434 protein-coding genes, 2 tRNA genes and 24 pseudogenes (2 of these 460 only partly in view) are annotated in these 445,186 nt (G+C 68.5%); 224 read left to right on the top strand and 236 right to left on the bottom strand.

Annotated elements, in window-relative coordinates; all coding sequences use genetic code 11:
* Positions 1–772: the 5' portion of a TlyA family RNA methyltransferase gene (locus M6G65_RS22965; RefSeq protein WP_238197632.1), read on the bottom strand. 11 nt of this gene lie to the left of the window's left edge; only the first 772 of its 783 coding nucleotides appear in the window; its start codon is at positions 770–772; its stop codon lies beyond the left edge, outside the window.
* 109 nt (positions 773–881) lie between these two features.
* Between M6G65_RS22965 and M6G65_RS22960 the strand changes: the two are divergent.
* Positions 882–1,420, top strand: a pseudogene (locus tag M6G65_RS22960) (superoxide dismutase family protein).
* Here M6G65_RS22960 and M6G65_RS22955 read toward each other — a convergent pair.
* The 6 genes from M6G65_RS22955 to M6G65_RS22930 form a co-directional block, all read right to left on the bottom strand.
* Positions 1,413–1,865, bottom strand: coding sequence for an acyl-CoA thioesterase (locus tag M6G65_RS22955; RefSeq protein WP_250102925.1), 453 nt, complete (start codon positions 1,863–1,865; stop codon positions 1,413–1,415). The pseudogene M6G65_RS22960 and the gene M6G65_RS22955 overlap by 8 nt on opposite strands.
* Positions 1,866–1,891: 26 nt before the next feature.
* Positions 1,892–2,029 carry a hypothetical protein gene (locus tag M6G65_RS22950; protein WP_175544118.1) on the bottom strand — a complete coding sequence of 46 codons (138 nt, stop codon included), beginning with the start codon at positions 2,027–2,029 and terminating at the stop codon, positions 1,892–1,894.
* Between the two features lie 148 nt (positions 2,030–2,177).
* Positions 2,178–2,444, bottom strand: coding sequence for a hypothetical protein (locus tag M6G65_RS22945; RefSeq protein ID WP_238197629.1), 267 nt, complete (start codon positions 2,442–2,444; stop codon positions 2,178–2,180).
* 192 nt (positions 2,445–2,636) lie between these two features.
* The gene (locus tag M6G65_RS22940) at positions 2,637–2,822 is read right to left on the bottom strand and encodes a YegP family protein (protein WP_012320748.1); all 186 of its coding nucleotides are present in this window, start codon (positions 2,820–2,822) and stop codon (positions 2,637–2,639) included.
* A 202-nt stretch (positions 2,823–3,024) separates the two neighbouring features.
* Positions 3,025–4,563: a DEAD/DEAH box helicase gene (locus tag M6G65_RS22935; RefSeq protein WP_238197628.1), complete on the bottom strand. Its 1,539-nt coding sequence runs from the start codon at positions 4,561–4,563 to the stop codon at positions 3,025–3,027.
* 268 nt (positions 4,564–4,831) lie between these two features.
* Positions 4,832–6,775: an OPT family oligopeptide transporter gene (locus M6G65_RS22930; protein WP_238197627.1), complete on the bottom strand. Its 1,944-nt coding sequence runs from the start codon at positions 6,773–6,775 to the stop codon at positions 4,832–4,834.
* A 740-nt stretch (positions 6,776–7,515) separates the two neighbouring features.
* On the opposite strand from M6G65_RS22930, the gene M6G65_RS22925 reads away from it, so the two are divergent.
* A complete protein-coding gene (locus M6G65_RS22925) occupies positions 7,516–9,504 on the top strand; it encodes an adenylate/guanylate cyclase domain-containing protein (RefSeq protein ID WP_250102924.1) in 1,989 nt (662 codons plus the stop codon).
* Positions 9,505–9,687: 183 nt separating this feature from the next.
* Here M6G65_RS22925 and M6G65_RS22920 read toward each other — a convergent pair.
* Together M6G65_RS22920 and M6G65_RS22915 are read right to left on the bottom strand one after the other, a co-directional pair.
* Positions 9,688–9,772, bottom strand: a tRNA-Leu gene (locus M6G65_RS22920).
* 121 nt (positions 9,773–9,893) lie between these two features.
* The gene (locus M6G65_RS22915; RefSeq protein ID WP_192710131.1) at positions 9,894–10,199 is read right to left on the bottom strand and encodes a FliM/FliN family flagellar motor switch protein; all 306 of its coding nucleotides are present in this window, start codon (positions 10,197–10,199) and stop codon (positions 9,894–9,896) included.
* Positions 10,200–10,287: 88 nt separating this feature from the next.
* Between M6G65_RS22915 and lipB the strand changes: the two genes are divergently transcribed.
* Positions 10,288–11,019, top strand: a complete 732-nt coding sequence (gene lipB / locus M6G65_RS22910) for a lipoyl(octanoyl) transferase LipB (protein ID WP_238197625.1) — start codon at positions 10,288–10,290, stop codon at positions 11,017–11,019.
* An 11-nt stretch (positions 11,020–11,030) separates the two neighbouring features.
* On the opposite strand, the gene M6G65_RS22905 is transcribed toward lipB, so the two are convergent.
* The gene (locus tag M6G65_RS22905) at positions 11,031–13,154 is read right to left on the bottom strand and encodes a carbohydrate porin (RefSeq protein WP_250102923.1); all 2,124 of its coding nucleotides are present in this window, start codon (positions 13,152–13,154) and stop codon (positions 11,031–11,033) included.
* Positions 13,155–13,503: 349 nt separating this feature from the next.
* On the opposite strand from M6G65_RS22905, the pseudogene M6G65_RS22900 reads away from it, so the two are divergent.
* From M6G65_RS22900 to M6G65_RS22885, 4 genes and pseudogenes are all read left to right on the top strand, one after another.
* Positions 13,504–14,066 (top strand): annotated as a pseudogene (locus tag M6G65_RS22900) (iron transporter).
* A gap of 16 nt (positions 14,067–14,082) precedes the next feature.
* Positions 14,083–14,427, top strand: coding sequence for a cupredoxin domain-containing protein (locus M6G65_RS22895; protein WP_238197622.1), 345 nt, complete (start codon positions 14,083–14,085; stop codon positions 14,425–14,427).
* A pseudogene (locus M6G65_RS22890) lies at positions 14,424–15,855 on the top strand (4Fe-4S binding protein). The gene M6G65_RS22895 and the pseudogene M6G65_RS22890 overlap by 4 nt, the downstream one beginning before the upstream one ends.
* Positions 15,856–15,899: 44 nt before the next feature.
* Positions 15,900–16,724, top strand: a complete 825-nt coding sequence (locus tag M6G65_RS22885; protein WP_238197620.1) for an FTR1 family iron permease — start codon at positions 15,900–15,902, stop codon at positions 16,722–16,724.
* A gap of 128 nt (positions 16,725–16,852) precedes the next feature.
* Here M6G65_RS22885 and M6G65_RS22880 read toward each other — a convergent pair whose 3' ends face one another.
* Together M6G65_RS22880 and sseA are read right to left on the bottom strand one after the other, a co-directional pair.
* On the bottom strand, positions 16,853–17,341 hold the full coding sequence (locus M6G65_RS22880) for a hypothetical protein (RefSeq protein ID WP_238197619.1): 489 nt from the start codon (positions 17,339–17,341) through the stop codon (positions 16,853–16,855).
* A 140-nt stretch (positions 17,342–17,481) separates the two neighbouring features.
* A complete protein-coding gene (gene sseA, locus M6G65_RS22875) occupies positions 17,482–18,327 on the bottom strand; it encodes a 3-mercaptopyruvate sulfurtransferase (protein WP_238197618.1) in 846 nt (281 codons plus the stop codon).
* Positions 18,328–18,724: 397 nt separating this feature from the next.
* On the opposite strand from sseA, the gene M6G65_RS22870 reads away from it, so the two are divergent.
* Positions 18,725–18,958 carry a GcrA family cell cycle regulator gene (locus M6G65_RS22870; protein WP_192710123.1) on the top strand — a complete coding sequence of 78 codons (234 nt, stop codon included), beginning with the start codon at positions 18,725–18,727 and terminating at the stop codon, positions 18,956–18,958.
* Positions 18,959–18,974: 16 nt separating this feature from the next.
* Here M6G65_RS22870 and M6G65_RS22865 read toward each other — a convergent pair whose 3' ends face one another.
* The 7 genes from M6G65_RS22865 to cpaB all read right to left on the bottom strand — a co-directional run bounded on the left by M6G65_RS22865 (position 18,975) and on the right by cpaB (position 27,020).
* The gene (locus M6G65_RS22865) at positions 18,975–19,952 is read right to left on the bottom strand and encodes a type II secretion system F family protein (RefSeq protein ID WP_238197617.1); all 978 of its coding nucleotides are present in this window, start codon (positions 19,950–19,952) and stop codon (positions 18,975–18,977) included.
* A gap of 33 nt (positions 19,953–19,985) precedes the next feature.
* On the bottom strand, positions 19,986–20,984 hold the full coding sequence (locus tag M6G65_RS22860; protein ID WP_238197616.1) for a type II secretion system F family protein: 999 nt from the start codon (positions 20,982–20,984) through the stop codon (positions 19,986–19,988).
* Positions 20,985–20,988: 4 nt separating this feature from the next.
* Positions 20,989–22,431, bottom strand: coding sequence for a TadA family conjugal transfer-associated ATPase (locus tag M6G65_RS22855; protein ID WP_250102922.1), 1,443 nt, complete (start codon positions 22,429–22,431; stop codon positions 20,989–20,991).
* Positions 22,432–22,482: 51 nt separating this feature from the next.
* Entirely contained in the window at positions 22,483–23,757 is a 1,275-nt protein-coding gene (locus M6G65_RS22850) for a CpaE/TadZ family protein (protein WP_238197614.1), read from the bottom strand.
* A 69-nt stretch (positions 23,758–23,826) separates the two neighbouring features.
* Positions 23,827–24,573, bottom strand: coding sequence for a CpaD family pilus assembly protein (locus M6G65_RS22845; RefSeq protein ID WP_238197613.1), 747 nt, complete (start codon positions 24,571–24,573; stop codon positions 23,827–23,829).
* A gap of 54 nt (positions 24,574–24,627) precedes the next feature.
* Entirely contained in the window at positions 24,628–26,190 is a 1,563-nt protein-coding gene (locus tag M6G65_RS22840) for a type II and III secretion system protein family protein (protein ID WP_238197716.1), read from the bottom strand.
* 14 nt (positions 26,191–26,204) lie between these two features.
* Entirely contained in the window at positions 26,205–27,020 is an 816-nt protein-coding gene (gene cpaB / locus M6G65_RS22835) for a Flp pilus assembly protein CpaB (protein ID WP_192710117.1), read from the bottom strand.
* A gap of 261 nt (positions 27,021–27,281) precedes the next feature.
* Here cpaB and M6G65_RS22830 point away from each other — a divergent pair, with 261 nt between their 5' ends.
* Positions 27,282–28,517 (top strand): ABC transporter substrate-binding protein, encoded by a 1,236-nt coding sequence (locus M6G65_RS22830; RefSeq protein ID WP_250102921.1) that lies wholly within the window; start codon positions 27,282–27,284, stop codon positions 28,515–28,517.
* 134 nt (positions 28,518–28,651) lie between these two features.
* Here M6G65_RS22830 and M6G65_RS22825 read toward each other — a convergent pair whose 3' ends face one another.
* Positions 28,652–29,815, bottom strand: coding sequence for an iron-containing alcohol dehydrogenase (locus tag M6G65_RS22825; protein WP_238197611.1), 1,164 nt, complete (start codon positions 29,813–29,815; stop codon positions 28,652–28,654).
* 303 nt (positions 29,816–30,118) lie between these two features.
* Positions 30,119–31,070: pseudogene (locus M6G65_RS22820) on the bottom strand (LysR family transcriptional regulator).
* Between the two features lie 95 nt (positions 31,071–31,165).
* Here M6G65_RS22820 and M6G65_RS22815 point away from each other — a divergent pair.
* The 7 genes from M6G65_RS22815 to M6G65_RS22785 all read left to right on the top strand — a co-directional run bounded on the left by M6G65_RS22815 (position 31,166) and on the right by M6G65_RS22785 (position 39,640).
* Positions 31,166–32,662 carry a CoA-acylating methylmalonate-semialdehyde dehydrogenase gene (locus M6G65_RS22815; protein ID WP_238197609.1) on the top strand — a complete coding sequence of 499 codons (1,497 nt, stop codon included), beginning with the start codon at positions 31,166–31,168 and terminating at the stop codon, positions 32,660–32,662.
* A 242-nt stretch (positions 32,663–32,904) separates the two neighbouring features.
* Positions 32,905–34,050, top strand: a complete 1,146-nt coding sequence (locus tag M6G65_RS22810; protein ID WP_250102920.1) for an isobutyryl-CoA dehydrogenase — start codon at positions 32,905–32,907, stop codon at positions 34,048–34,050.
* Complete coding sequence (locus tag M6G65_RS22805; protein WP_250102919.1) at positions 34,047–35,108, top strand: enoyl-CoA hydratase/isomerase family protein; 1,062 nt, start codon at positions 34,047–34,049, stop codon at positions 35,106–35,108. The genes M6G65_RS22810 and M6G65_RS22805 overlap by 4 nt, the downstream gene beginning before the upstream one ends.
* Positions 35,109–35,292: 184 nt before the next feature.
* Positions 35,293–36,186: a 3-hydroxyisobutyrate dehydrogenase gene (mmsB, locus tag M6G65_RS22800; protein ID WP_238197606.1), complete on the top strand. Its 894-nt coding sequence runs from the start codon at positions 35,293–35,295 to the stop codon at positions 36,184–36,186.
* Complete coding sequence (locus tag M6G65_RS22795) at positions 36,183–36,962, top strand: enoyl-CoA hydratase (protein ID WP_238197605.1); 780 nt, start codon at positions 36,183–36,185, stop codon at positions 36,960–36,962. The genes mmsB and M6G65_RS22795 overlap by 4 nt, the downstream gene beginning before the upstream one ends.
* Positions 36,963–37,017: 55 nt before the next feature.
* Positions 37,018–38,751 (top strand): AMP-binding protein, encoded by a 1,734-nt coding sequence (locus M6G65_RS22790; protein ID WP_238197604.1) that lies wholly within the window; start codon positions 37,018–37,020, stop codon positions 38,749–38,751.
* Between the two features lie 289 nt (positions 38,752–39,040).
* Positions 39,041–39,640 (top strand): transglutaminase-like cysteine peptidase, encoded by a 600-nt coding sequence (locus M6G65_RS22785; RefSeq protein WP_238197603.1) that lies wholly within the window; start codon positions 39,041–39,043, stop codon positions 39,638–39,640.
* 6 nt (positions 39,641–39,646) lie between these two features.
* Here the strand turns inward: M6G65_RS22785 and M6G65_RS22780 are convergent, their stop codons facing one another.
* Positions 39,647–39,904, bottom strand: a complete 258-nt coding sequence (locus M6G65_RS22780) for a hypothetical protein (protein ID WP_238197602.1) — start codon at positions 39,902–39,904, stop codon at positions 39,647–39,649.
* A 316-nt stretch (positions 39,905–40,220) separates the two neighbouring features.
* On the opposite strand from M6G65_RS22780, the gene M6G65_RS22775 reads away from it, so the two are divergent.
* On the top strand, positions 40,221–40,928 hold the full coding sequence (locus M6G65_RS22775; protein ID WP_250102918.1) for a transglutaminase-like cysteine peptidase: 708 nt from the start codon (positions 40,221–40,223) through the stop codon (positions 40,926–40,928).
* 12 nt (positions 40,929–40,940) lie between these two features.
* On the opposite strand, the gene M6G65_RS22770 is transcribed toward M6G65_RS22775, so the two are convergent.
* The 7 genes and pseudogenes from M6G65_RS22770 to M6G65_RS22740 all read right to left on the bottom strand — a co-directional run bounded on the left by M6G65_RS22770 (position 40,941) and on the right by M6G65_RS22740 (position 46,858).
* Positions 40,941–41,270, bottom strand: a complete 330-nt coding sequence (locus M6G65_RS22770; RefSeq protein ID WP_192711736.1) for a DUF6949 family protein — start codon at positions 41,268–41,270, stop codon at positions 40,941–40,943.
* A gap of 437 nt (positions 41,271–41,707) precedes the next feature.
* Complete coding sequence (locus tag M6G65_RS22765; RefSeq protein WP_091721446.1) at positions 41,708–41,923, bottom strand: DUF3126 family protein; 216 nt, start codon at positions 41,921–41,923, stop codon at positions 41,708–41,710.
* Between the two features lie 102 nt (positions 41,924–42,025).
* A pseudogene (gene cysE / locus M6G65_RS22760) lies at positions 42,026–42,891 on the bottom strand (serine O-acetyltransferase).
* Positions 42,892–43,095: 204 nt separating this feature from the next.
* Positions 43,096–43,979: pseudogene (locus M6G65_RS22755) on the bottom strand (helix-turn-helix transcriptional regulator).
* A gap of 338 nt (positions 43,980–44,317) precedes the next feature.
* Complete coding sequence (locus M6G65_RS22750) at positions 44,318–45,271, bottom strand: transglycosylase SLT domain-containing protein (protein ID WP_238197599.1); 954 nt, start codon at positions 45,269–45,271, stop codon at positions 44,318–44,320.
* Between the two features lie 221 nt (positions 45,272–45,492).
* On the bottom strand, positions 45,493–46,314 hold the full coding sequence (locus M6G65_RS22745; protein WP_238197598.1) for a Cof-type HAD-IIB family hydrolase: 822 nt from the start codon (positions 46,312–46,314) through the stop codon (positions 45,493–45,495).
* A 4-nt stretch (positions 46,315–46,318) separates the two neighbouring features.
* Positions 46,319–46,858: a gluconokinase gene (locus M6G65_RS22740; RefSeq protein ID WP_250102917.1), complete on the bottom strand. Its 540-nt coding sequence runs from the start codon at positions 46,856–46,858 to the stop codon at positions 46,319–46,321.
* Between the two features lie 210 nt (positions 46,859–47,068).
* Here M6G65_RS22740 and M6G65_RS22735 point away from each other — a divergent pair, with 210 nt between their 5' ends.
* The 4 genes from M6G65_RS22735 (at position 47,069) to M6G65_RS22720 (ending at position 50,486) form a co-directional block, all read left to right on the top strand.
* Positions 47,069–47,344: a DUF3072 domain-containing protein gene (locus M6G65_RS22735; RefSeq protein WP_238197596.1), complete on the top strand. Its 276-nt coding sequence runs from the start codon at positions 47,069–47,071 to the stop codon at positions 47,342–47,344.
* A 185-nt stretch (positions 47,345–47,529) separates the two neighbouring features.
* Entirely contained in the window at positions 47,530–47,778 is a 249-nt protein-coding gene (locus tag M6G65_RS22730; protein WP_238197595.1) for a Flp family type IVb pilin, read from the top strand.
* Between the two features lie 252 nt (positions 47,779–48,030).
* A complete protein-coding gene (locus M6G65_RS22725) occupies positions 48,031–49,200 on the top strand; it encodes a polysaccharide biosynthesis/export family protein (RefSeq protein WP_250102916.1) in 1,170 nt (389 codons plus the stop codon).
* A gap of 149 nt (positions 49,201–49,349) precedes the next feature.
* Positions 49,350–50,486 (top strand): branched-chain amino acid ABC transporter substrate-binding protein, encoded by a 1,137-nt coding sequence (locus M6G65_RS22720; RefSeq protein ID WP_238199847.1) that lies wholly within the window; start codon positions 49,350–49,352, stop codon positions 50,484–50,486.
* A 27-nt stretch (positions 50,487–50,513) separates the two neighbouring features.
* On the opposite strand, the gene M6G65_RS22715 is transcribed toward M6G65_RS22720, so the two are convergent.
* Positions 50,514–51,080, bottom strand: a complete 567-nt coding sequence (locus tag M6G65_RS22715; RefSeq protein ID WP_238199848.1) for a tyrosine phosphatase family protein — start codon at positions 51,078–51,080, stop codon at positions 50,514–50,516.
* A gap of 142 nt (positions 51,081–51,222) precedes the next feature.
* On the opposite strand from M6G65_RS22715, the gene M6G65_RS22710 reads away from it, so the two are divergent.
* Entirely contained in the window at positions 51,223–52,362 is a 1,140-nt protein-coding gene (locus M6G65_RS22710; RefSeq protein ID WP_238199849.1) for a TRAP transporter substrate-binding protein, read from the top strand.
* A 35-nt stretch (positions 52,363–52,397) separates the two neighbouring features.
* Positions 52,398–53,810, top strand: coding sequence for a phosphatase PAP2 family protein (locus M6G65_RS22705; RefSeq protein WP_250102915.1), 1,413 nt, complete (start codon positions 52,398–52,400; stop codon positions 53,808–53,810).
* Positions 53,811–53,838: 28 nt separating this feature from the next.
* Here M6G65_RS22705 and M6G65_RS22700 read toward each other — a convergent pair whose 3' ends face one another.
* Both M6G65_RS22700 and M6G65_RS22695 read right to left on the bottom strand, forming a co-directional pair.
* Positions 53,839–54,216, bottom strand: coding sequence for a PH domain-containing protein (locus M6G65_RS22700; RefSeq protein ID WP_238199853.1), 378 nt, complete (start codon positions 54,214–54,216; stop codon positions 53,839–53,841).
* Positions 54,217–54,350: 134 nt separating this feature from the next.
* A complete protein-coding gene (locus M6G65_RS22695; RefSeq protein ID WP_238199854.1) occupies positions 54,351–55,466 on the bottom strand; it encodes an NHL repeat-containing protein in 1,116 nt (371 codons plus the stop codon).
* A gap of 543 nt (positions 55,467–56,009) precedes the next feature.
* Here M6G65_RS22695 and M6G65_RS22690 point away from each other — a divergent pair.
* From M6G65_RS22690 to M6G65_RS22675, 4 genes are all read left to right on the top strand, one after another.
* Positions 56,010–57,401: a deoxyribodipyrimidine photo-lyase gene (locus M6G65_RS22690; protein WP_238199855.1), complete on the top strand. Its 1,392-nt coding sequence runs from the start codon at positions 56,010–56,012 to the stop codon at positions 57,399–57,401.
* 246 nt (positions 57,402–57,647) lie between these two features.
* A complete protein-coding gene (locus M6G65_RS22685) occupies positions 57,648–59,018 on the top strand; it encodes a chloride channel protein (protein ID WP_250102914.1) in 1,371 nt (456 codons plus the stop codon).
* Between the two features lie 112 nt (positions 59,019–59,130).
* A complete protein-coding gene (locus M6G65_RS22680; RefSeq protein ID WP_010685332.1) occupies positions 59,131–59,310 on the top strand; it encodes a DUF1328 domain-containing protein in 180 nt (59 codons plus the stop codon).
* A 10-nt stretch (positions 59,311–59,320) separates the two neighbouring features.
* Positions 59,321–60,175 carry an SDR family oxidoreductase gene (locus M6G65_RS22675; RefSeq protein WP_250102913.1) on the top strand — a complete coding sequence of 285 codons (855 nt, stop codon included), beginning with the start codon at positions 59,321–59,323 and terminating at the stop codon, positions 60,173–60,175.
* Between the two features lie 16 nt (positions 60,176–60,191).
* Here M6G65_RS22675 and M6G65_RS22670 read toward each other — a convergent pair whose 3' ends face one another.
* Positions 60,192–61,151 (bottom strand): cation diffusion facilitator family transporter, encoded by a 960-nt coding sequence (locus tag M6G65_RS22670; protein ID WP_192709798.1) that lies wholly within the window; start codon positions 61,149–61,151, stop codon positions 60,192–60,194.
* Between the two features lie 137 nt (positions 61,152–61,288).
* Between M6G65_RS22670 and M6G65_RS22665 the strand changes: the two genes are divergently transcribed.
* Positions 61,289–61,726, top strand: a complete 438-nt coding sequence (locus tag M6G65_RS22665; protein ID WP_238199857.1) for an HIT family protein — start codon at positions 61,289–61,291, stop codon at positions 61,724–61,726.
* Between the two features lie 3 nt (positions 61,727–61,729).
* Here M6G65_RS22665 and M6G65_RS22660 read toward each other — a convergent pair whose 3' ends face one another.
* Both M6G65_RS22660 and M6G65_RS22655 read right to left on the bottom strand, forming a co-directional pair.
* Complete coding sequence (locus tag M6G65_RS22660) at positions 61,730–62,140, bottom strand: PilZ domain-containing protein (protein WP_238199858.1); 411 nt, start codon at positions 62,138–62,140, stop codon at positions 61,730–61,732.
* 138 nt (positions 62,141–62,278) lie between these two features.
* Entirely contained in the window at positions 62,279–62,854 is a 576-nt protein-coding gene (locus M6G65_RS22655) for a YgjV family protein (protein WP_238199859.1), read from the bottom strand.
* 422 nt (positions 62,855–63,276) lie between these two features.
* Here M6G65_RS22655 and gntA (M6G65_RS22650) point away from each other — a divergent pair, with 422 nt between their 5' ends.
* Genes gntA (M6G65_RS22650) through egtD form a run of 3 tightly spaced genes read left to right on the top strand, consistent with a single transcriptional unit; the run spans position 63,277 to position 65,925 of the window.
* A complete protein-coding gene (gntA, locus tag M6G65_RS22650; protein WP_238199860.1) occupies positions 63,277–64,032 on the top strand; it encodes a guanitoxin biosynthesis heme-dependent pre-guanitoxin N-hydroxylase GntA in 756 nt (251 codons plus the stop codon).
* 11 nt (positions 64,033–64,043) lie between these two features.
* Positions 64,044–64,994, top strand: coding sequence for a methyltransferase (locus M6G65_RS22645; protein ID WP_238199862.1), 951 nt, complete (start codon positions 64,044–64,046; stop codon positions 64,992–64,994).
* Positions 64,995–65,001: 7 nt separating this feature from the next.
* On the top strand, positions 65,002–65,925 hold the full coding sequence (gene egtD / locus M6G65_RS22640; RefSeq protein WP_238199863.1) for an L-histidine N(alpha)-methyltransferase: 924 nt from the start codon (positions 65,002–65,004) through the stop codon (positions 65,923–65,925).
* Positions 65,926–66,074: 149 nt separating this feature from the next.
* On the opposite strand, the gene M6G65_RS22635 is transcribed toward egtD, so the two are convergent.
* Both M6G65_RS22635 and M6G65_RS22630 read right to left on the bottom strand, forming a co-directional pair.
* Positions 66,075–66,299: a hypothetical protein gene (locus M6G65_RS22635; RefSeq protein ID WP_238199864.1), complete on the bottom strand. Its 225-nt coding sequence runs from the start codon at positions 66,297–66,299 to the stop codon at positions 66,075–66,077.
* Positions 66,300–66,372: 73 nt separating this feature from the next.
* On the bottom strand, positions 66,373–67,545 hold the full coding sequence (locus M6G65_RS22630; protein WP_238199865.1) for a DUF305 domain-containing protein: 1,173 nt from the start codon (positions 67,543–67,545) through the stop codon (positions 66,373–66,375).
* A 173-nt stretch (positions 67,546–67,718) separates the two neighbouring features.
* Between M6G65_RS22630 and M6G65_RS22625 the strand changes: the two genes are divergently transcribed.
* Entirely contained in the window at positions 67,719–68,447 is a 729-nt protein-coding gene (locus tag M6G65_RS22625; protein ID WP_238199866.1) for an SDR family oxidoreductase, read from the top strand.
* A 30-nt stretch (positions 68,448–68,477) separates the two neighbouring features.
* On the opposite strand, the gene M6G65_RS22620 is transcribed toward M6G65_RS22625, so the two are convergent.
* Together M6G65_RS22620 and M6G65_RS22615 are read right to left on the bottom strand one after the other, a co-directional pair.
* Positions 68,478–68,921: a DMT family transporter gene (locus M6G65_RS22620; RefSeq protein ID WP_238199867.1), complete on the bottom strand. Its 444-nt coding sequence runs from the start codon at positions 68,919–68,921 to the stop codon at positions 68,478–68,480.
* A 46-nt stretch (positions 68,922–68,967) separates the two neighbouring features.
* Entirely contained in the window at positions 68,968–69,411 is a 444-nt protein-coding gene (locus tag M6G65_RS22615; RefSeq protein ID WP_238199868.1) for a DMT family transporter, read from the bottom strand.
* 231 nt (positions 69,412–69,642) lie between these two features.
* On the opposite strand from M6G65_RS22615, the gene M6G65_RS22610 reads away from it, so the two are divergent.
* From M6G65_RS22610 to M6G65_RS22600, 3 genes are all read left to right on the top strand, one after another.
* A complete protein-coding gene (locus M6G65_RS22610; RefSeq protein ID WP_250104277.1) occupies positions 69,643–71,661 on the top strand; it encodes an OPT family oligopeptide transporter in 2,019 nt (672 codons plus the stop codon).
* Positions 71,662–71,727: 66 nt separating this feature from the next.
* Entirely contained in the window at positions 71,728–72,237 is a 510-nt protein-coding gene (locus M6G65_RS22605) for a DUF2243 domain-containing protein (protein ID WP_250102912.1), read from the top strand.
* The gene (locus M6G65_RS22600) at positions 72,234–72,389 is read left to right on the top strand and encodes a hypothetical protein (protein WP_238199871.1); all 156 of its coding nucleotides are present in this window, start codon (positions 72,234–72,236) and stop codon (positions 72,387–72,389) included. Before M6G65_RS22605 ends, M6G65_RS22600 begins: the two co-directional genes overlap by 4 nt.
* Positions 72,390–72,407: 18 nt before the next feature.
* On the opposite strand, the gene M6G65_RS22595 is transcribed toward M6G65_RS22600, so the two are convergent.
* The 3 genes from M6G65_RS22595 to M6G65_RS22585 all read right to left on the bottom strand — a co-directional run bounded on the left by M6G65_RS22595 (position 72,408) and on the right by M6G65_RS22585 (position 75,012).
* Complete coding sequence (locus tag M6G65_RS22595; protein ID WP_238199873.1) at positions 72,408–73,169, bottom strand: amino acid ABC transporter ATP-binding protein; 762 nt, start codon at positions 73,167–73,169, stop codon at positions 72,408–72,410.
* Positions 73,166–73,846, bottom strand: coding sequence for an amino acid ABC transporter permease (locus M6G65_RS22590; protein WP_238199874.1), 681 nt, complete (start codon positions 73,844–73,846; stop codon positions 73,166–73,168). Before M6G65_RS22590 ends, M6G65_RS22595 begins: the two co-directional genes overlap by 4 nt.
* 389 nt (positions 73,847–74,235) lie before the next feature.
* Positions 74,236–75,012 carry an amino acid ABC transporter substrate-binding protein gene (locus M6G65_RS22585; RefSeq protein WP_238199875.1) on the bottom strand — a complete coding sequence of 259 codons (777 nt, stop codon included), beginning with the start codon at positions 75,010–75,012 and terminating at the stop codon, positions 74,236–74,238.
* A gap of 350 nt (positions 75,013–75,362) precedes the next feature.
* On the opposite strand from M6G65_RS22585, the gene M6G65_RS22580 reads away from it, so the two are divergent.
* Positions 75,363–76,289 carry a dihydrodipicolinate synthase family protein gene (locus M6G65_RS22580; protein WP_250102911.1) on the top strand — a complete coding sequence of 309 codons (927 nt, stop codon included), beginning with the start codon at positions 75,363–75,365 and terminating at the stop codon, positions 76,287–76,289.
* Positions 76,290–76,337: 48 nt separating this feature from the next.
* Here the strand turns inward: M6G65_RS22580 and M6G65_RS22575 are convergent, their stop codons facing one another.
* Positions 76,338–77,540, bottom strand: a complete 1,203-nt coding sequence (locus M6G65_RS22575; RefSeq protein ID WP_238199752.1) for a pyridoxal phosphate-dependent aminotransferase — start codon at positions 77,538–77,540, stop codon at positions 76,338–76,340.
* Here M6G65_RS22575 and M6G65_RS22570 point away from each other — a divergent pair.
* Positions 77,539–77,754 (top strand): hypothetical protein, encoded by a 216-nt coding sequence (locus M6G65_RS22570; protein WP_238199751.1) that lies wholly within the window; start codon positions 77,539–77,541, stop codon positions 77,752–77,754. The two genes, M6G65_RS22575 and M6G65_RS22570, sit on opposite strands and share 2 nt — an antisense overlap.
* Before the next feature lie 187 nt (positions 77,755–77,941).
* Here the strand turns inward: M6G65_RS22570 and M6G65_RS22565 are convergent, their stop codons facing one another.
* A complete protein-coding gene (locus M6G65_RS22565) occupies positions 77,942–78,637 on the bottom strand; it encodes a GntR family transcriptional regulator (protein ID WP_238199750.1) in 696 nt (231 codons plus the stop codon).
* A gap of 328 nt (positions 78,638–78,965) precedes the next feature.
* The gene (locus tag M6G65_RS22560) at positions 78,966–79,910 is read right to left on the bottom strand and encodes a LysR family transcriptional regulator (RefSeq protein WP_250102910.1); all 945 of its coding nucleotides are present in this window, start codon (positions 79,908–79,910) and stop codon (positions 78,966–78,968) included.
* A gap of 123 nt (positions 79,911–80,033) precedes the next feature.
* On the opposite strand from M6G65_RS22560, the gene M6G65_RS22555 reads away from it, so the two are divergent.
* The 5 genes from M6G65_RS22555 (at position 80,034) to M6G65_RS22535 (ending at position 85,093) form a co-directional block, all read left to right on the top strand.
* A complete protein-coding gene (locus tag M6G65_RS22555) occupies positions 80,034–80,957 on the top strand; it encodes a ring-cleaving dioxygenase (protein WP_238199748.1) in 924 nt (307 codons plus the stop codon).
* Positions 80,958–81,020: 63 nt separating this feature from the next.
* Positions 81,021–81,653, top strand: a complete 633-nt coding sequence (locus tag M6G65_RS22550; RefSeq protein ID WP_238199747.1) for an alpha/beta hydrolase — start codon at positions 81,021–81,023, stop codon at positions 81,651–81,653.
* 35 nt (positions 81,654–81,688) lie between these two features.
* On the top strand, positions 81,689–82,120 hold the full coding sequence (locus M6G65_RS22545) for a DoxX family protein (RefSeq protein WP_238199746.1): 432 nt from the start codon (positions 81,689–81,691) through the stop codon (positions 82,118–82,120).
* 134 nt (positions 82,121–82,254) lie between these two features.
* A complete protein-coding gene (locus M6G65_RS22540) occupies positions 82,255–83,232 on the top strand; it encodes a Gfo/Idh/MocA family protein (RefSeq protein ID WP_238199745.1) in 978 nt (325 codons plus the stop codon).
* 1,201 nt (positions 83,233–84,433) lie between these two features.
* Positions 84,434–85,093: a trypsin-like serine protease gene (locus M6G65_RS22535; RefSeq protein WP_250102909.1), complete on the top strand. Its 660-nt coding sequence runs from the start codon at positions 84,434–84,436 to the stop codon at positions 85,091–85,093.
* A 16-nt stretch (positions 85,094–85,109) separates the two neighbouring features.
* Here the strand turns inward: M6G65_RS22535 and M6G65_RS22530 are convergent.
* From M6G65_RS22530 to argJ, 4 genes and pseudogenes are all read right to left on the bottom strand, one after another.
* Positions 85,110–85,522, bottom strand: a pseudogene (locus M6G65_RS22530) (transposase family protein); the annotation flags it as partial.
* 118 nt (positions 85,523–85,640) lie between these two features.
* Positions 85,641–86,069 carry a (deoxy)nucleoside triphosphate pyrophosphohydrolase gene (locus M6G65_RS22525; protein WP_238199742.1) on the bottom strand — a complete coding sequence of 143 codons (429 nt, stop codon included), beginning with the start codon at positions 86,067–86,069 and terminating at the stop codon, positions 85,641–85,643.
* Positions 86,066–86,779, bottom strand: coding sequence for an SIMPL domain-containing protein (locus M6G65_RS22520; protein WP_238199741.1), 714 nt, complete (start codon positions 86,777–86,779; stop codon positions 86,066–86,068). The genes M6G65_RS22525 and M6G65_RS22520 overlap by 4 nt, the downstream gene beginning before the upstream one ends.
* Positions 86,776–88,026, bottom strand: a complete 1,251-nt coding sequence (gene argJ / locus M6G65_RS22515; protein WP_238199740.1) for a bifunctional glutamate N-acetyltransferase/amino-acid acetyltransferase ArgJ — start codon at positions 88,024–88,026, stop codon at positions 86,776–86,778. Before argJ ends, M6G65_RS22520 begins: the two co-directional genes overlap by 4 nt.
* A gap of 230 nt (positions 88,027–88,256) precedes the next feature.
* On the opposite strand from argJ, the gene M6G65_RS22510 reads away from it, so the two are divergent.
* Together M6G65_RS22510 and M6G65_RS22505 are read left to right on the top strand one after the other, a co-directional pair.
* Positions 88,257–88,691 carry a response regulator gene (locus tag M6G65_RS22510; protein ID WP_192709826.1) on the top strand — a complete coding sequence of 145 codons (435 nt, stop codon included), beginning with the start codon at positions 88,257–88,259 and terminating at the stop codon, positions 88,689–88,691.
* 672 nt (positions 88,692–89,363) lie between these two features.
* The gene (locus tag M6G65_RS22505; protein WP_238199739.1) at positions 89,364–91,259 is read left to right on the top strand and encodes a methyl-accepting chemotaxis protein; all 1,896 of its coding nucleotides are present in this window, start codon (positions 89,364–89,366) and stop codon (positions 91,257–91,259) included.
* A gap of 300 nt (positions 91,260–91,559) precedes the next feature.
* On the opposite strand, the gene M6G65_RS22500 is transcribed toward M6G65_RS22505, so the two are convergent.
* From M6G65_RS22500 to M6G65_RS22470, 7 genes are all read right to left on the bottom strand, one after another.
* A complete protein-coding gene (locus M6G65_RS22500) occupies positions 91,560–92,381 on the bottom strand; it encodes a TetR/AcrR family transcriptional regulator (RefSeq protein ID WP_250102908.1) in 822 nt (273 codons plus the stop codon).
* Between the two features lie 104 nt (positions 92,382–92,485).
* Complete coding sequence (gene proC, locus M6G65_RS22495; RefSeq protein WP_238199756.1) at positions 92,486–93,289, bottom strand: pyrroline-5-carboxylate reductase; 804 nt, start codon at positions 93,287–93,289, stop codon at positions 92,486–92,488.
* A gap of 26 nt (positions 93,290–93,315) precedes the next feature.
* Positions 93,316–93,825, bottom strand: a complete 510-nt coding sequence (locus M6G65_RS22490; RefSeq protein ID WP_192709829.1) for a type III secretion system chaperone family protein — start codon at positions 93,823–93,825, stop codon at positions 93,316–93,318.
* 291 nt (positions 93,826–94,116) lie between these two features.
* Positions 94,117–94,401: an accessory factor UbiK family protein gene (locus M6G65_RS22485; protein WP_238199737.1), complete on the bottom strand. Its 285-nt coding sequence runs from the start codon at positions 94,399–94,401 to the stop codon at positions 94,117–94,119.
* 157 nt (positions 94,402–94,558) lie between these two features.
* Positions 94,559–94,780, bottom strand: coding sequence for a hypothetical protein (locus M6G65_RS22480; RefSeq protein ID WP_238199736.1), 222 nt, complete (start codon positions 94,778–94,780; stop codon positions 94,559–94,561).
* Positions 94,781–94,913: 133 nt separating this feature from the next.
* The gene (locus tag M6G65_RS22475; RefSeq protein ID WP_250102907.1) at positions 94,914–95,630 is read right to left on the bottom strand and encodes a PhoH family protein; all 717 of its coding nucleotides are present in this window, start codon (positions 95,628–95,630) and stop codon (positions 94,914–94,916) included.
* A 563-nt stretch (positions 95,631–96,193) separates the two neighbouring features.
* A complete protein-coding gene (locus tag M6G65_RS22470) occupies positions 96,194–98,566 on the bottom strand; it encodes an ATP-dependent helicase (RefSeq protein WP_238199735.1) in 2,373 nt (790 codons plus the stop codon).
* Positions 98,567–98,845: 279 nt separating this feature from the next.
* Here M6G65_RS22470 and M6G65_RS22465 point away from each other — a divergent pair, with 279 nt between their 5' ends.
* Positions 98,846–102,292: an AsmA family protein gene (locus M6G65_RS22465; RefSeq protein ID WP_250102906.1), complete on the top strand. Its 3,447-nt coding sequence runs from the start codon at positions 98,846–98,848 to the stop codon at positions 102,290–102,292.
* Positions 102,293–102,582: 290 nt separating this feature from the next.
* Here M6G65_RS22465 and M6G65_RS22460 read toward each other — a convergent pair whose 3' ends face one another.
* Positions 102,583–102,813, bottom strand: a complete 231-nt coding sequence (locus M6G65_RS22460; protein ID WP_238199733.1) for a hypothetical protein — start codon at positions 102,811–102,813, stop codon at positions 102,583–102,585.
* 115 nt (positions 102,814–102,928) lie between these two features.
* Entirely contained in the window at positions 102,929–104,998 is a 2,070-nt protein-coding gene (locus M6G65_RS22455; RefSeq protein WP_238199732.1) for an NAD(+) synthase, read from the bottom strand.
* Between the two features lie 383 nt (positions 104,999–105,381).
* Here M6G65_RS22455 and M6G65_RS22450 point away from each other — a divergent pair, with 383 nt between their 5' ends.
* Positions 105,382–108,696, top strand: a complete 3,315-nt coding sequence (locus M6G65_RS22450; RefSeq protein ID WP_430929507.1) for a DNA translocase FtsK — start codon at positions 105,382–105,384, stop codon at positions 108,694–108,696.
* Between the two features lie 134 nt (positions 108,697–108,830).
* Positions 108,831–109,721 (top strand): LolA family protein, encoded by an 891-nt coding sequence (locus M6G65_RS22445; protein ID WP_238199331.1) that lies wholly within the window; start codon positions 108,831–108,833, stop codon positions 109,719–109,721.
* Positions 109,722–109,727: 6 nt separating this feature from the next.
* Here the strand turns inward: M6G65_RS22445 and M6G65_RS22440 are convergent, their stop codons facing one another.
* Complete coding sequence (locus M6G65_RS22440) at positions 109,728–110,459, bottom strand: lysophospholipid acyltransferase family protein (protein WP_238199329.1); 732 nt, start codon at positions 110,457–110,459, stop codon at positions 109,728–109,730.
* A gap of 161 nt (positions 110,460–110,620) precedes the next feature.
* On the opposite strand from M6G65_RS22440, the gene xth reads away from it, so the two are divergent.
* The gene (gene xth / locus M6G65_RS22435; RefSeq protein WP_238199328.1) at positions 110,621–111,430 is read left to right on the top strand and encodes an exodeoxyribonuclease III; all 810 of its coding nucleotides are present in this window, start codon (positions 110,621–110,623) and stop codon (positions 111,428–111,430) included.
* Between the two features lie 292 nt (positions 111,431–111,722).
* On the opposite strand, the gene glf is transcribed toward xth, so the two are convergent.
* Entirely contained in the window at positions 111,723–112,886 is a 1,164-nt protein-coding gene (glf, locus tag M6G65_RS22430; RefSeq protein ID WP_238199327.1) for a UDP-galactopyranose mutase, read from the bottom strand.
* Between the two features lie 28 nt (positions 112,887–112,914).
* A complete protein-coding gene (locus tag M6G65_RS22425) occupies positions 112,915–114,123 on the bottom strand; it encodes a glycosyltransferase (protein ID WP_238199326.1) in 1,209 nt (402 codons plus the stop codon).
* A 298-nt stretch (positions 114,124–114,421) separates the two neighbouring features.
* On the opposite strand from M6G65_RS22425, the gene M6G65_RS22420 reads away from it, so the two are divergent.
* The 3 genes from M6G65_RS22420 to M6G65_RS22410 are packed head-to-tail and all read left to right on the top strand — an operon-like array spanning position 114,422 to position 119,543.
* Positions 114,422–116,560 (top strand): sugar nucleotide-binding protein, encoded by a 2,139-nt coding sequence (locus M6G65_RS22420; RefSeq protein ID WP_238199325.1) that lies wholly within the window; start codon positions 114,422–114,424, stop codon positions 116,558–116,560.
* On the top strand, positions 116,557–117,702 hold the full coding sequence (locus M6G65_RS22415; RefSeq protein WP_238199324.1) for a beta-glucosidase: 1,146 nt from the start codon (positions 116,557–116,559) through the stop codon (positions 117,700–117,702). Before M6G65_RS22420 ends, M6G65_RS22415 begins: the two co-directional genes overlap by 4 nt.
* On the top strand, positions 117,699–119,543 hold the full coding sequence (locus tag M6G65_RS22410) for an ABC transporter ATP-binding protein (protein ID WP_250102905.1): 1,845 nt from the start codon (positions 117,699–117,701) through the stop codon (positions 119,541–119,543). Before M6G65_RS22415 ends, M6G65_RS22410 begins: the two co-directional genes overlap by 4 nt.
* Positions 119,544–119,657: 114 nt before the next feature.
* Here M6G65_RS22410 and M6G65_RS22405 read toward each other — a convergent pair whose 3' ends face one another.
* The 4 genes from M6G65_RS22405 to M6G65_RS22390 form a co-directional block, all read right to left on the bottom strand.
* Complete coding sequence (locus M6G65_RS22405; protein ID WP_238199322.1) at positions 119,658–119,966, bottom strand: hypothetical protein; 309 nt, start codon at positions 119,964–119,966, stop codon at positions 119,658–119,660.
* A gap of 91 nt (positions 119,967–120,057) precedes the next feature.
* A complete protein-coding gene (locus M6G65_RS22400; protein ID WP_238199321.1) occupies positions 120,058–120,564 on the bottom strand; it encodes a peptide deformylase in 507 nt (168 codons plus the stop codon).
* A gap of 200 nt (positions 120,565–120,764) precedes the next feature.
* Entirely contained in the window at positions 120,765–120,935 is a 171-nt protein-coding gene (locus M6G65_RS22395) for a hypothetical protein (protein WP_238199319.1), read from the bottom strand.
* A gap of 306 nt (positions 120,936–121,241) precedes the next feature.
* Entirely contained in the window at positions 121,242–121,574 is a 333-nt protein-coding gene (locus M6G65_RS22390; RefSeq protein WP_250102904.1) for a hypothetical protein, read from the bottom strand.
* Positions 121,575–121,637: 63 nt separating this feature from the next.
* Between M6G65_RS22390 and M6G65_RS22385 the strand changes: the two genes are divergently transcribed.
* Positions 121,638–122,018: a hypothetical protein gene (locus M6G65_RS22385; protein ID WP_238199316.1), complete on the top strand. Its 381-nt coding sequence runs from the start codon at positions 121,638–121,640 to the stop codon at positions 122,016–122,018.
* Here M6G65_RS22385 and M6G65_RS22380 read toward each other — a convergent pair.
* Positions 122,003–122,308, bottom strand: coding sequence for a GCG_CRPN prefix-to-repeats domain-containing protein (locus M6G65_RS22380; RefSeq protein ID WP_238199315.1), 306 nt, complete (start codon positions 122,306–122,308; stop codon positions 122,003–122,005). The genes M6G65_RS22385 and M6G65_RS22380 overlap by 16 nt on opposite strands.
* 254 nt (positions 122,309–122,562) lie before the next feature.
* Between M6G65_RS22380 and M6G65_RS22375 the strand changes: the two genes are divergently transcribed.
* Together M6G65_RS22375 and M6G65_RS22370 are read left to right on the top strand one after the other, a co-directional pair.
* Positions 122,563–122,838: a GNAT family N-acetyltransferase gene (locus tag M6G65_RS22375; RefSeq protein WP_238199314.1), complete on the top strand. Its 276-nt coding sequence runs from the start codon at positions 122,563–122,565 to the stop codon at positions 122,836–122,838.
* A 1,017-nt stretch (positions 122,839–123,855) separates the two neighbouring features.
* The gene (locus M6G65_RS22370) at positions 123,856–124,464 is read left to right on the top strand and encodes a hypothetical protein (RefSeq protein ID WP_250102903.1); all 609 of its coding nucleotides are present in this window, start codon (positions 123,856–123,858) and stop codon (positions 124,462–124,464) included.
* A gap of 245 nt (positions 124,465–124,709) precedes the next feature.
* Here M6G65_RS22370 and atzF read toward each other — a convergent pair whose 3' ends face one another.
* Genes atzF through M6G65_RS22345 form a run of 5 tightly spaced genes read right to left on the bottom strand, consistent with a single transcriptional unit; the run spans position 124,710 to position 130,030 of the window.
* Positions 124,710–126,521 (bottom strand): allophanate hydrolase, encoded by a 1,812-nt coding sequence (atzF, locus tag M6G65_RS22365; RefSeq protein WP_250102902.1) that lies wholly within the window; start codon positions 126,519–126,521, stop codon positions 124,710–124,712.
* Positions 126,522–126,536: 15 nt separating this feature from the next.
* Positions 126,537–127,451, bottom strand: a complete 915-nt coding sequence (locus tag M6G65_RS22360) for a polysaccharide deacetylase family protein (protein ID WP_250102901.1) — start codon at positions 127,449–127,451, stop codon at positions 126,537–126,539.
* Positions 127,451–128,233, bottom strand: coding sequence for an ABC transporter ATP-binding protein (locus M6G65_RS22355; protein ID WP_238199310.1), 783 nt, complete (start codon positions 128,231–128,233; stop codon positions 127,451–127,453). The genes M6G65_RS22360 and M6G65_RS22355 overlap by 1 nt, the downstream gene beginning before the upstream one ends.
* On the bottom strand, positions 128,226–129,083 hold the full coding sequence (locus tag M6G65_RS22350; protein ID WP_238199309.1) for an ABC transporter permease: 858 nt from the start codon (positions 129,081–129,083) through the stop codon (positions 128,226–128,228). Before M6G65_RS22350 ends, M6G65_RS22355 begins: the two co-directional genes overlap by 8 nt.
* A complete protein-coding gene (locus M6G65_RS22345; RefSeq protein ID WP_250102900.1) occupies positions 129,080–130,030 on the bottom strand; it encodes an ABC transporter substrate-binding protein in 951 nt (316 codons plus the stop codon). The genes M6G65_RS22350 and M6G65_RS22345 overlap by 4 nt, the downstream gene beginning before the upstream one ends.
* Positions 130,031–130,148: 118 nt before the next feature.
* On the opposite strand from M6G65_RS22345, the gene M6G65_RS22340 reads away from it, so the two are divergent.
* Positions 130,149–131,045, top strand: coding sequence for a LysR family transcriptional regulator (locus M6G65_RS22340; RefSeq protein WP_238199306.1), 897 nt, complete (start codon positions 130,149–130,151; stop codon positions 131,043–131,045).
* A 41-nt stretch (positions 131,046–131,086) separates the two neighbouring features.
* Here M6G65_RS22340 and M6G65_RS22335 read toward each other — a convergent pair whose 3' ends face one another.
* Both M6G65_RS22335 and M6G65_RS22330 read right to left on the bottom strand, forming a co-directional pair.
* On the bottom strand, positions 131,087–131,764 hold the full coding sequence (locus M6G65_RS22335) for a Fe2+-dependent dioxygenase (RefSeq protein WP_238199304.1): 678 nt from the start codon (positions 131,762–131,764) through the stop codon (positions 131,087–131,089).
* Between the two features lie 18 nt (positions 131,765–131,782).
* The gene (locus M6G65_RS22330) at positions 131,783–133,003 is read right to left on the bottom strand and encodes a PepSY-associated TM helix domain-containing protein (protein ID WP_238199303.1); all 1,221 of its coding nucleotides are present in this window, start codon (positions 133,001–133,003) and stop codon (positions 131,783–131,785) included.
* A gap of 206 nt (positions 133,004–133,209) precedes the next feature.
* Here M6G65_RS22330 and M6G65_RS22325 point away from each other — a divergent pair, with 206 nt between their 5' ends.
* The 4 genes from M6G65_RS22325 to M6G65_RS22310 all read left to right on the top strand — a co-directional run bounded on the left by M6G65_RS22325 (position 133,210) and on the right by M6G65_RS22310 (position 138,609).
* A complete protein-coding gene (locus M6G65_RS22325; RefSeq protein WP_238199302.1) occupies positions 133,210–135,573 on the top strand; it encodes a TonB-dependent receptor in 2,364 nt (787 codons plus the stop codon).
* A gap of 313 nt (positions 135,574–135,886) precedes the next feature.
* A complete protein-coding gene (locus M6G65_RS22320) occupies positions 135,887–136,636 on the top strand; it encodes a YfdX family protein (RefSeq protein WP_238199301.1) in 750 nt (249 codons plus the stop codon).
* Positions 136,637–136,778: 142 nt separating this feature from the next.
* A complete protein-coding gene (locus M6G65_RS22315) occupies positions 136,779–137,420 on the top strand; it encodes a helix-turn-helix domain-containing protein (RefSeq protein WP_238199300.1) in 642 nt (213 codons plus the stop codon).
* Positions 137,386–138,609 carry a DNA-packaging protein gene (locus tag M6G65_RS22310; RefSeq protein WP_250102899.1) on the top strand — a complete coding sequence of 408 codons (1,224 nt, stop codon included), beginning with the start codon at positions 137,386–137,388 and terminating at the stop codon, positions 138,607–138,609. The genes M6G65_RS22315 and M6G65_RS22310 overlap by 35 nt, the downstream gene beginning before the upstream one ends.
* On the opposite strand, the gene M6G65_RS22305 is transcribed toward M6G65_RS22310, so the two are convergent.
* Positions 138,606–139,664 carry a tyrosine-type recombinase/integrase gene (locus M6G65_RS22305; RefSeq protein ID WP_238199298.1) on the bottom strand — a complete coding sequence of 353 codons (1,059 nt, stop codon included), beginning with the start codon at positions 139,662–139,664 and terminating at the stop codon, positions 138,606–138,608. The genes M6G65_RS22310 and M6G65_RS22305 overlap by 4 nt on opposite strands.
* Positions 139,665–140,559: 895 nt before the next feature.
* Positions 140,560–140,778 (bottom strand): DNA-binding protein, encoded by a 219-nt coding sequence (locus M6G65_RS22300; RefSeq protein ID WP_238199297.1) that lies wholly within the window; start codon positions 140,776–140,778, stop codon positions 140,560–140,562.
* 187 nt (positions 140,779–140,965) lie between these two features.
* Between M6G65_RS22300 and M6G65_RS22295 the strand changes: the two genes are divergently transcribed.
* Together M6G65_RS22295 and M6G65_RS22290 are read left to right on the top strand one after the other, a co-directional pair.
* A complete protein-coding gene (locus tag M6G65_RS22295) occupies positions 140,966–141,520 on the top strand; it encodes a hypothetical protein (protein WP_238199296.1) in 555 nt (184 codons plus the stop codon).
* A gap of 114 nt (positions 141,521–141,634) precedes the next feature.
* On the top strand, positions 141,635–142,153 hold the full coding sequence (locus M6G65_RS22290; RefSeq protein WP_250102898.1) for a hypothetical protein: 519 nt from the start codon (positions 141,635–141,637) through the stop codon (positions 142,151–142,153).
* A 65-nt stretch (positions 142,154–142,218) separates the two neighbouring features.
* On the opposite strand, the gene M6G65_RS22285 is transcribed toward M6G65_RS22290, so the two are convergent.
* Complete coding sequence (locus M6G65_RS22285) at positions 142,219–142,746, bottom strand: hypothetical protein (RefSeq protein ID WP_238199292.1); 528 nt, start codon at positions 142,744–142,746, stop codon at positions 142,219–142,221.
* Between the two features lie 2,372 nt (positions 142,747–145,118).
* Between M6G65_RS22285 and M6G65_RS33790 the strand changes: the two genes are divergently transcribed.
* The gene (locus M6G65_RS33790) at positions 145,119–145,514 is read left to right on the top strand and encodes a DUF3761 domain-containing protein (RefSeq protein ID WP_347710460.1); all 396 of its coding nucleotides are present in this window, start codon (positions 145,119–145,121) and stop codon (positions 145,512–145,514) included.
* A 41-nt stretch (positions 145,515–145,555) separates the two neighbouring features.
* Here the strand turns inward: M6G65_RS33790 and M6G65_RS22280 are convergent, their stop codons facing one another.
* Positions 145,556–146,044 carry a hypothetical protein gene (locus M6G65_RS22280; protein WP_238199291.1) on the bottom strand — a complete coding sequence of 163 codons (489 nt, stop codon included), beginning with the start codon at positions 146,042–146,044 and terminating at the stop codon, positions 145,556–145,558.
* Between the two features lie 1,061 nt (positions 146,045–147,105).
* On the opposite strand from M6G65_RS22280, the gene M6G65_RS22275 reads away from it, so the two are divergent.
* Entirely contained in the window at positions 147,106–147,465 is a 360-nt protein-coding gene (locus M6G65_RS22275; RefSeq protein WP_238199290.1) for a cupredoxin domain-containing protein, read from the top strand.
* Positions 147,466–147,493: 28 nt separating this feature from the next.
* On the opposite strand, the gene M6G65_RS22270 is transcribed toward M6G65_RS22275, so the two are convergent.
* Positions 147,494–148,531, bottom strand: coding sequence for a hypothetical protein (locus tag M6G65_RS22270; RefSeq protein ID WP_238199332.1), 1,038 nt, complete (start codon positions 148,529–148,531; stop codon positions 147,494–147,496).
* A gap of 436 nt (positions 148,532–148,967) precedes the next feature.
* Between M6G65_RS22270 and M6G65_RS22265 the strand changes: the two genes are divergently transcribed.
* The gene (locus M6G65_RS22265; RefSeq protein ID WP_238199289.1) at positions 148,968–149,318 is read left to right on the top strand and encodes a hypothetical protein; all 351 of its coding nucleotides are present in this window, start codon (positions 148,968–148,970) and stop codon (positions 149,316–149,318) included.
* Positions 149,319–149,782: 464 nt separating this feature from the next.
* Here the strand turns inward: M6G65_RS22265 and M6G65_RS22260 are convergent, their stop codons facing one another.
* The 3 genes from M6G65_RS22260 to M6G65_RS22250 all read right to left on the bottom strand — a co-directional run bounded on the left by M6G65_RS22260 (position 149,783) and on the right by M6G65_RS22250 (position 151,567).
* Complete coding sequence (locus M6G65_RS22260) at positions 149,783–150,316, bottom strand: hypothetical protein (protein ID WP_238199288.1); 534 nt, start codon at positions 150,314–150,316, stop codon at positions 149,783–149,785.
* 61 nt (positions 150,317–150,377) lie between these two features.
* Positions 150,378–150,854, bottom strand: a complete 477-nt coding sequence (locus M6G65_RS22255; protein ID WP_238199287.1) for a hypothetical protein — start codon at positions 150,852–150,854, stop codon at positions 150,378–150,380.
* Positions 150,855–150,883: 29 nt separating this feature from the next.
* Entirely contained in the window at positions 150,884–151,567 is a 684-nt protein-coding gene (locus tag M6G65_RS22250) for a cell division protein DivIVA (protein ID WP_238199286.1), read from the bottom strand.
* Positions 151,568–151,860: 293 nt separating this feature from the next.
* Here M6G65_RS22250 and M6G65_RS22245 point away from each other — a divergent pair, with 293 nt between their 5' ends.
* From M6G65_RS22245 to M6G65_RS22210, 8 genes are all read left to right on the top strand, one after another.
* Entirely contained in the window at positions 151,861–152,286 is a 426-nt protein-coding gene (locus tag M6G65_RS22245) for a hypothetical protein (protein WP_238199285.1), read from the top strand.
* An 85-nt stretch (positions 152,287–152,371) separates the two neighbouring features.
* The gene (locus tag M6G65_RS22240; RefSeq protein WP_238199283.1) at positions 152,372–152,677 is read left to right on the top strand and encodes a hypothetical protein; all 306 of its coding nucleotides are present in this window, start codon (positions 152,372–152,374) and stop codon (positions 152,675–152,677) included.
* Between the two features lie 115 nt (positions 152,678–152,792).
* Positions 152,793–152,945, top strand: coding sequence for a hypothetical protein (locus M6G65_RS22235; RefSeq protein ID WP_238199282.1), 153 nt, complete (start codon positions 152,793–152,795; stop codon positions 152,943–152,945).
* Positions 152,946–152,967: 22 nt separating this feature from the next.
* Complete coding sequence (locus M6G65_RS22230; RefSeq protein WP_238199281.1) at positions 152,968–153,291, top strand: hypothetical protein; 324 nt, start codon at positions 152,968–152,970, stop codon at positions 153,289–153,291.
* A gap of 100 nt (positions 153,292–153,391) precedes the next feature.
* Complete coding sequence (locus M6G65_RS22225) at positions 153,392–154,720, top strand: Kelch repeat-containing protein (RefSeq protein WP_238199280.1); 1,329 nt, start codon at positions 153,392–153,394, stop codon at positions 154,718–154,720.
* A gap of 12 nt (positions 154,721–154,732) precedes the next feature.
* Positions 154,733–154,915 (top strand): hypothetical protein, encoded by a 183-nt coding sequence (locus M6G65_RS22220; protein ID WP_238199279.1) that lies wholly within the window; start codon positions 154,733–154,735, stop codon positions 154,913–154,915.
* A gap of 81 nt (positions 154,916–154,996) precedes the next feature.
* A complete protein-coding gene (locus M6G65_RS22215) occupies positions 154,997–155,173 on the top strand; it encodes a hypothetical protein (RefSeq protein WP_238199278.1) in 177 nt (58 codons plus the stop codon).
* A gap of 90 nt (positions 155,174–155,263) precedes the next feature.
* Positions 155,264–156,205, top strand: coding sequence for an IS630 family transposase (locus M6G65_RS22210; RefSeq protein WP_250102897.1), 942 nt, complete (start codon positions 155,264–155,266; stop codon positions 156,203–156,205).
* A gap of 621 nt (positions 156,206–156,826) precedes the next feature.
* On the opposite strand, the gene M6G65_RS22205 is transcribed toward M6G65_RS22210, so the two are convergent.
* From M6G65_RS22205 to M6G65_RS22180, 6 genes are all read right to left on the bottom strand, one after another.
* Positions 156,827–156,994, bottom strand: a complete 168-nt coding sequence (locus M6G65_RS22205) for a hypothetical protein (RefSeq protein WP_238200186.1) — start codon at positions 156,992–156,994, stop codon at positions 156,827–156,829.
* An 87-nt stretch (positions 156,995–157,081) separates the two neighbouring features.
* On the bottom strand, positions 157,082–157,306 hold the full coding sequence (locus tag M6G65_RS22200) for a hypothetical protein (RefSeq protein WP_238200188.1): 225 nt from the start codon (positions 157,304–157,306) through the stop codon (positions 157,082–157,084).
* A 276-nt stretch (positions 157,307–157,582) separates the two neighbouring features.
* Entirely contained in the window at positions 157,583–157,765 is a 183-nt protein-coding gene (locus M6G65_RS22195) for a hypothetical protein (protein WP_238200190.1), read from the bottom strand.
* Positions 157,766–157,922: 157 nt separating this feature from the next.
* Positions 157,923–158,066: a hypothetical protein gene (locus M6G65_RS22190; protein ID WP_238200192.1), complete on the bottom strand. Its 144-nt coding sequence runs from the start codon at positions 158,064–158,066 to the stop codon at positions 157,923–157,925.
* Between the two features lie 153 nt (positions 158,067–158,219).
* Entirely contained in the window at positions 158,220–158,474 is a 255-nt protein-coding gene (locus M6G65_RS22185; RefSeq protein WP_250102896.1) for a hypothetical protein, read from the bottom strand.
* Between the two features lie 140 nt (positions 158,475–158,614).
* Positions 158,615–158,905 (bottom strand): hypothetical protein, encoded by a 291-nt coding sequence (locus tag M6G65_RS22180; protein ID WP_238200193.1) that lies wholly within the window; start codon positions 158,903–158,905, stop codon positions 158,615–158,617.
* A 162-nt stretch (positions 158,906–159,067) separates the two neighbouring features.
* Here M6G65_RS22180 and M6G65_RS22175 point away from each other — a divergent pair, with 162 nt between their 5' ends.
* The 4 genes from M6G65_RS22175 (at position 159,068) to M6G65_RS22160 (ending at position 160,502) form a co-directional block, all read left to right on the top strand.
* Positions 159,068–159,250 (top strand): transcriptional regulator, encoded by a 183-nt coding sequence (locus M6G65_RS22175; RefSeq protein ID WP_347710459.1) that lies wholly within the window; start codon positions 159,068–159,070, stop codon positions 159,248–159,250.
* Entirely contained in the window at positions 159,247–159,567 is a 321-nt protein-coding gene (locus tag M6G65_RS22170) for a hypothetical protein (protein WP_238200197.1), read from the top strand. Before M6G65_RS22175 ends, M6G65_RS22170 begins: the two co-directional genes overlap by 4 nt.
* 121 nt (positions 159,568–159,688) lie before the next feature.
* Positions 159,689–159,904 (top strand): hypothetical protein, encoded by a 216-nt coding sequence (locus M6G65_RS22165; protein WP_238200198.1) that lies wholly within the window; start codon positions 159,689–159,691, stop codon positions 159,902–159,904.
* A gap of 91 nt (positions 159,905–159,995) precedes the next feature.
* Positions 159,996–160,502, top strand: a complete 507-nt coding sequence (locus M6G65_RS22160; RefSeq protein ID WP_238200199.1) for a hypothetical protein — start codon at positions 159,996–159,998, stop codon at positions 160,500–160,502.
* A gap of 903 nt (positions 160,503–161,405) precedes the next feature.
* Here M6G65_RS22160 and M6G65_RS22155 read toward each other — a convergent pair.
* The 4 genes from M6G65_RS22155 to M6G65_RS22140 all read right to left on the bottom strand — a co-directional run bounded on the left by M6G65_RS22155 (position 161,406) and on the right by M6G65_RS22140 (position 163,275).
* A complete protein-coding gene (locus tag M6G65_RS22155) occupies positions 161,406–161,588 on the bottom strand; it encodes an Rmf/CrpP fold protein (RefSeq protein WP_238200200.1) in 183 nt (60 codons plus the stop codon).
* Positions 161,589–162,213: 625 nt separating this feature from the next.
* Positions 162,214–162,462, bottom strand: a complete 249-nt coding sequence (locus M6G65_RS22150) for a DUF6894 family protein (RefSeq protein ID WP_238200201.1) — start codon at positions 162,460–162,462, stop codon at positions 162,214–162,216.
* 208 nt (positions 162,463–162,670) lie between these two features.
* A complete protein-coding gene (locus M6G65_RS22145) occupies positions 162,671–162,898 on the bottom strand; it encodes a DUF6894 family protein (RefSeq protein WP_238200202.1) in 228 nt (75 codons plus the stop codon).
* A 218-nt stretch (positions 162,899–163,116) separates the two neighbouring features.
* Positions 163,117–163,275: a hypothetical protein gene (locus tag M6G65_RS22140; protein ID WP_238200203.1), complete on the bottom strand. Its 159-nt coding sequence runs from the start codon at positions 163,273–163,275 to the stop codon at positions 163,117–163,119.
* A 224-nt stretch (positions 163,276–163,499) separates the two neighbouring features.
* Between M6G65_RS22140 and M6G65_RS22135 the strand changes: the two genes are divergently transcribed.
* Entirely contained in the window at positions 163,500–164,207 is a 708-nt protein-coding gene (locus tag M6G65_RS22135; RefSeq protein ID WP_250102895.1) for a hypothetical protein, read from the top strand.
* Positions 164,208–164,343: 136 nt separating this feature from the next.
* On the opposite strand, the gene M6G65_RS22130 is transcribed toward M6G65_RS22135, so the two are convergent.
* From M6G65_RS22130 to M6G65_RS22110, 5 genes are all read right to left on the bottom strand, one after another.
* Positions 164,344–164,544 carry a hypothetical protein gene (locus M6G65_RS22130; protein WP_250102894.1) on the bottom strand — a complete coding sequence of 67 codons (201 nt, stop codon included), beginning with the start codon at positions 164,542–164,544 and terminating at the stop codon, positions 164,344–164,346.
* Between the two features lie 178 nt (positions 164,545–164,722).
* Entirely contained in the window at positions 164,723–164,926 is a 204-nt protein-coding gene (locus tag M6G65_RS22125) for a hypothetical protein (RefSeq protein ID WP_238200331.1), read from the bottom strand.
* A gap of 9 nt (positions 164,927–164,935) precedes the next feature.
* Positions 164,936–165,124, bottom strand: a complete 189-nt coding sequence (locus tag M6G65_RS22120) for a hypothetical protein (protein ID WP_238200403.1) — start codon at positions 165,122–165,124, stop codon at positions 164,936–164,938.
* A 4-nt stretch (positions 165,125–165,128) separates the two neighbouring features.
* Positions 165,129–165,329 carry a hypothetical protein gene (locus M6G65_RS22115; RefSeq protein WP_250102893.1) on the bottom strand — a complete coding sequence of 67 codons (201 nt, stop codon included), beginning with the start codon at positions 165,327–165,329 and terminating at the stop codon, positions 165,129–165,131.
* 4 nt (positions 165,330–165,333) lie between these two features.
* A complete protein-coding gene (locus tag M6G65_RS22110; RefSeq protein ID WP_250102892.1) occupies positions 165,334–165,537 on the bottom strand; it encodes a hypothetical protein in 204 nt (67 codons plus the stop codon).
* A gap of 1,471 nt (positions 165,538–167,008) precedes the next feature.
* Between M6G65_RS22110 and M6G65_RS22100 the strand changes: the two are divergent.
* Positions 167,009–167,683 (top strand): annotated as a pseudogene (locus M6G65_RS22100) (glycoside hydrolase family 16 protein); the annotation flags it as partial.
* A gap of 317 nt (positions 167,684–168,000) precedes the next feature.
* Here the strand turns inward: M6G65_RS22100 and M6G65_RS22095 are convergent.
* The 5 genes from M6G65_RS22095 to M6G65_RS22075 are packed head-to-tail and all read right to left on the bottom strand — an operon-like array spanning position 168,001 to position 169,398.
* Positions 168,001–168,237, bottom strand: a complete 237-nt coding sequence (locus M6G65_RS22095) for a hypothetical protein (protein WP_238199406.1) — start codon at positions 168,235–168,237, stop codon at positions 168,001–168,003.
* 3 nt (positions 168,238–168,240) lie between these two features.
* On the bottom strand, positions 168,241–168,624 hold the full coding sequence (locus M6G65_RS22090) for a hypothetical protein (protein ID WP_238199407.1): 384 nt from the start codon (positions 168,622–168,624) through the stop codon (positions 168,241–168,243).
* 3 nt (positions 168,625–168,627) lie between these two features.
* Positions 168,628–168,783 (bottom strand): hypothetical protein, encoded by a 156-nt coding sequence (locus M6G65_RS22085; protein WP_250104332.1) that lies wholly within the window; start codon positions 168,781–168,783, stop codon positions 168,628–168,630.
* A gap of 33 nt (positions 168,784–168,816) precedes the next feature.
* Positions 168,817–169,113, bottom strand: coding sequence for a hypothetical protein (locus tag M6G65_RS22080; protein ID WP_238199408.1), 297 nt, complete (start codon positions 169,111–169,113; stop codon positions 168,817–168,819).
* Positions 169,114–169,119: 6 nt separating this feature from the next.
* Positions 169,120–169,398 (bottom strand): hypothetical protein, encoded by a 279-nt coding sequence (locus tag M6G65_RS22075; protein WP_238199410.1) that lies wholly within the window; start codon positions 169,396–169,398, stop codon positions 169,120–169,122.
* A 94-nt stretch (positions 169,399–169,492) separates the two neighbouring features.
* Here M6G65_RS22075 and M6G65_RS22070 point away from each other — a divergent pair, with 94 nt between their 5' ends.
* The 3 genes from M6G65_RS22070 (at position 169,493) to M6G65_RS22060 (ending at position 170,518) form a co-directional block, all read left to right on the top strand.
* On the top strand, positions 169,493–169,696 hold the full coding sequence (locus M6G65_RS22070) for a hypothetical protein (protein ID WP_250104331.1): 204 nt from the start codon (positions 169,493–169,495) through the stop codon (positions 169,694–169,696).
* A gap of 469 nt (positions 169,697–170,165) precedes the next feature.
* The gene (locus tag M6G65_RS22065; RefSeq protein WP_238199366.1) at positions 170,166–170,405 is read left to right on the top strand and encodes a hypothetical protein; all 240 of its coding nucleotides are present in this window, start codon (positions 170,166–170,168) and stop codon (positions 170,403–170,405) included.
* Positions 170,406–170,442: 37 nt separating this feature from the next.
* Positions 170,443–170,518, top strand: a tRNA-Ile gene (locus M6G65_RS22060).
* Between the two features lie 48 nt (positions 170,519–170,566).
* On the opposite strand, the gene M6G65_RS22055 is transcribed toward M6G65_RS22060, so the two are convergent.
* A complete protein-coding gene (locus M6G65_RS22055; RefSeq protein ID WP_238199367.1) occupies positions 170,567–170,800 on the bottom strand; it encodes a hypothetical protein in 234 nt (77 codons plus the stop codon).
* Between the two features lie 3 nt (positions 170,801–170,803).
* Entirely contained in the window at positions 170,804–171,133 is a 330-nt protein-coding gene (locus tag M6G65_RS22050) for a hypothetical protein (protein WP_250102891.1), read from the bottom strand.
* A 528-nt stretch (positions 171,134–171,661) separates the two neighbouring features.
* Here M6G65_RS22050 and M6G65_RS22045 point away from each other — a divergent pair.
* A complete protein-coding gene (locus tag M6G65_RS22045; protein WP_238199370.1) occupies positions 171,662–172,030 on the top strand; it encodes a response regulator in 369 nt (122 codons plus the stop codon).
* A gap of 56 nt (positions 172,031–172,086) precedes the next feature.
* Here M6G65_RS22045 and M6G65_RS33550 read toward each other — a convergent pair whose 3' ends face one another.
* The gene (locus M6G65_RS33550; protein ID WP_283214905.1) at positions 172,087–172,221 is read right to left on the bottom strand and encodes a hypothetical protein; all 135 of its coding nucleotides are present in this window, start codon (positions 172,219–172,221) and stop codon (positions 172,087–172,089) included.
* A 351-nt stretch (positions 172,222–172,572) separates the two neighbouring features.
* Here M6G65_RS33550 and M6G65_RS22040 point away from each other — a divergent pair, with 351 nt between their 5' ends.
* From M6G65_RS22040 to M6G65_RS22030, 3 genes are read left to right on the top strand one after another with little or no spacing between them, the layout of a single operon-like run.
* The gene (locus tag M6G65_RS22040) at positions 172,573–172,812 is read left to right on the top strand and encodes a hypothetical protein (RefSeq protein ID WP_238199371.1); all 240 of its coding nucleotides are present in this window, start codon (positions 172,573–172,575) and stop codon (positions 172,810–172,812) included.
* Complete coding sequence (locus tag M6G65_RS22035) at positions 172,809–173,798, top strand: site-specific integrase (RefSeq protein ID WP_238199372.1); 990 nt, start codon at positions 172,809–172,811, stop codon at positions 173,796–173,798. Before M6G65_RS22040 ends, M6G65_RS22035 begins: the two co-directional genes overlap by 4 nt.
* Complete coding sequence (locus tag M6G65_RS22030) at positions 173,795–174,187, top strand: DUF2513 domain-containing protein (RefSeq protein WP_238199373.1); 393 nt, start codon at positions 173,795–173,797, stop codon at positions 174,185–174,187. Before M6G65_RS22035 ends, M6G65_RS22030 begins: the two co-directional genes overlap by 4 nt.
* Positions 174,188–174,201: 14 nt before the next feature.
* Here the strand turns inward: M6G65_RS22030 and M6G65_RS22025 are convergent, their stop codons facing one another.
* From M6G65_RS22025 to M6G65_RS22005, 5 genes are read right to left on the bottom strand one after another with little or no spacing between them, the layout of a single operon-like run.
* Complete coding sequence (locus M6G65_RS22025; RefSeq protein ID WP_238199374.1) at positions 174,202–174,579, bottom strand: hypothetical protein; 378 nt, start codon at positions 174,577–174,579, stop codon at positions 174,202–174,204.
* A gap of 45 nt (positions 174,580–174,624) precedes the next feature.
* Positions 174,625–175,017, bottom strand: a complete 393-nt coding sequence (locus M6G65_RS22020; RefSeq protein WP_238199375.1) for a hypothetical protein — start codon at positions 175,015–175,017, stop codon at positions 174,625–174,627.
* Positions 175,014–175,211, bottom strand: coding sequence for a hypothetical protein (locus M6G65_RS22015; protein WP_238199376.1), 198 nt, complete (start codon positions 175,209–175,211; stop codon positions 175,014–175,016). The genes M6G65_RS22020 and M6G65_RS22015 overlap by 4 nt, the downstream gene beginning before the upstream one ends.
* Positions 175,196–175,474, bottom strand: a complete 279-nt coding sequence (locus M6G65_RS22010) for a hypothetical protein (RefSeq protein ID WP_250102890.1) — start codon at positions 175,472–175,474, stop codon at positions 175,196–175,198. Before M6G65_RS22010 ends, M6G65_RS22015 begins: the two co-directional genes overlap by 16 nt.
* A complete protein-coding gene (locus M6G65_RS22005) occupies positions 175,471–175,896 on the bottom strand; it encodes a hypothetical protein (protein WP_250102889.1) in 426 nt (141 codons plus the stop codon). The genes M6G65_RS22010 and M6G65_RS22005 overlap by 4 nt, the downstream gene beginning before the upstream one ends.
* A 539-nt stretch (positions 175,897–176,435) precedes the next feature.
* Between M6G65_RS22005 and M6G65_RS22000 the strand changes: the two genes are divergently transcribed.
* Positions 176,436–176,645, top strand: a complete 210-nt coding sequence (locus M6G65_RS22000) for a hypothetical protein (RefSeq protein WP_238199380.1) — start codon at positions 176,436–176,438, stop codon at positions 176,643–176,645.
* 3 nt (positions 176,646–176,648) lie between these two features.
* Here M6G65_RS22000 and M6G65_RS21995 read toward each other — a convergent pair whose 3' ends face one another.
* Positions 176,649–176,813 carry a hypothetical protein gene (locus M6G65_RS21995; RefSeq protein ID WP_238199381.1) on the bottom strand — a complete coding sequence of 55 codons (165 nt, stop codon included), beginning with the start codon at positions 176,811–176,813 and terminating at the stop codon, positions 176,649–176,651.
* Between the two features lie 366 nt (positions 176,814–177,179).
* On the opposite strand from M6G65_RS21995, the gene M6G65_RS33545 reads away from it, so the two are divergent.
* Positions 177,180–177,311, top strand: a complete 132-nt coding sequence (locus M6G65_RS33545; protein ID WP_283214906.1) for a hypothetical protein — start codon at positions 177,180–177,182, stop codon at positions 177,309–177,311.
* A 43-nt stretch (positions 177,312–177,354) separates the two neighbouring features.
* Positions 177,355–177,753: a DoxX family protein gene (locus tag M6G65_RS21990; RefSeq protein WP_238199382.1), complete on the top strand. Its 399-nt coding sequence runs from the start codon at positions 177,355–177,357 to the stop codon at positions 177,751–177,753.
* Between the two features lie 110 nt (positions 177,754–177,863).
* On the opposite strand, the gene M6G65_RS21985 is transcribed toward M6G65_RS21990, so the two are convergent.
* Complete coding sequence (locus M6G65_RS21985; protein ID WP_250102888.1) at positions 177,864–181,181, bottom strand: bifunctional DNA primase/polymerase; 3,318 nt, start codon at positions 181,179–181,181, stop codon at positions 177,864–177,866.
* Between the two features lie 247 nt (positions 181,182–181,428).
* Between M6G65_RS21985 and M6G65_RS21980 the strand changes: the two are divergent.
* Positions 181,429–181,554 (top strand): annotated as a pseudogene (locus M6G65_RS21980) (hypothetical protein); the annotation flags it as partial.
* A 727-nt stretch (positions 181,555–182,281) separates the two neighbouring features.
* Here the strand turns inward: M6G65_RS21980 and M6G65_RS21975 are convergent.
* The gene (locus M6G65_RS21975) at positions 182,282–183,172 is read right to left on the bottom strand and encodes a hypothetical protein (RefSeq protein WP_238199384.1); all 891 of its coding nucleotides are present in this window, start codon (positions 183,170–183,172) and stop codon (positions 182,282–182,284) included.
* A gap of 30 nt (positions 183,173–183,202) precedes the next feature.
* On the opposite strand from M6G65_RS21975, the gene M6G65_RS21970 reads away from it, so the two are divergent.
* Positions 183,203–184,504 carry a phage portal protein gene (locus tag M6G65_RS21970; protein ID WP_250102886.1) on the top strand — a complete coding sequence of 434 codons (1,302 nt, stop codon included), beginning with the start codon at positions 183,203–183,205 and terminating at the stop codon, positions 184,502–184,504.
* Positions 184,505–184,590: 86 nt separating this feature from the next.
* Here M6G65_RS21970 and M6G65_RS21965 read toward each other — a convergent pair whose 3' ends face one another.
* Positions 184,591–184,890 carry a GIY-YIG nuclease family protein gene (locus M6G65_RS21965; protein WP_238199386.1) on the bottom strand — a complete coding sequence of 100 codons (300 nt, stop codon included), beginning with the start codon at positions 184,888–184,890 and terminating at the stop codon, positions 184,591–184,593.
* Between the two features lie 250 nt (positions 184,891–185,140).
* Here M6G65_RS21965 and M6G65_RS21960 point away from each other — a divergent pair, with 250 nt between their 5' ends.
* Entirely contained in the window at positions 185,141–185,647 is a 507-nt protein-coding gene (locus M6G65_RS21960; protein WP_238199388.1) for an HK97 family phage prohead protease, read from the top strand.
* A 15-nt stretch (positions 185,648–185,662) separates the two neighbouring features.
* Positions 185,663–186,955 (top strand): phage major capsid protein, encoded by a 1,293-nt coding sequence (locus tag M6G65_RS21955; protein ID WP_238199390.1) that lies wholly within the window; start codon positions 185,663–185,665, stop codon positions 186,953–186,955.
* Between the two features lie 67 nt (positions 186,956–187,022).
* Here M6G65_RS21955 and M6G65_RS21950 read toward each other — a convergent pair whose 3' ends face one another.
* Positions 187,023–187,772, bottom strand: coding sequence for a hypothetical protein (locus tag M6G65_RS21950; protein ID WP_238199392.1), 750 nt, complete (start codon positions 187,770–187,772; stop codon positions 187,023–187,025).
* Positions 187,773–188,464: 692 nt separating this feature from the next.
* On the opposite strand from M6G65_RS21950, the gene M6G65_RS21945 reads away from it, so the two are divergent.
* Entirely contained in the window at positions 188,465–190,099 is a 1,635-nt protein-coding gene (locus M6G65_RS21945; RefSeq protein ID WP_238199393.1) for a porin, read from the top strand.
* 142 nt (positions 190,100–190,241) lie between these two features.
* Here M6G65_RS21945 and dps read toward each other — a convergent pair whose 3' ends face one another.
* From dps to M6G65_RS21930, 3 genes are all read right to left on the bottom strand, one after another.
* Entirely contained in the window at positions 190,242–190,787 is a 546-nt protein-coding gene (gene dps / locus M6G65_RS21940; RefSeq protein ID WP_091775184.1) for a DNA starvation/stationary phase protection protein Dps, read from the bottom strand.
* Positions 190,788–191,058: 271 nt separating this feature from the next.
* Positions 191,059–191,982 carry a S1 family peptidase gene (locus tag M6G65_RS21935; protein WP_238199394.1) on the bottom strand — a complete coding sequence of 308 codons (924 nt, stop codon included), beginning with the start codon at positions 191,980–191,982 and terminating at the stop codon, positions 191,059–191,061.
* A gap of 117 nt (positions 191,983–192,099) precedes the next feature.
* A complete protein-coding gene (locus M6G65_RS21930; protein ID WP_238199395.1) occupies positions 192,100–192,846 on the bottom strand; it encodes a S1 family peptidase in 747 nt (248 codons plus the stop codon).
* A 26-nt stretch (positions 192,847–192,872) separates the two neighbouring features.
* Here M6G65_RS21930 and M6G65_RS21925 point away from each other — a divergent pair, with 26 nt between their 5' ends.
* The 4 genes and pseudogenes from M6G65_RS21925 (at position 192,873) to M6G65_RS21910 (ending at position 196,504) form a co-directional block, all read left to right on the top strand.
* Positions 192,873–193,433 (top strand): head-tail connector protein, encoded by a 561-nt coding sequence (locus M6G65_RS21925; protein ID WP_238199396.1) that lies wholly within the window; start codon positions 192,873–192,875, stop codon positions 193,431–193,433.
* A gap of 23 nt (positions 193,434–193,456) precedes the next feature.
* A complete protein-coding gene (locus M6G65_RS21920; protein WP_238199397.1) occupies positions 193,457–193,804 on the top strand; it encodes a head-tail adaptor protein in 348 nt (115 codons plus the stop codon).
* Positions 193,801–193,962 (top strand): annotated as a pseudogene (gp17, locus tag M6G65_RS21915) (tail completion protein gp17); the annotation flags it as partial. The gene M6G65_RS21920 and the pseudogene gp17 (M6G65_RS21915), both read left to right, overlap by 4 nt.
* 1,387 nt (positions 193,963–195,349) lie before the next feature.
* A complete protein-coding gene (locus tag M6G65_RS21910) occupies positions 195,350–196,504 on the top strand; it encodes a TniQ family protein (protein WP_238199398.1) in 1,155 nt (384 codons plus the stop codon).
* Between the two features lie 723 nt (positions 196,505–197,227).
* Here the strand turns inward: M6G65_RS21910 and M6G65_RS21905 are convergent.
* The 7 genes from M6G65_RS21905 to M6G65_RS21880 form a co-directional block, all read right to left on the bottom strand.
* Positions 197,228–198,778, bottom strand: a complete 1,551-nt coding sequence (locus M6G65_RS21905; protein ID WP_238199399.1) for a hypothetical protein — start codon at positions 198,776–198,778, stop codon at positions 197,228–197,230.
* A gap of 458 nt (positions 198,779–199,236) precedes the next feature.
* The gene (locus M6G65_RS21900; RefSeq protein WP_284042358.1) at positions 199,237–199,962 is read right to left on the bottom strand and encodes a hypothetical protein; all 726 of its coding nucleotides are present in this window, start codon (positions 199,960–199,962) and stop codon (positions 199,237–199,239) included.
* Positions 199,963–199,997: 35 nt separating this feature from the next.
* Entirely contained in the window at positions 199,998–200,261 is a 264-nt protein-coding gene (locus tag M6G65_RS34065) for a TniB family NTP-binding protein (RefSeq protein ID WP_430929506.1), read from the bottom strand.
* Positions 200,262–200,329: 68 nt separating this feature from the next.
* Positions 200,330–201,724: an integrase catalytic domain-containing protein gene (locus M6G65_RS21895; protein ID WP_250102885.1), complete on the bottom strand. Its 1,395-nt coding sequence runs from the start codon at positions 201,722–201,724 to the stop codon at positions 200,330–200,332.
* Between the two features lie 98 nt (positions 201,725–201,822).
* Positions 201,823–202,548 (bottom strand): hypothetical protein, encoded by a 726-nt coding sequence (locus tag M6G65_RS21890; RefSeq protein ID WP_250102884.1) that lies wholly within the window; start codon positions 202,546–202,548, stop codon positions 201,823–201,825.
* Positions 202,541–203,308 (bottom strand): TnsA endonuclease N-terminal domain-containing protein, encoded by a 768-nt coding sequence (locus M6G65_RS21885; RefSeq protein ID WP_238199402.1) that lies wholly within the window; start codon positions 203,306–203,308, stop codon positions 202,541–202,543. Before M6G65_RS21885 ends, M6G65_RS21890 begins: the two co-directional genes overlap by 8 nt.
* Before the next feature lie 1,846 nt (positions 203,309–205,154).
* Entirely contained in the window at positions 205,155–205,523 is a 369-nt protein-coding gene (locus M6G65_RS21880; RefSeq protein WP_238199403.1) for a helix-turn-helix domain-containing protein, read from the bottom strand.
* Between the two features lie 729 nt (positions 205,524–206,252).
* On the opposite strand from M6G65_RS21880, the gene M6G65_RS21875 reads away from it, so the two are divergent.
* A complete protein-coding gene (locus M6G65_RS21875; protein WP_250102883.1) occupies positions 206,253–208,562 on the top strand; it encodes an AAA family ATPase in 2,310 nt (769 codons plus the stop codon).
* Between the two features lie 593 nt (positions 208,563–209,155).
* Positions 209,156–209,913 (top strand): IS5 family transposase gene (locus M6G65_RS21870; RefSeq protein WP_091720812.1). Its coding sequence is split into 2 segments (ribosomal slippage): positions 209,156–209,480 and positions 209,480–209,913, totalling 759 coding nucleotides; the frame shifts between segments, so codons are not numbered across the junction.
* 220 nt (positions 209,914–210,133) lie between these two features.
* Here M6G65_RS21870 and M6G65_RS21865 read toward each other — a convergent pair.
* On the bottom strand, positions 210,134–211,672 hold the full coding sequence (locus M6G65_RS21865; RefSeq protein ID WP_250102882.1) for a CYTH and CHAD domain-containing protein: 1,539 nt from the start codon (positions 211,670–211,672) through the stop codon (positions 210,134–210,136).
* 197 nt (positions 211,673–211,869) lie between these two features.
* Between M6G65_RS21865 and M6G65_RS21860 the strand changes: the two genes are divergently transcribed.
* Positions 211,870–213,357, top strand: coding sequence for a carbohydrate porin (locus M6G65_RS21860; protein ID WP_347710458.1), 1,488 nt, complete (start codon positions 211,870–211,872; stop codon positions 213,355–213,357).
* A 46-nt stretch (positions 213,358–213,403) separates the two neighbouring features.
* On the opposite strand, the gene M6G65_RS21855 is transcribed toward M6G65_RS21860, so the two are convergent.
* Together M6G65_RS21855 and M6G65_RS21850 are read right to left on the bottom strand one after the other, a co-directional pair.
* The gene (locus tag M6G65_RS21855; RefSeq protein ID WP_250102880.1) at positions 213,404–214,447 is read right to left on the bottom strand and encodes a CorA family divalent cation transporter; all 1,044 of its coding nucleotides are present in this window, start codon (positions 214,445–214,447) and stop codon (positions 213,404–213,406) included.
* A gap of 5 nt (positions 214,448–214,452) precedes the next feature.
* A complete protein-coding gene (locus M6G65_RS21850) occupies positions 214,453–216,081 on the bottom strand; it encodes an inorganic phosphate transporter (protein ID WP_238199140.1) in 1,629 nt (542 codons plus the stop codon).
* A gap of 263 nt (positions 216,082–216,344) precedes the next feature.
* Between M6G65_RS21850 and ppk2 the strand changes: the two genes are divergently transcribed.
* The 5 genes from ppk2 to M6G65_RS21825 all read left to right on the top strand — a co-directional run bounded on the left by ppk2 (position 216,345) and on the right by M6G65_RS21825 (position 222,723).
* Positions 216,345–217,268, top strand: a complete 924-nt coding sequence (gene ppk2, locus M6G65_RS21845) for a polyphosphate kinase 2 (protein ID WP_238199141.1) — start codon at positions 216,345–216,347, stop codon at positions 217,266–217,268.
* Positions 217,269–218,077: 809 nt separating this feature from the next.
* A complete protein-coding gene (locus tag M6G65_RS21840; protein ID WP_250102879.1) occupies positions 218,078–219,883 on the top strand; it encodes a phospholipase D-like domain-containing protein in 1,806 nt (601 codons plus the stop codon).
* Positions 219,884–219,965: 82 nt separating this feature from the next.
* On the top strand, positions 219,966–220,892 hold the full coding sequence (locus M6G65_RS21835; RefSeq protein ID WP_238199144.1) for a DUF3616 domain-containing protein: 927 nt from the start codon (positions 219,966–219,968) through the stop codon (positions 220,890–220,892).
* A 37-nt stretch (positions 220,893–220,929) separates the two neighbouring features.
* Positions 220,930–221,985: a DUF2278 family protein gene (locus M6G65_RS21830; protein WP_250102878.1), complete on the top strand. Its 1,056-nt coding sequence runs from the start codon at positions 220,930–220,932 to the stop codon at positions 221,983–221,985.
* 537 nt (positions 221,986–222,522) lie between these two features.
* Positions 222,523–222,723, top strand: a complete 201-nt coding sequence (locus tag M6G65_RS21825; RefSeq protein ID WP_238199146.1) for a hypothetical protein — start codon at positions 222,523–222,525, stop codon at positions 222,721–222,723.
* A 172-nt stretch (positions 222,724–222,895) separates the two neighbouring features.
* On the opposite strand, the gene M6G65_RS21820 is transcribed toward M6G65_RS21825, so the two are convergent.
* From M6G65_RS21820 to M6G65_RS21810, 3 genes are all read right to left on the bottom strand, one after another.
* Positions 222,896–223,144 carry a hypothetical protein gene (locus M6G65_RS21820; protein ID WP_250102877.1) on the bottom strand — a complete coding sequence of 83 codons (249 nt, stop codon included), beginning with the start codon at positions 223,142–223,144 and terminating at the stop codon, positions 222,896–222,898.
* Between the two features lie 263 nt (positions 223,145–223,407).
* A complete protein-coding gene (locus tag M6G65_RS21815) occupies positions 223,408–223,881 on the bottom strand; it encodes a CYTH domain-containing protein (RefSeq protein WP_238199148.1) in 474 nt (157 codons plus the stop codon).
* Between the two features lie 233 nt (positions 223,882–224,114).
* On the bottom strand, positions 224,115–224,417 hold the full coding sequence (locus tag M6G65_RS21810; protein ID WP_238199149.1) for a hypothetical protein: 303 nt from the start codon (positions 224,415–224,417) through the stop codon (positions 224,115–224,117).
* Between the two features lie 716 nt (positions 224,418–225,133).
* On the opposite strand from M6G65_RS21810, the gene M6G65_RS21805 reads away from it, so the two are divergent.
* The 5 genes from M6G65_RS21805 (at position 225,134) to M6G65_RS21785 (ending at position 229,332) form a co-directional block, all read left to right on the top strand.
* A complete protein-coding gene (locus tag M6G65_RS21805; RefSeq protein ID WP_250102876.1) occupies positions 225,134–226,042 on the top strand; it encodes a S1/P1 nuclease in 909 nt (302 codons plus the stop codon).
* Between the two features lie 158 nt (positions 226,043–226,200).
* The gene (locus M6G65_RS21800; RefSeq protein ID WP_238199151.1) at positions 226,201–226,476 is read left to right on the top strand and encodes a hypothetical protein; all 276 of its coding nucleotides are present in this window, start codon (positions 226,201–226,203) and stop codon (positions 226,474–226,476) included.
* A 60-nt stretch (positions 226,477–226,536) separates the two neighbouring features.
* Positions 226,537–227,385, top strand: coding sequence for a metal-dependent phosphohydrolase (locus M6G65_RS21795; protein WP_250102875.1), 849 nt, complete (start codon positions 226,537–226,539; stop codon positions 227,383–227,385).
* Between the two features lie 129 nt (positions 227,386–227,514).
* Positions 227,515–228,309 (top strand): CDP-diacylglycerol diphosphatase, encoded by a 795-nt coding sequence (locus M6G65_RS21790; protein WP_250102874.1) that lies wholly within the window; start codon positions 227,515–227,517, stop codon positions 228,307–228,309.
* 408 nt (positions 228,310–228,717) lie between these two features.
* The gene (locus tag M6G65_RS21785) at positions 228,718–229,332 is read left to right on the top strand and encodes a carboxymuconolactone decarboxylase family protein (RefSeq protein WP_250102873.1); all 615 of its coding nucleotides are present in this window, start codon (positions 228,718–228,720) and stop codon (positions 229,330–229,332) included.
* Positions 229,333–229,617: 285 nt separating this feature from the next.
* Here the strand turns inward: M6G65_RS21785 and M6G65_RS21780 are convergent, their stop codons facing one another.
* The 5 genes from M6G65_RS21780 to M6G65_RS21760 form a co-directional block, all read right to left on the bottom strand.
* Complete coding sequence (locus M6G65_RS21780; protein ID WP_238199159.1) at positions 229,618–229,854, bottom strand: DUF4170 domain-containing protein; 237 nt, start codon at positions 229,852–229,854, stop codon at positions 229,618–229,620.
* Positions 229,855–229,929: 75 nt separating this feature from the next.
* Positions 229,930–230,817, bottom strand: a complete 888-nt coding sequence (locus M6G65_RS21775) for an amidohydrolase family protein (protein WP_238199160.1) — start codon at positions 230,815–230,817, stop codon at positions 229,930–229,932.
* Positions 230,818–230,937: 120 nt separating this feature from the next.
* The gene (locus tag M6G65_RS21770) at positions 230,938–232,269 is read right to left on the bottom strand and encodes an MFS transporter (protein ID WP_238199161.1); all 1,332 of its coding nucleotides are present in this window, start codon (positions 232,267–232,269) and stop codon (positions 230,938–230,940) included.
* A gap of 1,375 nt (positions 232,270–233,644) precedes the next feature.
* Positions 233,645–234,466 carry a cupin domain-containing protein gene (locus tag M6G65_RS33540; protein ID WP_284042357.1) on the bottom strand — a complete coding sequence of 274 codons (822 nt, stop codon included), beginning with the start codon at positions 234,464–234,466 and terminating at the stop codon, positions 233,645–233,647.
* Positions 234,463–234,828: a cupin domain-containing protein gene (locus tag M6G65_RS21760; RefSeq protein WP_284042356.1), complete on the bottom strand. Its 366-nt coding sequence runs from the start codon at positions 234,826–234,828 to the stop codon at positions 234,463–234,465. The genes M6G65_RS33540 and M6G65_RS21760 overlap by 4 nt, the downstream gene beginning before the upstream one ends.
* A gap of 660 nt (positions 234,829–235,488) precedes the next feature.
* Here M6G65_RS21760 and M6G65_RS21755 point away from each other — a divergent pair.
* From M6G65_RS21755 to M6G65_RS21735, 5 genes are all read left to right on the top strand, one after another.
* Positions 235,489–235,653 carry a hypothetical protein gene (locus M6G65_RS21755; protein WP_238199163.1) on the top strand — a complete coding sequence of 55 codons (165 nt, stop codon included), beginning with the start codon at positions 235,489–235,491 and terminating at the stop codon, positions 235,651–235,653.
* 136 nt (positions 235,654–235,789) lie between these two features.
* Positions 235,790–236,131 (top strand): hypothetical protein, encoded by a 342-nt coding sequence (locus M6G65_RS21750; protein ID WP_238199164.1) that lies wholly within the window; start codon positions 235,790–235,792, stop codon positions 236,129–236,131.
* A 211-nt stretch (positions 236,132–236,342) separates the two neighbouring features.
* Positions 236,343–237,461: a DUF3829 domain-containing protein gene (locus M6G65_RS21745; RefSeq protein ID WP_250102872.1), complete on the top strand. Its 1,119-nt coding sequence runs from the start codon at positions 236,343–236,345 to the stop codon at positions 237,459–237,461.
* Positions 237,462–237,517: 56 nt separating this feature from the next.
* Positions 237,518–239,671: a M48 family metallopeptidase gene (locus M6G65_RS21740; protein WP_238199166.1), complete on the top strand. Its 2,154-nt coding sequence runs from the start codon at positions 237,518–237,520 to the stop codon at positions 239,669–239,671.
* Positions 239,672–239,719: 48 nt separating this feature from the next.
* Complete coding sequence (locus M6G65_RS21735; RefSeq protein ID WP_238199167.1) at positions 239,720–239,965, top strand: hypothetical protein; 246 nt, start codon at positions 239,720–239,722, stop codon at positions 239,963–239,965.
* Positions 239,966–240,524: 559 nt separating this feature from the next.
* Here the strand turns inward: M6G65_RS21735 and M6G65_RS21730 are convergent.
* Positions 240,525–240,665, bottom strand: coding sequence for a hypothetical protein (locus M6G65_RS21730; protein WP_250102871.1), 141 nt, complete (start codon positions 240,663–240,665; stop codon positions 240,525–240,527).
* 953 nt (positions 240,666–241,618) lie between these two features.
* Here M6G65_RS21730 and M6G65_RS21725 point away from each other — a divergent pair.
* The 5 genes from M6G65_RS21725 to M6G65_RS21710 all read left to right on the top strand — a co-directional run bounded on the left by M6G65_RS21725 (position 241,619) and on the right by M6G65_RS21710 (position 245,646).
* Positions 241,619–243,037: a PAS domain S-box protein gene (locus M6G65_RS21725; protein ID WP_238199169.1), complete on the top strand. Its 1,419-nt coding sequence runs from the start codon at positions 241,619–241,621 to the stop codon at positions 243,035–243,037.
* 133 nt (positions 243,038–243,170) lie between these two features.
* The gene (locus M6G65_RS21720; RefSeq protein WP_238199170.1) at positions 243,171–243,638 is read left to right on the top strand and encodes a hypothetical protein; all 468 of its coding nucleotides are present in this window, start codon (positions 243,171–243,173) and stop codon (positions 243,636–243,638) included.
* A gap of 30 nt (positions 243,639–243,668) precedes the next feature.
* Positions 243,669–243,851 carry a Rap1a family protein gene (locus M6G65_RS34060; RefSeq protein ID WP_373323880.1) on the top strand — a complete coding sequence of 61 codons (183 nt, stop codon included), beginning with the start codon at positions 243,669–243,671 and terminating at the stop codon, positions 243,849–243,851.
* 147 nt (positions 243,852–243,998) lie between these two features.
* Positions 243,999–245,303: a TadE/TadG family type IV pilus assembly protein gene (locus M6G65_RS21715; RefSeq protein WP_250102870.1), complete on the top strand. Its 1,305-nt coding sequence runs from the start codon at positions 243,999–244,001 to the stop codon at positions 245,301–245,303.
* A gap of 76 nt (positions 245,304–245,379) precedes the next feature.
* The gene (locus M6G65_RS21710) at positions 245,380–245,646 is read left to right on the top strand and encodes a hypothetical protein (protein ID WP_238199172.1); all 267 of its coding nucleotides are present in this window, start codon (positions 245,380–245,382) and stop codon (positions 245,644–245,646) included.
* A gap of 239 nt (positions 245,647–245,885) precedes the next feature.
* Here the strand turns inward: M6G65_RS21710 and M6G65_RS21705 are convergent, their stop codons facing one another.
* The 6 genes from M6G65_RS21705 to M6G65_RS21680 all read right to left on the bottom strand — a co-directional run bounded on the left by M6G65_RS21705 (position 245,886) and on the right by M6G65_RS21680 (position 251,215).
* Complete coding sequence (locus tag M6G65_RS21705) at positions 245,886–246,140, bottom strand: YidB family protein (protein ID WP_379009791.1); 255 nt, start codon at positions 246,138–246,140, stop codon at positions 245,886–245,888.
* 412 nt (positions 246,141–246,552) lie between these two features.
* Entirely contained in the window at positions 246,553–247,263 is a 711-nt protein-coding gene (locus M6G65_RS21700) for a hypothetical protein (RefSeq protein ID WP_238199174.1), read from the bottom strand.
* Between the two features lie 53 nt (positions 247,264–247,316).
* On the bottom strand, positions 247,317–247,703 hold the full coding sequence (locus M6G65_RS21695) for a hypothetical protein (protein ID WP_238199176.1): 387 nt from the start codon (positions 247,701–247,703) through the stop codon (positions 247,317–247,319).
* A gap of 120 nt (positions 247,704–247,823) precedes the next feature.
* Entirely contained in the window at positions 247,824–248,741 is a 918-nt protein-coding gene (locus tag M6G65_RS21690) for a YsnF/AvaK domain-containing protein (protein WP_238199178.1), read from the bottom strand.
* The gene (locus tag M6G65_RS21685) at positions 248,738–249,244 is read right to left on the bottom strand and encodes a YsnF/AvaK domain-containing protein (protein WP_238199179.1); all 507 of its coding nucleotides are present in this window, start codon (positions 249,242–249,244) and stop codon (positions 248,738–248,740) included. Before M6G65_RS21685 ends, M6G65_RS21690 begins: the two co-directional genes overlap by 4 nt.
* 468 nt (positions 249,245–249,712) lie before the next feature.
* Positions 249,713–251,215: a helix-turn-helix transcriptional regulator gene (locus tag M6G65_RS21680; protein ID WP_250102868.1), complete on the bottom strand. Its 1,503-nt coding sequence runs from the start codon at positions 251,213–251,215 to the stop codon at positions 249,713–249,715.
* 116 nt (positions 251,216–251,331) lie between these two features.
* On the opposite strand from M6G65_RS21680, the gene M6G65_RS21675 reads away from it, so the two are divergent.
* From M6G65_RS21675 to M6G65_RS21650, 6 genes are all read left to right on the top strand, one after another.
* The gene (locus M6G65_RS21675) at positions 251,332–252,531 is read left to right on the top strand and encodes an SPFH domain-containing protein (protein ID WP_250102867.1); all 1,200 of its coding nucleotides are present in this window, start codon (positions 251,332–251,334) and stop codon (positions 252,529–252,531) included.
* Between the two features lie 252 nt (positions 252,532–252,783).
* On the top strand, positions 252,784–253,974 hold the full coding sequence (locus M6G65_RS21670; protein WP_238199206.1) for an ABC transporter substrate-binding protein: 1,191 nt from the start codon (positions 252,784–252,786) through the stop codon (positions 253,972–253,974).
* A 696-nt stretch (positions 253,975–254,670) separates the two neighbouring features.
* Complete coding sequence (locus M6G65_RS21665; RefSeq protein ID WP_250102866.1) at positions 254,671–255,876, top strand: DUF2252 family protein; 1,206 nt, start codon at positions 254,671–254,673, stop codon at positions 255,874–255,876.
* 169 nt (positions 255,877–256,045) lie between these two features.
* Complete coding sequence (locus M6G65_RS21660; protein WP_238199183.1) at positions 256,046–256,789, top strand: Crp/Fnr family transcriptional regulator; 744 nt, start codon at positions 256,046–256,048, stop codon at positions 256,787–256,789.
* Positions 256,790–256,918: 129 nt separating this feature from the next.
* On the top strand, positions 256,919–257,170 hold the full coding sequence (locus M6G65_RS21655; RefSeq protein ID WP_238199184.1) for a DUF6894 family protein: 252 nt from the start codon (positions 256,919–256,921) through the stop codon (positions 257,168–257,170).
* Between the two features lie 180 nt (positions 257,171–257,350).
* The gene (locus M6G65_RS21650) at positions 257,351–257,641 is read left to right on the top strand and encodes a GCG_CRPN prefix-to-repeats domain-containing protein (protein WP_238199185.1); all 291 of its coding nucleotides are present in this window, start codon (positions 257,351–257,353) and stop codon (positions 257,639–257,641) included.
* A 205-nt stretch (positions 257,642–257,846) separates the two neighbouring features.
* On the opposite strand, the gene M6G65_RS21645 is transcribed toward M6G65_RS21650, so the two are convergent.
* The 6 genes from M6G65_RS21645 to M6G65_RS21620 form a co-directional block, all read right to left on the bottom strand.
* The gene (locus tag M6G65_RS21645) at positions 257,847–258,239 is read right to left on the bottom strand and encodes a hypothetical protein (protein WP_238199187.1); all 393 of its coding nucleotides are present in this window, start codon (positions 258,237–258,239) and stop codon (positions 257,847–257,849) included.
* A gap of 328 nt (positions 258,240–258,567) precedes the next feature.
* Positions 258,568–259,278 carry a guanitoxin biosynthesis heme-dependent pre-guanitoxin N-hydroxylase GntA gene (gntA, locus tag M6G65_RS21640; protein WP_250102865.1) on the bottom strand — a complete coding sequence of 237 codons (711 nt, stop codon included), beginning with the start codon at positions 259,276–259,278 and terminating at the stop codon, positions 258,568–258,570.
* 107 nt (positions 259,279–259,385) lie between these two features.
* The gene (locus M6G65_RS21635; RefSeq protein ID WP_238199190.1) at positions 259,386–260,270 is read right to left on the bottom strand and encodes a type 1 glutamine amidotransferase; all 885 of its coding nucleotides are present in this window, start codon (positions 260,268–260,270) and stop codon (positions 259,386–259,388) included.
* A 15-nt stretch (positions 260,271–260,285) separates the two neighbouring features.
* Positions 260,286–260,531 carry a hypothetical protein gene (locus M6G65_RS21630; protein WP_238199192.1) on the bottom strand — a complete coding sequence of 82 codons (246 nt, stop codon included), beginning with the start codon at positions 260,529–260,531 and terminating at the stop codon, positions 260,286–260,288.
* 143 nt (positions 260,532–260,674) lie between these two features.
* Positions 260,675–260,821, bottom strand: coding sequence for a hypothetical protein (locus M6G65_RS21625; protein ID WP_238199193.1), 147 nt, complete (start codon positions 260,819–260,821; stop codon positions 260,675–260,677).
* Positions 260,822–260,890: 69 nt separating this feature from the next.
* On the bottom strand, positions 260,891–262,270 hold the full coding sequence (locus tag M6G65_RS21620; RefSeq protein WP_238199194.1) for a deoxyribodipyrimidine photo-lyase: 1,380 nt from the start codon (positions 262,268–262,270) through the stop codon (positions 260,891–260,893).
* 217 nt (positions 262,271–262,487) lie between these two features.
* Here M6G65_RS21620 and M6G65_RS21615 point away from each other — a divergent pair, with 217 nt between their 5' ends.
* Together M6G65_RS21615 and M6G65_RS21610 are read left to right on the top strand one after the other, a co-directional pair.
* On the top strand, positions 262,488–263,000 hold the full coding sequence (locus M6G65_RS21615) for a DUF892 family protein (protein ID WP_238199195.1): 513 nt from the start codon (positions 262,488–262,490) through the stop codon (positions 262,998–263,000).
* 12 nt (positions 263,001–263,012) lie between these two features.
* Positions 263,013–263,204: a hypothetical protein gene (locus M6G65_RS21610; RefSeq protein ID WP_238199196.1), complete on the top strand. Its 192-nt coding sequence runs from the start codon at positions 263,013–263,015 to the stop codon at positions 263,202–263,204.
* Between the two features lie 85 nt (positions 263,205–263,289).
* On the opposite strand, the gene M6G65_RS21605 is transcribed toward M6G65_RS21610, so the two are convergent.
* Positions 263,290–263,757, bottom strand: a complete 468-nt coding sequence (locus tag M6G65_RS21605) for a YidB family protein (RefSeq protein ID WP_238199197.1) — start codon at positions 263,755–263,757, stop codon at positions 263,290–263,292.
* Positions 263,758–263,829: 72 nt separating this feature from the next.
* Positions 263,830–264,303, bottom strand: coding sequence for a DUF3597 domain-containing protein (locus M6G65_RS21600; RefSeq protein ID WP_238199198.1), 474 nt, complete (start codon positions 264,301–264,303; stop codon positions 263,830–263,832).
* A 236-nt stretch (positions 264,304–264,539) separates the two neighbouring features.
* On the opposite strand from M6G65_RS21600, the gene M6G65_RS21595 reads away from it, so the two are divergent.
* On the top strand, positions 264,540–265,550 hold the full coding sequence (locus M6G65_RS21595) for an HWE histidine kinase domain-containing protein (protein WP_238199199.1): 1,011 nt from the start codon (positions 264,540–264,542) through the stop codon (positions 265,548–265,550).
* 155 nt (positions 265,551–265,705) lie between these two features.
* Here the strand turns inward: M6G65_RS21595 and M6G65_RS34055 are convergent.
* From M6G65_RS34055 to M6G65_RS21550, 10 genes and pseudogenes are all read right to left on the bottom strand, one after another.
* Positions 265,706–266,906, bottom strand: a pseudogene (locus tag M6G65_RS34055) (ATP-binding protein); the annotation flags it as partial.
* Positions 266,907–267,271: 365 nt separating this feature from the next.
* Positions 267,272–267,601 (bottom strand): annotated as a pseudogene (locus M6G65_RS34050) (ATP-binding protein); the annotation flags it as partial.
* Positions 267,598–268,086 carry a SpoIIE family protein phosphatase gene (locus tag M6G65_RS21585; RefSeq protein ID WP_465264113.1) on the bottom strand — a complete coding sequence of 163 codons (489 nt, stop codon included), beginning with the start codon at positions 268,084–268,086 and terminating at the stop codon, positions 267,598–267,600. The gene M6G65_RS21585 and the pseudogene M6G65_RS34050, both read right to left, overlap by 4 nt.
* A 185-nt stretch (positions 268,087–268,271) precedes the next feature.
* Positions 268,272–268,511: pseudogene (locus M6G65_RS21580) on the bottom strand (ATP-binding protein); the annotation flags it as partial.
* A 77-nt stretch (positions 268,512–268,588) separates the two neighbouring features.
* Positions 268,589–268,942 (bottom strand): anti-sigma regulatory factor, encoded by a 354-nt coding sequence (locus M6G65_RS21575; RefSeq protein ID WP_250102864.1) that lies wholly within the window; start codon positions 268,940–268,942, stop codon positions 268,589–268,591.
* 31 nt (positions 268,943–268,973) lie between these two features.
* Entirely contained in the window at positions 268,974–269,375 is a 402-nt protein-coding gene (locus M6G65_RS21570) for an STAS domain-containing protein (RefSeq protein WP_238199204.1), read from the bottom strand.
* A gap of 3 nt (positions 269,376–269,378) precedes the next feature.
* Positions 269,379–270,257 (bottom strand): STAS domain-containing protein, encoded by an 879-nt coding sequence (locus tag M6G65_RS21565; RefSeq protein WP_238199205.1) that lies wholly within the window; start codon positions 270,255–270,257, stop codon positions 269,379–269,381.
* A 290-nt stretch (positions 270,258–270,547) separates the two neighbouring features.
* Positions 270,548–271,305, bottom strand: a pseudogene (locus tag M6G65_RS21560) (IS5 family transposase).
* A gap of 70 nt (positions 271,306–271,375) precedes the next feature.
* Positions 271,376–271,582 (bottom strand): DUF6582 domain-containing protein, encoded by a 207-nt coding sequence (locus M6G65_RS21555; RefSeq protein ID WP_238196190.1) that lies wholly within the window; start codon positions 271,580–271,582, stop codon positions 271,376–271,378.
* Between the two features lie 164 nt (positions 271,583–271,746).
* Entirely contained in the window at positions 271,747–272,202 is a 456-nt protein-coding gene (locus M6G65_RS21550) for a low affinity iron permease family protein (RefSeq protein WP_238196191.1), read from the bottom strand.
* Positions 272,203–272,551: 349 nt separating this feature from the next.
* On the opposite strand from M6G65_RS21550, the gene M6G65_RS21545 reads away from it, so the two are divergent.
* Together M6G65_RS21545 and M6G65_RS21540 are read left to right on the top strand one after the other, a co-directional pair.
* Complete coding sequence (locus tag M6G65_RS21545; protein WP_238196192.1) at positions 272,552–273,376, top strand: Crp/Fnr family transcriptional regulator; 825 nt, start codon at positions 272,552–272,554, stop codon at positions 273,374–273,376.
* Positions 273,373–276,444, top strand: coding sequence for a PAS domain S-box protein (locus M6G65_RS21540; RefSeq protein WP_250102863.1), 3,072 nt, complete (start codon positions 273,373–273,375; stop codon positions 276,442–276,444). Before M6G65_RS21545 ends, M6G65_RS21540 begins: the two co-directional genes overlap by 4 nt.
* A 189-nt stretch (positions 276,445–276,633) precedes the next feature.
* On the opposite strand, the pseudogene M6G65_RS21535 reads toward M6G65_RS21540, so the two are convergent.
* Positions 276,634–278,155: pseudogene (locus M6G65_RS21535) on the bottom strand (sensor domain-containing diguanylate cyclase).
* Positions 278,156–278,385: 230 nt separating this feature from the next.
* Between M6G65_RS21535 and M6G65_RS21530 the strand changes: the two are divergent.
* Together M6G65_RS21530 and M6G65_RS21525 are read left to right on the top strand one after the other, a co-directional pair.
* The gene (locus M6G65_RS21530; RefSeq protein WP_238196195.1) at positions 278,386–278,631 is read left to right on the top strand and encodes a hypothetical protein; all 246 of its coding nucleotides are present in this window, start codon (positions 278,386–278,388) and stop codon (positions 278,629–278,631) included.
* A gap of 53 nt (positions 278,632–278,684) precedes the next feature.
* Positions 278,685–278,894: a hypothetical protein gene (locus tag M6G65_RS21525; RefSeq protein ID WP_238196196.1), complete on the top strand. Its 210-nt coding sequence runs from the start codon at positions 278,685–278,687 to the stop codon at positions 278,892–278,894.
* Between the two features lie 81 nt (positions 278,895–278,975).
* Here M6G65_RS21525 and M6G65_RS21520 read toward each other — a convergent pair whose 3' ends face one another.
* Positions 278,976–279,899 (bottom strand): DUF6328 family protein, encoded by a 924-nt coding sequence (locus M6G65_RS21520; protein ID WP_250102862.1) that lies wholly within the window; start codon positions 279,897–279,899, stop codon positions 278,976–278,978.
* Between the two features lie 215 nt (positions 279,900–280,114).
* Positions 280,115–282,538 (bottom strand): MASE4 domain-containing protein, encoded by a 2,424-nt coding sequence (locus M6G65_RS21515; protein ID WP_238196198.1) that lies wholly within the window; start codon positions 282,536–282,538, stop codon positions 280,115–280,117.
* Between the two features lie 456 nt (positions 282,539–282,994).
* Between M6G65_RS21515 and M6G65_RS21510 the strand changes: the two are divergent.
* Positions 282,995–283,132: pseudogene (locus M6G65_RS21510) on the top strand (DUF4113 domain-containing protein); the annotation flags it as partial.
* Between the two features lie 455 nt (positions 283,133–283,587).
* A complete protein-coding gene (locus M6G65_RS21505; RefSeq protein ID WP_250102861.1) occupies positions 283,588–284,838 on the top strand; it encodes a sensor histidine kinase in 1,251 nt (416 codons plus the stop codon).
* An 18-nt stretch (positions 284,839–284,856) separates the two neighbouring features.
* Here the strand turns inward: M6G65_RS21505 and M6G65_RS21500 are convergent, their stop codons facing one another.
* From M6G65_RS21500 to M6G65_RS21485, 5 genes are all read right to left on the bottom strand, one after another.
* A complete protein-coding gene (locus M6G65_RS21500) occupies positions 284,857–285,120 on the bottom strand; it encodes a hypothetical protein (protein WP_250102860.1) in 264 nt (87 codons plus the stop codon).
* A 221-nt stretch (positions 285,121–285,341) separates the two neighbouring features.
* Positions 285,342–285,554, bottom strand: a complete 213-nt coding sequence (locus tag M6G65_RS21495) for a hypothetical protein (protein ID WP_238196201.1) — start codon at positions 285,552–285,554, stop codon at positions 285,342–285,344.
* An 8-nt stretch (positions 285,555–285,562) separates the two neighbouring features.
* Positions 285,563–285,970, bottom strand: coding sequence for a recombinase family protein (locus M6G65_RS21490; RefSeq protein WP_284042355.1), 408 nt, complete (start codon positions 285,968–285,970; stop codon positions 285,563–285,565).
* Positions 285,949–286,185, bottom strand: a complete 237-nt coding sequence (locus M6G65_RS33535; protein WP_283214844.1) for a recombinase family protein — start codon at positions 286,183–286,185, stop codon at positions 285,949–285,951. Before M6G65_RS33535 ends, M6G65_RS21490 begins: the two co-directional genes overlap by 22 nt.
* 523 nt (positions 286,186–286,708) lie before the next feature.
* Complete coding sequence (locus tag M6G65_RS21485; protein WP_238196202.1) at positions 286,709–287,521, bottom strand: class I SAM-dependent methyltransferase; 813 nt, start codon at positions 287,519–287,521, stop codon at positions 286,709–286,711.
* A gap of 443 nt (positions 287,522–287,964) precedes the next feature.
* On the opposite strand from M6G65_RS21485, the gene M6G65_RS21480 reads away from it, so the two are divergent.
* From M6G65_RS21480 to M6G65_RS21470, 3 genes are all read left to right on the top strand, one after another.
* Entirely contained in the window at positions 287,965–289,506 is a 1,542-nt protein-coding gene (locus M6G65_RS21480) for a TadE/TadG family type IV pilus assembly protein (RefSeq protein ID WP_238196203.1), read from the top strand.
* Between the two features lie 68 nt (positions 289,507–289,574).
* Positions 289,575–290,093 carry a TadE family protein gene (locus M6G65_RS21475; RefSeq protein ID WP_238196204.1) on the top strand — a complete coding sequence of 173 codons (519 nt, stop codon included), beginning with the start codon at positions 289,575–289,577 and terminating at the stop codon, positions 290,091–290,093.
* Complete coding sequence (locus M6G65_RS21470) at positions 290,093–290,662, top strand: TadE/TadG family type IV pilus assembly protein (RefSeq protein ID WP_238196205.1); 570 nt, start codon at positions 290,093–290,095, stop codon at positions 290,660–290,662. The genes M6G65_RS21475 and M6G65_RS21470 overlap by 1 nt, the downstream gene beginning before the upstream one ends.
* A 229-nt stretch (positions 290,663–290,891) precedes the next feature.
* On the opposite strand, the gene M6G65_RS21465 is transcribed toward M6G65_RS21470, so the two are convergent.
* Positions 290,892–291,728, bottom strand: a complete 837-nt coding sequence (locus tag M6G65_RS21465; protein ID WP_238196206.1) for an SDR family oxidoreductase — start codon at positions 291,726–291,728, stop codon at positions 290,892–290,894.
* Positions 291,729–291,818: 90 nt separating this feature from the next.
* On the opposite strand from M6G65_RS21465, the gene M6G65_RS21460 reads away from it, so the two are divergent.
* The 4 genes from M6G65_RS21460 to M6G65_RS21445 all read left to right on the top strand — a co-directional run bounded on the left by M6G65_RS21460 (position 291,819) and on the right by M6G65_RS21445 (position 295,189).
* Positions 291,819–292,754 carry a LysR family transcriptional regulator gene (locus tag M6G65_RS21460; protein ID WP_238196207.1) on the top strand — a complete coding sequence of 312 codons (936 nt, stop codon included), beginning with the start codon at positions 291,819–291,821 and terminating at the stop codon, positions 292,752–292,754.
* Between the two features lie 294 nt (positions 292,755–293,048).
* Positions 293,049–293,855 (top strand): L,D-transpeptidase, encoded by an 807-nt coding sequence (locus M6G65_RS21455; protein WP_250102859.1) that lies wholly within the window; start codon positions 293,049–293,051, stop codon positions 293,853–293,855.
* 68 nt (positions 293,856–293,923) lie between these two features.
* Entirely contained in the window at positions 293,924–294,802 is an 879-nt protein-coding gene (locus M6G65_RS21450; protein ID WP_238196209.1) for a LysR substrate-binding domain-containing protein, read from the top strand.
* A complete protein-coding gene (locus M6G65_RS21445; protein WP_250102858.1) occupies positions 294,803–295,189 on the top strand; it encodes a putative quinol monooxygenase in 387 nt (128 codons plus the stop codon). It abuts the gene before it with no gap.
* Positions 295,190–295,373: 184 nt separating this feature from the next.
* On the opposite strand, the pseudogene M6G65_RS21440 reads toward M6G65_RS21445, so the two are convergent.
* The 11 genes and pseudogenes from M6G65_RS21440 to M6G65_RS21390 form a co-directional block, all read right to left on the bottom strand.
* Positions 295,374–296,389 (bottom strand): annotated as a pseudogene (locus tag M6G65_RS21440) (zinc-binding alcohol dehydrogenase family protein).
* A gap of 28 nt (positions 296,390–296,417) precedes the next feature.
* The gene (locus M6G65_RS21435) at positions 296,418–297,221 is read right to left on the bottom strand and encodes a DMT family transporter (protein WP_238196323.1); all 804 of its coding nucleotides are present in this window, start codon (positions 297,219–297,221) and stop codon (positions 296,418–296,420) included.
* A gap of 789 nt (positions 297,222–298,010) precedes the next feature.
* Entirely contained in the window at positions 298,011–298,343 is a 333-nt protein-coding gene (locus M6G65_RS21430) for a hydroxyisourate hydrolase (RefSeq protein WP_238196212.1), read from the bottom strand.
* Positions 298,340–299,515 (bottom strand): amidase, encoded by a 1,176-nt coding sequence (locus M6G65_RS21425; RefSeq protein WP_250102857.1) that lies wholly within the window; start codon positions 299,513–299,515, stop codon positions 298,340–298,342. Before M6G65_RS21425 ends, M6G65_RS21430 begins: the two co-directional genes overlap by 4 nt.
* Entirely contained in the window at positions 299,512–299,769 is a 258-nt protein-coding gene (locus tag M6G65_RS21420; protein ID WP_250102856.1) for a hypothetical protein, read from the bottom strand. Before M6G65_RS21420 ends, M6G65_RS21425 begins: the two co-directional genes overlap by 4 nt.
* Positions 299,766–300,517 (bottom strand): annotated as a pseudogene (locus tag M6G65_RS21415) (aspartate/glutamate racemase family protein). The gene M6G65_RS21420 and the pseudogene M6G65_RS21415 overlap by 4 nt, the downstream one beginning before the upstream one ends.
* Positions 300,518–300,544: 27 nt before the next feature.
* The gene (locus M6G65_RS21410) at positions 300,545–301,363 is read right to left on the bottom strand and encodes an ABC transporter permease (protein WP_238196215.1); all 819 of its coding nucleotides are present in this window, start codon (positions 301,361–301,363) and stop codon (positions 300,545–300,547) included.
* Between the two features lie 9 nt (positions 301,364–301,372).
* A complete protein-coding gene (locus M6G65_RS21405; protein ID WP_373323745.1) occupies positions 301,373–302,194 on the bottom strand; it encodes an ABC transporter permease in 822 nt (273 codons plus the stop codon).
* A gap of 80 nt (positions 302,195–302,274) precedes the next feature.
* Positions 302,275–303,318 carry an ABC transporter substrate-binding protein gene (locus M6G65_RS21400; RefSeq protein ID WP_250102855.1) on the bottom strand — a complete coding sequence of 348 codons (1,044 nt, stop codon included), beginning with the start codon at positions 303,316–303,318 and terminating at the stop codon, positions 302,275–302,277.
* Positions 303,319–303,344: 26 nt separating this feature from the next.
* Complete coding sequence (locus M6G65_RS21395; protein ID WP_250102854.1) at positions 303,345–304,433, bottom strand: ABC transporter ATP-binding protein; 1,089 nt, start codon at positions 304,431–304,433, stop codon at positions 303,345–303,347.
* Complete coding sequence (locus M6G65_RS21390) at positions 304,430–305,179, bottom strand: maleate cis-trans isomerase family protein (protein ID WP_250102853.1); 750 nt, start codon at positions 305,177–305,179, stop codon at positions 304,430–304,432. Before M6G65_RS21390 ends, M6G65_RS21395 begins: the two co-directional genes overlap by 4 nt.
* 176 nt (positions 305,180–305,355) lie before the next feature.
* Between M6G65_RS21390 and M6G65_RS21385 the strand changes: the two genes are divergently transcribed.
* Complete coding sequence (locus M6G65_RS21385; protein ID WP_238196219.1) at positions 305,356–306,090, top strand: GntR family transcriptional regulator; 735 nt, start codon at positions 305,356–305,358, stop codon at positions 306,088–306,090.
* A gap of 321 nt (positions 306,091–306,411) precedes the next feature.
* Here M6G65_RS21385 and M6G65_RS21380 read toward each other — a convergent pair whose 3' ends face one another.
* Together M6G65_RS21380 and M6G65_RS21375 are read right to left on the bottom strand one after the other, a co-directional pair.
* Positions 306,412–307,968 carry a PepSY-associated TM helix domain-containing protein gene (locus tag M6G65_RS21380; RefSeq protein WP_238196220.1) on the bottom strand — a complete coding sequence of 519 codons (1,557 nt, stop codon included), beginning with the start codon at positions 307,966–307,968 and terminating at the stop codon, positions 306,412–306,414.
* Positions 307,969–307,978: 10 nt separating this feature from the next.
* Positions 307,979–310,156, bottom strand: a complete 2,178-nt coding sequence (locus tag M6G65_RS21375) for a TonB-dependent siderophore receptor (protein ID WP_238196221.1) — start codon at positions 310,154–310,156, stop codon at positions 307,979–307,981.
* A 687-nt stretch (positions 310,157–310,843) separates the two neighbouring features.
* Here M6G65_RS21375 and M6G65_RS21370 point away from each other — a divergent pair.
* From M6G65_RS21370 to M6G65_RS21330, 9 genes are all read left to right on the top strand, one after another.
* A complete protein-coding gene (locus M6G65_RS21370) occupies positions 310,844–311,254 on the top strand; it encodes an SMEK domain-containing protein (RefSeq protein ID WP_250102852.1) in 411 nt (136 codons plus the stop codon).
* 61 nt (positions 311,255–311,315) lie between these two features.
* Complete coding sequence (locus M6G65_RS21365) at positions 311,316–312,287, top strand: hypothetical protein (protein WP_250102851.1); 972 nt, start codon at positions 311,316–311,318, stop codon at positions 312,285–312,287.
* Positions 312,284–313,189 carry an argonaute/piwi family protein gene (locus tag M6G65_RS21360; protein WP_250102850.1) on the top strand — a complete coding sequence of 302 codons (906 nt, stop codon included), beginning with the start codon at positions 312,284–312,286 and terminating at the stop codon, positions 313,187–313,189. Before M6G65_RS21365 ends, M6G65_RS21360 begins: the two co-directional genes overlap by 4 nt.
* Complete coding sequence (locus M6G65_RS21355) at positions 313,182–313,691, top strand: argonaute/piwi family protein (protein ID WP_250102849.1); 510 nt, start codon at positions 313,182–313,184, stop codon at positions 313,689–313,691. Before M6G65_RS21360 ends, M6G65_RS21355 begins: the two co-directional genes overlap by 8 nt.
* A gap of 319 nt (positions 313,692–314,010) precedes the next feature.
* Entirely contained in the window at positions 314,011–314,253 is a 243-nt protein-coding gene (gp17, locus tag M6G65_RS21350; RefSeq protein ID WP_238196225.1) for a tail completion protein gp17, read from the top strand.
* A 13-nt stretch (positions 314,254–314,266) separates the two neighbouring features.
* Positions 314,267–314,677 (top strand): phage major tail protein, TP901-1 family, encoded by a 411-nt coding sequence (locus tag M6G65_RS21345; protein ID WP_238196226.1) that lies wholly within the window; start codon positions 314,267–314,269, stop codon positions 314,675–314,677.
* A gap of 15 nt (positions 314,678–314,692) precedes the next feature.
* On the top strand, positions 314,693–315,037 hold the full coding sequence (locus tag M6G65_RS21340) for a gene transfer agent family protein (protein WP_192709872.1): 345 nt from the start codon (positions 314,693–314,695) through the stop codon (positions 315,035–315,037).
* On the top strand, positions 315,034–315,264 hold the full coding sequence (locus tag M6G65_RS21335) for a phage tail assembly chaperone (protein WP_238196227.1): 231 nt from the start codon (positions 315,034–315,036) through the stop codon (positions 315,262–315,264). Before M6G65_RS21340 ends, M6G65_RS21335 begins: the two co-directional genes overlap by 4 nt.
* A gap of 134 nt (positions 315,265–315,398) precedes the next feature.
* A complete protein-coding gene (locus M6G65_RS21330; RefSeq protein WP_238196228.1) occupies positions 315,399–315,971 on the top strand; it encodes a phage tail tape measure protein in 573 nt (190 codons plus the stop codon).
* 3 nt (positions 315,972–315,974) lie between these two features.
* Here M6G65_RS21330 and M6G65_RS21325 read toward each other — a convergent pair whose 3' ends face one another.
* Positions 315,975–316,892 carry a TauD/TfdA dioxygenase family protein gene (locus tag M6G65_RS21325; RefSeq protein WP_238196229.1) on the bottom strand — a complete coding sequence of 306 codons (918 nt, stop codon included), beginning with the start codon at positions 316,890–316,892 and terminating at the stop codon, positions 315,975–315,977.
* A 395-nt stretch (positions 316,893–317,287) separates the two neighbouring features.
* On the opposite strand from M6G65_RS21325, the gene M6G65_RS21320 reads away from it, so the two are divergent.
* The 3 genes from M6G65_RS21320 to M6G65_RS21310 all read left to right on the top strand — a co-directional run bounded on the left by M6G65_RS21320 (position 317,288) and on the right by M6G65_RS21310 (position 319,485).
* Complete coding sequence (locus M6G65_RS21320; RefSeq protein WP_250102848.1) at positions 317,288–317,929, top strand: DUF2460 domain-containing protein; 642 nt, start codon at positions 317,288–317,290, stop codon at positions 317,927–317,929.
* 186 nt (positions 317,930–318,115) lie between these two features.
* Positions 318,116–318,991: a DUF2163 domain-containing protein gene (locus M6G65_RS21315; protein WP_238196231.1), complete on the top strand. Its 876-nt coding sequence runs from the start codon at positions 318,116–318,118 to the stop codon at positions 318,989–318,991.
* Positions 318,988–319,485 carry an NlpC/P60 family protein gene (locus tag M6G65_RS21310; RefSeq protein ID WP_238196232.1) on the top strand — a complete coding sequence of 166 codons (498 nt, stop codon included), beginning with the start codon at positions 318,988–318,990 and terminating at the stop codon, positions 319,483–319,485. Before M6G65_RS21315 ends, M6G65_RS21310 begins: the two co-directional genes overlap by 4 nt.
* Here the strand turns inward: M6G65_RS21310 and M6G65_RS21305 are convergent.
* Positions 319,450–319,731 (bottom strand): helix-turn-helix domain-containing protein, encoded by a 282-nt coding sequence (locus tag M6G65_RS21305; RefSeq protein WP_238196233.1) that lies wholly within the window; start codon positions 319,729–319,731, stop codon positions 319,450–319,452. The genes M6G65_RS21310 and M6G65_RS21305 overlap by 36 nt on opposite strands.
* Positions 319,728–320,045 (bottom strand): type II toxin-antitoxin system RelE/ParE family toxin, encoded by a 318-nt coding sequence (locus M6G65_RS21300; RefSeq protein WP_373323747.1) that lies wholly within the window; start codon positions 320,043–320,045, stop codon positions 319,728–319,730. The genes M6G65_RS21305 and M6G65_RS21300 overlap by 4 nt, the downstream gene beginning before the upstream one ends.
* Before the next feature lie 117 nt (positions 320,046–320,162).
* Between M6G65_RS21300 and M6G65_RS21295 the strand changes: the two genes are divergently transcribed.
* Together M6G65_RS21295 and M6G65_RS21290 are read left to right on the top strand one after the other, a co-directional pair.
* Positions 320,163–324,056 (top strand): baseplate multidomain protein megatron, encoded by a 3,894-nt coding sequence (locus M6G65_RS21295; RefSeq protein ID WP_238196235.1) that lies wholly within the window; start codon positions 320,163–320,165, stop codon positions 324,054–324,056.
* A 17-nt stretch (positions 324,057–324,073) separates the two neighbouring features.
* Positions 324,074–325,054: a DUF2793 domain-containing protein gene (locus tag M6G65_RS21290; RefSeq protein ID WP_250102847.1), complete on the top strand. Its 981-nt coding sequence runs from the start codon at positions 324,074–324,076 to the stop codon at positions 325,052–325,054.
* A 250-nt stretch (positions 325,055–325,304) separates the two neighbouring features.
* Here the strand turns inward: M6G65_RS21290 and M6G65_RS21285 are convergent, their stop codons facing one another.
* Positions 325,305–325,859, bottom strand: a complete 555-nt coding sequence (locus tag M6G65_RS21285; RefSeq protein ID WP_238196237.1) for a GDSL-type esterase/lipase family protein — start codon at positions 325,857–325,859, stop codon at positions 325,305–325,307.
* Between the two features lie 78 nt (positions 325,860–325,937).
* Between M6G65_RS21285 and M6G65_RS21280 the strand changes: the two genes are divergently transcribed.
* The 21 genes and pseudogenes from M6G65_RS21280 (at position 325,938) to M6G65_RS21180 (ending at position 346,332) form a co-directional block, all read left to right on the top strand.
* Positions 325,938–326,453: a phage tail tip lysozyme gene (locus M6G65_RS21280; RefSeq protein ID WP_238196238.1), complete on the top strand. Its 516-nt coding sequence runs from the start codon at positions 325,938–325,940 to the stop codon at positions 326,451–326,453.
* A gap of 60 nt (positions 326,454–326,513) precedes the next feature.
* Positions 326,514–327,059, top strand: a complete 546-nt coding sequence (locus M6G65_RS21275; protein ID WP_238196239.1) for a hypothetical protein — start codon at positions 326,514–326,516, stop codon at positions 327,057–327,059.
* A 4-nt stretch (positions 327,060–327,063) separates the two neighbouring features.
* Positions 327,064–327,504 (top strand): hypothetical protein, encoded by a 441-nt coding sequence (locus tag M6G65_RS21270; protein ID WP_250102846.1) that lies wholly within the window; start codon positions 327,064–327,066, stop codon positions 327,502–327,504.
* A gap of 1 nt (position 327,505) precedes the next feature.
* A complete protein-coding gene (locus tag M6G65_RS21265; RefSeq protein WP_238196241.1) occupies positions 327,506–327,730 on the top strand; it encodes a hypothetical protein in 225 nt (74 codons plus the stop codon).
* A 198-nt stretch (positions 327,731–327,928) separates the two neighbouring features.
* The gene (locus tag M6G65_RS21260) at positions 327,929–328,300 is read left to right on the top strand and encodes a PepSY domain-containing protein (RefSeq protein WP_238196242.1); all 372 of its coding nucleotides are present in this window, start codon (positions 327,929–327,931) and stop codon (positions 328,298–328,300) included.
* Positions 328,301–328,335: 35 nt separating this feature from the next.
* A complete protein-coding gene (locus M6G65_RS21255; protein ID WP_192709888.1) occupies positions 328,336–329,013 on the top strand; it encodes a response regulator transcription factor in 678 nt (225 codons plus the stop codon).
* Positions 329,014–329,051: 38 nt separating this feature from the next.
* Positions 329,052–330,170, top strand: coding sequence for a 2-methylaconitate cis-trans isomerase PrpF family protein (locus M6G65_RS21250; protein ID WP_430929580.1), 1,119 nt, complete (start codon positions 329,052–329,054; stop codon positions 330,168–330,170).
* Between the two features lie 74 nt (positions 330,171–330,244).
* Positions 330,245–330,469 carry a hypothetical protein gene (locus tag M6G65_RS21245; protein ID WP_238196244.1) on the top strand — a complete coding sequence of 75 codons (225 nt, stop codon included), beginning with the start codon at positions 330,245–330,247 and terminating at the stop codon, positions 330,467–330,469.
* Positions 330,470–330,584: 115 nt separating this feature from the next.
* Positions 330,585–330,905, top strand: a complete 321-nt coding sequence (locus M6G65_RS21240; protein WP_238196245.1) for a DUF2335 domain-containing protein — start codon at positions 330,585–330,587, stop codon at positions 330,903–330,905.
* Positions 330,902–332,319, top strand: a pseudogene (locus tag M6G65_RS21235) (ATP-binding protein). The gene M6G65_RS21240 and the pseudogene M6G65_RS21235 overlap by 4 nt, the downstream one beginning before the upstream one ends.
* Positions 332,320–332,542: 223 nt before the next feature.
* Positions 332,543–334,024, top strand: coding sequence for a c-type cytochrome biogenesis protein CcmI (gene ccmI, locus M6G65_RS21230; protein ID WP_250102844.1), 1,482 nt, complete (start codon positions 332,543–332,545; stop codon positions 334,022–334,024).
* 181 nt (positions 334,025–334,205) lie between these two features.
* Positions 334,206–334,718 carry a cytochrome c maturation protein CcmE gene (gene ccmE, locus M6G65_RS21225; RefSeq protein ID WP_250102843.1) on the top strand — a complete coding sequence of 171 codons (513 nt, stop codon included), beginning with the start codon at positions 334,206–334,208 and terminating at the stop codon, positions 334,716–334,718.
* Positions 334,719–334,728: 10 nt separating this feature from the next.
* Entirely contained in the window at positions 334,729–336,729 is a 2,001-nt protein-coding gene (locus M6G65_RS21220) for a heme lyase CcmF/NrfE family subunit (protein WP_238196248.1), read from the top strand.
* Entirely contained in the window at positions 336,729–337,193 is a 465-nt protein-coding gene (locus M6G65_RS21215) for a cytochrome c-type biogenesis protein (protein WP_238196249.1), read from the top strand. Before M6G65_RS21220 ends, M6G65_RS21215 begins: the two co-directional genes overlap by 1 nt.
* Before the next feature lie 96 nt (positions 337,194–337,289).
* A pseudogene (locus tag M6G65_RS21210) lies at positions 337,290–337,945 on the top strand (glutathione S-transferase family protein).
* 323 nt (positions 337,946–338,268) lie between these two features.
* A complete protein-coding gene (locus tag M6G65_RS21205; protein WP_238196251.1) occupies positions 338,269–338,742 on the top strand; it encodes a formate dehydrogenase subunit gamma in 474 nt (157 codons plus the stop codon).
* Positions 338,739–340,298, top strand: a complete 1,560-nt coding sequence (locus tag M6G65_RS21200; RefSeq protein WP_238196252.1) for a formate dehydrogenase beta subunit — start codon at positions 338,739–338,741, stop codon at positions 340,296–340,298. The genes M6G65_RS21205 and M6G65_RS21200 overlap by 4 nt, the downstream gene beginning before the upstream one ends.
* A 10-nt stretch (positions 340,299–340,308) precedes the next feature.
* Entirely contained in the window at positions 340,309–343,170 is a 2,862-nt protein-coding gene (fdhF, locus tag M6G65_RS21195) for a formate dehydrogenase subunit alpha (protein ID WP_250102842.1), read from the top strand.
* 9 nt (positions 343,171–343,179) lie between these two features.
* Complete coding sequence (locus M6G65_RS21190; protein ID WP_210029909.1) at positions 343,180–343,473, top strand: formate dehydrogenase subunit delta; 294 nt, start codon at positions 343,180–343,182, stop codon at positions 343,471–343,473.
* A gap of 200 nt (positions 343,474–343,673) precedes the next feature.
* Complete coding sequence (locus M6G65_RS21185) at positions 343,674–345,335, top strand: OFA family MFS transporter (RefSeq protein ID WP_238196254.1); 1,662 nt, start codon at positions 343,674–343,676, stop codon at positions 345,333–345,335.
* Between the two features lie 79 nt (positions 345,336–345,414).
* Positions 345,415–346,332 (top strand): LysR family transcriptional regulator, encoded by a 918-nt coding sequence (locus M6G65_RS21180; RefSeq protein ID WP_238196255.1) that lies wholly within the window; start codon positions 345,415–345,417, stop codon positions 346,330–346,332.
* Positions 346,333–346,469: 137 nt separating this feature from the next.
* On the opposite strand, the gene rpmG is transcribed toward M6G65_RS21180, so the two are convergent.
* The 6 genes from rpmG to M6G65_RS21150 form a co-directional block, all read right to left on the bottom strand.
* Positions 346,470–346,637, bottom strand: a complete 168-nt coding sequence (gene rpmG / locus M6G65_RS21175) for a 50S ribosomal protein L33 (protein ID WP_010684598.1) — start codon at positions 346,635–346,637, stop codon at positions 346,470–346,472.
* Between the two features lie 321 nt (positions 346,638–346,958).
* The gene (locus tag M6G65_RS21170) at positions 346,959–348,092 is read right to left on the bottom strand and encodes an MFS transporter (RefSeq protein ID WP_238196256.1); all 1,134 of its coding nucleotides are present in this window, start codon (positions 348,090–348,092) and stop codon (positions 346,959–346,961) included.
* Positions 348,093–348,145: 53 nt separating this feature from the next.
* Positions 348,146–348,889: an NUDIX hydrolase gene (locus tag M6G65_RS21165; protein ID WP_238196257.1), complete on the bottom strand. Its 744-nt coding sequence runs from the start codon at positions 348,887–348,889 to the stop codon at positions 348,146–348,148.
* Positions 348,846–349,310: a DUF983 domain-containing protein gene (locus M6G65_RS21160; protein WP_238196325.1), complete on the bottom strand. Its 465-nt coding sequence runs from the start codon at positions 349,308–349,310 to the stop codon at positions 348,846–348,848. Before M6G65_RS21160 ends, M6G65_RS21165 begins: the two co-directional genes overlap by 44 nt.
* 23 nt (positions 349,311–349,333) lie before the next feature.
* Positions 349,334–351,655: a ribonuclease R gene (gene rnr, locus M6G65_RS21155; protein WP_250102841.1), complete on the bottom strand. Its 2,322-nt coding sequence runs from the start codon at positions 351,653–351,655 to the stop codon at positions 349,334–349,336.
* 133 nt (positions 351,656–351,788) lie between these two features.
* Positions 351,789–352,127, bottom strand: coding sequence for a hypothetical protein (locus tag M6G65_RS21150; RefSeq protein ID WP_238196259.1), 339 nt, complete (start codon positions 352,125–352,127; stop codon positions 351,789–351,791).
* A gap of 116 nt (positions 352,128–352,243) precedes the next feature.
* Between M6G65_RS21150 and ydiJ the strand changes: the two genes are divergently transcribed.
* Together ydiJ and M6G65_RS21140 are read left to right on the top strand one after the other, a co-directional pair.
* The gene (gene ydiJ / locus M6G65_RS21145; RefSeq protein WP_238196260.1) at positions 352,244–355,330 is read left to right on the top strand and encodes a D-2-hydroxyglutarate dehydrogenase YdiJ; all 3,087 of its coding nucleotides are present in this window, start codon (positions 352,244–352,246) and stop codon (positions 355,328–355,330) included.
* 22 nt (positions 355,331–355,352) lie between these two features.
* Positions 355,353–356,228, top strand: coding sequence for a ketopantoate reductase family protein (locus tag M6G65_RS21140; protein WP_238196261.1), 876 nt, complete (start codon positions 355,353–355,355; stop codon positions 356,226–356,228).
* A gap of 21 nt (positions 356,229–356,249) precedes the next feature.
* Here the strand turns inward: M6G65_RS21140 and M6G65_RS21135 are convergent, their stop codons facing one another.
* The 4 genes from M6G65_RS21135 to M6G65_RS21120 all read right to left on the bottom strand — a co-directional run bounded on the left by M6G65_RS21135 (position 356,250) and on the right by M6G65_RS21120 (position 360,788).
* Entirely contained in the window at positions 356,250–356,564 is a 315-nt protein-coding gene (locus tag M6G65_RS21135) for a plasmid stabilization protein (RefSeq protein ID WP_238196262.1), read from the bottom strand.
* A gap of 18 nt (positions 356,565–356,582) precedes the next feature.
* Positions 356,583–358,199, bottom strand: a complete 1,617-nt coding sequence (locus M6G65_RS21130; protein WP_192709907.1) for a hybrid sensor histidine kinase/response regulator — start codon at positions 358,197–358,199, stop codon at positions 356,583–356,585.
* 153 nt (positions 358,200–358,352) lie between these two features.
* A complete protein-coding gene (locus M6G65_RS21125) occupies positions 358,353–360,326 on the bottom strand; it encodes an AI-2E family transporter (protein ID WP_250102840.1) in 1,974 nt (657 codons plus the stop codon).
* An 81-nt stretch (positions 360,327–360,407) separates the two neighbouring features.
* Entirely contained in the window at positions 360,408–360,788 is a 381-nt protein-coding gene (locus tag M6G65_RS21120; protein ID WP_192709909.1) for a response regulator, read from the bottom strand.
* Between the two features lie 186 nt (positions 360,789–360,974).
* On the opposite strand from M6G65_RS21120, the gene M6G65_RS21115 reads away from it, so the two are divergent.
* The gene (locus M6G65_RS21115) at positions 360,975–361,622 is read left to right on the top strand and encodes a glutathione S-transferase family protein (RefSeq protein ID WP_250102839.1); all 648 of its coding nucleotides are present in this window, start codon (positions 360,975–360,977) and stop codon (positions 361,620–361,622) included.
* A gap of 7 nt (positions 361,623–361,629) precedes the next feature.
* Here M6G65_RS21115 and M6G65_RS21110 read toward each other — a convergent pair whose 3' ends face one another.
* Both M6G65_RS21110 and M6G65_RS21105 read right to left on the bottom strand, forming a co-directional pair.
* Complete coding sequence (locus M6G65_RS21110) at positions 361,630–362,547, bottom strand: pyridoxamine 5'-phosphate oxidase family protein (RefSeq protein WP_238196265.1); 918 nt, start codon at positions 362,545–362,547, stop codon at positions 361,630–361,632.
* An 8-nt stretch (positions 362,548–362,555) separates the two neighbouring features.
* Complete coding sequence (locus M6G65_RS21105; protein ID WP_238196266.1) at positions 362,556–363,176, bottom strand: glutathione S-transferase family protein; 621 nt, start codon at positions 363,174–363,176, stop codon at positions 362,556–362,558.
* A 98-nt stretch (positions 363,177–363,274) separates the two neighbouring features.
* Here M6G65_RS21105 and M6G65_RS21100 point away from each other — a divergent pair, with 98 nt between their 5' ends.
* The 3 genes from M6G65_RS21100 to M6G65_RS21090 all read left to right on the top strand — a co-directional run bounded on the left by M6G65_RS21100 (position 363,275) and on the right by M6G65_RS21090 (position 366,726).
* Complete coding sequence (locus M6G65_RS21100) at positions 363,275–364,186, top strand: LysR family transcriptional regulator (RefSeq protein ID WP_238196267.1); 912 nt, start codon at positions 363,275–363,277, stop codon at positions 364,184–364,186.
* A gap of 298 nt (positions 364,187–364,484) precedes the next feature.
* Complete coding sequence (locus M6G65_RS21095; protein WP_238196268.1) at positions 364,485–365,402, top strand: amino acid ABC transporter substrate-binding protein; 918 nt, start codon at positions 364,485–364,487, stop codon at positions 365,400–365,402.
* An 82-nt stretch (positions 365,403–365,484) separates the two neighbouring features.
* Positions 365,485–366,726: an MFS transporter gene (locus M6G65_RS21090; RefSeq protein ID WP_238196269.1), complete on the top strand. Its 1,242-nt coding sequence runs from the start codon at positions 365,485–365,487 to the stop codon at positions 366,724–366,726.
* Between the two features lie 2 nt (positions 366,727–366,728).
* Here the strand turns inward: M6G65_RS21090 and M6G65_RS21085 are convergent, their stop codons facing one another.
* Both M6G65_RS21085 and M6G65_RS21080 read right to left on the bottom strand, forming a co-directional pair.
* Positions 366,729–367,967, bottom strand: coding sequence for an NAD(P)/FAD-dependent oxidoreductase (locus M6G65_RS21085; RefSeq protein WP_238196270.1), 1,239 nt, complete (start codon positions 367,965–367,967; stop codon positions 366,729–366,731).
* Positions 367,964–368,911: a LysR family transcriptional regulator gene (locus M6G65_RS21080; protein WP_192709917.1), complete on the bottom strand. Its 948-nt coding sequence runs from the start codon at positions 368,909–368,911 to the stop codon at positions 367,964–367,966. The genes M6G65_RS21085 and M6G65_RS21080 overlap by 4 nt, the downstream gene beginning before the upstream one ends.
* Before the next feature lie 182 nt (positions 368,912–369,093).
* Between M6G65_RS21080 and M6G65_RS21075 the strand changes: the two are divergent.
* From M6G65_RS21075 to M6G65_RS21060, 4 genes and pseudogenes are all read left to right on the top strand, one after another.
* A pseudogene (locus M6G65_RS21075) lies at positions 369,094–370,151 on the top strand (class 1 fructose-bisphosphatase).
* Positions 370,152–370,174: 23 nt separating this feature from the next.
* Entirely contained in the window at positions 370,175–371,035 is an 861-nt protein-coding gene (locus tag M6G65_RS21070; protein WP_238196272.1) for a phosphoribulokinase, read from the top strand.
* Between the two features lie 163 nt (positions 371,036–371,198).
* Positions 371,199–371,885: a ribulose-phosphate 3-epimerase gene (rpe, locus tag M6G65_RS21065; protein WP_238196273.1), complete on the top strand. Its 687-nt coding sequence runs from the start codon at positions 371,199–371,201 to the stop codon at positions 371,883–371,885.
* A complete protein-coding gene (locus tag M6G65_RS21060) occupies positions 371,879–372,667 on the top strand; it encodes an HAD-IA family hydrolase (protein WP_238196274.1) in 789 nt (262 codons plus the stop codon). The genes rpe and M6G65_RS21060 overlap by 7 nt, the downstream gene beginning before the upstream one ends.
* On the opposite strand, the gene M6G65_RS21055 is transcribed toward M6G65_RS21060, so the two are convergent.
* Positions 372,628–373,602, bottom strand: coding sequence for an MBL fold metallo-hydrolase (locus tag M6G65_RS21055; RefSeq protein ID WP_238196275.1), 975 nt, complete (start codon positions 373,600–373,602; stop codon positions 372,628–372,630). The two genes, M6G65_RS21060 and M6G65_RS21055, sit on opposite strands and share 40 nt — an antisense overlap.
* Before the next feature lie 93 nt (positions 373,603–373,695).
* Positions 373,696–374,736: an SDR family oxidoreductase gene (locus M6G65_RS21050; RefSeq protein WP_238196276.1), complete on the bottom strand. Its 1,041-nt coding sequence runs from the start codon at positions 374,734–374,736 to the stop codon at positions 373,696–373,698.
* 195 nt (positions 374,737–374,931) lie between these two features.
* Between M6G65_RS21050 and M6G65_RS21045 the strand changes: the two genes are divergently transcribed.
* A complete protein-coding gene (locus M6G65_RS21045) occupies positions 374,932–375,678 on the top strand; it encodes a YebC/PmpR family DNA-binding transcriptional regulator (protein ID WP_250102838.1) in 747 nt (248 codons plus the stop codon).
* A 235-nt stretch (positions 375,679–375,913) separates the two neighbouring features.
* Here the strand turns inward: M6G65_RS21045 and M6G65_RS21040 are convergent, their stop codons facing one another.
* Positions 375,914–376,900: an alginate O-acetyltransferase AlgX-related protein gene (locus M6G65_RS21040; protein ID WP_238196277.1), complete on the bottom strand. Its 987-nt coding sequence runs from the start codon at positions 376,898–376,900 to the stop codon at positions 375,914–375,916.
* A gap of 184 nt (positions 376,901–377,084) precedes the next feature.
* Between M6G65_RS21040 and ada the strand changes: the two genes are divergently transcribed.
* The gene (ada, locus tag M6G65_RS21035) at positions 377,085–378,152 is read left to right on the top strand and encodes a bifunctional DNA-binding transcriptional regulator/O6-methylguanine-DNA methyltransferase Ada (protein ID WP_238196326.1); all 1,068 of its coding nucleotides are present in this window, start codon (positions 377,085–377,087) and stop codon (positions 378,150–378,152) included.
* On the opposite strand, the gene M6G65_RS21030 is transcribed toward ada, so the two are convergent.
* A complete protein-coding gene (locus M6G65_RS21030; RefSeq protein WP_347710456.1) occupies positions 378,092–379,384 on the bottom strand; it encodes a DUF5666 domain-containing protein in 1,293 nt (430 codons plus the stop codon). The genes ada and M6G65_RS21030 overlap by 61 nt on opposite strands.
* A gap of 205 nt (positions 379,385–379,589) precedes the next feature.
* Positions 379,590–380,429 (bottom strand): annotated as a pseudogene (locus tag M6G65_RS21025) (DUF6502 family protein); the annotation flags it as partial.
* Positions 380,430–380,671: 242 nt separating this feature from the next.
* Between M6G65_RS21025 and M6G65_RS21020 the strand changes: the two are divergent.
* From M6G65_RS21020 to M6G65_RS21010, 4 genes are all read left to right on the top strand, one after another.
* Entirely contained in the window at positions 380,672–380,914 is a 243-nt protein-coding gene (locus M6G65_RS21020; RefSeq protein ID WP_238196280.1) for a hypothetical protein, read from the top strand.
* The gene (locus M6G65_RS33530; RefSeq protein WP_283214846.1) at positions 380,911–381,045 is read left to right on the top strand and encodes a hypothetical protein; all 135 of its coding nucleotides are present in this window, start codon (positions 380,911–380,913) and stop codon (positions 381,043–381,045) included. Before M6G65_RS21020 ends, M6G65_RS33530 begins: the two co-directional genes overlap by 4 nt.
* A 35-nt stretch (positions 381,046–381,080) precedes the next feature.
* On the top strand, positions 381,081–381,818 hold the full coding sequence (locus tag M6G65_RS21015) for an outer membrane protein (RefSeq protein ID WP_238196281.1): 738 nt from the start codon (positions 381,081–381,083) through the stop codon (positions 381,816–381,818).
* 179 nt (positions 381,819–381,997) lie between these two features.
* Positions 381,998–382,402 (top strand): phospholipase A2 family protein, encoded by a 405-nt coding sequence (locus tag M6G65_RS21010; RefSeq protein WP_250102837.1) that lies wholly within the window; start codon positions 381,998–382,000, stop codon positions 382,400–382,402.
* 6 nt (positions 382,403–382,408) lie between these two features.
* Here M6G65_RS21010 and grpE read toward each other — a convergent pair whose 3' ends face one another.
* The 3 genes from grpE to M6G65_RS20995 form a co-directional block, all read right to left on the bottom strand.
* Positions 382,409–383,023: a nucleotide exchange factor GrpE gene (gene grpE, locus M6G65_RS21005; RefSeq protein ID WP_192709930.1), complete on the bottom strand. Its 615-nt coding sequence runs from the start codon at positions 383,021–383,023 to the stop codon at positions 382,409–382,411.
* A gap of 103 nt (positions 383,024–383,126) precedes the next feature.
* Entirely contained in the window at positions 383,127–385,919 is a 2,793-nt protein-coding gene (locus tag M6G65_RS21000) for a [protein-PII] uridylyltransferase (RefSeq protein WP_250102836.1), read from the bottom strand.
* A 76-nt stretch (positions 385,920–385,995) separates the two neighbouring features.
* Positions 385,996–387,414 carry a TAXI family TRAP transporter solute-binding subunit gene (locus M6G65_RS20995; protein ID WP_250102835.1) on the bottom strand — a complete coding sequence of 473 codons (1,419 nt, stop codon included), beginning with the start codon at positions 387,412–387,414 and terminating at the stop codon, positions 385,996–385,998.
* 223 nt (positions 387,415–387,637) lie between these two features.
* On the opposite strand from M6G65_RS20995, the gene M6G65_RS20990 reads away from it, so the two are divergent.
* The 7 genes from M6G65_RS20990 (at position 387,638) to M6G65_RS20960 (ending at position 399,590) form a co-directional block, all read left to right on the top strand.
* Positions 387,638–388,177, top strand: coding sequence for a regulatory protein RecX (locus M6G65_RS20990; protein ID WP_238196327.1), 540 nt, complete (start codon positions 387,638–387,640; stop codon positions 388,175–388,177).
* A gap of 76 nt (positions 388,178–388,253) precedes the next feature.
* Complete coding sequence (locus M6G65_RS20985) at positions 388,254–389,465, top strand: putative DNA modification/repair radical SAM protein (protein ID WP_250102834.1); 1,212 nt, start codon at positions 388,254–388,256, stop codon at positions 389,463–389,465.
* Positions 389,465–390,946, top strand: a complete 1,482-nt coding sequence (locus M6G65_RS20980; protein ID WP_238196286.1) for a UdgX family uracil-DNA binding protein — start codon at positions 389,465–389,467, stop codon at positions 390,944–390,946. The genes M6G65_RS20985 and M6G65_RS20980 overlap by 1 nt, the downstream gene beginning before the upstream one ends.
* Before the next feature lie 213 nt (positions 390,947–391,159).
* Positions 391,160–394,318: a DNA polymerase I gene (gene polA, locus M6G65_RS20975; RefSeq protein ID WP_250102833.1), complete on the top strand. Its 3,159-nt coding sequence runs from the start codon at positions 391,160–391,162 to the stop codon at positions 394,316–394,318.
* A gap of 364 nt (positions 394,319–394,682) precedes the next feature.
* Positions 394,683–396,770 carry a hybrid sensor histidine kinase/response regulator gene (locus tag M6G65_RS20970; RefSeq protein WP_250102832.1) on the top strand — a complete coding sequence of 696 codons (2,088 nt, stop codon included), beginning with the start codon at positions 394,683–394,685 and terminating at the stop codon, positions 396,768–396,770.
* 53 nt (positions 396,771–396,823) lie between these two features.
* Positions 396,824–397,795 (top strand): NADPH:quinone oxidoreductase family protein, encoded by a 972-nt coding sequence (locus tag M6G65_RS20965; RefSeq protein ID WP_238196289.1) that lies wholly within the window; start codon positions 396,824–396,826, stop codon positions 397,793–397,795.
* Positions 397,796–397,907: 112 nt separating this feature from the next.
* Positions 397,908–399,590, top strand: a complete 1,683-nt coding sequence (locus M6G65_RS20960; RefSeq protein ID WP_250104271.1) for a methyl-accepting chemotaxis protein — start codon at positions 397,908–397,910, stop codon at positions 399,588–399,590.
* 53 nt (positions 399,591–399,643) lie between these two features.
* Here the strand turns inward: M6G65_RS20960 and M6G65_RS20955 are convergent, their stop codons facing one another.
* The 7 genes from M6G65_RS20955 to M6G65_RS20925 all read right to left on the bottom strand — a co-directional run bounded on the left by M6G65_RS20955 (position 399,644) and on the right by M6G65_RS20925 (position 408,408).
* Positions 399,644–400,657, bottom strand: coding sequence for an adenosine kinase (locus M6G65_RS20955; protein WP_250102831.1), 1,014 nt, complete (start codon positions 400,655–400,657; stop codon positions 399,644–399,646).
* Positions 400,658–400,709: 52 nt separating this feature from the next.
* Complete coding sequence (locus M6G65_RS20950; protein ID WP_250102830.1) at positions 400,710–401,285, bottom strand: Uma2 family endonuclease; 576 nt, start codon at positions 401,283–401,285, stop codon at positions 400,710–400,712.
* A gap of 356 nt (positions 401,286–401,641) precedes the next feature.
* The gene (locus M6G65_RS20945) at positions 401,642–403,051 is read right to left on the bottom strand and encodes an MFS transporter (protein WP_238196292.1); all 1,410 of its coding nucleotides are present in this window, start codon (positions 403,049–403,051) and stop codon (positions 401,642–401,644) included.
* Between the two features lie 78 nt (positions 403,052–403,129).
* Positions 403,130–404,059 (bottom strand): glutaminase, encoded by a 930-nt coding sequence (locus tag M6G65_RS20940; RefSeq protein WP_238196293.1) that lies wholly within the window; start codon positions 404,057–404,059, stop codon positions 403,130–403,132.
* A 274-nt stretch (positions 404,060–404,333) separates the two neighbouring features.
* On the bottom strand, positions 404,334–406,103 hold the full coding sequence (locus tag M6G65_RS20935) for an ABC transporter ATP-binding protein (RefSeq protein WP_238196294.1): 1,770 nt from the start codon (positions 406,101–406,103) through the stop codon (positions 404,334–404,336).
* A gap of 204 nt (positions 406,104–406,307) precedes the next feature.
* The gene (locus tag M6G65_RS20930; RefSeq protein ID WP_430929505.1) at positions 406,308–407,624 is read right to left on the bottom strand and encodes an MFS transporter; all 1,317 of its coding nucleotides are present in this window, start codon (positions 407,622–407,624) and stop codon (positions 406,308–406,310) included.
* Positions 407,625–407,673: 49 nt separating this feature from the next.
* Positions 407,674–408,408: a PRC-barrel domain-containing protein gene (locus tag M6G65_RS20925; RefSeq protein ID WP_238196329.1), complete on the bottom strand. Its 735-nt coding sequence runs from the start codon at positions 408,406–408,408 to the stop codon at positions 407,674–407,676.
* A gap of 327 nt (positions 408,409–408,735) precedes the next feature.
* On the opposite strand from M6G65_RS20925, the gene M6G65_RS20920 reads away from it, so the two are divergent.
* A complete protein-coding gene (locus tag M6G65_RS20920; protein ID WP_192709945.1) occupies positions 408,736–409,143 on the top strand; it encodes a hypothetical protein in 408 nt (135 codons plus the stop codon).
* Between the two features lie 31 nt (positions 409,144–409,174).
* Here M6G65_RS20920 and M6G65_RS20915 read toward each other — a convergent pair whose 3' ends face one another.
* The 3 genes from M6G65_RS20915 to M6G65_RS33525 form a co-directional block, all read right to left on the bottom strand.
* Positions 409,175–409,609: a PRC-barrel domain-containing protein gene (locus tag M6G65_RS20915; RefSeq protein WP_238196330.1), complete on the bottom strand. Its 435-nt coding sequence runs from the start codon at positions 409,607–409,609 to the stop codon at positions 409,175–409,177.
* A 148-nt stretch (positions 409,610–409,757) separates the two neighbouring features.
* Positions 409,758–410,243 (bottom strand): DUF2721 domain-containing protein, encoded by a 486-nt coding sequence (locus tag M6G65_RS20910; protein WP_238196296.1) that lies wholly within the window; start codon positions 410,241–410,243, stop codon positions 409,758–409,760.
* 59 nt (positions 410,244–410,302) lie between these two features.
* A complete protein-coding gene (locus tag M6G65_RS33525; RefSeq protein WP_283214847.1) occupies positions 410,303–410,425 on the bottom strand; it encodes a hypothetical protein in 123 nt (40 codons plus the stop codon).
* 243 nt (positions 410,426–410,668) lie between these two features.
* Here M6G65_RS33525 and M6G65_RS20905 point away from each other — a divergent pair, with 243 nt between their 5' ends.
* The gene (locus M6G65_RS20905) at positions 410,669–411,028 is read left to right on the top strand and encodes an SWIB/MDM2 domain-containing protein (protein WP_192709947.1); all 360 of its coding nucleotides are present in this window, start codon (positions 410,669–410,671) and stop codon (positions 411,026–411,028) included.
* Positions 411,029–411,394: 366 nt separating this feature from the next.
* On the opposite strand, the pseudogene M6G65_RS20900 reads toward M6G65_RS20905, so the two are convergent.
* From M6G65_RS20900 to M6G65_RS20880, 5 genes and pseudogenes are all read right to left on the bottom strand, one after another.
* Positions 411,395–412,191: pseudogene (locus tag M6G65_RS20900) on the bottom strand (SDR family NAD(P)-dependent oxidoreductase).
* 83 nt (positions 412,192–412,274) lie between these two features.
* Positions 412,275–413,678 carry an MFS transporter gene (locus M6G65_RS20895; RefSeq protein ID WP_238196298.1) on the bottom strand — a complete coding sequence of 468 codons (1,404 nt, stop codon included), beginning with the start codon at positions 413,676–413,678 and terminating at the stop codon, positions 412,275–412,277.
* Between the two features lie 207 nt (positions 413,679–413,885).
* Complete coding sequence (locus tag M6G65_RS20890; protein ID WP_250102829.1) at positions 413,886–415,232, bottom strand: ATP-binding response regulator; 1,347 nt, start codon at positions 415,230–415,232, stop codon at positions 413,886–413,888.
* Positions 415,229–416,449 carry an FIST signal transduction protein gene (locus M6G65_RS20885; protein WP_238196300.1) on the bottom strand — a complete coding sequence of 407 codons (1,221 nt, stop codon included), beginning with the start codon at positions 416,447–416,449 and terminating at the stop codon, positions 415,229–415,231. Before M6G65_RS20885 ends, M6G65_RS20890 begins: the two co-directional genes overlap by 4 nt.
* 155 nt (positions 416,450–416,604) lie before the next feature.
* Complete coding sequence (locus M6G65_RS20880) at positions 416,605–417,189, bottom strand: c-type cytochrome, methanol metabolism-related (RefSeq protein ID WP_238196301.1); 585 nt, start codon at positions 417,187–417,189, stop codon at positions 416,605–416,607.
* A gap of 252 nt (positions 417,190–417,441) precedes the next feature.
* Here M6G65_RS20880 and M6G65_RS20875 point away from each other — a divergent pair, with 252 nt between their 5' ends.
* The 4 genes and pseudogenes from M6G65_RS20875 to M6G65_RS20860 form a co-directional block, all read left to right on the top strand.
* On the top strand, positions 417,442–418,128 hold the full coding sequence (locus M6G65_RS20875; protein WP_238196302.1) for a transglutaminase-like cysteine peptidase: 687 nt from the start codon (positions 417,442–417,444) through the stop codon (positions 418,126–418,128).
* Between the two features lie 91 nt (positions 418,129–418,219).
* Entirely contained in the window at positions 418,220–418,543 is a 324-nt protein-coding gene (locus M6G65_RS20870; protein WP_192711517.1) for a hypothetical protein, read from the top strand.
* A gap of 104 nt (positions 418,544–418,647) precedes the next feature.
* A complete protein-coding gene (locus M6G65_RS20865; protein WP_250102828.1) occupies positions 418,648–418,935 on the top strand; it encodes a hypothetical protein in 288 nt (95 codons plus the stop codon).
* A pseudogene (locus M6G65_RS20860) lies at positions 418,905–419,384 on the top strand (methyl-accepting chemotaxis protein); the annotation flags it as partial. The gene M6G65_RS20865 and the pseudogene M6G65_RS20860, both read left to right, overlap by 31 nt.
* A 66-nt stretch (positions 419,385–419,450) precedes the next feature.
* On the opposite strand, the gene M6G65_RS20855 reads toward M6G65_RS20860, so the two are convergent.
* From M6G65_RS20855 to M6G65_RS20835, 5 genes are all read right to left on the bottom strand, one after another.
* Positions 419,451–419,894, bottom strand: a complete 444-nt coding sequence (locus M6G65_RS20855; RefSeq protein WP_238196303.1) for a hypothetical protein — start codon at positions 419,892–419,894, stop codon at positions 419,451–419,453.
* Positions 419,895–420,100: 206 nt separating this feature from the next.
* The gene (locus M6G65_RS20850; RefSeq protein ID WP_250102827.1) at positions 420,101–420,571 is read right to left on the bottom strand and encodes an arsenate-mycothiol transferase ArsC; all 471 of its coding nucleotides are present in this window, start codon (positions 420,569–420,571) and stop codon (positions 420,101–420,103) included.
* Positions 420,572–420,594: 23 nt separating this feature from the next.
* On the bottom strand, positions 420,595–421,077 hold the full coding sequence (locus M6G65_RS20845) for a UPF0262 family protein (protein ID WP_007567961.1): 483 nt from the start codon (positions 421,075–421,077) through the stop codon (positions 420,595–420,597).
* A 10-nt stretch (positions 421,078–421,087) separates the two neighbouring features.
* The gene (gene hisD, locus M6G65_RS20840; protein ID WP_250102826.1) at positions 421,088–422,383 is read right to left on the bottom strand and encodes a histidinol dehydrogenase; all 1,296 of its coding nucleotides are present in this window, start codon (positions 422,381–422,383) and stop codon (positions 421,088–421,090) included.
* A 20-nt stretch (positions 422,384–422,403) separates the two neighbouring features.
* A complete protein-coding gene (locus tag M6G65_RS20835; RefSeq protein WP_238196331.1) occupies positions 422,404–422,853 on the bottom strand; it encodes a DUF2948 family protein in 450 nt (149 codons plus the stop codon).
* 187 nt (positions 422,854–423,040) lie between these two features.
* On the opposite strand from M6G65_RS20835, the gene M6G65_RS20830 reads away from it, so the two are divergent.
* Positions 423,041–423,433, top strand: a complete 393-nt coding sequence (locus tag M6G65_RS20830) for a hypothetical protein (RefSeq protein WP_238196305.1) — start codon at positions 423,041–423,043, stop codon at positions 423,431–423,433.
* Positions 423,434–423,581: 148 nt separating this feature from the next.
* Here M6G65_RS20830 and murA read toward each other — a convergent pair whose 3' ends face one another.
* Together murA and M6G65_RS20820 are read right to left on the bottom strand one after the other, a co-directional pair.
* Positions 423,582–424,871: a UDP-N-acetylglucosamine 1-carboxyvinyltransferase gene (gene murA / locus M6G65_RS20825; protein ID WP_238196306.1), complete on the bottom strand. Its 1,290-nt coding sequence runs from the start codon at positions 424,869–424,871 to the stop codon at positions 423,582–423,584.
* Between the two features lie 84 nt (positions 424,872–424,955).
* Positions 424,956–425,147, bottom strand: a complete 192-nt coding sequence (locus tag M6G65_RS20820) for a hypothetical protein (RefSeq protein WP_238196307.1) — start codon at positions 425,145–425,147, stop codon at positions 424,956–424,958.
* Positions 425,148–425,489: 342 nt separating this feature from the next.
* Here M6G65_RS20820 and hemA point away from each other — a divergent pair, with 342 nt between their 5' ends.
* From hemA to M6G65_RS20780, 8 genes are all read left to right on the top strand, one after another.
* Positions 425,490–426,761 carry a 5-aminolevulinate synthase gene (gene hemA, locus M6G65_RS20815; RefSeq protein WP_430929579.1) on the top strand — a complete coding sequence of 424 codons (1,272 nt, stop codon included), beginning with the start codon at positions 425,490–425,492 and terminating at the stop codon, positions 426,759–426,761.
* A gap of 307 nt (positions 426,762–427,068) precedes the next feature.
* Positions 427,069–427,866: an inositol monophosphatase family protein gene (locus tag M6G65_RS20810; protein WP_192711507.1), complete on the top strand. Its 798-nt coding sequence runs from the start codon at positions 427,069–427,071 to the stop codon at positions 427,864–427,866.
* Between the two features lie 304 nt (positions 427,867–428,170).
* Positions 428,171–428,716 (top strand): adenine phosphoribosyltransferase, encoded by a 546-nt coding sequence (locus M6G65_RS20805; RefSeq protein ID WP_238196309.1) that lies wholly within the window; start codon positions 428,171–428,173, stop codon positions 428,714–428,716.
* A gap of 169 nt (positions 428,717–428,885) precedes the next feature.
* A complete protein-coding gene (gene rpmH, locus M6G65_RS20800) occupies positions 428,886–429,020 on the top strand; it encodes a 50S ribosomal protein L34 (RefSeq protein ID WP_039893469.1) in 135 nt (44 codons plus the stop codon).
* 78 nt (positions 429,021–429,098) lie between these two features.
* On the top strand, positions 429,099–429,704 hold the full coding sequence (rnpA, locus tag M6G65_RS20795) for a ribonuclease P protein component (RefSeq protein WP_238196310.1): 606 nt from the start codon (positions 429,099–429,101) through the stop codon (positions 429,702–429,704).
* On the top strand, positions 429,694–431,553 hold the full coding sequence (gene yidC, locus M6G65_RS20790) for a membrane protein insertase YidC (protein WP_238196311.1): 1,860 nt from the start codon (positions 429,694–429,696) through the stop codon (positions 431,551–431,553). The genes rnpA and yidC overlap by 11 nt, the downstream gene beginning before the upstream one ends.
* Before the next feature lie 13 nt (positions 431,554–431,566).
* Entirely contained in the window at positions 431,567–432,220 is a 654-nt protein-coding gene (gene yihA / locus M6G65_RS20785; protein WP_238196312.1) for a ribosome biogenesis GTP-binding protein YihA/YsxC, read from the top strand.
* Entirely contained in the window at positions 432,217–432,600 is a 384-nt protein-coding gene (locus M6G65_RS20780) for a DUF423 domain-containing protein (protein ID WP_238196313.1), read from the top strand. Before yihA ends, M6G65_RS20780 begins: the two co-directional genes overlap by 4 nt.
* A 125-nt stretch (positions 432,601–432,725) precedes the next feature.
* Here M6G65_RS20780 and M6G65_RS20775 read toward each other — a convergent pair whose 3' ends face one another.
* Together M6G65_RS20775 and M6G65_RS20770 are read right to left on the bottom strand one after the other, a co-directional pair.
* The gene (locus M6G65_RS20775; RefSeq protein WP_250104269.1) at positions 432,726–433,400 is read right to left on the bottom strand and encodes a metallophosphoesterase family protein; all 675 of its coding nucleotides are present in this window, start codon (positions 433,398–433,400) and stop codon (positions 432,726–432,728) included.
* A 55-nt stretch (positions 433,401–433,455) separates the two neighbouring features.
* A complete protein-coding gene (locus M6G65_RS20770) occupies positions 433,456–434,619 on the bottom strand; it encodes a mandelate racemase/muconate lactonizing enzyme family protein (protein WP_250102824.1) in 1,164 nt (387 codons plus the stop codon).
* A 125-nt stretch (positions 434,620–434,744) separates the two neighbouring features.
* On the opposite strand from M6G65_RS20770, the gene M6G65_RS20765 reads away from it, so the two are divergent.
* Entirely contained in the window at positions 434,745–435,662 is a 918-nt protein-coding gene (locus M6G65_RS20765) for a LysR family transcriptional regulator (RefSeq protein ID WP_238196315.1), read from the top strand.
* On the opposite strand, the gene M6G65_RS20760 is transcribed toward M6G65_RS20765, so the two are convergent.
* Together M6G65_RS20760 and M6G65_RS20755 are read right to left on the bottom strand one after the other, a co-directional pair.
* Positions 435,638–436,285, bottom strand: a complete 648-nt coding sequence (locus tag M6G65_RS20760; protein WP_238196316.1) for an RraA family protein — start codon at positions 436,283–436,285, stop codon at positions 435,638–435,640. The two genes, M6G65_RS20765 and M6G65_RS20760, sit on opposite strands and share 25 nt — an antisense overlap.
* Before the next feature lie 112 nt (positions 436,286–436,397).
* Positions 436,398–436,892 carry a pilus assembly protein N-terminal domain-containing protein gene (locus M6G65_RS20755; protein ID WP_250102823.1) on the bottom strand — a complete coding sequence of 165 codons (495 nt, stop codon included), beginning with the start codon at positions 436,890–436,892 and terminating at the stop codon, positions 436,398–436,400.
* 300 nt (positions 436,893–437,192) lie between these two features.
* Between M6G65_RS20755 and M6G65_RS20750 the strand changes: the two genes are divergently transcribed.
* From M6G65_RS20750 to M6G65_RS20740, 3 genes are all read left to right on the top strand, one after another.
* Entirely contained in the window at positions 437,193–437,357 is a 165-nt protein-coding gene (locus M6G65_RS20750) for a Flp family type IVb pilin (RefSeq protein ID WP_192711496.1), read from the top strand.
* 197 nt (positions 437,358–437,554) lie between these two features.
* Positions 437,555–438,103 (top strand): A24 family peptidase, encoded by a 549-nt coding sequence (locus M6G65_RS20745; protein ID WP_373323743.1) that lies wholly within the window; start codon positions 437,555–437,557, stop codon positions 438,101–438,103.
* Positions 438,104–438,215: 112 nt separating this feature from the next.
* A complete protein-coding gene (locus M6G65_RS20740) occupies positions 438,216–438,950 on the top strand; it encodes a M48 family metallopeptidase (RefSeq protein ID WP_238196317.1) in 735 nt (244 codons plus the stop codon).
* Positions 438,951–438,991: 41 nt separating this feature from the next.
* Here M6G65_RS20740 and M6G65_RS20735 read toward each other — a convergent pair whose 3' ends face one another.
* Positions 438,992–439,366, bottom strand: coding sequence for a hypothetical protein (locus M6G65_RS20735; RefSeq protein ID WP_238196333.1), 375 nt, complete (start codon positions 439,364–439,366; stop codon positions 438,992–438,994).
* A 189-nt stretch (positions 439,367–439,555) separates the two neighbouring features.
* Here M6G65_RS20735 and M6G65_RS20730 point away from each other — a divergent pair, with 189 nt between their 5' ends.
* The 4 genes from M6G65_RS20730 to M6G65_RS20715 all read left to right on the top strand — a co-directional run bounded on the left by M6G65_RS20730 (position 439,556) and on the right by M6G65_RS20715 (position 444,447).
* Entirely contained in the window at positions 439,556–440,098 is a 543-nt protein-coding gene (locus M6G65_RS20730; RefSeq protein ID WP_238196318.1) for an invasion associated locus B family protein, read from the top strand.
* Between the two features lie 80 nt (positions 440,099–440,178).
* Entirely contained in the window at positions 440,179–440,811 is a 633-nt protein-coding gene (locus M6G65_RS20725; RefSeq protein ID WP_238196319.1) for a hypothetical protein, read from the top strand.
* On the top strand, positions 440,786–442,855 hold the full coding sequence (locus tag M6G65_RS20720) for a glycosyltransferase family 2 protein (RefSeq protein ID WP_250102822.1): 2,070 nt from the start codon (positions 440,786–440,788) through the stop codon (positions 442,853–442,855). The genes M6G65_RS20725 and M6G65_RS20720 overlap by 26 nt, the downstream gene beginning before the upstream one ends.
* Complete coding sequence (locus M6G65_RS20715) at positions 442,852–444,447, top strand: glycosyltransferase (RefSeq protein WP_250102821.1); 1,596 nt, start codon at positions 442,852–442,854, stop codon at positions 444,445–444,447. The genes M6G65_RS20720 and M6G65_RS20715 overlap by 4 nt, the downstream gene beginning before the upstream one ends.
* A 6-nt stretch (positions 444,448–444,453) precedes the next feature.
* Here M6G65_RS20715 and purC read toward each other — a convergent pair whose 3' ends face one another.
* Positions 444,454–445,186, bottom strand: partial view of a phosphoribosylaminoimidazolesuccinocarboxamide synthase gene (gene purC, locus M6G65_RS20710; RefSeq protein ID WP_250102820.1) — the 3' portion only. Its footprint extends 62 nt past the window's final position; 733 of the gene's 795 nt are visible here — the last part of the coding sequence; its start codon lies beyond the right edge, outside the window; its stop codon occupies positions 444,454–444,456.

Raw genomic sequence — 445,186 nt, 5'->3', positions numbered from 1 at the left:
GCGCGCCGATCAGGAATTCGGCATTGCCGTCGCCGCCCGGGACGGGCGAGTCAATCAGGCCGAGGATCGTGGCGCCGAGCGCCTGCAGCGCGTCCCGCACCGCCGCGCAGACCTCCGCGTGGACCGCCGGATCCCGCACGAGGCCGCCGCGCCCGACCCGCGCGCGGCCGGCCTCGAATTGCGGCTTGATCAGCGCGACGAGGCTCGAGCCCGGCGCGAGCCGCGCCGGCAGCGCCGGCAGCACCAGACGCAGGCCGATGAAGCTCACGTCGACGGTCGCGAGATCGGGGAGCGGCGTCAGCGCGGCCGGAGCGAGGGTGCGGATGTCGGTGCCTTCCAGGTTGGTCACCCGCGGATCCGCCGCGAGGCGCGCATGGAGCTGCCCGCGTCCCACATCCACCGCGTAGACATGGGACGCGCCGCCGGCGAGCAGCACGTCGGTGAAGCCGCCCGTGGAGGCTCCGACATCCAGGCAGGTGCAGCCGTCCGGATCAAGCCGGAACGCCTCCAGGGCCGCGGCGAGCTTGAGGCCGCCCCGGGACGCGTAGGGATGCTCCGGCGTCGCCTCGATCTGGGCGCCCGGAGCGATCGGGTCCGAGGCGCGCGTGAGCGGCCGCCCGTCGACCCGCACGAGCCCGGCCCGGATCGCCGCCTGCGCCCGCGCCCGGCTCTCGAAATGGCCGTGTTCCACGAGGAACAGGTCGGCGCGCCGCTTGGGCGGATCGGCCGCCGCGGTCGTGGCGGAATCCGGTATGGTCCGGTCGCGGTTCATCAGGGCTTCGTGCTGTCCCGGTCAGGCTGCGGTAGAGGTTCGGCGGCGCGGCCCTGTCGAAGGGCGGCGCGCTCCCTAACTAGACCGAGCCGTACAGGAGAGCCACCGCATGACCCGCACCCTGCCGCTGCTCGCATTGCTCGGGACCTTCGCCGCGAGCGGCGCCCTCGCGCAGGAGCCCCCGAAGGAAGCCGCCAAGGCGGCCGAGACCTACGAGGCCCCGATCAAGAATGCCAAGGGCGACACGATCGGACGGCTGGCGATCCGCGACGGCGCGAACGCGCTGGTCCTGCGCGTCGCGATCCAGCCCGGTGGCCTACCCCCGGCTGGCACGGCATGCACTTCCACGCCGTAGGCGACTGCTCGGATCCGAAGTTCATGAATTCCAAGGCGCATGTGAACCACGACCAGAGCAAGCACGGCCTGCTGAACGCGGAGGGTCCCGACGAGGGCGATCTGCCGAACCTCTATGTCGGCCAGGACGGCTCGGCCCAGGCCGAGGTGTCGAGCGAGACGCCCCTCAACGGCGAGGGCGGCCTCAAGGACGGCGACGGATCGGCGCTGATCATCCACGCCAACGAGGACGATCACACGACTCAGCCGATCGGCGGGGCCGGCGACCGGGTCGCCTGCGGGGTGATCAGGTAGCCGCGCGGGGCGAGGGCACCGCCGGCGGGATCGGCCGCGGGCGGCCGGAATCGCCGATCGCCACGAACGTGAAGGTGGCCTGGGTCACGCGCTCGCGGACCTGGGTGCAGAAGCGCCGCGCCCAGGCCTCGACCTCGATCTTCATCGAGGTGCGGCCCACATGGGACACCCGGGTGTAGACGCACAGGACGTCGCCCACGCGGACCGGCCGGATGAAGGTCATGGCGTTGAGCGACACGGTCACGACCCGGCCCTGGGCCCGGTCGACGCCGGCGATGCCGCCGGCCTGATCCATCTGCGAGAGAACCCAGCCGCCGAAGATGTCGCCGTTGGCGTTGGTATCGGCCGGCATGGCGATGGTGCGCACCGTCAGGTCGCCCTGAGGCGTACCGATATCCTGCGGCACCGGGATACCTCCGGCCGCTGAGGGTCCGACGTGCTCCATGCCGTCCATCCGCCCGCCTCGCGCCGTCAGGACAGCAGGCCGGCGAGCTTCAATCCCGCCGCCAGCAGAACCGCGACCGCGCTCAGAATGCATTCGAGCGGGATGGATTGCCAGAGGTCCGGCGTCGCCGCCGCCGGCTCGGCGCGTTGCGCGATATCATTCATCGGGCGTCCTCCCGGGCGGGCCGATCTGCCGTGGCCTATCCCATCCCCTGCACAATAAAGCAGGCGCGCCGTCCGCGCATCCCGAATCACGCTATGAAAAAGCCCGGCGGCTCAGGGGAGCCGCCGGGCCGGTCAAGCCAGCAGGCGCTTAGTAGTAGAACCGGCGGCCGTAGTACGGGCGGCGCCAGTAGGGACGCGGGCCATAGAACCGGCGGCCGTAATACGGACGGCGCCAGTAGGGGCGCGGGCCGTAGAAGCGGCGGCGGTAGTAGTACTGGGCCTTCTCGGTGACAGCGGGTGCGGCGCCGGCCGGCAGGGCAAGCCCAGGACCGATGGGGGCGGCGGACGCTCCCTGCGGTGCCGCGGCCCCGAAGCCCAGCACCAGCAGGGCCGCGAGCAGGAATTTCCTCAGCACGGTCTCGACTCCCTTCGTGTGACTGCGTCTCGGACGACGAACCGCACGGGACGCGAGGACCTCCGCCCGGTTCGAACCGCTGCAACGCATGGGCGAGCGGAAGCGTTGCAGCTTAACTGCTGCGACGTTTCGGACAGGGTTGATCGCGGGTTGAGGCTTGGCTCGTATCGAGACTCGGCCGCCCCCCGCGGATCAGGCGATCTTGGTCGTCATGTCCTCGATGCGGGCCTCGGCGCTCTGGCGCACGAGCGCGATGCCGTGCTCGCAATCCTCGCGGCGGACATAGCCCTCGCCCGATTCCGCGATCACCTCGCCGTTGCGGGCCCGCAGGCGCCAGCGCCATTCGCCCTTCGCGTCCCGGTAGAGTTCGAACCGCATGGTGCAGGCTCCCTGTGAAATCCGGGAGGAGATGGGTCGACCGGCCTCCCGTGAAAAGAGAGCGGGCAGCTTCCGGCCGGAGCACGGGATGCCCTTCGCGGCGGGCTGCCTCATGGAAGCTCTCGAGCGACCCACAAAGAGAAAGCCGCCCGGGACGGCCTCGTCCCGGGCGGCTTCGTGATCGCGTGCGGTGCCGTCAGGCTCAGGAGCGGGGCGCCCGCTCCAGCCAACCGATGCTGCGGCCCTCATTGCCGCCGCTGCGCGGGCGGGCATCCGCCCGCTGGGGCCGGGCGTCCCGGTTCGGGCGGCCCTGGTTCGGGCGCTCACCCTGCGGCCGGGCGGGCCGGTCCGCGCGGGTCTCACGACCCTGCGGGGCGTGCTGCGGAGCGTGGCCGCGGCCATCGGCCCGGCCCTCCTGGGGGCGGCCCTGACGGGGCGCGCCCTGGCCGCCAAACCCGCGGCCGCCTTCGGGCCGGCCCTGCTGGGGGCGGCCCTGCTGCTGACGGGGCCGCTGGCCCTGGCGACCGCCGCCGGGACGCTGCTGCTGACGCTCCGGCCGGCGCTCCTCCTCGCGAGCGATCTCGGCCGCCTCCTGACGCGACGGCGGGTTGAAGCCCTCGGGGAAGCCCGCGACCGGCACCTTCTGCCGGGTCACGCGCTCGATGTCGCGCAGGTAGGCCTTCTCCTCGTCGTTGCAGAACGAGATGGCGAGGCCGTCCGCGCCGGCGCGGGCGGTGCGGCCGATCCGGTGGACGTAGCTCTCGGGAATGTTCGGCAGGTCGAAATTGACCACGTGGCTCACGCCCTCGACGTCGATGCCGCGGGCGGCGATGTCGGTGGCGACCAGAACCCGGCAGGTGCCGTCCTTGAAGGCGGCGAGCGCCCGCTCGCGCTGGGGCTGGCTCTTGTTGCCGTGGATCGCCGCCGCCGCGATGCCGACCTTGTCGAGGCCGCGCACGACCCGGTCCGCCCCGTGCTTGGTACGGGTGAAGACGAGGACGCGCTCGATCGCCGGATCGCGCAGGATATGGCCCAGCAGCGCCTGCTTGGCGCCGGTATGGACGAAGATCACCTGCTGCTCGACCCGCTCGGCCGTGGTGGCGACGGGCGTCACCGCGACCTGGACCGGATCGGTGAGGTACTGGGATGCGAGCCCGGCGATGTTCTTCGGCATGGTGGCCGAGAAGAACAGGCTTTGGCGCTGCGTCGGCAGCATCTTCACGATGCGTTTGAGGGCGTGGATGAAGCCGAGGTCGAGCATCTGGTCGGCCTCGTCGAGGACCAGGATCTCGACGCCGTCGAGCGTCAGGGACCGGCGCTCGATCAGGTCGATCAGGCGGCCCGGCGTGGCGACCAGGATGTCGACGCCCGGTGCGAGCGCCCGCTCCTGGCGGCTGATGGTGACGCCGCCGAACACCACCGTGGTGGTGTAGGATAGGTGACGGCCGTAATCCGAGAAGGATTCGGCGATCTGGTTGGCGAGCTCGCGCGTCGGCGAGAGCACCAGCACCCGGCAGCCGCGGCGCGGGGCGCGGCGGTCCGAGAGCGACAGGCGGTGCAGGATCGGCAGCGCGAAGGCTGCAGTCTTGCCGGTGCCGGTCTGGGCGATGCCGCAGAGGTCGCGGCCCGTCATGGCCGGCGGGATCGCCTGGGCCTGGATCGGCGTCGGTGCGACGTAGCCGGCCTCGCTGAGCGCCCGCAGCACGGGCTGGGCGAGGCCGAAATCGGTGAATTGGGTCAAGGATGTATCCGATGCAGCAGGGCCGGCCGGGCGCGTCGCGAGACTGCGAGCGATACCGCTTGGAGAGCCGGTCCGTTGGCAGGGGGCAGCCCGCGTGATGGGGCGGCCCGGGTGCATGCACGTTATGAAGAGGGGGGCCGGATCACGCCGGAAGGCGCCCGATCCGTCACGCAGCCCCCTCAAGCGGGCCATGACGGCCGCTGACGCTGCACCGCCGATATGACCGTGTGCGCCTGCGAAGTCAATGCAGAGCCGGGTTGCGGCGCCGTCAGGCCGAACGCCGCGCGTAGTGATACAGGGCCGCGCCCGACCCCGCGAACAGCAGCAGGCCGGCCGCGACCGCCGGGGCCGGATCCGCGCCGGCGGCCACCGCCAGGGGCGCCTCGTCGCCCGACAGGTAGACGATCAGCGCGAATGCGACGCCCCAGAGGCTCTCGCCGACGATGAGGCCGGTCGCCGTGAGCGTGCCCATGCGCAGGGCCCGCCCGGGATCGGGGCGGCCCCGGGCCCAGAGGTCGTAAAGGGTGCCGATCACGGCGCCCGCCACCAGCGGCAGCACCAGCTTCATCGGCAGGTAGATCCCGAGTGCGACCGCGAGCGGCGGCAGGCGCAGCGCCTTCAGGCGGCCGAGCCCCGCATCCAGCGCGACGAGGCCCAGCCCCGCGGCCGCGCCCCAACCCAGCATGCGCCAGTTGGCGTCGCCGGTCAGTACGCCCCGCGCCAGGGCGGAGATCAGCCCGGCCTGCGGCGCCGCGAGCGCGTTCGGACCCGCCCCGGGCGCCCCCGCAAAGCCGAAGCTTGCCCCGAGGAGGTTCAGGACCGGCGAGATGATCACCGAGCCGAAGGCCACGCCGACGATCAGGGCAACCTGCTGCTTCCAGGGTGTCGCGCCGACGAGCTGGCCGGTCTTGAGATCCTGGAGGTTGTCGTTCGCGATGGTGGCGACGCCGAACACGATGCCGGTGACCGCCAGGGCGTAGGCGACCAGCGCCCGGGTGCTCTGGGGATCCGCCGCGCGGCCGAACAGACCCAGCAGCAGCGCGGCGCTCGCCAGGACGGCCAGGATCCCGACGCCCGACAGGGGTGAGTTCGACGCGCCGATCAGGCCGGCCATGTAGCCGGTCACCGCCGCCACGCCGAGCCCGACCACGAGGATGAACAGCAGCGCGCCGGCGATCAGTGGCAGCGCCTGCCCCTCCAGCGGCGTTCCGGCCAGCACGCTCCACAGCAGCCAGCCGATCGGCGCGAGCAGGGCGACGGCAACCGCGATGACCGCGGCGACCGGCAGGTCGCGCTCCTCAAGGGCGAGCACCGCACCCGCCCTTCGGGCACGCCCGGCGGCGAGCGCCGAGCGGATGCCGCCGAGGACCGGGCCGGCGATCCGGACCAGCGTCCAGATCGCCGCAACGCCCATCACGCCGGCGCCGAAGAAGCGCACGTCCTGGCGGAAGACCGTGCTGACCCACTCTTCCAGGCCCACGTCCGGAAGCGGCTGCTCGGCCGTGAGGAGCGGGATCAGCCCGCCCCAGGCGATCGCCAGCCCCAGAGCCATCGCGGCCCCGACCGAGGGCCCGACGAGGTGGCCGACGCCGATCAGCGCGAAGGACAGGTTGCCGGCGATCCCTGTGGCGCCGGCTCCGACCCGGAACCAGGTGCCGGCACTGTCGAGAACGAGCCGGGTCTGCGCGAGCGCCGCGAAGGCTGCCGAGACGAGGCCGTTCCAGGCGAGGATCCGCAGCCCGCGGGCGCTGTCGGCCTCGCCGGCCCGGCTGCGCGATCCGACGGCCAGAACCTCCGCGGCGGCGCGGCCCTCGGGAAAGGGCAGATCGGACTCGACCACGAGCGCCCGGCGCAGCGGCACGGAGAACATCACGCCGAGGATCCCGCCCGTCGCGGTGATGCCCGCCGTGGTGAGCCACGGAAAGCCCTGCCACCAGCCGATCATCACCAGTCCCGGCAGCACGAAAATGATGGCCGACAGGTTGCCGGCCGCCGAAGCGATGGTCTGGACAATGTTGTTCTCCAGAATCGTGGCACCGGGCAGGCGCTGCAGCGCCACCATGGAAATGACGGCGGCGGGGATCGACGTGGCGAAGGTGAGGCCGACCTTCAGGCCGAGATAGGCATTGGCGGCGGTGAACAGCAGCGTGATCGCGCCCCCGAGGGCGATGCCGCGCCACGTCAGTTCGGCGGGTTGAGGCGTGCGGGCCATGCTGATCGGACTCGCGAGTGGATGCGATCAGTCTAGAAGCCATTTTCGATGTGTCGCAACCGCTTCGGTGCAGAAAAGGATGATTTTCTACGAGGATTTTTCTCTAAAATGCGGAGTAGAACATCGGTCATGATGGCGTATCTAGTAGCAATAGGCCGATATTGGTAATAATGATCGAATGAAGACTGACTCAAAGCATGGCTTAGAACGTTGCGAGCGCCCTGAGCGACGATCGCCAATCCGCGTCCCTGTCCTGTCGCCGCGCGCCCGTTCGGCTCAGGCCGGCGAGGGCACGAATCGGTTGAACGAGGAAGGATGCGTGCGTTCAGATGGATCAAGATGATCCGATTCGAGGAACTTTGCGGCCTCGCGCTTCGGCATCCCAGGACGGGTGGTGCTTGACACCGGAGCACGACCATCCCGATCTGATGGCAAGGTCCATTGGTTCGAGCCCGATATCTTCGAGACATCTGCAATCGAACCGACAAAGATCGCGAACATTCCAATTCTTGTCGACAAGACGCCTGATGGACGTGGCTATGCGCTTCAGCATCGATCGTCTCCCACTCAGTTTGAGTTTGAGAGTGAGCCGATGCTGTTTTCGTATCAGTGACGATCCGCACTCCGGCGTCGAAGACGGATAATGGCTCTTCCAGAGTTGCGTTTGGGCATCGCCATCATGCTATGATTAGTAAAGCGAGGCGCCACGTTCCGGATCATAAGCGCAGGGCGGAAAGGTGATGGCTAGGCGTCTGGCGGCTATCCTCGTTGCCGATATCGTCGGTTACAGTCGGCTGATGGGAGCCGACGAAGCGGGTACGATACGACGCCTCAAAATACTCCGACGCGACGTCACCGATCCTGCCATCAAGGCCGCGCAGGGGCGCATCGTGAAGTCGATGGGCGACGGCCTGCTGGTCGAGTTCCCCAGCCCCTTGAGAGCCGTCTCGTGTGCGATCCGCATTCAGCGGGCGATGGCCGGGTTCGAGTCCGCGTTGCCGGATAACAGGCGGTTCAAGCTGCGCTTCGGGATCAACGTCGGCGACGTGATTGCCCAGCCGGACGGGGACCTGTTCGGGGACGGCGTCAACGTGGCGGCGCGTCTCGAACCTTTGTCCGAGCCTGGCGGGCTGTGCGTGTCGCGCTCGGTCCACGAGCAGGTGCGCGACAAGGTGCCCTACCGCTTCGAGGACAGGGGCAAGCTGGATCTCAAGAACATCGCGCGCCCGATCGGCGTCTTCGCCCTCTCCGCGCAGGCCGTCCAGACCTTGGCGCCGCCCGACGATGAGGAGGACGACGCGGACGAGCCGCCCGCCGCAACCGGCGGAGTTCCGCTCCCGGCTCCTGCCCCGGCGGCGCGGGCGCGCCGCGGTCTCGGCGTTGCCGCAGGAGCTTGCCTCGCGGGCGCCGCGATCCTCGTCGTCGCGGGCGGTACGGTCTGGTCTCTCTGGCCTCGCGCCGCCCCGAAGTCGGAGCAGACGCTCGCCGTCCAGAACGGTCTGCCGCCGAAGCCGCTGCCGCCGCTCTCGATCGTGGTGCTGCCGTTTGCCAACCTGAGCAACGATCCGGAGCAGGATTTCTTCGCCGATGGATTGACCGAGGACCTGACCACAGACCTGTCGCACCTCGCCGGCAGCTTCGTGATCGCGCGCAACACGGCCTTCACCTACAAGGGCAGGGCTGTCGACGTGAAACAGCTCGGTCGTGATCTGGGTGTCCGGTACGCGCTGGAAGGGAGTGTTCGGCGCACCGGAGATCATGTGGTTCTGAATGCGCAGCTTATCTCCACCGAGACGGGCGCGCACATCTGGGCCGACCGGTTCGATGGTGAGCGGAGCCGATTGGGAGAGCTTCAAGCCGAGTTCGTTGCGAGACTCGCGCGATCACTGGATATCCAGCTCAGCCAGGCCGAAGGATTGAGGATCCTGCGGGAAGGTTCGCTCAATCCGACAGCCGCCGACCTGAATATGCTCGGCTGGGCGGCCATGAACAGGCCGCGAACGCCCGCCAATACGCTGGAGGCGCGCGACAAGTTCGAGCAGAGCTTGAAGATCGACATCAACAATCCTCAAGCCAAGATCGGCCTCGCGCGAGCCATAGCGCAAGCCGTCAACACGCGGGTCAGCAAGAATGTCGCTGCCGATTCCCGGCTCGCCTTACAGCTCGCGGACGAAGGTCTCGCGGCCAATCCGCAAAGTTCGATGGCCCATTACGTGAAGGCGGAGGTCCTTCGTGCGACGAAGGATTTCGCGCTGGGGCTGCGGGAGATCGCGGTCGCCGTCGAGTACGATCCCAACATGGCGATTGCGCACGCGCTTGCCGGAATCATCAATCTCTGGGACGGAAACGCCGACAAGACGTTCGGGCATGTCGAGAAGGCAATCCGTCTGAGCCCGAAGGATCCGCTCCTGAACGCGTGGGAGTATTACATCTGCCATGCCCACACCCATTTGAAGCATTGGGAGGAGGCCATCAAGTGGTGCAACCGATCCGTCGGGCACACGCCGTACTTCTTTGCGTATATTGATCTGGCTGTGGCGCATGCGTGGCTGGGTCACAAGGAGCAGGCGAAGGACGCGATCGACAATGTCCTCAAGCTCATGCCCGGGTACACGGTGCATACGCTGGCCAATGCCGACTACTCACGAAATCCGACCTTCGTGAAGGAATATGCGCATATCGCCGAAGGGGCGCGGATGGCCGGGCTGCCGGAGGGCTCGACGGATTGAACGAGCGCCCGATCCCGACGCGTCGCGCGCGGGTTCGGAAGAACCGGCCCGCGCCTTCATCATCGCGGTTCGGCCGCTCAGGCGCAGCATTTCGAGAGATCATGGACGGGGCCGCTGCCCGGCAGCCGAGCGCATCCGTCACATCGTTTCGCCCCGACCTCTTCTGAACGTTCAAGAAAAGGTTGGTGCGGCCAAGAGGACTCGAACCTCCACCCCTCGCGGGACTAGCACCTCAAGCTAGCGCGTCTACCAATTCCGCCATGGCCGCATCGGACGCAAAGACCGGTCCGCTTGCCCGACCGTCGCGCCCCGCGGGAGAACCCGGGGCCGCTTTCGTGTCGCGCGGCGCAGCGGATAACAGATCGATCCGCCGCCGACAAGCGCTCCGCTCACGGGGAATCGTAGCCGCCGTCCAGGAAAGGGGTCGCGCCGTCGCCGATGCTGATGCCGGGCTCCACGATCGAGGCTGCCTTGCGGATCAGTTCCGTCACCTCGACGGAGATCCGGTCGCCGGTCACCACGATCTGGCCGCGGGCGATCGGGTGGTCGTTGGCCAGGATCTCGACCATGTCGCTGTCGCTGGCCTCCAACTCGATCACGGCGCCACGGCCCATGCGCAGGAGCATGTGCAGCGGCATGCGCGCGCGGCCCAGCACCACCGTCAGATCGACCTTGAGGGTCTCGAAGACCGCCACCGCCCGCCATCCCGTCTCGCGGCCGGTCCTTGCCAGCGCCGGCCGCGAATGTTGAAGGCTTCGACCATCGACGCAGGATGGTGAACCCTTGGTAAACGCGCCCCGCCTCACGGTCAGTCCGCACGCCTTCCCGAAGCGGCCCGGCTCCGATCCGGTCGCCGGGCCGGTCGGCTGGCGCGTGAGCGACGCGCCGGTGGACTACGCGCCCGCGCTCGCCTGGATGGAGGCGCGGGCGGAGGCGATCGCCCGCGGCGCGGCGGCGGAATGCGTCTGGCTGCTGGAGCACCCGCCGCTCTACACGGCCGGCACCTCGGCCCGGTCCGAGGACCTCGTGGCGCCGGACCGTTTCCCGGTTCACGCCACCGGGCGCGGCGGGCAGTACACCTATCACGGCCCGGGTCAGCGGGTCGCCTACGTGATGCTCGACCTCGACCGGCGTAGCCGCGACCTCCGCGCCTATGTGGCGAGCCTGGAGGCGTGGCTGATCGAGACGCTGGCCGCCTTCAATGTCCGCGCCGAGCGTCGGGAGGACCGGGTCGGCGTCTGGGTGCGCCGCCCCGAGAAGGGCCCCGGCGTCGAGGACAAGATCGCGGCGATCGGCATCCGGGTCCGCCGCTGGGTCAGCTTCCACGGCATCAGCCTGAACGTCGAGCCCGATCTCACGCATTTCGACGGGATCGTGCCCTGCGGCGTGCGGGAGCACGGGGTGACGAGCCTGGTAGACCTCGGACTGCCGGTGAGCATGGCCGAGGTCGATATGCAGCTCCGGGCCGCCTTCGAGGATATTTTCGGATCGACGGTGATCGAGGCGGCGGACTGACCGGACCGCGATCAGAAATCCGCGTGGAGCCGCGAGGCGAAGAAATGCGCCGGCCCGCGGTCGCGGTTGTAGCCGGGATTGTCGATGAACTGGTAGTCGAAGGTCAGGGTCACGAACTTGGTCAGGTTCAGGGCGTAGTAGGTCTCCAGCGCCCGCTCGGTGCCGTAGTTCAGCCGGCCGTCGCCGATCAGCAGCCCGTAATAGCCCGCCGCGAAGGCGGCCCGGTGCGAGGGCGAGAGCCCGTTCATCGCCGCGCCGATCCCGACCGTGTCGTCCGGCCGGTCCCAGGCCTTGCCCTTCAGCGACAGGCCGCCGGAAAAGCTCTGGTCGATGTCGGTGAAAGAGATGTTCTCCGTGCGCCCGTCGTTCAGGCTGGCCCGGGCGAACAGGCCGAGTTCCGGCGTGAGGGCCTGCTCCAGGTTGATGTAGCCGCCGGTCTTGCGGCGCGGGCGCCGTGTCGCCGCGACCGCGTCGTTGATGTCGCCGAACGCGCCGAGCTGCGTCAGGGTGACGACCTGCCGGTTGTTGGCCGAGACGCCGACATTCGAGAACAGCCCGAAGCGCAGCTTGCCCGGCTGCTCCAGCCAGGGGAGCACGTAGCGCTGCTCGAACTCGGCGTTCAGGCCGGCGCGCCGGAACACGCGCGGGTCGAGCACGTCGCTCGACGGCTCCTTGGGCACCTGCGTGTAGGCGGCGCGGATCGCGAATTCCGGCCGGTTGTACTCGGCGTAGACGCCTTGCGTGAAGCCCGGGAGGTTGGCCGGGAAGTCCCAGGCCGAGGAGCCCCAGAGCGACCAGTTGAAGAAGTCGACCCGCGGGTCGTGCGCGTAGATGTTGCCGTCGAAGAAGTCGCCCAGCGCGAACTTGCCGGCAATCAGCGTGATCCGCTCGGCATCGTAGCGCGTCGCAACCTGGTTCGGCCCGTCCGGCACCTCCACGGTCTCGCCGCCGAGCCCGAAGGTCTGCTTCACGTAGTAGCGGTTCGAGCGCAGCTTCGGGAACGGTGCGCCGGCCTTCTGCGCCTCACCGTTGACGAAGCCGGCGACGCCCAGCGTCCGGGACAGGCCGAAACCCTGGCTGAATTCGGGGTTGTAGTAGACCTCGGTGCTGTCGGTGAGCTTCAGCCCGAGGAAGATCGTGGCCGTGGTCGTCTGCCGGGCCTGATGCGGGACGAGGCTCTGCGCGCCCGCGTAGGGCGAGCGGAAGCCCGGCACGCCTTGCGCGATCAGGGTGGTCTGCCCGTGCAATGAGAAGCGGCCGGTATCGCCGTTGTCGGGATCGTGCGGCGCGGTCTCGTCGGGGTCCGGCGGCACCTTCAGCCCGTCCGGGAACCACATCAGCCGCGCGAACATCTGGTTCGAGGTGAAGCTCGCCCGGGTCGTCACCGGTCCGCCCGCGTCGCCGGGCACCGTGCCCAGCGGGAAGCGCCGGCTGCCGCCGAGGTCGATGTAGCGGTAGTCGATCCCAAGGGCGAGTGTGTCGGAGATGGCGTATTGCACGCCCGCGCCCAGGGTGAAGCCGATATAGCCGAGGTCTCGCCGGGCCGTGCTCTGGCCGCCCGTGTCGAGATCCGGGTAGTTCGCCAGGATGCGGGCGTTGGCGCCCGTGAGCCCGAAGCTTCCGTAGATCAGGTAGCGGTCGAAGCTGTAGCCGATCCGCGCCCGCAGGCTTCCGTACAGATCGGTCTTGGCGCGCACGATGTTGAAGGCCGGATCCACGTCCCCGTAGCCGAAGCCCGCGATGGTCGAGGGGACGGGACGCTTCAGGTTCGCCACATCGAGGCTGGCCTCGATGCCGTAGACCCACGGTCCGGTCTGCCAGTTCCAGCCGCCGAAGGCGCCACCAACCGCGGTCGTGGCATCCCGCCCCTGATCGCTGCGGCCGGTGGAGTCGCCACTCTTGAAGGGCGGGATCGAACGGCCGCCAATTGTGGTCGGGCCGAAGTTGTAGGCCCCGTAGGAGCCGCCCGCGCTGCCCTCAAGACCGAGATAACCGCCCGACCAATCGGCGTAGCTGGCCGCCTCCGCGGGCGGGCGCGGTGCGGCGAGGTCCGCCGCTGCCGCCTCACGTGCGAGGAGGGACAGGGTCAGCGCGAGCGCTGCGGCGCTGGCCAAGGGCACGGAAGGGATCGTCATGGGATTCGCAGCAGGAATATAGCACTTGCTAAATCGGTGTGCGGCCCCGTGCAAGCCGTGATCCGCGGTCGCACCCTGGCCGCTCGCGTTTTTCCTGCGCCGGGATGCATTCTCGGCTCCCCGCATGGCGGTGCGATGACGATCCCCGGTTTCGTCTCTTGGTCAAGATCCGGGCGGCTGTGGAACGTCGAATTTCTTCGTGAGGATCGCCGATAATTCCTATGATCCCGGCGAAAGACCAGGGAATACATCATAACGCGGTGGCAGTGTCTTCAGATTAGAATTGTTATTATTTGATGCGGCGCAATTCCTGTTTGAACTTCGCGCGCGAGGGCTTATGTGCGGGGGCATGCGCGCTTCGAACGTCGTCCTGGCCCTCCGCGGATTCGCCGCGGCCTCCCTTCTCGCGGTCACGGGCGCCGCCGTGGCCAAGGAGGTCCCGATCGGACCGCACGTGACCCGGAACGGCCTGGAGGTCGCCGCGGTCTATCTGCAGCCGATCGAGATGGATCCGCCGGCATGATGCGCGAGGCCGCGCAGTCGGACATCCACCTCGAGACGGATATCCGGGCCGCGAAGGACAATCGCAACGGCTTCGCCGAGGGCGACTGGGTGCCGGCGCTCGAGGTGCGCTTCGAGGCGGTGAAGCTCGACGGCGACAAGCCCACGGACCAGAAGGTCTCCGGCATGCTGATGCCGATGGTGGCCAATGACGGGCCGCATTACGGCGACAACGTCAAGCTGTTCGGCCCCGGCCGCTACCGTCTCAAGGTCACGGTGGCGCCGCCCGGCAAGGACAGCCATTTCGGGCGTCACGTCGACAAAGAGACCGGTGTCGGTCCCTGGTTCGAGTCCTTCGACGTGACTCAGGACTTCACGTTCGCCGGTGTCGGCAAGAAGGGCGCCTACTGAGAATCCGGAGTTGTCTGTGCCGTCCCGTCTGTTCCGTCACGTCCGATTCGCCGGCCTGCTGCTCGCCGCTGCCGCGGCGACGTCCGCGCGCGCGGACGACATGCCGGTGATCAAGGTCGAGATGCGCGACGGGGTGATCCTGCCGGCGGTCATCGAGGTGCCGGCCAACACGCGGTTCAAGCTGGAGATCTCGAACACCGGCCAGTCGCCGGTGGAGTTCGAGAGCACGGAGCTCAAGCGCGAGAAGGCGCTGGCCGCGGGATCGACCTCGGCGATCGTGTTCCGCACCCTCGACGCCGGGACCTACCAGGTGTTCGACGACTTCCACCCGGAGGCGAAGGCGACCCTGGTGGCCAAATGAGCGCGTCGACGACAGCGCCGGCTCGCTCACGCTGCCCCGCGTCTCGTCGCGCCGGGCGGTGCTCGACGCGCGGCTCGCCCGGTTCGGCGACGGGCTGCGCCGTCACGGCTGGATCATCCGGGCCATCCAGTGGCTGATCGTCGGCGTCTACGCGGTGCTGGTGATCGTCCCGGCGCTTCTGCCGCTGCCCGGCAACGCCGCCCATATCTGGACCAACCTGACGCTCGCCGCGCAGTTCGCCTTCTGGGGGATCTGGTGGCCCTTCGTGCTGGTGAGCATGGTGCTGGTCGGCCGGGCGTGGTGCGGCGTGCTCTGCCCCGAGGGGGCGCTGAGCGAGTTCGCGAGCCGCTGGAGCCGCGGCTACGCGGTGCCGCGCTGGATCACCTGGCAGGGCTGGCCGTTCCTGGCGTTCGCCGGCACCACGGTCTACGGGCAGATGACCAGCGTGTACGGCTATCCGAAGCCGGTCCTCGCGGTGCTCGGCGGCTCGACCCTCGCGGCGATCGCGGTCGGCCTGCTCTACGGGCGCAACAAGCGGGTCTGGTGCCGCTATCTCTGCCCGGTGAACGGCGTGTTCGCGGTGCTGTCGAAGCTCGCCCCGGTGAGCTTCCAGGTCGACCGCGCCGCCTGGGCGGCCTCGCCCAAGCCCGCCCGGGGCACGGAAGCCTTCAACTGTGCGCCGCTCGTGCCGGTCAAGGCGATGCGCGGGGCCGGTGCCTGCCACATGTGCGGCCGCTGCAGCAATCATCGCGGCGCGGTGCACCTCGCCCTGCGCTCGCCGAACCACGAGATCGTCCACGTGGCCGGCGAGGAGCCAAGCCTCGACCAGACGATACTGATCCTGTTCGGCATGCTGGCGCTGGCGGTGGGCGCGTTCCAGTGGTCATCGAGCCCCTGGTACGTCGATGCCAAGCAATGGGCGGCCACGTGGCTGATCGAGCACGGGACGACGTGGCCTCTGGAGCATTCCGCGCCCTGGTTCGTGCTCACGAACTATCCCGACCGCAACGACGTGATGACCCTGCTCGATGGCGCGCTGCTCCTGGCCTATATCGGCGCAGCGACGGTAATTCTCGGGCTCGCCCTGTCTGCGATCGTGGCGCTCGCCACGCGTCTCCTCGGCGGCTGGTCGCTCCGGCGCTTCCACCACCTGACCCAGACGCTGATCCCGGTCGCGGGCTGCGGCGTCTTCCTGGGGCTCTCGGCGCTCACCGTCACGTTCCTGCGCGGCGACGGCATCGTGATCCCGTACGTGGCGGAGATCCGTGCCGGCCTGCTCGCCGGTGCGAGCCTCTGGAGCGTCTGGCTCGCCGGCGGGTAGCCGGCCTCAGCGCCGGCGGGTTCCGCCGGATCGCGGCCTCGGCCTGCATCGCCGGTGCGGCCGCGCTGTCGGTGGCGAACTGGGTGCTGCTGTTCTGGGTCTGGTAGCGCGGCCGGCGCACCCCCTAATCCTCTAACCCCTGGAGACCGCCATGATCGGCGCCTTCGTCATCGCCTTCCGCGAAGTCATCGAGGCGGGCCTCATCATCTCGATCGTGCTGGCGGCCACCCGGGGCATTCCCGGACGGATGCGCTGGGTGCTGCTCGGGGTCGCCGGCGGGCTCGCGGGCGCCGGCCTCGTCGCCCTGTTCGCCGAGAAGATCTCCGACGCGTTCGAGGGCAACGGTCAGGACATCCTCAATGCCGCGGTGCTGATCGTCGCGGTGCTGCTGCTGATCTGGCACAACACCTGGATGAGCAAGAACGGCAAGGAACTGGCGGGCGAGCTGCGCGCGGCCGGCGAAGCGGTGCGCTCGGGCGAGCGCGAGGCCGCCGCCCTCTCCATCGTGATCGGCGCCGCGATCCTGCGCGAGGGCGCCGAGCTGGTCCTGTTCCTGTACGGCCTTGTGGCATCCGGCACCTCCGGGGCCGACATCCAGTTCGGCGCCGTCGCGGGCATCGGGGCGGGCGTGCTCCTCTCGGCGGTGACCTATCTCGGCCTCGCCTCGATCCCGAGCCGCTACGTGTTCTCGGTGACGAGCGTGCTGATCATCTTCCTGGCTGCCGGGCTCGCCGCGCAGGCCGCCCAGTTCCTGTCCAACGCGGGCGTGGTCGACGTCCTCGGCCACACCCTGTGGAACAGCTCCGGGCTGATCGCCGAAAATTCCTGGCCGGGCCGCGTCCTGCACGCCCTCGTGGGCTACACCGACCGGCCGACCGCCCTGCAGGGGCTCGTCTACGTCGCCACGATCGTGGTCATGGTCGGCCTGATGCAGTGGAGCGCCGCCGACAAGCGCCGCGCCGTGCGGACGGCCTAGGGCGCGGGGATCCCGGGCCGCCGACACGCGGCCCGGGTCCATGTCTCAAGGAATTCCCTGACCGGTCCCGCCGCACCGCTGACCCATACCGTGGAGCGCGGTGCCAAGGCAGTCTCCGGCAGCGGCCCTCAGGCCAGCGTGGCCCATTTCGCCGGTGCGGCCGGCTTCTCCTTGTAGATCGTCCCGCAGAAGTCGACGTGCAGCTCCGTTGCCGCCGCCTCGCCCCGGCGCGCCAGGAGCTCGAAGTGCCTCGGCTTGTGGCGCGGCGCCTCCACCACCGTCCAACCGGCCGCGGCGGCCGCCGCCAGGGCATGCGCGGGATCGGCTGGCCCGTCGGACCGCGTGTCCGCCCGCTTGGGTCCGGGCGCGTGATGGGGCTTCTTGTGTTGGATCTCCACCGGATCCCGGCCGGCCGCCGAAATCCGCGTGACCTTGATCTCCGAGGGGCGACGCTCGCCCTGGAGGGTCACGTGCAGACCGCTGGCGAGCGCGAACGCGTCCGCACCTTTGGGGCCGAGGTCGGCCAGATGCGTCTGGCCATCCGCCTCGATGGTGAAGCGATGGGCGAAGACGTGCCGGATGGTGCCCGAGAGGGCGGTGGTGTCGTGAAGCGGCATGATTTTCTCCGTAGAGCGCCCAACCGCAGACGCTTCCGATATATCGGAATTGATACGGAGCGTTCAAGACGCCGTCGGCATACCCGCAATCCTGTGGCTGCGGGATCCGAGCGTCCGGATTTCGGCGCCTGGGCCGAAGCTCAGGCGCCCGTCGCCACCGGCCGGGTCGGATCGGCGCCCCATTCCGACCAGGAGCCGTCATAGAGGCTCCGGGCCGGGCGGCCCATGGTTTCCATGGCCAGAGCGATGATCGCCGCGGTCACGCCAGAGCCGCAGGTGGTCACGATCGGCCGGCTCGGGTCGACGCCGTTCTCGGCGAAGACCGCCGCCAGTTCCTCCGGGCTCTTCATGCGGCCGTCGCGCTGGAGCGCCGCGTAGTGCAGGTTGCAGGCGCCGGGCATGTGTCCGGGCCGGACGCCGGGCCGCGGCTCCGGCTCCTCGCCACGGAAGCGTGTGCCTGAGCGGGCATCCACCACCTGGGCCGAGCCGGTCTCCAGGGCGCGGGCGACGTCGGTCGCGTCCGCCACCGCGCCGTGATCGAGGCGGGCGGTGAAGTGCCGGCGCTCGGCCTGGCGCGGCTCGCCGTCCTCGGTGGGGTAGCCCGCGGCGATCCAGGCGGGGAGGCCGCCATCCAGCACCAGGGCGTCGCGCACCCCGAAGGTCTTCAGCATCCACCAGACCCGCGGGGCCGAGAACAGGCCCTGGCCGTCATAGATGACGATCTGCTGGCCATCGCCGACGCCGAGCGCGCGCATCCGCGCGGCGAAGATCTCGGGGCGGGGCAGCATGTGCGGCAGGCTCGACTCGGTGTCGCTCATCGCGTCGAGGTCGAAGCGCCGGGCGCCGGGGATATGCGCTGCGCGGAACTCGGCCTCGGGGTCACGGCCGGCCGCCGGCAGGTACCAGGAGGCGTCGAGGACCACGATATCGGGAGCGGCGAGACGGTCGTGCAGCCAGTCGGGGGACACGAGGGGCGCATGGGCCATGGGGCGGGTCCGGCTCTGTTCGCGAGAGCGCGCACCAAATCACAGGTCGCACCGGGTTGCACGTCCGGGCCTTCGCCGAACCGCGGCGGTGAGGCGGTTTCGTCAGGTCCACGAATGGCAGTTCAGCGGCCCGCGATATGACGAGCTACGCATCCTGCACCGTGGTCCGATGCAGCCAATGCAGGCTGGTCTTGTTTTAAAAAGCCCAAACCCCAGTTACGACAGCACGATGACGCCGTTCGCGTCGGTCCTCGCGGCCGGCATCGAGCCGATCGCCCCGCAGGCCGGTCCGATGGACGCGAGCCGGGGCACGGCTGAGCGAACGGTGTTCCACCTTCCCTGACTGCCGGGGCGCCCGTACCCACCGCGCAGGATGCTTATTGAGCCGATCGATCCCATGAATCAACTCGTCCGCATGTCCCAGATCGGCGATGCCGAGACCGTCAAGGAGCCGTCCGCCGACCTGCGCGTGCCGTTCGCGCAGTCGGGCGCCTTCGTGTGCAAGTACATCATCGGCGAGCCGAACGACCGCGCGATCTGCTGCGGCGCGCCCGTCGCCGACGGCAAGAGCTGGTGTGCCTATCACCGCCGGATCGTATTCGAGCCGACCCGCCCCGGCCGTATCCGCTGAAGCGCGGCGCCGTCCGTCACTGGGTCCGCATGATCTGGATGACGGCCGGCGTGATGATGACCACGAACAGCACCGGCAGGAAGAACAGGATCATCGGCACCGTGAGCTTGGGCGGCAGCCCGGCCGCCTTCTTCTCCGCTTCGGTCATGCGCTGGTCGCGGCTCTCCTGGCTCAGCACCCGCAGCGCCTGGCCGACCGGCGTGCCGTAGCGCTCGGCCTGGATCAGGGCGGTCGCCACGGCCTTCACGGGGTCGAGCCCGGTGCGCATGACCAGGTTCTCGTAGGCCTGCCGGCGGTCCGGCAGGAACGACATCTCGGCCGTCATCAGGGCCAATTCCTCGGCCAACACCACCGAGGAGCCGGCGATCTCGGTGCTCACCTTCCGGAACGCGTGCTCGATCGCCATGCCGGACTCGACGCAGATCAGCGTCAGGTCGAGGGCGTCGGGCCAGGCCTTCCGGATCTCGGTCTGGCGCTTCTTGGCGGCGTTGACCAGGAACAGCTCCGGCGCCTTGATGCCGCCGTAGGCCGCCCCGATCACCAGCCCGAACCGGACGAGGTAGGAGGTGTCGATCGCCTCCAGGACGAACAGGTAGAACAGGGCGCCGACCACGCTGGCGCACGGGACCACCAGCCGGAAGAACAGGAACGCCGTCTCCGCCCCCTGGCCGCGGTAGCCGGCCTGCATCAGCTTCCGCTTGGCCGTGTCGGTGCCGAGCCAGCGGTGGAGCTGGTACCGCTCGACGATGGACTTCATGTAGGCTTTCGGCTCCACGCGCAGCGTGGCCCGGTTCTGCGTGCGGTCGCCCATCAGCCGCTCGCGCCGCCGGATCTGCTCGCGCTCGTCGCTGACGAGCTTCATCCGCTTGGCGAGCTTGTCGGTCTCTAAGAAGGGCTGCGCCACCGCGAAGGCGGTCGCGGCGGCCGCGACCGAGGTCAGCACCGTGCCCATGAAGCGAGGATCGAACAGCTTCTCCGCGATGGCGTCGATCATGGAGCGAAATCCGGGAGCGGGAGCACGAGCGCCTCAGAACTCGAAGGCAATCATCTTCTTGATCGTGAAGATGCCGATCGACATCCAGATGGCCGCGGCCACCAGGGCGATCTTGCCGGTATCGGTCGTCCAGAGCAGCGAGATGTAGTCCGGGCTCGTCAGGGACGTGATGCCCGCGACGCCGAAGGGCAGGCAGGCGATGATCGAGGCGGAGGCCTTGGCCTCCATGCTCATCGCCTGGATCTTGCCGCGCATCTTGGCGCGGTCGCGCAGCACCGTGGAGAGGTTGTTCAGCGCCTCCGACAGGTTGCCGCCGGATTGCTGCTGGATGTTGATCACGATCGCGAAGAAGTTCACCTCGGCCGTGGGCACGCGCTCGACCAGGCGGGTGACCGCGTCGCCGAGCGACAGACCGAGCGCCTGGGTCTCCACGACGGTCCTGAACTCGCTGCGGACCGGTTCCTCGGCCTCGCGCGAGACCATGCGGAAGCAGTCGCCGACCGGGATGCCGGTGCGGATGCCGCGCACGACCACGTCGACGGCGTTGGGCAATTCCTTGTTGAACCGCGCGATGCGCTTGAGCCGCATGTGGCGCAGCAGGAAGGCTGGCAATCCGAAGCCCCCCGCGAAGGCGGCCCCGGCCGCGGCGATCGGGCTGTCGGTGATGATGTAGAGCAGGAACCCGAGGAACCCCGCGCTGCCGGCCGAGATCATGTAGAAGGTCTGCTTGGTCCAGGCGAGGCCGGCGCGGGCGAGCTTCAGTTCCAAAGTGGCCTTCGAGGCGCCCTTGGCCTTCGCCTCGATCTCGCTCAGCGTCTTGGCCACCTGCTCGCGGCGGTTGACCGTGACCCCCCGGATCGCGGCTCCGGAGGCGGAGACGCCGATCGACTTCAGGCGCTTGCTCGCCCGGCGCTCGTCGCCGAACAGGGGCAGGATCGCCACGTAGGCCACCGCCGCCACGGCGATGCCGATCAGGCCGGCGGCGATCGGCAGGTTGGACCCGCCCGCAGCGGCGATGGACAGATCGGGCATGTGCTCAGTTCCGATCGACGACCTCGGCGGCGTCGAGCGCCTCGCCGAGCCGGCGTTCCAGGCCGTAGTAGCGGGCCCGCTCCCAGAATTTCGGCCGGCCGATGCCGGTGGACCGGTGACGCCCGACCAGCTTGCCGTTCGCGTCCTCACCGACGATGTCGTAGAGGAACACGTCCTGCGTGGTGATGACGTCGCCCTCCATGCCGAGAACCTCGGTGATGTGGGTGATGCGCCGGGAGCCGTCGCGCAGGCGCGTGGCCTGGATTACCACGTCGATCGAGCCGCAGATCATCTCGCGTAGGGTCCGGGACGGCAGGCTGAACCCGCCCATCGAGATCATCGACTCGATACGCGACAGGCACTCGCGCGGGCTGTTGGCGTGGAGCGTGCCCATCGAGCCGTCGTGGCCGGTGTTCATCGCCTGGAGCAGGTCGAAGGCCTCCGGTCCGCGCACCTCGCCGACGATGATCCGCTCGGGGCGCATGCGCAGGCAGTTCTTGACGAGGTCGCGCATGGTGACCTCGCCCTGGCCCTCCATGTTGGGCGGCCGCGTCTCCAGGCGCACGACATGGGGCTGCTGGAGCTGGAGCTCGGCCGCGTCCTCACAGGTGATCACCCGCTCGTCGTGCTCGATGAAGGCGGTCAGGCAATTGAGCAGCGTGGTCTTGCCCGAGCCGGTGCCGCCCGAGATCACCACGTTGCAGCGCGACTGGCCGATGATCTTCAGGACCTCGGCGCCCTCGGGCGAGATCGCCCCGAAGCGGACGAGCTGCTCCAGGGTGAGCTTGTCCTTCTTGAACTTACGGATGGTGAGCGCCGGGCCGTCGATGGCGAGCGGCGGCGCGATGACATTGACGCGGGACCCGTCCGGCAGGCGGGCGTCGCAGATCGGCGAGGCGTCGCCGACCCGGCGGCCGACCTCGCTGACGATCCGCTGGCAGATGTTCATCAGCTGCTGGTTGTCGCGGAACCGGACGCTGGTCAGCTGGATCTTGCCGTTGACTTCGATGAAGGTCCGGTTGGCGCCGTTGACCATGATGTCGGCGATGTCGTCGCGGGCGAGCAGCGGCTCCAGCGGGCCGTAGCCGAGCACGTCGTTGCAGATGTCGCCGAGCAGTTCCTCCTGCTCGGCGATCGACAGGACGATGTTCTTGAGCCCGATGATCTCCGTGACGATGTCGCGGATCTCCTCCCGCGCGGTCTCGGCGTCGAGGCGCGAGAGCTGCGTCAGGTCGATCGCCTCGATCAGGGCGCCGAAGATCAGGCTCTTGGTGCGGTAGTAATCCTCGGACCGAGCGTTCTCGGCGACCACCGGGTTCGTCGGCGCCGCCGGCTTGACCGGTGCCGCGGCCTCGCGCGGAACGGCCATGGCCGGCGCCGCGGTCCGCGCCTGCGGGATCGGCGGGGCCGCTGCCGGCGCGCCGCCCGTCTGTCGCCTACCGAACATGGGCCAGAGCCTCGGCGCTGTCCTGAGGGACCTGTCGGGGGAGCGGCCGCATCACGAAGCCTTGCGGCCGGGCAGCACGGCGCTGGCGAACTTGGCGCTGGCGAACTTGGCGAGCAGCGGCTCGAGAAGGCTCGAACGCCCGCGCCGGTTCTCCGGGCGGCCGAGGGTCATGGCCGCGAGGTCGTTGAACAGCTCGGCCACCTTCGAGCCGGCCTGAATCTCGGCGATCATCTGGCCGTTGTTGGCGGCGGTCCCGAACAGGGCCGGCTCGAACGGGATCGTCAGCGCGACGGGGGCCTCCAGGGCCTTGGCGAACTCGGCGGCCCCGATCTCCGGACGCTTCGGCACGCCAACGCCGTTGAGCACGATGCGCGGCGCCTGGTCGTTCGGGCGGCCGTGCTTCAGCGCGCCGAGCAGATTCTTGGTGTTGCGCAGGCAGGCGAGGTCGGGACCGGCCACGATCAGGATCTCGTCGGCCGCCGTGAGGACGCGCCGCGACCACGCGCTCCACTGGTGCGGCACGTCGAGGACCACGCAGGGCACGCTCGCCCGCATGTACTCGATCAGGGCATCGAACGCCGGCTCGGACAGGTCGATGGTCCGGTCGAGGCTCGCGGGGGCCGAGAGCAGGCTCAGGTTGTCGCTGCACTTGGACAGCAGCCGCTCGACCAGCGCCGAATCCAGGCGCTCCGGGGCGAACACCGCCTCGGCGATTCCCTGCGGCGGGTCCTGGTTGAAGTTGAGCGAGGCCGTCCCGAAGGCGATGTCGAGATCGGCGATCACCGTCTGGACACCCTGGCTGCGGGCCACCGACCACGCGAAATTATGTGCCACCGTCGAGGCGCCGATGCCGCCCTTCACGCCGACGACTGCCACTGTGCGGCCCACCGGCTTGACGCCCGGGGCCGTGAACAGGTCCGAGATCGCCGCGATCAGGGTCAGCGGCTCGACTGGGGCCATCAGGTAGTCGGACACCCCGCGCTGGATCAGCTGCCGGTAGAGCGTGACGTCGTTGAGGTGGCCGATCACGAGGACGCGGGTGCCCTCGTCGCAGACCTCGGCCAGGGCATCGAGGCACTCGACCGGCTTGGAGCGCACGCCCTGCGTCTCGATGACGATGACGTTGGGTGTCGGGGCGTGCCGATACGCCTCGATCGCGGCGGCGCCACCGCCCATCCGGACCTTGACCTGGGCCTTCTGCATCCGCCGGTCGAGGGCCGCGCCCTCGATCATGGCGGCCGTCTCGCTGGTCTCGCAGAACGCCTGGATGGTGATCCGGGGCACCGGGGCGATCGTGCGCTCGGTTGTCTCGGACAGGTCTGCCATGACGGCGCTCTCAGGTTCGCGTGCGGATCGCGGTGTCGGAAGGGGACGCGGTGGGTTTCGCGGTCGGCGTCAGTTGCCGCCGACCTGAGACTTGACGGCGGTCTGCCCATCCTGACGCCATGCGGTTGACGGATCCTTGCCGTCCCGCAACTGGCCGATGTCCCGCACCCGCTTCACTGAGTCGATCCGGCCCTCGGGGCGTCCGCGCACTAGGTCGACCGGATCCGCGACCTGCGCGGCTACGTTCGCCTGCATGGCGCAGCCCAGGTTCCAGGTTGGCCGGTTGCTGTAGTCGAACGCGAAGCTGCTGGTCCCGACATCCTGGGGCCACAGCCCGCACTGGTCCGCCACCTTGGCCTGCATGCGCTGGAAGCTCAGCCGGATCGGCGCGGCGAGGCTTGGCGCCGCCACCGCGTAGCCGCTCACCGTGATCGCGCGGGCGCCGACGCCGTTCTGGCCCCCGAACCGGCTCAGCGCCGCGGCCGTCCGCTCGATGGCGACCGCCTGGGCCGGCGGAACGCCCTGGGGCACCTCCATCAGCAGGACGCCGCGGCCGAAGCGGCGGTATTCCAGCATGAAGGCGTCGACATCGGCGGCTTGGCGCGGATCGAGATGGCCGATCCCTGTCGGGAAGACGTCGAGACTGCGGGTCCCGTCGGCCAGGACGATCGGGTGGCGTGCGCGGTAATCCGACAGGTCGATCCCGCCGGTGGTCGCGGGATCGCTCTTGCAGGCGGCCGCGAGGGCCCCGAGCGCGCAGGCGGCGAGCAGGCTCGCGGCGCGGCGGGACTGGGCGGTCGAAGGGCGTCCGGACATGGGTCGGGTGGCGGGTCCGGTTGTGGGTCGGGTCATGGCGTGCGGTCCCCAGCCTTACTCGACGATGAAGCCGACGCGGCCGCGATACGTGCGCCCGAGCGGCGCCGCGGCGGATGGGCCGACCGTGCCGTAGAGGCGGTTGATCTGGCCGAGCAGCACGGCCTGGCCGTCGGTGGCGTCGACGAAGTTGTCGTCGGGCCGGCTGACCTGCTTCGGCTCCATCGCCCGGGCGATGTAGGGGGTGCACATGATCATCAGCTCGGTCTCCTGGCGCTGGTAGTCGCGGGAGCGAAACAGCGCGCCGAGGACCGGCAGGTTGATCAGGCCGGGCAGGCCGGAGATCGCCTGCTTGCTCACCTGCTGAATCAGGCCGGCGGTCATCATCACGCCGCCCGAGGGCAGCTCGACCGTCGTCTCGGAGCGGCGCACCCTGGTGCCCGGCACCGCCACGGTCGAGTCACCGACCGTGAAGTTGAAGCTTTGTTGTGAATCGATCTCGGTGACGTCCGTGGCCACACGGATGGAGATGCGGTTGTCGGCGAGCACCACCGGGGTGAACGATAGGGAGACGCCGTAGGGCTTGAAGGTGATGCCGGGGGTGCAGAGGCCGCCGATCGCGCAGGAGGCCGAACTCGGCACCGGGAACTCTCCGCCGGCCAGGAACTTCGCGGCCTCGCCGGAGATCGCGGTCAGTGTCGGCTCGGCCAGGATCCGCGAGACGCCGGCCTGCTCGAAGGCCTTCAGGGTCGCCTGGAGCGAGAAGCCGCCGGCCTTGACGGAGGCCTGGATCTGGTTGGCCCCCGGCGTGCTGCCCCCGGTGATCGGGAACGGAAGGCTGTTGACCAGGGCCTGCGACGTGGCGAGCCCGGTCGTCGAGTCGATGGCCGTGCTGAGCGGGTTCAACGCCGCCCAGTTCCCGGTCATGTTGATGCCGAACTGCTTCAGGACGCTGCGCGACACCTCGACGACGGTGACGCGCAGCATCACCTGATCCTTGTTGCGGATGGTGAGGTTGTTGATCACCGCACCCCGTGCGCCCGCCGAGACGCCGCCGCTCGGCGCCCCCGAGCCGGCGCCCGCGCTGCCGAGCCCCACGAAGGCATTGGCGATGTCGATCGCCTGCTGGGCATCCGCGGAGGAATTGACGGAGCCCGACAGGAGCACCGAGGCGCCCGAGGAGCGCACGTCGAAGCGCCCGCCCGGGATGCTCTGGTTGAGCAGTTCGCGCAGGGTCCCGAGGTTGAGGTCCCGGGCCACCGTCACGTCGAGGGCGGCGATCTGGCGCCCCTCGGCATCCATCATGAAGATCGAGGTGGCGCCGTCGGCCATGCCGATCACGAACACCTTGCGGGTCGAGCGGACGACGGCGTTGGCCACCGCCGGGTTGGCAACGAAGACCTCCTTGGCGTCCCGCGGCAGGTCGATGATCACGGAGCGGCCGGCGGTCAGCTCGACCCGGCGGGTCGAGGCAGCCTCCGCGGAGCCGACCGTGAGCACCGGCGCGGGACCGAGGGCCGGGCGATCCAGCGCGGCGGCCGGCCCGTTCAGCGCGGCGATGAGGGCGAGGACGCAGGCCGCAGGGCGGGCCGGGCGGGGACGGGGCAGCGGGGGATACATGGCGCTCACGGCGGTCACGGCGTTTGCTGCCGCGCGACGCCGAAGCGCACCACGGTCAGGGCGGGTTCGGGCGTCTGCGACGGGGGCGCGTCGGCCAGCGAGGCGTCGGACACCCGGCCCGCATCGGCGAGGCTGCGCAGCGACAGCGACAGGGCGCCCACCTTCTGAGCGAGCGCCAGGGTTTCGGCCTGCGCGGGCGTGACCGCGAGGGTCGCGGTCTCGCCGGTCACGACGTTGGTGCCGTTCTTCTCTTGGATCAGCTGACCGATCGCCAGGACACGGATGTCGGTCAGGAGCGTCTGGGACAGCTGCGCGTCGCTGTTGTTGCCCCGGGCGTTCGTCTCGTCACGGAAGGTCCGGATCACGTCGACCCGGTCGTTGGGCAGGATGAAGCCGCCGGCCGAGTTGGTCCCGCGGCTGTCGGTGACGATGGCGACCGCCCGCATCCCGGACGGCAGGATGGCGGCCATGAAGCCGCTCTCCGGGCGCACCAGCTTCTGCGCACGAATCGGCTCGCCGGCGAGGAATCCCGAGCGGACGGAAGCCCCTACGGTTTCATCCAGGGCCTTCGGATTGTTCGTGCGCGTGAGATAGCCGACGGTCACGGCGCCGTCCGGCCAGGCCTGCCAGCGCAGGTCGGCGGCCCGCAGCACCTGACCCATAGGCATGTCGGCGGCGGCCACGAGGACGTCGGTCATCGGCGCCGGCGGCGCCTCGGCCTTCGGCGCCGGCGGGGGCGGCGGAGGCGGATCGCCGCCGCTCATCAGGAAGGCCGCACCACCGCCCGCCGCGAGGGCGATGCCGAGGACGGCCAAACGGGCTGGTTTCATCGCATGACCACGCGCCGGAGACGGCCGAATTGCCGCCCATGACCGGAACCTGCGCGGGGAATCGTGTAAACATGGTTAAGCTATTATAACTTCGCGACTTGCGGCCGGTCCGGAAAAGGGGCGCCTCCCGAGCCTGCATCACAATCCGCACGATCCTTCAGCATCCGGCCGAGCGTGGCCGTGGCGCGTCACGCGTTCGTGACCTATTCTTCCGCCGCAACCGCCTCAGAAGCGGACACTCGGACCAACCCGGGGGGAGACATGATCAGGACAATCGGCGGCGCGGTGCTGGCGGCCGCCCTCGCGGGGACGGCGCTCGGCTCGATCCCGGCCGCCGCGCAAGGCGGCGGCTTCTCGGGCAACGCCGTGCGCATCGGCATCCTCAACGACCAGTCGGGCCTCTACGCCGAATTCGGCGGCCAGGGCTCGGTCGAGGCCGCCCGGATGGCGGTCGAGGATATCGGCGGCACGATCGGCGGCGTCCCGATCGAGATTTTGACGGCCGACCACCAGAACAAGCCCGACATCGCTTCGGCCATCGCCCGGCAATGGTACGACCGTGACGGCGTCGACGCGATCATGGAGCTGACCACCTCCTCGGTGGCCCTGGCGGTCCAGGGCCTGTCCAAGGAGAAGAAGAAGATCACCATCACCACCGGGGCGGCGACCAGCGACCTCACCGGCAAGGCCTGCACGCCCTACGGCTACCATTGGGCCTACGACACGCGGGCGCTGGCGGTGGGCACGGGCGGCGCGCTGACCCGGGCGGGCGGCGACACGTGGTTCTTCCTCACCGCCGACTACGCGTTCGGCTCGGCGCTGGAGGCCGATACCAGCCGGGTGGTGACCGCCAACGGCGGCAAGGTGCTGGGGAGCGTGCGGCACCCGCTCTCCAACCAGGACTTCTCGTCGTTCCTGCTCCAGGCGCAGGGATCGAAGGCCAAGGTGATCGGGCTCGCCAATGCCGGGCTCGACACCTCGAACTCGATCAAGCAGGCGGCCGAGTACGGCATCGCCGAGGGCGGCCAGAAGCTCGCGGCCCTGCTGTTCACCCTCTCGGAGGTGCACGGGCTCGGCCTGAAGGTCGCGCAGGGCCTCACGCTGACCGAGGGCTGGTACTGGGACGCCAACGACGAGACCCGCGCCTTCGGCCAGCGCTATATGAAGCGCACCGGCCGGATGCCCAACATGATCCAGGCCGGCACCTACTCGGCGGTCCTGTCCTACCTGAAGGCCGTGAAGGCCGCCGGCACCGACGAGACCGACGCGGTCAACGCCAAGCTCAAGGCGCTGCCGGTCGACGACGTCTTCGCCCATGGCGGGGTCGTGCAGCCGAACGGCCGCATGGTCCACGACATGTACCTGTTTGAGGTGAAGAAGCCGGCCGAGTCGAAGGACCCGTGGGACCTCTACCGGCAGCTCGCCACCATCCCCGGCAAGGAGGCCTACGCCTCTCCGGCTGAGAGCGGCTGCCCGCTGACGGCGGCTGCGAAGTAGGGCTCACCCCATCATCGCGCGCGCAGCGAAGCGACCCAGGGCAGCGCCACCTCGGTGAGCGTGGCGCCGCTGGATTGCTTCGCTGACGCTCGCAAAGACGGCGGTGCGGCGGATCCTCGGACCGAAGACGCAGATCACCCCGCCCACACGCGCCGGTACAGCGCGACGATCTCGTCGGCACTGGGCTCCAGCGGGTTGTTGGCCGGGGAGCCGGAGGCGAGGGCCTGGGCCGCCATGGTGGGGAGCAGCGCCTCCCAGCGGGCCGGGTCGATCCCGTATTCCCGGGGGCCCGGCACGTCGAGGTCGTCGTTCAGCGCCTCGAGTTCCGCCACGAGCGCCGAGACCGCACTCCTGTCGTCGGTGTCGGGCTTGGCGATCCCCATGGCGCGGGCGCAGGCCGCGTAGCGATCGATGGCGGCCGGCGCCGAGAAGGCCGTGACCGCCGGCAGCAGCATCGCGTTCGAGAGCCCGTGGGCCACGTGGAAATGCGCGCCGATCGGCCGGCTCATACCATGCACCAGCGCGACGGAGGCGTTCGAGAAGGCGATGCCGGCCTGGGTGGCGCCGAGCATCATCGCCTCCCGGGCCGCCCGGTCGCCGGGATCGGTCCAGACCCGGCGCAGGTTCGGGGCGATCAGCTTCATCGCCTGCAGCGCCAGCCCGTCCGAGAACAGGTTCGACTTGCGCGACACGTAGGCCTCGATCGCGTGGGTGAGCGCGTCGATGCCGGTATCGGCGGTGAGCCGCTTGGGTTTCGAGAGCGTCAGCTCGTAATCGACCAGAGCCGCCACCGGCAGGTAGGCGAGACCGATGCACAGCATCTTCTCGTCCGAGGTCTCGTCGGTGACGATGGTGAAGCGGGTCGCCTCGGAGCCGGTGCCCGCGGTGGTCGGAATCGCCACGATCGGCAGGCCCGGCTCGTCCTGCTGGCGCGGCGCCTTGTAGTCGCGCATGTGGCCGCCGTGGCGGGCGAGCACCGCCACCGCCTTGGCGGTGTCCATCGGGCTGCCGCCGCCGAAGCCGACCACGCAGTCGAAATCACCGGCCTGGAGGGCGGCCAGCGCCGCCTCCACGGAGGCGACGGTCGGGTCCGGAACGGTCTCGGAGAAGATCGTCGCCTGCGCACCCGCAGCAGTCAGGCGCTCGAGCAGCGTGTCGGTGCGACCGCTGCCGGCGAGATAGGGGTCGGTGACCACGAAGGGGCGCGACAGGCCGAGTTGGCCGAGCACCTCCGGCAGGAGCCGCGAGGCGCCGGGGCCGACGCGCATCAGCCGGGGCAGGGCGATCGAGGCGACCATTGTCTTGCGTCTCCCACCCGGCGCCTGGGCTGGCCCGCCGGGACGACTGATCTTAGGCCCTGTGGCCGCGGGGCGAAACGGCTACCGCTGACAACCCGGGGCAAGGTAGCGGTTCGTTTCCGGCCATCAGCGGGCTGCACATCTCACTCCGTCGTTCCGGGACTGCGCAGCAGGGCCCGGAATCCAGAACCTCAGCGCATCCGGCATGGCGCCGACAGCGGTTCTGGTTTCCGGGCTCGCCTGCGGCGCCCTGGAAGGACGCCACGCGATGCTTGACCGGGGGCATCTTCGTCAGGGAGGCCATCACCTCCGGGTCAGCGATCCTTCGTAAGTGCCCGGCCCGGCGAACAGCGCGCCTGCCGCCTCGACCTCGCCGGCGATGAAGCCCGCCACCGCGCGGATATGGGCCGCCTTCCGGTGATCCTCGTGAATATGCATGTGGAACGAGCGGGTCAGGGACACCGCCTCGGGCAGCACCGGCACGAGCCCCGGATGGGCGGCCGCGATGAAGGCCGGCAGCACGCACAAGCCGGCGCCGCCGAGCGTCGCGTGGACCTGGGCCAGGAGGTTGGTGGAGCGCAGCCGCGCGGAGACCGGCGGGCCCAGGGCGCCGAGATAGTTCAGCTCGCGCGTGAACAGCATGTCCTCGATGTAGCCGACAAAGGGATGCCCCGAGAGGTCCGCGACCTCCGCGATTGGCGGCTCCCGCGAGGTAGGATTCGGCCGCGTAGACGAACAGCCGGTAATCGGTGAGCCGGCGCGCCACCACCCGCGCCTGCTGCGGGCCGGACAGGCTGATCACGATGTCGGCCTCGCGCTTCGATAGGCTGAAGATCCGGGCGGTTGCCATGATCTCCACCTCCAGGCCCGGGTGGCGGGCGGTCAGCCGGTGCATGCGGGGCGCGAGGAAGACGCTGCCGAACCCGTCCGGCGCGCCGATCCGCACCGTGCCGGAGACCGCCTGGGCCGCCTCCGTGGCGGCGCTCGCTGACAGGAACGCGCTCTCCATCGTCTCGGCAACGCCCAGCAGGTTCGCGCCGTCCTCGGTGAGCGCGTAGCCGAGGTTGCTGCGGTGGAACAGGCGGGCGCCGAGGCCCTCTTCCAGGGCCCGGATCCGACGGCCCACCGTGGTGTGCTCGGTGCCGGTGCGGGCGCCGGCGGCGCTCAGGGTCCCGGTCCGGGCCACTGCGAGGAAGAAGCGCAGGTCGTCCCAGTTGGGCCCCGCCCTGGCCATGACCGCACTCCGGCTGTGCATCGATGCACGACGGCTGTAAGCGCATCCGGCTTTATCGTTCAAGGGATCCTGTTAGGGTGCGCCAAAATCGAACGCCACATCACAGGGAGGCGCGCATGCGCACGATCGGGCATTACATCGGCGGCCGGAACGTCGGCGGCGAGAGCGGTCGGTTCGCCGACGTGTTTCACCCCTCGACCGGCGAGGTCCAGGCCAAGGTCGCGCTCGCCAGCAAGGCGGAACTCCGCGCCGCCGTGGAGAACGCCAGGGAGGCCCAGCCGGCTTGGGCGGCGACCAACCCGCAGAAGCGCGCCCGTGTGATGATGCGCTTCCTGGAGCTGATCCGCGCCGAGAACGATTCGCTGGCCGAACTCCTCGCCTCCGAGCACGGCAAGACCGTGCCGGATGCCAAGGGCGACATCCAGCGCGGCGTCGAGGTCGTGGAGTTCGCCTGCGGCATCCCGCACCTGCTCAAGGGCGAGTACACGGAAGGGGCGGGGCCGGGGATCGACGTCTACTCCCTGCGCCAGCCGCTCGGCGTCGTCGCCGGCATCACGCCGTTCAACTTCCCGGCTATGATCCCGCTGTGGAAATGCGCCCCGGCCATCGCCTGCGGCAACGCCTTCATCCTGAAGCCGTCCGAGCGCGACCCGAGCGTGCCGATCCGCATCGCCGAGATCTTCCTGGAGGCGGGGCTGCCGCCGGGGATCCTCAACGTCGTCAACGGCGACAAGGAAGCCGTGGATGCCATCCTCGACGACGAGGACATCAAGGCGGTGGGCTTCGTCGGCTCCTCGCACATCGCCGAGTACATCTACGTGCGCGCCGCCGAGACGGGCAAGCGCGCCCAGTGCTTCGGCGGCGCCAAGAACCACATGATCATCATGCCGGACGCCGATATGGGCCAGGCGGTCGACGCGCTGATCGGCGCCGGCTACGGCTCGGCCGGCGAGCGCTGCATGGCAATCTCGGTGGCCGTGCCGGTGGGCGAGAAGACCGCCGACCGGCTGATGGAGCGGCTGATCCCGCGGGTCGAGTCTTTGAAGATCGGCCCGTCGCATGACGGCTCGGCTGATTACGGGCCGCTCGTCACCGCCGAGGCGGTGGAGCGCGTGAAGAGCTACATCGACAAGGGCGTGGCCGAGGGCGCCGAGCTCGCCGTCGACGGCCGCGGCTTCAAGCTCCAGGGCTACGAGAACGGCTTCTACATGGGCGGCTCGCTGTTCGACCGCGTGACGCCCGACATGACGATCTACAAGGAGGAGATCTTCGGCCCCGTGCTCTCGGTGGTGCGGGCCAAGGATTACGAGGAGGCGCTGGCGCTGCCCTCGACCCACCAGTACGGCAACGGCGTCGCGATCTTCACCCAGGACGGCGACGCGGCCCGCGACTTCACCGCCCGGGTGAACGTCGGCATGGTCGGCGTGAACGTGCCGATCCCGGTCCCGATCGCCTATCACACCTTCGGCGGCTGGAAGCGCTCGGGCTTCGGCGATCTGAACCAGCACGGGCCGGACTCGATCCGCTTCTACACCAAGACCAAGACCGTGACGCAGCGCTGGCCGAGCGGCATCAAGAGCGGGGCGGAGTTCTCCATCCCGACGATGCGCTGACGCCGACGCTTCCTGAGCAGGCACCGCGTCATTCCGGGGCGCCGCAGGCGAGCCCGGAATCCAGAACCGCCATCGGAGCCTTGTCTTGAGGTCTCGACGGATCTGGATCCCGGGCTGCGCTTCGCGGCCCCGGGATGACGGACTTGATGCAAGAACGCCGGTGCCGCGTTCTTGCGCTCGCGGTTGATCCGCGTTCCGCGGGCGAAACCGAGCGACCCGTCTGACCTTCGGAGTACCGCCCAATGAGTTTCGGGCTCGACGAGGACCGGACCGCGATCCGCGAGATGGCCCTCGGCTTCGCGGCCGAGCACATCGCGCCGCACGCCCTCGACTGGGACCGGGACAAGACCCTCCCGGTCGAGACCCTGCGGGAAGCGGCCGCCCTCGGCATGGCGGGCATCTACGTCCGCGAGGATGTCGGCGGTTCGGGGCTCTCACGCCTCGACGCGACGCTGATCTTCGAGGCGCTCAGCACTGGCTGCCCGACCGTGGCGGCGTTCCTGTCGATCCACAACATGTGCGCCTGGATGATTGACGCCTACGGCGACGCCGATCAGCGCCAGCGCTGGCTGCCGTCGCTCATGGGCATGGAGCGGATCGCCAGCTACTGCCTGACCGAGCCGGGCTCCGGCTCCGACGCCGCGGCGCTCCGCACCCGCGCCGAGCGCGACGGCGACCATTACGTGCTCACCGGCGAGAAGCAGTTCATCTCCGGCGCCGGCGCCAGCGACCTCTACGTCTGCATGGTTCGCACCGGCGAGGCCGGGCCTTCGGGCATCTCGGCGATCGTCGCCGAGAAGGGCACGCCCGGCCTGTCCTTCGGCGCCGACGAGCGCAAGATGGGCTGGAACGCCCAGCCGACCCGCGCGGTGCGCTTCGACGGCTGCCGCGTGCCGGCGGCGAACCGCCTCGGTGCGGAGGGGCAGGGCTTCCGCATCGCCATGAGCGGCCTCGACGGCGGCCGGCTCAACATCGCGGCCTGCTCGCTGGGGGGCGCGCAGGCGGCCCTCGACAAGGCGCTGGCCTATATGGGAGACCGGCGAGCCTTCGGGGCGAAGCTCACCGACTTCCAGGCGCTGCAATTCCGGCTCGCCGACATGGCGACCAGCCTGGAGGTGTCGCGCACTTTTCTGCGCCACGCCGCCTCTGCCCTCGATGCCAAGGACCCGGCCGCGACGCAGCTCTGCGCCATGGCCAAGCGCCACGTCACCGATGCGGCCTTCGACGTGGCCAACCAGGCGCTCCAGCTGCACGGCGGCTACGGCTACCTCGCCGAGTACGGCGTGGAAAAAATCGTCCGGGACCTGCGCGTGCACCAGATCCTCGAAGGCACGAACGAGATCATGCGGGTGATCATCGCCCGCGGGCTGACCGGGGGTCGCCGATGACCGACGTGATCGCCGAGCGGGTCGGCGCCCTCGGGCGCCTGCGCCTCGACCGGCCGAAGGCCCTGAACGCCCTGACCCACGGCATGGTCCTGGCTATCGACCAGGCCCTCGACCATTTCTCCGCCGATCCCGGCATCGCCGCGGTGCTGCTCACCGGTGAGGGGGACCGTGGCCTGTGCGCGGGCGGCGATCTGCGCGGCCTGTACGACAGCCAGGGCACCGCCTTCGCCGAAGCCTTCTGGCGCGACGAGTACCGGCTCGATGCCCGGATCGCCGATTACGAGAAGCCGTTCGTGGCGGTGATGGACCGCATCACCATGGGCGGCGGCGTCGGGCTCGCCGGCCATGCCGCCCACCGCATCGTCACCGAGCGCTCCCGCGTCGCCATGCCGGAGACCGGCATCGGTTACCTGCCGGATGTCGGCGGCACGTGGCTGCTGCCCCGGGCTCCCGGCGAGATCGGCACCTATCTCGGCCTGACCGGCGAGCCGGTCGGCGCCGCCGACGCGATGTTCTGCCGGCTGGCCGACGCCCTGGTGCCGTCCGCGGGGCTGCCTGACCTGATCGACGCCCTCGTGGCGCTCGATCCGGATGCCGGGCACGAGGGCGTGCGGAACGTGATCGCCCGGTTCACTCAGGACCCCGGCCCGCCGCCGCTGGCGGCGCACCGCGCCCTGATCGACCGCTGCTTCGCCTTCGACATGGTCGACGAGATCCTGTCCGCCCTCGACGCGGACGGTTCGGACTTCGCGGCCGCGACCCGGAAGACCCTGCTGACCAAGGCGCCGTCGAGCCTCGTCCTGACGCTGTGCCTGCTGCGGCTCGGTCGCGGTGCCCCGAATCTGGAGGCCTGTCTGGAGCGCGAGTACCACGCGTCGCTGGCTCTGCTGGCGGAGGGCGATTTCCGCGAGGGGATCCGCGCCGCGGTGATCGACAAGGACAAGCACCCGCGCTGGAACCCGCCGACCCTCGACGCGGTCGATCCGGCCCGGATCGCCCGCTGGCTGGAGAAGCGGGCGGAGCCGGTTTTTTCGGACGCGCGGACGGGGGCGGTCTGAGGAGGTTTCGTTCTTCCCACCCACACCCTCATCCTGAGGTGCCGAAGCGGAACGTAGGCCTCGAAGGAGGGCTCCAGGAGCCATCGTGATCCCTGGAGCCCTCCTTCGAGGCCCGCTTCGCGGTCACCTCAGGATGAGGGCGCGGTTGGGCGACGCGAACGACAACAATCAAGGGAGAAGCAGGATGGCGCAGACCATCGGGTTCATCGGTCTCGGCAACATGGGCGGGCCCATGGCGGCCAACCTCGTGAAGGCGGGCCATACCGTACAGGGCTTCGATCTGGTGCCGGCCTCGCTGGAGGCGGCGCGCGCCGAGGGGATCGCGGTCGCGGGCTCGGCCCTCGAAGCGGCCGAAGGCGCGGAGGTCGTGATCACCATGCTGCCCGCCGGCCGGCACGTGGTCGAGGTCTGGACGCAGCTCGCCGAAGCGCTGCCCGCCGGCACGCTGCTGATCGATTCCTCCACGGTCGACGTGGAGAGCGCCCGCAGGGCCCACGCCCTCGCGGAGGCGCGGGGCTGCCTGTCGGTCGACGCGCCGGTCTCCGGCGGGACCGGCGGCGCCAGGGCCGGGACGCTGACCTTCATGGCCGGCGGCGCTGCGGCGGCGTTCTCGCGGGCCGAGCCGTTGCTCAAGGCAATGGGCAAGAACGTGTTCCATTGCGGCGATGTCGGTGCCGGGCAGGCGGCCAAGATCTGCAACAACATGATCCTCGGCATCTCGATGATCGGCGTCAGCGAGGCCTTCGCGCTCGGCGAGAAGCTCGGCCTGTCGCACCAGGCGCTCTACGACGTGGCCTCGGTCTCCTCGGGCCAGTGCTGGTCGCTGACCACCTACTGCCCGGTGCCCGGCCCGGTGCCGACCTCGCCGGCTAACAATAGCTACAAGCCGGGCTTCGCCGCCGCGCTGATGCTCAAGGACCTCCGGCTTGCGCAGGCCGCAGCGCTCGCCTCCGGCGCCGCGACACCGCTCGGCGCCGAGGCCGCGCAGATCTACGGTCTGTTCGAGAGCGCAGGCCACGGGGGAGAGGACTTTTCCGCGATCATCCGTATGCTCCGCGGGCAGGGAGGCGAGTCGTGAGCGAGGCGTACGAGACGATCCTGACGGAGACGCGCGGGCGCGTCCTGCTGATCACCCTCAACCGGCCGAAGGCGTTGAACGCCATCAACGCGCAGCTCACCCGGGAGGTGATCCGGGCGGCCACCGAGGCGGATGCCGATCCGGGCATCGGCTGCATCGTCGTCACCGGCTCGGCCAAGGCCTTCGCGGCCGGCGCCGACATCAAGGAGATGCAGCACGCCACCTACGCGGAGATGTACGCCGGCGACCGGTTCGCCGACTGGGATCGGTTCGTCGCCGTGCGCAAGCCGATCATCGCCGCCGTGGCGGGCTACGCGCTCGGCGGCGGCTGCGAGCTCGCCATGATGTGCGACATCATCCTGGCGGCCGACACGGCGCAGTTCGGCCAGCCCGAGATCAAGCTCGGGGTGATGCCGGGGATCGGCGGCAGCCAGCGGCTCACCCGCTTCGTCGGCAAGGCCAAGGCCATGGAGATGTGCCTTACCGGCCGGATGATGGACGCCGCCGAGGCGGAGCGGTCGGGCCTCGTCTCGCGGGTGATCGCCGCCGACCGACTTCTCGACGAGGCGTTGAAGGCGGCCGAGACGATCGCGTCGATGTCGCTGCCGATCGTCATGATGACCAAGGAGGCGGTCAACCGGTCCTACGAGACCACGCTGACCGAGGGCATCCGCTTCGAGCGGCGGGTGTTCCATGCCATGTTCGCCACCAAGGACCAGAAGGAGGGCATGGCCGCCTTCGTGGAGAAGCGGCCGCCGCGGTTCGAGAACACCTGAGCGGAACCCGTCTTTCTGGGGGAGGGACGTGGCCAAAGAACGAGGGGGAACGACCATGCCGAGCTTCCGGGAGGCCCGCGACTGTCTGCTGGCCCATCGCACCGATTACGCCGCCGCCGTCGCGGCCTTCGCGTGGCCGGATCCGGTGCCGTTCAACTGGGCGCTCGACTGGTTCGACGCGGTCCTCGCCGGTCCCGAGAGCCGCGACCGCGCCGCGCTCCGCATCGTCGAGGTAGGCAGCGGCGCCGAGCAGAGCTTCACCTTCGGCGAGCTCGCCGCACGCTCCAACCGCGTCGCTAACCATCTGCGGCAACTCGGCCTGAAGCGCGGCGACCACCTGCTCCTGTTGCTCGGCAACGTCCCGGCCCTCTGGGAGACCATGCTGGCGGCGATGAAGCTCGGCGCGGTGGTGATCCCGGCGACCACGCTGCTCACCGCCGACGAACTCGCCGACCGCCTCGCCCGCGGACGCCCGCGGGCGATCGTGGCCGGGCCGGAGCAGATCGCGCGGTTCGCGGGCCTCGACACCGGCGGCGCCATCCGCCTCGTCACCGGGTCCGCGACGGAGGGCTGGGCCGCCTACGACGACGCGGTCGAGGCGCCGGAGCGTTTCGCGCCGGACGCTCCGACCGGGGCCGACGACCCGCTGCTCCTCTACTTCACCTCGGGCACCACGGCGAAGCCGAAGCTCGTGCGCCACAGCCACCGCTCCTACCCGGTGGGGGCGCTCTCGACCATGTACTGGCTCGGGCTCCAGCCCGGGGACGTGCATTGCAACGTCTCCTCGCCGGGCTGGGCCAAGCACGCGTGGTCCTCGTTCTTCGCGCCCTGGAACGCCGGGGCGACGATCCTGGTGATCAACCAGGCGCCGTTCAACGCGGCCGCGCTGCTGGCGCAGCTGGAGCGCACCGGCGCCACCACGCTCTGCGCGCCGCCGACCGTCTGGCGGATGATCATCCAGGAAGACCTGACCGGGAAGCGCCTCGCCCTGCGCGAGGTCTGCGCCGCGGGCGAGCCCCTCAACCCGGAGGTGATCGAGCGGGTGAAGAACGCCTGGGGCCTCACGATCCGCGACGGCTACGGCCAGACCGAGACCACGGCGCTGATGGCCAACACGCCGGGCCAGCCGGTCGTGCCCGGTGCCCTCGGCCGGCCCCTGCCGGGCTACCGGGTCCGCGTCCTCGACATCGACGGCCAGCCGGCCTCCGAGGGGGAGGTCTGCCTCGAACTCGGGGCGCACCGGCCCGCCGGCCTGATGCAGGGCTACGACGACGGCCAGGGCAACCTGTCGGGTGCCGAGGGCGACCTCTATCGCACCGGCGACGTCGCCTTCGTGGACGACCAGGGCTGCTACACCTTCGTCGGCCGGGCCGACGACGTGTTCAAGTCCTCGGGCTACCGTATCAGCCCGTTCGAGCTGGAGAGCGTGCTGATCGAGCATCCGGCGGTGGCCGAGGCCGCTGTGGTCCCTGTCCCCGACCCGATGCGCCACACGATCCCGAAGGCCTACGTGTCCCTGGTGGTGGGCGCGACGGCCGGGCCGGAGACCGCGCTCGACATCTTCCGCTTCACCAATGCCCGGCTCGCGACCTTCAAGCGCCTGCGCGGGCTGGAATTCGTCACCGACCTGCCCAAGACCATCTCGGGCAAGATCCGTCGCGTGCAGCTGCGTCGCCTCGAGCACGACGGCGTCACCGACGATCCGCACCGGGGCAAGGCCTACACGCAGGCGGATTTTCCCGAGCTGAAGAGCGAGGCGGAGCGCAAGCTCGACCAGACCGCGGGGTGACCATTGCGGCGTGATCGCGCGGCTCGCGAAGACGGTTGCGACGTCCCCGATGCTTCAGGGACGCGGGTGACGAACGCTCAAGGTTTCCGTTTCCCGAAGCCGAAGCCACGGATTTGCCGGGCTGATCAAGCGACCCGTCGACGCTGTCCTGCGTCACCCAGCTCCGGCGGGCGAATCGATAAAATTGCGCGCATCGGCTTCAGCGCCGCGGAGGCTCTGCGGCGCAATTCTGTCCTCAACAACGGGGACGGGTTCGATGGGCGCGGGGCTTCTCAGGACGGTTCGAGGGATGCTGGTCGGTGCGGCGACGCTGCTCGGCCTTGCCGCCACCGCGCAGGCGCAGACGCTGGCAAGCCTTCCGTCCGAGGTGGGCGCCAAGATCCTCGGCGATGCCAAGCCGATCGCCGCGTGGGTGACGTTCTGCCAGTCTTACGCCGCTGAATGCGCGGTGGACCGGACGGAGCCGTCGCGGATCAGCCTGACGGCGGCGACCTGGGCGACGATCGTGTCGGTGAACCGTCGGGTGAACAAGGTGGTCGAGCCGATGACCGACCAGGACCACCTGCACGTGGCCGACCGCTGGGACCTGGCCGAGGACGGCATCGGCGATTGCGAGGACTTCCAGCTGCTCAAGCGCCACCTCCTGGCCGAGGCGGGCCTGCCGCGGCGGGCGATGCGCATGACTGTGGTGATCGACGAGAAGGGCGAGGGCCACGCGGTGCTGACGCTGGTCACCGACCGGGGCGACCTCGTCTTGGACAACAAGACCAACGCGATCCTGCCCTGGCACCGGACCGGCTACGTGTTCATCAAGCGCGAGAGCCAGGACGCCGTTTCCTGGGTGTCGCTCGGCGGCGTCACCTCCCCCGTCACAACCGCCAATCGCTGAGGAGTCTCAGGCCGCCCGGCTCAGCGACGGCTGCGTGAGGCTCGCCACGTAGGACTCGACTCGCCCGATGAAGGCCGCGAGGTGGGGGGCGACCCCCCGGAGGCTCGCAAGGTCCCGGACTAGGATGTCCCGCGACAGCACGCGATCGCCCTCGCTCGTCGCGCCGGCCAGATACGAATCGACCGCGTGCTTGGCGATATTGATCGCGCCGGCCCGACCATCCTCGGCGAGCGCTCTGATCACCTGCTGGATGGCGGGCTGCATCTCGAAATTCCTTTGTGGTTCGGCTCAGCCCAGCACCGGGCTGGCCACTTTCTTGCGATCCATTCGCGCGCAGGCCCAAACCTGCGCGTGCGGCTCTGAAAAGCCGGCAAAGCTGACGTGAATCAAGGCCTTCGGTGGTCGCGCAGACCGGCCATTCGCCCATTGCATGCGTGTGGCCTGAGTTCTGCGGATGCAACACCCGCCGAAAACGGAACCGCCCGTCGTTTGACGCGTTATCTACGCCGCTTCCGACCATTGTGCGCTGCGTGCGAGCATGTCACCTTTCCGTCATCATCGGGCGGCGGGGGCTTGGACCATGCGGCACGCGGATGGCGGGTTCTCGTGTCAGACGTTCGGCGGGCTGCGGTGGCGCGGCTGGACGGATCCGGTGCGCCGGGTGCGCCAGGTTCTGAGCTTCGCTCTGGTCGGCACAATCCTCACGATGGGCGGCGCCGCGACCCATGCCCATGCGCGCCTCGTCCTGCCCGATGAAGTCGCGGTCGCCGAGCCGACCGGACCGGTGCGTGCCATTGCGGGCTGGGCCGATTTCTGCGTGCGCACGCCCCAGGAATGCACGATCGACACCGCCGAGCCGGCCGCGATTCCCCTCACCGTCGCGGTGTGGCGGACGCTGCAGAGCGTCAACCGGCGGGTGAATGCGCGCATCCGGCCGATCACCGATCAGGCCCATTGGGGGGTCGCCGACCGCTGGGACTTCCCGGATGACGGGTTCGGGGATTGCGAGGATTACCAGCTTCTGAAGCGGCGCATGCTGGTGGAGCGCGGCCTGCCGCGGCGCGCCCTGTTGATGACCGTGGTGATCGACGAAACCAACGAGGGGCACGCGGTGCTCACCATCCGCACCGATCGCGGCGACTTCATCCTCGACAACAAGACCGACGCCATCCGCTCTTGGCGGCGCACCGGATACAGCTTCATCAAGCGGGCTGGCCAGGATGGACCGGCCTGGGTCTCCCTGGAAGGCAAGGACGGTACCGCACAGGTCGCGACCGCCGAGCCCTGACCGCGGCGACGCTCAGGCGCCGACCAGCATCGCCGCGAGATCGAGGGCGACGCGCCCCGAGAGCAGGCTCCAGCCGCAGGCGATCACCGTGGCCAGCATGACGAACGGCATCGGGCGTCTCTCGATCCGCCGGCCGCGCACGGTGTTGCGCAGGATGATGAACGGGGCCGAGAAAGCCAGCATCGGCAGGGCCGCCACAGCCGGCAGGCCGCCGCGTTCCAGCAGGCTGAAGCTCGCCCGCCGCGCCGCGAACAGCTCGAAGGCGCTGGCGATCAGGCCCGAGAGCGCGAGACCGATGCAGAGCGTCCGGATCGATTCGAGGGCGGCGGGCGTGAAGACCATTATTCGCGCTCCTGTACAGGTTGCGCGCAGTGTAGCCCCGCCATTTACCGGTTGTTAAGCACGGCCCCGCGTTAGCGTTAACCCGTGCACAGGCCACCAGGGGTGGAACCCGGAGCATTCGCTTCGAAGCGGGCGTTTCCGGTACGGAGCGCGCGATCGCCGATTGTGCTGCCGCCGGAGATCGTGCCGGCAGACCGATCGAACGCGCGGTGATTCCGGGGCGCCGGAGGCGAGCCCGGAATTCCAAGACGCTGGTGCGCCAAGATCTTGCCCTGACGGCGGTTCTGGATCCCGGGTTCCGCTGCGCGGCCCCGGGATGACGGCGCGGATGCTTCGGCGCCATGGCGACGCCCACGCCCCTAGGGGAGGCTGAGAGCCTCCGAAGCGATCCCCGGGGTAGAATCCGCGTGGGGATCGGACGGACCGGGCCTCGTGCCTCAGGCGTCTTCCTCGAGGTCGATGTCGAGGATCGCCATCCGGAACACGAAGGAATCGTCGCCATCCTCCTTGTCGTCGGCGATCACGCCGATCGACTCCTCGCCGATGAACACCTCGGCGGAATCGCCGGTCTTCATCGCGGTCAGGCGGATGTTGTTGTTCGCGAACTTGCGGCGCAGGTAGTCCTGGAGCTTCGCGGTTTCGGCTTTGGTCACGCTGTCTGATCTCCCTGGCGGCGCCGGCGCCGCTGATGGGCGGTGGGCTTGCCACGCCTGCGACGGAGCGGCAAGCGCGGCCATTCGCGCCGCGCGGCCGCCTCAGATGCCGTCGCCGAGATGGATGAACTGATCGAGGGCGACGAGCTGATCCATCGCCCGGGCCGGATCGTCGCAACCCGCGGTGCCGACCACCCGGGCCGGCACGCCGACCACCGTGGTGTTGGGCGGCACCGGGCGCAGCACCACGGAGCCGGCCGCCACCCGGGCGCAGGCCCCGACCTCGATGTTGCCGAGGATCTTGGCGCCGGCCCCGATCATCACGCCGCGGCGGATCTTCGGGTGACGGTCGCCGCGCTGCTTGCCGGTTCCACCCAGGGTCACGGCGTGGAGGATCGACACGTCATCCTCGATCACCGCGGTCGAGCCGACCACGAGCCCCGTGGCATGATCGAGGAACACGCCCCGTCCGATCCGCGCGGCCGGATGGATGTCGCACTGGAACACCTCCGAGACCCGGCTCTGGAGGTAGAGGGCGAGATCGCGCCGGCCCCGGTTCCAGACGTGATGGGCGAGCCGGTAGGCCTGGAGGGCGTGGAAGCCCTTGAAGTAGAGCACCGGTTCGAGGGCCCTGAGCGTCGCCGGATCGCGGTCGATCACCGCACCGATATCGGCGCGGAACGCCTGCCCGATGCTCGGATCGGCGGTGATCGCCTCGTGGAATGCGTGCGCGACGAGGTCGGCCGTCAGGGACGGATGGCCGAGCCGGGCGGCGACCCGGTGAGACACCGCCCCTCCAGGGTGGCGTGGTTCAGGATCGTCGCGACGATGAAGGATGCGAGCTGCGGCTCGCTGCGCAGCACGTCCTCGGCCTCGGCGCGAAGCCGCGACCAGACCGGGTCCAAGACCGCGAGATCATGGCCCGCGGGATCGTGGGATTCGCGGTTGAGGGCTGGGCTGGCGCTCATGGTCGGATGCTCATGTCCGAGACTCCGGGCTTGCTCGCCGCCGCTCTGCCGTGCAGCGCCGGGTCAGGGCAGGGTGATGGACCCCGCTCCGCAGGGTCGATGATCTGGCCCTAGCGTGGTGTGTTGCGCCGCAGTGATCAAGGGCCGCCGCGCCGGAAGGGCTGCGTCGGCGGCATGGCTGTCACCGGACCGGGCGGGAGCGGCTCAGTCCGCAGTCGGCACCGGGTGCTTGAACCGGGCCTCGATCGCCGCAGTCAGCCGGTCCAGCATCGTCTGGACCGGAATGTTGGAGGTGTCGACCGTGGCCGGCGCCCGCGCGTAGAGCGGCTCCCGGCTCGCCAGCACGGCACGCAGTTCCTGCATCGCCGAGGCATGGTCGCCCGTCGTCGCGAGATGGCCCTGCTCGCGGACGCGGCTCATGTGCTCCTCGGGCCGGGCGCGCAGCCAGATCGTGTAGAAGGCCTGGAGCAGCAGGTCGTAGGTCAGCGGCTCGGCGACGATGCCGCCGCTGGTCGCCAGGATCAGCGGCCCGGGGTGCTCGGTCAGCCGGCGCAGGGCCGCCTGCTCCAGGCGCCGGTAGCCCTCCTGGCCGTAGATCGCGAAGATCTCCTGCACCGAGAGGGCGTTCTCGCGCTCGATCTCGGCGTTCAGCTCCACGAAGGTCCAGCCGAGGCGCTCGGCCGCGAGCTTGCCGAGGGTCGACTTGCCTGCGCCGCGCAGGCCGATCAGCGCCACCCGCGGGCGATTGCTCGCCTCGGGCCGGTTGCCGCCGGACAGCGCCTCCTTGGCGGCGGCGATCTGGGCCGGGCTGGCCGGCTGAGAAGGTCGCGCACCAGAGGCCAGTCGGGCAGGGCGTCGTTGCCGGTGATCAGGTCGTCCAGGCGCACGCCCATGGCGTTCGCCACCCGCCGCAGCAGGATGATCGAGACGTTGCCCTGGCCGCCTTCCAGCTGCGCGATGTAGCGCTCGGACAGGCCCGAGGTCTGCGACAGGACCTTGCGCGACAGCCCGCGCACGGTGCGCGCGTGCCGAACGCGGCGCCCGAGGTCCGTGAGAAAGAGAGATTCCTGTTCCAACACGCCGCTCATGGCGCAGTCCGCTTTCCTGCCAGCTCGAAAGCAGAGTCCGTGCCCTGCATACCTGCCGCTTCGCGATCCACCGCTTTCCACGATCCCGCAGGGCAGCAAGCTGCCCGAGCATCTGCGCGGAGACTGACGTATCCTGCCCTGAGGTCTGTGTTGCGCCGCCTGTGTCCGGCCGCTGCAACCGGGCGCCGATGCATACCGGGCCGGTCCAACCACGCTGCTGGCGTGCCGCCTATGTGTTGCGGAACGCCCCGATGGTCAAGCCTTGGGCATGATCCTTGTGTGGGCAGACGTCCGGTCAGGGCTGTCTGCGGCCGGTCGAAGGCGGCTCCGCGCCTCTGTCACTCGACCGGCAGGGCCACGGCCTCGCGCACGGCCACGCTGGCGGGTGCGCGCCGCGGCGTGGCGGCGGCCAGCATCTGAAGCGACGGACGACGCGGCGGCAGCGGCACCTCGACCGCCTCGGTGGCCGGGGCGGTCGCAGCGGCCTCCGCCTGCGGCTGCGGAGACAGGCGCAGCTCCGCGATCTCGGCGGAACGCGCATCCGCCACGGCGACGGCACTGGCGAGGCCCGCGGGCCGGCGCGGCGGGAGCGGGACCTCCACGGCCTGGACCGCGCCGCTCTGGTCCGCCGTTGCCGGGGCCGCGGCGGCCGCCGACGGCTCGACGGACAGGCTCGCGAGCTGGACCGTCGCCCCGTCGAGACCGGCCGGGCGGCGCGGCGGCAGGGGCACCTCGACCCGCTCGCTCGGCACCTCCGCCACCATGGCGGCGCTCGGCGCGTAGGCCAGGGCGGACGCGGCCGGGCCGGCGGTGCGGTCGGCCGCGCCGCCGCCGAACAGGCTCGCCAGGGCGCTGGCCGAAGCCGCCACGGGGGCGACCACCGAGGCGACCTCGGTGGAGATGCCCTGGCGCTTGGCGGCGTAGTAATAGCCGCGGTTGTAGTACTGGTAGGCTTGGCTGACGTTCCCCTGGGCGGTGCGGTAGGCACCCGCCAGATAGGCCACGCCGTAGCGCAGGTTGGTCTCCGGATCGAAGAGCCCCGCGGCGTCGCCCGTGTAGCCGAGGCTGCGCGCGGTCGCGTGCTTGATCTGCATGAGCCCGAGCGCGCTGCCGCCCTTGGCTTTCGGGTTGTAGTTGCTCTCGCGCTTCACCACCGCGTGGACGAAGCTCGCCGGAACCCCGTTCGCCTTGGCCTGCTGCTCGATCAGCGCGTCGATGTTGTCGCGCGCGCCCTGCCCGAAGGCGACGGCGGGCACGACCGCGATGGCGGCGGCCAAGAGAAGGCGATGCATGCCGAGACCCGGAGCTGCTTGTTCTGTGGCTAAGCTAGGTCGCGGGCAAATGAGGCCGGAAAGCGGCCTCGGTTCGACAGCCTGTGGGCGACGGCTGCGTCGGGCGCGGTCGCGCCCGGATCTGTGCTTCGCCGGCAACAGCCGCACGGCCTTCCGGCTGCCGGCGGCGTTATCCACAGATTGGTGCGGACGGGTTCGGGCGCCGACGAAGCCGGCGCGCGTCAGGGCAGGATGAAACGCGCGACGCCGTGGGCGAAGCCGTCCGCGTCGTTGCTGTCCGTGACGGCCTGCGCGGCCGCCTGCACGGCCGCCTCGGCATTGCCCATCGCCACCGAGAAGCCGCTGCGGGCGAACATCGGCCGATCGTTGCCGGCGTCCCCGAAGGTGGCGATCCGTTCGGGCGGAATGCCGAGATGCGCGCTCATCCAGGTCACGAACCGGCCCTTGTCGAGGTGGGGCGGCGTGACGTCGAGATAATAAGCCTGCGAGCGATGCACCGTGGCCCGGTCGGCCAGGGCCGCCCCGATCTGCGCCTCGCAGGCGGCGAGGTGGGCGTGGTCGCGGCTCACGCCGACGATCTTGGAGGCGGCGCCCATGAGCGTGCCGAGGTCGGCCACGACGCGCGGCTCCGCGCCGATCGTGCGGCGTTCCAGATCCGTGTAGGGGCCGTCCGGATCGCGCAGGCACCAGGCGCCTTCGGCGAAGACCCAGATATCGAGCCCGGCGGCCAGGAGCTGATCGAGCGCGGCCCGGGCAGCGGGTTCCGGAATGAGGCGCTCCTCGATCGGCGACAGGTCGGGCCGCACCACGCTGGCGCCGTTGAACGCCCCCATCGGCAGATCGAGGCCGAGCTGGGCGACCAGATTCCGGAGCCCGATCGGTGGCCGCGCCGAGGCGATGCTGAAGCCGATCCCGGCCGCGCGCAGCCGGCTCACGGCCGCGACCGTGGCGGCGGTCAGGCGCTTGTCGCCGGTCACCAGCGTGCCGTCGACGTCCGAGATCACCAGGGCGATCCCGGCGGCTTTGGCGTGCTCCGATTCCATCGATTCACTCTGCTCCGGTCTCCGCGCACGCTTCGGCCGCGAGCTGTGCCACGACGCGGTCCGCGATCCGCTCGGGCGGCTCGGTGATCCCGACCGTGATCGGGTGCTCGTCCGGACCCGGAGGCTCGAGCGTGGCGAACTGGCTGTCCAGAAGGCGGGGCGACATGAAGTGCCCCTGGCGCGCGACCAGGCGTTCGGCGATCAGGGCCTGGTTGCCGTCGAGGAAGACGACGCGCACCCGGGGATTCCCACCGGTGAGGACGTCCCGGTAGGCCCGCCGCAGGGCGGAGCAGACCACCACACCCGATTCCCCTGCCTCCAGCCGATGCCGGATCCAGACCGCGATCCGGGCGAGCCAGGGCGCGCGATCCTCGTCGTCCAGCGCGTGCCCCGCGTGCATCTTCGCCACGTGCTCGGGGGTGTGGAAGCTGTCGCCGTCGGCGAAGATCCAGCCGAGCTTCTCGGCGATCAGGGCGGCGACGGTGCTCTTGCCCGAACCCGAGACGCCCATGACCACGAGGACCTGCGCGGCGGAGGTCGCCATCGCCGCATCGTGCGTTGTCCCCGTCTGCGGATTCATCAGGACCACCGCGGCTCCGAGGCGCTCTGGGCACCGTGAGGTTCATCAATAGGACGAGGACCGGGGAAGGAAAGATCGTCGCATCGATCCGAGCATCATGCGGCGGGCTAGGAACCACCCCGCAGACCGTGCGTTCTCATCTGCGAAGACGGAACATTTCAGGAACATAGATCGATGGCCAGCACCGCCGGGAAGTCAGCGTCGAAGACCGATCAGAAGTCCGCAGCGGCTTCGGACAACCCCAAGACCGATCCCAAGGACAGCTCGAACCAGATCAAGGATCCGGACCAGTGGACCACCGGCGGCGAGCCGATGACCGGCGCTCAGGCGTCCTATCTCAAGACGCTGTCGGAGGAGGCCAAGGCGCCCGAGGCGTTCGACCCGGAGCTCGATAAGGCCGAGGCCTCCAAGCGGATCGATGATCTCCGCCACAAGGCCGGTCACGCCTGACCAGCCGGCGGGCGCGTCCGCGTGAACGGGCGCGCCCTGGCGGAAGCCAAGTCCTGTTTTAAGCCTGTTTGATAACGCTGTGTCGCGCATTCCATTAAGCCGACGGCAAGTGCAGCAACGCTAGACATGATCCCGGGCTGAGCGGCCGCGCGCGTGGCACCGCTTGGCGAGAGGGCGTTTCGACCATGGACGAGCCGAGTTGCGGCAGGACGGGGGCGGGCACCCCGCTGGTCCGGATCCTAGCCGGCCTCGCAGGTCGGACGATCGTCGAAGGAACACGATTCAAGCGGGACGCTCGCGGATCGACGGCGCTGGAATATGCGTTGATCGGCTTCCTGGTGTTTGTGGTCGCAGTCGGAAGCATCCGATTCTACGTGTCGCGACTGAATACGGTCTACGACCGGATCAACACGGCCGTCACGCAGGGCAACTGAGCGCTGCCGCGCGCCGGGTCGAGCCGGGCGACGCCGATCCGCCCGGTTTGCGGGCGGCTATTTTCAGAACCCGATAGTGCTGTCGTGCCGCCGCAAGCGGTGTTTTCCCCTGCTTGCCCTGAAAAAGCTGTGCTTAGCGAGGATGAATCCGCGGGCTCGACCGTCGCGGGTGCAGTGTGGCCCACCCGCTACGGACACCCAGGCCGCCTTGGGCTAGGCACGGGCTCGGCAATACCGATGGGCAACATCTGGATGCGCACACTTCCCCTCGCCCTGCTCGCCGCGACGGCGATGTCGGGCTGCACGTACCTGCCCGCGGCGGGTCCGACGGCGAGCGCGATCCAGGCGGGGTCGGAGGTGGCGACCGCCGACGGCGGCCTGCTGGCGCGCTACGAGATCATCGACGTCACCCCGAGCGTGGTCGAGGCCCTGCGCGGCCGGCCGCTGGACAGCCTGCTCGCCTCGTTCGGCGATCACCGCCCCTCGACCGAGCCGGTCATCGGCATCGGCGACATGGTCTCGGTCTCGGTCTGGGAAGCCGGCTCCGGCGGCCTGTTCTCCGGCCCGCTGGTCGCCGACCGGTTCTCGGCCGGCTCCAAGTCCGCCCTCATCCCCGAGCAGCCGGTCGGGCGCGACGGCGCCATCTCGGTGCCCTATGCCGGCCGCATCAAGGTCGCCGGCCGCCGCACCCAGGACGTCCAGGCGCTGATCGAGACCGAACTCGCCGGCAAAGCCATCCAGCCGCAGGTGCTGGTCTCGGTCACCCGGCCGATCAGCCAGGCCGTGACCGTCACCGGCGAGGGCGCGGCCGGCGCCCGCCTGCCGCTCTCGGGCCACGGCGACCGAATCCTCGACGTCATCGCCGCCGCCGGCGGCAACCGCGCGCCGGTCAACGAGACCTTCGTGCGGCTGTCGCGCGGGCCGGTCACCGCCACGGTGCCGCTGACCACGGTGGTGTCCAACCCCAAGGAGAACATCTACCTGCGGCCCAACGACGTGCTCACGCTGGTGCGCGATCCGCAGACCTTCATCGCGGTCGGCGCCCTCGGCAACAGCACCGAGCTGCCGTTCCAGGCCGATGGCATCACCCTGGCGCAGGCGCTCGCCAAGGCGCGCGGCCTGTCGGACTTCGCCGCCGACCCGGCCGGCACGTTCATCTTCCGCTTCGAGCCGGCCAGCGTCGTGCGCCGGCTCAACCCGGGCTCGAAGCTGCTCGGCACGCCGCTCGTGCCAGTGGTCTATCGGATCGACATGCGCGACCCCAACAGCCTGTTCGTCTCCCAGGCGTTCCGGATGCGCAACCGCGACCTCATCTACGTCTCGAACGCGCCGTTCACCGAGGTCTCCAAAGTGCTCACCGCCTTCAGCGGCGTCACCGGGCCGATCTCGTCGCTATCGACCGCGTACTTCTACGCGAAGTAACACGCGGCCCGCCCTCGGGGCGCGACGGAAAAAAATCGCGTTTCCCGCTATCCTCGCGTATGGGCTTCGGGTGCGGTGCGGGAAAGGTGTGGCCATTGCACTCCGCTTCGCCCGTGGCTGCCGCACGCAAGGATGCCTAGAAGAGGCCGATGAAGATCGGACGCGTCGTCCCCGCAGGTGGGCCGTTCCGGCCCGCGCTGATCTCCCTGAGCCTGTGTGTTGCGCTCCTGTCCGCCGCCCCGGCGGCGGCCGACATCGTGATCGGCGTGGCGGTTCCACGCTCGGGGCCCTACGTGGCGGTCGGAGAGCAGGTGCTGCGCGGGGTCGAGGCCGCGGCCCGGGACGCGAACGCCATGGGCGGCCTCGACGGCCAGCCCGTGACCCTCGACGTCCAGGACGACGCCTGCGACTCGAACACCGCGACGGCGGTGGCCAACCATTTCGTGCGCTCCGACGTGCGCCTCGTCGTGGGCCATGTCTGCTCCAACGCCTCGATCGCGGCCTCCGACATCTACGCCCAGAACGGCGTCGTGATGATCACCGCCGCCTCGGTGGCGGCGCGGCTCACCGACCGGGGATTGCCGACCGTCTTCCGCGTCTGCGGGCGCGATGACGACCAGGCCCGGCTGTCGGCGGCCGTCCTGGCCGAGCGCTTCCGGGACCGGAAGATCGCGCTGATCCAGGACCCGACCCCGGCATCCCGCACCCTCGCGGCCGCCACCAAGGACAATCTCAACCGCATCGGCGTCAACGAGGCGCTGTCGCTGTCCTTCTCCCCCAGCGACGCCGACGATGCCGCCTTGGCGGATCGCCTCAAGGCTGCGGGGATCGAGGTGGTCTATTACGGCGGCGATGCCACCGAGATGGGCCGCTTGGTGAAGGTTGCCGCCGACCGAGGCTTTCGCCCGCAATGGTTCGGCACCTCGGCGATCGCCACGCCGGATTTCGCCAAGATCGCCGGGCCGGCCAGCAACGGCGTGCTGATGACCTTCTACCTCGACCCGAGCCGGCAGCCCGCCGCGGCGAGCGTGGTGAAGGCGTTCAAGGCCGAGGGCGTCGATCCGACCGGTTCGACGATCTACGGCTACGCGGCCATGCAGGCGCTGGTCGCGGCCGGCAACTTCGCCCATTCCGCCGCGCCGCGGGCCGTCGCCCAGGCCCTCCACACGGAGCGCTTCGACCTCGTGCTCGGGACCGTAGGCTTCGACGCCAAGGGCGACGTCACCGCGCAGGGCTACGTGCTCTACGTCTGGAAGGACGGGAGCTTCACGCCGGCCGGGAAGTGACGGCCCGCGAGAGGCTCTTTTCGCGCCCTAGCCGCCCGCAGCATCGACCTCCGCGCCGCGGCCCAGGCCGCGCAGCAGGTCGGCGAGGTGCGGCCGGACCCGCAGCTGCAGGGCGTGAAGCTGCCGGACCGCTTCGCTGAGCTGACCGCCCCGGTTCAGCATCGCGTCGGCGAAGCCGATCATCCGGGCATTGGGCCAGGCGGGCTCGCGCAGGGCGTGCAGGCGCGCCACCAGCGCCTCGGCGGATGTCTCGGCCTCGGTCTGCGCGAACACAATCAGCAGCGCCGCCGTCGAGCGCGACAGGCCGTAATGGCAATGCACCAGGAGATGGGCGGCACCGTCGAGCTGCCGTCCGAAGTCGAGGATGGCCGCGACGTGCTCGGGCTGCGGCGGCACGAGGCCCTCGCCGGGGCCGAGGCAATCGTGGAAGCGCAGGGTCGTGCGGGCATGGAGGCCGTAGCCCGCGAACGCCTCGGGTTCCGGCGTGCCGGGATCGAGCAGGGACAGGACATGGCTGACGCCGCGCGCGCCGTGGCCCGCCAGCTCCTCCAGGCCGCAGACGGTGTGCAGGGTGACGGCGGGCTCTGATCGCATCCGCGGCGCGTAGCACGAGGGGATGCCCGTTTCGAGGCGGGACGGAACTGGCCCCGGCGCCCGCGACTTTCGAGAACCGGCGCGGACGTGCTACCTGCGGCCGCCGATCCCGCGCCGGCCGGATCGGAGTTGCTCGAACGAGATGCCGTTGGACGAGACTTACATCGCGCACCCTCCCACGGCCGGGACGCGGCGCCGGACGGTGTTGACCGCCGGCCTCGGCGCGGCCGCCGCGATCGCCGGGCCGTTGGCGGCTCCCGCTCGCGCGGAGGGCGCACCCGAACTGCGCTGGCGTCTGTCCTCGGCTTACGCGAAGAGTCTCGACATCCTGTTCGGCGCGCCCGAGGCGCTCAGTCGGATCGTGGCCGAGGCCACGGATGGGCGCTTCCAGATCCAGGTGCAGGGCCCGGGCGAGCCTGTGCCCGCGGACGGATTGCTGGACGCCGTGGCGGCGGGCACTGTCGAGATGGGCCACGGCCCCGCGACGCTGGGCATGGCCAAGGACCCGACCTTCGCGCTCGCCACCGCGATCCCGTTCGGCCTCAACGCGCGGGGCGCCGCCGCCTGGTGGCAGGCGGGAGGCGCCGCCGAACTCTTCGGCGAGGTCTTCGCGAAGGCTGGTTTGGTCTGTCTGCCCGGCGGCAATACCGGTGCCCAGATGGGCGGCTGGTTCCGGCGCGAGATCAAGAGCCTCGCCGACCTCCAGGGCCTCAAGTTCCGGATCGGCGGCATGGGCGGGCAGGTGCTGGCCAAGTTCGGGGTCCAGCCGCAGGCGGTGCCGGGTCCCGAGATCTACGCCGCCCTGGAGAGTAAGAAGCTCGATGCCGCCGAGTGGATCGGCCCTTACGACGACGAGCGGCTCGGCCTGCAGAAGGTCGCACCGGTCTATCACTATCCCGGCTTCTGGGAGGGCGGCGCGATGCTGCACTTCTGGTTCAACGCCGAGAAGTGGAAGGCGCTGCCGAAGGCCTATCAGGCTGTCCTCCGGATGGCCGCCGCCGAGGTCGGCGCCGATGTTCAGGCCAAATACGACGCGCGCAACCCCCAGGCTTTGCGCCGGCTCGTCGCCGCGGGGGCGCAGCTGCGCCCCTTCCCCCAGGAGGTGATGGAAGCGGCCCTCAAGAACGCCAACGACGTCTACGGCGAGATCGCCGCCAAGAACCCCGATTTCCGCCGGGTCTACGAGGCGATGCGCACCTTCCGCAACGAGGAGTACCTCTGGTTCCAGGTGGCGGAGTATACCTACGACAATTTCATGATCCGGGCCCGGGCGCGGGGATAGCGTCCGGCCGGGCAATGGCGGGCGGGGAGGGCTGGATGGCCGGAGCGCTGAAGGTCGGTTTGGTGCTGCTCGGGGCTGCGCTGCCCCTCCAGGCGCAGGCGCAATCCTCCGCCAACCTGACGGCCCTGCGCGGGCTCGTCCCGGTGGCGCGGCTGCAGACCTCGCCGGATGGCCGGGCGGCGCTCGACGCGAATCTACGCGTCACCGGCGACATTCAGACCGGCGATCTCAAGCAGCCGATTCTCCTGCCGTTCCCCGAGCAGCAGCAGCTCGCCCTGCGGGACTGCTTCATCACCGACGGCAACGCCGCGAACCTCGCCGACGGCCTCGGCACGACGCTCGCCCAGGCCTACCACGCCAAGGCGACCTACAGCGACTACAAGACCTTCACGAGCATCGCCCCGGCGGTCGCCAACCTGATCGGCTACACCAACAACGTGAGCAAGTCGGATTCGAATTCCGGCAAGTACTTCTTCGCCAACGCCACCACCAACGGCAAGCATCCGGTCTCGGCCGAGGCCGCCGCGATCCTTGCGGACGGCGCCGTGACCGACGTGTTCGGAAAGGCCTACGACCGGCCCGCCGGCAGCCCCGGTGCCGACCGCTACGGCAATTCGCGGCCGTTCCAGACCCTGCCGCGCCTCCGGGCCTATCGCGGCCAGGACTATTTCGGCGATCCCTCCCACAGCCTCGACTGGCTGCGCGGCCCCTCGCAGGATCTCGCCGACAGCCCGTCCTACCCGAGCGGCCACACCACCTACGGCTATACCGAGTCCATGCTGCTCGCGCTCCTCGTGCCGGAGCGCTACCAGCAGATGGTCGCGCGCGCGGCCGAGTACGGCAACGACCGGATCATCGTCGGCGCCCATTACGCGATGGACGTGCTCGGCGGGCGGGCGACTTCGCTCCACGCCCTGGCTCACCTGCTGGCCAACGATCCGGCCTATGTCGGCCAGATCCGGAAGAACCCGGCCGTGCTCGACAAGGCCAGTGCCGAGGCCGACAAGACGGTGGGCGTGACCGATTACCGGGCGCTCCTGACGGAGGCCCGGGCGGCCATGACCGCGGCGCTGAAGGCCGGCTGCGGCGACACGGTGGCGGCCTGTGCCGCGAAGGATGACGGCCGGTTCAAGGACCCGGCCGCCAATGCGGCGTTCTACGCGGCGACCCAGACCTACGGCTTGCCCGTGGTGCATCCGGAGATCGCCGGCCGCCGGGAAGACGTGGCCAAGGTCGCCCCGGAGGCGGGCCACCTGCTCACCGCGGCCTTCCCGTCGCTGACGCTCGACGAGGCCAACGCCATCCTCACCGAGACCCAGGGACCGGGCGGCGGCTTCCTCGACGACGGCTCGGAGTTCGGCGTCTATTCCCGCCTCGACCTCTACACGGCGGCCGGCAAGGCCGCGGCGCTGGCGGCGAGCCGCGGCGGGACGAGCGCGACGCGCTGAAGGGGACGCCGACTGCGTCGTCGCGCCGTCAGCGCAACACCCCCTCCGCCAAGGCGCGCTGGATGCCGCGCACGTCGGTACCCTTCTTCAGGGTACGCTCGATCGGCTGCGGCGTACCTGACACCCAGATCTTGAGTTCAGCATCGAGATCGAACGTGCCGGCCGTCTCGACCGAGAAGCGCACGATGGCCCGGTAGGGCACGGACAGGAACTCGACCTTGCTGCCCGTGACACCCTGCACGTTGATCAGGATGACGCGGCGCTCGGTGAACACGAACACGTCCCGGATGATCTTGAAGGCGAGGCGGGCCGTCTCGCCCTCGATCAGGATTCCCTCGAGTCTGCGCTCGAGGGAGGCGGCATCGACCGCGCTGCCGTGGCCCAGCAATCCGTCAAGTAGACCCATGATCCCGCCGCTGCGTCATGTGTGTCCGCCTACGATAGCATCCACCCGAGGCGAAGACTCCACCGATACGGGCCGGCGGGAGCGCCGCGAGGCTCAGGCACGGCGCCCCGCTCTCACGGCGACCCGCCGCGCGCTCACGGCGTGCGCTTGCGCAGCACGAAGTCCCCGAGCGCCAGGAACTTCTGGGCCCGCTTTCCTGTGTCGACCTCGGTGGTGAACACGTTGCCCTTCGAATCGACCGCGAGGTTGTGGACCCAGTGGAACTGGCCCGCCATGCGCCCGTTCCGGCCGAAGGCTCCGACCACCTCGCCAGTGGCCCGCGACAGGGTGCGGACCTCGTTGTTGGCGCCGTCGGCGTTGAGCAGGTAAGTCTCGTCGGCGTCCGGCCACAGGGCCAGCTCCCAGACCGAGCCGTTCGCCCGGGTGTTCTTCTCGACGAAGAACTCCTTCACGAAGGTCCCGTCCTTCTTGAACACCTGGATGCGGTCGTTCGTCCGGTCGCAGACATAGACCAGCCCATCCTGGGCGATCCGCACGCAGTGGACCGGGTTGGCGAATTGCTGGGATGGCGCCGCCGCCGGGTCGTAGGGGCCGAGCTTGTCGTCAGTCGGCGGCTTCCCGTAGGCGCCCCACATCCGCTTGAACGCGCCCGTATCGCGGTCGAAGACGATGATGCGGTGGTTGTAATAGCCGTCCGCGACGTAGACCTCGTTCGCCGCCATGTCGAAGTCGACATTGGCGGGCTTGCCCAGGCGGCTGGTGTCGCGGCTGTCGGTCTGCGGGCCGGATTTGCCGATCTGCAGGACGAACTTGCCGTCGGGCGTGAATTTCAGGAGCTGCCCATCCTGGTCGCCGTTGCCGGCGATCCAGACGAAACCCTGGCCGTCGATCTGGATCCCGTGCTCGTTGGTCGGCCAGTCGTAGCCCGCGCTCGGGCCGCCCCAGCTCCGCAGGAGGTTGCCGGCCTGGTCGAATTCCAGCACCGACGGAGCCGGCTTGCAGCACTTGGTGCGCGGCGGATCGAGGCTCGCGGCCTTCTCGTCATCGGTGAGCGTCCGGGGCCGCTGGACCACCCAGACATGATCCTGCGCGTCCACGGCGACGCCGGCCGCCTGACCCATGATCCAGTCATTCGGCAGCGGCTTCGGCCAGGACGGGTCGACCTGAAAGCGCGGTGCGTCCGCAGCAGGCGCCGGACCGGCGAGGGCGAGCAGGCAGGCGAATGCCGGCAGCGCGGCGAAAATCCTCATGGCGTATCCTCAACCGCGCCTGTCCCGGCGCTCGCGGCCAGCATGGCGCCCGGCGCAAGCGGGATCCAGCCACACGGGGGCGCTCCGATGACAAAGGGCGCCGGATCAGGGGCCGAAAAAGAAAAAAGGCCACTCCCGAAGGAGCGGCCCGAAGTCTAGGGAGGAAACGCCCAAGAAGGGCTGCGGAAGGGCGACGCCATCGCTCTCCCGCGCTGCACAATCTGCGCCGATGGGCGAAAATTACAAGAGGATCAGGACAGCAGGGCTGTCCTTTTGTGCGTCTGCACACGTGTCCGCGGACGGCTGTGTTGAAAATGTCGCAGGCGGTGCGGCGTGGCCGAAATCTGAATTTTCGCGGGCCAGGGTGGCGGACCACCCCATAAGTTGCTGATCAGGCGCGGTTTTGTCGGATCAAGCGGCGCGACGCCCCGCGGTTCGACTGCGTCTTCTCATCTCGGACCCGCCGAGAGACGAATTCGCCATGCGCTCTAGCTCTCCGGCCAAGTCTTCCGTGGGACGGCTGAAGCAAGGGTCAGGGTGCGCATGGCGATTCAGGGTGAACGGATCCGGGTCCTCAACGATGTCGAGCCGCGCGGAGACGGGGATTACGTCCTGTACCTCTTGCAGCAGGCCAATCGGGCCCAGTTCAACCCGGCCCTGGAATTTGCCATCGAGGAGGCGAACCGGCTGAACCTGCCGGTCGTCGCCTGCTTCGGCCTGCTCGATGGCGCGAGCGGCTTCCCCGAAGCCAATGCCCGGCACTACGCGTTCCTGCTTCAGGGGCTCGCGGACGCGAAGGCGGGTCTCGAGACGCGCGGGATCGGCTTCGTGATGCGCAAGGCCTCACCCGCGAAGGTGGCGATCGACCTGTCCGCGGACGCCGCGCTGCTCGTTCTCGACCGCGGCTATCTCGCCATCCAGAAGGGCTGGTACCGGGAGATCACCGCGGCCGTCACGACGCGGATCGTTCAGGTCGAGGGCGACGTGGTCGTGCCCGTCGAAACGGCCTCAACGAAGCATGAATACGCCGCGCGGACGCTGCGGCCGAAGCTCAACCGGCTCTGGGACCCGTTCATCGCGGAGCTGACGCCGCGCAAGCTGAAGCGCAAGGCGGAGGGCCTCAAGCTCGAGACCGAGATCGACGTCTCCGATCCGGAGGCGGTGCTCGCCGGCATGAGCCTCGACCGGGTGGTCGGGCCGGTGAAGCGCTTCACCGGCGGCGAGACGCAGGCCCGCAAGCGGCTCAACGCGTTCCTGAAGGACGGGTTCGCGGGCTACGGGGCCGGGCGCAACATGCCGGAGGCCGCCGCCTCGCACATGAGCCCGTACCTGCATTTCGGCCAGATCTCGCCGGTGGAGATCGCCCTGGCGGTGCGGGAGGCCAAGATCGGCGATGACGACGACCACAGCGCCTATCTGGAGGAGCTGATCGTCCGGCGCGAACTCGCCATGAACCACGTCTTCTACACGGAGGGGTACGACGATTACGACAGGGCGGTGCCGGATTGGGCGCGCAAGACCCTGGCGGAACACGCCGAGGATGCCCGCCCGCACACCTATGCGGAGGACCAGCTCGCGGCCGGCGAGACCCATGATCTGTACTGGAACGCGGCGATGCGCGAGATGCGCGAGACCGGCTACATGCACAACCAGCTGCGGATGTACTGGGGCAAGAAGATCCTCGACTGGTCGCCCTCGCCCAAGGAGGCCTTCGCGCGCACGCTCCGGCTCAACAACCGCTACTTCCTCGACGGACGCGATCCGAACTCTTTCACCAACGTCGCCTGGGTGTTCGGCCTCCACGATCGCCCGTGGCAGACGCGCAAGGTCTTCGGCACCGTCCGCTATCAGAGCGAGAACTCGCTCAAGAAGTTCGACGCCAAGGCCTATGTGAAAGCGGTCGAGGCGCTCTGCGCGGCGGAGGCGGACGGGTAGGGCGGCCCTGGCGCCGATCGGGCCCGAGGCTCCGACTTTCGGCGCGCCGGGTCAGGCTGCAGCGGTCGGCGCCACAGCCGATCTGAACATGCGCGCAGCCCGGATCGGTGCGGTGTCGCGCGGCCTATGCGCCGTCGCGCGCCCGTCCGTGCTGGACCCCTCGGATCCGGACGGGGGCCAATCCTTGCCGATTGCGGTATAGCGTTCGCTCCGGCAGTGCGGGTGCAGAGCTCAGACAGGATCGAGATGCGGGACGAGGCGCAGGAGACGATGGACGCCCCGCTCCCGAAGCGTTCGCGCTACCGCCGCTCGATCATGCGGCTGCGCTCGGCCTCGATGGAGGCTTATCCGCTCTGGCGCGGCCGGCTGCTGTTCCTGGCCGGCGGCATCGGCGTCGGCCTCGCCGCCGTCCTCATGGCCAAGGGTGCGGATCTCGCGCAGGACGGATTCCGGCGTCTGATCGCGATCTCGCCGCTGATCGCCCTGGTGCTCACGCCGGCGGGGTTCGCGCTCGCGGCGCTGCTCGCCCGCACGGTCTTCCCGAACTCGCAGGGCTCGGGCATCCCGCAGGTGATCGCCGCCCGCCACGCCCGCGATGCGGGCTTCCGCTACGCCCTGATCTCGCCGCGTGTCGCCTTCGGCAAGGTGATGGTCCTGTTCCTGGGGCTGCTCTGCGGCGCCTCGGCCGGCCGCGAGGGGCCGACCGTGCAGGTTGGCGCCGCGATCATGGCCGCCTTCGGGCGCCTGACGCCGGAGCGGCTGCCAGGGCTGCTTCTCGCCGGCGGCGCCGCGGGCGTGGCGGCGGCCTTCAACACGCCGCTCGCCGGGATCGTGTTCGGGATCGAGGAACTGGGCCGGGCCTACGAGGCGCGCTCGTCCGGGCTGATCGTCGCCGGGATCGTGGCCGCGGGCCTGACCTCCCTCTGGCTCCTCGGGAACTACACCTATTTCGGAACGACCCAGGCGGAGCTGCCGCTAGCCGCGGGCTGGATCGTGCCTCTGATCGCCGCCTTGGGCGGCCTCGCGGGCGGCGTGTTCAGCCGCCTCGTGATCCTGTTCGCCCGCGGGCTGCCCGGCGCCGCCGGGCGGCTGGTCCGGGGCCGGCCGGTCCTGTTCGCGGCGGCATGCGGCCTGTGCGTCGCCCTGTGCGGGCTCGCCTCGGGCGGTGCCGCCTACGGCACCGGCTACGAGGAGGCCCGGGCGATCCTCCACGGCGACGCCGCGGCCGGCTGGAGCTACGCGCCGCTGAAATTCGCCGCCACCGTGCTCAGCTCGATCAGCGGCATCCCGGGCGGCCTGTTCGCGCCGTCCCTGGCGGTCGGGGCCGGGATCGGCGGCACGGTCCACGGCCTGCTTCCGGATATGCCGGTGGGGGCGCTCGTGCTGATCGGGATGGTGGCCTACCTGACGGGAGTGCTCCAGGCGCCGATCACGAGCTTCGTCATCGTCACCGAGATGACCCAGAACCACTCAATGATGATCCCCCTGATGGTGGCGGCGCTGATCGCCGACGCCGCCTCCAAGGCGGTCTGCCGCGGCGGGCTCTACCACACCCTGGCGGAGATCATGCTGGAGCGCGCCGACGTCCCGGCGCAGCCGGTGACCAAGACCGCCTGACCGACCTTGAGAATAAAAGCGGACCGGGCCAGATTCGGCGGAACGGTCTCGCTTGGCGCCGGTTGAGGCAGGAATTGTCAGCCCGCCCTGCGGGCTAAGCCGGAGTGACGCCATGACCCTTCTGAAGTGGGCCCTCATCTGCTTCGTGATCTCGTTGATTGCGGGCGGTCTCGGATTCACCGGCATCGCCTCGGGCGCGGGCTCGCTGGCGCGGATCCTGTTCGGGCTGTTCCTGCTGATCGCCATCGTGATCGTCGTGATCGCCTTCGCGGTCGGCCAAGCGGTGTTCTGAGGCCGACGCGATGCGGGACCGGGTCTGCCTCGTCACCGGGGCGACCAACGGCATCGGATACGAGACCGCCCTCGGGCTCGCGCGCCGCGGCGCGCGGGTCGCGATCGTCGGCCGGGACGCGGAGAAGGCGCAGGCCTGCGCGGCGCGGATACGCGCCGCCGTGCCCGGCGCGGCGGTCGACGCGCATGTCGCGGATCTCTCCGCTCAGGCCGAGATCCGGCGCCTCGCCGGTGCACTGCGCGACGCTTATCCGCGCCTCGACGTGCTGGTGAACAATGCCGGTGCGATCTTCGACCGGCGCACGCTCACCATCGACGGCATCGAGCGCACCTGGGCCCTGGATCACCTGGGCTACGTGCTGCTGACCCTCGAACTGCTCGACACCCTGAAGGCCTCGGCGGCGGCCGGCGGGAAGCCGCGGATCGTCAACGTCGCCTCGGCGGCCCATTACCGGGGCCATATCGACTTCGGCGACATCGAGGGCGCCCGGCGCTACGGGGCGATGCGGGCCTACGCCCAGGCGAAGCTCGGCAACGTCCTGTTCACCTATGCCCTGGCCCGGCGCCTGAAGGACAGCGGCATCACCGTCAACGCCCTGCATCCGGGCGTGATCAACACCGGCTTCGCCCGGAACACCGGCGGCCTGTTCGGCACCGCGTGGTCGCTGATGCGCCCGTTCCTGTCGAGCCCCGACAAGGGCGCCGAAACCTCGCTCCATGTCGCGAGCGCTCCCGAACTCGACGGCGTCACCGGCCGCTACTTCTCGCATCGGCGGCCGAAGCCATCCTCGGCCGAGAGCCGCGACGAGGCCGTGCAGGAGAGGGTCTGGGCACTCAGCCTCCGACAGATCGGCCGGAGCGGCTGACCGGCGCAAGGCGCCGTCACGCCGCCGCCCGGACCCCGTGCTCGCCCTGCTGCTGGATCTCGATGAACACCCGGGTGACGTCCGGGCTGCGCTGCTTCAGCGCCCGGTCGAGGCGGGTCACGAGGCTCTCGACCTCGCCGGCGCTCAGGTCGTCGGCCATGTCGATGCTGAGATTGACCAGGATGTCGGACGGGCCGAGGTGCTGGGTCAGCACCTCGTTGACGTGGAGCACGCCCGGCTCGGCCCGCGCCAGATCGCCGATCGCGGCCACGATCTCGGGATCGGCCGCCTCGCCGATCAGCAGGCCGTGGGTCTCGATCATCAGGAACCCGGCCATGCCGACGAGCACGAGCCCGATCCCCACCGAGGCCCAACCGTCGAGGCTTGGCATCTCCAGGATGTGCGACAGGCCGACGCCGGCGAGCGCGATCAGGAGGCCGATCAGCGCGGCGGCGTCCTCGGCCAGCACCGTGAACAGGGTCGGGTCCTTGCTGCGCCGGATCGCCCGCACGGCCGAGTGCTTGCCCTTCTCGGCCCAGAACTGGCGCATCGCCACGAAGAACGACGTGCCCTCGGCCGCGATGGAGAAGCCCAGGATCGCGACGTTCACCCAGATCCCCGGCAGCCGGTATCCGAGGATCTCGGCATCCACGTCGGGCTCCGGATGGCGGATCCGCGCGATGCCCTCGTAGATCGCGAACAGGCCGCCGCCGAGGAAGATCATCAGGGCGACCACGAAGGCGTAGAAGTAGATCTCACGCCCGTAGCCGAATGGGTGGCGCTCGTCGGCGGGCCGCTCGGCCCGCTTCATGCCGACGAGCAGCAGCACTTGATTGGCCGTGTCGACCACCGAATGCACCCCCTCGGCGATCATCGCGGTCGAGCCGGTCAGCGCCCCGCCGACGAACTTCGCCGCCGCGATGGCGAGGTTGGCGCCGGCCGCCGCGTAGATCGCCCCCGTGCTCTCATGCGCCATCCGGTACCCTCCTGCACTCCATCACGCGCGGCGGCAGCCGCGGCGGTGCAAGCGTTCCCGCGCGCGACCGGTTCCCGTGTGGACGCGGACCGACACCCCGTGCAACCTGCGCCCGTTCAAGAATGCCCGGAGGCAGCATGGCCGACGCCCGCTACGATCCCGACAACATTTTCGCCAAGATCCTGCGGGGCGAGATCCCGTGCCATCGCGTCTATGAGGACGCGCATACGCTGGCCTTCATGGACGTGATGCCCCAGGGCGAGGGCCACACCCTGGTAATCCCGAAGGCCCCGGCCCGCGGCCTGCTCGACGCCGAGCCTGAGTCGCTGAGCGCCCTGATGACGAGCGTCCAGACGGTCGCCCGCGCCGTGAAGGCGGCCTTCCGGGCCGAGGGCCTGACGCTGTTCCAGTTCAACGAGCCGGCCGGCGGCCAGACCGTGTTCCACCTGCACGTCCACATCATCCCGCGGCGCGAGGGCGTGCCGTTGAAGCGGCACGAGGGCGGGATGGCCGACAACGCAATCCTGGCCGAGCACGCCGCGCGGATCCGCGCGGCGCTCGAAGGGCAGGGCTGACGCTCAGGCGGCGCTCACCGAGTCACCGGATTGGGCCATGCTGGCGAGCAGGCGACGCAGGGCGGCGTTCTCGGTCTCCAACTCGCTGACGCGCTTCAGCAGCATGGCCAGAGCCGCCTCGGTCGTCGCCGGATCGGGCGCGGGCGCCGAACCGGCGGCCCGGGCCGGCTCCTCGAACGTGACGCCGATGCCGTCCTCGCGGCGCCAGCGCAGGGTTGCCCGGTATGTGCGGTCCTTCTGCGGAATGTAGAGGTCGAACGCCTCCGGGAGCGTCGTCGCGTCGCTCATGACGAGGCGCGCGCCGGAGGAGGACATGTCCCGCACGAGGCAGTCGAAGCTCGACGACCCGTTGTTGAAGACGATGCGGCCCTTGAGGAAGACCCTCTGCCGCGTCTCTTTGCGATGCTCGGACATGCGGCCGGCTCCGAAGTGCTGACGATGCTCCGGATCCTGCCTGTCAGCCCTTAAGGAATCTTGGTCAGGATACTGGAGTCACGGCCTGTTTGAGCGGCCGATGTTGATGGATCGACCGAGGCCGGCGGTGCATCCCGGCTACGCCCGCAGGCCGTCCGGCTCGATCGCGCGGGTCTGGACGGCGCGCAGCAGCGCGATCACGAGACCGAAGATCGTCAGCACGTCGCAGGTCAGGCCGAAGACCGAGCCGACCAGCAGGTTGTGGCCGCCCCAGCACAGCGAGGCACCGAGGAAAAGGAGGCGCATGGGCTGCGGCGCCGCGTTGAGCCGCGCGGCCGTCGCGAGCAGCGTGCCGACGGCCGCGCAGGCCGACGGCCAGCCGTTCCACGTGGCCACCGTCAGGCAGGCCGCCACGAGGGTGCTCGCCGCGAAGAGCGGCGGGACCCAGCCACTCCGGCCCGGCATGCCCACGCACCGCAGGGAGACGAGGCTCTGCATCACCGAGATGGCGCACATCGCCGTGCCGGTCAGCGCGCCGAGCGTCAAGTAATGGGCGCCGAAGCAGGCGGCACAGGCCGCCGACGCCAGGAGGATTCGATCCCGGCGCGGCATGATGCCAGCGATGAAGCCGAGGGATAGACCGAGTGATCCGAACAGATCGAGGTGCGCTGCGGCCGAAGCGTACCAGGAATACAGAACATCGACGGCGTTCATTGTCAGCGCCCAACCGGCGCAGGGGCGCCGTTTCTGTCGGATGCGCTAGGTTCGCATGGTAATCAGTTGGTTAACGCCAGCCCGCCCCGCCCGAATGGTCACGCGAGCGTGTCCGCCGCGCCGCAATCGTGAGCGAAACCGGCTTCACGCCAGGTCTTTCCGGGGCGCCGGAGGCGAGCCCGGGATGCGGGCTCCGCGGCCGCGCGTATCAAAGCATACGTCAAGCTGACAAGTATTAGCCGTGTAATCGGACTAGACGACCGGACTTAACATAAATCAATCTGGGAATGCGGTTCGTCGCCTGGGGAACAATGCCTGCCAAGTCCGGTTTCCCGGGCATTGAACTCGGGACGACATCTCGGCCGATCGGGCCGCGATGGGTGCGACCGTGCGCGATACCGGTGGTCTGACCCAGCTCTCACATGCAGCTTCCGACGAATGACGACCATCATCCGGTTGCCGAGCGCTTCCGGGACTTCATCCAGCATGTGCCGTTCCCCTGCGTGGGTGCCAAATCCGCCCTCTCGCGGGGCCAGATGAAGATCGTGGTCGCCCGCGACATCACGTCCGGCTGGGACGACACCCGCATCTATCCGGCGCTCCTGGCCTTCATCTGCCGCTACCGCGCGCAGCCGAACCTGTTCCAGAGCTTCGTGGTGCTGTTCGAGGGCCCCCGAACCCTCTCGGAGGAGGCGTTCGAGGCGGCGCTCTGGGAGCGGGTGCAGTCGCTCTCCGACAAGGACCAGTGCCTCGGCCAGGGCTACGACCCGCGGGTCGCCTCGGACCCGGAGGATCCGCATTTCTCGCTGAGCCTGGGCGGCGAGGGCTTCTTCCTGGTCGGGCTGCATCCGGGGGCGAGCCGGCGCGCCCGGCGCTTCGAGACGCCGGCCCTCGTGTTCAACCTCCACGACCAGTTCGAGCGCCTGCGTGCGGAGGGGCGCTACGAGCGCCTGCGCGCCTCGATTGTCGATCGCGACGCCGCCTGGACCGGCTCGGTCAACCCCATGCTCGCCCATCACGGCGAGCGCTCGGCGGCCCGGCAGTTCAGCGGGCGCGCGGTCCCCGACGACTGGGCCTGCCCGTTCCGGCGCGGGGCCGCCGCGGCCCCCTGGGACGCGCAGCAGGTGGCCGAGGATCTCTCGAACGGCGCCTTCGTGGCGCGCCAGATGGACAGCTGAAGGGCCGCCCGATGACGCAATCCGAACCGTTTCCCCAGAACGAGGAAGCTGTGCTGGCTCTGGCGCGCGCCGTGCGCGACACCGGCTACACCTTCACGACGGTGACCCCCGCGACCCACGCCCACGTCAACGCCCGGCCGCGCAATGCCGAGGCGAAGAGCCTGCGCGACGTGTTCGGCTGGAGCCGTCCGTTCCGCGCCGACCTGCTGCCCGAGCCGATCCTGCGGCTGATGCGGGAGGCCGGCGCCGTGGTCGAGGACGGCCCGCTCCTGCGGCCCACGATCCGGTTCTCCAGCCTCGACGGCGAGCTGTTCGCCCATTCCTCGTACCCGCCCAGCGCCGCCGACGCGGTGTTCTTTGGGCCCGACACGATGCGCTTCGCCGGCGCGGTGATCGCCCATCTCGAGGGTCGTTCGGGGCCGGTGCGCCGCGCGGTCGATCTCGGCTGCGGCTCTGGGGCCGCCGGAATCTGCGTCGCCAAGCGCGCGCCGGGCGCCGAGGTCGTGCTGGTCGACATCAACCCGGCCGCCATGCGGGCGGCGCGCGTCAACGCCCGGCTTGCCGGCACGGACGGCGTCGACGTCCGCCACAGCGACATGCTCCGCGACGTCGAGGGGCAGTTCGACCTGATCGTGTCGAACCCGCCCTTCATGATCGACACCGCGGCGCGCGCGTACCGGCATGGCGGCGGTCCGCTCGGCGCTGGGCTGTCGCTCGCGGTGGCCGAGCAGGCGGTCGAGCGGCTGGCCCCCGGCGGCAGCCTCGTCCTGTTCACCGGTGCGGCGATCGTCGAGGGCGAGGATCCGTTCCGCGACGCCGTTGAGGCGCTGTGCGGCCGCGCTGGCCTCGACTGGAGCTATCGCGAGTTCGACCCGGACGAGTATGGTGAGGAACTGGCGAATGCCGTCTACGACGAGGTCGAGCGGCTCGCGCTGGTCATCCTTACGGTCACGCGCCGGTGATGCAGCGATGAACGACGAATTTCTCCGGGATGCCCTCGTGGGCCTGACGGCCGGGCCGAAGACGCTGCCGGGGAAGTTCCTCTGGGACGAGACCGGCTCCGACCTGTTCGACCGGATCTGCCACAACGCCGACTACTACCCGACCGCGCAGGAGACGGCGCTCCTGCCCCAGGTCGCGGCCGACGTGGCGCGCGCGGTGGCGCCGGGCGTGACGGTGGTCGAGTTCGGCAGCGGCGCGAGCCGCAAGATCCGCACGCTCCTCGACGCCCTGGACAGCCCGTCCGGCTACGTGGCCATCGACATCTCGGGCGCGTATCTCGAAGCGGCGATCCGGCGGCTGGCGCCGGATTACCCGGGCATCACCATGGTGCCGGTCTGCGCCGACTACTCGAAGCCGGTGCAGCTCCCGGTCTCGGCGGGGCCGGGCGGGATCCTCGGCTTCTACCCGGGGACGAGCATCGGCAACTTCGACCCGCGCGACGCCGGTCTGTTCCTGGAACGGGCGCGCGCGACACTGGGCCCGAGCCTGTTCCTGGTCGGTGCCGACGGCACGACCGATCCCGCGCGCCTGGAGCGCGCCTATGGCGGCGCCGACGGGCTGATGGCCGCCTTCCACCGCAACATCCTGACCCGGCTCAACCGCGAGTGCGGTGCCGATTTCGACATCGACAATTTCCGGCACGAGGTCCGGCTCCTGCCCGAGCCGTTTCGCGTGGAGGCGCATCTGGTGGCGATCCGGCCGGCCATCTACCGGCTGGGCGACCGGAGCATCGCGTTCGCCGCCTCCGAGAGCATCCGGACGGATACGTCGCACAAGTACACGGCGGACGCGTTCCAGGCCCTGGCGCGAGCGAGCGGGTGGCAGCCCCGCGCGCTCTGGCAGGCGGACGGTGGCAGCTTCAACCTGCACCTGCTGCAGGCGGAGGCCTGATCCGGGTTCCGATCACGGTCCCCGGGTGACGGATCCCTCCGTCATCGCGGGCGCAGCGACGCGACCCAGGGCAGCGCGACACGGGGCGTCGTCGCGCCGCCGGCTTGCTTCGCGTCGCTCGCAAAGACGCCGGCACCGAGATCCGTGGATCAGATCGAGGCGATGGGCTGGTGCTTGCCGTCATGGGCGGCGCCCGAGGCCATGCTCTGGGTCTCGCCGGCCTGCTGCTGGTCGCGCCGCGGAGGCGGATAATCCGTCAGCGGCCGCCAGGGCGCCGCCGGGGCGCCGAGGCGAATGCTGCCCGGCTTGAGATAGATCCAGACGGCAAAGGCCATCCACGGAACGACGAAGAAGACGAAGGCAGCGAGCCCCACGGCATTCCTCCGGGCAGTGATGCGGTTCGGTGAAAACGCGGTACCGGCCGATCGGGATCCCGGGTTCCTCCGGCTAGGGAGACGGGCGCTGTCCGGCCGCCTGCTCGGGCGCTGCACGGCCGGCCGGGAGGACGAGGTCGCCCAGAGCCATCTGTACCGCAGCCAGGCCTTCGAGCCCGTGCATCAGGGCGATCTCGCCGCGCTGCTCGTGGCGGATGCCCTGCGCCATGATCCGCAGGCGGAGGTCGTCCGCCTGGCGCATCGCGTCATCGGCCATGGCGATCGCGCCGGCATGGTGGAACGTCATGAGCGCCACGAACCGCGCGTCGAAGGCCGGGCCGTCCAAGCCGCGGAGCGCCTCGATCTGGCCGGGATCCAGCATGCCCGGCATGGAATCCCGCTCGGCCAGCGCGCAGATCTGGGACGCGTCGCCGAACCAGCTGCGCCACCATTGGTCGAAGACCGTGTTCTCGCCGGTCTGCGCGGCCGCGATCAGGCGGGCGAGCGACCGGAGATGACTGTCCTGGGCGCGCTCGGCCCCGAGCTTCGCGAGCGCGATCCCCTGCGCGTGGTGGGCCATCATGCGCCGCATGTAGTCTTGGTCGTAAGCCGGATCGTGCCCGGTCCAGGGGATCTCGCGGCCCTGCCAGCCGAGGAGCGCCAGTGTGCCGAGGGCAAACACGCCGAGGATGGCCCCGCCGCTCCAGACGGCCGCGAACCGGCCGTGCGCCGAGGGGCGCCGCCCCGCCACCGTGTCCCGCAGATACGGGAACAGCGGATAGAGCGAGGCCGAGGTGAGGTGGACCAGGAAGCCGATCCAGTAGGGCTGCTCCAGCGGGAAGATCGGCTGCCAGAACGGCAGGAGCGGCACCAGGAAGAGCCATTCCGACGCGGAGGTGAAGAGGGCCCAGACCGGCGCGATCAGCAGGATCGTCCAGGGCCGGAGGCCGGCGGTCCAGCGCGCGAACAGGCCGAAGAACACCAAGGCCCAGGAGAAGTCCGCCCATTGGTGGAACAGGATGCCGGTGAGGATCACCGGCCAGGACGGCTCAACCTGGAGGGCCGCGTCGCGCATCGGGATGGCGGCGACCACCATCCAGTCGACCACGGCGTCGCGCCCGATGCGGGTGGCGGTGAACTGGCTGACCAGGGTCGAGAACGTGCTGCTGAACAGGCCGAGCAGGGCCGCGGCGCGCCAGTTGATCCCGGCCTGGCTCGACCAGAGACGCCTCACGATGCCGCTCACGCTTGGGTCCCCGTCCCCGACCGGGTCTGCCATAGGGGGCCGGCTCGGCGCGGGCGACAGCCTATGTTGGAGATTGCCGCGACACGCGCCTGGAGCCGGACCCCGGCGGGACCTACACTGCGGCCGCTCGGCCCGATGCCGGCACGCAGCACGCAGCCTGCAGGGAGCACGCGATGGCAGATCTCTCCGGAAAGACCGTCCTGGTCACGGCCGCGGCGCAGGGGATCGGGCGCGCCAGCGCGCTCGCCTTCGCGCGGGCCGGCGCGCGGGTCCACGCCACCGACATCAACGCGGACGCGCTCGCCGCCCTGCAGGCCGACGGCCTTCAGACCGCGATCCTCGACGTGCTCGACGCGGGCGCCGTCACCGCCCTGGTCGAGCGGATCGGCGCGGTCGATGTCCTGTTCAACTGCGCCGGAATCGTCCATGCCGGCAGCATCCTGGAGATGCCTGACGCCGACCTCGACTTCGCTATCGACCTCAACGTCAAGGCGATGATCCGCACGATTCGCGCCGTGCTGCCGGGCATGCTGGAGCGCCGCGACGGCGCCATCGTCAACATGGCCTCGGTCGCCTCCTCGGTGAAGGGCGTCCCGAACCGCTTCGCCTACGGGCTGACCAAGGCTGCGGTTGTCGGCCTGACCAAGTCCGTCGCCGCCGATTACGTCGGCCACAACATCCGCTGCAACGCGATCTGCCCCGGCACGGTGGAGAGCCCGTCGCTGCAGGAGCGGATCCGCCAGCAGGGCGATTACGAGCAGACCCGCGCGGCCTTCGTCGCGCGCCAGCCGATCGGGCGGCTCGGCACGCCGGAGGAGATCGCCGATCTCGCCGTCTATCTCGCGGGCGCGACCTACACGACTGGGCAGGCGGTCGTCATCGACGGCGGCTGGACGATCTGATCCGACGTCAAGCGTCTCAGAACAGGCGTCTCAGAACCGGGCGACCAGCGCGACGCCTCCGATCATCAAGGCGCCGCCCAGGATCCGCCAAAGGCCCGCTTCGTGGACCTTGAAGCCGACCAGTCCGAAATGGTCGAGCAGGATCGAGGTGACCACGCCCGCCGTGACGATCAGCCCGAGGAAGGTGGCGGCGCCGATCCGTTTGGAGATGTAGAGCTGCGCCATCGTCAGGCCCGCGCTCATCAGGCCGCCGAGCCACGCCCACCAGGGCACCTGCGCGAGGCGGTCCATCCCCGGCACGCCGTATTGCCCCGTCACCAGCATGGCTGCCCCGATGGTGAGGATGCTGACGACGAGGCTGACCACGCCGGCCAGGAGCGGCCGCGCCAGGGACTTGGCGAGGCCCGCGTTCTGGCCCGGTTCGATTGCGGTGGCGATGCCCGCCAGCAGGGCGAAGCCGTAGAGGAAGATCATGCTGGGATCCTGAAGGAAGCGGAGAGCCGGAGGGTCGGGCGGCGGGTCAGAACACCGCCACGAGGGCGACGCCCGCGACCATCAGGACGCCTCCGAGAATGCGCCAGCGGCTGGCGCAATGGCGCTCGAAGCCGATGAGGCCGTAATGGTCGAGGGCGATCGAGCCGATCACGCCCGCCGTGATCACGCAGCACAGGAACGGCGCGGCGCCGACCTGCTCCGAGATGTAGAGCTGCGCGAGCACGACCGCGGCCCCGAGGATGCCGCCGGGCCAAGCCCACCACGGAACGCGCGTGGCCGCGTCGGTCGGGCTCTGGCCGCGGAGCCGGACGACGATGATGACGCCGAGGAAGCAGACGATCGCCAGGGCGAAGCAGAAGACCCCCGCCAGCATCGGCTGCCCCGTGACCTTGGCCAGCGTGGCGTTCTGGCCGGGCTCGATGGCGTTGGCGACGCCCGCCAGCAGGGCGAAGCCGTAGAGATACCACATGGGCTGTCTGGGATGTCCCGAGGGAGGGCGCCCGGCGCGCCGGGCGGGCAGCGGGCGTTGGTCTGCTGGGAAACCCTGGAGCGCGCCGGGTGACTGCATCCCCTCGTCGGCATGACCCAGAGACAGATCGCCTCAGGCGACGGGCTGCTGGAATGCGGGCTGCTCATGACGGCGGACCCGGGGAAAGTTTCCGCCCCTCGGGTGGTTTGCGTACGATAGCCCGAGTGGATGATGGACGCCCGCAGCCCGACGACCACGCCGAAATCGCAGGATCGTCAGGCCGAACTGACCTTGCGTGGCATCGCGCTCGGCGCGGGCATCACGGTCATCTTCATGGCCGCCAACCTCTATATGGGCCTGAAGACCGGGATGACGTTCTCGTCCTCCATCCCGGCCGCGATGATCTCGATGGGCGCGTTTCGGCTGATGGGCGGCGCCGGCATCCTCGAGAACAACATCGTGCAGACGCAGGCCTCGGCCGCCGGCACCCTGTGCAACGTCATCCTCGCCCTGCCCGGACTCGTGCTGATCGGGCACTGGCACGGATTCCCGTTCTGGCAGACCACGGCCGTGTGCATGCTGGGCGGCCTCCTCGGGGTCGCCTTCTCGATCCCACTCCGCCGGGCCCTGGTCTCGGGCAGCGACCTTCCCTATCCCGAGGGCATCGCCGCCGCGGAGGTGCTGCGGACCGGTCAGGAGGAGGAGGGCGGCCACGGCCTGCGCGACCTGCTCGGGGCCGCCGCGGCCGCCGGGACGATCGGACTCGCCACCACCGGGCTGAAGGTCCTGGGCGACGGGTGGAACGGCGCGATCAGCCTCGGGGGGGCGGTGTTCCGCACCGGAACCGGCTTCTCGCTGGCGCTGGTCGGGGTCGGCTACCTCGTGGGCATAGGCGCCTGCCTGGCGCTGCTGACCGGCGTCGTGATCGCCTGGGGCATCGCGGTGCCGGTGCTGACCGCCCTGTCGGGTGATCCCGCCAAGTCCGCCGGGGAGGCCGCCGAGGCGGTCTGGTCGGGCCAGGTACGCCTGATGGGCGCCGGCATCATCGCAGTGGGCGGGCTGTGGACCGTGGGGTCGCTGGCGCGCCCGATCCTGGCGAGCATCCGCTCGGCCCTGTCGGGCAGCGGCGGCCTCGGCAAGGATCATCCGCGCGAGGAGCGCGACCTGCCGATCACCTGGGTCGCCGCCGCGACGCTGGGCCTGTGCGTGCCGCTCGCGATCCTGTTCGGCTCTTTCGCCACACCCGCCGATCTCGGCAGCCTGATGATCGTGCTGGCGGTCGCCGCGACCCTGTTCACCGTTCTGTTCGGTTTCCTGATGGCGGCGGCCTGCGGCTACCTTGCGGGGCTGCTCGGCTCCTCGCCGAGCCCGATCTCGGGGATCGGCATCCTGACCACGATGGCCACCGCGCTGCTCCTGCCCTTCATCCTCGGGCATTCCGGCGGACCGGAGGGCGACCGCTTCGTCACCGGGATGGCGCTGCTGCTGACGTCGGTCATCATTACCACCTCCTCGATCGCCAACGACAACCTGCAGGACCTGAAGACCGGACAGGTGCTGGGCGCCACGCCCTGGCACCAGCAGGTCGCGCTGATCATCGGCGTCGGCGTCGGCGCCGTGGTGATCGCGCCGCTCCTGTCGCTGCTCTACGAGGCCTACGGCTTTGTCGGCGCCCCCGCGCGTGACGGACAGGATGCGGGCAGTGCCATGGCGGCGCCCCAGGCCGCCCTGATGACCCAGATCGCGAACGGCATCACGCACAGCGAGCTGCCCTGGCGCATGGTGCTGATCGGCGCCGGGCTCGGCGTGGTCCTGGTCGCCGCGGAGACGTGGCTGAAGCGGCGAAACCTCACCTTTCCGGCCCTGACGGTCGGGATCGGCATGTACCTGCCGCTCTCGGTGGAGATGACAATCGCCATCGGCGGCATCCTCGGCTGGGTCGCCGAGCGCCGGCTGCGCGCTCGGGTCGGCGGCAAAGGGGACAAGAAGGCCGACAAGGCGGTGGGGGCCGCCCGCCGCCGCGGCGTGCTCCTCGCCTCCGGGTTCCTCGTCGGGGAGAGCTGCGTCGGCGTGCTGCTCGCCGGCACCGATCTCCTGGCGGGGCAAAGTTCGGCGATCGCGATCGCCGGCAAGGGCTTCGCGCCCTACGCCACCGGGCTCGGCCTCGCGGTCTTTCTGGCGGGTCTGGCCGTCTACCTACGGATGGTATCTGCCGCCGAGCCGTCAACCGGTGAGCGGAGGGCCTCCTGATGCCGACCGCCGTCGTCCAGGCCTGAACCGGTCGCGGGGGCCTCGACCCCGAAACGGGAGTTGGAGATGGCAGCGGCTGAACCCCGGGAGCGCGTCTTCCCGCTGAGCGCCGGGATCCTGTTCGGGCTCGGTCTTGGCGGCTTCTTCGACGGGATCGTGCTGCACCAAGTCCTGCAATGGCATCACATGCTGAGCTCCTGGTATCCGATCGATACGATCCCGAATCTCGAGTTGAATACCCTGTGGGACGGCATCTTCCACAGCGCGACCTACGTCTTCGTGGTCCTCGGACTGTTCATCCTCTGGCGCGCCGCGCACCGCACGCACCTCTACTGGTCCAGCAAGCTGCTCGCCGGGTCGCTCCTGATCGGCTGGGGCCTGTTCAATCTCGCCGAGGGCGTGATCGACCACGAGATCCTCGGCGTCCATCACGTCAACGAACGGATGCCGCAGGCGCAGTGGCTCTACTGGGATCTCGGATTCCTGCTCTGGGGCGGCGCCATGCTGGCCGCGGGCCTTGGCCTCGTGCAGGTCGGCCGGGCGGAGGAGACCTCGGCGTCGCGGGCCGCCGCATGAGGGGCGCTGGTTCGGGCCTCCGGCCGGTCCTTCCCTGGCTCGTCCTGGCGGCCGGCCTGATCCTCGCCACCCTGCCGGCTTGGCGGCCCCTGATCTTCGGGACCGTGCTGACCCTCGACGACCTGCTCAGCCTGCGCTGCCTGCCCCGCTGAACGACGCGGAGCCGCGGATCAGGGCTGGTCCGCCGGCTCGCCGAGCAAGGTCCGGATGAAGCGGCGGGTGCGCGGATCGCCCGGGCGTCCGAACAGGTCGGCGGCCGGTCCCTGCTCGACGATCGTACCGCCTTCGAGGAACACCACCCGGTCGGCGACCCGCCGCGCGAGTCGCAGGTCGTGGGTCGCCATCAGCATGGTCATGCCTTCGCCCGCGAGGCCGGCCAGCACGTCGACCACCTCGGCGGCGAGTCCCGGATCCAGCGCCGAGGTCGGCTCGTCGCAGAGCAGCAGGCGCGGGGAGGGGGCCAGCGCCCGGGCGATCGCCACCCGCTGCTGCTGGCCGCCCGACAGGCTGGCGGGCCAGTCCGAGGCCTTGTGGGCGAGGTCGACGCGCTCCAGCAGTTCCAGAGCGCGCGCCCGCGCCCTGGCCTGCGGCCACCGGGCGACGGTGACGAGCCCCTCCGTGACGTTCTCCAGCACGGTGCGGTGGGGGAAGAGCTGGAAGTTCTGGAACACCATGCCGGTCTGCCGGCGTACGGCGAGCACCGCGCGCCGCGCCGGCGGGTTGTCCGGCCGGAAGGTGAGGCGAAGATCGCCGAGGGTGAGCGTCCCCGCCTGCGGGACTTCCAGCAGGTTGACGCAGCGCAGGAGCGTCGACTTGCCCGAGCCCGACGGGCCGATCAGCGCCGTGACCCGGCCCTCGGGGATGGCGAGGTCGACGCCGTGCAGGACCGTGGTGCTGCCGAAGCGTTTCTCGATGGCCGACAGGGCGATCACGCGCGGGCCTCCAGGTAGCCGCCGTAGCGGCCGAGGCGCCGCTCCAGGAGCGTCTGGAGCCACGACAGCAGCGAGGACAGGACCAGGTAGATCAGGGCGGCCTCGCTATAGAGGATCAGCGGCTCGTAGGTGACGGCGACGATGCGCTGCGCCGCCTGGAACAGCTCCGGCACCGTGATGGCGGCGGCAAGCGAGGTGTCTTTCACGAGGGCGATGAAGGAATTGCCGAGCGGCGGCACCGCCACCCGCGCCGCCTGTGGCAGGATCGTGCGGCGCAGGGTCTGGCTCGGCGTCATGCCGATCGCGTAGGACGCCTCCCACTGGCCGCGCGGGAGGGACGCGATGGCGGCCCGGATGATCTCCGACGTGTAGGCGCCGACATTGAGCGTGAAGCCGATCACCGCGGCGGGGAAGGCGTCGATCAGGATCCCGGCGCTCGGCAGGCCGTAGAAGATCACGAAGAGCTGCACGAGGAGCGGGGTGCCCCGGAAGATCCACACGTAGAGCCATGCCAGCGCCGCAAGCGGTCGGGGCGCGAACAGGCGCACGAGGGCAATCCCGAGGCCGAGCCCCAGGCCCAGAACGAAGGCGATGAGCGTCAGCGGAACGGTGAAGCGCAGGCCGGCCGCGAGCAGCGGCCCGAGCGACTGGAGCATGAGGTCGAGCCAGTGCGGCACGGGGTGGCGTTTCCTTCCGGGCTGAAAGTCACGGGCTATACAGGTTTGGCACCGAGACGCGCGCTTCTTCGCGCAGGATGCGGTGCGAAACGCGTCTCCCGTGCGGGAGAGGGCCAGCTTTCGGGTGATGGACCCGCTCCGTCATCACGAGCGAAGCGACGTGACCCAGGGCAGCGCGACCGCGATGAAGGTGGCGCCGACTGGATCGCTTCGCTTCGCTCGCAAGGACGGTGAGGACGCGGCGGCCCATCACGGTAAGTATGGCGGGACAGGTCTCTCCGCAGCGAACCCCGGCCTGACCGACCGCCGGGAGCGCATCGCGCTCCGGTATCGGCGGCTTGCTCGGGTCTGGGGGCCCTCAGGCAAGCAGGTCCCGCTGCGGCCCCGGCCTATTTCGAGACGTCCGCGCCGAAATACTTCTGCGCGATCGCCGCGTAGCTGCCATCGGCCTTGATCGCCTCCAGCGCCTTGTCGATCGCGGCCTTCAGCGCGGGATTGTTCTTGCGCAGGATGATCCCGGACGCGTCCGCGTCCTGCTGCTCGGCGGCGATCTTCACCGGGGCGTTCGGCTTCTGCTTGTGGAAGTCGAGGAACGACAGGCTGTCGTTGACGGTCGCGTCGGCGCGCCCGGTGATGACCAGCTGGACCGACTGGTCGAACCCGTCCGTGCCCACGAGCTCGGCCCCGGACTGCTCGGCGAGGCGCGCGAAGTTGCTGGTCAGGCTCTGCGCGGCCTTCTTGCCCTTCAGGTCGGCGAAGGACTTGATTTCCGCCCGGTCGGCGCGGGTGATCAGCACGGCGCGGGCGCGGATATAGGGTTCGGAGAAGTCGAACTTTGCCTGCCGCTCCTTGGTGATGCCGACCTGATTGATCACCACGTCGTAGCGCTTGCCGTCGAGCCCGGCGATCAGGCCGTCCCACTTGCCCTCGAGGAGTTGCGGCGTGACGCCGAGCTGCTCGGCGACCTTGCGGCCGATCTCCACGTCGAAGCCGACGAGGGCCCCGGAGGCGTCGTGGAACGTGAAGGGCGCGTAGGTCCCCTCGGTGCCGATGCGCAGGGTCTTGGCGGCGCGGATCGCGTCGAGGTCGTCGGCCCGGGCGGGTGCGCCCAGGAGAAACGCCGAGACGGCCAGCATCGCGGCCACGCCCGTCGAGAAAAGTCGCATCCCCAATTGCTCCTGCTCGATAACAATGTTCTCTCGCCGTCGCTGAAGTCGATCCCGGCTCCGCACGTGCATCGCAGCAATGAATGGAGTCGGGTGGCGCTGGCAAGAGACCGGATCGACGGAGGTGGATTTCTGTCCCGTCGCGACGCTCTACTCCGCGACCCGCGTTCTTTATCAACCGGTACCCGGAACCCACCGGACGACCGGCCCCCGACGGGCGAGCTGCACTGTATCCGCCGACCGGACCGCGGCACGACTGCGCGCGGCGGGTTCGTGCTAGATGGGGGCGTGTCCCGATTTCCGACCGAGTCCGGCGCCGGGGCGCGACCCGACCGACGGAAGGATCGCCCATGACCTCGCCCACCCAGACCTATCGCGGCGTCTTCCCGGTTGCCCCCACGGTGTTTGACGCTTCCGGCGCCCTCGATCTCGACGGTCAGCGCCGGGCGATCGACTTCATGATCGCGGCCGGCAGCGAAGGTCTGTGCATCCTCGCCAACTTCTCGGAGCAGTTCGTCCTCACCGACGACGAGCGTGAGACCGTGATGCACGCCGTGCTGGAGCACGTCGCGGGGCGCGTGCCGGTGATCGTGACGACGACCCACTTCGCCACGCAGGTCTGCGCCGAGCGCTCGCGCCGGGCGCAGGCCGCCGGAGCCGCGATGGTGATGATCATGCCGCCCTATCACGGCGCCACGATCCGGGTGCCGGAACTCGGCGTCTACGAGTTCTTCCGCGCGGTGTCGGACGCGATCTCCATCCCGATCATGATCCAGGACGCGCCGGTGGCGGGCACGCCGCTCTCGGCGGCGTTCCTCGCGCGCATGGCCCGGGAGATCGAGAACGTCGCGTATTTCAAGATCGAGACCGCGGGCGCCGCGGCCAAGCTTCGCGAACTGATCGCGCTGGGCGGCGACGCGGTGGTCGGCCCCTGGGACGGCGAGGAGGCGATCACCCTGATGGCCGACCTCGATGCCGGCGCCACGGGGGCGATGACCGGCGGCGGCTATCCGGACGGGATCCGGCAGATCACCGACGCCTACGCGGCCGGCCGGCGGGAGGCGGCCATGGACGCCTACGCGCGCTGGCTGCCGCTGATCAATTACGAGAACCGGCAATGCGGCCTTCTGACCTGCAAGGCGCTGATGAAGGAGGGCGGTGTCATCGCCCACGAGACCGCGCGGCTGCCGATCCAGCCGCTGCACCCCGACACACGCGCCGGCCTGATCGAGCTCGCCCGCCGGAACGACGCGCTGGTGCTGCGCTGGGGGCGCTGAGCCGTTCGCACGACGGGAAGGCAATCGTCTCAGAGCACAGGGGCCGCCTCAGCCCGCCCGTCCGAGCACCGACGACAGGCGCGCCACCGCCTCCCGCGCCAGGGCCGGGCTGATGGCGAAGCAGATCCGCACCAAGCCTTCACCCTCCGGCCCGAAGGCGGTGCCGGGCGCGACCCCGACCTTCGCCTCGCGCAGCAGACGGAGCGCCAGGTCGAGGCTCGGCTCGTCGCCGCCCATCCGGGCCATCAGGTAGAACGCCCCGTCCGGCGGCGCGACGGTGACGCCCGGCAGCCGGGACAGTCCGTCCACCAGGATCGACCGCGCCTCGGCGCAGCGATCGACCATGGTGCGGATGAAGCCGTCGCCCTCTTCGAGAGCCGCGATGCAGGCGTGCTGCACGAAGGTCGAGATCGAGGTTGTGCTGTACTGACCGAGCTTCGCGAAGGTGGGCGCCAGACCGCGGGGGTAGATCACCCAGCCGGCACGCCAGCCGGTCATCGCCCAGTTCTTGGAGAAGGTGTTGGTCACGATCAGCCGGTCGTCCTCCGTGCAGATCTGCAGGAAGGACGGCGCGATGCGGTTGCCGTAGGTGAAGTGCGCGTAGACCTCGTCCGAGAGGATCCACAGGCCGCGGTCGCGGGCGAGGTCGCGCAATGCCGTCATCTCCGCGAGCGGCATGGTCCAGCCGGTCGGGTTCGAGGGCGAGTTGATCATGATCACGCGGGTGCGGGGCGTCAGCGCCGCCTCGATATCGGCGAGAGGCAGGGCGAAGCGCCCGTCGGGCAGCCTCCGATACGGAACCGTCACGGGCACGCCCCCGGCGATGCGCACCGCCTCGCGCAGGTTCGGCCAGGCGGGAGACGGAATGATGATCTCGTCGCCGGGCTCCAGCAGCACCTGGGCGGCCTGCATGATCGCGTTCATGCCGCCGGCCGTCACGGCAAACCGATCGGGCGGGATTTCCACGCCCCAGTGGCGCGCGTGATAGGCGCCGAGCGCCGCCCGCAGGGCCGGCAGGCCGAGGGACGTGGTGTAGCGGGTATGACCCGCCAGCATGGCCCGATGCGCCGCCTCGACGATGAAGGGCGGGGTCGGCAGGTCGCCCTCGCCGATCCAGAGCTTCACGACCTCCGGATCGTCGCGCCCGCGATCCGCCACGAGGCCGATCTGGCTCGTACCGATCCCCTGGATGCGCGCCGAGAGGGCGTCCACGAGATCGGCGGGCGCGGCGGGGGCGAGGGATGCGGCCATGATTCGCGACGGCTCTCCGTGCGCCGGGACGCGCGGTGCCCGCGCGACGCAGCAGGCCGATGGCGGCCAGCGCGCCTGCAAGGATCCCGGCAGAGGGGTGATCGGCCGGACCCTGACGCGTTCGGGCCCATCCGTCCAGGCCCGCGAAGGCGGGACCCGGGGCAATCGCTTCGGAGACTATGTCTCCAAGACCGAGGGCGGCATCACAGGCTGATGCTGGCAGAGATCCGGCCAACAGGCTGGTCGACCACTTCGTCATTCCGGGGCGCCGGAGGCTAGCCCGGAATCTAGAACCGCCGTCGGTGCAGAACGAGAACCACCCGCGTGTCTGGATCCTGGGCTCCGCTGCGCGGACCCGGGATGACGGGGTGGACGTTTCAGCGTCAACGCCCCGTGCCCGGTCAGGCGACCGCGAGAGCGCCGCGGTAGATCGCGATCAGCGAGCCGCCGACATGCTCGATATGGACGCGCAGGAGTTCGGCCGCGGCGTCGACCTTGCGCGCCTCGCACAGGTCCAGGATCTGCGTGTGCTCCAGCTCGGCACGGGCGATGTCGGACGGCGTCGAGAGCTGGATGCGGGTCGGGCGATCGCAATCCTGCAACAGGCCGGACACGATGGTCAGTGCACGCGGACGGCCTGCGTGCCGCAGGAGATCGAGGTGGAACCGGCTGTTCAGCTCGCCCCACCTTTGGACTTCGCCGGCTTCGAGCGCGCGGCTGTACTCGCGCGAGAGCGCGTGCAGATCCTGCAGGTCAGCTTTCGTGAGATGGGGCGCGGAGAGTGCCAGGAGTTGCGGCTCCAGCTGGCAGCGCAGTTGGAAGATGTCTTCCAACTCCTCGAGGGACAGCCCCGAGACCACGGCACCACGGTGCGGCATGATTTTGACCAGGTTGCTGGCCTCGAGCTGCAGGAGCGCTTCCCGCACCGGGATGCGGCTGATCCCGAACTCCTCGGCCAGCGCATCCTGACGAAGCTGGACGCCGGGCGGCAGTTCCCCGTTCAGGATCCGCTGCCGAATCGAGTCGGCCACGGCGGCCGACACGGTCTTGTGCCGCAACCGGTCGGATGCGGGTCGGGCCGGAACCGCTGGGGACATCAACGCCTCGGAATATGTGTACGCATTTATACAGAACGATCCGCGGCGATCAAACCCTGTCGGGGACATAAGCGTCGCTGCTGATAATTACGTCAGGTTGCCGAAAAAGCGGGCTCGGGGGCGGCCGGCACTCGCTAGAGTGTACACGGATGGGCAGCCGGACCGCCCACAGAGCTAAGGACGTGAGGCTTGTGCCGGCACCGAATGGTCGCAAACCACTCACTCCCATCCCAAGGCGCATTCCACAGGAAGCGCACGCCCCGTGCCGGGCGAGCGCGGAAGGGGAGGGGAACATATTCCAAGGCCCGCCGGGTGGCCCTCAAGTACATTAGTTTTTCAACAGGCGCGGCTCGGCACGGCCGTGCGGATCCGCCCAGGGGGCCTGGGCGAGCCGCTGCACGAGGTAGCCGATCAGGGCGGTCACACGGGCCGGGCGCGGGTCGCCCGGTGGCGTGACGAGGTGAAGGGCGATCGGCGGCGGCGACCAGCCGGGCAGGACCCGTTCCAGGCGGCCCGCCTCCAGGTCGTCCCAGATCATGAAATCCGGCTGCAGCGCGAGACCGAGGCCGGCCCGGAGCGCCGGCGCAAGCGCCTCGGCGTTGTTCGCCCGCAGCTGGCCGCCGTGCACGATGACGGCCTCGGTCCCAGCCCCGTCCACGAAGCGCCAGCGATCGGGGGTCGGCAGGTAGGCGTAGCCGAGACAGGCGTGCCGAGCGAGGTCGTCCGGATGCGCGGGGCGGCCCTCCCGGTCGAGATAGGCCGGGGTGGCCACGAGCGATCGCCGGATCGCGCAGAGGCGGCGCGCCCGCAAGGACGAGTCCGGCAGGGCCGCGATGCGCAGGCCGATATCGAAGCCGCCGCCCACGAGGTCGACCACCGCGTCGGAGAGGTGCAGGTCCACCGACACGGCCGGATGCTCGCCGAGGAAGGCGGGCAGGAGCGGCGCCACGTGCATCACCCCGAAGGTCATGGGCGCGGCGAGGCGCACCAAGCCCCGCGGTTCCGCGGCCCCGGCGGTGGCGAGGGCCTCGGCCGCCTCGCCCTCGGCGAGGATGCGCGCGGCGCTCGCCTTGGCGGCCTGTCCCGCCTCGGTGAGCGCCAGCTTGCGCGAGGTGCGGTTGAACAGCCGCGCCCCGATCCGGGTCTCCAGCCTGCCCACGGCCTTCGAGACGGTGCCCTTCGACAGCCCGAGATCGGCCGCGGCCCGGCCGAAGGAGCCGGTCTCCACCACCTTGGCGAACACCGCCCAGGCCTCGAAATCGGGCAGCCGCATGGTTCAAATCCGGAAACGATAGGTTTCCATCGTTTCTATTTTCGGGCGGCATGGCAAGGGGCACATTGCGGTCATCGGAACAGGCGCCGCGTCCTTCGCGGCGATCCTTAGGGAGATATCGCTATGGTTCAGACCGGCCTCCACCACGTCACGGCCTTCTCCGGCCCGGCCCTGCGCAACCTCGACTTCCACACCCGGATCCTCGGGCTGCGGCTGGTGAAGAAGACCGTCAACTTCGACGATCCGGGCACCTATCACCTGTATTACGGCGACGCGGCCGGCCAGCCCGGCACGATCCTGACCTTCTTCCCCATCGAGCACGCGGCGCCGGGCCGCGTCGGGATCGGCGAGACCCAGGAGACCGCGTTCCGGGTGCCCCGCGCCTCCATCGGCTGGTGGACCCACAGGCTGATCGAGAAGGGCGTCGCCCACGAGCCGCTGGTCCAGGTCTTCGGCGAGTCGACGCTGCGCTTCCGCGATCCCGACGGCATGATGCTGGCCCTGGTCGGCGTCGATGCCGGGGACGAGGCGGCCTGGGCCTCGGCCGAAGTGCCGGCCGAGCACGCGATCCGCGGCTTTCACGGCGTGACGCTCCTCCTCGACAAGGCGGAGCCCACGGCGGCGATCCTCACGGAGGTGCTGGGCCTGCACGAGGTCGGCCGCGAGGGCGGCCTGGTCCGCTTCGCGGGCAGCGCCGCGCTCGGCAGCCTCGTGACCCTGCGGGCGGTGGGCGGCTTCCTCCCGGGGCGGCCGGGCGCCGGCTCGGTCCACCACATCGCGTTCCGGGCCGAGGACGATGCCGCCCAGGCCGCGATGGGCGAGCAGCTCGCCGCACGGGGGCTGCACGTCACCGAGCAGCGCGACCGCCAGTACTTCCGCTCGATCTACTTCCGCGAGCCGGGGGGCGTGCTGTTCGAGATCGCCACCGACGCGCCCGGCTTCGCGGTCGACGAGCCGGTGGAGGCCCTCGGCCAGGCCCTGAAGCTGCCCGCCGGCCTCGAGCCGCACCGGGCCCGGATCGAGGCCGTGCTGCCCAAGGTCGCCTGACGCCGCACGCCCGCCCCGCCATCCGCGGGGCGGGCGCCCACACCCATCACCAGCGAGGTCGCCATGACCCAGGATACCCTCGGCTTCATCCATCATTTCGAGCCCGGCCCCGATGCCGCGCGGCCGCTCCTTCTTCTCCACGGGACCGGCGGCAACGAGCTGGACCTCCTGCCGCTGGGCCGGATCGTCGCTCCGGGCGCCGCCCTGCTGTCGCCGCGCGGCGCGGTGTCGGAGAACGGCATGCCGCGCTTCTTCCGGCGCCTGGCGGAGGGCGTGTTCGACGAGGCCGATCTGCGCCGCCGCACCGCGGATCTCGCGGGCTTCGTGGCGGCGGCGCGCAACCGCTACGGGATCGGAGCGCCCCTGGCGCTCGGCTTCTCCAACGGCGCCAACATCGCCGCGTCGCTGCTGATGCTGCGGCCGGAGGCGCTGGCCGGCGCCGTGCTCATCCGCCCGATGGTGCCCTTCGCCGAGGCGCCCGCCGCCGACCTCGCCGGCAAGCCGGTCCTGATCCTCTCCGGGGCGATGGATCCGATCGTGCCGGTCGAGAACGCGAGCCGCCTCGCCGACCAGCTCGCCGCCGCGGGCGCGGCCGTCGAGCACCGGATCCTGCCCACCGGCCACGGCCTGTCGCAAGCCGACATCAACCTCGCCGTCGACTGGACCCGCGGCCGCGCGCTTCCGAGCGCCGCCTGATCTTCGCGCCCTACGCACACAGGACGACATCCGCTATGGCCTCCTCGATCTCTCCCCTCCCGCTCGTCGCCGGCGCCATGCCGGCGACCCTGCTGCCGGTCACCGGCCGCGTCCTGATGAGCGCGCTCTTCCTGGTGAGCGGCGTCGGCAAGCTCGCCGCGCCCGCCGCGACCCTCGCCATCATCCGCGCCGCCGGCTTGCCGCTGCCGGAGGTCTCCTTCGCGGCCGCCGCCCTGGTGGAGGTCGGCGGCGGCCTGCTACTGATCGCGGGCTATCGTGCCCGGATCGTCGCCCTGGTCCTGGCGGCCTTCGCGGTCGCCACGGCGCTGACATTCCACAGCGCTCTCGCGGATCAGAACCAGATGTTCCACTTCCTGAAGAACCTCGCGGTGGCGGGCGGCCTGCTGCAGGTCGCGGCGTTCGGGGCCGGCCCGCTCAGCCTCGATGCGCGGCAGGGCCGGGTCTGACCGGTCGCCTTCTCGGACCCGGCCGCCGGCCTTCATCCAGAGTTGAGCGGGGCAGTGGCCTTTCCCGCGCCGGTCGGTGCCCCTAAAGCCTGTCGGAGCCTCGGACCGGGGCCTGACAGCTGACGGAACCGCGGATGCCGACCACCGACGCTCCTCTCGCCCTCGGGATCATCGGCGCGGGGATCATGGGCGAGCGCCTGCTCAACGCCATCCACGGGGCGCCGGACTCGCCCGTCCGGGTCTCGGCGATCTGGGACCCGGCCCCGGACGCCCTCGACCGCATCGCCGCGGCCTTCCCGGCGGTGCCCCGCGTCGCCGATGCCGCTGCGGTCGTCGCGACGAGCGGCTGCGTCTACGTCGCCTCGCCGCCGGCCTCGCATCTCGGCTACGCCCGCGCGGCCCTCACCGCGGGGCGCAGCGTGTTCTGCGAGAAGCCGCTCGCCATCGATCTCAGCGAGGCGCGGGCCTTCGTGGCGGAGGCCGGGACGGCCGGCGGGGTGAACTTCCCGTTCGCCTCGTCGCCGGGCGTGGCGGCGATCGCGCGCTGGATCGAAGCGGGCGCGATCGGGACCCCGCGGCGGCTCGCCATCGCGGTCGCATTCGCCCGCTGGCCGCGGCCCTGGCAGCAGGATGCGGCGCGCTGGCTCGACGCGCGGGACGAGGGCGGCTTCACCCGCGAGGTGGTCTCGCATTTCCTGTTCCTGGCCCGTCGCCTGCTCGGCCCCCTGCAGGACGTCCGCGGACGCGTCGATTTCCCGGAGGCCGGCCGGTCCGAGCGGGCGATCGACGTCACGCTCACGGCGGGCGGCCTTCCGGTCACGCTCACCGGCCGGGTCGGCGCCACCGCCGCGGACGATCACAACACCTGGACCCTGGAGGGTGACACGGGCGCCGTGCGGCTGCGCGACTGGGCCATCGCCGAGCGCCGCGGTCCGGACGGGCGCTTCGAGCCGGAACCCGACGCGATCCCCAACGAGCGGCTGCGCCCGATCACCCTCCGACGCCAGATCGAGGGCGTGGTGCGGATGGCGCGCGGTGAGCCCCACCACCTCGCCACCTTCGCGGAGGCGCTGGCCGTGCAGGAGGCGGTCGAGGCCATCCTGGCGCTGTGAGGCCAGGGGCCCTCAGGCCCTGGCCGGGTGATTGCTTCGGCCTCACCGTTCTTGCAAGCGGAGCAAAGCAATCCAGGGGCGCAATCCTTGAAGGGCGCGCGCCGCCCTGAGGGTCCTCCGCCATCCGTGCAATCCGCTTGGGCACGATCACAACGATCGCGATGCCAGCGGCAGTGTCTATGCGCCCGGGTGCTCGGAGTGTGGGGCAGACCCCTTAAACCCCGTGCAATGATCTCAGGCTCGGCTGACCGAGCATTGCGATCGCATCGCCCGATGATTGCGCTTCGCTACATCTCACAGAGGCGACATTGCACAGTCGAAGTTCGCTCTCGACTAGTTTAGGCGGTGAATGCTTGAGAGCTGCTGCAAGCCAGCAGCAATGATCCGCACCGTCGGGCAGCAAGGCGCTTGACGATCTAAGACGATTGTCCTAGCCCAGTCTCCCGCAACGTTGCTGTGGTCGCGGATGAAGCAACGGCGATAGTCTATCGAGCAACACAGCCCGGCCAATCCATGCAGGCCCGTTATCTGAAATCGGGCCGGATCGGTAATTGGCGAGCGGATGCAATCGGAAGATCGTGAAGCGCGCTCAGCTGCGGCGAACATAGCTGTTGTCAAAGGAAACATCAGTCATTTCACCTCTTTGTTGGAGACGTTGAATGAGTGCTGTTAATTCCTCTCTCACTACGTCTAGCCTTGGGATTGTGCCCCTGCGGACTGATCGCTCGGCAACGCCTTCTCTGGACGATGTCAAAGCATCACATCTGAAGTAGTCGGCCGATCCGCGATCGGCCCTGGCCCTGTCCCCAGCAAGCAGGGAAGCAATATTCCGAACTGCAAACTTCCCTCAAAATCCGGGTGACGGCCTTCCTCCGAATAATCCAGTCGACAACCCGCCGGAAATCATTCCGAATCCTCCGGAATACCCGGAACCAACTCCGACGCCTCCCTATGATCCCCCGCCGTATGGTCCGGGGTACCCGGGCGGCGAAAACTGAAATTGAGAGAAGATTCTTGGCAGGTGCTCCTTGGGGTGCCTGCCCCTCATTAAATCCATCATATGAAGTATTTCTGTCAGACAAGCGGTTCGCTTTTTTTCATCATGAGCATGTTGTGCTCGGTTGCGACGTCATCGGCGAGCAAAATATCTGAATATTCACACGTAGGTATATATGAAGACAATCGATTTGTTTGTAGAGGGTTGAAGATCGGCAACGATATCGTAACAGCCGCCCATTGTTTCCGAGGAAAAAAGGAGCTTGGTGTTAAATATTTTATCAACGGCCAGGTCAAATCGGCCGCAGTTTCACGAATAAGAACTTTATATTCGCGCTCGCCGATCATTGATATCGCAATATTTCAGACGGACTCTCCGCTCGCGGCCGAAGTCGATGGCGTTGTCGCCATCGGGGATGCTGAGCCGATCGAAAATTTCGGCGAGAAGCAGAATTTCTCTATAGAGTTAAAAACATTCGACACAGATAGAAATGACGCGAGTCCCAAGGTCTTTGAATCTTTTTCTATGAATTATTCCAAGGGATACGATGATGTTGCTCTTCTGTATCTAGACAAGCAAAGTCATATCAGTCTTCCTGATCCGAAGAGCGCCGGATCGATGGCGTTTTCGATCAACATGAATGAGAGCATGATCGTCAACCGATCGGATTTGATATGTCAGGGCCAGTCAGGGTCACCGGTATTTGCACGAAAGAACGATGTAAAGTATCTTGTGGGTATTTTAATTAGAGGGCAGCCAAATGGATACTATAATAAAATTCTGTGTGGAAATGGAGCTTATGCTCTCCGACTTGATGGTGCGGCCGGAGCTTGGATAAGAAAGAACTTGGATCCGACGGATTAGGGTTTGGAATCGTTTATCACCAGAAGGCGATGTCGGCAGCTAGGGCGACGGCCGAGGCGTAGTTGCGGGCGCGCTTGTCGTCTCGGGTGGCTATGCGGCGGAAGTCCTAGAGGTGGTTGAAGGTTGCCTGGATGCGCCAGCGTTCCCAGTAGCGCCGTGTGTCGTGGCGGAGCCTTCTCTTGCAGCCGCGCTTGCTCGAAATGACCGGCATGATGCCGCTCTTGCGGAAGTCAGCGTGCAGCCAATCGGCGTCGTAGCCCTTGTCCGTGCTCAGGCGGCGGATCCGGCCGGGTGCCTCGGCCGGGGCCATCAGTGGGCGCGTGGACCTTGGTCGTCTGGCCGCCGCGCGACGGGCCAATGGCCTGTGCCGTCGCCACCTCTTCCGCTGTACGCGGAGCGGTGCGCTCGCACGTAGCTGCTGCCGATGGCAGCCCTGAATCATCAAGCCATAGACTGAACAATGCCTTGGTTCGGATCGCACCCTGGGTCGCTGCGCTCGCGATGACGGAGCGGGTCCGTCACCCGAGGGCTTCAGCCGGATACCGCCTCAGACCTCGAGGAGATCGACCAGGAACGGGATCAGCGGCGCGTCGGCGGGCGGCATGGCGAGATCGCGCAGCGCCTTCGGCCGGACCCATTTGAGCGCCTGCCCCTCCATCGGGCGCGGCGTGCCGGTCCAGCGCCGGCAGACGTAGAGCGGCATCAGAAGGTGGAAGTCCGGATAGGCGTGGCTGGCGAAGGTGAGCGGCGCGAGACACGGCTCCTCGACGCGGATGCCGAGTTCCTCGGCGAGTTCCCGGATCAGCGTCTGCTCGGGGCGCTCGCCGGGCTCGACCTTGCCGCCAGGGAACTCCCACAGGCCGGCGAGCTGCTTGCCCGCCGGACGCTCGCTGACGAGCACGCGCCCGTCGACATCGACGAGCGCCACCGCGACGACCAGCAGGAGGCGGAGCGCGGGCTGTCCGGGCGCGCTCACGGGACCACCGCGAAGCTGGCCGAGACCTCGGAGGACAACTGGATCGTGCCGGCCTCGATCGGGACGCGCCGGCCCTTGGCGGGCATGGGTGCCGCCAGGGCGCGATTGGCCATCGGGAACGGCGCTCCGCCCTGGGTCGAGAGGGTGCAGAGCGGGCCGAGCTTGGTGCCGAGCGCCTCGGCGAGCGCCTCGGCCCGGGCGCGGGCGTCGCGCGCCGCTGCGACCTGGAGGGCCGATTCGGCCGTGTCGGGATCGCGCAGCCCGAAGCTCACGGAATCGATCCGGTTCGCACCCGACTGGAGGGCTTGGCGCAGCAGATCCCCGAGACGGTCCATGTCGGCGAGCCGAACGGTCACGAGATTGCTCGCGCGATACCCGTCGGGCTCCTCGGTGCTGCCGCCGCCCGGCCGGACCACCGCGCGGGTTGCGGCCTGGAGCGTCACCGCGGCCGTCCCGATATCCGCCGGCGGCACGCCGAGCGTGCGGGCCTGCGCGGAGATCCCCGCCACCGCCTTCGAGGCAGCGTCGAGGGCTGCCGCCGCGGTGGCGCCGCGCGCCTCGACCCCGATCGTGATCTCGGCGAAGTCGGGCGCCCGCGTCTCGACGGCGCGTCCGACCACGCTGATGTGGCGCTTGCAGGCCGAATCGTCGGCGTGGACCGGCGCGACCAGAAACGCCGTCAGGAGGGTGCCGGCGAGGGCCGCCCTCACGAGCGGTAATCCCCGTTGATCTCGACATAGGCCTTGGTCAGGTCGCAGGTCCAGACGCGGGCCGCGCCGTCGCCGAGGCCGAGATCGACCCGGATGCCGATCTCCGGCGCGCGCATCACGGCACTCGCCGCCGCCTCGCTGTACGCGGGATCGCGGGCGCCCTCGACGGCCACGCGCACGTCGCCGAACCAGATCGCCAGCCGGTCCCGGTCGGCGGGCTCGCCGGCCTTGCCCACGGCCATCACCACCCGGCCCCAATTGGCGTCCTCGCCCGCCACCGCAGTCTTCACCAGCGGCGAGTTGGCGATCGCCATCGCGATCCGGTGCGCGGAGGCGTCGCTCTCGGCGCCGGTGACCCGCACGGTGACGAACTTGCGCGCGCCCTCGCCATCCTTGGCGACCAGCTGGGCCAGCTCGACCAGCAGGCTCTCCAGCGCCACGCGGAAGGCCGAGAGGCGCGGGTCTGCGGGATCGGACACGGCCGCGTTTCCGGCCCTGCCGGTGGCGAACAGCATCAGCGTATCGGAGGTGGAGGTGTCGCCGTCCACCGTCACGCAGTTGAAGCTGGTCTTCGTCCCCGCGGACAGGAGGGCCTGCAGCACGTCCTGCGGCAGGGCGGCGTCGGTGAAGACGAAGGACAGCATCGTCGCCATGTCGGGGGCGATCATGCCGGCGCCCTTGGCGATGCCGTTGATCGTCACGCTGACGCCGTCGATCTCGGCCGTGCGCGTGGCGAGCTTCGGGAAGGTGTCGGTGGTCATGATCGCGCGGGCGGCCGCGTCCCAGGCGGCAGGCCCGTCCTCGGCTCGGGCCGCGCACTCCGCCAGCACGCCCTCGAAGCGTTCCGCCGGGAGCGGCTCGCCGATCACGCCGGTGGAAGCGACATAGACCTCGCGCGCGCCGCAGCCCGCTGCCTGCGAGGCGATCGCGACGGTGCGCGCCACCGCCTCGCGGCCGAGCCGGCCGGTGAAGGCGTTGGCATTGCCGGAATTGACCACCAGCGCCCGCGCCGCGCCGTCGGCGAGCGCCTCCCGGCACCAATCCACCGGGGCCGAGGGGCATTTCGAGCGGGTGAACACGCCGGCTGCCCGGGTCCCGGGCTCGAGGGCGACGTAGAGCACGTCGGTGCGGCCGCTGTAGCGGATTCCAGCCTGGGCGGTGGCGATTCGCACCCCGGGCACGGGCGGCAGATCGGGGCTCGCGGCGGGCGCCAGTGGGGAGACGGGCGGTGATTTCGCGGACGACATCGGCTCGGGCTCCGGCAGCGCGCGGCGTGAGGGGCCGCGGCCGGCCGGTGTTGCCCACGGGACCGCCGCGCCGTCAACTGCGTGCCCAGTGTCTGGTCACGCTTCGGGCTGCATCGTCATTGTGCAACGGCGGCGCCGAATGCGGCGCCTTCACGGCGACGGGCTTGCGTGTGGATTGCTTCCCAGCTTAGCATGCTGCATCGCAAAGCCAGCGCGAAGTCGAGTGCGGAATGCCCCCAGCCGACGTCGAGACTGCCTCTGACAGCCTTCCCCAAGGCAGCTGCTACCGTATTCAGGTGCTGGTTGTCGGCCGCCACAAGCGCTGGCGCGACGAGGTCTCGGCGCAGGTCCGGATGCTGGGTTACCAAGTCACCGCCTGCGACCGCGGCGTCGATGCCATGACGGTGCTGGCCCTCGGCCTGCCGGTCGACGTGATGGTGGTGGATACCGCGCTCCATGGCGGATTGTGCTGCGCGCAGCTCGCCGTCGAGGCGCGGACCCTGCGGCCGGGCCTGCGCATCATTCTCGCCCGCGATCCGGTCGACGCCATGGGCCCGGAGGTCTCGGCCCGGGTGCCCGACGCGCTGCTCGTCCCGCGCGACCAGCTCCAGAACGGGATGGTCGCGACGACGATGCGTGAGGCGCTGGCGAGCCGCGCCGCCTGAGGCGCCGCTTCAACTTCTCCCCGGCTCGGCCGGCGGGCGGGCGCGACGCTGAGAGCATCCCGCCGAACTTGGAGCGCCTCCCGGCCGAGCCGGCGCGCGCAAACCCGAACCGACGCATCGGCGAATCGGGGGTCGCCCCGCCGCAGGGACGCTGCGTCGACGGCGTCTGCGGAGCGTCGAGCCGTCGGAGTTGATGGTTCCGCTTTGATCCCGAATCACGCGATGTAAACGGCGGGACTGTTCAAATGCAGTCACCGACATGATCGAGCGGACAGCGCGGGCGCGCGGGTTTCGCGCCGATCCGGCAGCGGACACGTACAAGGTGACGCTGTCATGCGACGAGAGCGAAAGCCCAGCATTGGTCCATCGTAGCGAGAATGCGGCAAATTTGGATTGCCGACGCGGTAGAAGCTCGGGGATGGTGTCGGGGCCGCGAAAGCGGATATTCGATCGAAGTCTGTCCGAAGAAGTTCTGTAGTACAAGTTGAACTTGATCCGACGACATGATGTTGTCATGATAGTATCATCTATCATGCGGCCGAATGATGGGCCTGTTTCTTGGAAGAACGATCCGTGAGATTTGGGATCCGTACGCGCCTTTACGCGGGATTTGCGATGCTCGTCATGTTGACGGGCCTTATCGGTGCGTATGCGATCTATCAGCAGGGTGTGATGGACCAAGAACACGCGCTGCAGGAGCGCGTGGAGCGGGGAAGGCAATCGGTCCTCACGATCGACGGTTATGCCGCGCGTCTGATCGGACATGCCGAGCGATACCGGCTGCATCCGGATCCTGCGCTGATCAGTGCGATGGAGCAGGCTCGGCAGGCGATCGAGCAGACGTGCGACAAGCACGTCTCGCTGGCCATGACGGATGGGGGTCGGAAACTTTACGACGACATGCGCGCCAGCGCCCGCACGATGAAACCGGAGCTGGACCGGCTCGCGGCGACAGGCGCAAGCTTGCGTGATGCCAAAGCGAAGTTGTTCGAGGTCGGCAATACGCTCACTGCTTTGCTGAACACCCTGCTCGTGCCGGCGCGTGCACGCGCCGGCGAGTCGATGCTCGCGCGCGCCGAGCATATCGAGACTGCCGTGCTGCGCTCCCGCCTCGCCTCCGCGCGCTTCGTGATCAGCCTGGATCCACGGGACCGCAAAGCCTTCGAGGAACGGGTGGAACAAGCTCTGGCGGTCATCGAGGGGTTCAAGGAGCCGCAGGGGACAGCCTTCGCGCAGCAGGTCAGGGCCGTCCGCGACGCGCTGACGGCCAGCGCGACGGGCCTGCGCGCCTACGACCGGGCCACAGACGCCGCGCAGGCGACGTTCGAGACCGGGATCAAGCCCCACGTCGAGGCGATCGACCGAATCGGCCAAGCGCTGCGCGACCGGATCCTGGCGGCCGGCGAGAAGATTGCCCGGGACACCGCGGAGACTGCGGCACGGGCTCGGTCCATCCTGATCGGCCTGGTCGGGTCGGCACTGGTTCTCGGGGGTATCCTGGCCTTCGTGCTCGCCCGCAGCATCATCCGGCCGATCGACGGCATGACGGAGGCGATGACGAAGCTGGCCGGCGGCGACCTGGCGGTCGTGGTGCCCTACCGCGACGCGACCGACGAGATGGGGGCGATGGCCCGCGCCGTCGACATCTTCCGCCAGAACGCCGTCGCCCGCGCCGAGCTGGAGGCCGCGCAGGCCGCCGAGCAGGCCGCCCGCCTGCGCCGGGCCGAGCGGGTCGATGACCTCGTGCAGGCGTTCGAGCGGAAGATCGCCGCCTCGCTCAACATCGTCACGACGGCGACCACTGAACTCGACGCCACCGCGCGGGCGATGACCCGGGTGGCCGACGATACCAACAGCCAGGCCGTGACCTCGAGTACGGCGGCCGAGCAGACCTCGTCCAACGTCCAGACCGTGGCGGCGGCGGCCGAGGAGATGGTCTCCTCGCTCCAGGAGATCGAGCGGCAGGTGGTCCGCTCCAACGAGGTCGCCGGTCATGCCGCCCACGAGGCCGAGGCGACCAACGCCGCCATGGCGAGCCTGCGCGCGGCGGCCGAGCAGATCGGCGCGGCCGTGACCCTGATCTCGGGCATTGCCAGCCAGACCAACCTGCTGGCGCTGAACGCCACGATCGAGGCGGCCCGCGCCGGCGAGGCGGGTCGGGGCTTTGCCGTCGTAGCCGCCGAGGTGAAGGAGCTCGCGGGACAGACGGCGCGGGCCACCGAGGAAGTCGGCGCTCAGATCGCCGCGATTCAGGCGGCCTCAGGCCAGGCCGCGGAGGCGATGCAGCAGATCGGCCGCACGATTGCCGCCGTGAACGAGATCAGCGGCGCCATCGCCGCGACTGTCGTGGAGCAGACGGCGGCGACGAGCGAGATCTCGCGCAATGCCGGCGAGGCGGCGCGGGGCACGGAGGACGTCTCGGCCAATGTGACGCGGGTTCTGGCGGCCGCCCGCCAGACCGGCAGCGCGGCCGCGCAGGTGCAGAGCGCGGCCGCCGAGCTGGCGGCGCAGTCGCTCACCGTCAAACGCGACGTCGACCGTTTCCTCAGCGACATCCAGGCCGCGTGAGGCAGAGGCGTCGGTCGGCCCGGGATCCCCACGTCCACTGGATTCGTCGCCTAGCACCGCTCCCGATGGCGTTGGGTCACAGGAGACGACCGCGTCCTGGGCTCCCGTGACCCATCCCGCCCGCTCGTCCTGAGGGGCCGGAGCGCAGCGAGGGCCTCGAAAAAGGACTCCAGGGATCGCGCGGCTGGCTGGAGCCCTCCTTCAAGGCGGCTCACGCCGCACCTCAGGAGGAGGGGAATGGTTTGGACAACCGTTCTCCGAAACGTTCTGCTGCCTGGCGCGACCCCATCGAGAACGGCGCTAGATCGCGGCGGCAGGATCCGACTCGTCGCCGTCCTGTCCGCGGCGCTCGCGCGGGCGGCGCTCCAGGAACGAGCGGCCAAGGGCACGCAGCGGCGCCGTCAGCCGGCGGACATCCTCGGCCCGCTCCATGAAGCGCTCGCCGTTGCGGATCTCCTTGTCGAGCCGCGCCATGGTCCGGGCGAGCGCCGGATCGTCGTCGCCGAGCCAGACCTGGGTCACGCGGGCGAAAGCGATCACCACGCCCTGCAGCTTGAGCTGGCCCAGCGGCCCCTCGGTGTCGATCCCGGCCGCCGCCAGCATGTAGCGGTGCGAGTTCAGCATGACGCCGTTCAGAGCCAACATCGACAGCGGCTCGCCGCGGAGCGCGTAGGCGATCCGGCGCAGCGCCGGCTTGTACGGCTCCATGGCGTCGAGGCGGCGCATCAGCACGTCGAACAGGCGCTCGCGGGTCGGCTCCTCCTCAAGGCCCGCGAGGTCGCCCTCCAGGACCTTGCGGTCGATGATCCGGGTGAGCCCGCCGAGCACCGCGCCCTTCGACGGGAACAGGTCGCGCAGCTCGGCCAGGGTCAGGCCCGCCTCCCGGGCGATGTCGCTGACCTCGATGTCGTTCCAGGGCTGCTCGGCGGCGAGGCGCATCAGGGCCTCGACGGCGGCCTCCCGGGGCGGCAGCTTCGGCGGGCTGTCGCTCGTCGCCGCGCCCGCCTGCCCAGAGGCCTCGGCCGCACCGCCCACCTGCGTGACGTTCTCGTCGGTGCCGCTCGCCTTGGCGGGGCTCGCGACCTTGCGGGGGCGCTTCGGGGAGGCTTTGCTGTCGGTCATGGGTCGGTCGCCCGCATCTGTCGGTCGTGTCGCCTCATGTAGGTGGGCCGGCGGCGAAGGGCAGGGCCGTCGCGCGGCCATGCCGCACAGAGGCCGGCCCGCTGTCAGCCGGAAAGTTCCCCGGCCCGCCGACGGGCCGCCGCCACAGCCTCCCGCATCAGGGCGCCGAGGCCGTCCGGGCGCATCAGAACCTCGAGCGCCGCCGCGGTGGTGCCGCCGGGCGAGGTGACGTTGCGGCGCAGTTCCGCCGCGTCGGCGGGGCTCGCATCCAGGAGCGCGCCGGCGCCCGCCACCGTCGCCCGGGCGAGATCGCGGGCCACGTCGGGGTCCAGGCCGGCCGCGATGCCGGCCTCGGCCAGCGTCTCGGCGAGCAGGAAGACGTAGGCCGGGCCGGAGCCCGAGACCGCCGTCACGGCGTCGATCTGCGCCTCGTCGGCGAGCCACGCCACCGTGCCGCTCGCCGCGAGCAGCGCCTCGGCGGCCGCGCGCTGCTCGGGCGAGACCTCGGGACTCGCGCAGGCGCCGGTGGCGCCCCGGCCGATGCTCGCCGGCAGGTTGGGCATCGCCCGGACGACGGCGCGCGCCCGCGGCAGCCGGGCGCGCAGGTCGGCGATGGTCTTGCCCGCCAGGATCGAGACGAGGAGCGTGTCGCGGCCGATCAGCCGGTCCAGCCCGGGGGCGGCCGTCTCCAGGCCCTGCGGCTTGATCCCGAGAACCAGCACCGCGCCGGGCTCGGGATCGGGAGGGTTCAGGGCGATGCCCCGCGCGGCGCAGAGATCCACGATCGTGCGGGCGGGCACCGGGTCGATGATCGTCGTGCGGCGCGGGTCGAGGCCGGCGTCGAGCCAGCCCGTCAGCATCGCGCCGCCCATCTTGCCGGCCCCGGCCAGGACCAGGGAGGCCGGCATCCGCGCCGCGGCGGCGCCCGAGGCCGTCACGCCTCGCCTTCGGTCTCGAACAGGACGGCGTCCAACGCCTCGCGGGCGCTCTTGCCGGCCCAGAGCACGAACTGGAACGCCTGGAAGTAGCGCTCGCAGGCGTCGACCGCGGTCTTCATCATGGTGGCGCATTGCGGATGGGTCGGGACCGCCCCGCCCGTCAGCAGCAGGGCGTGCCGGAACATGACCACGCTGTCGCTCGACCACAGGTCGAAATGTCCAACCCAGAGCTGCTCGTTGATCAGCGCCACGAGGCGCATCACCTCGGTCCGCTGCCGCTCCGGCACCTTCAGGTCGAACGCGCAGGCGACGTGCAGCGCCTCCACGTCCTCGATCCACGTGAAGGCGACGTTGTAGTCGGTCCACCGGCCGGGGCTCGTGACCGACATCTCGTCGGTCTCGGCCCGGTCGAAGATCCAGTCGCGCAGGGACGCCAGCCGCTCGACGACGTCGAGCGGATGCTCGTTCCGGTCCGGGTCGTGGAAGTCGACGTTGAGAAGCGGCATGACGATCCAAAAGGACGACCCAGACGAGTCCAGGCCTGACGTGACGGTGACGCGAAACCGGAGCGCGAGAACACTCCGAGAACTGGAACGACCGGCAGATCTAGGCCGGCGGTGAAACGATCGACTGTCGAAGCTCCGCGGACATCGCGCCGCAGCCCCCCGAATCACCCTATGCCCGACTATAGACCGGCCGTGACTCGCGACACAAAGTGCAGGCCACGTTCAGTGAACAGGAAACCGGATCGTCGCTGCCGCTTCCTGTGTAAAAGCCCCAGGCGTTGCCACGGAGACTCAGACCACCTCGCTGAGGCCCGCCGCGCCCGCTCCGGCGCCCCCGGATTTCGCCTCCAGGGCCGCGACGCGGGCCGTGAGCGCCGCGTTCTGCGCCTGCAGGTTGGTGACGAGATCGCGCAGCACGTCGAGCTCCTCGCGCGAGGCGACGTCGAGGTCGCGGATCACGCGTTCGAGCTGCGCCTTGACCACGGTCTCGGCCTCGCGGCGCACGCCCTGCGCGGCGCCGGCCGCATCGGTCATCAGGCGGGCGAGATCGTCGAACAGTCGGTTGGAGGGGGGCATCCTGGTCTCCCGGATCGGCCGGCTGCCGCAACGGCCGCCTGACTGCGCGATTCGAGGTGACGAGATAGGAATCTTCGCGATGGGGGGCAACGCCCGATCGGGGCGAGCCCCCCGCGGGGCAGAGCGGGGCCGGTGGGCCGCCGCCCCGCCTGCGCGATCACATGTGGCGCATCATCCGGCGGTGCATGCGACGATGCATCATGCGCCGCTCCATCCGGCGGTGCATCATCCGGCGCTCCATGGGAGTTATGCGGACATGGGTCACCGCATCGGGGGCGGCGACGGCGCCGGGCATGGCGGGGGCCGCGGAGGCGGGCTGGACCAGGGCGACGCCGCCGAGCGAGGCGAGCACGGCGAAGGCGAAGGTGAATTTCCTCACGGGGAGACTCCAGTTCTCTGATGGCCGGGCTTGGCGCCCGGTTCATCCTCCCGGATGGGAGGTACGGAGAGTCGTCTCGTGCCGCGGGGCGGCACGGCGGGTCTGCGAGGACCCGCCGCCATCAACTTCCAGGTTACAGATTCGTTTCCTCGAACGCCTTCACCCATTCGGCGCAGATGCCCGAGCGGACGATGTCGTTGCGGGTGAACTCCACCACCGGGATCGGCATCATCCGGCTCTTGATCAGATGCATCACGGTGCGCAGGCCCGAGGTCTCGCGCAGGTCGGTCTGCGAGACGTCGCCGTTGATGATGACCTGGCAATCGTCGCCGATGCGGGTCAGGAACATCTTGATCTCGTTGACCGTGGTGTTCTGCGCCTCGCCGAGGATCACGAGGCAGTTCTTGAAGGTCCGTCCGCGCATCACCTCGAAGGGGACGATCTCGATGTCGCCGGTCTTGAGGGCAATGTCGAAGGCGGCGGCGCCCATGCGCTCCTTCATGGCCTCGGTCAGCGGGGCGACCCAGGGGGCGATCTTCTCCTCGAGGGTGCCGGGGAAGTAGCCGAGCGAGCGGCCCGAGGGCACGTTCGGGCGGGTGATCACCACCTTGGCGATGCGGCGCTGGCGGAGCTGATCCGCGGCGCGGGTGCCGGCGATGAAGGTCTTGCCGGTGCCGGCCGGCCCCAGGACGATGACCTGCGGGGAGCGGGCGAGGGCGTCGAGATACTCGGCTTGCCGCTCGGTGAGCGGTTGGATCGGAGCGAGGTTGCGTTCTTCGTCGAAGCGTGTGCGATGAATGCGGGACGTGCGGTCTTCAACCAGTTCAAGTCGTGCGCGGCGTCTCTTCATGGATGTACACTCCAACGGGACTTGCCAACCTGGATCTGTTTCTGAACTGCCGTTTACCTGCTTGCTCCCGGTTCTACTCGTTTGCGGGCTTAATACCGGCCCTAGACCGAAGGTTCCGCCCCGCGTTCGTCAGCCTGTGGAGAGCGTCACGACATGCCGTACGCGGCCGAATACGCGATGCAACTGCCGCACCAGCGTGCTTCGCGTCCGACGATTGCGCGCCGGGTGTGACCAAGGGGTGACGGTGCGGGGCGGGGCTTCGAAAATGCCGCGCGGCTGGCGCGGATGCATCAGGGCGGGTCGGAGCGATGCGGCCTCCGCGCGTTGGCCGCGCGAGCAGAGCGGAGCAAGCCAGCGGTGCCACGCTCGCGCATCTCCCGCCGCCCTGGGTCGCTGTGCGGCGCGCGCGATGACTAGATAGATTGCGGGAACGGGAAGCCTCGACCGGATGCCGTACGGGACGGAGTGGAGTGGCATCCGGCACGATCGCGGATTCTCCCCGCCCGCAGGGGCGAAGCCGGCCGACCCTGCCGCCCTGAAACGTCCGGGCTTGGTCGGCGGGACTAGCTCGATCCAGCCTGGATGAAGCTGTCGAGGACCATCTTCCGGCCGGCCTTGTCGAAGTCAACGGTCAGCTTATTGCCATCCACGCCGGCGATCGTTCCGGGGCCGAACTTGGTGTGGAACACGCGCTGGCCCATCTCGAACGCCGACGGGGCGCCCGTCGATTTGGCGATGAGCTCGCCCTCGATCTGGCGCGGACCGCCCGAAAAGCCGCCGGACCGGCCGCCCGGCGCCGAGCCGAAGCCGCGGCCGCCCTGCGGCGCCGTGTTGGCCTGCGCCCGCTGCCAGCCGGGCGTGCCGTAGCTCGACCCGAACGGCGTCGGGTTTCGGTCGAACCGCGAGGCTCCGGCCGAGAAATGGGCGGGCGCCTCGACCACGTCGACCGCCGTCTCGGGCAATTCGTCGATGAACCGGGACGGGATGGTCGAGGACCACAGCCCGTGGATGCGCCGGTTCACCGCGAAGGACAGTTTCGCCCGCTTGCGCGCGCGGGTGAGACCGACATGGGCGAGGCGCCGCTCCTCCTCGAGGCCGGCCCGGCCGCTCTCGTCGAGCGCCCGCTGGCTGGGGAACAGGCCGTCCTCCCAGCCGGGCAGGAACACGGTGTCGAATTCGAGCCCCTTGGCGGCATGGAGCGTCATCAGGGAGACGCGCTCGGCGCCCTCGGTCTCGGAGGCTTCCATCACCAGGGAGACGTGCTCGAGGAAGGCCGCCATGTCGGGGAACTCCTCCATCGAGCGGACGAATTCCTTCAGGTTCTCCAGACGCCCGGCGGCATCCGCCGAGCGGTCCTTCTGCCACATCTCGGTGTAGCCAGATTCCTCCAGGATCATCTGCGCCACCTCGCTGTGCGGCTGCGACTCCACCAGCCGCGCCCAGCGGGAGAAGCTCTCGGTCAGCGCGCGCAGGGTGGAGCGAACCCGGGGCTTCAGCTCGTCTGTCTCGCACAGGCGCTCCGCGGCGATCCGCAGCGGCAGCCGGTTGGCCCGGCCATAGGTGTGGAGCTGCTGCAGGGTCGCGTCGCCGAGGCCGCGCTTGGGCGTGTTGACGATCCGCTCGAAGGCGAGGTCGTCGCTGACGTTCATGGTGGCGCGCAGATAGGCCAGGGCGTCGCGGATCTCGGCGCGCTCGTAGAAGCGGGGGCCGCCGATCACCCGGTAGGGCAGGCCGAGCTGGACGAAGCGGTCCTCGATCTCGCGCATCTGCGCGGAGATCCGCACCAGCACGACGATCTCCGACAGGGGGTGCTGCTTCGCCTGGAGGGATTCGATCGACTCGGCCAGCATCCGCGCCTCCTCCTCGGAATCCCAGGCGCCGGTCACGGTGACGCGCTCGCCCGGCTCGTCGTCGGTGCGCAGGGTCTTGCCGAGGCGGCTCTCGTTCTTGGCGATGAGGCCCGAGGCGGCGGCCAGGATATGGCCGGTGGAGCGATAATTGCGCTCCAGCCGCACCACCACGGCGCCGGGGAAGTCGTGCTCGAAGCGCAGGATGTTGTCGACCTCGGCGCCGCGCCAGCCGTAGATCGACTGATCGTCGTCGCCCACGCAGGCGATGTTCTTGCGGGATTGCGCGAGCAGGCGCAGCCAGAGGTACTGGGCGACGTTGGTGTCCTGGTACTCGTCCACCAGGATGTAGCGGAAGCGGTCTTGGTAGTTGGCGAGTACGTCGGGATTTTCCCGCCAGAGCTTGAGGCACAGGAGCAGGAGATCGCCGAAATCGACGGCGTTCAGCGTCGCGAGGCGTGCCTGGTAGGCGGTGTAGAGCGTGCCGCCCTTGCCGAACGCGAAGGAGGCGGCCTCGCCCGGAGGCACCTGCTCCGGCCCGAGGCCGCGGTTCTTCCAGCCGTCGATGGCGTGGGACAAGGCGCGGGCCGGCCAGCGCTTCTCGTCGACGTTCTGGTCGGCGATCACCTGCTTCATCAGCCGGAGCTGGTCGTCGGTGCCGAGGATGGTGAAGTCGGATTTGAGCCCGACCAGCTCGGCGTGGCGGCGCAAGATCTTGGTGCCGATGGCGTGGAAGGTGCCGAGCCAGGGCATGCCCTCGCCGGCGGGGCCGATCAGCGCGCCGATCCGGTGCTTCATCTCCCGGGCGGCCTTGTTGGTGAAGGTCACCGCCAGGATGTCGAAGGGGCGTGCCCGGTTCGTGGCGATCAGGTGGGCGATGCGGGTGGTCAGCACCCGGGTCTTGCCGGTGCCGGCGCCGGCCAGCACCAGGACCGGGCCCTCCGTGGTCTCGACGGCGCGGCGCTGCTCGGGGTTGAGGCCTTCGAGGTAGGCGGCGGCGTCGCGGCGGAGCGCGCCCATGGCGCGGGCGGCGATGGAGGAGGCGGGAGCGCCGTCCCCGGCGGGCTGCGCGTGCGGGCGGTTCTGCATTTCGCTTCCCTGGACCAAATCGCGAACGGCGTCGAGGTGGTTCGCGCGCGATGGGCCAAGCTGAGGCAGGCATGAGGAGTGCGAACGCGCGGGTAAACCCCACCGCGGATCGTCGTCTCGCGGCCACACACGACAGTGCGGCAGCCGGGCCGGCATCGTCGCTGGCGCCCGCCGGGATTTATCGTGCTATGGCCGTGGCGACTGACTCGCGGGGGCACGCGGGGCGCGGCGGCACGGTGAGGTCGCGGCCCCGCGCAGAGATGGTGCGGAACGGGACCATTGCGTGATCTTCTGACCGCGCTCGCGGGCGCCGTCATCCTGGTTCTCGTGGCGGCTCTGGCCGTCCCGCCCTTCGTCGATTGGCAGGCCCATCGTGCGCTGGTCGAGCAGGCGATCACCCGGTCCCTCGGTGTCCCGGCCCGGACCGACGGCCGGATCGAGGTCCGCCTGCTGCCGTCGCCCCGGCTGCGCGTCGACCGGCTGCATCTGGGAGCCGACGCGGACCGGCCCACGCTCGACGCCCGGTTCGTCAAGGCCGAGATCGCCCTGGCGCCCCTCCTGAAGGGCGAGTTCCGCTTCACCGAGACCCGGATCGGCCGGGCGGAGATCAAGCTCCCGCTCGCCGGACCCGACGCCCTGAAGCTGCCGAGCGATTTCGGCGAGACCCTGCGCGCGCGCGACTTCGCGATCGAGGCCCTGCACGTCCAGCAGTTCCTCGTCACCACGCAGGTGCCGGCCACCGGCCGGACCGACCAGCTCTACGTTCAGGACCTGACCCTCCAGGCGCCGGCCCTGATCGGGCCCTGGCGCGTGGAGGGAGCGAGCGGCGGCATCCCGTTCCGCGCCGTCAGCGGCACACCGGGGCCCGACGGGCGGCTTGCCGTGAAGATCTCGGGCGGCGGCGACGCGCATCCGCGGTTCGAGGCGGATGCACGCTTCGGCCTCGTCCCGGCGGAATCCGGCCGCGCCGTCTCGGTCGAGGCCGAGGGCTCCGCCCGCCTCGTGGTCGGTCCGCCGACCCAGGCCGCCGGCGCCTACCTGCCGTTCTCCATCGGCGGCGCCTTCAAGGCCCGCGGCACCCAGGTGCGGTTCGAGAACGTCGATCTCGCGATCGATCCGGGCGGCCGCGCCCTGCGGCTCGGCGGGACCGGCCGCCTCGACCTGCGCCAGTGGCGCGCCGGCCTGAACCTGGAGAGCCGCCGCCTCGACCTCGACGCGTTCCTAGCCTCGCCCGAGGGCCAGAGCCTCATCGCCCGCGGCCTGCCGAGCTGGGCCGGGGGCCTGCCGGCCATGCTCGACCTCGATCTCGCGGTCGGCAGCGCCGTGGTGGGCGGCGAGGAATGGTCGAACCTCGCGCTCACCGGCACCCTGGAGCGCGCGGGCGGCCTGCTGCTGCGCCGCCTCGCGGTCACCGGACCGGCGGACTCGAGCGTCAGCGTGAGCGGGCAGGTCGAGACGGCGCCGTTCCGCGTGACCGGGCCGGTGATGCTGAGCGCGCCGGATTCCGAGGCGCTCGGCCGCTACCTGCGCCGCCTCGGCCTGGACGGTCCCCTGACCGCGCTCCTCGACGGACGCCGGATCGAGGCCGCCGCCGACGTGTCCGCCGACGCGGCGAGCCTGTCTCTGCGCAACCTCCGGCTCGGCCTCGGGCCGGCGCGGATCACCGGTAATGCCCGCTACACCGCCGCGGAGACCGGAACGCGCGGGCGGTTCGAGGCGCAGATCCGCGCGACCGGCATCGACATCGCCGGCCTGCCGCCCGTTGGGACGGCGCTGGGGAGCCTGCGCGATCTCGATCTGGCCCTGACCCTGGAGGCACGGGACGTCCGCTTCGGGGCCGCGGGCTCCGGAAACGGCACCATCGCGGCGCGGATCCAGTCGGACGGCGCGGGCCTCGCGGTCGACAGTCTCGACGTGACCGACCTCGCGGGCGCGAGCGCCACGCTCTCCGGCCGGATCGGCGCGGACGGGACCGGCCGCGTCTCGGGCCGCCTGAAGGCCCCGGTAGCGGCGCCGCTGCTCGGCCTGCTCGAACGGGTCTGGGTCGGCGAGATCCGCCTGCTCCCCGCCTTCCTGCGGGACGCGCCCCTCGACCTCGCCGTCGCCCTCGACCAAGAGGGCGGCGCCTCCGAGGCCCTGCGCACCCAGGCGAAGGGCAGTGCCGGCGGCGGCACCCTCGACCTGATCCTGGCGAGCCGCGGGACGCGGATCGAGGGCGGCACCGCCACCCTGACGACCCCGCGCGCCGGCCTGTGGTTCGGGCGGACCGACATCGCCGGCCTCCAGCGTCCTGCCGAACTGCACCTCAAAGCCGAGCGACCGGGCGCCGACGCCCTCGCCCTCACCATCGACGGAACCGTGGCGGGCCTCCGGATCGCGACCGGCCGGCCGCTCCAGATCGGGGCCGACGCCGTACCTGTCGGAGGCGAGGTCCGGGCCGACACGGCCGATCTCGCCCCGTTCCTGACGCTCGCCGGGGCCGCGCGCCTCCAGCCGGGTGCCTGGCCGGCGGACCTGACCGTCACCCTGTCCCGGGACGGGGGCGACAGCGTCGCCGCCCTCACGGGCAAGGTCGCGGGCTCGAGCGTGACCGGGACGCTGATGCGGGCGCCCGGCGGGGCCCTGCGCGGCCGCCTCGGCCTGGACCGCCTGTCGCTGCCGCAGCTCGCCACCGCGCTGCTGCTTCCGACGGAGGCGAACGGCCGGTTCGCGCCGCCGCCGCCGCACCCGTCCGCCGCCCTCGACGCCCGCATCGCCAGCCTGGAGCTCGGGCGCGGCCTCGTGGCGACGGAGGCCTCCGTCGCCCTCGGGCTGGCCGACACGAGCCTGACCTTGCGGGACCTCACGGCCAAGCTCGCCGGGGGACGGATCGCGGGCTCGGCCACGATCACCCGGCTCGGGGCGGCCGCCGCGATCACCGGCGAGGGCAAAGTCGACGCGGCAGCGGTCCCGGCGCTCGCCGGGGGCGGCCCGCTCGGCGGCCGCTTGAGCGCCGACCTGCGCGTCTCCACCACGGCGGAGACGCTGGCGGGTCTCGGCGAGGCTTTGTCGGGCAGCGGCACGCTCACCCTTCAGGACCTGAGCGTGCCCGAGGCCGATCCTGCGGGGCTCGGACGGGCCCTGGCGCGGGCGGCCGAGATCGGCGATCCGCTGCGCGAGGGCCGGCTTCAGGCTCTGGTCTCCGAGGAACTCGCGAAAGGCGGCGCGCAGGCACGCGGCCCCGCCCGCGCCGCGGCCACCATCGTCGGTGGCGTGCTGCGGGCCGGTCCCCTCGACATCGATTTCGGCCCCACGCGCTGGACCGGCACGGTCGGCTACGACCTGCGTGCCGGCCGCCTCGACGCCCGCGGCACGCTCGCCGGTGGCCCGGTGCCCCGGGGCTGGAATGCCGGCCCGCCGGCCGTCCAGCTCGGGCTGACGGGGCCGCTCGGCGCGCCCGAACGGAGCCTCGATGTCGGCGCCTTGTCGAACGGGCTCGCCGCCTTCGTGCTGCAACGCGAACTGGAGACGATCGAGCTGTCCGAGGCCGATCAGGTGGAGCGGCAGCGGCGCCGCGCCCGGATCGAGATGGACCGGGCCCGCGCCGCGGCGCTCAAGGCTGCGGCCGACAAGGCCGCGGCCGAGAAGGCGGCCGCCGAGCGCGCCGCCGCGGAGGAGGCGGCCCAGCGGGCCCGGGCGCAGGGCGAAGGGCAGGGGGCCACGCCCACCGAGGCGCAGCATCCGTAATCGCTTAGGGGATTTGCCCAAAGGCCGACGACACCCGCGCAGCTGCTGTGTGAACTCAGACAACGGTGCGGGAGAGGCAACCCGCATAGCGTCCTGTCTGGTCGGCCCGTGGGTGTCCGCTCGGGACGGCAACCACCGTGTCATCCCGGGGCCGCGCGGCGGCGCCCGGGATCCGGAGCCGTCGTCGTGCCGAGGATTCGCACGGACGGCCGACCCGACGTTCGGATGTGCCGCGGGCGCACCCGACAGGGACGGCGCCGGAACGCACGCCGGACCGGTTCTCCATCCCCTCAGGCGATGAAGCGCCGGTCGACGGTCTGGAACAGGTAGAAGCCGTTGAAGCGCACCGCCGTGTCGGCGGCTCGATCGTCGAAGTCGAGCGGTTGCCGGCTGCCATCGCAGAGCTTGCCGCCGAAGGTCCAGCGGCCCGCACCAATGAAGGGCGGGACGCTGCTCGCCTCCGGCACCGCGCAGCAGAGGCCCTCCACGCTCTTGAGCTGGAACAGGTTGTAGCTTCGCATCCGAAGTCCTCCGCCTGGCCGCCCTCGAGCCAAATTTTCCCAATACAAGATCTTGCATTGCGAAGAATCGGCTTGACCGTGCTCATAATGGCACAATCAGTCGAGTTTGTGACGGTCAAGTTTCAGGGACGTTTCGGTTCAACTCCTCGATCCAGATGCGCGCGGACCCGTCCGAGGGCGCCCGCCAATCGCCCCGCGGCGACAGCGAGCCGCCTGCCGAGACCTTCGGCCCGTTCGGGAGCGCCGAGCGCTTGAACTGGCTAAAGCCGAAGTAGCGGGTCAGGAACACGCCGAGCCAGCAGCGGATCTCGGGCAGATCGTAGGCGACCCGCTTGGTCTCGGGAAAGTCCGGCGCCCAGAAGCCGCGCTCCCGGTCGCCCCAGGCGTGGAGCGCCAGGAAGGCGATCTTCGAGGGCCGGAACCCGTGGCGCAGCGTGTAGAACAGGTTGAAATCCTGCAGCGCGTAGGGGCCGATCGTGCCCTCCGTGCTCTGCGGGCTGTCGTCCTGGTCGACCGGCACCAGCTCGGGGGAGATCTCGGTGTCGAGCACCGCCTGGAGGGTGCGCGCCTCGTCCGGCCCGACCTCGCCGTTGCCGATCACCCAGCGGATCAGGTGCTGGATCAGGGTCTTGGGCACGCCGGCATTGACCGCGTAGTGGCTCATCTGGTCGCCGACCCCGTAGGTGCACCAGCCGAGCGCCAGCTCCGAGAGGTCGCCGGTGCCAACCACGATGCCGCCGGCGTGGTTGGCCAGCCGGAACAGGTAGTCGGTGCGCAGGCCCGCCTGCACGTTCTCGAAGGTGACGTCGTAGACCGCCTCGCCCTTGGCGAAGGGATGGTCCATGTCGGCGAGCATCTGCTTGGCGGCCGGGCGGATGTCGATCTCGGCCGCCGTGCACCCGAGCGCCTTCATGAGCGCGTGGGCGTTGGTCTTGGTGGCGTTCGAGGTCGCGAAGCCGGGCAGGGTGTAGGCCAAGATGTCCGAGCGCGGGTAGCCGAGGCGGTCGAAGGCCTTGGCGATCACGATCAGCGCGTGGGTGGAATCGAGGCCACCCGAGACGCCGATGATCGCTTTGCGGGTGCCGGTGGCCTCCAGGCGCTTGGCGAGGCCGGCGACCTGGATGTTGTAGGCCTCGTAGCAATCCTGCGCGAGGCGCGTCGGATCGGCCGGCACGAACGGGAAGCGCTCGATCCGTCGGATCAGGCCGAGATCGGCTTCCGGAGGGCTCAGCCGGAACGGGATTTGCCGATAGGCGAGGGCGAGGGCGTGGCGCCGCGCGTCGTCGTCGAAGCTGCCCGCCTGCAGGCGCTCCTGGGCGATCAGGTCGAGGTCGATGTCGGCGAGCGTCGTCACCGGACCCTCGGGGAAGCGCTCGCCCTCGGCGAGGCGCACGCCCAGCTCATCGATGCTGGTCTGGCCGTCCCAGGACAGGTCGGTGGTCGACTCGCCCTGGCCGGCGGCGGCGTAGACATACGCGCAGGCGCCGCGCATCGAGGCCGCCCGGGACAGGAGCGCCCGCGACTCCGCCCGGCCCACCGTGATCGGGCTGCCGGAGAGGTTCGCCAGCACCGTGGCGCCCGCGAGCGCCGCGCGCATGCCGGGGGGCTCGGGCACCCACAGGTCCTCGCAGATCTCGACGCCGACCACGAGGCCCGGCAGGTCCTCGGCGGGGAACAGCAGGTCGGTGCCGAAGGGCGCCGCGTGGCCGGCGACCGCGATGGTCTCGCCCGCGATCCCGGCCCCGGAGGCGAAGTGGCGCTTCTCGTAGAACTCCCGATAATTCGGCAGGAAGGTTTTTGGCACGACGCCGAGCAGGCGTCCGCCCTGGATCGCCAGGGCGCAGTTGTAGATCCGGTGGCGCCAACGCAGCGGCGCGCCGACGAGCAGCAGCGGCCGGAGGCTGGCCGATTCGGCGATCACCCGGGCTGCGGCGGCCTCGACCGCGTCCAGCAGGGTCTGCTGCAGCAGCAGGTCCTCGATCGCATAGGCCGAGAGACCGAGTTCGGTGAACACCGCCAGCGCCGTCCCCGAATCGTGGCAGGTCCGGGCGAGGTCGAGAATCACGTCGGCGTTGCGCTCGGGCTCGGCGGGGTGGCTGCGGCCGGTGCAGGCGGCGACCCGGGCGAAGCCGTGGCGGTAGAGGGAGCGGAAGCGCGCCGGCGATTCGGAGGTGGCTTGCGACACGGGCACCTGTCCGGATGAGGGTTGGCTGCGGGTATCATATGGGACGCGGCAGGCTGGTGGCAGCACCGCGTCACGCCGGTCAACGCGTCGGGACGGAGTTTGGCCTCCGTCTGTCCTCCACAGCGGCCGCATTATACCGGGCTCCGCGCAACGCAGCCCGGGATCAAGGGGCACCGAGGCGCCAAGTCCTGACAGCCCTTGTGTTTCTGGGCTCCAGGCTCGCCTGCGGCGCTCCGGAACGGCGCGGCGGCGGACAGACGCCGGACCCCGCATGGTTTCCGCACCGCAATCGGCGGCAAGCCTCCATTAACGACGAATGGCCTAACTCAGGGACAGCCGCCGCGCGTCGGCGGATCCCTGTTTCGAGTATCGTTCGAGAACCCATGCGCGCATCGGGACGGCCTCCGTACTCCCACCGTGACCCCGCCCGCCCCGTGCGCGGCGGCGACCGCTCGGGCCTCTCCCTGGGAGCCCTTGCGCACCGGCTGATGGCGCTCCGCGCCAGCCTCACCCGCCGCCTGTCCGGCTCCCCGGCCGGCCTGCCCGCACGCCCGTCCTACGGCGCCCCCGGACGCCGGGCGGAGCCGAGCTGGCTCACCGCGCCGGCCGCGATGGTCGGCCGCGACTCCGCGGAGCGCGCCCCGCGCGCCGCTCCGTCTGAGCCCCAGTGGCCGGCCCAGGTCTTCGGCGACCGGGCGAGCCTCGACGCGCTGGACGCGCCCGTCCTCGAGAGCCGGATCGACCGCAGCGCCTCTTCGCCGGGCGTGCTGGTGCGTCAGCCGCGCCGTCCCGCCGCCATCGCGCCGGAGCAGGCGCCGGCCACCGCACCCGTGCCGGCTCCGGCCGCGCCCTCGGCCGTGCGCTGGACCCGGACGCCCGATTCGGTGCTGCAGGAGCGCCGCCAGCGCGCCCTCGAGGCTGAGCGCGTCGCCCTGGAGCGCGCCCGCGCCGACGCGCAGGCGGCGGCCCTCGCCCAGGAGACCGAGCGGGCCGCGCGCGACGCGGCGGAGCGCGAGCACATCGAGCGCGCACAACTTGCCGCCGAGGAGGCCGAGCGCCTGTCCGCCGCGCCGGCCCTGTCCGAAGCCGCCGCGCCGGACGCGGAGGCAGTGCCCCTGTGGCGCCAGCCCTTCGTCGCGCCGCCGGGTGTCCGCTTCTTCCGCACGCCGGACCGCCGCCCGGTCCGGCCCGCTGTCGAGCTCGCCGCGTCCACGGCGGTGATCGCCCCCGTGACGGCAGCGCCGGTCGTGACAGAAGCGACCGAGGAGGTCATCCCGGCCCGCGACTGGTCCGACCTGCCGGACTGGTCCGAGGTCCAGCCGTGGTTCGAGGGCGGCGACTGGTCGTCCGTGGATGCCTGGTCGGCCCTGGAGGCGCAGCCCGCCGCAACCGTGCCGGCGTCCGAGGGCGTCGTCGCGCCGGCGGCGTCCGACGAGCGCTTCGTGTCGATGCCCCTCGACGTCTCGCACCTGCGTTCCCTGCCGCCGCGGCCGGTCTACGTGCTCGACCGGCTCGTGCGGTTCGACCAGCCGCCGCGGCCCGCCGACGGGCAGGATAACGGCGCCGAATCCGGCCAGCGGACCGACGAGGCCGCGGTGATCCAGAGCGCCTTCCTGCCGTCCGCCGCCCCGGCGGCATCCGGTCTGTCGCTGGTCTTCGGCCCCGGCATCGCGGCCGAGCCGGAGGCCCCGCGCCGCGCCCCGGTCCTGAGCGCCATGGCGGCTCGGGCGGCGATCCGCGCGGCCGGCCAGCCGAGCCCGCTCCCGCCGGCGCCCCCGGCCCAGCCCGAAGCCGTCCCGGCGCCGACGGCGGCCGCCTCGGTCACCGAGCGCGCCGAAGCCGAGCGCGTGGTGATCCCGATGACCCCGCGCCCGGTCCTGCTCCGGGGCAAGCTGGCGCCGCAGCCCGAGCCGGTTCCGGCCGAGGCTGAGGTTGAGGTCGAGGCCGAGCCCGTCGCGGTCGAGCCGGTCGCCGCCCTGCCGGTCCCGGCGCCGGTCGCGGTGCCGATGGTGGCGCCCCGGGCGCACCTGATCCCGGCCGGCCGCCACCTCGAGATCGCCCCGATCGAGAACGCCGATTACGAGCTGCCGTCCCTCGACCTGCTCGCCCTGCCGGCGCCGGGCGGCAGCGAGGAGGTCGATGCCGACGTGCTGGAGCAGAACGCCCTCAACCTCCAGCAGACGGTCCAAGATTTCGGCGTGCGCGGCGACATCCTGGCGGTGCGGCCCGGCCCGGTCGTCACCCTCTACGAGCTCGAGCCCGCGCCCGGCACCAAATCCAGCCGCGTGATCGGCCTGTCGGACGACATCGCCCGCTCCATGTCGGCGGTCTCGGCCCGCGTCGCGGTCGTCCCCGGCCGCAACGTCATCGGCATCGAATTGCCGAACGAGACCCGCGAGACCGTCTACCTGCGCGAGCTGCTCTCGTCGGCCGACTTCGCCGAGAGCAAGCACAAGCTGGCTCTGTGCCTGGGCAAGAACATCGGCGGCGAGCCGATCATCGCCGACCTCGCGCGCATGCCGCACCTGCTCGTCGCCGGCACCACCGGCTCGGGCAAGTCGGTGGCGATCAACACCATGATCCTCAGCCTGCTCTACCGGCTCAAGCCGGAAGAGTGCCGCCTGATCATGGTCGACCCGAAGATGCTGGAGCTGTCGGTCTATGACGGCATCCCGCACCTGCTCTCCCCCGTCGTCATCGACCCGAAGAAGGCGGTGATCGCCCTCAAATGGGCCGTGCGCGAGATGGAGGAGCGCTACAAGAAGATGTCCAAGATCGCGGTCCGTAACATCGATGGCTACAACGCCCGCATGAAGGAGGCCCGCGAGAAAGGCGAGACCATCACGCGCACGATCCAGACTGGCTTCGACCGCCACACCGGCGAGGCGGTCTACGAGGACGAGGCGATGGACCTAGCGCCTCTGCCGTACATCGTGATCGTGGTGGACGAGATGGCCGACCTGATGATGGTGGCCGGCAAGGACATCGAGGGCGCGATCCAGCGGCTGGCGCAGATGGCGCGCGCGGCCGGCATCCACCTGATCATGGCCACCCAGCGCCCGTCGGTGGACGTGATCACCGGCACGATCAAGGCGAACTTCCCGACCCGGATCAGCTTCCAGGTCACGAGCAAGATCGATAGCCGCACGATCCTGGGCGAGATGGGTGCCGAGCAGCTGCTGGGTCAGGGCGACATGCTGTTCATGGCCGGCGGCGGGCGCACGACGCGCGTGCACGGGCCGTTCTGCTCGGACAGCGAGGTCGAGAGCGTGGTCGCCCACCTCAAGCGCCAGGGCCGGCCCAGCTACCTCGACGCCGTCACCGCCGACGATTCGCCCGAGGAGCCCGCCAAGGAGGGCGGCCGGGGCCGGGGCAAGGCGGCCGCGGCCGACAAGGCCGAACGCTCCGACGAGCCCGAGGAGGAGGCGCCCGTCTTCGACATCGGCGCCTTCGCGGCGGCGGCCGGCGGCGACTCGGACGACCTCTACAAGCAGGCGATCGAGGTGGTGCTGCGCGACCAGAAGGCCTCGACCAGCTACATCCAGCGCCGGCTGCAGATCGGCTACAACCGCGCCGCCTCGATCATGGAGCGGATGGAGATCGAGGGGATCGTCGGCCCGGCCAACCATGCCGGCAAGCGCGAGATCCTGGTCGCCGGCGCGCCGCACATGTCGAGTGGGATGTACGACGACGAGTGAGACGCCGTCCGGGCCGCCTCCCACGGGGGCGGCCCGGACGTCGCATCTTCGCCACAGGGCGGGTTTCTAAGCCCTGTGTCCCGCCCTCTGTTCGCCGCCGGAGCCCGCCTTTGGGCCCCCAGGAGACTCTGCCGATGATCGGCCGCCGCATCCGCACAGCCGGCACCCTGATCGCCGCCGCGCTGTGGCTCGCGACCGCCAACCCGGCCGACGCGCAGGTCGGCGCCTTCATCGACAGCCTGTTCGGCCACAAGGAGGAGCCCGCACCGCAGCCGGAGGCCGCCCCGGCGGCGCCCGCGCCGGCCAAGAAGCCCGCGCCCAAGGCCAAGGAAGCGAGCAAGGAATCGAAGCCCGCCAAGTCGGGCAAGGGCGGCGACAAAGCCGACCACAAAGCGCCCGAGCCCAAGGTCGCCGCAGTCGGCGCGCCGACGGCGATCGTCACCGGCGACTCGGCGGATCCCGCCACGCTGCTGGCCCAGGCCAATGCCTATTTCAACGGCATCAACACCCTCACGGGCAGCTTCATGCAGATCGGCGCCGACGGGCGGCGGATCGGCGGCAAGCTGACGCTGGCCAAGCCCGGCCGCCTGCGCTTCGACTACGACCAGCCCTCGCCCCTGGAGGTCGTCGCCGACGGCACCTCGGTGGCGGTCCGCGACCGCAAGCTCAACACCCAGGACCTCTACTTCATCACTCAGACACCGCTGAAATTCCTGCTGCGCGAGAAGATCGATCTCGCCCGCGACCTCACCGTCACCGACGTGGCCAACGATCCGGGCGGCGTGCGCATCAGCCTTGAGGACCGCGCGACCCTCGGCGGCACCTCGAAGATCCAGCTGTTCTTCGACGCCGACGTGAAGACCCTGTCGCAGTGGCGGATCACCGATCCGCAGGGCTACCTCACCACGGTGACGCTCTCGAACCTGCAGAAGGGCAAGAGCGTCGACGGAAGCCTGTTCTTCATCAATTACGGCCGCGCCGAGGACAAGGCGATGCAGCAGCAGATCCAGCAGACGCAGCCGTGACGGGCTTCAAGCGCCGGTCGCGCTGAGTCCGGTCTCCCGCCACCGGTCCAGTTCCCGGTCGATGGCCGCCTCGGTGCCGCGCAGGAACTCCGCGGCGGGCAGGCCGGGGGCGACGGCGGCGAGGTAGCTCACCACCACCGTGCCGGACCGGGTCGCCGTGCCGCCGGGCCAGAACAGGCCGGAATTGAGCGCCACCGGCACCACCGGCAGCCCCAGCCGTCCGTAGAGCAGCTCGACGCCGCGCTTGAAGCGCAGGGGCGCGCCGATCCCGCCGCGGGTACCCTCGGGGAAGATCAGCACCGAGCGCCCGGCCGCGACCGCCGCCCGGCCGCCGTCGATCATGGTGCGCAGCGCCTGGGTGCCGTTGGCGCGGTCGATGACGATCATCGGCGAGCGCCGCAGGAACCAGCCGACCACCGGGATCGCCAGAAGCTCCTGCTTGGCGACGATCGCCACGTCCGGCACCAGGACCAGGAAGGCCAGCGTCTCCCAGGTCGATTGATGGTTGGCGACGATCAGGCAGGGCTCGGCCGGCAGGTGCTGGCGGCCCTCCTCGACGTAGCGCAGCCCGACGATCCGCCGCAGCCCGCCCAGGATCCCGCGCGCCCAGAGCCGCGTCGCCCGGCGGATCGGCCGCTGCGGCGAGCCGGACAGGAGGAAGATCGCCAGCGGCGCGAGAAACAGGGTCGTCCACGCCGCCCAGTAGACGGCGAACAGGAGCGAGCGGGCATGTGCCATGGCAGGGCCTCGGACGAGGGGCCCGGGTCAGGGCAGGGCCCGGGCATAGCGCCTGCCGGCCCGGCACGCACGGCCTTTTGCCTCACAGACGGTGAGCGGACTGTCGCGGGCCGCGAAATCGGCTATCGGAGCGCAACGCCGTCCGAACCCCAGCGCCGCCCGTGCAACTCACCGTCACCACCTGGAACATCAACTCGGTGCGCCTGCGTATCGACTTGGTGCTGCGCTTCCTCGCCGAGCACAAGCCGGACGTGCTCTGCCTCCAGGAGACCAAGTGCCCGGACGACGCCTTCCCGCTGAAGGCCCTGCGCGGCTCCGGCTACGAGCACGTGATGTTCGCCGGCCAGAAGGGCTACAACGGCGTCGCGATCCTCTCGCGCTTCCCCCTGCACACCCGCAGCGTGATGGGCTTCTGCGAGCGGGCGGACGCCCGCCACATCTCGGCGGTGCTCGGGCCGGAGGCGGGGGTGGCCTCGGGCATCGTGCTGCACGATTTCTACGTGCCGGCCGGCGGCGACGTGCCGGACCGCGACCTCAACCCGAAATTCGCTCACAAGCTCGACTTCCTGGCCGAGCTGCGCGCCTGGGGCGGCAAGCGCGTCTCCGGACCGGCGATCCTGATGGGCGACCTCAACGTCGCGCCGCTGGAGCACGATGTCTGGTCGCACAAGCAGCTCCTCGACGTGGTGAGCCACACCCCCGCGGAGACGGAGGCGCTCGAGATCCTGCGCGGGGAGGCGGGCTGGATCGACACGGCGCGCCACCTCACGCCGGAGCCGGAGAAGATCTACACGTGGTGGAGCTACCGCTCCCCCGACTGGGCGGTCGCCAACAAGGGGCGGCGCCTCGACCATCTCTGGGTGTCACCGGACTTGGCCGGGACGGTCCGCAAGGTTGAGGTGCTGCGCGAGGCCCGCGCCTGGGAGCGCCCGTCCGACCACGCGCCGGTGACCCTGACGCTGGATCTCTGATCCTGCGCCCCGCCCGGAACCGCGCTGCATCCGGAGCATTGCCCGCTCACGAACCCGCGATGCGAGCCAGCCCCGATGCGCAAGATCCTGATCGCCTTCCTTCTGCCGAAGGTCGTGTCCTACCTGCGCCGCCGCTACGGCAATCCGCATCCGGCGCGCAACCGCGCGTTCTGAGCGGGCCGCGCGACACGGCTGCAGGTGCAGCCAGGCGCCGGCTCTGGCCGCGCCCGAACCCGGTCGCCTGACGACCGAGCTGGCAGGGCGCGGGTTTCCGCCCTGACCATCGCCGGCTCTAGACCTGCACGGCCGGATGGTCGCCGAAGCCCGGGGCCGTCGGCCGCACCGGGCCGGAGGCGGGGTGCCCCAGCTGGGCATCGATCCGCCGGAAGGTGGCGAGCGCCTGCCCGACGATCTGGTCCATGTTGTAGTAGCGGTAGGTCGCCAGCCGCCCCACGAACCACACGTTCCGCTCGGCAAGCGCCAGACGCTCGTAACGCTTGAACAGGGCTTGGTTCTCGGGTCGCGGGATCGGGTAGTACGGATCGCCCTCGGCGCTCGGATACTCGAACGTCAGCGACGTCTTCGCGTGCTCTTGCCCGGTGAGATGCTTGTACTCGGTGATCCGCGTATAGGCCTCGGTCTGCGGATAGTTCACCACCGCCACCGGCTGGTGACGAGCGACGTCCCGGGTGGTGTGGACGAACCGGAGGCTGCGGTAGGGCAGTCGCCCGAACCGGCAGTCGAAATACGCGTCGATCGGCCCGGTATAGATCAGCCTCCGATGCGGGATGACGTCGCGGACGTCGCGGAACTCGGCATTGGTCATCACGTGGATCTTCGGATGCGCAAGCATCCGCTCGAACATCCGGGTATAGCCCTCCGCCGGCATGGCCTGGAACGTGTCGGTGAAATAGCGGTCGTCGCGGTTCGTCCGTGTCGGCACCCGCGCCGTGACCTGCCGGTCGAGTTCCGACGGGTCCATGCCCCATTGCTTGCGCGTGTAGCCGCGGAAGAACTTCTCGTAGAGTTCCCGCCCGACGGTCGAGACCACCACGTCCTCGGAGGTCCGGATCTCCGGGACCGGCTCGGCGCGGGCGGCGAACCAGGGGGCGAGCTCCTCCGGGGTCAGCGACAGGCCGTAGAGACGGTTGATCGTGTCGAGATTGATCGGAATCGGCACGAGCATGCCGTCGACCATCGCGAGCACCCGGTGCTCGTAGGGACGCCACGTGGTGAACTGGGACAGATACGCGACGATCATGTCCGCGTTGGTGTGGAAGATGTGCGGCCCGTACTGGTGGATGAGCAGCCCCGCCTCGTCCAGCCGGTCGTAGGCATTGCCGCCGATATGGTTGCGGCGGTCCACCACCAGGACCCGTTCGCCGCGCTGGCTTGCCAGGCGCTCGGCCAGGACGCTGCCGGCAAAGCCGGCGCCGACGATCAGCCAGTCGTACATGGCGCTCGACCTCCAGTTCGCGAAAGCATCAGACCGGGGGAGCGTCTTGCGGCAGGAGGTCGAGCGCCTCGGGCGCGGGGCTCTGCAGGCGCGCGCGGATGAGGTCGTGCATCGCCTGCCAGGTCCCGTCCCAGGAACTGCTGGCGAGGCGCCGGTCGACCCGTTCGCGCCAGGACTCCTTCTGTCCGGCGAACAGCGCCTCGGCCGACAGCACGATGCCGCTCGGGGTATCCGAGACCGCGACGAGACCGGCCTCGCCGTAATCCCGCACCACATCGACGATGGGCGTCGAGACGACCTGCAGCCCGGCCGCCAGGAATTCGGGGGTCTTGGTCGGGCTGATGAAGCGCGTCGCCTCGTTCTGCGCGAAGGGCATGAAGCCGAGATCCCAGTGCCGGAGGTAGTCGGGAAGCGCCGCGTAGGATTTCGGGCCGAGCCAGTGGATGTTAGCGCGCTGCGGCAGACTCGCGGGATCGATCTTCACCACGGGTCCGATCATGACGAAGTGCCAGTCCGGCCGCTGATCGGCGACGGCGGCCAGCAGTTCCCGGTCCAGCCGCTCGTCGATGACGCCGAAGAAGCCGAGGCGCGGGTGCGGGATCGCGGCCTGGTCCTCCGGATCAGGCGATCCCGTCTCTCGGGCGCGGTAGAAATGCGCGGCGTCGACCGAGGAGGGGAAGCAGTGCAGCGCATCGTGCCGATCGCGCTTGGCCTCGTAGAGGCTCCGGCCGCCCGTAAAGACGAGGTCGGCCTGATCGAGGAGATCCGCCTCCTGCGCAATCAGCTCCGGGGACGCGCCCTGGAACGCCGAGAGCTCGTCCATATTGTCGTAGATCGTGAGGTCGCGCGGAAGATCCGCCGAGATGCTGACCGCCGCCGGCGTGTAATACCAGAAGACCTGCCGCGCGCCTGGGCGACCGCGCAGGTAATCCCGGATCAGATCCGCCTGCAGGCGGTCGGCCCGGTAGGCCTGGGCCGGAGACAGGACCGGAACGGCCACGACGACACCGGGGGCGGCCTCCTGAATTTCGAGCCGGTCGGCATTGTCCTCCGCCTCGAACACCGGCTCTTCGATGAAGATGACGTCGAAGGACTGCGCCGCGCGGACGAGGAGATGCTGCGGACGCTGCCAGACGAAGCCCCAGCGCAGGTGCGAGAAGCAGACGAGAAGCGGTCTCGGCGACCCGACCGCGCCGGTTCCGGTGTGTGGCCGATCCGGATCTCGGGAGAATGTCACGGCAGCGGCACGGCCCTCTGAGACACGGGTTCCGCTCACACCATCACCCCTGTTCTGTACACTACGAACAGTCGAACAATTCCGGCAAGGCACCGGTTGTTCGGCAAGGGTGTAATTATTTTTCGAGGTTCTGAGTAATTCATGTTGCTAATCTGAGTTTAATTTCGAGTGTGCCGCACGGGGGTGTGCGATAACCTGTGATAGGACGTGCCCGGGCCGCCGCAGGACAGGAAACTTTTCGCCCCGCCTCGGGTCTTCTCACAGCGTACGGGCCGGATCCCGCGCGAGAGTCGACGCGATGCTGGAGCTCTGGGGTGGCGTGGAATGCAGTGTCGTGCGCATCCGGGGCACCTATCGTGACCAGCTGGCCGAGACGGGGCACCGTGATCGGATCGCGGATCTCGACGCCATCGCGGGACTCGGGATCAGGACGGTGCGCTACCCGATCCTCTGGGAGCACGTCGCCCCCGCGGACCCGGAGAGCCTCGACTGGTCGTGGCACGACGCGCGCCTGCCGCGCCTACACCGGCTCGGGATCCGGGTGATCGCGGGCCTCGTGCACCATGGCAGCGGCCCGCGCTACACGAGCCTGGCCGATCCGGCCTTCCCGACGCGGCTCGCCCGGTACGCCCGTCAGGTGGCGGCGCGCTATCCGTGGATCGACCGGTTCACGCCGGTCAACGAGCCGCTGACCACGGCCCGGTTCGCCGGGCTCTACGGCCATTGGTATCCGCACCGCCGCTCGGAAGGCGACTTCCTGCGGATGGTGGTCACCCAGTGCCGCGCCGTCCTGCAGGCGATGCGTGCGATCCGGACGGTGACCCCGGGGGCGCAGCTCATCCAGACCGAGGATATCGGGAAAACCTTCAGCACCCCGGCGCTCGCCGATCAGGCGGCCTACGAGAACGAGCGGCGCTGGCTCAGCCTCGACCTGCTCTGCGGCCGCGTGGGCCGGGCCCACCCGTGGTTCGGCCGCTGCCTCGCGCACGGTGTGAGCCAGGCGGATCTCGAGGATTTCCTGACGGGGGACGCGTGCCCGGCCGTCATTGGGGCCAACCATTACCTCACGAGCGAGCGCTACCTGGACGAGCGGGTCCGGGCCTATCCGAAGCCGCTGCGCGGCGGAAACGGGCGGCACCGGTATGCCGACGTCGAAGCGGTGCGAATGCGCCACCTCGCGGACCAGACCGGGCCGAAGGCGCGCCTCAAGGAAGTCTGGGAGCGCTATCGGCAAAGCCTCGCCGTCACCGAGGTGCATCACGGCTGCAGCCGCGACGACCAGCTGCGCTGGTTCGCCGAGGTGTGGCAGGCTGCCCTGGACCTGCGCGCCGACCATGTGCCGGTGGCGGCCGTCACCCTGTGGTCGCTGTTCGGCGCTGTCGACTGGAACTCGCTGCTCCTCAGGCGGGCCAGCGACTACGAGCCCGGAGCCTTCGACATCCGCAGCCCCCAGCCCCGGCTGACGACCCTCGGCCGCGCGGCGCGGGATCTGGCGGCGACCGGGCAGACCGGTCATCCGGTGCTGACCGCACCCGGCTGGTGGCGGCGATCCGGACGCTACTACGCGCCGGATCCCCACGAGGCCGAGCCGGTCTACCAGGACCGCGAAGCGGACCAAGCCGCGATCGCGGTGCTGCGGGACGCTGGCCACTACGCCGAGGCCGTGGCGCAGATCTGCGCGGCCCGCGGATTGAAATCCATCATCCTCGGCGAGGCGGCGCTGCCGGCGGCGCTGTCGTACGCGAAGATCTGGGCCGTCCTCGACCCGACGACCCTGCCGACCGCCGCCACCGCCCACCGCTACCCCGGCGGCAGCTTCTGGTCGGACTTCCGGGCGGGAACGCGCCTGGCCGCCCTCTCCGGACAGGCCGACGTGCCGTTCCTGACCTTCTCGTCGGGCCTCGTGTTCGATGGCCGCACGGAGGGCGCCCCGACCGAGGCCGACCCGGTCCGCCCGTCGAGCCTGTTCGGGCGGAGCGCGGCGGAACGGGAAGCCCGCGTCCGTGAGGCGCATCCGGGGGCGCTGATCGCCCGCACCGGCCTGGTCTTCGGTCAGGGCGACGAGCGGGACATGGCGCTCCAGCTCCTTCTCGATCCGCCGGAGGGATGGTCCTGGTCGTTCCGGAAGGCCGCGCTGATCGCGCCGACCTACCTGCCCGACCTTGTCCATGCCGCTCTCGACCTCCTGATCGACGGCGAGACGGGCCTGTGGCACCTCGCCAATGCCGGCGGGACGACGTGGCCGGACTTCGTCCGCCGCCTTGCCGCCGCCGCCGGCCAGCCTCGGACGGAACCGTGCTGCGGCATCGGATCCGGGCCGCCCATCCCCCTCGCGAGCGGGCGCGGTGCCGTGATGCCGACGCTGGACGACGCGATCGCCCGCTACGCCGAGGCGGTGCTGCGGCCGCTGCGCCTCTCGGGACTGGCGGCGGAATGAGCGATCCCCTGCGCCCGGCGGAGGCCCCGTTCCGCAGCCTGTTCCTCGCCGGCTTCGAGTGCTCGGCCCACCGCCGCGCCGACGGGCGGCGCCTCGACCTGATCGCGGCGACTGGCCATGACCGGCACGCCCGCGCGGATTACCGGGCGCTCGCCGCGCACGGGATCGGGGCGGCCCGCGACGGCTTCCGCTGGCACCGGATCGAGACCGCGCCCGGGCGCTACGACTGGTCCAGCGCCCGGCCGATGCTGGAGGCGGCGCGCGAGGCCGGCCTGCCGGTGATCTGGGACCTCTGCCATTACGGCTGGCCCGACGATCTCGACATCTGGTCGGAGGCCTTCGTCAACCGCTTCGCCGCCTTCGCGGCCGCGGCGGCGCGGCTCGTGCGAGACGTCTCGGGCGCGCCGCCGCTCCTCTGCACCGTCAACGAGATCTCCTATTGGGCCTGGGCGGGCGGCGATGTCGGTCGGATCGGGCCGTGCGCGACCGGGGCGGGTCCGGCCCTCAAGCGGCAACTCGTGCGCGCCGCGCTTGCCGCGACCCGGGCCGTGCTGGCGGTCGAGCCGGCGGCACGCTTCCTCCACGCCGAGCCGGCCATCCACGTCGTCGGCGGGCCCGACGCCGCGAGCCGGGACGCGGCGGCGGCCTATCGGGAGGTCCAGTACGAGGCCCTCGACATGATGACCGGCCGGATCGCACCCGAGCTCGGCGGCGATCCGGGCGCCCTCGATCTCGTCGGTCTCAATTTCTATCCGGACAATCAGTGGGTCCAGGGCGGCGGCACGATTCCCCTCGGCCACCACGCCTACCGGCCGTTTCGCGCGATGCTCGCCGAGGCTTACGCGCGCTACCGCCGGCCGCTCCTCGTCTCCGAGACGGGGGCCGAGGGCACCGCGAAGGCGGCCTGGCTGCACTACGTCTGCGCCGAGGTGCGCGCCGCCCAGGCGGAGGGCGTCCCGGTCCTCGGGATCTGCCTCTACCCGGTCCTCGATTACCCCGGCTGGGAAAACGACCGACCCTGCGCGGTCGGCCTGTTCTCGGATGCGGACGTGGCGGGACGCCGGCCGGTCGATCAGCCGCTCGCCGCCGAACTCCGCGAGCAGGCGGTCCGGTTCGCGGCGGCACGAGGAGATGAGGCTTGATCCAGCAGGCGGCGACACCGGGGGCGGATACGGCAGCGGTCGCCGGCCGCGTCGAGGCTGAGGATGAAGCGCCCGCCGCGCATCTGCGCAGCGGCGGACGCTTCATCCTCAGCCACATGCGGCTGTGGCGCTGGCACTTCCTCGCCCTCCTGCTGCTCGTGGTGACCTCCGCGGCCTGCGGGGTCGGCCAGCAATACGGGTTGAAGCTCCTCGTGGATGCCCTGGCGGGGCCGCCGGGGCTCGGCAGTGCCGTGCTGTCGGCGCTGGTCCTATTCCTGGTCCTCATCGCGGCCGAGGCGGCACTGGCGCGGCTCACCGGGTGGCTCGCCTGCCGCGCCACGGTCGGGGTCGGCGTCGATCTGCGCATCGAGCTGTTCGACCACCTGAGCGGCCAGTCGATGCGCTACTTCGCCGAGAACCGCGCCGGCTCCCTGGGGCAGCGCATCACCGCCACGGCGGGCAATTTCGGGGCCCTGATCAACACCTTCGTCTGGCGCATCATCCCGCCGGTTGTGGATGTGGCGGGCGCGGTGATCATCTTCGCGACGCTCGACGGGGTCCTGACCCTGGCGCTGGTCGCCCTCATCCTCGGGGTCACCGCCGGGCTGATCTGGTTCGGCGCGCGCGGGCGTCCGATCCACCGGGCCTATTCGGGCGAGGCCGCCGCCATCGCGGGCGACCTCGCCGACACGATCGCGCATATGTGGACCGTGAAGGCCTTCTCGGCGCGGCAGCGCGAGCGCGCGCGGCTCGAGGCGGGCTTCCGCCAGGAGGCGGCGGCCCAGCGCCGCAGCTGGCTCTACCTGGAGAAGGCGCGACTCATCCACGATGTCGTGCTCTGGATGCTCGCGGCTGGCATCCTGGGCTGGACGCTGCGCCTGTGGAGCCTCGGGGCGGTCAGCGCCGGCAGCGTCGTCCTGGTGGCGAGCCTGACGCTCCGGATCCTGCACTCCTCCAAGGACATGGCGCTCTCGCTGGTCGATGCCGCGCAGCATTTCGGGTTCATCGGCGAGACGCTCGCCGTCATCGCCAAGCCATCCACCGTGCGGGACGCCCCGGGCGCCCCGGCTCTCGTGGCCGCACGCGGCGCGGTGGAGCTCATCGACGTCAGCTTCGCGTACGGGCCGGGCCGGCCCGCCCTCGCGGGGGTCACGCTCACCATCCCGGCCGGCCAGAAGGTCGGCATCGTCGGTCCCTCGGGGGCGGGCAAGTCCACCCTCGTGCACCTGCTCCAGAGGCTCTACGACGTGGATGCGGGGGAGATCCGGATCGACGGGCAGCCGATCGCGGCCGTGCGCCAGGATTCGCTCCGGGACGCCCTGGCGGTGGTGCCGCAGGAGATCGGCCTGCTGCACCGGTCAGTGATCGACAACATTCGCTTCGGTCGGCCCGACGCCGACGAGGCGGCGATCGTCGCGGCGGCGCGGGCCGCAGCCTGCGACGGTTTCGTGCGCCGGCTGCCGGACGGCTACGACACGATCGTGGGCGAACGCGGCGCCCGCCTCTCGGGCGGCCAGCGCCAGCGGATCGGCATCGCCCGGGCGCTGCTGAAGCGGGCGCCGATCCTCCTCCTCGACGAGGCGACCTCGGCCCTCGACACCGAGACCGAGATGGCGATCCAGGCCGCCGTGGTCAGGGTCATGCGGGACCGCACGGTGATCGCGGTGGCGCACCGCCTGTCGACGCTCACGGCCTTCGACCGCATCCTGGTGATCGATGAGGGACGGATCGTCGAGGACGGGACGATCCGGGAGCTGCGGCAGGCGGGCGGCCTGTTCGAGCAGATGTGGCAGTTGCAGGCCGAGGGTCTCGCGGACGAGCCTGCGATGGATGCCGCGTGAGGCGCCATGACGCCCCGCACCCGAGAACGATCCGGCGCCTTGTGCGATCGGCGACAGGGCGGGGCCGATGTTTCCTGCATCCGCGCCCGGTGGGCGACCGACCGGACGGGACGCTCAGGCCGCCGGGCCGGTCTCGGCTTCGGGAAACTGCAGCGCTTTTGGGACGGGATTGATCGCGATGTCGGTCTCGGTGAAAGGCGGCGCCCGCCCCAGATCGGCATGGTCGCCGAGCACCCGGCGCGCCGACAGGATCTTCTGGAACGCCTGCCGGTCGGCGCCCGCGTTGCGTGCCAGATCTTCCAGCCGGCGGAGCTTTTCGACCGTCAGGGCCGTCGCCGCTTCGGCCGAGGCAGGCCCGTTGACGGCCAAGTGCTGGACGAGCCAAGCCGTATGATCATCGAGGTCGATGATATCTGTGCCCATGGCGGCCATCCCATCGAACGTCATCATCGTTCCGGGATTATGCCGAGACTGAGCATCGATCATTAACCTACCGAAGCAATCGGCCCGGATTTCAGGGCGACGCCGCGGATTTCAGCTTCCCAAACCGTTTGAGGAGACGCTCCCGCTTGAGCCGCGACAGGCGATCAATCCAGAACACGCCGTCGAGCTGATCGATCTCGTGCTGGATGACCGCGGCCAGGAAGCCGTCCGCTTCCTCCTCGTGGTCCGCTCCGTCGAGGTCTTTGTAGCCGAACCGGATCCGCGCGGGCCGGGTGATCCGCTCGCGGACGCCCGGCATGCTGACGCTGCCCTCCTCGTAGGTCGACATGTCGGCGGAGGCCCACACGAGGGCGGGGTTGACGTAGACATGCGGAGCTTGCTCCGGCGACATCCGGATCACCATGACCCGCGCGGACACACCGATATGCGGGGCCGTCAAGCCGATGGCGCTCGCGATCACGAGCGCGTCCCGGACATCGTCGGCCAGGACCTTCAGGCCCGGCCCGAACTCATCGACCGGGGTGGCCGGACTCGAGAGACGTGGATCCGGAAACAGGACCAGCGCGCGCGCCGACATGACAGGTCCCACTCCTGCTAGGCTCAGAATCTGCGAGGCTCAAGAATCCCACCACCCTCTATCGAAGCCTGGCGGCGTGGTGAACAGGCCTGTCCACGCATCCAGGGGCGCTGAGTCCGACGTGCTGGTCGCCCAGGGCGGGGTCCTGGCAATACGGAGGCGGCAGGCTAGGGCAGCCGACGGACGGTCAGGCCGGTCCGTCAGAGGCCGTCCCCGGTCGCGCGACGGCTCTCATCCTGGCATCGGCTTGGCGTGACGGATCCTTCGGAGGCCATCGGCTCAGCAAGCGGGCCGAAGCTCAGGAAGACCTCGTAGGCCATCCCGGCCAAGGCGTGGCCGATCCACGCCGTCGTGTCCCAGATCTCGTTCATGGCGCGGTGTCCTCAGCGGGCTCGACCCCGTGACGCCCGGAAGGCCGTGGCAACACGGTCTGCCGGACGCGCGGCGTCAGGCGAAATGCGCGGGCAGGCTCAGGGCCTGCGCATAGGTCATCAGCGCGATCGCGCCGCCGATCAGCGTGGCGGCAAGGGTGATGCGGTTCGTCCAAGTCATCGTAGGCTCCATCGGGTTCGCGACTGTGTTCGCGTGATGAACCCGATGTATGCCTAAGCTTTCAGGCCCGACGTGTTCTGGGACACCCACGACACGACGGGACATCCGGACGGGCCGGCCGGTCGCTAGATCGTCTCGTAGGCGAACAGGATCGCGATGACCGACAGGCTGATCAGTCCGAGGACGAAGGCGATGTCGGCGCAGCGCTCCAGGCGGATCGCGAGGCCGCTCTCGGCCGCCAAGCGGATCGACAGGTAGGAGGCGATCGCGCTGGCCAGGAACAGGATGGCCGTCAGGGCGGCAGCCTCGTCGACGTGGCTCGGACCGATGCGGCCCTCGGCGATCTTCACCAATCCGATCAACGTGGTGCAGACGCCGACCATGGTCCCGGCATTGGGCAGGATGTGGCGCGACAGGCCTTCCTCGCCGGAACGCTGTCTCCCTGGGTTCCTGGTCATGCGCCCCCACGGCTGTCCACCGGCCGGTTATCGGCTCATCTTGGCCGCCTGAGGAGTCCTGCCATGAAGCGCCCGCTGACCACCGGTTCCGCCGCGCCCCCGCCAAGCGGGTCGCGGCCGACCGCGCCCGAAGACCCGCCCGTGCCGACCTGGCGGGAGGTTGCACCGATCGTGGCGGCTCTGGTCGCTGTCCTGGAGGCGATCGAGACCGGCCCGAAGGCCGGGCCGGCGATGAAGGCCCATCGCTCCGCCATGCGCCGCCAGGGCGAGGCTGCCGCAGCTCTGGGCGGTCCCGAGGCGATGGCGGCGGTGCTGCAGCAGGTCGCCGCCATCGATCCCCAGCGCGCCGAACGCCGCCTCGCCTTCATCCGCGAGGCCTGGACGGGGCTGTCAGGCTGGCCGCCTGACGCCCCGCCCGACGGCCATGATCACCAGCCCCCGTAGAAGCGGCGCGGGCCGTCGTAGCCGCCGGGGCCACGCTCGTAGCCACCGTATCCGTAGCCCGGCCGGCCACCATAGGGGCCACGCGGTCCGCCGTAGCCCCAGCCGCGATCGTTCGGCCGGCAATGGCCCCACGGGTTCGGGTGGAAGCCGGGGCCGCAGCCGCCGGCCACGCGTTCGATCAGACCGCCGTCCGGCTGGCCGTATCCGAACGGCGCCGCATGTGCCGCCGTGGCGGTGGCGAACCCCGCCGCCAGCACCGCGGCCATCCCGAACATCCTGGAGCGCTTCATGACACGATCTCCTGAGAACCCTGACTCCGGGCTTGCCGGGCCGGATGACAGGAGCATGCCGCCGCGACCGTGAACCGGGTCCGGTCGGGCTGTTCATCATCCCGACGGGGCGGCTCGGCGCCCGACATGCGGGCATCGGCATCGTGAGGGCGCGGCCAAGGGACCTCGGGCCGCGGCCCGACGTTCCCGTGCTTGGGCGCTTTGAAAGGATCGTCCCGGTGGCGTCAGGACCGGGGCCGGATCGGGAGATGCGGATGACGGATGCGGTGCACGACAACGGCGACCGGAGCCGCTTCGAGCTGGCGGTCGGCGGCGAGGTCGTCTTCGCCACGTATCGCCGCGAGGCCGGGCAACTCGTCATCAGCTACGTCTACGCACCGCCCGCCCTGCGCGGCACCGGGGCGGCGGACCGGCTCATGGCGGGCGTCGCGGCGCGCGCCCGGGCCGGCGGCGAACGGATCGTGCCCCTCTGCGGCTACGCGCGGGCGTGGCTGCGCCGGCACCCCGCGCATCACGATCTGCTCGCGTGAGGAGCGGTCGGAATCGGCTTCCGGTCCCGATCGAGCCGAGGACGGATGCCGCCGTCTTTGCGAGCGGAGCGAAGCAGTCCAGTCGGCGCCACGCTTCGGCGTGTCGCGCTGCCCTGGGGCGCTTCTCTGCGCGTGATGACGGGGCGGGCTGGATCCCCCCAAGGCTTCAACATCGCACCGGATCAGATGCGGTCGCGTGCCCCGGGTCAAATCCGACGCTTGCTACCCGCTCACGAGGTCGGCTCGGGGTAAATTTCTCCCTCCCCTCTTCCGAGCGGCGAAGGCATGAGAGCGAACGCCGCCGCTCACCCGCTTGCAACCCTACCCAGGCCCTCGTTGCGTCTGCTTCTAGCAGGTCCAGGGGTGTCTGAAGTCTCGCCGGATCGCTCCGCATAGGTATGCCGATCTGTGATGGTCGGGCCCGGCGCGGGCTTACGCAATCAAGCCCCGCGTCCGCGGAGCCGCGAAGGTCTCACAAGACGAGACCGCCGAGGCCGTCCGACATTTCGCGCACAAGACAAGGGCCGCCGTATCTTGCGATTCTTGGCCATCCGGAGAGCGACAGGATCGCCCCAGAGTCAGCATTGTCGGTTCGGGTTCTTACTTGACAGTGTGCGGTTTTATTCAATAAAAGAAGGCAAATCTGTGTGGTATCGCTATCGTTTTTCGGTATTGACCCGAAATTTCTGAATGTCAGCTGAAATAAAAAAAGTCTCATCGGCTTAAGCCGTATTGTGACGTTTGGGGGGAATGGTTGAGTCGACAGAGAGATCAATTAGCGTCGGACGGTCCGAAATAGACAGATCGGACTTATCATATTTCATTTTAGACTCGGCGATACAATTTATTTCAGATCGGCTTGAGGGGCTGCCCGAGGACTGCGAAGCTTGGCTCTCCCAGTTTTGGGAAGAGGCGAACAACTCCAGACTGAAAATACCGGCTTATTTAGCCCTGCATCCGCGATTAGCCTTGATGGCCGCAAGGTGTGCTGCGCGTTTGCCGCGCTTGAGTGCCCGGTTGAGCGATGAACCCGAAGGTAAGCTCATTGAAAATGCATTGAATACGGTTTGTTTGGCAAAGGTTTTCAAATTATCGGATCTTGGGGCCTGCGTTCTAGAAATTCCTGCTCGGCCGCAGGATTACAGTCTCGGGTCATCCAAGCAGACCCTCAGGCGCAAAGTTAAGGCCGCAGAGAAGCTGGGCATTTATTGTCGGCCGGTGCATGATAAAGATGAGCAAATCGCGCTGGTCGCGACGCTTGATCGCGCGATCGCCGTCAAATCCAATCCGCTCTATCGAGAGCAAGACAGCGATCATTCTTATTTGGTCGGCAGCGGGTTATGGACTGTCGCATTTGCACAGGACGGTGAGCCGCTTGTGATCGCCGTCACGCCGCGAGACGGGGAATGGGCACTTCTTCAGGCCTTCGTTTCGCTCGGTGAAACCCAGCATCGTTCCGACGCGCGCTATCTCCTCACCAAAGTGGTCGCCGAGCGACTGGCCGTCGAGGGTGTCCGGCACCTGGTGGACACCCGCAGTCCTTCTCAACTGCCCAATGGACTGCGTCATTTCCAGCGCATGCTCGGATTCCGCATCAGGCGTATACGTATGCGACAGTCGATCTGACGTGCATCTCTTTTCATGGCTGCGCACGTCGCTCGGGATCGGATCTGCTAGCACGTCTATGCACCAAGAGATTTGGCTGCAGAGGACCACGTCCCCGCGTCAACGCGAAGAGGGATAACCAGACTGTACAGCCCTTGAGCGGAGGCCGACTTGCGACCGCTTCGGCCAGTCCTGGCGGCCGTGCCTCTGCCCGTCCTTGGTCGCAGGCAGCCCCTCGCCAAGGGACCAGGTGCCAGATTTGACCCCTAGGCCGCCGCACGGCTGGCCGTATAGCCGCGCCAGCCGCCGAAGCGTGTGATGTCGGCCGCATCGGCGATGCCGGCGGCCTCGACCAGGAATCCCTTGGGCGCCGTCCCGTCGGCGAGCCGCAAGGTGCCGATGCCGAGCGGCGCCGGGATCCCGGCCACGAAGGCCCCGAAGGCGGCGGGCGGCAGCGCCCACACCTCCGTCTCGATCGCGCCGCCCTCACCGGCGGCCACCCGGAGCAGGCCCGGGCGCTGCGGCGGCCCTCCGGGCAGGGCGTAGAGGCGATAGTCCGGCCCGGTTGGCACCGTGCGCAGGTACCGAGCGCCCCGTTCTGTCAGCTCGCGGTTCAGGGGCAGGCCGGACAGGTGCGCGCCGACCACCGCCAGCTCGATCTCGCCGGGCAAGGCCCGCGCCGGGCCCGGTTCCGCCGCCGGCACGGGCGTCGGGCCCGCACCGATCCGGGCTCCCGCAACGGCGTGCAGGCGTGCGCCCAGGGCGGCCAGCAGCCCGTCCGATCCCCGCGGCGCCAGCAGGGTGATGCCCGCGGGGAAGCCGTCGGCCCGGGGCCGCCCCGGCACCGCGAGGGCGCACCAGTCGAGCAGGTTGACGAAGTTGGTGTAGGTCCCGAGCTCGCTGTTCGGTCCGATCGGGTCGGCCGCCACGGCCGCGCAGGTCTGCGGGCGCGGATAAGTCGGCACGGCGAGCACGTCGACACGGTCCCAGACCGCGTCGGCGGCTTGCCGCAGCGCCGCGAGGCTGTAGAGGCCCGCGAAGGCGTCCGCGGCGCTGTAGCGCGCGGCGGCTCCGATCACGGCCCGCGTCGTCGGGTGCAGGATGCCGGGGCGCGTCTCCATGACCGATCGGATCGCCGCATAGCGTTCGGCGACCCACGGTCCGTCGTAGAGCAGGGCCGCAACGGCGAACATCGGGCTGAAATCGACAGGCGCCGCCGCGCCCGCGAGCACCTCGAGATCGGCGCGCGTCGCCGCAAAGGCTTCCTCCGAGAGGCGATCGCCGCCGAAGCGGAGGCTCGCGGCCTCCGGGACCCCGAGACGAAGGCCGGGCGGGAGGCCGGCGGGCGTCGCAGCCACCGGAAGAGCCCGCGCCCAGGGGTCGGCGCCGTCGAAGCCCAGCATGACCCGGAATGCCGCGTCGGCGTCGGCCACGGTTCCGGCGAAGACCGAGAGCGTGTCGAGGGTGCGGCAGGCCGGCAGCATGCCGCGGCTGGAGATCGCCCCGAGGGACGGCTTCAGCCCGACGACGTTGTTGAGCGCGGCCGGGACCCGGCCCGAGCCTGCGGTGTCGGTCCCCAGGGCGAACGACACGATCCCGTGGGCCACAGCCACGGCCGAGCCGCTGCTGGACCCCCCGGGCACGTAGGCCGGATCGATGGCGTTGCGCGGGGCCGGGTAGGGGGTGCGCAGGCCGACGAGCCCGGTGGCGAACTGGTCGAGATTGGTCTTGCCGATCAGGATCGCCCCGGCCGCGCGAAGCCGCGCCACCGCGGGCGCGGTCTCGGCGGGGGTGTGGGCGAAGTCCGGGCAGGCGGCGGTGGTCGGCAGGCCGGCCACGTCGATGTTGTCCTTGACGACGAAGGGGATGCCCCAGAGCGGCAGCGCCGCGGGGTCGAAGGGCGGCAGCGCCGCCGCGGCACCCCGAGCCTCGGCCTCCGGCACCAGCGCGAGAAAGATGCCGGGATCGTCGACCGCGGCAAGCCTCCGGTAGGCCTCGGCCACGACGGCGCGCGGGTCGAGGCCGTCGGCGTAGGCCGCGTGCAGGAGCGGGATCGTCGGGAAGGGGGGCACGGTCATTCCTCGCAGCGCGGCTCAGGATTCGTCGCCGGTGGCGCGATACCAGTCGAGGATCTCGCCCCCCTGCATGACCGCCACGTCGCGGCGCGCCAGGATGGCGTCGAGCAGCCGCTCCAGCAGGCCGATCCGGTGCGGCACGCCGGTGATGTACGGATGGATCGCGAAGCCCATCACCTTGGCACCTCCGAGCGGGCCGGGGCCCGCGGCCTCGGCGGCGAGGCGGTCGAGGTTGGCGAGCGCCCGCTCGACGAACTCGTCGGCGCGGTGATGCTGGATGGCGAGCAGCGGGATGTCGTTCAGCTCCACCGAGTAGGGCAGCGCCACGAGCGGCCCGGTGCGCGTCGCGACCCGGCAGGGGCGGTCGCCGACCACGAAGTCGCCGACGTATTCGAGGCCGGCCGCGTGCAGGTGGTCGGGGGTGTCGAGGGTTTCGGTGAGGCCCGGCCCGAGCCAGCCGCGCGGTGGGCGCCCGGTCACCGCGGTGATGGCCGCGACGGTGCGGGCGATCATCCCGGGCTGATCCTCGACCCTGTGGGTCGGGACCTGGTGGAAGCCGTGGGCCATGAACTCCCAGCCCGCCGCGTGGGCGGCCTCGGCGATGCGCGGATAGGCCGTGCAGACCGAACCGTTGATCGACAGGGTCGGGCGGATCCCGCGGCTCTCGAACGCCTCGAGGAACCGCCAGAACCCGACCCGCATGCCGTACTCGTGCCACGCCCAGTTGGGGATGTCCGGCAGCAGGCTCGCGGCGGTCGGCGGCACCAGGATCTGGCGCGGCATCGGGTGGTCGATCAGCCAGTGCTCGACGTTGACTACCGGCCAGACGGCGACGTTCTTGCCCCCGGGCAAGGTGATCCGGGGCCGGTCGATTGCGGCGCGGTAGGCGAGGCGGTTCTCGGGCCGGCGGGGATCGTCGAACGCGATGTCCATCAGGCGGCCGCCCGCGGCGCATGATGGCTGTGGAGCTGCGCGGCCAGCATCCGGCGCAGGTCGTTGAAGGCCGGGCTCGACACGTCGCGCCGCCGCGGCAGGTCGACCGCGTGCACCGCCTCGATCCGCCCGGGGCTGGGCGACATCATCACGATCCGGTCGGCCAGGAAGATCGCCTCCTCGATCGCGTGGGTGACGAACAGGATCGTTAGCCCGGTCCGCGACCACAGGTCGAGCAACTCGTCCTGCAGCCGCTCCCGGGTCATGGCGTCGAGCGCCCCGAAGGGCTCGTCCATCAGCACCACCTCGGCCTCGTTGGCGAGCACCCGCGCGATGGCGACGCGCTGCTTCATCCCGCCCGAGAGCTGGTGCGGGTAGGCGTCGGCGAAGGCCTGGAGACCGACGAGGGCGATGTAGCGCTCGGCGGTGTCGCGCACCTCGGCGGCCGGCCGCCCGCGCGCCTTCGGGCCGAAGCCGATATTGTCGCGCACGGTGAGCCACGGGAACAGGCCGTAATCCTGGAAGACCATACCGCGGCTCGGCCCCGGCCCGGCGATCGGCTTGCCCCACATCAGGGCCTGGCCGGAACTCGGCGCCTCGAAGCCGGCGGCGACCCGCAGCAGGGTGGACTTCCCGCAGCCCGAGGCGCCGAGCAGGCAGACGAACTCGCCCCGCGACACGGTGAGGTTCGCCTCGCGCAAAGCCTCGGTCCGCCGGCCGCCGGCCGTGTAGGTCTTGAAGACCGCGCGCATATCGAGGATTGGGATCGTCGGGTCAGCCATGATTGGGGCTCCAGGCGAGCAGCCGGCGGCCGAGCTGCATGACCAGCCAGTCGGAGACGAAGCCCGCCACCCCGATCACCGCCATGCCGCAGATCACGATCTCGGTGCGCGAGAGCTGGCGCGCCTCCATGATGATCGCGCCGAGGCCGGTCTGGACGCCGGTCATCTCGCCGACCACGATCACCACCCAGGCGAAGCCGAGGCCGAGCCGCAGGCCGGTGAAGATCGATGGCAGCGCCGCCGGCAGCACGACGCGGGCGAACTGCGCCGGCCCGGTGCAGCCCAGCATCGCGGCCGCCTCGAACAGGCGCAGCTCCACCGAGCGGACCCCGAACACGGTGTTGACCAGGATCGGATAGAACGCCCCGAGGAACACGAGGAAGAAGGCCGAGCGTGGCCCGAGGCCGAACAGGATCATGGCGAGCGGCAGCCATGCGGTGACCGGCACGGGGCGCAGCACCTGAAGCACAGGATCGAGGAGCGCCCGGATCAGCGGCACGCGTCCGATCAGCAGGCCGAGCGGCAGGGCGGCCGCGGCCGCCAGCGCGAAGCCGCCATAGACGCGGCTCAGCGAGGCCCCGAGATGGGTCCAGAGGGTGCCGCTGAACGCGTCGTCGTTGACGCCCCCGACCGCGAGGTCCTGCAGCTCGGCCCAGACCTCCGCGGGCGGCGGGATCAGGCTGTACGGTCGGCCCGCGGTAGTGACCTGCCAGACCGCGACGAGCGCCGCCGGCACCACGCAGGCGAGCGCCAGCCGGCGCAGGCTGGCGAACCCGGCTCCGGCCCGTTCGCCCGCGCGGGCCGGAGCCACCGTCGCCGGCAGGGGGCCGGCCTCGATCCCGGTGCTCACGCCCGCCCCATTGCGTCGACGAAGCGGGTGTCGATGAAGCCGGGCTCAGGCAGGCGCTTGATCTGCTTGAGCACCAGCATGTGCTGCGCGTAGGCCTGCGCCTGCCGGACCTCGTCCGGTCCGAGGCGCCAGGTCAGCTCGACATTCGGGGCCGAGAGCTCGAGCGCCTCGCGCTTCTGTCCGAGCTTGGCCACCGCCATGGCGATCATCGCGTCGCGGTCGCGGGCCGCGAAATCCGTGGCCTTGCGGTGGATCTCCAGCATGGTCCGGACTAGGTCCGGCCGCTCGGCCAGCGTGTCGCGATGGGCGCCGAACACCATGTTCAGGGCGCCCATCTCGGTGCCGTAGGGATACTCGGCGAGCTGGCCGACGCCCGAGGCGAGGCTGACGCCCGGTCCCGGCTCGGCGCCGACATAGGCGTCGACGTCGCCGCGGGCGAGCGCGATGTGCATCTCCGAGAAGGAGACCCGGACGGGGGTGATGTCCTTCACGGACAAGCCTTCCATGCGCATCCGCTCCAGGACGAAGACTTCCTGGGTGCTGCCGGGCCAGATCGCGACCCGCTTGCCGCGCAGGTCCTTGATGGTCCGGATCTCGGAATCCTTCTTGGCGATCACCGCCATCCCGCGATTGCAGGTCGACGCGATCACCACGACCGGCTCGCCGGCCGCGGCACCCAGCGTCGCGGCGGCGATGCCGAAGGTGCCGAAATCCACCGATTTGGTGACGACGGCGTTCTTGCACTCGGTCGGGCTCTCGAACGGCACCACCTCCACGGTCACGCCCGCGGGGGTAAAGCGCTCGTAGAAGCTCGGCGCGATCGAGTGGATCAGCTTGAGCGAGCCCATCCGGATCGTCACGGGCGCGCCCTGGGCGCGGGCGCCGGACAGGGGTCCGACGACGAGGCCGGCTCCGAGACCGGCCAGGAGGGTGCGGCGGCGGATCATCGAAGAGCTCCTGCAGGGTCGCGATCACCGTGACGCTAGGCGCGCCCCCTGTTGCAAGGAAGTGCTATTTTCTGAGCAAGCCGTTGCTTTCCCAGCAACGGTAGCCGAGGATGTGCGGGTGAAGCATCTGCGCACCGTCACTTACGTCGCCGAGATTGCCCGGGCCGGCTCGATCCGGCGCGCCGCGGAGCGGCTCAACCTGACGCCATCGGCCCTGACGCGGCAGATCCAGGATCTCGAATACGAGCTCGGCACGCCGATCTTCGAGCGCCTGCCGCAGGGGATGCGGCTCAACGCGGCCGGCGAACTCTTCGCCCGCCACATCCGCGACCAAGTGGCGGATCTCGACCGGGTGCGCTCGCAGATCGCCGACCTGTCCGGGGTGCGGCGGGGCCACGTGGCACTGGCGTGCAGCCAAGCCTTCGTCACGCAGGTCGTGCCGGAGGAAGTCGAGGCCTACCGGGCCCGGTTTCCCCAGGTCGGCTTCACCGTGCAGGTTCGCGACCACGCGCAGGCGGTGACGGCTCTCGCAGCCTTCGAGGCGGATCTCGCCCTGATCCTGCAGCCGCCCCCCTCGGCGGAGCTGCACCTCCTCTATTCCGGTCACCAGACTCTGTGTGCGCTAATGCGCAGCGGCCACCCGCTGGCGGTGGAGGCGGGGCCGGTGCGGCTGCGCGACTGCCTCGCCCATGCCCTGGCGCTGCCCGACCATTCGCTGGCCATCCGCCACCACATCGAGCAGGCGCTCGCCCGGCGGGGCGTCGAGCTCCGGCCGGCCGTCGAGTCGGGCTCGCTGGAACTCCTGCGCAACCTCACCTTGCGGGAGGACGTGGTCAGCCTGCAGATCCCCAGCGGCATCCCGGAGGATCCGCGCCTGCACAGCCGCCCGATCGATACGCGCGACCTTACGCCAATGACGCTGGTCCTGGCGCAGCTGCGCGGACGGTCGCTGTCGGTCGCCGCGGCCAAGTTCGCCGATCAGCTCGTCGTTCGGCTCAATCGCGATTCTGCCTGACGAAGATCAATGATCGGGCCGTCGACAGTCTCAGTCTCCGATCAGGTCTCGGCCCATTGCCGAAGCAGGTTGTGGTAGGTGCCCGTCAAAGCAACGAGCGCGTCGTGCCCCGGCACGTCGCGGGTTAGATGCCGGATCGAGGTGTCGAGGTCGAACAGCAGGGCCCGCCGGGTCCTGTCGCGGATCAGGCTCTGGATCCAGAAGAACGACGCCACGCGCGAGCCCCGGGTGATCGGCGTGACGTTGTGCAGGCTGTCCGCAGGGTAGATCACCAGGTCGCCGGCCGGCAGCTTGACGGCATGGCTGCCGTAGGTGTCCTCCACGGTCAGCTCGCCGCCGTCGTACTCGTCCGGTCCGCTGAGAAACAGCGTCGCCGAGATATCCGTACGGATGCGCTGGCCGTCCAGGGACTGGCGGATGGCGTTGTCGATGTGGGCGCCGAACGTCATGCCGGAATCGTACCGGTTGAACAGCGGCGGGAAGACCGTGTGCGGCAGGGCGGCCGAGAGGAACAGCGGACTGCGCTTGAGCGCGAGCATCACCATGCCGCCGAGTTCCTGGGCCTCGGGAGCGTCCTCCGGCAATTGAAGGTTCTTCTTGACCTGCGCCGATTGGAACCCGGCGGTCACCCGCCCGTCGGTCCAGGCCGCCTGGTCCATGATGGTCCGGCACCGGGCAACCTGATCGGCGCTCAGGACCTGCGGGATATGGACGAGCATAGGAGGTGCTCCCTTCGCCTAGGCGTTCTCGGCTGAGATCAGGCGCCGATCGGGAAACGCGGTCGCGTCGTTCCGCAGCGCCGCCCGGTTGCGCCGCTTCCGCAGCCACATCAGCACGCCGGTGATCGCCAGCAGCGTGGGCAGTGCCCCGCAGAGACCGGCCAGAGCCGCCCAGACCGGGCCATCCGCGCGGCCCTGGTGCACGCGCCGCATCCAGGCGCCGATCGCGTCGCCGCGGCGTTGCGCCGGCTCCAGCGTCGTCTGTCCCGTCGCATCATCGATGCTGACCGCGTGCCGGGTCCCATCGGCGGCCTGAACCTCCAGGCGCCACGCCTTCGTAACGGTGCTGGGGACGGCGAGCAGGCGGGGCGCCTCCGGCGCAGCCGCCCCCGTCCCGAGCGCGAGGGCCCGTTCCGCCGTGAGCAACGGCTGCGGCATGAGGGGATCGCCGCCGGGACGCCGGACGGGCGGTCGCGGCGCGTCGAACGCGTTCAGGACCGCGCTGGCCTGCGGCGGGAAGGCGAGCACGATCCCGGTGAGCGCCATCAATCCCAGAGGGATGGAGATCCAGAAGCCCGCGAGGTGGTGCAGGTTGATGCTCGTCGCCGGGCCGCGCCGCCAGGCCAGGGCGCGCGCGAAGCGTCCATTGCGCGGGAACCAGAGGATCAGCCCGGTCACCGACAGCAGGAGCAGCGCCACGCCGGTCCAGCCGACGATGTCGCGGCCGGAATATTCGGGCACCATCAGGTTCTCGTGGAAGACGTGGATCTGCCCGATCAGCGAATTGCGCAGGTCCTTGACCCCCAGCACCGCGGCCGTCGGCGGGTCGAGATAGACGAGGCGGCTGGGCGGGCGCCGGTTGCCGCCCGGCTCTCCGGGCCGGCCGCTCCGGTTCGCCGCGCCGCCAACCCCGGGTCCACGCCCCTCCATCGCCGACGCGGGCTGGAGACGGACCACCACCGTGACCGGGCCGCCCTCTGCGTGCGGCCAGCGCAGCACGGCCGCCTGGCCGCCCACGGCCTCGCTCGCGCTGCGCAGATAGGCGTCCGCGGAACGCGCAACAGCCGCGCCGGTGGTCGCGTAGAGGCCGGGATTGAGGGCCGCGTCGATCTCGTCGTCGAACACCAGGACAAGCCCGGTGAGCGAGATCGGCACGATCAGGAGCGTCAGGCCGATCCCGAGCCACAGGTGCACCTTCCGGAACACCGTACGCCAGGAAGGGAATCGTCCAAATGCCATCCGTCTCGCGCCCGCTCGGCCATTGCTGGCCGCTCTTGGGTCAAGAACGGAACGAATGCAATCGCAGTATTTTAGAACTGATCCAGTACATTCTTTCTTTCGAATTATTAAAATCTAAAAATAACAGATTTTCCGAGAAGATGTATCGTTTCCTGTTGATGTCTACATCTGGATTAAGATACGCGCCGGAAACGTAGCCGGAGCGGATGTCTAGAATTACTATGAAGAAGCAGGAACTGATCGCCGAGCTGTTCTCGGTTGAGCAAGATGGGGCCGGCTCCGCATTCGACAACGCACCTGGACCGCGTGCGCCGGGATTGGCGCGCCTGTCGCAGGCTGCGCTCGGCGCGGCGTCCCTGGCCTTCGTGGCAGCTCCCGCCGCGGGGCAGGAGACCCTGTCGGTCGTGATGGATCAGCTCGACGTCACGACGTCGGGGCCCGCCACGGGCTCACCCTACAATCCCCGGCAGCTCCAGCTTCAGCGGTTGCCGACCCCGATCCTCGATACGCCCCAGAGCATCACGGTCGTCCCGCAGCAGCTCATCCAGGACCAGCGCGACTCGACGCTCGTGGAGACGCTGCGCAACGTGCCCGGCATCACGATGTTCGGCGGCGAGGGCGGCACGCAGGGCGACAACATCAACATCCGCGGCTACTCCGCCCGCAACGACTTCTATCGCGACGGCGTTCGCGATCCGGGCTGGTACACCCGCGACACGTTCAGCATCGAGAGCGTCGAGGTGCTGAAGGGACCGTCCTCGTTCCTGTTCGGGCGCGGCTCGACCGGCGGCGTCGTCAACGTCACCAGCAAGCTGCCGTTCCTCGCCGCCGACAAGGTCCAGATCGACGCCTCGGGCTACAGCGCCCCGGGGGCGCGCGTCACCGGCGACATCAACTCGGTTCTGGGCGACTCGGCGGTCCGCCTCGCGTTTGTCGCCAACGACACCGATGTTGCCGGCCGCGACCACATCAACACCACGCGCTTCGGCGTCGCGCCCTCGATCCGGGCCAACCTGACGCCGGACGATCAGGTGACGGTCAGCTACATCTACCAGAAGGACAACAACATCCCCGATTACGGCATCCCGGTGCTGCCGGGCGCCTATTTCGGGACGTATTACGGGCAGCCGGCGCCGGTGGCGAAGAACACCTATTTCGGCCGTCTCAGCCCGGGCTTCTCCGACACCGAGCGGGTGGACGCCCATATCGGCACTCTGCAGTACAAGCACACCTTCGATCAGGACTGGAGCATCACCAATACGACGCGTTATTCGCTGATCGACCGGTTCGTGCGCGTCCGCGGTGTTCAGGTCAACGCGACGAACCTGTACGGGCAGGCATCCGGTGGCGTGCCGCTGTCCGGCGCGGCGCTGTTCATGCGCCCGCTCGGCAACCTGTACGTGAACAACACCAACGATTTCCAGAACCACACCACCAACACGCTGTTCACGAACCAGACCGATCTCGTCGGCCACGCCGAGACGTTCGGCCTCCAGCACACGCTGCTGAGCGGGATCGAGCTGAGCCAGGAGACCCGCGATCAGTATCGGACCAACATCGCGGGCGGTTCGCGCGTCAATGTCGGCTTTCCCAGCCCGTATCCGGCCAGTCCGGGCACGATTCCAGCGACCAGTACGGACACGTACGCCGTCGGCGACACGGTCGGCGTCTATGCGAGCGATCAGGTCAAGATCAACCGCTACCTCGAGATCCTGGGCGGCCTGCGCTACGACGATCTCACGGTCCGCCAGCACGCCGCGACCGTCAGGTCGGGAACCTACAACGAGACCGGGCCGCTGAACGCGACCACGCCGTACGACGTCGTCAACAAGGTCCAGTTCGTCAGCTGGCGGACGGGCGCCGTCGTCCATCCGGTCGACAACGCCAGCGTCTACTTCATGTACGGAACCTCGTTCGACCCGTCGAGCGAATACCTGACGATTACCGGCGGACAGCAGAACCTCAATCCGACGACCAACGAGACCTACGAGGCCGGCGCGAAATACGATCTGTTCGACAGTCAGCTCAGCCTGACCGGCGCCGTGTTCCAGGTGACCCAGCAGAACGCCATCGAGGCGGTCGACCAGGCCAACGGCATCTACGCGACGGTCGGCACGACGCGGGTCCAGGGGTTCGAGCTCGGCATCGCGGGCAAGCTCACCGACGCCTGGAGCGTCTTCGGCGGCTACACCTATCTGGACGGCCGGGTTCTGAAGAGCGCCCGGAACACGGCCGGCGCCTTCGTGACGACGCCGGGCAATGTTCTCGCCAACACGCCGCACAATACCTTCTCGCTGACCAGCACCTACGTCGTCCTGCCGGGCCTGACGGTCGGCGGCAGCGCGTATTACGTCGGCGAACGGTTCACCAGCGCAGCGAATACAGCATTGGTGCCCGGTTACTGGCGGCTCGACGCGTTGGCCGTCTACAAGTTGACCGAGAGCGCGGCCCTGCAGCTCAACGTCTACAACATCGCCAATACGAAGAACTTCGAGACGGTGTCGGGCTTCGGTTCGGCCACGCCGGGTCCGGGCCGCACCGTCGTGCTCACGGCCCGCCTGACCTTCTGAGGCGGGTTCCATGTGAGGGCTTCGCGCGAGGCGTTTCCTCCGTCGTCGCGAGCGCAGCGAAGCGACCCAGGGTAGCGCGACGTCGCAAGTCGTGGCGCTCCTGGATTGCTTCGCTCCGCGCGCAAGGACGGGCGCCGCACGCCGCCGGCGATCCGGTCGGCCGCGGCGCACATGGACGATGTTTCATCGTCCGGACATGCGACCAAGACGGGCCGGATCTATTATCTGAACATCGGATGAAGAGAGCGAATGTAGCGCAAATCATTGCATCCGACGTTCAGATGGAGATTGGACGATGACTTATCGGAAGTCTATGTCCGCGGCGCTCGTGCTCACCACCATCCTGGGCGGATCGGCCTACGCGGCCGAGCAGGCCGCCCAGCCGATGGCGGCGAACCAGACGGCGATCGACAAGGATGTCGGCAAGCTCTCGAAGGACGGGGCGCAGGGCTTCCGGGATCTCCAGCTCACCCGACTGGCGATCTTCGAGGCCGATCCCGCCCAGGCCAAGGACATGATCGGCAAGGCGCAGGCGGCCTTCGCCAAGGCGAAGACCGACGACGCGGTGTTCACCAAGGCGGAGGCCGACCTCAAGACGCAAGCCGCCATGGCCGGCCACAAGGCCATGGCGACCAAGACCGAGGCCGCGCCGGCCGCCAAGACGGCGGTCGCCTGGGTGCCGGTCGACGCGCAGCTGGTCCTGGGCGACGACTTCGTGGCCACGCCCGAGAAGGCCTCGGCCGTGACCGAGGCCAACAAGAACCTCGCCAAGGGCGACCAGACCGGGGCGCTGGAGAAGCTCAAGCTCGCCCATGTCGACGTGAACTTCACCATGGCGGTGCTGCCGCTCGACAAGACCGTGGCCGATATCGACCAGGCGGCGACGCTGATCGGGCAGGGCAAGTATTACGAGGCCAATGCGGTCCTGAAGTCAGCCCAGGACGGCATCCGCTTCGACGTGATCGACGCGGTCGCCCTGCCGCAGAAGGCCACGGCCGCCACCGCCGACAAGACGGCGCCGCAGGCCACCGGGACGACGACGGGTGCCAAGAACGGTCGGTGACCGACGGCGCGCTGGCCGACCGTTGTCGGTCGGCGCGCTGCCGAAATTCCTAAACCGTCCCTGAAATAGGAATTTGAGCTTGACACCGTCGCGCTGCTCGGCTATCAAGCAGGCACGGTCGAGACGTGTGCGGAGACGGGCGATGCCGCTCACCGGTGCCCACCCCGCCGAGACCCGCGCGGCAGCCCTGCGCCTCCTGCGCGAGACCGATCTCTCCATCGCGGCGATCGCGGCCCGGGTCGGCGCGAGTGCCCGGACGGTCTGGCACTGGAACGTGCGGGCCGGCTGGCCCAGGCCGCCGCGGCGGCGCTGGATACTGACGGCGCGCTGGCCGGCGGCGCGCCGGGCCGCTTTGCTGCGCCTGCTCGGCGCGTCGGGCGCCGATCCCGCCGACATCGCCGAGGTGCTGGGCCTCGACCGCCCCGGCCCGGAGGCTCTGGTCTGGGCCTTCGGGCCGGCGCTGGCGCCGGCCGTCCGCGCGCGCCTGGACCAGCCGCCGGTCGATCCGGCAATCCTGCGGGCGCAGCTGTGCGGCCACATCGCCCGGCAGATCGCCACGTTCGATGCGGCGCTGAGCCGGGAGACGCCAGCTTTGCGCGACTCGGCCCGGGTGCTGCGCGATCTCGGGGGGCTCAAGCGGCTCCTCGACACGGTCGGGGCGGATGGCGAGCGGAGCGGTGCGGGGGAGAGGAGCGATGACGGCACCGAGCCCGACCTGCCCGCCCTGCGCGCGGAGATCGCGCGACGCTATGCTGGCTTTGTCGGCGACCGGGCGTCTGCCTGACTTTCTCGAGACCCTGCCGCCGGCGCTGCTCCGGGCGCTCGCCGGCGACTGGCTGCACCAGGCCCGGGCGGACCAGCTCCCGCCGGCCGAGTCCGAACCCTGGACCACCTGGGCGGTGATCGGCGGCCGCGGCAGCGGCAAGACCCGCACCGGGGCCGAATGGGTCGACGCGCTCACCCGCGGGGATCCGGCCTTCACGCCCGAGTCGGTCGGGCGCATCGCGCTGGTGGGCGAGACGCATCTCGACGTGCGCGACGTGATGGTGGAGGGGCCGTCCGGGCTCCTCGCCCTGCAGCGCCGCGGCCGTACGCGGCCGGTCTGGTCGCCGAGCCGGCGGCGGCTCGAATGGGAGAACGGCGCGGTCGCACTCGCCTTCTCGGCGGAGGAGCCCGACGCGCTCCGCGGCCCGCAATTCGGCGCCGCCTGGTGCGACGAGGCAGCCAAGTGGCGCCAGCCGGAGGCGACCTTCGACATGCTGCAATTCGGGCTGCGCCTCGGCGTCCGCCCGCGCAACCTCGTGACCACGACGCCGCGGCCGGTCCCGCTGATCCGCCGCCTGCTCGCCGATCCGCGCACCGTCGTGAGCCGGGCGCGCACGCAGGACAACGCGCACAATCTCGCGCCGGACTTCCTGGAACGGGTGGTCGGCCGCTACGCCGGCACCCGCCTCGGCCGCCAGGAACTCGACGGCGAACTCATCGCCGACCGGGACGACGCCCTGTGGGACCGCACCGCCCTGGAGGCGGCCCGGGTCGGGGCCGCACCGGATCTCGGACGGATCGTCGTGGCGGTCGATCCGCCGGCCGCCTCGGGGGCGCGCTCGGATGCCTGCGGGATCGTCGCCGCCGGCCGGGCGGGCACCCACGCCTACGTGCTGGCCGATGCGAGCTTCGCCCGCGCCAGCCCGCAGGCCTGGGCGGGGGCGGCGCTGGCGCTCTATCACCGGCTCCGGGCCGACGCCCTGGTGGTCGAGGTCAACCAGGGCGGCGAGATGGCCGCCGCCGTGCTGGCCCAGTGCGACCCCGCCGTGCCGGTGACGCGGGTGCACGCCACGCGCGGCAAGTACCTGCGGGCCGAGCCGGTGTCGCTGCTCTACGCCCGCGGTCTGGTCCACCATGTCGGGGCATTCCCGGCGCTGGAGGACGAGCTGTGCGATTTCATCTTCTGTCTCCTAAGATGCTGTGTTTAAAAAGGTTTTGTTTTACGGTTTTCCAGCGTTTTACAGTTGGGTTCACCGGCTGTTCCGCTGAGGGAGAGCAGCGCGGCCTTGCCGCTGGCCTTCTTGTCGGCGAAGCGGCAGTACCGCTCGATCATCGCGAGGCTCATCCCGCTGATGTCGCCGATCTGCCCGACTGAGAGGCCGAGGCGGCGCAGGCGAACCACGGCCGTGCAGCGCAGTCCGTGGAGTGTCACTCCGGCAAGCGCCGGGATTTCCTCACGCGCTTCCGCGAAGTGGATGGAGAAGCGCTTTCGGCTGTAAGGCTTGCCGTTCGGCTGGAGCAGGAACGGCCCGGGCCTGCGATCCCAGCTAGCCATCTCGGCGGCCAGCTCCGGCACGATCGGACACCAAACCTCTCGTCCGGTCTTGCGCTGACGGATCGTGAACCCGCCCTCGTCCACGTCGGTCCAGCCCAGCCGCACAACGTCTGAGCCGCGCTGCCCCGTGTAGAGGTAGAGGAACACACCGCGGCGGATCGTGCCGCTCAGTTCATCGAGAGCTGAGGCGATCTGTGCCGTCGTCCAAGGCTTGTGGCCTCCCGTCACCGGGTAGGGCTTCACACCTTCGGTCAGGCTATCGTCGATCTGACCGCGAGCACGGGCCCAAGCCGAGAGGGCTCGCATCGTTCCGAGGAAGGTGTTGGCCTTGCCCTTAGATTGAGCGAGGCCATCCATGATCGCCTGCACGTGAACCGGTCGCAGTCGAGCGGCCGGCAACTCGCCCCAAGCCGTGCGCGCGATGCGCAGCATGCGGCGGTAGAGAGCGCGCGTCCCGTCGGACAGGGTTTCCGGATCGAGGAAGGCCGGCGACGTCTCGTAGGCGTCGATCAAGGCATTGACGGTACCTGCGCCGGTCGCAGCATCCATGCCTTGAGCTTGGCGAACTGCGATCCAGAACTCAGGAGTTTGCGGGTCGTCAGGTAGCCGTACCCGCGAGCCGGCGTGCTCAGTCCCGCGGCCAGCCTGGAAGTAGTAGTACTCCCGGCCCCGCGAGATGACCTTGTGAACGCCCTTAGGGAGGATCACGACGGCCCTCCTGCGTCTGCGTGGCATGGCGTGCGCCTTCCATGAACGGATCAGAGGAGGGACTGTCCTCGGCGCCTCCGAGGTGAGCAAGCGCGTCTTGCACGTCATGCCAGCACCACCGGACGCAGCCGCGCGAAAGCGCGACTGGCTGCGGCAGCACGCGGCGTCTGACCATCTCGTCGACTGTGCTTTCGGAGATGTCGAGTTCGCGCGCGAGGCTGGCGCGCGAGAGGTACGCTGAGGGGCGAAGGTCGAGCGCCAGCCTGTTTGTCATACTTCCGGCCCTCCACCCAGCTGATCGAATGGAGTGCCGCCGAGATGCACATAGGCGGCGCGCATCATCCCTTCGCGCTGGCGCATCTCGGGGTGAGTGAGTTGCAGCGTCATCGGCCGCCCCCCTCGACAGAGCGAAGGGAAGCGACGGCTTCCTGCGCCGCCAAAAGCGCCCGGCCGGCGCACCCGAGAGCGTGAACCATGCCAGGCGTGTCGCCGGCATCTGCAAGGTTGCTGGCCGCAATGGAGTAGGACGCGGCCAGCTTGGCGTACTCGGCGACCGCATCCTGCACGAGCGGTTCGCCAGACCAAGCGCGGGAGGGTGAGTGAAGCGTCGTCATGCGCGGGCCCTCCAGGTGTCGATCTGGGGGAAGGCCAGTTCGGCAATCACCGCGGCGGTGGCCGGCGGGATCCCGAAGCGTCGGGCTACGAATAGATCTTGTCGGAAGGGCCGGGACGCCGTAGATCTCTCGGTACCAGCCGCCACAGCTGTATTCGAGAGCCCTGCCGTCGCCCCAACGCGATGCGCGGGGTTTCTCATCTCTGGGGTCCTGTCTGAGCGCCGGCCGGCACGGCGCGGATGGATCCGGCCAGCGGGGGGAGCACCCCGCTGATTGCGGGGTCAGGCGGCGACAGCCTCGGCCACGGGCGCCCGCTCAGGCAGGCCGACCATCCGACGAAACGGCACGCCTAGGATCTTGTGGCGTTTGCCAACCTTCACGCTTGGGATCTCGCCCGCCTTCACGGCGGCGGCGAAGCTGTCCCGGCCCATGCGCAGCGCGCGGCGTGCCGTCTCCATCTCAATAGTCACGCCGTACAGATCGGAATTTTCGCTGGTCATGCGGCCTCCTATTGCGAGCGCTATCACGAAACTTTCGTGATAGGCATCTTAGGACCGCGTAAGGCGACGTCAAGCCCGAGCCTATGGATATCGGCCGGCGAACGTCGAGATGTGCCGCTAAACACCCACTTGTCACGGGCGCTATTCCGATCATATCAGTGAGAACGCATCAAAACCGGGGCGTTCGATGGCAAATCAGGAAGACGAGATTAAGCGGCGCAAGCGGGCCCCTCGGGAGCACATCCCTGACGGCGAATTTCGCAACATCACGATCCGGGTCAGTTCCAGAACCTATAATGCGCTCGCGGACGCCGCGAATGCAGCTGGATTTTCAATAAGCGATGTCGGTGAGAAGGCAATTCGCAGTGTTATCGACTATAGAGAGTCTGATAAAATCACCGGATTTGATCGAATTTCACGACCATCTCAGGAAATATTGGATGTCTCTACTCGCATATTGATGACGTATGAAAAACATGGCGGGGAGAAGTGGTTAGAAAACGACCGCGTCAGAGTTGCCGCCCATTATGCTATACAAGCAGTTATTGATAGGGCTCTCCCGGCTCCACCAAATCTCCTTGAAATCCCGCTAAACAAGGTTGAGCCAAAGGACTTTGAGGTTTGGACCGCGGCAAATACCGGTGAGCGTCTCGGCGCAATCCTTTTGGATCCTACCAATATCACGGCGTATGCAGACCAGAACCAGCGCGCTCCACTCATAAAAAAAGAATGGGACAAATGAGCTAAAGCTGTAGCTTTCGGAAACAATTCAATCAAAGCAGACTCAACCCGTAAGTATTGGCGTATTACGTTTCTGGTTTTGATGCGTTACTCTCTCGAAAGTCGTGAGAGTCTGATGGCGGATGCCTGGAAGTTCGCGGGCTACAACCGATCCGGCGGTGAGAACGCGGCACGGCTGGCGACCACGCAGGCCTACGCCAACAGCTTCGCGGGCGGACAGGCACTGCCGAGCACAGGCGCCTCGCCGAAATCGCCGTCACAGATTTCGCCGGGCATCGCCCAGCCGTTTGGGGCCTCAATGGGCTCAACCGCACAGGCGGGTGGGTTCGGGCTCAATGGCATCCAGGGCCTCGGGTCGGCCGTTCCGGGCCAGTCCTCGCCAACGCCGGACGTGGCATCGCTGTCTGGGCAGCCCCTGACGGCGAGCGGTTTCCCCGCGCAGCCTAGCAACTCCTACGGCAACGTCGCCAACGCGCTCGGCGCCGTGAAGGCTCAGCAGCAGATGAAGGCGCCGGAGATGAAGCTGGCGAAGCCGTACAAGCCGCAGACCATTGGGCTGGAGCAGGCGCGGCAGATGTTCGATCCTAGCCGGTTCTATGGGGTGATGCGCGATGCGGGGGTTCGTGGCGTCTGAGGAGTTGCTGCCAGGTTCCGAGCGTCAGGTGCGCTGCGCAAAAGCGGCTGGGATGGCCCGAACCATTACCGCTGTTTCCCGATCAGGCCTGGCATTCTTAGGCTGTTGAGGTAGGCGCGCTGGAGAGGACACCAGAAAGCGGCACCGCTCTCGCGGAGCGCCGCTGTGTCTTCAGTCTCGGCGACATTCATTGCCTTTAGCAGCCGGTCCTGGCCGAAGCGGTTGAGCGACTGCGAGAAGATTGAGGTTGCGATCTCCTGCAGTTGGGCTTGATCGACAGCGTAGAACGGCGCGCAGTTGCGGCCGATAAGGGTCACGCGGACGATCATCCGTGCGGCTTGGTCAAGGCGAGCAGCATCTTGAGGTAGCGCAGCCTCAGGCGCTTTGGTCGGTCCAGCGACCGCATTGCAGTTCGCGAGCGCGAAAATGGCCAGCACGCAGTGGGTAACGTAAAGGCGACCGAGGGCGAGAGATCGAGCGTGCTGAGCCAAGCCCTTCTGTGAAGCTGGCCTCTTCTCCGAGTCGTAGGTCTGATCCTGCTGCTCAAGCATGTTTCTAGGATGGCGAACGTCACGATGGGTGTCGAGGCGCACGGATGAGACCTTGGGCCAGCATCATCGTCCGCGTGAGCGCAATTTCCGGCCGCTCTGTTTTTACCGCACCGGATGCGCGAGCGGCGTTCGTGAGGGCGTGCCTAGGTCTGAGCGAACTCCACGCCCTGAGGCTGTCCGCCGCATTCCATCGCCTTGAGGCCGAGACCACATCCCAGCCCGCTCGCCTTGAGCCTTCAAAATCGGCCGCGACATGATCGCGGGTTCAGCGCCATGGCCTCCATCAAAATTCGTGTGTCCGCCGACGGGACCTATGCGGTCTGTCGCAACGGCGCCTCTATCGCTTCCGGCCTGACCCGAGCCCAGGCTGACCACTTGGTCACAGTCCTCGGCTGGATCTCATAGCCTTCCTGTGATTGCAGCTCGCAGGCCGCACCGGGTGCGCGAGCAGCTTTTGTTAGAGGCCCCAAAACCGTCGGCCAGTTGGTTGTCGACATTGCAACATGGAGCAGTTTTTGGATCGGCTGGCGTGTCATTTTTTGAGCAACGGCATCACCGTCGATTAGGTTAACTGACATTCTAGTTGATCAAATTTGCAATTATTGGTCTTGTGTATTATATATAGACCAATGATGCTTATTATCATATTGTCGTGTCTCGTTCTTGGCGTGACGTATTCTCATTTGGCGACCAAAAATCCGGGCAAACGGGCGCTACGGGAAAGCATTGGTGGAATTTTGCTGGTGGCAGCTCTCGGATTGATTGGACTGTGCATTCCACTTTTCCGATAGAAAGAGATTGCCCGCACCGGATGCGCGAGCGGCGCTCGTGAGAGGCGAGCCAGGGTGGGGTTCTGGCCTTGCTAAAGGGCGCCCGCCATGGGCGCTTGAACCTCTACCGTGGTCATCCTGAGCCTGATCTGTCTCATCGCGGGCGTGACGCTCGCTGGCCTTGCTCCAGATCGGCCTGCTCAGCAGGCGGTGATGGAGAGCGCAGGCGGTAGTTTGGTCGTCCTAGGGCTCGGCATCGTAGGCGTCTGCTTACCGTTGTTCCGGTGAGCGTTGCCGCTCGAACTGAATGCGCGAGCGACGCTCTCCATTGACACGAAAACGTGATCGAACGCTTAGATTGAATACAACATTACGCGCTCGTTGACTGCAGTCGACCTCCACGCCCGCATCTGGTGTGCCCCTCAAGCTGCAAGCGCGGGCGTGGATGCTAATTTGCGTATCCACTCGCGGGTGTAACTAGGATTTTAAACAATAATTGAACCTACCGACCGGACGGTAGTATCGCTGTTGAGCCGGCTTTTGCCGACCCTCCACGCTCGTCCCTCGTGTGCTCCTCAAACTCACCCGGGCGGGCGTGGATGCCCACATTGATCAAGTTGAAGCCAGCTAATCCGGATTAGCTTGTCCGTGTCGGGGCTTGATGGGGGCAATCGGCCGTCCACGCTCGCCCTTCGGCCCACCCCCCAGGCTCACCGGGCGAGCGTGGAATGTCCTGTTCGATCAAGCCGAGGCAGCTCATCCAGATTAGTTTCCCTCCGTCGGGACTCGGATGGGGGTTCTCGGCGGCCCACGCCCGCGGTGATCGCCGTTGGCCCCCTACGACGATAGGTCAGCGGGCGTGGGTGCCTTCGTCAGCTGGCGAACACCGGGTGACTGGCGGCAGAAATTCAGCTCATGTTGTAGCGGCGGTTTAGTCGAGGCGTACCTTCCAGGGGTCGGACTTCCTCCCGACCTCCACGCCCGCCTCACCCTCCAGATTTCCAGGGCGGGCGTGGATGCTATCGCCAGATTGGCGGACCCGAGGTCTACTTCGCCGCGATCTGAGGAACCCCGTTGTTGGCGGCCTTCCTGTCAGATCGACGCGATCTTCTGCGTAAGTCGCCAAGTTGGCGGTTGCGTCGAGCCTCACCGTATTGCTGCCAACGGCGGCAGATCCGCCCGAGCTGCCAGAGCTTCGGCTTAGCCGCACCCGCTCCCGCGAACGCTCGAAGGCCTCATCATCGCGGTAGAGGCGTTCGGAGAGGGCCAAACGGATCCTCGACGAAGCAGGCACACGGTCGGCTCGCAGCAGCGAACATCATGCGGAAGCGGGGTCACCGAGCCTCCCAGAGGACGCCGTGAACATCGCCTTCATCCTCACGGCGCAGACACGCGATCACAGGCGGCACGGTGTTCCGGTAGGCTTAAGATCAGGTTCCAACAATCGCCACTCGCTTTAACGCCAGGCTCAATTAGGCTGCACCTCTCAACTGGAGGCTGCATCTTGACCCGTGCCATACCACCGATGCTGTTCGCCCTCGCCGGTCCTCTGCTGCTCGCAGCGGTGCCTGCCTCCGCCACACCCGGCATGCTCAATGCCCGAGGCTGCCACGGCCATCCGCAGCACTGCCATCCGCGTTCCGAATGGCGCACAAACCGCCGCGGCAGACACTACGTCGCCGGTCACTTCTTCCGCGACTAAGACCGCCCATGACCTTGCGCGATCGTAGACGGACGCCGGTTCTAATCCTCGCCCTCGTCGTGCTCGCCGCGCTGCTCAACATATCGAGCGAGGCCTCAGCGCGCGGGTCGTGCAAGCTGTTCCCGCCGGAGGAGCTTTCGCAGGGCACCTACACGAACCGGGATGGTTGCGAGGTCCCGCGCCCGGAGCAACCAAAGGGGTCCGGTTGCGCCAAGCCGCCGGAGGCGACCGCGCGCTGCCGCGATGGCGGCTGGAGCTTCAGTCAGCACCGGCAGGGCACGTGCTCACATCACCGCGGCGTGGGGTGCTGGGTCTCCGCCAGCAACACCTGTTGCTAGCTCGGACGGCTCCGCGTCGCCGCGGTGGGCTAGACTGAGCCTCAGCCCTTTAGGCGCTTGTTGCACACGCTGTAATAGCCGCCGCCCTTCTGGATCCATTTAGCATCGCCGAGAGTGCCGGCCACCTTGGCGGCGTTGTAGCTGTCCAGGCAGGTGTGCATCCGCGCCTTGCCGGCTGACTCCTTGGCGTACTTCGGATCGACGGCGGACGGGTATGCAGCTGTGCCGACCGCGGACGGCACTGGAGCAGCTGTCGGTCGCGCGGATGTCGTGTTTGGGGTTGGGGTCGGAGCGGCAGGCTTCGCGGCGCTCGGCGCCAAGGGGTTCGGCACCGTGGAGGTCGCCGCATCCGGCGGGGCACCACACTCAGCCTTGCGGAAGTCGTTCCACTTCTGGCCGTTCAGCGTCCCGGCCTGCTTGGCGGCTTGGTACTTTACCGAGCAGTCCTTGGTGGACAGGGCTGCGGCAGGCGTAGCGAGGGCGCCCAAGCCGAGGGCGAGGAGAGTGGTAGACAGCAGGGGGCGGGACATAAGGAGCGTCTCCGAGCCCGAAGCGGGGCTGGACGGTCAAGCTATCCCGGCAGCTGACGGTCGCAAAGCCGTCCGCCGATGCTCATCAACCGCTCCGGGGCGCCGGCTCCTCCTGCGGACCGTAGGTCTGGCCGTGCTGCGCAAGTATGAGCTCAAAAATGGCGGGCGCTAGGCGGGCTGTCGAGATATCAGGCCATCTGTGTCCGACGATGCCGCATCCGCTCGGCCTACAACGCTCCGATGCGGGCGTGCATGTGGCCATGCTGCTCAAGCGGGTGCAGTTCAGCGAATGACGGCTTCGCCGCTATGAGCGGCGCTGCGGTGAGCGCGGCGGTGGTACGGTTGGGGTGCGCAGCTCTGGGAGTAGCCCGAGATCGGAACCGCTTCAGATACCGGCTGGGTCGGGCCGCTCAAGAGCGCACCGAACAATCCTCCGGGTCTATATCCTTGAGCGGCTACGATCCTATTCGCCTTTTCGATGCTCATATCGCAGGCGCTCGACATACCCTGGAGAGCGCCGAGGGCTCGCTCATATTCCGGGAGATTGGTGCAGCCTGGTGAAGTCCAAGCCCAAGCAGGAGCCGGTCCTACCAGCCCGGCGACAAGAGCGGTAACCGCTAAGCTTGTCTTGAACCTCACAGCCAACTCTCCGCCATTTCCCTCATCTTATAACAGTGGCCAGAGGGCCAACGATCCCACCTTTGTTACGCGGCCGGAGCCTTCAGGTGAGGTGGAGATCGGAGCCGTCTCCGAGCAGGTTGCATCAGCGGGTAACCCTCGCGGAGAACGCCATGAACACCGCCTTCATCCTCATGCCGCAGTACGGACCCCGTGCGGTGATCCGGCTGGATCTCCTGCGCCGGAACCAAGCCCGACGCACGGCGCCAGGATCCTCATTCATGAACAATTGGTTGCGGGCATATCGCAGATGCAATCCATATCGCAGATGATGTGCGAAGCAGGAGTAGAATTACGGGACCATATCGATCCAAGTTAGGCTATGGGCAGCCGATCAATGCTACATTCAGATCCAGATTAGCTGATTTATAGAAGTTGCATTTGTGTCCATTTACAATCTGCGCTGCTCGCTTCTCCGCGGCACCCCCATCGCGCTTGTGGCAGCGTTGCTGGCACTCGGGTCAGCTCAAGCCAGCCTCTCCAGCGCCATCAGCATCGTGCTGCAGAAGGGCCGGCACTACGATCCCACCGACCTGTTCCTGCGTAAGGGTGACACCATCACCCTCGTCAACGGCGACGATAACTCCGTCCACCACGCCTTCATTGAGGCGGACAGGTTCGCGTTCGATGCCGGCGACCAGGAGCCCGGCAAGCACGCGACCCTGACGCTCAAGGAGCCCGGCGACTTCATCATTCAGTGCGGCATCCACCCGAAGATGAAGCTCACCATCCACGTTCAGTGACATGGGCACTGCCGTCAGCGCGGTCCCTTCAGATCACCGGCCAGCTGCCCTGTATGATCGCGGTCCCGAACAGGACCTCGTGGCCGAGATAGTAAAGCGCCAGGAAGGCCGCCAGCGCACCTCCGAACCAAGCCGGCGCAGCCACGACGTCGCGGATCCGCACGGCACGCCGGGCGTCATCAGCGGCAATCCCGAGCAGTACGACGATGATGCCAGAGTGTCCGATCGCGTCCACCTTGCCGAACTCGAACACGGCCGAGATGAAGATCCCCGTCAGGATCAGCGCCGCCACGCGCCGCACCAGCGGCGTCCAGATCAGCGAGAAGGCGAGAGTGAACTCGATCACGCCTGCCGACTGCATGAACAACTCGGGCGAGGCGCCCATGGTCATCTGCGGCTTGGCGGCCAGCAACGGGGCGGTCCATTCTGGGTAGGCCCACTTCTCCACGGACGCCCACATCAGCGTGACGGCAGCGGCATAGCGCACGAGGTCGAGTGGACGCAGGCCGAGCGGGCTGATGCCGAGGCCGCTCAGGACGAGGTAGGCGGCCACGCCGAGGAACACGGGATAGTCGGCCAGGTGGAAGAAGCCGTACTGGGCTGTGGCGAACCCGTAGAGGAAGGCGATGCCGAGGCCGGTGAGCGGCATGGTCCGGCGCCAGATCAGGCAGGTGGCCATGGCGAGCTGCAGCCAGGAGATCCAGCTGGCGTCGGTTTTCAACTCAGGCGTCAGGATTATGCCGCCGAGCCCCCATAGCGAGACCAGGAAGAAGCCCAGCGTGCAGCGGACCAGCAGTTCGGTGTCCGTGCGGATGCGGGAAGTGACGCGATCCAGAGCGTTGAGCAAAGCCGTCCCGAGTGGGGTACCCTCGGCCAGGCAGCCGACCATCAGGCAGACCAGGGCGAGGCCGGTTAGCCACTCGAAGTCGGTGCAGAGCACCTGTTCGAGGCCGCGCGGCTGCCCGGCGACGTCGTAGGTGCAGAACCACTTCACGTGTGCGCTGGCCGAGCCTGTCCCAGCCAGGAGGAGCAACGGCGGCGCGGCGAAGCTCGCAAGCGTGCGCATCCCCAGGCGAAGCGAGAGCCTGGGCGCCGAAAACCGAACCATGATGACCTCGGAGGACGCCGCGAGCCCTAACTCGCCTACGCATTTCCTCACAAATTGCTGCATCGCGTCAACGAGCGATTAACCTTTGTTATGAAATGGTTAACGGCGTTGATTGAGAGCAAAGAAGCGCGCCATATGGTAATCGTGTCCGATTGTTGAGCCTTCGTCTGGCGGCTACAGGTTGGCAGGCCCGCGGCGAACCCTTGCAGGGTCGCGACCGCAGCCTGATGGCGGGGCTCATGTGAGCCGTCTTGGTGTCAATCGTCGCTGCTGTAAGCGGCTCGTTCACAGGTATCCCTTAGAGGCAGTTCTCGGAAGAACCGGCTTAGGATTTGCGAATAGACTGCTTTTGGTCCCGATTGGCTCACTAAACAGAGAGTGCGCTTCGAGACAGATGCCTGTCACCATCGACGTATCCGGGCTATCCACGCCCCTTGCGCTAATCATGCGGCCTTGGGGTGGCGTTCTGGAAACTGCATTGCCCGGCATGGGCGAGAACGTGCGGGTGACGGCGGAGAATGCCTCTGTGAGCCTTTGGCGCCGCGTCGTCATGCTACCACCGATCGAACGGTGTCTCGCGGCAGCAATGTCTACCTCGGCGATTTTGGCTGTCGAGCTGGACAAGGAAAACGCGGTTGCGTCCGAAGCCCGATCTGATGCTCTGCGCGCGCTCGAAACTTTGATCGTGCTGCTGTGTGAAGCGCGACCGAACGCGCGAGCGCAGGGGCTGGGGCTCGGCTGGTAGGCGAGGAGCGTAGGGGCGGCTTCAAACGACAACGGCGCAGCAACCTGGGAAGGCGCTGCGCCGCAGGATCGGGCCGCCGAGGGGGCGATGACGGCCGTGAGGGATGAATACGCCTAGCTCAGCTTCCGCGAGGTGTGCCCGAGCACATACCGCCCGCATGTGGCCCGGCGGTGACACGCGTCGCTTCGCCAGAAGATGCCCGATCCACCGCTCCCCTACAGAGATGTCAGCCGCAGTCCCCATGCTTTGAGATCCGCGGTGTCCACCGGACCATCGCGCGAGACGGCCAGCTCAGCCCGGGGGATTTGGTCGAGGGCTATTTGGTCGAGCGGCCCGTCCTGCGCGGAAAGGCACCCGCCGAGCAGCAGCGCGAGCGAGCCCGCCATGAAAAGCACGCGCAGAGATCGGATTAGAGGGCCGGCGGTGCTCACGAGATCATTCAATCAGGACAGTTGCACCCGCACTCAGGCCGCTGCCCGTTGATCGACCGGAAGCAGAGCTTGGCTTGCCTGCTCGATCCGCTTCAGCCAGTCCTCGGCAGCTTCAGCCCGCGCTTCGGCAGCGTGCGCCCGCGCCTCCATGGTCTGCAGTTGCGCCGCCGCCTCAGCCTGGAGATCCCGGACGCGCGTCTCAACCTGACCTTGAAGCTCCTCAATCTTCGTGTCCGCCTGCGCCCGGACCTCGCGCAGCAGGACTTCGAAAGCGCGGACTTGCTGCTGCGTACGCTTCAGCTCCTCAAGCAACGCGGCCTGCCCCGCAGCCTGTTCGCGCAGACGTGCCTCCTGTTGCTGAGAGGCGCTCTTGGCCGCGGTGAGAGTGTCAAGCACGCCCGTCCAATCCGATGCGGCCCGAGAGGGCGGGACAGCGAAGGTGTTATCTGCCGTGCCGGCAGTCACAGAAGCTCCCGTCGGGATCGCTGCCGTCGACGGTCGGCCCTGGCCATCCGGGCGGTTCGCGATGATCTGCGCATCGAGGTCGGCCCAGAAGGCCTCGTCCATCCCCGCCATCTCTAGTCCCTTTTCCTGGATCTGTCCTGAAGAGGTCGTTGTGACAGCGCTGCTACGCGCCCAGCGTACCAGTCTTCTGCGGAGCGGCGCGCTCAACCACAAATTCGGACTCGATCGCCTCGGAAATCTGCTGCAGCCACCTCTCGGCTGCTGCGGCACGTTCCTCGGCAGCCCGCGCTCGCGCCTCGGCCTCTTGGGCGCGCTGCTCAGCGGTGCGAACCTTGGCGTCGGCATCCCGCAAGTCGGCGCGCACCTGCTCCAACACTTCCTGGACGCGCAGCTCGTACTCCTGCGTGCGGTCCTCTACCTCCCGGATGTACTGGGCCGCCCCGCGCACCCGCTCCAGCACACCCGTCCACTTCGCTGAGGCCGTCTCTGCCGAAGGACGCGCTGACGACTGGCCAGCGGCAACCGAGGCCAAGACCACAACCTTCTGAGGCGATGCCGCTGCGACTTCGTCCCAGGCGGCCGCGGATGTCAGCTCGCTCGTGTGCGGCTGATCTGACGGGATCTGTCCTGATTGTTCCATGGTCGGTCCTAGGTGCAAGTCTCGCCGCTTCAGGCCGATGCCCTGACAGGGCTCATGTGGCCACCAAGCAGCAGAGCCTTGGCGGCCGCGTCGATGCGTTGCAGCCATCGCTCAGCCGTGTCCGCCCTGAGGTCGGCAACCCGCACCTGCTCCTCGGCCGCTCTTACCCAGGTCTCCGACTCGGCTCGAAGCGTCCGCACCCGCGCCTCCGCCTCGGCACGGATCTCCTGAACCTGCGCATCTGCATCTGCCTGAACCATTTGCAGACGGATGTCGGCACGCGTTTGGATCTCGTGAGCGCGCATCTCGGAGAGCTGGAGGCGCTGCCGTGTCTCCTTCAGTTCCCGCTGCAAAGCTTCGAGCGCGGCTTCGTGTGACACGCTCTGCTCCCTGAGGCGCTTCTTCTGCTCGTCGGCGAGACCGACCATGCCGTTGATGATGTCGAGCGTGCTCATCCAGTCTGACACACCGTCGACCTCCGGCTCAGAGTGGACCGGTACCGATACGGCATCGTTGGCCGCTTCATCTGGCAGGACCGGCGCAGGATCATTGCCGGCAGCCTTTGTCTCCGAGCACAGGGCTGGCGCTTCCGATGTGCTGAACGAGGGCTTCAGCCTCAACACCTCGGCAGTCGGCCTCTCGACGATCTTATCGAGACTTTCCGCGACCTGCGTCAGGATATGGGACCAGGAGGCTGTTGGGGCCGCGACCATGCTGATTTTGCCCTGCCGGGGAGGGAATAAGTCCTGACAGAGCCTCGGACATGGTTAATGAGCCGTTAATCGGCCCCGCTTTGCTAAGAATTTATAAGCTATTCCTAATCGAAATTAATTACTGGCTGTTTGGGCGCCTTACTCGACGGGTGCCAGCGCCGCGCGGCCGGCTGCAGGTATAAGGTCGCCTCCGCGAGAAAGGCCCAGAACTTCAGGTCCGACCGATCCATTTCCAATACGCGGTTGGCCCTACCGCTACGCTTTCTTCATGACAGGTGGCACAGTGCGGCCCTATGCCGATCCGGCCCGAGCACCGCTTCTTCTACCCCATCGACTGGCCGCAGCTCTCGGCCGTGATCCGGTTCGGCCGGGCGAAAGGCTGCTGTGAGGGCTGCGGGCGACCGCACGGGCGGATGATCTACCACTTCGGTGATGGCCGCTGGTGGGACGCTGAAGCCGGCCGCTGGCGAGACGGTTGGGGCAGGCGGATCCGGATCGCAACAGAAGCCGACATCCTCGGTCACGTGCGCCGGACCCGCGTCGTTCTGGCCGCCGCCCATCGGGATCACGACACCTCGAACAACACGGCTGCCAACCTCGCGGCCTTCTGCCAGAGGTGCCACATGATCCACGACCGGCCGGAGCATCAGCGGCGACGCTGGCACACGCTGTTCCGGAGGAAGGCGCTCGGTGACCTGTTCGGCGGGCCCTACGCATAGCTGGCAGAGTCGGCGTCACCTCTGACCGGCAGAAATCCTGCGTTTACGTACCTGTGGTGTCCTCTGCGCGGTATCGGAGGTCAGCATGCGTAAGTCTCTTCTGCGGACCGGCGGCACAGCTGCCGTGGCTGCCCTCGTCCTGTGCGGCGCCCAGCCAGCTGCCCAAGCCCGTGATGGCATCGGAGTTGGTGGTGCTGTGGCCCTCGGCGCTCTCGGTGGCGTCGTGGCCGGCAGCGCCATCGCCTCGGCCAACAACGGCTACTACCCGGGCCGGCCGGTCTACGTCGCACCCCCGCCTGCCTATGTCGAGGAAGTCTGCCACGTCGAGCGGCGCGGCTTCATCGACGCCTACGGCGTTGAGCACATCCGGCGCGTGCGCGTCTGCGAGTAGTTCAACACCGCCCCGGTGCAGCTGCCGTTCGCTTTTCGTACCCGCTGTTGCGGCGGCGCGGCAGCCGGTGCCCAACGGCTCAGCTACGGTGCAGGCGTCTCCTTGAGGCGCCTCCATGCTGATCCCCAAGCTCACTGTCCGCCGTTGCATGCTGCTCGGTCTCATGCTCGCCGGCCTGATCACGCTGGCGGATGGCGTGGCCCGCCATGAGCTGCAAAGAGCCACTAGCGAGATGGCCTTTGCGGTGGCCGCCGTCTCCAATGAATAGCCGGGCGGTGCAGCTTCAAGGCTTGGCCCTGCTCCTTACGCTTGCGGGTACCGTGCCGGTCTCGGCCCTGGCGGCCGAGCCGGCCGACCTGCCTGCGCTGGAACGGGCGTGGCACGGGTGCGTGCGCGAGGCCTACGACAGCCAGCAGGACCGCGGCAGCCGACCCGGCCGGGAGCGCAACGCTCTGGACGGGTGCAAGCCCCACGAGGACCGGTACGTGGCCGCTCTGATGGCAACCCACCCAGATGCCGATCTGCCGCTGGGTGGCTGGGCGCGGACCTGGGCAGCGTACGTGTCGTTCGTGGTGGATCCAGTGAGGGCCTGGATCGAGGCGTTGCGGCGCTGATCCGCGCCGCAGGAACGGGTCATGCAAGCGGCTGTTGGCCTTCCGACATTATCGGAAGCGCAGCAGATGGAGTGTGCTGCGCTTCTCGGGAGCGGAGACCATGATGCGTCAGCTCGTCCACCTCGGCGTGGTGCTCGCCTTCTGCGCCATGCCTGCCGTAGGTCAAACTGCCGACCAGCAGAACCCGCAATCTGTGAAGGTCGAGAAGGGCTGGGCCGGAACGCTCGACGGCACATGGAACTGGCGGTTGCCGGACACGCCAAACGGTCTGCATCCGACCCAGAGCTGGCACGCTACGGGCTCAGCGCCCGATGGTGACATTTACGTCGGCGGCATGGATCACAAGACAAACGCTGCTCTCTACCGCATCGACGCGCGGGCGGGCACACTGCGCCACGTCGGTGATGCGCGTTCCGCCTCCGAGGCCGCCCATAACTGGCTGCCCGGCGAGACCGCGCAGAAGTTCCACACCCGGCCGCTCTGGCACAACGGCAAGATCTACGTCGCGACCATGGACCGCTCGGACCTTAACCCGGGCTACCTCGATCGGCGCGGCTTTCACTGGTACGCCTACGATCCAGCCCACGACAGCTTCACAGACCTGAGCGCGTCCGAGCCCGGCGGGACCGCAGTGCCCCACGGCAACCTCGTCACCCTCGCCTCCGACTCAATCCATAACGTCATCTACGGCGCGGGCGTGCCGACAGGGGCGATCTACCGATACGACGTCGCCAGCGGGCGCACCCAGGATCTCGGCCGCCCAGCCTCATACAAGCAGCCCTACGTCTACACGGGGCGGGTGATGTGGGTGGACGCACGCGGCCGCCTCTACTTCACAGCTAGCAACTGGGACGAGCCCGCCGTGCACGACCACGTGCACTACTACGACCCGGAGACCGGCTTTGGCGAGGAGAAGGACTGGCTGCTGAAGGACGGCATGGCCCTGGAGACGGGCCAGTGCATGGAAGGCGGCAAATGGTGCGTGTTCGGCGACGACCGCGGCCATGTCTACCGCTTCGATCAAGACGCGCATACGTGGACTTATCTGGGCCAAGTGGAAACGGGTAAAAAGGCCGGGTGGGATGGTGTGGAGTTCTGGCTCTTTGCTGTGGCGCCGGGCGGCAAGAGCGTTTACGTCGCCACCAGCACCTCGCCGCGGCCAAGCGCCGACACAGCGCTCTACGAATTTGACCTTGCGAGCGGTCGAACGCAGCGGATCTGTGCCCTAGCCGAGCTCGATCCGGCGCTCGCGCACAGCCACGTCCATACCGGGTACAACGCCTGGGATGCGCAAGGGCGCTTCTACTTCGCGAGCTTCGGCTACTCCGACGACCAATCCGTGCTCGTGACCCGGATCGACCCAGCGCGCCTTAAAACGGCACTAGGCCGTCGTGCAGAGACAAAGGGCGATACAGATGCCGGTAAGTAAATAATCCAGTTCATGCGCCGGCTCGAGGTTGACTACGACGCCGCTCGGCAACGGGGCGAGATCAGGTCCAACGGTGAGCGGAGCTTCTCCGCGCCGGAAAAGATGAGCGGCGCAGAGCTGATTTCGCCGAAGGCGATCCACGAGGCCCAACAGCTGCGCGACGCGGAGGTGATCTTTCTCACTCCATGCGGCTAAACCGCGGCCTATACAGACTCGCTACGGGACGTGCTCGAGTCCTGGGTTGATGATTGATGGTCAAACCAAGGAGTGGCCGTAATGAGGGTTTATCAAGTCCGGCAGAGCGTCACCGGGACAATCCTCTGGACCGGCTCGGCGACGGATCCGCTGGGCGCCCTGGATGCCATGGCGCATGAGGCCGGGTACTACGACCACAGCGACATCCCGGAACACCTCCGGGCCGGTGGCCTCCACGTCGAGGAAATCCGGGGCTAGAGCGTTTTCGGAATGAGCTGAGTCGGACTGTTGGGGTTCACGCAGGGCATTTGGGCTGATTCATTGCGCGCTTCCTGTGAGGAGCACGTCATGGGCCGACCCTACAGCCAGGATCTGCGTGAGCGGGTGGTGGACGCCGCAGGCGCGACGTCGCGCCGGCAAGCGGCCAAGCGCTTCGGGGTGGGGGCTGCGACCGCGATCCGCTGGATGGCGGCGCTGGCCACGACCGGGACGGTGGCGGCCCGTCCGCAAGGTCGGGCACGCCGCTCCAAGCTCGATCCGCACGAGGCGTTCCTGCGCGCCCTGATCGCCGAGCGGGATGACGTCACCCTGGAGGAGATGCGGGTCCGCCTGCGGGAGGAGCGCGCTCTCCCAGTCGGGCTGGGCACGCTGTGGAGCTTCCTCGACGCGCGCGGCCTGACATACAAAAAGACAGCTCACGCCACGGAGCAGGACCGCCCGGACGTGAAGGCCGCCCGCGAGGCGTGGTTCCAGGACCAGCCCGACCTCGACCCCGCCCGCCTCGTGTTCCTTGACGAGACTTGGACCTCGACCAACATGGCCCGCACCCGCGGGCGTGCCCCGCGCGGCGAACGGCTTCGTTCGGGCGTGCCGCACGGTCATTGGAAGACCACAACCTTCGTGGCAGGCCTGCGCCTGTCGGGTCTCTCGGCGCCGTTCGTGCTGGACGGGCCGATCAACCGCGACGCCTTCCAGACTTACGTCGAGCGCGTGCTGGTGCCCGAACTCACTCCCGGCGACACCGTCGTGATGGACAACCTCGGCAGCCATAAAGGGCCGGCCGTGCGCGCGGCTATCGAGGCGGCCGGCGCGCGGCTGCTCTTCCTCCCGCCCTACTCGCCCGACTTCAACCCGATCGAAATGGCCTTCTCCAAGCTCAAGGCGCTGCTGCGCAAGGCCGCTGAGCGCACCGTCGAGGGATTATGGACAGCCATCGGCCAGCTCATCGACACCATCACACCTGACGAATGTGCCAACTTCTTCAGAGCCGCAGGATATGAGCCAGATTAAATCGAAAACGCTCTAACGCGTCGAGACCGCAACCCGCTGTCTTATCCGCCAACCGCCAAGGCGTTCGTCGCCAGCCGATTGACCAAGGCGTCCCGTTTTGCCTGACGGAGCACGATGCGCGCCGCTGCACGGGCATGGGTTGCACGCAGCCCGCCGTGCGGTTGGCCATCGCGTAGAGCGCGCCATGCCATGGCACGAAACCATCGCACATTGCCGAGAGCCACGGCACGACGATCGAGAGCCAGCCCGCGTCCGCGCGGGTCGGCCAAAACTTCGGGCTGCATTGAAGTCAATCCTGGGCGGCAGAGATACGCCCGCCCGCACACTAATACCGAAATGCCACACCTGTCTCTGTGGAGCAGTACTGATTTTGAAGGAGGAACGGCAGTGCTGACGCTGCGCCGTGCTGATGCTCCTGCAGGACGAGGAATGGGCGCAGTGGTCAGATTGCGAGATCGGCCGCCAGTGCGCCGTGGATGGAAAAACGGTCACGCGGCTGCGCGAGGAGCTTGGCCAGCATCATCTGCGGATTTCCGCAGACGCGCCCCGCACGGTCGAGCGCGGCGGTACCGTCTACCCGATGAAGCTAAGGCAGCTCCCGGCCGAGCTAGCGACTGCGGCTCAGCCGCCGCCGATCCCGGTAGTGACTTTGCCGGTGCCTTTGCATTCGGGGCAGCTCTCGCCGTCGAGCTTGCCCGTGCCGCTGCAGGCCGGGCACAGGTTCTCGCCGGTCCCAGGTGTGCCCGGAGGTGCCTCGTCACCCGGCTTGGTGGGATCTGTGTCGCCCATCGGTTCCTTCCTTTGTGGGAGGAAACCGGGGGACTCAGACACCGTTCCTGCCCTCGCACGCATGCGCGGGCGGACTGCCCGTAGCTGTTAGCCGGCGCCGTGACCGCCCTTGGCGTTGTCGGGCCTGGGCATGTCCGGCCGGTTGTCGTAGCCGCCGCTCTCCGGTCCCTCGCCGGCATCGGGCTCCGGGCTGCCGGGCGAGTGCGGGCCGCTGCCGCCGGCTTCCGGCGTGATGTTCTTGTTCTCCCGCTTCGCTGGGGCCGGCGGTACCGTCCCGAACGCCTCGCGCGCCGCGTCTACGTCCTGACCCATGCTGGCCTCCCCAGATGCTGTGAGGAGCCAAGGCATGGGGGTTAGGCAAGTTCCCGGCGAAGGCCTTTAGTCCGTCAGTACAGCGATGAGCGAGAACGATGTGGCAAGCACGAACGTGCCTGCCACGAGGAACGAGATCAGTAACATAGGGGAACCTTGGGATGCCGAACGGCTATGCTCTCTCAATGCCGCGGGCCCGGTCTCGGTTGCTACTCAGTTGTGCATAGCCGCTCAGCTCTTGCAGCCCTACTGGAACATGGCCGCAATACAGGGGCGTCAATCTCCACCACCATCATCGCCAGCGTGGTCGCCGGCGTCCAGCAGCCACTCGAGCAGGTCGGCGCCAACGTCGCCGGTCGCCTCCCCGCAGGGCTTGCTCAACGGCTTCTGCGGGTGCTGCGCCCGCACCTCGGCGAACAGCTCGCGGGCGAGCCGGTCCAGCGCATCGTCGGACAGCACACGCTCTCGCCCGGCCGGCATAACCGCACTCCTTGTTGAGCACCGGCCCCTCGGCCCCGCCCCGATCTGATCACGGGGCAGGGGAGGGTCCGATCTCACCAGCGTGTGAGCCGAGCCGACACGCAACGCGGCCCGACAGCATCATGCTGTGGGCGGGTTAGCGGGCCGTCAGCGGGGCCGGTTTGGGGCTGTGCCGGAACAGGCCGCGGAGGAACCGGAAGGGCAGCCGGAGCAGCTTGTAGACGGCGTGGGCGGCCATAACGGCGAGGACGGTCAGCAGAGCCAGGATCGTGTTCAGCACGCAGGGTACTCCTGACGGCTCGATACCCGGCGGGCCGCCCCCGCCATTGCCCGCAGGAGGCGCGCCGATCGCGGCGGCAGTGTGATGCGGGCCGAGCGGTCCCAGGGCTCGTACTAGGGTATGTTCAGCCGGCATCCTCGCCGTTCTGTTTTGCTAATGGGCTCTTGATCCGAAGGCGGCATCGTCGGCGCTCGCGACCACGCCAAGCCCGGCCGGGACTTGGCCGCACTCGGAGCATCGGAAGCGCCGGGCCACATCAACGACATCCTCAACCGCCTCGGCGTTGAGCTGGTCCCAGGTCGCCGCTGTCGAGACCCGGCAGGTCGGGCAGCATGGGATGCGGAGGCCGCGGTAGCCGGAGTTGAACCACTCGGCGACGGTGCGAGGAGGTATTGCGGAATAGGCCATGATTGAGGGCGCGTGAGAGCTGCGAGCCCCGGCCCTACTCCTTGCGTGCCACCGTTGAACGACGGTTCGATGACAAGCGGCTGATCGGGTTAGGCTTTCAGGCTCTCAGAGTCCCGAAATCGGCTTCTGGACTCAGGGTGTCAGTGAGCAACGGCGAGGTAAGCGGCCTTGGCAACCTGCCAAGCGGCCTTGAGAGCGGAGGACATCGCCTCGCGGCGGGAGACGCCGCAGCGCTCCATGATGCCGGAGACGGCGGCGCAGGCGGCGGCCATTATGGCGGCGCGGTCGTACCGTCCAGCGGTGGCGAGGGGGCGGGTGCGAGCCGAGAACTGGATGAGAGCACGGGCGCCGAGCATACCGGCCGGGATCGTGGTGCGGGCGTCGCGGCCCGCGCGGTCGATGCGGGTCCACGAGACGGTGCGGTGGGACATAGGCTTGGCCCTCAGAGAGGCGTCTGATACACTTGAGGCGTAATGCGAATGGCCCGAGGTGTCAACACCTGAGGGGTGTCGCGATACCTCTGAGGTGTATTTGTGTTGACGGCTGAGCAGCTACGCGCCGCGCGAGCACTGATCCGGTGGGAGCAATCGACCGTGGCCGAGAAGGCTGGGGTATCGGTTGAGACGGTGAAGCGGTTGGAGAAGTTGGACGGCCCACTGCTGTCCACCAAATCGGCCACGCTCCACGCGCTAGAAGCCGCGTTTCGGGCGGCCGGCGTGGAGTTCACCAATGGTGGAGAGCCGGGCGTGAAGCTGCGGCGAAAGGATCCGGCGTGAGCACCGCAGCCGGGGCGCCCGAGCGCCTGACCGAGGTCCGCCGCCTCACCGAAGCGCTTATCGATCAGGTGCTCGAAGCACAGATCGCGGGTCGTCCGGTTCCCGAGGAGCAGAGCACCGCCTTGATCAAGGCCGCCTTCTTTCTCCGGGACTGCAATCTTCCTTGGTGGCCGATGCTAGCCCAAGCGCTGCATGGTCTGGGCCGTGACACTGACCAGGTGGCAGATAACACCGCCGAAGCAGAGGCTCTGCAGGACGCAGACCTAGAAGGGCTGGCACGCTTCTTCGCGGGCTTCCGCAAGAAGGACCAGTCGTGACATCCGGCCTGGAGTTCATGCCCGAGAACGGGGGCGGAGCCAGCATCCGGTTCCGGGAGCGGTAGGCATAGAAGCGGTCAGCTCGTACGACTGAGCACCTGTTGGCGAAGGGCTGTCTGAAATGAGCGATCCCGAGCCCGACTCTGTCTTCCGCAAGCGCCTGCTGCGCGTCCTCACCGAAGCAGACCGGCAGGTCGCAATGGTGGTGAGCGGGGACCAGCTCGACGATCTCGGCCGCAAGTACGACCGGTTCAGAACAGGCGTGCCGCTGAAAGGCCTTGAGGAAGGTAGCCGCGCCACTTCGGGTCTGCCCAAGGGGTGGTGGAGGAAGCGCTGAGGGCGAAGTGATCCCGAAAGTGCCATTCGGGCGTGCTTCAAGGGCAATCCGAGATCCCGTAGTTCCTTCTTAAAGCAGGTGGGGCCCGGACGTGAGCGAGTTGCACAAGCTGTTGGATGATGCGTGGCTGGGACCGATGGACAAGCCGAAGCACGAGCCAGGCACCGGCACTGAGACCGGTCGGGGCGATCCCGTGCGGAGCAATTCGTCGGTGAGCGAGCCGATAGAAGCTCCGACACGGCATTCATTGTCGCAGGATTGGGGTGCGCTCATCCACCAGGTGCAAGCGGCCGGGCGGCGATCGCGCGAGGCGCAGACGCAGGTCCGCGAGCAGGAGTTGCGGGTCGGGCTGATCCTGGAAGAGGTACGTGAAGATACCAGCGCCGCGAACGAGCGTGCTCGGCTCGCAGAGCTCAAAGCCCAAGAAATACAAATACGAGCGGAGGCCCAGATCCTGGCCGCCGAGGAGCGAGCCAAGGCTGCCGAAGCACGCGCACGGGCAGCTGAGGAACGCGCTCAGCATGCGGAACATTGGTTAGCGCGCGTCCACGAAACTCTTTCGGACGAGTTCAGGGATCTTACGGAACAGCCTGCCTAATAAGTGCTGCTGCGGATCGTGTTGGTCTCGGCATTCAGGGCAAGCGGGTCTGACCCCATCCCCCGTCTCGTGGAAGAGGCGCTGACGGCGTTCAGTTCGCCAGATATGCCTGGGCGCTACGTACTCTGCCGGCGCGACCATAAGGACCGCGAGATTGCGCCGAACTTGCATGAGGAGGATCAAAGACGACGCGGATGGTCATGTTGGTACGGCCGGGCGGCATTAACGTAGCGGAAAGAGGCGGATGTTGCGCTCACCACCTGTATCGTCAGTCCTCCTGCTCGTGTCGTTTTCTCTTTTCGTGCCATCAATTTGCGAGGCTAGGCCGAAGCGGATCAAACTTCCCATGCTGGAAGTGCCGGATGATCTAGGCAAGCCATCCGGGCGGCTGCAGCCCTTCGACCGATCTACTTTGCTGGGAAAGCCTATCGAACTCTCCAATGCCGATGATCGACGCCTCTATGCGCGGGAGCAGGTCATTTGGGGTCGGTTGAGCGGCTCACTTTGCACCGGTTGCGGTGAGACCCGACGCGTCCGGAAGGTTAACTACGTCGATCCGGTTGCCGTCCTGAACGCGAAACCTAGAGCCTTTGTTGCCGCTTCTGTGCCTGCTCATGTGGTAAAGCCGGAGCATGCTGCACGGGTGAGAATTGCTCATCGACGACGACATAATTCAATCTTGTATTCTTATTATGGCCGGCTTCGATTTTCTGTTGTTTTGAAATGGCGCAGACATCACCGCACCCGAACGCGGGCGGCTAATAGCAGTTGGACTCCAGGCGCTTAGTACTGCTAGGGTTCGGCTAAGCAATCGCACTCTGCGCGTTCTCCAGCGCCAGCGAGTGCATCCGGCCGAATGTGCCCGGCGGCTATCCTATCGAGATGCGTCACGTACCTGCGGCATCAGGCGTCTGTCATAGGTAGATCCGGGCCGTCCTCTGAGGGCGTGCCGTCGTAGCCTTCCAACCACGCCTTCCGCTGGGGCGAGTTGGCCGGATAAGGGCAGGCATCTTTCGGCCGTCCGGCGGCACGGGCGCGAGCCCCTTCCGAGACGGCATTCAGGGTCGGCGACTGGCGTAGATCCATGACACACGCTCTTAGCTGAGGGAGCCTGTCTGGATGTAAAACCTGCCGAGCGTCTGTGAGGATCCTCTCACGCTTGCCCGCTGTTGGCCGCCGTCGCGTAGGCTTGGCGCTGGCCTCGCGATTGTCATCTAGCCGGCCTATGCAGGACGCCTCGCAGGAGGGTCTATGGGTTACATCATCGCTGGCGCGAACCTCGCCAACACAAAGCGGCCGAGCGTCGTCCATCAGGCTGAGACAGCGGCCAAAGCGCTTGAGAGAGTGCAGGAACTAGAGAGACGGGTACCACGTGCGCACGTCCACCGCTAAGGGCGAGGATTTATCGATCCCTAACCTCGCGGCCCGCATCTCGCTCGGCGAGGTTGGCTGAGGCGCACAAGAAAGCCCGCGCCGGCGGACCGGGCGGGCCGAGTCTAGGGAGGAACGCCGGGATCGCTCCCGAGCGCGTAGGCTGAACGTCGCGCCGAATGGTTAATAAAAAATTAGCTCCGCGCGGCGCCGCCGGCGGGGCTGAGGCTCAATCCGCCTTCGCCATCTGACGCCCGTGGTTCTGCACGATCGGCCCCGCCCCGATCTGCTCACGGGGCGGGGAATTGTCCGATCTCACCAGCGTGTGAGTGAAGGCGCCTCAGGACGCCGCTTCGTCCAGCCTGGATGCGGTGAAGGTCAGCGTCCCCGTGTATACCCGGCTGCCCTCTTCATCGCGGACGGTCACCGTAACGGCTTGGTTGTCGCCGTCGCCTGAGGTGATCAGCTCCGCGACATCGGACAGGCTTGCCATGACCCGGTCACGAGCGGCTTCAACGTTCTCGCATTCAAGACCTTCCTCGTCGCGCTGGAACTCGCCGTCGTGAATGTCGAAGAAGAAGCGAGGCACACGGATCCCCTTGTGTACGTCAGCTGACCGCGGATCGTTCGGAGCCGAGCCAGTGCCACTACGTAGGGATCAAACAAAAGTTGCGACTTGCGCCTAATTGAAGCGGCATTGCGCGTACGAAAAAGTCCACTCCGGGGACTTGGCGGGCTTAGGCAAATTACGAAGCTGAAGAGAGTCGCTGAACCCGGTTGAGGCGCCGCCGGGTTATTCAAGCCACAGTGTATGTCATGATGCCCGAGTAGACGGCACGGTCATCTTCATCCCTTATCAAGATTTTCTGAGCGCGGCTCTCGCCAACCTTGCGTACCTCATCAAGAACAATCTGATAAAGCGCACGCTTGGCATGCTGAACGGCGGTATGCAGGTCGGCGCACTCTAAGCCTTCTTCATCACTAGCATTACGGCTGTCGTTGATGTCGAAGAAATAGCGCGGCATGCCACTCTCCGCTGGCCGGGGCGAAATGACCCGCATCTTGCGGTCGCTGGCGCCCACGTCATCTTGCCAGTGCTGCACTACTCTTGCATGGCCGATAGCTGCGCGCACTCCTTAAATTGCTAAATAATAACAATCTCGGATGTGTGAAAATTGTAATCGCCGAAAAAACCCCGCGCGGCGGTGCCGGCGGGGCTGAATGATCGATCGGCGCGCCGCTCTTAGGTCGGCTGCACCTCGGTATCCTTCACCTCAGGGTCGTTCTCCTCAGGCACGGCAGGCTCGGACTTCGGCGATGGCTCGATCTCATCGAGGCGTGAGGGGTCTTCGATCAATGCGCCGGGGTCCTCTCCCGGCATCGGGGTGTCGGCCTGGATCATGGTATGCGCCTCCGCTGTTTGAAGGCTACGCCTCGCGATCCGGAGCGTTCCGTTGCATGGTGTCAGGTGCAAGCAGCCTTCGGCATGCGTCGCGGCAGAGGTTGCCGGGAGCTGGGATCGTGATCCGGACTGCGGTAGTGGCCCCGCCAGCCTGCGCTCCGCCGCTTCGTGCTGGTGCCGCCGACATAAAGTGAACTCAGCGTGATTTAGCCGATTGTGTTGCCATGGAGAAAGCCATGACAACATTCCGCGTGCTGGTATCTGCCTCAATTCTGAGCTTATTGCCGCTGGGTGCTGTGTTCGCCCAGGCAGACCAGACGGGGACCGGAGGCGGCCCGCTCTCGGCCGAGAAGGCGCCCAACACCACCGTGGTCGGGCAGACGAGGCCACCGAGCCGCAATGCCAGCCCAACCTCGGTCAAGCCCATTGAGCGCCTGACACCTCGTCAGGCCGCAGACGACGCGATCACCACCAGGGTCTGTGTCGGGTGCGGAGGCGGGCCTAGCACTACAGGTTCTCTCCCGGCACCATCTGCTCCTACCAGCTCGCCGGAAAGACGCGACGTGCAACTGGATGAGCTCCGCACTGCGACCGAACCTAAAAAGCAGTCGGACCTCGACACAGTCGCGTTGGCGTCCGCTCACCGTGAGCAAGCGAAGTCGGCTGAGGAGAAGACCAACGGTCTCTGGCAGTCGTGGTTGGTCTCGGTCTGCGATGGCTGCGGCGACCAGAAGCCTGCCAAGGCGCTGAAGGTGGAGGACTGGCCGAACCGCAACGTGCCGATGACGACCGGTTCGGTGGATCAGAAAGCCCCTTCCGTGAAAGCGCACCACAGCGAAGCCAAGCGAGCCGAGGTCCACCATCACGGGAGCCTCGAAGCGGACCTCTCGCCTGAGAACGTCGACGCGATCAGGCGCATGCCGCAGCAGTGATGTAGTTGATCAGGGCGCGAGCGGATCCACCCTCATCCGCCGGGCCGTGAGGAACGGCACCGAACCCCGTCAGCCCGTGATCAGATCGGGCGACGGGGGCTTAGCTTGCGTGGCAGCAGATCCTCGCCATCCCACGTCAGCCTACGTGACTGCGCCTCGGCTGCGTCCGTTCAAGTTGCTGAGCCAATCGCCTCAGCTGAACGGTCGGGCTCTCATGTGGCGCATCTCTGGTGCCCACAACCGGATGCTCCCACTCCTCCAGCAGATCGATGCAGATCAGCAGGATGCCGCAGGAGATCGCCACAAAGATCGCGGCCCAAACCACCGTATCCAGCATATCCGTTCGACCGACGTGAAATCCTTTACAATCAATTAACGAGCATAGTTAACGAACAGTTAAGCTTGCTCACAGGCTGGATAGCCGTCCTGGCGCAGCGCGCCGGGGTTGGCGGCGCAGGCGCGCAGAGCTTCGAGGTGCCGGCCGCGGACCGGGGCCTTCGGTTCGGAGGGCATGGTCAGCGCGCCGCTTGAAGCATCCAGTTCCGGGCAACCGCCAACTGGTCGACGTCTTCGGCATCCGGCATGGCGGCGATGACAGCCTCCACGATCCGGCGGACCGCGCGGTCATCAAGGCCCAGCCCCTGCGCATAGCCGTGCAGGCGGCGCGTCAGACCGGCGACGGTGGCTTCGCCGGGAGGGTCGCGTTCTTCATCTGCCATGGTCGCGGCCTACTGCAGCTTGGTCGTCGTCGAGTCCATGAGCCCGAGTCGCAAGGCCAGCGCCAGCAAATCGCCGAGCGTGATCCACTCTCCGCCGTCCACTTGCCAGCGTTCGAAATCCTCGTCGGGCACAACGGTGTAGCCCAGCGCGCGGAGAGCTGCGACGGCCTCAAGGACCGGATCGGCTTCGTTGCTCATGCTGCTATGCCGACGCGACCAGCAGCCAGTTGCGGGCTCTGGCCAAGCGGTCCTCATCCGGCATCAGCGGCATGTCAGCGATCACTCGCTGCGCGATCAGGCGGACGTCGAACTCGCCGACACCGAGGTCGTGCGCGAACCTGTCGAGCTGCCGCATCAGCCGAGCGACAACGATCTCGTGGCGGGGATCTGCCGTATCGCTCACGGCACTACACCGTCGCGAGGATCATGCGGGCGCGCGCCTCGACCAAGCGCTCGCCAGCGTCCTGTTCCGGCATGTCGAAGACAACGCTCTCGACAACCTGCCGCGTGGCCGCCTCGTCCAGGCCTAGCCCGCGCGCGAAGCCGTCCAACCGCCGCATCATGTGCTGGATCGCGGCGCGCTCGTATAGGGTCTCGGGATTGTCGCTCATCTCATCATCTGTTGAGCGCTCGGCAGCAGCAGAGCGGCGCCGGCGGCGACCATTGCGTACATGGCGTCACGGTCAGAGTAGGCGGCTTCGAAATCTCTGAGAGCCAGGGTGTGCGCCAGCCTTGCGCCGTTTGTTCAGTAGCGATCCTCAACCGCGGCTCCTGCCCCAGGCTCAGGCTCATCGGGAACCGCGAGGGGAGCCTCCGGCTCGGAGCGCGAACGCGCCGTTGCCCGCTTGTTCACCGAACTCGTCGCTGACGGAGATTTTGCCGCGGGTGAGGTGCTGGGCGGCCCCACCTTTCCTATCGGACCAGGAGGCCCTTGGGGCCCTCGTGGTCCGGGCGGCCCGGCTGGGCCAACTGCTCCGGCCATACCGGCTGGCCCCTGGGGACCTGCTGGTCCAGGCTCGCCCTGTGCACCGACGGGACCGGTCATTCCATAAGGACCGGGCGGGCCCATCGCACCAACCTCACCTTTTGGGCCTGCTTCACCCCTCGCTCCTGCTTCGCCGCGTGGTCCGGGCGGCCCTGCCGGACCTGCAAGCCCCGGAGCCTGTGGCCCTAGCTGGCCGCAGCCGCTCACCACTAGGTCGTGCGACTGTTTGGGTGTCCGAAGCGTCGCGATGCATGTGGCTGGGTGATAGACCACTCGAAATTCGAAATAGCCTCGGGCGTCAGTACGCTGAGGAAATTTGCCGTCGAGAGTGATTTCACTGTTTGGCTCGTCGGCGTACCCGAGAACCCACAGGTAACCGCCCGTGATCTTAGCATCCTCGACTTTCACGTCGGCATAGGCTGGTGTCATACCTACTGCGATCAGACCTGCGCTGAAGCGCTTGATCACTTGCCAACGCATCAAATTCCGTCCCTGGAGCTATGGCGCCCCCCGGGACACCATTTTGCAGCTGCGCCCGAAGCGTCGGCCGCTGCCGGTACACCCAGTGCGCGTCAGGTGCATTTCGTTCCAAAGATGCTCTCGCGCTCGCCGCTTCTGCATCAGAATTGAGATGATGAAAATGCCCCATCGTGGGACGGGCTAGTCCTGCCCCTCCATGTAGGCGGCAGCGGCCGCCGCGATCTCATCGTCCGACACCTCGGACTTGCGGTGCAGGTCGCCGACGCGGGGGATCTCTTTGGCCATGGCGGAGAGCTATGGCGGCACCCCTGTCCCGTCCATGTCGCATCAGTCCGCGTGGTGCGTGGCGTACTCAGAACCCCAGCCGTGATGAACAGCAGCGGCCCTGCCCGCGTGTGATCAGCCAGGCTCGGCGCGGCATTCGCACGCATCGGCGGCCTAGAAGCAGAAGCTTGACAGTAACACAACTACCTAAGTAGGGTTTCCGCAGTGTTAATAATAGGAAAACACATCTAATACGCCGGCCTATCGCATTCGACAGGCTGAACGACACAGGCAAGATATCTTATAACGCGGCAAAATCACCGCATCTTGCCCTTGGGCTGGGGAATACATTCATGGTCGATCTGACGGGTTACAAGCTAACCTTCGACGACGAGTTCAATACGCGCAGCATCTCACAGACCGGCGCCGGAACTACATATGCCGATATCCGCCCGGAGTGGCGCTTTGACGCCAATTCCGACATCGGCTTCGGCAAGTCCTCCTTCGTCGACCCGGCCTCCGGCTACGACCCGTTCAGCGTCCAGAACGGCGCGCTATCGATTACGGCTGTGCCTGATCGAACCTCGTCAGGATACCCCGGAAGCTGGGAGTCGGGCCTGATCACCACGGAAGGCAATTTCTCCCAGACCTATGGTTACTTCGAAATGCGTGCCGACCTCTCGAACCAAGCTGGTTCGTGGGATGCGTTCTGGATGGAGCCGAACAAGCAAACACCGGCTCCGGCTGGCGGGAGTGGTTGGCAGGAACTCGATATCGTTGAGCATTACGGGAACAACGACAAGGGCGTCTACAGCACGATCCACACAACGGATCCGCAACCAGCCGGCGTGCCGTGGCAGGCCAATCGTCAAGTCTATAGCGAGACCACAAACCCGTCGGGCTACCATACCTACGGTGTGAATTGGCAGGCAGATAAGCTAAGCTTCTACGTTGACGGTCAACTCACCGGGTCACAGGCCACGCCGTCGGACATGCACAGTCCGATGTACTTGATGGCCAATTTGGCAACGCAAGATGGTGCTTCCGGCAGCTCAATCACGTCGCATATCGACTACATCCGTGCCTACTCCAAAGATCCGAACGCCGTTGCTGTAACGCAGGGCAAGGTTTCCGCCCCGGATGGACATGATCCGGGCTTGTACGGAGCGACGGCCAAGTCGCCGACGAGTACAGCTGGCTCGACGACCGGCACGACGAGCACAGCTCATTCAGCAACCACCAGCTCGACCACAACGCCAACGAGTTCGACGAGCACGGCCCACTCTACGGGCAACACAGGCTCAACAAGCACGACTACTCCGACTGGCAGCACCACAAGCGTGGCTCATACCGCGGCTACTGGCTCGACCAACGCCACTGGCTCGACATCAGGTTCGACCAGCACAGGCAGCTCAACGACTGGAACAGCGAGTACGTCCCATCCAGCGACGACTGGATCGACCGCTGGCACAACGAGCACACCTGGCTCGACCACCGGAACCTCCGGCATTACCGGCTCAACCACCAGTACGACTACGGGCGCGAGCACCTCGTCAGGCACAACGACCAGCACGACAAGCACCGCTCATCCGGTAACCACCAGCGCGGCGGGAGCAGCCGCCGGGGCAACCGGCTCGGCTGCAGGTACGGCGAGCACATCCCATCCAGCAGCTGCAGCCTCGACAAGCACGAGTGGAACGACTGCGGGCGTGACTGGAGGTACGACGAGCACGACCACCAACTCGGCAGGCGCAGGCGCCACTTCGGCAGGCTCGACCAGCGTCACTGGCTCCACCTCAAGCACAGCCGCAGCGGCCACAAGCACGACCGGGACAAGCACCAGCTCGGGCAACTCGACGAGTGGGACAACGAGCGGCGTCCATCCGGCAACCGCAGCCTCGACCGGCGCAACTGGAACGGCCGCGGGCCCGACGAGCACAGCCGGCTCAGCCGCGAGCGCGGCCAGCACCGCTCATCCAGTGACCAGCGGCTCGTCCGGAACGTCCTCTGGCACGACCAGCGGGACGGGCTCGGTCGCCAGCACAACGAGCACAGTCCATCCGCCAACCACCAGTACAGCGAGCGCAGCAGGCGCCACCTCCCGCACGGCTGAGCCGATCACCAGCACGACCGGGACCTCCACGAGTGCGACCAGCGTGGCTCATCCTGCGACCGTAAACTCGACAGGCACCGCGCAGCCCGCCGCCTCCAGTTCGATGAGCAACCCGGCCAACGGCTCGGCCGCTCCCTCGAACGGCATGGCCAACACTGCGGCCGCGAGTTCGAGCACAGCGGGCTCGACGGCGGGCTCCACGGTGCCAAGCAGTTCAAGTGGCACCTCAGCCAGTTCCCCCAGTTCGCCTCCTGCAAACATCGCGGGCTCGACTGGATCATCGACCGGCGGATCATCCGCCGCGACCACTAATCCGACCAATTCGGCTTCCGACCCGTCGAGCACGATGCCTCATGTGGCATCCGCCCCAACGGTCACGGCTAACCCGTCAAACTCGCCGGCTCCTTCTACGGTCAGCCCCGCCAGCAGCTCGAGTGGGGTGGCCACAGATCCCGCAAACACAGCAGGTATGGTGCCACAAGCCGCCGCCGGCGCGGTCAGCCCGGCCGGCATCTCTAGCGTGCCGAGCAGTACTCCGCCTGTAACTGCAACTACGACCAGTTCAAGCAACACAGCCAGCAGTGTGACGAACACCCAGGGCACGTCGGCTTCTAATCCGGCAAATTCCATCCATCCCTCGGCCACTGGTGTAGCCGGTACAGCTCAAACTGCGACCAGCAGTCCAACCAACGTTGTCAGTTCAACAAGCACACCTCATCCATCGATGACATCCATCCTTGGAGCAGGTAGCCCGAATGTTCCGGTCAGCACGGATAGAAATAATTCATTTCAAACTTATGTCGCATCTCCAAAGGCAAGAGCGGCCGCTCTATCTGCAGAAAAGAAGATTGTTCAGTATGCAGAAAAACATCCCGAAGCTGTAGGTTCGGCGAATAAGCTCTTAGAGATGCTGATGCATTTTTGGTAGCGGCTTGGCTATCACGCGCACCTAATTGGGCACCGGCCGGGCGGCCCTATCATCACGGCTCGCCCGGCTCGCACACTCACGGCCGCGCCGTAGCCGCGACTCCGCTGGCGTTGATCCGACCAGCGATTGTGGGCACTCTGATTGTGGCTTAGCCGGTCCCTACGGCTGCCTGCCAGGAGGCTGCCCGTGAAGCTCCTTGCCGAGCACCTGAAGGCGAAGGGTTCTCTGAGGTGAGCAGACCCAGGCTTGCGACGGGGCTTGGCGGCCTCTTCGTGGCCTTCGTGGCGGTGGTTGTACTCGATACGATTGGCATCGAGAATGCGCCGCTCATCGTTTGCGGAGCTGCCCTTATCGCGATCACAGTAGTGGCTATTGTTTTCGTCGAAGGCTGGTAGCCATCTCTACGTCGTAGGAATGGCACTGAGGGCGGGGCGGTCCTGCACTGGCCACTACTCTCGCAAAAACTCCGATGCCCTACACTCTGCACCGCTTGGCACCCGGCAGCTACGATCTGCTTCTTGGTGCGGCCATCGTTGGCAGTGTAGTGCGCGAGGAAGCTGAGAGCGGCTTCGTTCGAGGTTGGTATGCGGAGCTGCTGAGCGCCGCTCCGCCCCTACCATCGCCGTTCACGCAGGAAGCGCACCGGTTTGATACGCTTCTGGCCGTCGTCAATTGGCTCGGTGAGGCGATTATCGAGGATGGCAGCTGAGTGCCGCCTCTGAGGCGCAATGTTTCCGTCCTTCGGGGGGGCTGTAGCTCAATGGTTAGAACCGGCCGCTCATAACGGTCTGGTTGCAGGTTCGAGTCCTGCCGGGCCCACCAGGTTCCTCCGCCTCGTGGAGGAGGTGCTGGGGACGGGGGTTAGGAAGATTAGAGGTCGTCGTCCCAGTCGAAATCAGCCAAGGCGATCTGGTGCCAGCCGCACAGTCGCTGAATGCGCCAAAAATCGCACGAGCCGTCTTTCTCAACAGGGATCGTGAACGGCCCGCGTGGGCCGATCCACCACTCCGCGGTGTTGAGGTGCGTCAGCCCTTCGGCGGGGCGAAAGCCAAGCCGCCGAAGCTTTTCCTCCCACTGGTGTCGCGGCAGGAACCTGACGAGCACGGACTACGCCGCTACTCGCTGCGCGACGTATTCAACTTGCTCAGGGATGAAGCCCGGTGTGACGGAGTCGATGACGCCCACGCGCTCAAGTTCGGCGCGTATGTCGGCCAACGGTGTCGTGATGATCCGCTGACCGAGCTGATAGGTCAGCAACCCCTCAAGCGCCGGCTGGACGTCCGACAGGACAGCCTCGACGTCCGCGTGAGAAAGCACGAACCCGGGGATCTCATCGCACCAAGCGCGCAGGCCGCCGCCCTCGCGGCGTTCGAAATGCACCACGATTTTCCACGGCCCAGATGATCTGCCGGTGCTCATTTCGGCGACGGTGCCCATGGAGGGATCATATCGCCCTGATCGTCAGGGGGACAAGTTACGGATCAGTGAGTCAATCGGCAGCGTGCCGGTCCTGTAACGGGTCAACAAGAAAATGCGAGAAACCCGAAACCGCGGCTGATTGCGCTTGCGCCATTTCCAGCCCTCGTCACGCCTGCCCGCTGGGGGCCACCATCGCGTAGGCGCGACCACTATGCCGTGACGTGTTCCGTTCGCCGCTTGGTCCAGAGTATCCGGCCAGTATCGTCTCTCAGGGTCGCGATCCCTGATCGGCCGGCGAGCACCCGAGTGAACCAAGTGTCGGCGTCAGCTATCGCATCGACCTCCGTCGGGGCGATGATCTGCTCGCTGACCACTGAGATACCGCTAGCGCACTTCCGATGGATGGAGCATTCGAGGTGGAACACAGCCATCCAACCTTGAACGCAATACGCCTTCAAATGGTCGGCACGCGGCAGACCCCTCCTGCAGAGTCAAGAATTTACAGCCAAGCTGAAACGCGCGACGGAAGTGCGCATTTTCTGATGCATGTCAGGATCACGCCGCCTCGCTGTTCTCGCCGAAGATGAAGAGATCGTCCGCAGGGCCGCAGCTGACATGCTATCTGCCCTCGGGTTCGAGGTGCTTGAGGCTGAGCATGCTCACGGCGCGCTTCAGCATCTTGAGGCGCATGAAGGCGTCGCCCTGCTCTACACCGACGTCAACATGCCCGGCGTGATGGACGGCTGCGACTTGGCGCATACCGTCCGTGCGCGTTGGCCTGAGACCCGCATCATCGTCTGCTCTGGTTGCGAACCTCACGAAGCTGCGTTGCTGCCAGAGGAGGCTCACTTCATCAGCAAGCCGTGCGCGATGCGGATGGTGCGAGAGGCGCTACAGGTTCTGCGATTGCACTGAGCCGAGAGAGCACCTTCGGGGCAGCTGGCGAGCCTGATCCGCCTCTGCCGCCCCGATCACCTCATCCAGACCAGCAAGCCGAGCAGGGCTACGAACTCGATACTCACTAGCCCAAATAGGAGCAGCAGTGACTGCTCGTCCGGGACGGTGTCGATAGCATCAGCAGCAGCGACCTCATCCGGCATGGTCATGTCTCCGGCCAGACTCCTTGTGCCTCAACAACTTGGGGTTGAGCACTAACAAAAGTTGCAGCGGCCAAAAGTATTATGCATTTTCTCGGCCAAAGCCTGATTTCGCTAGCTGCCATCAGCCTTCGCCATCTGCCGCCCATGGTTCTGCACGATGTCGCAGAGCAGGGGGCCGGCGTCGGAAGTATCGCAAGTCGAAGCCTGCTGCGGCGGACTTGGCGGACTGAGGCATGCGCGCATTTTGAGCCTGCCTTTCGCCTGGGCGCGGCGCGGCTGCGGATTGATGCGAGGCCCAATTGCAGACGACTCTAGGACCCTGTAACTTGCGATAAACGTTATTCTCGAAAGTTTGCAATGGGCGAGACCGAGTTGCCCGACTGGTTCGTGCAGGCTGCCCATCGGGTCGCAAGCCGCAACCGGCTCGGGTCCGATTTCAAAAACATGCCCGAAGGTCACTGGCGCAAGGTCGTTGATGCCGTCGATACCTTGGCTCGCGGATCGGAGGAGCGGATCCCGATCGGATGGGAGGACATGCTGGCCGTAAAGTTCGGTCGGGATGTCAGGCGCCGCGAGGGATTTGGCCCGTATCGATGAGCGGACCCGTCGATCTGCCAGCCGAGGCTGCAGCCAGATCTGATGAGACCCTGCCCGCAGAGGCGGCTGCAATCGTCAGGGCATACCAGCGCGCCTCGAAGGCCGATGCGACCTTGCGCGCCTACAGGTCTGACGCTCTTGTGTTTCAGGACTGGTGTGCCCGGTTCGGCTTCCGGTCCCTGCCGGCGAGCCCGGAGGCAGTGTCGGGGTTTATCGTCTCGGAAGCGGAGGAGGGGCGGGCCGCCTCGACGCTCGGCCGTCGGCTAGCCGCGATCCGCTACGCACACAAGCTGGCCGGCGCTGCAGACCCGACCGATGATGAAGGCGTGCGGGTTACCATGAAGGGCGCTCGGCGCAAGGTGGGCGTCGCCCCGACACAGAAGGCGGCCGCGACGGCTGAGATCCTGGCGACCCTCCTGATGCGGACGCCCGACACCCTTACAGGCAAGCGCGATCGGGCCTTGCTCGCTCTCGGCTTCGCGGGGGCGTTCCGTCGATCCGAATTGGTGGCGCTCGACCTGGAGGACCTGCGCGAAGATCCCGAAGGCCTGCGCGTCATGGTTCGCCGCTCAAAGGTGGACCAGGAGGGCAGGGGGTTCGAGAAAGCCATCCCACATGGCCGGTTCATTCGGCCCGTCTCCTTGGTGCGCGAATGGCTCGACGCAGCGGGCATCGTCTCTGGTCCTGTGTTTCGCCCGGTCTCAAGATCGGGGAGGATACGCAGTTCTGCGCAGGGTATCGCCCCCCGTCTCACAACGCAGGCCGTGGCCGACATCATCAAGCGGTACTGCACCGCTGCTGGCCTCGATGCATCGACGTTCGGGGCGCACTCCCTGCGGGCCGGCTACATCACGACGGCAGCCGAGCGCGGCGCCGATCTCGCCCGCATCATGGACCAGTCTGGGCACCGGGATCCGCGCACAGTGGTCGGCTACATCCGCCGCGCCAATGCCTTCAAAGGACACTCAGGGAGCGGGTTTCTATGAAGCGAGACATGGACCTCGTGCGAGACCTCCTCCTCCACATCGAGGGCCTGCTAGGGCGCCCAGGAACGAACTACCTCCTTGAAGGCTGGAACGACGATATGAGACTCCCAGGATGGGAACCCGAAATGGTCAACCATCACCTCAAGATGCTGGCTGATGGCGGTCTGATAGAACTCTGCAGAAGCCAGCCTGCCGGCACAGGCGTCATGACCATGGGCCTCAGTTGGGATGGTCGCGATTTCCTCGACACAGTGCGCGATCCCGAAGTGTGGAAGCGGACCAAGGAGGGTGCTTCCAAGATGGGCGGCTGGACCTTCGGCCTGCTCAAGGATCTCGGGACCGCCTACCTGAAACACGTCGCCAAGGAGCGGCTGGGGCTGGACCTGTAGCCGGCCTCGTCCGGTCAATTCGGACTCCTGCTGACCCTCTCGTAATCCGCGATCATGGCCGCGTTCGCCTCGTATCGCTTATCGTCGGGCATCGCCTCTACCCTGGCGGTGATTGCCACGGTGGCCTTGTCGATGTCGGCGGCCACAAGATCGAAGGGCGGCGTTATTCCGCGCAGCGCGTACTCCGCATCGCAATCGTTCAAGTTGATCGACGGCCGGAAAGGCCCATCACTCCATACCTTGACACCATCAATCCAAAGCTCTTCCAGTTCTGCGTCACTCAGGTCTCCATACCGCCGTCCGCGTTCAAGATAGGACTTCAGATCGTCCAGCTTTCCTGATGTGATGGAATTCTTGACGACCATTTCTGCTTTGGTGGTCTTGTTTGCCATGTACGGCGACCTTTCCGAGTTGCGCATTCAGGCCAGTACTGATTGCTAGTTCTCCTGGTCCCGTTGGTCGGCGTAGCGGGTCACCAACTGCTCGCCCATTCTCCGGTGCTCCTCAGGAGTCGCCAGCTTGAGCCTCGCGTCCGCCTCGGCGCGGAGGGCGTTCATCTCGTCCTGCACCCTGTCGTAGGGCGCCGGCAATCCCCGCAGCTTCAACTCGGCATCCGCGTCGTCGTGGGCCACAGGTCGGTCGTACAGGCCCTTCCTCGCCCATTCCTGGCAGGTCTCGACCCACCGCTCCCTCAGGTCCTCGTCGCTCAGGTCTTTGAAGGCACGGCCGCGCTGCAGGTACGCTTGCAAGGCCGCGTGCTCCTGCCGAGCAGCTTCGGCCTTGAGCAACAGGTCGGCACCTTCCCCGGCGGTAAGTTCGGTGTGCTTCAAAGCATCCCCTCGCGGTGCATGACGGCCGTCGCCCAATCCAGCCGCGCTGCGTCAACGATCTCGCCGGCTTCGAGCTGCTGCAGGACGCCGATCACGCCGTCCAACTCTTTATCGGTCATGCGCTCAGGGCCGGGTTTAAGGTCGGGATACAACTTCTCCAGCCGCACCATGCGGGCCTTCAGGGTCGTGGACACAGCCGGGCCTCCATCTCCAGGTAGCTCGCACGGACATCGCGCTCGTGAGACCTGATCTGCGCGATGCGGGTCTGTTCCTCCGGGTCAGTGGCAGCGTTCCACTCGGCCATCAGCTCGCCGATGCCGCCAGCAGCCGTTGCCAGACGGTGCAGACGCTCGAACAGGAATTGCTCGGCCTGCTCGCAAGACAGGTGGTCGAACCGCCCGGGACCGTGCCTCGTCTCCAGGCGGACAAGGCGGGCTTCCAGAGCTTTCAGCCTCATGTTCCCCGCGCCTCCAGCGCCGCCATCCGTCGGTGAAGCTCGGTCGCCTCGATCGCCCGCACATGCACATCAAGGGTCTTGCTGATCTCGGCCGCCTCGGCCGGCGTCAGTTCGCCCGCAGCCACCGCCGCCACGATGGCGCCGGTCGCCTTCGGCAGGTCGTCGGTGGTCACGATGGGCGGCAGAGCGAAGGTGACCGGCCGATCCTTCCGGGGCGGCAGAAGCCGGTCCAGGCAGAGGCGCAAGGCCGGGCCATCACCGTCCAGCGCCAATTCTATTGCCTTGCGGGTCAGCGCCGCAGCCTCACCGTCCAGCAGCGCTTCGACGGCGCGCGTAGTGTGGTTGCGGGCGCCCTTGGCCTGCCGGCCGGGTTGCCAGATCGACCCGCTCCGAATTTTCCGCTGTTTGACATTGCCTATCATACCGCAGCACCTTCATTACCTTAAGCTATGGTGGTGAGCCTGAAAATACAGGTTGAGAACAGGTCAACTGCTCTGCAGTAGGATCGCTGATGGTTGCGAAGCGGCGCGCTATGCATTGAGTACTGAGCGCCGGACCGATGCATGTGCTCAGAACCGGAGGGGTAATGAGCCCACAGGACGAAAACACCATCCGCCTTGAGGGACGGTTCGTTGGTCGTGGAGACACCCCTTCTATCACCCTGAGGTGCAGTGCCGTCGCATTCCTTCAGGCAGAGTACAGCACACGGTCCGGGGCAGACGGATCCACCATGCGCTCGATGATCGTGGAGCCTTCCTTGTTCGCAGTCGGTGTGCCCTCAGATTTTGATCGGTACCGGAAGGGCGACTGGACGCACATCGTCTGCCTCCAGATCCCAGGTAGAGAAGCCGAACTCCGAGGTGTCTTCCCAGTGGACGGCGATGGCGCCCGCTTCACCATGCGGCTGATCGACTGATCCAGTCACCACCCGCCGGGTTGTTCTCAGACACGGAGAGCGCCGATGTCCAACAAACAGTTGACCGAGAATACCCAAGACCTCGCTGACACCGAGTACGATGCGGAGCGCTGGGCCCGGGTCGGTGCTGAGCAGCAGTCCATTCGTCCGATCAGTCCCAAGGCACCCTCAGACCCGCTGGACGGCCCAGATGTCGGCTTGACGCAAAAGGGCACCGACGAGGATGCGATCGTGAAGCGCGAGACCGAGGTCTGAGCGTCAGGTCAGCATCTTCGCGACGACGAAGCACGCAATCGCCATCAGACCGAGCCGAATGGCGCTGTTGACGTACAGCTTGGCGACGAGCGGCCCATCCAAGCGGCGGCGGTAGGCGATTTGCGCCCGGACAGCGGCACAGGCCATGAAGGCGATTGCAGCGGTCACGATCCTCAATGGGCTCCGTCTACAGAGGTGCTTCAGGACACGCCGAGCCTAAAAGCTTGAGCATACATCAGGGTCACACCGCGACGACAGTCGCGAACCCGATGGAGCCGACGATGACCTGGACGAACCGCATCACCATAGCCGCTACCCTGATTGCCGGCGCCGTTGCACTGTTGGCCTACGCGCAAGCGCTGAGCCTGCCTGCTCATTTCGCCTGATCAAGACAGGCTGGGAGGACGCTATGGGCGGTTCTTCCGGCCTTCAACCTTCGACGCAACAATCGAAGCAATGAGGATGCAATCCAGCTTAGCCATACGGTCGTTCCAAGACAGCTGATCCACGGCTGCACGAACGAGGGGACGAGCGGTGGCCACCAAGATGATGACTCAGGGCATGACCGTGACCGACCACATCGTGGCTTGGTCGATGATGTCAGGCTTGGCGCTCGCCCTCCTGCAGGTCGCGCAGACTGCGGCACTGCCGGCGCACTTCGTGTGAGCCACTGAGCATGATCCGCACTGACAACGACGAAGAGATAGCGATGGCTCGGATTTCGGACCGGCGACGTGTCGCCAGCGTGGTGCTGCGCGGGCTGCTGACGGCGGTGTTCCTGGTGGCGGCCGGCATGAAGTTCGCCGCCGTGCCGTTCGAGGCCGCCGGCTTCGCCCGCTTCGGCTACCCGCTGTGGTTCATGTACGTGGTCGGCGCCCTGCAGCTGCTGGGCGCGGTGCTGCTCTGGGCCCGCGGATGCGTCGCCCTCGGTGCGGGCCTGCTCGCCGTTCTGATGATCGGTGCAGTCGGCAGCCACCTGCTTGCCGGCGACCCGATCCTGATGCCGCTCCCTGCCTTCGTGCTCCTGATCCTTCTGAGTGGCATCGCCTACGCCCGTCGAGCTGAGCTTCTGCCGTCGAGTACCGAGACGGAGGTGCAGCGGGTCTGACACGGCACTTCGCGCCTGTGGGTGAGACTGGGCGTGCCGAAGTAGGACCGCGATGCACTCGGTGGCCTCGATACCTGGGGCGAGCGGGCCCCACTGGTCGGCGGGGGCAATCATTCGGCGGCCTCCAGAGCGACCACACGAAGATGCGGACGGCGACGCAGGGGTGGCGGCGGCCGCCAGCGGATGATCTCAGGAATGACGGGGACGAGCGGCTTAGGTGCGGTCGCGGGCACGTCGGCTACTAGGCGGTAGGCGGCAGCCAAGTCGGGGGCGAGATCGGCGCAGCGGGGCCAGCGGGGCGCGGAAGCGGGCGCAGGCTGCGGAGCAGCTTCCTTATCTGGCGCCGAGTCCTCAATCTTGATCCACTCAATCGCACCGAGGCGGTCGGACAGCCAAGATTTCAGGTCGGCAGGAGCGTTCGGCAGCAGGACGGCAGAGGCCTGCGGGAACCGTCCGAGGCGCTTGTACGAGGCGCGTCTGACGCTGGTTGTAACGTCTATAGATATATCCCTTATAGACGTTACAACCACCGTCGGGAGGCTCATCTCCCGGGCCGCCTGCCGCGTTGGCGCGGCCTCGGGGAAACAGGCCATGATGTCGGCCGCGCTCTCTAGCAGGACGCCTTCGACCGCCATCTCGGCCCACGCGCCAGGTTTCGCTTCATCCCATGCCGGCGTCGCATCCACGCTTATGGGCAGCGGCACGTCGTTGATGATGTCGAGGAAGGCCGGCGCCGCTGGGCCGCGGCGCAGGGCGCGCAGGCGGCCGATGGCCTGGATCAGTCCGGCTTCGGTGATCTGCCAGCGCAGGGCTTCGACCATGCTGTCGGGATGCTGGCCGCGCTCAACGCGCACGCCCTGACCGGAGGCGAGGCGCACGGCACCGGCAACCCGCGGATACCAGCGCCCACCGCCCTTGGGGTTCGGCGGGATGGCGTGGGGCACCGTGCCGGTGATGATGCCGGCCAGCGGTTCGACGATGCCGGGGCCTGGCTGTAGGCGGCCGACACAGATCAGGCCGGCGGCCTTCGACCAACGATCGATCCCAGCCACGGCGCCGAAGTGCGCGGTCTCGACGTTCTCCGGGAGGCCCGCATCGGTCAGCACCTCCACGAGCCGCATCGGGCCGATGACAACGACGACCCGCGGCCACACCAGCGCGGCACGCAGACGGATCAGGCGCAGCAGGTCGGTGATGACCCGCTTCGGCGAGCCCGCGGCATCCGGGTCCGCCTCCTCGTCCGATCCGATGATGCCGAGCTTGCGCGCCGTGACGGGCGCCGCGAGGATCTGACGGACCTTCACGTGCGGGCTCCACTTGGCGGTGATGTCGGCTTTCACCTCGACGCGGTGCCCGACTACGGGCTCGAGGAGCGAGGCATCAGGTAGCGTGGCATCGAGGAGCAGGGCGGGGGCGGCCCAACTGGCGCGCACCGTATCGAGCGACCGCCGCTCCACCACGCGGCTCTCGGTCTCCTCGTCGTAGCGGATGGACAGGCGACCGGACTCCTCGGCGTGGCCGGCGAGGAAAGCTCGCAGCTCGTTCCAGATGCCGGCGAGCCCCTTGGCGTCCTGATTATGGTGGCCGACGATCGCTGCGCACGCCTTGCGGGCCTTGGCGTCCATGCCGGGGCTGATGCCGGGATCCCGCAGGCGGCCCCATTCCATCTTGTAGGCCTCGGCGGCCGCGGTGGCGGTGAGGCCATGCCGGATCAGGATCTCACGCTGTAGCGGGCCGTCGTCGTGGTGGTCGCGCAGGGCGCGGAGCAGGTTCGACCGAGCCAGTTCGAGATCGTTGGCGGCGTTGGTGAACAGCGGGGCCCTCTCGTTCGGCTCGACGGGTGCACGCTGGATCGCATCGAGCGACATGCGGGCCGGCTTGTCGGGGAGGGCGCCCATGGTCACGCCCTCGCCGATCACCAAGGCGTCGGGGGCGGGGATCGCGCCGGGGCGGCCCTGAAACAACAAGGCATGCGGCACGAGCCAGACCGCGGCCTTGGCCTGGCGCTGGCGCTCCATCCCGCAGCGGTGGTGAAACTGGCAGTAGAGCTTCTGCCCGTCCGCCTTGCGCTCGCACACCGTCGAGGGGATCGGCCGCACCGCGTCGCGAGCGTCCTGCATCGCCGGGATGTCGAGGCACATCATCACGTCCGGCGCGTCTGGATCCGGCGACGTGTATCCGCGATAGACGCGCGCCTCCACGCCTTCGGCCGCGAACCGCTCGGCCAGCTCGGCCAGTAGGGAATGCATTGGGGCGGCGTAGACGATGCTCGCGCCGTCTTTGGCGGCCTGTGCAGCGCCCTTGATGGCGAGAGCCGTCTTTCCGATCGCGGTCTCGACGCGGGCTGCCCACGAAGTCGGAACGGGCTTGTTCGGCTCGTCCTGGCCGCGCTCTTTCGCTTCCTCGGCCTCCACCTTCCACTGCGCCATCTCGGCTTTCCAGGCTGGTACATGCTCGCCGAAGAACCCGGCCACGACAGCAGCGGTCGCGGTCTCGGCCTCGGCGACAGAGACGCGGGTGTCGGGGTAGGTCGCGGCGATGGTCTCGCCGCTGTCGTGCGGCTCCGGGTTGAGGCTGGCGAAGCCCCGGCGTACCCGGTCGAGGAGGGCAGCGGCCTTGACGCGGGCCATCTCCGGCGACCAGCGGCCATCATCCAGCACGGTCGAGGCGACGAAGGCGGCCCATGCGCGCGCCGCGAGCGAAGCGGTGGTGATCTCCTCGCTCTCGCCCTTCATGGCAAGCGCCGTCGAGTAGACGACGCGGGTTAGGTGGTACTCACGGCCATCGGTCACGCGGCCGTCAGGCCCGCGGACGATCTGCGCTCCACCGCCGGCGCCACGCTGACCCTTACGGCCTCCGGTGCCGTTCAGTTCAACGACGCCGCGCACGCGCGCTACGAAGTCATCAACCTGCGCCTGCGTGATCTCGGGAGCCTCGTCCGGTCCAGCCGTCAGAGGGCTTTTGGATCCAATCCAGGCGTAGGGTTTGAGGGTCTTATGATGCACGCCGTAGGCGACGAACTGCGTTCCCTGGCACAGCACGTCGAGTCCATCGTTGGAGCCGTCGGCGGCTTTCAAGTGGACGCTCGGCATCGCCTCCGCGGCCCGGTAGATCAGGGCGACTTTCGGGGCCTGTCCCTGTCGGATGAACGGCGTTTCGCCGAACACGTCGAGGGCGAGCGCGGTCACAGTCTCGGCCAGGGCGGCATCGGCCGCGAAATCCGCATCGATGGCGACGACGTTCCCGCAGGCGATGCCGGTCCCAGGCCACTGGCGCTCTTTCCGCTCCCAGGCTTTCAGATCCTCGGCGGTGGTCTCCGGGCCTTCGTACAAGGCGCGCTGCTGCCAGCCCTTGATGCCGGGAGCCTTGCCGCGGGAGGAGTGACCGCCGTCATGCGAATGGATCGGGAGCGCGCCCGTCCACCCCATCCGCGCGAGCTGCGCGCGGACTTGCGTCGGGGTGAGGCCAACGACGCCTGAAGATGGGGGAGGGGAAACCACGAGGGCCGGCCGGCAGCCAGTAGCCTCGCTCTAAGCCCATGCCCCGGTAGCCTTCTTCGAAGCCGCCAGCGCTTTACAATGCCACAACCCGTTCTGGTTCCATTCACGGAAATCCGGGAGGGCGCTGAAAATCGCAAGTGCCTGATTGAACAGGAAAAATACGATTTCGGCTGCAATGTGCGATTTCGGCCCCGACGGCCTGTCGAGCGGGGCCTCACCCGACCGGCTCGACGCCCTGGTCTGGGCGCTCACCCACCTGATGCTGGAGACGCGGGCGGAGCCCCGGATCCGGCGGCTCTGATCCGGGACCGATCGCGCGGCTTGAGCTGTCATCCCGGGGCCGCGCAGCGGAGCCCGGGATCCAGACCCGCCGAGGCGTCACGTTCGGGCACCGCCAGCGGTTCTGGGTTGCCCGCCTCCGGCGTGCCCCTCCGGGTCCGGGCTCGCTTGCGGCGCCCCGGAACGACGGCGGAAGCCTGAGCCCGACGGGGCGCTCACGCCTGGGATCAGCGCCGGCGCGGCCCCAAAACAATACGGCGCGCCTCGCGGAGGCGCGCCGGAAGTCGGTTCGTGGTCTCTGGAACGAACTGCATCCTGTATACACGGTTTTTCACGCCACGCTGTGGCGGACGGGTCACGGGATCACAATACCGGTATCGGATCCCCAGATTGACGGCGCCGTCGCGCAACAATGGCCGCTTGCTGTCATTGGCGGATCGGTCGGCCGCGCTGTCCCGGGTCGATCACCTGTGATGACAGCGCGACCGCCAGCAATCGATGCTGTCGGCCGGACGCGGTATCATCTGGGTTCCGTCTGGATGCTTCGGTCGCGGTGCTCCTCTGCGTCATCGCGAGCGCAGCGAAGCGACCCAGGGCAGCGCGACATCTGAAATCCGGGCGCCAACTGGATTGCTTCGCTCCGCTCGCAAGGACGGCGTGGCCGATCTCATCATCCGGAACCGGTCTCAGTCGGCGCCACAACCGCCGCCGACGGAGCCTCCACCGGTTCGTCGGTGCTCAACGGCCCGTCACTCCGGCGCGGTCAGGCTCCGGAGGGCGGCGCGGATATCCGCCAGGGTTCCGACCAGGGCGTAGCAGGCGAAATCGTGGGCGCCCGCCGCGGCGTGCGCGACCGCGAAGGCGCAGCTCAGCCGGGTCGTGTCCGGGCCGCGCCGGACCGCGAAGGCGGGACGCGGCGCGTCCGCCTCCTGTTCGGGCGGGTTCGGGCTCCAGAAGGCCAGGGCGTGCGAGCCCTCGGGCATCGCCAGGATCACGGGACGCGGCTGATCGCCGTCGGCGGGATCGAGCCGGCTGACCGTTCCCGTGCCGCGGTCGAAGCTCCACGCTTCGGAGAACTCCGCCGGCACGGAGGCCGCGAGTGCCTCGAAGCGCGCGGCGTCGGCGGGTTCGGGCAGGTCGAAGCGCGCCTGCACCTCGACGGCGTTGCCGAGACCCGGCAGGCCGAGGCCGACCCGCTTGTGCAGGATCACGGCCTTGGCCCCGGCCGGCGTCCAGGCGAGGCGGGTCTCGGTCTCGGCCCAGCTCCGGCCGAACCGCAGGCCGGTCAGGCGCTGCGCAGCCGGCGCGCCGTCCTCCGGACTGCCGGCCTCGCTCGCCGCGCGGCCGTCCGCGTCCGGGCCGACGGTGACGCGCGCCTGCAGGGCGTCCTCCGCCTCCGTGTCGGCGATGAAGGTGACGCCGTCCCAGGTCAGGCTGTCGACCGCCCCGGCGACGCGGCGCGCGAGGCGCAGGCTGAGGTCCGACCGGCCGAAGGGCCGCGCCAGGACCAGAGTCCCGTTCGGCTCCGGCCAGACGGGCGCGTCCCCGGCCTCCGCCGCCGTTGTGACCAAGGCCGCGAGCGCCGCCGCGAGACGCCCGCACCGGGCCGCGCGGGCGCGCGAGGGGGACCAGGACTGCATCGCGAGACCATAGCGCAGGAACGGACCGGCATGTCGACTGTCCTCGAGAAGCTGGCGCGCCTCGCGCGCCGCGCCGCGCCCGGCGGCCCCGTCCTGGCCACCAAGGCCGCCGCTTCCCCGGCCTTCGCGCTCTACGCCGAGGGCCGGGCCAGCTGGACGCCCCGCGACCCGGCGGCGCTCGCCCGGGTCGGCTACCAGGGCAACCCGGTGGTCCACCGGGCCATCCGGCTGGTCGCCGAGAGCGCCGCGAGCCTGCCGCTGATCGCCACCGGGCCCGGCGCGGCGCGCGCGGCCGACCTGCTGGCGCTCCTCGCCCGGCCGAATCCGCGGGAGAGCGGCACGCACCTGCTCGAGACCGTCTACGCCGACCTGCTGCTCACCGGCACGGCCTATCTGGAGGCGGTCGCCCTCGACGAGCGGGTGGCGGCGCTCCAGGCGCTGCGGCCGGGCCGGATGCGGATGCTGCCGGGGCCGGACGGCTGGCCGGCCGCCTACGTCTACACCGCCGGCGGGCGCAGCCGCCGGTTCGACCTGCCGGCGCCCGGCACGCCGGCCGTGGCGCCGATCCTGGCGCTCGCCCTGTTCCATCCGGACGACGAGACCGGCGGCCTCGCGCCGATCGAGGCGGCCGCCACCGCCCTCGACATCCACAACGCCGCGAGCGCCTGGAACAAGGCGCTCCTCGACAATGCCGCCCGGCCGTCCGGGGCGCTGGTCTTCGCGGGGTCGAGCCTGTCCGAGCCGCAATTCGAGCGCCTGAAGGCGGAGCTGGAGGCGAACTACCAGGGCGCGGCCAATGCCGGCCGGCCGCTGCTGCTGGAGGGCGGCCTCGACTGGAAGCCCCTCGCGCTGTCGCCGCAGGACATGGATTTCGTCGCGGCCAAGAACGCGGCGGCGCGGGAGATCGCCCTGGCTTTCGGGGTGCCGCCGCTCCTGCTCGGGCTCCCCGGCGACAGCACCCACGCCAACTACGCCGAGGCCAACCGCGCCCTCTACCGTCAGACCCTGATCCCGCTGGCCGCCCGCACCGCGCGGGCGCTGGCCGGCTGGCTGGAGCCGGATTTCGGCCCGGTGGACCTGGAGCCCGACCTCGACCGGATCGAGGCGCTCGCGGGCGAGCGGGAATCCCTCTGGCGCCGGGTCCAGGCCGCGGACTTCCTCACGGTCTCCGAGAAGCGCGAGGCGGTGGGCTACCCGCCGGAGCGGGCGGGGGAGTCGGGGGCTGAGGGGGATGTGCCGGCCCACTGGTTCGAAGACGACGCTACCTCGCCCCGTCATTCCGGGGCCGTGAAGCGGAGCCCGGAATCCAGAGCCGCCTCGGCTGCCGAATGACACGGGACGGCCGGTTCAACCCGGCTCCGTCGCGCGTCTGGATTCCGGGCTCGCCTACGGCGCCCCGGAAAGACGGGGGCGGGTCGTTATAACCCCGTCCATCCCGACAGCGTCCCATAGAGATCCGACCAGTCCGGGTTCATCGCCTCGATGAGCCGGATCTTCCAGTCGCGGCGCCATTTCTTGAGCGCCTTCTCCCGCTCGATCGCCTCGACGATACGGTCATACGTCTCGTACCAGACGAGCCGGGTCACCCCGTAGGTCGCGGTGAAGCCGGGGCTCAGCCGGCTGCGATGCTCGTGAACCCGCCGCGCGAGGTTGTTGGTCACGCCGAGATACAGCGTGCCGTGCCGCCGGCTGGCGAGCAGGTACACGTGGTAGGCCATCGCGATCCGGGCCCGCGACTCAGGATGAGATGCCGCATCGTACGGCGTGACGCCCGGTCCCGTCATTCCGGGGCGCCGCAGGCGAGCCCGGAATCCAGAGCCGCGACGGCGGCCGGAGAACACGGGACTGCCGCTCTGACCCGGCGTCGTCGTGACCCCGAAAGGGCAGGCCCGGGACCGGCGGATCCGCTCTGCGGGCCTCCGGCAAACCGCACCGCTCACACGATCGCCACCCGCCGAGGATCCCGCCATGGACGGCCATTTCACCGGCTATGCCAGCCTCTTCGGCGTGCCCGATCTGGGCCACGACGTGGTGGTGCCGGGCGCCTTCGCGGCGAGCCTCGCCCGGCGCGGGCCGGCCGGCGTGCGGCTGCTGTTCCAGCACGACCCGGCCGAGCCGATCGGCCGCTGGCTCACCCTGCGCGAGGATGCCCGCGGCCTCCGGGTCGAGGGCCAGCTCAACCTCGCCGTGCAGCGCGCCCGGGAGGTCGATGCGCTGATGCGCCAGGGCGGCCTCGACGGGCTGTCGATCGGCTTCCGCACCTTGCTCGCCCGGCCCGGTGCGGGCGGCGCGCGCCGGCTCCATCAGGTCGATCTCTGGGAGATCTCGCTGGTGACCTTTCCGCTCCAGCCGGGGGCCCGGGCGAGCCCGGATCCCGGCGCGGATCCCCTCGTGGCGGAAATCCGCGGCCTCGCCCGTCGGATCGCCCCGTCCCGCCTGCCGGGTCCGGCCCTCCGGCCCCGACGCCCCTCCTGACGACGAGGTTGACCCATGGATGCCACCACCCTGACGGCCCGCGCCGGCCTCGAAACCAAGGGCGGCCTGCCCGACCTGGAGAACAAGGCGGCCCGGCCCGAGGCCGGGCCGATGCGCTCGGCGCTGGACGAGCTCGCCACCGCCTTCGCGGCGTTCAAGGAGACGAACGAGGTGCGCCTCGGCGCGATCGAGGGCCGGCTCGGCGCCGACGTGCTCACCGAGGAGAAGCTCGCCCGCATCGACGCGGCGCTGGACGCGGCCCGCACCCGCCTCGACCGGATCAGCCTGGAGCAGGCCCGGCCGCCGCTCGGCGAGCCCCGCCCGCGCCCGGACGCCGCCGCCCACGAGCACAAGGCGGCCTTCGACCTCTACGTGCGGGCCGGCGAGAGCGCCGGGCTCAAGCGCCTGGAATCCAAGGCCCTGTCGGCCGGCTCGGGGCCGGACGGCGGCTACCTCGTGCCGGACACGATCGAGCGCACCGTGCTGACGCGTCTCGCCCAGGTGTCGCCGATCCGGTCGATCGCCAGCGTGCAGCAGATCTCGGGCGCCCAGTACAAGCGCGCGGTCTCGGTGGGCGCGCCGGTCACCGGCTGGGCGGCGGAGACGGCGCCGCGGCCCGAGACCGCCGCGCCGGCGCTCTCGGAGATCGCGTTCCCCGCCATGGAGCTCTACGCGATGCCGGCCGCCACGCAGACGCTCCTGGACGATGCGGTGGTCGATCTCGACGCGTGGCTCTCGGCCGAGGTGGAGACCGCCTTCGCCGAGCAGGAGGGCGTCGCCTTCGTCACCGGCAACGGCGCCAGCCGCCCGCGCGGCGTCCTGAGCTACGACACGGTCGCCAACGCCGCCTGGGTGCCGGGCAAGCTCGGGTTCGTCGCCACCGGTGCGGCGGGCGCCTTCCCGTCGACCAGCCCGGCGGACGTGCTGTTCGACCTCGTCTACGGCCTGCGCGCGGGCTACCGCCAGAATGCCGGCTTCGTCATGAACCGGCGCACCCAGAGCGCGATCCGGAAGTTCAAGGATGCGGAGGGCAACTACCTCTGGCAGCCGCCGCTCGCCGCCGGCCGGGCCGCGACGCTGATCGGCTTCCCGGTGACGGAGGCCGAGGCGATGCCGGATCTCGGCAAGGACAGCCTGTCGGTGGCCTTCGGGGACTTCCGCCGGGGCTACCTCGTGGTGGACCGCACCGGCATGCGCGTGCTGCGGGACCCGTACTCGGCCAAGCCCTACGTGCTGTTCTACACCACCAAGCGCGTCGGCGGCGGGGTGCAGGATTTCGACGCCATCAAGCTGTTGAAGTTCGGCTGAGCCGGTCCGTCGTCTTCGCGGAGGCTGCCGGAGCGGCCGGCTCGTCGCCACACGCTCGGGGACGGCGCTAGCCGGCGCGATCCTTCACGGTCTCGTATGCGAACGGGGCGGCGAAATAGGCGCCCCTTGCGTCCAGGGGCCAGGAGGCGGTCACCGAGCGCCTGACCGGCGCCGACATCGAGAGCGGCTGGCTGAGCTTGAGGGGGCCGCCGACGGCATGCGGCGGTCCTGCGGCCTCGCTCTGCGTCGGACCGGCCTGCCCCGACCGGCCGGCCCCGGACAGTTTCCGGGCCTGCTCCTGGGCACGTTCCAGGTTGGTGCGGGCGGCGACCAGGCGCTCGCTGGCTTCCCGCCGGATCCGGACGGACGTGCCCGGCTGGGCCGACCGCACATCCACGGCTTCCCAATAGGCCGTCGCGGCGAGCAGCTCGGCCTGCGCTTCCTTCAGGGTCGGCACCGGCGGCGCCGGCAGCTCCGGCATCTCGCTGAGCCGCCCCTCCAGCACGGCGCGCGCGACCGTGATCTCGAACCGCCGGTCCACGCCGAACCGGGCCATCCGCTCCAGATGCGGCTCGATCATCTCCAGAAGCGGGATCGTCGGAACGACGAGTTCGTGGACGTCGCCGGCCCAACCCTGATCGCACTTTTCCCCGTTGACGGCCCAGAAGACGCCGCGGGCCGTGTAGATCCGGCCGGCCTTGATCTCGCGAACACGCACGAAGAAGTAGCGCTCACCGTAGATCGGATCCCGTGAGCACACACAGGCCAGGCTGCCGGGAGACGCGGTCTGGTAGTAGGTCTCGAAATCCGTTTCCACTGAACGCTCGCGATCTCATGAAGTGCATGACGCGGATCCGCGGGAGCGGACGCGCGGTGATCGGGGGGCGTCGATGCGCGAGGCCGCGCGCCGCCGCCGACCGCGCCTGGGGCATGTCGCCTGTCGGCCCGGTTGTTCTTCGGACAAGCAGTGAAATTCGATTTCTCTGCCTCACGGCAAAGATCTCGTCGGGGTCAATACCTGGAACGAGCTTGAGGTGCTGTCGGATGGATCGTGTCACCGATCCCTCCGTCCGATCCGTCCGCCCGCGGCGATGCTCCGCCGCGACGCCTCCGGATACGCGTTCAGACACAAGCTCGCTCAGCCATCTCCATCAATATACCGGTTTACTTGCACTATAACACGTCATTGTCAACGCAGTTCACATTATTTCTGTCAGAAACGAAGCCAGATCTGTATTATTTCCGACAGAAAAAATAGCCTCAATGCTGTTTCCAATAGAAAAGAAACTCGCGATTTTGTGGTCTTCGTACAACCGACCGATCAGATTGCCTGACGTGACCCATTTTCGGATTGATCAGCCACGGCATCTTCAGCAACCATGATGGCAGAAGGGTTCGACAAAACAGAACCTGCGGGTTGAGCGCAGCAGCGTCAGCCGAACGCATAATAAAAATGCAGCTTTCGTAATGACGTCGCTGCACGTGGGTCTCGCTGGCTTGGGGATTTCGATGAGGCTGTTGAAGACATCACTTCTATGTTCGGCTGCAGCATTTGCAGGAACAGGTGCAGCGCACGCCGCTGATCTGCCGGTCAAGAAAGCCGTCCCGATCGAGTACGTCCGCGTCTGCGGCGCGTATGGTGCAGGATTTTTCTATATTCCCGGCACGGATACCTGCCTGCGCATCTCAGGCCGCGCCCGCTTCGAGGGCGGCTATGAGCCGACCTACTCGCGCCAAGCCAACGGCCGGAACTTCGGCGACACCGCCGGCTACCGCGCCTTGGGACGCCTCAACATGGATGCCCGCACGCAAACTGCGTACGGCACACTTCGCGCCTTCGTTCGCATGGACATGGCTGGGCGAACCGGCGGTTCGTACGGCGGCGGCACCTCCGGCACCGCGCAACGCTTCGGCCAGGCTTACGCGGCGCTCGGCATCGACACCTTCGGCCGGGCCCAGCAATACGTGAACCTCGACAAGGCGTTCATCCAGTTCGCCGGCCTGACCGCCGGCCGCGCGTCCTCGTTCTTCGACTTCTACGCCCACGATTTCGAGTTCAACGGGTACTCGCTGGGCTCAGATGTGTATTCGACCAACCTGCTCGCATACACGGCCACCATGGGGAACGGCCTGTCGGCCACGATCTCGCTCGAAGACCCGACCTACCGTCGGACGCCGATCTTCTCGCCGCTCAGCAACACCGTTACACCGTCGAACGGCTCGGTTACGAATTTCGGCCTGACCAACGTGCCGACGCCGGTCTTCTACCGGACCGCGACCGGCGCGCTCGCCACCAACACGGTCAACGTGATCCAGGCCAACCGCATGCCCGACTTTGTCGGCGTGCTGCGCCTCGACCAGGCCTGGGGCTCGGCTCAGCTTTCGGCTGCCGTGCACGAGCTGAACGTCCAAGATTCCACCGTCATCAATCCGTCCCCGGCCGGCGCGGTGGTCACGCCCCACGCCAACAGCGTGTACGGTTGGGCCGTTCAGGGCGGCCTGAAGATCAACGCGCCGTTCATCGCTCCGGGCGACGCCCTCTATCTTCAGGGCGCCTATGCCAACGGCGCGCAGAGCTATACCGGCTACTGCTCGTACACCGGTTGCGAATCTCAGACCTCGGCGACGTTGCAGGGTCAGAAGTTCGACCAGTACTTCAACGACGCCGTGATCAACCCGATCACCGGTCAGCTCCAGACCTCCACGAGCTTCACGGCGACGGCCTCGTACCTGCACTACTGGTCGCCGGAATGGCGCTCGGCCTTCGTCGGCAGCTACGGCGAGCAGGACTTCTCGGCCGCGATTCGCTACGGCCAGGGTCTGGTCTTCCAGAACTTCGCCGGCATCACCGGCACCAACGCGATCGGCGTGCCGGGCACTCGGTTATTCCAGCTCAGCCAGGCTCTGCGCGACACCTACCAGTTCTCCGCAGGCGGCAGCCTCATCTGGTCGCCGGTCAAGGATCTCGATATCGGCGTCGAGGCCTTCTACACGCAGTTCGGCGTGAAAAGCGGCCGGGTCATCGACAACGACAAGGACCCGACCGCCTACACGCGCCTGATCGCAAACCCCAACGCCGTGGTGCGCACTGCCACGAAGGACGGCGTCGAGCAGTTCCGCTTCCGCGTCCAGCGCGACTTCTGATCTCGAATCCGGACCGGTTTGTTCTCCAAAGCTTCCCGGTCCTGATGTCCCCGTGCAAGGGACTCCACTGCCCGGCCAATCGGCCGGGCTTTTTCTTGTCTTGGTCCGTGCCCCGCCCGCGAACGGGCAGGGCGGATCGGCCTCAGCGCCCCGAATTGCCGTCGCGCAGGGTGCCGGTCGGCTCCTGCACGTGGGCCTCGAGGAACCACAGGTGCTTGTCCACGGCCCGGGAGATCTCGGTGAACAGGTCGGCGGTGTCCGGATCACCCGCCTCGTCGGTCTCGTCGATGTTCTGCCGCACCGCGTTGGCGTAGGCGGCGTAGCTGTCGATCAGCGCGGCGATGTGGTCGGCGATGGCGTAGATGCCGGTCGGGTAGGCCGGGAGCTTCGTGCGCTCGGCGACCGCCTGGGTCGAGCCGAAGGCCGTGGCGCCGAGTTGCACAGCGCGCTCGGCGACGCTGTCGTTGAGTTCGTCGAGCTGGGTGCGGAACCCGTCGAGCATCTCGTGGACGCCGATGAACTGCGGGCCCTTGAGATTCCAATGGGCCTGCTTGATCGCCAGCGCCAGATCGATGCCGTCCGCCAGCCGCGCGTTGAGCGCTTCGATCGAGACCTTCTTGGCGTTGGAATCGGTGTTGTTGCGGGTCTTGTGCGTCCGCGGGGTGTTGCTGGTGCCGGTGTCGGCCATGTTCTCGCTCCGTGAGCCGGTGATTGTTCGGATGCGAAAGTGCCGATGCGGCCCCAGGTTCCCGCAAGCGCGAAGGATCCACGAGATGGTGAGCGCTGCCGCACACGCGGACGTGGCGGATTGCCGCCGCGGCGCGGGAGTGCCCCTCGGCCGCCTCTCCAGGGCGGCGTGCCACGGCGGCGCACGCGAATCCGACCCGTATCGCCCGCGCGAGATGCGCGCGCATCTCGGGTGAGGGATGCGGTTAGGTCAGGCCGGGTCGGCGACGGCTCTAGCGGCGCCGGCCCGGCCGGGCCATCCAGTCGGAGCGGTTGCCGCGCGGCAGCGCCTCGCCCACCTGGATCCGCGACAGCTCCGCCGACCGGGACGCGATCCAGCCGGCATGCTCGGCCACCGGGGTCACTGCGGTGAAGCCGCCGCAGGCGGTCCGGCGCGCGCCCTGCTGGAGGGCGCCGCTCGACCAGCTCACCACACCGACGATCCGGTAGCCACCGGGGCCGCCGGCCAGGATCGGGCCGCCGGAATCGCCGAGGCACGCCCCGGCGCCCGAGGTCTCGGCCATCCGCCGCCGGTCGGTCACCACGGTCACGCGGTTGGCGACCTGCAGCGAGCCGATCGACACGAGATGCGCGAGCCGCAGGACCCGTGCCGAGTTCCGCCGGTTCTCCGCCACGACGCCGAAGCCCGCGATGTCGACGGGCGCGCCGTTATCGATCGAGGCGGCCCCGCGCGGATCGAGGGGCATGTAGTCGGAGCCCAGCGGCTGCTCGAGCTTGAGCAGCGCCAGGTCGACGCCGGGTTGGTCCTCCGGGGTCGTGCCGGGGACGAAATCGGGGTGCATGGTCGCGGCGATCACCGCGGTCCGGTGCTGGCGGAAGCCGCGGTCCACGCTGATCACCGTGTAGCCGGCCGGGCGCATCACGCAGTGGGCGGCGCTGAGCACGAGGTCGGGCGCGATCAGCGTGCCCGAGCAGATCTCGCCCTCCGTGCTCTCGATGCGCACCACGAAGCTGCGCGCCCCGTTCGGATCCCGCGTGGTCGTGCCGTTGATCACCGCCGCGGCGGGGGCCGGCATCAGGCCCGCGACGGTGCCGAGCAGCGCCGCACCGAGGAGGCCGCTCCCCAATCGGCCCACACGGCCGCCGCGCAGGACGCGCTCGCGGAGGCCGGCCTTGCGGATCGGGCGAGGGAACATCGGGCACTCCAGGGGGGCGCGGGTGAGGGACGCCGTCGAACGGGCGCGGCGCCCGGTGAGCCTAGAGCAAGGCAATGTCCCGGCCAAGCTGAGGTTCCCTGCGGGTGAGGCGGGGTTCTACTCCGCCCAGCGGGCGCTCCGGCCCCAGCCGCCGAGCCGTGCGTCGATCCAGCCGCGCTGCGGTCCCAGCAGGATGCCCTGCGTGAGCCCGCCGCAGGCGCCGCCGATCCAGGCGGACAGCGCCAGCACCCCGCCGTCCGGCGCCGAGATCGGGCCGCCGGAATCGCCCTGGCAGGCGCCGCCGGCGCCACCCCGCAGCCAGACCAGGATCCGGCTCGGCCCGTAGGGCTCGATCACCGGCAGGGCGACGCTGCGGTAGGTGCCGGTCGAGCGCGGGTCGCCGGGCTTGGCGGCGCCGTAGCCCGACAGGGTCAGGCTGTCGCCGGCCCGCGGCATGGCCGCGCTCAGGGTCACGGGCGCGAAGCGGTCCGGCAGCGGCGTCGCGGTGCGCAGGAGCGCGAGGTCGATGGAGCGGCGCCGGGCCTTCGCGGCGCCGGCATCGTAGCCGGGATGCACCGCCCGCGCGGCGATCTCCACGAGGACGGGCGCGCCGGTCGCGTCGCGGAAGTGGATCCGGTGCTCGCCGTCGGCGGCGCAATGGCCGGCGGTCAGCACCGTGTCGGGGGCGAGCACGATTCCGGTGCAGACGCCGCCCTTCGACGACAGGACCATCACGGCCCCGCCGGGCGACGCCTCCGTGCCGCCGACGATGGCCCGCGCCGGCGCGGCCGCGAGCAGCACGCAAGCCGCCAGGGACGCCCCCGCGATGGCAAGAACCGCCGGGCGGCGCTTCGGAACCAACATCGACCCACCATCGAGAGAGACGCGCGATGATCCCGTTACGCATCGACGCCGCCGCCGTCGAGCCGGTGAGCGTGGCCGACCTGCGCGCCTATCTGCGCTTCGAGTCCGACGATGACGGCGCCGAGGACGCGCTGCTCCAGGCCCTGATCACCGCGGTGCGGGCCAGCCTGGAGATCGAGACGCGCCGGATCCTCGTCCCGGGCCGCTACCGGATCGCGCTGTCCGCCTGGCCGCCCGACGGGCAGGTGCCGCTGCCGCTGAGCCCGCTGGTGGCGCTCCTGCGCGCCGGCTTCGCGGAGGCGGGGGGCGTCACCGACCTCGCCGCCGGGCTGGTGCGCCGCGGCCCCGACCCGGTCGAGGCGCCGGGCCTGCTGGTCGATCCCGCCGCGCCCGATCCCGCCGGGCGCACGATCCTGATCGAGGTCGCGGCCGGGTACGGGGGCGACGGGCCGCCCCTGCCGGCGCCCCTGCGCCTCGCGATCCTGCGGCTTGCCGCCGCCCGCTACGAGCATCGCGGCGACGAGCCGGACGCCGCCCGCACCGACGCCGCCGACCTCGCGGCACCCTTCCGCCGGATGCGGCTGTGATGGCCCGGCCCGGAGCCGCACCGATGGCCGCCTCGCGCCCACCCCTCGGCGCCCGGCGCCGCCGCTTCGTGCTCGAGCGTCCCCTGGAGGAGCCGGACGGGTTCGGAGGTGTCCTGCGCCGCTACGTGGCCGGCCCGGTCCTGTGGGGCGCCCTGGCGCCGGCGGGCGTGGTCGATCGCACGGGCGGCGGCCGGACCGACACGCGGCCCGTCTACCGCATCACCCTGCGCGGCCGGCCCCGCCTCGACCCGACGATGCGGCTGGCGGCCGGCCCCCGCCGCTTCGCGATCCGCGCCGTCACCGAGCCGGATGCGCGGGGCCGCGATTGCGTCTGCCACGTCGAGGAACTGCCGCGGGAGAGCCTGCCGTGAGCGACCCGAGCCCGCTGCTGGCTCTGCGCGCCGGCCTGATCGCCCGCTTCTCCGCCGATGCCGGCCTCGCGGCCCTGCTGGGCGGCCACGTCCGGCTCTACGACGAGCCGCCGCGGGGCGCGCCGCCGGTCTACGCCCTGTGGGAGGAGTCCGCGATCGAGTGATATTTGACAGAGTAAATTGCCCCAACGGCAAAGCTAAATCGTTGATTCTCGGGAAAACATCTGACTCAATTTGCTACCCCAGTTTATGCGAGTTCCACGGCGTTGGAACACAGATTCTCTCTGTTAGCTGCCTACGAATCTGTTCCTATCTCACTAAAGAACCCAAAACACTCCCCGGGTGGCAGGCGATGGGTTAGTGGGTGGTGCGGTGACGGGTGAGAAAGCTCGCGGACGCCTTCACATCCGAACGTAGATTTTGGGCGAGCATCTCACGGCTGCCGTGGCGGCAGGTGCCTCGTGCCACTGAGCGCGGCTCGTTTCGGGGTCAGCGCGTCAAGCGCCAGTCTGCGGCCGCGGCGCTCCCACCATAAAGGGTGATGTCCCGGCCAAACCAATGGGCGGCGATCACACCTTGAAGCGCATTGAGGCGCATGTCGCGCCGATCCTAGCGACCTCCAAGCAGCAGCCGCGCCTCTTCCTGCGCGAAATACGCCGCCGACTGGTTCAGCAGAGCGTTCAGAACGACACGAGCGTACCAACGCGCTTCTGCCAGCGAACAGGATCCCCCGAAAGATGGCCGATGTCCGCAGCTGAGCACGAGCGTGCGGACTCAAGGGCGGCGCGCGAGGCCTTGTTAGAGGCACAGCCCGAGCTCGTTCCGGATAGCTGGTGCTCTTGGACGGGACCCCGGGCGCCACCAACATGGCGCGGCGCTCCGGTGGGGCATTGCGCGGCGCCGCTGCAGGCGTACAGCCTCTGCGGCACAGCTGAAAACCAAAATCATCGACGCCGCTTTGCGTAACAGCGGGAAATGCGCGGCCACGCTGTTGGACGGCTCACGAGAGGCAGGCGTCTTTGCTACCAAGACGCCAAGACCCCGGTCCCGGTGCTACACCCAAGCGACCTCAATGACATGGATAAACTGCTAGCTAAAAAGGTCACCGGAGTGCATGATACGATTGGGTCACAAAAGCGCAATTTTTCTACCTTCCACCCTAATTCCTCAAATGCTCAGATCAAACAAGTACTGGCAAGGCGGAAAGTGGGACTAGCGCAGCGCAGTCGCCCTCCGAACCTCAGATCTCTCAGCGGCAATCCGCCAAACTTTCTTCCATTCCCATAGCTCCGGGCCACTACTGCCCCGCCGCAGCCTTGACGAGAACGACTTAACTGCCGTTACCTGACGGGAAACAGCCATAGTCCACGCGTTCACGCTTGTTTAGGCGAGGAGCGACTACCTCAGTAGCGACGGGAGGTGGTCTTGCATCCGCCTGCTCCGATGCGCTTTGCGGATCGGACGTGGCCGGCAAGATTACCTAGGCCCCCTGTTAACCATCATCCGCTCCGCGGAATAATGCCAATTTAAGTTTCGGTTGTTCAAATGATACATTTACAACGTGAGCCTCTAGTCCTCGGCGCCCATAAAAACAATGAGCCCGCATACGCATTGGTAGCTCGCCTTGCAAAACGGAACGGGTATGAGTCCGGTCGCCTGTTCTTAATTGATCGTGGCCTGAATGAACACGACGTCGAACAAGGCAAGCACGTCGATCGGATTGCCATTTTGGCCGGCGTCGACGCGAAGAGTCTCCAAAACTCAACGTTGGTCGCAAGTCACGGTACCGCGACTGTAAAAGGCGAAATCATCCCGAGGGGACATTGGCAACTTCACCGCAATAGGTATTGCCGGCAGTGCCACGAAGAGGACAGTCACACAAATAACAATCTAAATTCTTTTGGTGTTATACGCAGAATTTGGTGGGATTTTGTCCATATCCACCGCTGCCCAATTCACCAGACCATTTTGGAACCAATCAAACAAAGAATACCACGCACAAAATACGCTAATCATCGCGCCGTACAAGTCTCATGTGGCTGGGAATCCTATTTCATCGGTAGACTTGGCTTTGCAGACCGCCGGCATTCCGACCTGCTTGATCGACTCTCATTGGCGGCCGCAAGTAGACTAGTTGCACTATGTGGTGCCGCCCATGTGTATGGGAGGCATTCTCCTTACAATATGAAAGGACTTTTTCAACAGGGCGGTATTATGGCCGCTGGCTTCGTGATTGCTGAAAACGAAAAGTCCTTCCTGACCTTCCTTGATCGCCTATGGGAGAAGACAGAGCAGAGCCAAAGAGGCTGGTTCACACGATCGATCTATGGTTTCCTCGGTCAAAGACTCGGCAGAAACAAACAAAATGATTTCGACCACGTCCGGACCGTAATGATAAGCCACGTTCGGAACAACATGCATAAATATCTTCGGAAATCGGGGCGGTTACCCGAGCCTTTCTATTACGACCTGGTAACAAAAATAAAAGCCAAACAGGACCTTGTAGCCATCCATCCAAGTGCTCAGATTGGCGTCGCGGACGGCGCCTCGAATTTTTTAGTGAGCGACGAAATGGTCGCGAATGGTGTACAGTGCATGAGAGACATCCTTGGTAAAGGCAGGGTCAATTTCGGAGGCATGGAGGATAAGGTATTCGTGAGATCCGTTCTTGAGGCCGCAATAGGGATCACAAAACCATGAAAGGCGCAAAGTATATTACAGATAATACTCTTAAATCTGATGTTTTAACCAGAGATCGACCTCCTATTCGTACCCCTACAACGGTATCCATCTTGCGGAACTGATGCACGGCCGCTTATAACAGCGCATATGGACAGTCATACGGACAGTGCACGTGGTCCTCAGCGCCTTGCGGCCGTCGGGACCGGTCGGCGTCCGCGCGGGTCGGAATACGAGAAGCCGCGGATCGTGCTCGACAGGCTGCAGAGGCCGCGGATGGTGCAACCATCGCGCAACAGCACAGCATTTCACGCTCGCTGCTGCTGATCTGGCGGCGGGCGTTCGAGGCGAGGCGGTCAAAGGCGAGGCCATCCTTCGTGCCGGCGGCGGTGTCTGAGGCAGAGACGGCACCGGAACAGATCCGGCGCACCTCGGTGTCTCCGGTAGCCGGGCTCGTGATGATCGTGCTGGACCGGGGCCGGCGTGTCGTCGTCGTCGACGCCGATGCCGCAGCGCTCACCCGCGTTCTCGACGTGCTGGAAAGGCGACGACCCCAATCCCGGCGGCTGCTTTGGTCTCAATCGCCACAGGCGTCACCGATATCTTCCGCGGAGCTAGCCAGCTTGGCGCTCTCCGTGCAGGACGGGCTTGGTCGCAATAGCACGCTCGCGATCAGTGCGTGTTCCGGACGGAGTGCGGCGACCTTATCAAATGCCTCTGGCACGATCGCGCGAGGCTGTCGATCTACGTCATATTATTGGTGCGAGACCGCTTCCTCTGGCCGACGCCAATAGCTGGTACCGCGGCAATCCCTGCCACTTTTCGTCTGGAAGCGTGACCGGACAACTTCCTTGGATCTCCCGAGACGGATCGCCTTGATCGACGAGGTGCAACCGATAGCGCCTGATTCCTGAAGCTGACCGAGATAGTATGGCTCAAGTCGCAAACGGAACGTCTCTCGTAGAAGCGAACCTCAATGCGATCTGAACTGTACAACTCAATAGATGGGCTGATACCGATTTCCGCAATGGAAGATAGTATCTGTTTCGTACTCGTTCCGAAATTTACTGCCAATTCCGAATGATTAATATAACGCCGAGCAAACTCGTCGAGATCGTTGACGCAGAAGATATGGTATGGCGAAACATAGAGCGCCGGCGTCAAATGGCCAGCGGACACCAAAGCGGCGAACGCTCTTTCCCGGAGCGAAAGGAAGATTGCAGCAGATTTTGCACAGAGATAATCTTTTCCTATATTCAACTTCATCAGCGCGATAGAATTGCTGGATATAAGGAGCTTGTCCAGCGACTTCCGGCCCGATAGACGACCAACAGGGCGGATGGTACCTTCAATCAAGCCCCGACAAAGCTTAACGATACCGAGCTGGCGCGCAGCATTTTCGAAGATGATCGCGCCGCCGGGAGCCGTACCTCGGACCGGGACGCCGTGAACGAGCTTCTCAAGTATAGCTGCGATGGAATCGGGCGCAAAACGAGCAGCGTTGCCGTAAGCCGTAGCAGCCACATGGTCGGGCTCGATGATTCCAGCAGCTGCGAGCTGGCGAAAGGATCTTGCGGTAGTGCCAAGCTGCGCCGCCGCATCACACACTTCGAGCGTACTATGAAGTTGCAAGCCCAAAGCCTCGACGTGCGAGCGATCGTAAGATGGCCGGATGCTAGAGCGCGAGTCATCCGGTATGAGGTGAACCGCCGTCAGTACGCGACGTGTCGCCTGCTCCGTTAGATCCAGAATAGCCCCGGCTTCAGCAATCGACACTCGATCCGGGGACGGATTCCCCGATACGAACTTCTGCCAATTAGTCCATAGAATACCGCGCCTACCCACAGTCACACCGACCCTTTCCGAGAGCCAATTTCGCAGAGCTCCCGCCGGCAACGACGCAAACCATTCGTAGAAACCACCTAGCTGTGCCCGCAATGAATCGGCGGGCCCGTTCTTTCTTAAAGTAGCATCGAGCAAGCACTCCACTCCCGCATCATTCGACATAGCAACTTCCATGCCTCTGACTTTCAGAAGACCGGCATCGGCCGTGCGGATACGGCCAAAGCTGCCATTACTCGACAACAGCTTCAGGCTACCTAGCCGCGGTATCAGCGCGATGACGTCCGCGAGCGGCAGGCGATCCAAAAGAGGAACCGACAGATGATCGGCTCCACCAAGGCGACCGACGAGGTAGGCCTCAGCTAAGAGTGATTGCCTTTCCAAAGCGTCGCTAGAACATTGTTCGAGATCGGCATCACAACGACACCTAGTCAAGCCGCCTTGGTCGAACACGAGTGCTCTGGAACATCTGCTGCAGCAATCGATCAATTTTGTACAGTGGATCGGACAGGCTGCCACAGCCCCTACCGCCCACCAACCTCGAAGGTACCGACACCACGTATCTTCCACGCCCGCCATAGCCATCCGCCGACGATCCTCAACCCAGCACCCCGAGCAAAACCGTTTTCGCCCGAACACCAGCTGGGTCGCTTGCAGGACCTCACCGCCTAAGGCGTAGCGACCACACTCCAATTGCATTGGAGTGGAAGCGATCAAACGATGCTCTTCTACGTTGCCATGCTTCAGTACACTGCCCAAGCCCCGCCCGTGCGCCAAGCCAACTAGATCGATGCCATGCGCCGCGATTGCAGCGCCGCGCCACGGGTAGCCGTTAGCTTCCACAAGTCTTAAAACATAGCCGAGTGCAGACTCCCCCGATATATGAGGAGGACGAATTGGAAAGATCGATATCACGATCTGCCGCCAGCTTTGGAGAATATGACTTCTCCCTCGTCCGAAGCAGCACTCGAAAGCCTGATGGGCGTACGGTTGATTACCGTCTTCCCAACGAGCGCCGCCCGGTAACCCGACGCCGTCTCGTCCAGACTATCTATGATCGGATTCGATTTGTCGTCCTCCAAGCGAGTTCGGAGATAGGCGACCTCTAAATGTTTGTCCGAAATGTGCAGTGCGCCTTTGCTCAAGCCGATTTCCAGCGCGCTTACCAGTAAACGCATCGTCCTCCCAATAAGCCCTCCGGTCGCCTTATGAATCCGCTCGGCACGGTCAGGATCTGAAAGATGTGAGGGCTCAGGCAATCGCATTGCCGCCTCAAACTGCGCCAGATACGCCTGATAGGTATTGATTGAGATCACGCCGGCCTTCTTTGACGGCTGTGGACGCCTCCACGGGAACGCTCGGATGTGCAATCGAGCTCTACACCGTCCATCGAGTTGCGGGTTGCGCTCCAGCGGCAGCACCGCGTACGGCAGTCCGGCCAATATCATTTTGACGCGGGTCCGCTCCAACAAGTCTTTTACTAATTCCGAAAGCTCCCAAATAACGTCGTCTCGTTTTTTGATGGGAACTGCGTTCTGAAAATCATCAATGATAAGTATCTTTGTTCTCTGCCCCATCATTTGAGTGCGTAACTGGCCAAGAATTTCATGTTTCCGGATGGCACGGGGTACCGGCACTCCATATGCTCTGAGTAGTTCGCCTGCGAAGGCTACTAGGGATCTGTCGCCAGGTGCTCCACGTACACAATGGGTCGTTCATCGCCATACTCGCCATCGGCCAATCTTAGACCGTATTCACCGAATTCCACTTCACGGTTGGTCTCGGACTGAATCCTATCTCGCTCTTCTCTGAGAAACTGTTTAACTATTGTTGTTTTCCCGACACGAGACTCTCCTAAGAGTAGAAGGAACTGCCCAGGGTCGTCTCTCTTGCTAGCCGCACGCAAGCCATCAAATTCTTCGAGAACTAGCGGCATGCTAGTATATGTTTTAAAAAGTGTGTGCTGCCCGCTCGAGAATCTCTTCGCGCTCGTCTTCTGTCAATTTAGAATGTGACATTTTCCTCAACCTCATATTGCATTATTTCGTTAATAGACACGTCGTCACCGCCTTGGATTTCGATAACGACAAAATCAGCTTCGCTGCCCGCTGCAGAGAGCTCAAACCGAGGACCGAAGTTGTTTCTGGTAGCAGCTGGCGTCGGTACCCGGGCGCGCTGCACGAGCTCGCCTTTTGAGTGAGCCGGCTTAACAGCCAGAGATTTGACTTTACTTTTTTCAGAACTGCTAATTACTCTTTTTCTCACACGAGAAATCTCGGGCTGTAACTCACCGACGTAGTCGATACCTTCTTTGACACTGGCGAGTGGATCAATACGTTCCGCGCGTACCCGTGCCTTTTGCCGAGCTTGCTTCGCGTTGAATCGGCGTTGATTTGCCTCGAGCTGTGGAGCTTTTAGATCAGCAAGCGCCTTGTTAATATCCCCCATCTCCGCCTGTTCGTAAGTCTTCTTACGGAGGCGTACGTTCGCTCTGGCAACAAGATGCTCATGCTTCGTACGACCGATCGCGTCGGGATCGTTGCATTGAAGCAAAACCCAGTGTCCATCCGGGTGAAGGAACCACGCCCGCCCCACATCAAGCGGGTCGATCTTTACGATATATTGAACGTCGTTCTCTCCGGCTGCGTCAAACAACCTTTGTAGTGCGGCAGAGTTCGCGCCATAATGAAGATTTCGCCATGTTAATCCATGCTTGTTCAACTTGCTCTTGCAATGCTCAGAAACGAGTCGAATTAAATGATCGAGATCAGGGGCGAGATCGACGTCGTAGCGATCCACGAGTTCGTTCCACCTGTCTCTCGGAGTGTTCTCGATACCTTCATGCCATTTTGGCATGTAGTAGTCCGCAATGAATTTGACGACAAACCAGAGGACCTGCTCCATCGACAATTCAGCTCTAGCGGCGGCGTCATAATCGATCCGCCTCGTCCCACTTTTGAATAAGGATCCAGGCATACCGTTGAAAACGGCTTTTTTGACTGTTTGGATAACGCGCTCGACATGGCCCTTTAGTTCAGGTGCGCCAGCCGGCGTATGAATGAGCTGGATATTCAGCTGCGCGCAGAGTAATTTAAGACTGCCACATCGGTAATCCGAACCTTGATCGGTAAAAATAATGGCAGGCTTTAGTGAACAATCCCATTTGTTGCTAATATTACTGAATGTCGACACCCAAGTCTTCGGCAGCATAACCATTCTGATAGTCTCTTGAATGGCCACAAAACCTTCTTCCAAGCCAATGTAGAAACCAAGTATTGCACGGGTTGCAACATCGATGGCTATGGTCAAAGTTACCTGTTTGTACTTCAGGCCGTCATCATAGTCGCGCACAACGATAGGTAGTTTGGTCGAGTCAATCTGCACCGCCTGACCAGGCATGAACCACTTCGGTCCTTCGCCCCTGAGGTCAAAAGCGCGATCGGCATCCCGTTTCCCTTCACGGTATCGAGCTATGATGCGTGCATCGGTGCTCTTGATCAGCCGATACCAGGCCTGTTGATTTGGGACTTTCCCCCGCGTCTCTCAATCTCGTTTTTCACCAATGCGAAGATGGATAGGGCGCTAGGCTGCTCCTGTGTAAGCCAGTGCACTTGAAGATATTCCGCCATCACCGCGGAAGCGACCTCGCATAGGCGGTTGCTCGTCGGCGTATTAAACCAACCACGTCTGTGCCATTGAGGTATAAGGGCTGCCAGCATTCGGCCGCTGCGTACGTAACGGCGGTACCATGAACGGAGCGAAGTCCCATCGGGTGCCTTATCGCCTCCCTCAGGACCCAACAGCGCGAATTGCCTTATCGCGAACGACCCAAGTGACTCCGGCCTTAGGCTGACCCGTTGCGGCCTTTGTTCCGCCGGCGACTGAGATTCCGCACGTCGCTGAGCTCTGCGATCCTTAATGGCGCGATCCAGAGCCTCCACGTACTTGAATCGACGACGCGCTTCCTTCTGCTGCTCCTCGCTGAACGAGGAGATATCACGACGCATATCTTCAATCAGAGTGGCGGGTAGGCCGGCGTTCGGCGCCTTTTCGATCTTCAGCCGCCCGAAAGTCCATGCGTCGAATAGATCTTTCCATAGGTGCGCTTCCCACTCCTTCCCAATCGGCCTGAGAAGAAGACCATCGCGGATCCTCTTTCCTGGCTCCATGCGGACGTGATTCAAAATAAGAATATCGTCGGGACTGACCTTGAACTTATACATCGAGACCGCTCACAACGCTGCCACCAAGGTGCAAATCTAATCTCGATCTTCCAAGATAGACCGGGGAACGTTCGTCGATCGTGGAGTCCAGATCTAGTACAAGCTCACGGCGCACATGTAGCCGTAGGATTGCTCGAAACGCTTTTCCTCGCAGGCCGGATCGCTCTCGGATTTCTCCTATCGTCAAAGTCTCGCCTTGCGCGGACCGCAGCACTGATCGCACGCATTCGAGCGCAGCAACGTTCTCTATCGGCCCGGCTTGAGCAAACAGCATCTCTACATTGGTGGCTCTGGGCTGCTTGCGAATAACAGCCTCGGTCCAAACCTCAAATTCATGGCCTTCTTTTTTAAAGTTCGCACGTATCAGGTCGTGCTCGCTTTTTAGGAGCTCGGCTTCTTCCGCATACTTGACTTCAATGAAAATGCTTTTAGTGCTTCCGTGTCGCCACACCTCGAAGTCGGGAATATGTTTTCGCAGCTTCATCGTCCGTGGATCGACCCAGCGCAGAGTGCACGGCTGCGGGCGGATGCGAACCGTCTGCCCTACGAAGCGGGCCAGGCGAATGAATTCCAGCTCAAGCAGGGACTCGCCTTCGACGAACCCTTCGATGTCGTTGCCCTTTAGCCCTGTCGGCGCCATCAGGTTATCGATGTCGAACCATGGCATCGTTCCCGAAAAGCTGACTCTGTTGGTCGCCTTGTCGGCTGCCCGCACCCCCTTCAGCTGTTTGAGGGCCTTCGGAGTAAATGCGACGGTCATTCGAGCATTTCCGTGAAAATTTGGGCGCCCCGTTTGATCGTGCCGACGCGTGTTTAAGACGGTGTTCAGCACAAGCCTACAGGGTAGTCGCGGTCACCCTCCATTGCTGGAGGAATAGTCTGTCCGTAGCCATTATCGACCGGCTGATTGAGAAATTCCTATTCGCCTACGTGTCGCTTCTGTCTGTGTACGGCGCCGGGTGGGGGTGGTACGGCGCATGCAAGGAGTGGCGAGGACCTCTCTATAGCCGCCCTCTGGTTTCCGCGGCGGACGAAGACGCAGCGGGATTCCTTTTGCGCGCCAGTGGATTAGAGGGGAGCGAACGGTTCGTCTAAGCCTTCGCGGTCGGGGTTTCTGAAGGGTCAGCATGTCGAAAGATCTCCTTCTCAGGCAGACTGATCCGTCAGGCTTTTTGTCGCGCGACGGTTAGGCAAAGTTTCATGTCGAATGGAATTTGCTGGTGGCGTCGCTTCCTTGGCGCGTCATGTGCTGTTGCGTAGCGTCGGGGCTGAGGCTGAGCGCTTAGCTCTGAGATGAGGTGTTGCGCTGGTCTAGTTTGTCCGCAGGATTGTGGGTTGTTCTCCGACGCGGCCGAGGTCGCTTTTACCGTAGTGTTGGTTCAGCAGCCGGAGCGGCTTGCTTGACGTGGAAATAGCAAGCCGCAGGATTTCACTCGGTCAAAGCTAGCTGAGCTCTATTCCCGCAATACGAACGGTTGTTTCGTCTCGAGGTATGGCGCAGCGCTCTGTTCGCGAGCTTCGATTGCAGGCGCCGTTCCATTGATGGCAGGCTTAAATCGCCGTCAGATGGGATCTTGATTTCTACGCCAGGTCGCGCTGTGTTTCTTCCTGCGCAGTGCGACTGTGCCGTGAACGTTCCGGAGTTGCGTGTCGGACGTGCGCACATTCTAAATTCGGCATTCAGCTTAGAACGATCATTGGCCAGGCAGTATATAACCTTGTCGGTAGTACTTATCAGGAAATAGAGCGTAATCGGATGTGGGTGTCTGGCGATAGAGGGGTGCTAATATCGATTTCGATCTGTCCTGCGCATGCGAGCGCGAAAATGGATTGTATTGGGTCTATCGAATGGTCGGTGACTCGGTCGCTAGCGGCAGCTAAGCAGACGCCATCAGATTGCTCTCCAAGCATTCGCAGAATGTTGATGCGATCGCGCGGCGCGACCTGCGTTGCACGTGCTGCCCAGATCGCTCGCGCCGTCGAGCAGCGCGGCTCGGCAAGTACAAACGATCTCGTGATCAGTTTAGGTATAGGGTGCGATTCTTCATCTAAATGGCTTAGTCGATCTCGGACCGCTATCAGCACATGAGTCGATGACTTCGTGCTTACTGCAATGGAAAAACGTTCATGTGGTCCGCATATGTGCGGGTTGATCGCATCAATTGCCGGATCCAATGTAGCTTGTATTAGAAAATCCCTGTGCCAGCGGCAGGGATATGGGATTGCGACAAGTGTCTTAAATGACTTGAACCCTCTAGCGACGTCCGCCTGTGATTCTGATCCAAAAAACAGGGACTGATTTTCGCTGAACGCAGTCACCGGATATATCTCCACTTTCCATGATATATACTGCCGGCACAACTGGAAGGTGATGTTTCGCCGGTTATTGCTTAAAAAAACGCCTGAAGCGCATCGCGCATCGATCTCCGAAAGCCGTATTCATGGGCTTGGGAATGCCAGTTCCGTTGAGCTGCCTCAACGAAGCACGCGTCTATATACAGGCAATTTCCGCCTGCCTTCAATCGCCGAGGAGTTCTCATCGGATAACGGTAATATCGGGGATAGAGATGAGGCGCGAGTCATCATACACGGAATATTAGGATCTGTTAAAACGTCCCCGTATCCGGGGATGCCAGTTTGATGACTTTCTGATGATCACCGTATGACTGTTGATCGACCCAGTCCGTGATCAGCTGGAGGATTTCAGGCCGGAATTCCTCTCGACATGAGGCGAGCAGCCGGTGCAGTTGACCGTCGATGGCGGCTTTCAGAGACTCGTCACCCGAATCTGGAGGCCCGAGCGGCAGGTCGTGCTTGGTTAGTAGGTCTAGGAGATAGACGACCACCGTAGGCGGTCCTTGACGTGCCCAATCGTGCACGGTGCGCTCCGCGACGCCAATCTCGGCCGCGAAACCAACTTGTGTACGCCCGAGCAGGCGTAGACGTGCTTTGAAGCCAACGCCGTCCATCATCATCGTTCATACGAGTGCAACGACCAGGCTCCTAGGCGATGCGTTTGCTCGCGCGGAGCGCGGATTGGAAGAATGGCACGGTGAGGTCATTCCTTCCAGAGTGGCGACGCGGCGCTGTGGTTCCTTCCGAGAAGCAGTCGCGCGATGTGGCTTACGCCTCTCCCGATACGTCCGGCATGATGGTTGTGCAGGAACGCAATGCGCGCCGGGAGTTCGGTACGGCCAGTCGTCGGCTCTTGGCCTATTGGTTGAGGCAGGTGGTCGCTGTTGGGGGTTTCCGGTTCGCTTCAAATGGAGGATGGCCGACTGGTCGCCTGCTCGGCTCATGGCTGCGCGACGAGAAGCGCAAAGAATGTACCGACACCGCACCAGTCTCAGCCTCGAACTATAGGCGCCCTTACGGCGAACTCTCCTGCCGATCTGCGCCTCTAGATCTCAGGGTCTTGCAACCTCGACTTGGCAGCCTCGGACGCCGCGGCGAGTCCGCGACGCTGATCGGGCCGGAGGCTCGTACGAGACGCCTGCCAAGCGCCTCCTGTGGACAGCGATGACGGCGGCTAGCCTATGTTCGCCTTTTGTTCTAAAAGCGCTTCATCGCCTATGAAGCAGGCGATCTCCTGAATCAGACGCCCACCAGTTGCTTCGACTCTGTCGAACAAGCGGCGACTCTGATCCATCACAGCCCTTTTTGCTGACGGCCGCGGCCTCATGGCCGGCCATAGGAGATCTTGCATGCTCGCCCCATCGTCGTTGCCCCCAACCGTAAATCCAACCAAGCAGGACGACCCATCGTCCGACCAACTCGCACGCGCCTTCCTGCAACAGCTTGCCCAGGACGAGCGCAGGCGTCTCAAGGTCGGCCACCGCGCCAGCTCGTACGATCTCGATGCCGAGCCGATGCTCGACGAAGCCGATGCCGTCGAGCGGATCGTCGTTCAGGACGAGATCAACCGCCCCGAGAGCGCGCATGTGCCTGTTCCAGCAGACCTCGCCGCCGTCGCAGTGATGCTCGCACAGGCCATCGAGGCGGAGCCCGGTCTTGTGCGCCGTCTGCGCCGGGAAGCGCCTGTGGTCACGCTCGCCACGCATGTAGTCGATCTTGTCGAGCCCGTTCGAGTCGTCGCCGAAAAGTGCCTGTTCCGACCCAACACCAAGGTGATGGATCTCGCAAACGGACGGGCGCGCGAGTTGAGCCGGCGGCATGCCGCCCTTTTCGTCTGCGACGGGGTCAGCCGCGACGCACGGCCTGAAAAAGGCAACGAGGTCATCGGCACGGCACTGCATGTCCGCATACCCATCGTTGGCATAGCACCCGACCCCAAGCGACAGCTGCCGCGTGACCTGATGCGCTCCGCGGAACACCGAATCGGGTTGCCGAGTCTCGATCAGGCCGGCCTCGCCCTCGTGGTTGAAGCTGTCGTAGGCAGCCGGCCTTCGCGAGAGATCGATCGGGATCTCCTACGCATGATCGACATCGCGGATCTGCCGGTCGCTTTCCGCCGTGCAACCTCGCCGGATGCGTGCATCGAAGCGCTGGAGCGTATCGTTACCGCGAAAGCCGATTTTCTCGCCGATGGTCCCGCCCTGGAGGAGCTCGACGGCTATGGAGCAGCCAAGACCTGGGGCCTGGCCGTGGCAGCCGATCTCCAGGGGTATCGTGCAGGTCGTCTGACCTGGGCCCAGATGGACCATCGCGGTCTGCTGCTGTCGGGGCCGCCCGGTGTCGGAAAAACCAGTTTCGCGCGGGCGCTGGCCAAGAGCGCTCGCGTGCCCCTGGTGGCTACCTCCGTCGCCGAATGGAACGCAGCCGACTATCTGTCCGGCACGCTCCAGGCGATCCGCAAGGTCTTTGCACAGGCGCAAGCGCAGGCACCCTGCATCCTGTTCATCGATGAACTCGACGGCATCTCCGACCGGGGTCAGATCCGCGGAGAGTACGTTCAGTACTGGACGCAGATCGTAAATCTGTTCCTCGAACTGCTCGCGGGCGTAGATGAGCGGCCCGGCGTTGTGGTCGTGGCAGCGACCAATCATCCCGAGAGAATCGACCCTGCTGTAAAGCGGGCTGGGCGGTTGGACCGTGAGATCGCGATCGAGAAGCCGGACACCACCGCGCTGGCCCGGATATTCCGCCACCATCTCGGAAGCGAGATCCTTCCGGACGCTTCGATGCTTCCCTTGGCGTTGGCCGCCCGCGGTATGACGGGTGCGGATGCGGAAGCGTTCGTCCGGCGCGCCAAAGGAACGGCACGCCGCAGTGGCCGAGCTGTGACACTGGACGACCTGCTAGCCGAGATTCGGCAAGGGCGCCGCCCGCTCTCGGCGGTAGTCCGACATCGCGTGGCGATCCACGAGGCTGGTCATGCGGTCGTCAGCCATACACTCAGCTTCGGCGCGCTCATGGACTTGTCCCTGGATGACGAAGGCGGCCAAGCTTGTCTGGAGTTCACCAGGAATGGTGCTGTGACCTTGACCGAATTGGAGGCTGCCTTGGCTTCGCTCCTGGCGGGCCGGATCGCGGAAGAGATCGAACTCGGGGCCGGATCGATAGGCGCGAGCTTCGGTGCGAACTCCGATCTCGCCTTGGCCACCGGGATCGCGCGCGACATCGAGCTCACCTATGGGCTCGGATTTCTCGGCAACATCTATCTGGAGCATGCCGCCACCGACATGATCCTGATCAAGGGCTTGATGCCGGCCGTTGCCGAGCGCCTTAAGCGTGCGAGTGACCGGGCGCGGAACATCCTGATGGAACATCGGACGGCATTGCAGGCTGTTGCTCGCGAACTCGAAGAAACCGGCTACCTTTCCGGTCGGGAGATCGACCGCATACTGGCTTCGGTTGGAGAGCGGGCGGAATCTGAGGCTTCCGCAAGCGTAGGGGGGACAAGTGATGTTCGCACTACCACCCGACGTGCCGGACACCGGCGATCTGCAGCCGCTCTCGGACGCCATCGATGCACTGTGCGAGATCCTCGAAGGCGACCGAGAGGACGTCATCGAAGGATTGGCAGAGGTTATTCGAAAACGTGCCGAATTTGAGAGGTGCAGGCAGGATTTAAGCCATGATTGCTGATGAGGACTTTCCACTCTTCGATTAGATGCGACGAAATATGGGCTTCAGAAATAAGGAAGTGATAACGGCAGCCTCCTCGAAGGTAAGGCGAAGGCCACGAGCACACAGGTTCGTGTCGGCAAGGCGAATGACCGGGCCGCCGACCTACTGCCGATCATCGCCGAAATCCGCGCAGCCGGCGCTACCACGCTCCAGGCTGCGCCGATGCTTTGAACGCTCGCGGGATCCCGACCGCTCGCGGCGGGACGTGGAGCCCGGTTCAGGTTCAGCTGGTTGAGGCGTGAGCCTGACAGAAAGAGGCCACCCCCGAAGGGGTGGCCCAAGTCTAGGGAGGAAACGCCCAGTGAAGGGCTACAGCGCGGCGACGCTGGCGCTATCGCCTTGCTGCGATGCCGTAACGGATGTTGCGGTGCAGGGTTCCGCGCGCCAGGTCCAGCGCATCGAGGCGCAGGCTGTGTGAGGCGTTCTCCCTCGACTGCCGCACGCTAGGTCGCGAACCCATAACGGCTGGCACGGTTGAGGTGCGGCGCTGTTAGCCCTCTGAGCAGGAGGGACTTGGATGGCGCGGTTTGACCTGACGGACGCGGAGTGGGCGGTGATCGAGCCGCTGTTGCCGACGGACGTGCGCGGCAAGGAGCGCGTGGATGACCGGCGGGTGCTCAACGGCATCTTCTGGCGGCTGCGCACGGGCGCACCCTGGGCCGACATCCCGGCGCGCTACGGCCCGCATACGACCTGCGGCAACCGCTTTCGACGCTGGCGCAAGCGCGGCATCTGGGATCGGCTTCTGGACGCCGTGTCAAAGGCTTACGAGGGCGACCTGCAGATGATCGACGCCACCAGCGTGCGGGTGCACCAGCACGCCGCCTGCGCCCAAAAAAAGACGGCCGATCCGGTGGCATGGGTCGCTCGCGCGGCGGCCTGACGAGCAAGATCCACGCGCTGGTGGATGCCGAGGGCCGTCCCGTGGCCCTCAAGATCACGGAAGGCCAAGCGCATGACGGGCGTTCGGCGGCCGACATGCTGGGCGGGTTGGGTGCAGGTCAGATCCTGCTGGGTGACCGGGCCTACGACAGTGACGCGCTGCGAGCACAGATGGCCGAGCAGGGGGCGTGGGCAAACGTGAGGCCGATGCCCAACCGCAAGCAGGTGCTGGCCTTCAGCCCGTTCCTGTACAAGTACCGCAACCTGGTTGAGCGCTTCTTCAGCAAGATCAAGCACTTCCGAGCCGTCGCCACGCGCTACGACAAGGATCCCGACAACTTCCTGGCAAGCGTCAAACTCGCAGCCCTGCGTGTCTGGCTGCGTGCCTTATGAGTCCGCGACCTAGAGTGCGATTCAACAGGAGCCATCACAGAACGCACTACGACGTGAAGCTGCCACTCCGTCTTTGGCCATCTCCGGTCGGCCGCTTGGCCCCCAGTCCAGCCACCCAAGGTTGGCCCATGATTTCACCGGAACGGAGGTGCGGCGGTCAAGCAGCCTTGTCCGCACCGAATGGATTGGCGCCGGCCAGCGTTTCGGTAGATCCCCTCAGCTATCGCCAGAACGGCTTGGCATCCACCAGATCCTCGTGTGCGTCGGCTGCCGCTGTCAGGAGCTTGTGCGTGCGCGCTTCAAGGTCAGCAGCCGTGATGCCAGCAGCGAAGACGGCCGAAGCACCGGCGTGCTCGCCGGCGATGTCCCGCACCACCTCGTGGCCTGTCACGATGTCGTTGAGCGCGCCAAGTTGATCCTGCAGTTCGGAGAGTGCTTTTACGAAGGTGGCGTGGCGCTTCACGGCCTTCTTGTCCGGGTACAAGCCGGCGAAGAACTCCGCCCCGTAGCGCAGCTTCTTGGCAGCGATGCGCACCTTGTGTCGGTCCTCGGGGCTGAGGTCGTCGAGGTGGCGGCCGCGCTTCTTCACCCGGCGACGGCGTCGATCCAGCTCACGCGCCGCGAAGTCGCGCGCAGGTTCCTCGCGGAGTTCCGCACGGCCCTCAGCCCCGTCCCGCAGCCAGGGACCGGCGTTGATCCAGGCGACGAGATCGAGCACGAGCCCGCGCCATTCCGCCGATTGGAGCAGGTTTTGGACGGCCTCGTATGCCTGCGAGCGCTGGTCTTCGAGCTGCGTCTCCAGGTTGAGCAGGCCAACCTCGTCCGGGTGCCGCTCGCGCTCTGCCGGCAGGGTCGTGGCGAGGAACACATCGAGGTTGCGGGCCTGACCCAGCGGCTCGGTCATCCGCTTCAGCTCGGCCCGAATCCGGGCTCCCTGAGCGTCCTCGGCGAGATCGCCGAACAGCGAGAACGCCGAGCGCAGCCGTCGGATCGCGACGCGCGTCTGGTGTAGGGCATCCGCATTCCGGCCCTGCAACAGGATGTCCTCGTTCAGCCGCATGTGGCGCAGACAGGCGTGAGCGACCGCCTGGAAGGCCTCGGCGGCGCTCATGTTCTCGCGCAGCGGCACCCGCTCGGCTTTGCGGACGCGTTCCGGCTTCCCTGACGCTAGGCTGTACCCACGCTCGGCCTTGCTGCGCACGCCGAGGCGCAGCGGCGCCAAGGCTGCGATCGCCTGCGAGAGTGCGAACACGTCGCCGGCAGAGCCCTGCTTCAGCTCCAACTCCACCTCGCAGATGGGTATCACGCGGTCGCCGACGGCGGGCGCGTCGATACGGCCGCTGTCGAGCGCAACCTCGATGCGCGAGCTGCCCTGCTCGACCAGGTAGGTCCGCCGCTCGACCGAGGTGGTGAACAGAGGCTGCAGTTCGTCCTTGCGCCCCAGGATCTCGTCAAGCGGCGTGTCGGCCAGAGCTGCAAGGTCAGGCTCGGGGCCACTCACCTCCTGCTCCCATTCGGGCCGGCTGAAGAGGCCGTCTCCGTCAGCTTTGAGGGTTTGGACGTAGCGATCGCCGATCCGGCGTACCCGCAACCCGAGCCCGGCCTCGCGCAGGCGCTGCTCGACCGTGTCGAAGTAGGTCGAGCTGAGATCCGCCGCGCCTCGCTCGGAGGCATCCTGCAGAAGAGGATGCACCTGGAGCGTGGCGAGGTCGGAGGGCTCGCATTCCAGCTTCAACTCGATCTCGCGCGGTTCGCTCATCTGTTCTTTTCTGATCCGTGGGCCGGTTGCAGAGCGGCGCCCCTGGCGCAGACTGCACTCCTGCAATGCTTCCGGGTGGACAACGCCCGCGGGCGGATCGGGATCAGCGATGCCGGAGGCCGACTGGCCACGGCCGTCGCCGAACGGTCACGAGGCTATGCCTTCGCTTGCCGTGTCCGATGTCTCCTGAGGTCCTGGTGCGCTCTGCCACCTGTGCCATTGTCCGCACCGCCGCCGCATCCGTTCTGATCGCGCAGGCCAGCCTCGCCACGGCACAACCTGATGCGGATGCATTGACGACGGCCGCGCGGATTGCAGCCGAGGGCATCGCCATCGGCTCTGATGCCGGCGCGGGCGGCGATCCGCAGACCTCGGTCGCGCAGCCGGTCTTCTCGGCCGGGCGCGCAGCGGAGGTGACGACCTCGTTCCAGCCTCTGCTGGGACCCGCAGGCGATCCCGGCGGGTACCGCGCCTACCTGGAGAGCCGCGGCATCACGTTCGGCCTGATCTCGGTCGCCGAGTCGTACACGAACCTGCGCGGAGGCCTGCGCAGGGGCTCCACCGGCCTGACGCTCCTCGATCTCGACGTCGACGTCGATCTCGACACCTTGGCCGGCTGGACGGGCGCCACAGCTCACGCGACCTTCTACCAAATCCAGGGCAGCGGCGCCTCCCGCTCCCGGGTCGGCAATCTGATGACGGTGAGCGAGATCGAGGCGCTGCCCGCCTCGCGCCTGTCGGAGCTGTGGTTCGAGCAGAGCCTGTTCGACGGCAGGCTGATGCTGCGTCTCGGTGAGCTTTCCGCCGACACCGAGTACATGGTGAGCCAGACCAGCATCCTCTTCACCAATGGCACCTTCGGCTGGCCGGCGATCTTCGCCGCGAACATGACCGATGGCGGACCGGCCTATCCGCTCTCCGCTCCCTCCGTGCGCCTGAAATACGTGCCGAGCCGGGAGCTCTCCTTCCAGGCGAGCCTGATCGACGGCACACCGGGAGGTGGGCGGCCCGATTCGGGAATCGATCCGCAACGACGCAACCCGAACGGCACCCGTTTTCCCCTCTCTGACCCACCGCTCGCCATCGCGGAGGTCTCGTACGCCTACAACACCCGTCCGGGAGCACCGGGTCAGCCGGGCACCGTGACGCTCGGCGGGTGGCACCGGTTCGGGCGCGTCGACGCACTCACGCCCGACCCGGTCAGCGGCCTCGGCCGCCGTGTTTCGGGTGACTCCGGCGTCTACGGCCTGATCGATCAGACGATCTACCGGGAGCCGGACGATCCGAACGACGGCGCCAGCGTGTTCCTGCGCGCCTCGGCCTCGCCCGGCGACCGCAACCTCGCCGATTTCTATCTCGACGGCGGCATCGCCTATCGCGGGCTGTTGCCCGGCCGCTCGGACGACACCCTCGGCTTCGCCGCCGGCTTCACGCACATATCTGCTGCCGCACGGCGCCTCGACACGATCGCAGCGGCACAGAGTTCGTCACCGTATCCGCGTCGCAGTGCTGAGACGGTGCTCGAGGCGACTTACCAGGTCGTCCTCGGCCCCGGTGTCGCGGTGCAGCCAACCCTGCAGTACGTCATTCATCCCGGTGGCGGGATCGCCAATTCCCGTGCTCCAGAGGGTACGCGCGTCCGCGACGCCACCGTGTTCGGGCTGCGCGCCATCGCTCGGTATTGACGGCGCACGATGGTTGCCCGACCGATCGATTGTCCCGAGAACGCTTTCAGTCTCTCGGCGGCCGGATGCCGAGACCGCGGATGAGGGCGAAGGCCACGAGTGCCGAGATGCCGGCGATGGCCATGGCCACGTAAGAGCCGCCGTCGTTCTCGGTCAGCGGCAGGCTCTTGGTGTTCATGCCGAACAGCCCGGTCACGAGCGTCGGCGGCAAGAACAGCGCCGTCAGCACCGACAAGGTGTAGAGTTGGCGGTTCGAAGCCTGGGCGAGGTAGGAGGACAGCTCCTCCTGCATCAGCCGGCTGCGGTCGGCGAGCATCACCATGTCCCGGTCGAGCGCGTCCAGCCGCTGCGCGATCCGGGCGGCGGCTGTAACGGCTACGGCCGGGACCTCCTCGTCGTCTGCCGCGGTCTCAAGCCGGTGGAAGACGGCGCGCAGGCCGAGGAGCTGCCGGTGCAGCCGGACCGCATCCCGGCGGATCGGCCCGAGCCGCCGCCGTTCGCCGCGCACGCGCTCGCCGAGGATGTGGTCCTCGATCTCGTCCAGTTCATCGGCCAGGCGAGCGCCAGTCTCGACCATCGCGGTCACGACTTGATCGACGATGACGTCGAGCAACTGGATCGGAGCAACGATACCTCTACCTTCCGCAGCCGCGTCGCGTGCGCGGTCCGGCCCGAGGACAGGGTGACGCCGGCCGCTGACGAGCAGGCGCGGGCCCATGACGAAGTGCAGGCGCCCGCCGGCATCGACCTTCGGGCTCTCGCCTCTCTCATAGACCAAATCGGCCACGACACCGCCGATATGGCCGGCCTCGACGATCAGGCGCTGGTGCGGGTCGCTCGCGAAGGCTGCCGTGGTCAGGTGTGTCGGCCCGAGCCGCCCTTCGGCGACGAGGGCGGCGAGCCGCGCGTCATTCAAGTTGAAGTGCAGCCAAGTGAACCCCGCGCCGAAGCTGCCGGGATTGAGCGGCGTCTCACCTGGATCGGCGAGGTGACCGCGGCCACCTTCGCCGAAGCGCATAGCCCAGAGCAGACCTGGAAGGGCCGGCTCGTCGCACAGCAGACGAGCCGGTGCTGTGGCAGCGTCTTCCATCCGGCTCAGAACACGTGGCGCAGGATGAAGAACAGCGAGCCGGCGATCAGGATGGCCGCTGGCAGCGTCGTGACCCAGGCGAGCGCCATATTGCGCACCGTGGCGAGTTGCAGGCCCGAGCCGTTGGCCGCCATCGTACCGGCGACGCCCGACGACAGGATATGCGTGGTCGAGACCGGCAGGCCGTAGAGCTCGGCGAGCCCGATCGTGCCGGCGGCCACGATCTCGGCCGAGGCGCCCTGGGCGTAGGTGAGATGGGTCTTGCCGATCTTCTCGCCCACCGTCACGACGATGCGCTTCCAGCCGACCATGGTGCCGAGCCCGAGGGCCAGCGCTACGCAGACCTTCACCCAGTCCGGAATGTAGCGCGTGCCGGCGTTCAGGAGATCGGTGTAGCTCTTGAGGGTCTTCGTCTCCGCCTCGGAGAAGGTCGCGCCTGCCTTCGGCAGCAGCCGGATCGCATCCGATGCGAGGTACATGTCGTTGCGGACGTTCGAGGTCGCCCCCGCCGGGACCTGCTGGAGCGAGCCGTAGTTCTTCACCGACGTCGCGATGTCGGTCGAGAGCGCGGCCAGGGCGCTGTACACCTCCGGCTTGTTGAGCCCCTTCGCCTTCAACGCGTCGGCGACAGTCTTGCGGGCCTGAGATGCATCGGGGCGCGGCTCACCGTCGGCGTGACCTGCAAACACGGTGCTGGCAGCCTGTGAAGTCTGCACGAAGGCCGGAGTCGCGTCGGCCGTCATGGTCCGGTTCAGCGCGTAGGCGGTCGGGGCGGCGCCGATCAGGATCAGCATGATCAGGCCCATGCCCTTCTGTCCGTCATTGCCGCCGTGGAAGAAGGAGACCAGCGTGCAGGTGAGGATCAGCAGGCCGCGGATCCACAGCGGCGGCGGTGCATCGCCCTTCGGCGCTTCGTAGAGATCCTTGCGGCGCACGGCGAACTTGAGCGCGAGCAGCAGCAGGGCCGCCAGCACAAAGCCGCAGACGGGCGAGAACAGCAGCGCCTTGAACACGTTGAGCGCCTGGTTCCAATCGACGCCCGAGGTGCCGTCCTGGCCGCCCATGAACTGGTTGGCGAGGCCGACGCCGAGCACCGAGCCGATCAGCGCGTGGGACGAGGAGTTCGGCAGGCCGAGCGCCCAGGTCCCCAGGTTCCAGATGATCGCGGCCAGCAGCAGGGCGAAGATCATCGCGTAGCCGGCGCCCGAGCCAACCTGCAGGATCAACTCGACCGGCAGCAGGGTGACGATGGCGTAGGCCACCGCGCCCGAGGAGAGCATCACGCCGAGGAAGTTGAAGGCACCCGACCAGATCACGGCGACCAGCGGCGGCATCGAGTGGGTGTAGATTACGGTGGCGACCGCGTTGGCGGTGTCGTGGAAGCCGTTCACGAACTCGAAACCGAGCGCGATCAGCAGGGCGAGCCCGAGCAGCACGAAGGCGCCGATCGCCAGCGGCTCCTGGTGCACGGCATTCATGTCGGCGATCAGGCTCACGACGGCATAGCCGAGCCCCGCCACCAGCACGAGCAGGAAGGCGATGATGCCGCCCGGATGCAACCCCCGGTCGAGCTTGGGCCGCCCACTCGGCACCTGTCCTATCGAACTCGTCGGGGCCAAAATTGCGTCGGACATAGGCGCCTCGATGGATCCTGCCGTTCGCCCGGGCGTAGATCGGCTCCATGACGGGGGTGACAGTACAGTCGCTCCGGCTATACGCGGTTGACCTTTGGAACTGAGTCGATCCTGGATCGAACCCGAGGACGAGAGGCTTGCGCACTGACATGAGGCAAAGCTGGTAGCCGCTCGCTCGATATAATTGTCGGGCGACCGCTTCTCAGGCTTGTCATGGAAATCTGCTCGTATGTCCTTCCGACGAGGCATCACGAGGTTTGAAGATGACGCACGACGACAGCTCTGCCCAAAACGCTGCCATGGAAGCCATCCGGCGGGAGCTTGTCGACAGTTACGATGAAGAATTGGAGTTGGGTCTCGAAGACGATCGACTGGAGCGGATCTCAGACGCATCCGGGCATGCCTCATCGGATCGCCTGGATCGCAAGGTCTACTTCCGCGAACTGCTGCGCCTTCAGCACGAGCTGGTCCGCCTTCAGGACTGGGTGCAGGATCGCAAGCTGCGGGTCGTCGTCCTGTTCGAGGGCCGAGACTCAGCTGGGAAGGGTGGCGTAATCAAGCGCATCACCCAACGTCTCAACCCTCGAATCTGCCGTGTCGCCGCGCTGCCCGCCCCGAGCGAGCGCGAACGCACCCAGTGGTACTTCCAGCGCTACGTCGCCCACCTTCCGGCAGCCGGAGAGATCGTGCTGTTCGATCGCTCCTGGTACAACCGCGCCGGGGTCGAGCGGGTCATGGGCTTCTGTACGGAAACGGAGGTGGAAGAGTTTTTCCGCTCTGTTCCCGAGTTCGAGCGCATGCTGGTGCGCTCCGGCATCGTGCTGGTGAAGTATTGGTTCTCGATCACCGACGAGGAGCAGGAGTTCCGCTTCCAGATGCGGATCCAGGATCCTCTGAAGCAGTGGAAGCTGTCACCGATGGATGTCGAGTCGCGTCGCCGCTGGGAGGACTACACCAGGGCCAAGGAAGACATGCTGGCGCGCACGCATATCCCCGAGGCGCCGTGGTGGGTGGTCGAGGCAGTCGATAAGAGGCGGGCGCGCCTGAACTGCATCCAGCACCTCCTGGGCCAGATCCCGTACGATGCCGTGGAGCACCCTTCCGTCCGGCTGCCCGCGCGAGTGCGGAACGCGGATTATGTCCGTGGCCCTGTCCCGGCCGAGATGTATGTTCCGGCGGTGTACTGAGGCGAAGGCAGAGAGCGCTCGGTACGATCGACCATGCGCGAGGCGGGATGGGGCTGAGATCGACCGAACAGGGACGCCGATCGTGGATCCACCCTGTGGTATGGGTGGCCACTCAAAGCGGGTGGTCGCCGCGTTGCGGAGTGAACGGCGATTCCTTGAACGTCAGGGCCGGGCTCAGCTCGACAGTTGTCTGCCAGACACAGTTGATTGTCGTGCAATCAATCCGTTCAAGATTGCTGAGTAAGAGCTGACTTAAATGCCGGCATCGCCTATCATCCGGCTCGCATCTTTGTGTCCGACTTGTTATCCATTCACATTGCCAACGTAACTGTGTGTTACAGACCGATTCAATTTCAACAGATTTTTATCAAAGCACAATTATTGTATATTACCGCAACATGGTTCATTTGTGTGATTTTTGTATTGCTTGTTGAGACATTCTTATTCTGTCAATCGCCATCCTACGGTGATAAGTAGGGAACCAAAACTGTCTAAAACTGTTTTCTTGGCAAATCATTCAGCCATAGCGGTTGACAAACCATCGAATCGGCGGCCAACTCATATCGAAACCTATGAGTTTCGGAGGAGTCGATGCCGAGCATCGAACGCGCCGTGGCCATCGCCAACAACGAGGTGGCATATCTGGCCTGGTCAACGGAGCCCGCCGAGATCCCGGACTGCCTCGGCTTCCACATCGTTAGGGAGTTGCTGAACCCGGACGGCTCAGTCGCGGAGGAGCGACCACTCGCCTCCTATGTCGCCTTCGAAGGGCAGCGTAATCCGGACTGGCAGCCGCAGAACACCACTGTTTGGCCCGTACAGAAGTTCAACTGGCGCGATCTCACCCTGCGCCGGCGCCGCGATCTAGCCAAGCTCCGTCCCGAGAACGAGACCGTCCGCTACCGGATCCGTGCCGTGGGCGCGCTTCGGCCGGGCCTCGAACCGGTGAATGTGGTCGCCAGCACGCACAAGACCAGGCGTGGGCAGGTCGTCGTCAACACCTACGAGGGGGCGCCACGCCCGCTCGGCTACCTTACAGCGCCCGCCTTCACCAACTCTGTGACGGCTACGACGCACCGCCCCCCTTCATCACGACATTCACGAACGGGATCCTGTCGACGCAGTTCCTGCTGAAGGTTTTATCCGAGGACGGCGCGATCAAGCCGGGCGAACTCGAGGACCATCTGAGAAAACCGGGCGATTGGCTGCGGCGCTACCTCTCCGGCGATGTCCTTACCGTAATCACGGCGTTCTTTGCGCAGGAGGGCGGCCGATTCCACGCGGCACTCTACGAGCTTGAGGATGAGGAACTTGAGGACCTTCTCGCCGCCAATGCCGAACGTCTCTCCCTGATCCTGTCCGATGCCGGCAGCCGGAGTCCGAGGAAGCATAAGGCCGAAGGCGAGGACGAAGAGGACGACATCCGCACCGACGGCGCGGACGAGGCCGAAGGCAAGACGGTTTACGATGCACGCAATGCGAAGGCTCGCGCCACCCTGCGCGCCTTGGCGGACCGTCCTGGCACGGCATTCGAGATGCAGGACCGGTTCTTCAATGGGTCCGGGCATATAGGCCACAACAAGTTTGTGGTCTTTGTCGATGACGCAGGGACACCGCGCTCGGTACTGACCGGTTCGACGAACTGGACATGGTCGGGCGTCGCCGGCCAAAGCAACAACTGCATCCGTATCGACAATTCGCAAATCGCCGCGGCGTATCTCGCCTACTGGAAGGCGCTCCGCCGCGACGAGCAGCCGGTGCCGGAGCCGCCGGGCTCAAGGGCAGTCGGCGCCGTCCAGGGCGATGATTTGAAGAAGGCGAACCGCAGCCCGGTCCCACCAGTGACCGTGGGCAGCACCACAATGGAAGTAAGGTTCTCGCCGAACGTGCCAGGCAAGAGCCAACCGCCCACCGCGAAAGCGATTAAGCCGTCTCGACCGCCGCCCGACATGGACCGACTGTTCTCGCTCGTGCGCCGGGCGAAGCAGGCGATCCTCTTCCTCGTGTTCATGCCTTCGCGCGGCGGTCTCCACTCGATCGTCTCGGAAGCGATTGCGCTTGGGCTCAAGGACACCTCGCTCAACGTCGTCGGCGCTATTTCCGATACGCAGGCGATGTGGGGCTACGAGGCGAGCCACCAAGGGGAGGACGGCCGCAAGGTCCCTGCCTGGTCGCCGCACACCTTCGCTCAGGCCGGCGTGTCAGTGGTGCGCGCCACCGCGCTGACCGACCGAGAGATTGGCCGCCAGCTCGGCGATTTCCAGATCGACGAGAAGCTAACCGTCGGCCGCGCGATCATCCACGACAAGGTGGTCGTGATCGATCCGCTCGATCCCGATCGCTGCGCCGTCGCTTTCGGCAGCCACAACCTCGGCTATAAGGCATCTTACGCGAACGATGAGAACCTGATGATCGTGCGCGGGCATCAGCCCCTCGCCGAGGCGTATGCCGCGCACGTGCTGGACGTCTACGACCACTATCGCTTCCGTGCCGTCGAGGCGGAGCGAGCGGCCGGGCGCGGTAACGAGGAGGCGCGTTGGGACGGCTTTCTAAAGACCGATGGCTCATGGCAGGCATCAGCGTCACGCCGCCTCTCCGACTATTTCACCGGATAGGGATCCGCTCGGAATGCGACAGAAGGGGGCTGCGGAACGGACAACGTTGCAGGACGCACGGCCTCTGCCGGATCCGAAGCCGGTGACTCTCGACTATCGCCACGCCGATAAGGCGCACCACCTCGTGCGAAGCCTATCTGGCGTTTCCTTCGACGGCGTGTGCCTCTGGACGGTCTCCGATGAAGGACGCACCCTGGAACGCCTTGCAGCCGACGAGCAGGGTTTCGTCTTCGAGCGGCAATTTGTGCTCGACACACTCTTTCCCGATCTGCCCTCCGACAAGGAGGCGGATCTTGAAGGGCTCGACGCCGAGGATGGGCGCGTCTGGTTATGCGGTTCGCACGCGCGCACCCGCGCGAAACTGGCCCCCGACGGCAGGCCGAGCCCTGACATTCGGCGACGCCCAAGCCGCCATCTTCTCGGCAGCGTAGTGGCGACCGAAGCCGCCGACCCTGCGGCCTACGCACTGCCTTTCACCGATGCAGGGAGTCTGCGTAGTCGCTTGCGCGACGATCCGCTGCTAGCCGATTTCGCGAACTTGCCGAGCAAGGAGAATGGGCTCGACATCGAAGGCCTTGCGGTGCTCGGGAGCCGATTGCTGCTCGGTCTACGGGGACCTGTGGTCGCAGGCCTTGCCGTCGCGGTGGAACTGCGGCTGCGAAGCGACGGCAGGATCGCGAACACCGCACCGATCCGCCATCTGCTCAACCTAGGTGGCCTCGGCATTCGGGATCTCACCCGTTTCGGTGAGGACGTTCTCGTACTGGCCGGGCCGGTCACGGGGGCTGACGGGCCGTTCCGGATCTACACGTGGCGCCCCGTCCGCACGAAAGCGCCGCAGGAGCCAAAGCCCACATGGGCTTGGCTCTCGGCTGAGGAACACCCGGAAGGTTTCTGTTGGCTGGAGCGCGGCGACCGGTTTGGTCTACTCGTCGTCTATGACAGCCCCGACGAGCGACGCATCGAGGGTCACCGCTACACCGCCGACTGGTTCGATCTGACGCCGTGAACGCAGCAGCTTGTGAGGCGCAAGAGGGACGCAATCGATGCCGCTCAGATCCTACTCCGTCCTAAAAGGCCGCCCGGTGGGCATTCGCCTCGGATCCGGCGCCTCCCCGCACTACCAAATCCACATTGTAGTTGGGGACGAGGATTACCGGATCGCTATCAACGTCCAGTCCGGAGACGGCAGCGAGTGCGACTTTCTGCTCCGCTCGCGCTTCGAGCATCCGATCACCGCCCGGCTCGCCGAACTCGCGCCGGGACTACATCCGCAGGCGCCGGGTCCGGACGGGCTCGGGCTTGACTACATCCGTGGGAACCTGCTCCAGCCGCAGAAAATGGTCCCTCTTCCCGCGACTGCTGCGGGACCAGACAACGACCTCAACGAAAAGCTCGATCATTACATCCAGCGCGCACTCGCGGACGAAAACGCGGTGGTCTACGCCTTCGGCGCGACCTGGGGGCCGGAGCCCGGCAAGCCCGACAAATACTTCGGCTTCCGCCCCGGGCGCGGCATCCATGACATCCACATGAACCAGGGCAACCCACCGCCGCCGAAGGGTAAGGCGGCATGGTTCGAAGACAACGGACCCTGGCAGGATGGCGGACTGGTAATCCAGTTTCCCAGTCAGGAGCAGTGGGTAGCGGTGTTCATGAAATTCCAGAGCCAAGCGTGGCACACAGACGATGACACGGGCAAGCCGCTCGACCTCGGCGATGGTACCCCGACTTCGCACCATCTCCCGCCGCACCACGTGCCGACCCGGACCCAGCCTGACGGGCTTGTTCGAATTGTCGCGGCGCTCGTAAACGATACCGCTACCCCTGAGCGCGAGACAGTGACCCTCCTCAACACGGCCGACCGCGATCTGGCTCTCGATGGCTGGTCTCTGGTTGACAAGATGAAGAACCGCATGCCGCTCGAAGGTGAGATCGGCAAGGGCGCCACGCGGCTCATAGTCGTGGCTAAGCCGGTGGAGTTGTCCAACCGCGGCGGCATCATCAGCTTGCTGGACGAGCGTGGAGTCAAGGTCCACGGCGTGTCCTACACGCGCGATCAGGCGCGTACACCCGGTCTGACGATCGCCTTCGGTTCATGATGGTCAGTGCGGAACCCCAACGCTCGGCCGACCAAGCAGAAAAGGCAATCTGCGGAGTTTCGCGCATCGAGTTGATTGCCGCGGATGCCAGACCGAGGACATCGAGTGATTATGAACCTACCGGAGGCCGTAGCTGCTCATGCGGGTTGGCGGCAGCGTTGGGCAGCATAGTGGGAGTGAAATCAGAGGCATAAGAGGCCGAGCCACTCCCGGTGCAACTTCGGAAGAAGGACAAGCGCAAGGACGCGCAGCAGACCCAGCAATCCATGCACTGAACACGTCGAGGGTACAGCCAAGGTCATCCCATCGTCGCGCTGGACACATAGGGGAATGCGCTTCCTCTCATGCCGGACCCAACGTGCCTTCGTGACAGATTGGTTTGACGATCGTGAAGACGTTCACCCCTCATGGGCAGCCGACGAGAGTTGGATGCGGCTGTACATCGTCTTGGGCCTGACCGGCATTGGGGCACTCGGGATGATCGGCGGGATGCTGCACGTCCTCCCAGCGTGAACTCCACGAAGGGGATCCTGTAGGATGAGCGAAGCTCAACAACGTCAGTCCTTCACGTTCGAGCTTGTCCCCTCGCAGCGTGCAGCCGGTGGCTATCACTGGGCAATCCGCAAGCATGGCAAGCTGGTCCAGCGTTCCGATACCCCACTCTCGACCGAGGCCAAGGCGCGCACCCAGGCGCTGGCCATGATCGACCGGCTTCGTATCGGTCAGGTGAATTGGTAGGCCGCCTCTTTGTTCGCTGCTTAGGAAAGACAAAAGCCCGCCACGGCCGGGCCGGAAGGGATGAGTGACGGCATAGGGTCTGAGAGGTTCGCCGTGGATGGCGGCGCTACCATCGTAGATGTGTCGGCCGCATGACGTGATGCTCAGAACCAGCTTGCGAGCACAGGTAGCTTCAGATCCGGTCCGGCTCCGCCAGCAGAATGGCAGCTCGCACGGCAGCACGTCGAAGCCCTGCGTCAGCCCACGGCTGGTTCATCAGCGTCCGAGCGAACGGATGGGAAGCTACGGCCGCTGCGGGATTGATCCGGTAGCCTTCGCCAAACTCGACTGATCTTGATGAAGGATCGGCTAGATAGGCGTCCACGACCGCCGACACGTCATCGCCGATGATGTCGAGGGTGACGAACAGGTCGAGGGTCATCGGGCGATTGGCCATGACGGCGATATAGATGAGGCCTGCGACGGAACGTCCACTACTGGGACTGCATGACGAGCAAATGACTAGTCTGTTTGATGACCGGCCCTGACAGCCCCGCCGCCTAATCTGCTCACGGGCTTACGAGGCTTGGTGCCATTCCTCACGGCTGGGGTCAGTACGCAACGCGGCCCGAACTGCAGGACGAGGGAGGGCGGTATTTGTGCCTCAACGGCGATCCTCGATCGGGTCCCGGATTGATATGCCGCTCAGGCCGCCAGCATGATTGATATATCGCCGGCCGCCAGCCGCGAGTTGCGATAGCGCTGGTCCGACGTGACTTCACTTCCGAGCCAGAACGGCAGCACCACGAGTTCGTCCTCGTGCGCCATTTCGATCTCGGCCAGGATCAGCCCGTCGAGGGCGCCCTTGAACACATCAACGTCCCAGACCGCCCCCGCGTGCTCGACCCGATATCGCATCTTCTCAATGCGCTCGTTCGGCGACACGTCGGCGAGCAATTCCTCACCCATTTGCAAGGGCACCTCGCACTCCACCTCCTCGCGGGTGGCGCCACTCTTCGCCCCTTTCCATGTCAGGAACGCCCGATCTCCTGCCCGGCGGACACGAAGCGTGTTGTGAGCGTCGGTGTAGAGATAGCCCTGAACAAGGAGTGTGCCGGACCGGCAGAGAGGCAACACGGCGGGTGTTGCGAGGAACTTGCGCTCGATCTCAAGGGCCATGCGGGCGGGGGCTCGTGCCGTTGTTGTCGTGAGTTCCTAACCCATGTGAAGGCGCCGACGGCACAGACGGCATCGTGGGCCACCCGTTCGGCGTGTGCATGGCAGATCGATTGACTCCCGTGGTCAACTCGGACTCGAACGGCTTCCTCGCGTGGTCGAGCGTGCTTAGGCATCCCGTCGCGGCGTAGCCGACACGTCGGCCGAGTTGCCCCTAAGAGCTTGGGTCACACCCGCTAATGGGCAGCGTGGCCATCGGCCCTGCTGGCGTGATTCTTCTTCTTGCGCTTCTTGCTGAGCTTCACCTCGCCGTCCGTATCGTCCGAACCGCGCTCGCTCAGAGCGAAGCTGTGCAGGTCCGCTAGCGCCGCCTCTCCGGTCTGAGGAGCTTCGGTAAGGGCGTAGAACGCCGCCCGCACGATGTCCTTCTTGTGGGCATCGGGGTGCCGCTCCCGCACCGCAGCACGCAGTGCCTTCGGCTTCATGCCTGGCTTGACGATCGTCCGCAGCGTCGCTGCGATTTCCTCAATGGATGCCATGTCCGACCCCAAATGATGACGCCACAGCGTGGCAGCTCGCAGCGACGTTATATGACAGTACCGTGACGATCAAACTCCCGCTGGGCGTTGCAAATTCGGCATAGATCGCCCTCGATGCCGCCGCTAAGAGGCGCGTGTTCTTCCTGAGACCGGAACACACCTTGCAGGCGCCTCCACATTAAGGGGCGCCTGCTTTTTATGCGTAGCCGGCTTCCTAATTCCCGGGTCAGAATGCTTTCGGGCCTGCATGGTGCATGGCGACGTAACGCCATTTCTGATAGGTACGCCTCGATCCAACGGTCCCGCAGTTCGCCATGCGAACCGCAAGGGCGACAGACTGCTCCCGTCGGCAACATCGCCTTCAGCAACGTCTTCGACTGGACATTCGGTCGATACGTCGCCGTTGTTGCCAGTGAGCTTCCCCCCGGGCGGCGATGTTGCTGGCGCTCTGGGTCTGCGTCCAGCGCCGTGTCGGCGGCCTGCCCATGGTTACAGTGGCATGTCCGGCCAACGCGATCCGCTGGTGTTCTGAGCGGCGTTCCCGCAACTGGGTTTGCTGCTGCTGACCCACTTGGTCACCACGTCCTCCGACGGGTTGGTGTCGGCCGTCACTTGTGTCGGTGCGGAGGCGCTCCTGATGCTCGCCAAGCGAAGCATCATCAAGCTGTCGTCAGAGCAGGATATGCACATCGCTCGTGTATCAGCGGAGCCGCTCCATGCACATGTCTCGCGTGGTTCTGACGGGTTCTGTCTTCGCCGCATGCGCTCTGCTGCATCCTGCGCCCGGTCTGGCCTGGGGCGACGAGGGCCACCGCATCGTCGGTCGCATTGCCCTTCCGTTGTTGACGCCCGCGGCGCTGGCGCAAGTCGACACCCTGCTCGCGGCCGACGACGACGCGCTCACCGAGCGAGATTTCGTTGCCCGCACGGTCTGGGCCGACCGCTGGCGGGACTCGGATCGCAACTCCAGCAAGGTCCGCTACACCGCTACTCAGCAGTGGCACTTCGCCGATATCGAGATCGCCCATCCCGATCTCTCGGACGCCTGCGCGGGCCAGAGGCCGCTGCCAGAGGGAACACCCGCGAGCCAGGGACCAGCGCGCGACTGCGTCGCCGACAAGGTCGAGCAATTCGCAGCCGAACTCACCGACGTCAGCCTGCCGCAGGCCGAGCGGATCCTGGCGCTCAAGTTCCTGCTGCACTTCACCGGTGACCTGCACCAGCCGCTGCACGCGGCCGACAACCACGATCAGGGCGGCAACCAAGTGCAGGTGTTGTTCAGCCATCACCATGTGGCCAGCCGGCTGCACGCCTATTGGGACACGGCAGTGGTCCAGCGGATCGGGCGCGACGAAGCGGCGGTGGCTCAGGATCTGTCTGCGACCTTCGCTGCTCAAAGCGCCGCCTGGCAGCAGGGTCGACCGGCTGATTGGGCGCAGGAGAGCTTCGCGGCCGCGCGGGATGTGGTCTATACCCTGCCGTCAACGGCGGTGCCGGATGAGCACGGCACGCCGGCCTACCCGCTGGATCAAGCCTACGAGCAGAGGGCTGAAGCCACAGCCCGCCAACAGCTCGCAAAAGCAGGCTTTCGCCTGGCCGCACTGCTGAATGCTGCCCTCCGCTAGGGCGGTACGGTGGTTGCATCGACGTCCGGACGCGCAATGGCCTCTCGCAATATCCTAGGCCAAGCTGCCGAATTGTCAGGCCGGCAACTGTAGCATCCGCGCCGACGTTCGCCTTCTCATCCGGCTTCAGCACGATGCAAGACGATCGGAGGTGAACCGTGACGAAAGACGCGAAAAGCACCTTTCCCAAGCTCGTGCAGGGCGAATCGAACGCGGCGACGGACGAGGGAAGGAAGATCAACGCCAAGATCGACGAGGCTTTCGGCAAGCTGGCGAAGAAAATGCGAGATCGCGCCGACAAGGCCAAGGGAAAGCTCGACGGCGTGAAGAAGGTCGACAAGCGCGCGGTGTTGCTGCGGCGCTTCGAACTCTATGCGGATGCAGCGACCTACCTCGAAGAGCGTCTTCTGCATCGCGAGGACCGATCCGAATGATGTTCATCGACCCGGCCGAGCGCGTCCGTGCTCGTCGCTGCTGACTGCGAGACACCGGCCATGTTCGATTTGACGAAGATGCTCGCCAACGCGCTCGGTGAACACCTCGCTCTCACCTACCGACAGACCTTTGGCAGTCGGGAGCCACGCTACGCCGAGGTGATCGAGGCCTCGGCACGCCTGACGATCGAGCGGATCGTCGGCAGCGACGCGCTCTATCACGACAGCGGCCATACGGCGCTTGTCACTCTCGTCGCCCAGGACATCCTGCGCGGCCGCTTCCTGCAGCAGGGTGTGACGCCGGAGGATTGGCTGCACATGATCCTGGCGGCCCTCTACCACGACATCGGCTACGTGCGCGGTGTCTGCTCGGGCGATCGGGCACATGCCTTCGTCATCGACGCGCAAGGCACCACGATCAACCTGCCCCGCGGGGCCTCCGACGCAGCGCTGACGCCCTACCACGTCGAACGTTCGAAACTTGCGGTGCGGGAGCGCTTCGGCACACACGAATTCGCCGATGCGGGAAGGGTCATCCGGGCGATCGAGCTGACCCGCTTTCCTGTTCCGGAGGATGGTGAACACCACGAAACCGGCACGGAAGCCGGCCTGATGCGGGCGGCGGATCTGATCGGGCAGCTCGGCGACCCACTCTACCCGCGCAAGTTGAACGCGCTGTTCCACGAGTTTGCCGAGGTCGGCCTCGATGTGCAGCTCGACTATGACTGCCCGGCCGACCTCGCGGAGCGATACCCGGCCTTCTTCTGGTCGAAGGTCGAGCCGGTGATCGGCGACGCGGTCCGGTTCCTCGATCTGACGGTCGAGGGGCGGGGCTGGGTCGCCAACCTCTACGCACACATCTTCGCCATCGAACACGACCGGCGGCGCATCGGGCCCCATCCCGGTTGATCCGACCCGTGCCTCCTGCGGCTACGTCCAATCTGCGCCTGCCGTGGCTGGACAGGCGGCGGAGTGGTTCGGGGCAGGCGAGCCCCGTCGATTGAAGGCCCGGTCGGCGTGTCGAGCTTCAGAACCGGAATGACGACGCGATCGCTGGTTGCATTGGTGCTCCTCGCGGCGCTCGCGATCTGGCTGGCCCTCGTCTTCGTGCCGAGGTTGCTCGGATCGGACAGCACGTTGTGGCGCATCGTCCATGGCCAATGCGTCCCGCACTTCGTGCGAGGTGACGGACCCGCCCCGTGCCGTGCCGTCGACCTGCGGGCGGGTGTTGAGAACGGCTATGCCGTCCTCAAGGACATCCGGGGCAAAGCGCAGCACCTCCTGATCCCGACTGCCAAGATCGCGGGCATCGAGAGCCCGGAGCTCCTTCGACCGGGAGGCGCGAACTACTTCGCCCAGGCGTGGACTGCGCGCTCCTTCGCCGAGGAGCACCTTGGGCATCCACTTGCCAGGTGGGACGTAAGCCTCGCCGTCAACTCGCAGCTGCGGCGCTCGCAGGGTCAGCTGCACATCCACATCGACTGCGTTCGTCAGGATGTCCGCGATGCCCTACGTCGACTTGCGCCCTCGATTGGCGACCGCTGGGCCCCGCTGGACGAGTTGCTGGTCGGCCGCCAGTACCGCGCGGTTCGCGTGCTGGGCGACGTCCTAGGCGACACGGATCCCTTCCGGCTGCTGGCGAGCGACGATGATGCGCGCTCGGCCATGGGCGAGCATTCGCTGGTCGTGGTGGGCGCTGACTTCGGAGACCTAGGACCGGGCTTCGTGATCTTGAGCGGCCGCGTGACCAGCCGGATCGGACAGGCGTCGAATGGAGAGATCCTGCAAGACCACAGCTGCGGCCTCAATCCAGATCCATTCGGCGCTCCATAAACACGCTTGCGCGAACGTCGATCATCGCGGGTAGCGTCCGCTTACGGGACATTGTCACACCCAGCCGAGTGGCCGGGTTGGGCGTCAAGCCGAATGTCTGCTCCTGCACGCGATAGCAATCCGGCGTGACGTAGTTTGGCCGAAAACGGCCTGTCCGGTTCCTGGCAAAGACTGAGGGAAAGCGGACCTTTGTTGGGGTTCAGGCGATCTAAGGTGAAGGCCGCGGCCGAGTCGGCGAACCGAGCGACCCAAGTCAGCACGCTGGATCTTCCCTGGCACATGGCGGACAATGCCCTGGCACAAAGGCTCGCTGAAGCAGTCCTGCGCACGGGAGGATCTACAATGGGCGTTCTCAGAACCGGCAGGACCCTGGCGCTTACTGTCGTCGCGGCAGCAGGAGGTTGGCTGATGGCTCAGACCTCCTGGGGAGCACCTGAGCACGAGCCGCGGTTCCCGCAACTAACAATGGAGACGCTCACGCCTGCCCAGCGTCCGCTCGGCGAAAAGATCATGAAGATCTCAAGCGTCGGGCTCGCCGGCCCCTACAATCCGATGATCCGCAGCCCCGAGATGGCGCAGCGGATGTACGACCTCCTCGACTACCTGCGCTGGCACACTTCCGTGCCGACACGGCTGAACGAGTTCGCAATCTTAATCCAGGGGCGCCTCTGGCGCTCGCAGGTAGAATGGTACGCGCACTACCCGCTGGCGATCAAAGCTGGCCTGTCCGAACAGGTTGCGGCCGATCTTAAGGCGAACAAACGCCCGGAGGGCATGAAGCCGGACGAGGTCGCGGTGTACGACTTCTGCATGGAACTCTCTACGAAGCACGCCGTTTCGGACGAGTCGTTCGCCCGAGCCAAGCAGGTGCTGGGTGAGCAAGGCGTGGTCGACCTGACAGCCCTGACCGGCACCTACGTGACTGTGGCCATGCTGCTGAGCATGGCCGAGGAAGGGGTCCCGCCGGGCAAGGAGCCCCGTTCAAAGCCGGCGAGCGGTAAAACACGCCTCAGCCGGTATTGAGCCCTCACTGGGGTGGTTCATCGCCGAGTTTGGTGGATCGAGGAGCGTGATAGGTGAGGTCTTGGCGTGGTCGGTTCGACCTCGCAGATCGGGGCATGCCCTTGCTCTTCCCCGTGATCGGCTGTCACCTCGTCCGTCCAGCCACTCAGGCTCCTCCGACAACCGCGATGGGCGCAAAGCCGAATGTCTGGTCTTACGCCTGATGGCATTCCGACGTGACGTAGTCTGGCCGAAAGCGGCTGGTCCGCTGTGGAGCAAGGCTGCCGGAAGAGTAGACAGAGGTCTTCAACGTGCCGTCGGCTCGAGCAGCCGGTGCAGGTGGACGACGAAATAGCGCGTCTGGGCGCTGTCCACGGTAGCCTGTGCCTTCGCCTTCCAGGCGGCCTGCGCCGTGGCATAGTCCGGGAAGATGCCAACGATGTCGAGGTTCTTCACGTCGCGGAAGGTGACTTGGTCGAGATCCTTCAGTTCGCCCCCGAACACGAGGTGCAGCCTCTGGTCACTCTCGATCGTGGCTGTCATTAGGCGGCTCCCAATTTGTAGATGAATCACCGCTATTATCCGAGATTTAGGTTTCCGTGAGCTTCATCCAGAGATTTACCTCCCGCGGCTCCAAAATAGCTTACGGGGAGCGTCAATCAAAACAATTTTGCGATCACTTGCCTCTGGCAACCAGACGTCTAGCTCCCGACGTACGGTCGTGTAGTTCGTCGCCTTCTCAAACTGTGTGTGCGGCCAATCGCTGCCCCAGACGAGATGATCCAAGCCGAAGCTGTCGCGCAGCAGCGGCATCGCAGCCTCGGGCAAGCCGGCCCCGTTGCGATAAGAGCCGGAGATCTTGACCCAGACACGGCCACTGGCGCCTGCCTTCAGCAACTCGCGAAAGCCCGGATCATCGACGTCGAGCTTTGGGTCGGGCTTGCCGAAATGGTCAGCGACGATCGTCACGCCGCTCTCGAGCAGAAGGGGCAGCAACTCCGGCCAGCGGCGAGCTTCAGCCTGGATCTCGACCTGCCAGCCGAGATCGGACAGCCGTTTCAGGAACATCGGCCACGGCCCGGTGTCGAACTGCGGGTTCTGTGCGCCGATCAGGTTGAGCCGGACGCCTACTATGCCCTCCGAAGCAAACTCGCGCAGAGTGTCGGGCGATATGTCGGGTTGCACCACCGCGATGCCGCGGAAGCGGTCGGGATAGCGCTTCAGGGCATCCAGCAGGTAGCTGTTGTCGGTTCCGAGGAAGCTCGGCTGAACCAGAACAGCGTTCGAGATGCCATTGGCCTCCAAGGTCTTGAGGTAATCCTCAGGGGTCGCATCGTAGTCCGGCGCGTAGCGGATGTTGGCGGCCAGTGGCAGTCCGCGTCTGAAGACGTGCGCGTGAGCGTCGACCGCTGTCGTAGCGGTGTCTTCTGCGCGAGCCACATGCGTCCAAGCGCCTGCAGCAGTGAAGCCCGCAAGGGCACCTTGGAACACCCGTCGTGTGATCATAGCTGCCTCTGTATCGCAGGCGCTGGTGGCTGGGCCGCGTCTCGCTCGTTGACAGTGCCAGTCAGAGCATTCACCGACGCGGTTCAGCGGAACCGAAGTCGCTTTGTCCGGCAGGGGCAATCATTCAGCGGCGGCAGGCGTGGGTGCGGCAGCGCGAGCCCGTGTGCCACGCCCCAGGATCAGGGTCATGATCGCGCCCGAGCCAGTCAGGAGCACGAGCGGCAGCAGGGCGAGGGGGAAGCTGCCGGTCTGATCCTTGATCACGCCGAGCAGCCACGAGGCGATCCCGGTGCCGAGATGCGAGAGCGTGTTGATCGCCGCGATCCCGGCCGCCGCCGTGCCCGCCGAGAGCCAATCGGTCGCCATCGCCCAGAACGGCCCCTTGATGGCGTAGTTGCCCATGAGGACGAGGCTCAGCAGGACCATCGTCACCGTGAGCGAGCTGGTGAGGTTGGTGGCGAACAGGCAAAGGCAGGTCGCCGCCAGCGGCAGGGCGGTGCTCCACACCCGCTCGCCCGTCCGGTCGGCGCGCAGGCCCCAGAAGATCATGAACACCGAGGCGATGCCGAACGGGATCATGTTCAGGAGCCCGGTTTCCAGGTTGGACAGGCCGAACGCCTTGAGGATCTGAGGCTGCCACAGCGATAGGGCGTTGCTGGTGGCCGACGAGCCCGAGTAGATCAGCGCCAGCGCCCAGACGTACTTGTTCGTCAGCACCTTGTGCAGCGGCAGGTGGTGCGCGACCGGAGAAGCGCCGGAGCGATCTGCATCTAACTGATCCTGCAGCCACGCCTGTTCCCCAGGCGCGAGCCACTTCGCCTCTGAAGGCCGGCTCGGCAGCACGAACAGGGCGGCAAGGCCCAGCAGCACGGCCGGGATCGCCTCAACGATGAACAGCCACTGCCAGCCGTGCAGCCCGGCCGCGCCTTCGAGCTGCAGCAGGGAGGCCGAAATGGGCGATCCGAGGAAGCTGGAGATCGGGATCGCGACCATGAACATGGCGACGATCCGGGCCCGGTACGCCTTGGGGAACCAGTAGGTGAGGTAGAGGATCACGCCAGGGAAGAACCCGGCCTCGGCCGCCCCCAGGAGGAACCGGCATAGGTAGAAGCTGTAGGGGCCGACCACGAAGGCCATCGCCACGCCGACGAGGCCCCAGGTGATCATGATGCGCGCGATCCAGAGGCGCGCGCCGACCTTCTCCATCGCGATGTTGCTCGGCACCTCGAACAGCACGTAGGCGACGAAGAACAGGCCGCCGCCGATGCCGAACATCGCCTGCGAGAGGCCGAGATCCTTGTTCATCGTGAGGGCGGCGAAGCCCGCGTTCACCCGGTCGACGTAGGCGATGAAGTAGCAGAGCACCAGGAACGGGACGATCCGCCAGCCTACCCGCCGCATGACCACGGCACCGTCGACGGACCGGTGGGATGAAGCTTGAGTGGCGTCCATCTACTTTCTCCCACCTCGAACGGATTATCGTTTGACTACCTCATACCGCCGGGCAGATCGGCACCGAAACAGCAGGTTGAGCGTTCGTGGATCAACGGTCGAGATTTGTATGGCCTCATACGTTCAATCAACGCGGTCCAGGGCGGCGTCAGTCACTCCTGAACCACTCACCGCTGCCGCCACAGGTCGCACTCGCCTTGCTTTGATGCTGAACTGATTCGTTCAGGTCGACGCCACCAGACTGAACCTCGTGCGTCTGACCGTTCGGCCAGTCCGCGCCGCGCCAGCTCCTCACACGCAGCAAACACACGGTCTCGGTCTCGCGTTGTCGTCGCTGTCATCCCCTTCCGGAGCCGCGCCCGGGCATGCAACACGGTCGTGCAGACGGCCTCTTCGGTCAACGCGTCAAGTAGATCGCGTTCTAGCTCTGAGAGCGGCTTTTGATGTGCAGAGGCTCGTCGCTGAACGTCAGGTGCTGGGGCATTTAGCTCCATGGTATTCGTCACGCGACCTCCCACACATCTGGCGCCGCTCTGCGTCGGCTAGGAGACTTACGCCACTCTTGCAGAGCTGGCTTCGGCCTACTTTCGTGCCAACACAGATCATGACGGTAGGTTGCCGGTCTGCTGTCGCGCCCTTCGCTCCGCCTGTGAGCACTAATCGAGGTGTAAGAGGGTAAGGGACACGAGTTCCGTGACCGCGTGCAGAACCTCGGGCTTGTACCTGGCGCCCTGCGAAGGAGTAGGCCCCGTTTGACGTAAGCTGAAATCGTGATGCGGACCGAGCCGATGTCCGCTTCGGGGAAGCGCATCGTCTTGGCTGGATGGCAGGAGTGGGAGCAAAGCCGAACGTCGGCCCTTGGGCGGCAACCCAATGACAGCTCACCGCCCATCTGAGACAGTCACGCGGGCCTGTGTACTGACTGAGGCTGGCCAGAAACTGCCCGACCGCTTTCGGGCATGCCGGGCATCAAAGCGCACGCGGATTTGCACGATCGAGCGCGGTGAATGCGATCAGCGAACTCGGCAGCGTCAGTGCTTCGTTCAGCGTGCTGCCCCAAGACCAAGCCGCTCTCGCGTTCGGCTCACGCTGCCCCGGACGAGGGCCTGTCCGTCACGCCACACGACGCGGCACGTCTCGCCTGCCCCGCCCTCAACAGGATCCACCGAGATCACGAAGCGTGGATCGATGCCGATCGTCCCCCAATCGTCAACCAGAGCAAGGTCGACGCGATACGCGGTAAGCGGCGCATCCGCTGATTGTAGGTCCACCGCCCTCCGCGGCAGATCGGTTCCGATCCCCGCGACGGATCGGCCTGCCGTTGCGCAGAGGAGCAGGGCCGCGACGGCAACCGTGCGATACGGTACCGCCATGATCACGCGGACCGCGCGAAGGCGATCGCCTCCTTCGGCAAACCCGCGAGCTCATCCTCGCGCAGGCCAAGATTGGCCGCGATGACCTGCCGGGGAGCCAGCGCCAGCCACTGCGAGAGCGAACACTCCTGGTGCGCAGGACTGTCGTGCACGCCCACGAACGCGCAGGGCTCGGTTCCGATATTCTCGATCATGTGCGCGGCGGCTTTCGGGAAGTAGGCACAGTCGCCCGGCATCAGCTCCGCCGTGGCGAGCCGCTTCTCGGGCTCGAACACCGTCACACGCGTGCGGCCTTCGAGCAGGAAGTGCCACTCATTCGCCCCGGGGTGCCAGTGCGGCGCGTGCACGGCGCCCGGGAGCAGCGTCTCGCTGAAGCCCGTCATGGTGGTCGACATCGGGAAGGCCTGGGCGGGCGCAACGCGCAGCGTCCCGGCCGCACACGCGATCACGGGCTGAGCCTGGGCTAGGGCGTACCGGTGGGAGGCCGCGGCGTTGACGCGACGCTCGTCGCGCGCGACGGCCCCGTCCAGCGGGATGACCGGCCCCTGCGCTATGTAGACCTCGCCCTCCGGCAGGTTGCGGCTGACTGCATCCGGGATGTTGAACGCGGCCTGCAGGGTCGTGGGGTCGAGACGGCTAAGCCAGTCACTCAGGCCAAAGGTGCCGTGATCCCCATAGAGGCCATCGTCAAAGGCCAAGATCGCGTGACAGGGCGCCTCGCCCAACGTCTGGATCGCGTGGGCATGACCGGCCGGAAACGACCACGTGTCGCCGGGACCGAAGTTCACGACCTCGAGGCCGCCATCGGGATCGACGATCGTCACCGGCACTGGCCGGCGATGACGTAGGCCCACTCCGCCGAGGAGTGCCAGTGCATCTCGCGCACCCCGCCCGGATTGAGGAACAGGTGGGCGCCCGCGATGCCAGTCGCGATTGGCAGCTGACGAGCGGTCAGATCGCGGGCCCATCCTCCCGACGTTGCCTTGATCGCCCCCCCGTCGAGGTGCCCGGTGAAAGCCTGGGCTGCACCGGTCTTGCGCGGGATCGTCCGGACGAAGCTTGCGGAGGACGAAGCCTCCTTGCCGGCGGCCCGGCCATCGCCGTCGGCTCCAAGCGCCCGGCCGGACGCAACGGCGCCGACGCCGAAGGCGAGGCCGCCGAGAAAAAAGCGCCGCTCTGTCTCCACGTGCCCCTCCGGCCCGGCACGGCTCGCCGCCGATCCGGGGTGTTGTGCGCAGCGCGGTAGGGAAACGCGTAAGCGCTGCCATGACGAAGGTGCTACGTTACTGCTAAGGCTCCATGTGTCTTCCCTCGAATGGATGATAGACCGTGTTCGACAGGAAATTGATCGGCGATAGTCGACAAACGCTGTCTAATCCGGCGACAAACGACTGATGTCGTTTCGACGCGGAACGTCTCGATCTCGGCTTCCGCTTGAAGGGCGAAGAGGGACAGGTGTCCCGGAGCAAGCCTTGGGCTCGGCGGGGCTCCGCGAAGCTACCAGAGCAGAGCCGATTGCGCAGATCCTCGGGGCGCCCGATGACGCGGCGCTCCACCCGCGGTGCACCGGTGGGATGAGCTCCGCTGTAACGCTGAAGGGCTGAGATGGGAGCTAAGCAGTTGGCCGGTCCTGGCCGAAAGCTGTCCGTCTGGTTTCTAGCGATCGGTGGTGTGAAGCAGACAGGGTAGATGGCCCGTGCATCACGTGCTGCCACGCCAAGACGGTACTGTCACGTAGCAGGAGCTTCGAGCCACTACGATGCACAGACCCAACGGTTAAGCGCCGGCGCTACAAGCGTGCAGACTGCACCGGGGAGGAGGCAAGCCCCGCTGCGATCAGCCCAAGGTGCTCGCCACCAGCATGGCGATGAGCGGCGCGAAGCCGACGCAGATGAACCACGCCGCCGTGGCCACCGTATCCGCACGCCGTGATGGGAAAAACAGCACAGCTTATTCCCGCAGACCAGCAATCACGCTCACCGCTTATTCTGATCAGTTCACGACGCCGTGAACACAGCGGCGCCTCATTCCCACGCCCAAGAGGAAGCCGAGCGCTCCCACAAGGCGCTGCCGAATCGCCGTCCGGTGCGATGCATGTCTCTTCGCCACCTCGGCTGGAGGCTTCGGGTAGAACTTAGGCGGTGTTGATGCTGTTCATCTGGTCAGGCTGGGGGATCGTGGTCATCCCCGTCGTGGTCGGTACGGCGGTCGCGGTCGGGGCGGTGGGCGGGTTGGCGCTTCGGGCCCTCGGTCACCCCGAACTCACCTTTCTCGCCATCAGCCTCGGGCTGTTCGCGGCCGCAGCCGCCAATTGGATCATCGGCCGGCGCCTGAACGGCAGGGCGCCGCGCGAACTCATTGATCCGGCCACGAGCGAACGCGTTCTTCTCCGCCGTCGACACGCGCTGTTCTGGGTACCGGTGCAGTACTGGTCCGTGCCAGTCGCGCTTGCCGCGCTCGTCCCATTGCTTGCCCTGCGCAATCTCTGAATTTGACGCCGCAATCAGCCAAACAGTTGAGGAGATGAGCATGCCGCGTGGCAGCTGTGAGCGTGCGGAGAGACCCCGTAGGTTCCTTGTGGCCTGTCTCACCGTAGTGATGGCTACGCCCGCCACGGCCGTGACACCGGTGACTCCTGTAGGTGTTGAGAGCTGCGACGCCTTTCTAGATGCCTACGCTCAGTGTGCAGCAAGCCCTGGCGTGCCGGAGGCCGCCCGCCCCAACATCCGGCAGGGCATCGGCACGCTGCGCGAGAGCTTCCGCGACGCCGTCAGCCGCAACACGGCCGCCCGCCCGACGGTCGCCTACCAGTGCGCCCAGGCCCATGAGGCCGTGCGTAAGAGCATGGTCGACGCCTTCAAGTGCGACTTCCCCGCTCCGCCGCCGGCCTCCCAGGCTCTGCTGCAAGCCGCGCCACCCGCGGCCTCGGCACAAGCGCCGGCCAGGGGGGCCGTGCCCGCCACCCCACCCCCGCCGAGCCCCGAGATGCAGGAGCTGGCGAAGGTGAACGCCTACACCGAGGTGCAGAACCACCTCGTGCGTTCCCATCCCCTGGAACGGCAGCTCGCCGAATACCGACGCGACAACGAGCGCGTGCTCAAGCTCGGCACGAAGCTGGGCGCCAACGCCTGGTACCATTTCGGCATCGCCGACTTCGACGGGGTGATCGACGAACTGGACAAGGCGACCGCCCTGCCGGGGACCATTCCCGAGGTCGATTCCCAGGCCACCCGGCTGCTCGCAGCCTTGCGCGAGCTCAACCCAGTACTGAAGGCGCTGACCCGTTATCAGACCACGCGAGAGTTCAAGGAGGACGGCTACAAGTTCGCCCGCGAGCAGCATCCGATCCTCGTGCCCAAGGTCGAAGCCGCCGCTAAGGCGATGGACGCCTACGGCACCGCCCTGTTCGAGCGCGAGCTCGCCCGGGACGAGCGGCGGATGGCGTCGCTGGCGGAGGACGCCCCAGCACGCCGACTGCTCGCCACCAGCTTGGCGCTACGCCGGGCAGTGCAGCGCTTCGAAGCCCTGGCGCCAAGATCCGATACCGCCCCGTTCCTGGCCGCTCTCAGCGACGTGTCGACCGCGAATCGACAGCTCGGGGCGACGTTCGACGGCATGAACCCCAAAGCGAATTCGTCGTGCACCGGATACGCGGACACGGTGGCGAGCGTGATCGGCCACGGCCGCGACGTCGCGCGAGACATCAAGGCGAAAGCTGACCCGAGCCAGCCGGCGCGGCTGTTCAACGACGCCTACAACCGCTCGGTGCGCGATCTCGAATCCTGCCAGCGGTACGAGAATAGGGTGCGGCCGAGCTGACCGACGCTGGCACAGCGCAGGCTGGCAGCCACCGACAATCGAACGCCGAGGGGCAGATGATCATGCCGCTTCATCAGGACCGTCGCGGCAGTCGCCGGCTTCCTCCCGTCGTCTGGCTCGTCGCCTGGGTCGTCGGCGTTCCGGCATTGCTCGGCGGGCTCGCGGCTTGGGAGATCGAGCGCGGGCTGGCGAGCGCCGAGAGCTATACGCGGCGACTAGTTGAGCTGCCGGTCTCCGTCGTCCAACTGCGGCTGCTGGCGGCGATAGATCCCTACGCCTCAGTCCGGTTCGAAGGCGGGCGCACCGCCTACGGGGCGGCGCTGGCCGCCGACAAAGCTCAGGAGGCGCTGGCCGCGGTCACACGCGACCTGCCGCTGGCCCGGGCTCGCGCGTGGGTGCCGTACGCGACGCTCGGCGGCGCGCTGCTCGCACTGCTGGCCGGTCTCGCCGCGCTGGCCGGCGGCGGAGCCGCAGGCCTGTGGGCGCGGCGCTCGCGCGACGCCTTGCTCGCCAGTTTTGGCCTCGTGCGCCGCCTGCTGCCGGTGCTGCTTGGACTGCAGATCGTGGGCTTGAGCCTCGCGGTGCTCGCGGCCGCGCTGTTCGAGGCCACCGGGCTGTGGTTCACGCAGCGGTTCTCGGCTGGCGAAGCCAAGCTACTGCTCGGCGCGCTGGTCATCGCCGCCTTGGCGGCCTGGGCCGCGGTCGCGGCGGTCCGCGGCCTGCGCGGGGTGTTCGCGCTGTTCACTCCCGAGCCCATCGACGTACGCGGCCGCGTTCTCGACGAGGCCGATGCACCGGGTCTGTGGCGCCTCGTGCGCGAGCTCGCCGGGCGCGGGGACGCGCTGGCCCCCGACGCGGTAGTCGTCGGCTTGACCGGTGGCTTCTTCGTCACAGAGTCCGCCGTGCGCCTGAGTCCAGGCGGGCGGACGCTGACTGGGCGCACGCTGTACCTACCGGCCCCCTATCTTGGCGTGCTTGACGGGCGCGAGCTTTCCGCGGTGATCGGGCACGAACTCGCGCACTTCGCGGGCGAAGACACCGCCTATAGTCGGCGCTTCACCCCGATCTATGCCGGCCTAAATCGCGCGCTGGCCGCGCTGGGCAATGTCGGTCCCGGAGACCTGCTTACCCGCCCAGCCGCCTATGTCGGCCATCGCAGCCTCGGCACCTTCGACGCGGCGGTGGCGCGTTGGAGCCGGGCGCGCGAGTTCGAGGCCGACCGGCGCGGTGCCCAGGTCTCTGGAGCACCGCCCGCTGCCTCCGCCCTGCTGCGCGTCGGCGTCCTCGGCCCGGTGGTGGGCGAGACGCTCGCATCCGCCTACGGCGAGCCTGACGCGGCGCCCGACGATCTTGTCGCGGGTGTACTCGACGCAATCCCCGCTGCCGGCTTCCCCGACCCGGGGGCGCACCTCGACGACCGGCAGGCGCACCCCACCGACACCCACCCGCCCGATCGGCAGCGTATCGCGGCGCTCGGCGTTCCGCTCGACGCCGAGCTATTCGCCCGCGCCGCCCGACCGCTGACCGTAGGGGACCGCACCTGGCCGGCCGCCCTGGTCGCGGACTGGACCGGTCTGTGCCGCTGGCTCAGCGCGGACTTCCTCACCGGCGCACGGGAGCACCGGGCTGCCGAGCGGCTATACCTGGAGGAGACCGCGGCGGCAGTGCCAGTCGAGGAGACGCTGGTGCACGAGAATGGTGCGCCGATGGTCTGGACGATGGGCATCCTAGCGCTCCTCTCCGCCGGGGCCGGCGCCGGCCTGCTGCTGTACCCCCGCGCACTCGGCATCGCGCACGATGCGCTGGCCCAGCAGATCCTCGCCGCCGTCGCCGCGGCGGGTGTCGCTTTGGCAGGCATCGTCGCCGCACACGTGCATCGACGCGGCCGGACGCCGCTGCTGGTGCTGACGCCGGACGTGCTGCGCTCGCCGCTGCTCGACGGTGCGGTCGCGTGGCAGGATGTGGCGGACTTCCAGGTCACGCACGGCAAGCGGCTCACCTTGACGCTGGCACTCGCGCCAGACGCCGCGCTGCCGAGGGCCAAGCACCTGTTCTCGCAGGCCGGAGTGAGCCGACGGCGACGTCACGTCAGCGTGCAGTCTCTGGGCGCGCGCGGCCTGAAGCCCGACGCCTTCGCCGCGCTGGTCGGACGCTACCTTGCGGCCTCTCGTGCCCGCGTGCACCTGTCAGCGGCGCATACAGGGATCTGATCGCTCGGCCACCGGCAAACGTCTTTCCAAGCGCTGGTTCAACGCCGCTTGTGTCTCGTCGCCCTATTCTTCGCGGCATTCCTGATCGGGCTAATCTGGCTCGTCGTCGGCGACCTGCCCAAGATCGAATACCACTACGTCTTGGAGCAGATCCTCGACTGCGAGCCGGCCCGCGAGGATCCGGACCTCGTCGCCCGCACCGAGCGCCTCGATGCGTTGAAGGCGGTCGAGGCGCTCACCCTCCGAGAGGCCGCCTTGGCGACCGTCGACGCCGAGCTTCGTGCGACGGCGTAGAGCCAACTCGAAGCAGCAGAGCGTGGACAGGAGTTGCGCGTGTTTGGCTAGCTGCCGCTGCTCGGCACCCGGTAGGCGGTCTCGATCATCCGGAGCAGATCCTCGCGGCCTTGGTTGTCGTCCGCTGCCACGTCCGCTTCTGGGTTCAACCGATGACGTGCCCGATGGTTGATATGGGCGCAAAGCCGAAGGTCCGCTTCTGAGCGTTAGGCCAACTTCTCCTGGCGACCCATTGCGGAAGCTGAATAAGTCCGCTTACGGGCTGATGGGTAGGCTAGGAATTGGGCGCGACCCGCACCGTCCGGCGCCTGCGCGACGCGAGATCGACCACGTCGGTGTCGTAGCCGGTGATCGCCGAGGCGAACTCGGCGGTCCCGTTGGTCTTCATTTTGGAAAGGATGTGACGAGAAAGGGCGTCACCGCCTTGATCATCTGCGGCGGCAAGATGGCTTCGGTTGAGTGCGCTCGGCTGATGGCCGGATGGGGCTGACTCAGTTCGCGCCGACCTTGCTGAAGCCGACGCGAACTCGCTTGAAAGCGGCTGGCGTGTTGAAGGATCCTAATACCCCCGCTCGCTGCTCCTGCTCATCCGCTCCGGGATGTAGTCGCCGTACCGCGATTTCTCACCGAAGACCAGCCATCCGAGACCGAAGCCGATCGCACCCGCCACGAACAGGCCGGCCCATGTTCCGTTGTCCATGTCACCGACCGCGCGGCTACCCTGCCGATAGTACCGCGAGCCGTACTCGGAGGCGTTGTCGAATGCGTCGGACGCTGCACTCGACGCGGACCTCAGGGTGTCCCTCGCCTGATCGGCGATACCAGCACCGCCGCCAGATGAGCTGCTGCTCTGGCTTGATCCTGGGCGGCCGTCGGATCGTCCGATCGGGTCGTTCGCGCTGATGTCAGCCATGGTCGGGTTCCTCTTGTGCTTGCCTCGGCACGCAGAAGGAACTCAGATCGCGACACGGGTGATCCCGAGTCCGTTCGGCATCAGCTTAGCCGCGGACCGCCAGGGACGGTCACTGCGGAATTCCATACTGCGCGCGACAATCCGTTACGCCGGCTAACAACCAAAAATTGTAGGCCGCCTTGATCCAGGTAATTTCTCAGTCAAATCCGCTGACGCACGCTCCTGCCAGTGTCGCTAGTTGCGTGAGTTGAGGCAGCGAAAGGGCAGCCGCGTCCAACAATCCTCGGAGCACCACCATGACGGCTCGTGCGCAATTCTGCGATGAGGCTCAGGCTCGATATCGGGTGTATTGGCTTGGTGGCGAAGGTCGGATCGACGGCGCAGAAGCTATCCGATCTGTAGATGACCGTGAGGCAATCGCCATAGCGCGCGGGATGACGGACGGACGCAGCGTAGAGCTGTGGGACAGGGGCCGGTTCATAGGCCGTTTCGATCCAACGAGCCTGGTCTCGGGTGAGTAGCCATAGCGCGAACCGATCGGCGGACGGTCGTACAGATACCACGTAGACTGAATCCGATGCTCGGCCCCGTCCGCTGAAGGTCGGTTATGACCCTGGGCTCAGTAGCCCCGCTTTACCACCTCCCATGCAAAGCTCTGATGGCGGGCGTCACCGGCTATTCGGAACTGTGCAGGCACCGCCCGGTTCAACTGCGAGGGGTGCTGAAGGGCTCTGCCTGTGATGCGTGAACCTGATGGCGGCGCTGCTTACGCGCCGCCGGATTCCGCTTTGTTCAAGACCGCTCTGGACGCGATCGGCGAGGCGGTACTCGTCACCACACCAGACCTCGATGCGCCCGGGCCGGTGATCCTCTACGCCAATCCCGCCTTCTCCCGCATGACTGGCTACACCCGTGAGGAGGTGATCGGCCGCTCCCCGCGCTTGCTGCAGGGGCCTGAGACCGACCGCACAGTTCTCGACCTCGTCCGTGAGACACTCCTACAAGGCGCCGCCGTTCAGGGCGAGACGGTGAACTACCGCAAGGACGGCAGCACCTATCGCGTCGAGTGGCTGATCACACCCATGCGCGATGGATCTGGCGATCTCACCCATTGGATCGCAGTTCAGCGTGACATCACAGGCTTGCGGCAGATCGAGGCGGCTTTGCGGGTGAGCGAGGAGCGTTTCAGGCAATTCAGCGAGGCTTCGTCGGACTTGGTCTGGATGCGAAATGCTGAGACGCTACAGCTTGAGTATGTAAGCCCTGCGTTCGAGCGGATCTACAAATCCAACCGCGAGTTCGCGCTCGCTGACACCGACATCAACACTTGGCTGTCCTTCGTTCACCCGGAGGACCGGGACCACGTCATGGCCGGTGTACAACGAGCCCGCACTGGCGTCTCGGTCACCTACCAGTTCCGGACAGCTGACACCTCCGACGGCGGCTCGCGCTGGATCGAGAGTACGGCGTTTCCGCTGCCGGACGCTGAAGGTCGCGTGCGGCGCATCGGTGGCATCGCCAAGGACATTTCCGAGCAGAAGGCGAATGCCGCTCGCCTGGAAGTGATGGTCGCCGAATTGCAGCACCGCACCCGCAATCTCCTGGCGGTGGTGCGCTCAATCGCGATGGAGACCATGACACGCACCGGACCAACCGAGGCGTTCACGAGACAGTTCAGCGACAGGCTGTCCGCCCTCTCACGCGTCCAAGGTTTGCTGTCCCGCTCCGAACAGACGCCTATCACCATCCGGACGTTGATCCAGACAGAACTTGACGCGCTCGGCGCTGACGCTGTGCGGGATCGCGTTGTGCTGGAAGGGCCCTCGGTCCGGTTGCGCAAGGCTGCGGTGCAGACCCTCGCGCTCGCCCTACACGAACTCGCGACCAACGCGCGCAAGTACGGGGCCCTGTCCAGCGAAGCTGGTCGGCTCTCGGTATCGTGGCAGACCCATAAGACCGAAGCGGGACAGCGCCGCCTCGTGCTGGACTGGGTCGAGGAGGGCATCAAAGGGCCGAGCACCGAGATCGGCGCCGTGGTGCAACGTGGCTACGGCCGAGAACTGATCGAACAAGCGCTACCCTACGCGCTGCGAGCCCTGACCAGCTACGAACTGGGCGAGACGGACTTGCGTTGCAGGATTGATCTGCCGCTCAGCTGACCTGCTGAGGGTTGAGAGAGGCCGATCGGTCCACCCGGTCGCCCGGCACGTCACTGAGCCGATCCATAGCTCGGCGTCGGCTCGGCGCACGACATCATGCGGTGCCCGCCCATCTCCGAAGTTCGAGATCTCGTTGGTCGCCAGCCGCAGGGTCGCATTCATCGATGGGGGTAACACGGTCTCCGTCCGCTTCGTTGCGGCGGATGGCCAGGTCGTCGGCGTGGTGATCCCACGAAGGGTATTTGCCGAATTGCAGGCGATTGTTCCTGATAGCCCGGGCCGTCACAGATTACCCGGTTCAAGCCGCAGCAACCGCCGTCACAGAACCGGACCAATGAAGCGCCATATCGCCAGCCCTGCTACCTGTCGTGCCGGTCTCAAAGCACAGCCGAGCGCCGTCAGCGTACTGCGTGCGGCAGCACGACTCGGCGTCCTTGTGGGGACCACGGCAGGAGCTCTGGTAGTGATGGCGTCTCTCGCCAGCGCCGCGCACAGCTCGCCCACCGGAGATGCCACCGAGGATATCATCGGCGGGTGCAACCAGATCATCAAGTTCGCGCGCAAGGGCCACTCACGTCAGGATCCGGATTCGATGCGGTAGCAGGGCGAGTGTTTCGGTGCGGTCCGCACCATGCTGGCTACCGAGATCGCCGCTGACACCATCTGCCCAACCGAGAACACCAAGCTGATTGATGCGGTGACCGCGTTCTCTCTATACGTGATCCAGCACCCGACAGAGCTTCAGACCGTTTACGTGGTCCCTCTCCGCCGCGCTCTTCGGGCTGCATACCCCTGCTCTACCATTCGCCAGTAAGCAAAACTCAGCAACAATGTTGTCTTATGCGTTAAGCATAATCTAGCAGCGTGCATTGGGCAGTAGCTGAACTGCTTCGAATTAACCGCCTCATCATCTCGCCCCTAGTAGATATCGTGGCCTATTCTTTAATCGGGGCGCTTTTGGATGATGAAGCTCGGGGGGGCGAAACATCCCTTAGGGGTGGCTTTGCGCAAGTTGGCCATCCGAAGCCGGGCGTTCAGCGGGGAGCGCTGCGGCGGGGTTGTCGTGATCTTCGCCCTCAGCTCAATGGTACTCGTCGGCCTTGTAGGCGGAGGTATCGACTACGCTCGACTCGCGTATCGCCGGACACAGCTACAGACGGCCACAGATGTGGGCACGCTTGCCGGCGGCAACATGCTCAAGCTGGCGCAGACCACCACAGATAGGCAATCGATCAGCGGCGTCACCGAACAGGCGATCCGCGACAATGCCAAGCCCACGACCGGCGTGCCATTCACCGTCCAGGTGAGCATCAGTGCCGACGGAACTAGCGTCAGCGCCCAGACGCAGGAGATCTTCCCGCTGGCCTTCGGCAAGATCTTCGGCGTGCCGTCGGCGACGATCAACGTGGGCGCACGATCCAGCTTGGTCGGCAAGACACGGCTGTGTGTCCTGGCACTCGATCCATCCTCAGATGGAACCCTGACGGCTCAGGATCAGGCGTCCGTGACCGCGTCGCAGTGCTCGGTTTACTCGGACTCGGCCAGCCCAAGCGGCGTCACCCTGCAGAACCAAGCCACAATCCTCGCCACCAGCATTTGCTCGGCCGGCGGTAGCGCGGTCAGCACGTCGAACTCGCCGCAGCCCGGCCCGAAATCCGGGTGCCCCAGCCTCAAGGATCCGCTGGCCGTCATTGCGCCCCCGAGTTCATCCGGCTGCACGTACACGAACACGGTCGTGACGAGCTCAAGGACGCTATCGCCGTGCACGTACTGCAACGGCCTGAAGGTCACATCTGGTGCGACTGCGACCCTGTCACAGGGCGTCTACATCATCGACACGGGACCGCTCACGGTCGACGGCAACGCAACCCTGACGGGCTCGTATGTGGGGATCTACCTTAAAAACCAGCAGACCACGCTCAACCTGACGGCGGCGAGCACGATCGACCTCACGGCTCCGAAGGATGGCCCAATGTCGGGCCTGCTCTTCTATGAGGACCCGACAGCCCCTCTCCTGCGCGAGCACAGGATCTCCAGCAACGGCGCTCACCAGCTCTTGGGAACGATCTACATGCCGCGTGGCAAGCTGACGGTCGACTCGCACGGAGCTGTGGCCGATCAGTCGGCCTACACCGTGATCGTATCCCGGCAGCTAAAAGTGGCCAGCTCCGCGAACCTGACGATGAACGCCATGTACTCGGCCAGCGACGTCCCGGTTCCGAGCGGCGTCGGCAACATCGGTGGACGCCTGCTGTTAACCCAATGATCCTCATTTCGCAGGGTTGTCCCGTGCTGAAACCGGTGCGGTAGATGCGCGACGCGCGGTGATAAGGGCGGCGGCTATGGACGGCGACGATCACGAGTACGAGCACTCCCCACTGTCCGGCACCTTCAGCCGCGATGGTGAATCCGTCGACGTTGAGATCTACCGCTTCTTCGGCACGCAAGATCGGTGGCGGCTAGGGGTGATCGATCTGTCGTCCGGCGGGTCCACCGTCTGGCAGGAGACCTACGCAACGGACCAAGAAGCCTATGACGCTTTCACCGCGATGGTCGACGCCTCGGGCTTGGCGCCGTTCATCGGATGGAGACCGGAAGCTCTGAACTGACCGCGAGGGGAGCGCACGAAAATGCCCGCGCAGGCGGACCCGGCCAATCCAAGCGAGAGGCACATCTTGGACCCTCAGCCATTCACCATCGACACCGAGGCCGAGACATATCCGACCGATCTCCTCAAGAAACCAAAAACCGGTTGATGGGCGAGATCGCGAGACACCGCGCCCTGCGGGTCCGCGACCCGAAGATGTTCACGGCCGGATGAGCCGAGCGGCCGTGGGCGGCCGGCAACCTACCATTGTGCATGCTCCTGCTCGGTCGGCATCCGGCCGTGCGGCGTGAGCTGATCCACCACACCCGGTAGAAGATGTGAGAGCTGGGACAAGAGGTCGTTGCTGCCCATGCCTGTCTGCTGGGAGAGCTGACCCACCGTTTCAGGACCGAGTGCGGCGCCGAGATCCTGAGGCGCGATTGGCTGGTTCTGCCCCGAGCCAATCCAAGAGTTGATCGTGTCGCCGTGCCCGGCACGGGTGAACTGCTCCACCAAGGCACCGAGACCGCCGGCTCCAGCCGCTCCGCCGAGCAGGCCTCCGAGGCTGCCCCCTGGCCGGAGCCGTTCGGGCCAGAGCCGCCTGCGCCACCTGGTCCGCCGCCGAGATTGCCCAAAATGTTGCCGAGCCCTCCAGCACTGCCGCCGGCCTTGGCCGCGAGCAGGCTCATCAGGATGCCGGCGAGCGGGTTTGTACCCGCACCCTGCTGCTGGCCGGCATTGCCGCCGACCACGCTGCCGATGATGCCGTCGAGAAGACCCATGATTGCTGCTCCTCAAATAATCGGTTTGCTGTCCGCCAACTCAGCGGCGCAGGGGCGGCTCTGGCATGTCCAGCCCCGCGCTGGCCGAACGGCATGTTCGCTCGTTCGCGGCCGACGGAAGCCGTGCCGCCCCCTGGAATGGTTCCTCAGAGCGGGTGATTGTAGACGCGGACCCGACGCGCACCCGAAAGCGCACCGCCATCCTGCACGGCACTGCCGCTCACCGCATCGCTCTGGCGCACGGCCGATCCCGCTGCGGCATCAGGCCCGATGAGCGTGGACGTGTCGGTGCTGACACGAGCGGGCTCGACCGCGTCTGAGGCCGGCCCTGTCCAGCCGTCCCGCTGCCAACCTTCCGCACGCTCATCGAGATCAATGGCGCCGTGCTCCTCCAGGATGCGCTCGACGGCACCGGAGCGAGTCTCGTCGGTGCGCACGGTCAGGAGCGATCCGCCCCGCCTCACCCCCTCCGAGTAGGCGTGTGCGTCGCGCTCGCTGACGCCTGCGCCGGCCAGGGAGCCTGCAAGCCCGCCAGCGGCTGCGCCGATGCCTGCACCGGTCAGCGTCGCCACGAGCCAGCCTGCCGCGACGACCGGGCCGACACCGGGGATCGCCATCAGCCCGAGCCCGGCCAGCAGACCCGCACCACCGCCCAGGACAGTCCCGAGCGTCGCGCCTGCCCCCGTCCCGGTCGCCGCGTGTTCAGCTGTGTGGCCATCTTCTTCAGGCGTGGTCTCCGACTTGTTGCTCACGAGGCTGATGTCGCTGTGCGGGACACCTGCAGCCTCCAGCTTCGTCACCGCGGTCGTGGCATCTTCATAGCGGTCGTAGAGTGCAGTCAGGGTGCACGTGGTCATGGGAAACTCCAAGAAGAACAAAGATCTGGAAAGCGGGCCAGTGCGGTGTGCGGCTACCGAACGGCGACATTGCCCTTGAAGTCGAGACCGACGCTGGCTGGCTTGCCGTTCATCATCGCGCTGCCACCCCAAATACCGTCGGCGTCCTTCTTCAGGTCTCTGACATCGTGGAAGCCGGCCTTCTCCAAGCGCCGGCGGGCTTCACCCTCGGTGAAGCTGTTGGCGCCCTTCTCCAGCTTAACCGTCGTGACCGCGTCCGTGCTCGCCGGCTTGCCATCTTGAGCGTGGTCGGTGTTGGGGCGCGTGACAGCCTGCTGCCCGCCGGACGTCGCACTCGACGCACCGCCGGTGGCCGGCTGACCCGTGACGGTGGTCTGGGCGAGAGCCGGGGTTGCTGCGAGCAGCGGCAGCAGGACGAGGAACGTACGGTCGAGCGACATGGCAGTGTTCCTGTATTCTTGAGACACGCTGTGGGCGTGGGGCCGCCGGTCTGGCTGGCGTCGACGCGCGGGTTGGGCTGCCCAGCGCTGAGGAGCGCCGGGCAGTTCCGTCGAGGACGTTCAGACAGGCTTGCGCGGCGTGGTGCCGGTGGTCGTACCGGTGGTGCCGGTGCGGCTGACATTCCCGCGCTCGTCCTCGACCTCGACCTCGGTCCGGCGGACTTTGTCGGTTACCGTCTCGGTACGCTGCCCGGCGTCCTTGTGGATGCCGACTTCCTCGACCACGCGGGCGTCCTTGTTGACCACCGCCTGCTCGCGCATCTCGGTCGCCTCGATGACCCGGTTCTCGAACAGGGCCTCGTCGGCCGCAGTGGGCGCGCGATCGACCGGCCGCCGGTCAACGTGGACGGTCTCGTCGCGCAATGTGACCTGCTCCTCGACCGGCTTCTCGACGACGTAGGAGCGCACCCGCACCCGACCACTCTCGGCCACGCGCTTGCCGACGTTGAGCCGCTCCTCGACGACCGGGATGTAGTCCTTCCCGCCAGCCATCGCTCCCGCTGCAGAGCGCTCACCTGCCGCGTAGGCCGCCGCTCCGGACGTCCCAGCAGTAGAGCCGGTCGCCGCAGTGGTGCCGCCCGTGGCTGTGGTCGTGCCGCCCGTCGCCGAGTACCCGCCCCAGCCTTCCTTGCGCCAGGAGGCCTCGCGCTGGTCGAGATCGACCGAGCCGTTCTGCTCCAGGATGTCGTAGGCGGTCTCGAGTTGGGCCTGATCGGTCTGCACCGTGAGCAACGTGCCGCCGCGGCTCAGACCCTCGCTGTAGGCGTAGCGATCCTCCTCAGGCATGAAGAAGTCCTTGAGCGAACCCCAGAAGCCGCCCTCGTCCTTGTGGTAGTCGTACGAGCCGCTCGTGCGCGCTGTCTGCGCGCCCTGCACGAGCTTGATCGCCGATTGCGGGATGCCGGCGGCCACGAGTTTGGCTTGCGCGGCCTGTGCCTCGGCGGGCTTGTCGAACAGCGCGGTGATCGTCTGCGTCATGATGAGGTCTCCTCTGAACCCGTTTGGGCTGTCGTGTCGGTGGTTTGCCCGTCGGCCGACAGGCGTTCGACCACGGCGCGCTGCCGGCGCAGCGTCACCGGGACCTCGACGTCCTCATCCGCAGAAGCCTTGCGGATGTGCACCTCTTCCTTCAGGACGAGGCGCTTCTCGACGACGAGGATCTCTTCCAGGACTGGGATGATCGTCACCCCGTCCTCGACCCGGGCAACCGGCGCAGCTTCGCCAGCGGCGAGTGTACGGTTCACCGGCACCCGGGTTACTGCGACGCTGTCGCTGCGCAGGCTCTCGCGCAGGATCTGATCGTGCGTCTCCGTCTCGGTCCTGACCCGGACTCGACCGGTTTCGACGACCTGCTTCTCGATCCGGGCAGTCTCCTCGACCACCGGGATCGCAAGGCTCTCGCCGGTCGCGAGCTGCGTCGGAGCCTCGTCCTGGTGAGTCGGCTGCCGCTGCTCTCGCTGATTCGGTTCGTGAGCGGTCATGGCCGGCGCGTCCTTCGTGAGCTCAGAGTACGGCCGCATCCGCCGTCCGGCTTGATGCCGGTGAAGCCTGTTGCGTCGCCCAGGAAGATCCAGACGAGTAGCGACGTCGGCTGTCTGCCTGAGCGGTTCGGTGTGAGACGTGTCAGGTGCCCTGAGAGAGGGGCGGCTTCTTGCGAGAGCGAGGACGACCTCGCACCTGCTCCTCGGGTGAGCTGGCGGCCCGGATCACGGCTATCTCGGCTGTCGCTTCCGCCACTAGCTGTCGATCACCGTTGATGATGCCGATCGCCTGCTTGATCAGAGCCCGTGCATGCTCGGGCGAGAGCCCCTTTCCGGCACGGCTCATCACGCAGCACCTCGCTTGAACACTGGAGTTCATGGACGAGATGCTCGCAGTGAGCGCGTCGGTATCCTAACAAGAACGCGAAATACGCAAAGTTCCGACGATTTACATGCGAGTATTTTGCACTAATCCGCTTGGTGTTTTCGCACCAACTTGCGTCCCTTTGGGCGATCGATCAGCGGCTCGGCGCCGATCCCGCGCTCGCGTGCCCAGACCACAACGGCACTGCGGCGGTTGACCCCGAGTTTGCGGTAGAGCCGTGTGACGTGGTTGCGCACCGTGTTGGGCGACAGCCCGAGGTCGGCTGCGATCGTGGCATCGCTCGCCCCGGCACAGATGCGAGTGAGCATGTCCCGCTCGCGGGCCGTGAGCGCCTCGACAGCGATCGATGCGGTCTCCCCGTCAGAAGGGTTGCGCAATGCCGCTAGCTTCTCGATCACGCCACGGCTGAACCAGGAAGCGTCGCCCATCACCGCCTCGATGGCCTTGGCTAGCTCCTGCTCGTTGCGCTTGCGCTCGGCGATGTCCTGCACAGCGCACAGGATGTAGGGTGCACTGTCTATGGTCACCCGCACGGCCGTGAGCGAGCAGGCACACTCCCCACCGTCCTGCGTCCGCAGTCTAGCCTCGAAGCCACGAACCTGTCCGTGGCGTTCGAGCTCACACCGGAAGCGCTCACGTTCACTCTGGTCGGTCCAAAGGGCCGCCGCCTCCGCGCGGTTCTCCGGCGTCCCGAACAGGTGCGCGAAGGCCTCGTTGGCGCTGGACGGGACGTGCTCGTCCGCGCTCAGGAGTACGGTCGGGATCGGGTTGAGTGAGAAGGCCTTGGCGAAGCGCTCCTCGCTCGCGCGCAACTCGGCTTCGGCTTTGCGGCGGTCTTCCAGATCCGCGAAGGTGAACAACATGCACGGTGTGCCGCCCGGCATGACGATGGGGTGACCGGCCACGATGACGTACTTGTCCGCATCCTTGGGCACGCGCAGGCAAGCTTCCATCTGCGGTATCGTCTTGCCGGCGTGCAGATGCTCGATCGCCTGAGCTCTGTGCTCAGCTCCCGTGAGCAGATCGATCTGGCTGAAGGAGCGGCCGAGGACGTCGTCGCGCTCGTAGCCGGTCAGGTCGAGAAAGCCTCGATTGACCTTGACGTAGCGAAGGTCAGCCAGACGGCAGACGATAGCCGGCGCGGGGTTGGCGCGGAACATGGCCTCGAAGCGCGCCTCGGCCTCGTAGCGGTCGCTCACGTCCTGCAGGATCAAAGCGAGGGCGCTGGGCCGTCCTTTCTCGTCCGTTGTGACGATGTTGCGGATGCGGTGCATCCAGACGTGCTCTGGATTGCGCGCTTGGCGGACTTCCACGACGGCATCGTGGAACCGCTCGCCCGCCAGGACCCGGTCGAGCGGGTGCTGCACGGGTCCGATCTCGTGATGATTGCGGTAGTGAACCACGAAGTTGCGACGGTACTCGCTCACCGTCTCGCCGAGGTCGCCGAGAGCGGCGACGCCATGCATCGCTAGAGCGGCGGCGTTGGCGTACGTGATCGTCTGATCCGGGCAGATCAGGATGACGCCCTCGCTCATGCCGGCCACGATCTGGCGCAGCTGAGCTTGATCCACCGTCGCGTCGGCCATGCGCACCTCCGTCCGGAGGGCCAACGCTCGACGGAGTGCCTGGTGCGGCAGGTAATGGCGGCGCAGAAACGCTTGGGCGCTTCGGTGAAGACGGTTCGCTATGACGCCGCGGAGCTGTGGCGACCGCCCGTCTCGACCAATCGCAACTTGGGCCGTCGGCGGCCGGTAAGGAACATCACCTGCACCCAGGTGCCGTCGTCTTCGACGACGTGAACGCGATAGCGCAGTCCTTCAGCCAGGGCGCGGGCTTGTTCGAGCGTCGTACTGGCCAGCGTCGCCGTGAACTCACCGACGTGCGCTGCCATGTTCGCGGCCAGCAATCCGATCTCGACCCCTTCATCGAAGGACTGGTCGCGGCCAGCGAAGCGCATGCGCAGGCCTGGTTCGATATGGATGTGGCGCATGACAAGCCCTTCGGGAAGACTGACAATGCAGCGCGGGAATGGTTAACGGTCTGTAAACGTCTGCTTGCCGCACCTGTACCGAGGGTTCAGCGCGGGCCAATGCTGCTGTCGCTGCCGCCGCACCGGCTCTGGGGGCATGGAATGGATTACGCGATCGTCGCTGCCATTGCGGCTGTTGTCATGGGGCTTGCCCTCAAAACGCTCGGCATCAATCAGGAGTACGAGCGAGCGGTGCTCTTTCGCCTCGGTCGGCTTGGAACGACCAAGGGGCCGGGTTGGTACTGGCTGATCCCGTTCGCCGACCGCGTCGTCAAGGTCGACACCCGAACCATCACCGTCCAGCTCGAGACCCAGGAGACGATCACCCGCGACGGCGTCGCCGTCAAAGTGAACGCGGTACTCTGGTATCGGGCCGTCGACCCTGCTCGCGTGGTCACAGCGGTCGAGTCGTGGCGCTCAGCCATCATCCAGGCGGCCGAGACCGGCATGCGCGACGCCATCGGCCAAAGTGACCTCGATCAGATGCTGAAGGATCGGGTCGCCATCAACAAACGCCTGCTCGAACTGCTCTCGACTGCAGCTGAGCGCTGGGGAATTGAGATCGACGCGGTCGAGATTAAGGATGTCGATATCCCGGAGCAGATGCAGCGCGCCATCGCGCGGGAGGCTGAGGCAATTCGCGAGAAGCGGGCGCGAATTATCAAGGCTGAGGGCGAGAACGAAGCAGCTCAGAAACTTGCCGAGGCCGCGGCGATGATCGCGACCGCGCCAGGTGCTTTGGAACTGCGGCGGCTTCAGACCCTGACGGAGATCGGAGTCGAGCATAACAGTACGATCATAGCCATGCTGCCTGTCGAGCTTCTGCATGCTGCTGGAAGGATCGCCGGTCTGTCCACGGGAAGCGCTGAGTAGCGGCCCGCGCGGCGGCAGTTGAGGCGTCCAACCATTTCTCTCCTCTTCGATGTAAAAGGCGGAGATCGTGGTGCTCGCGCTGATCATGCGCATCGATCGAGGCTCAGGCGCTTTCATTTAGTAGAGCCCGTCATACCGGGGCATGACAGCGTGCGGTACCCTGAGTTAGCTTAGCTTCGGCTCGCTCCGCCGGGCCAATCCGAAAAGCCTCAATCAAGGGCGGTATCGGTGAGGAAGACGCTCTTGGCGGCCATGCTGGCCGCAGCTTGGTCGGGGTGCGCCTTGGCGCAAGCGCCGACCACATTCTCAGATGGCGGCGTCCGGATCGGGCTGATCCTCGACATGTCCGGCGTCTACGCCGACGTGACCGGCCCTGGCAGCGCGGCAGCCGCGGCGATGGCGGTGGAAGATTTCGGCAAAACCGTGCTCGGCGCACCGATCGAACTCGTCGTGGCCGACCACCAGAACAAGGCTGACATCGCTGCCGCTACTGCTCGAGAATGGTTCGACACCGGGCACGTCGACGCGATCCTCGACGTGGCCGCGTCCGCCCCAGCTCTCGCGGTGGCCGAGATCGCCAAAACCAAGAACCGGATCGCGGTATTTAACGGACCCGGAGCCGTGCGGCTGACCAACGAGGCCTGCACGCCGGTCACGATACACTACGCCTATGACACTTACGCGCTTGCTGGCGCCACAGGCCTCGCCACGGTGAAGGCCGGTGGAAGCTCATGGTTCTTCATCGCGGCCGACTACACATTCGGGCAGGAGCTCGCTCGAGACGCGACGACGGTAATCCACGCCAACGGAGGTCGAGTGCTCGGTGAGGTGCGGGCACCGCTCAACACAGCCGACTTTTCCTCGTACTTGCTGCAGGCGCAAGCCTCAGGGGCGAAGGTTATCGGCCTCGCCAATGCCGGTCGGGATACAACCAACGCGATCAAGCAGGCAGCCGAATTCGGTCTCACTGCTGGCGGCCAGCGGCTTGCTGCACTGCTCGCCTACATCAATGACGTGCACAGTCTCGGTCTTCCGGCAACACAGGGGATGCTGCTCACCTCCGGCTTCTACTGGGATCTTGACGAAGGCACGCGGGCGTTTGCCAAGCGCTTCCACGAGCGCACCGGCCGAATGCCGAACATGTCCCAGGCAGGCGTCTACTCGGCAGTCACGCACTACCTGAAGGCGGTCCAGGCGAGCGGAACGGACGCGACCGAAGCCGTGATGAAGGCCATGCGCGAAACGCCGGTGAACGACTTCTACGCGCATGGCGGCCACATCCGGGAGGATGGCCGCATGGTCCACGACATGTACCTGTTTCAAGTGAAGGCGCCAGCCGCGTCCAAGGGCGAGTGGGACCTGTACGAGCGTATCGCCACGATACCGGGTGATCAGGCCTTTCAGCCACTCTCGGCCTCACGCTGCCCTTTGGTGAAGCGATGAGGCCGTGCGGGAGGCGACCTGGGCACCGGACGCGTGGCGGGTTCGGACTAAACCGCGTTCGGGGCGGGTGGCCGGCTATATCGAGCGCCTGGCCTCGATTGTGGAACAACGGGGCCCACCAGCGCCGAAGGACTCAGCGACCGGAAGTTTCGCTGCCTCAGCGTCCGCTTCCGGAATGCTGCCGAGTTCGACTGAACGGCGACAATGGGCGCAAAGCCGAATGTCCGGTCTTACGCGCAATGGCGATCCAGCGTGGCGTAGTCTGGCCGAAACCGGTCCGTCCGCTTCCAGCGTTCAAAACGAAGAAGCAGACCTTTGTTGCGGCCCAGGCCCTCGTCTCAGTGTGCCTCGTTGCGGACCTTCCACCCCGCGGATTCAAATGTCCGCTTGGGAGGCGAAGTCCGCTTGGAAGGCGAAGCGGCCCTGAATGCGGCGGCCATGACATCAGGAACAGCGGACTGACCGGAAGCTGTCGGCACTCGGTCGAAGGCTGACATTCGGTGCCATCCGGCTTCGAACAAGGCTCGCGGTCACCTCGCAGACGGCGTCCTCCGCGGGGTAGGCGAGCGTGAGCGGTACGACTTCGCCGTCAAGGTAATCCACAGCGGAGACGAAACGACGCGTGTTGCTTACCCGTTCTGGTGGGTTGGTGAGTTCGGCAGCAACACGAGCGGCCGAGCATACGTGGGAAGCGGAATGGCTCAGGTTAGGGATTTCGGCCCCGAGAAGCGTGCGCAGGCCCTCGAACGCCAACGCACCCTCAAGATGGCGAAGTCCGCCCACGCCTACGTCCGCGGCAACACCCTGCAGTTCTACGAATGGCTGGACGGCCTCGCGCGTGGCACGCTGCCCGAGGGTCCTGCAATCTGGATCTGCGGCGACTGCCACCTCGGCAACCTGGGCCCGCTCGCGGACGCCGACGGCCGCGTCGACATCCAGATCCGTGACCTCGACCAGACGGTGGTCGGCAACCCGACGCACGACCTCGTGCGGCTAGGACTGTCCCTCGCCAGCGCCGCACGCGGCTCGGACCTGCCAGGGGTGGTCACCGCGCGCATGCTGGAGGAGATGATCCGAGGCTACGCCCAGGGGCTCGCCGGGCCGTCCGCCGAGGAGCCTCCGCCGGAGCCGGACGTGGTACGCACGGTGCGCCACCGAGCACTGGGCCGGCACTGGAAACATCTCGCTCGCGAGCGCCTGAAGGACGTCGAGCCCGCCATCCCGCTCGGGCGCAAGTTCTGGGCTCTCGATGCCGATGAACGCGCCGCCCTGGACGAGCTCTTCCGGCGGGAGGAGGTGCGCGACCTCGTGCGTGCGTGCGAGGGACGTGGCGAGGACGCCGACGTCCGCCTGATCGACGCGGCCTACTGGATGAAGGGCTGCTCCTCCCTCGGCTTCCTGCGCTACGCCGCCCTCGTGCGGATCGAGGAGCCTGAAGGTAAGCGGAGCCTGGCGCTCGCCGACCTGAAGCAAGCCGTCGAGGCCGCGGCGCCGCCAGCACCCGGGGCCGAGATGCCGGAGGATCCGGCGGAGCGCGTGGTTGCCGGCGCGCGGGCACTGTCGCCGAACCTGGGCGAGCGCATGCTGCCGCTGCACCTCCTCCGCAAGCCCGTGGTGATGCGCGAGCTGGCGCCGCAGGACCTCAAGCTCGACGTCGACCAGTTCAGCCGCGCCGAGGCGGTGCGGGCGGCGCACTACCTCGCCTACGTGGTCGGCAGGGCGCACGGTCGGCAGATGGACGAGGCGACCCGCTCGGGCTGGCGCGCCGAGGTCACGAAGGGCAGCAGCCGTGCCAAGGGCGCCCCGTCATGGCTGTGGTCGAGCGTGGTCGAGCTCGCCGGCCGACACGAGGTCGGCTACCTGCAGCACTGCCTCCGGTACGCGGACAAGGAAGCCGCATGACGCCGGCAGGATAGACCGCTCCGCGCGGGATTCCTAAGCTTCGTCTGACCTAGGACGTCGCCGGGAACGTCTGTTTTCGCACAGTGGAACCAGATTGACCGTCGCGTAATCTGAGCCATGTTGGATGCAGCCTCTACGGCACCGCTTCCACCCCGCCGCGCCGGAACCGATGTCCACCGCCACCGACCAGCAGTTGCTCCCACTCGTGCGAAAGCTGCGGAGCCTGACCCACCTCTCCGCCCGGGACGAGGAGGCGATCCTGCGCCTGCCGGCCTTCCCGCGGCTGTTCAGGGCTGGCCAAGACCTCGTCAGCGAGGGCGACCGGCCCACCCAGTGCTGGCTGATCCTCCAGGGCTGGGTGCAGCGCTACAAGCTGCTGGGTGGCGGCAAGCGGCAGATCTCCGCCTTCCATGTCGCCGGCGACATGGCCGACTTGCCCAGCCTCCACATGCCGGTGATGGACCACAACCTCGGCGCGGTCACCGACGTCACGGCCACCTCCATCCCGCACGAGGCGCTGCGCGAGCTCCTGGAGCGCCACCCGCACCTCCATGCCCCGTTCTGGCGCGACACCCTGGTCGACGCCGCCATCTTCCGCGAGTGGGTGGCCAACGTCGGGCGCCGACCGGCCTACCAGCGGCTCGCGCACCTCTTCTGCGAGCTGTACCTGAAGCAGGCCGCGGTCGGACTTGCCCAGGACCACCGCTGCCCGATGCCGATGACGCAGATGGACCTGGCGGACGCGACGGGCCTCACCAGCGTCCACATCAATCGCACCTTGCGCGACATGCGGCGCGACAAGCTCATCGAGCTCAGGAGCAGGATGCTGGTCATCCCAGACTGGGCGCGGCTGGTGGAGGCCGCCGAGTTCAACCCGACGTACCTGCAGTTGGACGCCCGTCTGGCGGCCTGAACCGGGGTTCCTCAACCAGGTTATTGCCTGCAGAAGCGGTCTTATAGCGCTCTGCACGGACTGCTGAACGAACTTCCACGCGGGGTCGGCCAAGGAGCCCGATGCCTCGCCCGTAGACTTGGACGAGCGATGCCGCGCTACTTCTTCGACACCGACGACGGTGACGAGCGCCACCAAGACGACGAGGGCATGGACTTCCCCAGCGTGGGCGCGGCCCGCGACGCGGCGATAGGCGCCCTGCCCGAGATGGCGCGCGACAGGCTCCCGGACGGTGACCGGCACACCCTCGCGGTCCGGGTGCGCGACGAGGGTGGGGCACTCGTCTACTCCGCCAAGCTCGACCTCGCCGGCGAGTGGCACGGCCCGCAAGCTCAGTCCTAGGCGGAGTGGTCCTTCCCGGCGGAGCCGTATGCCGGCCGATGGCCATCCCTCGAACCGGTCGGGCGCCGTTTGTTTCCGAGCGGTTATGGCCAAGGTCACGAGCCGTTCAGGCCACGTGCACAATCTGGGCGCGTCTCGCGCGGGAAGTCTCCGGCGCGACCTTGCCTACAGGTTCTGATCATGACGCACCTGAAGATGCTCGCGGCGGCCTCCACCGTCGCTGGCGGTCTGTGCCTCGCCTCAGCCGCCTCCGCCGCACCCCTGGCGCCAGTCGCTGCCGACACCGTGGCCGGCTCCGCCCACATCACCGACGTCGCCTACGGCTGCGGTCCCGGTTTCGCGCCTGGCCGTTTCGGCTACTGCCGCCCGATTTTCCGTCGGTACGGCTACTATGGCCCGCGGCGCTTCTACGGCCCGCGTCGGTTCTACGGCCCTGGCCCTTACTACGGTCCGCGGCGCTTCTACTACTGATCTCGCCTCCTCTCGGCGGGGCCAAAGCCCCGCCGATTTCACGCAGAGGATGATCTGCGCTGCTCCCCGCTGCTCCCCCAGGCATTGCCAGTCTGTGGGCACGCTGGACCTGACGCACCCACTTCCGCGCGACAATGCGGCATCGGCTCGGAACCGAAGGCTCACGCATGCCTGGTGGGGCCCGACCCGAACGGGCGGACGCCCGTCAGTAGGCTTGAGCCGTCGCACTGGACCGACGATGGGCGACCCAGCTCCCGGAGCACAGCGCGGAGACCTTCCAGCTGCCGGAGCCGGCCCGCTCCCGGAGGCGACCGAGAACCGAGCCGCTGGCTGAGCCTTGCGAGACGCTGAGCCCCACCGTGCCGTCGGCTCCGACGCGCCCGGAAAGACGTGTTGCCGTGTCGGACGTGACGAGGCGAACCTGCCCCTCCTGCACGGCAACCGAGTAGGTGCGGCTGCCGTCGCACAGCCCGCTCTCGGTCACGAACTCGACCGTCCAGGTCCCGTTGTACGCGCCCGCTTCCGCCGACCGTGCGGGCGACTGTGCTACCAGCGAGATGCCGGACGCGAGCACGAGACCGGCGTAGACCTTCAGCATGCAAACCCTTCCAGCGCAAAACAAAGGGCCGCCGTCACGTTCGTACGGCAGCCCACATCGGGGAGGCCCGACAAGCCACGGCTTCGCCAACATATTGGAATATCTTTTAGGTGGCGGCCGTAAGGGTGGAATTCAAGTCTTCAGTGCCGCGTAATTGGGCGAAAAACCATAGCTGCAGCTCATCGCTACGCGAACCCCGCATTCATACGGGCATCTTGTGATCAAAAACTGCCAAGCTCTTTTGAATCGCGAGGGGCATGCAACGGGCTGATGCATCTCCACAGCTTACGATGCCTACGGCCACTCGCCGTGACTGCCTCGCCCGTGGTCAAGATGGCTGAGCATCCGAGGCGTCGCCCTCTACTAGGCGTGGGCGGAACGGGCAGCGCCAATCCTCGTCCACTGCGCGCCCGCTGTACTGGCGCGCCTCCGACACCTCGCCGTGCCGGGCGAGCATCGGGTTGGTGGAGCCGGCGAGCGCCTCATCCCGCTGCAGGATGGACGCGCGCAGCTTCTCGTAGCGACCGGCCTCACGCAGTTGCTCGAACTGTGCGTGCAGGTTGAACACCAGCGCAGGCGAGGAGAACCGGCGCGCAGGCCGGCTGGCGCAAGGGTGCAGCCCGACGACGAAAAACGCCTCGCCGGCAAAGCTCAGGGAGAAGTGCGGGCTGCCGGGGTCCTGTGCCACGCGCCCGTCCCAGGGATGGCCGAGCCAGGCGTCCTTGTCGGCGAGCGATTGCACCCGAGCCCAGAGGTGCCGCTCGAAGCCCTCCTCGCCGAGGTCGCCCGGGCCCTCGAACACGACGGCGAAGCTCTGGAACAGGTCCGGCTGCCGGCGGTACCGCGCAGCGAAGGCCATTAGCGCTGGGTAGATGCGCATGTCGTCCCAACCCGAGGTGATGTCCCGGGCGACCAGGACCCGCATCTGCCCCTTGGTCAGCGCCGACTTGGCGCCGACGCACGGGAAGCCCGCGTCGCGGATGAAGGCCCGGAACGCCTCGGCCTGGGGATGATCGCGGTCGTCTCTGGGCAACTGCATAGGAACTCACCACGCCGGGCGCAGGACTGCGCTCGGCATTCCTCTAATGCCGCGCCAACGGGCAACGGCACAGGTTAAGTGGCGTGCCAAAGGGCAGCACCAAGCTGTCACTTACCCACAGCCAACAACCCCTCACGCCCGAGCCGGGCGAGGCTCTCGATGAAGTTGCGCAGTTCGGTCCGCCTGAGGTGCCCGTCGGTGACCTGCTCGTCGAGCCCCAGGCGCCAAGCGAGGTCTCGGCGGTGCGGCTCGCGGTGCAGGTCATCGACCTGCCGGGCGTAAGCCTCAACATCGTCCTGGCTCCGGGCGAGGCCCGCCTCGATCATGCCGTCCGCCTGCCGGCGAAGGGCGCCCGCCACCTCGTCCAGGCCGATCTCGGGATGGTACTGCACGCCCCAGAACACGCCGCCATCGAAGCGGATCTCGGCGGCCTGCACCGCTGTGACCCGGTTACCGGCGAGCAGGACGGCCCCGGAGGGCAGAGCCTCGACCTCGTCGGTGTGGATGGCGGGCGCGTCATATGCGGCGGGCCGGCCCGCCAGCAGCGGATGCTCCCGTCCCACGTCGGTGAGGGTGATACGCCGTGCGAAGGCCGCCTCGCGACCGCGTGCGTTCGGGCGCACGCTCCCGCCCGCCGCCACCGTCGCGACCTGCAGGCCGGCACAGGAGCCAAAGGCCGGCGTTCCGGAGGCGAATACCGCCCGCATGAACGCTACCGTTCGGTGGGTCTCGGGCGTCTCCTCGTAGAGGTGCAGCGGTGAGCCGCTGAGAAACACGGCGTCGTAGCCGCTCAGAGTGGCGCCGGTTGGAAGTTCGGCGCCCGCGTCGGCGGGCATGATGCGGTCGCAGGCGGAGCCCGGCGCGATCTCGCGCAGGATGCCGAGGTAAGTCTCGCCCGAGGAGCGGCCGACACTCTCACGCCGGCCCTGGCGCGCTTCCGGCGTCTCGCTCTCGGCCACCAGGAAGCGAAACTTCGACTGGGATTGGCTCACGGTTCCTCGGCTTGTTCAGTGACCGCGCGGCATCGGGAACCACGGCTTCAGAGTGGCGACGCCGGCTGTGAAGCGGGCGTTAGCGATAGATGACAGCGTCCCGACGGGGGCGCCGGCAGCCCTGGCCTCGGCTTCCAGGGCCAGCAGGCGTTCGAAGAAGGTCTCGCCCGCCCCGGGGACCTCGGGAGCGGGACGCTCCGCCATCGCCTCGCGCAGACGGCGCGCGAACGGGAAGCCGTACCCGCGCTCACTCTCCACCATGATGACCTCCGCCGGTGCGCGGCTTGTCCTTGCCCGCTCCGCAGGGGCAGCCCTCGGTCAATCACGTCCCATGGAAAACTGTTCGGGTGGGAAGGTGCGGCATCCCGCGCCACGCGCGGGTGTCTTCCAAGACCGTCAGGGGCTCAACCGCCGTTACGGTCCAAAGCTCGCAACAGGCCGGCCAGCCGCGGGTCGAACTCCTCGTCCCAGACGGGTTCGTACAGCTCCTGCATCCGCCGGCCGAGGTTCTCGCGGGTCTGAGCGTCGAGCGTGGGTGCATCCTCGCCCAAGAGGCCGCTCTCCTCATTCGTCACGAGGGGGCGAGCCGCTCTCGATGTGAAGCGTGGGACTCCCGTGCGCTACGCCCGCTCGGCGGCCGCGAGGCGCTCGACTTCGCGCACGTAGCCGTCGGCGTCGAACTTCTTCAGCGTCGCCGCACCCAGCGAGCGCACGTTGCCGTAGACCGGGCGCGGTCCCCACGGCCGGTCGTGCAGGCCAAAGAGCCACGTCACGTTCGTGAACGAGTTCGCGTCCCGCCCGTCGATGAAGAACTTGTTGTTCAGCCGCAGTGCCGTCTCGAACGCCTCCTCGGGCGAGGCGGACCACTCCAGGATCTTCTTACCCCAGTACATGCGCATGTGGTTGTGCATGTAGCCGGTCTCGCGCATCTCCATCATCGCCGCGTTCCAGTAGCGGTCGTGCGTCTCGCCCCGCTCGAACTGCTCGGGCGTGTAGAGGTAGGGCCGCTTGTCGCCCCTGTGCGCGTCCAGCGTCTTGCGCGCCCAGGCCGGCGCAGCCTCGTAGCTGTCGTAGTTTGGCTCGTAGAAGATGTGGTTCATCGCGAGCTCGCGCCGGACGATGAGCTCCTCCAGGTAGGCCGTCTTGTCGTCCTCACCGCCGGTCGCGGCGGCTTGCACCTTGAGCGCGATGGCGACCGGCGAGATCTGGCCGTAGTGCAAGTAGGGGCTCATGTGCGAGGCAGCGCCCGCCTCCGGCCGCCCCCTGATTTGGGCGTAGTGGTTGAAGCGGGCGTTCAAGTAGTGGCTCAGCGTCGCCTCGGCATGAGCCGTGCCGCCCTTGAACCGGCGCACTGGCCTGACGCTCTGGTCGGCCTTCAGGCTGGCCACGAGCCTGGGCACGTCGGAAAGGTCGAGTGTGCTCTCGAAGCTGAGGTGGTCGCCTCGATGGGCGACCGGCCGCTCCTCCAGCGGCACGAGGTACTCGGGGATAAGACGGCGGAGCTTCGGTCGCAGCGTCCGGGCGGCGATCTCGTGTTTGGGCGAGGCGGTCTCGACGGGCACGACGACCTCGCCCTCGACCTGCACCACGCGGCAGGGCGCCTGGGCGGCGAAGTCGGCGTAGAAGCGGCGCACCGGCTTCTGGTAATTGCGGTCGCAGACCACCAGGGCGGCGTCGGCCGTGTAGAGCAGCGCCGTTGCGACCGGCGGCTGCCGGCGCGCCACATAGGCGATGCCGCGCTTCCTCAGTTCCGGGCCGACCTCGGCCATGCCCTCCAGCAGGAAGGCCCAGTGGCGGGCGTTCGCCTCCGGGATGCCTTCGGCGAACCCGTAGCAGACCAGCACCGGCAGACCGAGCTTGTTGGCCTCCTCGACGGCGTACTCCAGCGCCGGGTTGAAGCGCACGCGCTGGGACAAGCCCATCCAGTACAGGACGTAGGCGGCGCCTCGCTCCCGCACGGGCAGGTCGTTCAGCGGCTTGATGCGGGTGGGTTGGATCATGGGCCTGGTCGTTCCTCCCGAAACCGCACCCCTCGGCGGCTTCACGATGCCACGGTCACCTAGGGCAGCCCTGATTGCCGCCGGCCGCGTCCCATCGTCCTCTCACGAGGCGAAGGCAGGCTTGGCGCGGCGCTTCCGTCGCAGCCGCCTCTAGGAACGCGGGTATGCGGCTCACGTTGGCCGCCGAACCCCGAAACAGACCTGGAGCAACGACGGCATGGCCAGCACGGACATCGGCACAATCTACGCGGGCGCGCTCAAGAACACACGCGCCCTGGAGCGGCAGGGCCTGGAGCAGATGGAGCGTCAGCTCTCCGGCCTGGAACGCTATCCCGATTACGCCGCAGTCTTACGCCGCCACGTCGAGACCACGAAGGGTCAGCTCGCCCGCCTGGACAAAGCGCTGGAGAGCATCGGCGAGAGCCCGTCGACGCTGAAGGAGACCGTCACCAGCGTGGCGGGATCCATCGGCGCGGTTGCCCATGCCGTGACACAGGACGAGACTCTGAAGAACCTCTACGCCGGCTACGCCTACCAGTACGACCAGGTCGCCGCCTACCGCTCGCTGGTCGTGGTCGCGGTGCGGGCCGACAAGTCCGACCACGTCGCGGGCTTCCGCGCCGCCGTCGAGGAGGAGACAAAGGTGGCCGAGGAGATCTCGGCGCTGATCGAGCCGGTCACCAAGACCTACCTCGACCTGTCGCTCAACGGCGCCAAGGCCGACAGCTGAGGAGCGGGCGCCATGGATGATCCGACCCCGGTCGCCGTCACGGTCGAGGCGTGTGGTGACAGCCACGAGCGCTTCCGCTGGCACCTGACGGACGCGGATGGTGTATCCATCCGCGTCTCACCAGAAGCCTATGCCTCGCCCGAGGAGGCGGCGGGCGCCGGCAAGACGGCTCTTGACGCTTTCGGGGCTGCCCTCACTGCTTGAGGCGAGACCCGTCGGGCAGTGGCCGCTAGACCTATCCCGCTGTCTGGCCGAGGAATGACACCGCGCCCTCGGCCAGACCCTGTAACTAGGCCGGAACGCGCCCGTCAGGCGTGTAGCGGTCAACAGCCTGGGGAAGGTCCCTGGACAAGCGGGATAGGAGCTCATCCCGAGACAGGCCGGTGCGCTGCGTCAGGGCCGCCAGCACTTCGGGCCCGATGGCCTGCTCAAGCTGGTGCGGCGCGATCTCTTGGTTCGGCCCTTGGTTCACCCAGGACTGCGCGGCCGCACCATGACCGGCCTGATGGAAGCGTTCCAGCATCTGGCCTAGGCCGCTGTTCAGGAAGCCCCCGGATGTCGGAGCCGGGGCCGACTGGCCGCCCAGGAGGCCGCCGAGCAGGCCGCCGAGGCCGCCCGGTGCCGCACCCCCGCCCGCTGGCGCCGAGCCGCCCTGTCCGGCGCCTCCGAGCAACTCGCCGAGCTTGTCCCGGTTCTGGTAGCCCGCCAGTGCCAGCAGGCCCAGCAGCGCCGTCATCGAGGGGTAGCCATCGCTCATCTCTCATCTCCCTATCGCGGGACCACCTCCCGCATGTCGCCGTGGTCGCGGCTGGCTCGCCCGGTCCGACCGTCAAGCGTGCTTGAGGTCGTCCGGGACTTTGCCGCCGTTCTCGGCGAGCTTCTGGACGACCTGCTTGTGCAGCCAGACGTTCATGGTCGCCGAGTCTTCCTTGTCGCCCGTGTAGTGCAACTCGTCGGCGAGCTGCTTGCGAGCCTGGAGGCTGCTGTCGAGGTCGAGCAACTTCAACAGGTCGACGATGGAGCGCTTGTAGTCGAGCTCCTGCCCCTTCTTCGAGGCGAGATCCGCGAGGACCTGGCCCACGTCGACGTTGCTATGCTCGGCGCCGGACGGGCCCGCCGGTACCGGGGACGGGGCGCCGGCCATGGCGGGCGCGGCTGCACTGCTGGCCGAGCCGGTCGGGCCTCCCTGGCCTTGCGCGGCAGCCGACACGCTCGGCGTCTCCGATGCGTGTGGGGCCGCAGCTTGGGCGCTGGCACTGCCGCCACCGAAGATCTTCGACATAATCGACCCGAAGATGCTCATTCCGTTTCCTTTTCGCCGATGGGGTCCGACCCGGGCCGCGCGCTCGACAACGGGAAGGCGCGCCGGGCGTTCCGCAAAAGGGGCTGGCCCGCAGGGTGCCCGAAACGCCGTAGACCGGGGATTGCGTCGACGGGGCGCGGGTCATCGTCGAGCGCCGGCTACAGAGATGCGCAACCTGCGCGTGCGTCATAGGTTAATCGATAACCCCTTGGTTCCAGGCGGGTCAGGAGACGACTTTGGGGGTTCGGGACAGTGCGAGGACGGCGGCACCCGACCCCAGGCTCCTGCGCGCGGCGGTCGAGGCGTCCGGCGAGGCCATCCTGATCACCTCCGCCAACCTCGCCGCGCCGGGCCCGCTGATTGAGTACGCCAACCCCGCCTTCACCCGGATGACCGGCTACGAGGCGCACGAGATCGTTGGCCTGTCGCCGCGCATCCTGCAGGGCCCCCTCACGGACCGGACCGTCCTGGACGCCCTGCGCTCCGCCCTCGAAACCGGGGTGGCCACGCAGGCCGAGGCGGTCAACTACCGCAAGGACGGCTCGACCTACGTGGTCGAGTGGCTGATCACGCCGGTGCGGGAGGCCGACGGGCGCCTCACGCACTGGGTCGCGACGCAGAGGGACGTGACCGGACGGCGCGCCCACGAGGACCGTCAGGCGTTCATGGTGCGTGAGCTGCACCACCGGGTGAAGAACACGCTCGCCACCGTCCAGGCCGTGCTCAACGCCACCGCGCGCTCCCGCCTCTCGATCTCCGAGTTCATCCATGCCTTCTCGGGCCGGATCGCCTCGCTGGCCCGCACGCACGCGCTGATCACCGAGGACCTTGCCCAGGCCGCCTCGTTCGAGGGGCTGCTGCGGGCCGAGCTCGACCCGTACGGCGAACGGGGCCGCCTGACCCTGGACGGGCCGAAGGTGGTGCTGCCGTCCGAGCTCGCCGTGCCGGTCGGCATGGCCCTGCACGAGTTGACCACCAACGCCCTGCGGCACGGGTCGCTTGCCGATCCGGACGGCCGCCTTCAGGTCACATGGTGGGTCGAGGATGGCACCTCCGGCCGAGCCCTCCGCTGGGACTGGACCGAGCATGACGGGCCCCCTGCCGGGCATCCGACACGGCAGGGCTTCGGGCACCGGCTCCTCAACAAAGTCCTGGCGGCTCAGACCGGGGCGGAGGTCGACGTCGACTTCGCACCAGACGGGCTGCGAGTGTCGGTGCGCATGCCGTTGCCCGGAATCCTGGCCTGAGGGTCGCTTGCCCGAGCCGACCGGTCGTGCGGTCCAGCCCTCATTGCGGTCCTTCCCGCACACGGTTCGGGATCTGACGCTTGGTGCCCGCTCTGCGGGGACGCAACGAGCGGCGACCGGGCCTTGGGCTTTCGGTCCGCGCCGGACGTCCGGGTCTACAGGCCGAGGATGCGTTTGCGGCGCTGCCACGTGGCGACCTTGCGCAGTAGGCGCGAAAGCTCCTCGACCGAGTAGGGCTTGTGGAGCAGCTCGAACCCGTAGGTGCCGTTCTGCGCCATCACGTGGCTGTAGCCGGACGCCAGCAGCACCGGCAGGTCGTGGTGCTCCTCGCGGATGCGCCGCGCGAGGTCCAGGCCGTTCATGCCCGGCATGACAACGTCCGAGAACACCACGTCGAACCGGTCGGCGTCCCGCGCGAGTTCCGCGAGTGCCGCCTCGGCGCTGTTGGCGAGCACGGGCACGTAGCCGAGATCGGTCAGCGTCTGCACGGCGAAGGTGCCGACCTCGACGTTGTCCTCGACCACCAGCACGCAGGTGCCGTGGCCGTCCACGAGCGGCTCGGGCTCGCTGTCCGTCGCCCTCTCCACCTCAGGCACGCGCGGGAGGTACATCGTGAAGGTGGCGCCGTGCCCGGGCTCGCTCGCCACCGTCACCTCGCCGCCCGACTGCTTGGCGAAGCCGAAAACCGGCTCAAGCCGAGCCCGGTGCCCTGACCCACCCCCTTGGTGGTGAAGAACGGCTCGAAGATCCGCTCCAGCCGGTCCTCGGGGATTCCGACGCCGGTATCGCTGATCGAGACCGCGACGTACGGTCCGTCCACGGCAGGCGGCCTCGGATCGGGGGCATGCGCTCCACGCCCCATACGCGGATGGTGAGCTGGCCCTCGCCCTCCATGGCGTCGCGGGCGTTCACGGCCATGTTGACCAGCGCCGTGTCGAACTGGCTCTGGTCGGCATGCACGAAGCAGGTGGCATCCGGCAGGTCCGTCACGATCCGGATGCGCGAGCCGGTGAGCGTCCCCATCATGTCGGAGAGCGCCCGCACGCTGTCACAGGCGGCGAACACCTCCGGTTTCAGGGACTGGCGACGGGCGAAGGCCAGCAATTGCCCGGTCAGCTTGGCGGCCCGGTCGACCGTGTCGGAGATGGCCGCGACGTAGCGTTCACGCCGCTCCGGCGCGAGGTCGGGCCGCTTGAGCAGGTCCGTCGACGACTTGATGACGGTGAGCAGGTTGTTGAAGTCGTGCGCGACGCCGCCGGTGAGCTGGCCCACTGCCTCCAGCTTCTGGGCCTGCCGCAGAGCCTCCTCCGTGCGCTCGCGCTCGACCGCCTCGGCGAGCAGGCGGGCGTTGGCCTCTGCGAGCTCCGCCGTGCGAGCAGCGACCGGCTTTCCAGCGACGCGCCTGCTTGGCGCAACTGCGCGGCCTGGGCCTCCAGTTCGGAGTGAAGCGCCACGACGCCCCTGTTTGTCTCCGCGAGTTCCCGGTTCAGGCGCTCGGCCTCGTCCTGGCGCTCGGCGAGTTCGGCCAAGCTCTGCATGAGCTCACGGTTCTGCTCGCGCAGGGCGACCAGCGGCTCCTCGGTCCGGGCGCGGGCGACGGCCTCGGCGAGCTTCGCCAAGCGGGGGCCCGTGAAGGTCTCGACGCCGGACGGCAGCCGCTTCCCGAAGGTCACGATGGTGCCCTGGCCGACCACCGTCTCGATCTCGAACCGGTCCATCAGGCGGCGAGAGCCGGTGATGCCGATGCCGAGCCCCGTCGACGACCGGTAGCGGCCCTCCAGGATGGCATCGAGCTCGGCGATGCCCGGCCCCTTGTCGCTGATCCTGATCACCAGGGACTGCCCGCCCCCTTCCTGGTCGAGGCCATACTCGACCCGGCCGCCTCCGGCGTAGCCGTAGGCGTTGCGCGCGATCTCGGACACCGCGGTGGCGATGCGGGTCTGGTCCTGAACCTCGAAACCGAGGCGCTCGGCCAGCCGGCGAACGCGCTGGCGCACCGTTACGATGTCGTCCTCATGTTCGACGGGGCTGGTGAGCAGCGTCCATTTCATGGCGCGCCGCCCCGCACCACCAGGGCGGTGGCGTCGTCCCGGGCCCGGGCGAAGTCGCGGAAGACCACCCCCGCCACGAGGCTCGGATGCGCCGCGGCCAAGCCCGGGTAGCCGTCGATGGAGAACCCCGTGGCGATCCCGTCCGAGCACAGCAGGAACAGGCCGTCCGGCCGCATCGGGTACTCGAATTCCTGGATGCGCCGCGCGGCATGCCCGGCAGTGCCGGCAAGGCTGACCGTACGCTTCGTCGCCTCTCCGGAGACGATGACTCCCAGGACGTTACCGATGCCCGTGAACGTGAGGATCCCGTCGTTTCGCGCGTAACGCGCGACGGAGACGGCACCGCCACGTGTGTGCCCAAGGCCCGCATGCACGGCCGACAGGATGGTCGAGGGCCCGCGGTCCTGGTGCCTTCGAAAGACGCGGACCGCCTCCTGCGACGCCTTGGCCGCCTCCGGTCCGTGACCGAGGCCGTCCGCCACCATGACCGTCCAGCCGTCGGCCCGCTCGCAAATCGCGTAGGCGTCGCCGTTGGCGGTCTCCCCCTCAGTGGCACGGTCACCACGCCGAAGGCTGGCAGCGTCCTAGGGGCGCGTTCGCCGGACAAGCGCGCCAGCACCGCGGTGCCCGAGCCGGGTCGGGACACGATGTCGAAGGCGTCGGAGAGACGCCGTACGGCGCCGAGGCCCTCGCCGGCGCTCCCGCCCGTGGAGTGTCCGTCGCGCAGGGCCGAGCCAAGGTCCGATAGGCCCGGCCCCTTGTCGAGGGCCAGGACCTCGACACCCGATCCGGTCCCGTCCTCGTAGGTGCCGACGAGGATCTCGCCCGGCACGCCGTACTTGACGATGTTGGTGGCGAGCTCGGTCACGACGAGCGCCACGCGCCCGCCCGCGGTCTCGCCGAAGCCCATGGCCTGGGCGCGGGCCATCGCCCGACGCCGAGCCTCCGCCACTTGGCTCGCCTCGGTCACGACCACCCGGTCCATGCTCATTTCCATCGGGCGATCATCACGCGCGTTCCGGCGCCCGGAGAGGACTCGATGTGAAACTCGTTCGAGAGGCGCTTCGCTCCGCCCAGACCAAGCCCAAGGCCGCCGCCGGAGGTGTAGTGGTCCGTCATCGCCTGCTCGATGTCGGCGATGCCGGGGCCCTGGTCCTCAAAGGTCAGGCGCAGGCCCTTCCGCAAGCCGGCCTGGACGATCTCGGCGCGAACGTCGCCCCCGCCGCCGTAGTCGAGGGTGTTGCGCGCGAGCTCGCTCGCCGCCGTGACGATCTTGGTCTGGTCGACGATGCCCAGCCCGATCTCGACGGCGAGGGTCCGCACGCGCTGACGCACGCGCACGACGTCGTCGCCTGAGCGGATGGGGAGGGTCTCAGTCTTCGAGACCGTCACGGTCGCCCCCGAGGCCGTCGTCCTCTTCCGAAAGCCGGGATTGGATCAGCGCCATGCCGCGCTCGACGTTGAGCGCGGTCTTGATGCCCGTGAGTTCCAGCCCGAGCTCGACCAGCGTTATGGCGACTGCCGGGCGCATCCCCGCGACCACGGTCTCGGCGTCGAGCACGCGCGAGACCGCGGCAATGCTCACCAGCATGCGCCCGATGAAGGAATCGACGATCTCCAGCGCCGAGATCTCGATGAGCACACCCCGCGCGCCGGTGCGCGCGATCATCGCCGTGAGGTCCTCCTCAAGGGCGAGGGCGAGGCGGTCGTGCATGTCGACCTGGATGGTGACGATGAGCGCGGCACCGAGCTTAAGGATCGGGATGCGGTCCATCGGTCAGCGACGCTCGTCAGCCTGCGCCGTCTGCTGGCGCACCACCTTGCGACCGGTCCGTCTCAGGGCGACCGCGAAGGCGTCCGCGAGCGTCGCCTTCGAGACGACGTTCAATTCGACCCCGAGATGCACCATGGTCAGGGCGATCTGCGGACGGATGCCGGAGATGATGCAATCGGCCCCCATCAAGCGGGCGGCGGCGACGGTCTTGAGGAGATGCTGGGCGACCAGCGTGTCGACGGTCGGCACTCCGGTGATGTCGATGATGGCGATCTCGGCCTGCTCGTCGACGATGGCCTGGAGCAGGTTCTCCATGACGACGCCGGTCCGGGCGCTGTCGAGGGTACCTATCAGCGGCAGGGCGAGGATGCCGTCCCAGAGCCTGATGACCGGGGTGGAGAGCTCGGCGATCTCCTGTCCCTGGCGCCCGATCACCTCCTCGCGGCTCGCCAGGAAGACCTCCATGGTGTGCAGGCCGAGTTGGTCGAGCACCTTGCCTGTCACCCAGAGACCGGACGCCAGCTCGGAAGCGTCCGTCCCGCAAGTCCGCCGCAAGGCCTCGAAGACCGGCTCCTTGAGGGACAGCACGAAGTTGGCGGTGTCGGTCGGCGTGAAGCCCTGGAGCGCCCGGGAGCGCGAGATGTCGGCCAGCGTCTCGCGCAGGGGCGCGTAGGCCTCGCCATTCGCGTCGGCGCCGCCGCTGGCGAGGGCGTCCCGGAATTGCCCGAGCACGGTTCTCGCCTGGGTCTGGAGCTCGGCCTCGCGGATGCGGCCGGTCTGCATCGACCCGCCCTCCTTGAGGTGCCCAAGCCAGGCGTCGAGGATACCGGCCTCGTCCTCCGCGACGGTCCTGCTCAGGACCCCGACACCATCCATGGCCATCCGAACGTTCCTCTCTCGTCCCACGGGGTCTAAACCAGACAGGACGGCATCGATAGCAGGCGTGGCCGTGGAGCCATGCCGCACGAATCGGTTATCTCTGGACGGAAGGCATCGCCGCGGCCGGGGAGGCCCCGGTCGCGCACATGGCGGACGGGATGCGTCCGCGCGCCTGGCTGAGGTGTGCGTCCATCCGAGCGGCAATCCATGACCCGGGGCGTCCCTGCCGCCCTCGCGCTGGAGGACGGGACCAATCCGCGACGAGCGGCGGGACGGGAGGCTAGGTCGCGGACTCATAAGGCACGCAGCCAGACACGCAGGGCTGCGAGTTTGACGCTTGCCAGGAAGTTGTCGGGATCCTTGTCGTAGCGCGTGGCGACGGCTCGGAAGTGCTTGATCTTGCTGAAGAAGCGCTCAACCAGGTTGCGGTACTTGTACAGGAACGGGCTGAAGGCCAGCACCTGCTTGCGGTTGGGCATCGGCCTCACGTTTGCCCACGCCCCCTGCTCGGCCATCTGTGCTCGCAGCGCGTCACTGTCGTAGGCCCGGTCACCCAGCAGGATCTGACCTGCACCCAACCCGCCCAGCATGTCGGCCGCCGAACGCCCGTCATGCGCTTGGCCTTCCGTGATCTTGAGGGCCACGGGACGGCCCTCGGCATCCACCAGCGCGTGGATCTTGCTCGTCAGGCCGCCGCGCGAGCGACCCATGCCACCGGATCGGCCGTCTTTTTTTGGGCGCAGGCGGCGTGCTGGTGCACCCGCACGCTGGTGGCGTCGATCATCTGCAGGTCGCCCTCGTAAGCCTTTGACACGGCGTCCAGAAGCCGATCCCAGATGCCGCGCTTGCGCCAGCGTCGAAAGCGGTTGCCGCAGGTCGTATGCGGGCCGTAGCGCGCCGGGATGTCGGCCCAGGGTGCGCCCGTGCGCAGCCGCCAGAAGATGCCGTTGAGCACCCGCCGGTCATCCACGCGCTCCTTGCCGCGCACGTCCGTCGGCAACAGCGGCTCGATCACCGCCCACTCCGCGTCCGTCAGGTCAAACCGCGCCATCCAAGTCCCTCCTGCTCAGAGGGCTAACAGCGCCGCACCTCAACCGTGCCAGCCGTTATGGGTTCGCGACCTAGTCCTCGTCTAGCACCTTGTCTGCGGCGGCATCGACGCGCTTCCGGTCGGCCTTGGAAAGGTTGCCGGCCTTCTCCTGCTGGGCGGCGCGCGCCTTGGCGTTGCGCGCGTGCGCCTTGTCCTCGATGGGATACTTGCGCTTCTCCGGCAGGGCGTACTTGTCCTTCGGGATCTCGTCGCGGTCCTCAGTCGTCAGCTTGGACATGTGCCGCTTCCTCCCACGGGCAGGTCGTGGTGAAACGTGGCGGCGGCCGGGACGTTGCAGGCTCCGTCGTCTCGCTAGGGGCAGGGAGCGGCAGGCACACTCAGGTTCCGGATGCCGGCGTACGCTGCCGACGTCCCTTATCCGAGCCCCCGCCCTCAGTCCGGTCAGCACGTCGAGCCGACAGCCCGAGCCGCCGCCGCGCGCGCCTTCCGGTCTGCCTCGTCCTCCGCACGGTCGGCCGCGTCGAGCAGCTCCGCAGGCATGTCCCGGGCGGCCCGGCTCGCGCAGCGGGCGCGCAGGTCGTCGAGCTCCTCCTCCGTCAGTCCCTCGATGCCGATGTAGCGATTGTGGGCCGCGCTCGCCCGGATGAGCTCATCGAGCTTGGCCTGGATGGCGGCGCCGTCGCGGTTCTGGGTGTTCTGGATCAGGAACACCATCAGGAACGTCACGATGGTCGTGCCGGTGTTGATCAGCAACTGCCATGTGTCCGAGAAGCCGAAGAGCGGACCACTGACGGCCCAGGCCAGGATCACCGCTATGCTGGCCGCGAAGGTGAGTGGCCGGCCCGAGGCTCGCGCCACGCTGGACGAGAAGTTCGCGAAGCTTTTCGGCGACCTCATGATCGCGACGCCGTGAAACGAACGCTTCCTGCCATGGGCTCGCGACCCTCCGCTCCTCGACCGCCAACAGCCGTTTTCAGGGCCGGCGGATCCGCCGGTGATCACACTTCGGGTTGGCGGGCTTGGTCCATGAAGCCCGCACCGCCGGACAATCGGCGCCGGATAATGGCGACGTGCTTCAGGATGATGTCTGGATCGCGGGCCTCAAGCGGGACAGCCCCGGAAATGCGGGCCCCGGACAAATCGACGTGTCGGTCCAAGATCCGGCTATTGTCGTGTTGTGAACGCACGGCGGTCGTGGCAAGGGTCGCGGAGGGGACAACCTCGAACGTTCCCGTGGTTCGCGCCCATGCCTTCGCACAACTCCATCCCGTTCGAGGGCAACCTGCTCCTCGACGCCCTCGGCGCACGGGACCGCGCGCTCCTGGCCCCGCACCTGGTGCTGGCCGAGTGCCCGCGCGGAACGGTCCTGTTCGAGGTCGACGACGACGTCTCGCAGGTCACCTTCCCGCTCCACCGCACCATCGCCGCCCTGATCGTGCCGCTGCGCGGCGGCCGGACGGTCGAGACCGCCACCGTGGGCCATGAGGGCGCAATCGGCGGCGTGGTCAGCCAGGGCTACCTGCCCGCCTTCACCCGGTGCGTAGTCCAGATCGAAGGCGCGGTCCTGCGCATGGATGCGGACCGCCTGCGTGAGGCGAAGCGTGCATCGCCGACCCTCGACGACCTGTTCGTGCGTTACGCCGACTGCCTGCTCGCCCAGATCCTGCAGTCGGTCGCCTGCAACGCCGCCCACCCCATCGAGCAGCGGGTCGTCCGCTGGCTGCTGTCGTTGCAGGATCGGCTCGGGACGGACGCGCTGCCGGTAACCCAGAACATGCTCGCGAGCATGCTCGGCGTCGGCCGCAGCTACCTCACCGGCGTCCTCGGCACGCTGCAGGACCAGGGGCTGATCGTCGTCGGCCGGGGTCGCATACACCTGCTCGACCGAACACGCGCCGAGGCGGCCTGCTGCGAATGCCATGCCCGCGTCCGGCGCCATTTCATGTCCGTCATGGGCGCGGTCTCCACCCCGGACGGCGAGATCCTCGCGGTCGAGGCGACCGCGGTTTCGAGTGAGCCCTCCTCACGCTCCGAGAACTGTCCACCCGGCCCGCAGGAGGCGGCCCGATGAACGCGGCACTCTCGCCGGCCGCCGGGGTCTTTGACCGGGAGCGCCTCGGCGCGCTCGCGACCTACGGCATCCTCGATACGCCGCCTGAGCAGGGCTTCGACGACATCGCCGACCTCGCCGCCCTGGTCTGCGGCACGCCCGTCGCCCTGGTCAGCCTCGTCGCGGGCGAGCGCCAGTGGTTCAAGGCGAAGGCCGGATTCGAGCCGTGCCAGACACCGCTCGAACAGTCCGTCTGCGCTCACGCGCTCGCCGAACCCGACCTGCTGGTGATCCCGGACCTGACGAAGGATCCCCGCACCCGGGCCAACCCGCTGGTCACCGACGACCCCTTCATCCGCTTCTACGCGGGGGCGCCCCTGATAGCGCCGGGGGGCGAGTGCCTCGGCACCCTGTGCGTCATCGACCGGGAGCCGCGGCCGGAGGGCCTGACCCCGGCCCAGGCGTCCGCCCTGCGCAAGCTGGCGGGACAAGTCCTCGGGCAGATGGAGATGCGCAAGGCCCTGCGCTTACGGGACGAGGCCCTGGACGAGTACCGCGAGACCCTCGTGCGGCAGGAGGCCTTGATCGAGGCCCAGGCCGCCGTGAGCCGGGCGCGCGGCGACCTCGACGCGAGCTTCGACGCCCTTCTGGCCGGGGCCATGAAGGCCGTGCCCCGGGCTGAGGGCGGCGTCATCGCGATCCGCGAGGGCGACGCCCTGGTCTACCGGAGCGTGCGCGGCAACCTCGCCCCGCACGCGGGCGTGCGCATTCCAGTGGCCGGCAGCCTGTCCGGGCGGGCGTTCACCTCGGGCGAGGCCGTGTCCACCCCGGACGCCACGCTCGATCCGCGCGCCAAGCACGACATGCTGAAGACCCTTGGCACACGGGCAGCCCTGTGCGCGCCGGTCCTCAGGGGCGACACGACCATCGGCGTGCTCAAGCTGCAGGCGAGCCGCGCCAACGCGTTCACGAAGGGGGACCTCGACGCGGCGCGCCTGTTCGCCGGCACGGTCGCAGCCGGCCTGGCGGAGGCGGGCGAGGCCGAGGCGCGCCAGAGCGTCCGGGCCAGCCAGGACCGCTACAAGGCGGTGTTCAACAGCGCCATCGATTACGCCATCATCGTCATGGACCTCGACGGGCACGTGGAGGACTGGAACGAGGGCGCCACCCGCATCCTCGGCTGGGAGCCGGCTGAGATGGTCGAGCGGCCAGCCGACGTGTTCTTCACGCCCGAGGACCGGGCGAGCGGCATCGCCGCCAAGGAGATGCGGGCCGCGCTCGAACAGGGGCGCGGCATCGACGAGCGCTGGCACATCCGCAAGGACGGCACCCGCTTCTGGGCCAACGGCGAGATGATGGCGCTGCGCGACGAGGCGGGGGAGGCCATCGGCTTCCTCAAGATCCTGCGCGACCGCACAGAGCAGCGCGAGGCCGCCACGCGTCTCCAGGACAGCGAGGCCTTCCTGCGCGGCGTGCTCGATTCCTCCGCCGACTGCATCAAGGTGCTCGACCTGCAGGCCCGCCTCGGCTTCATGAACGAGGGCGGCCGGCGCGTCATGGAGGTCGACGACTTCGACGGGGTCGCCGGCAGCGACTGGACGGAGTTCTGGGAAGGTCGGGGCCGGGCAGACGCAAGGGCGGCCGTCGACGCGGCGCTCGCCGGCGGCATCGGTCGCTTCACAGGCCCCGCGTGCACGCTGAAGGGCACGCGCAAGTGGTGGGACGTGCAGGTCACGCCGATCCTCGGTGGCGACGGCGCGGTCTCGCGGCTGCTGGCCGTCTCGCGCGACATCACTTCTAGCCGGCGGGCCGAGGAGGCGCTCGCCGCCAGCGAGAGGCGCTATCGCGACCTCTACGACAGCATCGACGCGGGCTTCTGCGTCGCCGAGGTGAAGGCGAACCCGGACGAACGGCCGCTCGACTACCGCTTCCTAGAGGCGAACCCGGCCTTCGAGCGCCAGTCCGGGCTCAAGGACGTGCTCGGCCGGTGGATGCGCGAGCTCGCCGCGGACCATGAGGAGCACTGGTTCGAGATCTACGACCGGATCGCGCGCGGCGGCGCCCCTGAGCGGTTCGAGCAGGTCGCGAGCGCCCTCGGGAACCGCTGGTTCGAGGTCTACGCCTACCCGTTCGGCGAGCCCGGCTCGCATCAGGTCGCGATCCTGTTCAACGACATCACCGCGCGCAAGCGCACCGAGGACGCCCTGCGGGCGAGCGAGGCCAGCCAGCGCTCGATCCTGGAGACGGTGCCGGTCGGCATCCTGTTCGCCGAGGCACCATCCGGGCGCATCGTCGGCGGCAACTCCCGCATCGAGGAGATCCTCGGCCACCCGGTGCTGCCGTCCCCGGACGTCGACGCCTATCGCGAGTGGCGCGCGTTCCACGCCGACGGCCGGCCGGTCGAGCCCGGGGAGTACCCGCTCGCCCGGGTGATCCGCGGCGGCGAGGCGCGGGCCGAGTTACAGGCGCGCTATCGCCGCGATGACGGCACCGACGCGTGGATCGACATCGTCGCGGTCCCGGTGCCGGGACCGGACGGGTCGGTCGAGGGCGCGGTCGCGGCCGTCTCTGACATCGACGCGCGCAAGCGGGCCGAGGAGCAGCGCGACCTGCTCAACAACGAGCTCAGCCACCGCATGAAGAACCTGCTGGCGATGGTCCAGGCCATCGCCGCCAACACCCTGCGCGGGGCCACCGACGTCGAAGCCGCCAAGGAGGTACTCGCCGACCGCCTGGTCACCCTCGGCAAGGCTCACGACCTGCTGCTCGGGGGCGCGGTGGAGCATGCCGACATGGAACGGGTCGTCCGCGGCGGCGTCGGCCTCCAGGACGACGACAGCGGCCGGATCGGCTACCGCGGGCCGCGGGTCGAGATCGGCGGAAGAGCGGCGCTAGCCCTGGCCCTGATGGTGCACGAGCTCGCGACCAACGCGGCCAAGTACGGGGCCCTGTCGGTGCCGGGCGGCCGCGTCGACGTCGGCTGGACCCTAACCGAGGGGGCGCAGGACCCGTGCTCGTCATCTCCTGGATCGAACGGAACGGTCCGCCGGTCTCGCCGCCATCGCGCAAGGGGTTCGGATCACGGCTGATCGAGCGCGGCCTTGCGAACGCGGTCGATGGCAGGATCAGCCTGACCTACCCGCCCGAGGGCCTGCGCTGCGTTGTCGAGGCACCGCTGCGAAATTACCAGGCTGTGCTCTGACACCGCCTCGAAACGTCGGCTCGGGCTCGTCGCTGATGCCTCGCCGTCGTTCCAGGCCCGCGGACGTAACCGGATTTCACGCCGCCTCGGCGTGCATGCGTGCCGGATCGGCCCGCTCCGCGGAGCAGGTCCGGTTGCGCCCGGCTGCCTTGGCCTCGTAGAGGGCCGCGTCCGCCGCGCCGTACAGCGCCTCCGGCCACTCCCACGCCCCGCCGAGTTCCGTCGCCAAGCCGATGCTCACCGTGACCGTGCCCGCGGCGATGCCGGCCGTGGGCACGCCGAGTGCTGCCACCGACTGGTGCACCTTGCCGGCGACGCGCATCGCCCCGGCGTCGTCCGTGTCGGGGAGGAGCAGCACGAACTCCTCGCCGCCGACCCGGGCCACGAGGTCGTCCGGCCGGAGCACGCTCTCCGACAGGCACCGCGCCAGCCCCTTGAGCACCTCGTCGCCGACGGCGTGGCCGTAGCGGTCGTTGTAGCGCTTGAAGTGGTCGGTATCGGACGACGAGGAGCGACAGCGGCTTGCCCGTACGCCGGGCGCTCTTCCAGGCGCGCCCGTAGGTCTCCTCGAACCGGCGCCGGTTCGGCAGCCCGGTCAGGGGGTCGGTGAGCGACAGCCGGGCGAGCTCGGCCTGCATGGCTGCGCGGCGTCGCAGGTCGCGCCCGTACAGGAGCGACAGGAACACGGTCAGGCCGCAGAGCGCCAGCACGACGGCGCCGATGACGAGCGCCTTGGCGCGCCAGCCCGCCTCGATCTCGCGGGTCGAGAGCGCGACGTTGAGCACCAACGGCAGGTCGCCAACCTGGGTGAAGGCGTAGTGCCGCTCGACGCCGTCGCGCACCGAGGTGCCCACGAAGCTGCCGGAACGCTCGCGCAGGAACCGTTCGAAGGTCGGTGCCCCCGCGATGTTCACGCCGATGTCGGCCGCGTCGTAGGGGTGGCGCATCAGGCGCGTGCCGTCCCGCAGGTAGAGGTTGATCGCACCGTCCTCGTCCAGGCCGATCCGGTCGAAGAGGCGGCCGAAGAAGGAGAGCTTCAGCGTGGCCAGCACGATGCCGCCGAAGCTGCCGTCCGCCTTGTCGATGCGACGGCTCAGCACGACCATGCGGATGCCCGTCAGCCGGGAGACGAGCGGGCGGCTGATGTAGAGGCCGAGGTCGCCCCTCGCCTTGTGGGCCTGGAAGTAGTCCCGGTCGGCGTAGTTCACCTTGCGGGCGGGGGTTTGCGCGGCCTCGAAGAGGCTGCCGCCGTTCTCGTCGAGCACGAACATGGCGCCCATGTCGCGGGCGGTCGCGGCGCGGTCGAACAGGATGAGCTGCCGGAGCTCCGGGGATGCCTCCGCCACGCCCGGCGCCTTCAGGTTGTCGGCGACAGCGTGGAGCGTCAGGTCGATGATCTCGACGTTGCGGGCGATGTCGCGCTCGATGACCTGCAGCAGGTTCTGCGAGGTCTGCTCGGCCTTGTCCCAGGCGTCCCGCCGCAGGTCGAGCAGCATCATCCCGGACACCACGAGCATGCCGACGGGCGCCAGCACGCCGAGGGTGATCCAGGTGCGGGCGGAACGGAGCCGTCGCGCGAGGCGGGGCGGCAGGACCATCGGCGGGGTCTCCCAAGCGGGCTTCTCGTCGCTTGGTTTCTCGCACCCGAAGGCCTTACGGGCGCCTTCGACGGGTCTTGTCCCAGGGCCCTTAACCGAAACGTCCCTAACGGGGCATTCACGCGATCCACGAAACGTGCGCGCAAAGCACCCGGCCTGGGCCGAAGGCCGCCGGCAACGCCTTGGCGCTCCTTCGCGTTGTAGGACGCGCCGACCCCCTGGGAGCTCTCATGCTGAACCCTTTCTGTGCCGCGTTCCTGCTCGCCGTCGAGGCGCAGAGGGTCATCGAGTTGCGGTTGGTCCGCATTGCCTGGGGCGGGGCCGAGGCTCAGGCCGAGATGGTCTCGATGGTCGGCGAGAAGGTTGTCGCCGCGATGGAGGCCGCCGACACCTTGATGGCGGGCGGCTCCCACGACCAGGTCGTGGCGCGCTACCGGGAGCTGGTCGCCGCCAACGTCCGGCGCCTCGCGGCCTGAGCCGGCGGAAGCGCCGGGTCGGGGCCAAGCCGGTCGAGTGCCGCATCCTCGACATGCCGGACGGGCGCTTCGCGGTCATGGCGTTGCTCGCATCCGGAAAGGTCTTCCGCCGCGTCGGCCTGGCGACGCTGGCCGAGGCGGAGGAGAGCGCGGAGGTCCTTCGCGCGATCATGGCCGCCTGCGGGGCCTCGGTCGCCGTGACGGTGTCGCTCCGGCTCGGATCGCCGGCCGCGGCTTCGGCCGACCTGCCCGTCGGCCGGTAGGCGCCTCGGCGGTCCCGCCCACCGGCGTTGGCGGTCCGGGGCTGCTGTGCGCCGGCCCGCGGCGGCCTCACCCCGACTTGGTCATGCAGCCGCATCCCGCCTTCGCCGCAGCAGGATCGGATAAACGTGCCAGAGGCCCGTCAGCAGGCAGAGCGTCACAAGCGCCGAGGCCACGCCCGCGGCGTCAGACGCGATCACCTTCGCGACGGCCACGCCGAGGTCGGCCGAGATGCCGAGCGCCAGGGTGACGCTCGCGGCGAGAAGGAAGCGGCTGCCCAGGGCGTGGAACTCGGGCGTGTCCTCGCCCGCGTAGACGATGCGGTGGAAGGCCGCCGGCGCCATCAGCCAGATCACCGTCAGCGCCAGAAGGCCCAGCGCGATCAGATGTACGAGCTTTGAGGCGAACGGCACCTTCTCGAACGCCTCCGAGAAGGTGATGACCAGCTGGAAGCCGAGGAGCGCCTGGGCGCCGGGCAGCACCACGCGCGCCTCGGTCAGCATCTGCTCGATCTTGGTCTCCAACGAGGTGTGCTCGTGCTCGGGTTCGCGGCTGGTCATGGTGCGCTCCCGTTGTCCGGCATTCCGTGCCTTCAACGCCTCCAACCCGTACCAGAACAGGAGGGCGAGGCCGCAGGCGATGAGACCGGCCGCGACGCCGGGGCCGAGCCCCAGCACCGGCCCGACGGCCAGGTACAGGTCCGCCCCGAGCGCCAGGGCGAAGGGCCCGAGTGCGAGGCCGGCGCAGCGCCCGATCACGCCGAGCAGGCGCTTGGTGTCCCGCCCGTCATCGACCACGCGGTGCTGGAGCGAGGGGGTGATCAGTAGCGCGATGGTCAGGGTAATGAGGGCAAGCGCCGCAACCCAGATCACGCGGTCATGGAATGGCAGGCGCTCGAAGGTTGGGCGGAAGGCGCCCTGGAACTGGAAGCCCAGCAGGATCTCCGAGCCGAGGATGAGGATGCGGGTCTCGCCGAGACCGACCTTCACCTTCTTCGACAAGGACATACGCCACACAGGTCCCAAACGGTCGGGAACCTGCAACGGCGTGATAGCCGGCTACGTTCCTCCGTGCGGACGATGACCGCGCCGAAGCGCGGCGTGACGCGCCTGGGCCGGGCGACGTGGCGAGGCGCCGGAGGAGCGCTTCCCCGGTGGCAACACCGGCCCCGCGAAGGTCACGAGGCGGGCCATGGCGAGCTGTTCGGGCTCCTCAGGCAGGCTCAACCCCGTGCCAGGACGATCCGAAGCTGCTTAGCGAGTTCATCCCGCTGGTAGGGCTTGCTCAGGAGCGGCAGGTCGGCCGGCACGCCGTGGTCGTCAAGCGCCGTGCCCGTGTAGCCGGAGGTGAGCAGCACCCGCAGCCCGGGCCGGAGACGCCGCGCCTCGACCGTGAGCTGCACGCCGTTCATGCCGCCGGGCATGACCACGTCCGAGAACAGGATGTCGATCCGCTCCGGGCCGCCAAGGCGCTCCAAGGCCTCCGAGGCCCGCGTCGCGGTGAGTGTCCGGTAGCCGAGCTCGCCCAGGCTCTCGACCGCCATCTCAAGCACCGCCGCCTCGTCCTCGACCACCAGCACCACCTCGCCGGAAGCCGCGCGCCGCAGCGGCAGCGTGCTGTCCGGGTGGCTTTCCAGCACCTTCTCGGCCGAGCGGGGCAGGTAGATCTCGACGGAGGTGCCGCAACCGACGTCGCTCTTGATTTGGGCGTGCCCCCCGGCTTGGCGCACGAAGCCGTAGACCTGGCTGAGGCCGAGCCCTGTGCCCTTGCCGATGTCCTTGGTCGTGAAGAACGGCTCGAAGGCGTGGGCCATCGTTGCCGCGTCCATGCCGTGGCCGATGTCCGTGACCGCGACGAGCACGTAGGCCCCCGGCCTCAGGTCGGGCCGGTCGGCGACCTCGGACGCGTTGAGGTGCGCGTTGCAGGTTCTGACGGTGAGCGTACCGCCGCCGGGCATGGCGTCACGCGCGTTGACGGCGAGGTTCAGCACCGCGCTCTCGAACTGCCCCGGGTCGAGCCGCACGGGATCGAGGCTCGCGTCGAGTTCGAGGCGGACCTCGACGGTCTCTCCGACCGCCCGCCGCAGCAGGGCGTGGAAGTCCTTGAGCAGGCGGTTCGGGTTGACCGTCTCCGGCCTCAGCACCTGGCGGCGGGAGAACGATAGCAGCTTCTCGGTGACCTCGGCCCCGCGCTTGGCCGCGGTCATCGCCGAGGCCGCCAGCCGCTCCACGCGCTGCGGGTTGTCGGGCTTGCGCACGATCATGTCGAGGTTGCCCACGATGATGGTGAGCAGGTTGTTGAAGTCGTGCGCGACGCCGCCGGTGAGCTGGCCGATGGCCTCCATCTTCTGCGCCTGGTTCAGGCGCTCCTCGGCCTCGCGCTGCTGCGTCGTGTCCACGACGACGCCGGCAATCGTCCGGACCCCGCCAGCCCCGTCGAGATAAGCCTTACCGCGCAGCGCGATCCAGCGAGTGACGTCGTCGCCGGCCCGCTTGATCCGGCAGTGCAGGTCTATGCGCTCCTTGCCGTTCGCCCCTTCGAGGGCGGCGCGGGCCATGGCGCGGTCCTCCGGCACGACATGCTGGAGGAAGGTCCCGACGTCCCACCGCCCCACCGGCTCGTGGTAGCCGAAGATCGCATCGTGCCGCGGGGTGCGGCGCGAGGCGCCGGTGCGCAGGTCGAGCTCCCAGTCGCCCATCTCTGCGGCCTCAAGCGCCAGGGCGAGGTTGTCGCGCGCCAATTGCAGCTCCGCCCGCCGGGTTTCTCGCTCGTCGGCCGCGGCCTCGGCGCGGGCGTAGAGGAAGTCGACCTCGCGTAGATAGACGCCGAGCAGGATGAAGCCTGCGATGAGCGCTTCCAGGCGGCCAGCGAACCAGCCGACCGTGCCGCGGGCGGCGCCCGGCAGGGTGACCATGTTGTCGAAGAGTAGGAGGAGCAGGGAGACGGCCAGCCAGAGCTGCAGGACGCTGCGCAGGCGGGTTGTCCAGCACAGGACCGCGAGGGCCAGCACAGTCAGAGCGACGACGGCCGGGCCGACGCCCGAGGTGGTCAGCAGCCAGTAGTCATCGCCGTCCACGCACTTCGGCAGGAGGTGGATGTAGCGGGTCACTGCCACAGCCGTCAGCGCGGCGGTCGCCGCGGTCCCGGCAAGCGCGAGGAGGCCGACTGGGCCGACGCGCGACGGTGGCACCGTCCGGTCACGCCCGTCGCCTTCCATGATGGCGTAGGGTAGCGCGAAGAGCGGCGGGCCGAGATGCCAGAAGGTCCAGAGCCAGGTCGTGGTGTCGGGACCGGAACCGAGAATGCGTCCCTGCGCGAGGACGTTCGGGAATGACAGCATCTGCAGGAGCACGGCCAGCGTCACGTAGAGGCTGCCGGTCCCGAGCACGAGCAGCGACGCGGAATGGGTGCGGCGGTACTGGGTGAGGAAGAGGTAGGTGGTCAGGCCGTAGACGACGGTCAGGGCCGATTGGTAGACCGACACGAAGCCCGGCATCGGCGGCATGGGCCGGCTCGCGAACGGGAGCAGCGCGAGCGTGACCGCGCCGAAGGCGAGGCTGACGAGGCCGGCGAGCCGGCGCTGGGTCCTACCGGCCCGGGCGGTGGCAAGGGTTGCGAGCGCGGGGACCGCGGCGGCCATGCCCATCGTGTGCTCCGTGACGAAGCGCGCTGGCTGACCGTGCCGGTAAGTCGCTCGCGAAGCCGAGGATTACCATGGCGCATGAAGCTGCGCCATTTCACTTCAGCCGAGTGCCACCCGCGACCTCTCGTCCCGCTCGCCTCCGGCGACGGTCCGCCCGGGGTCGTCCCTGTTCGTGTCGGCGGCCTGGACCGCCCGGCCGCGTCGCCGGACGGCGCCGACTGGGATGCCTGACGCGAAGACGCCCCACGCCCGGCCGCAGCGGGAACGGGGCGCCGGTACTCGATCTTGCCCTTCCTCTATTGGGCCTTGGGATTGCGGCTCGGCGATGGGGCAGGCTTCCGGAATCGTCTCGATAATCGTCGTATCCATGACGCCGGCCAAGGCACTCTCGCCTTGATCTCCGCCGAAAATCCTCTCGTTTATCGTCTCACGGCGGCCAGGATGCCGCCGTGACGGCCATGCAACCGCCGTCGAGGCGCGGTCGTCCCCGGTACCGCCGGATTCGCGCCGAAGCGGGACCGAAGCACGAAGTTCGAGATGCGCTCGCCACGTTACGCCACCAGGATCGGCGAGGTGTCGACGGTGGCGGCGGCCTAGCTCTGGCCCCGTCGGCACAGGGCGGAGGATTCGGTCTTGGGTGACCTTGCTGGCAGTGCCTGCCGGCGCGATCACCACACGCCCTTCAGGGCCTTCACCCGATGATAGCCGCTGCGCCTACCCCTTCCCGCTGACCGAGGAGCGCCGCACCCATCGCCTAGCCTCCGTCGAACTCCGGAGGCCGACATGCCCAGGACCCTTTTCTCGGCCGACAGCCACTACGGCCACCGCTCGATCCTCAGCGCGACCGGGTGGACTTCGGTCGGGCGCAGGCCCCCTTCGCACCCGAGTAGGTGACGGGGCCGCCCAGACGGCCCATCCCGGTCCGCCTCGTGGAATTGTGGGCGGCCGGTGATGAAGTGGCGCATGTCGGGTGGGCGTTGCCGTAAGCACGACCTTGCGCCGCCCGCCCCGGCGCATGCTAAGGCACCGGCTATCCTACCGGAAAGCAGGACATGGACGTCAGCGACAACGCGGCTTCGGCCATCGCGCCGGAGCAGGGCGGAGGCATGGCCGAGGAACTCGCCTACCGGCTGCGCCAGCAGCAGCTCACCGCCGAGTTCGGGCACTTCGCCCTGCGGACGCACGACATCGCCGCCCTGCTGCAGGAGGCGACGCGGGTGTGCGCGCTCGGGCTGCAGAGCGAGTTCTGCAAGGCCATGGAGTACCTGCCGGACGAGCGGCAGTTCATCGTGCGAGCGGGCGTCGGTTGGAAGCCCGGCGTGGTCGGGCATGCCAGGACCGGGGCTGACCTGGAGAGCCCCACCGGCTACGCGTTCCAGACCGGCGAGCCCGTCATCTCGAACCACCTGGAGGGAGAGACCCGCTTTCGCACGCCGGACATCCTGGCCGAGCACGGGATCAAGCGCGCCATCAACGTGCTGATCCAGGGGGAAGGCACGAGGTTCGGCGTGCTGGAGGTGGACAGCCCGACCGAGGGCCGGTTCACGGACGCCGACCTCGCATTCCTGCAGGGCTTCGCCAACCTGCTCGGCGTCGCCATCGAGCGGCAACAGGCTGAGGAGGCGCTGCGGGCGAGCCGTGCCGAGACCCGAGCGAGCGAGACGCTGCTCCAGGGGGCTTTGGCGCACCAGGAGGTGCTGACGCGCGAGATCAGCCACCGGGTCAAGAACAGCCTCGCCATCGTCGCCGGCCTGCTCAGCATGCAGGGCCGAGCGGCCGCCGATCCAGCCCTGCGGCAGGCGCTCGACGATGCGCGGGCGCGCGTGCAAACCATCGCCAGCGTGCACGACCGGCTCTGGCGCACGGACGAGATCCACGCTGTGAACCTCGCCGAGTTCATGGGCGAGCTCTGCGAGCAACTCCGCTCGTCGGCCAAGCCGGGCCAGACCCTGACCTGCGACTTCGCCCCGGTCACGGTCGCGACCGACCAGGCCGTGCCGCTCGGGCTGCTCGCCAACGAGCTCGTCACCAACGCCTTCAAGTACGCCTACCCCGGCGGCGAAGGCGACGTGCGGATCTCGGTCGTGTCCGGCGAGGCGGGGCAGCTTCGCATGATGGTCTGCGACCAGGGCAAGGGATTGCCGCCAGACTTCGACGCTTCCAGATCGAGGAGCCTCGGCATGAAGCTGATCGCGACGCTTGGGCGCCAACTCGGTGGGCAAGCAGAGTGGCAGGGTGCCGAGCCGGGCACCCGGTTCGTGCTCGACTTCCGCCCGCAGCATGGCGCCGACCGGGAGAGGTGAGCCTGACGCCGCCGGCCACTATTGGAACAAGCGCGCGATCTCGAAGTGGCGCCGTTTCAGGTGCAGTTCGATCAACTCGAACAGGCCGCCCCGATTGCGGGCGCGCCGCTCCGGCAAAGCGAGCTCGCGAAGCAAGGCATCCATCGCGGCCCGACGTGCTCGGTAGCCCTCGTGTTCGCCGAGGTAGGCGTCCACGACCTGTTCGGCCCTGATGATGGTGCCGGGCTTGTAGGAAGCCGAGAGCGTCAGGATTGAGCGCACCGTCTCGCCGAGCCGATCCATGCCGATGGAAGCGCCATGCGGCGTGCACCGTTCCCGCGAACGGTCCCGTGACACCCCATCGGCGTTCGGGCCGACGAGAGGGGGGTCGCACGCGCAGGAGCTGTATCCGGCAGCGTGATGGCCGGACACGCTTCAGGATAGGCGCGCCTCCGCTCGGCAAGCGCGAGCTTTCAAGGCCGAGGCCGATGCGTCCACTTGGTGGGCTCCTTGTGCCGGTCCGACTAGGCTCCGCCGACCATCTGGAAGCGAAGGCCGATACGTTCCAGGACCCGGGGCGCGTCCGGCTCCCGCGCCTGGACGCCGGCGAGGCAGCAGTCCCGCACCGACAAGAGCACGGCCAGCACGTCCTGGGACGGGGCCTCGCCCCAGGCGCCGGAAACCGAGATCTCGACCCTGTCGTACGGACGCGTCGCCGGGCCGGCAGGCGTGTTCACGGGCGAACTCACCACCGCGGGGTCAGGCGGCGGCGGACGCCGCGGTCGACCTTCAGGCCGTCCTTCCTGAACTCGATCCGCCGCTTACCGTCCTCCTCGACGACGTGCAGCCAGCCCGGGACCCGCGAGGTCAGCACCGCCCCGGAGGCGTCCTTCCGCTTCTTCTCCCAGGCATCCCCGACGCGCTTGGCCTTCGTCGTGCTCTCGTCGTTCGCCCGCATCATCACCATCATGGCGCCGAACAGTGCGCCCGGCTCCTTGTTGATGAGCTCCCGCGAATAGGTCCGCCCGTCGACCAGGGTGACGATGGTGATGCCGGCCGTGAGCACCTTGGTGAACTCGCTCACCACGTCGAGGATCTGGTCGCGGCCGAAGCGGTCCAGGCTCTCGAAGATCAGGAAGGAGCCCTGCTCCACCTGCCCCTTCCGCATGAGGTCGAGGAACTTTCCGAGGGCGCCTTGATCCGGTTGAGGCCCCGGAAGGAGCTGACGCCGAGATCCTGGATGCTCTCGTCGATGACCATGCCGTGATCGGCGGCCCACTTGTCGGCGGCCTCGCTCTGGCGCCGCAAGCTGTCGCCCCGCAACTGCTCGGGGCGCGAGAACCGGATGTAGCTGTAACACTTGGGCATCAAGCGTCCGGGAGCGCGGAGGCCCGGCGGTCGACGCGGCGCTCCTGGTTCAGCGGGTAGGATGCGGCGCGGTCGCTATCATCGCGTGAATGCCTCGTACTTCCGAGGACCGGCACATGGGCATGCGCGGGGGTTGGCCAAGGAGCGACTGGCGGTTGTCCCCAGTTCTTTCAGAAGCACCCTTGGACGGGGCAGCCACTGGCCGGGCACCTCCCGCTTAATAGGCCCCATCACCAGAATGTCGTGGCCGCCGGCTTGACCGATGTCCGCTTCGGAGATGCACACGAGGGCCATCTAGTGACTGGAATGGGCGCGAAGCCGAACGTCCGGTCCTGCGCGCGCTGGCGATCCGGCGTGACGCGGATTGGCCGTAAGCGGCTTGTCCGCTTCGGAGCGCTGCTGCCGGAAAAGCGGACGGCCTTCTCACGACCCATGTCGGGCGTCCCGAAGCCATTCCGAGCTACCAGAAAGCCGCCATACGCCGGCTGTCCGGCAACTTCGGCCCTGGGTGGAGAACAGCCTGTCATCGGGTTGCGCAGAACACGATCGCGCGAATCCGGCCCTCAATCGGGCCCTCCCCGAAGCGCTTTGCCAGCGCCCCTGCAACGCGCTGCGTCGCCTCCTCAAGACGGGCGGCGTCACGTGCCTCGATCTCACTTCGCAAGGGTGTGCCCTGACAAAAGGCCAAGGCCGGCTCGTGAGCCGTTTCGCTCCTGCTGACGTGGCTCACCACCTTAGACGTGACATCGGCAAAGCCGGCGGCCTTCAGATCCTCGATGATGCGAGCGGTGTCGCAGTAGCCGTGCGGCGTGCGCGCGAGGAAGCGAGGCGGGTCGTCAGGAAACATTTCGGCGAGAGCTCGCGTCACGGCGTCGGGGAACTCGTTCGCACCGATCTTGTCCCATACGCTGAGCAGATAGCAGCCCGAGGGTTTTAGGACGCGCCAAGCTTCCCTAAACCCTTGATGCTTATCGGGGAAGAACATGGCCCCGAACTGGCAAATCACCGCGTCGAACGTCTCGTCGGCGAAAGGCAGGGCCAAGGCGTCGGCCTGCCGCCATTCGACGGGTCTGTCGCAAGGGACGTGGGTACGCGCGACGTCAAGCATGGCCGCGTTGAGGTCGGTGGCCACCAAGCGGGTCGCGGCGGGCAGCACTGTCGCGAGCGCTCGGGTAACGACGCCAGTGCCAGCGGCGGTCTCCAAGACGCTGCCGGGCTTCAGCCGGCGCACCTCCTCGGCCAAGTCTCCGGCGTAAGGCTCGAAGGCCAGCGGAACGAGGTGACGTTGGTACAGCTGGGGGATCGATCCCGTGAATGATCTGTCCGTCGCCGCCATTCGGACGCTCCCAACTGCGGGGAGAACATAAAATGCGACTAATGTCGAAACCTCGCAAGCAGACGTTGTGCAGTGCGCCCATAGGTCGAAGCGGGCGCGATGGTGGCGTCTGCTTATACGAGCCCTGGCTTAGAAGCAGACCGTCGCAATACCAACCCAAGCGGCTATTCCGGAGACAACCCACCGCGATCGTGCAGCCATCCAACGGCGCTTCCCAGAAACGGCCGCCCTCCAGTCATATGGAAACTTCGGCTGGCGTCGAGAACGAGCATATTTGAAACATCGATGGTGTTATCTGGCTCGATCACCGCTTGATCAAAACACCTCGATAAATTGACCATGTGGCTGAATGAGTCGGCTTTGCTTATAGCTAAATGAGCTGGACGTGTTAAGCAAAAGGTCACAAGTTGCCGAGTACGAGCCTTCCGACAGGAAGGATCAGCATGCTGTATCAGCGACTGTTTGTCCGCTTCCGCACAAACAGCGACGGCAACTTCGCGGCGATCTTTGCCCTCGCCATGGTGCCCTTCGTCATGGTGGGCGGCATGGGTATCGACTACGGCATCAACGTTGCGGTCCGTCAGAAGGCGCAGAACGCGGTCGACGCTACGGTCCTGACCCTCGCGAAGCTCTCGACCACCGTGAGCGATCAGGACCTGCAGGCGAAGGCGGACACGCAGGTCAAAGCGCTGCTGTCCGATGGACGGTTGCGAGACGCGGTCGTCACGGCCAAGCGGGACGGCGACACCATCCGGGTCGAGATCGTGGGGAACACCCGGACTCCGATCACGAGCATCGCGGGCTTCAGGCAGCTGCCGATCGACGTCACCGCGGTGGCGCGCCGCGGCAGCGGCAACCTCGAGGTCGCGCTGGTGCTCGACAACACCGGTTCGATGAAGGGGACGAAGCTCGCGAACCTCAAGAGCGCGGCGACCTCCCTCGCGGAATCGATGTTCAAGGAGGTCGATCCGGCCAAGCCAAACTCGCTCAAGATGGCGGTGGTGCCGTTCTCGATGACCGTCAACATCGGCGCGGGCTACGCCAACGCCTCCTTTATGGACGTCGACGCCAAGTCGTCGATCCACAAGGAGATCTTCGCGGTGAAGGATGCGACCGCAAATCGCTTCTCGCTGTTCGGGAAGATGAAGGTCGCCTGGGCCGGCTGCGTCGAGACCCGACCGACGCCCTATGACGTCCAGGAGCAGCCGCCGACGGTCGCGACACCCGATACCTTGTACGTTCCCATGTTCGCGCCGGATGAGAGCGACAACGACGGGAGCGCAATCAACGACTACATGTTGGACTATCCGACCGGCACTCGCAGCCAGAGCTCGAACGATCGGACGCGCCAGGGACAGGTTGCGAAGTACGGCTCCAACAAGATCCTCCCTGCCGCATCGTCGACCCAGTCCGGAACGGGGTACCACTACGGCCCGAATTCCGGCTGCGAGCTCCAGCCCCTAACGCGGCTGACGACCACAAAGGCGACGATCACAGACGCGATCACCGCCATGACCGTCTTGGGCGATACGAACATCGCCACCGGCCTCATGTGGGGCTGGCACGTTCTCTCGCCGAACGCGCCGTTCTCTGACGGAGCTCTCTATACCGACGAGAAGACCCGCAAGTATGTGGTCCTGATGACCGACGGTCAGAATCAGAGCGCTCCGTCCAATTCGGACAACCAGTCCTACTATTCCGGGATCGGGTTCATCTGGAACAACCGCATCGGGACGACATCGTACGACAACGCGACACGCACGAAGTACATGGATGCACGGACCGCGCAGTTGTGCACGAACATGAAGAGCGCGGGCATCCAGATCTTCACGGTACGCGTCGAGGTCACGGACGGCACAAGCGACATGCTGCGCAACTGCGCCACCACGCCGGACATGTTCTACGACGTAAAGAACTCGAGTGCGCTGAACGACGTTTTCGCGTCGATCGGCTCCCAAATCAATGAGCTGCGGATCGCGAAATGACGGATCGATGTCCGACAGACCGGGCACGCCGTCCGACGCCCTGTACGAAGCGTCTCCTCCGCAATTGGGTGCCGGATGCACGCGGCTCGGCCGCCGTCGAGTTCGCGATGCTCGGCCTTCCGTTCTTCGCGATCCTGGGTGTGGTGTTCCAGGCCGGCCTCCACATCCTGACGCAGCAATCCCTCGACGATGCCGTCGACCGAGCAGCGCGGACGCTCTTCACCGGTGAGTTCCAGACGGGGGCGGACGGCACGCCGGCGGCGGACCGGATGCGAAGCCAGATGTGCCGGAGCCTCTGGTTCGTCGGCTGCTCGGACCTGAAGCTCGACGTGACCAGTTCCGCCACCTTTGCATCCGCGACCCAGGCGCAGCCGTACGACGACAAGGCGAAGAACTGGAATACGGCGTTTGGGAAGACGTTCACGTGCCCGACCGGCGACGCCGTCGTCAGCATCACCGCGGCCGTGCCGGCCCCCCTCTACTTCTCGCTCCTCATGCCGTCGGGCCAAGCGATGCCGGGCGGCAGGCAGCTCCTGATCTCGACCGCGATCTTCCGGTCGGAGCCCTATCCTGCGGGAAGCTGCTGATGCGCTGCCTGGTGTGGCGCTTCGGGCGCTCCGATGCCGGTGCCGGTGCCGTCGAGTTCGCTCTGATCGCCCCGATCATGATCCTGGTGATGTTCGCGTCCATCGAGATCCCGCGCGCCGTCATGACGGGTCAGCGGCTCGCACGGTCCGCGCGGACGATGGCGGACCTGATCAGCCGTCAGAACCTCGGATCGCTCGACGATGTCTATGCCGCGGGATCCGCGGTCACGAGGCCTTACGACACCTCCGGCATGGGCGTGGTCCTGTCCGCGATCGGCGTCTATGCGAACGGGACGTCCTTCGTCTCTAAGGTCTGCTCCAGCAAGGCGCAGAACGCGACACCGCGCGATGTGAACTCGACGATAGGCCCGGCACCTGCCGCAAGCCAGGAAGCGAAGGCGCGCTACGTGATGGCCGAGGTGACCTACGCCTACAAGCCGTTGTTCAACATCCTGCCGGCCCTGAAGAACTACGCCTTCAGCTACACGATCACTTGGCCGATCCGGAAGGGGACCACGTACAACGGCAAGCCCGAGGTCGTGCTGCCGGACGGGAAGCCATGTGCCTGAAACTATTCAAGCGCGGCCTGCTCGACCGCATCTTATGTCGGCTGCTGGCCGATTGCCGTCTGTCCGCTTCCGGCGTTGAAGCCGGAGAAGCGGACTTGTTGCGGAGCACTTTCAGAGTCAACAGCCACGCCTCCCGCCAGTAGGCTACGAAAGCGTACGCCAAGGTCATAGTGTTGGTGGCGAAACGCTGGCAGTTTAGTCAGGCCACGGATCTGGCACGCGCTTAGCCTCAACGCGCCACATCAGTCGCGAAGGCGGCACCCTTCTGTGCCTCTAAAGCGGCCAAGCGCTCGACCAGCGCTCGCTTAATCATGGTGTAGGCATCTCCGCCCAACGCGATCCGCCTCGGTCCAGGGTCTATTTCCACGCTGTCGATGATGATCTGAACCATCTTGCCAGGATCGCCCTTCGCGATGGCGTCGGGATTCGAGAGCATCGCACGCATCGCGCCGATCGACGTGTTCCGGTACGCGTCGACGTCCGCGCCCAACAGCGTTCCGGCCGTCGTCCGGAACGCGGTGCGTGCGGCACCGGGCTCGACAATCGTGACGCCGATGCCGAGGGGTGCAACCTCGGCCGCAACCGAGTCGAAGAAACCCTCCAGACCCCACTTGCTTGCATGATAGAGGGAGGCGCCCGGATGGGTAGCCTGGCCGCCGTAAGACGACATGGCGATCAGGCGTCCGCCGCCCTGTCTGCGCAGGTGCGGAAGGGCTGCCCTGACCACGTGGATCGGCCCGATCAGATTGGTATCAATCTGCCGCGCGATCTGCTCGTCGCTCAGACCTTCGACCGCTCCAAACTGGCCGTAACCGGCGTTGTTCACGACAACATCGATCCGTCCGAGATGGTGGAATGCGCGGTTCACCACGTCCGCTACTGCCGCTGTGTCCGTCAGATCGAGCTGTGCGGTCCAGAAGCTCGTGCCGTACTTAGCTTTCAGGTCAGCGATATCGTCCGGACGGCGCGCCGTACCTGCCACACGCTCACCGCGTCCGAGCAGTTGCTCCGCCATCTCGCGACCGAAGCCGCTGTTCACACCTGTGATGAACCACGTCCGAACCATCTTCGCCTCCAGCTTGTCCCGGCACGAGCTAGTCCGCATCATTGCCCAGAATAAGCGGGGCAATTCCGCATGCCTTGGTGGCGTTTGGCCATGAATGATCTGCCGACCTTGACCGAACTGAAGGTGCTTGCCGCGATCGCGACGCACAGGAGCTTTCGGAAGGCTGCCGACGAGTTGGAGTTGGCGCCCTCGACCCTGAGCCACATGATGAGCGGCCTGGAGGCGCGGCTTGGTACGCGTCTGCTGAACCGGACCACCCGCAGCGTCTCGCCGACACAGGCTGGTGAGCGCTTGGTCGAGCGCCTGCGGCCCATCCTTCAGGATCTCTACGGAGCACTGGCCGAAGTCGATGCGTCGCGAGATCATCCCAGAGGGACACTTCGGATCACGGCATCCGAGACCGTCTCCCTGCTCCTGCTGCGGACCGTCATCCCGGTCTTCCTCAGCCGCTTCCCCGAGATGGCGGTCGACCTCGTGGCCGAGCCTGCCTTCGTGGACATCGTCGCGGAAGGCTTCGACGCGGGCTTCAGGCTTGGCGAAGAGGTCCCGCGCGATATGGTTGGGGTGCGGTTCGGAGGGGCCTCGCGCATGCTCGCGGTCTCATCGCCGTCCTATCTCGAAGGACGGGATCTGCCGCGCACGCCAGACGATCTATCGGCTCACCACTGCATTCGGACCCGGACGCCGAACGGCCGATCCTGCAAGTGGGAGTTCGAGCGTCACGGCCAAGTCGTAGTCATCGACGTTCCAGGGGCACTCATCCTCAATCGCGCGGAGTTGATGACCGAAGCCGCGATCCGCGGTCTGGGTATCGCGTTCGTTCCTGAACTGGTGGCCCGACATCATCTTGAAGCCGGCGTGCTCACGTCTCTTCTCGAAGACTGGTGCCCGCCTTACCCTGGCGTGTTCCTCTACTACCCGGGGCACAGACATGTCCCCGCCGGTCTTCGTGCCTTCATCGACGTCCTCAAAGCCTATCCTGAAGGAAGCGTGAGCGTGGGCGCGCCCAGGCCATTATCGGCCTAAGTGCGCCGGCTAGGGAGCTTGAAGGAAGCTCGGCCCGTGGTGGCCTTTTGGCTGCGAAGCACCAGCAACCCAAGGAGGCATGGCTGCCCTGTCGGGCCCCGTCTGACAGTTGAGTCCGTCGCGCCTGCAGCACAGAGGATGAGGCCGGTCCTGTCCATCCATTCGATATGCTACTGACAACGATCGAAACTATGCGTTTCCTTCGGCTACCTCGCGAGTGCAACCTATTCGGCGTGCTTGAGGGCGGTGTCCGCGGCACCGCCGCAGAGTCGCTTTGCGAGAGCCGAGAGCATCATGGTCGAGCCTGGATCCATCCCTCCCGCCGGCCCAGGTCGGGTTCGTTCGCGGTTTGTGGCTCACGCTCGCCTTGCACCGCTCGCGTTGGTGATGGGCGGCTGTGTGGAGGTCGAGGCGCAGCGTGGGGTCATCGCACCGCAGCCGAACGCGGCCTTCACGGCCATGTACGGGGCTCGCCCCGACGAGCGCTTCGCCCTGCCGGCCACAGACATCGCCGATGTTGATCCGCGGTACTTTCGGCAGGAGGTCGCCTACCTGCGTTCCGAGCCACCGGGCACCCTCGTGGTCGATCCGGGCAACAAGTTCCTCTACCTTGTCCGCGAGAACGGACGAGCGCTGCGCTACGGCGTCGGCGTCGGTCGGGCCGGGCTTGCCTGGAGTGGATCGGCACGTGTGGGGCGCAAAGCCGAGTGGCCGCGCTGGACACCGACCGCCGACATGATCGCCCGCGAGCCGGAGCGGAACGCACCCTGGCGCAACGGCATGGCCGGCGGCCTCGGCAATCCGCTCGGACCCCGCGCCCTCTACCTCTTCGACGGCCCACGCGACACGCTCTACCGTATCCACGGCACGACCGAGCCGCGGACCATCGGTACGAACGTCTCCTCCGGCTGCATCCGGATGTTCAATCAGGACATCATCGATCTCTACGGTCGCGTTCCGGTCGAGACGCGCGTCGTCGTGCTGCCGGCAGGCGAACATGTCGAGCCTCCGGAGGTGCTCAGCACCGCCTCGGCACCTATGGCGCGGGCGGATGAACCTCTCTTGGCGCAGGTGTCCGGAGCGGCGCCGGGTCGATATTGACGGGCAGTGGGACCGGCGAGGACCGGCCCCGCGCGAAGAACGCGCGTGAAGAGGGGATGAGCGGAACGATGCGGTACCCGGATCTGGAGCTCGACCTGTTGCGGGCCTTCGTTGCGGTGGCCGAGACCGGCAGCTTCACGGCCGCCGCCGATGTGGTGCACCGCTCGCAATCGGCTGTGAGCCAGAAGGTTCTCCGGCTGGAGGAGATCCTGGGGCGGCGCGTCTTCGACCGGACCAGCCGGACGCTCGGCCTGACCCCGGATGGCGAGCGCCTGCTCGTCGCGGCGCGCCAGATGTTGGAGTTCAACGACCGGATCATGCGTACGTGGCGCGAGCCGGCTGCGAGCGGCACCTTGCGTCTCGGCGTGTCCGAGGACTTCATCCCCGGCCAACTGCCGAAGCTGCTCGCGCGGTTCAGCCGGCTCTATCCCGACCTGCACATCGATCTGAAGACCGGTCTGAGCTGCAGTCTCCTGGAGGCTTATGACGGGGACCGCTTGGACGCGGTGATCGCCAAGCGGAGCGGCAGCAACTCCCGGGGACGTGTCATCTGGCGCGAACCGCTCGTCTGGCTGGCATCCGCCGACTACCAGTTGGACTTCACACGGCCCGCTCGGCTGGTGATGCTGGCACCACCCTGCAGCTACCGTGAGATGATGATCGCCGCCCTCGATACCGTCAGGCGGGAATGGGTCGCCGCCTGTACCGCCAGCAGCCTGATGGGCGTGCAGGCCGCGGTGGCGGGCGGGCTGGGGGTCACGCTGCTCGGCCGCTCCTTCGTGCAGGAGGGCATGCAGATCCTGCGGGCTCCGGAACTCTGGCCGGCCCTTCCCATGACCGAGGTGACGGTTCTGGGCGAGGATCGCGCGCCCGACCTTGTGGAGCCGCTGATCGCCTTCTTAAGCCAGAGCCTAGCCGGCCATGACGCGCTGACCCTTGCGGCCTGAGTGGCCGGCGACCGCTCAACACGTCGGCGTGTCGCGCGCCATGACGGTTTCCGGCGAGGCCGGAGCTGCAGAAATCAGGAATTCAGACAATGTCTCAACAGATCCACCTTATCGCCCGCTTGGCACCCCGGGAGGGACGCGAGGCAGCACTGGTGCAGGCTGTCGCGGCGATCGTGCCCGCAGTGCTCAAGGAGCCACGGCTGCCTCGTCTACACCGCCCACGACAGCCGCGAGCGGCCCGGCACGATCGTGATGTACGAAGTCTGGGAGAGTCAGGCCGCACTCGACGTCCACGCTGCCGGGCCCAACTTCGGCGCCCTCGCAGCCCGCTTCGGCGAGCTCCTCGACGAACCGCTCGCCATCGAGCATCTGCGCAAGATCGACTGATCGGCCAGGACGGAACTGGCCAAACACTCTTTCATGACCCTGAGCGAACACCCGGTCGCGTATCGGGTGAAGCCGCTCGGCCGCACACCCGAAGCGCCGGCTATAGCCTCGGCGACGGGACCGCTCCGGCACCCGGTCGGCGCCGGAGGATCGCGTGGACAGGCCGACGGCGCGCGGGCCTCGCTCAGGCCCACCCTTCCAGGACGATCTTGCCCTTGGCGCGCCCGCTTTCGATCAGGGCGTGCGCGCGGCGCAGGTTGGCAGCCGAGATCGTGCCGAAGCTCTCCGCAAAGGTGCTCTTCAGCGTGCCGGCATCCACGAGCCGCGCAACCTCGTCGAGGAGCTGGCCCTGGCCGGCCATGTCGGCGGTGGCGAACATCGAGCGAGTGAACATGAACTCCCAGTGCGTGGAGACGCTCTTGCGCTTGAACGGCAGGACGTCGAGGCTGTCCGGATCGTCGATCAGCGCGAAGCGGCCCTGCGGCGCGATCAGCTCGACGATCTGGCCGAGATGCCGGTCGGTGCTGGTGGTCGAGAAGACGAAGCCCGGCTTACCGAGTCCAAGCGCGGCGACCTCGGCAGCGAGCGGCTTCGCGTGATCGACCACGTGATGCGCGCCGAGCGCGCGGCTCCAGGCCACCGTCTCGGGCCGCGAAGCGGTGGTGATCACGGTGAGGTCGGTCAGCTGCCGGGCGAGCTGCGTCGCGATTGAGCCGACGCCGCCCGCGCCGCCGACGATCAGAATCGCGTGTGCCGCGCCGGCACCGCTTTTCGCAGATCGAGACGATCAAACAGCGCCTCCCAAGCAGTGATCGCGGTCAGAGGCATCGCGGCCGCCTCGGCGAGCGAGAGCGAGGCGGGCTTGTGCCCGACGATGCGCTCGTCGATGCAGTGGAATTCTGCGTTCGTGCCCGACCGCGTGATGTCGCCGGCATAGAACACCGCATCCCCGGGCCGGAACAGGCTTGCTTCCGAACCCACCGCCTCGGCGATGCCGACGGCGTCATAACCGAGGATGTGCGGCTGTCCTTCGGCCGGCGTGACACGGGCGCGGACCTTCGTGTCGACCGGGTTGACCGAAACGGCTTGGACTCGGACGAGGAGGTCACGCGGACCCGGAACCGGCACCGGCAGGTCGAGGTCGACCAGCGCCTCGTCGTTCGCGATGGGTAGGGACTTGTAGAAGCCGACGGCCTTCATGGGGGTACTCCTTCTGGTTTGAAAAGGATCAGGGACGCCGCGCACTTGCAGCGATGCCCAGGATGATCGCGCCTGCGCCCAGGATCAGGTCGACGCTCGGTTCCTCGTTCAGGGCCGCGACCGAGAGCGCGAGCCCGGTGACCGGCACGGCCAGCATCAGGGTCGAGGTCGTGCTCGCTGGCAGCCGGGCACTGGCGGCATTGACGGCGCAGAAGCAGAAGGCGGTCGCAACCGGGCCGACGAAGGCGAGGCAAGCCCAGAACACGCCTGTGCCGTCTCCGGTGAACGGCCCCTCAGCCATATAGGCCAAGGGCGCCAGCACGGCGGCGGCGAGCAGCATCTGCCAGGGCGCGAGCTGGATCGCCGACGACGGCGTTCGGCCGTAGCGCAGATGCAGGATGCACACGGCCCAGGCCGCCGAAGCCGCGATGAGCAAGCCGTTGGCGCCAACAACCCGACTGTCCTGCCAGTCGATGGCGTGCGGATTGAGCAGGACGAGGACGGCGATCCCGGCCAGGGCGATACCAACCCACTGCCGCCGGCTGATCTTCTCCTGGAACAGCACGACCGCGACCGGGAGCACCCAGATCGGCGTCGTATAACTCAAGATCGCCGACCGGCCGGCAGGCAGGTGCGTCATGGCGATTGCGCCCAGAGCCGTGAACAACATCATCTGCAGCAGGCCGATCGAGGCGACGACAGGCAGGTCCGCGCGCCGCGGCAGCCGCAACTCCCGGCGCATCACCTGCCATGCAAACAGGCAGGCTGCCCCGACCGCGAAGCGCGACGCGGAGAACCACAGGGGCGAGATGTGACCGAGCCCGATCTTCATCACCGGCCAGTTGGCGCCCCAGAGGAGGATCGCGCCGCCGAGCAGGATTGCGGAACCCAGTCGCTCTCGTAGATTGCGCACAGGCGAGCGAGCGGGGCCGACCGCAAAGCTGGCCCGCGTGGCCCCCACGCGGACGAAAGCATCGGAGTGAGCATTGCGCGCGAGAACTATCGCTGAGGCGGGCATGACTGGCCTCGTCTGAAGGGACATTGAGACTTGTTCGCGCTCGGGCGGAATATCGCCCTGGCGACTGCTCCGAAATCGTCGAAGCAGCGGCAGCATGAGGCTGAACTAGCAATCCGATAAGCGCATAGTTCAGATGGCTCAGATCAGAATTTCTGCTGGATCGACCGCCCAGTTGGCTTCAGAGTAGTCCAACCATCCTGTCGTGGATCAAGCGAGGCTATCGGCGGCAGACTGGCCTCGGGCTTAGTGAGCCTGATCCATGACCGCTTTTGAGAAGAAACGCCGATGCTCTGAATGCCCGGGATGGGCGCACAGCCGAACGTCCGATTTTGCGCTCATACGCTTCGGCGCGACGTAGTCTGGCCGAAAGCCGCCGGTCCGGTTTGGAGAAGCTGTGCGTTCAAAGCGGACAAATTACATACAAATGAAGCTCGTCTGAGATGTCCGTCGACGCCATTTCCCGAAGCGATCGATCGGCGCGAGGATTATCTTACCGCTGTTCGAACCGTTCCTGCGTTCGAAGTCCGTCTCAAGCGGACCTCTCATACTCTAAGAAAACCCAAAGCTATCCGCGATCCCATTTGATCCAGCAGTGGCTCCCACTCAGCAGCCGCGGAACAAGGCAATGCCGAACGCCGTGAATTTCAACGGCAGATGACAGTGACTGATGGGATCGGTGATCCGGAAGCGAATGGACGCCACATCCAGGAAGCCGTCGCCCACCTGCCCGACGAACTCTCCGATCTCGAAGGCGACTTCGTAGAGACCGGCGGCGAGCCGTGCGCGCACGATCGGATGCGCGAGCGTCCCGTCGGCGCCTAACGTGCCCTCCGCGATCACCGTCCGTCGATCCCCAGCAGTCAGAACGCGCACGCGTAGGCCTTCGGCCGGCCGGCCGGTTGCAGCATCGACCGCATGGATGGACAGGCCCGTCATGCCTTGGTGCCCTCCCAGAGCATTGGCCAGGGATGGGCCGCTTCGTAGGTCGCCGCAACCGAGACGAGAGTTTCGTCACCACCCCACGGAGCCACGAGCTGGAACCCGATCGGCAGCCCTGCACCGGAAGGGCGGCACGGAATGGAGATCCCGGGGCAACCTGAGGCGTTGACGAAGCCCGTGAAGGTCGCCGAGCCCCGGGGACCCACCGGCACGCCGGCGATGCGGTTCGGGTGGGTCTCCTGCGCCGACCAAGGCAGCGCGGCGGCCGTGGGGGTCATCAGGAGGTCGTGGCCAGCGAACAGCGCGGCGAGGTCCTGCCGCAGAGCCAGCGCCATCCGCTGCACGTCAAACAGGTCGTTCGCCGACAGCTTCGCGCCGGCTTCGGCAAGGACGCGGATATCGGGACCCAGCGCGTCGAGCCGGTCCGGATGCGCGCGCATCAGCCACGCGATGCCGGCCTGACCGAGGATCGGCCAGGCCTCCGTGATGGCTGTCGCCGCGTCGAAACGGCCGATCTCGACCCGGTGCCCCAGGCCGACCAGCCGCCCCGCCGCCTCGGCGACGCTGTCGGCGATCTCGGAATCGACCGGGGCGGTTCCGAAAGCCGGGACATAGAGGATCCGCAGCGGGCGTTCCGGTACAGCAGCGGCGCCGAACGGGCGGAAGCCAGTCTGTAGAACGGCGTCCGGATCGGCGGCTCCCAGGATCCGCATCGCCGCGGCGAGGTCGTCGACCGTGCGCGCCATCGGCCCGACCACTTCGAGGTCGAGCATGATCGGCGGCAGGCCGCCCTGGCGCGGCACCCGACCAGCGGTGGGCTTCAGGCCGACGAGGCCGGTATGGGAGGCGGGCCGGCGGATCGAGCCGCCTGCATCCGTTCCGATTGCCAGCGGCCCGATCCCGGCCGACACCGCCGCGACGGCGCCGCCGCTGGAGCCCCCCGGCGTCAACGCCGGATCCCACGGGTTGCAGGTGACGCCGAAGACCGGGTTGCCGGTATAGCCCTGGACGGTCAGCTCCGGGACGTTGGTCTTGGCCAGGATCACCGCTCCGGCCGCGCGCAGGCGGAGGATCGGCGTTTCGTCCTCGTCGGCCATTCGCCCCGCGTAGAGCCGGCTACCCCAGCACGTCTCGAAACCGGCGACGTTCAGGCAGTCCTTGATGGTCACCGGCACGCCGTCGAGGGGCTCAGCGGTGCGCCCGATCGCCAGCGTGCCTCGCTCGCCACGGCGGCCCGCTCCGCCCCGTCGGGGTCGACGGCAATGAGGGCGTTGAGGGTCGGATTGACGACCTCGGCGCGCTCCAGGCAGGACCGCGCGGCCGCGACGGGGCTCGCCGTCCCGTCTGCGTAACGGCGGCACAGCGCGGCCGCCGAGAGGGTCCAGAGCGGGTCCATATCGTCCGTCCGATCGGTCCGGGTCATGTCTCTGCCTCGCGATGCGCGATCCACCGGGCAAGCGGGCCGGTCAGACCGGTGGCGGGTTTCGCGGGCGGGCGGGCGAAGCGCCCGGCCGTGGGCGGGCGTGTCCCGAGCCGCACCAGCGCCTGCGCCGGCCCAGAGCCGACGCCAGCGGATCGATCAGCGGGACCGGCACCGCGTCGCGCAGGGCGGTGGCCAAACCGGCAAGCGGCGCCCCTGCCAGGATCACCGTATCGGCTCCGTCCGCGACCGCGCGCTCGGCCAGGGCGAGGATCTCCGGCCGCAGCTCGTCCTGAACCTCGGTCACGGCCTGGAACGGCCGGCGCACCGCGTAGAGGCCGACGCAGCGCGCCGACAGCCCCGCCAGCGCCACGGCATCCTCGTACCAGGGCAGCAGCGCGGGCGAGAACGTGACGATCGCGAACCGTGCCCCGAGCTGGCATGCGGTCAGCATCGCCGCCTCGGCCATGCCGACCACCGGCAGGTCGAACAGTTCCCGCGCCGCGATCAGCCCGGGATCGCCGTAGGCCGCGATTACCGCGGCGTCGTGGCCGGCATGATGCGCGGCCAGCGTCTCCAGCACGGCAGCGCCGGCGAGCTGGGCCTCGGCGCGGCTCGCGATGTAGGGCAAGCCGGTCGCCGCGGTGAGCGCGGTGATCTGCACGTCTGGGGCGAGGGCTGCCTGCGCGGCCTGGGCCATGCGCGCGGTCATCGCCGCCGAGGTGTTGGGGTTGAGAAGCAGGATCCGCATGGGTCCTCGGAACGCGTCTTCGGGCGCTCAGCCGGCCAGCCGACGGGACAGACCGGCGACCCGTTCCATCACGACCGCCAGCACCACGGTGACCAGGATCAGCAGGCTGGAGGCCGCTGCCACTGTGACATCGAGGCGGCCCTCCAGATCCTGCCACATGCGGATCGGCAGCATGTCGGTGGCGGCATCGCGCAGGAACAGCGAGACCGGGACGTTGTCGAAGCTCGACATGAAGGCGATGAAGCCGCCGGCGAGGATGCCGGGCCGGATCATCGGCAGGGTCACTCGGCGGAAGGTGTAGAGGCGTGAGGCGCCCAGAGAGGTCGAGCTCTCGAGCAGCACCGGGTCCATCTGCGACAGGGCCGCGACGGTGGTGCGGACCACGAAGGGCACGCACACCACGGTGTGGCCGAGGACGAGGGTTAGCGGCGAGACCGGGATGCCGGCGAGGCTGAACAGCATCAGGGCGGCGAGCCCGAAGGCGAGCGCCGGCAGGACGAGCGGCGACAGGAACAGGCTGTCGAGGAGCCGGGCGGAGAGCCGCGGCGACCGGGCGATGGCCAACGCGGCGGCGGTCCCCATGACCGCCGACAGGAGGGTCGTCCATCCCGCCACCACGAGGCTATTCCAGGCGGCGGCCCGAAGCTGCTCGGCCTCCGCCAGCGCTGCGTACCAGCGCAGGGAGTAGCCGGGCGGTGGGAAGCGCAGGGAGAAGCCGCTGGTGAACGAGACCACCACGACGATCACGGTCGGCGCCGCGAGCAGGACGAGGCAGAAGCCGGCGAGCAGCAGGACGGTGCCGTGGAAGCTGAACCAGTCGACGTCGCGCCGCATGCTCGTCTTCATCGGCGCCCCTCAGGCTTGCGCGTAGCCGCGCGACAGGCGGCCCACGAGGTTGAAGACGGTCACGCAGGCCAGCACCGCCACGAGGAAGACGATCGCGATCGCCGCCGCGAACGGCCAATTGTTGAGGGACGAGGCCTGCTGGTACAGGTACATGGGCATGAACAGCATCTGCCCGCCGCCGATCAGCGACTGGGTGATGAAGGCGGTGATCGCCGCCGCGAAGGTGAGCAGGCAGCCCGCCACGATTCCCGGCAGGCAGAGCGGGAGTGTAACCCGGAGGAAGGTGCGCCACGCCCCCGCCCCGAGCGCCGCCGAGGCGTCGGCAAGGTTCGGGTCAATCCGCGACAGGGTGGTCACCAGCGGCAGGACCATCAGCGGCATCTGCACCTGCGCCAGCGCGAGGACAAGACCGGCCTCGGTGTAGAGCAGCTTCAGCGGCGTATCTGTCAGGCCGAGCGCCAGGAGGCTCGCGTTGACGATGCCCTGACGTCCGAGGATCACGATCCACGCAAAGGTCCGCACCACCACGCTGGTGAGCAGGGGCAGCAGCACGATCAGGGTCAGCAGGCCGCGCAGCCGGGCGGGCGCCCAGGTGAGGAGCAGCGCCAGCGGCAGGCCGAGCAGGAGGGTCAGCGCCGTGACCTCAACGCCGAGCCACAGGGTCACGCCCAGCACCCGCAGGGAGAACGGGTCGAGCAGGAACCGGGCGTATTGGTCGAGGCCGAACCGGGTCATGCCCGGATCGGCGTAGAAGCTGACGAGCAAGAGGAGCGCCAGCGGCGCCAGGAAGAAGACGAGGAAGAACGCCCCGAGCGGCAGCGCGAGGCGGATGTCGTAGGCCGCCGTCCAGGCACGGCCCGGGCGGCCGGGCGCCGCGACCGGGTCGGGCGCCACCGGCGCGTAGTCCACGGTCACACCCGGATTTCCCGATTGAAGCGCTCGATCCAGGCTGACCGACTGCGGTTGATCGCGGCCCAATCCTGGAACACCGACTTGCGCTTCAGATCTTCGGCGTCTTTGGCCAAGACCTTCTGGACTTCGCCCTCCATCGCCACCTTCCGGTTGGTCGGGACGATCAGATAGGGGCTCTGCATCAGCTTGGCCTGTACCTCCGGCGAGAGGGCGGCCTCGATCAGCTTGAAGGCGAATTCCTTCACTGGAGTGTTCTTGACGATGTGGATCGTCGTCTTGAAGGCGATGATGCCCTCCTTCGGCGCAGCGAACTCTACCGGCACGCCCCGGGCCTTCAGGATCTGGATCGCGTTGAAATTGCCTGGCCCGATATCGACCTGCTCCTGCTGATAGAGGGCCGCCAGGGCGCCGGGATTGGCCGCGACGGCGGCGAGATTAGGCTTCAGCGCCTCCAGCGCCTTGAAGCCGGGCTCGACATTGGTCTCCGAGCCCCCGTGCATCCGGGCGATCTCCACGAGGAAGCCGGTGCCGAGCGTCGAGTTCAAGTTGGTGATGCCGACCCGGCCCTTGTATTCGGGCTTCCACAGATCGGCCCAGGATGTCGGCGGCGTCTTCACCTTCTCGGGATTGTAGGTCAGCCCGACGATCTGGAAGAACGGGGCCGGGCCCATCGGCTCCTGCGCGTCCGCGATCAGATCCGCATAGTGGGCGGACTGAGCCACCGGATAGGGCTCGGCGAGGTCCTGGGCGATCGCCGTGAGCGCGGGACCGGGATCATGCAGCATTACGTCGATCGGCGGGTTGGTGCGGGCTGCCTGGACCTTGGCGATCTGATCGACCGAAAGCATCGGATCGAGGATGATGTCGCCGCCCGTGCTCTTGCGGAAGGCCGGGACCAGCACCGCCCGGTGAGCCTCTTCCCAGCTGCCCGTGAAGGTCGCGAAGACGAGCTTGCGGGCCTGGGCGTGGGACAGGCCGGGGAAGGCCTGCGTCGCGCCGAGGGTCAGGGCGCCGGCTAGGAGGCTGCGGCGGTGCAGGGGCATGGTCTGAGTCTCCTGGCGGCTCGGCTTCAGTGGCGGGGATCGGGAAAGACGCTGACCCGCTCGGGGGCGATCGGGCGCAGGCGCACATGCGTGCCGGGCGGCCGCGGGCCGGCGCCCGCCGCACGGGCCTCGGCGGTCTTCAGGCGCGCGCCGCCCTCTAGGCGGATCTCGTGGACCAGCGTGGCGCCGAGCGGCAGGCCGATCTCGGCGACACCGTCGAGCCCCGCCCCATCCTTCTCGAAGGCGACGTGCTCGGGCCGTAGGCAGGCGGCCACCCGCGTTCCATCCGGCAGCGCGGTGACGGTGGGAAGCAGGCCGCCGTCCTCCAGCGCCACCGCGCGGCCGAGCCCCGGCTCAGTCACGAGGCGCCCGTGCAAGATGTTGGCAGTGCCCACGAAGGTGTTGACGAACAGCGTCTCGGGGCGGTCGTAGACGTCGGTCGGCGGCGCGAACTGTTCCAGGCGGCCGGCATTCAGCACGGCGACCCGGTCGGCCATCGACAGGGCTTCCTCTTGGTCGTGCGTGACGATCAGCGTGGTGGTGCCGGCGTTGCGCTGGATGCGCTTGATCTCGATCTGCATGTCGAGGCGCAGGTTCTTGTCGAGCGCCGCGAAGGGCTCGTCGAGGAGCAGGATCGAGGGTCGCACCGCGAGCGCCCGGGCGAGCGCCACGCGCTGCTGCTGACCGCCCGACATCGCCCGCGGAAAGCGATCCGCCAGATGCTCCAGACGCACGAGCGCCAGCATCTCGGCCACCCGCACCTTCTGCTCGGCCCGCCCGACGCCCCGCGCGGCGAGCCCGTAGGCGACGTTTTCGGCCACGCTCATGTGGGGGAACAGGGCGTAGTTCTGGAACACGATGCCGACGGTGCGGCGGTTCGGCGGCAGGTGATCGACCGCCTGCCCCCCGACGATGACGCGTCCCTCGGTCGGCTTCAGGAAACCGGCCACCGCCCGCAACAGGGTGGTCTTGCCGCAACCGGAAGGCCCGAGCAGCGCGACGAGTTCGCCGCCCTTGATGTCAAGGGTCACAGTATCGACGGCAAGCGCGGTGCCGTAGCGCTGCGTGATCCCGTCAAGGATCAGGGAGGTTCCGGCTCCGGTCGCGGCGCTCATGGTCGGGCCTCCGCGTTCGCCGCGAACACGCTGCCCCGCGTGGCGAGATCCGCGGTGCCGCAGCCCGCGAGGGCCAGACCCTTCCATAGGGTGACGGCGACCGAGTCGAGGACCGGCACGCCGAGCTCGGCCTCAAGCGCCGGCGCGAGAGCCGCGCCGGCGAGGTTCGTGCAGACGATCGCCACCGCGTCGACGCCCTGGGCCGCCACCGCCCGGACCATCTCGGTGATCGCCTTCGCGCCGACCTCGGCGAAGGCGAAGTTCTCCGACAGGCCGCAATGACGCTCGGCGGCGCAGTCGAAACCGGCCGCCCCCCAGTTCGCCTGGATCTGCCGCTGCACGTCGCCCGTGTAGGGGGTCACGAGACCGATCCGGCCATAGCCCCGGGCGCGGAACAGGTCGCGGAAGGCGAGGGACGCGGTGGAGGCGGGGCAACCGGTCCGGTCCTCGATCGCGTCGCGCAGGCGCTCGTCCGAATCGAAGCCGAGCCAGGCGCCGGACGTTCCGTTCCACAGGATCGTCGCCACCCGGGCATCGGCGAGGAGTTCGGCGGCAGCCAGGATCGGCTCGGGATCGAATTGGCCCAGGGCCGCTCGCGTCAGGCCGATCTGCGTCACCCGGAAGCGTGAGAAATGCGCGCTCACCTGCGCGCAGCCAGCGAGCAGATGCGCGGTGGCGGGTTCCAGCACGCTGTTCGGCGAGGGCGTGAGCATGCCCAGACGCGTCGTCCCGTTCGGTCTCGCCATCGCATCCGTCTCCAATGCCGCGAGCATCTTCCAGGTGCGACGGACCAACAAGGCATTTTCTGCATGTTGCATGCAATTTGCGCAAATGCCCGCTACGGCAACACTTGGATGCCAAAAACGGATCACCGACCCGGCGATCGGATGCGCTAGGCTGGTGCCGTGGAGTTGGGAAATCGATGGACGTTGTCGCACGCCCCAGGGGCCGCCCCCGCAAAGCCCTGAGCGTCCCGGTCGCGCCGCTCCCGCGGACCGGCTTGCACGAGCAGGCGGCCAGCCGGCTCAAGGACATGATCGTCCGCGGCGTGCTGCCGGCAGGCGCATCCCTGGTCGAGAAGGACCTCTCGGTCGCGCTCGGGGTTTCCCGCACGCCGTTACGGGAAGCCCTCAAACTCCTGGCGGCCGAGGGTCTGGTCGAACTGCATCAGAATCGGAGCGCGCGCGTCCCGGACTGGGAGCCGGAGGAGGTCCTTGAACTGTTTGAGGCGTTGGCGGGCATCGAGCGGCTGACGGCGGAACTCGCCGCATCGCGGATCTCCGACGTCCTCTTGGACGATCTCCGCGAGAAGCAGGCGCGGCTCGATTGCATGCACCGGGACAAGGTGCTCGACGCCTATTTCGCCCTCAATCAGGAGATCCACCGCACGATCGTGACGGCGGCCCACAACCGGCCGCTGGCCGAGGCCCACGCGCCGCTCCAGGCCCGGGCCCAATGGGCGCGCCTGCGGGCGCTCTCAACCGGCAGCCGTTGGGAGGAATCCGCGCGAGAACATCGAGACCTGTTTAGGGCCCTCGAGGTGCGCGATGCCACGGGAGCAGGCGCCATCGCCTATCGGCACGTGCTGCGCACCGGTGTCGTTATCGCCGAAACCCTGAGGGCGCAGCGCGCGAAGGCCTCACCCGGCGGGACGTGAACAACCGCGCATGCTGCTGTCGAACATCGCCCCGCGCGTCGCAAGCTGCGCGAAGCTGGCGAGACGGCCCTATTTCAGAACGGGCAGGAAAATCCAATATCCGTGACGTCTATGGACCCAACCGCCAAAAACCTGCGCAGCGGTCACGCATTTTTTCGACCAGCACCTGAGATGACCGCGTCTGGCGAGCTGTGGATGGCAACGTCTGCTTGCAGGATTGTATCGCAGCCAATTCTATGGCCGGGATGGGCGCAAAGTCGAAGGTCCGCTCTTGGCGAGAGGCCAGCCTTGTTTCGGCACAGCGCCCTTGTCTAAGCCGGGCTAAATCGAGATCTCGGCCGCCTTCACCGACAGGCGGCGGGATGTCCCATCGAAGCGGGCGATGTTGCGCGTGGCGAACAGGATCAGCGCTGCGAGGGCCAGCATCGCGCCGTCGAAGGCGAGAAAGACCGGATCGACATGCGCCTCGCCATTGAGCTGGAGCGCGGCGCTACGCCCAAGGTCCGCAAATGCGACAGCTCCGAACAGCCCGGCCGCCACCGTCAGCGTCTCGGTCCAAACGCGGCGGTGTGGGCGCAGGAAGCCCGACAGGGCTACGAGGAGCCACACTGCGAAGAACGCCCGGATCTCCCACTCGGCCCGGTCCGACAGCGCGGCGGGCAGGAGCCGGTTGGCCAGGAAGTACCCTGCGAGCGCCGCCGGCAGCCCGGCAATCGTCGCGACGTTCAGGCCCTGGACGAGCCGAAGGCCGAGGCTCCGGGACGTATTCCTTTTGGGCAGGCGCGCCGCCGACCAGAGCAGTAGACCGGTGGCCACCATGGCGCTGCCGGCGAGGCCGCACAGGAAGAACAGGACCCGCAGCGCCGGGCCGGCGAAATGCGCCTCGTGCAGGCCGACCATCGTGGTAAAGGTCTTGGTCGCCGGTTGCAGGCCGCCCGCGCGGACCTCCAGGACGTCGCCCTTCACTCCGTCGAAGGCGATCTGCGGGTGCTCGTGGGAGAGCCCGTGCGGCTCCTCGAACACCGCCACCACCGTGGCCTGAGCGTCCTTCGGGTTGACGATGGTGATCCGCTCCAGGGGCTCCGAGGTCATCTCCAGAGCGCGCGCCACCAACGGCCCGATGGGGACCAGCGTGCCGGGCCGGCCGGCGGGCGGACGTGGGGCGGTGATCTGGCCGGACTCGGCGAAGTAGCGCTGGCTGTCGCCGCGATAGGCCGTGCTCACGCCCCAGGGCACGTACATCACCATGAGCGTGGCGAGCCCGGTATAGGTGATCATCAGGTGGAACGGCAGGGCGAGCACGCCCGTGACGTTGTGCGCGTCGAGCCAGCCCCGCTGAGCGGACTTGTCCCGGCGGAAGGTGAAGAAGTCGGCGAAGATGCGCCGGTGCGTGACGACGCCAGAGATCAGCGCTACCAGCATGATCATCGCGCAGGCGCCGACGACCCACCGGCCCCAGAGCGGCGGCAGGTTCAGCTCGAAGTGGAAGCGGTAGAGGAAGTCACCGCCGCGTGTCGCGCGCATGATGGCTGGCGCGCCCGTATCGGGATCCAGGAGGACGTGCCCGGGCGGGCGGCCCGGCCCCGTCCGCCAGAACAGCTCCAGCACCGGCCGCTCGGCCTGCGGCAGGGTGATGAACCACGTTCGCGCGCCGCCCGCATGCGCCTGCAGGTGGGCGACGCCGCGCTCGGCCGCCGCCGCGAGATCCGCCGGCCCGAACGTCCGGTCGGTGCGGAGTTCGGGCCGCATCCACTGCGAGATCTCGCTCCGGTAATAGCTCGCCGTGCCCGTCACGAAGACAGCAAACAGCACCCAGCCGACGACGAGACCCGACCAGGCATGGAGCCACGCCATCGACTGCCGGAAGGTTTTGCCCACGGCCTGATCCTCACCAGCGGTAGCGCAGGGTCGCGTAGACCGTGCGCGGCAGGCCGTAGTAGCAGCCGGAATAAGTCAGGCAGCCGGTCACGTAGCGCTCATCGAGCAGGTTCTGCACGTTGAGCTGCGCGCTGAGGCCGGCCAGCCGCGGATCGAGATGCTTCATGTCGTAGGAGGCGACGGCGTCGACCAGCACGCTCGCCGGCACCTGGAAGGTGTTGGCCGGATCGCCCCAGGACGGCCCCAGATAGCGCACGCCGCCGCCGAGACCGAGGCCGAGCAGCGGGCCCTCGGTGAAGCGGTAGTCGACGAACAGCGAGGCCGTCGTGTCCGGCACCTGCACCGGGCGAAGGCCCTGAAGCGGCACTGGCCGGCGGGTCAGGTCGTTCGTGGTGAAGCCGGTATCGCGGACGTTCCGAATATCGAGGAGCGAGAAGCCGCCGATCAGGTTGAGGCCCTCAGCGATGTTGGCCCGCGCCTCGAACTCGACGCCTTGCACGCCGACCTCTCCGGTCTGCACCACGAAGCCCGGATTGACCGGGTCGGTGGTGGTCGCGTTCGAGCGGCGGATGTCGAAGAACGCGGTGGTCAGCAGGATGTCGGTGCCGGGGGGCTGGTACTTGATGCCGGCCTCGTACTGGTTGCTGGCGATCGGGTCGGGGATGCGGCCGGCCGAGCCGAGAGCCCGGTCGAAGATGCGGCCGTTGACGATCGGCTCGAAGGCCTCGCTGTAGGAGACGTACGGGGCGACGCCGCTGTCGAACAGGTAGAGCAGGCTGGCGCGGCCGGTGAAGGCCTCGGCCGGCACGTCCTGGATGGTCAGCCCGTTCGGCGAGAAGGTGCGGGTCGGGCCGGTCTGCCGGGCGGTGTCGTAGCGGCCTCCGAGCGTCAGGATGAAGCCGTCGAACTTCGCCTGATCCTGGAAGTAGACGCCGGTCTGCTGCGCGTCGATCCGCGAGGTCGCCGTGAAGGCCGGGAAGTTGATCGGTAGGTCATGATCGGGCGCGAGCGCGTTCAGGCTCGTCGTCGCCGGGAACGGCCCGGTGACGGACCGCGTGCTGAAGGTCCGGTGATCCACGCCGAGCAGCGCCGTGTGGGCGATCGGGCCGGTGTCGAAGTTGGCGATGAAGTTGTTGTCCATCGTGTAGGCTTCGATGTCGACCTGGGTGCCGCCGACCGAGCGGCCGATGATCGGCCCGCTCGTGTAAGGGCCGTTGACGTCGCCGAAGGTCGTGAACACGCTGCGGTAGTCGCCATTCGAGCGCAGGTAGCGGCCAGCCGAGTGGAAGCGCAGGTTCTCGGTGATGCGGTGGTCGAACAGGTACTCGATGGAGGCCTGTGTGCGGTCGGAGCGCTCGATGTTGCGGTCGCCGTCATAGAAGTTCACCGGCAGCCGTCCGAAGATGCCGTTGCCGAAGTTGCGCGGGAACACCGTGCCGACGGCGGGGAAGCCGCCGTAGAAGCCCGAGAACGGATCGCGCTGGTAGTTGGCGATGATCGTGAGCGAGGTGTCGGTGGACGGCCGCCATGTGATGCTCGGGTTGATGAAGGCGCGCTCGATCTTCGTGGTCGCGGCCGGCCCGTCGCCGTTCCAGCCGAGGCCGATGACCCGGTAGGCGAACTGGTCGGCCAGCCCTGGGATGTCGGACTCGATCGGGCCGCCGACGTCGAAGCCGCCGCGCACCTCGCTGAAGCCGCCGCCCTGGACGAAGATCTCGCCGTGGCGGACGAATTGCGGGACCTTCGAGACGAGGTTGACGATGCCGCCCGGCCCGGACTGCCCGTAGAGGACCGAGGCCGGGCCCTTGATGATGTCGACGCGCTCCAGGCGATAGGGATCGACCGTGGGGAAGGCGTCGCGGCTGGTCGGCAGCGCCATGTTGTCGAGGAAGATCGGGGCAGTGAAGCCGCGGATGGAGAACTGCTCCAGGCGCGTCGAGCCGGCGCCGCCCCGCTGCTCGGTGGTGACGCTCGGAGTGTAGCGTAGCGCCTGGTTGATGGTCAGCGCGTTCTGATCCTCGATCTGCTGGCGTCCGATGACGGAGACCGACTGTGCGGTCTCCAGGATGGGCGTGTCGGTCTTCGTGCCGACCGTGCTGCGGCTGGCGACATATCCGGGCACCGGTCCATTCGGGCCGCCGCGCCCATAGAGATCGTTGTTCAGGGTGCGCCCACTCGCCTCTCCCATGACGCTGAGTTCGGAAAGTTCAACGTCCGTAGCGGGGGCGATTTGAGCGAAGGACGGCGAGCAAATAGCGAGAACAGACGTTGCTGATAATAAACCAACGGGCGACGAATTCCGCAAGAAGTACGCCGCGCGGCGGATGACTGTCGCAGCACTATAGTTCGACATTACACCGACTCTAAACCACGATCGTCCTACGCGATCGCGAGCATGACTCAGCTATCACGGATCCGTGATCGGTGTGTGCTACATGAGACACATTGTTTCGGAATGTACTTTGGCATTTCTCTAATGAGAATGAGGGTTTCAGATCATCGGCGCCGGGTGCTTCAACGCACCGATCCAGCACCGTGCGTCTGGAACCTGGCAGTTGTAGAGATGACGATGAGAGAGACCGGCGTGGGTTTGATGCTCGGGCTCAGCCGGACCTGCCGAGCTGAGTAGGCTCTTCCCCATCGTGTAGAAGCGCATTGTTCAAAGGGAACAGCCGATCAAACGACAAGCTCAATGTCTGCTCTTGGAAAGCGTCCGAGGTGGCTTGAATGGCCGAAATGGGCGCAAAGCCGAAGGTCCGCTTCTGGGCCTCGACCCAACTTCCGCTGTTGACCCAAAGCAGGCTCTCGAAATGTCCGCTCCCGGGCAGCGTGAGCTCCCCTTGAAATGTTCCCTCTGCGTTCTCATGATGGTGTCTTGGCCGCGCGCAAACAGGGGCGCCTGATGAGGCAGCTCGAGATTGAGAACCAGCTTCGAGATGTGGTCAGCCGCATCGTGGTTCAGGTCGAGCTAGCAACCTCTCAGGGACGGACCGACATCAACCTTGCGCTCGAGGATGCCTTCATCCCGATCCTGAAGTCGGTCTACAACTTGCCCCACCTTATCAATTTGAACAGGAAGCAGAAGAACTATCCCGGTATCGATCTCGGCGACGACCACGACCGCGTCGCGTTCCAGATCACGTCGGCGACGACGCTCGACAAGGTGAAGGCCACCGTCCGCCAGTTCATGGATCGGGCCTATTACAACACTTTCGACGAGCTGTTCATCCTTATGCTAGCGAGAAAGCAGGCCTCGTACAGCCAAGCGTCGTCAACGAGCTGCTGACGGACCAATTCGGCTTCAACTGCAAGAAGCACATCATCGACCTCGGCGATCTCCTCGGCAGGTGTCCGGCCTGCGGCTCGCCGCGCAGGAGAGGGTACTGGCAGAGTTCAAGCACATCCTGGGCGAAGTCGACGCCTTCATCAGTTTCAGCTCGGAAGGGGTGGCTACACCGACGGCGATCACGTCCAACCTGCAGCGGATCCGGCTGCCCGAGGCCGCTTACGTCGCCGAGCTCACGATCGGCGACCAGGCCGTGATCGCCCGGGCCAAGGCGGAGCTCAACTACAAGGGCAAGGCCAAGAGCCGCAAGTCCGTAGTCAAGATGGCGCTACTTCTGAACGGCGTCGAGACCGACGCCTGGGTCTGTCATGACAATAAGCTGTTCGCATTCCTCGATATCGAGCAATGCGGGCTGCGCAGTGTCGTCGACGAAGGCTCAGCGGAGCGGCTGGAGATCTCCGACCTTGCCAACTCGCCCGAGCTGGATAACGTCAACATCCTGAAGCAGCTACTCTCTGCCGAAACCCGGGAGCAGTTGAAGAAGCATCACGTTCGCAAGCATGCCAAGGACGGGTTCTTTTTCTTCGGTCCCGTCGAGGAAGGCCAGATCGAACGGAAGGAGACGTGGGTCGGCAAAAAGGCCGCGACCCGGCGGGTCTATGAGCTGAAGTACCAGCGCAAGGACCCGACGAAGGTCGCCCACCACACCCATTTCTCCTTTGATTTGACCTTCACGAAGCTGGACGGCGACTGGTACGCGCAGATCGTGCCGAGCTGGTATTACTCGTACAACGGCTATGTCAGATCGCATTGGCACGAGGACCTGCTGTCGTCGCAGAAGCGGCTTGAACATAACGCCAGCGTCCGGAACATGGTCCGCTTCGTCGCCCACTTCCTGTCCAAGCTGGACGATGCCGAGGATGACCGCCTGCAATTCCTGTCGTTGCTGGAATTCGACGTCGCGGAGGTCGATGAGGCCGATCAGGTCGAGGGCGACGAAGACGACGATCTGGCTGAAGGAACTGCCGCATGAAGCTGACCACGCTGGCGGAACCGCTGCTGGAGTTTGGTACCGGCACCCACATCTGCCCCCGCACTGGGATCGAGCACATGGGTGTCTACGACAAGCGCGACGAGCTGCGCCGGACAGAGCTGCGGATAGGAGTTGTCGGCCGCGGCGAGGGAGTCGATCTCCTCGACGAGTGGCTGGAAAAATGCCGGATCGGCATTGAGCGCAAGAAAGAGTCGAAGCTGCTGAATCTGTTCCGTGGCTTCGGCGGGATCAACCAAAACTATGGCTTTCTGACAAAACTGATCAACTCGCCGCAGTACACCCGCACCCTAAAGAAGTCCGACATCACGGAAGTCGTGAAGATGGCCTCTCGCGTCGATCGCATCGAGCGCGCCGTCGAATTGTACTACGAGCAGATCCGCTTCCTGGCCGAGAACAGGGCCGTCGATGTGATCGTCTGTGTCATGCCGAACGAGATGTTCGATTCCGTAACGATGGCCGATAACGACGACTCGGACGAGCATGATCTGGAGCACAACTTCAGGCGCATCCTCAAAGCAAAGTCGATGCACCTCGGCACACCGCTTCAGCTCGTACGCGAAAAGACTATCCTCATCACGAAGTTCGCTGGCGATCAGCAGGATCCAGCCACCAAGGCGTGGAACTTCTGCACGGCACTGTACTACAAGGGCAACCGCACGATCCCGTGGCGCCTAGTCGAAGATACGGCGAAGCTGCGGTCCTGCTACATTGGGATCGGGTTCTACAAGAGTCGGGATGGAGCGACGCTCTCGTCCAGCCTTGCTCAGGTTTTCGGACGAGTTCGGGCACGGTATCATCCTCCGCGGCACCCCAGTCTCGATCGACAAGAAGAACCGGCACCCGTACCTAAACGAGGAGCAGGCTTACGAGCTGTTGCGTGATGCCCTGGACGAGTATGACCGAGCCCTCGAGCACATGCCGGCGCGAATTGTGATCCACAAGTCCAGCTATTTCCGTGACAGTGAGCGAGCCGGCTTCCTGCGGGCGCTCGACGAAAAGGGCATCCGGTCGAAGGATTTCGTCGCGATCACCGACACCGACATTAGGCTCTTCGGCGACAGTGACTATCCTCCGAAGCGTGGCACCATGCTGACGATCTCAGAGACTGAGGGCGTGCTCTACACTCGTGGGACGGTCGATTTCTACAAGACCTATCCGGGTATGTATGTGCCGAATCCGCTGAAGATCACCGCCTACGAGCAGGATTCATCCCTCGAAAGCTTGTTCGACGAGATCCTCGGGCTGACGAAAATGAATTGGAACAATACCCAGATGGACGGCCGGCTGCCAATCACGCTGGAATGCGCTCGGAAGATCGGTGACATCATGAAATATGTAGATCCAACAGAGAAGCCGCAGGTCAGTTACAGTTTCTACATGTAGCCCGACTTAAAATAGTTACCGTTCGGTCCTAAGCCCTGAGGAGAACCCTGGGGGAAGCAGCTGTCCTGAACGGGCGCAGGCTGATTCTGAGCTGACAGTCCTCGCGAGTGTCGGCTTTTGGGCAGGCAGCCAATGTCGGCTGTTGGCGCGATTCAGACCTTAAGACATCCTTGTGATCCGACTGCGCGAAGCCGTTAGAGAGCTAGAAAATCTAGGTAATTTTTCTTATATGTAGTCGAGGGCACTGATCGGCTGAAAAGCGGCAGATAACTGAGTCAATAGGCAAACAACTGAGTCAAATGTCATCGAGGACGATGCCGTGGACGGGGCCGAGCGCCACCGCCACAGCCACGCGATCGCGGTGATCGCGCAGGCCGGCTCGGTCCGCACCGCCCTGGACGCCGCCGCCCGCATGGCCACGCTCCTGGCCGATGCGGCGCTGCCGCTCGCCGGCTGCCGGCTCGTGACCCTGCGGGTCCGCGCCATCAAGGCGCGCCGCGACGCCCGGACCGGCGAGGCCCGGGCGAGCCTGACGGTCGAGGCCGTCACCGAGATCCTGTGAGGGGAGGGGGCCGATGGGCGCGCAGAAGGGCAAGGACCTGCTGATCCGGGCCGGGGACGGCGCGGGCGGCTTCGTGGCCGTGGCGGGCCTGCGCACCCGCCAGATCACGCTGAACGCCGAGACCGTGGACGTCACCAACGCCGATTCCGCTGGGCGCTGGCGGGAGCTGCTCGCCGGCGCCGGCGTGCGCCGGGCCGCGATCGCGGGCTCCGGGGTGTTTCGCGACCAGGCCTCGGACGCGCGCCTGCGGCTGATCTTCTTCGAGGGGGTGATCGAGACCTTCCAGATCGTGGTGCCGGCCTTCGGTCTCCTGGAGGGCCCGTTCCAGATCGCGAGCCTCGAATACCGCGGTGACCACGCCGGCGAGGTCACCTTCGACATGAGCCTCGATTCGGCGGGTGCGCTCGCCTTCGCGGCGGCCTGAGCCGAGGGGAGTCCGATGGTGAACCGGATCCGCGGCGCGGTGCCGCTCGACCTCGCGGGCGAGCGCTACACCCTCTGCCTCACCCTCGGGGCGCTGGCCGAGCTGGAATCCGCCCTCCAGGCCGGCGACCTCGCGGGGCTCGCCGCGCGCTTCGCGGGCGGGCGGGTCTCGGCGCGGGACCTGATCGCCCTGCTGGGGGTCGCCCTGCGGGGCGGCGGCCACGACCTCGACGACGCGGCGGTCGCCCGGCTGCCGCTCGCCGGCGGGCTCGACGCCGTCTCGGAAGCCCTCGGTGCTGTGCTGGCGGCGGCCTTCGGGGAGGCGCCGGGCCCGGCAAACCCTCCTCGGAGCCGTCCGTGACCGCGTCGCGATCGGGGGCGGCTCGCGACCCTGGCGGCTTTCCGTGGGACGACGCCCTGGCGCTCGGCCTCGGGGTGCTGCGCTGGCGGCCGCAGGACTTCTGGGCGGCGACGCCGCGGGAGTTCGCCGCGGCCCTCGGCCGTCGCGCCGGTCCGGAGCCCCTGAGCCGCGCCGCCTTCGCGCGCCTGCCCGCCGATTATCCAGACCCGGACGCCCCCGCGTCCTGACGATCGGTGCCGTCCACAAGCGTGGGCACTCCCGCGCTCGGCCTCATCCTGAGGTGCCCGCGCCAGCGGGCCTCGAAGGAGGGGGACGGGTGGGGCAACCCGGATTTGAGCCTCCGTCACGACAGGGCCCGCCGATGACCGAAACCGAATCCGACACGCCGGCTGCCGCACGGATCGCGCAGCTCGAAGCCCTCGACCGGCTCGCGCAGAATTTCGGCCGCAGCCTGGACGCGGCGCTGACCCGGGGTGCCGCCTCGGGGCGCAGCCTCGACGGCGTGCTGACCACCATCGGCACCCGGCTCGCCGGCGCGGCGGCCCGGGCGGCGGGCGGCTCGATCCAGTCGGGCCTCACGGGCTTGATCAACACCGTGCTGGGTGCGGGCTCCGAGACCGGCTTCGCGCGCGGCGGCGTGTTCCGGGGCGGGCGGGTCCAGCCCTTCGCGGCGGGCGGGGTCGTGGCCGCGCCGACCTACTTCCCGATGGCGGGCGGCACCGGCCTCATGGGCGAGGCCGGCCCCGAGGCGATCCTGCCGCTGGGGCGCGGCCCGGACGGCCGCCTCGGCGTCGCGGCCGGAGGCGCCGCGGCCCGCCCGGTCTCGGTCACCGTCCACATCGCGACCCCCGATCCGGCGGCCTTCCGCCGCTCGGAGGCGCAGGTGACCGCGAGCCTCGCCCGCGCCGTGGCGCGGGGCCAGCGGGCGACGTGAGGATCACGCCGCCTTCCGGGTCTCCGCGTCCCGCGCGCGGCTGCGGCGGCCGTCGACGCTGACCGGGGCCACGCCCTGGATCGTCACGCGCCGGACCACCCGGGGCTCGTCGCCGTAATCGTCCACCGCGCGGTGGACGGTCGCCCGGTTGTCCCAGATCGCCACGTCGCCTGTCCGCCAGGACCAGCGCACCGTGTTCTCGGGCCGGGTCGCGTGGTCGTGGAAGATCGCCAGCAGGTGCTGCGAATCCGCCGTGGTCAGCCCGAGGATGCGCTGGATGAAATGGCCGACGATCAGGGAGCGCTCGCCGGTCTCCGGATGCACGTGGACCAGCGGGTGCTCGGTCTCGAACACGGTCTTGGTGAAGACTTCGTCGTAGCGCCGCCGCCCGGCCTCCGAGACGTTCACCCGCCCGCCGACATAGTCGTAGACGTTGGAGTGCAGCGCCCAGAGCTTGTCGGCGAGGTCGCGCAGGGGTTCGGGCAGGTCGGCATAGGCCGCCGCCGTGTTGGCCCAGAGCGTGTCGCCGCCATAGGCCGGGAGCGTCACCGCGCGCAGGATCGAGATCGCCGGGTAGGCCGGCACGAAGGTCACGTCGGTGTGCCAGGAACTCGCCCGCTCGCCGCGGCTGCCGTCGATGTCGAGGATGCCCGCCGTCCCCGCGAGCGACGGCACGGTCGGGTGCGGGACGAGGTCGCCGAGGCGCCGGCCGAACGCCTCCTGCCCGGCCTCGTCGAGGGTCTGGTCGCGGAAGAAGACGACCTTGTGGGTGGTCAGCGCCTGCCGGATCGCCGCCACGGTCCCGGCCTCGAGATCGCCCGAGAGGGCGACCCCGCGGATCTCCGCGCCGATGCGGCCGGCGACGCGGCGGATGTCGAGAGCGGGGGCGGATGCGTGCAGGGGCTGAGGATTGGCGCTCATCAAAGGATTCCCTGGCGGAATGGCGTCGCGTCGTGCGGATCGCGCGATGAAGCGAGATGTGCGGGCCGAAAGGACTTCAGAGACCATCCGCTTCGGTGTGCCGATCTTCGATCAACCGCCGTCTTGTGTCGATGAACGGCACTTTTGATTTTACGGCTCCTCCCGAAAGACTTTTTTCAGCTGCTGCGATCCGGCAGCGATGACGTTCCCCGACGTCGCCAGACCGAGCCGAGGCAGGGCACCGCGATCGTCCTTGCGAGCGGAGCGAAGCAATCCAGCGGCGCCACGGTCACCGATGCCGCGCTGCTCTGGGTCGCGTCGCTGCGCTCGCGATGACGGCGGTGGCGTGGATGACCGGCGCGGCCCTGTCGCGACCCGAACCGGAGAGGCCCGTCATGGCCGACGACTTCCACGAGGTGCTGTTCCCCCTCGACGTGTCCCTGCGCGCCGGCGGCGGCCCGCAGCGGCTGACCGAGATCGTGACCCTGGCCTCGGGCCGGGAGCACCGGAACGGCCGCTGGGCCGATTCCCGCCGCCGCTACGATGCCGGCTTCGGGATGCGCGGCCTCGACGCGCTGCACGCCGTGCTGGCCTTCTTCGAGGAGCGCCGCGGCCGTCTCTACGGGTTCCGCTTCCGCGATCGGATCGACGGCCGCTCCGGGCCGCCGGGCCGGCCGGTCGGCCCCCTCGACCAGCCGCTCGGCACCGGCAACGGGGTCACCGCCACCTTTCCGCTGGTGAAGACCTACGGCGCCGGCTTCGCGCCCTATCGCCGCCGGATCGCCAAGCCGGTGGCCGGCAGCGTCCGGGTGGCGGTCGGCGGCCGGGAGGTCGGGCCCGAGGCCTTCGCGTGCGATCCCGCCACCGGCCTCGTGACCTTCGCGGCCGGCCATGCCCCGGAGCCGGGCGCCGCCGTGACGGCGGGCTTCGCCTTCGACGTGCCGGTCCGCTTCGACACCGACGAGCTGACCATCGACCTCGCGGCCTTCACGGCGGGCGAGATCCCGAAGGTGCCGCTCGCCGAGATCGTGCCGTGAGATAGGGGGCGCGCTGAGAACCGCGTCGCCGCGCCGGATGTTCGGCACCGTCATTCCGGGCTCCGCTGCGCGGCCCCGGGATGACGGCGCGCGATGGCCGAGGTCGTCAAGGCGGTCCTGCGCTAGCGCGCCGAGCGGAGGCGAGACATCGCCTTCATCCGACCCCAGGCCCTGAGGGGGAGCACCATGCGCGACATCCCGGAGGCTTTCGCGGCCCATCTCGCCGGGGGCGTGACCACCCTGTGCCGCTGCTGGTCCCTGCGGCGGCGGGACGGGGTCAGCCTCGGCTTCACCGACCACGACCGCGACCTCACCGTCGCAGGCCTCGTCCACGAGGCCCGGACCGGGCTGGAAGCGGCCGAGGCCAGCGCCGAGCTCGGCTTCGCCGTCTCGGGCGGCGACGTGGCCGGGGCGCTCAGCAGCTTCGGCCTCACCGAGGCCGACATCGCCGGCGGCCTCTACGACGAGGCTACCGTGGAGACCTGGCTGGTCGACTGGACCCATCCCGGGACGCGGCTGCTCCTCGACCTCGCCACGATCGGCGAGATCCGTCGGGAGGGCGACGCCTTCGTGGCGGAGCTGCGCGGCCTCACGCACCGGCTCGATGCCGAGCGCGGCCGGACCTACCGAGCCACCTGCGGCGCCGCTCTGGGCGACGCCCGATGCCGGGTCGACCTCGCCCCGTGGCGCACCACCGGCCAAGTGACCGGTGTTCCGGAACCCGCAACGCTCTCGGTCGCGCTGGCCGGCGGCTTCGCGGACGGCCTGTTCACCGGCGGCCGTCTGACCTGGACGGAGGGGGCCAATGCCGGGTTCGCGGCGGATGTGCGTCTCCAGCTCGGTGCGCTGCTCGAGCTCTGGAGCGCGCCGCCGCGGCCGGTCGCGGCCGGCGACGCCTTCACCGTCACGGCCGGGTGCGACAAGCGCCTCGCCACCTGCCGCGACCGGTTCGCCAACGCGGTCAACTTCCAAGGCTTCCCGCACATGCCCGGCAACGACGCCGTGATGCGGGCGGTGCCGGGCTCGGACCACGCCCTCGACGGCGGGAGCCTGTTCCGATGAGCGCGATGCGGCGGGATGTCGGCGCGGCGGCGCTCGGCGAGGCGCGCCTGTGGCTGGGCACGCCCTACCGGCATCAGGCCTCGCTCCGCGGGGTCGGCTGCGACTGCCTCGGGCTGCTGCGCGGGGTCTGGCGCGGGCTCTACGGCGCCGAGCCCGAGGCGGTGCCGCCCTACAGCGCCACCTGGGCGGAATCGGCCGCCCCCGGCGCCGACCCGCTCGCCGCGGCGGCGGCCCGCCATCTCGTGCCGGTGCCGGATGCGCCCGCGGCCTGCGCGCCGCGCGCGGGCGACGTGCTGCTCTTCGCGTTCCGCCGTCACCTGCCGGCCCGGCACTGCGCCATCGCCACCGGCGACGGCGCGATGATCCACGCCCATGACGGCGCGGTGGTTGCCGAGGTGGCGCTGACCGCGTGGTGGCGGCGGCACCTGACGGGGGTGTTCCGGTTTCCGGAGGCCTTCTCAGGCCGCTGCGGCGATGCGGAGTTCGACCTGTAACCCAGCTGCGGTGAGCATCGAGACCAACGAGTCGATGGCGAAGAGGTCGATCTTCCCGCGCATCAAGTCCGAGACGCGCGGTTGCGTGACGCCGAAGATCTTTGCCGCTTGCGCCTGGCTGAGACCTGTTCGCTCGACGTGATCGCGCAGTGCCATCATCAAGGCCGACCGGATGCGCATGTGCGCGGCTTCAGCCGGCGAGTCCTCAATGGCGTCCCAGACGCTGTCGAATTTTTGATCGATCAAGACTGTAACTCACGAACGAGATCTGTGTATCGGTGCTTCGCCACTCCGATATCGGCGGATGCCGTCTTCTGCGTCGTCTTGCGGAAGCAGTGCAGAATGAACACGGCGTCCGAGAATTTCGCCACGTAGATCACGCGAAAGGCGCCGCCGGGGTCCCGGATGCGGATCTCCCGGACACCCGGACCGATCGACGGCATCGGCTTCCAGTCGTCCGGATCGCGGCCGGATTGAACGCGGTCGATCTGATAGCCGGCGGCGCGCCGGGCCTCCTGAGGAAAAGCCCGCAAATCATCGAGCGCGCTTCCGCGGAACACCACGCCTTTCGGCCCCCGACCCACAGCTTCCCCCGAACGCTGCGACCGAAGCTGGAATATACAAATTTTTGTATAGGTCGCAATCGCCATCGCACCCGACTGTCCCGGAGCCCCGCCATGGCGACGCTGATCCTGTCCTCGGCCGGCACGGCACTCGGCACCGCGCTGGGCGGCCCGATCGGGGGTATGCTCGGGCGGGCGCTCGGCTCCGTGGCGGGCGCGGCGCTCGGCGGCGCGCTGTTCGGCTCCGGGCGGCACACCCGCTTCGTCGAAGGGCCGCGGCTCGCCGACGTGGCCGGGCTCACCTCCACCGAGGGCGACCCGATCCCCCGCGTCTACGGCCGGGCCCGGATCGGCGGTACCCTGATCTGGGCGACGCACCCGCTGGAGGTCGCCAACACCACGGTGGCGCGCGCCGCCGCTCCGGCCAAGAGCCTGGGCGGCCAGAAGACCGTGACCACCCGCTACGCCTATTTCGCCAACCTCGCGGTCGGCCTGTGCGAGGGCGAGATCGCCTGCGTCCGGCGGATCTGGGCGGACGGGAAGGAGATCGACCAGGCCGGCCTGACCCTGCGGGTCCATACCGGCGGGCCGGACCAGGCGCCCGACCCGCTGATCGTCGCCAAGGAGGGGCCTGAGAGCGCCCCGGCCTATCGCGGCCTCGCCTACGTGGTGTTCGAGTCCCTGCCGCTCGCCGATTTCGGCAACCGCGTCCCGCAATTCGCCTTCGAGGTGATCCGCCCGTTCAACGGCCTGTGCGGCCGGATCCGCGCCGTCGACCTGATCCCCGGGGCGAGCGAGTTCGGCCTCGATCCGGACCGCGTCACCGTCGATCTCGGCCTCGGCCGGACCGAGGCCGCCAACCGCCACCAGCTCCAGCGCGCCACCGACGTGATCGCGTCCCTCGACGCGCTCCAGGCGCTCTGCCCCAATCTCCGTCGGGTCGCCGTGGTGGCGACGTGGTTCGGGTCGGACCTGCGGGCCGGGGCCTGCCGGGTGGTCCCGAAGGTGGAAGGCCGCCGGAAGCACGCGCTGCCGGCGGACTGGCGCGTCGCCGGGATCGGCCGCGCCGAGGCCGAGGTGGTCTCGCTCCTGCCGGACGGCAGCCCATCCTACGGCGGAACGCCCTCGGATGACGGGCTGACGCGGCTGGTGGCCGAGCTGGTCCGCCGCGGGCTGGAGGTGGTGCTCTATCCGTTCGTGATGATGGACGTGCCGGCCGGCAACGCGCTGCCCGATCCGCGCGTGCCCGGCGCGACCCAGCCGCCCTATCCCTGGAGGGGACGCATCACCTGCGATCCGGCGCCCGGCTTGGCCGGGAGCCCGGACGGCACCGCTTCGGCCGACGCGCAGGTCGCGGCCTTCTTCGCGGGCGGCTACCGCGACGCGGTGCTGCACTATGCCGACCTCGCCGCGGGCTGGGCCGCGTCCGGCGTGCCGATCGCGGGCTTCATCATCGGCAGCGAGTATGTCGGCCTGACCCGGGTGCGCGGCGCCGCCGGCTACCCGGCCGTGCAGGCGTTCCGCGATCTCGCCGCCGCCGTGCGCGACCGCCTCGGGCCGGCGGTCGCGCTGGTCTACGGTGCCGACTGGACCGAGTACGGCGCCGATGTCCGCGACGGCGGCGCCACGCTCCGCTTCCCCCTCGACGACCTGTTCGCCGATCCCGCCATCGCGGCGGTGGGAATCGACTGGTACCCGCCGGTCTCGGACTGGCGCGACGCGCCGGACCACGCCGACCTCGCGGTCGCGGGCGACATCACCGACCGCGCCTACCTCAAGGATCGGGGCGCCTCGGGCGAGGGGTTCGACTGGTACTACGCCGACGCGGCCGGGCGCGCCGCGCAGGACCGCAGGCCGATCGAGGACGGCGCCTACGGCAAGGGCTGGATCTACCGGCCCAAGGATCTCGTGGCGTGGTGGTCGAACCGCCACGTCGAGCGCGACGGCGGCGTCGAGACCCGCGCCACCGCCTGGGTGCCGATGGGCAAGCCGATCTGGCTCACCGAGATCGGGGTGCCGGCGGTCGACAAGGGCACGAACGGGCCCAACGTCTTCCCCGACCCGAAATCCATCGAGAGCGCCGTCCCGCCGGAATCGCGGGGTCTGCGCGACGAGCTGATCCAGCTCCGCGGCGTCGCCGCGGTGATCGCGCGCTTCGACCCGACGGTGCCGGGCTTCCGGGAGGCCGACAACCCGGTCTCGCCGGTCTATGGCGGCCGGATGGTCGACCCGGCGGCGCTCCACGTCTGGGCCTGGGACGCGCGGCCGTTCCCGGCCTTCCCGACCGTGCGCGGACCCTGGGCGGATGCCGGCAACTGGCGGATCGGCCACTGGATCACCGGACGGATCGAGGGCTGCGACCTCGACCTGCTGGTCCGGCAGATCCTCGCCGAGTTCGGCTTCGACGCGCCGGTCTCCGTGGAGGCCGCCGCCTATCTCGACGGCTACGTCATCGACCGGCCGCTCACCGCCCGCGGCGCCCTGGAGACCCTGGCGCAGGTCTACGGCCTCGACGTCTCGGCGGTGGCCGGCACCCTGCGCCTGCGCGGGCCGCGCCGCGACCGGCCGGTGGTGCTCGCCGAGGCCGATCTGGTCCGGCTCTCCGAGGAGAAACCCGTGCTCCGGCAGGTCCGGGCCGAAGAGAGCGCCCTGCCGCGCTCGGTGGAGCTCGGCATCACCGAATCCGAGAGCCCGGATTACCGCCGCGCCGCGGCGGCGGCCGTGCGGCCGGCGGGCGACCGGCGGCGCGAGACCCGGATCGAGGCGGCGATCGTCACCCGCCGCGAGACCGGCGACGGCCTCGCCGAGGCGCTGCTCGACCGGATCATCGCGGCCCGCGACAGCGCGGTGTTCACGCTGAGCCCGCGCCGGGTCGAGCTGGAGCCCGGCGACCTCCTGGCGGTCCCGGCGGACGTCCCGGGCGGCACGGTGCTGCGCAAGATCGACCGGATCGACGACGCCCCCACCGGCCGCCGGATCGAGGCGAGCGGCGTGCCGCCGCGCGGTGGCCCCGGGCGGGGGCTCGCCCGCAGCCCGGCGCTCCCGGCCGTCGCGCCGCCGGCCTTCCCGGGGCCGCCGCTGGCCCTCGCCCTCGACCTGCCGGTGGACCGGGGCAGCCCCACGGCGCTGCAGTACCTCGCGGTGGCGGCCGAGCCCTGGCCGGGGGCGGCGTCGGTCTGGCGCGCGGACGGCACGGGGCCGCTCGCGCTCCACGGCCGCGTCGACTATCCGGCCTGCCTGGGGCGGACCCTGACGGCGCTTCCGGCCGGACCGCTCTGGCGCCTGCAGCGCGGCGTGACACTCGACGTCACCCTGCGCCGGGGCGGCGCGCTCGCCTCGGTGCGCATGGCCGCGATGCTCGCCGGCGGCAACCTGTTCGCGCTGATCGGCCCGGACGGGGCCGTCGAGCTGCTCGGCGCCGCCGAGGCCATGCTCACCGGCCCCGACACCTATCGGCTGTCCGGGCTCCTGCGCGGGCTCGCGGGCAGCGAGGACGCCGCCTCCCGGGTCACCCCGCCCGGCAGCCTGATCGTGCGCCTGGACGACGGCGCGGTGGTCCCCCTGGTCGACCGTCTCGACGAGGCCGGACGCGGCTTCCGCTACCGGATCGGGCCGGCGGGGAGCGATCCGGGCGATCCGGCCTTCACGGACCTCGCGGCGACCGCCGGCCTCGCGTCACTGCGGCCGCTACGGCCCGTCCACCTGCGGGCGCGCCGGGAGGCGCAGGGCGTGCGGCTCTCCTGGATCCGTCGGGCGCGCCGCGACGGCGATTCCTGGGAGCTGGCCGAGATCCCGCTGGACGAGCCGGAAGCCTACGCGGTGACGCTCTTCTCCGGGGACAGGGCCGTCCGGACGCTCCGGGCCGAGGCCCAGACCCTCCTCTACGCCGATGAGGCGGCGGATTTCGGCGGCCCGCAGACCAGCTTCGACCTGGCCGTGGCCCAGATCGGCGCCGTCGCCGGCCCCGGACCAGCCCGCCGCGCCTGCATCCCCGTCCGCTCGGCCTGAACGCCCGGGAGTCCGCCATGTCCGACACCACGCCCCATCTCGGCCTGCCGCTGATCGCCGCGAGCCGTGCCCAGAAGCACGTCACCCACAACGAGGCGCTCGGCCTGATCGACGCGCTCGTGCAGCTCGCCTGCCTCGACAAGGACCTGACCGCGCCGCCGCCGAGCCCCGCGGAGGGCGACCGCTACCTCGTGACCGCGGCCGATCCCGGCGGCGCCTGGGCGGGCCTCGGGGGGCAGGTGGTGCGCTACGCCGACGGGGTCTGGACCGGCGCGGTGCCCCGGGTCGGCTGGCTCGCCTACCTGATCGACGAGGCCGACCTCTACGTGTTCGACGGCGCCGCCTGGACGAGCTTCCGCCGGACGCTCGCGGCGGTCCAGAGCCTGGGCCGCCTCGGGATCAACACGGAGGCGGACGCCACCAACCGCCTCGCCGTCAAGGCGGACGCGGCGCTGCTGACCTGGGACGACGCGACGCCGGGCAGCGGCGACATGCGGATCTTCGTGAACAAGCGCGACGCCGCGCGCGACGCCGCTCTGGTGCTTGAGACCGGCTACGCGGCGCGCGCGCTGCTCGGGCTTCTGGGCAGCGACGATTTTTCCCTGAAGGTCTCGCCCGACGGAGCCGCCTTCGCCACCGCGCTCACCGCCTCGGCCCGGACCGGCGGGATCGATTTCGCCTCCAGCGAGACCGCCCTGGCGGCCGCCGCCAGCACCGATCTCGGCGGCACCGGCACGCGGCGGGTGCTCGTGACCGGCGCGGGGCGGATCACGCGCTTCGGCACCGCGGCCGACCGCGAGCGGTTCGTGCGCTTTGCGGGCGGCGCGACCCTGGTGCACCATCCCGAAGCCCTGGTTCTGCCGACCCGGGCCGACATCGTGACGGAAGCCGACGATACGTGCATCGCGCTCTCGGATTCCGCCGGCCGCTGGCGTGTGTGGCACTACCAGCGGGCCGACGGGACGCCGCTGGCGGCCGGCGCGCGGCCCGCCGCGTGAGCGGTTTCGCGCGATCGGCAGCGTCAGGTCGATGCGGCGTCCGCGTTCGATCAAGCGCCCCGTCATTCCGGGGCCGCGCAGCGGAGCCCGGAATCCAGAACCGCTCGTGGCGGAGTACTTGGCTCGGTCGGCGGGTCTGGATTCCGGGCTCGCCTGCGGCGCCCCGGAACGACGGAGAGGGGGCTCAAAGTCCGCTTGCAGGGGCGGGATTTCTCCCTCAGGCCACCGACATCGGATCCGGAGGGCGCGCTCACCCGGGGACGAGCGCCCGGAGCATCGCGGGCTCGACCGCCGCGTAGCCCGCGGCGTTGAGGTGGATGCCGTCCTCGGTGAAGGCGCGGGCCAGCGCCCCCGAGGCGTCGGCGAGGGGCGTCTGATAGTCGATGAGGCGGGCCGCGCCCGCGTCGCAGAGGGAGCGCAGCCACCCGTTCAGGACGCGGATCCGCGCCACCGGCCGGAGCTCGGGCCGCCAGCCCCAGAAGTCGCTCGGCATCACGGTGCCGATCCAGAGCGGCAGCCCGGCCGCGAAGGCCAGCCGACCCATGGCCAGGATGTTCGCGGCGATCTCCCGGTCCGGGACCGGGCCGCCGATCTCCGCGATGTCGTTGATCCCGCAGAGCAGGTGGATCCCGCGCGCGCCTTCGGCGTCCCGGAGGAACCGCGCCCGGATCTGCCCGCTCGTCTGGCCCGGGACGCCCCGGGCCACGAATCCGTGACGCGCGAAGGTCTCGGCCCGCACAACGCCCCAGGCGGCGGTGATCGAGTCGCCGATGAACACCAGCGGCCGGTCCTGTCGGCTTCCCACGCGTCCTCCTTCGGCACCGCGCCCGCGCGGCCGCCATAGCCCGGCGTCGTGCTGGGCGCCACCGACCGGAGCACAGCCATGCCGACCACCGGAACGGCCCGGGCAGCGGGCGACGTCTTCGCGGCCGAATGCGCCCGCCTGGGCCCCCGCCTGATGCGGGATCTCGGCCTGACCGACCTGCAGGCGGCGGGGCTCCTGGGCAATGTCGGCCACGAGAGCGGCGGTTTCCGCCAGCTGCAGGAGGTGGCGCCCGCGGTGGCGGGCTCCCGCGGCGGCTGGGGGCTCGCCCAGTGGACCGGGCCGCGACGCGTGGCCATGGAGGCGTGGTGCCGGGTGCGCGGCCTCGATCCGGCCGACCCGGAGGCCGGCTACGGCTATCTCTGCGCGGAGCTGCGCGGCACCGAGGCCGCCGCGCTCGAAGCCCTGCGCGCCGCTGCGAGCCTCGAAGCCGCCACCGCGGTGGTCTGCCGCCGCTTCGAGCGCCCCGGCATCGTCGCGCTGCCGAGCCGGCTCGTCTGGGCGCGCCGGGCGCTCTCCGCCCTGCGCGCCGCCGCCGGGCCGGTAGCCCCGGGGAAGCTGCCGAGCCGGCGCTGACCCTCCACCCGTTCCCGAGCCGGCCGGGTCCGCCGCGCGAACAACCCTCGGAGATCGACCATGACGCACCGCTTCCGTCTGGGGCTGGCTCTCGCCTGCGCGGCCCTGCCGTTCGCCGCCCTGCTGTCGCCAGCGCATGCCGCCGCCGCGCTGCCCGCCACCGGGGTGAGCCTGCCCTGGGGCGACTGGCTGACCGGCCTGCTCCAGCCGGTCTCGGCCTTCCTCGTGCCGCTCGCGGCCGCGGCCGTGACCGCCGGCATCGCCCGGGTCGCGCCCTGGGCGGCCTCGGTGCTGACCCGCGACCGGGTCGAGGCGGCGATCCGCGCGGGGGCGGAGTTCGGCCAGAATGCCGTGGCCGGCGCCGCCAAGGGCCGGACCGTCAGCGTCGATCTCGGCTCCGCGGTGGTCGCAGCCGGCGCCCGGCATGTGCTCGCCACCGCGCCCGCCCACGTCGTCCGGTCGGCCGGCGGGGCGGAGGGCGTCGCGGCCCGGATCTTCCGGGCCCTGCCGCTCGATCCGCAGGCGAGTGCCGCGACCGTGCTCGCCCCGGCGCTGGCCGAGCTGCGCGACCGCGACGGCCGGCCGGGTGCCGCGCGGCAGGGCTGAGGCCGTGTCACGGGAGCGGAACGATCACGCCGGGCGGTCCCGCCCGGCGCCGGCCGGGAAAGGATACGCCTGCCATGACCGATCGCCGCCCCCTGCGCACCGCGCCGCAAGGCCTGCTTCCAGCCCCGGCGCCGAATTCCCCGAGGACGAGGCCGGCCCCGGCATCGACCTCGGGGGCCGGGCGCGGGCGATCCGCTTCCCGCCCTTCTGGCAGGCCTGGTTCGCCCGCCAGACCGAGCCGCGCCTCGCCGCGCTCGACGAGATGGTCGACGCGCATGTCGAGCGGCGGGCGCTGCGCCGCTATCTGAGGCAGCTGAAACACGCGACGGTTCTGGCCTTCCTCGGCGCCGCCGCGGCCGTGCACTGGTTCTCGGACCAGATTGCCTGGATCGTGGCGCGGATCCCCGCCCTGCGGTCACTCTGGATGCTCGTGGTGGGAGGGTGAGATGCACCTGCTGCGGTGGGATCAAATCCTCGACCGCCTCTGGCTGGCAGCCTCCGGGGCGGCGGCTTTGGCCATCGCGCTCGATCTGGGTGCGCAGGTCGGGTCGCGCGGCTGGTCATCGGACGGCGCCATCCTGACCGCGCTGGCCGCCGCGCCCCCGTCGCGGCCGGCCTCGAACCGGCCCGAACCGGGATGCCGGCAGCCCGCCGGGCGACCGTTTCCGTGATCCGTCCTGCATTGCCTGTGCGAACCGGCGCCGTCGGGGGAACCGAGCCGGGTTCCGGGCCGTAGTGCCGGCACGATGCCGCCCACCGCCCTATCGCGCAGAACAGGATCTTTCGGTCAGCCCGCCGCCTCCACCGCGAGGGAACAACAGCCACGTATTCAGGGCGCATTCAGTGCCCGCGCCCCACATCTCGTGCCAATGCGCTACACCATCGCCCTGGTTGCCATCAGCCTGACTGCCGCGGCCCTCGCCGCGGGCGGCCTCGGCTCCATGGCCGATGATGGACCGGCTCCGCAAACGGGCGCCGTCTCCAGCCAGGCCCCGCTGCGGATCGAGGCTTGCCTGTCGCCCGCCGACATGCGCGAGGAGGTCGGCGAGCGGCGGGTGATCCCGCCCGTGGCGGCGATCCGAGCGGCCCGCACGGTCATCCCTCGGGCCGAGATCCAGCGGGCGAGCCTGTGCCGTTACGAAGACACGCTCGTCTACATGCTCACCGCCTTGCGCCGCGACGGGCATTTCGTGCACGTGATTGTCGACGCGCGCACCGGAAGCGTCGCCGGACAGTATTGAGCGGGCGCCTGACCCGTCCTGGAATGGAGTGAGCCGTGCGTCTGCTCGTCGTGGAGGATGACAAGGACATCAACCGGCAGGTGGTCGCCGCGCTGGAGGAGGCCGGCTACGTCGCCGACAAGGCCTATGACGGCGAGGAGGGCGGCTATCTCGGCGAGAGCGAGCCCTACGATGCCATCATCCTCGACATGGGCCTGCCCAAGGCCGACGGCGTCAGCGTGCTCCAGAAGTGGCGCCGGGCCGGGGTGAAGACCCCGGTGATCATCCTCACCGCCCGGGACCGCTGGTCCGACAAGGTCGACGGGTTCGATGCCGGGGCCGACGACTACGTCACCAAGCCCTTCCACATGGAGGAGCTGATGGCACGCGTCCGCGCGCTCCTGCGCCGGGCTGCCGGGCACGCCTCCAGCCAGATCGCCTGCGGGCCGGTGACCCTCGACACGCGCTCCGGCAAGGTCTTCGTCGACGGCGCCCAGGTGAAGCTGACGAGCCACGAATACCGGCTGCTCTCCTACCTGATGCACCATACCGGCCGGGTCGTGTCCCGGGCCGAGCTGACCGAGCACCTCTACGACCAGGATTTCGACCGCGACTCGAACACGATCGAGGTGTTCGTCGGGCGCCTGCGCAAGAAGCTCGCGGTCGACCTGATCCAGACCGTGCGCGGCCTCGGCTACCTCGTGGATCCCAACCAGCCGCCGGCGCGGGTGTGACGGCCGTGCCGGGGCCCGGCACCCTGCCGGCCGTGTTCATGCGCGGCGGCACCAGCAAGGCGCTGATGCTGCACCGCCGGGACGTGCCCGGTGACCTCGCCGGCTGGGAGCCGGTCTTCCTCTCCGCCATGGACAGCCCCGACCCGTTCGGGCGGCAGCTCAACGGCATGGGCGGGGGCGTCTCGTCGGTCTCGAAGATCTGCGTGGTCGAGCGCTCCGCGCGGCCGGACGCCGACATCGACTACACCTTCGTGCAGGTGGTGGTCCGCGACGGCCGCATCGACCTCTCGGGCAATTGCGGCAACATGCTCTCGGCCGTGGGACCGTTCGCGGTCGACGAGGGGCTCGCCGACGTCCCGGACGGCCCGGTGCGGCTGCGGATCTACAACACCAACACCCGCAAGCTGATCGAGGCGCGCTTCGCCGTCCGGGGCGGCCGCGCGGTCTATGGCGGCGACCTCGCGATCCCCGGCGTCACCGGCACCGGCGCGCCGATCCGCCTCGACTTCGCCGATCCGGGCGGCGCCACGACCGGCCGGCTCCTGCCCACCGGCGCGGTCCGCCAGGAGCTCGACGTGCCGGGTCTCGGCACGATCGAGGCCTCGCTGGTGGACGCCGCCAATGCCTGCGTGTTCGTCCGCGCCGCCGATCTCGGGCTCGCCGGCACCGAGCTGCCCGCCGCCCTGGAGGCTGTGCCGGGCCTCCTCGATCGTCTGGCGCGGATCCGCCGGGCCGCCTCCGTGGCGATGGGCATCGCGCCGGACCTCGAGGCGGCGGCCCGCATCGTCCACGTGCCCTTCGTCGGCCTCGTCGCGCCGCCGCGGGAGTCCGGCAGCCTCTCCGGCGAGACGATCCGCGCTGCCGACATCGACCTCACCGCCCGGGTGATCTCCAACGGCGTGCCCCATCAGGCCCTGCCGCTCACCGCCACCCTGTGCCTCGCGGTGGCCGCCCGGATCGAGGGCAGCCTCGTCCACGAGGCCGCGCGGCCCACCGACGCCGCCCTGCGGGTCGGCATGCCGTCGGGCATCCTGACCGCCGATGCCACCGTCACGCGGGATGGCGAGCGCTGGCGGGCGGAGCGCGGGTCGTTCTTCCGCACGGCGCGCCCGCTGATGCGGGGCGAGGTGTTCTACGATGCGCCGCCGCCCGTCTGAGCGGCAGAGCTGTTGTCGCGTCGTTGCCAAATGCTCTACATGACACAGGCCTGTGCCACGGATCTGCCCTCGCCATGACACCCGCCGAAAAATCTGGTCCGGCGCCGTGGACACGTCGGTTCAGTGCCTGGAGCGGTCTGGACGCCTTGGCCTCGCTCTGGCCTGCCGCCTCCGAACCAATCCCGTATCCGCACCGCGACGAGGCCGCAGCCTTGCGCGGCGACTTTTTCCGAATCGGCAACGATCTGCGTGGCGTGATCGAGCGTGAGGTGTCGCGTGGGCCGGTCAAACAGGACTAGGACCGCCGCGCGCCAGCCTGTTCCGACCGACCAAGGCGCATCAGCGGCCCGCAGCGAGTCGCCGGTCGAGGTCGGGCGCAGAAGTTACTGGCAAGGACCACTGCCCCCGCCGGCCGTGCTGGAAGACTTTGGCCGTCTGGTGCCGGATGCGCCCGAGCGCATCTTCCGCCAATGGGAAATGGAAGCGGACCATCGGCGTACCTACGAGCGGCAGGCCCTCGATGCCGCGATTCGGCGTGATGTGCGCGGCCAGGCCAGCGCATTGCTGTTCGCGGTTGCCGCCCTGTCGGTCTCTGCCTTTGCGCTTTGGCTTGGTCAGCCTTGGGTCGCCGGGACGATAGGCGGCGGGACCATCGCCTCCGTGGTGGGCGCATTTCTCTTTCAACGTGCGACGGCGAAGTCGAACGCGCTGCCTCAATCGCCGGGCGACCGATGATCGACCTCATCGGCCTCTTCTCCCTGCGCCGCCGCTCCATCGCGGTGAGGCTCGCCGTGTCGGCGTTCCTCGCGAGTTCGGCGATCCTGCTGATCGCGGCCTGGATCCTCACGACCCTCTATCGCGAGAACACCGAGCGGTCGTTCGACAGCCGGCTGCTCGTCTTCGCCAACAATCTCGCCACCGATCTCGTCTCGCCCAACGATCCCGAGAGCCGGACCTTCTCGCTCGGCGACCCGCGCTTCGACCTGCCCCTGTCCGGCTGGTACTGGCAGGTCGGCAAGCCCGATGCGAAGCCGCGGGACGTGCGCACCTCCCGCTCCCTCGTCGGCGTGCCGCTCCGCCCGCGACGGATTCGGACGGCAAGGTCGGGGTCGGTCAGATCCGCCAGGGCTACGGCAAAGGGCAGGACGGGCGCCTCCTGCGCATCATGGAGCGCGATGTCGATCTCGGCGAGGAGGGCCGCTACACGGTCCGGGTCGCCGGCCCGGCCGACGAGATCGTCAACGACGTCGACCGGTTCCGCAATTCGCTGACCATCACCTTCGGCCTGCTCGGCCTGTCGCTGGCGATCACCACCCTGCTGCAGATCCGGTTCGGCCTGGCGCCGCTCAAGAAGATGCGCGCCGCGCTCGGCGCCGTGCGCCGCGGCGAGGCCGACCGCATCACCGGCACCTATCCGCGCGACATCGCCCCGCTCACCGGCGAGGTGAATCTGCTGATCGAGACCAACCGCGAGATCCTGGAGCGCGCCCGCACCCAGGTCGGCAATCTCGCCCATGCCCTGAAGACGCCGCTCTCGATCATCGTCAACGAGGTCGGCGCCTCCGATGCCCCGGAGGAACTCGCCCAGAAGATCCGCGAGCAGGCCGCGGTGATGCGCGACCAGGTCAACTACCATCTCGACCGGGCTCGCGCCGCCGCGCTCGCCGGCACGCTCGGCACCTCGACCGAGGTCGAGCCGGCCTTGGCCGGCCTCGTGCGCACCTTCGGCAAGATCTACCGCGACAAGGATATCGCCTACGATGTCCACGTGCCTCCGGGCCTCCGCTTCCGGGGCGAGCGCCAGGATTTCGAGGAGATGGTCGGCAACCTCGCCGACAACGCCTCGAAATGGGCGCACGGCCGGGTCGCGATCCGGGCCGAGGCGGTCTCCAAGGACGATTATCCCCATCTCGTCGTCGCCATCGAGGATGACGGCCCCGGCCTGCCGCCGGAGGCGCGCCCGGCTGTGCTCGGCCGCGGCCGGCGGCTCGACGAATCCAAGCCCGGCTCGGGCCTGGGCCTGTCCATCGTGGCCGACCTCGCCGCGCTGTACCGGGGTCACTTCACGCTGGAGCAGGCGGCTCTGGGCGGCCTGCGGGCCGTGCTGGAGGTTCCGGGCGACGCACCGGTGGGCGCGACGGCGCATTGAGACCGAATGCTCGGCCGCTCCGGCGGTCGGGGACCGCCGTGTTCAACAAGCTTTGACCGGGGCCGTCGGCGCGCACGCTGAGGGGTGGTTCCCCCTCGGGCCTTGTCATCGCGGTGAAGTTGCGTGACACCGTGCCGCCGCCGGGGGGCGTCGTGGCGTCACGCTGTCGGCTCCACATGGCGTGGAGAGGTGCGGGCCGGTCCGGCCTGCTGGCGAAGGTTCGATGACGGCGATCTGGTTCATCCTGGCGGCCATGACTGCGGCGGCCGTGCTCGGCCTGCTCTGGCCGATGTCGCGGCGCGCCTCCGTGCCGACCGGGGAGGCCGGCGGAAGCGCCATCGCCACCGAGACCGCCTTCTACGAGGATCAGATCGCCGAGATCGGGCGCGACCTGGAGCGCGGGCTGATCGCCCCCGAGGAGGCCGAGTCGGCCAAGGCCGAGGCGGCGCGCCGCCTGCTGCGGGCGAGCCGGGAGTCGCAGCTCGAGGCCGAGGATGCCGGCGTGGTCGAGGCGGCACGCCCGGCCGAGCCGCGGCTGCGCCGTCGCCGGGCGGCCTCGGCCTTCGCGCTCTCGACCATCCCTCTCGTGGCGTTGATCGCTTACGGCCTCTACGGCTCCCCGGAACTGCCCGCCCAGACCGCCGCCGACCGCGCGGCGGCCCGCGGCGGCACCGACGAGCTGATGAAGGCGGTGGGCCAGATCGAGGCGCGCCTCGCCCGCGACCCGAACGACGCCCGCGGTTGGGCGGTGCTGGCTCCGGTCTACATGCGCACCGGTCGCTTCGGCGATGCCGCCCGCGCCTACGCGAACATCGCGCGGCTGAAGGGCGAGACCGCCGACATCCTCGCCGATCAGGCCGAGGCCCTCACGGCGGCGGGCGACGGCACCGTCACGCCCGAGGCCAAGGCCCTGTTCGAGAAGGCGCAGGCCAAGGATCCGAACGCGCCGAAGCCGCGCTTCTACCTCGCGCGGGCGGCCGAGCAGGCCGGCGATACCGGCGAGGCGATCCGCCAGCTCACGACCCTCGAAGCCGCGAGCCCGCCGGAGGCCCCCTGGCTCGGGGTGGTCCGCCAGACGCTCGCCCGCCTGAAGGGCGAGCCGCCGCCGCCCGCCGCGGAACCCAAGGCGGCCCCCCAGATTCCGGCGGAGCAGCAGGCGGCGATCCGCGGCATGGTCGACGGCCTCGATGCCCGGCTGAAGGCCAGCGGCGGCACGCCCGACGAGTGGCTGCGGCTGATCCGGTCCCGGACCGTGCTGGGTGACCGCGACCAGGCCGTCGCGGCCCTGGCCCGCGCCCGCACCGCACTGGCGAACGATCCACAGGGACTTGCTCAGGTGGAGCAGGGCGCCCGCGATCTCGGCCTTCAGGCCGGTGCATCCGCGGGGGCGCCGGCCGCGTCCGGACCGGTTGCCCAGGCCGAGACGGGAGCGGCGATGGCGGCCGTGCGCGACATGCCGCCGGCCGAGCGCGACGCCGCCATCCGCGGCATGGTCGAGAGCCTCGACCGGCGCCTCGCAGCCCGGGGCGGCACGCCGGACGATTGGCTGCGCCTCGTGCGCTCCTACACCGTCCTTGGCGAGCGCGATCAGGCGACGAAGGCCCTCAACCGCGCCCGGATGGCGCTCGCCGCCAACAGCGAGGCGGTGGCGCGGCTCGACGGGCTCGCCCGGGAGCTCGACTTGCCCGCCAAGGCCAATCCCTGACCCTGCAACCCCCGGCGCCACACGGTCGCGCGGTGTCCGCAGCGGCGTCGGCCGTACGACAATCGGTCTCGACGCCTGCCCTTGACCCGCGCCCGTGCGGAGCCGACACCCTGGAGTGTAGAATGAGAACGGTTCGGACCTGGGCGGATCCTCGCCCGCCGAATCGCGGGGTGGACGCATCGTGACGCGTAAGAAACGCCGCCTGATCCTGATCGCCGCCTGCGGCAGCGTGCTGGCGCTCGCCGTGGGGCTGATCCTGTACGCCATGAGCGGCTCGATCGTGTTCTTCCGCTCGCCGTCCGACATCGCCCTGCAGGGCATCGCGCCCGGCACCCGCCTGCGTCTCGGGGGCCTCGTGAAGGACGGCTCGGTGAAGCGCGGGCCGGACGAGGTCGTGGACTTCGCCGTGACCGACACCAACGCCACCGTCGAGGTCCAGTACAAGGGCCTGCTGCCGGACCTGTTCCGCGAGGGACAGGGCGTGGTCACCGAAGGTGTCTTGGAGCCGGGCGGTCGGTTCCGCGCCGACACGGTGCTTGCCAAGCACGACGAATCCTACATGCCCCGCGAGGTCGCCGACGCCCTGAAGGCGCAGGGGCGCTGGCAGGAGGGCGGCCCGAACAAGGGCGGGCCCGCCCCGAAGCCGGCGACCGCCTCGGCCGACGGGACGCTCGGTCCCCGCAGCGAGCGGTGAGGAAGCCGGCATGATCGTTGAGACCGGCCATTTCGCGCTCGCGCTCGCGCTCGCGATCTCTCTCGTCCAGATGGTGATGCCCATCTGGGCGGCGCGCACCGGCGACCCGGCCCTGCGCCAGACCGCCTCGCAGGCGGCTCTGGGCGCCTTCGGCTGCGTGCTCTTCGCCTTCGCGGCGCTGACCTGGGCGCATGTGACGTCCGACTTCTCGGTCCAGAACGTCGTCGAGAACTCGCACACCCAGAAGCCGCTGATCTACAAGATCTCCGGCGTCTGGGGGAATCACGAGGGCTCGATGCTCCTCTGGGTCCTGATCCTCACGCTGTTCGGCGCCTGCGTGGCGGCGGCCAGGAATTCCGTGCCGCCGCGGCTGCGGGCCAGCACGCTGGGCGTGCAGGGGCTCATCACCTTCGTCTTCCTGCTGTTCATCATCACGACCTCGAACCCGTTCAGCCGCGTGATCCCGGCGCCGGTCGAGGGCAACGACCTCAACCCGCTGCTGCAGGATCCGGGCCTCGCGATCCACCCGCCGCTCCTCTACGTCGGCTATGTCGGCTTCTCGATCAGCTTCGCCTTCGCGGTGGCCGCGCTGATCGATGGGCGCATCGACGCCGTCTGGGCGCGGGCGGTGCGACCCTGGACATTGACCGCGTGGTGCTTCCTGACCCTCGGCATCGCGATGGGCTCCTACTGGGCCTATTACGAGCTCGGCTGGGGCGGCTGGTGGTTCTGGGATCCGGTGGAGAACGCCTCCCTGATGCCGTGGATCGCCGGAACGGCGCTGCTGCACTCCACCGTGGTGATGGAGAAGCGCGACGCTCTGAAGGTCTGGACGGTTCTGCTCGCCATCCTGACCTTCTCGCTCTCGCTGATCGGCACCTTCCTGGTCCGCTCGGGCGTGATCACCTCGGTGCATTCCTTCGCCACCGACCCGACGCGCGGCGTGTTCATCCTGGCGATCCTGGTGCTGTTCATCGGCGGCTCGCTGACGCTGTTCGCGTGGCGGGCGCCGCTGCTGCGGCAGGGCGGCCTGTTCGCCCCGATCTCCCGCGAGGGCTCGCTCGTCCTCAACAACCTGTTCCTGGTGGCCGCCTGCGCCACCGTGCTGGTCGGGACCCTCTACCCGCTGGTGCTGGAGATGCTGACCGGCGAGAAGATCACGGTCGGGCCGCCCTTCTTCAACTCCACCTTCGTGCCGCTCGCTATCCCGCTCCTCCTGATCGTGCCCTTCGGGCAGGCGCTCGCCTGGAAGCGCGGCGACGTGCTCGCCGCCGCCCAGCGCCTGTTCGCCGCGCTCGCGGTGGCCCTGGTCGTCGGCTTCGCGGTGCTGGCCCTGACCTGGGGCGGCCCGGTCATGGCGCCGGTGGGGATCGGGCTCGGTGCCTACCTGCTGATCGGCTCCGCGCTGGAGGTCGTGTCGCGGGCCCGCGGCTACGGCGCCAGCCGGGCGCGCTCGCTCGGACAGATCGGACGCCGCGCCGTCGGCCTACCGCGCTCGGCCTGGGGCACCGCGCTCGCCCATGCCGGTGTCGGCGTCGTGGTGCTGGGCATCGCCGCCCAGGGCTGGGCTACCGAAGGGCTGGCGACCCTCAAGCCCGGCCAGAGCCTTGCGACCGGGCCCTACGTGGCGACCCTGGACAGCGTCGGCCCCCGCCAGGGTCCCAACTATGAGGAGGCCGCCGCCAGCCTGACGATCCGGACCCGCTCCGGTGACGAGGTCGGGCACGTGGACACCGGCAAGCGCTTCTACCCGAGCCGCAAGATGGCGGTGACGGAATCCGGGCTGCTGACGATCGGTGCAAGCCAAGTCTATGCCAGCCTCGGCGAGATGAGCCAGGACGGCGGTGTCGGCCTGCGGCTGTATTACAAGCCGCTGGTGCTGCTGATCTGGCTCGGGGCCGTGGTGATGGCGCTGGGCGGCGGGCTCTCGCTCACCGACCGTCGGATGCGCGTGGGTGTCCCCGCCAAGGCGAAGGCCCGGCCGCTCCCGGCCGCGGTGCCGGCCGAGTGATGGCGAGCCGCTCGATCCGACCCACGGTGCTGGCGCTCGCCCTGCTGGCATCGCTTCCCGCCCACGCCGTCCAGCCCGACGAAGTGCTGAAGGATCCGGCCCTGGAGCACCGCGCCCGGGCGATCTCGGCCGAACTGCGCTGCCTCGTCTGCCAGAACCAGTCGATCGACGATTCCGACGCGCCGCTCGCCAAGGACCTGCGCCTGATCGTCCGCGAGCGGCTGGAGAAGGGCGACAGCGACACGGCGGTGCGCGACTACGTCGTGGCCCGCTACGGCGAGTTCGTGCTGCTGCGTCCGGTCTTCGCGCTGCACACCCTGCTGCTGTGGCTGACGCCTGTGCTGGCGGTGCTGCTCGGCGGGTTGGGGATCTGGCGCCTCGCGCGCCGTCGGCCGGCGGCGCCGGTCCGGAGCCTGTCGGCTATCGAGGAGGCGGAGGTCGCGGCGCTGCTGCGACGGGAGTAGAATCGGGCGAAAGTGTGATTCGCCCGCTCTGCTCGGCACGAGTCTTGGATCTGGCTCCGCAGACCGCATGATCGGCGACGCGCCCGGGGTTGGACGATGACGGCCGCTACGCTCACCATCTCGAGCCGCAACTATTCCTCCTGGTCCCTGCGAGGCTGGCTGATCTGCCGGATGGCGGGTCTCGATTTCGAGACTGAGGTCCTGTCCGGCACCGACGCCACCAGCCGGGCCGAGCTGCTGCACCTGTCGCCGTCCTTCCTGGTGCCGCGCCTGCGCCACGGCGACGTGGTCGTCTGGGACACGCTGGCCATCGCCGAGTATCTCGCCGAGACCTTCCCGGAAGCCGGCTTCCTGCCCGGCAACGTCGCGGAGCGCGCCCATTGCCGGTCGATCTCCGGCGAGATGCACTCGGGCTTCGTCAACCTGCGCTCGGCTCTGCCGATGAACCTGCGCGCCTTCCACCCGGCGTTCCGCGTGTTCAACGGCGCGAAGGCCGATATCGAGCGCATCGTCACGATCTTCGATGATTGCCTCGACCGGTACGAGGGACCGTTCCTGTTCGGCGCCAAGCCGTGCCGGCCGACGCCATGTACGCGCCGGTCTGCACGCGCTTCCGCACCTACGACGTCGCGTTGCCGCCCCGGGCCGCCGCCTACCGCGACACGATCCTGCACTGGCCGCTGATGGTCGAGTGGGCCGAGGCCGCGGCCGACGAGCCGGATGAAATCGAGGAATTGGAGATGGAATTCTGACGCGGCCGGGGCTTCGGTCTCGGAGCGCGCCTCCGCTTGCAAGGACGGCAGGCTTAGCCCGGACGGACAGGACCCGATGCAGAGGAATGCAATTTCTTGCAGGGCACAAATTTATGTTGCGATGCACGCAAGAAATTGTAGCTGCTGAGGCGATTTGAAAAACCGCGCTGCGGCAACACTTTAACGGAACGTGCCCGTCGCCGGCACCGACGCGTTACAGCTCGACAAACGTCCTTTGTCGCCCAACCGGACAGCTCGATTGAAGCCATTCGGCATTTCTGTTCCTCTTCGCATTAGAACAGGAACAGACTGGGCTGGGAACCATGGCGCGTCACGAGCCCTGGAGCGCGGAACGCGCCACCGGGATCATCGCCGAACATACGCATCTCGAAGGGGCCACGCTGCCGATCCTGCACGCACTGCAGGAAACCTTCGGCTACGTGGACTCCGGCGCCGTGCCGCTGATCGCGGACGCGCTGAACCTGTCGCGCGCCGAGGTGCACGGCTGCATCACCTTTTACCACGACTTCCGCGCCCACCCCGCCGGCCGCCACGAGGTGAAGCTGTGCCGGGCCGAAGCCTGCCAGGCCATGGGCTCCGACAAGCTGCACCGCGAGATCCTCGGCCGCCTTGGCTGCGGCTGGCACGAGACCACCGCCGACGGCAGCACCACGGTCGAGCCGGTCTACTGCCTCGGCCTCTGCGCCAACGGTCCCGCCGCGCTGGTCGATGGTGAGCCGGTCGCGCACCTGACCGCCGACGCCCTCGAAGCTGCCCTGACGGAGGTGCGCCAGTGAGCGTCACGCTCTACGTTCCGCGCGATGCAGTCGCCCTCGGTCTCGGCGCCAACAAGGTCGCCCGCGCCCTGTTCGCGGGCGCAGAGCGCCGCGGTCTGGACGTCACCATCGTCCGGACCGGCTCCCGTGGCCTGTTCTGGCTGGAGCCGATGGTCGAGGTCGGCACGCCTGAGGGGCGCGTCGCCTACGGGCCGGTAACGGTCAAGGATGTCGACGCCCTGCTGGATGCCGGCCTGACCACCGGCGGCGACCACGCCCTGCGCCTCGGCGATCCGGAGAAGATCCCCTATCTCGCCCGGCAGCAGCGCCTGACCTTCCACCGCTGCGGCGTGATCGACCCGGTTTCCGTGGACGATTACCGGGCGCATGGCGGCTATCGCGGCCTTGAGGCCGCCCTGAAGCTCGATGCCGAGGGCGTCGTGGCGGCAGTGCGCGATTCCGGCCTGCGCGGCCGGGGCGGTGCCGGCTTCCCGGCCGGCATCAAGTGGAACACCGTGATGCTCGCCAAGGCGGACCAGAAATACGTGGTCTGCAACGCCGACGAGGGCGATTCCGGCACCTTCGCGGACCGGATGATGATGGAGGGCGACCCCTTCAACCTCATCGAGGGCATGACCATCGCGGGCGTCGCGACCGGCGCCACGCGCGGCTACATCTACCTGCGCTCCGAGTACCCGCAGGCCTTCGCCATCCTGAGGGAGGCGATCGCCAACGGCGTTAAGGCGGGCGTGCTCGGCGACAACATCCTGGGCTCGGGTAAGAGCTTCCACCTGGAAGTGCGCCTCGGCGCCGGCGCCTATATCTGCGGTGAGGAGACCTCGCTGCTGGAGAGCCTCGAAGGCAAGCGCGGCATCGTCCGCGCCAAGCCGCCGATCCCGGCGCTCAAGGGCTTCCTCGGCAAGCCGACGCTGGTCAACAACGTCATGACCTTCACGGCCGTGCCGTGGATCCTGGAGAACGGCGCCAGGGCCTATGCCGATTACGGCATGGGCCGGTCGCTCGGCACCCTGCCGATCCAGCTCGCCGGCAACATCAAGCACGGCGGCCTGATTGAGGTGGCCTTCGGCATCACCCTCCGGCAGGTGATCGAGGATTTCGGCGGCGGCACCCGTTCGGGCCGGCCGGTCCGGGCCGTGCAGGTCGGCGGGCCGCTCGGGGCCTACTTCCCCGATCATCTCCTCGACACGCCCCTAGATTACGAGGCGATGGCGGCCAAGAAGGGCCTCGTCGGCCACGGCGGCATCGTGGTGTTCGACGACACTGTCGACATGGCCGCCCAGGCCCGCTTCGCCTTCGAGTTCTGTGCCACCGAGTCGTGCGGCAAGTGCACCCCGTGCCGCATCGGCGCGACCCGCGGCGTCGAGACCATGGACAAGGTGATCGCCGGCATCCGGCCGGACGCCAACCTGAAGCTGGTCGAGGACCTCTGCGAGATCATGACCGACGGGTCGCTCTGCGCCATGGGCGGCCTCACCCCGATGCCGGTCATGAGCGCGATCACCCATTTCCCCGAGGATTTCAGGCGCGCCGGCGATCTGCCGGCCGCGGCCGAGTGAGGAGACGTCGATGGGCCTGATCAAGGAGATCGACTACGGCACGCCGATCCGGGTTGCGGAGCAGACCGTCACCCTGACGATCGACGGCATGTCGGTGACGGTGCCGGCCGGCACCTCGGTGATGGCGGCGGCGATGCATGCCGGGACGCAGATCCCGAAGCTCTGCGCCACCGACAGCCTGGAGCCGTTCGGCTCCTGCCGCCTGTGCCTCGTGGAGATCGAGGGCCGCCGCGGCACCCCGGCCTCCTGCACGACCCCGGCCGAGAACGGCATGGTGGTGCACACGCAGAACGAGAAGCTCGCCAAGCTCCGCAAGGGCGTGATGGAGCTCTACATCTCCGACCACCCTCTCGACTGCCTGACCTGCGCGGCGAACGGCGACTGCGAGCTGCAGACCCAGGCGGGCGTCGTCGGCCTGCGCGACGTGCGCTACGGCTACGAGGGCGACAACCACGTCCGGCCGAGCTCGGAAAAGTACCTGCCGAAGGACGAGTCGAACCCGTACTTCACCTACGACCCGTCGAAGTGCATCGTCTGCAACCGCTGCGTCCGCGCCTGCGAGGAGGTGCAGGGCACCTTCGCGCTGACCATCGCGGGCCGCGGCTTCGACAGCCGTGTGGCGGCCGGCCCGACCAATTTCTTCGAGTCCGAGTGCGTGTCCTGCGGCGCCTGCGTGCAGGCCTGCCCGACCGCGACGCTGCAGGAGAAGTCGATCCACGAGTACGGCCAGCCCGAGCACGCGGAGGTCACGACCTGCGCGTATTGCGGCGTCGGCTGCTCGTTCAAGGCCGAGATGCAGGGCGAGCGCGTCGTCCGCATGGTTCCGTACAAGGGCGGCAAGGCCAACGAGGGCCATAGCTGCGTGAAGGGCCGCTTCGCCTACGGCTACGCCACCCACAAGGACCGCATCACCAAGCCGATGATCCGCGAGAAGATCACGGATCCGTGGCGCGAGGTCTCATGGGAGGAGGCGATCGACCGCGCGGCCTCCGAGTTCAAGCGGATCCAGGCCAAGTACGGCAAGGATTCGGTCGGCGGCATCACGTCGTCGCGCTGCACCAACGAGGAGGCCTACCTCGTCCAGAAGCTCGTGCGCGCCGCCTTCGGCAACAACAACGTCGATACCTGCGCCCGGGTCTGCCACTCGCCGACCGGCTACGGCCTGATGTCGACGCTCGGCACCTCGGCCGGCACCCAGGACTTCAAGTCGGTCGAGCATTCCGACGTGATCCTAGTGATCGGCGCGAACCCGACTGACGGCCATCCGGTCTTCGGCTCGCGCATGAAGAAGCGCCTGCGCCAGGGCGCCAAACTGATCGTCGCCGATCCGCGCAAGATCGACCTGGTGAAGTCGGCCCACATCAAGGCCGATTACCATCTGCCGTTGAAGCCCGGCTCCAACGTCGCCTTCATCAACTCGCTGGCGCACGTGATCGTCACCGAGGGGCTGATTGACGAGGCCTATGTCCGCGAGCGCTGCGACCTCGCCGAGTTCGAGTCCTGGGCCCGGTTCATCGCCGAGGAGCGCCACTCCCCGGAGAACCAGCAGCAGTTCACCGGCCTCGACCCCGAGCAGGTCCGCGGCGCGGCCCGGCTCTACGCCAAGGGCGGCGCGGCCGGCATCTACTATGGCCTCGGCGTCACCGAGCACAGCCAGGGCTCGACCATGGTCATGGGCATGGCCAACATCGCCATGGCCACCGGCAACATCGGCAAGCTCGGCGCCGGCGTGAACCCGCTGCGCGGCCAGAACAACGTCCAGGGCTCCTGCGACATGGGCTCGTTCCCGCACGAGCTCACCGGCTACCGCCACGTGTCGGACGACGCGACCCGCGAGAGCTTCGAGGCCCTCTGGGGCGCCAAGCTCGACAACGCGCCGGGCCTGCGCATCACCAACATGCTCGACGAGGCCGTCGAGGGCTCGTTCAAGGGCATGTACATCCAGGGCGAGGACATCGCGCAGTCCGACCCGGACACGCACCACGTGACCTCGGGCCTCAAGGCGATGGAGTGCATCGTCGTCCAGGACCTGTTCCTGAACGAGACCGCCAAGTACGCCCACGTCTTCCTGCCGGGCGCCTCGTTCCTGGAGAAGGACGGGACCTTCACCAACGCCGAGCGCCGCATCTCCCGCGTGCGCAAGGTCATGGCCCCGATGGGCGGCTACGGCGACTGGGAGGGCACGGTGCTGCTCTCCAACGCGCTGGGCTACCCGATGAACTACAGCCACCCGTCCGAGATCATGGACGAGATCGCCTCGCTCACCCCGAGCTTCACCGGCGTCTCCTATGCCAAGCTCGACGAGCTCGGCTCCGTGCAGTGGCCCTGCAACGAGAAGGCGCCGCTCGGCACGCCGATGATGCACGTGGACCGGTTCGTCCGCGGCAAGGGCCGGTTCATGATCACCGAGTTCGTGGCCACCGAGGAGCGGACGGGGGCGAAGTTCCCGCTGATCCTCACCACGGGCCGGATCCTGTCCCAGTACAATGTCGGCGCGCAGACCCGGCGCACCGAGAATTCGCGCTGGCACGAGGAGGACGTGCTGGAGATCCACCCGTTCGACGCGGAGCTGCGCGGCATCGCCGACGGCGACCTCGTCGCCCTGGAGAGCCGCTCGGGCGACATCGCCCTGAAGGCCAAGGTCTCCGAGCGGATGCAGCCGGGCGTGGTCTACACCACCTTCCACCACGCCAAGACCGGCGCCAACGTGATCACCACCGACTACTCGGACTGGGCGACCAACTGCCCCGAGTACAAGGTGACGGCGGTGCAGGTCCGGCGGACCAACCGGCCCTCCGACTGGCAGGCGAAGTTCTACGAGGAGGACTTCTCCCTGACCCGGATCGCCCAGACGCTCGACGCGGCAGAGTAAGAGTATCCGATGAGCGCCGTGACACAGGCGGACAAGCTCGTCCGCATGGCCAACCAGATCGCCACCTTCTTCCGGTCCTACCCGGAGGAGGAGGCGGTGGCCGGAATCCAGAAGCACATCAAGGCGTTCTGGACGCCCAAGATGATCGCGCATCTCGAGGCCGCCCTGCCGGAACAGGGCGACCGGGTCGACAGCTACGTGCGGCGGGCGCTGCACGGCGAGGAGCCGGCGGCCGACAGCCCGGTGCGTCCGGCGACCCGGGATCCGCAGCTCGCCGGGGCCGGCGCCAGCGACGCCGGCTGAGACCGGGGTCGAATTGCGTAGAGAGCGAGATCAGGGCCCCTTGCGGGGCCCTTTTTCGTTCGCCGCTGCGCATACAAACTGTTGCAATCAGGATTAAAAGTGTCGTCTGCGCGTTGTGCCGCGCTGGCACCTTGCACACAAATCGCGCATCTAACTCCGCCGAGCGGCCCGTGAACGTGGCTGCCCTGGAGGATGACGTCATGAGTCTTGGTGTTACGGGCGCGGTCGCGCCCGATGTCGCGCCGGGTCTGCTCTCGCGCGAGCGTATCGTTGCGCAACCGGGGTTCAACCGGTGGCTGGTTCCGCCGGCAGCCCTCGCGATCCATCTCTGCATCGGCATGGCCTACGGCCTGTCGGTGTTCTGGCTGCCGCTCACTCGGGCGCTCTCCGTCGGGAAACCGGCACCCGCCGCCTGTGCGGATATGAGCGTGATGACAGCCCTGTTCACCACCACCTGCGATTGGCGCGTCAGCGACCTCGTCACGGTGTTCTCGATCGGCATCGTCGTGCTCGGCCTCTCGGCCGCCCTGTTCGGCGGCTGGCTGGAGCGTGCGGGCCCGCGCAAGGCCGGCATCGTGGCCGCCCTGTGCTGGGGCGGCGGCTTCCTGATCGGTGCCTTCGGAGTCTACGTCCACCAGCTCTGGTTGATCTGGCTCGGCATGGGCCTGATCGGCGGCATCGGGCTCGGCCTCGGCTACATCTCCCCGGTCTCGACGCTGATCAAGTGGTTCCCGGACCGGCGCGGCATGGCCACCGGCATGGCGATCATGGGCTTCGGCGGCGGCGCGATGATCGGCTCGCCCCTGGCCGACAGCCTGATCAAGAGCTTCCGGACCGCCGACTCGGCCGGCGTCTGGCAGACGCTCGCCGTGATGGGCGTCGGCTACATCCTGTTCATGCTCGGCGGCGCCTTCGGCTACCGGGTGCCGCCGGCCGGCTGGCGTCCGGACGGCTGGACCGCTCCGGCTGCCAAGAACGCCATGATCGCCTCCGGCCACGTGCACCTGCGGGACGCGCACAAGACCTTCCAGTTCTGGATGATCTGGCTCGTGCTGTTCCTCAACGTGTCCGCCGGCATCGGCGTGCTGGCGCTGGCCTCGCCGATGCTTCAGGAGATCTTCGGCGGTGAGCTGATCGGCCTGCCGGGCACCGGCTTCTCGGCCCTCGATGCCGGCCAGAAGGCGCAGGTCGCGGCGATCGCCGCCGGCTTCGTCGGCCTGCTCTCCCTGTTCAACATCCTCGGCCGGTTCTTCTGGGCCTCGATGTCGGATCGGATCGGGCGGAAGGTCACCTACGCGATCTTCTTCGCGCTGGGCGGCGTGCTCTACGCGGCCGCGCCCTGGGCGGCCGGCATCGGCTCGCAGGCGCTGTTCGTCGCCTTCTTCTGCGTGATCCTGTCGATGTATGGCGGCGGTTTCGCGACGGTCCCGGCCTACCTCGCCGACGTGTTCGGCACGCAGTTCGTGGGCGCCATCCACGGGCGCCTGCTCACCGCCTGGTCGATGGCCGGCATCGTCGGGCCCTTCGTGATCACCAAGATCCGCGAGGCGCAGATCGCCGCAGGCGTGCAGGGTGCGGAGCTCTACGGCCGGACCATGTACGTGCTCGCTGGCTTCCTGGTGGCCGGGTTCATCTGCAACCTGCTGGTCCGTCCGCTGGCCCAGCGCTGGTTCATGTCGGATTCCGAGCGTGCCGCCCTCGATGTCCGCACGGGTGCGACCGCCTCCGGGCCGTCCGGCTCCTTCGGCATCGGCCGCGGCGGGTTCAGCCCGGGCGCGGCCCTGGCGTGGGCGGTGGTCGGCATCCCGATCGTCTGGGGTATCGGCATCACCCTGTCGAAGGCCTTCATCCTGTTCCGGTGATCGCCCGGAGCCGCCGGTTGTGGCGGGCACGGTGGGTCGCTAGGTTTCGAGCGCCTCGCCGTGCCGGGATGCCTCCGTCGTGATCGACAAGCTGGACTTCCTGCTCGCGCTCGCCCGCGAGCAGCATTTCGGTCACGCCGCCGAAGCCTGCGGGGTGACCCAGCAGACGCTGTCGGCCGGCGTGAAGCAGCTGGAGAACCGGTTCGGCGTCCAGCTCGTGCTGCGCGGCTCGCGCTTCCAGGGCTTCACCCCGGAGGGCGAGCGGGTGCTGGAATGGGCGCGGCGGATCGTGGCCGATGCCCGGGCCATGCACGAGGAGGTCACGGGCCTGCGCCGGGGCCTGACCGGGCACCTGCGCATCGCCGCGATCCCCACGGCGCTGCCGATGATCGTGAACCTCACCACGCCCTATCGCGAGCGGCACCCGGACGTGCGGCTCACGGTCGAATCCGCCACCTCGGCCGACATCTTCTCGCTGATCGAGAACCTGGAGGCGGATGCGGGCCTGACCTACCTCGACAACGAACCCCTCGGGCGGGTCGTCTCCGTGCCGCTCTACCGGGAACGCTACCGTCTGGTGACGGCGATCGGCGGCCCGTTCGACGGCCGGGCCAGCGTCACCTGGGCTGAGACCGCCAGCCTGCCGCTCTGCCTGCTGACGCCGAACATGCAGAACCGGCGGATCATCGACCAGCAGATCCGGGAATCGGGCGCGGACCCAGCCGCCACCCTCGAATCGAACTCGATGATCGTGCTGCTGACCCATGTGCGCACCCTGCGCTGGGCCTCGATCATGCCGGAGATCCTGGTCGATGCCCTGGGGCCGATCGAGGGCGTGCGCACCATCCCGATCACCGCCCCGGATCTGGAGCACACAATCGGCCTCGTCGCCCCGCGGCGCGAGCCCTCGACGCCGATGGTGACGGCTCTGGTCGCCATCGCGCGGTCGCTGGCGCGGACGCTCGATCCCGATCTGGCGGCGTCGACACCCGCCTGACGGGCCGGGACCGGGGCGTCCCGCTCGAAGCCTCCGCCTTTGCTTCGCTCCGTTCGCAAAGACGAGAGCGCAACAAAAAAGCCGCCCCGTTTCCGGAGCGGCTTCGCACGGGCGAGGCCGGAACGCGGCCTGCGCTCTTACTTGATCTTGGATTCCTTGAACTCGACGTGCTTGCGCGCGACCGGGTCGTACTTGCGCATCGACAGCTTCTCGGTCTGCGTCCGGGAGTTCTTCTTGGTGACGTAGAAGTAGCCCGTGTCGGCGGTGGAGACGAGCTTGATCTTGACGGTGACGGCCTTGGCCATGGCGCGGCGCTCCTGCAGGGTGCGGCATTCCGCGTGAGCGAAACGCAAATGGCCGGGAGGGCCCGGCCGAATACGGGCGGGTGAATGCCCGATCGGGCCCGGCAGGTCAAGAGTGGGGCGGCCGGCCAGTAGGCCAAGCTGGTTCGTGTCTTGCCAGCTTCGACGCGGTTTGGGGGGCCCTTCCGTCGTTCCGGGGCGCCGAAGGCGAGCCCGGAACCCAGAGCCGCCGACGGCGATAAGCCGGGCACCCGGTGCGGATCTGGATTCCGGGCCCTGCTGCGCAGTCCCGGAATGACGGGTTTGGCGGATCCCGGGACGAGTCTACCGTTTCACCCCGCGCCTGAAGTCCGCCGCGGCGAGCCATCCGGCGAAAGCCAGGAACAGGGCGAGCAGCGCCAGCGCGAAGCCGTGCGGCGGCACGAGGTCGAGACCGCCGCCGATCACCGGCGGCCCGAGCATCAGGCCGACATTGTAGAGCACCACGAAGGCCGCGTTGGCGCCCGCGAGGTCGTTCGCCGGCGTGCGGTCGCCGAGCATCGCGAGGCCGACCGTGTAGAGGGTGCCGGCGATGCCGCCCCAGACCAAGAGTAACAGACCGAACGCCATCGGGCTGCCGGCCGCGAGCGGGATCAGGGCCGAGCCCGCGGCGCCCGCGAGGCTCGCGCCGAGCAGCACCGCGCCGCGGTCGAGGCGGTCGGCGAGCCAGCCGAACGGGATCTGGAACAGCACGTTGCCCAGCGCGATCAGGCTCACGAGCCCCGCCGCGCCCTGCGCGTCGTAGCCCAGCCGCAGGCCGTAGAGAGGCAGGATCGCGAAGATCCCGGTCTCCACCGCCCCGTAGGCGAGGGCGGCCGCCAGCGCGCCGGGGGCAAGCCGGACATAGCCGAGGATGCCGCGGCCGGAGCCCGGCTCGATCGTCGGCGACAGCCCGCGCGCCAGCACGATCGGCAGGCCGCCGGCCAGCATCAGCACGGCGCCGGTCGCGTAGGGCGCCAGCCCCTCGGTGCCGACGAGCGCCAGCAGGAGCGGTCCGACCGCGAAGCCCGCCGCCAGGACGGTGGCGTAGATGCCCATCACCAGGCCGCGGCGCTCCGGCGGGGCGGCGGCGTTGATCCAGTACTCGGAGAGGACGAAGAGCGCGCCCAGCGTCGCCGAGAAGACGAAGCGCAGAGGAAACCACAGGGCGATGCCCGGCAGGATCGGAAACAGCGCGAGGCTGATCGCCCCGATGACGAGTGCCAGGCCGAGCAGCGGGGCGACACCGATCCGCGCCGCGAGCCGCGGCACGAACGGCACCGTGCAGATGCTGGCGATGCCCGCCACCGCGGTGTTGAGGCCGATCAGCGTGCTCGACGCGCCGCGCCGCTCCATCTCGATCGACAGGAGCGGGATCGACAGGCTCAGCCCGATGCCGACGACGGTGACGCAGGTCACGGCCGCCGCGATCGCCGCCACATCCTCCGACCTGATCCCCCGCCGCGCGTCCCGTGCCCGTTCCTCCGGGCGGCTCACAAGGCCACCCGCTCGCGGCGGCCGTAGCGTTCGTAGTGGTAGGGAATCATCCGGTACGGCGCGAAATCAACGGCGATCTGCGCCTCCAGGTCGTCCAGGATGGCGCGGGTTATGTACGGCAGGTCGAGCTTGCGCGCGGCGTCGAGCCGGACCCAGGCCAGTTCCGTGAACTCGGCGTCGGCGCTAATCCGCCCCGGCTCTTCGGCCGCCACCATCCGGCGGTCGATCGCGAAGAAGCGCGTATCGAAGCGGCGCACGCGCTTGGGCGGCGTGATCGCGCGGGCGACGAGGTGGAGCGCCTCGAGATCCGGCAGCACGCCGTGCCGGGCGAAACCCTCCCAGCCCGCCGGAACGTCCTCGGGAGCACCGTGCTCGGTGGTGCCGAGGAGCAGGCCGGTCTCCTCGTAGGTCTCGCGGATGGCCGCCAGCGCCAGGGCGCGGCCGAGATGGTGCGGCGGCCGGGAGACCTGCCGGGTCAGCGCCGCCTCGGCATAATCGGGGAGCGCCCCGGCCACCGGCATGTGGCGGTCGCCGAGTTCGATCCGGCCGCCCGGGAAGACGAACTTGCCCGGCATGAAGGCGAGGTTCGGGTTGCGCCGCCCCATCAGGACCTTCGGGCCACCTTTGCCGCGCCGGTCGATCACGATCAGGGTTGCGGCATCCCGAGGGCGCAGCCGCGCCGCGGCGGGCTTCCGCTCAGGAGCTGTGGCGATCTGGGGCTCCTGCTGCGGCAGCGGCAAGGCGTGTCTCCTCCGACCCCGGGACGGGGCGGCTCCGCGGTAGCGTGGCGAAGCCGTGCATGCCAAGGGCGTATTGCAGCCCGACGACGGCCCCCTTGACCGGCTGGAGCAGGACCAGCGCGAACAGGAGCGTGAAGACCGGCCAGACCCCCATCTCGACCCAGAGCGGCACCTCGTAGGCGCTCTCGGTCTCCAGGATCAGGTAGCCCACGATGTGAGCGACGATGAAGATCACCACGTAGGGGGGCAGGTCGTCGGCTCGATGGTGGTGCAGCTCGAGGCCGCACGCGTCGCATTCCGGCCGGACCTTGAGGAAGCGGCCGAAGATCCGGCCCTGGCCGCAATGCGGGCAGCGGCCGATGAAGCCCCTGGCCATCGCGGGGATCAGGCGGGTGCGGGCCGGGATCGCGTCGGCATTCATGGCAGGGGTGTACATCGGCCGGGTCATCGGCGCGAGCCGCGGTGGCGCGACCCGGTGTTGCGGATGCCGGCGGGGCGGCCGGGCGGCGCGGCCTTGAATGGCCGTCCGCCGGGCTTCATGCCCGCACCGGCCTTGCGGGCACCGGAGCGGGTCCGGCCCTCGCTGAGGAGTTCGAAGCGCAGCGCCCCGGCCACCGGCGCGGCCTCTACGAGCCGCACCTCAACCCGGTCGCCCAGGCGGAAGGTCTCGCCGGTCCGCTCGCCCACCAGGGCGTGGCGGCCCTCCTCGTGGCGAAAATAGTCGGCGCCGAGCTGCGAGACCGGCACGAAGCCGTCCGCCCCGGTCTCATCGAGCTTGATGAACAGGCCGGCCCGGGTGACGCCCGCGATCTGGCCCTCGAAGGTGGCTCCGACCTGATCGGCGAGGTGGTGGGCGATCAGCCGGTCGATGGTCTCGCGCTCGGCCGCCATGGCGCGGCGCTCGGCCGCCGAGATCTGCTCGCCGATCTGCGCCAGCTCGCCCATCGAGATCTCGGGCGCGAGCCCGTCGGCGCCCAGCCTGCACGCGGTGATCAGCGCCCGGTGGACGATCAGGTCGGCGTAGCGCCGGATCGGCGAGGTGAAGTGCGCGTAGCGGCGCAGGTTCAAGCCGAAATGCCCGAGATTCTCGGCGGCATAGACGGCCTGGGCACGGCTGCGCAGGATCACCTCGTTGAGGAAGACGCTGTGCTCGGTCTCGGCCGCGGTGGCGAGGATCCGGTTGAACAGGGCGGGGCGCAACGCCCCTTCCTTCGGCAGCTTGATCCCGACCGAGGCCAGCACCTCGCCCAGCGCCCGCATCTTTTCCAGGGCGGGCTCGTCATGGACGCGGTAGATCAGCGGCTGGCGCGCCTGCTCCAGGGTCTCGGCGGCGGCGACGTTCGCCTGGATCATGAACTCCTCGATCAGCCGGTGCGCGTCGAGGCGCTCCGGCACGATCACCCGGTCGACGGCGCCTTCGGGGCTGAGCAGGACCTTCCGTTCGGGCAGGTCCAGGGCGAGCGGCCCGCGCCGGTCCCGGGCCGCGCGCAGGGCCGCGTAGGCCGCCCAGAGCGGGCGCAGCGCGCTATCCAGCAGCGGCAGGGTCGCGGCATCCGGCTGTCCGTCGATCGCGCCTTGCGCCTGCGCATAGGCGAGCTTGGCCCGCGAGCGCATCATCACCCGGTGGAAGCTGTGGCGGCGCTTCTCGCCGTCGGCGGCGATGACCATCCGCACGGCGAGTGCCGGCCGGTCCTCACCCTCGCGGAGCGAGCAGAGGTCGTTGGAGATCCGCTCCGGCAGCATCGGCACGACGCGGTCCGGGAAGTAGACCGAGTTGCCGCGCTCCAGCGCCTCCCGGTCGAGGCTCGATCCTGTCCGCACGTAGGCCGCGACGTCGGCGATCGCGACGGTGAGGATGAATCCGCCGGGATTGGCCGGGTCGGGATCGGCCTCGGCCATGACGGCGTCGTCGTGGTCCTTGGCGTCCGGCGGGTCGATGGTCAGGAGCGGCCGGTCGCGCCAATCCTCACGGCCCTGCAGGGTCGCGGGCTTCGCGGAATCAGCCTCCGCCAGGGTCGCGTCCGCGAAGACGTGCGGGATGTTGTGCAGGTGCAGCGCGATCAGGCTCACCGCCTTCTCGGAGCCGAGCGAGCCGAGCCGCTCCCGCACCCGACCCCGCGGCAGGCCGAACCGCGTCTCGCGCTCCAGGGAGACGCTGACGAGGTCGCCGTCCCGGGCCTGACCCTCCTCGCCGGGCGGGATCAGGATCTCGCGGCCCTGCGAGCGCTTCTCGACGGGCACGATCCGGCCACCCTGCGCGCCGACGCGGTAGACGCCGATGATCTCGGCCTTGTTCTTCCCAATGACCTTGATGACCCGGCCGGTATAGCCGCCCTCGGCGTCACGCTCGACGCGCACCAGGGCGCGGTCGCCAATGCCGGCCGCGGGACGATTGCCCTTGCGGGGGCCGCGCGGCTGCGTCAGCACGATGGACGGCGGCTTGCCGGCGCCGGTCCACTCCACTGGAACGGCCAGGAAGTCGCCGTGCCGGTCCCGGGAGCGGATGTCGGCAAGCACGACCGGCGGTAGATGCCCGGCTGGAGCGAGTCCGCCGCGCCCGCGGTCGAGGGCGCCGTCCTCCTCGATCTCCTTCAGGATGCGCTTCAGCTCGATCTTGGCGGCGCCCTTGATGCCGAAGGCCTGGGCGATCTCGCGCTTGCCGACGCGCTCCTTCGACTCGGCGACGAAGGCGAGGATCTGCTCACGGGTGGGGAAGGACGGCGGAGCGGCGGGCTCGGCCGCCGGGGCGGTGGTGCGTCGTGCCAAACGATGGTGCCGGACAGTTCTCGGAAGACGGAGCCCGCGCGGGCCTCGGACCGAGGCTTCGGTCCTGTGATCCTAAGATGGGTGCCGGGCCCGCCCGCGGCAACGCCGCGGCAGCCGTCCTCAACAGCCGCGATCAGCCGGTGGAGGCGATCTTCCGGATGTGATCGACCGCTCGATCGACGTCGAAGCCGGGTGCGACGATCTCCTCCAGGGTGAAGGGGCAGGCCCGCGGCAGCGTCAGGTTTACCTGCCCCTCCAGCGGTGCCAGATCCGGAGCCTCGGCATCGTGGACCGCCAAGGTCCAGGCGCCGTCCATGCGCAGGCTCGCCGGATCGGGCGGGTCGGCGGCGAGCGCCGCGAGCTTCGCGCGACCGGCTGTGCGGCAGGCGAGGCTTGTCTCGTCGTCCGAGATCAGCGCCGCCTTGATCATCTCGGCCAGGGCGTCCCTGACCCGTTCCACGCTCGCGTTCATGAGGCTTCCGTTTCGAATGTCCCCGCCGCATGGCAAGCCGGATGCCAGCCGTGACCGGATCCGTGTGACAGAACCGCCGACCTTTCCTCCCGATCCGCCGGGTGTAGAAGGCTGAGATGATCCCGGTCCTGACCCGCCATACCGAGGCCGTGCCGCTCTACGAGGCGGCCTGCGCGGAGCTGCGCCTGCGCGGCTTCGAGGGCGACCTGACGCTCTCGGATGCCGACCGCACGGTCTTCGCCACCGACAACTCGATCTACCAGGTGGAGCCGGGGGCCGTGGCCTTTCCGCGCACGCGCGACGATCTCGTGCGCATCGCGAAGCTTCTGGATGACCCGCGCTTCGCCGAGATCGTGATCCGGCCGCGGGGCGGGGCGACGGGGACCAACGGCCAGTCGCTCGGCCACGGCCTCGTGGTCGACACCTCGCGGCACATGACCCGCATCCTGGAGATCGATGTCGCCAACCGCATTGTCCGGGTCGAGCCGGGAGTGGTGAAGGACCAGCTCAATCGGGAACTCGCCAAGCACGGCCTGTTCTTCGCGCCCGAGCTCTCGACCTCGAACCGCGCGACCCTCGGGGGCATGATCTCGACCGATGCCTGCGGGCAGGGCTCGTGCCTCTACGGCAAGACCCGGGACCATGTCCTGGCGCTGACCTGCGTGCTCACCGACGGCACGGTCTGGACCGCCGAGCCCCTGGACGCCGAAGGCCTCGAAGCCGCCAAGGGCCGCAACGACCGGATCGGCGAGATCCACCGGACCGTCGATGCCGTCGTCACCGAGAATGCGGCGCTGATCGCCGAGCGCTTCCCCAAGCTCAACCGCTGTCTCACCGGCTACGATCTCGCGCATCTGCGCGATCCGGAGGGCCGCTTCGACCTCAAGAGCGTGATCTGCGGTTCCGAGGGGACGCTGGCGCTGATCGCCGAGGCGCGGCTCAACGTGCTGCCGATCCCGAAGGCCGCCGTCCTGGTAGCCCTGTCCTACGTCGATTTCGACGCGGCGCTCCGCGACGCACAGGCCCTGCTGCCGTTCGGCGCCGCCTCGGTCGAGACCATCGACTCGACCGTGCTGGCACTTGCCCGCAAGGACCCGATCTGGGCCGAGGTGCGGGCCTTCTTCCCCGACGATCCGGCGGGGCGACCGGTGGACGGGATCAACCTCGTGGAGTTCGTCGGCGACGACGAAGCCGCCGTCGAGGCCGCCCTCGATCGGCTCACCGGGATGCTGGAGGCCGAGCGCGGCACCGACACGCGGCGCCTCGGCTTCACCATCGCCCGGGGCGACGCGATCGAGCGGCTCTGGACCATGCGCAAGAAGGCGGTGGGTCTGCTGGGCGCCGCCAAGGGCGATGCCCGCCCGATCCCCTTCGTGGAGGACACTGCCGTCCCGCCGGAGCGGCTCGCCGACTTCATCGCGGAGTTCCGGGCGCTCCTCGACGGCAAGGGCCTGCGCTACGGCATGTTCGGCCATGTCGATGCCGGCGTGCTGCACGTGCGGCCGGCCATCGACCTGAAGGACCCGGACCAGAACCGCCTGATCCGCGAGGTGACGGAGGGCGTGGTCGCGCTGACCGCCAAGTATGGCGGTTTGCTCTGGGGCGAGCACGGCAAGGGCTTCCGCTCCGAGTTCGTGCCTGCGACCTTCGGGCCGCTGATGCCGGCTCTGGAAGCGATCAAGCGCGCCTTCGACCCGGGCGACCGGATGAACCCCGGCAAGATCGCCTCGGCGAAGGGGCAGGGCCTGACCCGGATCGACGGCGTGCCGCGCCGGGGCGAGCAGGATCGCACCATCCCGGCGCCGGTTCGCCGGGACTTCGACGAGGCGCTCCACTGCAACGGCAACGGCGCCTGTTTCAGCTTCGATGCGGACGAGGCCATGTGCCCGTCCTGGAAGGCGACTCGGGAGCGGCGCCACTCGCCCAAGGGCCGCGCCTCGCTGATGCGCGAGTGGCTGCGGCGCGCGGCGGCGGAGGGCGTCGACCCGGCCGCGGCGCTGGCCCGTCAGCGCGCCGGCTGGCTGCGCGACGTGGCCGCCACCTTGCGGAGCGCCCTCCGGCCACAGGACGAAACGCACGACTTCTCGCACGCCGTGAAAGAGGCGATGGACGGTTGCCTCGCCTGCAAGTCGTGCACGGGCTCCTGCCCGATCAAGGTCGATGTGCCGACCTTCCGGGCCAAGTTCCTGGCGCTCTACCACACGCGCTACTCCCGGCCCCTGAAGGACCACCTCGTGGCGGCCCTCGAGCCGCTGCTGCCGCTGGCGACCCGGGCGCCGCGCTTGAGCAACGCGCTCCTGACCAATCCGGTGGTCCGCTTTCTCCTGGCCAAAGCCGGATTGGTGGAGATCCCGGGCCTGTCGCCTGTCAGTCTCAAGGTGCGGTTGGCCAGTCTCGGTGTGCCCGTGGCGACGCCGGAGGCTCTGACCCGGCTGGATCCTCAGGATCGTGCGTCGGCGGTGCTCATCGTGCAGGACGCCTTCACCAGCCACTTCGACGCGGAGGTCGTCGCCGATGCTTGCGCGCTGCTCTTCGCCCTCGGCTTCAAGCCCTGGCTCGTGCCCTATCGGCCGAACGGCAAGCCGCTGCACGTGCACGGCTTCCTGGCCCGGTTCGCGGCCGTCGCCGGGTCGAACGCCGCGATGCTCCGGGACTTGGCGCGGCAGGGCGTGCCCCTCGTCGGGATCGACCCGTCGATGACGCTGACCTACCGCTCCGAGTACGCGCAGGCGCTCGGCGGCGGCGACTTGCCGAAGGTCCATCTCCTCCAGGAATGGCTGGCGACCCGGCTCGACCGGATCGCGCCGCGCCAGGGCGGCGGGACGATGCGGCTGCTGCCCCATTGCACCGAGCGCACCAACGCGCTTGGCGCGGTCCGCGACTGGCAGGCCCTGTTCGCCCATCTGGGGCTGCGTCTCGATGTGCCGGCCTCCGGCTGCTGCGGCATGGCCGGGACCTACGGTCACGAGGCCCGTCACCGCGCCACCTCGGAGACGATCTACAACGCGAGCTGGGCCCGCCACGTGTCCGAGGCCCCCGGCTGCACCCTCCTGGCCGACGGCTATTCCTGCCGGTCGCAGGCCAAGCTCGTCGACGGCGTGCGGCTGCGCCACCCGGCCCAGGCGCTGCTCGACCATGTCCGCCGCAGCGCCGTGAGTGCGGCGCCGTTCCATCCCGAGCAAGCGGCGGCCGCGGCGCGATGAGCGATGCCGTCATGACGCCGTCGTGGGGGCCGGCGCGGTCGGGTGCTATTACGGGTTCCTCCTGGCGAAGGCCGGACATGCGGTCACGTTGATCGGCCGTCCCGCGCTGGTCGAGGCGGTGCGGTCGGACGGTCTGGTTCTGGAGAGCGCGGCGGGAGCCGACTCCGCGCCCGTGCAGGCGACGACCGACGGCAACGGCGTCGCGGGAGCCGACCTCGTGCTGGTCTGCGTCAAGTCCGGCGACACCGAAGCGGCCGGCGCGATGATCGCGCCGCATCTCGGCCGCTCCGCCACGATCGTCAGCCTCCAGAACGGTGTCGACAATGCCGAGCGCCTCGCCGCGTTCCTCGGGCGGCCGGTCGTGCCGGTGGCGGTCTACGTCGCCACCACGATGGCCGGGCCGGGTCGTGTGCGGCACAACGGCCGGGGCGACCTGATCCTGGGCGCATCCGAGACGAGCGCGCGGACCGCCGCCGCCCTTACGGCGGCCGGCGCCCCCACGACCGTCTCGGCACGTGCCCTCGACGCGCTGTGGGGCAAGCTCATCATGAACTGCGCCTACAACGCCCTCTCGGCCCTGACGCAACTGCCCTACGGCCGCTTGGTCCAGGGCGAGGGCGTCGTGGCGTCGATGACCGACGTGGTGCAGGAATGCGTGGCCGTCGCCGAGGCGGCAGGCGTGTCGGTGCCGTCCGACATCTTCGACAGCGTCATGGCGCTGAGCAGGACGATGGCCGATCAGCGCTCGTCCACCGCCCAGGATCTCGCCCGGGGCCGCCCCAGCGAGATCGACCACCTCAACGGTTACGTGGTGCGCAAGGGGGCGGCGCTCGGAATCCCGACGCCGGCCAACCGGATGCTGCATACGCTCGTCAAGCTCGCCGAGCGGGCGCGCTGAGCGTGTCTCGGGTGTAGGCCGTCACGCCCGCGCCGCGGCGTTGGCCTTCCGGGTCGCCGCGGCTTTCTTAGCGGAGGCGGAGCGCTCGGCGGCCGTCCGTCCGGCGGAGGCCTTGCCGCCGGTTGCGCCGCCCTTGTGGGCCGCCGGGTGGCCGGTGGACTTTCCCCGACCCGAGCCGCCCGGCTTCTTGCCTCCGCCGTCATCCTTGTTGACGGTGGCCCAGGCGCGGGCCTCGGCTTCCTTCTCCGGCACGCCGCGGGCCTCGTAGGAATCCGCGATGTGCTCGGCCTTGCGCTTCTGCTTGTCGGTGTATTTCGACTTGTCGCCCTGAGACATCGCCCGTCTCCCGTGAGATCAGCCCACGCCGGTCGGACCGTCGAGGATGGCCCGCACCCGGCGGACCAGCTCCGTGCGCCGGTACGGCTTGTTGAGGAGATCAAACTCCGAGCCGCCGATATCGGTTCGCTCCAGGCTCGCCTCGGCGTAGCCGGTGGCGAGCAGGACCTTGAGCCGCGGCTGGCGGCGACGGGCCTCCCGGGCGAGCAGCACCCCGTTCATACCCCCCGGCATGATCAGGTCGGTGAACAGGAGGTCGACCCGCCCGCTGGAATCCAGGATCTCCAGCGCCTCGCGGGCATTGCTGGCCGTCAGGGTCGTGTAGCCGAAATCCCGCAGGATGGTCCGGGCGAGTTCGGCCACGTCCTCGCGGTCGTCGACGATCAGGATCGTCTCGGTGCCCTGCCGGTCCACGGCCCGGAGCGAGACCTTGGCGGGTGCCTTCACGTCGCCGTCGGTCGCCGGGAAGGACAGGCGCACGGTCGTCCCCTCGCCGAGGGTCGATTCGATCTGCGCCGCCCCGCCCGACTGCTTGGCGAAGCCGTAGACCATCGACAGTCCAAGGCCGGTCCCCTTGCCCTCTTCCTTCGTGGTGAAGAACGGGTCCATCACCCGCGCCAGCACGGCGGGCGGGATGCCGGTGCCGGAATCCCGGATGGCGATGCTGACGTAGCGGCCGTCGCGCAGCGGGCCGACCTCGCCGCCCGAGGCGACCTCGCTGTTCTCGGTGGTGATCCGCACGGTACCGCCGTCCGGCATGGCATCGCGGGCGTTGATCAGTACGTTGAGGATCGCGACTTCGGCCTGGGTTGGGTCGACGCGGCAGTTCCAGAGGTCCTCCGCGAGATCGAGCTCGATCTTCACCGCCTCGCCGACGGAGCGGGTGACCATCTCGCCCATGCCCTCGACCAGGGTGTTCAGATTGACCGCGCGTCCATCCAGGCGCTGCTTGCGGGCGAAGGCCAGCAATTGCTGCGTCAGCGTCGTCGCGCGATCCGCGGCTTGCCGGATGTTCTCGGTGGCGCGCCCCAGTCGGGCGCGGTCGGCGTCCGGCTTCTCCAGGCCGGCCGCCAGGATGTCGACGTAGCCGACGATCACCTGCAGCAGGTTGTTGAAATCGTGCGCGATGCCGCCGGTGAGCTGGCCGAGCGCCTCCATCTTCTGGGCTTGGCCCAGTGCATCCTCGGCATCCCGCCGGCGCGAGACGTCGAGCTGCGAGCCGAAATAGTAAACCAGCTCGCCGTCGGCGTTGTAGACCGGGGAGACGAACAGGGCGTTCCAGAACGTCGAGCCGTTCTTGCGGTAGTTCAGGATCTCGGTGGCGAATTCGCGCTTGTCGGCGATCGCCGCGCGAACCTGCGCGATGCTCTCACGGTCGGTCTCAGGCCCCTGCAGGAACCGGCAATTGCGCCCGATCAGCTCCTCGGGCGTGTAGCCCGTCATCGCCAGGAAGGCGCGGTTGGCGAAGATGATCGGGTTGTCCGGCTGGCGCGGATCGGTGACGATCATCGGCATCCGCGTGGTCTCGACCGCGGCGAAGAAGATGTCGCTCTTGCGGTCGGTGAGGTCGCTCGGGGCGCTGTCCCGGATCGGGGGACTCGGTCCGGAGGGTGGCGTTTCTGGCGTCTCAGACATGCGAGGCGGTCTTCATTCCCCGGGCCGTAGAAGCCGGCCACGTGGGGCCGCTGCCGCTTGGCGCGCGCGACTGTAGTGGTCTGGAACGCGATGTCGACCGCACGGCTTCGTCGGCCACATCGCGCCTGTTGAGGCGGGGAGAGGTCCGGCCTTTCATGCGGCCGCCGTCCGGGCCGGCGCGGGCAGTGCTGTAGCCGGCGCCGGAGCGACCCGCGCGGGACTCGGCTCGCGGCAGGCATTCAGGACCGCCGAGAGCGCCTCGTTGAGCGACGTCACCAGGAAGTCCGCGGAGGTCGCGCGGCGCAGACGATCCAAGGTGGCCGGATCGCGCTCGCGCCAGAAGCCCACGAGGATCCGGACCCCCGGCACCGCGGCACGGGCCTGCCGAACCGTGAAGCGGATCTGCGACAGGCTCACCGGCTCCAGGTACGAGAAGCAGATCAGCGCCAAGCCCTCCGGGTTCTCGGGCCGCTCGCCGGCGCGGATCGCGGCCATCGACAGGATCTGCGAGGCCAGACCGTGGCGGGCGAGGATCTGGCTCAGCATCAGCGTCGCCGCCTCGTCGAACGGGCCGCGGCTCGACACGCACAGGACCGGTGTCTCGCTCCGCCAGTTGGGTGCAAGATCCTCGCGGGCGAGGACGATGCCCGCGACCTGCCGGTCGGGCCCGATGGCGGCCAGCGCCGCCGCGGTCTCGATGTCCGGCGCCCGCGCCGATCCCCGCCGGCTCCGCCGCGCGACCGGGGCGGTCCCGAGGCGGTCGACCACCGTGCGGATCGCCGCGCCGACCTCCTCCTGCCGCTCGCGATCGAGCGTTCCGCGCGAGAGATCCTCCTGAGCGAGCAGCAGACCCGCCAGGGCGACCTCGTCGTAATAGGTGACGAGGGCGCGTTCCTTGAGAAACTGCCAGCCCTGATCGATCGCCTCGATCGGATCCCCCGCCAGCATGCGCTGATAGAAGATCTCGGGCGGCGACAGGGCCGGCTGGTCGCCCAGCAGCACGTCGAGATACCAGAGCCGCTCCACGTGCCGCCCGAGCACCACGAGGCAGACCGTGAGCGGCGTGGCGAGCACGAGGCCGATCGGACCCCACAGGAACGTCCAGATGGTCGCCGCCAGGATGACGGCGACCGGCGAGAGGCCCGTCGAGTGGCCGTAGAGCAGCGGCTCGACCACGTGGCCGCAGATGGGTTCGACCACGAGGAACAGGGCGGCCGTGGCGATTACCATGGTCCAGCCCGGATCGACCGCGGCGGCCAGGATCAGCGGCAGCAGCGCGCTGATCGCGGCGCCGATATAGGGCACGAAGCGCAGGATCGCCGCCAGCACGCCGAACAGCGTCGGGCTCGGCACACCGATGATCCAGAGACCGAAGCCGATCACCACGCCGAAGGCGATGTTGAGGGCGAGCTGGGCCAGGAAGAACCGGCTGAGGCGGCTCGTGGCATCGTCGATCGCGGCCGTCGTGCGGCGCAGGTCGCCCGAGCCGCCGGCGAGCTTGATCGCGCGATTCCGGAGATCCTCGCGCTGGAGCAGGATGAAGATCGTGAAGATCAGGATCAGGCCGGTCGTGGCCAGCGGATGGACGAGAGGGCCCGCGAAGGTCTGGAGCGTCTCGGCGACGCTGGCGCGGGCGGGCGTGATCTCCACCGTGAGGGGATGCGTGCGCGTGCCGGGCTCGCCGCGGAGTTCCGCCGCCGGCGGCGGCTGCAGGGTCGCGCTCAGATCCTGGACCATGTCGACGATCCGCGACAGGGTCCCGGTCCCGGCAGTCGCCCCGCGCAGATCCTTGATCTTGGTCCGCATCACCTGCGTGTAGCGCGGCAGGTCGGAGGCGAGCTGGGAGGCCTCGCTGGCGATCAGGCTGCCGATCCCGAACAGGGCCCCGAACACGATCACCACGACCAAGAGCACCGCCGGGGCTCGCGGGACGTGGATCCGCCTGAGCATCCGGACCGCCGGCACCAGGACGAAGCTCAGGAGGATCGCCAGGGTCACCGGCACGAGGATCTCCCGCCCGAGATACAGCGCCGCCAGCGTCGCCACGACGAGGAGGATCGAGGCCAGCGCCACGAAGACCGGCAGCCCCTGACGCAGGCGCTGGGCGGTGACGGGATCCTCGCTCACGGACAGGCTCCACTCTACTCAGGTCAGGAGACGGCCGCGGCTGCGGCGTCGGAAGGGGCGGCTCGCGTGTCCGGAGCCGCGTCAGCCCGCCTGTGCGGTCTCGCCCAGGGCGGCGCTGATCTGGCTGAGCAGCTTCGAGAAATCGACCGGCTTCGGGTGGTAGTCGTCGCAGCCGGCCTGGATCGCCTTGTCCCGGTCCCCCGACATGGCGTGGGCGGTGAGCGCGATGATCGGGATCGCCCGGGTGTCGGTTCCGGATTTCAGGGTGCGGGCGACCGACCAGCCGTCCAGGATGGGGAGGTTCATGTCGAGGAGGATCACGTCGGGCTGTGCCGAACGGGCCTGGCGGACACCGGCCTCGCCGTCATGGGCCAGAACGACCTCGTAGCCGCGGCGCTTGAGGCGCCGGGACAGGAAATCCCAGATCTCTTCGTGGTCCTCGACCAGCAAAATCTTCGCCATCAGAACTCGCACCCCCGGCCCGCGTCGTGCCGGACGGCATCCCAACGCGCGGCAACGCACAATCGCCCAACGTTCCTGCCGCGATTCCGGTCCGTGGAGAAATGGCGGCCGGGCGCGCGGTTGACCCGGTCGCCCCGCGGTATGAGCGTGCCGCCGCGCGAATCGACAATGCCGGAGCGGAACACAGTGGCAGATAACGCTGACATCGAGTTCTATCATTCGCCCAATACCCGGTCGTCCGGGGTGCGCGTGCTCCTTGAGGAGCTGGGCGTTCCCTACCGGCTCCACGCGCTCAACATGCGCGCCGGCGAGCATCTTCAGGACGCCTACCGCGCCATCAACCCGATGGCGAAGGTGCCGGCGGTCCGCCACGGCGAGGCCCTGGTGACCGAGCAGGCGGCCGTCTACCTCTACCTCGCCGATCTCTTCCCCGAGGTCGGCCTCGCCCCGGCGGCAAGCGACCCGGCCCGGGCCGCCTACCTACGCTGGATGGTGTTCTACGGATCCTGCTTCGAGCCCGCCATCATCGACCGCCACCTGAAGCGGGAGCCGGGGCCGCGCGCCCTGTCGGCCTACGCCGATTATGACAGCGTGATCGCGCGGGTCGCCGAGGCGCTGACCCCGGGCCCGTACCTGCTCGGCGACCGCTTCAGCGCCGCCGATATTCTGTGGGGCGGCGCGCTCGGATGGACGATGGGCTTCGGGATCGTCGCGCCGGATCCGGTGCTGAATGCCTATGTCGAGCGGATCCGGGCCCGGCCGGCCTCCCAAAAGGTCGCGGCCGCGGACGCGCAGCTCGCCGCGGAGCACGCCGCCGCAGCCGGAACGGCCTGAGCGCGCCTCAGGCCGTCGGCTCCCAGGTGCCGGTGCGCGCGAGTTGCGGCGCCGGTTCCGGAGCGCTCCAGCGCAGGGGGATCGCGCCCCGGCGGCGCCAGCCGCCCTCGACCGTGAAGGTCCAGGAGCGCTGCGCTCCCAAGAGGCCGGTCGCTGCCGTACCGGCCCAGTCGATCGCGGTTCGTCCCTGCAGAACCAGGAGATCGCCGCGGTCGAAGTCGAGGAACAGCAGCGCCGCCCGTGGTTCGCCGATCAGGTTGCCCAACGTGTTGAAGTAGCGGTTGCCGGAGAAGTCCGGCACCGTCAGCACGTCGCCCTCGAGCCGGACGAAGCCCGGTCGGCCGCCCCGGTGCGAGATGTCGGCGCCGCCATCGGCCAGACCATCCCGGGCTCGGCTCGCCACGAACAGTGTGTCGGCGCCTCGGATCAGCGCCGCGGCCTCCGGATCGAGGGCCGCGAGGGGTTCGATCGGCCCGACCGTGCGCTGAAACGGCTCGGCGACGCGGCGCTGGATATATTGCGGGCAGTTGCCGAAGCTCTGCGCGACGGCAATCGTCAGGCCGTTTCCGTCACGGCGGACGACACGGCCGTTGGCCCTGTTGCGCCGCCGCGTCGCGAGGTCGAGGCCCAGGATCCCCACCTCGGCCCCGGGTATCAGAGCCCAGGCCGCCGGGTCGGCAGGATCGAGGGCCGCGGCGATGTCGAGATGAATCGCGTCGGGGGCCTGCACGAACCCGGGCTGCCCTGTCAGCAGAGTGGCGACCGGCGCGCCGACCGCGTCGACGGTGCCGACGAGCAGGTAGGACAGGCCCGCGAAGAAGGTGCGGTGCTGCTCGGGCATGAACGGGCGGATCGCCGGGGTCTCACCGAGGACGTGGCCGGCCCGCGCCTGGGCCACGCGTTCGTCGGCATGGAAGCTGGCCATGATGCACCTCACACCGTTTCGGGGATGGGAGAAGCCGGCATCGGGATGAAGCCCGGCAGCGCCTCGACCCGCGCGATCCAGGCCCGGACGGCTGCATAGGGCGTCATCGACACGCCGCCCTCGGGCGCGTGCGCCACGTAGGAATAGCAGGCAATGTCGGCGAGCGTCGGCCGGTCTGCCGCGAGATAAGTCCGGTCGGCCAGATGCGTGTCCATGAAAGTGAGGATCCGAGCCGCCGCGGCATGAACCATCGTCCGATCGCCCGGCGCCCCGAACACCACCATCAGCCGGGCCTGGCCCGGCCCGTGCCGCACCTCGCCGGCCGCGATCGACAGCCAGCGCTGCACCTGCGCGGCCCCGAGCGGATCCGTCGGCATCCAGCCTCCGTCGGGCGCGTAGCGCGCCGCGAGGTAGACCAGGATGGCGTTGCTGTCGGGGATCACCGCCTCGCCGTCGGTCAGCACCGGGATCTGGCCGAGCGGGTTGAGCCGCCGGAACGCGTCCGCGCTCCGTTGGGCGGCGCTCCCCACTTCGACGAAGCGATATGGCAGGCCCAGCAGGGACAGGAACAGCTCCGCGCGGTGCGAATGGCCCGAGAGGCGTAGGCCGTAGAGCGTCAGGTCGGTCATCGTGCGTGTCTCCTGTGATCCGTCCCATATTGCCCTTGCGTTGCCGGCGGAAAATCCGGAGACATTGACAGTCAGAATTTCAATCGCCGCAACAATCGATGGATCGTCTGGACGAACTCGCCGTCTTCGTCGCGATCATCGAGGCCGGGAGCCTCGCGGGCGCGGCGCGCCGGCTGCGCCGCTCCTCCGCCGCCGTGACCCGGGCGCTCGCGAGCCTTGAGACCCGCGCCGGCAGCCGGCTCGTGGAGCGGACGACCCGGCAACTGGCGCCGACTCCGGCCGGGCTGGAACTCGCCGAGCGCGCCCGCAGCCTGCTGTCGGGCTACGACACGGCCGTCTCGGGCGCAGCGCGCGACGCCGTCCGCGGCCTCGTGCGGGTCACGGCCCCGGTCCTGTTCGGACGCAAGCACGTGGCGCCCGTCGTGTCGGGCTTCCTTGATGCCTATCCGGAGACGCAGGTCGAGCTTGTGCTCGCCGACCGCAACCTCGATCTCGTGGAAGAGGGCATCGATGTCGCCCTGCGGATCGGGCAGCTCGCGGAGTCGCGGCTCGTCGCACGCCGGGTCGGGCAGGTGCGCCGGATCGTGGTGGCGAGCCCGGATTACCTCGCCGCCCGGGCGACACCGCGCAGGCCCGCGGACCTTGCCGAGCACGATGCCATCCTGGGCGCCGTGAATTCCGGGCTCCGGGAATGGCGATTCGGGACGAACCGCGTGCGCCTCGCGCCGCGGCTCATCGTCAACGAGGTGGAGGCCGCCCTGATCGCCGCCCGCAGCGGGCGCGGCGTCGCGCGGGTTCTCTCCTATCAGGCGGCGGAGGATATCGCCGCCGGCCGCCTCGTACGGCTGCTCGCCGCCCACGAGCCGCCGCCGGTCCCGGTCCAGCTGGTGACGCCGAGCCAAGACTTCCGGCCGGCGCGGGTGAACGCATTCCTCGATTACGCCACCGCGGCCCTGCGGGCGCTGGCCGTCCTGCGCCCCGCCGCTGTCGAGGGTGGGCCGGTCTTATAGCGGTTCCGTGCTCCGTCATCACGAGCGAAGCGAGGTGACCCAGGGCTGCGTGACATCAGGCGTCGTCGCGCTGACTGGATTGCTTCGCTCCGCTCGCGAAGACGGTGGGCCCGAAGCACGCAACGGAACCGGCCTTACCGCGCACATCGCCATCCGACGCGGTCCCCGGTCCGGTGAACGCGCCGCGGCCGGACTCTTGCTGATGGGCTTGCCGGGGCACGATCCGGCGCGCGGTCGGGCCCTCGCCGGTCCGGACGGGCCGGGCGCCCTACGCGCGACGATCGGGACCCGTCAGCCCATGCGTCTCCTCACCCCGCTCCTCGGTGCCCTCGTCCTCATCGTGTCCCAGCCGGCATCAGCGCAGGCCGCCGAACGCACCGGCACCCTCAAGAAGATCCAGGACAGCAACCGGCTGGTGCTCGGCGTCCGCGATACCGCGCCTCCGTTCAGCTACCTCGACCAGAACCAGAAGGTCGTCGGCTTCGCGGTCGACATCTGCCTCAAGGTCGCCGAGGCGGTGAAACGCGAGCTGAACATGCCCGGTCTCGAAGTCGGGATGGAGTTCGTCAATTCCTCGTCACGGATTCCGCTGGTCACCAACGGAACCGTCGATCTCGAATGCGGGACGACCACCAACAACGCCGACCGCAAAAAGCAGGTCGCCTTCACCAACACGCACTTCCTGACGGCGACCCGCTTCGTGTCGAAGAAGGATCAGAATATCGCCAGCCTCGACGACCTGCGCGGCAAGACGGTCGCGTCGGTGGCCGGCTCGACCAACATCCTGATGCTGATCAAGGCCAACAATGACCGCAAGCTCGGCATCACGGTGATTGCCGCCAAGGACGTGCCCGAGGCCTTCCTCCTGGTCGAGACCGGACGGGCGGCGGCTTTCGTGATGGATGACGTGCAGCTCAGCGTGGTCGCGGCCCAGTCCAAGGATCCCGCGGCCTACGTGGTCAGCCAGGAAACCCTGTCGAACCCGGAGCCCTACGGGATTATGCTGCGCCGGGACGATCCGACCTTCAAGGCGGTGGTCGACCGCGCGACCGCCGATCTCTACCGGAGCCCCGAGATCATGACGATCTACGATCGCTGGTTCCTGAGACCGGTCCCGCCGCGCGGCCTCAACTACAACGTGCCGCTCTCCTCGGCCCTGCGCTGGGCCTTCGCGCATCCGAGCGACGATTCGGATCCGGCGTTCTACGCGCACTGATCTGTCGCCCGGCGGGGTTCCGCTCGGGCGAGGGAGATGCGATGGCGCGGGTCTGGATCAGCCCGCGTCGCGAAGCGTCCCCATGACCGACAGCACAGAGCCGGCTCTCACACCCGCGGCGACGCGTGCGGCGCCGCCGGCCACGTCGATCCCGCGCCTGATCGTGGTGCTGGCCTGCGCTGGGTTCGGTAGCACCTTCGCGCTCCGCTCGGTCGAGCCCCTCGTCGGCGTGCTCGCCCGGGACCTCGCCAGCGACGCGCACACGGTGGCGCTGCTCTCCACCGCCTTCGCGCTGCCCTACGCGTTCATCCAGCCCGTCCTGGGCCCGATCGGCGACGCGCTCGGCAAGGAGCGGGTGATGAGCACCTGTCTGGCGGTGCTCGCCGTCGCGCTCACGCTGTGCAGCGTCGCCCCCGACATCGGAAGCCTGTTCGGCCTGCGCATGCTGGCCGGCGCGGCGGCCGGCGGCTGCATTCCCCTCTCGCTGGCGCTGCTGGGCGACCGCGTGCCGATGGAGAGCCGGCAGGTGGCGATCGGGCGCTTCTTGGTCGCGGTGATCCTCGGCCAGCTCTCGGGCTCGACCTTCGCGGGCCTGATCGAGGCGGCGATCGGCTGGCGCGGCGTGTTCGCGGTCACGGCGGCGGTGGCGGCGTTTGCCTGCGCGGCCACCGTATTCGGCTTCGACCGGGCCGGCCGACCCGCCGCCCGCCGCCCGGCCTTCGGCGAGGCGGTGACGCGCTACCGGACGATCCTGCGCAATCCCCGGGCGCGGGTGCTGTTCTCGGCGGTGTTCATCGAGGCCATCGCGATCTTCGGCGTGTTCCCGCACCTCGCCCCCCTGATCGAGGCCCGCGGAGAGGGCGGACCGCGCGAGGCCGGGCTCGTGCTAGCGGGGTTCGCGGTCGGCGGTTTGGCCTACTCGGCGCTGGTCGGGCTGCTGGTACGGCTGCTCGGCCTGCCGCGCATGCTCATCGGCGGCGGCCTGATCTGCGGCGCGTCGCTCACGGTGGTCGGGCTCGCCGGAACGTGGCAGGTCGATTGCGCCGCGCTCACCGCCATGGGTCTCGGCTTCTACATGCTGCACAACACCTACCAGACCCAGGTCACCGAGGTCGCGCCGACGGCCCGCGCCTCCGCGGTGGCGCTCCACGCCTTCTCGTTCTTCTGCGGGCAGGCGCTCGGCGTCGCGGTGATCGGGCAGGCGCTGCTCCGGTTCGGCCAGCTCGGAGCGCTCGCCGGCTGCGCCGTCACCATCCTGGCGCTCGGGATCGGCACCGCCATCGCCCTGCGGCAGAAGCCGGCGCCGGTCGCGTTCCCGGGCTGAGGTCAGGGCCGCTGCAGCGCCAGGGCCTTGAGGTCGAAACCCGGATCGGCCGCCTGATCGGGGGTGAGCGGCGTCCCGGCGGCGAGCAGGCGCCGGGCGATCATGTGGTCGCCCGCCCGGTCGACGGATTCCACGGCGCTCAAGCGCCCGTCCCGGAAGCGGAAGACCGAGAAAGCGTTGCCGGAGCCGCGGACCACGCTATCGTCTCCAGGTCCCGACAGGCCGGCGATCTGCAGCTTGTGCGGACCCTGATCGCTCCAGAACCAGGGCAGCGCGCCGTAGGCCGCAGGCTTGCCGACGAGCCGGGCCGCCAGACAACGACCCTGGTCGATGGCGTTCTGCACGGATTCGATCCGCACCGTGTCGTCCGCGGTGAGCCCGCGGGCGAAGGGCGTCGGGAACCGGGCGCAATCGCCGATCGCCGAGATCGCCGGATCGGGCGTGCCCAGGAACGCGTCGACCTGCACGCCGTTTTCGGCCGGCAGGCCCGCCTCCGCGGCGAGATCCCCGTTCGGCAGCACGCCGATCCCGACGAGGACGAGGTCGGCGGGCAATTCCCGGCCGTCCGCCAGGGCCACGCCGGTGGCGCGGCCGTCCCGCCCGAGGATCACCGTCACGCCCGCCCCGAACGCGAAGCGGACGCCAAGAGCCTCCTGGGTCCCGCGGAAGAAGTCCCCCATCACCGCCGAGACGGCCCGCGCCATCGGCCGCTCGGCTGCCTCGATCACCGTCACCGCGAGACCGCGCGCGGCCGCGACGGCGGCGAATTCGAGCCCGATGAAGCCGGCGCCCACCACCACGACCGCCCGGGCCGCCGCGATATCCGCCTTTAGCGCGTCGGCATCCGCGAGGCCGCGCAGCTGGCGCACGCCCTCCAGATCGGCACCCGGGACGGGCAGCGGCCGATTGCGGGCGCCGGTGGCCAGCACGAGGTGGTCGTAGGGCAGGCTATCGCCGTCCGAGAGCTGCAGGCGGCGTTCCGCCCGATCGATCGCGACGGCGCGCAGCCCCGGCCGGTGGGAGATCGCATGCTCGGCGAAGAAGCCGGGCGGGCGCAGGAACAGACCCTCCTGGTCGGTCTTGCCGGCGAGATAGGCCTTCGACAAGGGCGGCCGCTGGTAGGGGAGGGCAGCCTCGTCGCCCACCAGGGTGATCGGGTCCTTGAACCCGCTTTCGCGTAGGGAGGCGGCGAGCTGGAAGCCGGCCTGGCCCGCGCCGGCAACGACGATTCCCGCGTTCATGCCCTGGCCCCCGCCTGGGCCAGGCCGCTCTGCGCGACGCCGGGCAGGCTGCGTGCGCCCTCCGCCATCAGGAAGGACCAGACCGCCGAGGCCGCCGGGCCCAGCACCTTGTCGGCGCGGCGGACCGCGTACCAGTCGCGCCGGATCGGCAAGCCCTTCACGTCGAGGAGGACGAGGCGGCCGCTCTCGAGTTCGGCCGCCACCGAGTGCACCGAGAGCAGTGCGATGCCCAGTCCCGCCATCACCGCCTGCTTGATGGTCTCGTTCGAGCCGGTGTCGATGTCGAGGGGCGCCCGCTTCACCAGCACGCCGGCCATGAATTCCTCGAACACCATGCGGGTGCCCGACCCCTCCTCGCGCAGGAAGAACGGCTGGTCGGCCAGATCCTCGCGGTTCAGGCCAATCTTGCCCGCCAGCGGATGGCCGGGCGGCGCGATGAGCACGATCGGGTGCGGCCCGAAGGTGGCGGCCTCGATCGGGAAATCCCGGGGCGGGCGGCCCATCAGGGCGAAGTCGATCTCGTAACCGCGCAGGGCCTCGACGGTCTGGCCGCGATTGCGCACCGACAGGCTGATCTCGACGCCGGGGTGCTTCTTGACGAAGCCGGCAATCACCTGCGGGGCGAAGTACTTGGCGGTCGAGACGACGCCCAGCGCCACGCGCCCGCCCTCGGCACCCCGGAGCGTGCGCAGCCGGTCGGTGCAGGTCTCCAGCACGGTGTTGATGCTGTCGATCGCCCAGAGCATCTCGCGGCCGGCATCGGTCGGCTTGAGGCCGCCGGGCGTCCGGTCGAACAGCAGCAGCCCGGCCTCCTCCTCCAGCTGCCGGATGCGCGCGTAGAGCGCGGCCGAGGTGACGTTCAGCTCCTGCGCAGCCCGCGTCATGGTGCCGAGGCGGGCCACCGCAGCGACCGCCTGGAGCTGCTTGAGGGACAGATTGCGCATGGCGGACATCTCGTTTTTTTCGTCCTATGGCACAAGATCGCACAGAAATCTTGAAGGCCCCGCCGCGGGTTCCTGTCGATCCGGAGACAGAGACCGCTATCTTGGCAGCCAAGCGGCCGCTACAGAGCTGGCGCGGAACGCGCGATCCCGACGGATGGGATCCGAGCAGGAGGAGTAGGCCGATGGCAATTTCAGCGGCGATCGGGACGCCTCTCGAGACCTGCCTGGCGCAGGCCGTGGACGCGAATCCGGCGCTGAAGGACGCCGCCGCGGTGATCGCGGCCGTGGCGCGGTCCGCGGTGGAGATCAGCGAGCGGATCGGGCGCGGCGCGCTAGGCGGCGACCTCGCGGCCGCGGGCGATCACAACAGCGACGGCGACGTCCAGAAGGCCCTCGACGTCATCGCGCACGAGAGCGTGACCGCGGCGCTGCGGGGCGCTCCGGTCGCCGAGGTCGCCTCCGAAGAGGCCGAGGAGGTGATGCGGCTCAATCCGGATGCGCCGCTCGCCGTCGCCATTGACCCCCTCGACGGCTCCTCCAACATCGGCGTGAACATGGCCGTCGGTATGATCTTCGGCATCCGGCCGTCGATCAAGGATCCGGCGAACCCGCTGGCCTCGTTCACGACGCCCGGTTCGACCCAGATCGCCGCCGGCTTCGTCACCTACGGCCCGGCCACGGCGCTGATCCTGACGCTGGGCGAGGGCACCCAGTCCTACGTGCTCGACCGCGCGGAGGGGACGTTCAAGCTGACGAGCCCGGCCATGTCGGTGCCGGCCTCGACCAAGGAATTCGCCATCAACGCCTCTCGAACGCCCGGCACTGGGACGCCCCGGTGAAGGCCTATATCGAGGATTGCCAGCGCGGCACCGAGGGGCCGCGCGACAAGGACTACAACATGCGCTGGCTTGCCTCGCTGGTCGCCGACATCCAGCGCGTCCTGACCCGCGGCGGCGTGTTCCTCTATCCGGGCGACGCCCGGAAGAACTACGCCCGCGGCCGTCTGCGGCTGCTCTACGAGGTCGCGCCTGTGGCCATGCTGGTCGAGCAGGCCGGCGGCGCCGCCACCGACGGCCAGACCCGCATCCTCGACCTCGTGGCCAACGGCATCCACGAGCGCGCCCCGCTGGTCTGCGGCTCGACCGAGGAGGTGGCTTGCGTCGCCACCTACTATGCCGGCGGCAAGCCCGATGCCGGCCGCTCGCCGCTGTTCGGCCAGCGCGGCCTGATGCGGTCATAGCCGCACCGTGAAGTCGTAAAAGCATGTCGGCGCGGCACCCCATCATCTCGGTGACCGGCTCCTCCGGGGCCGGCACCACCTCGGTGCGGAACACCTTCGAGCAGATCTTCCGCCGCGAGGACGTGCGGGCAGTGTTCATCGAGGGCGACGGCTTCCACGCCTTCGACCGGGATACGATGCGGGCGATGATGGCGCGGGAGCCGACGCTGTCGCACTTCGCGCCGCGGGCGAACTTGCTGCCGGAGCTGGAGGCCGTGTTCCGCAGCTACGCCGAATCCGGGACCGGCCGCACCCGCCACTACGCCCACGACGCGCACGACGCGCAGGCCTACGGCATACCAGAGGGCAGCTTCTCCGAATGGGAGGCGTTCCCGCCGGATTCCGACCTGCTGTTCTACGAGGGGCTGCACGGCTGCGTCGCCGATCAGGACGTCGACATCGCCCGCTACGCCGACCTGAAGATCGGCGTGGTGCCGGTGATCAACTTGGAGTGGATCCAGAAGCTGCACCGCGACCGCTCGTTCCGCGGCTACTCCACCGAGGCGGTCACCGACGTGATCCTGCGGCGCATGCCCGATTACGTGCAGACCATCTGCCCGCAATTCTCGTTCACCGACATCAACTTCCAGCGGGTGCCGACGGTCGACACCTCGAACCCGTTCATCGCCCGCTGGATCCCCACTGCCGACGAGTCGATGGTGGTCATCCGCTTCAAGGATCCGAAGGGGATCGATTTCTCGTACCTCGTCTCCATGATCCACGACAGCTTCATGAGCCGGGCCAACTCCATCGTGATCCCCGGCGGCAAGCTCGATCTCGCAATGCAGCTGATCCTGACGCCGATGATCATGCAGCTCGTCGAGCGCCGACGACGGCTGGCGTGATGGAGGAGGCACACCGTGGAACCACCTGGAACGTTGTTCCAATCCAGGTCCTCGACCTGATGTGCCGGAGCGCCGCTCCGCGGCGCCTCAGGATGAGGGCCAGAGTTGGATCGGCCTCTCCGCCGACCGTCATCTGAGACCGACCGTTGCTGAAAGACCCGTGATGCTTCCTCCCGTCATCGCCCCGTCCATCCTCTCGGCCGACTTCTCGAAGCTCGCCGACGAAACCCGCGCCATCGATGCGGCCGGGGCCGACTGGATCCACCTCGACGTGATGGACGGCCACTTCGTGCCCAACATCACCTTCGGGCCGCCGGTGGTGAAGGCGCTCCGGCCGCACACGCAGAAGTACTTCGACGTGCACCTGATGATCGCCCCGGCGGACCCGTACCTCGCGGCCTTCGCGCAGGCCGGCGCCGACGGCATCACGGTCCATGCCGAGTCCGGGCCGCACATCCACCGCTCGCTCCAGACCATCCGCGACCTCGGCAAGCGCGCCGGGGTGGCGATCAATCCCGGTACGCCGGCCGCCCTGGTCGAGCCGGTTCTGGATCTCGTGGATCTCGTGCTGGTGATGACCGTCAATCCCGGCTTCGGCGGCCAGAGCTTCATCAAGAGTGCGATGGAATCGGTGGCGCGGGTTCGGGCAATGGTGGCGGGCCGGGACATCCGCATCCAGGTCGACGGCGGCATCGATGCGGAGACCGTGAAGGCGGCGAGCCGCGCGGGGGCCGACACCTTCGTGGCCGGCAACGCCGTCTTCTCGGGCGGCCCGAACGCCTACGCCGAGCGCATCGCGGCGATCCGCGAGGGCGCGGAGGGCGCCTCCGGCCGCGACCTGTCGTGCTGAAGGCCCTGATCTTCGACGTCGACGGCACTCTCGCCGAGACCGAGGACCTGCATCGGCAGGCCTTCAACCGCGCCTTCGCGGAACTCGGCCTGCCCTGGCACTGGGACGAGGCGCTCTACGCCGACCTTCTCACCGTGATGGGCGGCAAGGAGCGGCTCGCCCACTACATCGACACGCAGCACGCGCCCGAAGCCAAGGCGCTTCGCGGGCTGTCCCCCGAGATCCACGCCCGCAAGACCGTTGCGTACGGTGCTCTTGTCGCGGAGATCGGCCTGCCGCTGCGCCCCGGCATCGCCCGGCTCATCGCCGAGGCCCGGGCGGCGGGCATCCGGCTCGCGGTGGCTACGACGACCAGCCGGCCGAACGTCGACCGGCTTCTGGCCGCCAACTTCCCACCGGACGCCGCGCCCTTCGACGTGATCGCGGCCGGCGACGAGGCGAAGCGCAAGAAGCCCGCCCCCGACGTGTTCCTCCTGGCGCTCGCCGGCCTGAACGTCGCGGCCTCGGAGGCCGTAGCGTTCGAGGATTCCGCCGCCGGCATCAGCTCCGCCCGGGCCGCCGGGCTCCCGGTCCTGGCAACACGGAGCCGCTACACCGACAGTCACCGCCTCGACGGCGCCTTCTCGGCGGTCTCGGATCTCGGCGAGCCCGATCGGCCGCACCGGCATATCGCGGGGGTCGCATGGCCGGGTGGGGTCGTGGATCTCGCGGGCCTGATCCGATGGCACGAGACTCTGGACGGTCAGAGCACGCCGGTCCAGGCGATCGGCACCAACCGGTAGCCCGGCCCGTCCCGCTCCACATGGCCGAGCGACGGGAAGGGGAAATGGTAGCCCACCACGAGGGCCTTCTCGGCCGCGGCCATGTCGTAGAAGCGGTGGCGCGTCGCTTGCGCCTGGTCGGCATCGTAATCGTACATCACGTGCCAGTCCGGGTGCTGCAGGAAGAAGGCCGGGATGTTGGTCACGTCGGACTGGATGAGCAGGCGATCCGACCCTGAAGCGACTGCGAAGGCGGTGTGGCCCGGCGTGTGGCCGGGGGCGGCGAGCGCCATGATCCCGGGGGCGACCTCCTCGTCCCAGGCGAAGGTGCCGATCCGGTCCCTCAGATCACCCAGCACCCGGCGGGTGTTGGCGAAGTAGCCCTGCGTCACCGGGTCGGCGGCGCGAGCCATGTTGTCGTCGTTCATCCAGAACGACCAGTCGGGCGCGGCGGCCCGGATCTCGGCCTTCGGGAAGGCGAGGCTGCCATCCCCCGCCTTGAGGCCGTTCGTATGATCGGGATGGAGATGCGAGAGCAGCACGAGGTCGATGTCCTCGGGCTTGATCCCGGCGGCCGCGAGGTTCGCCGTGAGGCGGCCGACCGGCGCGCCCTGCACCGGACCGTTGCCGGTATCGATCAGAATCAGTTTCGTGCCGGTGTTGATCAGCGTCGGGTTGAACGGCACCGTGACCTGGCCGGGCGGCATGTAGGCGGCCTGGGCGGCGCCGAGCGCCTCGTCCCGGGGAACGTTGCGGACGAAGCAGTCCGGTATCGGGAAGCTGCGCGCCCCGTCATTGAGGATCGTGATCTCGCAGCTGCCGACGCGGGTCCGGTAGAAGCCCGGCGCCTGCGCACCGCCAAAGGGTGCGGTGGCGCGGGCGCCGCCGCCGAGGCCCAGGACGGCCCCTCCGACGAGCGCACCCCGCACCAGATCGCGACGGTTCGTGACCGGCATCGGATCCTCCCAGAAACGCGCCGAGTGGGGCGCAAAGCGGCGTCTTCCGCAAGGCCTTCTCGGCTGCGCGCCGGGCCCGCGAAGGCGCGTATCCTAGCGTCGGCTCAGCCGCCGCTCCGCGCGCCCTTCAGTCCGCCCGTGCGCCTCGGTGGCGAACAGCATCGTCCCCGCCACCACGCCGAGCGCCGCCGCGATCCCGAACTTGAGCCAGCGTGGGTCGGCCGCGGCGACGTGGTCGGTCGCGCGGGCGTCGAAGCGGCCATGCGCCCCGGGATCGGTGTCGACCGGGTCGTAGAGGTTGTCGGGGCGGTTCGTCTGGGCCTTCACGCTGGTCATCTCCCCGCGATAGCCGTGCCGGGCAAGGTATCCGTCGATCCAGCCCGGGATCAGCATGTTTCCGATGATCGCCTTCCAGGCCGAGGCGCCGATCCACAATTCCCGTGGCGCGTCGTGGGCCGCCCGGAAGACATGCCGGGCGATCGCCTCGGGCTGGTAGATCGGCGGCACCGGCTCGAGCTTGCGCGGCAGCCGCGAGCGCGCCCAGTCGAACTGGGGGGTGTTCACCGCCGGCAACTGGACCATCGTCAGGCGCACCCGGCTGCCGTCGTGGAGCAGCTCGCTGCGCAGGGAATCGACGAAGCCGCGCACGGCGGCCTTGGCGGCGCAGTAGCTCGCCTGGAGCGGGATCGACCGGTAGGCGAGCGCGGATCCGATATGCACGATCGTGCCTCGGTCGCGCGGCACCATGTGGCGGAGCGCCGCCAGCGTGCCGTGGACCTGGCCGAGATAGGTCACCTCGGTGGCGCGGCGGAACTCCTCCGGGCTCGTCTCCTGCACGGGCGCGTAGATCGTCACCATCGCGTTGTTGACCCAGACGTCGATGCCGCCGAACCTCTCCGCCAAAGCGTCCGCGGCCTGCGCGACGGCATCCGCGTCGGCGACGTCGGCCGCGAAGGCCAGGGCCCGGCCACCGGCCTGCTCGACGTCCCGGATCGTACCCCGGAGCCCCGCCTCGCCCCGGGCGATCAGCCCGACATTCCAGCCATGCCGGGCAAATTCATGCGCGACCGCCCGGCCGACACCGGCGCTCGCGCCCGCCACCATGACCGTATTGCGTCCGTTGTGACCCGACATCCAACATCCAGCTGCGCGAAAATCCCTGCGGCAACGCCCGGACGCGGCAATCTTTCCGCTGCAATCCGATGCCGCCTCCGTGAGCGGCCGCGTTGCTTCGCCGGAAGGCGGCGGCCTATAACGCGGCGACCTCACAGCCGCGACGGCGGGGTCCCGGACGCCCGCCCTCGCCAACGAACAAAAGTCTGAACCGTCATGGCAGGCCATTCGCAGTTCAAGAACATCATGCACCGGAAGGGCCGGGTGGACGCGGTCCGCTCGAAGGTGTTCGGCAAGCTCGCTCGCGAGATCACCGTGGCGGCCAAGCTCGGCACGCCCGACCCGGCGATGAACCCGCGGCTGCGGGCGGCGATCCTGGCGGCCCGCGCCGAGAATATGCCCAAGGACAATATCGAGCGCGCCATCAAGAAGGCCGCGGGTGCCGACGGCGAGAATTACGAGGACATCCGCTACGAGGGCTATGGGCCGGGCGGGGCCGCGTTGATCGTCGAGGCGCAGACCGACAACCGCAACCGCACCGCCTCGGACGTGCGTTCGGCCTTCACCAAGTCCGGCGGGAGCCTGGCCGAGACCGGGGCCGTCGCCTTCATGTTCGACCGCGTCGGCGTGATCGCCTACCCGGCCGCCGTGGCCGATGCCGACACGATGCTGGAGGCCGCGATCGAGGCCGGCGCCGACGATGTCAGCTCCGGTGAGGACGGGCACGAGGTGATCTGCGCCCAGGATTCCTACGGCGAGGTCGCCAAGGCGCTGGAGGCCCGTTTCGGCGAGCCGAGCCGCACCGGCCTGATCTGGAAGGCGCAGAACACGATCGATGTGGACGACGAGACCGGCGAGAAGCTGATCCGCCTCGCCGAGGTGATCGAGGACCAGGACGACGTCCAGAACGTCTACGTCAACTTCGCCTTGTCGGACGCGCTGGTGGCAAAGCTGCAGGCGTAAGAGGCGTTCGCTCTCCCGGGTCTTGCCGTCCGTAAGGCGAACGCACGGTCATTCCGGGGCGCCGTGGGCGAGCCCGGACCCGAAGGGGTACGACGGAGGCGGGTAATCCAGAGACGCTGACGGAGCCAGGCTGGACCACAGCGCGGATCTGGATTCCGGGCCCTGCTGCGCAGTCCCGGAATGACGGGGCTCCCGCGCCGGGACGCGAGACGTTCGTGAAGCTTACGTCCGGCGCTCAGGCACCCGCGGCCGCGAGTTCGGTGCCGAAGCGGTCCTGCGCGTAGCGTTCCACCGAGAAGGTGTCGTCGGGCAGCTGGACCATGAAGCGCTCGGCCACTTCGGTCAGCACGATGTCGGGCCTGACGCGCTCGATATAGGGCCAGTCGAGCGAGGTGCTCCAAATGAAGTGTACCTCGCGGAACGTCTCGGCCAGCATGATCGTCAGCATGTACGGCATGACGTGCGAGAAGGAATCGCCGAACAGCGCCAGACGGCGCGGGTCGGTCGCCTTGGCGTTGCCGTAGACCACATGCGCGCCGACATGCAGGGTGTGCAGGAGGCCGGCCTTCTCCCGGGCCTCGACGATCGGGCTGCCATAGGTCCGCACCGCGTCCTGCTGCATCAGGACGGTGCGTGAGCGCGCCCGGCGGGGCGGATCGAATGCGCTCCCCAGGTCGCCATCATGATCGGACTCGAAGGAGGGCCGGTCCCGGAGATCGGCCCGGGGCTCGGCCCCCAGCGCCCGGCAGATCTCCGCGTAGGCGAGGTAGCAGCCGTCGGGAGACCAGTGGGTATCGGTCCGGCAATAGAGGTCGGACAGATCGCGCTGGGCGCGCATCGGCGTCACCAGATCGATGCAGGTCTCGCGCCAGCGCTTCCGCCGACGCCACGCGGTATAGACGCCGAGAGGCCCGCGACGGCCGACCAGCGGCGGCTCGCTGTTGAGCAGCCGGTAAGCCGGCGACGCGGTCGGCCGGATCGTGATGCCGTCGAGCCGGTGGTCGTAGATCATCAGCTTCTCCGGCGCGACCACGTGCCGGTACAGGATACCCATGGCCCGCAGCCGCCGCTCGCGGGTCGCCAAGAGACTCCGCCATTGCCAGACAAGCTCGGTGGTCTCCTCCGGCCTTTCGTACTGGCCAAGGACGTCGTTGGTCCCGGTCTTGAGGAACAGCCACCCGTCCTTGCCGACATGGATGTGGTCGGGCGTGCTCGAAGCCATGGCGCACTCGTGAGACTGATCGGCCGCTCAGGCTGCTTCCGCCGCGGACGGCGGATTCGACAGCAAGGAGCGGGATGCCGGACTTATGGCAGGCGGGCAGAGTGGCGCGAACGTCCTCTCCGGCCCGTCAGGTTCCGTCATGCCCCTCCCCATCGCCGACGCCAAGACGCATAGTGCCGTCGCCATGACCAACCGCCCGCCGATCGACACCGCCGAGGCCGTCCGCTGGGCCGCCGTGACCGATCGCGACGGGCGGGCGGACGGCACCTTCGTGTACGCGGTCCGCACCACGGGCGTGTATTGCCGTCCGAGCTGCGCGTCCCGGGCGGCGCGGCCGGAGAATGTGAGCTTCCACGCGACCTGTGAGCAAGCGGAGGCCGCCGGCTTCCGGCCCTGCCGGCGTTGCCGGCCGAACGAGGCCGGGCTGGCCGAGCGCCGCGCCGAGGCGGTGGCCCGGGCCTGCCGCGCCATCGAGGCGGCCGAGACGATGCCGCCGCTCGCGGAACTCGCCCGTGTCGCCGGCCTGAGCGCCTTCCACTTCCACCGCATCTTCAAGGCCGCCACGGGCGTCACCCCGAAAGCCTACGCCGCCTCCTGCCGCGCCGCGGCTCTCACGGCCCGGCTGCCGGGCGCCGAAACGGTGACGGAGGCGCTCTACGAGGTCGGCTACAGCACCGCGAGCCGGTTCTATGCCGGGGGCGCTCCGCGCCTCGGCATGGCGCCCGACCTCTATCGAAAGGGCGCTGCCGGCATCCACATGCGGTTCGGCATCGGGGCCTGCTCCCTCGGGGCGATTCTCGTCGCCGCCACCGAGGCGGGCGTCTGCGCGATCCTGCTCGGGGACGAACCCGACGCCCTGGCGCGGGATCTCCAGGATCGCTTCCCGGGAGCGGAGATCGAGGGTGGCGATCCGGACTTCGAGACCTGGATGGCGCGGGTCATCGGCCTTGTCGAAGCGCCGGGCGGCGGGCTCGATCTGCCGCTCGACATCCGCGGCACCGCCTTTCAGCAACGGGTCTGGGAGGCGCTGAGGAAGATCCCCGTCGGCGCGACGGCGAGCTACGCCGAGATCGCCCGCGCTATCGGCGCGCCGGCCGCGATGCGGGCCGTCGCCCAGGCTTGCGGCGCAAACCCCATTGCGGTCGCGATTCCCTGTCACCGGGTGGTTCGCTCGGATGGTGCCCTGTCGGGTTACCGCTGGGGCGTCACGCGCAAGCGCGCCCTGCTCGCCCGCGAGACCGAGGGCTGCTGAGGCCGGTCATGGCCCGCGCAGCGCAGCGAGACAGGGCGACGCGACCGCGGTAAGCGCCGCGCGACACGGGATGGCTTCGCGGGGTGCGCAAGGACGATCGTGCTTCTAGCGCCGGCCTCCGCCCGGGCCGCCGAAGCCGCCGGCTCCGCCAAATCCCCCTCCGCCGGGGCCAGGGCCGTGCCCCCCGGGCGGACCGCCGAAACCGCCCGGGCCGACCGGGAACGCTCCGGGACCTGCCGGCGGCGCGCCGCCGAAGCCGCCGCGGGGCGCCCTGAATCCATCAGCGCCGTCCGCGCCGGGGACGACCGCGCCCCCGGCCGCGTGTCGATCGCGGGGCCGTGCGGCTCGCCGATCCCGACCGGACCGCCCTGCCGACCGCCGGGCTCGGCGCCGAAGCGGCCGGGCATCTCGTCGGGCAGGTTGCGTAGGTCGAGCCGGTCGCGCTCCCGCTCGAACCGGGGCGTATCCGGTTGCGGAGGCTCGGGCGCGATACGGTTCTCGATCTGCAGCCGCTCGACGGTCAGATCGCCGTCCCGCGCGATGGTCGCGGTCAGCACGGCCCGCGCGCTCCCCGTACGCGGCACCTGGACGTTCGGATGGCCCGCGACGGCGTAGCCCGAGCCGACATCCAGGCGCGAGCCGGTCCGGCCGATATAGGCTTCGATGGAGACCTGCTTCAGGCCCGGCGGAAACGGCAGCCCGACCTGCGCGGCGTTCGTCACGCGCAGCGCGCCGTCCGCTTCGGTGCCGGTCACCAGGGCGCGTCTGCCCAGCGGCAGCGCCTCCGCGTCCGTCAGGCGCAGGGCTCCGATAGTGAGGGCACCTCCAGCGTCGCGCTGTACCGGCCCGGCGACGCGATCCGGTTCGGACGTGCGCGGCTCGATCAGGCTGGCGACGATTACGCCGTCAGGCCGCCGCAGGCCGCTCACCGCGACCCGGGCGCCCGGCTGCCAGGTGCCGGTCAGACCCGCGGTGGAGACCCGCTGCCCGAGCACGATCATTCGTCCCGGCGAGACCGACTCAACCCGCCCCACCACCTCGCTCGTCACGTCGATCCGGCGCGTGGCGAGGCCGCCGCCGTCGGGTCGCGCGACCACATGGACGACATGACCGATCTTCAGATCGGCCGCCGTCCCGACCTCGCCGTCGATCCGGACCTCGACCCCGGGCGGGTAGGCGATGCGCAGGCCGTTGACGATGATCGAGCCGAAGCGGCGGATTGTCCCGATCACGCCGGTGCCGCCGATGCCCCGGTCGCCTTCCCCCAGCGAGCCGTTGCGCGGCTCGTCGGTCCTCATCATGCCGGTGCCGCCGATGCCCTGGTCGCGTGGGGCCTCCTGCGGGCGGACGGCACCCGGGCGCAGGGCTGCGGCGCCCGCGAGCAGGCGGAGGACGAACCGGCGGTTCGGCAAGGATCGCACCGGCCGGCTCCTCAGCGCCCGTCCGTGGGGGCGCCGACGCTGCGGCCTCCGTGTAGATGTAGAGCCCGAAATTCCAGCGGTGATCGCCGCCCGGATCGGTCTGGCAGGCGGCGTGCGCTTCCCGGTTGGCCTGCTGCAGGGCCTCCATGGCGATCTCGCGCGCCCGCGCCTCGAGTTTGATCGCGAGGTCCTTGGAGAGCCCGTCGTAGTGGACGGCGCGCTCCAGGAAGCGCGGCCTGTCGCCGACGATATTGGCCACGGCGGCCGCGATGTGGTCGTGCAGGTTGCGGCCGAAATAGTAGAGCTGCGGCCCCTCCGCACCGTCGCCCCGCGGCACGTAGGCCGCCTCCGCCAGCACGATCCGGTCCTGCGCGTCCGTGAAGGCGAGGCCGCGGTCGAGCCATTCGCCGAGGACGGCGCGCGGCCGCACGTCCCGGGTGATGCCCGAGACCAGGATCTCGAAGGAGGACGCGCTGCCCTCGGCGGTTCGCGGCAGCGGCAGGGGATGACCCTGCGGATCGGTGAAAGCCGGGTCGGCGATCCAGCGGGCAATGATGCGGCTCGTGCGCGAGACGACGGCCGGCACGGCGCTGACCGGGGCGCCGGCACCGCGCAGTCGCCGCACTTCCTTCCGGTGAATGCCGGTAAGGAGGGAGACGCGGCTGTCCGTCTGCTCCTTGCCGGCGAGGGCAAAATCGTACTCGGCGACGTTCACGTAGAGCTCGCGCAGCAGATCCGTGAGCGCCGGGAAGGTGATGCCGCGCGCCACCAGCAGGCGCACGAGCGGGCGCAGGAGCCGCGCCAAGGGCGCGTGCAGACTGGCGCCCTCGCGCGGGGGATCGGCAGACTCGGACATGGGCTCATCGTTAGCGCATGTGCCGTGGGAGACAATCCCACAACGTGCGGATCCGCACATCGATGTGCGCTTTCCAAATTGACGTGGGAAATTTGCACACGTAATCGAATTGTGTGGTCAAGTTTCCCACGAAGCACAGCAGCGCGCCGATGACGATGGATCCCCGCAGACTCGTCGCCGACGCGCTGCCGCCTCTCACGCTCACTTCGGCGTCCACCTGCCGAAGCCAACAGGCCAACCCCATGCCGCGGCTCGGACGCATCGCCTGCGTCCTCGCCGCCCTCGCGCTGCCCGCCATCGGGATCGCTGTCGCGGATACGGTCCACCGCGGCATCGGACCGAAGGCGCCGCAGGCCGCCGCTCCCGTCACCCCCTCAGACGGGGCGGCGGTACCCTCGGGTACCGTCACCGTCACGCCCGCGCGGGCCCTGCGGGCCATGCGGACCGCCGCAACCTCCGTTCGGCCCGGGGAGATCCGGTCGTGATCGCCCTGTCCGGGACGGGCCGGGACCGGGTGCGTCCGCCGCCCAACTGCGGCGGAGGCCCGATCCTCGATCTGGCGCTCTGCCTGATCCTCTCCGTGACCGTCGTCGGCCTGCTCCTGCTGGCCCTGTGACCCCGCGGCTCGGCCGCCCCACGCACGAGACCTCCATGACGACATCGTTCCGCGCCGCGCTCCTCGGCGCCGCAGCAGGCTGCCTCGCGTCCAGTGCGCAGGCCGCGGATCTGCCGCGCCGCGCGCCGCCGCCATCTCCGCCGCCGCTGCCGGTCTTCACCTGGACAGGGTTCTACGCCGGTCTGAATGCCGGCTACGCCTTCCGCACCGACAGCAGCGGCTTCACCGACCCGACCTACGGCACCGTGACCGGCGGCAAGAGCTCCGGCGGCTTCGCCGGTGGCGGGCAGATCGGGTACAATTACCAGTTCACGCCGGGCTCCGGCTTCGTGCTCGGCTTCGAGACCGACATCCAGGGGACGTCCTTTGCCAAGGCGGACGCCGCCTATCTCGGCACGACGCCGTATTACAGCGTCCGGCCGAGCCTGGACTACTTCGGCACCGTCCGTGGCCGGCTCGGCTACGCCTTCGACCGCGTGCTCGTCTACGGAACCGGCGGCTTCGCGTATGGCGGCGGTTCCCGCACGTCCTCCGCGGCGTCCTACCCTTACACCCTGCCCGGAACCGATCGGACCGGCTACGCGGCGGGCGGCGGCATCGAGTATGCCTTCACCGAGAAACTCTCCGCCAAAGTGGAGGCGCTGTACATCCATCTCGGTCGTGGCTTCACTGGATCGACATATTACAATGCCAGCGTTCCGGCGTATTACGGTGCCGGCAAACAGGATTCAGGGTTTGCTCTGGTCAGGGCTGGGGTGAATTACCGATTCTAGTCAATATTAGCTGCGGCGGACCTTGACGGCTTGGCCGTGGTGAGGCGCTATGCCCGGCATTCGGCTCCGCGAATCCTTCGGCCGGTCGATCGCGTCCACGGCTGGTTCGGGTCGTCGGGGCCGGATGCCGCACGGGTGTCGCCGCGCGGTGTCAGGAGACATTTCCGACAGGATCGGCCATGATCGCTCCCAGCCCGACCTTCACCAAGTTGGCCGTTCTCGTCCTTGGACTCGCAGCCTGTGCCGCGGGCGCGCGGGCACAGGAGATCGTTCCGCCGAGCGCATCCGGCCGAGGCGCGATCCTGATCTACGGGAACTATTGCGGGCCGGGGAACCGCGGCCCCGGCTATGCGCCGATCGACGCGCTGGATCTCGCCTGCGCGCATCACGACGCCTGCTCGACCGACCCGGCTTCGGGCATCCTGACGAGCTGTGCCTGCAATCGGCGCCTCGAGGTCGAGGCGGGCCACGGTGGCGCGCGATCCGCGGGCGCCGGCCCAGACCCGCCAGACGGCGCAGTTCATCGCGAGCTTCGCCACGGCGCTGCCCTGCCAGTAGGGAGCGCCGCGGTTTCGGTCAGGTGATCGCGATCAGGCGGCGTCGGCCGGGTTGGCGGCCGCCTTCGGGCCGCCCTTGGCGACGCCGACCAGGGCGGGACGCAGCACGCGCTCCCCGATGACGTAGCCGGCCTGCACGACCTGGACGACGGTGCCGGCCGGCACCTCCGGGTTCGGCACCTCGAACATGGCCTGATGCCGGTTCGGGTCGAACTTCTGTCCCTGCGGCTCGACGATCTTCACCCCGTGGCGCTCCAGGGTCTTGCCGAGGTCGCGCTCGGTGAGCTCGATCCCGTCGATCAGGCCTTTCAGCGCGCCGTCGGCCGTGGCCTTCGCGTCGGCCGGGACGCTGTCGAGGGCGCGGCGGATGTTGTCGGCGACGTTGAGCACGTCGCGGGCGAAGTTCGTGACCGCGTAGGCGCGCGCATCCGCGACCTCGCGCTCGGTCCGGCGGCGCAGGTTCTCCATCTCGGCGAGCGTGCGCAGCATCCGGTCCTTCAACTCGTCGCGCTCGGCGGTAAGCAGGGCCAGGGCCTCTGCGACAGGATCGACGGAGGCCGCCTCGGCGCCCTGACCTGTGGGCGCCGTATCCTGGGCCGCGCCGGCACCGGCTTCGACCGTGGTCTGGCGCTGGTCATCCTGGGGCATGTCGTTGCTCGTCATCGTGTTTCAGTCGTCAGGGCAGGGTGGTTCGGGGCAATCGGAGCCGGCGCTGATATCTGGCCCGGGGGCGGCGAAATCAACCCGGCGCTCACGCCTCGCGGGGCGGCGGGGCGGCGACAAGGGCCTCCAGCCCCTCCGCCTTGAGGGCGGCGACGTCGCCGGCGAACACATCCATCACGGCGCCGCGGATCGCGGCCTGCCGATCAGGCTGGGTCACCCGGGTGCCGGTGAGGTCGGTGACGTAGAAGACGTCGACCGCCCGCTCGCCGAAGGTCGCCACATGCGCCGAGGTGATGTTGAGCGACAGCCGGCCGAAGGCGGTGGTCAGCTCGTAGAGCAGACCGGGCCGGTCGAGGCCCGTGACCTCGACGACGGTCTCCCGGCTCGACAGGGCGTTGTCGATGATCACGTCCGGCGGCACCGGGAAAGTCTTGGCGCGCGTGCTGGTTGACGGGTGCTTGTCGGCGACGAGGTCGGCGATCTTGATCTCGCCCTTCAGCGCCCGCTCGATCGCCGCCGTGATGCGTTTGGTCCGGCGCAGCTCGTCCTCGTCGCGCTCGAAGGCGCGGGAGATGAAGATCGTGTCGAGGGCGAAGCCGTCCGTGGTGGTGAAGATCTGCGCGTCGACGATATTGCTGCCAGCGGCCGCGCAGGCTCCGGTGACGATCGCGAGCAGCCGCGGATGATCGGGCGAGTAGACGGTGATCTCGGTCACCCCCCGCACGGGGTCGAGGGCGACGTCGGTGGCGCTGGTCCGGCCATCGGCCAGCGCGTCGCGCAGGAACACCGCGTTCTTGAGCTGGCGGGTGCTGTCGACCTTGAGCCAGTAGGCCTCGCCATGGCGGGCCGCGTAGGCGTCGAACTCCTCCGATGCCCAGCCCGGCAGCTGCTCGCGCAGGCTCATCTGGACAAGGCGCACCCGGTCGGTGCGGGCGATCTCGGAATGGCCGCCCGACAGGTAGACCTCGGTCTCGTCGTAGAGCGTGCGGAGCAACGTGCCCTTCCACGCCGTCCAGACGCCGGGGCCGACCGCCGTGATATCAGCCACCGTCAGGATCGTCAGGAGCTTCAGCCGCTCCAGGCTCTGCACGCTCGCGGCGAAGCGCTCGATCGTCTTGGCGTCCGAGAGGTCGCGGCTCTGCGCGGTCATGGACATCAGCAGGTGATGCTCGACCAGCCAGCACACCGTCTCGGTCTCGGCCTGGTTCAGGCCGAAGCGGGGGCAGAGCTTCTCGGCGATGGCGGCGCCGGCGATTGAGTGATCCTCCGGCCGGCCCTTGGCGATGTCGTGCAGCAGGATCGCCACGTAGAGCGCCGTGCGATTGTGGATCGAGTGCACGAGGCGCGAGACCAGCGGGTAGGTCTCCTGCACCCGGCCCGATTCGATGTCGGCCAGCACGCCGACCGTGCGCAGCAGATGCTCGTCGACCGTGAAGTGGTGGTACATGTTGAACTGCATCATCGCGACGATGCGGCCGAAATCCGGGATGAACCGGCCGAGCACGCCCGCCTCGTTCATCTCGCGCAGGGCCTCCTCCGGGGCGTTCCGGGAGGTCAGGATGTCGAGGAACAGGCGGTTCGCCTCCGTGTCCCCGCGCAGCGACGGATTGATCAGCCGGAGCGAGCGGTTGGCCAAGCGCTTGGCGTCCGGGTGGATTGCGAGGTTGTGCCGGTCAGCGAGCCAGAACAGGCGGATCAGGTTGACGGGGTCGCGCTCGAAGGCGTCCTCAGCCCGCAGGTTCACCCGGCCGTGGTCGATCCAGAAATCCTCCGCCTCGATGGCGGTGGCGCGGAACCGGTCGCGGAACCGACCGATCCAGCGGTCGAGCACCGGCGTGCGCTTGGCGTGGCGCGCTTCGAGCTCGGCGCAGACGATCGCGGTGAGATCGCCGACATCCTTGGCGATGCGGAAATACGCCTTCATGAAGCGCTCGACGCCCGACAGGCCGCCCCGCGCCTCGTAGCCGAAGCGCTCGGCGATCCGCGGCTGCAGGCCGAAGGACAGGCGCTCCTCGGCGCGCTTCGTCGCGAAATGCATGTGGCAGCGGACCCGCCACAGGAATTCGTCGCAGCGCTCGAACAGCGCGTATTCCTCCGGCGTGAACAGGCCGGCGCTGACGAGCTCGATCTGATCGCGCACCCGGTAGGTGTATTTGGCGATCCAGAACAGCGTGTTCAGGTCGCGCAGACCGCCCTTGCCGTCCTTGACGTTGGGCTCGGCGAGGTAGCGCGAGGAGCCGGCCTTCGAGACGCGCAGGTCACGCTCGCGCAGCTTCGCGTCCACGAACTCGGCGGCCGAGCCGACCACCAGCTCGGCGTCGAAGCGCGTCACCAGCTCCTCGTACAGGACCCGCGTGCCGAACAGGTACCGCGCCTCCAAGAGGGCGGTACGGATCGTCATGTCGGCCCGCGCCTCGCGCAGGCACTCCTCCACCGAGCGCGTGGCGTGGCCGACCTTCAGCTTCAGGTCCCACAGGACGTAGAGCATCCCCTCGACGACGCTCTCGGACCATGCGGTCTGCTTGTAGGGCAGCAGGAACAGCAGATCGATGTCCGAGCCCGGCGCCATCGTGCCCCGGCCGTAGCCGCCGGTGGCGACCACCGCGAGCTGCTCGCCGGTGGAGGGGTTGTCGTTCGGATAGAGCCGCCAGACCACGGCGTCGTGGATCGCCCGGACCACCGCGTCGGTGAGCGCCGAGAGGCTCTGGGCGCAGCGCAGCCCATTGCGGTCTTCGAGGAGCTGCGCCTCAGCGGCGCGATGGCCCTCCTCGATCACCCGGCGCAGCTGCGGCACCAGCGCGGCCCGGAGCTTGGTGGGCTCGCGAGCCTCGCGGTCGAGGTTCTCCAGGACCGTATCGAGGGCGGCGACGGGATCGAACATGGCTCCCGTTAGCATGATATGCCTACGCCGCCAGCCATGGGGCGCGGCGCCTCCGCGGTCCGCGCGGGGCGGGTCACTATTCCGCAGCCGGCAGATCAAGGGCCAGCAACCGGGCCGTCCGCCTGCGGGTGGTCGCCGGCGGTTCCGCCTCGCCGGTCTGCCGCCGCGCGTCGGCGATGGCGGCGTGGACTCCGTCGACCGCCAGGATCAGGGCGCTGACCGTGCGGGCATCGATGCTGCGCTCCCGGGCGTAGCAGACCACGTCCGCCACCAGCCCGTCGGTCTCGATCGCGATGGCGTCGAGTTCGGTGCTGCTGGTCGCCGCGCGGACCTCGCGCATGATGTCGAGCAGGCGGTCGAGGACGAAATCGACGCGCTCCCGGCGCTTGCGGGCGAGCCGCTGCCCGATCCAGGCGAAGCCGGAGCCGATCGTGCCGCCGAAGAAGGCGAAGAGGTAGATGTAATCCTCGTAGCGGTCGAGGAAGGTCTGCTGCTCGCGCTCGAAATAGTCGACGGCGCCGGGGTGGTTCGGCAGCCGTGCGGAGGTCGCCGCCACCGTCGTGTCGAAGTCCGGCGCCTTCATCAGCTTGGCCACCGGGGCCGCGGAGGCGAGGCGCGAGCGCCACTCGAACAGGTGCTGGGTGGCCGAGGCGACCGCGACCCGGCTCACCGTGCCGCGCGCCATCAGGCGGTACGAGGCGCCGACGGTCTTGACCTCCTCGTCGGGGCGCTTGGGCCGGCCGCCGAAGGTCCCGGCCGGGATGGTCACCGATTGCAGTTCCGGGAAGCGCTGCAGGATCGCGTCCCCGTCGGGGATCGAGACGAAGCCGACCTTGTGCTCCGGCGCGCCGAGTTCGACGGCCCGCACCACGGCGCCCGCGACCTTGGAGGCCGGGCTGGCGATCACCGCCACCGCGTCGACGCGCTTCTCGTTGAGCGCGGCGGTGACATCGCCGACCTTCAGGGGCACCACGACGACGTGGCCGGCTTCCGCCTCGGCGGCGTGGCCGTCCTCCGGCGCGTCCTCGCCCGGGTTGTCGGGCACGAGGTCGTAGAAGGAGAGCAGGTTCGTGAGGAAGGGCAGGTCGGCGCTGTGGCGCACGACGATGCCGAGGCGCTTGCGGGCGAGCGCCGGGATGTCGCCGATATCCACTGCCTCGGGCGCGGTGATGACGAGGGCCTCGTCGTGCAGGATCGCCAGCGTCAGGCCGTTCTCGGGCAGGAAGACGTCCGGCCGCACCACCGCGAGGTCGGCCTTGTTCCGCTGGAGGGCCATGGCGCTGTCGCGGACGTCGCCATAGCGCACGACCTTGAGGCGGACATCCTCGCGGGCCCGGTCGAGGGCGCCGGCATAGGCCTCGATCAGCGCGGCTTCCGGCCCGTCCTGGGGACCGACCGCGACCACCAGCGTGTTCGGCCGCGACAGGTAGACGATCGCGGCCGCGACCGCGGCCAGCCCCAGGGCCACCAGGACCAGGAGCCATTCGCGGCGCATCAGAGATGTCGCCGCGGCGTGAAGTCGCCGCCGCCACGGTCCCCGAGAGCGGCCGGGCGAAGGACGGGGGTCGGACCATGGCCGAGCCTGTCGCGTTGCGCGCGTTCCATACCCAAGTCATGAAACGCAAACCTGTCGAGATCGTGAAGAACCGGTGAAACCTTCAAACGTTGCAGGATCCGCGCCAGAACGCCGCAAGGCCGACGCGCCGCCGCCGAAGCCGATCAGTCCGACATGGCTTGAGCGGGCGGCGCTGCACTACCTCGAGCGGTACAGCGCCTCCACCGAGATGCTGCGCCGGACCCTGGCACGGCGGGTGGAGAAGCGGGCGCGCCTGCGCGGGGAGGATCCGGCCACCTTCGCCGGGATGATCGCCGCGACCGTCGCGCGGGCGGTCTCGTCCGGCCTCGTGGACGATGTGCGCTTCACCGATACCCGCCTCGCCACGCTCCGGCGCCGCGGCACGTCGAGCCGGGGCGTTTCGGCCAAGCTTGCCGCCAAGGGCGTCCCGCGGGACGTGGTCGAGGCCGCCATGCAGGCGGAGCGCGAGGCGATGCCGGACGGCGCGGCGGAGGAGATCGAGACGCAGGCCGCGCAGGCTTACGCCAAGCGCCGGCGGCTCGGGCCGTATCGCCGGCCGGACCTCCGGGCGGCGTATCGGGACCGCGATCTCGCCGCGCTGGCGCGGGCCGGGTTCGCCTACGGTCACGCCCGGCAGGTGATCGATATGGAGCTCGACACGGAGCCAGACGCGGCAGAGTGACGGGTGCGGCATCGCGGCTCGGGGCAAAACGCCGGACGGCCTTGCACCTTCGACCGCGTCGTTCATTGTCTGTTCGATGGACGAGACCCTCGCCAAGAAGCTGCGGATCCTGGCCGATGCCGCGAAGTACGACGCCTCCTGCGCCTCCTCGGCCGCGCCGAAACGGGCCGCCGGCAAGGACGGTCTCGGCTCGACGACAGGGGCCGGGATCTGCCACGCCTACACGCCGGACGGGCGCTGCGTCTCGCTGCTCAAGATCCTGCTGACCAACTGGTGCCTGTTCGACTGCGCCTATTGCGTCAACCGGCGCTCCTCGAACGTCCGGCGGGCGAAGTTCACCGTGGAGGAGGTCGTGAACCTCACCCTGAACTTCTACCGACGCAACTACATCGAGGGCCTGTTCCTCTCCTCTGGCATCATCAAGTCGCCGGACCACACGATGGAGCTGCTGACCCGGGTGGCGAAGTCGCTCCGGCGCGATCACGGTTTCGCCGGCTACATCCACCTCAAGTCGATCCCGGAGGCGAGTCCCTGGCTGATCGAGGAGGCGGGCCTCTACGCCGACCGGCTGTCGATCAACGTCGAGCTGCCCACCGAGGCGAGCCTGGAGCGCCTCGCCCCCGAGAAGGACGGCGCCGCGATCCAGGGGGCGATGGCGCAGATCGGCGAGCGCATCGTGCAGGCCAAGGCCGAGAAGCGCCGCTTCTCGCCGGCCGGACACTCGACGCAGGTGATCGTCGGGGCGGATGCCACCACCGACGAGGCGCTGATCCGCAAGAGCGCGCTGCTCTACGGCAGCGTCGGCCTGAAGCGCGTCTACTACTCGGCCTTCAGCCCGATCCCGGACGGCTCGGCGATCCTGCCGCCGAAGCCGCCGCCGCTCCAGCGCGAGCACCGGCTGTACCAGGCCGACTGGCTGCTGCGGTACTATGAATTCACCCCCGACGAAGTCGCCGACGCGTCGGAGGGCGGGATGCTCGCCCTCGACATCGACCCGAAGCTCGCCTGGGCGCTGAAGCACCGGGACAAATTCCCGGTGGACGTGAACCGGGCCGACCGGGAATGGCTCCTGCGGGTGCCGGGGCTCGGCGCGCGGGCGGTCGACAAGATCGTCAAGGCGCGCCGCCACGCGACCCTGCGCCTGGATGACGTCGCCCGGTTGACCTCGGGGTTGAAGCGGGTGCGGCCGTTTCTCATCGCCGCCGACCACCGTCCGGTCGGGCTCACGGACCGGCTCGACCTGCGCGCGCGACTCGCCGAGGCGGCGCAGCAACTGAGTTTGTTTTGATGGGGGCCGGAAACGCGACCCTCCCACCCCCCGCTGCGGGGGGAGGGGACGCGCACCGGCCTCGCGCCATCACCTTACGCCCCGGCGCCGATCTCGACGGCTTCCGCAAAGCCGTCCGAAGCCTCGTGGCGCAGGGCGTCCCGCCGGAGGCTGTGACGTGGTCGGTGTCGGACGCGCCCGGCCTGTTCGGCGCCGATGCGGATGATACCCCGGCCGCGCCGCTTGCCCTGCCGAAACCCGTCGCCGCCCTGATCCCGCAGGTGATCCCCCACCGCAATCCGGAGCGCTACAGCCTGCTCTACGCGCTGATCTGGCGGGTCTGCCACGGCGAGCGGCACTTGATGGAGGTGGGCAGCGATCCGCTGGTCCACCGCCTGCACCGGATGGCGAAGGCGATCGGGCGCGACCTCCACAAGATGCACGCCTTCCTGCGCTTCCGCAGGGCCGAGGACAGCGGCGGCGAGCATTACGTCGCGTGGTTCGAGCCGGATCACCACATTCTCGAAGCGGCAGCCCCCTTCTTCGTCAACCGCTTCCGCGGCATGCGCTGGTCGATCCTGACCCCCGAAGGCTCGGCCCATTGGGATACCGAGACCCTGACCTTTGGGCCGCCCGGGGACCGGGCGCAGCTCCCGGAGGGTGACGGGTTCGAGGCCGGCTGGCAGACCTATTATGAGAGCACCTTCAACCCGGCCCGCACCAACCTGAAGGCCATGCGGGCCGAGATGCCCAAGAAGTACTGGCACAACATGCCCGAGACCGCCGCGATCCCCGCCCTGGTCCGGGCGGCGGCCGGGCGCACCGATGCCATGATCGAGAGGGAGCCGACCATGCCCACACGCCGCGATCCCGTCCGCGCCGTCGCCGCCATGGCCGACCAGGATCCCAAGAGCCTCGACGAGCTGAACGCGATCATCCGCCGGACCGAGCCGCTGGTGCCGGGCGCCAACCAGGCCGTCCTCGGTGAGGGGCCGGTCGGCGCGACCGTCGCCTTCGTCGGCGAGCAGCCCGGCGACCAGGAGGACCGGCAGGGCCGGCCCTTCGTCGGCCCCGCGGGCCAGCTCCTCTCCCGCGCCATGGCGGAAGCCGGGATCGACCGGGGGGCGAGCTACCTCACGAATGCGGTCAAGCACTTCAAATTCGAGGCGCGCGGCAAGCGCCGCATCCACCAGAAGCCGACGGCCGGCGAGGTCAGCCACTATCGCTGGTGGCTGGATCGGGAGCTCGAGTTCGTCGCTCCGAAGCTCGTGGTGGCGCTCGGCGCGACCGCCGTGCTGGCGCTGACCGGCAAGGCAATCCCGATCACCCGGGCGCGCGGGCCGTTCCGGTTCGACCGGCACGACAACCGTTTCCAGGGCTTCATCACGGTGCACCCGTCCTACCTGCTGCGCCTGCCGGACGAGGCGAAGGAGGAGGCCTACGCGGCCTTCGTGGACGACCTGCGCCGGGTGGAGGCGCTGGGGCGCGAACTCGCCGCGTGAGCCTGAGCCGGCCGCCTGTTCGGCGATGCTGATACGATGTTGACGCGGCCGCTCTCTATGCGGCGTCGATCGGCTGCCGGCACGACACGGGGCAGGTGAGGCTGGACATCGTCTGGCTCACCGTCCACCACGAGTTGCCCGTTCTCGTCGCGGCCTGCCGCGCCGAATTCGCCCGCGCGCCCGACCCCTGATCGCCCCGAGCCGCCTGAGCCCATGACCGACGCGAAGCCCGACGCGAGCCCCGAGACCAAGCCTGTCGGCCCCGGTGATCAGGTGATCCTGGTCGATGGCTCGTCGTTCATCTTCCGGGCCTATTTCCAGTCGATCAACCAGGACCAGAAGTACAATTCCCGCCCCTCCGACGGGCTGCCCACGGGCGCCGTGCGGCTGTTCTGCACGAAGATCGCCCAGTTCCTGCAGGAGGGCGCAGCCGGCACGATGCCGACCCATCTCGGCATCGTCTTCGACAAGTCGGAGGGTTCGTTCCGCAAGGAGATGTTCCCCGACTACAAGGGCCACCGCCCCGACGCGCCCGACGACCTCAAGCGCCAGATGCCGCTGATGCGTGACGCGGTGCGCGCCTTCGGCCTGCACGCGGTGGAGCTGGAGCGCTACGAGGCCGACGACCTCATCGCCACCTATACCCGCCAGGCCGAGGCGCGGGGCGCGGGCGTCATCATCGTCTCGTCCGACAAGGACCTGATGCAGCTCGTCGGGCCGCAGGTGCGGTTCTACGATTTCGAATCCGGCGCGAAGGGCAAGGCCGGCTACCGGCCCGAGCGCAACCTCGATGTCGAGGCGATCGTCGCCAAGTGGGAGGGCCTGCAGCCGAACCAGATCGGCGATGCCCTGGCGCTGATCGGTGACACGTCCGACAACGTGCCGGGCGTGCCCGGCATCGGCCTGAAGACCGCGGCGGCGCTGATCAAGGAGTTCGGCAGCCTCGAAGCCCTGCTGGAGCGGGCCGGCGAGATCAAGCAGCCCAAGCGCCGCGAGACCCTGCTGGCCAACGTCGATCAGGCCAAGCTCTCGCGCAAGCTCGTCGCACTGATGGAGGACGTGCCGGTCCCGGTGGCGCTCGGCGATCTCGGCGTGCCCAAGCCCGATCCGGAGAAGCTCGTCGGCTTCCTGAAGGCGATGGAGTTCAACACGCTCACCCGCCGCATCGCCCAGATGCTGCACGTCGACCCGGAAGCGGTGAAGCCCGATCCGCGGCTCCTGCCCGGGGCCCGTCCGCACGGCTACGGCAATGCGGCCGGCGGCAGCGACGCGGTGCCGTTCTTCGGCGATTCCGTGCCGCCGGATCCCGAGACCGCCGCGGCCGGCGCCGAGCGTTCGCCGGGCGCTGCTCCCCCTGAGGGCGGCGAGATCGACCCCTTCGCCGATCTCGACCTGCCGGACGCGCCGGCCAAGCCCCGGGCGCCCGTCGAGGCGACCCCCGGAAACGTCGTGGCGGCCCGGGCCGCGGAGGCGGTCGCGCCGTTCGACACCGCCGCCTACGAGACGGTGTCGTCCCTGGAGCAGCTCGACGCCTGGATCGCGGAAGGCCACGAGGCAGGAGTGATCGCGGTCGACACCGAGACCGACGCCCTGGACGCCCACAAGGCCGGCCTCGTCGGCGTCTCGCTGGCGGTGGCGACCGGCCGGGCCTGCTACATTCCGCTGGCCCACGTGCAGGCCGCCAAGGTGCAGGCCGACGCCACCGACCTGTTCGGCGAGGGCGCTGCCGCCTCCGACGTGGCCGAACCGGTGCCGGGCCAGATCCCGCTGAAGGAGGCGCTCAGTCGGCTGAAGCCGCTCCTTGAGAATCCGGGTGTCCTCAAGGTCGGCCAGAACCTGAAATACGACTGGGTCGTGCTGGCCCGCTACGGCATCGAGATCGCGCCCTTCGGCGACACGATGCTGATCTCCTACGTGCTCGACGCCGGCAAGGGCGGGCACGGCATGGACGAGCTGGCCCGCCGCCATCTCGGCCACCAGCCGATCACGTTTTCCGATGTGGCCGGCACCGGCCGCAACAAGGTGACCTTCGACCGGGTCGCCATCGACAAGGCCACCGCCTACGCGGCCGAGGATGCGGACGTGACGCTCCGCCTGTGGCGGATGATGAAGCCGCGGCTCGTGGCCGAGCACCGGGTGGCGGTCTACGAGACCCTGGAGCGGCCTCTGCTGCCGGTGATCGCCCGGATGGAGCAGCGCGGCATCCGGGTCGACCGCGAGATGCTGAGCCGCCTCTCGGGCGATTTCTCGCAGATCCTCGTCCGCCTGGAGGAGGAGATCCAGGAGGATGCCGGGGAAAAATTCTCGGTGGGCTCGCCGAAGCAGATCGGCGATATCCTCTTCGGCAAGATGGGCCTGCCGGGCGCCAAGAAGACGCCATCGGGCCAGTGGGCCACGCCCGCTACGCTCCTCGAAGAACTGGCTCAGGCGGGGCACGCCTTGCCCAAGAAGATCCTGGAATACCGCCAGCTCTCGAAGCTGAAATCCACCTACACGGATTCGCTCCAGACCCATGCCGACCGCGAGACCGCGCGGGTCCACACCTCGTTCTCGCTGGCGGCGACCACCACCGGGCGGCTGTCCTCGTCGGAGCCGAACCTGCAGAACATCCCGATCCGCACCGAGGAGGGCCGGCGGATCCGGCGCGCCTTCGTGGCCGCGCCCGGGAACCGGCTGATCTCGGCCGACTATTCGCAGATCGAGCTGCGGCTGCTGGCCCACATGGCCGACATCCCGGAGCTCCGGAAGGCGTTCGAGGACGGGATCGACATCCACGCGGCCACGGCCTCGGCGATGTTCGGCGTGCCGCTCAAGGAGATGACGCCGGACCTGCGGCGGCGGGCCAAGACCATCAACTTCGGCATCATCTACGGCATCTCGGCCTTCGGCCTCGCCGACCGGCTCGGCATCGGCCGCGAGGAGGCCTCGGCGTTCATCAAGCAATATTTCGAGCAGTTCCCGGGCATCCGCGACTACATCGACACCACCAAGCGGAGCTGCCGCGACAAGGGCTACGTGACCACGCTGTTCGGCCGGGTCTGCCACTACCCGCAGATCCGCTCCAACAACCCGTCCGAGCGCGCCAGCGTCGAGCGGCAGGCGATCAACGCGCCGATCCAGGGCTCGGCCGCCGACATCATCCGGCGGGCGATGATCCGGATGGAGGCGGCGCTCGCTGCCAAAAAACTGAACGCCCGCATGCTGCTGCAGGTGCACGACGAACTGGTCTTCGAGGTCGCCGAGGATGAGGTCGACCGCACGATCCCGATCATCGCCTCGGTGATGGAGGAGGCGCCGGCGCCGGCCCTGACGCTGAAGGTGCCGCTTGTGGTAGAGGCCAAGGCGGCGGGGAACTGGCAGGAAGCGCATTGAGCCGGGCTGCCGCGCAGATCGTGCCGGCGGCATGAGCAGCGCGCGGATCGGAGCTCGGTCCATCTCCGTCTTCGCGAGCGCAGCGAAGCGACCCAGGGCGGCGTGACGTCTGAGACCGCGGCGCTGACTGGATTGCTTCGCTGCGCTCGCAAGGACGGCAGCGCCTTGATCCGGGTTGCCTCGATGGCCCGTGAAGTGAAACCTGCGAGCGGGCCGGCGAAAGGGTGATCGGGACATCCGCGATGATGGCCGCTGCACGATCACCACTCCGAAGTCCGGCCCGGCTGATCGGGCCGGCAGGCTTGGAGATGCCGTCAAAGACCGCCATACGCGGGGCGCTCATGACCTGCACCGCTCGCAGCCCTTGACCGACCCTCTCGCCTTCCTCGCCGGCGGCGGCGAAGCCGCGGGCATGATCCGCGCGCGCGACTGGTCCGGCCATCCCCTCGGCGCCCCGGAAACCTGGCCCGTGGAGTTCCGCGCGGCCCTGTCGCTCGTGCTCAACTCGCCGGAATCGATGATTCTCGCCTGGGGGCCGGATCTCCACTTCTTCTTCAACGATACGTATTTCCCGCTGCTCGGACCGCGGCTGCCCTGGGCCATGGGCGCGCGGTTCGGCGAAGTCTGGGCCGATGCCTGGACGCAGGCGAAGCCGATCATCGATGCCGCCATGGCGGGCCGTTCGGAGCGGTTCGTCGATCTGCCGTGGCAGCTCGATACCGACCGGGGCGCCCGGGAGACGTGGTGGACGTTCTCGTACTCGCGGGTCCTCGATGCCGAGGGCCGGGTCGCCGGGCTGTTCATCTTTACCAACGAGACCACCGGGCGGGTGCTCGCCGACGCCGCCCTCCAGGAGAGCCAGGCCGCGCTGGAGGCGGCCCTCGGGGAGCTGCACAAGCTCAACGGCACCCTGGCCCAGCAGGTCGAGGAGCGCACCGCCGACCGCAACGCCCTGTGGACGCTCTCGTCCGACATGATGCTGCGCTGCCGGTTCGACGGAACGATCACCGCGGTGAACCCGGCCTGGACCGAGGTGCTCGGCTGGCGCCCGGACGAACTGGTCGGGACGAGGCTGATCGATCTCGTGCATCCGGACGATCTGCCCCGCACGGTCGAGGGCGCGCGGCGGCTGTCCGCGGGCGAACGCCTCGCACGCTTCGACAATCGTTACCGCCACCGGGACGGCAGCTACCGCTGGATCAGCTGGGCGGCGCGGCCGGGCGACGGAGTGATCGCCGCGGTCGGTCGCGACTTCACCGCGGAGCGCGAGCGGGCCGACGCCCTGGCGGCCGCCGAGGAAGCCCTGCGGCAGTCGCAGAAGATGGAGGCGGTCGGCCAGCTCACAGGCGGCCTCGCGCACGACTTCAACAACCTGCTCGCCGGCATCTCCGGCTCGCTGGAGCTGATCCAGACCCGGCTGGGCCAGGGCCGTGTCATGGATGTGGACCGCTACATCACGGCTGCCCAGGGCGCTTCGAAGCGGGCCGCTGCCCTGACCCACCGTCTCCTGGCCTTCTCGCGGCGCCAGACCCTCGATCCGAAGCCCACCGACGTGAACCGGCTGGTCGCCGGCATGGAGGACCTGATCCGGCGGACCGTCGGCCCCTCGGTCGTCGTCGAGGTTCTGGGTGCGGCGGGTCTCTGGCCGGCCCTGGTCGATCCGCCGCAGCTCGAGAACGCGCTGCTCAACCTCTGCATCAACGCCCGCGACGCGATGCCGGAGGGCGGCCGCCTCGCCATCGAGACCAGCAACGCTTGGCTCGGCGAGCGCGCCGCGCGCCGGCACGACATGGCGCCCGGCCAGTATCTCTCGCTCTGCGTGACCGATACCGGAACCGGCATGCCGCCCGAGATCGTCGGCAAGGTGTTCGAGCCGTTCTTCACCACCAAGCCGCTCGGCCAGGGCACCGGGCTCGGCCTCTCGATGATCTACGGCTTCGCCCAGCAATCCGGCGGGCAGGTGCGGATCTACTCGCAGGTCGGGCAGGGGACCACGGTCTGCCTCTACCTGCCGCGCCATCGCGGCGCGGTGGCTGAGGAGGATCCGCAGGCCGGGATCGGGACGCCCCCGCGGGCCGCCCCGGGCGAGACCGTGCTGGTGGTCGACGACGAGCCGACCGTCCGAATGCTGGTCACCGAGGTGCTGGAGGATCTCGGCTACACGGCCATCGAGGCCGCCGACAGCGGCGCCGGCCTCAGGGTCCTGCAATCGGACGTGCGCATCGACCTGCTTGTCACCGATGTCGGGCTGCCGGGCGGCATGAACGGGCGCCAGATGGCGGAGGCCGGCCGGGTCAAGCGCCCGGGGCTGAAGGTGCTGTTCATCACCGGCTACGCGGAAGCGGCGGTGTTCGGCAACGGCCCGCTCGATCCGGGCATGCAGGTGCTCACCAAGCCGTTCGTAGTGGAGGTGCTCGGCGCGCGCATCCGCGAGATGATCGGAACGGCTTGACCGCGCGGCCGGTTCGGGCCTGATCGGCGAAATTGCCGGGGAGGGGACACGTCATGCGGGCGCTGCTGTGCACGAGGCTCGACGGGCCGGAGCATCTGGAGATCGTCGAGCGTCCCGACCCGGTGCCCGGTCCCGGGCAGGCCCTGGTCCGGATCCGGCTGGCGGCGCTGAACTTCTTCGACACGCTGATCACGGCCGGGCGCTACCAGGTGAAGCCGCCGCTGCCGTTCTCGCCGGGCGGCGAGGGCGTCGGGGTGGTCGAGGCCCTGGGCGAGGGCGCCTCCGGCGTTGCAATGGGGGACCGGGTGATCGTCCATGCCGGGCACGGCTGCTGCGCCGAACGGATCGCCGTCGATGCCGCCCGGCTCACGCCGGTACCGGACGCGGTGCCGGACGAGCAGGCGGCCGGCCTCACCATCACCTACGGCACCTCGCTCCACGCCCTGGCCAACCGGGCGCGCCTGCAGCCGGGCGAGTGGCTCGCGGTGCTCGGCGCCTCTGGCGGCGTCGGTCTCGCGGCGGTGGAACTCGGTCGGCTGATGGGCGCCCGGGTCATCGCCTGCGCCTCCTCGGAGGAGAAGCTCGCGGTCGCCCGCACCCACGGCGCCGAGGCGACGCTGGTCTACGATCCCGCGACCCTCAAGGACGAGCTGCGCCGGATCAGCGGCGGCGGCGTCGACGTGATCTACGACGCGGTCGGCGACGCCTACGCGGAGCCGGCCCTGCGGGCGCTCGGCTGGCGCGGGCGCTACCTCGTCATCGGCTTCGCCGCCGGCGCCATCCCGCGGCTGCCGCTGAACCTGATGCTCCTCAAGGAACTGGACGTGCAGGGCGTCCACTGGGGCGCCTTCCTGGACCGCGACCCGGAGGCGCACCGGGCCGACCAGCGCCGGCTCCTCGGCTGGGTCGCCGAGGGTAAGCTCACCGCGCAGGTGCATGGCGTCTACCCCCTGGCGGAGTTCCCGGAGGCGTTCGGCCTGCTGACCCGCCGGGCCGCCATGGGCAAGGTGCTGCTGCGGCCCTGATCGACCGATTTCCGGATCGCCGGTCTGATCAGATCAAAGCAACGGGACTTTCATGCTCAGTCGTGATGGTGTCGCCGTCTGATTCGCGGCAGGCATCCGAGGTGACGGTATGATGATCTGGAGCAGGAGCATCACGTTTCGACTTGTTTTTATTGCGATATTCGGTCTGATAATTCTTTTTGTAAATTCAGTGGTCGATATAGCGCAGATCAATTCAGTCAACAATTCCGCTCGGGAGATGCGCGACGTTTGGATGCGCAAGGACGACCAGCGCGCCGAGTTGCAGTTCTTAGCGCTCCGGTATCACACGACGACGATCCGCAAGGTTGTCGCGGTCGGCGAGACCGAAAACCGCGATCTCGATTCCGAATTCACCGAGATGAATGCGTCGATCCCGGAGGCATTCGGGCGGTATCGGGCCCTCGTCGGGTCTTCGCGCGAGCGGACGTTGTGGGAGGTGTGCGAGACGCGGTGGCAGGCCTACCTGGCGGCGCGTGAGCCGATCATCGCGGCCCTCAAGCGCGGTGATCGGGCCGGCGCTCGCGACGCCATCGCACCGGCCCGCCAGCCACTGGTCGACGTGTTCGGCGCGCTGTCGGATCTCGCGAAGTTCAATGCCGAGGGCACCGAAGCCTCAACGATCCGTGCCGAAGACGCCTACCGCACGGCCTGGATGGTCACGCTCGGCCTGCTCCTCGCCGGGCTGGCCGTGACGGGCGCTACGCTCTGGGACGTCCTGCGCCACATCGCGCGGCCGATCCGGAGCATGACCGCCGCCATGAGCCGACTGGCCGCGCAGGATCTCACCGTCGTGATCCCCGGCGCCGAGCGGCGCGACGAGATCGGCGCCATGGCGGCCTCGGTCCAGGTGTTCAAGGAGGGTCTGATCCGCGCCCGGGCGCTGGAGGACGAGGCGGCCCGCGTTCGCGCCGAGGCCGAGGCGCGGCGCAAATCCGGCCTGCGCCAGATGGCCGATGGCTTCGAAGGTGCGGTGGGCGGCATCATCGGCACCGTCGCGACGGCCGTCGCGGCGCTGCAGGACACGGCCTCCCGCATGACCGAGGCGGCGTCGGGCACCGCCGGGCGCTCCACCGATGTGGCGCGCGCGGCCGAGCTCGCCGCCGTCAACGTCAACACGGCGGCCTCCGCCGCGGAGGAGCTTGGCAGCTCCGTCCAAGAGATCGGCCGGCAGGTGTCGGGGTCTGCGGCGCTGACTCAGGCTGCCGTCGAGGAGGCCGAATCGACCGCCCAGCTCGTCCAGGACCTGAGCGGCGCGGCGGCGCGGATCGGCGACGTCGTGACGATGATCACCACCATCGCCGAGCAGACCAACCTCCTGGCATTGAACGCCACGATCGAGGCGGCTCGGGCGGGCGAGGCCGGCCGCGGCTTCGCGGTCGTCGCCGCCGAGGTGAAGGCGCTGGCCGGCCAGACCGCCCGGGCGACCGAGGAGATCGCCGGCCAGATCGGCCGGATCCAGACCTCCACCGGCGACGCGGTCTCGGCGATCGGCCGGATCGGAGGCCGGATCCGGGAGATCAGCGCGGTCGCCACGCGGATCGCCGCCGCGGTCGAGGAGCAGGGCGCCGCCACCCAGGAGATCGTCCGCAACGTCTCGCAGGCCGCACTGGGTGCCGGCGAGGTCACCGCCACGATCACCGAGGTGGCGGGAGCGGCGACAGAGACCGGGGCCGCAGCCGAGCAGGTTCTCGCCTCGGTCGCCGCGCTGTCGCGCCACGCCGAGCATCTCAGCGGCGAGGTGACCCGGTTCCTCGCGACGGTCCGGGCCGCCTGAGACCGGCCGGGCGGCCGGGCCGCCCGATCCGGAGTTGGGGCGTGCCGGGCGCGTCAGAGCAGCCCGCGCGCCTTCGCGAGGCCGACCAGGTCCGCCTGCGGGCGGGCGCCGATATGCTGGATCACCTCGGCGGCCGCGAGGGTGCCGAGCACGGCGCTGGCGACGTTGTCGAGCCCGCGAGCGTGGCCGGCCAGGAAGCCGGCTGCGAACAGATCGCCCGCCCCGGTCGTGTCGACCACCTCGTGCACCGGGCTCGCCTCGACCGAACGAACCTCGCCGCCCTGCACGACCAGCGCACCGTCCGACGAGCGCGTGACGAGGCCGAGGAGGTGGCGGCCGCGGAGGTTGCGCTCGTCCCGGAGTGCCGCCACGGCGGCCTCGGGATCGTCGGTCTGATAGAGGCTCTGCAACTCGCCGATATTGGCGAACAGGATGTCGACGCTGCCATCCCGCACGAGCTCCAGGAACTCGTCACGGTAGCGGCCGACGCAGAACGCGTCCGACAGGGTCAGCGCGACGGCATTTCCGGATGCGTGGGCGATCTGCGCGGCCTTGCGGAACGCATCCTTGGCGGCCGGCGGATCCCAGAGATAGCCCTCGAGGTAGACGACGCGGGCGGAGCTCACGAGCGCCTTGTCGACATCGTCGGGCGTCAGGCCCTGGCAGGCGCCCAGGTAGGTGTTCATCGTGCGCTCGCCGTCCGGGGTGACGAGGACGAAGCAGCGGGCGGTCGCCGGCCCCTCGCTCGCCGCCGGGACGGTGAAGCCGACGCCGGTCGCCTTGAGGTCGTGGCTGAACAGGCCGCCGAGTTCGTCGTCCCGGACCTTGCCGACGAAGCCGGTCTTGGTCCCCAGAAGCGCTGCGCCGACCGCGGTGTTCGCGCCCGAGCCGCCCGAGACGATCGTGGCCGGCCCCATCGCCTGGAACAGCGCCTCGGCCCGCCCCTCGTCGATGAGCTGCATGGCGCCTTTGGTGACGCCCTGCGTGGACAGGAAGGCGTCGTCCGTGCGGGCGATCACATCGGCGATGGCGTTGCCGAGCACGAGGAGATCGAGGGGTGCGGTCATACGGGCGTCCTGATTCGCGTTCGCGCGGCTGTGGCATCCGCGTTGGTTCGGATCAAGCGTCGTCGGAGGCTGGCGGGAGATCGGCGAACAGGTCCGGCACGGGCAAGCTCAGGCCGGGCGGGGTCAGGTCGAGCGTCGCCTGGGTCGCGATGCGGGTCTCGATCAGGCCGCCCTCGGCGCGGCGGTGATGGATGACGACGCGCTTCACCGGATCCACGATCAGATAGTGCATCACGCTCGCGAGGCTGAAGTAGCGGGCCAGCTTGAGGCCCGAATCGACGGCACGTGTGCTCGGCGACTGTACCTCGGCGACGATGATGGGGGCGGCGATCTCGGTCGCATCGGGATGGGCGCGCGCGCCGCAATAGACGAGGGCGTCGGGCTCGAAGACGGTATCCTCATCGATGCGGACGCTGATACCGTCCGGCAGGGCGAAGCAGGCACGTTGCGCCTGGTTCAGCGCTGACCGGAGAGCCAGATAAGTCGCGGCTTTGACCTCGGCATGCCGGACCCGCTCCGGCGACATCGCGAACACCTCGCCGTCGACCAGCTCGAAGCGTCCGGGCCGATCCTCGGCCCAGGCCAGGAACTCGCCGACGTTCATCCGCAGCTTCGGCTGTGCGACCATGGCTCCGAGCGTAGCACAGGTCCTGGGTGCTGAGAGCCGGCCCGAGGTCGAGACGGTGCAGGTATCTGCGCAGGATCCCCGGGTGAAGCGCAATCCGGTGCAGCGATGGAACCTGCCCGGCCGCGTCTTCTTCACTTGCGGAGCCTGTCAAATCCTGGCCTATGCTCGGCTCTGGGTGGCCCGGCTGGCCAGCCGAACTGATCCCGCTTCCGCCCGATGTCCTGATCGCGATCAAGCGCTCTCGGCGCTACGAGCACCTCCGACTTCGGGAGCCCGGCCAAGTCCTGCACGACGCGCTGCCCCGGGCACGCCGCGACCGCGACCGCCTCAATCCGCAGCCGAGCCCGCGCGGAGCCTCACCCGGCAATCTTCTCCAGGGCCACATCCCGTGTACGGGGACCCAGAAGTCCGACGAGCAGGCCTGCGGCCAGCATCGCCGCCGAGATGAACAGGAACACCCCCGGCGTGCCGGTCTCGCGCAGCACGAACGCAATGACGAAGCCCGTGAAGATCGCCGAGAAGCGGCTCCAGGAATAGACGAAGCCGACCGCCCGCGCGCGGATGCCGGTTGGGAACAGCTCGGCCTGATAGGCATGGAAGCTGTAGGACATCACGTTGGAGGCGAGCGTCAGCCCGATCCCCAGCACGACGATGGCGGTGACGTCGCGCGTCTGCGCGAAGGTCAGCCCGCAGACGATGTAGACGAGGGCGGCGGCCACGATGACGTGCTTGCGCTCGAACCGGTCGGCGATGGCCAGGCCGATCAGCGGCCCGATCGGGGCGGCGAGCGCGATCAGCGCCGTGTAGGCGAGGCTCGACGTCACGGTGATGCCCTGCGCGACCAGCAAGGTCGGCACCCAGTTGGCGAAGCCGTAGAAGCCCACGGTCTGGAACACGTTGAACCCGGCCATCATCAGCGCCCGGCGCCGATAGGGTTGAATCCACAGGTCGCGGAACGCGCCGCGCGGCGACACCGGCTCCGGCGCGGCGGGGGCCGGCAGCGGCCGACCGTGTTCGGCCGCGATGCGCGCCTCCAGCTGCTTCAGGACCGCGTCGGCCTCCGCGAGCCGCCCGTGCTCGACCAGCCAGCGCGGGCTCTCCGGCAGGCCCGCGCGCATCCACCAGACCACGATGGCGGCAGAGGCGCCGATCAGCACGACCCAGCGCCAGCCGTCGATCCCCAGCGGTGCGCGGGGGATCAGCAGGTAGGACAGGAACGCCACCACCGGCACGGCGGTGAAGCCGATGCCCTGGCACAGGGCGAAGGCGCGGCCGCGGATGGCCTTCGGAACCAGTTCCGAGAGGTAGCTGCCGATCGTCACCATCTCCAGCCCGAGCCCGATCCCCGCGATGAGCCGCCAGAGATTGAGGCCGAAGGCGTCGGTCTGGCAGGCCATCACGACGTTGGCCGCCGTGTAGGCGAGGAGCGACCACGTGAAGATCGCCCGGCGTCCGAAGCGGTCGGCGAGCCAGCCGCAGGCGAGCGTGCCGATGAACAGGCCGGTGAACAGGGCGGCCACGAAGCTCGCGACGCCGCTGGCGCCGAACAGGCCGGGTGTCGTCGGCGTCAGGATTCCGGCCTTGACGAGGCCCGGGGCCACGTAGCCGGTGAACAGCAGGTCGTAGAGCTCGAAGAAGAAGCCGAGGCCGAGCAGGGCCACGAGCTGCCACACCGTGCGGGTGGCCGGCAGGCGGTCGAGACGCGCCAGGATGGTGCTGGCATCCGGAATCTCAGCGGCAGCCCGGACCGCGGTACGCGTCGCCATGCTTCTGTGTCCTGCCCAGACGCTGCGGCGCCCAGCCGGCGCAGTGCCGTGGAAGCGGGCGCCGCGCAAGGGATCCGCTCACGCCCCGAAGACCGACCAGCCCATGCGCTGCGTCAGCCGCTCCAGTGCGATCCGGCCGAGATGGGAATTGCCCGCTGCGTCGAGACCGGGAGACCAGACCGCGATGGAGGCCTTGCCGGGCGCGATCGCTAGGATGCTGCCGCCGACCCCGCTCTTGCCCGGCAGGCCCACGCGATAGGCGAACTCGCCCGACCCGTCGTAATGGCCGCAGGTCAGCATGATCGCGTTGATGCGGCGCGCCCGCTCCGCCGAGACCACCGAGTGGCCGGTCGACGGGTTGATGCCGTTATGAGCGAGGAACCGGCCCGCCATGGCGAGCTGGCGGCAGTTCATCGCGATGGCGCAGTGGTGGAAGTAGACGCCGAGGGTGAAGTCCACCGGATTGTCGATGACGCCGAAGGATTTCATGTAGTTGGCGAGCGCGGTGTTGCGGAAGCCCGTGCGCTTCTCCGAGGCCGCCACGGTTTCGTCGATGGTGATGCTCGAATCCTGGGCCAGGAACTGCAGGAAACGCAGGATCTCGCCGAGCGCCTCGCGCGGCGCGTGTCCCGAGAGGATCACGTCGGTGACCGCGATCGCACCGGCGTTGATGAATGGGTTGCGTGGCACCCCGCGCTCGCGCTCCAACTGGACGATGGAGTTGAACGGGTTGCCCGAGGGTTCGCGGCCGACGCGCTTCCACAGTCGGTCGCCGACCATGCCGAGCGCCAGGGTGAGGGTGAACACCTTCGAGACGCTCTGGATCGAGAACGGCGTCTCGCTGTCGCCGCCCGCGAAGACGCGACCCTCGGCATCGATCACCGCCATGCCGAACTGGTTCGGGTCGATCCGGGCGAGTTCGGGGATGTAGTCGGCGACGGCGCCCCGGTCAGGGCGCAGAGCCATCTCCTCGGAGATGTCCCGGATGACGAGGGCAAGATCGGGCACGGTGAAGCTCACGCGTCGCGATGCGTCGGAACCGGGCCGGTTGGCGACATCTCGGGCGATGCAAGGTCCGGTCCGGCCGTCGCGTGATCTAGCAGCACGGACGGATCAAGAGAACCGGAGCGGCTGGGCCCTTGGGGACGCCGGCATCGGGCGGGCTATCGTCCTTGCGAGCGCAGCGAAGCAATCCAGGGTGGCGCCACGCTGATCATTGGCGCGTTGCCCTGGGTCGCTTCGCTTCGCTCGCGATGACGGGGGAGACCTCGCGGGGACCGCGTCAGGCGGCGGCGAGCGCCGTGCCCATGGATTCCTTCTTCATCAGCTCCCGGAAGAAGCCGTCGAGATGGGTCAGCTTGTCGGGCGACCCGTCCTGGGCGATGCGGCCGCCCTCCAGAACGACGATGCGATCGAAATCCTGCAGCGTCGACAGCCGGTGGGCGATGGCGATGACGGTGCGGCCCTTCATGAGATTGGCCAAAGCGTGCCGGATCGCCTGCTCCGACTCGGCGTCCAGCGCCGAGGTCGCCTCGTCGAGGAGCAGGATCGGCGAGTTCTTGAGGATGGCCCGCGCGATGGCGATGCGCTGGCGCTGGCCGCCCGAGAGCTTGACGCCGCGGTCGCCGACCATGGTGTCGAAGCCCTCCGGCAGGGCCTGGATGAAGTCGGTGCAGTGGGCGGCTTCGGCGGCCTGCCAAACCTCCTCGTCGGTGGCGTCGGGCCGGCCGTAGCGGATGTTCTCGCGCAAGGAGCGGTGGAACATCGACACGTCCTGCGGGACCACCGTGATCGCCTCGCGCAGGGATTCCTGCGTTACCCGGTCGATGTCCTGGCCGTTGATGCGGATCGACCCGCTCTGCACGTCGTAGAAGCGCTGGATCAGCGAGAACAGGGTCGACTTGCCGCCGCCCGACTTGCCGACGAGGCCGACGCGCTGGCCCGGCTCGATCACGAGGTCGAAATCCGTGAAGACCGGGCGCCCGTCCGGGTAGCTGAAGGCGACGTGCTCGAAGGCGATCTGCGCGCCCTGGCCGGTGAGGGGCTTCGCTTCCGGATGGTCCACGAGGTCGTGGGGCTGGAGCAGGGTGTGGAGCGCCTCGGACAGGCGGGCGGTGTGCTGCGTCGCGTCGACCAGCGCGACCGCGAGGTCGCGGGTGGCGGCGAGGATCCGGATGCCAAGGGTGCAGACCAGCACGACCTGACCGTTGGTCGCCTGGCCGGCTTCCCACATCTGGATCGCCCAGTAGAGCAGGCCGAACACGGCGAGCACGGTGAGCACCGCGTGCACGATGCGCAGCTTCTCGAGGTAGAGCAATGACGACCGGCGCGCCCGCATTTCGGTGGCGATCGTGCCCTCGAAACGCTGGCCCTCGCGCTTGAACGCCGAGAAGGCGCGCACCAGCGACATGTTGCCGACGAGATCGACCATCTCGCCGTCGACGGAGGCCGCCTTGGCGGCGAAGTCGTGGTGCAGCGGCTTGCCGGCGGACGCCATCTTGAACATCAGCACGACGACCGCGGCGAACACGCCGGCCAGGATCGCCGCCATCGTGGTGTTGACGGTGGCGATGTAGGCGATCGACCCGAAGGCCGCGACCGTCGGCGGCATCACGTTGAACACGAACATGTTCTCGACCGTGAAGATCGCGTTCGAGGTCGCCGTGATGCGCGACGCCAGAGTGCCCGGCTGGCGGTCCGAGAAGAAGGTCGGGGAATGGCCGGTCAGGTGCCGGAACAGGTCACGCCGGATGTCGCCGGTGATGCCCACGAAGGTGAAGGCGCCGGTCAGGGCCGCCACGCGCCAGAGCATGTTGTCGGCGGCGATGAAGCCGATCAGGACCGCGAGCGCGCTCCAGACCACGGTGTTGCCCGGGCCGGGTCCCTTCGTGAGCGCGTCGACCACGCCCTTGAGGGCGTAGTCGGTCGAGACCGAGAAGCCGACGGCGCCGAGCACGGAGATCAGGATGACCAAGTGCGGCAGCCAGCGGCGGCGGAGGTACCGCCCGACGAAGGCGAAGGGCCTGTCGGCGTATCGGTGCAGCTCTTCCATCGCGGTGACCATTCCGTATTCGCGCGGCGTGGGCTTGCGGGTTAAGGCGGAGTGCAGCGCGGGCGCAAACTGACCCGCAGCGGCAACGCGAGAGCGTTGCCATTGTTGCACCGTCCCGCATTGTATCGCGCGCTTTTATCGCTCTAACCTGAACGCCGCTTGAGCGGTTCAGACATACGCAAGCGAAACCGATGCCGTGGCCGCTCAGGCGGCGGGATCGGTCTGGCGCGTCTCGGGCATGATCAGCGCCACCAGCATGAAGGCCGCAAATCCCATGCAGGCCAGCCCCAGGAAGGCGCTGTGGCTGCCGAGATGGTCGGCCATGATCCCGGCGAGCGAGGTCGAGAGGGCGGCGCCGATGCCCATGGCGGTTCCGACGGCGCCGAGGGCGAGGTTGAAACGCCCGGTGCCGCGGGTGAGATCCGAGACGATGAGCGGCACCATCACGCCGAGGACCGAGGCCGAGACCCCGTCGAGCACCTGGATGGCGACGAGGCCGTACGGATTGGTCGTGTAGGCGAGCAGCAGGCCGCGGACGGGCAGCGCACCGAAGCCGAGGAGCAGCACCGGATAGCGCCCGAATCGCTCGGCCGCCCGGCCGACCGCCGGGGCGCTGACCGCCAGGACCGCCTGCGGGATCATGATGCAGGCGGCGATCAGCGCGGTCGCGGTCTCGCTCGCCCGCAGGGTCAGGACGCTGCCCACGAGCGGCAGCATCGCGGCGTTGGCGAGGAAGAACAGCACCATGCAGGCCGAGAAGCACAGCAGCCCGCGGTTGGTCAGCAGGGAGCGGATGCCGTCCTGTCCGGACGGGCGCGGCGCCTGCTGCGGCGCGGCCGGCTCCTTGAACACGCTCGGATCGATGTCCTGGGCGCGGATGCGCGACAGGGCGATGATCGCCGGGATCCCGAGCGCGGCCGTCAGGTAGAACACGGCGCCGTTCGACAGGTAGTAGCCGATCGCGCCCATCCCGGCCGCGCCGAGGGCGTTGCCCAAAGCCGCGAAGCTCGCGTTCCGGCCGAGGCGCTCGCCCGCATGGGCGCGCCCGACCAGGCCGATGCTGATCGCCGCGATGGCCGGCGTGAGGACGCAGCTCGCCCCCGAATGGACCGCCATCGCCAGCAGCACCACCAGGAAGCTCGGCCAGACCGCGAGAGCGAAGGCGCTGCCCGCGATGCCGATCACCGCCACGGCGGCGGCGAAGCGCTTCGAGCGCACCACGTCGGCGAAGGCGCCGCCCGGCACCTGGCCGAGCAGGGCGACGAGGCTGCCGACGGTCAGCGCGAAGCCGATGTCGGATTGCGTCCACTTGGCCTGCGAGAAGTAGACCGCCAGGAACGGCCCGAAGCCGGTCTGCAGATTGGCGACGAAGAACGCGAAGCCATCGAGCCCGTAGCGGCTCGCCGGCGCGATCGTGCGCCCGGCAGGATGCGCCTCGGTCATCGGCATCGGCTCGCGCGCGCTCTCGGCCGCCTGATCCTTCAGGCGGAGGGGGCGGGAGCGGATATCTTGCCGGGACACCTCGCGCTCGCGGGGGAGGCGGCGGTTCGAACCTTCAATCGGGCCACCGTCACTTGTCCGGCGCCTTCTCCGGCGGGCTGGCGGCCGTGGTCGGGGCGGCGCCCGTGGGCGCGGGCGGGGGCGCTGCCGCAGGGCTGGCCGGAGTGGCCGCCGGTGTGGCGGGCGGAGCGACCGCGGCCGGTGCAGGCTGCGCGGCGGGCGCGGCCGCGGTGGCCGCCTGCTCGCCCTCGCTTCCGGGCGCCGCCGGGCTGGCGGGGCCGAGCACCACGATCGGCTCCCCGGCCTTGTATTCGGGCGACACGCGGACCTGGTTGCGGGTCAGCGCGACGGACAGCTTGCGTTCCTTGCCGCCATCCGCGGCGAAGCGCAGGGCGCGCCAATCCACCGCGATCTTGCGGGTGCCGACGCCGAGGAAGCCGCCGAAATCGATGATCGCGGCGCGCGGATGCCCGTCCTTGTCGATGATGATGTCGATGACCCGGCCCAGCTCGTCGCCGCCGGCGCTGCGCACGCTGCGACCGAGCAGGCTCTCGTAATCCTGGGTGTCGAGGACCGTGGCCGGCGTGCCCTGCTGCTGCTGGGCCTGCGGCGGGGAAGCCGGGGGAGGTCCCGGCGGGGTCGGGGCGGGCGGTGCCGCGGGGGCCGGCGCGGCGGTCGTGCCCGAGGCCGGATTCGCCGCGGGGGCCGAGGGCGGAGCTTGACCGGATGCGCCCTCGCTGCCGCTGGACTGGACCTGCGCCGCGGCCCCCGATGCCCAGAGGGCAAGCGTCACGACCGCGATCATCCGGTTGGTTCTGAACACGCTTCGTCCTCTGAGGAAGGGTCGGGCCCAGCCGGCACGCCGGCGCAACCGCGACCGTATCGGCCGGTTCGAGGTCCGCCGCCGGCCGGACCCCACCCGCGATGGGCTCTCGTGCCGCAGGACCTGGGCGAAGTTATGGATCACGCCGGGCGGGCCGCAAGGATCGGACCGTTGCGGAAGGCGGCCGCCAGTCGGAGACGTTACTGTCTGGTTTTCGCCGCATCCCCGGCGTAGAAACCCGCGCACAAGCTCATGCGAGAGCTCATGCGAGCCGTGGACAGCACCGCGGCCCCTTGCGAGGACTGCACGATGTCGACCCTCCCCTCGTCGCGACGCGCCGCTGCGCGCGGCCTCGCGCTCGGCGTTGCCCTGGCCGGCCTCGTGGCAGGTTGCCAGGCGCTCGGTGGCGGTGGCGGCGTGATGCCGGCCACGGAGGTCGGGCTCCCGCCGTCCCTGCGGGGATCGCTGCCGAACCGCGAGCCGCGGAACGCCGCGGTCGACGCCGACGGCCAGCCGCTACAGACCGCGCCGACGAAGCAGCTCGCGATCCCGAAGAGCGCCGGAGCCTCGACCCGCAGCGCCGATAACGGCGAGCGCCGGATCCGGCGCGAGGATCTCGACGGCGGCAACGCCGCGGTCGGCGGCAGCGGCGGCAGCGGCTCGATGGGTCCGATGCTGTCGCCCGGCGGCAGCGTCGGCCTCGGTGGGAAGTTCTGAGCGCGCGGCGCGGCGCGGGCCGCCCGACCGCTCAGGCGGTCGGCGCACGCCGTCCGTAGTAATCCTCGATCCGGCCGCCATAGGCCGGATCCGCGAAGCCGTCCTCACCCGGCCCGTGGCTCGGCGCCCCGGCGAGGACGCCCGGGTCGATATCGACCACGTAGCCCCCGAGTTCGGTGCTGTAGGTCAGCGCCTTCCACGGCAGGGGATGGTGGTTCTCCCCGAGCCCCAGGAAGCCGCCGAAGGCCAGCACCGCGTAGGCGACCTGCCCGGTAATCTTATCCACCATGAAATTGTGGACGGCGCCGAGATGGCGGCCGGTCCGGTCATAGACGGCCGTGCCCTCGACCTTGTTGGAGCCGATCAGCCGGCTGGTCTCGTCGATGGCGATGCCCTCGCCAGCGGGATCGAGTTCCAGCGTGCCCGGCTTCCGCACGGCGCGTTCTTTGGGCAGGTCCGTCGGCATGGTCACTCCCGGTTCGTCGACGCGGCAGGGGCCGCATCCGGTAATCCCTGCGGACCAAGCGGGTCGATGCGGACGGGTTCCGTGCGCCCCGCGCCGTGCACGGTTGCGGCGCGGCTAGACGTGCGTTCCAGCTCGGCCTGAGGCGTGCTCAGAGATCGGCCGGCAGGCCGGCGCTCGCCCGCCGCTGGTTGATCCGGTCGCGAACCGAGCGGCTCGCCAGGAGCATCTCGAAGCCGAAGGCGATGAGGGCGCACAGCGTGCACAGGATCGCCGCACCGAAAAGGCCGAACAGCAGGGTCGCCACCGTGTTGTCGCGCAGCGCTCCGACGAACAGCGTCAGCACCGAGCCGCAGGTGGCCACGCCGCCGAGGGCGGCCAGGAACACCGCGGCGTCGAGGGCGAGCGAACGCTGGTGCAGGCGGTCGAGGCGCCGGCCCAGAAGGATGCGCTCCGCCTCGCCCGCACCGGCGAGCAGGCCGGAGACGCGGTCGGCCTGATCCGCCACCCGGGCGAGCCGGGCACCGAAGACGTTCAGCAGCGTCGCGATGCCGGACAGGAGAAAGACGGGGCTCAGCGCCACCTGAACGATGTGCGCGGTGCTTTCCAGGGCCGTGAGTGCGGTCGGATCAGTCATGCCGGCCGGCAGATGCACCGGGCAGGCCCGGGCCGCAACAGCGATGCGCCGCGCTCAGCTCAGATGAGGCCGCGACCCGGCTCCATGCCGGAAGCGGCCGGTTCGGCCCGGATGCTGAGCCCGAGACCAGTGATCAGCCCGGTGGCGAGCAGCAGCGCGAGTGTGAGGGCGGGGGCGATCATGACTGTACTTCAGCGGAAGGATCATTAAGAGCAGGTTTCACCGGCGCGAATCCGGTGAATAATCTTCCCGCTCGCGCCAATCCGGCCGCTCCGGCGTGGATTCTGGCGCCTGCCTTGTGGATGAGGGGGGCGCGAAGGCGATTTCCCCTTGGAACGGCAGCGGCACCGCTTAGTTGCTGCTATGCTGGCTCGGCCGTGGGGCGATCATGCCCCGGCCTGCGGCCCGAGAACCGGAGGAAGTTTATGGCCACAAAGACCGAGAAGGCTGCGCCGAAGGCAGCCAAGACCACCAAGACTGCAGAGAAGGCCGCTCCGGCCAAAGCTGCGAAGCCCGCTGCGACCAAGTCCGCCAGCACCAAGCCGAATGCCCTGCAGCAGCCGCTGAAGCCTTCGGCCGAGCTCGGCGCCATCGTCGGCACCAGCCCGCTGCCGCGCGGCGAGGTGGTCAGCAAGGTTTGGGATTACATCAAGAAGAACAACCTTCAGAACCCCGAGAACAAGCGCGAGATCGTCGCCGACGACAAGCTCAAGAAGGTCTTCGGCAAGGACAAGTGCTCGATGTTCGAGATGAACAAGCATCTCGCGGCGCACCTGAAGGCCTGATCTTACCCTAGAGCCAAGCCCGGCCCTTCACCGGGCCGACGGCTCTAGGAGTTTCGTCGCTTCATTTGCGTGCGGCAGCCGCCCGTCACGAGGATGCCCAGCGAACGGTGAGCCGCCGTCATTCCGGGGCCGCGCAGCGGAGCCCGGAATCCAGACCCGCTGTCGGTGCAAGATCCTGGCGCGTCAGCGGGTCTGGATTCCGGGCTCGCCTGCGGCGCCCCGGAATGACGAGGTTAAAAGCGGCTGCGACGCCTTCATACAGCGAAGCGGATTGCGCGAGCGGCCGAGGACGGTCGCGCGATGCGCCTTCTGTCGCCCGCACAGGAGCTGCGGCCCGTCACGCCTGTCCCGTGATCCGAAGCGGCGTTAGGCGAGGCCCTGGAGGACACCACCATCCACCCGCAGGGCGGCGCCGGTCGTGGCGCTCGCCGCCGGGCTGCAGAGATAGGCGACGAGGTTGGCGACCTCCTCCACGCGCGCGAGGCGCTGGATCAGCGAGGTGGGGCGATGCTCGGCGACGAACTTGCGGCCCATGGCCTCGAGGTCAGCATCGGCCTGTCCGCCGGCCATCTGCGTCATGAATTCCGCGACGCCCTCCGAGAGCGTCGGGCCGGGCAGGACGCTGTTCACGGTGACGCCGCTGCCCGCGACCGTCTGGGCGAGGCCGCGCGAGACCGCGAGTTGCGCCGTCTTGGTCATCCCGTAATGGACCATCTCGGTCGGCGTGTTGATGCCGGACTCGCTGGAGATGAAGATCACCCGGCCCCAGCCCCGCTCCGCCATGCCGGCGCGTAGGCTCGTGAGAGACGCACGCCGCTCATCACGTTGACGTCGAAGAAGCGCTGCCAGTCCGCGTCGGGGATCTCGAAGAACGGCTTCGGCTCGAAGATCCCGGTGTTGTTGACCAGGATGTCGACGGCCGGCAGATCCCGCACCAGCGCGGCGACGCCCGCGTCGGTCGACACGTCGCCCACCGCCGCGAAGGCGCGGCCGGCTCTCGCCTCGCCCCGCAACCTGGCGAGGGCCGCCTCGACCCGCTCGGGCGTGCGGCCGTTGATGCCGACCTCGGCGCCGAGGTCGCACAGCTCCTTGGCGATGGCGTAGCCGATACCGGCGGTCGAGCCGGTGACGAGGGCCTTCCGGCCAGTGAGATCGAGATCCATGGGATTCTCCAGTACGTGACGATCGAGCGACTGAACTTGGGCGTCAACGCAGGCCCGCCCGGTCGGTGGCATGCCGGAGCCGTCTAGCCGCTCCGGCTCCGCCGCAGGACGCTGGCGCAACCGCCGATCACGGCGAGCGCCACCGCGCAGGACAGGGAGAGGGTCACGGCCCGATCGGCCCCGAGCCCGTGGGTCAGGCCGAAGATCACCGCCACGAGGGCGGCGCCGAGCGACTGGCCGGTGAGGCGCGCGGTCGATTGCATCCCGCTCGCCCCGCCCGCCCGCTCGCGGGGGGCCGAGGTCACGATCACCTTGTTGTTCGGCGACTGGAACAGGCCGAATCCGAGGCCGCACAGGGTGAGGCGCCAGACGATGTCGAGGGTGGCGGGCGCGGCGGGCAGCAGCGTCATGCAGACGAGGCCGGCGGCCATCATGGCCAGCCCGATCCCGCCGAGGATCCCGGGCGGGTAGCGGTCGGCGAGCCGCCCCGAGACCGGCGCCATCGCGGCGACCGCGATCGGCCAGGGGGTCAGCAGGAAGCCGGTCTGGGTGCTGGAGAGGTGCAGCACGTCCTGGAAGTAGAAGGGCAGCGCCACGTAGGAGACCATCTGGGCGCAGAACGAGGCCACCGAGGTCGCCATCGACAGGGCGAAGGCGGGGATCCGCAGGAGGTCGACCGGCAGGAGCGGTGCGGGCAGCCGGATCTGGCGCCGCACGAACACCGCACCGATCACGAGGGCGCCCACCAGTTCCGCGACGGCGATCCGCTGGCCCTCCGGGTCCCCGAGGCCGTCGATGCCGATGATCAGGAGGCCGAAGGTCAGCGCGTTGAGGATCGCGCTCACGCGGTCGAAGGGCCGCCCGCTCGCCGGCGTCACCGGCAGGGTGCGCGAGGCCACCGCCAGCGCCAGCAGGCCGACCGGAATGTTGACCAGGAACAGCCAGGGCCAGGTCGCCACCGACAGGATCGCGGCCGCCACGGTCGGGCCCGCGGCCGAGGCCACGGCCACGACCAGCGCGACGTTGGCGACGCCCTGGCCGATCATCCGGTGCGGGTAGATGAAGCGCACGAAGCCGATATTGACGCTCATGATCGCCGCGGCGCCGAGACCCTGGACGATCCGGGCCGCGATCAGCAGCGGCAGGCTCGGCGCGACCGCGCAGGCCAGCGACGCGGCCACGAAGATCGCGAGGCCTGGCAGGTAGACCTTCCGGAAGCCGAAGATGTCGCCGAGGGAGGCCAGCGGCAGCAGGCTCGCGGTGACGGCGATCTGGTAGGCGTTGACGACGAAGATCGCATCGGCCGGCTTGACCGCGAGGTCCTTGGCCATGACCGGCAGGGCGACGTTGACGATGGCGCCGTCGAGCACCGCCATGGTCATGGCGAGCCCGACCGCCGCCATGGCGAGGACGCGCTCCCGCGGCGGCAGGCCGTCGGTGCTGCTGCCCTGTGCGGCGGCGCCTGAACCGGGCGGGACCTGCGCCATGATCGCGCGCGCTCCTGCGGCGTCCCGGACGGCCGTGACGTCGATCGTTGGGAAAATCCGGGCGCGGTCGCGCCACGAAGACTGGCTTCCTGTCGCGCAGCGCCGTCGGCCCGTCGAGGGGCGCCGTGTGTTGTATGTCACGGCGCGGGCGGGTTTGTTCGCCTCGGGCGGCCGATCGGCGCGTCCGTGCGCGGCCCGGGTCGCCGCTCAGGCGAGCATGTAGGTCAGCAGCGAACGGAGCTGCGCCGGCTTGATCGGCTTGCGCACCAGCTCGGCCCCCGCCGCCGCGACCCGCGCCTCGACGTCCTCGGTATGATCCGCGGTCGTCACGATGACCGGGAGCGGATCGGTGCGCCCGGCCTGGAGGTAGGCGGCGACGTCGAGCCCGCAGGCGCCGTCGCCGAGGTGGTAATCGAGCACGAGGATGTCCGGCGGCGGCGCCCCGGCCGCGACGGCCGCGCGGATGCCGGCGAGATCGCGGAAGGTCGAGACCCGCGCGTCCCAGTTGTGGAGCAGGCGCGCGAGGGCGTCGGCTGTGGAGGCGTCGTTCTCGACCACCACGACATGCGCCCCCGACAGCCGGGTCGCCACGGGAGCGGGCGGCGCGGCGGCGGCCGGGACGGCGCTCAGGGGCAGGGACAGCGCGACGCGGGTGCCGTGGCCGGGCCGGGAGGCGAGGCTGAGCGGATGGTCCAGCGCCTGGGCCATGCGCCGGACGATCGACAGGCCGAGGCCCAGCCCCGGCTCCTCCCCGGTGGCGGTGCGCGCGCCGCCGCGGAAGAACTCGTCGAAGACGAGGTCGCGTTCCTCGGCGCTGATCCCGCAGCCGGTATCGGTCACCTCCACCCGGACGCCGCCGGCGCGCCGCCGCGCGGCCAGGACGATGCCGCCCGCGCTCGTGTACCGGACCGCGTTCGAGACCAGGTTCTGAAGGATGCGCTGCAGCAGGACCACGTCGCTGGTGACGGTCAGGTCCGGGCAGCGCACCGAGAGCCGCAGGCCCTTGCGCTCCGCGAACGGTTTGAAGCTCTCCGCCAGCTCCGCCAGCAGGTCGGGCAGGAACACCGGCTGCAGCTGCGGCCGGACGATGCCGGCATCGAGCTTGGAGATGTCCAGGAGCGTCTTGATCAGGTCCTCGATCGTCTGGAGCCCGCGCTCCACCTGGCCGGCGATGGTGCGCGCCTCCGGCGGCACGTCGAGGTCGGCCAACGCCGAGATCGACAGGCGGGCGGCGTTCACGGGCTGCAGCAGGTCGTGGCTCGCCGCCGCCAGGAAGCGGGTCTTGGACCGGTTCGCGGTCTCGGCCTCCTCCTTGGCGGCGCCCAGCGCCGCGTTGGAGCGCTCCAGCCGATGCATCAGCCCGGTGAGCTCCTCGGTCCGGGTGCGGACCCGGCCTTCCAGCATGATGGCGGTCTGGAACAGCGAGTAGGCGCTGCCCCGCTGGTCCATGGTCCGCTCGACATGGGACATCAGCGCGGCGTTGATGCGCTCGAGCTTCTCGATCCGCCGGTGCAGGGACGCGTCGGTCTCGAGCCCGCCGGCATGGACGGTCACGAGGCCACCGGGTGCAGGGCGTCGCCGGGTTCCGCCACGGCCAGGCTCTTGCCGATGGCGATGCCCGTGAAGGTCTGGTTCAGGTGCATCGCCCGGTACTGCTCGCCGAAGGTCTCGAAGCCGACGACGTTGTAGCGGCGGTAGAGGTCGGTGATGCCGTGGCGCACCTGCCGGCTCTCGGCGTCGAGGCGGCGCAGCACGCATTCGAAGCCGATGATCAGGTCGACGCCGCCGAGCGCCGCATCGAGCCGGGAGAGCTCCGCCCGCGTCGAGGCGACGATGTCGCGCGGCTCGGCCAGCGTCAGCACGACGCCTTCGTCGACCGCGCAGAAGAAGCTTAGCGAGCCGTCCTCGTTCATCCGGCGGATCGAGCGGCAGAAATACTCGCCCCCGACCTTCACGGCGAGCGGGTAGGCGGCGAAGCTCATCGGCGACAGGCCCTCGGGGTCGAGGCCGATCGCCATCGCGTATTCGCGCGCCGCCGGCTCGGCGTTCAGCTCGTGCACGGTGCGCCGCTCGCCGTCCGACGCCGTGACCACGAACTTGGTCCGCGTCGGCTCGAAATTGTCGCTCTTGAAGATCTCCACCGAGAAATCCGTCTCGACCAGCACCAGGACCGCCGCCTTGCGGTGGATCTTGCCGCCGTGGAGCAGGACCGCGTCCCGGAAGCGCAGGTCGTCGCCGGCCGAGCCGCCGACGATCGGGATCCCGTCGAGCGCCCAGGCGATGGCCGAGACCACGGTCTCCTCGGCATTGGTGAGGCCGTCGATCAGCGAGAGCGCGAAGCGCCGCCCGGCCGCGGCCGGGTCACCCTCGCGGCAGCGCTCCGACGGATCGAGCGTCCGGCGCAGCGCGCGGACCGCGGACGCGGTCCGCTCGACGTCGAGATGGTCGATGGCATCCAGCACCGTCGAGACGATGCGGAAGCGTTCGGCCGGAAACGCAATGGCGACGAGGCCGCGGTCGAGGCCGCCGGCCGGCGCGATGCCGCCCGACATCGAGCAGCCGGCCACCGGAACGCCGGGAAACCGGGTCTCCAGCTCGCGCGCCAGGATCTCGGCATCGTAGTCGGCGGAGAAGAACACCACGATCTGCGACAGGGCGGAATCGCCGACGGCCCGGGCCACGTCCCCGACCGCGTCGGTGGCCGAGGCCGCCTCCGTCCAGGCCGTCCAGATGCCGCACAGATGGCGGCGAACCCCCGATCCCTGAGCCACGTTCCACCCCCTGCGACCCCCTCGGCGAGCTTGGCGCCCGCTCTTCAGCGTCTTGCGGGGAGTATGTCGTGCGCAACCGAACCGCGCAACTTTGCGGCTCGATGCGCGCTCAGGTTCAGTCCGTCAGGACCGCCCCGTCAGGTCCAGTCGGACCCTCACTTCATGCAGGCATCCTCGGCCTTCTCGAAGGCCGCCGGCTTGGGCTCGTGCTCGGGTGGACGGTTGCGGCCCAGCGCGCCGTCGGAGCGGGCACGCAGATACGTGTAGATGTCGGGCATGTAGCACATGACGTTCCGATTATCCCCGAAGGCCGGCATGACCAGCTCCTGCGAGGCGTTCACGTCCTTCTTGCCGCCGACGATGATCCCGGCGAAGTGCGCGTAGTCCATGCCCTTGAGGGCATCGACCAGCGACGGCGCGTAGGTCGAGCCCATCCCGTCCGGCCCGTGGCAGACGATGCAATTGGCGTTGTACCGGAGGTAGCCGGACATCGTGTACCAGTCGACTTTCTTGCCGCTGTCGGTGACGTGGTAGGTCGGATCGCCGTTCTTGTCGGTGTACTGGCCGTCCTGGACCTTGGCCGGCTGTGTCGGACCGTCGCTCTTCAGGTCCGCGGCGCTCGTCCCGCCGGACGCTGCGGGCGGCGTGGTCGGGGCCGCGAAGGCCGCGGCCGGACCGAGAGCACCTGCTGCGAGTCCGGCCAGGACGAACCCGGCAACCCTGCTTGCTGCGCACCGCATGAGAGTTCCTCCTGCCGCCCACAGGCTGTTTCTCGGGGGTGCGGCGCGGGGATAACGACGTTCGCCGATCAGGAAGGTCTCGGTGCTCATTCACGTTTTCGCGCAGGCGGCGAACCCGCGATCACAACGATGTGGCTGTCCTGCATTATCCGCGTTGCGCACAGCATTAACCTTTTGTTAATCGGCGGATTGCCGCCGGCCCGCCGGCGTGAGAGCTTTCGTTAACGAGAGCTTAACGGTTGGGTCACGGCGATGCGGTTCGCGGTTTCCAAGGTGCAGGGACTGGTCTCCGGCTCCGCATCGCGTCGGCTCTCCGGCCCTCGCCGCGCGGCCGTCGGCCTCGCCCTCTCGATCCTCGGCCTGGCCGGGCTCGCGTTCCCGGCGGCGGCCCAGACGCTGGCGAGCCTGCCGTCCGAGGCCGGTGCCAAGGTGCAGGGCGATGCCCGTCCGATCGCCGCGTGGGTGACGTTCTGCCAGTCCTACGCCGCTGAATGCGCGGTGGACCGGACCGAGCCGTCGCGGATCAGCCTGACGCCGGCGACCTGGGCGACGATCGTGTCGGTGAACCGTCGGGTGAACAAGGCGGTCGAGCCGATGACCGACCAGGACCACCTGCACGTGGCCGACCGCTGGGACCTCGCCGAGGACGGCATCGGCGATTGCGAGGACTTCCAGCTGCTCAAGCGCCACATGCTGGCCGAGGCGGGCCTGCCGCGGCGGGCGATGCGCATGACTGTGGTGATCGACGAGAAGGGCGAGGGCCACGCGGTGCTGACGCTGGTCACCGACCGGGGCGACCTCGTCTTGGACAACAAGACCAACGCGATCCTGCCCTGGCACCGGACCGGCTACGTGTTCATCAAGCGCGAGAGCCAGGACGCCGTTTCCTGGGTGTCGCTCGGCGGCGTCACCTCCCCCGTCACAACCGCCAATCGTTGAGGGGTCTCAGGCCGCCCGGCTCCGAGCCGATATCTTAACCGGTTGCTAACCCTGTCGGGGGCATTCTGTCCGGGGACGGAGTGCCTGATCGATGCTGCCAGCCCGCCACCTGTCGCCGGTCCTGTCTCTCGCGGCGCTGCTGGTCGTCGGCTGCGGTACGGCACGGGCGAGCGGCGACGCCGCGATGCGGCACGACCTCTGGCGCGACTGCCTCAACCGCAACTTCGAGATCCAGGCCGTGCTCACCGAGCGGGAACTGGCCGCCGACGCGGCCTTTCGGGCCTGTCGGGACACCGAGGACGCGTATCTGTCGGCCCTGGCGGGCTCGCCGCTCCTCGCCGACGACGACGTGGTTCGCGCCCGGCCAATGCTTGCCAGCCGCTTCCGCGCCTGGTTGATCGGCGGCCGCGGATAGGTTGCCGACCCGGTGATGGGGCGGGGACCGTGTTCGTCGCGCGATGCCCCCCCGGCCGGGCGAGCCGAAACCCTGCCGCTGCGCTTCAGGCGACCGCGCGGCAGATGGCCGATACGGCCCAGGGGACAGCTCGGGACTCCAATTGGGTCGCCGCCGCTAGGCAGGCCGAGGCCAACGTCTCCACGGTCGTGGCCGCGACCGAGGAACTCGACGGCTCGATTCAGGAGATCCGCCGCCGGGTCGGCGCCTCATCCGACATCGCCCGGCTGGCCGTCGACGAGGCCGACCAGACCGCCGCCCCGGTGACGGAGCTGCACGAGGTGGCGGAAGCGATCGGCAGCGTGGTCCGGCTGATCCTGCGCTCGCCGAGCAGACGAACCTGCTGGCGCTGAGCGCCACGATCGAGGCGGCTCGTGCCGGCGCCGCCGGGCGCGGCTTTGCGGTGGTGGCCGCCGAGGTAAAGGCGCTCGCCGGGCAGACGACGGCGGCGACGAAGGATATCGCCGGGCAGATCGGCCGGATCCAGCGTGTCACCGGCGATGCGGTCGGTGCAATCAGCGCAATCCTGGGCCGGATCCGTGAGATCGCCGGGCTGGCGGAATCCGTGGCCGTTTCGGTAGAGGGGCAGGGCACCGAAACGCGGGACACCGTCGGCCATGTTGCGGACGCGACGGCAGGCACCCGCGCGGTCACCGTCACGATCACGACCGTAGCGCAGGCTGCCGCGCAGACCGGCACCGCGACGGCGCACGTGCTTGCAGCCGCCTCGGACCTGTCGCAGCACGCCGACGCGTTCAAGACCGAGATGGTTGTATTCCTCGTCACCGTTCGGGCGGCTTGAGCGGTTCCGCCTGCGTCATCCCGGCGCCGATGCAGGCCTCGCCGGGGCGGCCGGCCGCGTTCCGGCCTACGCCCCGCACGCACAACAGCTGCGTACGTTCGAGATCCGCTGTTCGCGTGCGCCGTAGATCAGGTCCGGAGTCCCGTAGATCCGCCAGTGCTTGATCCACTGCTTGACGTAATGCGGGCCATTCGGCGTCGTCGCGAGCGCGTGGGCGGCCCAGCAATCGGCCAGCTTCTTGGATGTGGTGTGGATGGCGAGCGATCCGTATGCCTGGACGAAATAGAAATGACTGGCATCGGCGACCTGGGCATCGACGGCGGCGGCCCGCGACGGACAGTAGAAGATGCCGTCCGGCCTCGCGGACGCGACTTCTCCGCCCGTCATCCCGCATTGATTCGTCAGTGTGACGTCAAGTAGTCCGCCCGTAGGACGCCATTGCGCCAGGCTTTGGTGTGTCAGTCCGGCGTAATTCGTGGCAATCGCAACGAGCAGGATCATTTTATTCATGATGTTCTCCCCCGGATCGAGCCGCGAAGGAACTTTACATCATGATGGCCGCCGTCGATCACTTGTCCTGCACGATCGAAATCTGAACGCGTGACAAAGTCGACCGCGCTTTGCGAGGCCGTGCTCTCGGCCTGTCCCGGTGGGCGGGGCATTGCTCGGGTTGAGATACGGGCTTCGTCCCGGCCGCGTGCCGCGATCCCGTCCCGCTACGGCTTCAACCGGGCCTTGATCCGCCGGGTGAGCCCGTCGCGGACATCCCGATAGGCGTCGAGGCGCTGCTCGCGGGAGGCGTCCTGCACCAGCGTCGGGTCCGGAGTCGGCCAATACTCGACATCGGCGGCGAGCGTGTGCGTCAGGGCGAGGGCGCGGTGATGCGCCTCCGGGGCGAGGGTGATGATCAGGTCGAAGTTCAGACCCTCCCAATCCTCCAACTCCTCGATGGTGCGCGGGCGATGCCGGCTCGCGTCGATCCCGATCTCGCCGAGGGCGGCGATCATGAACGGGTCCGTGGGCTCGCCGGAGCGCACACCCGCCGACTGCACGTAGGTCGACTTGCCGAAATAGGCGCGCGCGATCGCCTCCGCCGCCACCGAGCGCACGGCGTTGTAGTTGCACATGAACAGGACGGACTGGACCCGCTGCTTCTTCGGTGTGGTCTCGGGGAGGGGCTCAGCCATCGCGCGCAGGGCCGAACGGCACCCTAGCCCTTCCAGTGCAGGGCGAAGATCAGGGTGAACAGGCGGCGTGCCGTATCGTGGTCGAGGTCGACCTTGCCGTCGAGGCGCTGCTTGAGCGTCTCGGACGCCTCGTTGTGCAGGCCCCGCCGACCCATGTCGATCGCCTCGATCTGCGACGGCGAGGCGGTGCGGATCGCGTTGTAGTAGCTCTCGCAGATCATCTCGTAGTCGCGGATCACCCGCCGGAACGGCGTCAGCGACAGGAGGTGCGTCATCACCGGCTCGCCGTCCACCGTGCTGATCGCGAAGGACAGCTTGTTCTCGACGAGGCCGAGCGTCAGCGCGTAGGGGCCCTCCCGGCCGGGGATGGTGAAGGAATTGTCCTCCAGGATGTCGAACAGCGCGATCGCCCGCTCATGCTCCTGATCCGGGTTGCCGCGGGCGATCGACGCCTCGTCCAGGCTCACCTTCGCGAGGCGGTTCGGCCCGCGCTGCTTCTCCGCCATCCCCAAAACCTCACAGGTTCAGCCGGATCGCGACGGAGCGGGCATGCCCCTCAAGGCCCTCCGACCGGCCGAGGTTTATCGCTGCCGGGCCGAGCGCCCGCAAGCTCTCCGGCGTGCAGGCGAGAATCGTGGTCCGCTTCATGAAGTCGAGGACTCCGAGCCCGGAGGAGAACCGGGCCGAGCGGGCCGTCGGCAGGACGTGGTTGGGGCCGCCGACATAGTCGCCGATCGCTTCCGGTGTGTGCGATCCGAGGAAGATCGCACCGGCATTGCGCACCTTGGCGGCGAGCGCCTCGGCATCCTGCGTCTCGATCTCCAGGTGCTCCGGGGCGAGGCGGTCCACCAGCGGCACGGCCTCGCCGAAGGCCCGGACCCGGATGATCGCGCCATAATCGCGCCAGCTCGCCCGGGCGATCTCCTGGCGGGGCAGGGTGGTCAGCGCGCTCTCGACGGCGGCCTCGACGGCGCCGGCGAGTTCGGCGCTGTCGGTGATCAGGATCGCCTGCGCGGCCACGTCGTGCTCGGCCTGGGCCAGCAGGTCGGCGGCGATCCAGTCCGGGTTGGCGTGGCCGTCGGCCAGGATCAGCACCTCGGACGGGCCGGCGATCATGTCGATGCCGACCTGGCCGAAGACACGGCGCTTGGCCGCCGCCACCCAGGCGTTGCCGGGCCCGACGATCTTGGCGACCGGCGCGATGGTCGCGGTGCCGTAGGCCAGCGCCGCCACCGCCTGGGCGCCGCCGACCCGGTAGACCTCGTGCACGCCCGCGAGCTGCGCGGCGGCCAGGACCAGCGGGTTCATCTGGCCGTCCGGGGTCGGCACCACCATGACGAGGCGCGGCACGCCGGCGACCCGGGCCGGGAGCGCGTTCATCAGCACGGAGGACGGGTAGCTCGCCGTTCCCCCCGGCACGTAGAGGCCGACCGATTCCAGGGCCGTCCAGCGCCAGCCGGCGGTGACCCCGAGGGCATCCGTGGCGCGGTGGTCCGTCGGACGCTGCGCCCGGTGGAAGCTCTCGATCCGCTCGGCGGCGAGGCGCAGGGCGTCCAGGGATTCGGCCGGACAGGCGGCGACCGCCGCGGTGATCTCCGCGTCGGTGACCCGGAGGTTCTCCGCGGAAAACCCCGCGCCGAGCCGGTCGAACCGCCGCGTGAATTCGACCAGGGCCGTGTCGCCCCGGGCGACGACATCCCCGATGATGCCGCGCACGGCCTCGTCCACGTCCTCGGCGATCTCCCGCTTGACCGTGAGCAGGCGCGCGAAATCGGCGGTGAATTGCGGATCGCTGCTGTCGAGCCGGACCATCGGATGCCTTCTGTCTCTCGTCAGGCCGCCGTGCCGGAGGCCGTATCCCGCGTGTCGATGTCATGGCCGGGACGGGTCGCCGCTTCCCAGACCGGGCCCAGATCCTTCATCCGGACCTCGATGCATTCGACCTCCAGCCGCACCGCCGCACCGCCGGAGAAGACCAGATCGACGTGGCCCGAGGGGGCGTTCGTGGGCGTGAAGGTCAGGGCCAGCAGGCTCATCGGCGTCGCGTCGCCGGGTGTCAGGCCACGCGTCTTCACGGTGAGCACGCGCTCGAAATGGACACCGGCGAGGCGCCGTCTCGGCGGGGCGTTCGGCGTCCAGTCGAAGCGCCGCGCGACCATCAGGAACCGGTGCTCGCCGGCCAGATAGGTCAGATCCTCCGGGCGCAGGATCGCGTCCTGGAGGTGCGCGGAGATCACGGTCAGGTCCTCGGCGTCGAGGGCGGCGAGCCTGAGCAGCTCCATGAAGTTGTCCTCGGGAAACGTCATCTCGGATCGGATCAGACGGGAGCGGCCCGCGGCAGGGCGTAGGTAGCGGCACGCTCCCGTTCGGGCAACGGCCTGAGCCGCTTGGCGATCCGGATCCAGCCCAGGTTCGGCCCAGCGCGGCCGCGTAACATTGCCTCTCCAACGTGCCGAGGCAGGATCGGGGATGGGCAAGCGCATCACGCAGGCGGGGCTGATCGTGCTGACGCTGGGGATGACGGCCGGAGGTCCTGCCGCGGCGCAGGTCGGCCCGGACGCGCGGCCCTACGTGTTCGGCCGTCCCGACCCGGACCGGTTCGACGAGCCTCCGCCGCGGTGGGGTCGCCGGCCGCCGCCTCCGGACGACGCGTATGACTGGCCGCGGCGCCCGCCTCCACCTCCGCCGGATGACGACGGGCCGCGCTATCGCGGGCGCTATCGCGACGAGCGGCCGCTGTGGCGCGACAGCGTCTGCGTGACCGCCCGCGGAACCTGCGTGACGGCGCCAGGGCCGCCCAATGCGCTGTGCGGCTGCGAGATCCCGGGCTTCGGCTACAAGCGCGGGCAGATCGGCGACTGACGGGCGGGCTTGCCGAAAGACACCTGCGGTGGACGGGCTTCGCTCCGTCATCACGCGGGTAGCGACGTGGGACACCAGGGGCGCGCGACGTCGAGAGGCGTCGCGCAGCCCTGATCGCGAGGACGGCCGGTCGGCCGCGTCCCTGGGCTCAGGCCCGCACGCGCTCGATCTGCGCCCCGCAGCGGCCGAGCTTGGCCTCCAGCGCCTCGAAGCCGCGGTCGAGATGGTAGACCCGGTTGATCTGGGTCTCGCCCTCGGCGGCGAGGCCCGCGATGACCAGGGAGACCGAGGCGCGCAGGTCGGTGGCCATCACGGGCGCGCCCTTCAGCCGCTCCACGCCCTCGACGATCGCGAGGTCGCCCTCGAGCCGGATCTTCGCGCCGAGGCGGGCCAGCTCCTGCACGTGCATGAACCGGTTCTCGAAGATCGTCTCGCGGATGTGCGACTGGCCCTTGGCCAGCGTCATCAGCGCCATGAACTGCGCCTGCAGGTCGGTGGGGAAGCCCGGGAACGGGTCGGTGGTGATGTCGACCGCCGCGATGCCGGCGCCGTTGCGGCGCACCCGGATCCCGCCCTCGACCTGACTGATCTCGGCCCCGGTGGTCGACAGGACGTCGAGCGCGGAGTGCAGCAGGTCGGCCCGCGTGTCCTTCAGGACCACGTCGCCCCCGGCCATGGCCACGGCCATCGCGTAGGTGCCGGTCTCGATCCGGTCGGGTAGCACCTCGTGGCGGGCGCCGCCGAGCCGGGCCACGCCCTCGATCTCGATGCGCGGGGTTCCCGCGCCGCGGATCTTGGCGCCCATCTTGTTCAGGCACTCGGCGAGATCGACCACTTCCGGCTCGCGGGCGGCGTTCTCGATCACCGTGGTGCCGTAGGCGAGCGAGGCCGCCATCAGCGCCACGTGGGTGCCGCCGACCGTGACCTTCGGGAAGTCGATCTCGGCCCCGCGCAGGCCGTTCTTCGTCCGGGCGACCACGTATCCGGCATCGATCTCGATCTCGGCGCCGAGCCTCTCCAGGGCCATGATCAGCAGGTCCACGGGCCGCGTGCCGATGGCGCAGCCGCCGGGCAGCGACACCTTGGCCTCGCCGAAGCGGGCGAGCAGCGGCGCGATCACCCAGAAGCTCGCCCGCATGGTCGAGACCAACTCGTAGGGCGCGGTGGTGTCGATGACGTTCGAGGCGGTGAGCCGGACGGTCTGGCCGGTCTCGGTGGTCTGGCCGGGCCGCTTGCCGACGACCATGTGGTCCACACCGTGGTTGCCAAGGATCCGCGTCAACGCGGCGATGTCGGCGAGCCGCGGCACGTTGATCAGCTCCAGCGTCTCGCCGGTGAGCAGGCTGGCGATCATCAGCGGCAGCGCCGCATTCTTGGCGCCCGAGATCGGGATGATGCCGTTAAGCGGCACGCCGCCGGTGATGTGGATGCGGTCCATCGTGTGTCCTCGGGCGGCGCACCCACTGGCGCGCGGCTGGCCGTACTGCTCGCGGGCGCGGAAGCGCCCAGGCTTAGCCGTGCCCTATAGACCGGATTTGTCGGAATCAGGACCGCTTCCGTCAGGCTCGCGCGCGCAGGACTGGTCCGCATCCGGAGCCGGACTCGCCTCCGCCCGGCCGCGGCCCTGGGCCTTGCGGCGGCGCAGGTTCTGGCGAAGCGCTGCCTTGAGCCGTTCCGCGCGCTCGACCTTCGGGTCGGTCTTCGAGTCCGTCATGGCGCGACCCTTGGTCGCCGCAAGGTTGGGGCGGGCACATCCCGGCCGGATGAGCGATCTGCGGTTGGTGCCATGGGCTGTTACAGGGCGCTGGAGCCAAGTTCGGACCGGACGATCCTTGGGGACGCTAGCGGGTTCGCGCCGGCCTCTCAACGGATGCAACGCAGCGATGCCCGAACCTTACCTTGAACCAGTTCCAGATCCGCGCGTATCTTGCGCCCCTCACGCGAAGGACTGACCGAGGCCGGACCTCGATCGCGGGACCCGGGCGCTCGACGGCGCCGCCCGCGCGGCCGAACACGCGAAGGACGCTCGATGACCGTGACCCGGATGCCCAGCACGATGCTCGCCTCAGCGGGATCGACGCGCGCGGGTTCTGGCTACGAGCGCTACTTCCGCGGTGCCCTGGATCAGCTGCACGGCGAGCGCCGTTACCGCGTCTTCGCCGACATCGAGCGGATCTCCGGGCGGTTCCCGACCGCGAAGTGGCGCCAGCCCGAGGGCAAGACCACTGAGATCACCGTGTGGTGCTCCAACGACTATCTCGGCATGGGGCAGCACAAGGAGGTCGTGGCGGCCATGACCGACACCGCCGCCCGCTGCGGCGTCGGGGCCGGCGGCACCCGCAACATCGCCGGCAACAACTCGCCCCTCGCCGATCTGGAGCGCGAGCTCGCCGACCTGCACGGCAAGGAGGCGGGCCTCGTCTTCACCTCGGGCTACGTGTCGAACCAAGCCGGCATCTCGACGATCGCCAAGCTGATCCCCGACTGCCTCATCCTCTCGGACGCCTTCAACCACAACTCGATGATCGAGGGCGTGCGCCATTCCGGCTGCGCGAAGAAGATCTTCCGCCACAACGATCTCCAGCACCTGGAGGAGCTGCTTCAGGAGGCCGGCGACCGGCCGAAGCTGATCGTGTTCGAGTCGGTCTACTCGATGGACGGCGACGTGGCGCCGATCGGCAAGATCTGCGACCTCGCCGACCGCTACGGGGCGATGACCTACCTGGACGAGGTCCACGCCGTCGGCCTCTACGGCCCGCGCGGCGGCGGCATCGCTGAGCGCGACGGCGTGATGCACCGGGTCGACGTGATCGAGGGGACGCTGGCCAAGGGCTTCGGCTGCGTCGGCGGCTACATCACCGCCTCGGCGGCGATCTGCGACGCGGTGCGCAGCTTCGCGCCGGGCTTCATCTTCACGACGGCCCTTCCGCCTGCCGTGGCGGCGGCGGCCCGGGCGTCGGTGCGGTATCTCAAGCGCTCGAGTGCCGAGCGGGAGGCGCATCAGCGCCAGGCGGCGGCCACCAAGGCGGCCTTGAGCGCGGCGGGCCTGCCGGTCCTGGAGACCGAGACCCACATCGTGCCGGTGATGGTCGGCGACGCCGAGTTGTGCAAGGCGGCGGCCGACCACCTGCTGGAGCACCACGCCATCTACATCCAGCCGATCAACTACCCGACGGTGCCGCGCGGCACCGAGCGCCTGCGGATCACGCCGTCGCCGTTCCACGACGCGGAGCACATCGCGCGCCTGGCCGCGGCGTTGACGGAAACCTGGGAGGCGCTGGACCTGCCGCGGGCCGGGACGGTGTTCGTCGCCGAGGCGGCGGAGTAGAAGTTTTCGACGCAGCTGACAGAGCGCGACCGACCCCCTCTCCCGCGCGGGAGAGGGTCTGGTGAGGGATGATTGGCTTCGGAATGGGGCAGGCTCTCGACGCGCTGAAGGGTGCGTTTCTTCCTGCGAGACCTGATCCGTCACCCTGTCCCTCTCCTGCCGGGGAGAGGGGGACCCGCGCCTCGCCGTTCAGCCGGTAAGGCTCGTTCAGGCTGGCACCCAGCCCATCCCCCGCCCCCATCTCGTCTTTTTCGGCGCCGGCCTGTAACGACTGCGCCAACCCGTCCTCGCGAAAAGTCTCGAAAAGATGATCTCCTCACCCCTCATGACCGTCATGGTCGATGCCGTGCGCAAGGCCGCGCGCGGCCTGCGCCGCGACTACGGCGAGGTCGAGAACCTGCAGGTCTCGCGCAAAGGTCCGGGCGACTTCGTCTCCGCGGCCGACCGCAAGGCCGAGGAGGTGCTGCGCGACGCCCTGATGAAGGCGCGTCCGGGCTACAGCCTCGTGCTCGAGGAGAACGGGATCATCGAGGGCACCGACAAGAGCCACACCTGGCACGTCGATCCCCTCGACGGCACGTCGAACTTCCTGCACGGCGTGCCGCATTTCGCGGTCTCCGTCGGCCTGGAGCGCGAAGGCCAGATCGTGGCCGGCGTGATCTTCGACCCGATCAAGGACGAGCTGTTCGTCGCCGAGCGCGGCAAGGGCGCCTACCTCAACAACCGGCGCCTGCGCGTCTCCGGACGCCAGGACATGGCCGACGCGCTGGTCGGGTACGGCACGCCCTATCTCGGCCGCGGCAGCCATCCGCGCCTCCTGCGCGAGCTCGGCGCCGTGATGGCGGTTGCCGGCGGCACGCGCCGGATGGGTTCGGCGGCCCTCGACATGGCTTACGTCGCCTGCGGGCGCCTCGACGCCTACTGGGAGCGCGACCTCCAGACCTACGATTTCGCCGCCGGCGTGATTCTGGTGCGCGAGGCGGGCGGCTTCGTGAGCTCGGCGGACGGCGCGGCCGAGCCGCTGGCGCCTCGGTCGGTCGCCGCCGGCAACGAGGGGCTGCACCGGGAGCTCGTCGCCATCCTCAAGAAGGTCCAGGCGGCCTGAGCCCAGGACCGCGAACGCGGTTCAACGCTTCGGCGTGCTGCCGGCGTGTAGCAACCCCGCCGTCATTCCGGGACTGCGCAGCAGGACCCGGAATCCAGATCCACACCGTGTGTCCAGCATAGCGCTGTCGGCGGCTCTGGATTCCGGGCTCGCCTGCGGCGCCCTGGAATGACGGAGTTGTCGATCCAAGGTGCAGCCAAGTCTGGTTAGCCCAGCTTCATCGGCTTGGCCTGAGCCGCCGGAAGCTGGTCAGCACCGCAACCTTCTGCTTTAAGCCCGCTCGTCTCCACGGAAGGCCGAACGCATGGAAGCCCGCCGCCACGTCGCGCTGAAGGAATCGGTTCGCTCGATTCCCGACTACCCGAAGCCCGGGATCATCTTCCGCGACATCACCACGCTCCTCAGCGACCCGCGCGCCTTTCGGCGGGCGGTGGACGCGCTGGTGCACCCTTACGCCGGCGGCCAGATCCATCAGGTGGCCGGCATCGAGGCGCGGGGCTTCATCCTGGGCGGGGCTATCGCCCATCAGCTCTCGTGCGGCTTCGTGCCAATCCGCAAGAAGGGCAAGCTGCCCCACAAGACCGTGTCGATGGCCTACGCCCTCGAATACGGCACCGACGAGATCGAGATCCACGTCGACGCGGTCAGGCCCGGCGACAAGGTGCTGCTGGTCGACGACCTGATCGCCACCGGCGGCACCGCGACCGCGGCCGTGAACCTGCTCCAGAAGATCGGGGCCGAGATCGTGGCCGCGTGCTTCGTCATCGATCTGCCCGAGATCGGCGGGGCGCAGCGCCTGCGCGACATGGGCGTCGAGGTGCGCGCCCTGATGCAGTTCGAGGGCCATTGAGACCGGCGAAACGTTGACTTCGCGGGGTCCATCCGCCATAAGCCCGCCACTCGCGACGTGGCGCCCCGCATGGGCGCCCTTCGTGTTTGCAGACAACCAAGGACGCGTGAAGGTCGGGTGCGGCGTCAGCCGCCCGCGAGCGCGCCTCGACCTTTGAAGGCTCTGAGCCATGAAGAGAACCTACCAGCCGAGCAAGCTCGTCCGTAAGCGCCGTCACGGCTTCCGTGCGCGCATGGCCACCGCCGGCGGCCGCAAGGTGATCGCGCGTCGCCGCGCCCACGGCCGCAAGAAGCTGTCGGCCTGAAGCCGGATCCTCGCGGGCGCGGCCGCCGTCAGGCCCCGCGCCACGAGGCAAGTGGTATCGGCCGGGATCGAACCATCGATGGCGACGATCGAGCGGCTCAAGAAACGACCCGACTTCCTGGCGGCGGCCGAGGGGCGTCGCTTCCACACCGAGCGCATGACCGCGCAGGGGCGTCTCCGAAACCCGGAGGCCTGCCCCGGACTCCGTCTCGGCTTCACCATCACGAAGCGTGTCGGCCACGCGACGGAGCGCAATCGCATCCGGCGCCGCCTGCGCGCGGCCGTCGGGCTGGTCGCGGCCGAACTGCCGGGCGAGCTCGCTGGCCTGCCGGCCGACATCGTGCTGATCGCCCGGCGCCCGGCGCTGGACGCCTCCTTCGAGGCCCTGGCCGAGGACCTGCGGCGCGCGATCCCGGCCGTGACCCGCCCGGCGGCGCCCCGCGGCGATCGGTCCCCCCATCGCTCTGGCGGCCGTCGGTCCAAGACCACACCTCAGACAGCATCTCTCCCGCGCGATGCGGACCGCGCCTCCGCGCAGGCCGCGCCTCTCGGCGAAGCCGACATCGGCCCGTCGCAGGGGTGCGACAGAGATCCCCGAATCACCGGCGCGCACAGGTCCCCCGGGGCCGGCGCCGGTCCTGATGCCACTCCGAACGCGTGCGGCGGTGTCCCTGATGGGCAATGACAAGACGAACATGTTCGTGGCCATCGGCCTGTCGCTGCTGGTGCTGCTGGGGTGGCAGTACTTCGTGGCTGGCCCGCGCATGGAGCAGCAGCGGCTGATCGAGGCGCAGAACAAGGCCGCGCAGCAACAGCAGCAGCCCCCGGGCGTGACCCCGGACGGCGTGCCTTCGCCGTCGCCGAAGGAGGGCGGCCCGGCCGCACCCGCGCCCGGCACCCTGCCGACCGCGCAGGGAGGCCCGGTCTCCCGCGAGGCGGCGCTCGCCCGCTCGCCGCGCATCCGGATCGAGACCCCGGCGCTCTCCGGCTCGATCGCCCTGAAGGGCGGCCGCGTCGACGACGTGTCGCTCAAGAACTACCACGAGACCGTCGATCCCAAGAGCCCCGAGATCGTGCTGTTCTCGCCGGCCGGCAGCGAGACGCCCTACTACGCCGAGTTCGGCTGGGTCGGCGCCAATGCCGGGCCGCTGCCCAACAACGACACCCTCTGGACCAGCGACGGCAAGACGCTCTCGCCCGGCATGCCCGTGACCCTGACCTGGGACAACGGCGCCGGCCTCGTGTTCAAGCGGATCTTCGCCGTCGACGACAAGTTCATGTTCACGGTCCGCGACGAGGTCGAGAACAAGGGTTCGGGACCGATCACGCTCTACCCGTACAGCCTCGTCTCCCGCTGGGGTAAGCCGCACACCCAGGGCTACTACGTCCTGCACGAGGGCATGATCGGCTACCTCGGCAACGACGGTCTCCAGGAATTCACCTACGACAAGCTCGCCAAGGAGGGCGCCTATGGCGGCGCCAACACCAAGGGCCGGGCCTGGACCGGCGTGACCGGCGGCTTCGTGGGCATCACCGACAAGTACTGGGCGGCGGCCGCGATCCCCGATCAGGACACGCCCTATACCGGCGCCTTCACCGACCGGACCGACGGCACCACCAACGTCTACCAGGCGAGCGTGCGTGGCGACGCCGTGAACCTGGCGGCGGGCGCCTCGGCGACCGCGACGCAGCGGCTGTTCGCGGGCGCCAAGGAAGTCAACCTGATCAACAACTACGAGAAGGACCTCGGCATCAAGCACTTCGATCTGATGATCGACTGGGGCTGGTTCTTCTTCATCACCAAGCCGATGTTCCGGGCGCTGGACTTTTTCTACCACCTGTTCGGCAATTTCGGCGTCTCGATCCTGGTGGTGACCTTCTGCCTGAAGCTGCTGTTCCTGCCGATCGCGAACCGGTCCTACGTCTCCATGGCCAAGATGAAGGCCGTGCAGCCCGAGATGGCCGCCATCCGCGAGCGCTACAAGGATGATCGCCTGAAGGCGCAGCAGGCCACGATGGAGCTGTACAAGAAGGAGAAGATCAATCCGGTCGCCGGCTGCTGGCCGGTTCTGATCCAGATCCCGGTCTTCTTCGCGCTCTACAAGGTGCTGTTCATCACCATCGAGATGCGCCACGCGCCGTTCTTCGGCTGGATCCACGACCTCGCGGCGCCGGATCCGACGAGCATCGTTAACCTGTTCGGCCTGCTGCCCTTCCCGGCGCCCGACTTCGTCCACCTGGGCGTCTGGCCGCTGATCATGGGCGTGACCATGTTCGTGCAGATGAAGATGAATCCCGCGCCGCCGGACCCGGTCCAGGCGCAGATCTTCACCTTCATGCCGATCGTGTTCACCTTCATGCTCGGCTCGTTCCCGGCCGGCCTCGTGATCTACTGGGCCTGGAACAACACCCTGTCGGTGATCCAGCAATACGTCATCATGCGCCGCAACGGTGTGAAGGTGGAACTGTGGGACAACCTGCGGACCACGTTCCGGCGCGGCAACGGCACGAAGGCGGCCGCCACCAAGAGCTGACGGGCGAGACACCGTGACCGAGACCAACGACGACGCGGCCGACCTCCTCGAGGCCGGCCGCCTCCTGTTCGCAGGCGCCGCCGATTTCTACGCGGCCGCCCAGACCCTCGACCGCCTGCCACCCATGGAGGGCGTCGAGATCGCCTTCGCGGGCCGCTCGAATGTCGGCAAGTCGAGCCTGATCAACGCACTGACCGGGCGGAACACCCTGGCGCGGACCTCGCACACGCCGGGGCGGACGCAGCAGCTCAACTTCTTCCGGATCGGCGAGCGCCTGTCGCTGGTCGACATGCCCGGCTACGGCTACGCGGCCGTCGAGAAGGCGAAGGTCGAGGCCTGGACCCGCCTGATCCATTCCTACCTCAAGGGCCGCGCCAGCCTCGCCCGGGTGTTCATGCTCATCGACGCCCGACACGGCTTCAAGTCGATCGACACCGACGTGCTCGACGGCCTCGACAAGGCCGCGGTGAGCTATCAGGTCGTGCTGACCAAGGGCGATTCCCTCAAGAAGGGCGAGGTCGCGAGCCGTATCGCCGGGATCGAGGCGGGGCTCGCCAAGCGTCCGGCCGCGTATCCGCAGGTGATCCTGACCTCGAGCCGCGACGATTCCGGCGTGCCGGAGCTGCGGGCGGCCATCGCCAAGCTTCTGGTGGAGCGCGGCGCGTGAGGCTCTCAGGCCTGGACCGCGCTCTGGCGGCGCTCGCCTGCCTTGCCGGCCTGCTCGGGGTCGCGCTGAGCGCGGCAGCCGCGCATATCCCCGGGGCGGATTCGCTGAAGACGGCGGCGCAGTTCCTGCTGTTCCACGCCCCCGCCATCCTGGCACTGGTCGGCTTCGGGGCGGCGAGTCTCGCCCGGGCCGGTCTCGCCCGCGTCGCGGCGGGGCTGCTGATCCTCGGGCTGATCCTGTTCTGCGGTGACCTCGCGGTGCGCACGTGGCTCCAGCACCCGCTCTTCCCGATGGCGGCACCCATCGGCGGCTTCGCGCTGATGGGCGGCTGGCTCGTCGGGATCCTGGGCGCGCTCGTGCCGGCGCGGCGTGGGGCCTGACAGTCCGGCTCGCGACGTGAGCGCCGCTGTCTTTGCGAGCGCGGCGAAGCAATCCAGGGCAGCGGGACATCGATCAGCGCGGCGCCGGCTGGATTGCCTCGCTCCGCCCGCAAGGACGTTGCGCCTCAGCCGGCCCGAACCTGCAGGAATTTCACCGGTGGCCCCTGCGTGTCGGAAAAGACCCCCGCGGTAAGCGCCCCGCCATAGACCGCGGCGGTGTCGAGGTTCGTTCGGAACCGGCGGATCTCGGGACGCCCGTTTCGCTGCGGCGAGTGACCGTGGACCACGTGGCGGCCGAAATCGTGGTCACCGTCCAGGAACGGCTCGCGGATCCAGAGGCGGTTGTGATCGTCCGGATCCGGGATCTCGGCGCCGGGCCGGAAGCCGGCATGCACATACCAGCGCGCTTCGTCCTCGTGCAGGGTCGGCAGGCCCTCGAGCCAGTCGAGGGTGTCGCGCGGCAGATCGCCGACCTCCCGCGCACCGAAGGCGGCGAGCGTCGCTTCCCCGCCGTTGTAGAGCCAGTGCTCCGCCGCCTGGGGCGTCTGCAGGGCGTCGAGCAGCATCCGCTCGTGGTTGCCCATCAGGCAGACGACGCGCTCGGGCTCGGCCCAGTTCAGGCGGCTGACGGTGCGGATCACCGCGGCGCTGTCCGGGCCGCGGTCGATGTAGTCCCCGAGAAAGACCAGCCGGTGCGCGCGGCCGCCGGCGTGGTCGCCGATCCGCTTCAGCAAGGCGTCGAGGAGGGCGGCGCAGCCGTGGACGTCGCCGATTGCGTAGGTGAGGGGGCCGGAATCCATGGCGCCATCGTCCATCGCAGCGCCGCGCTCCGCAAGACCGCCCCGGACCGGCGGGCTACTCAGCCAGGGCGCGCATCACCGCGATCAGGTCCGCCTTGCCCTCGAAGCCGATGCCCGGCAGCTCCGGCATGGTGATGTGGCCGTCCTCGACGCGGACTCCGTCCGGGAAGCCGCCATAGGGCTGGAACAGGTCCGGATAGCTCTCGTTGCCGCCGAGTCCGAGGCCGGCCGCAATGTTGAGCGACATCTGGTGCCCGCCATGCGGGATGCAGCGGGACGGTGACCAGCCGAACTCGGCCAGCACGTCGAGGGTGCGCAGGTACTCCACCAGCCCGTACGACAGGGCGCAGTCGAATTGCAGCCAGTCACGGTCGGGCCGCATGTTTCCGTAGCGCAGGAGATTACGCGCATCCTGGTGCGAGAACAGGTTCTCGCCGGTGGCCATCGACCCGGGATAGTAGGGCGCGAGCGCCGCCTGGAGCGCGTAGTCGAGGGGGTCGCCCGCCTCCTCGTACCAGAACAGCGGATAGTCCCGGAGCATCCGGGCATACGCGATGGCGGTCTCGAGGTCGAAGCGGCCGTTGGCGTCCACCGCGAGGCGGCCTCGGCCCTCGATCTCGGCGAGCACCGCCTCGATCCGGCGCCGGTCCTCGCCGACCGACGCGCCGCCGATCTTCATCTTCACGACATTGTAGCCGCGGTCCAGGTAGCCGCGCATCTCGGCCCGCAGGGCGGAATCGTCCTTGCCGGGATAGTAGTAGCCGCCCGCCGCGTAGACGAAGACGCGAGGGTTGGCCGCGACGCCGTTCCGCTCCGCGAGCATCCGGAACAGCGGCTTCCCGGCGATCTTGGCCGCCGCGTCCCAGATCGCCATGTCGAGGGTGCCCACCGCCACCGAGCGCTCGCCATGGCCGCCGGGCTTCTCGTTGCGCATCATCGCGGCCCAGATCCGGTGCGGATCGAGGTTGTCGCCCATATCGGTCAGGAGGCTCGCCGGATCGGCCTCCAGGAGCCGATCGCGAAAGCGTTCGCGGATCAGGCCGCCCTGGCCGTAGCGGCCGTTGGAGTTGAAGCCGTAGCCGACGACGCGACGCCCGTCCTGGACCACGTCGGTCACCACCGCCACGAGGCTCGTGGTCATCTTCGAGAAGTCGATGTAGGCGTTGCGGATCGGCGAGGCGATCGGCTTGGTGACCTCGCGGACGTCGACGATGCGCATGGCTCTCTCCTGGCAGGGGCGGTAATCGCGCTCTAACCCTGGTGGCGGCCGGGAGGCCAATGCCGATTCCGGGTCGCGCGATGCGCGGCCGGCATCGGCCGTGCGGCACCACCAGGGAGTCCCGCATGGACCTGGACTGGATGAGCCATTTTCTGGCGCTCGCCGAGCACCGGACCTTCTCGCGGGCCGCGGAGGCCCGGCACGTGACGCAGCCGGCCTTCAGCCGGCGGATCCGCGCCCTGGAGGATTGGATCGGGACGCCCCTGTTCCTTCGGGGCGCACAGGGCGCCGTCCTGACGCGCGCCGGTGACCGGTTCCGCCCGAAGGCGGAGGATCTGATCCGCGGCCTGGAGCGGGCCCGCCGGGAGGCCCGGGCGGCCGGCGACCGCGCCGGGGCAAGCCTCGCCATCGCCGCCACGCACGCCCTGTCCTTCACCTTCTTCCCCGGCTGGATCCGGGGCTGCGTGCAGTTCGAGGCGCTCGGCGCATTGAACCTGATCTCGGACAGCATGGAGGCCTGCGAGGCGATCATGCTGGCCGGCGAGGTGCAGTTTCTTCTCTGCCACTATCGCGCCGATGCCCAGACCCGACTCGACGACGGGCGGTTCGAATCCGTCCGCGTCGGCGCGGACAGCCTCGTCCCGCTCTGCGCGCCGACCGACGGCGGCGCACCGCTCTGGCCGCTTGCTGCGCCGGGCCGTCCGGCACGCCATCTCGCCTATGGAAGCGCCTCAGGCCTCGGCCGCATCCTGGCGGCGACCGGCATCGCGGGCGACCGGGAGGCGGTCTTCACCTCGCACCTCGCGGCGACGCTCATGACCATGGCCCGCGAGGGCTACGGCGTCGCGTGGCTGCCGCTGACGCTCGCCGAGGCCGCCCTGGAGCAGGGCCACCTCGTCAGGGCCGGGCCCGACAGCCTGGACGTGCCGGTCGAGATCCGCCTGTTCCGCGCGCCCGAGAGCCGGACCGTCGCCGCCGACGCGCTGTGGCAGCGGCTCGTCGGCGGCCCCGACGGAGCTCAGTCCTTCGCGACCCGGGCGTAGCGCCCGTCGTACCGTCCGGCCCGGATCTGCGCGAGGACCTCCGCCTCGCGGGCGGCCTGGGCGCGCACGGCTTCGCGCAGCGTCGGCGCGAGGGCGGGCGGGAAGGTGACGACGCCGTCCGCGTCGCCGATCACCACGTCGCCCGGATTGACCGTCCAGCCGCCGACGCAGACGGGCACGTTGAGCGCGCCGGGTCCGGTCTTGAACGGGCCGCGCGGGGTAGCGGCCCGGGCGTAGCAGGGGAAAGCGCCGTCGGCGAAGGATTCGGTGTCGCGCACGGCGCCGTCGACCACGAAGCCCGCCACGCCGCGGCTCTCGGCGATCGCCTTCATGATGTCGCCCACGAGCGCCCGGCTCGTGTCGCCGCCGCCGTCGACCACGATCACGTCGCCGCGACGGACCTCCTCCAGCGCCTGATGGATGGCGAGGTTGTCGCCCGCCCGGACGCGCACCGTGAAGGCCGTGCCGGCGAGCCGCGCGCGTCCGTGGAAGGCGCGCAGGCCCGCGAGGACCGGCATCCGGTCGAGGCAATCGCTGATGGTCGCGGTCGGAACGCCGTCGAAGGCCGCGAGCAGCGCGGGATCGACGGAAGGCGGCGGCGGATTGCGTGAGATGGCGGTCATCGGCCCCGACATATTCCTGCCGCCACGGCCGTCGGGACCAGGACGGGTCACAAGAAGACCCGGTGATCCTGCCTCAGGACGAGCTCGGTGTCGCGATCGAAATCCTGGCCCGTCAGTGATCGGCGGCTGGTACCGCCCCGCCGCCGCTCGTTGCGAGCTTGCGGCGAGCATCGGCCTGGCCGCTGGTCGCCCCGAAGAAGTTGGCGGAATCGCCGAGCTGAACCGAGGGCTGGCAATTCGGCGTGCAGGACAGGGATTCCCGCTCGAGCCCGCGCTGGACCGTGATTGTCGAATCCCGCGACGCCTCGACCCGGATCGTAGTCTCGGCGATCATCGCCCCAGCATTGTCGAGGGCGATCAGGTTCGCCGATCCGAAGCTCTTGCCGGTCAGCACGAGGACGCCGTTCTTCTGCGGCGTGACTTCCGCGATGATCGGATTGCCGACGATGACCGTCGACGTCTTCTCGGGCAGGCGGATGACCTTGGCATTGTCCACCAGGATGGTCACCACCGGCAGGGGATCGGGCTGGCCGGCGGCCGCGGCGGCGCCCGCCATCAGGCAGAGAATGAGGCCGGTTCGGCCCGCATGCGACAGAGTGCGGCGCATCGAAAGTCCTCGGGAAAGGGCCGGCGGGGTCCGAGACGCCGCCTCATCGCGTGACACTACGGGGCACCGGTGAAGGAAGCGCTAAGCAAGACCGGAAGTCCGGCGCGCGGGGCATCAGGGAAACCCAACCTTCACCAAGCTCGCACTCGGTCGGCCTAATCGACCCATGCGCAATCGATTTAACCGATTTTCAAGGCGTAATTGGCAGTCTGTGCAGGCCGCCGATCGAGACCTGAAAACTCTTCATCGGTCATCGCGCAAGCTTTTAGTCGCACTGTGTTGATCGAAGGATCTCTCCTCATGAAGACCCTGTTCTCGCGCTTCGCTTCGGACGAGTCCGGCGCCACCGCCATTGAGTACGGCATGATCGCCGCCCTGATCGCGGTCGTCATCATCGCCGCGCTGAAGACCCTGGGTAACAACCTCGGCAACAAGTTCAACCAGATCTCCACGAACATGAACTGATCGCGACCTCGACGGCCACGATCTGCGGCAGGTCTGAGACTCCCTGGCTGTCAATGGACAGACGGGGATGTCTCGACCGGCCGGCGCGGCCGTTGGTCCAGGTCTGAGTGCGCGGGGGCAGGCTGGGCCCGGCCCCGTTGGATCGATCCTCCGCAGCAAGCAACGTCAAGGTTGGTCCCGCGATGGTCGGCGCAGGCATGGCAAGTTCCGTGGCGGTTTCGGGGATCCCGGGTCTCGGCCTCGCCGGCTTCGGATTGCTGGTGCTGTTCCCGTTTCTGATGGCCTATGCCGCGGCGAGCGACCTGCTCACGATGCTGATCCCGAACCGCATCTCGCTCGCCCTCGTCGCCGGTTTCGCGGTCTTGGCCCTGACGGGGCCGATGAGCTGGACCGAGATCGGCTTCCATCTCGGCGCCGGCGCGGCCGTGCTCGTGGCGACCTTCACGCTCTTCGCCTTCGGAATTATCGGCGGCGGCGATGCCAAGCTGGCGGCCGCCACCGCCCTGTGGCTCGGCTTCGACGGTCTCGGCGACTATCTCCTCGTCGCGTCGGTCTTCGGGGGAGCCCTGACCCTGGGCATCCTGTTCGCGCGGTCGCACCCGCTGCCCGGCCGGATCGCCCGCATGCCGTTCGCCCTGCATCTGCACGATGCCAAGACCGGCATTCCCTACGGCATTGCCCTCGCGGCCGCCGCCCTGCTCGTGCTGCCCGAGACCGAGGTGTGGACCCGGGCGCTGGCGGGCTGACGCGACGGGACGTCGCCGGACGAGCGCTCGTTCCCCGCCTGCACCGCTCCGCCGCGTGAATTCCTCGGCTCGGGATCTGGAGCCGCGGTCTCCGCCCGGATAAAAGTCGAGCATGCCCCTCGCGCTGCTGCGTCGCCCCGATCCGGAACACCTCGAGGTTGAGCACGAGGGAGCGAGCCTTCACATTGCGCTCCGTCGGCGCCCGACCGCGCGCCGCATCACCCTCCGGGTCTCGGCCGCCACCGGCGAGGTGGTGATCACCCTGCCCAGCCGGACCGCCGTGAACACCGCGCAGCGTTTCGCCGCGAGCCATGCGGGCTGGATCGCCGCGCGGCTCGCGCGCGTGCCCGCGCGCGTGCTCTTCGAGCCGGGGGCCGAGGTGCCCCTGCGCGGCGAGGCGCACCGCATCTGCCTGCGCGACACCCGCAGCGGCGCGGTGCGCGTCGTGCGCGAGAACGACGCGTCGGTGATCTCGGTCTCCTGCGACCCGGCCCATGTGGCGCGCCGGGTCCGGGATTTCCTCGCCCGGGAAGCGCGGCGCGACCTCGCGGAGGCGATCGAGCGCTACGCACCGCGTCTCGGCCAGCGGCCGACCCGCATGACCCTGCGCGACACCCGCAGCCGCTGGGGGTCCTGCACGGCGCGCGGCGAACTGAACTTCTCCTGGCGCCTGATCCTGGCACCGCCGATGGTGCTCGACTACCTCGTCGCCCACGAGATGGCGCACCTGCGCGAGATGAACCATTCGCCGCGGTTCTGGGCGCTCCTGGGCGACCTCTGCCCGAACGTGGAGGCCGCCGAAGCCTGGCTCAAGCGCAACGGCAGCAGCCTTCACCGTTACGGCTGAGCGGCCGGACGGGCCGTCATCAGGATAGCGTCAGCCCGTCGTCAGCCTTTGGCGCGCAGCACGCGCTGGCGGACCACGACATCGGCCGGCCATGCCGGCCGCGGATCGACCTCGCCGGGCATGAGCGTGCGCGGGGCGACGCTGTCGCAGACCTCGCGCTGGCGGATGATCACCGGGTTGCCGAACGCGTCGCGCCGGCGGATCACGCCGCCGTCCCGGCAGAAGCCGGCGATCGCCGCCTGGCCGTTGCGGCGGCCGTACGGGTTCGCTGCGACCGGCGGATGCTCGACCACCAGCGTGTCGCTGCGGTTGAGCGAGCGCTCGACATAGGTGGTCTCGTCGACCGGCAGGGACTGGGCCCCGGCCTGCGCGAGGGTGGCCATCAGGCAGGCGGCCGAGAGGGCGAGCAGGCGCATCACGGGTTCAGGATCCGGCGCTGGAGGACTGACGGGGATTTATCTAGGCCGGGACAGCCCGCCCGGATAGCGTCGAAGCGCAACACCGCGCCCGCATCGCTTGACAGCGCGGGTCCGGCCATGGTCGGAACACGCCCGATTGTACGGCTCCCGCCGGTCCTCGGCCGGAGCGTTCCGAAGGGATCGTCGGTGCCGCTTCACGCGAGGCTCGTTCGTTTCCGGCGCGCTGCCCGGCGCGTCGCGCTGCCGGTCTTCCTCGCCCTCGTCGCGGCAGCGCTTGCCCCCGCGGGGCCCGCGGCCGCCCAGGGCATGGTGCGCAAGACCTTCGAGGACTGGCAGCTGCGCTGCGAGACGCCGGCCGGCGCCAAGGCCGAGCAATGCGCCCTGGTGCAGTATCTGGCCGCCGAGGATCGCCCGAACCTGACCCTCGTGGTGATCGTGCTGAAGACGGCGGACAACCGGGGCTATCTCCTGCGCGTGGTCGCGCCGCTCGGCGTCCTGCTGCCCTCGGGCCTCGGCCTGAAGATCGACCAGACGGATATCGGCCGGGCCGGGTTCGTCCGCTGCCTGACCACCGGCTGCGTCGCCGAGGTCGTGATGGACGACGGGCTGATCCGCCAGTTCAAGAACGGTTCGCAGGCCACCTTCATCGTGTTCCAGACGCCCGAAGAAGGCGTCGGCATCCCGCTCTCGATGAAAGGCTTCGCGGCCGGGTTCGACAGCCTGAAATGACGATGCCGGCCGGGAGGCGCGCGATGTTGAGATATCGGCACATCTCTCTGAAGCTTTCCGCGAAGACGCCGCGGAACACGTTGATCTCCCGCTCGGTCGCCCCACTCGGCTTCGGCAGCCTTCTGCTGGCCTCTGTGCTGGTCGCGGTCCCGGCCAAGTCCGAGGAGGGCAACGTCTTTTCCAACCTGTTCAAGTTCGGCGGCACCACGGTGCCGCCGTCACAGGCTGAGAGCCTCGATCCGGCCTATTGCCCGCCCGTCGAGGTCGCCGAGGGCGGCGCGGCCTCCCGAACCCTCGCGGGGGAGGCGGTGCGCACCCAGTTCTCTCTCGGCCGCCTCGCCCGCGAATGCACGCGGCGCCAGGATGGCTCGATCACCGTGAAGGCCGGGGTGGAGGTGAACGTACTGCTCGGCCCGGCGGGCGCACCCGGCCGCTTCGACGTGCCGGTGACGTTCCAGATCCGCCACGAAGGCAAGGTCGTGACGAGCCGCGTCGAGCGCGCCAGCGTGACCGTCGGACCCGGCGAGGCCCAAGGCTTCGCCACCATCGTTGCCGACGAGCTCCTGGTCCCGGTCGCCCTGACGGCGGATTACGACATCGCGGTGGGCGTCGGCACTGCGAAGGGCGGCGGCGGAAAGGCCGCCGCGAAGCCGCGGCGGCGCAAGCCCGCGGTCGCTGCGGCCCCCGATGGCGGAGGCGACGCTGCCCAGTGACGCCGCGGCGCGCCTCGGCGATCCCCTTCACCCACCCGTGACCCTGAGAGCGCCGGCCGTCCGCGGCCGGCTCTGGCTTGGCCGCGAGACGCAGTTCTACCTGGAGCCGACCGACGATCCGGTCTTCGATCACCGCATCGTCCTGCCGGACGGCACCACCGGCTGGATCGTGCTAAGCTACGGCGGCGATCCCGCGCCGGCACAGCCTCGCCCGATCCTCCGAGTCCTGCGCGGGCCCGAGAATGTCCCGCAGGACTTCGTCCTCCCGGGGGCGTCGTCCGGCATCGCCCATTGGCTCGGCCTGATCCCGTCGGATGCGACGGAGATCCGCCTCTGCGCGGCACCCGACTTCGTTCTGGAACGGGTCGGATCGCGGCGCGAGATCGGGGTCCTCGCCCAATGTCTCGTGCGCCGGCCCTGGCGCTTCCTCGGTGCCCTCTACGAGGGCGCACGGGGATCCGAGCGGCGCTATCGCGACACGCTGCGCGGCGCCTGCGCGGTGACGCCGATGGCGCAGTTTCCGTCCTGGCTCGCGGCACGGGCCCGACCGGCGCAACTCCCCGTCACCGGTTTGCGGATCCGCTGCCTCGTCCTGGCGCGGCCCGGCGAGACGGCGGCCTTATCCGCCACGCTCGACGCGCTTCTCGCGCAGACGCACCCCGCGCAGGCTCTCTGCGTCGCCTGGGATGGGGACGGTCCCGAGACGCCGGATCCGCGAGCCCTCCATCGACGCTGGGACGCGGGCGCGTCCGCGGACGACCTGATCGCTGGCGCCGAGGCCCTGTGCCTGCTGCGGGCGGGCGACATTCCGGCTCCCGACGCCCTGGCGCTGCTGGCGCAGGCCCTTCCCCAAGCGGATCTCGCCTACGGCGACGCCGTCGGCCCCGACGGGACACCGCACCTGAAGCCGGACTGGAGCCCGGATCTCGCCCTGGCGACGGGCTATCCAGGGCGGCCTCTTCTCCTGTCACGCGCGTTTCTCGCCGCATCGGGGCCGGGGCCGGTCGGCCCGATGGCGCAGTTCGCCCTGGCCATCGATCTCGCCGCGACGTCGGCGCGCGCGGCGCATGTTCCGCGTGTCCTCGCCCGCACCGTGGATGACCTCCTCGATCCGGCCGCCCGGGCGGAGGCGCTCGGGGCTCGACTGAAGAGCCAGAGCTCACCCATTCGTGCCGCTTTCCGCGACGGCGCCGTCCGCCTGGACTGGCCCCTGCCGGATCCGGCACCGAAGGTCAGCGTCGTGATCCCCTCGCGCGACGGGCTCGACCTGATCACGCGGGTCTGCCGCGGCGTCCTGCACGAGACGGCCTATCCGTCCCTGGAGCTGATCATCGCCGACAACGGTTCGACCGATCCCGCCGTGCTGGCCCATTACGAGACCCTGCGCGCCGATCCGCGCGTGCGCATCCGCATCGATCCGCAGCCCTTCAACTTCGCCGCCATGGTCAATGCCGGCGTCGCCGAGGCCTCGGGCGCGGTGATCGTGCTGCTCAACAACGACGTGGCGGTGCTCGAGCCCGGCTGGCTGGAGGCGATGGTCCGGCTGGCCTGCCGGCCCGAGGTCGGCGCCGTGGGCTCGAAGCTCCTCTACGGCGACGGCACCCTGCAGCATGCCGGCGTCGTCGTCGGCCTCGGCGGCCGCGCCGGTCACATCCTGCGCCGCCGTCCGGGCGACACGCCGGGCCATCTCGGGCGCCTGCGGGTCGCCCACGAGGTGTCCGCCGTGACGGCCGCCTGCCTCGCCGTCGCGCGGGAGAAGTATCTGGCGGTGAACGGCTTCGACGCCGAGGCCTTCCCGGTCGACTTCAACGACGTCGATTTCTGCCTGCGCCTCGGCGCCGCCGGCTGGAAGACGGTCTGGACGCCGGACGCGACCCTCGCCCATCTCGAATCGGTCAGCCGCGGACCCTCCGTCGGCGCGAAGCGCGCGCGTTTCGAGCAGGAGGCAGCCCGGTTCTCCGAGCGCTGGCGTGCCGTGATCCGCCACGATCCGTTCTACCATCCCGCCCTGTCGCTCACGACCTTCGGCGAGGATCTGGAATGAGGCCGGAGCGCCCGAGCTCCGGCGGCAATCTGCGTCTCGGATCTCCCCGCCGATCCTGGCGCCGGCTGGCCGCCGCGCTGCGCATCCTCCTGAGCCGGCCGCGGGCCGCCGCCGCGATCGCGGCGGCCCGGTTGACGGGCAAGCGCCTGCGCGCCCGTCAGAGTCTCGCCTCGCTCGTCGGGATCGATCACCGGCTCGCGCTCCCGCCGCGCTTGCTGCACCGCTTTCGGCCCGCATCCGAGGACCTGAGCCGCGCCTTCCGCCTGATCGGCGACGGCCAGCTCGTCGCCGGTGCCCCCGACCGCATCGAAGCTATGTTCGCCGCCCATCCGGACGTTCAAGCCATCTACGGCGACGCGCTCATCCAGGATCGGCCCGGTGGACCGGTCCTGCCGCTGCTGCCGCCGGTCTTCGATGCCGACCGGCTGGCGGCCTTCGACTATCTCGGACCGGTCCTGGCCTATCGGAGCACTGCTTTCGATCCGGAGGTCGAACCTGTCAGTCCCGCCGATGCGGCGTTCCGCATCGCGGAGCGGTTCGGCTCCAGCGCGGTCGGTCACCTTCCGGAGGTCCTCTCGGTCCGGCGCGCGGTAGGGGAGGGGCCCCAGAGTTTCCATGACGCGGTGGCGCGCGGTCATCTCGACCGGACCGGCCGCGCCGAAACCCGCGTCGCATTCGGGTCGGACGGGCTGGTGCAGGTGCTGAGCCCGCTCCCCGATCCGCGACCGCTCGCCAGCGTCATCGTCCCGACCCGCGACCGCCTCGACCTGCTCCGCCCCTGTCTCGACAGCCTGCGGCGCTGCACCGACTGGCCCCGTCTCGAGATCCTGGTCTGTGACAACGACAGCCGTGAGCCGGAAACCCTGGCCTATCTGCACGCCCTGGAAGACGAGGGGCTGGGGCACGTCGTGCCCTGTCCCGGGCCGTTCAACTTCGCCGCCATGAACAACGCCGCCGCGGCCCGCGCCCGCGGCCACCTGCTGGTGTTCGTCAACAACGACGTCGAGGCGTTCCGGCCCGACTGGCTCACGCTCATGGCCCGGGAAGCCCTTCGCCCGGATGTGGGGGCGGTGGGCGCCAAGCTCCTCGACGGCGAAGGCCGGATCCAGCACGGCGGCATCGTGCTCGGCACCGGCGGCCTCGTCACCCATGGCCACCGCCACTTCCCAGGCGACGCCCCCGGCTATCTCGCGGCGTTGCGCGTCACGCACGCGGTCTCGGCAGTGACGGCCGCCTGCCTGGTCGTCGCGGCGGACAAGTTCCGGGCGGTCGGTGGCTTCGGCGAGGCGGTCTTCGCCGTCGATTTCAACGACGTCGATCTGTGCCTGCGCCTCAACGCGGCCGGCTTTCGCACGCTGCTGGTCCCCGAGGCGGTCCTGCATCACCGCGAGGCGGCGAGCCGCCGCTGGACTCCGGAGGCCCGCGCCCGCCACGCCCGCGAGATCGCGGCGCTGAAAACGCGATGGGGGCCGCTGCTGGTGCAGGACCCCCATTATCATCCGGGCTTCGACCCGGACCTCTCGACCCATGCCCGCCTGCGGCCGGGCTTTCCGGAGGCCCGCCCGGCGCTCCTGCGCCGCCCGGCCGCCTGAGCGCGCCTACTGGACCAGGCGCGGGCCGCCGCCCTGCACCTTCTCGTTCTCCGACATGATGCCGAGCCGCTTGGCGACCTCGGTGTAGGCCTCGATCAGGCCGCCGAGATCCTTGCGGAACCGGTCCTTGTCGAGCTTGTCGGAGGACTTAATGTCCCACAGGCGGCAGGAATCCGGGGAGATCTCGTCGGCGACCACGATGCGCATCATGTCGCCTTCCCAGAGGCGACCGGTCTCCATCTTGAAGTCGGCGAGGCGGATGCCGACGCCGAGGAAGAGGCCCGACAGGAAGTCGTTGACGCGGATCGCCAGCGCCATGATGTCGCCGATCTCCTGCGGCGTGGCCCAGCCGAAGGCGGTGATGTGCTCCTCCGACACCATCGGGTCGTTCAGCGCATCGTTCTTGTAGTAGAACTCGATGATCGAGCGCGGCAGCTGGGTGCCTTCCTCCAGGCCCAGCCGCGTGGCCAGCGACCCGGCCGCGACGTTGCGCACGACGACCTCGAGGGGAATGATCTCGACCTCGCGGATCAGCTGCTCGCGCATGTTCAGCCGGCGGATGAAGTGCGTCGGCACGCCGATGTCGTTGAGGTGCTGGAAGACGAACTCGGAGATCCGGTTGTTCAGCACGCCCTTGCCGTCGATGACCTCGTGCTTCTTCGCGTTGAAGGCCGTCGCGTCGTCCTTGAAGTGCTGGATGAGCGTGCCGGGCTCCGGCCCCTCGTAGAGGACCTTCGCC

The sequence above is a fragment of the Methylobacterium tardum genome, assembly GCF_023546765.1.
Lineage (GTDB): Bacteria > Pseudomonadota > Alphaproteobacteria > Rhizobiales > Beijerinckiaceae > Methylobacterium > Methylobacterium tardum.
This window is presented reverse-complemented; position numbering and strand designations above follow the sequence as displayed.

Excerpts from the sequence above, each read along its gene's own strand:
- M6G65_RS22955 (WP_250102925.1), bottom strand. The coding sequence starts at position 1,865 with ATGGAGCACGTCGGACCCTCAGCGGCCGGAGGTATCCCGGTGCCGCAG.
- M6G65_RS22950 (WP_175544118.1), bottom strand. The coding sequence starts at position 2,029 with ATGAATGATATCGCGCAACGCGCCGAGCCGGCGGCGGCGACGCCGGAC.
- M6G65_RS22940 (WP_012320748.1), bottom strand. The coding sequence starts at position 2,822 with ATGCGGTTCGAACTCTACCGGGACGCGAAGGGCGAATGGCGCTGGCGC.
- M6G65_RS22930 (WP_238197627.1), bottom strand. The coding sequence starts at position 6,775 with ATGGCCCGCACGCCTCAACCCGCCGAACTGACGTGGCGCGGCATCGCC.
- M6G65_RS22925 (WP_250102924.1), top strand. The coding sequence starts at position 7,516 with ATGGCTAGGCGTCTGGCGGCTATCCTCGTTGCCGATATCGTCGGTTAC.
- M6G65_RS22905 (WP_250102923.1), bottom strand. The coding sequence starts at position 13,154 with ATGACGATCCCTTCCGTGCCCTTGGCCAGCGCCGCAGCGCTCGCGCTG.
- M6G65_RS22885 (WP_238197620.1), top strand. The coding sequence starts at position 15,900 with ATGATCGGCGCCTTCGTCATCGCCTTCCGCGAAGTCATCGAGGCGGGC.
- M6G65_RS22880 (WP_238197619.1), bottom strand. The coding sequence starts at position 17,341 with ATGCCGCTTCACGACACCACCGCCCTCTCGGGCACCATCCGGCACGTC.
- sseA (WP_238197618.1), bottom strand. The coding sequence starts at position 18,327 with ATGGCCCATGCGCCCCTCGTGTCCCCCGACTGGCTGCACGACCGTCTC.
- M6G65_RS22870 (WP_192710123.1), top strand. The coding sequence starts at position 18,725 with ATGAATCAACTCGTCCGCATGTCCCAGATCGGCGATGCCGAGACCGTC.
- M6G65_RS22865 (WP_238197617.1), bottom strand. The coding sequence starts at position 19,952 with ATGATCGACGCCATCGCGGAGAAGCTGTTCGATCCTCGCTTCATGGGC.
- M6G65_RS22860 (WP_238197616.1), bottom strand. The coding sequence starts at position 20,984 with ATGCCCGATCTGTCCATCGCCGCTGCGGGCGGGTCCAACCTGCCGATC.
- M6G65_RS22855 (WP_250102922.1), bottom strand. The coding sequence starts at position 22,431 with ATGTTCGGTAGGCGACAGACGGGCGGCGCGCCGGCAGCGGCCCCGCCG.
- M6G65_RS22850 (WP_238197614.1), bottom strand. The coding sequence starts at position 23,757 with ATGGCAGACCTGTCCGAGACAACCGAGCGCACGATCGCCCCGGTGCCC.
- M6G65_RS22845 (WP_238197613.1), bottom strand. The coding sequence starts at position 24,573 with ATGTCCGGACGCCCTTCGACCGCCCAGTCCCGCCGCGCCGCGAGCCTG.
- M6G65_RS22840 (WP_238197716.1), bottom strand. The coding sequence starts at position 26,190 with ATGTATCCCCCGCTGCCCCGTCCCCGCCCGGCCCGCCCTGCGGCCTGC.
- cpaB (WP_192710117.1), bottom strand. The coding sequence starts at position 27,020 with ATGAAACCAGCCCGTTTGGCCGTCCTCGGCATCGCCCTCGCGGCGGGC.
- M6G65_RS22830 (WP_250102921.1), top strand. The coding sequence starts at position 27,282 with ATGATCAGGACAATCGGCGGCGCGGTGCTGGCGGCCGCCCTCGCGGGG.
- M6G65_RS22825 (WP_238197611.1), bottom strand. The coding sequence starts at position 29,815 with ATGGTCGCCTCGATCGCCCTGCCCCGGCTGATGCGCGTCGGCCCCGGC.
- M6G65_RS22815 (WP_238197609.1), top strand. The coding sequence starts at position 31,166 with ATGCGCACGATCGGGCATTACATCGGCGGCCGGAACGTCGGCGGCGAG.
- M6G65_RS22810 (WP_250102920.1), top strand. The coding sequence starts at position 32,905 with ATGAGTTTCGGGCTCGACGAGGACCGGACCGCGATCCGCGAGATGGCC.
- M6G65_RS22805 (WP_250102919.1), top strand. The coding sequence starts at position 34,047 with ATGACCGACGTGATCGCCGAGCGGGTCGGCGCCCTCGGGCGCCTGCGC.
- mmsB (WP_238197606.1), top strand. The coding sequence starts at position 35,293 with ATGGCGCAGACCATCGGGTTCATCGGTCTCGGCAACATGGGCGGGCCC.
- M6G65_RS22790 (WP_238197604.1), top strand. The coding sequence starts at position 37,018 with ATGCCGAGCTTCCGGGAGGCCCGCGACTGTCTGCTGGCCCATCGCACC.
- M6G65_RS22785 (WP_238197603.1), top strand. The coding sequence starts at position 39,041 with ATGCTGGTCGGTGCGGCGACGCTGCTCGGCCTTGCCGCCACCGCGCAG.
- M6G65_RS22780 (WP_238197602.1), bottom strand. The coding sequence starts at position 39,904 with ATGCAGCCCGCCATCCAGCAGGTGATCAGAGCGCTCGCCGAGGATGGT.
- M6G65_RS22775 (WP_250102918.1), top strand. The coding sequence starts at position 40,221 with ATGCGGCACGCGGATGGCGGGTTCTCGTGTCAGACGTTCGGCGGGCTG.
- M6G65_RS22770 (WP_192711736.1), bottom strand. The coding sequence starts at position 41,270 with ATGGTCTTCACGCCCGCCGCCCTCGAATCGATCCGGACGCTCTGCATC.
- M6G65_RS22750 (WP_238197599.1), bottom strand. The coding sequence starts at position 45,271 with ATGCATCGCCTTCTCTTGGCCGCCGCCATCGCGGTCGTGCCCGCCGTC.
- M6G65_RS22745 (WP_238197598.1), bottom strand. The coding sequence starts at position 46,314 with ATGGAATCGGAGCACGCCAAAGCCGCCGGGATCGCCCTGGTGATCTCG.
- M6G65_RS22740 (WP_250102917.1), bottom strand. The coding sequence starts at position 46,858 with ATGGCGACCTCCGCCGCGCAGGTCCTCGTGGTCATGGGCGTCTCGGGT.
- M6G65_RS22735 (WP_238197596.1), top strand. The coding sequence starts at position 47,069 with ATGGCCAGCACCGCCGGGAAGTCAGCGTCGAAGACCGATCAGAAGTCC.
- M6G65_RS22730 (WP_238197595.1), top strand. The coding sequence starts at position 47,530 with ATGGACGAGCCGAGTTGCGGCAGGACGGGGGCGGGCACCCCGCTGGTC.
- M6G65_RS22725 (WP_250102916.1), top strand. The coding sequence starts at position 48,031 with ATGCGCACACTTCCCCTCGCCCTGCTCGCCGCGACGGCGATGTCGGGC.
- M6G65_RS22720 (WP_238199847.1), top strand. The coding sequence starts at position 49,350 with ATGAAGATCGGACGCGTCGTCCCCGCAGGTGGGCCGTTCCGGCCCGCG.
- M6G65_RS22715 (WP_238199848.1), bottom strand. The coding sequence starts at position 51,080 with ATGCGATCAGAGCCCGCCGTCACCCTGCACACCGTCTGCGGCCTGGAG.
- M6G65_RS22710 (WP_238199849.1), top strand. The coding sequence starts at position 51,223 with ATGCCGTTGGACGAGACTTACATCGCGCACCCTCCCACGGCCGGGACG.
- M6G65_RS22705 (WP_250102915.1), top strand. The coding sequence starts at position 52,398 with ATGGCCGGAGCGCTGAAGGTCGGTTTGGTGCTGCTCGGGGCTGCGCTG.
- M6G65_RS22700 (WP_238199853.1), bottom strand. The coding sequence starts at position 54,216 with ATGGGTCTACTTGACGGATTGCTGGGCCACGGCAGCGCGGTCGATGCC.
- M6G65_RS22695 (WP_238199854.1), bottom strand. The coding sequence starts at position 55,466 with ATGAGGATTTTCGCCGCGCTGCCGGCATTCGCCTGCCTGCTCGCCCTC.
- M6G65_RS22690 (WP_238199855.1), top strand. The coding sequence starts at position 56,010 with ATGGCGATTCAGGGTGAACGGATCCGGGTCCTCAACGATGTCGAGCCG.
- M6G65_RS22685 (WP_250102914.1), top strand. The coding sequence starts at position 57,648 with ATGCGGGACGAGGCGCAGGAGACGATGGACGCCCCGCTCCCGAAGCGT.
- M6G65_RS22680 (WP_010685332.1), top strand. The coding sequence starts at position 59,131 with ATGACCCTTCTGAAGTGGGCCCTCATCTGCTTCGTGATCTCGTTGATT.
- M6G65_RS22675 (WP_250102913.1), top strand. The coding sequence starts at position 59,321 with ATGCGGGACCGGGTCTGCCTCGTCACCGGGGCGACCAACGGCATCGGA.
- M6G65_RS22670 (WP_192709798.1), bottom strand. The coding sequence starts at position 61,151 with ATGGCGCATGAGAGCACGGGGGCGATCTACGCGGCGGCCGGCGCCAAC.
- M6G65_RS22665 (WP_238199857.1), top strand. The coding sequence starts at position 61,289 with ATGGCCGACGCCCGCTACGATCCCGACAACATTTTCGCCAAGATCCTG.
- M6G65_RS22660 (WP_238199858.1), bottom strand. The coding sequence starts at position 62,140 with ATGTCCGAGCATCGCAAAGAGACGCGGCAGAGGGTCTTCCTCAAGGGC.
- M6G65_RS22655 (WP_238199859.1), bottom strand. The coding sequence starts at position 62,854 with ATGAACGCCGTCGATGTTCTGTATTCCTGGTACGCTTCGGCCGCAGCG.
- gntA (WP_238199860.1), top strand. The coding sequence starts at position 63,277 with ATGCAGCTTCCGACGAATGACGACCATCATCCGGTTGCCGAGCGCTTC.
- M6G65_RS22645 (WP_238199862.1), top strand. The coding sequence starts at position 64,044 with ATGACGCAATCCGAACCGTTTCCCCAGAACGAGGAAGCTGTGCTGGCT.
- egtD (WP_238199863.1), top strand. The coding sequence starts at position 65,002 with ATGAACGACGAATTTCTCCGGGATGCCCTCGTGGGCCTGACGGCCGGG.
- M6G65_RS22625 (WP_238199866.1), top strand. The coding sequence starts at position 67,719 with ATGGCAGATCTCTCCGGAAAGACCGTCCTGGTCACGGCCGCGGCGCAG.
- M6G65_RS22620 (WP_238199867.1), bottom strand. The coding sequence starts at position 68,921 with ATGATCTTCCTCTACGGCTTCGCCCTGCTGGCGGGCATCGCCACCGCA.
- M6G65_RS22615 (WP_238199868.1), bottom strand. The coding sequence starts at position 69,411 with ATGTGGTATCTCTACGGCTTCGCCCTGCTGGCGGGCGTCGCCAACGCC.
- M6G65_RS22610 (WP_250104277.1), top strand. The coding sequence starts at position 69,643 with ATGGACGCCCGCAGCCCGACGACCACGCCGAAATCGCAGGATCGTCAG.
- M6G65_RS22605 (WP_250102912.1), top strand. The coding sequence starts at position 71,728 with ATGGCAGCGGCTGAACCCCGGGAGCGCGTCTTCCCGCTGAGCGCCGGG.
- M6G65_RS22600 (WP_238199871.1), top strand. The coding sequence starts at position 72,234 with ATGAGGGGCGCTGGTTCGGGCCTCCGGCCGGTCCTTCCCTGGCTCGTC.
- M6G65_RS22585 (WP_238199875.1), bottom strand. The coding sequence starts at position 75,012 with ATGCGACTTTTCTCGACGGGCGTGGCCGCGATGCTGGCCGTCTCGGCG.
- M6G65_RS22580 (WP_250102911.1), top strand. The coding sequence starts at position 75,363 with ATGACCTCGCCCACCCAGACCTATCGCGGCGTCTTCCCGGTTGCCCCC.
- M6G65_RS22570 (WP_238199751.1), top strand. The coding sequence starts at position 77,539 with ATGATTCGCGACGGCTCTCCGTGCGCCGGGACGCGCGGTGCCCGCGCG.
- M6G65_RS22575 (WP_238199752.1), bottom strand. The coding sequence starts at position 77,540 with ATGGCCGCATCCCTCGCCCCCGCCGCGCCCGCCGATCTCGTGGACGCC.
- M6G65_RS22565 (WP_238199750.1), bottom strand. The coding sequence starts at position 78,637 with ATGTCCCCAGCGGTTCCGGCCCGACCCGCATCCGACCGGTTGCGGCAC.
- M6G65_RS22560 (WP_250102910.1), bottom strand. The coding sequence starts at position 79,910 with ATGCGGCTGCCCGATTTCGAGGCCTGGGCGGTGTTCGCCAAGGTGGTG.
- M6G65_RS22555 (WP_238199748.1), top strand. The coding sequence starts at position 80,034 with ATGGTTCAGACCGGCCTCCACCACGTCACGGCCTTCTCCGGCCCGGCC.
- M6G65_RS22550 (WP_238199747.1), top strand. The coding sequence starts at position 81,021 with ATGACCCAGGATACCCTCGGCTTCATCCATCATTTCGAGCCCGGCCCC.
- M6G65_RS22545 (WP_238199746.1), top strand. The coding sequence starts at position 81,689 with ATGGCCTCCTCGATCTCTCCCCTCCCGCTCGTCGCCGGCGCCATGCCG.
- M6G65_RS22540 (WP_238199745.1), top strand. The coding sequence starts at position 82,255 with ATGCCGACCACCGACGCTCCTCTCGCCCTCGGGATCATCGGCGCGGGG.
- argJ (WP_238199740.1), bottom strand. The coding sequence starts at position 88,026 with ATGTCGTCCGCGAAATCACCGCCCGTCTCCCCACTGGCGCCCGCCGCG.
- M6G65_RS22510 (WP_192709826.1), top strand. The coding sequence starts at position 88,257 with ATGCCCCCAGCCGACGTCGAGACTGCCTCTGACAGCCTTCCCCAAGGC.
- M6G65_RS22505 (WP_238199739.1), top strand. The coding sequence starts at position 89,364 with ATGGACCAAGAACACGCGCTGCAGGAGCGCGTGGAGCGGGGAAGGCAA.
- M6G65_RS22500 (WP_250102908.1), bottom strand. The coding sequence starts at position 92,381 with ATGACCGACAGCAAAGCCTCCCCGAAGCGCCCCCGCAAGGTCGCGAGC.
- proC (WP_238199756.1), bottom strand. The coding sequence starts at position 93,289 with ATGCCGGCCTCCCTGGTCCTGGCCGGGGCCGGCAAGATGGGCGGCGCG.
- M6G65_RS22490 (WP_192709829.1), bottom strand. The coding sequence starts at position 93,825 with ATGCCGCTTCTCAACGTCGACTTCCACGACCCGGACCGGAACGAGCAT.
- M6G65_RS22485 (WP_238199737.1), bottom strand. The coding sequence starts at position 94,401 with ATGCCCCCCTCCAACCGACTGTTCGACGATCTCGCCCGCCTGATGACC.
- M6G65_RS22475 (WP_250102907.1), bottom strand. The coding sequence starts at position 95,630 with ATGAAGAGACGCCGCGCACGACTTGAACTGGTTGAAGACCGCACGTCC.
- M6G65_RS22470 (WP_238199735.1), bottom strand. The coding sequence starts at position 98,566 with ATGCAGAACCGCCCGCACGCGCAGCCCGCCGGGGACGGCGCTCCCGCC.
- M6G65_RS22460 (WP_238199733.1), bottom strand. The coding sequence starts at position 102,813 with ATGCGAAGCTACAACCTGTTCCAGCTCAAGAGCGTGGAGGGCCTCTGC.
- M6G65_RS22450 (WP_430929507.1), top strand. The coding sequence starts at position 105,382 with ATGCGCGCATCGGGACGGCCTCCGTACTCCCACCGTGACCCCGCCCGC.
- M6G65_RS22445 (WP_238199331.1), top strand. The coding sequence starts at position 108,831 with ATGATCGGCCGCCGCATCCGCACAGCCGGCACCCTGATCGCCGCCGCG.
- M6G65_RS22440 (WP_238199329.1), bottom strand. The coding sequence starts at position 110,459 with ATGGCACATGCCCGCTCGCTCCTGTTCGCCGTCTACTGGGCGGCGTGG.
- glf (WP_238199327.1), bottom strand. The coding sequence starts at position 112,886 with ATGTACGACTGGCTGATCGTCGGCGCCGGCTTTGCCGGCAGCGTCCTG.
- M6G65_RS22420 (WP_238199325.1), top strand. The coding sequence starts at position 114,422 with ATGCTGGAGCTCTGGGGTGGCGTGGAATGCAGTGTCGTGCGCATCCGG.
- M6G65_RS22415 (WP_238199324.1), top strand. The coding sequence starts at position 116,557 with ATGAGCGATCCCCTGCGCCCGGCGGAGGCCCCGTTCCGCAGCCTGTTC.
- M6G65_RS22405 (WP_238199322.1), bottom strand. The coding sequence starts at position 119,966 with ATGGGCACAGATATCATCGACCTCGATGATCATACGGCTTGGCTCGTC.
- M6G65_RS22400 (WP_238199321.1), bottom strand. The coding sequence starts at position 120,564 with ATGTCGGCGCGCGCGCTGGTCCTGTTTCCGGATCCACGTCTCTCGAGT.
- M6G65_RS22395 (WP_238199319.1), bottom strand. The coding sequence starts at position 120,935 with ATGAACGAGATCTGGGACACGACGGCGTGGATCGGCCACGCCTTGGCC.
- M6G65_RS22390 (WP_250102904.1), bottom strand. The coding sequence starts at position 121,574 with ATGACCAGGAACCCAGGGAGACAGCGTTCCGGCGAGGAAGGCCTGTCG.
- M6G65_RS22385 (WP_238199316.1), top strand. The coding sequence starts at position 121,638 with ATGAAGCGCCCGCTGACCACCGGTTCCGCCGCGCCCCCGCCAAGCGGG.
- M6G65_RS22380 (WP_238199315.1), bottom strand. The coding sequence starts at position 122,308 with ATGAAGCGCTCCAGGATGTTCGGGATGGCCGCGGTGCTGGCGGCGGGG.
- M6G65_RS22375 (WP_238199314.1), top strand. The coding sequence starts at position 122,563 with ATGACGGATGCGGTGCACGACAACGGCGACCGGAGCCGCTTCGAGCTG.
- atzF (WP_250102902.1), bottom strand. The coding sequence starts at position 126,521 with ATGACCGTGCCCCCCTTCCCGACGATCCCGCTCCTGCACGCGGCCTAC.
- M6G65_RS22360 (WP_250102901.1), bottom strand. The coding sequence starts at position 127,451 with ATGGACATCGCGTTCGACGATCCCCGCCGGCCCGAGAACCGCCTCGCC.
- M6G65_RS22355 (WP_238199310.1), bottom strand. The coding sequence starts at position 128,233 with ATGGCTGACCCGACGATCCCAATCCTCGATATGCGCGCGGTCTTCAAG.
- M6G65_RS22345 (WP_250102900.1), bottom strand. The coding sequence starts at position 130,030 with ATGATCCGCCGCCGCACCCTCCTGGCCGGTCTCGGAGCCGGCCTCGTC.
- M6G65_RS22335 (WP_238199304.1), bottom strand. The coding sequence starts at position 131,764 with ATGCTCGTCCATATCCCGCAGGTCCTGAGCGCCGATCAGGTTGCCCGG.
- M6G65_RS22330 (WP_238199303.1), bottom strand. The coding sequence starts at position 133,003 with ATGGCATTTGGACGATTCCCTTCCTGGCGTACGGTGTTCCGGAAGGTG.
- M6G65_RS22325 (WP_238199302.1), top strand. The coding sequence starts at position 133,210 with ATGTCTAGAATTACTATGAAGAAGCAGGAACTGATCGCCGAGCTGTTC.
- M6G65_RS22320 (WP_238199301.1), top strand. The coding sequence starts at position 135,887 with ATGTCCGCGGCGCTCGTGCTCACCACCATCCTGGGCGGATCGGCCTAC.
- M6G65_RS22315 (WP_238199300.1), top strand. The coding sequence starts at position 136,779 with ATGCCGCTCACCGGTGCCCACCCCGCCGAGACCCGCGCGGCAGCCCTG.
- M6G65_RS22310 (WP_250102899.1), top strand. The coding sequence starts at position 137,386 with ATGCTGGCTTTGTCGGCGACCGGGCGTCTGCCTGACTTTCTCGAGACC.
- M6G65_RS22300 (WP_238199297.1), bottom strand. The coding sequence starts at position 140,778 with ATGACCAGCGAAAATTCCGATCTGTACGGCGTGACTATTGAGATGGAG.
- M6G65_RS22295 (WP_238199296.1), top strand. The coding sequence starts at position 140,966 with ATGGCAAATCAGGAAGACGAGATTAAGCGGCGCAAGCGGGCCCCTCGG.
- M6G65_RS22290 (WP_250102898.1), top strand. The coding sequence starts at position 141,635 with ATGGCGGATGCCTGGAAGTTCGCGGGCTACAACCGATCCGGCGGTGAG.
- M6G65_RS33790 (WP_347710460.1), top strand. The coding sequence starts at position 145,119 with ATGGCGCACAAACCGCCGCGGCAGACACTACGTCGCCGGTCACTTCTT.
- M6G65_RS22280 (WP_238199291.1), bottom strand. The coding sequence starts at position 146,044 with ATGTCCCGCCCCCTGCTGTCTACCACTCTCCTCGCCCTCGGCTTGGGC.
- M6G65_RS22270 (WP_238199332.1), bottom strand. The coding sequence starts at position 148,531 with ATGCGCACGCTTGCGAGCTTCGCCGCGCCGCCGTTGCTCCTCCTGGCT.
- M6G65_RS22265 (WP_238199289.1), top strand. The coding sequence starts at position 148,968 with ATGCCTGTCACCATCGACGTATCCGGGCTATCCACGCCCCTTGCGCTA.
- M6G65_RS22260 (WP_238199288.1), bottom strand. The coding sequence starts at position 150,316 with ATGGACGAGGCCTTCTGGGCCGACCTCGATGCGCAGATCATCGCGAAC.
- M6G65_RS22255 (WP_238199287.1), bottom strand. The coding sequence starts at position 150,854 with ATGGAACAATCAGGACAGATCCCGTCAGATCAGCCGCACACGAGCGAG.
- M6G65_RS22250 (WP_238199286.1), bottom strand. The coding sequence starts at position 151,567 with ATGGTCGCGGCCCCAACAGCCTCCTGGTCCCATATCCTGACGCAGGTC.
- M6G65_RS22245 (WP_238199285.1), top strand. The coding sequence starts at position 151,861 with ATGCCGATCCGGCCCGAGCACCGCTTCTTCTACCCCATCGACTGGCCG.
- M6G65_RS22240 (WP_238199283.1), top strand. The coding sequence starts at position 152,372 with ATGCGTAAGTCTCTTCTGCGGACCGGCGGCACAGCTGCCGTGGCTGCC.
- M6G65_RS22235 (WP_238199282.1), top strand. The coding sequence starts at position 152,793 with ATGCTGATCCCCAAGCTCACTGTCCGCCGTTGCATGCTGCTCGGTCTC.
- M6G65_RS22225 (WP_238199280.1), top strand. The coding sequence starts at position 153,392 with ATGATGCGTCAGCTCGTCCACCTCGGCGTGGTGCTCGCCTTCTGCGCC.
- M6G65_RS22220 (WP_238199279.1), top strand. The coding sequence starts at position 154,733 with ATGCGCCGGCTCGAGGTTGACTACGACGCCGCTCGGCAACGGGGCGAG.
- M6G65_RS22215 (WP_238199278.1), top strand. The coding sequence starts at position 154,997 with ATGAGGGTTTATCAAGTCCGGCAGAGCGTCACCGGGACAATCCTCTGG.
- M6G65_RS22210 (WP_250102897.1), top strand. The coding sequence starts at position 155,264 with ATGGGCCGACCCTACAGCCAGGATCTGCGTGAGCGGGTGGTGGACGCC.
- M6G65_RS22205 (WP_238200186.1), bottom strand. The coding sequence starts at position 156,994 with ATGGGCGACACAGATCCCACCAAGCCGGGTGACGAGGCACCTCCGGGC.
- M6G65_RS22200 (WP_238200188.1), bottom strand. The coding sequence starts at position 157,306 with ATGGGTCAGGACGTAGACGCGGCGCGCGAGGCGTTCGGGACGGTACCG.
- M6G65_RS22185 (WP_250102896.1), bottom strand. The coding sequence starts at position 158,474 with ATGGCCTATTCCGCAATACCTCCTCGCACCGTCGCCGAGTGGTTCAAC.
- M6G65_RS22180 (WP_238200193.1), bottom strand. The coding sequence starts at position 158,905 with ATGTCCCACCGCACCGTCTCGTGGACCCGCATCGACCGCGCGGGCCGC.
- M6G65_RS22165 (WP_238200198.1), top strand. The coding sequence starts at position 159,689 with ATGAGCGATCCCGAGCCCGACTCTGTCTTCCGCAAGCGCCTGCTGCGC.
- M6G65_RS22155 (WP_238200200.1), bottom strand. The coding sequence starts at position 161,588 with ATGGATCTACGCCAGTCGCCGACCCTGAATGCCGTCTCGGAAGGGGCT.
- M6G65_RS22145 (WP_238200202.1), bottom strand. The coding sequence starts at position 162,898 with ATGCCGCGCTATTTCTTCGACATCAACGACAGCCGTAATGCTAGTGAT.
- M6G65_RS22140 (WP_238200203.1), bottom strand. The coding sequence starts at position 163,275 with ATGATCCAGGCCGACACCCCGATGCCGGGAGAGGACCCCGGCGCATTG.
- M6G65_RS22135 (WP_250102895.1), top strand. The coding sequence starts at position 163,500 with ATGGAGAAAGCCATGACAACATTCCGCGTGCTGGTATCTGCCTCAATT.
- M6G65_RS22130 (WP_250102894.1), bottom strand. The coding sequence starts at position 164,544 with ATGCTGGATACGGTGGTTTGGGCCGCGATCTTTGTGGCGATCTCCTGC.
- M6G65_RS22125 (WP_238200331.1), bottom strand. The coding sequence starts at position 164,926 with ATGGCAGATGAAGAACGCGACCCTCCCGGCGAAGCCACCGTCGCCGGT.
- M6G65_RS22120 (WP_238200403.1), bottom strand. The coding sequence starts at position 165,124 with ATGAGCAACGAAGCCGATCCGGTCCTTGAGGCCGTCGCAGCTCTCCGC.
- M6G65_RS22110 (WP_250102892.1), bottom strand. The coding sequence starts at position 165,537 with ATGAGCGACAATCCCGAGACCCTATACGAGCGCGCCGCGATCCAGCAC.
- M6G65_RS22075 (WP_238199410.1), bottom strand. The coding sequence starts at position 169,398 with ATGGAATTTGCCGGATTAGAAGCCGACGTGCCCTGGGTGTTCGTCACA.
- M6G65_RS22070 (WP_250104331.1), top strand. The coding sequence starts at position 169,493 with ATGACATCCATCCTTGGAGCAGGTAGCCCGAATGTTCCGGTCAGCACG.
- M6G65_RS22065 (WP_238199366.1), top strand. The coding sequence starts at position 170,166 with ATGCCCTACACTCTGCACCGCTTGGCACCCGGCAGCTACGATCTGCTT.
- M6G65_RS22050 (WP_250102891.1), bottom strand. The coding sequence starts at position 171,133 with ATGGGCACCGTCGCCGAAATGAGCACCGGCAGATCATCTGGGCCGTGG.
- M6G65_RS22045 (WP_238199370.1), top strand. The coding sequence starts at position 171,662 with ATGTCAGGATCACGCCGCCTCGCTGTTCTCGCCGAAGATGAAGAGATC.
- M6G65_RS33550 (WP_283214905.1), bottom strand. The coding sequence starts at position 172,221 with ATGACCATGCCGGATGAGGTCGCTGCTGCTGATGCTATCGACACCGTC.
- M6G65_RS22040 (WP_238199371.1), top strand. The coding sequence starts at position 172,573 with ATGGGCGAGACCGAGTTGCCCGACTGGTTCGTGCAGGCTGCCCATCGG.
- M6G65_RS22035 (WP_238199372.1), top strand. The coding sequence starts at position 172,809 with ATGAGCGGACCCGTCGATCTGCCAGCCGAGGCTGCAGCCAGATCTGAT.
- M6G65_RS22030 (WP_238199373.1), top strand. The coding sequence starts at position 173,795 with ATGAAGCGAGACATGGACCTCGTGCGAGACCTCCTCCTCCACATCGAG.
- M6G65_RS22025 (WP_238199374.1), bottom strand. The coding sequence starts at position 174,579 with ATGGCAAACAAGACCACCAAAGCAGAAATGGTCGTCAAGAATTCCATC.
- M6G65_RS22010 (WP_250102890.1), bottom strand. The coding sequence starts at position 175,474 with ATGAGGCTGAAAGCTCTGGAAGCCCGCCTTGTCCGCCTGGAGACGAGG.
- M6G65_RS22005 (WP_250102889.1), bottom strand. The coding sequence starts at position 175,896 with ATGATAGGCAATGTCAAACAGCGGAAAATTCGGAGCGGGTCGATCTGG.
- M6G65_RS22000 (WP_238199380.1), top strand. The coding sequence starts at position 176,436 with ATGTCCAACAAACAGTTGACCGAGAATACCCAAGACCTCGCTGACACC.
- M6G65_RS21990 (WP_238199382.1), top strand. The coding sequence starts at position 177,355 with ATGGCTCGGATTTCGGACCGGCGACGTGTCGCCAGCGTGGTGCTGCGC.
- M6G65_RS21985 (WP_250102888.1), bottom strand. The coding sequence starts at position 181,181 with ATGGGGTGGACGGGCGCGCTCCCGATCCATTCGCATGACGGCGGTCAC.
- M6G65_RS21975 (WP_238199384.1), bottom strand. The coding sequence starts at position 183,172 with ATGCAGTCCTGGTCCCCCTCGCGCGCCCGCGCGGCCCGGTGCGGGCGT.
- M6G65_RS21970 (WP_250102886.1), top strand. The coding sequence starts at position 183,203 with ATGTCGACTGTCCTCGAGAAGCTGGCGCGCCTCGCGCGCCGCGCCGCG.
- M6G65_RS21965 (WP_238199386.1), bottom strand. The coding sequence starts at position 184,890 with ATGGCCTACCACGTGTACCTGCTCGCCAGCCGGCGGCACGGCACGCTG.
- M6G65_RS21960 (WP_238199388.1), top strand. The coding sequence starts at position 185,141 with ATGGACGGCCATTTCACCGGCTATGCCAGCCTCTTCGGCGTGCCCGAT.
- M6G65_RS21955 (WP_238199390.1), top strand. The coding sequence starts at position 185,663 with ATGGATGCCACCACCCTGACGGCCCGCGCCGGCCTCGAAACCAAGGGC.
- M6G65_RS21945 (WP_238199393.1), top strand. The coding sequence starts at position 188,465 with ATGAGGCTGTTGAAGACATCACTTCTATGTTCGGCTGCAGCATTTGCA.
- dps (WP_091775184.1), bottom strand. The coding sequence starts at position 190,787 with ATGGCCGACACCGGCACCAGCAACACCCCGCGGACGCACAAGACCCGC.
- M6G65_RS21935 (WP_238199394.1), bottom strand. The coding sequence starts at position 191,982 with ATGTTCCCTCGCCCGATCCGCAAGGCCGGCCTCCGCGAGCGCGTCCTG.
- M6G65_RS21930 (WP_238199395.1), bottom strand. The coding sequence starts at position 192,846 with ATGTTGGTTCCGAAGCGCCGCCCGGCGGTTCTTGCCATCGCGGGGGCG.
- M6G65_RS21925 (WP_238199396.1), top strand. The coding sequence starts at position 192,873 with ATGATCCCGTTACGCATCGACGCCGCCGCCGTCGAGCCGGTGAGCGTG.
- M6G65_RS21920 (WP_238199397.1), top strand. The coding sequence starts at position 193,457 with ATGGCCGCCTCGCGCCCACCCCTCGGCGCCCGGCGCCGCCGCTTCGTG.
- M6G65_RS21910 (WP_238199398.1), top strand. The coding sequence starts at position 195,350 with ATGATACATTTACAACGTGAGCCTCTAGTCCTCGGCGCCCATAAAAAC.
- M6G65_RS34065 (WP_430929506.1), bottom strand. The coding sequence starts at position 200,261 with ATGCCGCTAGTTCTCGAAGAATTTGATGGCTTGCGTGCGGCTAGCAAG.
- M6G65_RS21895 (WP_250102885.1), bottom strand. The coding sequence starts at position 201,724 with ATGCCTGGTCAGGCGGTGCAGATTGACTCGACCAAACTACCTATCGTT.
- M6G65_RS21890 (WP_250102884.1), bottom strand. The coding sequence starts at position 202,548 with ATGTATAAGTTCAAGGTCAGTCCCGACGATATTCTTATTTTGAATCAC.
- M6G65_RS21885 (WP_238199402.1), bottom strand. The coding sequence starts at position 203,308 with ATGACCGTCGCATTTACTCCGAAGGCCCTCAAACAGCTGAAGGGGGTG.
- M6G65_RS21880 (WP_238199403.1), bottom strand. The coding sequence starts at position 205,523 with ATGATGATGGACGGCGTTGGCTTCAAAGCACGTCTACGCCTGCTCGGG.
- M6G65_RS21875 (WP_250102883.1), top strand. The coding sequence starts at position 206,253 with ATGCTCGCCCCATCGTCGTTGCCCCCAACCGTAAATCCAACCAAGCAG.
- M6G65_RS21865 (WP_250102882.1), bottom strand. The coding sequence starts at position 211,672 with ATGAGCGAACCGCGCGAGATCGAGTTGAAGCTGGAATGCGAGCCCTCC.
- M6G65_RS21855 (WP_250102880.1), bottom strand. The coding sequence starts at position 214,447 with ATGGAAGACGCTGCCACAGCACCGGCTCGTCTGCTGTGCGACGAGCCG.
- M6G65_RS21850 (WP_238199140.1), bottom strand. The coding sequence starts at position 216,081 with ATGTCCGACGCAATTTTGGCCCCGACGAGTTCGATAGGACAGGTGCCG.
- ppk2 (WP_238199141.1), top strand. The coding sequence starts at position 216,345 with ATGACGCACGACGACAGCTCTGCCCAAAACGCTGCCATGGAAGCCATC.
- M6G65_RS21830 (WP_250102878.1), top strand. The coding sequence starts at position 220,930 with ATGCCGCTCAGATCCTACTCCGTCCTAAAAGGCCGCCCGGTGGGCATT.
- M6G65_RS21825 (WP_238199146.1), top strand. The coding sequence starts at position 222,523 with ATGAGCGAAGCTCAACAACGTCAGTCCTTCACGTTCGAGCTTGTCCCC.
- M6G65_RS21820 (WP_250102877.1), bottom strand. The coding sequence starts at position 223,144 with ATGACCCTCGACCTGTTCGTCACCCTCGACATCATCGGCGATGACGTG.
- M6G65_RS21815 (WP_238199148.1), bottom strand. The coding sequence starts at position 223,881 with ATGGCCCTTGAGATCGAGCGCAAGTTCCTCGCAACACCCGCCGTGTTG.
- M6G65_RS21810 (WP_238199149.1), bottom strand. The coding sequence starts at position 224,417 with ATGGCATCCATTGAGGAAATCGCAGCGACGCTGCGGACGATCGTCAAG.
- M6G65_RS21805 (WP_250102876.1), top strand. The coding sequence starts at position 225,134 with ATGCACATGTCTCGCGTGGTTCTGACGGGTTCTGTCTTCGCCGCATGC.
- M6G65_RS21795 (WP_250102875.1), top strand. The coding sequence starts at position 226,537 with ATGTTCGATTTGACGAAGATGCTCGCCAACGCGCTCGGTGAACACCTC.
- M6G65_RS21790 (WP_250102874.1), top strand. The coding sequence starts at position 227,515 with ATGACGACGCGATCGCTGGTTGCATTGGTGCTCCTCGCGGCGCTCGCG.
- M6G65_RS21785 (WP_250102873.1), top strand. The coding sequence starts at position 228,718 with ATGGCTCAGACCTCCTGGGGAGCACCTGAGCACGAGCCGCGGTTCCCG.
- M6G65_RS21780 (WP_238199159.1), bottom strand. The coding sequence starts at position 229,854 with ATGACAGCCACGATCGAGAGTGACCAGAGGCTGCACCTCGTGTTCGGG.
- M6G65_RS21775 (WP_238199160.1), bottom strand. The coding sequence starts at position 230,817 with ATGATCACACGACGGGTGTTCCAAGGTGCCCTTGCGGGCTTCACTGCT.
- M6G65_RS21770 (WP_238199161.1), bottom strand. The coding sequence starts at position 232,269 with ATGGACGCCACTCAAGCTTCATCCCACCGGTCCGTCGACGGTGCCGTG.
- M6G65_RS21750 (WP_238199164.1), top strand. The coding sequence starts at position 235,790 with ATGCTGTTCATCTGGTCAGGCTGGGGGATCGTGGTCATCCCCGTCGTG.
- M6G65_RS21740 (WP_238199166.1), top strand. The coding sequence starts at position 237,518 with ATGATCATGCCGCTTCATCAGGACCGTCGCGGCAGTCGCCGGCTTCCT.
- M6G65_RS21730 (WP_250102871.1), bottom strand. The coding sequence starts at position 240,665 with ATGGACAACGGAACATGGGCCGGCCTGTTCGTGGCGGGTGCGATCGGC.
- M6G65_RS21725 (WP_238199169.1), top strand. The coding sequence starts at position 241,619 with ATGCGTGAACCTGATGGCGGCGCTGCTTACGCGCCGCCGGATTCCGCT.
- M6G65_RS34060 (WP_373323880.1), top strand. The coding sequence starts at position 243,669 with ATGCTGGCTACCGAGATCGCCGCTGACACCATCTGCCCAACCGAGAAC.
- M6G65_RS21715 (WP_250102870.1), top strand. The coding sequence starts at position 243,999 with ATGATGAAGCTCGGGGGGGCGAAACATCCCTTAGGGGTGGCTTTGCGC.
- M6G65_RS21710 (WP_238199172.1), top strand. The coding sequence starts at position 245,380 with ATGGACGGCGACGATCACGAGTACGAGCACTCCCCACTGTCCGGCACC.
- M6G65_RS21700 (WP_238199174.1), bottom strand. The coding sequence starts at position 247,263 with ATGACCACGTGCACCCTGACTGCACTCTACGACCGCTATGAAGATGCC.
- M6G65_RS21695 (WP_238199176.1), bottom strand. The coding sequence starts at position 247,703 with ATGTCGCTCGACCGTACGTTCCTCGTCCTGCTGCCGCTGCTCGCAGCA.
- M6G65_RS21690 (WP_238199178.1), bottom strand. The coding sequence starts at position 248,741 with ATGACGCAGACGATCACCGCGCTGTTCGACAAGCCCGCCGAGGCACAG.
- M6G65_RS21685 (WP_238199179.1), bottom strand. The coding sequence starts at position 249,244 with ATGACCGCTCACGAACCGAATCAGCGAGAGCAGCGGCAGCCGACTCAC.
- M6G65_RS21680 (WP_250102868.1), bottom strand. The coding sequence starts at position 251,215 with ATGGCCGACGCGACGGTGGATCAAGCTCAGCTGCGCCAGATCGTGGCC.
- M6G65_RS21670 (WP_238199206.1), top strand. The coding sequence starts at position 252,784 with ATGCTGGCCGCAGCTTGGTCGGGGTGCGCCTTGGCGCAAGCGCCGACC.
- M6G65_RS21665 (WP_250102866.1), top strand. The coding sequence starts at position 254,671 with ATGGCTCAGGTTAGGGATTTCGGCCCCGAGAAGCGTGCGCAGGCCCTC.
- M6G65_RS21660 (WP_238199183.1), top strand. The coding sequence starts at position 256,046 with ATGTCCACCGCCACCGACCAGCAGTTGCTCCCACTCGTGCGAAAGCTG.
- M6G65_RS21655 (WP_238199184.1), top strand. The coding sequence starts at position 256,919 with ATGCCGCGCTACTTCTTCGACACCGACGACGGTGACGAGCGCCACCAA.
- M6G65_RS21650 (WP_238199185.1), top strand. The coding sequence starts at position 257,351 with ATGACGCACCTGAAGATGCTCGCGGCGGCCTCCACCGTCGCTGGCGGT.
- M6G65_RS21645 (WP_238199187.1), bottom strand. The coding sequence starts at position 258,239 with ATGCTGAAGGTCTACGCCGGTCTCGTGCTCGCGTCCGGCATCTCGCTG.
- gntA (WP_250102865.1), bottom strand. The coding sequence starts at position 259,278 with ATGCAGTTGCCCAGAGACGACCGCGATCATCCCCAGGCCGAGGCGTTC.
- M6G65_RS21630 (WP_238199192.1), bottom strand. The coding sequence starts at position 260,531 with ATGGTGGAGAGTGAGCGCGGGTACGGCTTCCCGTTCGCGCGCCGTCTG.
- M6G65_RS21620 (WP_238199194.1), bottom strand. The coding sequence starts at position 262,270 with ATGATCCAACCCACCCGCATCAAGCCGCTGAACGACCTGCCCGTGCGG.
- M6G65_RS21615 (WP_238199195.1), top strand. The coding sequence starts at position 262,488 with ATGGCCAGCACGGACATCGGCACAATCTACGCGGGCGCGCTCAAGAAC.
- M6G65_RS21610 (WP_238199196.1), top strand. The coding sequence starts at position 263,013 with ATGGATGATCCGACCCCGGTCGCCGTCACGGTCGAGGCGTGTGGTGAC.
- M6G65_RS21605 (WP_238199197.1), bottom strand. The coding sequence starts at position 263,757 with ATGAGCGATGGCTACCCCTCGATGACGGCGCTGCTGGGCCTGCTGGCA.
- M6G65_RS21600 (WP_238199198.1), bottom strand. The coding sequence starts at position 264,303 with ATGAGCATCTTCGGGTCGATTATGTCGAAGATCTTCGGTGGCGGCAGT.
- M6G65_RS21585 (WP_465264113.1), bottom strand. The coding sequence starts at position 268,086 with ATGGTGGCGGACGGCCTCGGTCACGGACCGGAGGCGGCCAAGGCGTCG.
- M6G65_RS21570 (WP_238199204.1), bottom strand. The coding sequence starts at position 269,375 with ATGGACCGCATCCCGATCCTTAAGCTCGGTGCCGCGCTCATCGTCACC.
- M6G65_RS21565 (WP_238199205.1), bottom strand. The coding sequence starts at position 270,257 with ATGGCCATGGATGGTGTCGGGGTCCTGAGCAGGACCGTCGCGGAGGAC.
- M6G65_RS21555 (WP_238196190.1), bottom strand. The coding sequence starts at position 271,582 with ATGTCCAAGCTGACGACTGAGGACCGCGACGAGATCCCGAAGGACAAG.
- M6G65_RS21550 (WP_238196191.1), bottom strand. The coding sequence starts at position 272,202 with ATGAGGTCGCCGAAAAGCTTCGCGAACTTCTCGTCCAGCGTGGCGCGA.
- M6G65_RS21545 (WP_238196192.1), top strand. The coding sequence starts at position 272,552 with ATGCCTTCGCACAACTCCATCCCGTTCGAGGGCAACCTGCTCCTCGAC.
- M6G65_RS21540 (WP_250102863.1), top strand. The coding sequence starts at position 273,373 with ATGAACGCGGCACTCTCGCCGGCCGCCGGGGTCTTTGACCGGGAGCGC.
- M6G65_RS21530 (WP_238196195.1), top strand. The coding sequence starts at position 278,386 with ATGCTGAACCCTTTCTGTGCCGCGTTCCTGCTCGCCGTCGAGGCGCAG.
- M6G65_RS21525 (WP_238196196.1), top strand. The coding sequence starts at position 278,685 with ATGCCGGACGGGCGCTTCGCGGTCATGGCGTTGCTCGCATCCGGAAAG.
- M6G65_RS21520 (WP_250102862.1), bottom strand. The coding sequence starts at position 279,899 with ATGTCCTTGTCGAAGAAGGTGAAGGTCGGTCTCGGCGAGACCCGCATC.
- M6G65_RS21515 (WP_238196198.1), bottom strand. The coding sequence starts at position 282,538 with ATGGGCATGGCCGCCGCGGTCCCCGCGCTCGCAACCCTTGCCACCGCC.
- M6G65_RS21505 (WP_250102861.1), top strand. The coding sequence starts at position 283,588 with ATGGACGTCAGCGACAACGCGGCTTCGGCCATCGCGCCGGAGCAGGGC.
- M6G65_RS21500 (WP_250102860.1), bottom strand. The coding sequence starts at position 285,120 with ATGGATCGGCTCGGCGAGACGGTGCGCTCAATCCTGACGCTCTCGGCT.
- M6G65_RS33535 (WP_283214844.1), bottom strand. The coding sequence starts at position 286,185 with ATGCCCAAGTGTTACAGCTACATCCGGTTCTCGCGCCCCGAGCAGTTG.
- M6G65_RS21485 (WP_238196202.1), bottom strand. The coding sequence starts at position 287,521 with ATGGCGGCGACGGACAGATCATTCACGGGATCGATCCCCCAGCTGTAC.
- M6G65_RS21480 (WP_238196203.1), top strand. The coding sequence starts at position 287,965 with ATGCTGTATCAGCGACTGTTTGTCCGCTTCCGCACAAACAGCGACGGC.
- M6G65_RS21470 (WP_238196205.1), top strand. The coding sequence starts at position 290,093 with ATGCGCTGCCTGGTGTGGCGCTTCGGGCGCTCCGATGCCGGTGCCGGT.
- M6G65_RS21465 (WP_238196206.1), bottom strand. The coding sequence starts at position 291,728 with ATGGTTCGGACGTGGTTCATCACAGGTGTGAACAGCGGCTTCGGTCGC.
- M6G65_RS21460 (WP_238196207.1), top strand. The coding sequence starts at position 291,819 with ATGAATGATCTGCCGACCTTGACCGAACTGAAGGTGCTTGCCGCGATC.
- M6G65_RS21455 (WP_250102859.1), top strand. The coding sequence starts at position 293,049 with ATGGTCGAGCCTGGATCCATCCCTCCCGCCGGCCCAGGTCGGGTTCGT.
- M6G65_RS21450 (WP_238196209.1), top strand. The coding sequence starts at position 293,924 with ATGCGGTACCCGGATCTGGAGCTCGACCTGTTGCGGGCCTTCGTTGCG.
- M6G65_RS21435 (WP_238196323.1), bottom strand. The coding sequence starts at position 297,221 with ATGAAGATCGGGCTCGGTCACATCTCGCCCCTGTGGTTCTCCGCGTCG.
- M6G65_RS21430 (WP_238196212.1), bottom strand. The coding sequence starts at position 298,343 with ATGACGGGCCTGTCCATCCATGCGGTCGATGCTGCAACCGGCCGGCCG.
- M6G65_RS21420 (WP_250102856.1), bottom strand. The coding sequence starts at position 299,769 with ATGACCCGGACCGATCGGACGGACGATATGGACCCGCTCTGGACCCTC.
- M6G65_RS21410 (WP_238196215.1), bottom strand. The coding sequence starts at position 301,363 with ATGAAGACGAGCATGCGGCGCGACGTCGACTGGTTCAGCTTCCACGGC.
- M6G65_RS21400 (WP_250102855.1), bottom strand. The coding sequence starts at position 303,318 with ATGCCCCTGCACCGCCGCAGCCTCCTAGCCGGCGCCCTGACCCTCGGC.
- M6G65_RS21395 (WP_250102854.1), bottom strand. The coding sequence starts at position 304,433 with ATGAGCGCCGCGACCGGAGCCGGAACCTCCCTGATCCTTGACGGGATC.
- M6G65_RS21390 (WP_250102853.1), bottom strand. The coding sequence starts at position 305,179 with ATGGCGAGACCGAACGGGACGACGCGTCTGGGCATGCTCACGCCCTCG.
- M6G65_RS21385 (WP_238196219.1), top strand. The coding sequence starts at position 305,356 with ATGGACGTTGTCGCACGCCCCAGGGGCCGCCCCCGCAAAGCCCTGAGC.
- M6G65_RS21375 (WP_238196221.1), bottom strand. The coding sequence starts at position 310,156 with ATGGGAGAGGCGAGTGGGCGCACCCTGAACAACGATCTCTATGGGCGC.
- M6G65_RS21360 (WP_250102850.1), top strand. The coding sequence starts at position 312,284 with ATGAAGCTGACCACGCTGGCGGAACCGCTGCTGGAGTTTGGTACCGGC.
- M6G65_RS21345 (WP_238196226.1), top strand. The coding sequence starts at position 314,267 with ATGGGCGCGCAGAAGGGCAAGGACCTGCTGATCCGGGCCGGGGACGGC.
- M6G65_RS21340 (WP_192709872.1), top strand. The coding sequence starts at position 314,693 with ATGGTGAACCGGATCCGCGGCGCGGTGCCGCTCGACCTCGCGGGCGAG.
- M6G65_RS21330 (WP_238196228.1), top strand. The coding sequence starts at position 315,399 with ATGACCGAAACCGAATCCGACACGCCGGCTGCCGCACGGATCGCGCAG.
- M6G65_RS21325 (WP_238196229.1), bottom strand. The coding sequence starts at position 316,892 with ATGAGCGCCAATCCTCAGCCCCTGCACGCATCCGCCCCCGCTCTCGAC.
- M6G65_RS21320 (WP_250102848.1), top strand. The coding sequence starts at position 317,288 with ATGGCCGACGACTTCCACGAGGTGCTGTTCCCCCTCGACGTGTCCCTG.
- M6G65_RS21315 (WP_238196231.1), top strand. The coding sequence starts at position 318,116 with ATGCGCGACATCCCGGAGGCTTTCGCGGCCCATCTCGCCGGGGGCGTG.
- M6G65_RS21310 (WP_238196232.1), top strand. The coding sequence starts at position 318,988 with ATGAGCGCGATGCGGCGGGATGTCGGCGCGGCGGCGCTCGGCGAGGCG.
- M6G65_RS21295 (WP_238196235.1), top strand. The coding sequence starts at position 320,163 with ATGGCGACGCTGATCCTGTCCTCGGCCGGCACGGCACTCGGCACCGCG.
- M6G65_RS21290 (WP_250102847.1), top strand. The coding sequence starts at position 324,074 with ATGTCCGACACCACGCCCCATCTCGGCCTGCCGCTGATCGCCGCGAGC.
- M6G65_RS21280 (WP_238196238.1), top strand. The coding sequence starts at position 325,938 with ATGCCGACCACCGGAACGGCCCGGGCAGCGGGCGACGTCTTCGCGGCC.
- M6G65_RS21275 (WP_238196239.1), top strand. The coding sequence starts at position 326,514 with ATGACGCACCGCTTCCGTCTGGGGCTGGCTCTCGCCTGCGCGGCCCTG.
- M6G65_RS21265 (WP_238196241.1), top strand. The coding sequence starts at position 327,506 with ATGCACCTGCTGCGGTGGGATCAAATCCTCGACCGCCTCTGGCTGGCA.
- M6G65_RS21260 (WP_238196242.1), top strand. The coding sequence starts at position 327,929 with ATGCGCTACACCATCGCCCTGGTTGCCATCAGCCTGACTGCCGCGGCC.
- M6G65_RS21250 (WP_430929580.1), top strand. The coding sequence starts at position 329,052 with ATGCGCGGCGGCACCAGCAAGGCGCTGATGCTGCACCGCCGGGACGTG.
- M6G65_RS21245 (WP_238196244.1), top strand. The coding sequence starts at position 330,245 with ATGACACCCGCCGAAAAATCTGGTCCGGCGCCGTGGACACGTCGGTTC.
- ccmI (WP_250102844.1), top strand. The coding sequence starts at position 332,543 with ATGACGGCGATCTGGTTCATCCTGGCGGCCATGACTGCGGCGGCCGTG.
- M6G65_RS21220 (WP_238196248.1), top strand. The coding sequence starts at position 334,729 with ATGATCGTTGAGACCGGCCATTTCGCGCTCGCGCTCGCGCTCGCGATC.
- M6G65_RS21215 (WP_238196249.1), top strand. The coding sequence starts at position 336,729 with ATGGCGAGCCGCTCGATCCGACCCACGGTGCTGGCGCTCGCCCTGCTG.
- M6G65_RS21205 (WP_238196251.1), top strand. The coding sequence starts at position 338,269 with ATGGCGCGTCACGAGCCCTGGAGCGCGGAACGCGCCACCGGGATCATC.
- fdhF (WP_250102842.1), top strand. The coding sequence starts at position 340,309 with ATGGGCCTGATCAAGGAGATCGACTACGGCACGCCGATCCGGGTTGCG.
- M6G65_RS21190 (WP_210029909.1), top strand. The coding sequence starts at position 343,180 with ATGAGCGCCGTGACACAGGCGGACAAGCTCGTCCGCATGGCCAACCAG.
- M6G65_RS21185 (WP_238196254.1), top strand. The coding sequence starts at position 343,674 with ATGAGTCTTGGTGTTACGGGCGCGGTCGCGCCCGATGTCGCGCCGGGT.
- rpmG (WP_010684598.1), bottom strand. The coding sequence starts at position 346,637 with ATGGCCAAGGCCGTCACCGTCAAGATCAAGCTCGTCTCCACCGCCGAC.
- M6G65_RS21160 (WP_238196325.1), bottom strand. The coding sequence starts at position 349,310 with ATGAATGCCGACGCGATCCCGGCCCGCACCCGCCTGATCCCCGCGATG.
- M6G65_RS21150 (WP_238196259.1), bottom strand. The coding sequence starts at position 352,127 with ATGAACGCGAGCGTGGAACGGGTCAGGGACGCCCTGGCCGAGATGATC.
- ydiJ (WP_238196260.1), top strand. The coding sequence starts at position 352,244 with ATGATCCCGGTCCTGACCCGCCATACCGAGGCCGTGCCGCTCTACGAG.
- M6G65_RS21135 (WP_238196262.1), bottom strand. The coding sequence starts at position 356,564 with ATGTCTCAGGGCGACAAGTCGAAATACACCGACAAGCAGAAGCGCAAG.
- M6G65_RS21130 (WP_192709907.1), bottom strand. The coding sequence starts at position 358,199 with ATGTCTGAGACGCCAGAAACGCCACCCTCCGGACCGAGTCCCCCGATC.
- M6G65_RS21120 (WP_192709909.1), bottom strand. The coding sequence starts at position 360,788 with ATGGCGAAGATTTTGCTGGTCGAGGACCACGAAGAGATCTGGGATTTC.
- M6G65_RS21110 (WP_238196265.1), bottom strand. The coding sequence starts at position 362,547 with ATGGCCAGCTTCCATGCCGACGAACGCGTGGCCCAGGCGCGGGCCGGC.
- M6G65_RS21105 (WP_238196266.1), bottom strand. The coding sequence starts at position 363,176 with ATGACCGACCTGACGCTCTACGGCCTACGCCTCTCGGGCCATTCGCAC.
- M6G65_RS21100 (WP_238196267.1), top strand. The coding sequence starts at position 363,275 with ATGGATCGTCTGGACGAACTCGCCGTCTTCGTCGCGATCATCGAGGCC.
- M6G65_RS21095 (WP_238196268.1), top strand. The coding sequence starts at position 364,485 with ATGCGTCTCCTCACCCCGCTCCTCGGTGCCCTCGTCCTCATCGTGTCC.
- M6G65_RS21090 (WP_238196269.1), top strand. The coding sequence starts at position 365,485 with ATGACCGACAGCACAGAGCCGGCTCTCACACCCGCGGCGACGCGTGCG.
- M6G65_RS21085 (WP_238196270.1), bottom strand. The coding sequence starts at position 367,967 with ATGAACGCGGGAATCGTCGTTGCCGGCGCGGGCCAGGCCGGCTTCCAG.
- M6G65_RS21080 (WP_192709917.1), bottom strand. The coding sequence starts at position 368,911 with ATGCGCAATCTGTCCCTCAAGCAGCTCCAGGCGGTCGCTGCGGTGGCC.
- M6G65_RS21070 (WP_238196272.1), top strand. The coding sequence starts at position 370,175 with ATGTCGGCGCGGCACCCCATCATCTCGGTGACCGGCTCCTCCGGGGCC.
- rpe (WP_238196273.1), top strand. The coding sequence starts at position 371,199 with ATGCTTCCTCCCGTCATCGCCCCGTCCATCCTCTCGGCCGACTTCTCG.
- M6G65_RS21055 (WP_238196275.1), bottom strand. The coding sequence starts at position 373,602 with ATGCCGGTCACGAACCGTCGCGATCTGGTGCGGGGTGCGCTCGTCGGA.
- M6G65_RS21050 (WP_238196276.1), bottom strand. The coding sequence starts at position 374,736 with ATGTCGGGTCACAACGGACGCAATACGGTCATGGTGGCGGGCGCGAGC.
- M6G65_RS21045 (WP_250102838.1), top strand. The coding sequence starts at position 374,932 with ATGGCAGGCCATTCGCAGTTCAAGAACATCATGCACCGGAAGGGCCGG.
- M6G65_RS21040 (WP_238196277.1), bottom strand. The coding sequence starts at position 376,900 with ATGGCTTCGAGCACGCCCGACCACATCCATGTCGGCAAGGACGGGTGG.
- ada (WP_238196326.1), top strand. The coding sequence starts at position 377,085 with ATGACCAACCGCCCGCCGATCGACACCGCCGAGGCCGTCCGCTGGGCC.
- M6G65_RS21020 (WP_238196280.1), top strand. The coding sequence starts at position 380,672 with ATGCCGCGGCTCGGACGCATCGCCTGCGTCCTCGCCGCCCTCGCGCTG.
- M6G65_RS21015 (WP_238196281.1), top strand. The coding sequence starts at position 381,081 with ATGACGACATCGTTCCGCGCCGCGCTCCTCGGCGCCGCAGCAGGCTGC.
- M6G65_RS21010 (WP_250102837.1), top strand. The coding sequence starts at position 381,998 with ATGATCGCTCCCAGCCCGACCTTCACCAAGTTGGCCGTTCTCGTCCTT.
- grpE (WP_192709930.1), bottom strand. The coding sequence starts at position 383,023 with ATGCCCCAGGATGACCAGCGCCAGACCACGGTCGAAGCCGGTGCCGGC.
- M6G65_RS21000 (WP_250102836.1), bottom strand. The coding sequence starts at position 385,919 with ATGTTCGATCCCGTCGCCGCCCTCGATACGGTCCTGGAGAACCTCGAC.
- M6G65_RS20995 (WP_250102835.1), bottom strand. The coding sequence starts at position 387,414 with ATGCGCCGCGAATGGCTCCTGGTCCTGGTGGCCCTGGGGCTGGCCGCG.
- M6G65_RS20985 (WP_250102834.1), top strand. The coding sequence starts at position 388,254 with ATGGACGAGACCCTCGCCAAGAAGCTGCGGATCCTGGCCGATGCCGCG.
- M6G65_RS20980 (WP_238196286.1), top strand. The coding sequence starts at position 389,465 with ATGGGGGCCGGAAACGCGACCCTCCCACCCCCCGCTGCGGGGGGAGGG.
- polA (WP_250102833.1), top strand. The coding sequence starts at position 391,160 with ATGACCGACGCGAAGCCCGACGCGAGCCCCGAGACCAAGCCTGTCGGC.
- M6G65_RS20965 (WP_238196289.1), top strand. The coding sequence starts at position 396,824 with ATGCGGGCGCTGCTGTGCACGAGGCTCGACGGGCCGGAGCATCTGGAG.
- M6G65_RS20960 (WP_250104271.1), top strand. The coding sequence starts at position 397,908 with ATGATCTGGAGCAGGAGCATCACGTTTCGACTTGTTTTTATTGCGATA.
- M6G65_RS20955 (WP_250102831.1), bottom strand. The coding sequence starts at position 400,657 with ATGACCGCACCCCTCGATCTCCTCGTGCTCGGCAACGCCATCGCCGAT.
- M6G65_RS20950 (WP_250102830.1), bottom strand. The coding sequence starts at position 401,285 with ATGGTCGCACAGCCGAAGCTGCGGATGAACGTCGGCGAGTTCCTGGCC.
- M6G65_RS20945 (WP_238196292.1), bottom strand. The coding sequence starts at position 403,051 with ATGGCGACGCGTACCGCGGTCCGGGCTGCCGCTGAGATTCCGGATGCC.
- M6G65_RS20935 (WP_238196294.1), bottom strand. The coding sequence starts at position 406,103 with ATGGAAGAGCTGCACCGATACGCCGACAGGCCCTTCGCCTTCGTCGGG.
- M6G65_RS20925 (WP_238196329.1), bottom strand. The coding sequence starts at position 408,408 with ATGATCGCGGTCGTGACGCTTGCCCTCTGGGCATCGGGGGCCGCGGCG.
- M6G65_RS20920 (WP_192709945.1), top strand. The coding sequence starts at position 408,736 with ATGTCGACCCTCCCCTCGTCGCGACGCGCCGCTGCGCGCGGCCTCGCG.
- M6G65_RS20915 (WP_238196330.1), bottom strand. The coding sequence starts at position 409,609 with ATGCCGACGGACCTGCCCAAAGAACGCGCCGTGCGGAAGCCGGGCACG.
- M6G65_RS20910 (WP_238196296.1), bottom strand. The coding sequence starts at position 410,243 with ATGACTGATCCGACCGCACTCACGGCCCTGGAAAGCACCGCGCACATC.
- M6G65_RS33525 (WP_283214847.1), bottom strand. The coding sequence starts at position 410,425 with ATGATCGCCCCCGCCCTCACACTCGCGCTGCTGCTCGCCACCGGGCTG.
- M6G65_RS20905 (WP_192709947.1), top strand. The coding sequence starts at position 410,669 with ATGGCCACAAAGACCGAGAAGGCTGCGCCGAAGGCAGCCAAGACCACC.
- M6G65_RS20895 (WP_238196298.1), bottom strand. The coding sequence starts at position 413,678 with ATGGCGCAGGTCCCGCCCGGTTCAGGCGCCGCCGCACAGGGCAGCAGC.
- M6G65_RS20880 (WP_238196301.1), bottom strand. The coding sequence starts at position 417,189 with ATGCGGTGCGCAGCAAGCAGGGTTGCCGGGTTCGTCCTGGCCGGACTC.
- M6G65_RS20875 (WP_238196302.1), top strand. The coding sequence starts at position 417,442 with ATGCGGTTCGCGGTTTCCAAGGTGCAGGGACTGGTCTCCGGCTCCGCA.
- M6G65_RS20870 (WP_192711517.1), top strand. The coding sequence starts at position 418,220 with ATGCTGCCAGCCCGCCACCTGTCGCCGGTCCTGTCTCTCGCGGCGCTG.
- M6G65_RS20865 (WP_250102828.1), top strand. The coding sequence starts at position 418,648 with ATGGCCGATACGGCCCAGGGGACAGCTCGGGACTCCAATTGGGTCGCC.
- M6G65_RS20855 (WP_238196303.1), bottom strand. The coding sequence starts at position 419,894 with ATGAATAAAATGATCCTGCTCGTTGCGATTGCCACGAATTACGCCGGA.
- M6G65_RS20850 (WP_250102827.1), bottom strand. The coding sequence starts at position 420,571 with ATGGCTGAGCCCCTCCCCGAGACCACACCGAAGAAGCAGCGGGTCCAG.
- M6G65_RS20845 (WP_007567961.1), bottom strand. The coding sequence starts at position 421,077 with ATGGCGGAGAAGCAGCGCGGGCCGAACCGCCTCGCGAAGGTGAGCCTG.
- hisD (WP_250102826.1), bottom strand. The coding sequence starts at position 422,383 with ATGGTCCGGCTCGACAGCAGCGATCCGCAATTCACCGCCGATTTCGCG.
- M6G65_RS20835 (WP_238196331.1), bottom strand. The coding sequence starts at position 422,853 with ATGGAGCTGCTCAGGCTCGCCGCCCTCGACGCCGAGGACCTGACCGTG.
- M6G65_RS20830 (WP_238196305.1), top strand. The coding sequence starts at position 423,041 with ATGGGCAAGCGCATCACGCAGGCGGGGCTGATCGTGCTGACGCTGGGG.
- murA (WP_238196306.1), bottom strand. The coding sequence starts at position 424,871 with ATGGACCGCATCCACATCACCGGCGGCGTGCCGCTTAACGGCATCATC.
- M6G65_RS20820 (WP_238196307.1), bottom strand. The coding sequence starts at position 425,147 with ATGACGGACTCGAAGACCGACCCGAAGGTCGAGCGCGCGGAACGGCTC.
- hemA (WP_430929579.1), top strand. The coding sequence starts at position 425,490 with ATGCTCGCCTCAGCGGGATCGACGCGCGCGGGTTCTGGCTACGAGCGC.
- M6G65_RS20810 (WP_192711507.1), top strand. The coding sequence starts at position 427,069 with ATGATCTCCTCACCCCTCATGACCGTCATGGTCGATGCCGTGCGCAAG.
- M6G65_RS20805 (WP_238196309.1), top strand. The coding sequence starts at position 428,171 with ATGGAAGCCCGCCGCCACGTCGCGCTGAAGGAATCGGTTCGCTCGATT.
- rpmH (WP_039893469.1), top strand. The coding sequence starts at position 428,886 with ATGAAGAGAACCTACCAGCCGAGCAAGCTCGTCCGTAAGCGCCGTCAC.
- rnpA (WP_238196310.1), top strand. The coding sequence starts at position 429,099 with ATGGCGACGATCGAGCGGCTCAAGAAACGACCCGACTTCCTGGCGGCG.
- yidC (WP_238196311.1), top strand. The coding sequence starts at position 429,694 with ATGGGCAATGACAAGACGAACATGTTCGTGGCCATCGGCCTGTCGCTG.
- M6G65_RS20775 (WP_250104269.1), bottom strand. The coding sequence starts at position 433,400 with ATGGATTCCGGCCCCCTCACCTACGCAATCGGCGACGTCCACGGCTGC.
- M6G65_RS20770 (WP_250102824.1), bottom strand. The coding sequence starts at position 434,619 with ATGCGCATCGTCGACGTCCGCGAGGTCACCAAGCCGATCGCCTCGCCG.
- M6G65_RS20765 (WP_238196315.1), top strand. The coding sequence starts at position 434,745 with ATGGACCTGGACTGGATGAGCCATTTTCTGGCGCTCGCCGAGCACCGG.
- M6G65_RS20760 (WP_238196316.1), bottom strand. The coding sequence starts at position 436,285 with ATGACCGCCATCTCACGCAATCCGCCGCCGCCTTCCGTCGATCCCGCG.
- M6G65_RS20755 (WP_250102823.1), bottom strand. The coding sequence starts at position 436,892 with ATGCGCCGCACTCTGTCGCATGCGGGCCGAACCGGCCTCATTCTCTGC.
- M6G65_RS20750 (WP_192711496.1), top strand. The coding sequence starts at position 437,193 with ATGAAGACCCTGTTCTCGCGCTTCGCTTCGGACGAGTCCGGCGCCACC.
- M6G65_RS20745 (WP_373323743.1), top strand. The coding sequence starts at position 437,555 with ATGGCAAGTTCCGTGGCGGTTTCGGGGATCCCGGGTCTCGGCCTCGCC.
- M6G65_RS20740 (WP_238196317.1), top strand. The coding sequence starts at position 438,216 with ATGCCCCTCGCGCTGCTGCGTCGCCCCGATCCGGAACACCTCGAGGTT.
- M6G65_RS20735 (WP_238196333.1), bottom strand. The coding sequence starts at position 439,366 with ATGCGCCTGCTCGCCCTCTCGGCCGCCTGCCTGATGGCCACCCTCGCG.
- M6G65_RS20720 (WP_250102822.1), top strand. The coding sequence starts at position 440,786 with ATGGCGGAGGCGACGCTGCCCAGTGACGCCGCGGCGCGCCTCGGCGAT.
- M6G65_RS20715 (WP_250102821.1), top strand. The coding sequence starts at position 442,852 with ATGAGGCCGGAGCGCCCGAGCTCCGGCGGCAATCTGCGTCTCGGATCT.